Raw genomic sequence first — 451181 nt, 5'->3', positions numbered from 1 at the left:
GCTACATGCCGCTGGCCGAGTTCACCTCCATCGTGCTGGTCGCTCCGCTCGTCATCACGCTGCTCGCGGCCACCACGCTCAAGGAGCATGTCTCGCCGTTGCGCTGGGCGCTGGTGGCGGGGGGCTTCATCGGCACGCTGGTCATGCTGCGGCCGGGAGGCGATGCATTCAGCTGGGCCGTGCTGCTGCCCGTCGGGCTGGTGCTGACCAATGCATGGTTCCAGGTGCTCACCAGCAAGCTGGCGCAAACCGAAAATCCGCTGACCATGCATTTTTATACCGGCTGGGTCGGCGCGCTGATCGCCTCGCTGACCCTGCCCTTCGTGTGGACGGCCCTGCCCTCGTGGCACTGGTGGGCCTTGCTGTGCCTGATGGGTTTCATGGGCACGGTGGGGCATTTCATACTCATCCTGGCCTACCAGCGCGCACCGGCCTCGACGCTCACGCCGTACCTCTATGCGCAGATCGCCTTTGCCATGCTGGGCGGCTGGCTTGTTTTTTCGCACGTGCCCGACCGCTTCTCGCTCATCGGCATGGCGATGATCGCCGTCTGCGGCGCGGCCGGCGCCTGGCTCACCGTGCGCGAGCGCCGCGTGCCCATCGAGCCGGCGGAATCCTGATCAGGAGCTTTTCTTCATGGCCCAGTACTTCGAAGTCCATCCCGACAACCCCCAGCAACGCCTCCTGAAGCAGGCCGCGGCGCTGCTGCAGCGCGGAGAGATCGTGGCCGTGCCCACCGATTCGAGCTACGCGCTGGCCTGCCATCTGGACGACAAGGACGCGGTCGACCAGTTGCGCCGCATCCGCCAGGTCGACGAGAAGCATCACCTCACGCTGATCTGCCGCGACCTGAGCGAGCTGGCCAACTACGCACGCGTCGACAACAAGCAGTACCGGCTGCTGAAGGCCGCCACGCCCGGTCCCTACACCTTCCTGCTCGAAGCCACCAAGGAGGTGCCGCGGCGCGTGAGCCACCCTCAGCGCAAGACCATCGGCCTGCGCGTGCCCGACCACAAGGTGCTGCTCGAACTGCTGATGCTGCACGGCGCGCCACTCCTGGCCACCACGCTGATCGCGCCGGGAGAAACCGAGGCGCTGAACGACGCGCAGACCATTCGCGAGCGCTTCGAGAAGCAGATCGGCGCCGTCATCGACGCGGGCGCCTGCCCTTCGCAGCCCACCACCGTGGTGGACCTCACGCCCATGGGCTCGGGCGACGATCCGGTGGTGGTGCGGCAGGGCCGCGGCGCGCTGGCGGTGCTCGGCCTCTGACAAGCGGCACCGAAGCTTTCACTCTGTCTGACACAATCGCACAGTGGATATTTCCAACCTGATACAGACGGTACTTATTTACGCACTGCCCGTGGTCTTCGCGATCACGGTGCATGAGGCGGCGCACGGCTATGTGGCGCGCCATTTCGGCGACAACACCGCCGAGGCGATGGGCCGCGTCACGCTCAACCCGATGAAGCACATCGACCCCATCGGGACCATCCTGATGCCGCTGATGCTGTACTTTGCCACTTCTGGAGCCTTTCTCTTCGGTTACGCCAAACCGGTGCCGGTGGATTTCGGGCGCCTGCGCCATCCGAAGCGCGACATGATCTGGGTCGCGCTGGCCGGGCCTGCATCGAATTTCGTGCAGGCCATTCTTTGGGCGCTGGTGCTGGTGGGACTCATTGCGGCCGGCGTGGATGAAACCTTTTTCATCAAGATGGCGCAGGGCGGCGTGCTGGTCAACCTCGTGATGTGGGCTTTCAACCTGTTTCCGCTGCCCCCGCTCGACGGCGGCCGCGTGCTCGCGGGCCTGCTTCCCAACGGCGCGGCGCAGAATTTCCTGGCGCGCATCGAGCCTTTCGGCTTCTTCATCGTGATGGGGCTGGTGCTCGCGGGCATCGTCAGCACCTTCTGGCTGCGTCCGCTGATGGACGTCGGCTACACCGTCATCAACCTGCTCATCTCACCGCTCACGGCTTTGCTGCGTTAAGTTCCTCTCCCATGGCTACGTCTTCTTCCGCTCCCCTGCGCGTGCTGACCGGCATCACGCCGTCCGGCACGCCGCACCTCGGCAATTACGTCGGCTCGATCCGCCATTCGGTGCGGCAGAGCGTGGCGCCGGGCGTCGAGAGCTTTTTCTTCCTGGCCGACTACCACGCGCTCATCAAGGTGCAGGAGCCGGCGCTCATCCAGCGCTCCACGCTCGAGATTGCCGCCAGCTGGCTGGCCTGCGGGCTCGATCCGGAACGCGTCACCTTCTATCGCCAGTCGGACATCGTCGAGATTCCCGAGCTGACCTGGTTCCTCACCTGCGTGACCGGCAAGGGCGTGCTCAACCGCGCGCACGCCTACAAGGCGCAGCTGGACAAGAACATCGCCAAGGGCGAAGACCCGGATGCCGACGTGACGGCCGGCCTCTTCATGTACCCGGTGCTGATGGGCGCCGACATCCTGATGTTCAACGCGCACAAGGTGCCGGTGGGGCGCGACCAGGTGCAGCACATCGAAATGGCGCGCGACATGGCGCAGCGCTTCAACCACCAGTACGGCGAGCACTTCACGCTGCCCGAAGCCGAGATCGACGATGCGGTGGCCACCCTGCCCGGCCTCGACGGCCGCAAGATGAGCAAGAGCTACGGCAACACGATTGCAATGTTCGCGCCGCGCGCGCAGCTGCAAAAGCAAATTGCCAGCATCGTGACCGACTCGCGCGCGCCCGGCGAGCCCAAGGACACCGAAGGCTCGGCGCTGTTCCAGATCTACCAGGCCTTTGCCACCGCCGAAGAAACCGAGGCGCTGCGCAAGGCCTATGCCGAAGGCATCGGCTGGGGCGACGCGAAGCAGATGCTGTTCGAGCGCATCGACCTCGAAGTGGCGCCGCTGCGTGCGCGCTACGAAGAACTGATGAGCAACCCGGCGGAAATCGAGCGCATTCTGCTCATCGGCGCCGAGAAGGCCCGCAAGCTGTCGCGCCCTTTCATGGCAGAGCTGCGCCATGCCGTGGGCCTGCGCAACCTCGCGGCGGGCAGCGGCAAGGGCGGCGCCCGCAAGGCCAAGGTTGCCAAACCAAGCTTCAAGCAGTACCGCGAGCGCGACGGGCTGTTCTATTTCAAGCTGCTCGATGCGCACGGCACCGCCCTGCTGCAGAGCCGCGGTTTTGCCTCGCCGCAGGAAGCCGGCCGTGCCATTGCCGCCCTGCAGCAGCAGCGCGGCGCGGCACTGGCCACGCTGGCCGACCAGCTGGAGCCGGCCGGGCCGGAAGAATTGCGCGCCGCGAACGAGGCGCTGGAGGCACTGGCGGAAGCAACGATCCCTACCAACGGAAGTTGATCCGGCAATATCCATCGGCTCACCCGCCGAGGAAGACGAAAGAAGACGGTGCGATCACTAAGGAAGAAAACATGAGCATTTATGTCATCGACGACCACCCCCTGATGCGCGACGCGATCGTGATGGTGTTGCGGCGCCTGCGGCCGGCCGAGAACATCGTCGAGCTCGAGCGTCTCGACAAGCTCGCGAGTTCGGTCCAGCAGCGCGGTGCGCCCACCCTCTTCTGCCTGGACCTGAAGCTGCCCGACACCAACGGCGTTTCGGGCGTGGTCGCAGTCAAGCAGGTCTATCCCAACGTGCCGATCGCCGTGTATTCGGCGGCGCCGGCCGGGGACATGGAAGACGCCTGCATCGAGGCGGGCGCCGACACCTACATCGAGAAGTCGGCCAGCTCGGCCGAGCTGACCGCAGCCCTGCGCGGCCTGCTGATGGCCGGCTCCGAAGAAGGGGAAGAGCCTGCGCTGGCCAGCAACAGCAAGCTCTCCAAGCGCCAGACGCAGCTGATTGCCATGCTCGACAAGGGCATGAGCAACCGCGACATCGCCACCGACCTGGAGATCAGCGAGCACACCGTGAAGGTGCACCTGTGGCGCCTGTTCCGGCGGCTGGGCGTGAAGAGCCGCACGCAGGCGCTGCACTATGCGCGTACCAATGGGTTGATTTCAAGCAACTAGGCTCGCCCCCAGGCTGCGCGCACTTCGTGTCGCTTCGCCAACCCCTACCGGGGGCAACACCAGAGGCCCGGCAAAGCCGGGTCCTCGGTGTTTCTGGAAGGGACAGGTGCGGCCCGTTTAGGCTGCTGAAAACCGCGCTCTGGCGCGGTTTTTTCGTTGGGATTCGGGCGGCTCAGCCGCCGGAGGCGCTGACGCGGGCCTGGGCGACGGCTTCGTCGGCGTCGTGCAGTGCGACGCGGAACACGCTGCCGCTGCCGAGGCGAGAGCGCACGCTGACGGGGTGGCCGAGCACGTGGGAGAGGCGGGCGACGATGGCGAGGCCGAGGCCGAAGCCGTCGGAAGTGCCGGCGTGGTCGGCGACCTTGTAGAACTCCAGGAACACGTCGCGCAGGTGTTCGGGCGCAATGCCGATGCCGGTGTCCCACACCTCGATGCGCAGGCCGTCGCGCGTTTGCCGCGAGGCCAGCAGCACGCCGCCGTCAGCGGTGTACTTGATGGCGTTGGCAAGCAGGTTGCCGATCATGCGGCGCACGCGGATCGGATCGGTCAGGAAGCTGCCTTCGGTCACGTGCACGCGGAAATCGAGGCCGCGGCTTTCGGCCACGGGGCGGTATTGCAGCTCGAGGTCATGCAGCAGCTCGGCCACGTCCACGCGCTCGATGTGCAGCCGCACCTGGCCCGAGTCGATGCGCGCCAGGTCGAACATGGAGTCGAACAGCGCGTTCACGGCATGCGTGGCGCGAACGATCTTGGGCGCGAGTTCCAGCACCAGCTCCGGCTCGTTGCGCAGCCAGTCGGCATACAGCGACAACGCCAGCACCGGCTGGCGCATGTCGTGCGCGGCACTGGCGAGAAAGCGGTTCTTCATGGCCACGGCCGCCACCGCCGCCTGCCGCTGCTGCGTGAGCGACTTGATCAGGATGTGGTTGTGGAACAGCAGCTCCAGGCTGTTGCGCGCCGTCTCGTGAATGTTGCGCCCAGCGCGCAGCAGCAGAAACCAATGCAGGATCGGCAGGATCGGCATCAGGAAGCCGTACTGGAAATGCGGCTCCACGATGTTGATGCTGACGAGCCGGATCAAAACCGCCCCCAGCATCGTGATGAACAGCGTATTGACGTAGCGCTTGAGCAGCGGCGGATGCAGCGCCAGCCCGTTGAGCGGAAAAGTACCGACGCCGGCCACGATGAGCCAGCTCATGAACTGGTTGACCTGGGGCGTGCGCTCGAAGAACAGCAGGATCGACGCGCCCCAGACCACCGCGCTGGTGCTCCAGATGAAACCATAGCGCTCGGTGAATTGCTGCTGCGCGGCTGCGCTCCGGCCGGCATATCGCACTGCATAGACCTTGGCGCCCCAGGCACGGCAAGCGGTGGCAATGAAGCCGGCGGCCAGCCATGTGAGCAGTTCCCAGTGCGGGATGTAGCTCCAGTTGAGGCCGACCATCAACGGCATGAGCGCCGCCGAGACGATGTAGGAGCCGCGCGCGGACCGCATCAGGCTGCGGATCAGCTCGCCGCGTACCCACGATTCGGCTTCATCGGCCGAAGCCGGAACCGGTGTCACGCTCGCGATCGACGCATTGGCCATGTGGCGCTGAGCCCTCTTTTAGTTTTGACTACGGGAACCGCCCGCAAGTTGCGGGGAATGAAGAGGTGGCGATCTTAACGGGCGGATGCGGCCGTCTCGGGCATCGGCACGGCACCTTGACCGGCCCCGCGAACGAAGCGCAAGGCCGGGAAACGAAAGGTTCTGTTTTGCCGGCGCGGGCGGCCGGGCGAAGGAAGCGCGGCTAAAGAGGGGCGGCTAAAGAGGGGCGGCTAAAGACAGGCAAAAAAATAGCCCCTGTGCGGGGCCATTCCTGGAGGAGAGGGAGGGATTCGAACCCTCGGTACTATCGCTAGTACGCCTGATTTCGAGTCAGGTACATTCGACCACTCTGCCACCTCTCCGGTGCTGTCGAGCCTGCGATTCTAGCAGACAAAAACGGGGCTTTTGAAGCCCCCGGGGGCCCACGCAATCAGCCGCGCAGCAGTTCCTTCCCGCCAAGGTAAGGCCGCAGCGCGGCAGGGACGTTGATCGAGCCATCCTCGTTCTGGTGGTTTTCGAGCACTGCGACCAGCGTGCGGCCGACCGCCAGGCCCGAGCCGTTGAGCGTATGGACGAGTTCGTTCTTGCCTTGCGCATTCTTGAACCGGGCCTGCAGGCGGCGCGCCTGGAAAGCTTCGCAATTCGATACCGAGCTGATTTCGCGGTACGTGTCCTGCGCGGGCAGCCACACCTCGAGGTCGTAGGTCTTGGTGGCGCCAAAGCCCATGTCGCCGGTGCACAGCAGCACCACGCGGTACGGCAGCTCCAGCGCCTGCAGCACGGCTTCGGCGTGGCCGGTCATCTGCTCGAGCGCCTCGTAGCTCTTCTCGGGGTGGACGATCTGCACCATCTCGACCTTGTCGAACTGGTGCTGGCGGATCATGCCGCGCGTGTCGCGGCCCGCGCTGCCGGCTTCGGAGCGGAAGCACGGCGTATGGGCGGTGAGCCTGATCGGCAGTTGCGCCTCGGCCACCACCTCGTCGCGCACGAAGTTGGTCAGCGGCACCTCGCTGGTGGGAATCAGGTACAGCGCCGAATGGTCGGGTGCGGGTTCGCCGTCCTGGCCGCCCTTCTTCGCGGCGAACAGGTCGCCTTCGAACTTGGGCAGCTGGCCGGTGCCGCTCAGGGTGGCGGCGTTGACGATGTAGGGCACGTAGCACTCGGCATAGCCGTGCTTCTCGGTCTGGATGTCGAGCATGAACTGCGCGAGCGCGCGGTGCAGGCGGGCAATCGGCCCCTTCATGACGGTAAAGCGCGAGCCCGCGAGCTTGGCGCCCATCTCGAAGTCGAGCCCCAGCGGCGCGCCGAGGTCCACATGGTCCTTTGGCGTGAAGGCCAGCGGCACGGCGTTGGCGCCGGCGCCGCCCTGCGGGCTCCAGCGGCGCATTTCGACATTGCCGGTCTCGTCCTCGCCGACCGGCACGCTGGCGTGCGGCAGGTTGGGCACCGCCAGCAGCAGCGCCTGCAGCTCGGGCTGGATCTCTTCGAGACGCTTGGACTGCGACTCCTGCTCGGCCTTGAGCGCATTGACTTCGGCCATCAGCGCATCGGTCGATTCGCCCTTGGCCTTGAGGGGGCCGATCTGCTTGTTCAGCGTGTTGCGGCGGGCCTGGATTTCCTCGGTGCGGGTTTGCAGCGTCTTGCGCTCGCCCTCGAGCGCGGTGAACGCCGCCACGTCGAGGTAGGGCTGGTTCTTCTTGCGTTTTTCGAGGCCGGCGACGGCGGAGGCCAAGTCTTTGCGGAGCAGAGTGATGTCAAGCATGGGGTGATTTTAGGTGGGCGTAGCATCTCGCTCCCCACCTCAACCGAAGGGAATAGCGATGCAAGCCTATCTGACATTCAACGGCAACGCGGCCGAGGCACTGGCCTTCTACGCGAAGGCGCTGGGCGGCAAGGTCATCTTCAGCATGACCTTCGGCGAAAGCCCCATGGGCGCGGAAACGCCCGCCGCGTACAAGGAAAAGATCATGCACGCCACGCTAGAGGCCCGCGGCCACCAGCTGATGGCCTCCGACATCCCTCCCGGCATGCCCTTCGAGGGCCACAAGGGCTTTTCGCTGTCGGTGCAGGGCAACAACGTGGACGAAGGGAAGAAGCTCTTCGACGCGCTGGCCGAGGGCGGCGAAGTGACGATGCCCTACGGCCCGCAGTTCTGGGCCGTCGGCTTCGGCATGCTGAAGGACAAGTTCGGCGTGCCGTGGATGGTGAACTGCGAAAAGTAAATAGAGCCCCCCGGCTTTTCACTTCGCTGCGTGTAACTCCACCCCCCGAGGGGGAGGCGCGGCTCGCCTTGGGGCGGCCCGGCGGCGGCCGCCTTGCCTCAGGCGACGGTGGCGGGATCGACGTTCGCCCCGCAGACGATCAGGCACACCTTCTCGCCTTCGCGCGGCACGTAGGCGCCGGTCTGCAGCGCCGCCAGCGGCAGCGCGGCGGCCGGCTCCACGGCGAGCTTCAGTTCCTTCCAAAGCCACTGCTGCGCGGCGCGAATGGATTCGTCGGACAGCAGCAGCGCGTCCTGCACGTATTTCTGGGTGATTTCCCAGGAAATGGCGCCGATGCGGCGCGCGCCGAGCGAATCGGCCGCAATGCCGCCCACGTCGACGTCGACCGGCTCGCCGGCGGCGCGGGCGCGGAACAGCGTGGGCGCCTTCTCGGGCTCGAGCGCCACCACGCGGGCGCGCTTTTCGAACCAGCCGGCGAGCCCGCCGATCAGCCCGCCCCCGCCGACGCTCACGAGCACCGAATCGGGCAGGCCGCCCTCGGCTTCGATTTCGACCCCCAGCGTGCCCGCGCCGGCCACGACTTCGGGCTGGTCGTAGGCATGGGTCAGCAAGGCGCCGGTTTCCTGCTGGCGCGCGAGGCAGGCGGCCAGCGCGTCCGGGTACAGCTCGCCGACAACGATCACTTCGGCGCCCAGCGCGCGCAGCCGCGCACGCTTGGCTTCGGGCGAGACGCCGGGGAGGAACACCTGGCAGCGCACGCCCAGCGCCTTGGCGGCCGCTGCGGTGGCAATGCCCGCATTGCCACCGGAGGCAACGACCACGCCGCTATCGGGAATGTCGTTGACCAGCAGGCGGTTCATCATGCCGCGCGCCTTGAAACTGCCGCTTACCTGCATGTGCTCGAGCTTGAGCCATACCTGCACACCCGGCACCGTCAGGCCGAAGGCGGAAGCCGGCAGCCTCCAGAGCGGGGTCTGGCGCAGGAAATCGCCGGAGCGTTCGCGCAGGCGGCGGGAGGCGCTGTCTATTTCAGAGCGCCAGTTGGTGTTTTCGTTGGTCAAGAGATGTGTCCCGGGGGAGGAATGTCGTCGAGCTTGAGGCCCTTGGGGAGCGGAAACTTGATGGTTTCCTCGATGCCGTCCATCTTGCGGACCGACACCGCGCCGAGCGCCCTGACGCGCTCGATCACTTCGTGCACCAGCACTTCGGGGGCGGAGGCACCGGCCGTGAGTCCGATGCGGCTCTTGCCCTCGAACCACTCGGGCTTGAGCTCGTCGGCCGAATCGACCATGTAGCTTTCGGTGCCGAGGCGCTGCGCCAGTTCGCGCAGCCGGTTGCTGTTGGAGCTGGTGGGGCTGCCGACCACGATCACCAGGTCGACCTGCGGGCTCATGATCTTGACTGCATCCTGGCGGTTCTGCGTGGCGTAGCAGATGTCCTGCTGCTTGGGCTCGCGCACCTTCGGAAAACGCGCGCGCACGGCCGCCGCGATTTCGGCCGCGTCGTCCACGCTGAGCGTGGTCTGCGTGACGACAGCAAGCCTGTCGCTCTGCGCGGGTGCCACCTTGGCCACGTCTTCCACGTCTTCCACCAGGTGGATGCCGCTCGAAAGCTGGCCCATGGTGCCCTCGACCTCAGGGTGCCCCTTGTGGCCGATCATGATGAACTCGTAGCCTTCCTTGGCGAGCTTGGCGACCTCGACGTGCACCTTGGTCACCAGCGGGCAGGTGGCGTCGAAAATCTCGAAGCCGCGGTCGCGCGCCTCCTGCTGCACCGCCTTGCTCACGCCATGCGCGCTGAACACCAGCGTCGCACCGGGCGGCACGTCGGCCAGGTCTTCGATGAAGATCGCGCCCTTGGCCTTGAGCTCGTTGACCACGTAGGTGTTGTGCACGATCTCGTGGCGCACATAGATTGGCGCACCGAACTTGGCAAGGGCACGCTCGACGATCTCGATGGCGCGGTCCACGCCCGCGCAAAAGCCGCGCGGTTCGGCGAGGATGACTTCTTCGATGCTCGGGTTCATGCCAGACATCCTGCGGGCGCCGCCGGGCCGCTCATAGCACCCCGATCAACCGGACCTCGAAGGTCACGGGTTGCCCGGCCAGCGGATGGTTGAAGTCGAAGCGCACCGCGGTCTCGTTCGATTCGACCACCGCGCCCGCGTAGCTGCCCGTGCCGTCGGGCGTGGGGAACTGCACCACGTCGCCGACCGCGTATTGCTCGTCGGGGTCGCCCATCTGCGCCAGCAGCTTCCTGGCCACCCACTGCTGCATCTCGGGGTTGCGCTCGCCAAAGGCCTCGCCGGCGGGCAGCTCGAAGGTGGCGTGCGTGCCCTCTTCCAGGCCCATGAGCCGCTGCTCCATGGCGGGCGAAAGCTCGCCGGTGCCCAGTGACAGGGTCGCGGGTTTGTCGGCGAAAGTGTTGATGATGTCGCCCGCCGGACCGGCCAGCCGGTAGTGCAGGGTCAGGAACGAGCCGGAAGTCACAACGTGGGACATGGGTGCAGTGGAGGTAGGCAAAGACAAGGTGGGTGTCCCGATAAACTGGACTGCATTTTAAGGAGCGGGCGCGTTCGCCTGCCCTTTCAGGGTTTCACCAGGCTTTCGATGGCATTCAAGGATCTCCCCGCCCACGCCCGCCCGCGCGAAAAACTCATCGCGCGGGGTGCCGGCGCGCTGGCCGACGCCGAACTGCTGGCGTTGCTGCTGCGCACGGGCGTGGCCGGAAAAAACGTGCTCCAGCTCGCCCAGGAGCTGCTCGACCACTTCGGAGGCCTTTCGGGGCTGCTCCAGACCGGCGCCGAAGATCTCAAGGTGATCAAGGGCATGGGCGGCGACGCCAAGCGCGCCGAACTCATCGCAGTGCTCGAACTGGCGCGCCGCGCGATGGCCGAGCGGCTCAAGGAGCGAGCGGTGTTCGATTCCCCCGAGGCGGTGAAGCAGTACCTGCAGCTGCACATCGGATCGCGCTCCTACGAGGTGTTTGCGGTGCTGTTTCTCGACGCGCAGCACCGGCTGATCGTGCTCGAGGAGCTGTTTCGCGGAACGCTCACCCAGACCAGCGTCTACCCGCGCGAGGTGGTCACGCGCGCGCTGCACCACCGGGCCGCGGCCGTGGTGCTGTCGCATAACCATCCCAGCGGCAGCATCGAACCCTCCCGGGCCGACGAGTCGCTGACGCAAACGCTGGGCGCTGCGCTCGCGCTGATCGACGTGCGCGTGCTCGACCACGTGATCGTCAGCGCCGGCCAGAGCTTTTCAATGGCCGAGAAAGGGCTGCTCTGATGGCTTCCCGCACGCCGCCCCTCAAGAACCTGGCGGACCTCAAGCAGGTGCAGCGCACGCTCGCCGAAACCCGCGAGCGCGAAGCGGCCGCCGCAACCGCCAAGTCCGCGGCGGAACGCAAGCGCGCCGCCGAGAAAGACCTGTTCACGCGCGCCATCGGTGCCACGGAGCCGCTTCGCCGCAAGGCCGCGGTGCCGCTCGCGCCCGAGCCGCCGGCGCCCATCCCGGTGCAGCACCAGCTCGACGAACAGCGCGTGCTGCGCGAGTCGCTCTCCGACGAATTCGACGTGACCACCCTGCTCGACGTCGACGACGCCATGAGCTTTCGCCGTCCAGGCATCGGCACCGACGTGACCGCGCGGCTGCGCAAGGGCGACTGGAGCATCCAGTCGCAAATCGACCTGCACGGCATGCGCAGCGACGAGGCGCGCGAAGCGCTTGGCGGCTTCATCCGCAACGCCTGCAAGCAGGGTCTGCGCTGCGTGCGCGTGGTGCACGGCAAGGGCCTGGGCTCGCCAGGCAGGCAGCCGGTGCTCAAGACCAAGGCGCAGCGCTGGCTGATCCAGAAGAACGAGGTGATCGCCTTCGTGCAGGCCAAGCCCGCCGAGGGCGGCGCGGGCGCCCTGGTGGTCCTGCTGGCGCCAGCGCGCCGCTGACTTGCGGCAGCAGCTAGGACAAGTGGTTCTTCAGGGGGATCGACGCATCCGCCACCGCTGCCGCCTCGGGACTGAGCCCCGCTTCGAGCAGCTTGCGGCTCATCATGTGATCGACAGGCGCGTTGACCGATTCGACGCACACCAGCTGCCCATCGACATAGTGGAATAGCGAGAACGCATCGGGCTTGGGCCCGGCACGCCGCACGCTGGTCAACCCCGGCGTGCCTTCGGCGGGCATCAGGCCGACCATCTGCAGGCGCATGCTGCCCTGGTCGGACCAGAACCACGGCAGGGCATCGTGCGGCCGTGCGGCGCCGGTCAGCGTGGCGACCGCAGTGCGCGCCTGGTCGCTAGCGTTCTGCACCGATTCGAGCCGCAGCGCGCGCCCCGCGCGCCGATCGGGAAAGCGCGTGCAGTCGCCCACCGCGAGCACGTCGGCCGCGCTGGTCTGCATGTGGCCATCGACCACGATGCCGTCGGCGCATTCGATGCCGGCGGCCTGCGCCAGCGCGGTTTCGGGCACGGCGCCAATGCCCAGCAGCAGCAGGTCCACCGGCTGCTTCACGCCGTTGACCTGGAGCGAAAGCAGCCGCGCCCCTTCGACCTCGAACGCGCCGGTACGCGCGCCAAGCACGACGTCGATGCCCGCCGCGCGATGCGTTGCGAGCACATGGGCCGAGAGCTCGGGCGACACGGCACGGCCCAGCAGGCGCGGCGCGCTTTCGATCACCTGCACGCCCTTGCCGAGTGCCTTGGCCGTGGCCGCCACTTCGAGCCCGATGAAGCCGCCGCCCAGCACCGTGACCTGCTGCGCGTCGGCGAGCCGCGAACGCAGGCGATGCGCTTCATCGGCGGCGCGCAGGCTGGCGACGTTTTCGAGCCCCGGCTTCAGGTCGGGCATCTGGCGGGCACGCGTGCCGGTCGCCAGCACGAGCCGCTCCCAGGGCAGGACGGCGCCCGACCGCAGCGTGACGGTGTGCGCCTCGCGGTCGACGGACACGGCCGCATCGCCCAGGTGCAGCGTGATGCCCGCCTCGCGGTACCAGTCGGCCGCCTTGTGCGGCTGCGTGGTTTCCTCGGCGCTCTTGAGAAACGACTTGGACAAGGGCGGGCGATGGTACGGCTCGCAAGCCTCCTCGCAGACCAGGTGCACGTGCGCGCCCAGCCCCGCCTGGGCCAATCCGGCGCACAGCTGGGCCGCGGCGTGGCCGCCGCCGATGATGACGATGGAATTCATTGAAGAGAGTCTCTTTCGGAGTCGTTGTCTGTTCTATTGCTCGCCGCGATTGCGCATCCAGTCGGCAGTCTGGAAGAAGGAGTCGCGCAGGCGTGCGCGCAATCCCTCGGGCACGCCCGTCTCGCCCATGGCCTGGTCCATGCAGGCCAGCCACTGGTCGCGCTCCTTGATGCCGATGCTGTGGCCGCCGATGCTCCGCGGCAGATGGCGCGCGCGCAGCATCGGATGCCCGAAGCGGTCGGTGTAGTGCTGCGGGCCGCCGAGCCAGCCGCACAGGAACCAGAAGAGCCGCTGGCGCGCATTCTCGAGGCTGGTGCCGTGCACCGCGCGCAGCTGCGCATAGGCCGGCTCGAGCTCCATCAGGTCGTAGAAGCGATCGACCAGCGCCTGCACCCTGGGTTCGCCGCCGATCCATTCGAAGGGCGTGTCGGCGGGTGGCTTTTCGTGAATCTGCATGGCGGGAGTATCTCTCCAGCGCCGCCCCTGGCCTGCACGAGGCGTGAATTCCCGCGAATCCGGATCCCAGTACCGGCATCAGGACCATTTGGGCGTCCATATGCATATGTCGATTGAGGATTTAATAATCCACGGTTTTATTGATATGGTGCCGTCCTTGCTTTCCCAGAAGGAGAAGAACATGCGCCTGAACCTCATTGCCGCGGCCCTCGCGGCCTCCGCCCTGCTGACGGGCATCGCCGCCCATGCGGACCAGCTCGCCGACATCAAGAAAAAGGGCGAACTCGTGGTCGGCGTGCTCGGCACCGACGAGCCCGCCACTTTCATCGATCCGAAGACGCGCCAGATCGTCGGCTACGAAGTCGACCTGGTGAACGCCATTGCCAAGAAGATCGGCGTGAAGCCGGTGCTCAAGCAGATTGCAGTGGCCGCGCGCATTCCCGAACTGCAGCAGGGCCATGTGGACCTGGTGGCCGCCGGCCTCACGCACAACAAGGAGCGCGAGGCGCAGATCGATTTCTCGCTGACCACCTTCGTCACCGGCCAGAAGGCCATCGTGAAGAAGGACAGCGGCATCACCGACGTGCCGCAGCTCGCCGGCAAGAAGGTGCTGACCATCCGCGGCGGCACGCAGGAACCCAACATCCGCAAGGCCGTGCCCACCGCCGAGGTCGTGACCTTCGACACCAGCCAGCAGGCCTTCCAGGCGCTGCAGCAGGGCAAGGGCGTCGGCTATGTGGATGACGAGGCCGCGCTGCTGCGCAGCTACGCCAAGCTGGGCCCGCAGAAGGCCCAGTATGTGGTGCTCAAGCAGAACCTGAGCACCGAGGCGCTGGCCATCGGCATCAAGAAGGGCGAGAGCGGGCTGAAGGGCGTGGTGGACGACACGCTGCGCGAACTCGAGAAGTCGGGTGAAGCGCAGAAGATCTTCGTCAAGTGGTACGGCCCGGCCACGGCTTCCGGATTCCAGACGCGCGACTTCAAGCTCGAGAGCGACAAGATCGACTGATCCCGCGTTTCTCCTTCCCCTTCCGGGGGAAGGCAGGGATGGGGGCTCGCGGCCTTTGCACAGGCCGCGGGGCGCATCGATCGCCGCCGTGCCCCACCCCAGCCCTCCCCCAGCGGGGGCCCTCCGCGGCGGTGATACTGTCGCCCCCCATGCCCCTGTTCGACTATTCGCTGCTGCTGACCGGCAAGTACCACGACATGCTGGTCGCGGGCCTGCTGCTGTCGCTGCAGCTGCTGGCGGCTTCGCTGGTGCTGGCGCTGCCCATTGCAATGGTGGTGGCGCTGCTTCGGCTCTCCCCGCTCGCACCGCTGCGCTGGCTGGGCTTCGCGTACGTGGAGACGATCCGCAACATCCCGCTGCTCGCCCACATGCTGTTCTGGTACTTCGGCGCGCCCGAGCTGCTGCCGGAGGGCATCAAGCAGTGGCTCTATGCGGGGCATATCGAGGCCTACAGCGCCATCATCGCGCTCTCGCTCTACACAGCCGCCTTCATGGCGGAGGACATCCGCAGCGGCATCCGCGCGATTCCCACGGTGCAGTTCGAGGCCGGCCGCGCGCTGGGCTTCGGCTTTCTGGGCACCATGCGCCGCGTGGTGCTGCCGCAGGCGTTGCGCGTGACGGTGCCGCCGCTCATCTCGCAAACGCTGAGCCTCTGGAAGAACACCTCGATCGCGACCGTGATCGGCGTGGCCGAACTGATGTACCAGGCCGGGCAGGTCGAGAGCGCAACCTTCCGCAGCTTCGAGTCGTTCGCGTTCGCGAGCGCGGCGTACCTGACGGTGTCGCTTGCGATCACCGGCCTCGCCACCTGGTACCACCACCGCTTTCCGGTGCGAACCATATGAAGGCGTCCGAGCGCCGCCGGGCCGCCCCAAGGCGCGAGCGGCCCCCTCGGGGGGCAGCGAGGACACGCAGTGCCGAGCGTGGGGGCCATTTCCGATGCTAGAGATCATCAGCGACTATTGGGTCTACTTCCTGATCGGGCAGTACCCGAACGGGCCGCTCGGCGGGCTGGTGCTGACGCTGCTGCTCGCCTCCTGCGGGCTGGTGCTCGCGCTGCCGCTGGGCATCGTGCTCGGGCTGGCGCGCGTGAGCCCGTGGCGCTGGCTGCGCTGGCCGGTCACGGGCTTCGTCTTCGTGGTGCGCGGCCTTCCCTTGCTGATGGTGATTTTCTGGGCCTACTTCTTCCTGCCCAGCGTGACGGGCGTGAAAACCGACCAGTTCACCACCATGCTGATCGCGCTCGTGGTGTTCGACGCGGCGTACCTCGCCGAGATCGTGCGCGCCGGCATCCAGGGCCTGCCGCGCGGCCAGATGGAAACCGCCCGCGCGCTGGGCCTGGACTATGGCCGCGCGATGCGCCTCGTGGTGCTGCCGCAGGCGCTGCGCAGCATGCTGCCCTCGCTGGTGAACCAGTTCGTCTCGACCATCAAGGAGACCTCGCTGGGCTACATCATCGGGCTGGCCGAGGTGTCGTTCATCGCGACGCAGATCAACACGCAGGTGTTCACCAAGCCGGCCCAGATCTACCTGATCCTGGGCCTGACCTATTTCATTCTCTGTTTCGGCCTGTCGCGCTTCGCCTACTGGCTCGAACGCCGTCTCGCGCGGCGCGGCATGTCCGTGGCCAACCCCGCCTCGGCCCCCAAGGTGTCCGCATGATCGAACTCCAGAACGTCAACAAGTGGTACGGCAGCTATCAAGCCCTGGTCGACATCAACGAGACCATCCACAAGGGCGAGGTGGTCGTGGTGTGCGGCCCCTCGGGCTCCGGCAAGTCGACGCTGATCCGCACCTTCAACCGGCTGGAGCCGATCCAGTCGGGCCGCATTCTCATCGAAGGCAAGGACATCCACGCGCCGGGCACCGATGTGAATGCGTTCCGCTCGCGCATCGGCTTCGTGTTCCAGCAGTTCAACCTGTTCCCGCATCTCACGGTGCTGCAGAACTGCACGATGGCGCCGATGCAGCTGCGCGGCCTCACACGCAAGGAGGCCGAGGAGCGCGCGATGGCGCTGCTGCAGCGTGTGGGCCTTGCGAACAAGGCCAACGCCTGGCCCAGCGAGCTCTCGGGCGGCCAGCAGCAGCGCGTGGCAATCGCGCGCGCACTTGCCATGCAGCCGCCGCTGATGCTGTTCGACGAGCCCACCAGTGCGCTCGACCCCGAGATGGTGGGCGAGGTGCTGCTGGTGATGCGCGACCTCACGCGCGACGGCATGACCATGGTCTGCGTGACACACGAAATGGGCTTTGCGCGCGAGGTGGCCGACCGGGTGCTGTTCATGGACGAGGGCAAGGTGCTCGAACGCGCCACACCCGACGACTTCTTCAACCGGCCGCAGCACCCCCGCGCGCAGCAGTTTCTTTCGGACATCCGCTCGCCCTTCTCGCGCGGCGCATGACATGCTCTCCACGCCCATGACCGATATGCAGACGCTCCCCGTGATCGACGTCGGCCCGCTCGTGGCCGGAACGCCCGGGCGTGACAGCGTGGCCGCGCAGATCGGCGCCGCCTGCCGCGCGCACGGCTTCTTCTACGTGACGGGCCACGGCGTCGATGCAGCGCTGGTGCACCGGCTCGAAGACCTGAGCCACCAATTCTTCGCACTGCCCGAAGCAACGAAGATGCAATGGCGCATGGCCCTGGGCGGGCGCGCCTGGCGCGGCTTCTTCCCGCTCGGCGGCGAACTCACGTCGGGCCGGCCCGACTGGAAGGAAGGCCTCTACCTCGGCACCGAGCTGCCCGCCTCGCATCCGCTGGTGCAGGCGAAGACACCGGTGCACGGGCCCAACCTCTTCCCCGACGTGCCGGGCTTGCGCGAAGCCATCCTCGACTACATGGCGGCCGTCACGCAGCTGGGCCACCGGCTGATGGAAGGCATTGCGCTGAGCCTCGGCCTGCCGGCAGCGTATTTTGCCGAGCGCTACACGGCCGATCCGCTGATCCTGTTCCGCCTGTTCAACTACCCCTCGCAGCCCGTGCCCGAAGGGCTCGACGTGCAGTGGGGCGTGGGCGAGCACACGGACTACGGCCTGCTCACCATCCTGCACCAGGACGACGTGGGCGGCCTCGCCGTGCACACGCCCGGCGGCTGGATCGATGCGCCGCCGATTCCGGGCTCCTTCGTCTGCAACATCGGCGACATGCTCGACCGCATGACCGGCGGGCTCTACAAGTCGACGCCGCACCGCGTGAGGCGCAACACCTCGGGCCGCGACCGGCTCTCGTTCCCGCTGTTCTTCGACCCGAACTTCGAGGCCCGCGTGCAGCGCATCGAAGGCCTCGCGGGCGCGGAGGCGCTCGACGACAGCGCCGAGCGCTGGGACCGTGCCAATGTGCACGCCTTCAGCGGCCGCTACGGCGACTACCTGCTCGCCAAGGTTTCGAAAGTGTTTCCGCAGTTGCGCGACGAGGTGCTCTGAAGCGCTCTTGATGGCGGGCTGCCGGCGGGGACGTCGAGGAACGCGTCCTCCCAGTCGCCGACGTCCGCATCGGGATCGGAGATGGGCACGAGCTTGTCGCTGCGGCAATAAAAGGTCCAGCCCTCGAACAGCACGTCGTAGTAGGTGCCGGGCAGGTAGCGCTCGCTGGGCGCCTCGTAGGGCGCCGAGACCACCTCCACGATGCGTCCGACGGCGCGCTCGGTCATCGGCGACGCGAGGCAGCTGTCGAGCACGTGGCAGAGGGTCCCGATCTTGATCATGTGCGCATCACCTGGCCGGGAAACCATCGCGGCACATGCGCGACGGCCTCGTGCAGGGAGTCGAGCACATGGAACGCCCGCTCGACGATCGAAGTGGGCGGGTGCTTGAGGTCCGGCACGATCACGACCCTGAGGCCCGCCGCCAGCGCGGCCTTGGCGCCGTTCTCGCTGTCCTCGAAGGCCACGCATTCCGCCGGGTCCACGCCCAGGCGCTGTGCCGCGAGCAGGTAGAGCGCCGGGTCGGGCTTCGCCCGGGCCACCTCGTCGCCGCCTGCGAAGGCGTCGAAATGGTGAAGCACGTCGAGGCTCCCAAGGCAGGCCTGGATCTGGCCGCTGGTCGAAGACGACGCCACGGCACAGCGCGTTCCCCGCTGCCGCAGCGCACCCAGGAACTCGGCCGCGCCGGGCTTGATGGGAAACATCGGAAGGCCGTCCGCGCGCTGCAGTTGCAGCAGTTTGCGGACGTGGGCGATGGCATGGCGATAGGCGTCGGGCCCGCCGAGCAGCGTGCCGAGAATCAGCTCGGACTCTGCGGTCGCGAGGCCCACCACCTGCAGATACTGGCTGTGCGAAAGCTCGATGTCGAGCGTGCGGGCCGCTTCGATCCAGGCAGCCATGATGGGCCGCTCCGAATCGATGAGCAGCCCGTCCATGTCGAAGATGGCGGCGGCGAACATGGGGCGATCCTAAGCCTGTGCGCCGGAAAACAAAAAAGGGGCCGAACGGCCCCTTTGGAGAAACGGCTGCGATCCGCCGCTCAGTCGCGCACCAGCGCCCGGTTCAGCCCCAGCGCCGCCAGCGTGCCAACCGCACCCGACAGCAGATACACGCTCACATAGGCCAGCCCGAAATTCGCCGACAGGCCGAGCGCCACCAGCGGGGCAAAGGCGGCGCCGATGAGCCACGCCAGGTCGGCCGTCAGTGCGGCGCCGGTGTAGCGGTACTTGGGCTCGAAGTTCGAGGTCACCGCGCCGGCCGCCTGGCCGTATGACAAGCCCAGCAGCACGAAGCCCAGCAGGATGAAGATGTCCTGCCCGAGGCGGCCGCCGTCGAGCAGCGTGGGCGCAAAGCCGCTGAACACCGCGATCATCGCGGCCAGGCCGCCGAGCGTGAAACGGCGTCCCACGCGGTCGGCAATCAGGCCGGAGGCCACGATGCCGCCGGCGCAGAACACCGCGCCGATCATCTGCACCACCAGGAACTCGGTGATCGACTGGTCGGAGTACAGCGTGATCCACGACAGCGGGAACACCGTGATCAGGTGGAAGAGCGCATAGCTGGCCAGCGCCGCGAACGCGCCGATCAGCAGGTTGGCGCCCTGCGAGCGGGTCAGCTCGACCACGCTGGTGGGCTGCAGCTCGCGCTCTTCGAGCAGGCGCGAATACTCTTCGGTCGCCACCAGCCGCAGGCGCGCGAACAGCGCCACCACGTTGATCGCAAAGGCCACGTAGAAGGTGTAGCGCCAGCCCCAGTCGAGGAAGTCCTTGAGCGGCAGGTTGGCATACAGGTAGGCGAACAGCGCGCTGGCCACGAAAAAGCCGAGCGGCGCACCCAGCTGGCCCAGCATGGCGTACCAGCCGCGGCGGTTCTGCGGCGCATTGAGCGCCAGCAGCGAAGGCAGGCCGTCCCACGAGCCGCCGAGCGCCAGGCCCTGGGCAAAGCGGAAGACCGACAGCAGCACGATCGACGTGAATCCGATGCTCGCGTAGCCTGGCAGGAAGGCAATGCCCGCAGTGGAGGTTCCCAGCACGAACAGCGCAATGGTCAGCTTGGCCTCTCGCCCGAACCGTCGCTGGATGGCCATTGAAATGACAGTTCCGAACGGGCGCGCAATGAAGGCGAAGGAAAAAACCACGAAGGCGTAGAGGGTTCCCTCGAGGCGCGCCTCGAACGGGAAGAACACCGCGGGGAACACCAGCACCGAGGCAATGCCGTAGACGAAGAAGTCGAAATACTCGGAAGCGCGGCCGATGATCACGCCGACCGCGATCTCGCCCGGGGCGATGTGCGGGTGATCGGCGTCGCTCTGGCTGGCGCCGTTTCCGGACGTGTTCGGCACAGGCTGTGCGCCTTGCGGACTGATGCTGGACGTCGTCGTCATTGCGTTTTGTAATTCGGGTGTCACCGGCAGTGACAAAGGTAGACCATTGAACAGAGGTTCCAAGCGTCTCACCGAATGGGGATTCCCGCCATAGGACAAAACGTCCAATAGGCGGCAGAAGCCTTTGGTCGTAGATTGTGGAGTCTTTGCGCAGCCCACGCACCTCTTTCTCTCTCTTCGGCATGCCCACCCTCCACTCCCTTCGCCGATGGCTCCTGTTGCTCCCCCTCGCCTTGCTGGCGGGCTGCAACACGGTGCTCATGAACCCTTCCGGCGACATCGCCAACCAGCAGGGACGCCTGATCGTCGTCTCCACCGTGCTGATGCTGATCATCATCATTCCGGTGATCGCGCTGACCATCTTCTTCGCCTGGCGCTACCGCCAGTCGAACAAGGAGGCCGACTACAGCCCCGACTGGGACCACTCCACCCAGCTCGAGCTCGCGATCTGGGCCGCGCCGCTTCTGATCATCATCGCGCTGGGCGCCATCACGTGGATCAGCACCCACACGCTCGATCCGTACCGGCCGCTGAGCCGCCTGGACGCCGAGCGCCCGGTTCCCGCCGAAGCCAAGCCGCTGGTGGTCGAAGTGGTGGCACTCGACTGGAAATGGCTCTTCATCTACCCTGAACAAGGCTTTGCCACGGTGAATGAAATGGCCGCACCGGTCGACCGGCCGATCACTTTCAAGATCACGGCCACCTCGGTGATGAACTCTTTCTTCATTCCCGCGCTGGCCGGGCAGATCTACGCCATGCCGGCCATGGAAACCAAGCTGCACGCGGTTATCAACAAGCCGGGCGAGTTCGAGGGCTTCTCGGCCAACTACAGCGGCGCGGGCTTCTCGGGCATGCGCTTCAAGTTCCACGGCCTGACCCACGACGGCTTTGAAGAGTGGGTGAAAAAGGCCAAGGCCGGCAAGGACGGCGAGCTCAGCCGCGAAACCTACGTGAAGCTCGAAGCGCCGAGCGAGCGCGATCCCGTGCGCCACTACGCCAGCGTGGCGCCCGACCTGTATGACGCCATCCTCAACCGTTGCGTCGACCGCAACAAGATGTGCATGAAGCAGATGATGGCCATCGACGCCGAGGGCGGCCTGGGCAAGCCCGGCGCCTTCAATGTGGCCACCAAGGCAACCGCCTGGCAGCCCGACAGCATCAATTCCAGTTCGCCGACGCGCAAGTACGTCACGGCAATGTGCACCACCGAAGAATGACGATGTTCGAGAACCTTGACCTGACGAAGCTCGTCTTCGGCCGCCTCACGTGGGAGGCAATTCCCTACCACGAGCCCATCCTGCTTGCGACCTTTGCGGCCGTGGTGCTGGGCGGACTTGCCATCCTCGGCGCGCTGACCTACTTCAAGCTCTGGGGCACCCTGTGGCGCGACTGGATCACCAGCATCGACCACAAGAAGATCGGCATCATGTACATCATCCTCGGGCTGGTGATGCTGCTGCGCGGCTTTGCCGACGCGATCATGATGCGGGCCCAGCAGGCCATCGCCTTCGGCGACAACGCCGGCTTCCTGCCGCCGCACCACTACGACCAGATCTTCACCGCCCACGGCGTGATCATGATCTTCTTCGTGGCCATGCCGCTGGTCACGGGCCTCATGAACTTCGTGGTGCCGCTGCAGATCGGCGCACGCGACGTGGCCTTCCCGTTCCTGAACAACTTCAGCTTCTGGATGACCACCTTCGGTGCCGGCCTGGTGATGGCGTCGCTTTTCGTGGGCGAGTTCGCCAAGACCGGCTGGCTGGCCTACCCGCCGCTGTCGGGCATTCTCTTCAGCCCCGACGTGGGGGTCGACTACTACATCTGGTCATTGCAGATAGCGGGGGTGGGAACCCTGCTCTCCGGCGTCAACCTGCTGGCCACCATCGTGAAGATGCGCGCGCCCGGCATGACGATGATGAAGATGCCGGTGTTCACCTGGACTGCTCTCTGCACCAACGTGCTGATCGTGGCTGCCTTCCCGGTGCTGACCGCCGTGCTGGCCCTGCTGTCGCTCGACCGCTACGTCGGCACCAACTTCTTCACGAACGACCTCGGCGGCAACGCCATGATGTACGTGAACCTGATCTGGATCTGGGGCCACCCCGAGGTGTACATCCTGATCCTGCCGGCCTTCGGCATCTTCTCGGAGGTGGTCTCCACCTTCTCCGGCAAGCGCCTCTTCGGCTACGCGTCGATGGTGTACGCCACGGTCGTGATCACCATCCTGTCGTACCTGGTGTGGCTGCACCACTTCTTCACCATGGGCTCCGGCGCCAGCGTGAACTCGTTCTTCGGCATCACGACGATGATCATCTCGATCCCGACGGGCGCGAAGATCTTCAACTGGCTCTTCACCATGTACCGCGGCCGCATCCGCTTCGAGCTGCCCATGATGTGGACCATCGGCTTCATGATCACCTTCGTGATCGGCGGCATGACGGGCGTGCTGCTCGCGGTGCCCCCGGCCGACTTCGTGCTGCACAACAGCCTGTTCCTGATCGCCCACTTCCACAACGTGATCATCGGCGGCGTGCTGTTCGGCATGCTGGCCGGCATCACTTACTGGTTCCCAAAGGCCTTCGGCTACAAGCTCGATCCGTTCTGGGGCAAGTGCTCGTTCTGGTTCTGGATCGTGGGCTTCTGGTTCGCCTTCATGCCGCTGTACATCCTGGGCCTGATGGGCGTCACGCGCCGCATGAGCCACTTCCAGGACATGTCGCTGCAGATCTGGTTCCAGGTCGCCGCCTTCGGCGCCGTGCTGATCGCGCTGGGCATCGCATCGTTCCTGATCCAGCTGGTGGTGAGCTACATCCGCCGCGACTCGCTGCGCGACACCACGGGCGACCCGTGGAATGGCCGCACGCTCGAATGGTCGACCTCGTCGCCGCCGCCAGCCTACAACTTCGCGTTCACGCCGCGCATCCACGACAACGACGCTTGGACCGACATGAAGCGCCGCGGCTACGCCCGCCCGATCGAAGGCTTCACGCCCATCCACATGCCCAAGAACACGGCTGCCGGCTTCGTCATCGCGGCGCTGGCGGCGGTCTGCGGCTTCGCGCTGATCTGGCAGATGTGGCTCGTGGCGGGCATCGGCTTCTTCGCCATGCTGGCGGCCGTGATCATCCATACCTTCAACTACAAGCGCGACTACCACATCCCCGCGGATGAAGTCGTCCGCACCGAAGACGCCCGCACGCGACTCCTGGCAGCAGCCCATGTCTGATACCACCGCCCTCCACTCTCCCGCGGGCGTCCACGCCCACAGCGACCAGACGGGCAAGCCGCCCGTGTTCGAGCTGTTCCACGTCGGCAACGACCACCACCCCGAAAACGGCACGCTGCTGGGCTTTTGGCTCTACCTGATGAGCGACTGCCTGGTTTTCGCCTGCCTGTTCGCGACCTATGGCGTGCTGGGCCGCAGCTACGCGGCCGGCCCCTCGGGCGCCGACCTGTTCGACCTCCCGCTGGTGGCCATCAACACATCGCTGCTGCTCTTCTCGTCCATCACCTATGGCTTCGCGGTGCTCGAGATGCAGCGCAAGCGCATGGGCGGCACGCTGGCGTGGCTGTTCGTCACCGGCCTGCTGGGCGCGGGCTTCATCGGCCTGGAGCTGTACGAGTTCGCGCACCTGATCCACGAAGGCGCGGGCCCGCAGCGCAGCGCCTTCCTGTCGTCGTTCTTCGCGCTGGTCGGCACCCACGGCCTGCACGTGACCTTCGGCATCGTCTGGCTCATCGTGCTGATGATCCAGCTGCCCAAGCACGGCTTCACCGCCGCGAACCGCCGCCGCCTGATGTGCCTGTCGATGTTCTGGCACTTCCTGGACGTGGTCTGGATCGGCGTCTTCACTTTTGTCTATCTGATGGGATCGATGCAATGAGCGCCGCCACCAACAACGCCGCCCACGGCCATGGCGCGCACGACGACCATCACGACGACGGCCCCGTCAGCCACAGCACTTTCAAGGGCTACATGACCGGCTTCGTGCTGGCCGTGATCCTGACCGCGATTCCGTTCTGGCTCGTGATGGGCAAGGTGCTCGCCAGCACGCACACCACCTCGCTCGTCATCCTGGGCTTTGCCGCGGTGCAGATCGTGGTCCACATGATCTATTTCCTGCACATGGACGCCAAGTCCGAGAGCGGCTGGAACATGCTCGCGCTGATCTTCACGATCGTGCTCGTGGTGATCACGCTGGCCGGATCGCTCTGGGTCATGTACCACATGAACGCCAACATGATGCCGATGTCGGTGCACGACATGAAGAACATGCCTTGACGCCCCTGCCGCCAGACCACAGCACCCCAAGCCTCGACACGCCGGCCAGCCGCCAGCGCTCCGCGGCGGCCCGGGTGGCACTGGCGGTCTGCGCGGCACTGGCCTTTGCCGGCTTCTTCGCGCTCGGCACCTGGCAGGTCGAGCGCCGGGCCTGGAAGCTCGATCTCATCGCCCGCGTCGAACAGCGCGTGCACGCCCCGCCCGCCGATGCGCCCGGGCGCGATCGCTGGCCGCAAGTGAACGCGGCCGCCGACGAATACCGGCGCGTGCGCCTCGCCGGCACCTTTCTCCACGACAAGGAAACCCTGGTGCAGGCCAGCACCCGGCTGGGCGCCGGCTTCTGGGTGCTGACGCCGCTGCGCGCTGCCGATGGCAGCATCGTGCTGGTCAACCGCGGCTTCGTGCCACCCGAAGCGCAGGGCCGCCCGGCGCGCGCGGCCTCCGAGCCCCAGGGCGAAACCACCGTGACCGGGCTGCTGCGCATCACCGAACCCAAGGGCGGTTTCCTGCGCAAGAACGAGCCGGCCGCGCAGCGCTGGTTCTCGCGCGACGTGCAGGCCATTGCCGCCGCACGCGGCCTCGGCAACGTGGCGCCGTACTTCGTCGATGCGGATGCCGCGCCGTCTTCGTCCAGCACGGCCCCTGCCTGGCCCGCCGGCGGCCTCACGGTCATCGCCTTTCCCAACAGCCACCTTGTCTACGCCCTCACCTGGTATGGCCTCGCGCTGATGGTCCTGGGCGCCGCCGGGTACGCCTGGCGCGAGGGGCGCAGGCGCCGCAGCGGCGAAAATACCGCCAATGCCCAAGCCAGCTCCCGTCCAGATGCCCGCCACGACTGAGCCTCTCGCCGTCGCGGGGGAACTGCACGCGCCCCGCGCGGGCGTGGCGAGCCTGGACAACGCCACCGGCCACAAGAACATGCAGCAGCTGATCCAGCTGCGCTGGTTCGCGGTGGTCGGGCAGGTGGCCACCATCCTGCTGGTGCATTACGGCTTCGGCATCCGGCTGCCGCTCGACCACATGCTGCAGGTGCTGACCTGCCTTGCGCTCTTCAACGGCGTGAGCCTGCTGCGCTCGCGCAGCCTTCGCCGCGTGACCAACGGCGAACTCTTTCTCGCGCTGCTGGTCGACGTGGCCACGCTCACCGCACAGCTCTACCTGAGCGGCGGCGCCACCAATCCGTTCGTCTTTTTATATCTGCTGCAGGTCATCCTGGGCGCGGTGCTGCTCAAGGCCTGGTCGACATGGACCATCGTCGTCGTCACCAGCCTCTGCTTTGCGGGGCTGGCGCTTTTCTCGCGCCCGCTCGCGCTGCCGCTCGACCACGACCGCGGGCTCTGGAGCCCCTACGTGCAGGGCATGCTGATCTGCTTTGCGCTCAATGCGGCGCTGCTGGTGGTGTTCATCACCCGCATCAGCCGCAACCTGCGCGCACGCGATGCACGGCTGGCCGACCTGCGCCAGCGCGCGTCGGAAGAAGAGCACATCGTGCGCATGGGCCTGCTCGCCTCCGGCGCCGCGCACGAACTCGGCACGCCGCTGGCCACGCTGGCGGTGATCCTCGGCGACTGGCGCCGGTTGCCGCATTTCAGCTCCGACCCCGAGCTGCTGACCGAAGTGGCCGAGATGGAGCTGCAGATCCAGCGCTGCAAGAGCATCGTGAGCGGCATCCTGCTGTCCGCCGGCGAGGCGCGCGGCGAGTCGTCGGAAGAGACCACGGTGAGCACCTTCCTCGACGACCTGGTCGAGGAATGGCGCACCACGCGCCCCGTCGAGGAATTCGACTACGAGAACCGCTTCGGCCGGGACCTGCCCATGGTTTCCGACTCGGCCCTCAAGCAGATGATCTGCAACGTGCTCGACAATGCGCTGGAAGCCTCGCCGCACTGGCTGCGCTTCGAAGTGGCGCATGACGCCGACGCGCTGACCCTCACCGTGACCGATGCCGGCCCCGGGTTCCTGCCGTCCATCCTGAAGGAGTTCGGCAAGCCCTACCAGTCGAGCAAGGGACGGCCGGGCGGCGGGCTCGGTCTGTTCCTGGTGGTCAACGTGGCCCGCACCCTGGGCGGCCGCGTCGCGGTGCACAACCGGCCCGGAGGCGGCGCCATCGTGGCCATCACGCTGCCTCTCGCGGCCATCGTGCTGGAAGAAGAGGAAGACGACGACGAAGAAGCAGGCGAAGAGACTCCAGCCATCGACGCCATCGAAAAAGCGAAAGCCCATGACGCAAACCGCTGAAGCCGAGCGCCAGTTGCTGATCGTCGAAGACGACGCGGCCTTCGCGCGCACGCTCGGCAAGTCGTTCGAGCGCCGCGGCTACGCGGTCACGCACGCGAGCAATGCCGAAGAGGTCGAGACCCTGCTGCAGACCCATGCGCCGGGCTACGGCTATGCGGTGGTCGACCTGAAGCTCAACGGCGAGGCCTCGGGCCTGGCCTGCGTGCAGATGCTGCACCGGCACAACCCCAAGATGCTGATCGTGGTGCTCACGGGCTTTGCCAGCATCGCAACGGCTGTCGAGGCAATCAAGCTCGGCGCCTGCCACTACCTGGCCAAACCCTCGAACACCGACGACATCGAGGCCGCCTTCGGCCGCGCCACCGGCACCACCGAGGTGGAACTGACCAACCGATCGACCTCGATCAAGACGCTCGAATGGGAGCGCATCCACGAGACGCTGGCCGAGACCGGCTTCAACATCTCCGAGACCGCGCGGCGTCTCGGCATGCATCGGCGCACATTGGCACGCAAATTGGGCAAACAGCAGGTCAAGTAACATGACTTTCCGGTTTGCACGGAAGTCGTGGAACCAAGCCCGATCCAGGAGGTTCTGTTCCCAATGACGAATCGACACCCGATGCAACTGCAGCAAGCCCTTCCGGTCCACGCGGACAAGCGGCCTCCCCTGACCCGCGACCAGACCGCGCTGGAGGAAATCTTCAATGCGCTGAGCCACGGCCTCGGCCTGCTGCTGGCCATTGCCTCGCTGCCCATCCTGGTCTACAGCGCCGCCCAGAAGGGCCAGGCCGCGAGCATCGTCGGTGCATCGCTTTTCGCGGGCACGGCCATCGTGCTGTACCTGATTTCCACGCTATACCACGCGCTGCCCATGGGCAGGGCCAAGGCGTGGTTCAACCGGCTCGACCACGCAGCCATCTACCTTTTCATTGCGGGCAGCTACATGCCCTTCCTGTTCGGCGTGCTGCGCGGGCCCTGGGGCTGGACCCTGTTCGGGGCCATTTGCGCTGCGGCCGCGCTGGGGGTGGGCGCCAAGCTGTTCAACCGGCTGCGGCATCCGCTGTGGTCGACCGGGCTCTACGTGGCCATGGGCTGGATGGCGTTGATGGCGGCGGTGCCGCTGTACGAGCGCATGTCGCCCGCGGGGCTGGGCTGGCTGGTGGCCGGCGGGCTCTTCTACACGGCCGGTGCGGTGGTCTTCCTGTTCGACAACAAGGTGCGCTTTGCCCATTCGGTATGGCACCTGTTCGTGCTGGCCGGCAGCACCTGCCACTTCTTCGCCGTGCTCTGGCACTCGCACGGCTGATCCTTCTTCCTGGGGCCTGTTGGGGGCCGTGCAATTCGGGGTGCGTGCGCAGGCCACCGGGCACTCCCCTCCGCGAATGTCCCCCGTCGGCGTGATCGCGCCCCGAACAGATAGCCCTCAGTAATGCGGCGGCAGCTCATCGCGCAAGTTGCGCGCCGCCCCCTCCTGCCCCGCGTTCTGGCTCTGCAGCTTCAGCTGCGTGACCTGAAGAATCAGGCTGTCGATCTGCTGCTGTTGACGGTAGATCGTCATGTTCAGCTGCTCCAGCAGGTCTTCGGCATAGCTCGACTTGATCTCGAGCTCGGTCAGCCGTTCTGCAAGTTCGTTCGGTGGATATTCCATGCCGCTATTGGACAGGAAGATTCAGCTACTCACTCCGCCGCCCGCCGCAGCGTATCGACCACCGGCCTGCGCAGCACGTCGCGCAGCCCCCACCAGCCCGCGGCCAGCGCCAGCACCGCGCCCGCGAGCGCACCGGCCACCGGCACGATGGGCGACGCGGTCCAGGTGAAGTCGAACACGTAGCGCGCCAGGCCCCAGCCGATGGCCGAGGCCACGACGCTCGCCAGGAAGCCCGCGAGCAAACCGACGCCCACGAGCTCGGCGCGCTGCACCTGGCGCAGCAGGCTGGCCCGCGCGCCCACCGCGCGCATCACGGCGAACTCGCGTGCGCGCTCTTCGCGCGTGGCGGTGACCGCGGCAAACAGCACCACCAGCCCCGCGGCGAGCGTGAAGCCGAACAGGAACTCGACCGCGCGGATCACCTGGTCGAGCACGCGTTGCACCTGGTTGATGGTGGCGCTCATGTCGACGTTGGTCACGTTGGGGTAGCTGCGCACCAGCGCGTTGTCGAAGCCGCGGGTCTCGGGCGCGCGAAAGGCGCCCATGTAGGTCACCGGGACGTCGGGCAACGCGGCCACCGTGTACATCACGAAGAAGTTGGCATGCAGCGAGCCCCAGTCGACCTTGCGCAGCGAGGTGATGCGCGCATCGTTCTGCATGCCGCCGATGTCGAAGCGCAGCGTGTCGCCGAGCTTCAGGCCGAGGGTCTCCGCCAGGCCTTCTTCCACGCTTACTTCACCCGGTGCATCGGCCTTCCACACGCCCGCCACGACGGTGTTGTGCGGCGGCGCCTGCACGCTGTTGCTGAGATTGAACTCGCGGTCTACCAGCCGCTTGGCGCGGTCTTCCACGTAGTCGTCGGGCGACACCGGCTTGCCGTTCACGGCCACCAGCCGGCCGCGGATCATCGGGTACCAGTCGAACTTGCTCACGCCGGCATCGCGCAGCGACTTCTGGAACGCGGTGCTCTGGTCGGGCATGACGTTGATCACGAAGCGGTTGGGCGCATCGGGCGGCGTGGCCTTACGCCAGCTCGCGACCAGGTCGGTGCGCAGCAGGACCAGCAGCACCAGGGCCAGCAGGCCCACTGCAAGCGCGCTGACCTGCACCACCGCGTAGGCCGGGCGCGCCGAGATCTGGCGCGTGGCCAGCACCAGCCAGCGCGGCGCGGTGGTTTCATTGACGCTGCGGCGCAGCACCTTCACCGCCAGCCAGCTCAGCAGCGCAAACACGGCGACGGCGCCCGCGAAGCCGCCCACGGCAATCAGCCCCAGCTTCAGGTCGCTGCTGGCCGCAATCAGCAAGGCCGCGAAGCCGGCCACGCCGATGCCCAGCACCGCGAGCGACGCGGGCTTGAGCCCGCCGACGTCGCGCCGGATCACGCGCAGCGGAGGCACCCTGGCCAGCTGCAGCACCGGCGGCAGGCCAAAGGCGAACAGCAGCGTAAGCCCCATGCCGAGGCCGAATGCCACGGGCCACAAGGTGGCCGCGGGCAGCGCCGTTTCGACCAGCCCCGCGAGCAGCACCACGAAGACGTAGTGCACGCCGAAGCCGATCGCCACGCCGAGGCTGCTGGCCACGAGGCCGACGACCGCGAACTCGAACGAGTAGGCCAGCGCGATGGTGCGCTGGCTCTGGCCGAGCACGCGCAGCATGGCGCAGTCGTCGAGGTGGCCGGCCGCGAAGCCGCGTGCGGCCAGCGCCACGGCCACGGCCGACAGCAGCGCCGCGAGCAGTGCGATCAGGCTCAGGAATTTCTCGGCGCGGTCCAGCGTCTGGCGCATCTCGGGCCGACCGCCTTCGAAGGAGTCGAGCCGCACGCCGCGCAGCTCGCCCTTCTTGATCGCCGCCTCGGCCCATTCGGTGAAGCGCTTGACGGCTGCATCGTCGCCCGCCACCGCATACCGGTAGCCCACGCGGCTCGCGGGCTGGACGAGGCCGGTGCGCGGCACGTCCGCCTGGTTGAGCAGCACGCGTGGCGAAAAGCTCATGAAGCCTGCACCGCGATCCGGTTCGAGCGTGATCACCCGGCCGATGCGCAAACTGGTGTCGCCAAGAAGAAGCGGATCGCCCACCTTGAGCCCCAGCGAATCGAGCAGCGAGGCATCGACCCACACCTCGCCCGGCGATGGAATGTCGCGCGTGATGGTGCCGGGCGCCTCGGCGGTGCTGGCAGTCTGCAGGCTGCCGCGCAACGGATATCCAGCCGTCACGGCCTTGAGCGCCACCAGCTTGCTGGCGCCGCCCTGGGCATCGTCGGCGCGCGCCATGGTCGGGAAGCCGTAGGTGCCGGTGCCCTGCAGGCCGAACGCGCGGGCTTGCGCAATGAAGGCCGGGGGCGTGGGGTTGTCGCTCACGACCACGGCGTCGCCGCCGAGCAATTGCCGCGCATCGCGCTGCAATCCGCCCTGAAGCCGATCGGCAAAGAAGCCGACCGCCGTGAGCGCGGCCACGGCCAGCAGCACGGCGACGATCAAGAGGCGCAACTCGCCGGCACGCAGATCGCGCCAGAGGGTGCGCCAGCCAAGGCGAAGGGAGGCATTCATGGGCGAGACGATAGCCGACGCACGGGCGCCGGCGCCTTTCAGGGGCTTACCGCAAGGGGTGAACAGCCTTAGGCCGGACTTCGGCGCGCGAGTTCCGGCTGCAGCACCAGCCGATCGACACCCGCGTAGCAGACGAAGTGCCGGTTGGTCGCGCGGCCGATGGCGCACAGGCCGACACGCGTGGCCACCTCGTGGCCCATCTGCGTGATGCCGCTGCGCGAAACCACGATGGGCACGCCCATCTGCGCCGACTTGATCACCATTTCGCTCGTGAGCCGGCCGGTGGTATAGAAAACCCGGTCGCCGGCCAGCGCGCCCTGCGGCTGCATGGCGCACCAACCCGCGATGGTGTCGATGGCGTTGTGGCGGCCCACGTCCTCGACGAAGCAGTGCATCGTGGCCTCGGCACCGCCGGGCTCGAGCGTGAACAGCGCGCAGCCGTGCACCGACCCGGCCGACTTGTAGGTGCTCTCCTGGAGCCGGATGGCGTTGACCAGCGCATAGAGCTGCGCCTGCGTCATGCGCGTGGGCGGCAGCCGGAGACTGTCGATGTCAGCCATCAGGTCGCCGAACACGCTGCCCTGGCCGCAGCCGGTGGTCACCACCTTCTTGGCGGTGCGCTCCTCGATGCGGTCGATGCCGGCGTGCGTCCTGACCGCGGCGGCCCCCACCTCCCAGTCGACCGTGACCGATTCGACGTCGCCGGCCGATTCGATGAGACGCTGGTTCAGCAGGTAGCCGAGCACCAGCAGTTCGGGCTGGGCGCCCAGCGTCATCAGCGTGACGAGTTCGCGCCGGTCCACGTACACCGTGAGATCGCGTTCGGCAGGAATGGAGACCGTGCCGCGGGCACCGTGCTCATCGACGACCTCGACCTCGCGCGTCAGCGCGGCGCGGGCCTGGGTAAGACGTGGCAGCGGCAACGGCAGCGGCGGCGTTGTCACTGCGCCTTCTTCGGCGCCGGATTGACGGTGGCGTCAGGCTGCACTGTGCTGGGCGGCGATGCGGCGGTGGTGGCCGGCGAGTGCGCGCCCGCAGCTTCGATCGGCTTCGCGTCCGGCGGCGGCGCAAAGGCGAAGGGGCCGGGGTCGGTGCAGGGCGGCGTGGCAACTGCCGCCGGCGCCGGCTTGGCGGCCGAAGCCGCACTTGCACGGTACTTGGCCGCCACGCGGTCCTGCGCCTGGCAGAGCTTGTAGGCATCGACCTTGGCGCTCCAGGCAGTCTTGGCGGCGGCTTCGGCGGCCTTGGCCTTGGCCTCGGGAGTGGCAGGCGGAGGGAGCTTGGCCCACGCCACGGGCGCGGCCAGCGCGAGCACCAGCGCGCAGAAATTCAAAGAGAGCGTCGGCTTTTTCATGAGGGCGTTCCTTCGGCGGGTATCGCGGGCCGGGCGGCAGGCGGCACCGCGGAGCCGTCCGGCACCGAGCGCTGCGCCGGGATCTTGCCCGCGACGATGTCGTCGTACCAGAGTTCGTGGTGTTCCTTGGCCCAGGTCTCGTCGACGTAGCCGGTGCGCATGGCCTTGTAGGCGCCCGTCATGCCGAGCGTGCCGATGTAGATGTGGCCCATGATCATCGCGATCATCAGCAGGGTCGCGATGCCGTGGACCATGTGCGCCACCTGCATCTCGCCGCGCGTGTAGACGAAGCCCGGCAGCAGCTTGTCCAGGAAGAGCCCCGAGCCGATGACGAAGAAGCCGAGGAACAGCACGCCGCCCCAGAACACCACCTTCTCGCCCGCGTTGAAGCGGTGCGACGGCACTTCCGTGCCGCCGAAGAGGCCGCCGAAACGCGCGAGCCATTTCAGGTCCATGGCGCGCGGAATGTTGTCGCGAATGAAGGTGAAGACCATGAACACAATCGTCACCACAAACAGCGGTCCGACGAAGTTGTGGACATTCTTGAGCGCGTAGGCAATCCAGCCGAACAGCGTGGCACCCATCCACGGCAGGAGGAAGAACTTGCCGAAGGCCATCACGAGGCCGGAGATCGCGAGCGTGACGAACGCGATGGCGTTCGACCAATGCGTGGCCCGCTCGAAGGGCGTGAAGCGTTCGATCTTGCGGCCGGTTTCCTGGCCGTGCAGGCGAATGGGGCCGCGCGTGAAGTAGAAAATGGCCAGTGCCAGCAGCACGACGAACAGCAGCGCCGCGCCGTAGGGAATGATCCAGTCGTTGCGCACCTGGCGCCAGGCTTCGCCCGCGTTGGTGAAGCGCGAACCCGGGTACTGCACGAAAGGCTGGATCAGGTTGCCGGCCTCGGGCGCTTCGCTCTTCGGCAGGCTGCTGTAGCCGGTCACGCCCTGCCCCACCTGGCGCCACATGGGCGCGTTGTTGCCGGGCTGCACCTTCATGCGCTCGCCGTTGGTCTGGTTCGCGTAGTTGGGGTCGGCGCTGGCTTCGGGCTTGACCTCGAAGATGTTCTGGCCGCGGATGCCGCCCGCGGCCGGCGCCGGTGCGGCGGTGGCGGACGGGGTTGCGGGTGCGGCCGGCGGCTGCGCCTGCCCGAAGGCCGGACCCAGCACGGCACAACAAAGAACCAGAGCGGTCAGCGCTTGCTTCATGGGCTCTCCGTTCAGTTCTCTTTGTTGTATTCGTTCTGCCCGTTCTGCGCGCGGGTCTTGAGCTGCTGCTGCCAGGCGGTCTTGTCGCCGACCTTCCACCCGGGTGCGGTGAACACCGTGCCGGCGTTCTCCTTATTGCTCGTTCCGCTCCAGGGCACGGCGTCGCGCTTCACGCCCTGCGTGTTGGTCTGCGGCTTCTCGCCGCAGGCTACGAGGCAGGTTGCGGCCAGCGCAATGCCCAGGGCGAGGAGGCCCGGCCGCTTCACTTCTGCACTCCGCCGGCCGGCGGGGTGCCAGCCTGCTGCGAGCCGTAGGCGGTGCCCCAGCCCCAGACTTCGGCACCCTTGCCGCGCTGGACCACGCGGGTGCGGAAGATGTCGGCCACCACATCGCCGTCGCCGGCCAGAAGCGCCTTGGTCGAGCACATTTCGGCGCAGGCCGGAAGCTTGCCTTCGGCGAGCCGGTTGCGGCCGTACTTCTCGAACTCGGCTTCGGAGCCATTGGCCTCGGGGCCGCCGGCACAGAAGGTGCACTTGTCCATCTTGCCGCGCACGCCGAAGGTGCCTTGCGACGGGAATTGCGGCGCGCCGAACGGACAGGCGTACGAGCAGTAGCCGCAGCCGATGCACACGTCCTTGTCGTGCAGCACCACGCCCTCTTCGGTACGGTAGAAGCACTGCACCGGGCACACCGCCATGCAGGGCGCGTCGGAGCAATGCATGCAGGCCACCGAGATCGATTTCTCGCCCGGCACCCCGTCGTTCAGCGTGACCACCCGGCGGCGGTTCACGCCCCAGGGCACTTCGTTTTCGTTCTTGCAGGCCGTGACGCAGCCGTTGCATTCGATGCAGCGTTCCGCGTCGCAGACAAATTTCATTCGTGCCATGGTGCCTCCTTATGCCTTTTCCACATTGCAGACCGTGGTCTTGGTCTCTTGCATCATGGTCACGCTGTCGTATCCGTAGGTCGTTGCGGTGTTGATCGCCTCGCCGCGCACCACGGGGGCTGCGCCAGCGGGGTAGTGGCCGAGCATGTCGACGCCCTGCCAATGGCCCGAGAAGTGGAACGGCATGAACACCGTGTCCGGCCCCACGCGCTCGGTCACCAGGGCCTGCACGTTGAGCTTTGCACCCGTGGGCGTGTGCACCCAGGCGCGCTCGCCGTTGCGGATGCCCTTTTCGGCCGCGACCTTGGGATTGATCTCGATGAACATCTCCTGCTGCAGCTCGGCGAGCCAGGGGTTCGAGCGGGTTTCCTCGCCGCCGCCTTCGTATTCGACCAGCCGGCCCGAGGTCATCACGTACGGGAACTTCTCGGCCACCTTGTCGGCGATGTTCTTCTGCTGCACGCTCTTGTAGAGCGTGGGCAGCCGCCAGAACGCCATCTTGTCATCGTGCGTCGGATACTTGGCCATGAGGTCGGGCCGGTTGCCATACAGCGGTTCGCGGTGCTGCGGAATGGCGTCCGGGAAGTTCCAGACCAGCGCGCGCGCCTTGGCGTTGCCGAAGGGATGGCAGCCGTGGTTCTTCATGAACACGCGGATCATGCCGCCCGAGCTGTCGGTCTTCCAGTTCTTGCCTTCGGCCTTCGGCTTCTCGGCCTCGGTGAGCTCGTCCCACCAGCCCAGCTTCTTGAGCAGCACGTGGTCGAGCTCCGGGTAGCCGGTGGTGATGTCGGCACCGGCCGAATGCGAGCCGTCCTCGGCCAGCAGGTTCTTGCCGTCGCGCTCCACGCCGAAGTTCGCGCGGAAGTTGCCGCCGCCTTCCATCACGTGCTTGGACGTGTCGTAGAGGTTGGGCGAGCCCGGGTGCTTGAGTTCGGGCGTTCCGTAGCAGGGCCACGGCAGGCCGAAGTAGTCGCCCGTGAGGTCATAGCCGTTGACCTTGTCCTTCACGCCGGCCTTGACCTTGAGCGTGCGCACGTCGAAGGCCCCCATGTTGCGCATGTGGGCCTGCAGCCGCTCGGGGCTCTGGCCGGTGTAGCCAACGGCCCAGCAGGTCTTGTTGATCTCGCGCAGGATGTCGTCGGGCAGGGGCTCGTCCATGCCCTTGACCTTCTGCATCTTGAAGTTCTTGCTGAGCTCCTTGCCGAAGCCCAGGCGGTCGGCGAACTGCTGCATGATCATGTGGTCGCTGCGGCTTTCCCACAGCGGCTCGATCACTTTCTCACGCCACTGGATCGACCGGTTCGACGCCGTGACGGAGCCGCTGGTCTCGAACTGCGTGCATGCGGGCAGCAGGTAGACGGCGCGGTTCTTGTTGAGGTCGTCAGGGTTGCCGGGCATGGCTGCCATGGCGGCCGTGGCCGAGGGATACGGGTCGACCACGACGAGCAGGTCGAGCTTGTCCATGGCGCGCTTCATCTCGAGGCCGCGCGTCTGCGAGTTGGGCGCATGGCCCCAATAGAACACGCCGCGCAGGTTCGAGTCCTGGTCGATCAGCTCGTTCTTCTCGAGCACGCCGTCGATCCAGCGCGACACGGTGATGCCGGGCTTGGTCATCATCGCGGGCGACGCAAAGCGGCCCTTGATCCATTCGTAGTCGACGCCCCAGGTGGCCGCAAAGTGCCTCCACGAGCCTTCGACGATGCCGTAGTAGCCCGGCAGCGAGTCGGGGTTCGGGCCCACGTCGGTGGCGCCCTGCACGTTGTCGTGGCCGCGGAAGATGTTGGTGCCGCCGCCCGTCTTGCCCACGTTGCCGAGCGCAAGCTGCAGGATGCACGAGGCGCGCACGATGGCATTGCCGATGGTGTGCTGGGTCTGGCCCATGCACCACACCACGGTGCCGGGGCGGTTCTCGTTGAGCCAGGTGGCCACCTTGAGCACCTGCGCCTCTTTCACGCCGCAGGCCTCCTCGACCTTGTCGGGGGTCCACTTGGCCAGGACCTCTTCGCGCACCTTTTCCATGCCGAAGACGCGGTCGTTGATGTACTGCTTGTCTTCCCAGCCGTTCTTGAAGATGTGGTGCAGGATGCCGAACAGGAAGGCGATGTCGGAGCCCGAGCGGATGCGCACGTACTCGTCGGCCTTGGCCGCCGTGCGCGTGAAGCGCGGGTCGACCACGATCATCTTGCAGCCATGCTCCTTGGCATGGAGCATGTGCAGCATGCTGACCGGATGCGCCTCGGCGGCGTTGGAGCCGATGTACATCGCCACCTTGGCGTTGCGCATGTCGTTGTACGAATTGGTCATGGCGCCGTAGCCCCATGTGTTCGCGACGCCGGCAACCGTGGTCGAATGGCAGATGCGCGCCTGATGGTCGCAGTTGTTGCTGCCCCAGAAGCTCACGAACTTGCGCAGCAGATACGACTGCTCGTTGCTGTGCTTGGACGAGCCGATCCAGTAGACCGAATCGGGCCCACTGGCCTGGCGCAGTTCCTTGAGCCTGGCGGTGATCTCGTCCAGCGCGGTGTCCCAGCTGATGCGCTCGTATTTGCCGTTGACCAGCTTCATCGGATAGCGCAGCCGGTATTCGCCGTGGCCGTGCTCGCGCAGCGCGGCGCCCTTGGCGCAATGCGCGCCGAGGTTGATCGGTGAATCGAACACCGGCTCCTGGCGCACCCACACGCCGTTCTCGACCACGGCATCGGAGGCGCAGCCGACCGAGCAGTGGGAACACACGGTGCGCTTGATTTCGACCTTGCCTGCGCCAATGGCGGTGGGCCGCGCATCGCCGGCCGCTTCGGCCTTGCGCATCAGCGTGAGCTGGCTCGCGGCCAGCCCCACGCCCACGCCAAGCCCGGAGCGCCGAAGGAAGGCGCGCCGGTCCATGGTGGGCAGCGCGCCCGAAAGGCCGCGCCGCAGGCTGTGAATGAACGCGGAAGACTCGCGTTCCCCTTGCCGCGAGACACTGTTCGCGGGGGCTGTTTTCTTGGTCAACAACATTGTGGGGTCCGCTTCAGGCCGAAGCGGTCTTGTAGTAGCGCTTGACGTGTTCGCTCAGCGAATAGCCGCCGCCCTTTTCAGGCGCGGACTTCGCCGCGGGCGCAGCAGCTTCGACCGCCACGGGGGTGTCGACCACCTTCGGGAGCACCGAAACCGCGGCAACCGCGGCACCGGCGCTGGCGGCACCTAAAAAGAAACCTCGACGCGAGGCCGGCTTGACGCCGGCCGCTTGGCTGTCCTGCATGTGATCTCCAGGAGTGGCTGGGGCAAACCAGATATGAACTGATTTGCATACATCTGGATACTAGTCGAGACCCTTATTCCCGACAATCAAACTCTTCCATTGATGCGATCAACCGAGCATGTCGAAGCCTTGCACTTCGACCTCGGCGAAGGCGCGGGTGAAACCGGCCAGCGAGGCGTAGAAATGCGACTTCGGATGTTGCGCCACTGCATCGCAGAGCGTGGGCAGCCACGACTGCAGGTGGGTGGCGAAAAAAGCCTGTTGCTGCGCAAGGTTGGCTACCGCTGCGTCGTCACCGGCAATAAGGTAGCGCATTACTTCGAACAAGCAGGCAACATGGTCTTCGGTTTCGGACACGGCCTCGCCGCGCGCGAGCCCGAGCCGGGCGAGGTCGGTGCGCAGTAGCGCCAGCGGCTTGTCGTTGAGAAAGCCGCTCAGGTAGTGCGAGCCGAACAGGTAGATCTCGGGCTTGCCCATGCCACCGAACAGCGCGTCGTACTCGGCATGCACGGCGGCCGCATCGGTGCCGCGCGCCGCGCCGACCAGCCGCCGCCAGGGCTCCTCGAGAAAGGCGCCGGCCGCGGGCGCCTCGGTCGGCGCCACTTCGAAGGCGCCGAGCAGTTCGGCGTCGGGCGCCGCATACCAGAGACGCGCGAGCAGGCCGTAAACCTCGGCCCGCGCGATTTCCTCGTCGAGCGCCGAGGTCATTGGAAAACCTTCGTGCTTCGCACTGCGGTGCGAGCTCGCTTGGGGCGGCCCGGCGCTTCGCTCATGGCAGGAAACTGGCTCATAGCTGTGTGATCTTCATTTCGTTCTGCGCGCTGTACAGGTCGATCACCCGGCAGTCGCTGCACATCTTGAGCCGCTCGAGCGCCTCGCCCTGGAACATGGCGTGGCCCGCGAGCTTGCCGAGCATCGCCTCGATGGCTTTCTGCGTTCCGAACGGCTTGCCGCAGCGGATGCAGGCCCAGGGCTTGGCCTCGTTGAGCAGCACGGGCTGCTTGCGCTCGGGGGCGGCCAGGAGCCGCGGCACGAGCGCAATCGCGTTCTCGGGGCAGGTGGTTTCGCAAAGCCCGCACTGCACGCAGTTCTTTTCGATGAAGCGCAGCTGCGGCGCATTCTGGTTGTCTTGCAGCGCGCTCGCGGGGCAAGCGCTCACGCAGGCCAGGCACAGCGTGCAGGTGTCCTTGTTGACGGTGATCGCGCCGAAGGGAGAACCGGCAGGCAGCGGAATCTCAAGGGGTGCGGCGGCATCGTTCGAATGCGCCGAAAGCGCAGGCGCCTGGGCCATCAGGTGGTCCAGCGTCATCTCGAGCGTGCCGCGCTTTTCGGCACCCACGGCGAAGCGCGCCGCGGCGGCGGGCACGCGCTGACGCGTGGTGCGCAGGCCGGCCAGTGCCGCGTCGAGCGCGGCCGGCGTGCCGGCCTCGATCAGGTGGAAGTGCGTGCCGGTGTAGCCCAGCCCCATGAGCAGCGCCTGCGCAACGGCCATCTGCTTCTTGAGCGCGTCGAGGTACTGGGGCGCCTCTTCGCCCGTGGACAGCACCGCCACCTGTGACGCGCCGAAGGCAATGGCGCTGAGCCAGAGGTCGATGCCGGTGCTCGCCACATGCATCAGCGCCACCGGCAGCACATGCGCGGGCACGCCGCCGAGGCCGTCGCGCTTGCCGCGTTCCAGTTGGGCGGCGCGGCCGAGTCGTTCGACGAGCGCCTGCCCGCCTTCTTCGTTGTGCAGCAGCACCGTGGCGTCCCGGCCGCCGGCACCCAGGTAGGCGGCCAGCAGCGTGCGCAGCTTGCGGCCCTGGTCGGGCGTGCGCGGATAGGTGTAGCCGAGCGCGCCGGTCGGGCACACGGTGGTGCAGGCGCCGCAGCCCACGCAAAGCTGCGGGTTCACGACGATGCGCTGGCGCTCCTTGTCGCTGGAGATGGCGTGCGCCGAGCACACCTCGACGCAGGCGTTGCATCCCACCACTTCGTTGCGGCTGTGGGCGCAGAGCTTCTGCTTGTAATCGAAGAACTTCGGCTTCTCGAACTCGCCCACCAGCTCGCGCAGGCGCAGCAGGGTCGACAGGCCTTCGCCGTTCTCGAGCCCACCCGCCAGGTGGAAATAACCTTGCGGCGGCGCATGCCAGTCGATCAGGGCATTCGCACCCAGGTCGAGCACCAGGTCGAACCCGGCATCGAGCGCCTCGGGCGTCCGGCCGAAGTTGATGGCGCCGGCCACGCCGCAGGCTTTTTCGCAGTCGCGGTGCGAGGTGCACTTCGCCAGGTCGATCTGGTAGTCCAGCCCGATCGCCTGTTCGGGGCAGGCGCTCAAACAGGCGTTGCAGCGCGTGCACAGGTCGAGGTCGATAGGGTTGTCCCGCATCCACCGCAGCGAGAAGGCGCCGAGCCAGCCTGTGAGCGATGCGATGCGCCCCGCCATCACGGGCCAGCGGCGTTCCTGCCCGCCGCCGGCGGCGCCCGGGCCGGTGGAAAAGATCGAGACCTGCAGCGTGTCGGTCACCAGCGCGGCGGCCTTCTCGGCCTGGTCGAGCGGGCCGACAATCAAGAGCCGGCCCTGGCTCGCATAGCTCACCGTCGAGACCGGATCGGGCTCCGGCAGGCGGGCCACCGCCAGCAAGGCGGCGATCTTGGGGCTGGCATTCTTGGCGTCGCGGCTCCAGCCGCCGGTTTCGCGGATGTTCACGAAGCGGATCGGCGAGGTTGCGCCTTCGGTCTGTTCGGCCAGCTCGGTGAACAGCTTGCGCTCCTGCGTGCAGGCAACCACGACTTCGTCCCCCGAGCGGATGGCGCGCTGGAAAGCCGGCGCCTCGCGGCGGCACAGGGTGGAGTGGAGGGGCAGCTGCTCAGCCAGCGCCGCGCCGAGCGTCTTCGGCTCGAGCGGCATCGTCTGGTTGCAGTCGCAGATCAGCGTTGTGGTCATCGGTCTTCTGGCTTGCGGGTTGCGCATCGGCAACCTGCTGGCTGGGGAGGAGGTCTCCCGGGTGCTCGGACTGTGCCACGTCCGGCGGCGTGGCGCCGTGCGGGGTTTCCGCGGGTTCTTCGATTTTTTGCGGCTGCTCTTCTTCCTCGTGCTCGAACAGCTTGAGGAACTTGGCGCTGGCCATCTGGCGCAGCACGCTGTCGGGGATCGGCGTCGATTTGGAATAGTCGTCGACGTAGGTGTCCAGGCCGTCCATCACGTTGAACTGCGGATCGGCAAACAACTTTCTGAAGGCTGTGTTCTTGACCTCGGGCGCGACGTTCCTGGCCACGAAGGGCCGGAAGTCGGACTCGGGCGTGAGCGCCTCGGCATCGGCGAGCGTGGGCGGCGGCATTTCTCCCGGCGCTCCGGTGGCAAGGCTGTCGGCCGCGGGCAGAGGCGTTGTGGTTTCGGCGTGCGCAGCGGACGCGCCTTGCGCCTCGTCCACCTCCTGCACCGCGGGAGGCGGCAAAAGCTCTTCGCGCGCTTCCTTCTTGCGCCGCGACCAGCGGTCGAAGAAGTTCTCAGACATCGCCCGCTCCGCGTCCGCGCTTTTTCTCGGTCGACACGCTGGCCGCGTTGCCGAAGCGGTCGACCAGCGGGCGGAAACTCTCTGGCCGCTTGCGGCGCCTGGGCTCCATCACGTAATGCGCCTGCACGAAGCCGCGCATCCACTCGATCACCTCTTCGGGCGCGGGCACCTGCTCCACCGTTTCCTGCGCGTCGAGCCAGCGGCCGGCTTCGTTGTAGCTGAGGCTCACCACCACCGGCCGCGCCAGCGGCTCGTCGGCAACGGTGGGTTCTTCCTCCATGCGCCACAGCACGAACCAGCAGGGCGCGGGCGTGGTGGCATTCAGGTGGTAGCCCTCCACATCGTCGCGGAACAGCTCGGTCTTGAAGCCGGGGTGCAGCCAGCGCTGGGCACGCTCGCTCGCTTCGAGCAGGCGCGGCTCGGTGCCGAAGCCGGGCTGGTCGGGACCGACGCTTTCGAGAATCCAGCGCCAGGATTGCCAACGGCTTTCGACGCGCTCGCGGCGCATCACGACGGCAACATCGATGGAGGGATTCATGCCGCGATCGTAGCGCCGCCGCAAGGCGCTTTCGCGGCGAGGGTCATCCGCGCGCTTCGCCGGCCAGCTCACGCACCGCGGGCGTCCCGCAGCAGCAGCCCGCGCAGCTTTCGATGCAGCGGCGTGGCCTCGGCGGCCGGCACGCCGCCCACCTCGCGCAACGCGACATCGCGGCTCTGCGCATTGTGCAGGTCGATCTCGCGCACCACCTGGCCGTTGTCGTAGACGAAAGCCACGTCGGCCAGCGCCAGCACGTCGTCGATGTCGTGCGTGATCATCAGCACCGGAATGCCCCATTGGCGGCGGACCTGCGCGAGCTCGTTGCGCAGTTCGCTGCGCAGCATCGGGTTGAGCGCGGCAAAGGGTTCGTCGAGCAGCAGCACCTGCGGCTGGCAGGCCAGCGCGCGGGCGAGCGCCACGCGCTGCTGCTGGCCGCCCGAGAGCTTCTGCGGCCGGCTGTCGGCCAGCGCCGCCAGGCCGAAGCCTTCGAGCAGCGACTGCACCATCTCGGCCTCGCGCGGCGGCAGCTTGCGCTGGTGCCAGGCGGTCAGGCCGAAAGCCACGTTCTCACGCACCGACAGGTGCGGGAACAGCGCGTAGTTCTGGAACAGGTAGCCGATGCGCCGCGCAGGCGCCGGCACGTCGATGCCGCGGGCGGAGTCGTACAGCGTGCGGCCGTCGAGCCGCACATGGCCCGCGGAGGGGTGCAGCAGCCCCGCAATTGCCTGCAACGTGAGCGACTTGCCGGCGCCCGAGGGTCCGTAGAGCGCAGCAAAAGGCACGTCGGTCGCGAAGCGCGCCGCCAGGTCGAAGCGGCGGGTGCCGTCGGTGACCGTGAGCCTCAGGTCGACGTCGATCATCGCTTGCCGAAACCGTAATGCGCCAGGACTTCGCGCGCGGCGTCGCTGGAAAGAAAAGCCACGAAATCGCCGGCCAGCGCTTTCTGCCGGCTGTCGGCGACCACCGCGACCGGGTAGGTCACCGGCATGGAGGTTGCAGGCGCGAAGGCGACCCTGACCTTGTCGCCCATCACGGCCGCATCGGTGCGGTAGACGAAGCCGGCCTCGACCTCGCCGCGGGCCACGTAGTCGAGCACCTGGCGCACGCTGTCGGCCTGCACGAACTTGGGCTCGAGCACGCTCCAGAGCCCCGCCCCTTCCAGCACCTGCCGCGTGTAGCGGCCGACCGGCACCGTGGCGGTCTTGCCGACCGCGATTTTCCGCACGCCCGCGCCGGCGAGGTCCTGCAGCGATTTGACGCCGACCGCGTCCTTCAGCGGCTCGATCAGCACCAGGCCGTTGCTCGCGAAGTTCCGGCGCGTGGCCGCATCGATGAGCTTCTGCTCGGCGGCGCGGCCCATCGTCTCCTGGTCGGCGCTGGCGAACACGTCGACCGGCGCCCCCTGCGCAATCTGCTGCAGCAGCACTCCCGAGGCCGCAAAATTGAAGCGCACCGTGGCGCCCGGCTTCGTGGCCTCGAACTTCGGCCCGAGCGCCTTGAACGCGTCCGTCAGGCTGGCGGCCGCGGACACGGTGATCTGCTGGGCCGCCGCGCCCAGCGGCAGCGCCAAGACAAGCACAAGAGACAGGAGGCGGAGCGGGCGCATGCGGGTTCCTCGGGGTGGGGGGTCGATCGGTCAGCGCAGCGAAAAGAAGCGGTTCGACAGCACCAGCACCGTGACCGACAGCAGAGACGTCACCACCACCAGCAGCAATGCCAGCTGGTCATGGCCGGCCTGCACCGCGTCGTAGATCGCCATCGACAACGTCTGGGTCTGCTGCGGAATGGAACCCGCCACCATCAGCGAGGCGCCGAACTCGCCCATGGCGCGCGCGAAAGCGAGCAGCGTGCCGGCCAGGATGCCGGGCCAGGCCAGCGGCAGCGTCACCCGCACGAAAACCGAGAACGGCGACTGGCGCAGCGTGCTGGCGGCAGCCTCCAGCGAGCGGTCGACGCCCGCGAAGGCGGCGCTGGCCGACTTCAGCACCAGCGGCAGCGCCACCACGGCCGAAGCCACGACGGCGCCATGCCAGCTGAAGATGATGGAATAGTCGAAATGCTCGCGCAGCCAGCTGCCGAGCGGGCTGTGGCGCCCCGCGGCCACCAGGATGGCGTAGCCGATGACGGTGGGCGGCAGCACCAGCGGCAGCATGAACACCGCCTCCAGCACCGTGTCGCCCGGAAAACGCTTGCGCGCGAACACCCAGCCCAGCGCCACGCCGGCAACGAGCGCCAGCAGCGTCGCGACCGCGGCCACCTTGAGCGACAGCACCAGAGGGAACCAGTCGGCCGAGGCAATGAGGGAGTTCGTCGTATTCATGAAGATACAACGCAATTGTTGCACGAACGGACTTTCCCCCTCGAAAAGAGGTCCGTGGCGGCTGCGGGAGGATGGCGCCGATATCCTTTCGGATACAGCGCGGGGGATGGATCAGGGCGCCAGCAGGCGCGTCAATGCACGGACGTCGGCCGCCGTGGCCAGGCGCGCGGCGTTCTCGATGGCACGGTAGTGCTTGACGATTTCCTCACCCACGGGCGTGAGCGCAGTGCCGCCGCCGCGCGAGCCGCCGGCCGCGGTGTTCACGGCCGGGGAACTCAGGGCGTGGTTCATCTCGTCGATCAGCATCCAGGCACGCCGGTACGACATGCCCAGTTGGCGCGCCGCGGCCGAGATCGAGCCGGTTTGCGCCACGGCTTCCAGCACGTCGATCTTGCCTGGACCGAAGGCAATGCTGTCGTCCCTGTAGATGCGCAGGCGGAACTGGACTCTGGTTTTCATGCCGGTGGTGGTGAGCGGTGCGGGGGCGTTGGGCGCAAAGGTTAAACCATGCCCGCGCCCTCGCCCACGCTTCCCCCTGCCGCCCGCGTCAGTCCACCGTCGCCAGCACGCCTGAACCGGTTCCGTAGCCGGCCGCCGCCATCGGCTGGCCGCCGCGCTGGATGCGCACCGCGCAATACTTGAACTCGGGGATCTTGCCGAGCGGATCGAGCGCGGCATTGGTCATCAGGTTGGCCGCCGCCTCGTAGTACGCGAAGGGCACGAACACCGCGCCGTTCGGCGTGCCGTCGTCGCGCCGAACGTGGATGGCCACCTCGCCGCGCCGCGATTGCACGGTGATCACGTCGCCGGCCTCGAGGCCGAGCTTCTGCAGGTCGGCCTGGTTCATCGACGCGGTGGCCATGGGCTCCAGCGCATCGAGCACGGTGGCGCGGCGGGTCATGCTGCCGGTGTGCCAGTGCTCGAGCTGGCGGCCCGTGATGAGCACGAACGGGTACTCGGCATCGGGCCGCTCGTCTGCCGGAATGATGTCGGCGGGCACCAGCTTCACGCGCCCGTCGGCGGTCGGGAAGTCGTCGATGAACACGGTCGGCTGGCCTGGGTCGTCCTCGCTCAGGCAGGGATAGGTCACGCTCGAATCGCGCTGCAGCCGCTCCCAGCTGATGCCGCTGATCACCGCGTGCATGGCCTGGCGCATTTCCTCGTAGACCGCGGCCACACCGGACTCTTCGCCCTCGTAGTTCCACTGCAGGCCCATGCCCCTGGCGATCTGCTGGATGATCCAGAGATCGGGCCGCGCGTCGCCCGGCGGGTTGAGCGCGCGCTTGCCGAGCTGCACCATGCGGTCGGTGTTGCTCACCGTGCCGGTCTTCTCGGGCCAGGCGCTCGCGGGCAGCACCACGTCGGCGAGCCACGCGGTCTCGGTCATGAAGATGTCCTGCACCACCAGGTGCTCCAGGCTCGCGAGCGCATGGCGCGCATGGTTCAGATCGGGGTCGCTCATGGCCGGGTTCTCGCCCATGATGTACATGCCGCGCACCTTGTGCGGATCGGTGTCGGGCGCCAGCGCCTTGTGCATGATCTCGACCACGGTGTAGCCCGGCGTCGCATCGAGCGGCGTGCCCCAGAAGTCTTCGAACCAGGCATGCACCGCCGGGTTGTCGACGCGCTGGTAGTTGGGGAACATCATCGGGATCAGGCCCGCGTCGCTCGCGCCCTGCACGTTGTTCTGGCCGCGCAGCGGGTGCAGGCCCGAGCCGGGCTTGCCGATCTGCCCGGTGACGGTGGCCAGCGCGATGAGGCAGCGCGCGTTGTCGGTGCCGTGCACGTGCTGGCTGATGCCCATGCCCCAAAGGATCATCGCCCCCTTGGCGGTGGCAAAGGCCCGCGCCACTTCGCGCAGCGTTTCCGCCGGCACGCCGCAGATGGGTGCCATCGCCTCGGGGCTGTAGCCCTTGACGTTCTCGCGCAGCGCTTCGTAGTTGCTGGCGCGCGTGCGCACGAACTCCTGGTCGACCAGGCCCTCGTCGATCACGGCGTGGATCAGCGCGTTGAGCATGGCCACGTCGGTGTCGGCCTTGAACTGCAGCGTGCGCCAGGCATGGCGGCTGATGTCGGTGCGGCGCGGGTCGGCCAGCACGATCTTCGCGCCGCGCTGGGCGGCGTTCTTCATCCAGGTGGCGGCCACCGGGTGGTTGGCCGTGGGGTTGGAGCCGATGACGAAGATCAGCCCCGCGTGCTCCACGTCGTTGACCTGGTTGCTCACCGCGCCCGAGCCCACGCCTTCGAGCAGCGCGGCCACGCTGGAGGCGTGGCACAGACGCGTGCAGTGGTCGATGTTGTTGCTGCCGAAGCCCGTGCGCACGAGCTTCTGGAACAGGTAGGCCTCTTCGTTGCTGCCCTTGGCCGAACCGAAGCCCGCGAGCGACTTGGCGCCGTAGGTATCGCGCAAGCCCGAGAGCTTTCCGCTGGTAAGCGCCAGCGCTTCTTCCCAGGTGGCTTCGCGGAAATACTCGCTCCAGTCGCCGGGCCGCGGCGCATCGCCGAAGTCCTTCGGCACGCCGGGCTTTCGGATCAGCGGCGTGGTCAGGCGCTGCGGGTGGTGCGCGTAGTCGAAGCCGAAGCGGCCCTTCACGCACAGGCGGTTGTGGTTGGCCGGTCCGTCGCGGCCATCGACGCTGACGATCTTCTCGTCCTTCACGTTGTAGGTGACGAGGCAACCCACGCCGCAGAACGGGCACACCGAATCGACCTTGCGGTCGACCTGCTGCGATCCGATGTGGCTCTTGGGCATGAGCGCGCCGGTGGGGCAGGCCTGCACGCATTCGCCGCAGGCCACGCAGGTGCTGTCGCCCATCGGGTCGTCCAGGTCGAACACGATCTTGCTGTCGGCCCCGCGCAGGGCGTAGCCGATGACGTCGTTGACCTGCTCTTCGCGGCAGGCGCGCACACAGCGGTTGCACTGGATGCAGGCGTCCAGGTTGACGGCCATCGCTGGGTGCGAGATGTCGGCCTTCGGCTGCTCGCGGCGCAGCGCCTTGAGCTCGGGCCGCACCGCGATGTCGAGCTTCTTCGCCCAGGCGCTGAGTTCGCCGTGCTGCTGGGTGGCGTCGTCGCCGATCCATTTGTAGCCTTCGTCGGGCATGTCGGACAGCAGCATCTCGACCACCATCTTCTGGCTCTTGAGGGCCCGCTCGCTGGTGGCCTTCACTTCCATGCCGGCCGTCACGTTGCGGCAGCAGCTGGGTGCCAGCGTGCGCTCGCCCTTCACCTCGACCACGCACGCGCGGCAGTTGCCGTCGGGGCGGTAGCCGTCCTTGAAGCACAGGTGGGGAATGTCGACGCCGTGGCGCTCGGCTGCCTTGAAGATGGTCTCGCCGTCGAAGGCCTGGATGGGTTGGCCGTCGAGCGTGAACTCGATCGTTTGCGGCATCAGCTCCGCGAGCTTGGACGGGGCGTTCATGCCACCTCCTCCGGAAAGTATTGCTGGATGCAGCGAATCGGGTTGGGGGCCGCCTGGCCGAGCCCGCAGATGGAGGCGTCGCCCATGACCTGGGCCAGGTCTTCGAGTGTGGTGTTGTCCCACACCGGCGCATGCATCAGCGCAGCGGCCTTGGCGGTGCCGACGCGGCATGGCGTGCACTGACCGCAGCTCTCGTGCTCGAAGAAGCGCATCACGTTCAGCGCGGCGTCGCGTGCGCGGTCGTGCTGGCTCAGCACCATCACGGCGGCCGAGCCGATGAAGCAGCCGTAGGGCTGCAGCGTGTCGAAGTCGAGCGGAATGTCGTTCATGCGCGCCGGCAGGATGCCGCCCGACGCGCCGCCGGGCAGGTAGGCATAGAGCGAGTGGCCGTCGAGCATGCCGCCGCAGTATTCGTCGATGAGTTCCTGCACCGTGATGCCGGCGGGCGCGAGCTTGACGCCCGGGTGCTTCACCCGGCCGCTCACGCTGAAGCTGCGCAGGCCCTTGCGGCCATGGCGGCCGAAGCCGCTGAACCAGGCCGCGCCTTTTTCGACGATGTCGCGCACCCAGTAGAGGGTTTCGAAGTTGTGTTCCAGCGTCGGGCGGCCGAACAGGCCCACCTGCGCGATGTACGGCGGTCGCATGCGCGGTTCGCCGCGCTTGCCCTCGATGCTTTCGATCATCGCCGACTCTTCGCCGCAAATGTAGGCGCCCGCACCGCGCCGCAGCTCGATGCGCGGCAGCGCGCAGGGCGGATCGGCCTGGAGCCGGGCCAGCTCGGTTTCGAGCAGCACCCGGCAGTCATGGTATTCGTCGCGCAGGTAGATGTAGCACTGCTCGATGCCGACGATCTGCGCCGCCACCACCAGGCCTTCGAGAAAGCGGTGCGGATCGCGCTCGAGGTACGTGCGGTCCTTGAAGGTGCCGGGCTCGCCTTCGTCGATGTTCACCGCCATGAGCCGAGGCGCGGGCTGGTCGCGCACGATGCGCCACTTGCGCCCGGCCGGAAAGCCCGCGCCGCCCAGGCCGCGCAGGCCCGAGTCTTCCATGGTCTTGATGATGGCCTCGGCGTCTTCCTCGCCGTTGACGAGCGCGGCCGCAAGCGTGTAGCCGCCATGCGCACGGTAGGTGGCATAGTCGGTGAAGGCCGGCATGCGCTCGATGGCGCCTGGCAGCGGCGAGACGCTTTTCTCGGCGAACGCGGCGGCGTCGAAGTACGCGACCGTGGCTTCGTCGGGATCGGACTTCAGCGCCTGCAGCACCTTGCCGGTGGTCGCGAGCGGCACGGCCTGCTGGTCGACGACCGCCACGGGTGCCTGCTCGCAGCGGCCGACGCAGGGCGCGGCAATCACGCGCACGTCGCCGCTGCCAACGCCGAGCAACGCGGGCAGCCGCGCCAGCAGATCCCTGGCACCGGCCAGCTCGCACGCCAGGCCGTCGCACACGCGAACGGTGAGGCCGGGCGCCGCATCGTCGCCGCGCACCACCTCGAAGTGGTGATAGAAGGTCGCGACCTCGTAGACCTCGGCCATGGGAATGTTCATTTCCCGCGCCAGCGCCACCAGGTGGCGGTCGTGCAGGCAACGGAAGGCGTCGTTGAGCTTGTGCAGGTGCTCGATGAGCAGGTCGCGCCGGTGGCCCTCGGCCGGACGCGCGCCGATGAGCGTGCGCACTTCGAGGAGCGCCGCTTCCTCGGGCTGGCGACCCTTGAGCTTGCTCTTGCGGCGGATGCGCTCGCGCATCTCGTCGGCGGTGGCGAGCGGCACGATGGTGTGCGTCGGGGCCGCCGTGGTTGTTGTCTCGCGGGTCGTGGCTGGGTGGTTGTTCACTGCCTAGGCCTTTTTTCGAATGTCTGTCTGGCAATGCCTCGAGCGGATACTCAAAGGCTTACCGAGTGTGTGGGGCCGCCATGGACGCGTCAAATTCGATCGGTGCATCGATCGATTCAATAACTAAATGGTGACCCGGTACAGGGCCGGCCGCCAGCTATTCGCCCAGCGCACCGCTGTGCAGCCGCACCTGCTCGCGCCAGGCCGGCGTCTGCAGGAAAACCAGGGCGGCGTCGAGCGCGCGCGAGGGGCGCACGCCGGTCTGGGTCATGAAGCCCAGCGGGGTCTTGACCTCGGGGCCCACCAGCGGCAGCGCCTCCAGTTCCCGGTAGCTGCGCACGGCGGCGACCATCGAGCCGGGAAGCACGCTGCTGACGGTGCCCGCGAGCACGGCCAATGCAAGGGTAAGTACCGAGTTGGTCTCGATCGCCGGCTCCAGCGCGATGCCGGCGTCGCGCAGCGCCTGGTCGATGATGGAGCGGTTGTGCATGTCGGGCGTGAGCAGGCACAGCGGCAGCTTGCCGGCGTCGGCCCAGGTCATCGGCCGGCCGATGCGCAGCCGGTCGGCCGAGGGCCTTGCCGCGCGGCGCAGCAGGAAGTAGTGCTCCACGCTCTGCGGCCATGCCGTGAGCTTGATGCCCGGCAGGTGCATGCGTTCGGTGTAGCCGAGCGCCAGGTCGACGGAGAGGCTTTCCAGCCCCATTTCCAGGTCTTGCGAGCTCATCGACAGCACGGCCGGCACGATGCCCGGGTGCAGCTCATGCAGCATGGCGGCAAAGCGCGACAGCATCGGAATCGCGGTGGGCACTGCCGCCATGCGCAGCCGCCCGCGCGGATGGCCTTCTTCGCTGCGCAGCTCCTGCTGCAGCACCTCGTTGTCGCGCAGCATGCGCTGCGCCGTGGCCAGCACGCGCTCGCCTTCGTGCGTGAGGCCCACGTACACGCGTGCCCGCTTCACGATGACCACGCCGAACTCGCTTTCGAGCGAGCGCAGCGCATTCGACAGCGCCGGCTGCGTGATGTGGCAGGCCTGCGCCGCGCGCCCGAAATGCTTGTGCTCGCTCAGTGCGACCAGATAGCGCATCGACGCGAGAAGATTCACGGGCGCGCCGCCGATCAGGTGTTCTTGCTGATGGAGATGGTCGGGAACTTCGCCGAGAAGTCCTTGGCCTTTTCGGCGATGCCCACGGCCACTCGGCGGGCCACGGCCTTGTATATGCCGGCCACTTCGCCGTCGGGGTCGGCCACCACGGTGGGCTTGCCGCTGTCGGCCTGCAGCCGGATGTTGATGTCCAGCGGCAGCGCGCCCAGGTATTCCATCTGGTATTGCTCGGCCATCTTCTTGCCGCCTTCGGAGCCGAAGATGTGCTCCACGTGGCCGCAGTTGGAGCAGATGTGCACCGCCATGTTTTCCACGATGCCCAGAATCGGCACGCCGACCTTCTCGAACATCTTGATGCCCTTCTTGGCGTCGAGCAGCGCGATGTCCTGGGGCGTGGTGACGATCACCGCGCCGGTCATGGGCACCCGCTGCGACAGGGTCAGCTGGATGTCGCCGGTGCCGGGCGGCATGTCGACGATCAGGTAGTCGAGGTCTTTCCAGTTGGTCTGGCGCAGCAGCTGCTCCAGCGCCTGGGTGGCCATGGGGCCGCGCCAGATCATGGCCTCGTCCTGGTCGACCAGGAAGCCGATCGACATGACCTGCACGCCGTGGTTCTCCAGCGGCTCCATGGTCTTGCCGTCCTCGCTCTCGGGCCGGCCCTCGATGCCCAGCATCATGGGTTGGCTCGGGCCGTAGATGTCGGCATCGAGCAGCCCGACGGCTGCGCCTTCGGACGCCAGCGCCAGCGCCAGGTTGGCCGCCGTGGTGCTCTTGCCCACGCCGCCCTTGCCGGACGCCACCGCGATGATGTTCTTGACGTTGGGCATCAGCTGCACGCCGCGCTGCACCGCGTGGCTGATGACCTTGGTGACGATGTTGACGGAGACGTTGCTCACGCCCGGCACCGTCTTTGCAGCCGCCACCAGCGCCTTGCGCAGGGCCGCGTGCTGGCTCCTGGCCGGGTAGCCGAGTTCGAGGTCGAACGATACGTCGCCGTCCGATATCTGCAGATTCTTGAGCGACCGCGTCGCCACGAAGTTCTTGCCGGTATTCGGGTCTGCGACGGCCTTGAGCGCGTCCATGAGCCCGTCTGGGGTGAGTGCCATTGATCTAACTCCTGAATGGCGGGTAGTCTAGTGGCTTGCCACCGGGCACCGCGCGCTCCGGCCGCTTCGCCTTCCCGCTGCCGGGGGCAACACCCCGCAAACCATGGGGGAGCGAGCCTTTTCTGAACAGCCACAGCAACAAGAACAATGCCTCCGACACCCCCGGTCACCGGCCTATTGCTCACCGGCGGCGGTGCCCGGGCCGCCTACCAGGTCGGCGTGCTCGAGGCCATCGCCGGCATCCGGCGTGCGGCGGGCTTCGCCGGCGGGGGCAATCCCTTCCCCGTGATCACGGGCACCTCGGCCGGGGCCATCAACGCGGCCGCGCTGGCCTGCGGCGCCGACGACTTCGACGAAGCCGTCGCACGCATCGCGCAGGTCTGGCGCGACTTCCACGCCGGCCAGGTGTACCGCGCCGACTCGCTCTCGGTCATTGGCAGCGGCGCGCGCTGGCGCATGCTGCTCGGGCTCGGGCGCTACGCGGCCAACTGGATGCGCGTCAGGCCGCGTTCGCTGCTCGACAACGCGCCGCTGGCCCAGTTGCTCGGCCGGATGGTGCCGCTGGAACGCCTGCCCCGGCTGATGCAGGAAGGCCACGTGCAGGCGCTGGCCGTCACCGCATCGAGCTACAGCTCGGGCGAGCACGTGACCTTCTTCGAAGCCGCTGTGCCGATGGAGCCCTGGGTGCGTTCGCAGCGGCTCTCGGTGCGCGGCCGCATCAGCCATGCGCACCTGCTGGCCTCGTCGGCCATTCCCTTCGTGTTTCCGGCCACGGCGCTGCCGATGCAGGGACATACCGAATATTTCGGCGACGGCTCGATGCGCCAGTCGGCGCCGATTGCCGCGGCGATCCACCTCGGCGCCAAGCGCATCCTGGTGATCGGCGCCGGCCGCATGCATGAGCCGCGCGACACCGACGCGCCCAACACCTACAGCGGCTATCCCACCATGGCGCAGATCGCGGGCCACGCACTGTCGAGCATCTTTCTCGACGCGCTGGCCGTGGACATCGAGCGGCTGCGGCGCATCAACCACACGCTCGGCCTCATACCCGAAGAAGCGCGCAAGTCGAGCTCGCTGCGTCCGCTCGACCTGCTGGTGATTTCTCCGTCGGAGCGGCTCGACGTGATTGCGGCACGCCATGTCGATGCCCTGCCCGGCGCGGTGCGCCACCTGCTGGGCGGCTCCAAGGCCGCGGCCGACGTGAAGGGCGGCGCGCTCGCAAGCTACCTGCTGTTTGAATCGGCCTACACGCGCGAGCTTATGGCGCTCGGGCGGGCCGACGCGATGCAGCAGAAAAGCGAGGTGCTGCGGTTCTTCGGATGGGAAGCCGCAGCCTGACGGAGATCAGCGCGCGGCGCTGCCCTCTGCGGAAAGCCCTGCCAGCAACAGGTCCAGGCTGGCTTGAAACTCTCGGTCGGCCGTGCTGCCAGTCGCTGCATTCGCGATGTCGATCAGGTGCGCAAAGCGGTCTTCCGGCAAGGCCCGGAATCGTTCGATGGTGAGCTCCGCCGACTCCGACGCCTGCAAGGCCAGCGGACCCGCAAGTTCCGACTGCGCGAGCCCCGTGATCAGGCCCGACACGGCCCGGAAGGCGATGAGCAGCGCCTGCCCCGAGCGTCCGCTGCGGGCCAGGGCGCGCAGCATCGCCTCGGTCGCCTCGAAGACGGCCGGCGAACGGCTTCGGCGCGTAAGGATCAGCGCAATGGCATGGGGATGGGCCCGTACCGCCTGCCACAACGCAGTGGCGATGACCCGGACTTCGTCCTGCCAGGCCGCGTGACTGCCTTCGGGCCAGCGCGCCTCGCCGATCACCGCCTCCACCACCAGCAGGTCGATGTCCTCGCGCTGCGAAACGTAGTTGTAGAGCGTCATCGCGCCGGTGCCGAGCTCGCTGGCCAGCGCGCGCATGGACAGCCCCGACAGCCCTTCCCTGTCGACAAGAGCCAACGCGGCGGCCTGGAGCTGTGAATGCGTGAATTTGGCGGGTCGTCCCATAAGAGTGGATGTTGACGCAGTTCGGAAGACGCGAGTATATTCAATTACGTACGGTGTACGTTTAAAAAAGGAAAGCCCGTGAAATTCGCGCCCGGCAACGCCGCTCCCCTGATTACCGCCAGCACCATCCACGGCATGCCCGTCCATGTTCCGGACCCGCTGCCGCGCTACGTGCATCTTCAGTTCCGGCGTTTCGCGGGCTGCCCGGTGTGCAACTTTCACCTCCTCACCATGGGCAGGCGCCATGCGGAAATTGCCGCGGCCGGCATCCGCCAGCTCGTCTTCTTTCATTCGTCACGCGAAGAAATGCTCAAGTACCAGGCGCAGCTTCCATTCGATTGCATTGCCGACCCCGGCAAGAAGTACTTCAAGGCGTTCGGCGTCGAGACCTCGGTGCGAGCGCTCTTGAATATCCGCGTCTTCTGGAGCGGGCTGCGGTGGATCCTGGCGGCCAGGCGTTTCTACACCCGGGCCGAGAATGGCATCCTGGGTCTGCCGGCGGACTTTCTCGTCGACGCGCAGGGGCGCATCGTGGCGTGCAAGTACGGCGCGCATGCCGACGACCATTGGGAAGTCGACGAATTGCTGCAGCTGGCCGGCGAGGTGCGGTCTGCGCGGCCGGTGCCGCCGACAACAACGGCACTGACGGGCTAGTGCCCGCGACGCCGGATCACTTCGCCTCGGAAATTCCGAGTTCCGAGCACACCCGCCCCACCAGCGCCTTGAGAGAGGCGAGCTCGGCCTCGAGCCGCGCCACGTTGGCCTTGAGCGCCGCGACCTCGCCGAGCGATGCATCGTGAGGTGCATACGCTCCCTCGGCCGAGCCGCCACCCGGCCCGGCGAGCTCTTCCGCCGGCGCGCCGCTCAGCAGATGCGCCCAGCGGCTTTCGCGCGCGCCCGGCAGGCGCGCGAGCTTCACCACCAAGGCGCCGGCCGGACGCTCGGTGAGTTCATCGAGAAAGCCTTCGACCGACGAGATGTCGGCGAAGTTGTGCATGCGGTCGCAGGCAATGCGCAGTTCGCCGGCCGTTTGCGGGCCGCGCAGCATCAGCACGGTGAGCAGGATGACCGACTGCGACGGAATGCGCAGCACGCGGTCGACGTTGTGTTCGTAGCGAAAGGCCCGGCCGCCGCTGGTTTCCGCCACCAGGCTGTAGCCCTTCAGGCTGTCGATGGCGGCCTGCACCTGCGCCTCGCTCAGTTCGAGCACCGGGCTGCGGCTGGTCTTCTGGTTGCAGCCGGACACCAGCGAGTTGAGCGTCAGCGGATAGCTGTCGGGCACGGTGCGCTGCTTCTCGGCCAGCACGCCGAGCACGCGGGTTTCGACGAGCGAAAGAATGGGAAGGGCCTGGGTCATTGCTCAATAAATCCTGAATGAAAACGCGGTGTCCTGAAGCCGGTTCATGGCACCGCCACGCCGAGTATCGGGCCCAGCTCCCTGACGAAATCGCTGCGCCGCAAGGAGGGCGAATGCAATGCCGACACGGTGCCGTCGAGGTAGAGCGCGTCGCGGCAGCGCAGCACGTCGCGAAAGTAGAGCGCGAACTCGTAAAAGTTCACCGGTTGTTCGCTGATCACGAAGATCGCCGTATGGCCCGACACGCCCACGCCGTTGCGGATCTTGCGCGAATCCGAGTCGGGAATGAAAGCGGGATGCACCCTGCCTCGGCGCAGCAGCAGCGGGCCCGACTGCGTCGCCAGCCGAACGCCCTTGGACAGCGCCGGGTACTCCGACGACTCGACCACGCGCGGCCTCCCCGTGCGGGACACCAGGAACACGCCGTTGGGCTTGAGGAAGAAGTTGCCCGCGTCGGTCGACAGGTTGAGCGGCGAAACCTCGCGCCCCTCCTGCACCAGGAGGCCCACCGGGGAAAAGTCGGCGTGGTACATGCCGGCATTCATCGCGAACAGGAGCTGCCGGTTCTGCGCGGCGAGCCAGGCCTCCAGGCGGTCGAAGCGCTTCAACTCGACGCCCGCATCGTCGCGCAGGAACAGCTCGAGCCGTTCCTTGCGAAGGTCGATCTTCACGACGGTGTAGCGCGGCTCGGCATCGGCCGCCGCGGCGGCCAGGCTGGCCGCGCCGGCCACGCACAAGGCCAACAGGAGCAGCAGCTTTCTCATGAAGTCCCGGGAAGCCGCCTCCGCTTCAGCCGTTCTGGATGCGGCTGACCAGTGCTTTCGTGAACGCTGCCGTGCCCGCGGTGCCGCCGAGGTCGCCGGTGCGCACCTTGTCGATGTTGAGCGTGTCGTCGATGGCCTTGCGCAGGCGCGTGGCCAGCTCGGGCAGCCTGACGTGCTCGAGCATCAGTGCGGCGGCCAGCAGCAGTGCGGTGGGGTTGGCAATGCCCTTGCCGGCAATGTCGGGCGCCGAGCCGTGCACGGCCTCGAAGATCGCCGCATCGGCGCCGATGTTGGCCCCCGGCGCCATGCCCAGGCCGCCGACCAGGCCCGCCACCAGGTCGGACAGGATGTCGCCGAACAGGTTGGTCGTCACCAGCATGTCGAACTGCCAGGGATTGAGCACCAGCTTCATCGCGCAGGCGTCGACGATGATCGTGTCGAGCTCGAACTTGCCCTTGTACTTCTCTTCATAGAGCCGGAGGCCGGTCTCGAGGAACAGGCCGGTCAGCACCTTCATGATGTTGGCCTTGTGGACCAGCGTGACCTTCTTGCGCCCGGTGGCAACGGCGGTCTCGAAAGCGTATTCGAGCAGGCGCAGGCACCCCTGGCGCGTGTTGATGCCGGTGGCCATGCCCACGGCATGCGGGTCGCCGTCGATGCGCACATAGTGCTCATGGCCGATGTACAGGCCCTCGAGGTTCTCGCGCACGACCATCAGATCGATCTTGTCGAAGCGGCCGCCCGGAATGATGGTGCGCGCGGGGCGCAGGTTGGCATAGAGCTGGAATTCTTCGCGCAGCCGCACGTTCGACGAGCGGTAGCCGCCGCCCGACGGCGTCTCCAGCGGCCCCTTGAGGGCCAGGCGGGTGCGGCGGATGCTGTCCAGCGTGGCTTGCGGCAGCGGATCGCCCGAAGCCTGGACGCCGCCGAGGCCGGCAATCTGGCGGTCCCACTCGAAGGGCGCCTTCAGCGCATCGAGCGCGGCCAGGGTGGCGTCGACGATTTCGGGGCCGATGCCATCGCCGGGAATCAGGGTTGCGGAAATGGGGGTGGTCATCGGAGACTCGCTTTCTGTATATCTGTCTTGTATATCTCTTCGCCATATGGAAGGGAGCGTGGCGAAACGCGCGGGGTGGAGCATACGTCGCGCCGGAGACACCCCGGCGCCGTTCGGGTCACTGGGGTCCGGCGACGCGTGGCGGAGCTCCGGGATCGGGGGTGTTCGGCAAGGTGCGGTGCCGCCACCTAAAATGCCCGGTTCCCGAATGCGGCCCCAGGCCGCCTTCGTTGCCAGCAAGTTCGCCACTCCCGAAAGCGCCCTTCCCGATGTCCGCCCCGCGCAAGCTCTTCGTTACCACCGCCCTGCCCTACGCCAACGGCAAGTTCCATATCGGCCACATGATGGAATACATCCAGGCCGACATCTGGGTGCGGAACCAGCGAATGAATGGCGCCGAGGTCAACTTCGTGTGCGCCGACGACGCGCACGGCGCGGCCATCACCATCGCGGCCGACAAGGCCGGCGTGACGCCGCAGGCCTTCGTGGCCGAGATCGCGGCGGGCCGCAAGCCCTACCTCGACGGCTACTACATCTCGTTCGACAACTGGCACTCGACGGACGCGCCCGAGAACCACCAGCTCGCGCAGGACATCTACCGCGACCTGCGCGCCAATGGCTTCATCAGCACCAAGAGCGTCGAGCAGTTCTACGACCCCGCCAAGGGCATGTTCCTGGCCGACCGGTTCATCAAGGGCGAATGCCCCAGCTGCCACTCGAAGGACCAGTACGGCGACAACTGCGAGGTGTGCGGCGCCGTGTACGCGCCCACCGAGCTGATCAACCCCTATTCGGCTTTGTCGGGTGCCAAGCCGGAGCTTCGCAGCTCGGAGCACTTCTTCTTCAAGCTCTCGGACCCGCGCTGCGAGGCCTACCTGAAGGAATGGACCACCGCCGCCGGCCACGTGCAGCCCGAGGTGCAGAACAAGATCCGCGAGTGGCTCTACAAGGACGACGAAGGCAAGGGCGGCCTCGGCGACTGGGACATCAGCCGCGACGCGCCCTACTTCGGCATCGAGATTCCCGATGCGCCGGGCAAGTACTTCTACGTGTGGCTGGACGCCCCGGTGGGCTACCTGGCCTCGCTGAAGAACCTGCTCGACAAGCGCTGCATCGAACTCGGCGGCGACGGCATCTCGTACACCGAGTACATGGCCGATCCCGACCTGGAGCAGGTGCACTTCATCGGCAAGGACATCATCACCTTCCACACGCTGTTCTGGCCCGCGATGCTGCATTTCAGCGGCCGCAAGGCGCCCGACGCTGTGTACGTACACGGCCACCTGACCGTCAGCGGCGAGAAGATGAGCAAGAGCCGCGGTACGGGCATCGACCCGCTCAAGTACCTCTCGATCGGCCTGGACCCCGAGTGGCTGCGCTACTACATCGCGGCCAAGCTCAACGGCCGCAACGAGGACATCGACTTCAACCCCGAGGATTTCGTGGCACGCGTCAACAGCGACCTCGTGGGCAAGTACATCAACATCGCGAGCCGCGCAGCGGGCTTCATCGGCAAGCGCTTCGGCGGCCAGCTGGGCGAGGTGTCGGCCGACGGCGACGCGCTGCTGTTCGCGCTGCGCGACGCGGCGCCGCAGCTGCATTCGCTCTACGACGGCCGCGACTACGCCCGCGCGCTGCGCGAGGTGATGGCGCTGGCCGACAAGGTGAACGAATACGTCGACCAGAACAAGCCCTGGGAGCTGGCCAAGAAGGAAGGCCAGCAGGCGCGGCTGCACGACGTGTGCACGGTGTGCATCGAGGCCTTCCGCCTGCTCACGCTGTACCTGAAGCCGGTGCTGCCGGCGCTCGCCGTGAACGTCGAGGCCTTCCTCAAGATCGCGCCGCTCACCTGGGCCGATGCCGCGCAGGCGCTGCCCGTGGGCCATGCCATCGGCGACTACAAGCACCTGATGCAGCGGGCCGACGCCAAGATGGTCGACAAGCTCTTCGAACCCTCCGAACCGGCGCCTGCCGCTGACGCGGACGCGGACGCGGCGGCCGGCGCGCTGCCGGGTGGCGAGGCCATTGCGCCCATCATCACCATCGACGACTTCGCGAAGATCGACCTGCGCATCGCGAAGATCGTGGCCTGCGAGAAGGTCGAGGGCTCGACCAAGCTCCTGCGGCTGACCCTGGACGCCGGCGAGGGCAAGACCCGCAACGTGTTCAGCGGCATCGCATCGGCCTATGAGCCCGAGCAGCTCGTGGGCAAGCTCACGGTGCTGGTCGCCAACCTGGCGCCGCGCAAGATGAAGTTCGGCATCAGCGAAGGCATGGTGCTGGCCGCCAGCCATGGCGACGAAAAAGCCAACCCCGGCATCCATGTGCTGGAACCCTGGCCCGGCGCCACGCCCGGCATGCGGGTTCGCTGACCGAGAGGACCGTCCCATGCTGAAGCGCACCCTCCTGCTGCTGTCGTTCGCCGCCATGCTGAGCGGCTGCGCGGTGGTGACCGTGGCGGGCACCGCCGTGAGCGTGGGGGCCAGCGCGGTCGGCCTCGCAGCGGATGCGGCCATTGGCACCGCGCGCATCACCGGCAAGGCGGTGGGCGCGGCGGCCGATGCGGTGATCCCCGACAGCGACTGAACGGCGGACCGCGCCGGCGCGGGGTACACAATGGGTGCCCCATGCAGTCACCGCTGAACATCACCCGCTTTCGCCCGCGCCTGCTGGACGCGCTGGCGGGCTACGACCGGACACGCTTTTTCAAGGACCTGGGCGCGGGCGCCACGGTCGGCATCGTGGCGCTGCCGCTGGCCATGGCGTTTGCCATCGCCTCGGGGCTCAAGCCCGAGGCCGGCATCTGGACAGCGATCATCGCGGGGTTCCTGATTTCGCTGCTGGGCGGCTCGGCGGTGCAGATCGGCGGTCCCGCCGGCGCGTTCATCGTGATTGTCTACGGCATCGTCGAACGCTACGGCGTGGCGAACCTGCTGATATCGACCGCCTGCGCCGGGGTGCTGCTGTTCGCGGCGGGGCTGTTCGGGCTCGGCCGGCTGGTGCGTTTCGTGCCGCTGTCGATCGTGGTCGGCTTCACCAACGGCATTGCGGTGCTGATCCTGCTGTCGCAGCTCAAGGACCTGCTCGGGCTCACGGTGGCCAAGATGCCGGCGGACGTGTTCTCGCAGCTGCATGCCATGGCGCTGCAGATCGGTACCTTCAACCCCTACGCCTTCGGGCTGGGGCTGGCCTGCGTGCTCGGCCTGGCGGTGTGGCCGATGCTGCTGCGGAGCGAATCGAAGGTCGGCCACGCGGTGCAGCGCCTGGCGGGCCGCATGGCGCGCTCGCGCGCGGTGCAGGTGGGCGCGCGCCTGCCGGGGCCCATCGTGGCGCTGGTCACGCTCACGCTGGTGTCGTGGGGTTTCGAGCTGCCGGTGGAGACCATCGGCACGCGCTTCGGCGGCATTCCCGAGGGCGGCCCGACCTTCGCGCTGCCCGACTTCTCGTGGGAAACGGTCAAGCAGCTGGTCACGCCGACGCTGACCATCGCGCTGCTGGGCGCCATCGAATCGCTGCTGTGCGCCCGTGTGGCCGACCAGCTGAGCGACCAGCCGCGCCACGACCCGAACCAGGAGCTGATGGCACAGGGCATTGCCAACCTGGTCACGCCCTTCTTCGGCGGCATGCCGGCCACCGGCACCATCGCGCGCACCGTGACCAACATCCGCTCGGGCGGCAGTTCGCCGATTGCGGGCATCGTGCATGCGATCACGCTGATGGTGGTGGTGCTGCTGGCCGCGCCGCTGGCGCGCCACGTGCCGCTCGCGGTGCTGGCGGGCATCCTCGTGTTCGTGGGCCTGAACATGGGCGAATGGCGCGAGTTCACGCCGGGGCAGCTGCGGCATTTCAGCCGCCACTACCGGCTGCTGATGCTCGGCACCTTCTTTCTCACGGTCGTGTTCGACCTGACGGTGGCGGTGCAGGTGGGCATCGTGCTCGCTTGCGCCCTCTTCGTCCGGCGCATGAGCGAGCTTTTCAGCGTCGAGCTGGTCACGATGCAACCGCCGGTTCTCACTTATCGGCTCTACGGCGCGCTGTTCTTCGGGGCCGCGGCCAAGCTGGACGAGGCGGTGAACGCGGCCGAGAGCGCGCCGCGCGGCATGACGGTGGTGCTCGACGCCACGCACCTCATCTATCTTGACGCGACCGGCGTCGATGCGCTGCGCCAGCTGCACCGCGCGGTGCTGGCGCGCGGCGGGCTGCTGCGCCTGGAGTCTCTGCAGCCGCAGCCGCTCGAGGTGATCGTGCGCTCGGGATTCGCCGATGAGCTGACGAGCGGCCAGCCGCACGCGGCGGAAGGCTAGTTCGCCTCGGTGCTCCGGTCGGGCGAGGAGCCGCTGCGCACCACGCGCTGGTCGTCGTTGAGCGTGGCGGTGAACACCATGGGCGAATTGGGCGGCTGGACCCAGCGCCACTCCCATTCGGTTTCGCGCCTGAGCGCGTAGGGCGTGACCTTGGCGGGTTTGCCGAGCAGCTTGCGCAGGTCTTCCATCATCATGCCCGGCTGCACCTTGGCGAAGTTCTCGGGCGTCAGCACCTGGCGCAGCGCGCTCATCTTGCCGTCGGCGCCGATGGTGATCATGTAGTTCTTCTGGCCCTGCGGCTGGCGGTTGTACTCGAACACGCGGCCGTTGGGCGCGTCCCAGATGTTCTCGGGCGGGCCGAATCGGGCCCGCACGTCGGCCTCGGTCGAGACGCCCTCTTCGAGTTCGCCGATGCGCTGCGGGTCGCATCCCGAAAGCCCGATCACCACTCCCAATAACGCTGTTGCAAAGCCGATCCGCCACTGTTGTCGTCGCTTCATGCCATCCCCGGTAAAATTCGCGCTTCAAAGGTCCAGTCTATGTCCATCTTCCGCCGCCCCCACTACACCTCCGAGATCACCAGCTTCATCGAGGAGATGAAAGAAAAGAAGCCGACGCTGGAAGCCGAACAGCGCGCCGGCCGCGCCCTGCTGTGGGACAAGCACCTCGACCGCAGCCTGCTCGAGGAATACAGCGAGGCCAACGTACCGCAGCAGCCGTACGTCTACCAGACCCAAGTCAAGTAATGGTGCCCAGCCGGCATCCATCGTTGGTCCTCATCGCCTGCAGCTATTGAAATGATAGCAAGCACCCGATGAAGGGCAACGAGGACAACGACACGCTCGTGGCCAGCATGCCCGAGGTGGTCGACCAGGTCGCGCTCGCCAGGCTCTATGGCGAGCCGTTGTTCGCGATGCCGAAGGACCTGTACATCCCGCCGGAAGCGCTGCAGGTCTTTCTCGAAGCCTTCGAAGGTCCGCTGGACCTGCTGCTCTACCTGATCAGGAAGCAGAACTTCAACATTCTCGACATCCCGATGGCGGGGCTCACGCGCCAGTACCTGAGCTACGTCGACGAGATTCGCCAGACCAATCTCGAACTCGCGGCCGAGTATCTGCTGATGGCCGCGATGCTGATCGAGATCAAGTCGCGCATGCTGCTGCCGCCCAAGAAGGTGGCGGAAGGCGAAGAGGCAGAAGACCCGCGCGCGGAGCTGGTGCGCCGCCTGCTCGAATACGAGCAGACCAAGCTGCAGGCCGCCGCCATCAGCGCCATGCCGACCTACGGGCGCGACTTCTGGAAGGGGCAGGTCTACATCGAGCAATCGCTCAAGCCCCGCTTTCCCGACATGAACGTGATCGAGCTGCGCGACGCGTGGGCCGACATCATGAAGCGCGCCAAGCTCGTGCAGCACCACAAGATCTCGCGCGAGGAACTCAACGTGCGCGAGCACATGAGCATCGTGCTGCGCCACCTGCAGGGTCAGCGCTTCGTCGAGTTCGAGAAACTGTTCGACCCGTCGCGCGGTGCGCCGGTGCTGATCGTCACCTTCATCGCGATGCTCGAGCTCGCCAAGGAAACGCTGATCGACATCACGCAGGCCGAGGCCTTCGCCCCCATCTACGTGCGGCTGGCCTACTCACCGGCCTGAGTCCCCCACCCCCTACTTTCGGGAATTCCGTCGTGCACGACTTCGACGTCCTCATCGTCGGCAGCGGCCTGGCAGGCCTCTCGGCCGCCTTGCACCTGGCGCCCGCGCACCGCGTGGCCGTGCTGACCAAGCGCGCCTTGAACGACGGCTCCAGCGCCTGGGCGCAGGGCGGCATCGCGGCGGTGCTGGCCACGGGCGACAGCTTCGACGCCCACGTGGACGACACGCTGGTGGCCGGTGCGGGCCTTTGCGACCCCGAGGCCACGCGCTTCGTGGTCGAGCATGCGCCCGAAGCCATCGGCTGGCTGCGCGAGCTCGGCGTGCCGTTCTCCGAAGAAGGCGGCGGCCTGCACCTGACGCGCGAGGGCGGCCACAGCCAGCGCCGCATCGTGCACGTGACCGACGCGACCGGCGCGGCCGTGCAGCAGGTGCTGATCGAGCGGGTACGCCGCATGCCGAACATCACGCTGTTCGAGCATCACACGCTGGTCGACCTGATCACGGGGCCCAAGATCGGGCTCGATGACCCGGCCTGCCTGGGCCTCTACGCGCTGGACGACGAGACCGACGAGGTGCTGGCCTTCCGCGCCCCGCACACCATCCTGGCCACCGGCGGCGCGGGCAAGGTGTACCTGTACACGACCAACCCCGACACCGCCACCGGCGACGGCATTGCCGCCGCGTGGCGCGCGGGCTGCCGGGTGTCGAACATGGAGTTCATCCAGTTCCACCCCACGTGCCTTTACCACCCGCACGCAAAGTCCTTCCTGATCAGCGAGGCGGTGCGCGGCGAAGGCGGGCTGCTCAAACTGCCCGACGGCACGCGCTTCATGCCGAAGCACGACGGGCGCGCCGAACTCGCACCGCGCGACGTGGTGGCCCGCGCCATCGACTTCGAGATGAAGAAGCACGGGCTGGACTGCGTGTACCTCGACATCTCGCACCAGAGCCCGGCCTTCCTGAAGGAACACTTCCCCAACATCCTCGCGCGCTGCGCGGAACTGGGCATCGACATCACGCGCGAGCCCATTCCGGTGGTGCCGGCCGCGCACTACACCTGCGGCGGCGTGCTGAGCGACCTCGCCGGGCGCACCGATGTTCCCGGCCTCTATGCCATCGGCGAAACCGCCTGCACCGGCCTGCACGGCGCCAACCGCCTCGCCAGCAACTCGCTGGTCGAGTGCATGGTGTTCGCGCGCGCCGCGGCCGGCGCCATCGCCGCGGCACCGGCGCGCGGCAGCGCCGAGCTGCCCGCCTGGGACGACAGCCGCGTCACGGACGCCGACGAGTCCGTGGTCATCTCCCACAACTGGGACGAACTGCGCCGCTTCATGTGGGACTACGTGGGCATCGTGCGCACCAACAAGCGCCTGGAGCGCGCGAGCCATCGCATCGCGCTGCTGCAGGCAGAGATCCAGGAGTTCTATGCGAACTTCCATGTCACGCGCGACCTGCTCGAACTGCGCAACCTGGTGCAGGTGGCCGAGCTGATCGTGCGCTCCGCGCAGGCCCGCCACGAGAGCCGTGGCCTGCATTTCAGCCGCGACTATCCTTCGCTCGCCGAGCCCACCGCACCCACGGTGCTGGTGCCGCCGGCCGACTGACCGACCCACCCGCTTCGCTTTCTTCACTCAAGGATGCCCGGCCACCGACGCCCGCAGGGAGAAACCCAACCATGTCGAACACCACGCCCATCGCTGAAACACCCCCGGCCTCGCCCTACGGCACGCTGCCGCCGGCCTCCCCGCTTGCCTCGCGCAAGCCCGTGAGCCTGCCGCGCCTGGCCGACATGCATGCGCGCGGCGAAAAGATCGCCATGCTCACGGCCTACGACGCCACCTTCGCGGCCATGGCCGACGCGGCGGGCATCGACTGCCTCCTGGTCGGCGATTCGCTCGGCATGGTCTGCCAGGGCCTGAACAGCACCGTGGGCGTGAGCCTGGACACCATGCGCTATCACACCGACAGCGTTTCGCGCGGCCTGCGCCGCGTGCAAGGCACGGCCTGGCTGATTGCCGACCTGCCCTTCGGCAGCTACCAGGAATCGCGCGAGCAGGCATTGCGCAGCGCCACGGTGCTGATGCAGGCCGGCGCGCACATGGTCAAGCTCGAAGGCGGTGGCTGGACCACCGAGACGGTGCGCTTCCTGGTCGAGCGCGGCATTCCGGTCTGCGCGCACCTGGGCCTGACGCCGCAGACGGTGCATGCACTCGGCGGCTACCGCGTGCAGGGCAAGGGCGACGCCGCCGGCACGCTGCTGAAGCAGCAGGCCCACGCGCTGCAGGACGCGGGCGCCGCGATGCTGGTGCTCGAGATGGTGCCGGCCGCGTTGGCCGCCGAGCTCACGGCCGAACTGAAGCATTGCGCCACCATCGGCATCGGTGCGGGCAAGGCCACCGCCGGCCAGGTGCTGGTGTTGCACGACATGCTGGGCATCAACCTCGGCAAGATGCCGAAGTTCGTGCGCAACTTCATGGCCGACGCGCCGGGCGTGCTGCCCGCCCTCAAAGCCTACGTGCAGGCCGTCAAGGACGGCAGCTTCCCCGACGACCAACTCCACGCCTGGTAAGGAACCGAGACCATGTACATCGCACACACCATCGCCGAGCTGCGCGACCATCTGGCCGCCTTCAAGCGCCCCGCCTTCGTCCCCACCATGGGCAACCTGCACGACGGCCACCTGGCGCTGATCAGGCAGGCCAGGCCGCTGGGCGACGTGACGGTGGCGAGCATCTTCGTCAACCGCCTGCAGTTTCTGCCGCACGAGGATTTCGACACCTACCCGCGCACCTGGGACAGCGACTGCGAGAAGCTGCGCGCGGCCGGCTGCGACGTGCTGTTCGCGCCCGATGAGAAGGCGCTCTACCCCGAGCCGCAAACCTGCAAGGTGCATCCGGACCCGGCACTGGCCGACATCCTCGAAGGCCACTTCCGCCCCGGCTTCTTCGTGGGCGTGTGCACGGTGGTGATGAAGCTCTTCAGTTGCGTGCAGCCGCGCGTGGCCGTGTTCGGCAAGAAGGACTACCAGCAGCTGATGGCGATCCGCCACATGGTGCGGCAGTTCGCGCTGCCCATCGAGATCGTGGGCGGCGAGACCTTCCGCGCCGACGACGGCCTGGCGCTGTCGTCGCGCAACGGCTACCTGAGCGCGGCCGAGCGCGCGGAGGCCGTGCAGCTCTCGAAAGCGCTGAAGGCGATGGCCCAAGCCGTGCAAGCCGGCGAACGCGATTTGGCCTCGATCGAAGCGCGGGCAATGCAGGCGCTGGCACAGCGCGGCTGGCAGCCGGACTATCTTGTGCTGCGGCGCCGTTCCGATCTGCAGGCGCCCACTTCCGATCTGGCCGGCGAGCCGCTGGTGGCGCTCGCCGCGGCACGGCTGGGCGGCACGCGGCTGATCGATAACCTCGAGATCGAGGCACAGGCTTCATGACCTACAGCGTCAAGGAAATCTTCTACACCCTGCAGGGCGAAGGCGGCCAGGCGGGCATGCCGGCCGTGTTCTGCCGCTTCGCCGGCTGCAACCTGTGGAGCGGCCGCGAGGAAGACCGCGCCACCGCCGTCTGCCGTTTCTGCGACACCGACTTTGTCGGCACCGACGGCACGCTCGGCGGCAAGTTCAAGGATGCCGGCCAACTCGCCGACACCATCGCCGCACAGTGGCCGGCGAACGACGCCGAGCACCGCCTGGTGGTGCTGACCGGCGGCGAGCCGCTGCTGCAGGTGGATGCAGCGCTGGTCGACGCCTTGCATGCGCGGCGCTTTCGCATCGCGGTCGAAAGCAACGGCACCGTCGTGGCGCCCGAAGGCATCGACTGGCTCTGCATCAGCCCCAAGGCCGGTGCGCCCTGGGTGCAGCAGCGCGGACAGGAACTGAAGCTGGTGTGGCCGCAGACCGGGTTCGACCTCGACACGATGGCGGGGACCGGCGAGTTCACCCACCGCTTCCTGCAGCCGATGGACGGCCCCGACCGCGCGGCCAACACCGAACTGTGCATTGCCGAGTGCATGCGCCACCCCACCTGGCGGCTCAGCGTCCAGACCCACAAGATCACTGGCATCCGCTGAGCGCGGAGAGACTTTTTCAAATGCGATTCACCATCAGCCAACGCTTTTTCTTCGACGCCGCGCACACACTGAAGCGCGACATCGAGGTCGAAGGCAGCCGCCGCATCCACGGCCACACCTACCACGCGGAAGTCTGGCTTTCGGGCCAGCGCGATCCGGTGACGGGCATGGTGATCGACCTGGGGCTGCTGCGCCGCCGGCTGGACGAGGTGCGCGAACTGCTGGACCACCACCTGCTGGACGACGTGGCGGGACTGCATCCGCCGACGCTGGAGAACCTCTGCCTTTTCATTGCCGATGCGCTGCCGGAATTCCACGCGTCGCTCGCGCGGGTGCGGGTGTGGCGCGAGGCGCTGGGCGACAGCTGCACGCTGGAGTTCTGAGGGTTTGCTCCCTCTCCCCTTGGGGAGAGGGACAAGACCTCAGGCGGCGCCGATGCCTGCGATCAGGCTGCCTGCCGGTTGGCCGTTCTTCAGCCCGGCGGTGAACGCCAGCATCCGGTCGATCGGGACCCGCGCCCGCAACCCGAGCGCCGGATCGACGTGGATCTCGCCCGCACCGGTCTCGAGTGCGTTCGCCAGTTCCACCAGCCCGTTCATCGCCATCCACGGGCAATGCGCGCAGCTCTTGCAGGTGCCGCCATTGCCGGCGGTCGGTGCTTCGATGAAGGTCTTGCCGGGGTTCAGCGTACGCAGCTTGTGCAGCATGCCGGTGTCGGTGGCGACGATGAATTCCTTCGCGTCCAGGCACCGTGCCGCATTCAGGATCGCGGAGGTCGAGCCGACCGCATCCGCCAACGCGATCACGTCGGCCGGCGATTCCGGATGCACCAGCACCTTCGCCGAAGGATGCTCTTTCATGAGCAGGTCGAGCTCCAGCGCCTTGAACTCGTCATGCACGATGCAGGCGCCGTTCCAGCTCACCATGTCGGCGCCGGTCTGCCGCTGGATGTAGTCGCCCAGGTGGCGGTCGGGGCCCCAGAGGATCTTGCGGCCCTGTGCGTGCAGCGCGCTCACCACGTCGAGCGCGCAGCTCGACGTGACGAGCCAGTCGGCGCGCGCCTTCACGGCCGCGCTGGTGTTGGCATAGACGACCACGGTGCGGTCGGGGTGCTGGTCGCAGAAGGCGCTGAATTCGTCGACCGGGCAGCCCAGGTCGAGCGAGCAGTTGGCGTCCAGGTCGGGCATCAGCACGCGCTTCTCGGGCGAGAGGATCTTGGCGGTCTCGCCCATGAAGCGCACGCCCGACACCACCAGCGTGGTGGCGGCATGGTCGCGGCCGAAGCGCGCCATCTCGAGCGAATCGCTCACGATGCCACCGGTTTCCTCAGCCAGGTCCTGCAGGTCAGGGTGGACGTAGAAGTGCGAGACCATCACCGCATTGCGGTCGCGCAAGAGACGGCGGATACGCTCCTTGAGTGCGACGCGCTCGCCGGGCGAGGGCTCGGGCGGCACGCGCGCCCAGGCGTGGCGGGTGTCGCAGACGGCGCCTTGCGCCGCGGGCTGTTCGTAGTCGACGTCGATGACGGAAGCGGTCGCCATGGCGGTTCAGTGCTCGGGTTGGAAGCGCATCGAGTAGTCGATGGCCTTGATGTCCTTGGTCAACGTACCGACCGAGATGCGGTCGACACCGGTTTCGGCCAGGGTGCGCAGGCCCTCGAGCGTCACGCCGCCGGATATTTCGAGCACGGCCTTGCGGTCGGCGCCAACCTCGTCGTTGATGCGAACCGCCTCGCGCAGGGTCGGCAGATCCATGTTGTCGAGCAGCACCATGCGCGCGCCGGCTTCCAGCGCTTCGCGCAGTTGCGCCAGCGTTTCGACCTCGACCTCGACGAAGGCCGCGCGCTGCGCCACCGGCGCCACGGCACGCAGCGCCGCCGCACGCCGCCGGCCGCGGCGATGTGGTTTTCCTTGATGAGCACCGCGTCGTAAAGGCCGATGCGGTGGTTCAGGCCGCCGCCGGTGCGCACCGCGTATTTCTGCGCCAGCCGCAGGCCCGGCAGGGTCTTGCGGGTGTCGACGATGCGGGCGCGCGTGCCGCGAACCGCATCGGCGTACAGGGCGGTCTTGGTGGACACCGCGCTCAGCAGCTGAAGAAAATTGAGCGCGGTACGCTCGGCCGTCAGCAGCGCGCGGGCACTGCCCTCGATTTCGAGCACGACCTGGTCGGCCGCGCAGCGCTCGCCCTCGCCGCACAGCCAGCGGATGCGGGCCTCTGGATCGAGCTGCCGTACGGTGGCTTCGACCCAGGGCGCACCGCAGACCACGGCCGCCTCGCGCGCCAGCACGCGGGCAAGGGCCCGGCGGCCGGGATCGACCAGCGAAGCGGTCAGGTCGCCGTCGGCCACGTCTTCATCGAGGGCACGGGTGGCATCGGCCAGGGCCAGCGCGGCCACGGCCGGCGCCGAAAAATCAAAGCGAAGGCTCATGGCTTTCTTGTCTCTTCAGTCTTGTCAGGGTGAAACGCGCGGGTCCGCGGGCGCGAGCACCGACTCGGGCACCGGATCGCGGCCGGTCAGCGAGGCAACGGCCTCCTTCGGGCTCAGCTTGCCGTCGAGCAGTGCGACCACGCCCTCGGCGATGGGCATTTCCACCCCCAGGCCCCGCGCACGCTGCACCACTGTGCGTGCGCAATAGACGCCTTCGGCCACGTGCCCCAGCGAAGCCACGGCCTCTGCCAGGGTGCGTCCCTGCGCCAGCAGCAGGCCGACCTTGCGGTTGCGCGACAAGTCGCCGGTCGAGGTCAGCACCAGGTCGCCAAGGCCGGAAAGGCCCATGAAAGTCTCGGCGCGCGCACCGAGCGCCAAGCCGAAGCGCGTCATTTCCGCCAGGCCGCGCGTGATGAGCGCGGCGCGCGCATTGAGCCCCAGCGCCAGTCCGTCGCAAAGGCCGGTGGCAATGGCCAGCACGTTCTTGACCGCGCCGCCGACTTCGACACCCACGATGTCGTCGTTGGCGTAGACGCGCAGGGCCGGTCCATGGAAGGCTTCGACCAGCGCCTCGCGCACCGCCGCATGCGGGCTCGCGGCCACCAGCGCGGTGGGCCGGCCTTCGGCGACTTCTTGTGCAAAGCTCGGCCCGCTGAGCACGCCCGCTAGCAATTCAGGAGCAACCTGCGCCCATATCTCGTGGGCCAGCAAACCAAAGGAGGCAGGGGATTGGTCAAGCGCAGGCTCCACGCCCTTGCACAGCCACGCCACCGGCGCGGTCGTGCCGCGCAAGTCCGTGAGCTGCTGGCGCAAGGCGGCCATGGGCGTGGCGACGATGACGAGTTCGGCGCCCGCCCGGGCCTGGCGGAGATCGCCGGCCCGCACCATGAGCGAGGGCGGCAAGGCCAGGCCGGGCAGGTAGCGGACATTTTCGCGCGCGGTCGCGATCGCGGCGGCCTGCGCCGCATCGCGCGCCCAGAGCGTGACCTCGTGGCGGCCCGCCGCGTTGACGGCCAGTGCCGTGCCCCAGGCACCGGCGCCATGAACGCAGATCTTCATCGGCGTTGGCGGCGTTGTGCCAGGTTACTGCGCGAGGGTCGGCGAGGGCTGGCCGGCAGCCTGAGCCTGCTGCTGCTCGTACATCGCCTGGAAGTTGATTTCCGCCAGGTGCACGGGCGGGAAGCCGCCGCGCTGGATCACGTCGGCCACGTTGCCGCGCAGGTAGGGATAGACGATCTGCGGGCAGGCAATGCCGAGGATCGGGCCCATCTGGTCTTCGGGCAGGTTGCGGATCTCGAAGATGCCAGCTTGCTTGGCTTCGACCAGGAACACGGTCCTGTCCTGGATCTTGGTCTGCACGGTGGCCGACACGGTGATTTCGAAGATGCCTTCAGCCACCGGCTGGGCGTCCACGCCAAGCTGGATGTCGACGGTGGGCTGCTCCTGCTCGAGCAGGATGGCGGGCGAATTCGGCTGTTCGAGCGACAGGTCCTTGAGGTAGACGCGCTGGATCTGGAAAACGGGATCTTGGGCTTGCTGGTCGGCCATGGCTGAACTTTCGAGGATCAAAACAATGCCCGCCGGGGAGAGGTTCCCGCAGCGGGCTGCAGATGAATGAGCAGGCGATTATCGCCCGACGCCCGGATCGCTTCCGTGACGTCCGGCTGCTATGTGTATCAGGCGCCCTGCAAGAGCGGAATCAGGCCGCCGCGGCTGTCGAGCGCCATCAGGTCGTCGCAGCCGCCCACGTGGGTGTCGCCGATGAAGATCTGCGGCACTGTGCGCCGCTGGGTGATCTCCATCATGGTGCTGCGGGCTGCGGGGTCACTGTCGATGCGGATTTCTTCGATCTGCTCGACACCCTTGGACTTGAGGATTTGCTTCGCGCGAATGCAGTAGGGGCAGACGGCGGTGGTGTACATCTTGACGGCTTGCATGGGATGTATCTCAGGGAGATTCAGGCTTTTTCAACCGGCAGGTTGGCCTCTTTCCAGGCCTTGAGGCCGCCAGAGACGGCTTGGGCCTGCTCGTAGCCGAGTTTCTTGGCCATGGCCACGGCGCGCTGGGCGCGGGCTCCGGTGGCGCACACCAGCAGCACCGGCACGTTCTTGTTCTTGACCGCGCCGGTCAGCTTTTCTTCGAGCTGGTTCAGGGGCACGTTCTTGGCGCCGATCATGTGGCCGGTGGCGAACTCTTCGGGTTCGCGCACATCGACCAGCACCGCGCGTTCGCGGTTGATGAGATGCACCGCTCCCTGGGCCGTGAGCGTGCCGCCGCCGGCGCCGCGAACCAGCGGCCAGGCCAGCATGCCACCCGAGCTGAGCGCGATCAGGATCAGCATCCAGTTGGCGGTGACGAATTCGATCAATTTCACGGGGGTTCCTTGGATGGCAAACCCAGGATTTTAGAATGCTGGTTTTCCCAAGCGCTGCCAAAGGCTTCCCACATGCACAAACTGGTACTGATCCGCCACGGCGAATCGACCTGGAATCTCGAAAACCGCTTTACCGGATGGACGGATGTCGACCTGACCGAAACCGGCATCGAGCAGGCCAAGCAGGCCGGCCGGCTGCTCAAGGCCGAGGGCTACGATTTCGACGTGGCCTACACCAGCGTGCTCAAGCGCGCCACCCGCACGCTCTGGCACACGCTGGACGAACTCGACCGCACCTGGCTGCCGGTGGTGCATTCCTGGCGCCTGAACGAGCGCCACTACGGCGGCCTCCAGGGGCTGAACAAGGCCGAAACGGCCAAGAGATACGGCGACGAGCAGGTGCTGGTCTGGCGCCGCAGCTACAACACCCCCCCTCCGCCGCTGGAAGCCGACGACCCGCGCAGCGAACGCAGCGACATCCGCTACGCCAAGCTGTCGCCCGAGCAGATTCCGCTGACCGAGTGCCTGAAGGACACGGTGGCGCGCGTGCTGCCGTTCTGGAACGAATCGATGGCACCTGCCATCCGCGCCGGGCGCCGCCTGGTGGTGGCGGCGCACGGCAATTCGATCCGGGCGCTGGTCAAGTACCTGGACGGCATTTCGGACGACGCCATCGTCGGCCTGAACATTCCGAACGGCATTCCGCTGGTCTACGAGCTCGATGACGAGCTCAAGCCGCTGCGGCACTACTACCTGGGCGATGCCGCAGCCGCCGAGAAGGCCGCCGCGGCGGTGGCGTCGCAGGGCAAAGGCTGAAGAAAAGAAAACCCTTGGCGGCGCTCCCCCGTGGAACCCCGGCAGGCAATTTGCTTCCAAGCTGTGTATATTGGCTCGACAGCCGACAAGGACAATCACTCATGATGGGCCAGAAATTGAAGATTACCGGCTGGGTCGCCGCTGGCGCCGTGGCCGGCGTCCTGACCACCGTCTCGCTGCAGACGGTCGCGCGCGGCTCGCTTGCGCCGCTCCCGCTCGAGGAATTGCAGCAGCTCGCTGCCGTTTTCGGGATGGTCAAGAGCGACTATGTCGAGCCGGTCGACGAGAAAAAGCTCATTTCCGACGCCATCTCCGGCATGGTGGCCGGCCTCGACCCGCATTCCCAGTACTTCGACAAGAAGTCCTTCAAGGAATTCAGGGAAGGCACGACCGGCCGCTTCGTCGGCGTGGGCATCGAGATCTCGCAGGAAGATGGCCTCATCAAGGTGGTGTCGCCGATCGAGGGCTCCCCGGCCTTCCGCGCGGGCCTGAAGCCGAACGACCTGATCACCAAGATCGATGACACCGCCGTGCGCGGCCTGTCGCTCAACGAAGCCGTCAAGCGCATGCGCGGCGAGGCCAACACCAAGGTGCTGCTGACCATCTTCCGCAAGGACGAAAGCCGCACCTTCCCGGTCACGATCACTCGGGAAGAAATCCGTACCCAGTCGGTGCGCGGCAAGGTCATGGAGCCGGGCTACGGCTGGATCCGGCTGTCGCAGTTCCAGGAGCGCACGGTCGACGACTTCGTGAAGAAGGTCGAAGACATCTACAAGGAAGAGCCCAACCTCAAGGGACTGGTGCTCGACCTGCGCAACGACCCGGGCGGCCTGCTCGACGCGGCGGTGGCCATCTCGGCCGCCTTCCTGCCCGAAAACGTCACGGTGGTGTCCACCGACGGCCAGCTGGCCGAAAGCAAGTCGGTCTACAAGGCGGCGCCCGAGTTCTACCAGCGCCGCTCCGGCAGCGATCCGCTGCGCAACCTGCCCGCCGCGCTCAAGACCGTGCCGCTGGTGGTGCTGGTGAACGAAGGCTCGGCCTCTGCGAGCGAAATCGTGGCCGGTGCGCTGCAGGACCACAAGCGCGCCACCGTCATGGGCAGCCAGACCTTCGGCAAGGGCTCGGTGCAGACGGTGCGCCCGCTCGGACCGGACACGGGCCTCAAGATCACCACGGCGCGCTACTACACGCCGAGCGGAACCTCGATCCAGGCCAAGGGCATCGTGCCCAACGTGCTGGTCGACGAAAGCGCCGAGGGCAGCCCCTTCGCAGCCCTGCGCATGCGCGAGGCCGACCTCGAGAAGCACCTGGCCAGCGGCCAGGGCCCCGAGACCAAGGACCCGGAACGCGAAAAGGCCCGCGACGAAGCCCGCAAGCGCCTTGAAGAGGAAGCCAAGAAGCCGCCGCAGGACCGCAAGGTGCCCGAGTTCGGCACCGACAAGGACTTTCCGCTGGTGCAGGCGCTCAACCGCCTCAAGGGCCAGCCGGTGCTCGTGAGCAAGACGCAGGTCATCGTCGACAACAAGGAAGAGAAGAAGGAAAACTGAGGCCGCGCGGCGACCAAGGGCGAGCCGAGGCGCGCATGGACGATCACGACCTGCTGCGCTATTCGCGGCACATCCTGCTCGAGGAGTTCGGCATCGACGGCCAGGAGCGCGTCAGTGCCGGGCACGCGCTGGTCATCGGCGCGGGCGGCCTGGGTTCACCCGTGGCGCTGTACCTTGCAGCCGCCGGCGTCGGGCACATCGTGCTGGTGGACGACGACGAGGTCGACCTCACCAACCTGCAGCGCCAGGTCGCCCACACGAACGCACGCGTGGGCCGCCCCAAGGTCGAATCGGCCGCAGAGGCCATGCGCGGCATCAACCCCGACATCGCCATCGAGACGCACGCCCTGCGCGCGGACGAGGCGCTGCTTTCGCGCCTGGTCGCGGCGGCGGACGTGGTGCTCGATTGCTGCGACAACTTTGCCACCCGTCACGCCGTCAACCGCGCCTGCGTGGCGCACGCCAAGCCGCTGGTGGCCGGAGCGGCCATCCGCTTCGACGGCCAGCTGAGCGTGTACGACACGCGCGACCCCGCCTCTCCCTGCTATGCGTGCCTCTTTCCGCCCGACGCGGCCTTCGAGGAGACGCTTTGTGCGGTGCTTGGCGTTTTCGGCCCGGTGGTCGGCACCATCGGCACGCTGCAGGCCAGCGAAGCGCTCAAGCTGCTGGCGGGCATCGGTCCGTCGCTGGCGGGCAAGCTCCTGATGTTCGACGGGCGCCGCACGGCGTTCGACACGTTGCAGGTTGCGCGCGATCCGCATTGCATCGTCTGCGCAAACCGCGCAGCGGACGCCTGACGACAAGGGCGGGCGCCCTCCTCCTGCGGGGGCGGGCTGCATCAGCGCTGCTGCTTCGCGCCTTTCGCCTTGGCCGCACCCGCGGCCGCCGCACCGGCTGTGGGTTTGTTGGCTTGCGCCAGCACACCCTTGCAATCGGCATCCTCGCCCGGCCCCGTTTCGACGGTGGCGGCCAGGGCCAACAGCGGATTGAGCGCGCCCAGCACCAGTGCGGCGATGCCCCGCTCCGCCAATGGCGCAGCCTGCACCCCGCCCGACGGCGCCCCGAAGGTGCCGCCGATGACCAGCGGCGAGCGCAGCGACAGGAAGCTTTTGTCCTTGGGCTCGGGGCGAACCACGAAGTCGAGCTTTTCGGTGGCCAGGTTGGCCTGGCCGCTGCCATAAAAGACCGTGTCTTCGGTGTCCAGCACCATGCTGCGGCTGGTCATGAGGCCCTTGTCGACGTCGAAGGCCATTGCGGCGCAGCGCAGTTCGACGTTCTGGTCGCCTCGCAGCAGGAACTTGATGATCTCGGCGCCGTCCAGCCCCATGAATTCGAGCAAGAGGTTGCTGAACCGCCCTCGCCCGGTCAGCGCCGCGACGTCGCCCGAGGCGCCGCCGAGCCAGCTTGCCACCGAGGTTCCCCGGCCCGAGAGGTTGATCCGGCCGTCGAGCCTGCTGAAGCTGCTTCGCATGGTCTCGATCTTCGGGACCAGTCGGTTGAGCTGCACGTTGCGCAGTTCGAGCGACGCGCGGATGTCCGCGGGGTTCTGGGTGGCGTCGATGCGGATGGCGCCGGCCAGCTTGCCGCCGCCCACGCCCAGGTCGAGCGGCTCGAGCGCGAGCACGCCGTTGTTCAGCTTGATCTGCACGCTGCCACGGTCGAGCGGCATATCGCGCACGTTCTTGATCCGGTCGGCCACGTACTTCACGTCGGCGTTCATGGCGCGCAGGCGGTCGAAGTCGAGGGTGGCGGTGGGCAGCACCTTGGTGTCCCGGCCGCGCTTGACCTGCTTGATGGTGGGAGGCGGCGCCACGCCTTCGACCGCCTTGGCCGACCGCTCGGTGGGCGGCAGGCCGATGAGCGGGCCCAGGTCGTCCATGTCCATCACCCGGGAGCGCAGTTCACCCGCGAGGTGCGGCACGCGGCCCGCCTGGTCGAAGCGCATGTCGCCGGCGATGTCGGACAGGCCGAGCCTGCCCTTTAGTCCGGCCACCTCCCATTGCTTGCCGCGCTTGCGCAGGTCGCCGCTCAGCGCATAAGGGGAGGTCTCCGGCAGCGCAATGCCCAGCAAGGGGAACAAGGCGCCGAGGGTCTGGCCCTTGAGTTCGAACTTCGCGTCGATGCCGTCGAGTTCGGCAAAGTCGGTCACCGTCCCCGAGGCCTTGAGGCGCGTCTGGCCGGCCGCGCCATCGATTTCCAGCGGAAACGGCGACCCGCCGGCTGCCTTGAGCTGCAGCACGTTGCCCGTGCGCCCTTCGGCCGTCAGCGACTGGCCCTTGTAACGGCCTTTGACGCGATAGCTGAGCGGCAGGTCGCCGCGGCTGGAGTCGTAGCTCACGTCCGCGTGCATGTCGACCCCGAGGTGCTTGGCCAGGAAATCAACCGCGCCGCCGTCGACCTCCATCAGGCCGATGACGGGCACCGTGCCAGGATCGGAGGTGTCCTTGCCAAGCGCCCAGGTACGGCGCCCGTCGGCCTCCATCTGAAGGCCCAGCGTTGGCGAGACGAGCGCCAGCCGCGGAATCACGACCTTCTGCCTGATGAGGGGCCAGAGGCGGATGTCGAATTCGGCGCGCTCGGCCTTGACCAGGTAGGGGTCGCGCGCCCACGGCGGATTGGCGAACTCGATGCCGTCGGCCTTGATGGTGGCTCCGCGCAGCCCGAGCCCGACGTCGAGCCGGCGCGTGATCTCGAACTTGCGCCCGGTCTTTTCGCTGACATAGCGGTTCAGGGGTTCGCGCAGCGTGTCCCACGGAAAGAACGCCAGCACCACCGCCAGCAGGGCGAGCAGCAGCAAGAAGGCCCCCAGCACTTCGAGCCAGAGCGGTCCGTTGCGAAGCCGTTTGCGAAGGAGGACATTCGATGCCATCCCGTGTGAATAAACCGGTCGCGGCGCTTCGCGGGTCGGCAGCGGACCGCAAAAACCGTGAGCCATTGCCTACGAATGAAGAGATAAAGCGGCTTCGTCAGAACCCGCCTACAACACGCTTCCCCCGAACCCTGCATGATGCTTGCCGGCGAGGCATCAATCTCAATGCGCAGACACTCGCCAGCAGGAGTTCGCAGACACCTGCCAACGTCAGAGGAAGCGCGGTTCGGCATGGATACCAGATTGCAGACCTATATCGTCGAAGACAACCCCACGATCCGTGAAAACCTCATTGGCACTCTGGAAGAACTTACCTGCACGACGGTCGTCGGCTTTGCCGAAACCGAAGCACATGCGAGGCAGTGGCTGCACGACCATAGCGAAGAGTGGGATTTGGCGGTGGTCGATCTTTTTCTCAAGCAAGGCAGCGGGCTCGGCGTGCTCCAGGCCTGCACCACGCGCCGGGCCAATCAGAAGGTGGTGGTGCTCAGCAACTATGCGACGCCCGACATCCGGCGGCGCTGCGCCGAATTCGGTGTCGATGCGGTGTTCGACAAGTCGAACGAGATCGACGCACTGGTCGACTTCTGCATCCTCGAGGCAGCGGCTCACCGCCCCGCCGCGAACCCGGGCTGAAGAAAATAAAAAAGCGGCCGCAACGGGCCGCTTCTTCTTCGACACGGGGCTTTCGCCCTCAATCGATGAGCTTGTTCTTCAGCGCGTAGTACGTGAGGTCGCTGTTGGAAGACAGGTTCATCTTCTCCATCAGGCGCGTCCGGTAGGTGCTGACGGTCTTGACCGACAGCGACAGCGTCTTGGCAATATCGCCCGCGGTTTCGCCCTTGGCAAGTTTCAGGAACACCTGGAACTCCCGCTCCGACAGTTGTTCGTGCGGCGCAGCATCGTCCTTGCGGTCGAGCTGGCGTGCGAGCAACTCCGCCACGGCTGGCGTGATGTAGCGGCGGCCGAGCGAGATGGTGCGAATCGCATTGACGATCTCGATCGGGTCGCATTCCTTGTTGAGGTACCCGCTCGCGCCCTGCCGGATGAGATTCATCGCGTAGTGCTCTTCGGGGTAGCCACTCAGGATCAGGATGCCCACGTCCGGCGCCTTGGCGCGGATCATGGCAAGCGCGTCGATGCCGCTCTGCCCGGGCATGGAAAGGTCCATCACCAGCACGTCGAGTTCGGTGGTGCGCACCAGTTCGATGGCTTCGCGGCCACTGGCGGCTTCACCGGCCACGCGCAAGTCGACGTGTTCGGAGAAGAACTGCCTCAGGCCAGATCTCACGATGGCGTGGTCGTCCACAATTCCAATTTTGATCATCTGTTACTTTCTTCGTTGTGTCGCATCTGTGGAAGCTGCAACATGCCGGTCCCCTGCTAGTTATCGATTATTCACGAACTTGTGTTGAAAGCACCTTCGAAAGTTTCATGCACTGGTTAGCCCCTCCAAAAATGGCTGTGAGCCTCCTGCTCGCGGCGCTGGCTGCGCTGGCACTCGTTGGCATCAACGAGGCCGGCTACCGCCAGTCGAGCCGTGCCCTGGCGGACATCGGCGAGGCGCAAAAGGTGCGCGCCACGCTCAACCTCATCCTGCAGAACATGCTCGATGCCGAAACCGGCCAGCGCGGCTATCTCCTGACCGGCGAAACCAGTTACCGCCAACCCTACGACGCGGCGGTCAAACAGGTCGACGGGCATCTGGCCACGCTACGCCAACTTTACGCCGAACGGCCGGTCGAGCGTACGCAGTTGGCGGAGCTTTCCAAACACGTGCTGCGCAAGATCGCCGAAATGGACATGAGCGTGCGGCTGCGACAGGACGGCAAGGACGACGCCTGGAAGTTCGTCATCACGACAGATGTCGGGCGCGAGGAAATGGACGCCATCCGCAAAAGCGCCCTCGACCTGGTCGCAACCAGCAACAGGACCCTGAACGAAAGCCAGGTGCAGGTGATGAAGTCGCTGCAGCTCGCGCGCATCGGCACCGCCATCGTGGCGCTCGCGGCCTTTTTTGCGTTTTTCCTGTACCTGCGGCAGACGCATGCGCTGCGCTCCATCGGGGAGCGCCAGCAGGAAACGCTGCAGCGGGAACGCAATGCGCTCGAAGACGAGGTGCGCGAACGCACTGCGTCGCTGGCCGAGCTGGCCACCCACCTGCAGGACGTGCGCGAAACAGAGCGCGGCTATCTCGCGCGCGAACTGCACGACGAACTCGGCTCGCTGCTCACGGCGGCCAAGCTGGACGTCGCCCGGCTCAAGTCGAGACTGCTCGATGCGCCCGACGCCACCCAGCGGCTGCAGCATCTGACCGAACTCCTCAACAGCGGCATCGCGCTCAAGCGCCGCATCATCGAAGACCTGCGGCCCTCATCGCTTTCGAACCTCGGGCTGGTCGCGTCGCTCGAGATTCTCGGGCGCGAATTCGCCGAGCGCTCGGGCATCCAGGTGCAGATGGCGCTCGAACCCGTGACCATGGACGAATCGCGCCAGCTCACGATCTACCGCATGGTGCAGGAGAGCCTCACCAACATCGGCAAGTACTCGGAAGCCAGCGAGGCCACGATTGTCATGAAGAACTACGAGAACCACGTGATCGTGGAAGTCGCCGACAACGGGAAGGGCTTCGATCCCCAGCGCGTCCACCCCGCAACCCATGGCCTCGCGGGCATGCGCCACCGGGTCGAGGCCGCCCGCGGCAGGCTCACGATCTCGTCGACCCCGGGCCGGGGCACCCGCTTGACCGCCATGCTGCCCACGGTCAAGGTGCTCTGACGCGGCACTGCGGGCCGCGCCGCCGGCTCCCTTGCCCGATTCGCCGCACAGGCGGCGTCCGAGGGAACTCGGCCATCTCCTACGCACCCCGCGTCCGGTCGCTGACAGGGCCTGGCGAGGGGGGCACTTAAGGTTGCTTCCGAGCCGTTCATCTCATTCTTTTTTGAACGGGCCTTCTTAAAAACTACGAGCGAAGCCTCGAAGGAGTCCACATGTTGCATTACGCAGTGGTGTTTCTGGTCATCGCCCTGATTGCCGCCGTGTTCGGTTTCGGCGGCATTGCAGCCAGCGCTGTAGGGATCGCAAAGATCCTTTTCGTGATCTTCGCCGTGCTTGCCATCGCTAGTTTTCTGGCCGGCTTGCTCAGGCGCAAGTAGCGTCGTTACGATCGGCAGGCTCCCGCAATTCATCTCCCCGGAAAGGAAATTCTCATGAACACGACGACCAAGACTCCCTCGCAAATTGCCGACGAGGCGCGCCAGACTGCCAGCGACGCGGTCGACACGACCCGCGCCTATGCACAGAACGCAGTGAATGCGGCCGGCGAGAAGGTGCGCGAACTGCGCCGCGATGCGGAACCCGCGGTCGAGCAACTGGCAGCGCGCGTGCAGCAGGCAGTGCAGCGCGGCCTCGATGCGGCCTCGACCACGAGTGCCCGTGCCCAGCGCCGGCTCGAACAGGCTGCCGACGTCACCGGCCGCTATATCTCCGACCAGCCCGTGCGCTCGGTGCTGATTGCCGCCGCAGCCGGTGCCGCAATCACCGCTCTCATCGTGCTGGCCAGCCGCAACCGTCGGGACGACTACTGATCCGCTGCTGCTGATACGCCGTTCCAACGATCCCCCGCACCATGCTGCATCCGATCTTTTCCACGGTGCTCGGGCATCCGGAACTCATTGCCGAACACGCGGCGAACTACGCGGCCCTGGTCAGGCAGGAAGCCTCCGAGGCCGGGCGCGGCATTGTCGCGCGCATCGTGGCTGGCGTACTGGCGGCGGCCAGCGCCATGCTGGCGCTGGGGCTCATCGGCGTTGCGGTGCTGATGGGCGTGCTGCATGGCAGCTTCCACTGGGTGCTGGTGGCCGTTCCCGGCGTGGCGCTGGTGCTTGCCGGCATCTGTGCCTGGCTCGCCGCGCGTCCGTTTCCGGCCTACGGGTTCGACGATCTGCGCGAGCAGGTCCATGCGGACCTGACGGCATTGCACGAAGCAGGGGCCCGCCATGAACGACGCTGAGCGCAGTTTTCTCACGCCGAAGGAGCGGCTTGCCATTTCGCGCCAGGCGCTCGTCCGAGAGTTGAACGGCGACGACGAGCCGGACGACCGTCTCCGCGGCAGGCTCAGCGCGGCGCAGCAAGAGCCGGCGGGAATGCCCGACGTCGACGATGCCGGGGACCCCGGCCACCCGTTCCGCGGGCACCGAAGATGGGTCTCGATGGCACGCAGCATGACCGAGCGCTGGTGGCGCCGCCATCCGGCCCATGCAATGGGCCAGCTTGCCCGGCCGGTGCTCGAGCACTATGCCCGCAAGGAGCCGGCCAAGCTCATGGCAATCGCTGCGGCCACGGGCGCGGCGATCGTGCTTCTCAGGCCATGGCGCGTGCTCTCCTTCACGGCGGTGCTGGCGGCTGTGCTCAAGACATCCGACGTGGCTGACGTCGTCAACACGTTGATGCAGAAAAACACAAGCCCACGAAAGGACCCTCCATGAATGCCCACGTTTCCACTGCCGCGAAGCCGGCAGAACACCAGCGCCTGGTGCTCGACGAAAAAGCCATCGGCGAGGCAGCCAAGAGCCTCGACGAAGGAGCGGTCACGCCGAGCTACGGCCCCTGGCGGGATGACGTGGTGAAGCTGCTGAACGACGCACTCGCCACCGAACTGGTCTGCGTGCTGCGCTACAAGCGCCACTACTTCACCGCCAACGGCGTGTCGTCGCCGAAGATCGCCGAAGAATTCCTGGTGCATGCCAATGCGGAGTCGGGCCATGCCGACCGCATTGCGGAACGCATCGTGCAGCTGGGCGGCGAGCCCGACTTTTCGCCCACCCACCTGCTCGACCGCAGCCACGCGGACTACGACGAATCCACCGAGCTGCAGGCCATGGTGCGCGCCAACCTCGTGGCCGAGCGCATCGCCGTCGAGACCTACCGGCAGATGATCAACCTGATCGGCGACAAGGACCCGACGACCCGGCGCATGCTTGAAGACATTCTTTCCGACGAGGAAGAGCATGCCGACGAGTTGAAGGACTGGCTCGGGCACTGACAGGGCCCCAGGCAGGCCGCCATCGAGACAAAAAGCCCGGACGAACCGGGCTTTTTCTTTTTACTTGGCAAGGAACCGAGAAAACGGTCAGCCCCTCACCTCGAGCTGGTTGTTCACCGAGGTCACGCCCTGCACGCCCTTGGCGATCTCCTCGGCACGCGCCTTGGCAGCGGCATTGGGGGCCGGCCCCTTCAGGCTCACGACGCCGCCCTTGGTGTCGACGTCGATCTTGATGGCGCTCAGGTCCGGATCCTTCGCGAGGCCCGCGGAAACCGATGAGGTGATCGCGGCATCGTCCACGGTCGCGGTCATGGCGGCGCCAGCGCTCTTGGCGGCGTCCTTCAGGTTGGCCATCCCTTCCTTCACCTCGGCGGTGGTGTTGGAGGCGTCGATCTTGGCCTTCGCATCCTTGACGGCCTCTCCGGTCTTGGCAGCAGCGGTGTCGGCGGCCTTTTCGGTCTTCGAGATGGCGCTGTCGAGCTTCTCGCCGGCCGTGCGGTTGTCCGACTTGTCGCATGCGGCGAGTGTCAGTGCGGTGCCAGCCATCAGTACGTAGAGCCATGCGCGCGGGAACGGCATCGCGGTGGTTTGTCGAGTCTTGTTCATTTGAAATCCTCCAAACGCTCATGGGAGCGGGGAAAAAAGGCATGGCCACGGCAGTAGCCTTCCCCACTCTAGCTTCCATGCGGGCCAGCCAGGGGGTGGCCGGCGGCCCGAAATCCTGTAGGACAGAAAAGGTCAAGCCGTGACGATCCAGCCTTCGAGCGGATCGAACCGCTGCGGCAGGCCATAGCCCGGCCCGGGTGTGGAGGCGCGCTGTGCGCTCCAGGCCGCCTGTACCAGGCAAAGCACCGCATCAATGTGGTCGCCGCGGGCGTCGCCCAGCAACTCGCTGCGCTGCGCGCGGTTGAGCTCCAGCCGCAGGCCGAGCCGCGAAGCGCCTGCCTCGAGCGCGGTGAGCAGGTCGCCTCGCGCCGCCAGCCGCTCGGGCGTCTGCCTGGCCAGCTCATCGCTCTTGTAGCTGCGACGCCCGATCAGCTCGCGGGCCAGCAGCCCCGGATAGGCTTCCAGCGCCACGCGGCCCCGGTGGCTGCCGGCGTGCAGGCCCGGCAGGCTCGCGCCCGCGGCCAGCAGAGGCGGCACGCCGGCATGGAGCATGAAGGCGACCGGCGGGTTGACCCATTTCATCGACGTGCTCGAACCGGCGGGCGCGTCGGTCGCCCGGTGTGCGAACTTGCCGCCGACCGGACGGGCCGCGCAGAAGGCGGCAAAGGTGGCACGGATGTCGGCGCGGCGGAGGCTGGCGTAGTGGGCCATGAGCGCACCCCACTCTTGCGGCCAGCGCAGATGCTCGACCAGTTCGCGCGGGAGGCCGAACGGAAAATCGAAGCCGCCGATCCATTCCGGTTCGGTGCGCAGCCACCGGGCCCAGGCATCGAGGGTCGTGAAGCGCTGCAGGCCCGCCAGCGCCAGGGTGCCCGCATCGCCGATGCTGCCCATCGCCACGACGATCGGTTTGCGCGGCGTGGGTGCGCATGAAAAATCGCAGCCGATGAGCAGCATCGCGCCAGCCCCTCACCCCAGCGCAAGCGCCACCACACCGGCGGCGATGAATGCGGCGCCCAGCAGCCGCAGCAGGCGGTCGCCCTCGCGCAGCAGATGGCCGCCGATCAGCGCTGCGAAGAGCATCGAAACCTCGCGTGCCGGCGCGACGTGCGAAATGGGCGCCTGCTGCACGGCATAGAGCACCAGCACGTAGGAGACCGGACTGATCGCAGCCACCAGCAGCGCGTACTTCCATTGCGCGCGCCACATGCGCGCGGTCGTGGCGCGGTCGTGCAGTGCCGCGGGCAGCAACAGGCCCACCCGCACGAAGTTGCCGAAGTAGTCGAGCAGGATCGGCGACATCGCCAGGAATTTGACCGCATAGCTGTCGGCCACCGTGTAGGCCGCGATGAAGGCCCCGGTCAGCACGCCGTAGCGGATGCCTTTCTTCACCCGCTCGCGCTGGACGGGGTCGTGCTTCTTGCGCCACAGGCCCGGACCGCCCGCCACCAGGAACACGCCGAGCACCACGCCCGCAATGCCTGCAACGCCCATCAGGCTGATGCGTTCGCCAAGGAACAGGATCGCAACCAGCGACGACAGCAGCGGGCCCGAGCCGCGCGCCAGCGGATAGACCACCGTGAGGTCGGACTTGCGATAGCCGCGCAGCAGGATGACGTAGTAGAAGACGTGCAGCACGCCGCTCAGCGCGATGAACCCCCACTCCGTGTAACCCCAGCCCGGCACCACGCTCCAGCCCAGTGCGATGCCCACGGGGGCCCACACGACGGCCATGAGCACGCCGCTCTGGAAAGCGAAGCGCGCATCGCCGTTCGCCTTCTTGGCGGCGATGTTCCAGCTGGCGTGGATGATCCCGGCGAGCAGGATCAATGCGAAGGCTGAGAGCGGCACCCGGCTTATGCGAGGCCGGAAGAAAGCGAAGTGCCGGCCGCGGGTGCCACGCTCTTCAGTGGCGGCCGACGATGGCTGCGGTGGCCATCAATTCTTCGAGCAAGGCTAGCGACACCTTGCCCGACACCGCGTACGGGTTGAGCTCGGGCTTTTCCGAGTACTTGAGCAGCGTCGAGGCATTGAGCTTGGAGAGGTTGACCTGCCCCATGGTCCAGCCGCCGAAGCGGCGCTCGGAAATTTCTTCATAGTGCAGCAGCACCACGTCCTTGTGGCGCGCATCGCGCTGGATGTGGCCGTACAGCTCGCTGACGGCCGTGCGCCCGCCTTCGATGGCTTGCAGGAACGTGCCGGCGCCGTAGCAAAGAATGCCGGTGATGCCGCAGGCCGTGTTGTGCGCGCGCGATTGCGCGAGGATGGCTTCGACGGCCTCGGGGCTGTTGTCGACGGCGCGGCTGGCGTAGAGAAGTCGGACGAGCATGATCAGGCCTCCCGCTGGGCCGCCCCAAGGGAGGCCTGCACCCCCTCGGGGGGCAGCGAATACACGAAGTGATGAGCGTGGGGGTTCACATTCAGCTCCTTCTCGGCAGGAGGGAAAGAAATTCGCGACGCAGGCTCGGGTCCTTGAGGAACACGCCGCGCATCACGGAGTTGATCATCTTGCTGTCCATTTCCTTCACGCCGCGCCAGGCCATGCAGAAATGCTCGGCTTCCATCACCAGCGCCAGGCCGTCCGGCTGCGTCTTTTCCTGGATCAGGTCGGCCAGCTGCACCACGGCTTCTTCTTGGATCTGCGGACGGCCCATGACCCATTCGGCAAGGCGGGCGTACTTGGACAGGCCGATGACGTTGGTGTGCTCGTTCGGCATGATGCCGATCCACAGCTTGCCGATGATCGGGCAGAAGTGGTGCGAGCAGGCGCTGCGCACGGTGATCGGGCCGACGATCATCAGCTCGTTCAGATGCTCGGCATTCGGAAACTCCGTGAGCGAAGGCGGCGCCACGTAGCGGCCCTTGAACACTTCGTTGAGGTACATCTTGGCCACCCGGCGCGCGGTGTTGCCGGTGTTGTGGTCGTTCTCGAGATCGATCACCAGGCTTTCGAGCACGCCCTTCATCTTCACCTCGACCTCGTCGAGCAGGGACTCGAGCTCGCCGGGCGCGATGAACTCGGCAATGTTGTCGTTGGCGTTGAAGCGCTTGCGCGCGGCCGTCAGGCGCTCGCGGATCTTCACGGAGACGGGTGTGCCCTCGTCGTCGTTGTTGCCATCAGGGCGCGGTTCCACGTCGGTTTTCCTCAGCATCCGCGCATGGTATCAGCGAACGCATTTTGGCTGCCGGGGCGGGAGAAGCAGCGCGCAGGGTGCGAAGCGCGCCGGCTCGGGCCTCAGGGCAGCGTGAAATCGGCCACCAGCGGAAGGTGGTCGGACATCCGCGCCCAGATCGGGCCCCGCGGCACCGAGCAGGCCACCTGCTCGAGTTGCCGCGCGTAGATGAAATCAAGCTGCGCCACGGGCAGGCGCGAAGGATAGGTGAGCGTCGGCGGGCCGCGCAGGTCGCTGGTGTCGCGCAGGCCCATGGCATTCATGGCGTGGCGCATGCGCGCGCCCCAGTCGTTGAAGTCGCCCGCGACGACCACCGCCTCGCCCGTCGGCACTTCGCGTTCGATGAACTCGCGCAACCGGGCCACCTGCCGCACCCGGCTGCCCTTGATGAGCCCCAGGTGCACCACGATGGCATGCACCGGACGGTCCTCCACCTCGATGACGACGTGCAGCAGCCCGCGCTGCTCGAAGCGGTGGTCCGAAATGTCCTGGTGGCCGCTGCGGATCACCGGCCAGCGGGTGAGCAGCGCATTGCCGTGCTCCCCGTGGCGCGTGACGGCATTGGTTTCGTAGACGGCGGTATAGCCCTCGGGCGCCAGAAAATCGGCCTGGGGCATCTCGGGCCAGCGCGCAAAACGCGCCTGCGCCTGCCGGTTCATCTTGCGCACCTCTTGCAGGCAGACGATGTCGGCGTCGAGCTGCTCGATGGCATGCCCCAGGTTATGGATCTCGAGGCGCCGGGCAGGCCCGATGCCCTGCACACCCTTGTGGATGTTGTAGGTCGCGACCCGAAGCGTGTGTGCCGGCAGGTTCATCGCGCAAATTCTGGCAGCAACAGAATGGCTTCGGCATTCGACGGGGAAAAGCACGCGTCGGCGGCCTCGCGGTACGGCAGCCATTTCCAGGCCGTGTGCTCGCGGGGGGCGAGCGTGGGCACCACGCGCTCGGGCACGCAGAGCCCGAACAGGTGCTCGGTGTTGTGCGTGATGCCCGGTTCGTAGCGCGCACGCCAGCCCGGGTAGATTTCGTAGACGTTGCGCAGCTGCCAGTCGACCAGTTGCGCTGCCAGCGGGCTGCCCTCCCCGCACTGGATGCCGGTTTCTTCCGCCACCTCGCGCGCCGCGGTGAGCGCGAGCGGCTCGTCGGCTACGTCCTTGCTGCCGGTGACCGACTGCCAGAACTCGTGGGCGTCGGCGCGCCGGATCAGCAGCACCTCGAGCGCGGGCGTGTGAATGACGACCAGCACCGACTCCGGAATTTTCCAGGGCCGGGCGATGGTCGTCATGGGCGCATCAGGCGGGCTGCTGGACGTTGCGCAGCCGGATGTGCAGTTCGCGCAGCTGCTTTTCGTCCACCGGGCTCGGCGCCTGCGTGAGCAGGTCTTGCGCGCGCTGGGTCTTGGGGAAGGCGATCACGTCGCGGATCGACTCGGCGCCAGTCATGAGCATGACGAGGCGGTCCAGGCCGATGGCGATGCCGCCGTGCGGCGGCGCGCCGTATTGCAGCGCGTCCAGCAGGAAGCCGAACTTGAGCTGCGCGTCCTCGGCATTGATCTTGAGCGCGCGGAACACCTTGCTCTGCACTTCCTCGCGATGGATACGCACCGAGCCGCCGCCCATCTCGATGCCGTTGAGCACCATGTCGTAGGCCTTGGCAATGCACTTCTCGGGCGCGGTGTCCATGAGGTCTTCATGGCCGTCCTTCGGTGCGGTGAACGGGTGGTGCACGGCCGACCAGCGCTGGCCTTCCTCGTCGAACTCGAACATCGGGAAGTCGACCACCCACAGCGGCGCCCAGCGGTCGTCGAACAGGCCGCTCTTCTTGCCGAAGGCGCTGTGGCCGATCTTCACGCGCAGCGCGCCGATGGCGTCGTTGACGACCTTTTCCTTGTCGGCCCCAAAGAACAGGATGTCGCCGTTGCGGGCACCCGTGCGGGCAATGATTTCGGCCAGCGCCGCATCGTCGAGGTTCTTGACGATGGGGCTCTGCAGGCCTTCGCGACCGGCCTGCGCGTCATTGACCTTGATGTAGGCCAGGCCCTTGGCACCATAGATCTTGACGAACTCCTGATAGGCGTCGATCTCGCCGCGCGAGAGGCCGCCTTCGGCACCGCCGCCCGGCACGCGCAGCGCGACGACACGGCCGCCCTTCATGGTGGCGGCATTCGAGAACACCTTGAATTCGACGCGCTTCATGAGTTCGGTGAGCTCAGTGAATTCAAGCTTCACGCGCAGGTCGGGCTTGTCCGAGCCGTACTTGAACATCGCATCGCCGTAGCTCATGGTCGGGAACACCGGCAGGTCGATGCCCGCGGCGTTGCGGAACACGGTGCGGATCATGCCCTCGAACATCTCGCGGATTTCTTCTTCGGCCAGGAAGGAGGTCTCGATGTCGATCTGCGTGAACTCCGGCTGGCGGTCGGCGCGCAGGTCTTCGTCGCGGAAGCACTTCACGATCTGGTAGTAGCGGTCATAGCCGGCCACCATCAAGAGCTGCTTGAAGAGCTGGGGCGACTGCGGCAGCGCGAAGAAGCTGCCGTCGTGCACGCGGCTGGGCACGAGGTAGTCGCGCGCGCCTTCGGGCGTGGACTTGCCGAGCATCGGGGTCTCGATGTCGATGAAGCCGTTGGCATCGAGGAACTTGCGCGTTTCCATCGTCACCTTGTAGCGCAGCATCATGTTGCGCTGCATCACCGGGCGGCGCAGGTCGAGCACGCGGTGCGTGAGGCGGGTGGTTTCCGACAGGTTGTCGTCATCCAGCAGGAACGGCGGCGTGACCGACGGGTTCAGCACCTTGAGTTCGTGGCACAGCACTTCGATCTTGCCGCTCTTGAGCTGATCGTTGGTGGTGCCTTCGGGGCGGGCGCGCACCAGGCCGGTGATCTGCACGCAGAACTCGTTGCGCAGGTTTTCGGCCACGGCGAAGGTGGCGGCGCGGTCGGGGTCGCACACCACCTGCACGTAGCCTTCGCGGTCGCGCACGTCGACGAAGATCACGCCGCCATGGTCGCGGCGGCGGTTGACCCAGCCGCACAGGGTGACGGTTTGGCCCATCAGGGCTTCGGTCACAAGACCGCAATAGTGAGTACGCATGGCCATATCTTGAATTCCGGCGCCGCGAAGGCGCGTTTTTTTACTTGATCGCGAGGGACGAGGGGCCGCCGGGAACGACCACCCCCATCGAGACGATGTACTTGAGCGCTTCGTCCACGCTCATCTTCAGTTCGATGCAGTCGCTGCGCTTGAGCATCACGAAATAACCGCCCGTGGGATTGGGCGTGGTCGGAACGTAGACGCTGAGATAGTCGCCGCCGCCCAGGTGCTCGACCACGTCGCCACCGGGCGTGCCGGTCACGAAGGCGATGGTCCAGACCCCCTCGCGCGGCCACTGCACCAGCACGGCGGTCCGGAAGGCATTGCCGTTCTCGGAAAACAGCGTGTCGGACACCTGCTTGACGCTGGAGTAGATCGAGCGCACGACCGGAATGCGCCGCACCACGGCGTCGCCCCAGCCGAGCAGGCGCTTGCCTACGAAATTGCTCGCAATGGCGCCCACGCCCAGCAGGATGGCCAGCGTGAGCAGCACGCCGAGCCCGCGCACGTTGTTGTCGTACAGCCATTTCTGCCAGACCGACGGCAGCACCCAGAGCGTCTGGTCCAGCGTGTCGATGATCCACTTCAGCACCGCCAGGGTGATGAACAGCGGCACGATCACCAGCAAGCCGGAAAACAGCCATTTGCGCAGGGCGAGCATGGTGTGTGTTCTCAGGCGCCCTTGGCGGCTGCTGCAGGGGCTGGCGCCGGAGCAGGACTGGGCGCGGGGGCAGGGCTCGAAGCTTCCGCGGTCTTGGCGGCCGCGGCCGGCGCAGCGGCGGCGTCGCCATTGGTCGCCGCCGGGGCCGTTGCGGGCTCGGCCTTCTTGCCGCCGCCATCGCGGAAATCAGTTACATACCAGCCGGAACCCTTGAGCTGGAAACCGGCGGCGGTGACTTGCTTCTCGAACGCACTCGCGCCGCACGTCGGGCACACCGTGAGCGGCGCATCGGACATTTTCTGCAGGGCGTCCTTGGCAAAGCCGCAGGCGCTGCACTTGTAGGCGTAAATGGGCATTGGAATTGAGTGGAAAAAGCGGCGCGGATTCGGCGTAAAAGCCTGGCAAAGGCCGCTCGCAAAGCCCTCGATTATAAGGGCCGCCCCGCCAACCGGCGCGTCTTCAGGCCGGTTCCGTGGCCAGCAGCCGGTGCGGCGTGCGTGTATTGGCCACCCACTGCGGCGCCAGCGATCCGGCCACCATGCCGGTGAACGAGGCGAGCACCCCGGCCAGCTGGGCCGGAAATGCCGTGCCCCAGGGCAGCGCCAGGAACAGCAGCCAGACACCGATGCCGAACAGGATCGAGGCGACAGCGCCCTGGGTGGTGGCGCGGCGCCAGTACAGCCCGCACACCAGCGGCACGAAGGCGCCGACCAGCGGCACCTGGTAGGCGCCGGACACCAGCTCGTAGATGGGCGTGCCCTGCATGCGGATGGCATAGGCCAGCACAGCCGCGCTGAAGACCAGCACGGTGATGCGCATGGTCATGAGGTTCTGGCGGTCGGTTCCCGAGGGCCGGAACTGGCGCCAGATGTTCTCGGTGAACGTGACGCTCGGCGCCAGCAGGGTGGCCGAAGCGGTCGACTTGATGGCCGACAGCAGCGCGCCGAAGAACAGCACCTGCATCACGAAGGGCATCTTCTCGAGCACCAGCGTGGGCAGCACCTTCTGCGGATCTTCCTTCAGCAGCGCGGCGGTCTGCTCCGGCATGATCAGGAGCGCGCTCGCCACCAGGAACATGGGGACGAACGCGAAAAGAATGTATGCCACGCCGCCGATCACCGGTCCCCGCGTGGCGGCCTTGGTGCTGTTGGCGGACATGACGCGCTGGAACACGTCCTGCTGCGGAATGGAGCCCAGCATCATCGTGATGGCCGCGGCAAAGAAGAACACCATGTCGTGCCAATTGGGCTCGGGCCAGAACTTGAAGAGGTCCTTGCTGACCGCGAAGGCCACCACCTTGTCGGCACCGCCGGCCATGTTGCCGGCGAACATGGCGATTCCGGCAAGCCCCGCGACGAGGATGATCATCTGGATGAAATCGGTCACCGCCACCGACCACATGCCGCCGAACAGGGTATAGGCCAGGATCGAGACCACCCCGATCACCATGCCCACCGGAATGCTGATGGCGCCGGCCGAGAGCACGTTGAACACCAGCCCCAGCGCCGTGACCTGCGCCGACACCCAGCCCAGGTAGCTCAGCATGATGATGAGCGAGCAGGCCACCTCGACACCGCGGCCATAGCGCTCGCGGTAGTAGTCGCTGATGGTCAGGAGCGTCATGCGGTAGAGCTTGCCCGCGAAGAACAGCCCGACCAGGATCAGGCAGGTGCCGGCACCGAAGGGGTCTTCGACCACCCCGTTCAGCCCGCCCTCGATGAACTTGGCCGGAATGCCGAGCACCGTTTCGGACCCGAACCAGGTCGCGAAGGTGGTCGTCACGATCATGTAGAGCGGTAGATGCCGCCCCGCAATGGCGAAGTCGGTGGTGTTCTTCACCCGCTTGGCGGCGTAAAGGCCGATCGCGATGGTGACCAGCAGATAAACGACAACCAGCGTCAACAACACGGGGACTCTCCTCTAGAACAACTTCACGCGCACCAGCACCTGCATGGCGAGCAACCCCAATACAAATCCCATGCCACCGTAGAGGATGGCCTGCAGCAGCCGGTTGGTGCGCTTCTGCGCGGCCAGCAGTTCCAGCAGCTCGCGGCGGTGGTCGGCGGGCCGATTTTCAAGGAAATCGTGCAGCAGCCGCGGCAATTGGGGCAGCAATTTTGCATAGCGCGGCGCCTCGGCCTTGAGCTGCTCGAACAGCTTCCTGGGCCCGATCTGGTCGACCATCCATTTTTCCAGGAAGGGCTTGGCGGTATGCCAGAGGTCGAGCTCGGGATCGAGCTGGCGGCCCAATCCCTCGATGTTGAGCAGGGTTTTCTGCAGCAGCACCAGCTGCGGCTGGATCTCGACGTGGAAGCGGCGCGAGGTCTGGAACAGGCGCATCAGCACCATGCCGAGCGAAATTTCCCGCAGCGGCCGGTCGAAGTAGGGCTCGCAGACGGTGCGGATCGCCGCCTCCAGCTCGTCGATGCGGGTGCCTTCGGGCACCCAGCCGCTTTCGAGGTGAAGCTCGGCCACGCGCTTGTAGTCGCGCCGGAAAAAGGCCACGAAGTTCTGCGCGAGGTACTCCTTGTCCGACTCGGTCAGCGTGCCGATGATCCCGAAGTCGAGCGAAATGTAGCGCCCGAAGGTCTCGGGCACGAGGCTCACCTGGATGTTGCCCGGGTGCATGTCGGCGTGAAAGAAGCCGTCGCGAAACACCTGCGTGAAGAAGATGGTGACGCCGTCGCGCGCCAGCTTGGGAATGTCGACGCCGGCCGCACGCAGGCGGTCGAGCTGGGCAATGGGCACGCCGTTCATGCGCTCCATCACGATCACCTCGGGGTGGCAGAAGTCCCAGAACATCTCCGGGATCAGTACCAGGTCGAGTTCGACCATGTTGCGACGCAGCTGGGCCGCATTGGCCGCCTCGCGCACCAGGTCGAGCTCGTCGTGCAAGTACTTGTCGAACTCCCCCACCACCTCGCGCGGCTTCAGGCGCTTGCCGTCGGGCGAGAGCTTCTCGACCCAGCCGGCCATCATGGCCATGAGCGCCAGGTCTTTCTCGATCACGCCGCGCATGTTGGGCCGCAGCACCTTGACCGCGACCTCGCGCACCTCGCCCTCGTTGGTGCGGATGGTCGCGAAGTGGACTTGCGCGATCGACGCGCTGGCAATCGGCGTCTCGTCGAACTGCACGAACACGTCGCCCACGGGACGGCGGAAGGCCCGCTCGATGGTCGCGATGGCCACGGACGAGGGGAACGGCGGCACGCGGTCTTGCAGGAAGGCGAGTTCGTCGGCGATGTCGGGCGGCAGCAGGTCGCGCCGGGTCGACAGCACCTGGCCGAACTTGACGAAGATCGGGCCCAGCCGTTCGAGCGCCTCGCGCAGCCGCTGGCCGCGGGGCGCATCGAGATTGCGCCCGATGGAAACGACGCGCGCCACCACGCGCAGCCAGGGTTTCTGGAAGCTCGTGAGCACGAGCTCGTCCAGGCCGTAGCGCAGCGCGACCCAGACGATGAAAATTCCGCGGTAGAAGCGCCTCATTCGGGCGTGCTCGCCGAGCCGGCCGACGAACCGCCGGCCTGCCGGGGCTTGCGATCGCCGACGAACTGGCGCAGTGCGCCCACGACCCGGCGCGCGCCATTGGAAATGGTGTGCGCCGGCACGTCACCGACCAGGCGGGCGAGGTCGTCCTCGACATCCCAGCGCACGTGGTCGACCAGCCAGTTGACCTCGGCCGCGAGCTGCACGTCGCCGATGATCTGCACCGAAGGCTTGCCGCCGCGCAGCGTGGCACGGGCCAGCTCGAAGGGGGATTCGTCGGTGACGGTGAGCGTGAGCTCGGGCACCGATCCGGCGGGCGCCAGGTCGAGAAGGCCGGCGGGCGTGGCTACCAGCTCCATCGTCACGAAGCGCCACTGGAAGCGCACCACCCGCCCCTGCTGCCGGAGCAGCCGCTGCTGGGCCTCGGGCTCCTGCTGCAGCACATGGTTCAGAAACAGCACCGCGCGATGCTGGATCTCGTGCACCGCCCAGGCGGGCGGCTGCAGACGTTCGCCGATGCGATTGAACAGATCGTCGAGAAAAGAAAATGGGGACGATGGTGTGGCCATGTCCCCATTATCGGTTCTGCGGACGGCCTCCCGGCCGCTGGAATGCGCTTACTGCAGCGCTTGCACGCCCGCCACCAGCCAGCCGCTGGTGCCGCTGGTGGGCTTGGTCATGTTCCAGACTTCGCGGAACGGGCCCGGGCCGGCGGAAGCATCTTCGCGGATCATGCCGGAGAACTCCACGCTCGCCATGTAGACATCGGCCAGTTGCTCGATGCCCAGCAGCTTGGCGTCGAGCATCACGACTTCGGTCTTGTTCGAGGCGCCGCCGGTGTGGCTGGCGCGATCGGCCAACTGGGTGCGGATCTCGTCGACCATGCCGTCGGTCATCATCGAGCGCAGGGTCGTGACGTCGGCGCGGTCCCATGCGTCCTGCAGGGTCACGAAGTTGCGCTTGGCGGCGCTGAGGAAGCCGTCCACGTCGAAGCCGACCGGAATGCCCCACGACTGCGAACCCGACAGTGCCGAACCGATCATGCTGCCGCCGGCCGCAGCACCTGCCGCGGAAAGGCTGCTGCCATGCCGCTCATCGGCATGTGCGGGCGTGGCGTCGAAGGCGCTCGTGTTGCGCTCCCATGGCCGCGCCGACGCGTCGTTGCCGACGTTGGCGGGGCTGTACTGCGCCGGGGAACCGGCATTCGCCGGATTGCCCGCGCCTTCGAAGGCAAAGCCGCCTGGGCGGTTCGCGCCCGACGAGGCTGCCGAACGCGCCTTGAACATGCGCCAGACGAACAGCGCGGCCATCACGAGCAGCCCGATCAGAAGGATGTTGGCAAAGCCGGCGCCGAGGCCCAGCGAATTCGCGAGCCAGGCCAGACCCAGGCCGGCGGCGAGGCCACCGAGCATGGCGCCCCATGGACGCTTCGGAGCCGCGGCGGCGGGCGCCGGCGTGGCCGGCTTCGGCGCTGCGTTGGTTGCGCTTTGCTGCGTGGGCGCGGTGGGCGATGCGGATTCGCGCTGCGTCACGTTGGACGACTGGCGACCGACCGACTTGCCGCCGCCGATGCGGGCCGCATCGGCTTGCACGCTGACCAGGGCCAGCACGCAGGCCAGGAACAAAGAACTCAAACTTTTCATGTCGTCTCCTCTTTTGAGCGAAGAATTCGCGTCATCAACACTTGATTCCAACATGAAGGGCGACCACGCCACCCGTCATGTTGTGATAGTCCACATGCCCGAAACCGCCCTCTTTCATGAGGGTCTTGAGTTCGTCCTGCGCGGGGTGCATCCGGATGGATTCGGCCAGGTAGCGATAACTCGCGTCATCGCCCGCCACCAGCTTGCCCAAGCGCGGCAGGACGTTGAACGAGTACCAGTCGTAGGCCTTGGCGAGCGGCTTGGCGACCTTCGAGAACTCGAGCACCAGGAGCTTGCCGCGCGGCTTGAGCACGCGGTTCATCTCCTTCAGGGCCATGTCCTTGTGCGTCATGTTGCGCAGGCCGAATGCCACGGTCACGACGTCGAAATAGTCGCTCGGGAACGGCAGTTTTTCTGCGTCGCACACCAGGGTGGGCAGCGCCACTCCGGCATCGAGCAAGCGGTCGCGGCCGGTACGCAGCATGGCTTCGTTGATGTCGGTGTGCACCACCTGGCCGCTGGCGCCGACCTTCTTGGAGAAGGCCAGCGCGAGGTCGCCAGTGCCGCCCGCGATGTCGAGCACGCGCCAGCCTTCGCCCACGTTGGCCACCATCACGGTGTAGGCCTTCCATGCGCGGTGCAGCCCCATCGACATCAGGTCGTTCATGAGGTCGTAACGTGTGGCGACGGAATCGAAGACGCCGCGGACACGTTGCGCTTTCTCGCTTTCGTCGACTTTTTCGAAGCCGAAGTGGGTGGTGCTCATGAGCCTGATATTAGGGCGGAAGCTCACACCTCAAGAACGCGACCCTCCGAAGCCGGCGGGCTTTTGTTGCTTTTTCTTCAAATAGCGGGGCGCCGCAGGGCGCGCCGCGTCTGCGTGCGAGGCTATCTTTTCGGTAGCGGAAGCCGTTGTGCTCAATGGCTGCTGCAGGCGGAACCGCCCTTGTCGATCATTGGTGCGTCGCGGTCGACACCGGCCGCAGCGAGCCGGCGTTCGTATTCGGCCCAGAGTTCGGCCTCTTTGGCGCCGAGCTCGTACAGCAGGTTCCACGAGAAGATGCCGGTGTCGTGCCCGTCGCTGAAGACCGGTTGCACAGCGTAGTTGCCCACCGGCTTCAGATCGACCAGTTCGACGTCGCGCTTGCCGGTCTGCAGGATTTCCTGCCCCGGACCATGGCCCTGCACTTCTGCGGACGGCGAGTAGATGCGCATGAGCTCGAACGGAATGCGGAAGGTGGCACCGTCGGAAAACCCGACCTCGAGCACGCGCGACTGGCCATGCACGGTAATCGATTGCGGCGTCGGTGCGCCGGCTTGCAAACCTGCCATCAGAAGCTCCTTGTGCCCAGTCGCGCCATCATCGCACGCTCCAATTCGGGCAGGCGCACGGCCACGGCGGCCAGTTGGGCAGCATTCGCCTCGCGCTGCACCGGAGCCCAGACCGAGCCGGGAAAATGGGTGTCGTCGGCAAAGCGCGCAATCACGTGCCAATGCAGGTGCGGCACCATGTTGCCGAGCGCCGCGAGGTTGATCTTGGCCGGCGACAGATGCTCGCGCAGGCACTGCTCGACCACCGTCACGGCCTCCATGCAGAGCACGCGGTCGGCCGCGTCGAGATCGGAGAACTCCGCCGCATGCTCGCGCCAGATCACGCGGTAGAAGGCCGGAAAGCCCGCCTCTTCGGCATGGATGACGCGAAGCTTCGCGCCTTCGAACACGATGCGGCCCCCGGGGCCCTCGCAAAACGGACAGTTTTGCTGCACCTTCATACCAGCACCCTTTCGATCCCGCCTTGGTTGGCAGCGGCCACGTATTCCGGCATCCAGTCCTTGCCGAGGATCTTGTTGGCCATCTCGACCACGATGTAGTCGGCTTCGAGCAGGCCGTTGTTCAGGTCATTGCCATAGCGCGAGAGGCCCTGCAGGCAGCTCGGGCAGCTGGTCAGGATCTTGACGTTGTCCTTTTCGCCGACCTGGCCGTTCTCGCGCAAAGCGGCCTCGCCCTTCTTCAACTCCTCTTCCTTGCGGAAGCGGATCTGCGTCGAGATGTCGGGTCGCGACACGCCCAGCGTGCCGGATTCGCCGCAGCAGCGGTCGTTCTTGAGCACGTTGTCGCCCACCAGCGCCTTCACTGTCTTCATCGGGTCCTGCAGCTTCATCGGGCTGTGGCAGGGGTCGTGGTACAGGTAGCCGCCGCCGCCCGCATCCGCGAGCGTGATGCCCTTCTCGAGCAGATACTCGTGGATGTCGATGATGCGGCAGCCCGGAAAGATCTTGTCGAACTGGTAGCCCTGCAACTGGTCGTAGCAGGTGCCGCAGCTCACCACCACGGTCTTGATATCGAGGTAGTTGAGCGTGTTGGCCACGCGGTGGAAGAGCACGCGGTTGTCGGTGATCATCTTCTCGGCCTTGTCGAACTGTCCGCTGCCGCGCTGCGGATACCCGCAGCACAGGTATCCGGGCGGCAGCACCGTCTGCACGCCGGCATGCCAGAGCATGGCCTGCGTGGCGAGGCCCACCTGGGAGAACAGCCGCTCCGAGCCGCAGCCCGGAAAATAGAACACCGCTTCGGTTTCCGACGTGGTGGCCTTCGGGTCGCGGATGATCGGCACGTAGTCGGCATCCTCGATGTCGAGCAGCGCGCGCGCCGTCTGCTTCGGCAGGTTGCCCGGCATCTTCTTGTTGATGAAGTGGATCACCTGCTCCTTCACCGGCGCCGGCCCCAGCGTGGCCGGCGGGGCTGCCGTCTGCCTCTTCGCCAGGCCGCGCAGCAGGTCGTTGGCCAGGCGCTGCGCCTTGAAGCCGATGCCCACCATGCCGGCACGCACCGCCTTGATGGTCTGCGGGTTGGTCGCGTTGAGGAAGAACATCGCGGCCGCGTTGCCCGGGCGGAAGCTCTTCTGCCCCATCTTGCGCAGCAGGTTGCGCATGTTCATCGACACGTCGCCGAAGTCGATCTTCACCGGGCACGGCGTGAGGCACTTGTGGCACACGGTGCAGTGGTCGGCCACGTCCTCGAACTCTTCCCAATGCTTGATGCTGATGCCGCGCCGGGTCTGCTCTTCATACAGGAAGGCCTCGACCAGCAGCGAGGTTGCCAGGATCTTGTTGCGCGGGCTGTACAGCAGGTTGGCGCGCGGCACGTGGGTGGCACACACCGGTTTGCACTTGCCGCACCGCAAGCAGTCCTTCACACTGTCTGCAATGGCGCCGATGTCGCTCTGCTGCATGATCAGCGACTCGTGCCCCATGAGGCCGAAGCTCGGCGTGTAGGCGTTGGTCAGGTCGGCATGCAGCACGACGTTTTCGCCGGCGGGCGGGCGCACCAGCTTGCCCTTGTTGAAGCGGCCTTCGGGGTCGACGCGCTGCTTGTAGTCCATGAAGGGCTTCAGCTCCTCGTCGCTCAGGAATTCAAGCTTGGTGATGCCGATGCCGTGCTCGCCCGAGATCACGCCGTCGAGGCTGCGCGCCAGCGCCATGATGCGCACCACCGCGGCATGCGCGGTCTGCAGCATGTCGTAGTTGTCGCTGTTGACGGGAATGTTGGTGTGCACGTTGCCGTCGCCGGCATGCATGTGCAGCGCCACCCACACACGACCCTTGAGCACCTGCTTGTGGATGGCCACGCATTCGGCAACGATGGGCGCGAATTCGGCGCCGCTGAAGATCTCCTGCAGCGGCTGGCGCAGCTGGGTCTTCCAGCTGGCGCGCAGGGTGTGGTCCTGCAGCTGCGGAAACAGCGGGTCGACGTCGCGCAGCCATTCGGCCCAGAGCGCGCGCACGCTCTGCACCAGCGCCACGGCCTGCGCCACGCGGTCTTCGAGCAGCTCGGCCGCCGGAATCTCGTGCGCGTCGTCGGTCTTGCCGAGCGGCAGGTTGCCGCGCAGCAGGAAGGCCTCGAGCTCGTCGGTGAGCGCGAGCTTGTTCTGCAGCGAGAGCTCGATGTTGATGCGCTCGATGCCGTCGCTGTACTCGGCCATGCGCGGCAGCGGAATCACAACGTCCTCGTTGATCTTGAAGGCGTTGGTGTGCTTGCTGATGGCCGCCGTGCGCTTGCGGTCGAGCCAGAATTTCTTGCGCGCCTCGGGGCTGATGGCGATGAAGCCTTCGCCGCTGCGCGAATTGGCGATGCGCACCACTTCCGACGTGACGCGCGCCACGGCATCGGCATCGTCGCCCGCGATGTCGCCGAACAGCACCATCTTCGGCAGGCCGCCGTGCTTCTTCGACTTGGTGGCGTAGCCCACGGCCTTCAGGTAGCGGTCGTCCAGGTGCTCCAGGCCGGCCAGCAGCACGCCGGAGCGCTTCTGCTCGGCGAACATGAAGTCCTTGATCTCGACGATGCTGGGCACCGCATCCTTGGCGTTGCCGAAGAACTCGAGGCAGACGGTGCGCGTGTGCGCCGGCATGCGGTGAACGACCCAGCGGCAGCTGGTGATGAGGCCGTCGCAGCCCTCTTTCTGGATGCCCGGCAGGCCGGAGAGGAACTTGTCGGTCACGTCCTTGCCGAGGCCTTCCTTGCGGAAGGTGCGGCCGGGGATCTCCAGGCGCTCGGCGCGCAGCTTGGTCTTGCCGTCGGCGGCGTAATACTGCAGATCGAACACAGCGCTTTCGGCGTCGTGGATCTTGCCGAGGTTGTGGCCGATGCGCGTGACTTCGAGCCATTCGGCCTGCGGCGTCACCATGCGCCACGAAGCCAGATTGTCGAGCGCCGTGCCCCAGAGCACGGCCTTCTTGCCGCCTGCGTTCATCGCCACGTTGCCGCCGACGCACGAGGCCTCGGCGGAGGTCGGGTCGACCGCGAACACATAGCCGGCCCGCTCGGCCGCATCGGCCACGCGCTGCGTGACCACGCCCGCCTCGGTCCAGACAGTGGCCACGGGCGCATCGAGGCCGGGGAGCGAAACCAGTTCGACCTCGGTCATGGCCTCCAGCTTCTCGGTGTTGATGACCACGCTCTTCCACGTGAGCGGGATCGCGCCGCCGGTGTAGCCGGTGCCGCCGCCGCGCGGAATGATGGTGAGCCCCAGCTCGATGCAGCCTTTGACCAGCAGGGCCATCTCGGCCTCGGTGTCGGGGCACAGCACCACGAAGGGATATTCCACGCGCCAGTCGGTGGCGTCGGTCACGTGCGACACGCGCGAGAGGCCGTCGAACTTGATGTTGTCCTTGGCCGTGAGGCGGCCCAGCACCCGCGTGGCCTTGCGGCGCAGGGTGGCCACGTCGCGAAAGGCGGTGTCGAAGGCCGCGACGGCCTGGCCGACGAGGCCCGTGAGTTCGCCCACCAGCTGGTCGCGCGGCAGGTCGCTGTCGGGGGTGCGGCGTTTCTGGACTTCGGCCAGGCGGTGCCTGAGCGCATCGACCAGTTGCCCGCGGCGGCGCGGGTTGTCCAGCAGGTCGTCGACGAGGTAGGGGTTGCGCTGGACCACCCAGATGTCGCCGAGCACCTCGTAGAGCATGCGCGCCGACCGGCCGGTGCGGCGCTCGGCGCGCAGGGTCTGGAGCAGTTCCCAGCCGCGCTCGCCCAACAGGCGGATCACGATTTCGCGATCGGAAAAGCTGGTGTAGTTGTAGGGGATCTCGCGCAGTCGTACAGGCTCTGCGGCCTGCGACAACAGCGTGGTCAACGCGGTCGGAGCATTCATCGGGGGTGGCACCTCGGCCGGACGCTGCGCGCCCATAGCCGGGCTGGGGATTTTAGGGCAGGGCTCGGGGTCTTGCCTCGGGCTGCCGCTGTACCCCTGTTGGGAGGCGTCGGACACGCGGTGTGGCGCGGGGGTTGAGGCCGTCTGCCCTCACCCCAACCCTCTCCCGGAGGGAGAGGGGGCAAGATCGGAACGAGGCCCTAGAACAATACGCGGCTGCGGATCGTCCCGTTCACCTTGGCCAGCTTCTCCAGGGCCAGGTCGGAGTACGCCGCATCGATGTCCGTCACCACGTAGCCGATCTTCTCGTTGGTCTGCAGGAACTGCGAGGAGATATTGATGTTGTTGTCCGAGAAGATCTTGTTGATCTCCGACAACACGCCGGGTATGTTGCGGTGGATGTGCAGCAGCCGGTGCTTTCCCGGGTGGGCCGGCAGCGCCACCTCGGGAAAGTTGACCGACGAGGTCGAGGTTCCGTTGTCGCTGTACTTCACCAGCTTTTCCGCCACCTCCAGGCCGATGTTGGCCTGCGCCTCCATCGTCGAGCCACCGATGTGGGGCGTCAGAATGACGTTGTCGAGCCCGCGCAGCGGCGACTGGAATTCGTCCTTGTTGGTGCGCGGCTCGACCGGAAAGACGTCGATCGCAGCGCCCAGCAGCTTCTTCTGCTTCAGCGCCTCGGCCAGCGGCTCGATCTCGACGACCGAGCCGCGCGAGGCGTTGATCAGGATCGAGCCCGGCTTCATGGCGGCGATTTCCGCCGCGCCGATCATCCATTGCGTGGCCTGCGTCTCGGGCACGTGCAGGGTCACGATGTCGCTCTGGGCCAGCAGCTGGTGCAGTTCGCGCACCTGGCGCGCATTGCCCAGCGGCAGCTTGGTCACCACGTCGTAGAAGGCCACGTTCATGCCCAGCGCCTCGGCCAGCACCGACAACTGGGCGCCGATGGAGCCGTAGCCCACGATGCCCAGCGTCTTGCCGCGGATTTCGAACGCGTTCTCGGCCGACTTGAGCCAGCCGCCGCGGTGCGCCACCGCGCTCTTTTCAGGCACGCCGCGCAGCAGCAGGATGGCTTCGGCCAACACCAGCTCGGCCACCGAACGGGTGTTGGAGTACGGCGCGTTGAACACCGCCACGCCATGCTCGCGCGCAGCCTCCAGGTCGACCTGGTTGGTCCCGATGCAGAAGCACCCCGCCGCCACCAGCTTCTGGGCGGCCGCGAAGACCTCGGCCGTCAATTGCGTGCGCGAACGGATGCCCAGGAAGTGGACGTCGGCGATCTTGGCCTTGAGCTCCGCATCGGGCAGCGCACCCGGCAGCGACTCGATGTTGGTGTAGCCCGCGGCGCGCAGCACCTCCACGGCCGAAGGATGGATGCCCTCGAGCAAAAGGAACTTGATCCGGCTTTTTTCGAGGGAGGTTTTGCTGCTCATGACGTACTCGCGGAAGCCCCGGCCGCGGCAACAGGCTAGGCCGAAAAAGGCGAATGCGATGCTAGCATGCTGCGACGCAACATGAAGGCTCGCGCCCTGCCGGAAGCCTTGCGCCAAAGGGGTTTTCCCGATTGGAAGATGACAGAGGTCCGTGCGCCAATGTGACGCGGCTGTGTCATCCACATGGCCTAGCATCCGCGCTTTCATTTCCCATCAGGAGTCTTCATGCGATTCAAGACGCTCGCGCTGGCATCGGCGTTGGCCGCCACGCTATTCAATGTGGCACAGGCCCAGACCGAGATCCAGTGGTGGCATTCCATGACCGCCGTCAACAACGAGTGGGTCAACGACCTGGCCAAGCAGTTCAACGAGAGCCAGAAGGAATACAAGGTCGTGCCGACCTACAAGGGCACGTATGACGAATCGATGACAGCCTCCATTGCGGCCTTCCGCTCCGGCAACGCACCGCACATCCTGCAGGTCTTCGAGGTCGGCACCGCCACCATGATGGCCAGCAAGGGCGCCATCGTGCCCGTCGGCCAGGTCATGAAGGACGCGGGCGAGAAGTTCGATCCGGCGGCCTACATTCCCGCCGTGGCCGGCTACTACACCGCGCCGAACGGCCAGATGCTGAGCTTCCCCCTGAACAGCTCGACGACGGTGTTCTATATCAACAAGGACGCCTTCAAGGCCGCAGGCATCGACACCACCAAGCTGCCCGCGACCTGGCCCGAGGTGACAGCCGCCGCGGCCAAGCTGAAGGCGAGCGGCCACAAGTGCCCGTTCACCACGGCCTGGCAAGGCTGGACGCAGCTGGAGAGCTTCTCGGCCTGGCACAACGTCGAATTCGCGACCAAGAGCAACGGCCTCGCCGGGCTCGATGCGCGCATGAAGATCAATTCGCCGCTGCACGTGCGCCACATCGAGAACCTGGCCAACATGGCCAAGCAGGGCCTGTTCATCTACAAGGGCCGCGGCAATGTTCCAGAAGCCTCCTTCGTGTCGGGCGAGTGCGCGATGATCAACACCTCCTCCGGCTTCTATGGCAACGTCGCCAAGAATGCCAAGTTCGCCTACGCGGTCGCTCCCCTGCCCTACTACCCGGACGTGCCCGGCGTACCGCAGAACACCGTGATCGGCGGCGCCAGCCTGTGGGTCATGTCGGGCAAGAAGCCGGCCGAGTACAAGGGCGTGGCCAAGTTCTTCAGCTTCATCTCGACGCCTGAAGTGCAGTCCGCCAGCCACAAGCGCACGGGCTACCTGCCCGTGACCATGGCGTCCTACAAGCTCACCGAAGACTCGGGCTTCTACAAGCAGAACCCCGGTACCGACGTGGCCGTCACGCAGATGGTGCGCAAGGTCACCGACAAGAGCCGCGGCATCCGCCTGGGCAACTACGTGCAGATCCGCGCCATCGAGGACGAAGAGCTCGAACAGGTCTGGAGCGGCAAGAAGACCGCCAAGGAAGCCCTCGACTCCATCGTGACCCGCGGCAACGAGCAGCTGGAACGCTTCCAGAAGGCGAACAAAAGCTAACGATTGACGACCGGGCCCGCGCGTCCGGCTAATATCGCCCGCCCCCCGTTCGCTCGTGTGCAAGAGCGGGCCGGGCGGGATTTTTTATGCAGAGGGTTCATGGAAAAACGCGTTTTCTTTCGCTCGGGCTGGCTGCCCTGGCTGCTGCTGACGCCGCAAATGGCGGTGATCCTCGTGTTTTTCTTCTGGCCGGCGGCGCAGGCGCTGCTGCAGTCGCTGCAGCAGCAGGACGCTTTCGGCACATCGGTCGAATTCGTCGGGTTCGACAACTTCCGGCAGATATTCAGCGACCCGAGCTATGTGGAGTCGTTCAAGACCACCGCGCTGTTCTCGGTGCTGGTGGCGAGCATCGGCATCACGCTGTCGCTGGGACTCGCGGTGTTTGCCGACCGCATCACGCGTGGCGGCACCTTCTACAAGACCATGCTGATCCTGCCCTACGCCGTCGCGCCCGCGGTGGCGGCCGTGCTCTGGGTCTTCATGTTCTCGCCATCGCTGGGCGTGGTGGCCTATGCGCTCGGCAAGATCGGCATTGACTGGAACCACCTGCTCGACTCCGGCCACGCCATGACGCTGATCGTGATGGCCTCGGTGTGGAAGCAGATCTCCTACAACTTCCTGTTCTTCCTGGCCGGCCTGCAGTCGATCCCCAAGTCGCTCATCGAGGCTGCGGCCATCGACGGCGCGCGCCCGTGGCGCCGCTTCTGGACCGTGCAGTTTCCGCTGCTCTCGCCCACCACCTTCTTCCTGCTGGTGATCAACGTGGTCTACGCCTTCTTCGACACCTTCGCGATCGTCGATGCGGCCACCCAGGGCGGCCCGGGCAAGGACACGGCGATCCTGGTCTACAAGGTCTACTACGACGGCTTCAAGGCCATGGACCTCGGCGGCTCGGCGGCGCAGTCGGTGGTGCTGATGGCGATCGTGGTGGCGCTCACCGTCATCCAGTTCCGCTACGTGGAAAAGAAGGTTCAATACTGATGAAGCAGAAAAAAAGCAAGAACTTCGCGGGGGCGCTCCATGGTTGAGAAACGCGGCACCCACGGCATCCTGGCCCATGTGGTGATGATCCTCGGCGTCTTCATCGTCGCCTTTCCGCTCTACCTGGCGTTCGTGGCATCCACCCACACGGCACAGGAGATCGTGCAGGCGCCGATGCCGCTTCTGCCCGGCACCAACATGCTGGACAGCTACAAGGGCGCGCTCTTCGGGCGCGAAACCAGCGCCGGCTCCAACGCACCGGTGGCCCACATGATGTGGGTGAGCCTGGTGACGGCACTGGTGATCTCCATCGGCAAGATTTCCATCTCGCTGCTGTCGGCCTTTGCCATCGTCTACTTCCGGTTCCCGTTCAAGAAGATCTGCTTCTGGGCCATCTTCGTGACGCTGATGCTGCCGGTGGAGGTGCGCATCCTGCCCACGTACAAGGTGCTGTCCGACCTGAACATGCTGAACACCTACGCGGGCCTCACGGTGCCGCTGATTGCATCGGCCACGGCCACCTTCCTGTTCCGCCAGTTCTTCCTGACAGTGCCCGACGAGCTCACCGAAGCCTCGCGCATGGACGGCGCAAGTCCCATGCGCTTCTTCTTCGACGTGCTGCTGCCGCTGTCGAAGACCTCGATTGCGGCGCTGTTCGTCATCCAGTTCATCTACGGCTGGAACCAGTACCTCTGGCCGCTGCTCGCAACCACCGGCGAAGACATGTACCCCGTGGTGGTCGGCATCAAGCGAATGATTGCGGGCGGCGACAGCCAGAACGAATGGAACGTCGTGATGGCCACTGCCATCCTCGCCATGCTGCCGCCTGCGCTGGTGGTGGTCTTGATGCAAAAGTGGTTCGTCAAGGGCCTTGTGGATACCGAGAAATAACAAATGGCAGCTCTCTCCCTACGCAACGTCATCAAGCGCTACGGCCACGGGCCGAAAGCCAACCAGGTCATCCACGGCGTGAGCGCCGAGATCGCCGACCATGAATTCATCGTGATCGTCGGGCCTTCGGGCTGCGGCAAGTCCACCCTGCTGCGCATGGTGGCCGGCCTCGAGGAAATCTCGGCCGGCGAAATCTCCATTGGCGGGCGCGTGGTGAACCAGCTCGAGCCCTCCGAGCGCGACATCGCCATGGTGTTCCAGAATTACGCGCTCTATCCGCACATGAGCGTGTTCAAGAACATGGCCTACGGCCTGAAGATCGCCAAGGTGCCGGAGCCCGAGATCAAGACGCGGGTCGACAAGGCGGCCAAGATCCTCGAGCTGGGCCACCTGCTCGAGCGCAAGCCGCGCGAGCTCTCGGGCGGCCAGCGTCAGCGCGTGGCCATGGGCCGCGCCATTGTGCGCCAGCCGCAGGTGTTTTTGTTCGACGAGCCGCTGTCCAACCTGGACGCCAAGCTGCGCGCGCAGACCCGCATCGAGATCCAGAAGCTGCACCGCGAGCTCGGCATCACCTCGCTGTTCGTCACGCACGACCAGGTCGAGGCCATGACCCTGGCCCAGCGCATCATCGTGATGAACGGCGGCGTGATGGACCAGTTCGCAACGCCCGAAGAGGTCTACAACCGGCCTGCCACCACCTTCGTCGCCAGCTTCATCGGCTCGCCGCCGATGAACCTGCTGCAGCACGCGCCCGGCGTGCGGCCCGGCCAGATCCTCGGCATCCGTCCCGAGCACCTGACGCTGGACGAAAGCGGCTGGTCCGTGCAGGTCGAGTCGGTCGAGTTGCTGGGCGCCGAGCGTCTGGTGTACGGCCGCATCGGCGACGAGCAGATCATCATGCGCACCGACGAAAGCGACCACCCCCCGGTCGCGGGCGACACCGTCAAGATCGCCGCGCGCGAAGACAAGCTGCACTGGTTCGACGCCGGCTCCGGCAAGAGGGCAGACTGAACGATGCCGGCGTTGCAGCCCTGGCCCTATCCGCGCTGGATCGCGCACCGCGGCGCCGGCAAGCTGGCGCCCGAGAACACGCTGGCCGCTTTCCGGCTCGGCGCCTCGCACGGCTACCGCATGTTCGAGTGCGATGCCAAGCTCAGCGCCGACGGCGTGCCTTTTCTCATGCACGATGCCACGCTCGACCGCACCACCAACGGCCATGGCACGGGCGGCGCGCAACCCTGGAGCGCGCTCTCGCAGCTCGATGCGGGCGGCTGGCATTCGCGCGCCTTCGCGGGCGAGCCGCTCGCCACGCTCGAAAACCTCGCGCGCTTCTGCCTGGCCAATGGCCACCTGCTCAATATCGAGATCAAGCCCACCCCGGGCACCGAGCGCGAAACCGGCGAAGCGGTGGCACGGCTCACGGCCCGGCTGTGGCAGGGCGCGGCCCTTCCGCCGCTGCTGACATCGTTCCAGGTCGAATCGCTAGCGGGAGCAAAGACGGTTCAGCCCGAGCTGCCGCGCGGGCTCCTCCTCGACACGCTGCGGGACGGCTGGCTTGCCGCGGCCACCGGCCTCGACTGCGCGGCGGTTGTCTGCAACCACGCACTCTGGGACGCCGCCACGGTGGCACAGGTGCACGATGCGGGGCTGCGCGCGTTGAGCTACACCGTCAACGACGAATGGGCCGCACAGCGGCTGATCGAGCTCGGCACCGACGGCATCATCACCGACCGCGTCGACCTGCTCAGTCCAGCCGGTTGACCGCTGCCGGCCACAGCGGCTCGTCACACGCTGTCACGAGCCGCGCCGCGGGCCGGAAATGGCGCCTTCTATGATGGCAGCCATGAGTTTGATCCCACGCCTGATGGCCCTTTGCCTGGCCGCCTTGCTGTCGTGTGGCACTGCGATGGCGCAGCCCGACAGCAACATCGGCAGCAGCAGCACCGCCACGGCCCCTGTGCCCGAACCCACGGTGGCCGAACTGCGCGAGCAGCTCACCAAGATCACCGCCTCCGCCGATTCCAACGAGGACATGCGCAAGCTCCTCGCGCGGATCAGCGACATCGGCACGCAGGCCGACAAGTTCGTCGCCGCGCGCGCCAGCGAACTGGCCGACCTGAATGCGCGCCTGGGCGAACTCGGAAATCCGCCGGCCGCCGGCGCCACCGAAGACCCCGACATCACGCGCCAGCGCGCCCGGCTCACGAAAGAACGCAACGCGCTGGATGCCGACATCCGGCTGGCGCGCCTGCTCTCCATCGACGTGCGGCAGCGCGCCGCCGAACTGGTGACCCAGCGCCGCGAGCTCTTCGAGGCGCAGATCACCGAGCGCGCCGCTTCGCCGTTGACCGGCGAGTTCTGGCGCGACCTCGAGGCAGCGTGGCCGAACGACCTGGCGCGCCTGAAGGCGATGGTGGCCAGCCTGCGCGACGGGCTCGCGCAGGCCATGCAGGAGGAGACGCGGATTGCCCTGGTTGGCGCGCTGATCCTGGCGCTGCTGCTCGCGGTGCTCGGCAACTGGGTGGCAGAGCATCTGCTGACGCGCGTCGCCGCGCGGTTGCTGCCGGCGGGCCGGCTTCGGCGCTCGCTGCTGGTGATTGCCATCGTGGCGAGCCATGCGCTGCTGGTCGCCGCGGCCGCCCACGGGTTCGTGCGCGTGCTGGAGGAATACGCCACCTGGGAGCCGCAGGCGCGCAAGGCGATGCGTTCGATGGCCCAGGCGCTGGTGTTCATGGCCTTCGTCATCGGCCTGGGCCGGGGCCTCCTGGCCACCCGCCGGCCCTCGTGGCGGCTGCCGCCGATTCCCGACGCCATGGCCAGTCGCCTCGCGCCGCTGCCGTGGCTGGTGGCGATGGTGGCTGCGCTGGCATGGGCGCCGGTCGAGATCAATGCACTGGTGGAAGCCAGCTTTGCGGCCGTGGTTGCCACGCACGTGCTCACCGCGCTGGTGCTCACCGCGCTGGTCGGCGCGGTGCTGCGCCGGCTCCGTCCGCTGCGCGCCGATACGCCCGACGTCGACCCGCCGGAGCGGCCGATGTGGGTGGGCCTGCTGGTGGCCTGCATCGGCATCCTGATGCTGGCGATCTGGGTGCTGGTGGCCCTGGGCTACGTGGCGCTCGCGAGCTTCCTGGCCTCTCAGCTCACCTGGAGCGGCATCGTCGCGGCCGCCTTCTACGTGCTGTTCAAGTTTGCCGACGACGTCTTCATGGCCGGCGTGTCGTCGCGCAGCACCTTCGGCCAGCGCCTTCAGAAGAGCTTCGGGCTCGCGCCGCAGACGCTCGACCAGGCGGCCACCGTGCTCTCGGGCCTGAGCCGCGTGGGGCTTTTCTTCTACATGCTGATCGCGCTCGCCGCGCCCCTGGGCACCGGGCCCAGCGAAGTGTTCCAGCGCAGCGGCAAGTTCGGCACCGGCGTGAAGGTGGGCGAGTTCCAGCTGGTGCCGGGCGCCATCCTGAGTGCCGCCGCCGTGGCCGTGATCGGTTTCATCGTGCTCAGGGTCTTCAAGCGCTGGCTCGCGCGCAGCTACCTGCCCAGCACGCAGTTCGAGCCCGGCATGCAAAGCTCGATCACCACGCTGCTCGGCTACGTGGGCGGCATCCTGGTGGTCGCGTTCTCGCTGTCGGCGCTGGGCATCGGCATCGAGCGCATCGCCTGGGTGGCCAGCGCGCTGTCAGTGGGCATCGGCTTCGGCCTGCAGGCCATCGTGCAGAACTTCATCTCGGGCCTCATCCTCTTGGCCGAGCAGCCGGTGAAGGTGGGCGACTGGGTGGTGCTGGGCACCACCGAGGGCGACGTGCGGCGCATCAACGTGCGCGCCACGGAAATCCAGCTCGGGGATCGCTCGACGCTGATCGTGCCCAACTCCGAGTTCATTACCAAGACCGTGCGCAACATGACGCTGGCCAACGCGGAAGGCCGGGTGCTCATCCGCCTGCCCATGCCGATGACCACCGACGCGCAGCGCGTGCGCGAGCTCATCCTGCAAGCATGCCGAGCGCACGAGGGCGTGCTCGAAACCCCCGCGCCTTCGCTCACGCTCGAGGGCATCGAAAACGGCCTGCTCATCTTCCAGGCCATTGCCTATGTGCCGAGCCCGCGCCTCGCGGGCGGGGTGCGCAGCGACCTGCTGTTCACCATTCTCGAGCGCATGCGCGTGGAGCAGATCGCGCTGGTGCCTTATGCAGCCGTGCCGCCGCCCGCGGCTGCCGGCGAACCCGGGCCGGTGGCCGCCTAGGTGCCGCGCCGATCACCTCGATTCTTTCGTTGACCGAAGCAACATCTTGAAACGCCCTTCGGATCGCGCCTTTCTGACTGTCTACCCTCGCCAGCCGCGCGACACCAGCCATTGGCTGGTACCGCACGCAAGCACGAGCGCCGCATAGGCGCCCATCGTGCCATCGCGTCCCGAAAAGATCAGCCCACCCAGGAGCGCCAACGCTCCCGCGCCGGAATTGACCGCGGCTTGAACCCACCAGGCGGGCGCGCCGGCCTTTCGCCCGAAACCCCCGCCCGCCAGTGCACACACAAATCCGACCGCCAAGGCGGGTGCCAGGAAGTTAAGCAGATGGTTGAGGAGATCCAGCAGGGACATGGAGTGGGCAGAAGAGAGGGGATATGGGCGGCCGCCGGACAAGCACAAGGGCGCCCGCGGCGCCCTGCTTCATGTCATGCTTGCTTTCGCGGTTGCGCACGTCCAAACCCCTCGGCAGCCGCATAGCTCCTGCTGATTTTATAATCAGCGGATATGTCAGTCTGGGCCCTCGGGTTGAACCACACGACCGCGCCGCTCGACCTGCGCGGCCGCTTCGCGTTCGCGCTCGACCAACTGGCTCCCACGCTGCACAGCCTGCGCAGTTCATTTGCCGCCGGCCGCCACCCCCAGGTCGAAGCCGCGATCATCTCGACCTGCAACCGCACCGAAATCTACTGCGCCGCCGAGCATGCGGCGCTCGACCACACGGTGGGCTGGCTGGCCGAGAGCGGCGGCGTGGCGCCCGCCCTGCTGCGCTCGCATGCCTACACGCTGCAAGACGACGAGGCTGCGCGCCACGTCTTCCGCGTGGCCAGCGGGCTCGATTCGATGGTGCTCGGCGAGGCCCAGATCCTCGGCCAGATGAAAGACGCCGTGCGCGCGGCCGAAACCGCCGGCGCGCTCGGCAGCACGCTCAACCAGTTATTCCAGCGCTCGTTCGCGGTCGCGAAAGAGGTCCGCACCGCAACCGAGATCGGTGCGCACTCCATCAGCATGGCGGCCGCAGCCGTCCGGCTCGCCGGCCAGCTCTTCGAAGATCTGCACCAGACGCGCGTGCTGTTCGTCGGCGCGGGCGAAATGATCGACCTGGCCGCCACGCACTTCGCGGCCAAGGACCCCAAATCAATCGCCATTGCCAACCGCACCCTCGAGCGCGGCGAAAAGCTGGCTTCGCGCTTCGGCGGCGAGGCGATGCGGCTGGCCGACCTGCCGAGCCGGCTGGCCGAGTTCGACATCGTGGTGAGCTGCACCGCCAGCACGCTGCCGATCATCGGCCTGGGCGCCGTCGAACGCGCACTCAAGGCGCGCAGGCACCGCCCGATGTTCATGGTCGACCTGGCCGTGCCGCGCGACATCGAGCCCGAAGTGAAGGCGCTCGAGGACATCTATCTGTACACCGTCGACGACCTGGCGCAAGTGGTGCAGCAGGGCCAGGCCAACCGCCAGGCCGCGGTCGCGCAGGCCGAGGTCATCATCGACGCCGGCGTGCAGAGCTTCATGCACTGGCTGGGCCAGCGCGGCACGGTGCCGCTGATCCAGCAGCTCAACGCCCAGACGGACGAATGGCGCGCGTCGGAGATCGCCCGTGCCCGCAAGCTGCTGGCCAAAGGCGAGTCGGTCGATGCGGTGCTCGAAGCCATGTCGCGCGGGCTCACCCAAAAGATGTTGCACGGCGCGCTGGCCGAACTGCATGCGGGCGACGCCACTTCGCGCGAGCAGACGGCGCACGCCATTTCGCGGCTCTTTCTGCGTAAAGAGCGTTAGCGACGCTTGCCGCCGCCGGCCCGGCCTGGTTGCCGCGGCCTCCCCGCGCCTTGCCGCCGCGAGCCGCGCCCCCTCTTCTTTTCGGCCCCTATCGACGTGAAACCTTTTCTGCGCCACCAACTCGAGCGCTACGCGCAGCGCCTCGGTGAACTCGACTTCCTGCTTTCGCGCGAAGACATCATGAGCGACATGGCGCAGTACCGCACCATCTCGCGCGAGCATGCCGAGGTCACGCAGATCGCGGGCCGCTACGAGCGCTACCGGCAGCGCGAGGCCGACATCGCCGGCGCGAAGGAGATGCTCGACGATCCCGACATGGCCGAGATGGCGCGGGAAGAAATCGCGGGAGCCGAAGCCGAGCTGGTGCAGCTCGAGGAAGAGCTGCAGCGCCTCTTGCTGCCCAAGGACCCGGACGACGCACGCAATGCCTTTCTCGAAATCCGCGCCGGCACGGGCGGCGACGAATCGGCCCTGTTCGCGGGCGACCTGCTGCGCATGTACACGCGCTACTGTGAGCGCGCCGGCTGGCGCTGCGAAGTGGTGAGCGAGAGCGAGAGCGAACTGGGCGGCTACAAGGAAGTGGTGATCCGCATCGTCGGCACCGACGTGTTCGGACACTTGCGCTTCGAGTCGGGCGGCCACCGCGTTCAGCGCGTGCCGGCCACCGAAACCCAGGGCCGCATCCACACCAGCGCCTGCACGGTGGCCGTGCTGGCCGAGCCCGACGAAACCGTGGCGGTGCAGATCAACCCGGCCGACCTTCGCATCGACACCTACCGCGCCAGCGGCGCGGGCGGCCAGCACATCAACAAGACCGATTCGGCCGTGCGCATCACGCACATTCCAACCGGCATCGTGGCCGAGTGCCAGGACGACCGCAGCCAACACCGCAACAAGGCCAAGGCGCTGCAGGTGCTCTCGGCACGCATCCAGGAAAAGGAGCGCAGCGAGCGCGCCGCCAAGGACGCCGCGATGCGCAAGGGGCTGATCGGCAGCGGCGACCGTTCGGACCGCATCCGCACCTACAACTTTCCGCAGGGCCGGCTCACCGACCACCGCATCAACCTCACGCTCTACAAGCTGCTGGCCATCATGGAAGGCGACCTGGGCGACGTGCTGGACGCGCTGCGCGCCGCGCGCGAGGCCGAGCAGCTGGCCGAGCTGGAGTCGAGCCTGCCGGCATGACGATGACGACGGCCCCCACACCCGCCACCGTGGCGCAGGCGCTGGCCGCGGCCGTGGCGCTGGGCATCGAACGGCTCGACGCGCAGTTGCTGCTGCTGCATGCGCTGGGCCGCGCCCCGCATGACCGCGCGTGGCTGCTGGCGCACGACACCGATGCCATTTCCGATGCCGCGTGGTCCGCGCTTGCAGCGCAGCTGTCGCGCCGCCTGGCGGGCGAACCGGTCGCCTACCTGCTCGGTGAAAAGGAGTTTCACGGCCTGGACCTGCGCGTGGACGCGCGGGTGCTGGTGCCGCGTCCGGACACCGAAACGCTGGTCGACTGGGCCCTGCAGTGCCTCGAAGGCCGCACGGCGCCGCGGGTGCTCGACCTGGGCACCGGCAGTGGCGCCATCGCGCTGGCGCTGCAGCATGCGCGGCCCGATGCGCAGGTGGATGCGGTCGACGCCAGTGCCGGTGCCTTGGCCGTTGCACAGGCCAATGCCCAGCGCCTGGCCCTGCCGGTGCGCTTCAGCCAGGCGCACTGGCTCGACGGCGCGGCCAGCGGCTACGCGGTCATTGCCAGCAATCCGCCGTACATCGCCGCCAACGACCCGCACCTGCCCGCGCTGCGGCACGAGCCCACGGCAGCGCTGGTTGCGGGGCCCGACGGGCTCGACGACATCCGCCAGATCGTGCGGGACGCTCCTGGGCACCTCGCGGAAGGAGGCTGGCTGCTGCTCGAACACGGCCACGACCAGGCCGCGGCCGTGCGCCAGCTGCTCCAGACGCGCGGTTTCGCCGAAGTCCAAAGCCGCGAAGACCTTGCCGGCATCCAGCGCTGCTCCGGCGGAGTCTGGCGCGCGGTGAAATAATCCCCTCAGCCCACTTTTCAGGAGTCCCCATGTCCGACGCCCAGCAACGCATCGACGATCTCGTCAAATCCAACGACCTCGTGCTCTTCATGAAAGGGAATGCGAGTTTTCCCATGTGCGGGTTTTCCGGCCGCGCGATCCAGATCCTCAAGGCGGTCGGCGTCGACACGAAGGCGCTCAAGACCGTCAACGTGCTCGAAGACGATGGCATTCGCCAGGGCATCAAGGAATACAGCAACTGGCCCACGATTCCCCAGCTCTACGTGAAGGGTGAATTCATCGGCGGCTCGGACATCATGATGGAGATGTACGAATCGGGCGAGCTGCAGCAGGTTCTGGGCGGCAGCAACCCCGCCTGATTTTTCCGTTCCCGCCATGAACCACGACCACGACGGCCACTCGCACGGCGGCGAGTCCGGGCCGGCCTGGAAGCACGACGGCGTGCGCGTGATCCCGGCCAACCAGCTCGACGCCAACACCGCGCAGACGCCCGGCATGAACCGGGCGGCCGCGATCAACTTCGCCCGCGTCGGCGCGCAGAAGCTCTGGGCTGGCACCGTCACCATCCATGCCGATGCCAAGACCGGCGCCCACCACCATGGGCACCTCGAATCCGTGATCTACGTGGTGCGCGGCCGGGCCCGCATGCGGTGGGGCGAGAAGCTCGAGTTCACGGCCGAAGCCGGTCCGGGCGATTTCATCTACGTGCCGCCTTACGTGCCGCACCAGGAAATCAACGCCAGCGCGACCGAGTCGCTCGAATGCGTGGTGTGCCGCAGCGACGGCGAGGCCGTGGCCGTGAACCTCGACATCGAACCGGTGGAAAAACCCGAATCGGTGCTGTGGATCGACCCCACGCACCCGCACGGCGGAGTCTGATCGCTTTTCCCGGGCCGAGTCATGGCACCATGGCATTCTTCGCCATGCCACCATGACTCTCACCCAAAGCCTGCTCATCATCGTCCTGCTGATCGCGATGAGCGCGTTCTTCTCCCTTGCCGAAATCACGCTGGCCGCCTCGCGCCGCCTGCGCCTGCGCCAGATGGCCGACGAGGGCGATGCCCGGGCCGAGCGCGTGCTGCGCGTGCAGGAGCAGCCGGGCCACTACTTCACCGTGGTCCAGATCGGCCTCAACGCGGTGGCGATTCTCGGCGGCGTGGTGGGCGAAGGCTCGCTCAGCCCTTACTTCGCCCGCTTCTTCGAAGGCTGGATGAGCGTGGAGGCCTCTGCGAACGTGGCTTTCCTGTGCTCGTTCATCATCGTCATCGCGGTGTTCCTGGTGTTTGCCGACCTGTTCCCGAAGCGCCTCGGCATGAGCGACCCGGAGCGCATCGCGGTTCGCATGGTCGGCCCGATGCTGGTGCTGATCACGACCTTCAAGCCGCTGGTGTGGTTTTTCACGCGCTCGACCGACATGCTCTTCAAGCTGTTCGGCATGCCGCTGGTGCGAGACGACAAGATCACCTCGGCCGACATCCTGGCCATGACCGAAGCCGGCGCGCGCGCCGGCGTGCTGGCCGTGCGCGAGCAGCAGGTGATCGCCAACGTGTTCGAGCTCGATACGCGGCTGGTCAGCAGCGTGATGACCGTGCGCGACAACATCGCCTGGTTCCTGCACGACGACCCGGAGTCGGTGCTGCGGGCGCGCATCGTGGCCGAGCCTTTTTCAGCCTACCCGGTGTGCGACGGCGACATCGACCACGTGCTCGGCTATGTCGACGCAAAGGAGATGTTCCAGCGCGTGCTGAGCGGCCAGCCGCTGGCTTTCGACCAGGGCCTGACGCTGCACAAGGCGCTGGTCGTCCCCGACCGGCTCTCGCTCACCGAGGTGCTCGAGCAGTTCCAGCAGGCGCACGAAGACTTCGCGATCATCGTCAACGAGTACAGCCTGGTGGTGGGCGTGATTACGCTCAATGACGTGATGAGCACGGTGATGGGCGACCTGGTGTCGCTGCCCGACGAGGAACAGATCGTGAAGCGCGACGAGAACTCGTGGCTGATCGACGGAGTCACGCCGATCCAGGACGTGCAGCGCGCGCTGCACATCGACGAGTTGCCGCACCCGGACGACTACGAAACGCTGGCCGGCTTCTTGATGGTGATGCTGCGCCGGGTGCCCAAGCGCACCGACAGCGTGAGCTGGGGCGGCTACACCTTCGAGGTGATGGACGTCGACAGCTACCGGATCGATCAGGTCATGGTCACACGCACCTAGTTCGCCCCCAGTCTGCGCGCACTACTCAGGCTGCCGAGCGGTCGCGCTCGCGTTCTCGCGCCTTGTCGTCGTAGGCCCAGAGGCGCTGGTTCGCGAACACGGCGTTCGGGTACGGGGCCTTGCCGCGGCTGCCGTTGTAGCGGCCGAGGGTCATGTACAGGTCGCCGTTCTCGCGGTCGAGGTAGTGGCGCAGGATGACGCAGCCGAAGCGCAGGTTGGTCTGCATGTGGAACAGCTTGGCGGGGTCGCTGTCGCCGATCACGCGGGTCCAGAACGGCATGACCTGCATGTAGCCGCGCGCGCCGGCGCTGGACACGGCGAACTTGCGGAAATTGCTCTCGACCTGGACCAGCCCGAGCACCAGGCTCACGTCGAGCCCCGAGCGCTTGCTTTCGTACCAGACGGTCTGCAGGAATTCCTTGCGCGTCGGCCAGTCGGCGATTTTTTTCTTGAGGCGCTCGCTCATCTCGCCGAGCCAGCGCAGGTAGGCCAGGCGGGCCTCGGTGTTCGAGAACTCGGGCACTGGCGGCGCCTTGTTGTGCACGGCCGAACTCAGTGCGGTGCGCACAGAATCGATCAGCGGCTCTTCAATCTGCGCGCCGGCGCGGGCGGCCTGCGGCAGCGACAGCACGGTCAGGGCGCCCGCCGTCACGGCGCCGCCCAGGCACCGGCGTCGCGAGAGGCTGCCCTCCAGGCTCATTTGGCGAGCTTGCCGATGATGAATTCGGCGATGCCGGCCACCGGCACCTTAGTGGCGGCGGTGTCGCGGCGATGCTGGTATTCGAGCTGGCCTTCCTTCAGGCCACGGTCGGAAATGACCACGCGGTGCGGCACGCCGATCAATTCCCAATCGGCGAACATCGCGCCGGGTCGCTCGCCGCGGTCGTCGAGCAGCACGTCGACGCCGGCCGCGAGCAGCTGCTCGTAGAGTGCCTCGGCGGCCACCTTGACCTCCGGACTGCGGTCCATGCCGATGGGGCAGACAACCGCGGTGAAGGGTGCCAGCGCGTCGGGCCAGATGATGCCGCGCTCGTCGTGGTTCTGTTCGATGGCGGCCGCGGGCAGGCGCGTGATGCCGATGCCGTAGCAGCCCATCTCGAGGAATTGCGGCTTGCCCGCCTCGTCGAGAAAAGTGGCGTTCATGTCCTTGCTGTATTTGGTGCCGAGCACGAACACATGGCCCACCTCGATGCCGCGCTCGATCGCGAGCACGCCCTTGCCATCGGGCGAGGGGTCGCCGGCCACGACGTTGCGCAGATCGGCCACCAGGTCGGGCTCGGGCAGGTCGCGGCCCCAGTTGACGCCGGTCATGTGGAAGTCGATCTCGTTGGCGCCGGTGATCCAGTCGGCCAGGACGGCGGCCTCGCGGTCGGCCACGAGCCTGACCGGCTTCTTGAGGTTGAGCGGGCCGAGGTAGCCTGGCTTGCAGCCGAAGTGGTCTTCGATCTCGGCCAGCGTCGCGAAGCGGAAGCCCTTGTCCAGGCCGGGCACCTTGCTGACCTTGATCTCGTTCATGTCATGGTCGCCGCGCAGGAGCAGCAGCCAGACCTGCGAACCTTTCGGATTGCCGGCCGCATCGAGGATGTCGGTCGCGAGCACCAGCGACTTGACGGTGGTCGAGAGCGGCACGCCGAGCAGTTCGGCCACATCGGCGCAGGTGCTCTTGCCGGGGGTCGGCGTCTTCTCGAGCGCCTTGGCTGCCGCAGGGCGCGGGCCGGCCGGGGCCAGCGCTTCGGCCTTTTCCATGTTGGCCGCGTAGTCGCTGCCCGGGCAATAGACGATGGCGTCTTCGCCGGTGGCGGCGATCACCTGGAACTCTTCGCTCAGGTCGCCGCCGATGGCGCCGCTGTCGGCCGCCACCGCGCGGTAGCGCAAGCCGAAGCGATCGAAGATACGGCGGTAGGCATCGGCCATGACCTGGTAGCTGGCCTTGGCGGCGGCCAGGTCACGGTCGAAGCTGTAGGCGTCCTTCATGATGAACTCGCGGCCGCGCATCAGGCCGAAGCGCGGCCGGCGCTCGTCGCGGAACTTGGTCTGGATCTGGTAGAAATTCTTCGGCAGCTGCTTGTAGCTGCGGATTTCCTGGCGCGCGATGTCGGTCACCACCTCTTCGCTGGTGGGCTGGATCACGAAGTCGCGGTCATGGCGGTCCTTGATGCGCAGCAACTCGGGGCCCATCTTGTCGAAGCGGCCGGTCTCCTGCCAGAACTCGGCCGGCTGCACCACGGGCATCGTGAGTTCGACGGCGCCGGCGCGGTTCATCTCTTCGCGCACGATCGCCTCGACCTTGCGGATCACGCGCAGCCCCATGGGCATGTAGGTGTAGATGCCCGTGCCGAGCTTCTTGATCATGCCGGCCCGCATCATGAGCCGATGGCTCGCGACCTCGGCGTCAGCGGGCGCTTCCTTGAGGGTGGAGACAAAAAATCGGGAAGCTTTCATCGGGATCGCGGGTGATGGAATCGGTATGGGATGTGGGGGACAACTCTCCGGGGAGACCCTGAGAGCCTGGCATCGGTCGCTTGCCGAGTGCAACCCGGCATGCATAATCGACTCAGTTCAAAAATTGGGGTTTGATTATGCTCGACCGGGACGGCTTCAGGCCCAACGTCGGCATCATCCTGCTCAACCAGAGAAACCAGGTTTTCTGGGGCAAACGCATACGCACGCATTCCTGGCAGTTTCCGCAAGGCGGCATAGACCGCGGCGAAAGTCCGGAGCAAGCCATGTTCCGGGAACTGCACGAGGAAGTGGGGCTCCATCCGGAGCACGTGCGCATCGTGGCCCGTACCCGCGACTGGTTGCGCTACGAGGTGCCGGATCGGTTCATCCGCCGTGACGCACGGGGCCACTACAAGGGCCAGAAACAAATCTGGTATTTGCTGCAACTCATCGGCCACGACTGGGATCTGAACCTGCGTGCCACCGACCATCCCGAATTCGACGCATGGCGCTGGCACGACTACTGGGTGCCGCTCGACGTGGTCGTCGAGTTCAAGCGCGGCGTCTACGAGATGGCGCTGACCGAGCTTGCTCGCTACCTGCCACGGCAGGATTTCCGCAACCGCTTCCTTCGCAGCAACGTGCGCGCCCGTGAATTCGAGCGCCACATGCCAGACGGCGGCGCGCCCGCGGGCCTGGACCTGCCGCCCGGCGGCAGTTTCGACCCGCATCCCGACATCCATTCCGCGAGCGATGAACCTTCTCCTCCCCCGAACAAAACGCCCTTCCTTCCGTCGCAACGCTGAGCGCATTGTGCTTCTTGCCTGCTTCGGCATCCTTGCCGGCTGCGCATCGGGCAATCACGACACCGACAACCCTGACTGGGCGCAGTCGGGCATGCCCCCGCCGCCCAAGCGGTCCGAGGCGGACGCCGAATGGGAAGAAACCGTCGCACCGCCGCCCCCGGCTTTCAGCGAGAGCCGGCTGCTGCCGATCGAGATGCCTCCGTACATGAGCCTGAAGTTCGGCATCGACCCGAACACGATCGCCATCACCCGCGACGGCATCGTGCGCTACGTGGTGGTGGCACAGAACCGCAATGGCGGCGGCGTCAACGCGTTCTACGAGGGCGTGCGCTGCTCGACCGGGGAAATGAAGAGCTACGCCCGCTACAACAACGGCGCCTGGCAGGAAACGAAGACGCCGGAGTGGAAGCGCATCAACGACCTGAATTCGCGCTACGCCAAGGCGCTGTCGACGCAGGCGCTGTGCCGCGGCAATGCGCCGCGCAACTCGGTCGGGGACATGGTCCAGAACCTGCGCAATCCGGTTCGCGAAGTGCAGTGAACCCGTAACGGGGCCTCGCGCCCCGTTTTTTTCCGTCAACTGGGCATCAGCACCATGTTGTCGCGGTGGACCATCTCCGGCTCCGCCACGTAACCCAGCAATCGCTCGAACTCGCTCGAGGGCTTGCGGCACAGCAGCCGCGCTTCGACGCTCGAGTAATTGGCCAGGCCGCGGGCCAGTTCGACACCGTCGACATCGCGCACCGCGATCACGTCGCCGCGCGAGAACTCGCCCGACACGCTGGTCATGCCGATCGGCAGCAGGCTCTTGCCTTCCGCGCGCACCTTGGCTGCGGCCCCGGCATCGACCGTGACAGCGCCGCGCAACTGCAGGTGGTCGGCCATCCAGCGCTTGCGCGCCTGGTGCTTGGCCGTCTGCGCCACCAGCAAGGTGCCGATGGGTTCGCCACGCGTCAGGCGCAGCAGGGCATCGGGCTCGCGCCCCCAGGCGATGACCGTGGAAGCACCCGACCCGGCAGCGCGCTTGGCCGCGAGGATCTTGGTGATCATGCCGCCGCGGCCGAGGCTGGAGCCCGCGCCGCCCGCCATGGCTTCGAGGGCGGGGTCGCCGGCCGCCGCCTCATGGACGAACTTTGCGTCCGGGTCCTTGCGCGGGTCGGCCGTGTAGAGGCCCTTCTGGTCCGTGAGGATGATCAGCGCATCGGCTTCGACCAGGTTGGCCACGAGCGCGCCCAGCGTGTCGTTGTCGCCGAACTTGATCTCGTCGTTGACGACGGTGTCGTTCTCGTTGATGACCGGCACCACGCGCAGCCCGAGCAGCGTGACGAGCGTCGAACGTGCATTGAGATAGCGCTCGCGGTCGGCCAGGTCGGCATGGGTCAGCAGCACCTGGGCGCTGCCGATCTCGTTCTCGCGCAGCTTGGTCTCGTACATCTGGGCCAGGCCCATCTGCCCGACGGCCGCGGCCGCCTGGAGCTCGTGGACCTCATGCGGCCGGGTGCGCCAGCCGAGGCGCTTCATGCCTTCGGCGATGGCGCCGCTCGACACCATCACGACTTCGCGTCCGTCGCGCACCAGTACCGCGAGCTGCCGGCACCACTCGCCGATGGCGCCCTCGTCGAGGCCCCGCCCCTCGTTGGTCACGAGGCTGGAACCGACCTTGACGACGATTCGGCGGGCATCCCGCAAGGCAGTGGATCCGGAGTTCGAGGTCATTGGAGGCTTTGGCGGTCGTGTCGTGAATACTGCGTGTCGGCTGTCTATCTATGGAGCTGCATCGGCTGCCGATGCTCGGCGGCGCTCAGGCCGGATCGGGCGGCAGTTCGGCAAAGCGCGGATCGACCTCGAGCGGCACCTGCTCCGCCACCTGCTGCGCCTTGATGTGCTGGTAGACCGCCTGCACAAGGTGCTCGCAGCCCTCCCGCGTGAGCGCGGAGATCTCGAACACAGGACCCTTGAAGCGCATGCGCTTGACGAAGTCTTTCACGCGCGCTGCGCGTTCGTCGCCAGGCACCATGTCGAGCTTGTTGAGCACGAGCCAGCGCGGCTTCTCGTAGAGCGCGGTGTCGTACTTTTTCAGCTCGCCGACGATGGCCTTCGCCTGCGCCACCGGGTCGACGGCGTCGTCGAAGGGCGCCAGGTCGATCACGTGCAGCAGCAGGCGGGTGCGCTGGAGGTGGCGCAGGAACAGGTGGCCGAGGCCCGCGCCTTCCGACGCGCCCTCGATCAGGCCCGGAAGATCCGCCACCACGAAGCTCTGCTCAGGGCCTACGCGCACCACGCCGAGGTTCGGATGCAGCGTGGTGAAGGGATAGTCGGCGATGCGCGGGCGCGCATTCGAAATGGCGCTGATCAGGGTCGACTTGCCCGCATTCGGCATGCCGAGCAGCCCGACGTCGGCGAGCACCTTGAGTTCGAGCTTGAGGCTCTTCTTCTCGCCGGGCCAGCCCGGCGTCTTCTGCCGCGGGGCACGGTTGATGGCGCTCTTGAAACGCATGTTGCCGAAGCCGCCGTCGCCGCCCTTGGCGATGGTGACGACCTCGCCTTCCTTGAGCAGCTCATACAGCACCTCGCCCGTCTCGGCATCGGAAATGATGGTTCCGACCGGCATCTTCAACACGATGTCGTCGCCCGCGGCGCCGAACATGTCGGAGCCCATGCCGTGCTCGCCGCGCCTGGCCTCGTGGCGGCGCGAGTAGCGGAAGTCGACCAGGGTGTTGAGGTTGGAATCGGCCACCGCATAGACGTGGCCGCCGCGGCCGCCGTCGCCGCCGTTGGGGCCGCCGAATTCCTTGTATTTTTCATGACGGAACGACACGCAGCCGTTGCCGCCATCGCCCGCGGCGATGTCGATGAAGGCTTCGTCGACGAACTTCATGGGGTATCCAGTGTACAAATGAAGAAGCCCCGGCAAAGCGGGGCTTCGAGCTGATCGAAGTGACCTGGGCTTATGCCGCGGGGGTCACGTTGACCGTGTGCTTGTTCAGTGCGCCCTTGACGCCGAACGACACATGGCCGTCAACCAGTGCAAACAGCGTGTGGTCCTTGCCCACGCCGACATTCACGCCGGGGTGGAACTGGGTGCCGCGCTGGCGCACGATGATCGAGCCTGCGCTGATCAGTTCGCCGCCGAACGCCTTCACGCCGAGCATTTTGGGCTTGGAATCGCGCCCGTTTCGCGTTGAGCCGCCGCCTTTTTTCTGTGCCATGGAATCTGCTCCTTAGCCGGCGATCGCGCCGATTTGCAGTTCGGTGAACTGCTGGCGATGGCCTTGACGTTTCTGATAGTGCTTGCGACGGCGCATCTTGAAGATGCGAACCTTGTCGTGCTTGCCGTGCGACAGTACCGTGACTGTCACCGTTGCGCCGGACACCAGGGGCGTACCGACCTTGATTTCGCTGCCGTTGCCGACTGCGAGAACCTGATCGATCACGATTTCCTGGCCTACATCCGCAGCAATCTGTTCTACTTTAATTTTTTCGCCGGAAGCAACGCGATACTGCTTGCCGCCGGTTTTTATGACCGCGTACATGTGAACCTCTTGGGAATATGAGCTCTACGGCGAATTCCGCAGAGCCCAAGATTCTAGCACGGTTTGCGCGCGCTAACATGGTTTAGGCGCGACGCACGCCGGGACAGCACGCGCTCCTCCCTATAATCTGCGCCTTCCGGCCTTGTGCCGCTGCCACCTTCGTATTCAGACGCGCCGCGCGCAAACGCTTTGCCAGTTCACGCCGCCGATACCTCCCCCACCGCCACCGTGCTGGATTTGATCGCCGGCGACATGGTCGAAGTCGACCGTGTGATCTCGCGGCGCCTCGATACGGGCGTGCCCCTGGTCAGCCAGGTTTCCAAGTACATCATCTCCGCCGGCGGCAAACGCCTGCGGCCGGCGCTGCTGCTCCTAATGTCGGGCGCCCTCGGATACACGGGCGAGCAGCGCTTCAACCTGGCGGCGGTGGTGGAGTTCATCCACACGGCCACCCTGCTGCATGACGACGTCGTCGACGAGTCGACGCTGCGCCGCGGACGTCCGACGGCCAACGAATCGTTCGGCAACCCCGCCAGCGTGTTGGTCGGCGACTTCCTGTATTCACGTGCCTTCCAGATGATGTTGGATGCAAACAACATGCGCATCATGCAAATTCTGGCCGAGGCGACCAACGTGATCGCAGAAGGCGAGGTGCTCCAGCTGATGAACATGCACGACGCTTCACTGGACGAAGCGGCGTACCTGCGCGTGATCCGCTCCAAGACCGCCAAGCTTTTCGAAGCCAGCACACGGCTCGCGGCCGTGCTGGCGGGCGCCACGCCCGAGGTCGAGGAAGCCTGCGCCACCTATGGCCAGGCGCTGGGCACCGCGTTCCAGGTGATCGACGACGTGCTCGACTACGCCGGAGACGCCCACGAAACCGGAAAGAACGTGGGCGACGACCTGCGCGAAGGCAAGACCACGCTGCCGCTGATCTTCGCCATGCGGCGCGGCAGCCCCGCCCAGGGCGCGCTGGTGCGCGCGGCCATCGAGGCCGGCGACACGGCCCAGCTTGGCAAGATCATCGAAATCGTCCACAGCACGGGCGCGCTGGAGGCCTCGCGCGCCGCTGCGGCCGATGAGGCAAAACGCGCGATTCATGCGTTGCGCGACTTTCCGTCCAATTTGCACGCCGACGGTTTGCTACAATTGGCGGCTCAGTTGCTTGAGCGACGTGCCTGAACACCTCACAAGAGTTGGCAAGGACGACTTCTCTTTTTCTGCAACCAATCGGGGTGTAGCTTAGCCTGGTAGAGCGCTACGTTCGGGACGTAGAGGCCGGAGGTTCGAATCCTCTCACCCCGACCAGTCTTTTCGGCTGGCACCAATAATGCCCATGCCTGTTGCTGCGTAGCGATTTACATGGCGAGGGCGTTCAGCGATGATCGTGAAGCATTTTTTCACATCTCTTGCAATTTCGCTGAATGGCTGCCGCCGAACTTCCTGTTAAAGAAAACACGCAAATCGCCCTCCCGGGCCTTGCGCGCGCCTTGGTTTCAGCCGGCAAGCTTCCTGCGAAGACTGCGGAAGACATCTACCAGAAGTCGCTGAGCAGTCGCACCAGCTTCATTGCCGAGCTGACCGGCAGCGGCGCCGTATCGGCCGCAGACCTGGCCCACACGCTTTCTTCCGCTTTCGGCGCCCCGCTGCTCGACCTGGACGCCATCGACCACCAGCGCCTGCCCAAGGACCTGGTGGACCCGAAGCTGTGCCTCGCCTACCGCATCGTGGTGCTCAGCAAGCGCAACAACCGTCTCATTGTTGCAACAGCGGACCCCTCGGACCAGCAGGCCGTGGAAAAGATCAAGTTTGCGTCCCAGATGGGCGTGGACTGGGTCATCGCCGAATACGACAAGCTGTCGCGCATGATCGAGGCCGCCGCTGTCAGCGCGTCGGAAACCCTCAACAACATCGTCGGCGGGGGGGACTTCGAGTTCGACGATGTCATGGCCGATACGTCGGGCGACGCCAACGAACAGGCGGCCGTCGCCGAAGTCGAGGATGCCCCGGTCGTCCGGTTCCTGCACAAAATGCTGCTCGACGGCGTCAGCATGCGGGCCTCGGACATTCACTTCGAGCCCTACGAGCACAACTACCGCGTGCGCTTTCGCATCGACGGCGAACTGCGCGAAATCGCGAGCCCGCCCACGCTGATCAAGGACAAGCTGGCTTCGCGGATCAAGGTCATTTCGCGGCTCGACATCTCTGAAAAACGCGTGCCGCAGGACGGCCGCATGAAGCTCAAGATCGGCCCGGATCGCGTGATCGACTTTCGCGTGAGCACGCTGCCCACGCTGTTCGGCGAAAAGATCGTGATCCGTATTCTCGACCCGAGCAGTGCACGCCTGGGCATCGATGCGCTCGGCTACGACGCCGATGAAAAGGAGCGGTTGCTGAATGCGATCGGGCGTCCCTACGGCATGGTGCTGGTGACGGGCCCCACGGGTTCCGGCAAGACGGTGTCGCTTTACACCTGCCTGAACCTGCTGAACCAGCCGGGCGTCAATATCGCCACGGCCGAAGACCCGTCCGAAATCAACCTCCCCGGCGTGAACCAGGTCAACGTGAACGAGCGTGCCGGACTCACGTTCGCCGCCGCGCTGCGCGCTTTCCTCCGGCAGGATCCCGACATCATCATGGTCGGCGAAATCCGGGACCTCGAAACCGCCGACATCTCGATCAAGGCCGCGCAGACGGGCCACCTGGTGCTTTCGACGCTGCACACCAATGACGCGCCGACCACGCTCACGCGCATGCGGAACATGGGCATTGCGCCGTTCAACATCGCCTCGAGTGTCATCCTGATCACGGCGCAGCGGCTGGCCCGCCGCCTGTGCCATTTGTGCCGCGCGCCGGCCGACGTGCCGCGCCAGGCTCTGCTCGACGCGGGCTTCAAGGACGCTGAACTCGATGGTTCCTGGAAGCCCTATCGTCCGGTCGGCTGCTCCGTGTGCAATGGTGGCTACAAGGGCCGGGTCGGCATCTACCAGGTGATGCCGATCTCCGAAGCGATCCAGGCCATCATCCTGCGCGACGGCAGCGCGCTGGACATTGCGCGCCAGTCCGAAGCCGAGGGCGTTCGCTCGTTGCGGCAGTCCGGCCTCAGAAAAGTCATGCAAGGGCTCACCTCACTCGAAGAAGTGCTGGCGGTCACCAACGAATAACGAACGAACACACTGCAAATCGGAGATCGAATGGCAACAGTGGCATCCACCCGCACCTCAAGCACGCTCAAGGAATTCGTCTACGAGTGGGAAGGCAAGGACCGCAACGGCAAGCTGGTGCGCGGCGAGCTTCGGGCCGCCGGCGAGAACCAGGTTCAGGCCGCCCTGCGGCGCCAGGGGGTTCTCGCATCCAAGATCAAGAAGCGCCGCATGCGCTCGGGCAAGGCGATCAAGCCCAAGGACATTGCGATCTTCACGCGCCAGCTGGCAACGATGATGAAGGCCGGCGTGCCGCTTTTGCAGTCGTTCGACATCGTCGGCCGGGGCAATGCCAACGCAAGCGTTGCCAAGCTGCTCAACGACATCCGCAGCGACGTGGAGACCGGGACCTCGCTTTCAGCCGCCTTCCGCAAGTTTCCGAAGTATTTCGACAACCTCTACTGCAACCTGGTGGAAGCCGGCGAAGCGGCCGGTATCCTGGAAGACCTGCTGGACCGCCTGGCCACCTACATGGAAAAGACCGAGGCGATCAAGTCCAAGATCAAGTCGGCGCTGATGTACCCGACGTCGGTGGTCGTGGTCGCGTTCGTGGTGGTCGCCATCATCATGATCTTCGTGATTCCGGCGTTCAAGCAGGTGTTCACCTCTTTCGGCGCCGATCTGCCCGCCCCGACGCTGTTCGTGATGGCCATGAGCGAATTCTTCGTCTCCTACTGGTGGCTGATCTTCGGCGTGATCGGCGGAGGCACTTACTTTTTCCTGCAGGCCTGGAAACGCAACGAACGCGTGCAGCGGGTCATGGACCGCGCGCTGCTGCGCGTGCCGATCTTCGGCACGCTGATCGAAAAGTCGTGCGTGGCCCGATGGACCCGCACCCTTGCCACCATGTTCGCCGCCGGCGTTCCGCTGGTCGAAGCGCTCGACTCGGTGGGCGGTGCGTCGGGCAACACGGTGTACGGCGACGCCACGGCCAAGATCCAGCAAGAGGTTTCGACCGGCACCAGCCTCACCACGGCCATGACCAACGTCAACCTGTTCCCGTCGATGGTGATCCAGATGACGGCCATCGGCGAAGAATCCGGCTCCATCGACCACATGCTCGGCAAGGCGGCGGACTTCTACGAATCCGAAGTGGACGACATGGTCGCGGGCCTCTCGAGCCTGATGGAACCCATCATCATCGTGTTCCTCGGCACGATCATCGGCGGCATCGTGGTGTCGATGTACCTGCCCATCTTCAAGCTGGGCCAAGTCGTCTGATGCTGGTTTCGCAGGAGTTCGACGCCGCTTTCGCCGGCGTCCTGGGGTTGTTGGTCGGCAGTTTCCTCAACGTGGTGATCTACCGCACGCCGGTGATGATGTACCGCGGCTGGCTCGCCGATGCCGTGGCCAACCTGATGTCGTCCAAGGATGTTCCATCGCTGTGGTCGCTGGTGTTCGGGCCGAAGACCGCGCCCCCGCCCGGCCTTGAAGCCGCGGCGGACAAGGCAGCGCTGGCGATCGAGGGCCTGCCGCCCTTCGACCTGGCCCGTCCGGCCTCGCGATGCGGAGCCTGCGGGCACAAGATCCGCTGGTACGAGAACATTCCGGTGCTGAGCTACCTGGTGCTGCGGGGCCGTTGCGCCGCCTGCAAGACCTCCATCAGTCCGCGCTATCCGCTGGTCGAACTGATCACCGGGGTGCTGTTCGCTCTTTGCGCTTACCGCTTCGGCCTCACGCCCACCGGCGCGCTCTGGGCCGCCTTCGCGGCGCTACTGATCTGCCAGTTCCTGATCGATTTCGACACCCAGTTCCTGCCCGATGCGCTCAACTATCCGCTGCTCTGGCTGGGGCTCATCGGCGCGGCCATGGGCTGGACCGGCATCGCGCTGAGTTCGTCGCTCTGGGGCGCGGTGTTCGGCTACCTGAGCCTCTGGCTTGTGTACCATGGCTATCGCCTGGTCACGGGCAAGGAAGGCATGGGATATGGCGACTTCAAGCTGCTGGCGGCACTGGGTGCATGGTTCGGGGCCGACTACCTCATTGCCATCATCCTCGTCTCATCGCTGGTGGGCGCCGTGATCGGCCTGACGCTGCGTTTCGTCGGCAAGCTGGCGCACAAGGACATTCCCATGGCCTTCGGCCCCTTCCTTGCCGGTGCGGGCCTTGTCTGCCTCGTGGCGGGCCCCGAACTCGTGCGGCAATGGATTCCATTCGCCTTCCCGCTCGGCGCATTTGCCCGTTGAAGAGCCAGTGATGCGGCGCATCGGTCTGACCGGGGGCATCGGAAGCGGCAAAAGCACGGTCGCCGCGTTGCTGGTTGCAGAAGGTGCAGTCCTGGTCGACACCGACGCCATCGCGCGCCGCATCGCGCAGCCCGGAGGCCTTGCGATGCCCGCCATCGAGGCTGCCTTCGGCCGGGCGGCCATTGCACCGGACGGCGGCCTGGATCGCGCCGGAATGCGGCAGCTCGTGTTCGCCGACAACAGCGCGAAGAAGCGCCTCGAATCGATCCTGCATCCGCTGATCGGTGCCGAGACCGAGCGCCTGGCGTCCGCCGCGGGCCCGGACGCCGTGGTGGTTTTCGACGTACCGCTGCTGGTCGAATCCGGCCGCTGGCGGGCCCTCGTGGACAGGGTGCTCGTGGTCGATGCCAGCGAGGAAACGCAATTGCGACGCGTCATGGCGCGCTCCGGCTGGACGCACGAGGCCGTGCGCGCCGTGATTGCCCAGCAGGCTGCGCGCAAGCTGCGCCGGGCTGCCGCGGATGCGGTCATTTTCAACGAGACGCTCTCGCTGGAGGAACTCGGTGGACAGGTGCGGAGTCTCTGGAAGCGGTGGGCCCCGCCCGGCACGCGATAATCCGAGACTTGCCGCCGCAGCGGCCGCATAACGATCAAGACAAAAAAGGCGCTCGCCGGAGTGCCCTCCCTCCCGCGATGCTTTTCAATTCGTATCCCTTTATTTTTGTCTTTTTTCCGCTGGTCCTGATCGGCTTCTTCCTGATCGGCAAGCGCAACGCCCGGTCCGCGGCGGGCTTTCTCGCCCTGGCCTCGCTGTTCTTCTACGGCTGGTGGAGCGTCAAGGCGCTTCCACTCCTGGTGGCGTCCATCTGCATCAACTACTGGTTCGGGCTGCACCTCTCGCCCGCGCCCGGCCGGGATGACCGCAAACGGAAGTCGCTGCTGGTGCTGGCACTGGTGGTCAACCTGGGTGTGCTTGCGGTCTTCAAGTACGCCAACTTCTTCGTGTCGAACGTGAACGACGGACTGGCCGCGGCCGGCCTGTCGCAGATTCCGATGCTGCACATCGTGCTGCCGATCGGCATCTCGTTCTACACCTTCACCCAGATCGCCTTCCTGGTCGACTGCTGGCAGGGCAAGGTGCATGAGCGCAGCTTCATCCACTACGTGCTGTTCGTCACCTACTTTCCGCACCTGATCGCTGGCCCGGTGCTGCATCACGCGCAGATGATGCCGCAGTTCGCGAACCCGGCCACCTACCGGCTGGACCCCAACAAGGTCGCGCTCGGCGTGGCGATCTTCACCTTCGGCCTCGCGAAGAAGCTGCTGATCGCGGACCCGATGGGCCAATACGCCGACATGATGTTCAACGGCGTGCACAAGGGCATCGAGCCCACGCTCTACACCTCGTGGTTCGGCGCGCTGGCCTATACGCTGCAGATCTATTTCGACTTCTCGGGCTATTCGGACATGGCCGTCGGCCTCTCGCTATGCCTGGGCGTGCAGCTGCCGCTCAATTTCCGCTCGCCCTACAAGTCGACCAACATTATCGAATTCTGGCGGCGCTGGCACATCTCGCTGTCGAACTTCCTGCGCGACTATCTCTACGTGCCGCTGGGCGGCAACCGCAAGGGTCCGGCGCGACGCTACCTGAACCTGTTCCTCACGATGCTGCTTGGCGGGCTCTGGCACGGCGCCGCATGGACCTTTGTGATCTGGGGCGCGCTGCACGGCGTGTTCCTGATGATCAACCACCTGTGGAATGCCAAGGTGCGGCGCAACGCCACGCCGGGCCGCGTGGCCCACGTGCTGGGCTGGCTGCTGACCTTCCTTTGCGTGGTGCTGGCCTGGATCGTCTTCCGCGCCGACGGCGTGCATACGGCCATGGCCATCTACAAGGGCATGCTCGGGCTGCATGGTGCGCCGGCCTCGGCCTTCAGCGAACTCGGCCCGGTGCCGTTCCGCAAACCCGAGTTCTTCCAGACCATGCTGGTCGGCATCATCATCTGCCTTGCGTTGCCTCCGACGATCTCGCTCGAGCGCTGGATTCCCCATCCGAAGGCGGTTGCGGGCCAGCCCGTCATGGCCTGGGTCTCCTCGGCCGTGCTCGCGATCGGCACTTTCGCGCTCTTCGCCTGGTGCGTCTCGAAGCTGGGCAACTACAGCCCGTTCCTCTATTTCCAATTCTGATTCGACATGACGACGCCCGCCAAAGTCTGGCTGCGATTCTTCCTCATCGGCTACATCGCCCTGATGGCGCTGTGGATCGTTTCGCTCACCAGCCCCGTGCCTTACGGCGACCTCACGCGGATTGGCCGCCTGTCTGAACGCGAGTTCGGCTGGACCGCCCCGCCACCCCAGGTCGACCCTGCCTTGCTGAAAGGCACGCCCGTCGACCAGGCCGACATCCTGGTCATCGGCGACAGCTTCTCCATGACCTTCCGCTGGCAGTCCGTGCTTGCCAAGGCCGGCTACCGCGTCTCGACCACCTACTGGGGCCAGTATGAAAATGCGCTCTGCGGCGACTTCGACCAGTGGATCGCGCGCACAGGCTTCAAGGGCAAGCTGATCATCATCGAGAGCGTGGAACGCCTGCTGGGCGACCGCACCAGGGACAGCATGAAGTGCCAGAAGATGATCCGGCCCTTCGACGCCATGGACCATCCCCTGATCACGCCGGACGAAACCGTGCCGAGCCCCGCACCCAACTGGAACGTGCAGTTCATGACGGGGATCACGACCTACTACAACACCTGGAAAGCGAAAAAGTCTGAAACAGACATTCACTTCGACTGGAACACCTGGGTTCGGCCGGTGCCCGATGGTTGCAAGCTCTTTTCCCATCGCTCCTGCGACAAGATGCCCTTTTTCGCCGAAGATGACGACAATGGCCCGTTGACTCCCGCGCACCTGGAGTGGATGAAGAATTTCACAAAGGTGCACAGCAAGCTTCCTATCATGTGGATGGTGATTCCCAACAAGACCACCGTGTACCTGAAGCCCGATTACTCCAAGGATTTCGAAGCCGGGTTCCGCGCGTCCGGGCTGGGACCCGATCTCTACGCATTCACGCGCGAGAAGCACACGCAGATTCGCGACTTCTATTTCTCGAACGACACCCACATGTCCATGCACGGCCAGCTCGCGCTGGGAGAACGCATGCTCACCGCCGTGCGCGAAGTGCTGCCCACGCCACCATCGAAATCGCCCTGAAGCTATGATGGCGCGACAGGAAACCGACAAAAACGCGTGATCCTCTACGAGTACCCTTTCAACGAGCGCATCCGCACCTACCTGCGGCTGGAGCACCTCTTCCGCCGGCTCGGGGAACTGGTGCCCTCGGAATCCGCCCTCTCGCATCACTACGCATTGGTCACGATCTTCGAGATCATGGACGTTGCCGCACGCGCCGACCTCAAGGCCGACGTGATGCGCGATCTCGACAAGCACAAGAACGTCTTCAACAGCTATCGCGGCAATCCGGCCATTGCCGAAGCCGTGCTCGACCAGGTGGTGGGGCAGCTCGAGCGCAACTTCGCAACGCTCAACGGCGTTGCCGGCAAGGCCGGACAGGCCCTGACCGAAAACGAGTGGCTCATGAGCATTCGAAGCCGCGCGGGCATTCCGGGCGGCACCTGCGAATTCGATCTGCCCGCCTATTACGCCTGGCAGCACCGCAGCGCCGCAAGCCGCCGCGCCGATCTCGAACGCTGGTCCGCCACGCTGTCCCCCCTGGCCGAATCCATCTACCTGCTGCTCAAGCTGCTGCGCGATGCCGATGTACCGTACAAGGTCATTGCCACGGGCGGCCAGTTCCAGCAAAACCTGCCGCAAGGCCGCAGCTTCCAGTTGCTGCGGCTGCGCATCGATCCCGCGCTGGGGCTCATTCCCGAGATCAGCGGCAACCGGCTCATGGTTTCAGTGCGGCTCATGCGGCACGAAGCCGACGACCGGCTGCACCCCAGCACGGACGACACGGCATTCGAACTCACCCTTTGCGCATGAGCCCCCGCCCGGCCGCTCCGAAGGGGGCTCGCACCGCCGTGCGGAGCACGGAGGTTACCCAATGAGCGATGTGAAACGGATCGGCGAGCGGATCGTCCGCTGCCCCTCGTGTGGCGGCGACAGTGTCTATGCCGAGCGCAACCCCTACCGCCCGTTCTGCAGTGCGCGATGCAAGGGCATCGATTTCGGGGCCTGGGCCAGCGAGGAGTTCCGGATGCCGGCAGAAGCCCCGGCCGACGACGAGCCCTTCGGCGACCCGAAGAAGGTTCAGTGAACGTCTCCTGAGCTACGGCGCGAGAAAGACGCGGTCCAGGTAGTCCGCGTGCTCGCGGACGTACGCTGGACGCAAGTGCTCCCGGTCCTTGTAGACCGGCGAATCGTCGGGTGTCGCCCGGAGGCACTGCCCATCCGCACAGAGCCTTGCCACCACGTCGATGGGCTCCGCACCGCTGGAGAGCGCGAGCGCGCGCAGTTGCTCATTGAGCCTCGCCTGTTCCGGCGGCAGGGGCGCGGCAGGCGTGCTGGTCAGCGCCACCATCTTGCCCATGCGGCTGCCTTCGATGAGGCGCCGCGGCTCGAACTCGGGGCCGCTGGCGTTGTCCAGCAACAGGTAGACCTTCTTCTTGTGCTGCACCAGCTGCGCCAGCAGCTTTTCGAGCGACGCCAGCGAGCGCCCGAGGCCGGCGCCGCCATTGTTCACGAGGTAGGCCGAAGCACCGTCCTGAAAGTAGAACGGCAGCGGAAAGTTGCCCGTGAAATAGCAGTTCCAGCAGGCCCCGACCACCACGGTGTCGATCTGCGGATCGAGGGCCAGCGCGAGCATTTCGCGGCGCGCCTGCTCGCAGCCCGGATTGCCCTCTGCAACCATGCCGGGCACCGGCGGGCAGGCGCCATAGGTAGAGAAGTAGGTCGTCGCCATGCGCCCGGGCGCGCTGCGTGCAAGCTCCATGGCACGGGGCGCGTATTGCAGGATGTGGCTGTCGCCGATCAGCAGGACCTTGCGGGACCCGTCGCCCACGCGCTTGACCGGATAGGCGCCGATCTTCTGCTGCTCGAAGCCGGCGTAGTAGTTGTCGTCCACGGTGGCGTCGGTCACCTTGCGCAGCAGCTCGCTGCCGTTGCGAGGCGGCATGCCGCCCAGCGCCAGCAGCCCGGTGACCGCGATCGCCATGCTGCCGCCCACGAGCGCGCGCAGCATGCCGACGTGCACCCGCGCCCTGGTGAAGCGCTCGACGAAGCGATAGGTAAGCCAGGCCAGCGCCACGCTCGCCAGCACCATTGCCGCACGCACGCCGGGCGATGGCTCGCCTTCGTTCACGATGCGCGCGTAGATCAGCAAGGGCCAATGCCACAGATAGAGCGGATAGCTGATGAGGCCGATCCACACCATCGGACGGCTGGCGAGCACGTGCCTGTTCAGCACCCCCGCAGGCCCGGCCGCGATACAGCTCGCCGCGCCCAGCGTGGGCAGCAGCGCCCACCAACCCGGAAACGCCTTGTCGCTGCGGGTCATCACGAGCCCCAGCACGATCAGCCCCACGCCCACGCAGGACTGCACGTGGCTGCGCCAGGCTGGCACCGGTTCCTTGGCGGGCCGCAACCGCATGCAGGCCAGGATGCCGCCCACCATCAGTTCCCAGAAGCGCGAAACGGGCGAGTAGAAGGCCGCCGTGCGAAAGGGATGGATCGTCAGCACGTTGACCAGAAACGAAACCACCGCCAGCACCCAGAGCAACCGGAGAATCGGCCAGCGCCGGCGCCAGGCCAGCGCCAGCAGCATGGGCCAGAAAATGTAGAACTGCTCCTCGATGCCCAGTGACCACAGGTGCAGCAGCGGCTTGGTCTCCGCGGCCGTATCGAAATAGCCGGCTTCGCCCCAGAAGATGAAATTGGCAATGAAGGCCGCGCCGCCCGTCGCCTGCTTGCCGAGTTCGGCGAATTCCCTGGGCAGCAGCGCATACCAGCCGAAGGCGAGCGTGGCCAGCAGCACCAGCGTCAGCGCCGGAAAGATCCGCCGGATGCGTCGTGCATAGAAATCGGGGTAGCTGAAATCGCCCGCCGCATGGCTCTGCATGATGATCGTCGTGATCAGGAAGCCCGAGATCACGAAGAAGATATCGACGCCGATGAAGCCTCCCGGCAATGCGTCGGGAAACGCATGGAAGGCCAGCACCGACGCCACCGCCACGGCACGCAGGCCATCGATGTCGGCGCGGTACTTGGGATGCAGCATGTCTTGTCTCAGGCCCGCGGCGCCTGCAGGCCGCGCTCGCCCGACCTCGCGGCCCAGTCCATCAGGCCAGGGTCGAAACCGCCAGCGCCGCCGACGCGGGCAGCCCGCGCTCCTGGGTCAGCCATTCGAGCACCGGCAAGGCACCCGGCAGCACCGGGGCCACGTCGAGCGGCAGTTGCTGCCAGCGCATGGCCTGGCCTTCGCGCATTTCGAACTCGCCGCTCCAGGCCGTGACCTTGCACCAGTGCAGCCGCACCAGCGCATGCGGGTAGTCGTGCTCGGTCACTTTCCAGACCTCGGCACCCGCGATGGTGATGCCCAGTTCTTCGTGCAGCTCGCGGCGCAGTGCCTGCTCCACCGTTTCGCCGGCCTCGATCTTGCCGCCCGGAAACTCCCAGAAGCCTGCGTACGCCTTGCCCTCGGGCCGGGTCGACAGCAGCAGCGCATCGTCGGCCGGGCGGATCAGCACGCCGACAGCCACCTCGGTGTGCTTGCGGCCTTGGGATTGCGGCTGTGCGCTCATGCGGCGGCCCGCCCCGCGTAGTCGCGCGCAAACTGGTAGGCCACGCGGCCGCTGCGCGAACCGCGCTCGAGCGCCCACACCAGCGCCGCGGGACGCGCCGCCTCGATCGCGGCGGGGTCCACGCCGAACGACGACAGCCACTGCGCGACGATTGCCAGGTATTCGTTCTGGCTGAAGGGATAGAAGCTGACCCACAGGCCGAAGCGTTCCGACAGCGAGATCTTCTCCTCGATCACTTCGCCGGGATGCACTTCGCCGTCCTCGGTGTGGGTGTAGCTGAGGTTGTCCTTCATGTATTCCGGCAGCAGGTGGCGCCGGTTGCTGGTCGCGTAGATCAGCACGTTGGGCGTGGCCGCCGCAATCGAGCCGTCCAGGATCGACTTCAGCGCCTTGTAGCCCGGCTCGCCTTCATCGAAGCTCAGGTCGTCGCTGAACACGATGAATTTTTCGGGCCGCTGCGACACCACCTCGACGATGTCGGGCAGGTCAGTCAGCTCGGCCTTGTCGACTTCGATCAGTCGCAGCCCCTGCGGCGCATAGGCCTGCAGGCAGGCGCGGATGAGCGACGACTTGCCGGTGCCGCGCGCACCCGTCAGCAGCACGTTGTTGGCCGGCTTGCCTTCGACGAACTGGCGCGTGTTGCGCTCGATCTTTTCCTTCTGGACGTCGATTTCCTTGAGCGAATCGAGCGCCATCGCGGCCACGTGTTTCACCGGTTCGAGCACGCCATGGCCCGAGCTGCGGCGGCGATAGCGCCACGCGATCGACGCGTTCCAGTCGGCGGGGGCCGCCAGCGGCTGCGGCAGGATCGACTCGATGCGGCCGATCAGCTGCTCGGCGCGCTCTAGCAGCTTCTGGAATTGCTCATTCATGACCTGTAGTCGGCATTGATGGTCACGTAGTCGTGGCTCAGGTCGCAGGTCCACACCGTTTCGCTCGCGTTCCCGCGGCCCAGGCCGATGCGCACGGTGATCTCGCTCTGCTTCATCACGCGCTGGCCGTCTTCTTCACGGTAGGACGGGTTGCGCCCGCCCTTGACGGCCACGTGCACGTCGTCGAGGAACAGGTCGATGCCGGTCTGGTCGAGGTCGGCAATGCCCGCGTAGCCCACCGCCGCCAGGATGCGGCCGAGGTTCGGGTCGCTGGCAAAGAATGCGGTCTTGACGAGCGGCGAATGCGCCACGGCATAGGCCACCTGCTTGCACTCGGCGGCATCGCGGCCGCCTTCGACCTGGATGGTGATGAACTTGGTCGCGCCTTCGCCGTCGCGCACGATGGCTTGCGCCAGCAGGCGGGCCACGTTCTGCATGGCGGCCACGAGCGCCTGGCCGTCGGCCGACTCCAGCGAGGTGATGGTGGCGTGCGCGGCCTTCTGCGTGGCAATGACCACGAAGGAGTCGTTGGTCGACGTGTCGCCGTCGATCGTCACCCGGTTGAACGAGCCATCGGCCAGCTGTTTTGCCAGCGGCTGGATCAGCGCCGGATCGATCTTGGCATCGGTCGCCATGAAGCCCAGCATGGTCGCCATGTTCGGGCGGATCATGCCGGCGCCCTTGCTGATGCCGGTGATGGTGACGGTGGCGCCGCCGACCTGGACCTGCTGGCTGAAAGCCTTGGGAATCGTGTCGGTGGTCATGATGCCTTCGGCGGCACGTGCCCAATGCTTCTCCGAAGCGTCGGCCAGCGCGGCGGGCAGGCCGGCTTCGATGCGGTCCACGGGCAGCGGCTCCATGATCACGCCGGTCGAGAACGGCAGGATCTGCTCCGGCGCGATATCCAGATGGCGCGCGAGCGCGATGCAGGTGGAACGCGTGCGCATCAGGCCGTCTTCGCCCGTGCCCGCGTTGGCATTGCCGGTGTTGATCACCATCGCGCGAATGCCGTAGTTGGCTGCCAGGTGATCGCGGCAGACCTGCACCGGCGCGGCGCAGAAACGGTTCTGGGTGAACACGCCGCCGACCGCCGAGCCTTCATCGATGAGCACGACGGTCAGGTCCTTGCGGTTGGCCTTGCGCACGCCCGCTTCGGCCACGCCGATACGGACGCCGGGCACCGCGAACAAGGCGGCAGGATCAGGGGCGGACAGGTTCACGGGCATGGCGGTTTCTCTTCGGAAGTTTCTGGGTCAGCTGAGCTTGCCGTGGCAGTGCTTGAATTTCTTGCCACTGCCGCACGGGCATGGGTCGTTGCGGCCGACACGTGCGAACGCCGCGGCTTCGGCACCCAGGCTGCCGAGCCCCAGGCCCGCGGCCGCGATGCGGCGCTGGTTTTCCTCGTCCAGGCGCACCTCGACCTCGCCGGTTTCGGTCGGCGCGCTGTAGGTGATGTTCGAGACGTTCTCGCCGCGGCTCTCGAGGGCTTCCGCGGCCTCTTCGAGCTGCTCGCCCGACTGCACGCGCACCGTCATGAGCTGGCGCGTGACTTCGTTCTTGACCGAGTCGAGCAGCTGGCCGAAGAGTTCGAAGGCTTCGCGCTTGTATTCCTGCTTGGGCTGCTTCTGCGCATAGCCGCGCAAATGAATGCCCTGGCGCAGGTAGTCGAGCGAGGCCAGGTGCTCGCGCCAGTGCGTGTCGATACTCTGAAGCAGCACCATGCGCTCGAACTGTGTGAAGTTTTCCTGGCCGATCAGCGCCACCTTGGCCCCGAAGCTGTCGTTGGCGGCATTGACCACCTTCTCGACGATGTCCTCGTCGGCCACGGCCTCGGCCGCCTCGACTTCCTTCTTGAGGGGCATGTCGATGCCCCACTCGTTGAACAGGGTCTTCTCGAGCGTGTCGAGGTCCCACTGTTCCTCGACCGATTCGGCCGGCACGTATTGCCGCACGAGATCGGTGAAATAGCCTTCGCGCAGCGCCGCGATCTGCGCCGTGAGGTCGGCCGCGTCGAGGATGTCGTTGCGCTGCTGGTAGATCACCTTGCGCTGGTCGTTCGACACGTCGTCGTATTCGAGCAGCTGCTTGCGGATGTCGAAGTTGCGCGCCTCGACCTTGCGCTGCGCGCTCTCGATGCTGCGCGTGACGATGCCGGCCTCGATGGCTTCGCCGTCGGGCATCTTGAGGCGGTCCATGATCGCCTTCACGCGGTCGCCCGCGAAGATGCGCATCAGCGGATCGTCCAGGCTCAGGTAGAAGCGCGAGGAGCCCGGGTCGCCCTGGCGGCCGGAACGGCCGCGCAGCTGGTTGTCGATGCGGCGCGATTCGTGGCGTTCGGTCGCGATGATGCGCAGGCCGCCGAGCGACTTCACGAACTCGTGATCCTTGGTCCATTCGGCACGGATGTGCGCGATGTCCGTCTGCTTGGTGGCTTCATCGCGGCCTTCGTCGTTCTCGATCGCCTCGATCATCTTCTCGATGTTGCCGCCCAGCACGATGTCGGTACCGCGGCCGGCCATGTTGGTCGCGATGGTGATCATCTTCGCGCGGCCGGCCTGCGCCACGATGTCGGCTTCGCGCGCATGCTGCTTGGCGTTGAGCACCTGGTGCGGCAGGTCCGCCTTGGTGAGCAGGCCGTCGATGATCTCGGAGTTCTCGATCGACGAGGTGCCCACCAGCACCGGTTGCCCGCGCTCGTAGCACTCGCGGATGTCCTGGATCGCCGCTTCGTACTTTTCGCGCGTGGTCTTGTAGACGCGGTCGAGCTGATCGTCCCGCTTGCTGATGCGGTTCGGCGGAATGATGACCGTCTCGAGGCCGTAGATTTCCTGGAACTCGTAAGCCTCGGTGTCAGCCGTTCCGGTCATGCCGGCCAGCTTGTTGTACAGGCGGAAATAGTTCTGGAAGGTGATGGAGGCGAGCGTCTGGTTCTCCGCCTGGATCTGCACGCCTTCCTTGGCTTCCACGGCCTGGTGCAGGCCGTCGCTCCAGCGCCGGCCCGTCATCAGGCGGCCGGTGAATTCGTCGACGATGACGACCTCGCCCTGCTGCACCACGTAATGCTGGTCGCGGTGGTACAGATGTCGTGCACGCAGCGCCGCGTTCAGGTGGTGCATCAGCGTGATGTTGGCCGGGTCGTAGAGCGAAGCGCCTTCGGGCAACAGCTTGAATTCGCTCAGCAGCTGCTCGGCCTTCTCGTGGCCGTCTTCGGTCAGGAACACCTGGTGCGTCTTCTCGTCGACCGTGAAGTCGCCCGGCACCGTGACGCCCTCGCCCGTGCGCGGATCGGCCTCGCCCTCTTGCTTGGTCAGCAGGGGCACCACCTTGTTGATGGCCAGGTACAGGTCGGTATGGTCTTCGGCCTGGCCGCTGATGATCAGCGGCGTGCGAGCCTCGTCGATCAGGATGGAGTCCACCTCGTCGACGATGGCGTAGTTCAGGCCGCGCTGAACCCGGTCGCCGGGCTCGTACACCATGTTGTCGCGCAGGTAGTCGAAGCCGTATTCGTTGTTGGTGCCGTAGGTGATGTCGCTGCCGTAGGCCTGCTGCTTTTCCTCGCGCGGCATCTGCGGCAGGTTGATGCCCACCGACAGTCCCAGGAAGTTGTACAGGCGGCCCATCCACTGGGCGTCGCGATTGGCGAGGTAGTCGTTCACCGTGACCACGTGCACGCCCTGGCCCGACAGTGCGTTCAGGTACACCGGCAGCGTGGCGGTCAGCGTCTTGCCTTCGCCGGTCCGCATTTCGGCGATCTTTCCGTTGTGGAGCGCCATGCCGCCGAGCAGCTGCACGTCGAAATGGCGCATCTTCATGACGCGCTTGGAGCCTTCGCGCACGGTGGCGAATGCTTCCGGCAGCAGGGCGTCGAGGGTTTCACCCTTGGCGATGCGGTCCTTGAACTCCTGCGTCTTGGCGCGCAGCCCGTCGTCGCTGAGCTTCTCGAACTCGGGTTCGAGCGCATTGATGCGCTCCACCGTCTTGCGATACTGCTTGAGGAGCCGGTCGTTGCGACTGCCGAAAATCTGGGTCAGGAAGTTGGTTGCCATTGGCGTGGAGATGGACGGGCACCTGACACACAGGCACTGCGACCGGATTCCCTAAGATATGGTGAAAGCAGTTGGGCGCGCCTTCTTCGAATGCAAGCCTCGAAAGCAAGCGGCTCCAGACCGGATCTGCCGGCGCAAGCGTCGGCAAACCGGGCATTTTAGCTGTCTTGTTCCATCCTCCGGATTACCCATGAATCGCCGCTCCGTCCCCCCTTTCACGCTGCAGCAGGCCGCCGAAGGCTCGCCCACCCTGGCGAGCCTGATTGCGCGGGCCCGCGACGCCAGCGAGCGGCTGCGGGCGGTCGAAGGATTGATTCCGCCGGCCATGCGCCCCGCCGTCCAGGCCGGCCCGGCCGAAGGGGACGTGTGGTGCCTGCTGGTCAACGGCAGCGCCGCGGCCGCCAAGCTGCGGCAGCTGTCGCCAATGCTGGTCACCCGGCTGCGGAACAAGGGCTGGGACGTGAACACGATCCGGATCAAGGTGCAATCCGGGCGCTGAACGAAAAACGGCCGGCCACGCAGACGGCCCGCCCCATCGAGACCTCGCTTATTGCGGCTGAAGCCCGATGTCATGCGCCACCTTCTGCCAGCGCTCGGCTTCCGCGCGCATGAAGGCGCGCAGCTCACCCGTGGTGGAACCCTTCAGCTGCACACCCAGCACCGACATGCGCTCCTTCACCGACGGATGGTCCAGCGCCGCGATCGCCTCGCGCCGCAGACGCTCGATCACCTCCAGCGGCGTCGTGGCGGGTGCCACCATGGCCCACCACTGGTCGATCTCGAGACCCTTGAGCCCGCTCTCCGCCAGGCCAGGCACATCCTTGAGCCCCGGAATGTTCACTCGCTGCGCGCTCGTCACCAGCAGCGGGCGGATCCTGTTGGCGCCCAGGAGGCTGGAACCGCTGGCCAGCGTCGCGAAGTGCCCGGCCACCGTGCCCGCCGCCACGTCGGTGAGCGCCGGCGCCGAGCCGCGATAGGGAACCATGTTGAACTTGATCTTCGTGCGGCTCGCCAGCAGTTCGGCCGCCAGATGGCTCACCGTGCCGGCGCCGCTGTGCGCGATGGCCGGCGGCATCGGCCGGGCGGCGGCCGTCTTGATGAAGGTCTTGAAATCCCGGCTGTCGTCCTCCATGCCCGCAAAGAAGACGAGGGGCGACGTGCCGATCATCGTCACCGGCGTGAAGTCGCGCAGCAGGTCGTAGGGCAACCGGGTCGTCACCGCGGGCGCAATCGCGTGCGGCAACTCGACGATGGCAAGCGTGTAGCCGTCGGGCGCGGCCTTGGCCGCAGCCTCGGTGCCGATCTGGCCGGCGGCGCCGGGGCGGTTGTCGACGATCACCGAACTGCCGATCGTCTGGCTCATGCGCTGCGCCATGGCGCGCGCAATGGCGTCGGTGCTCCCGCCAGCCGCCCACGGCACGATCAGCTTGATGGGTTTGTCGGGAAAAGCCGCCCAGGCGCGCTGCGCCGCGGCGGTGAACAGGGTAGCCGATCCGGCAGCCAGGAAGGCGCGGCGTTGCATTGCTTGCATGGTTTCGATTCCTTCTGGGTGGCTCGGACGTTCAGACGGCCTGGTCGGGCCAACTCGGGTCGCGCGAGGCGTTGGCGGTGAGCATCAGCACCACGTGGGCGTCGCCGGCAATGGCATTGCTTTCGCGCAGCTGGCGCAGGGCGTCCAGCCCGGCCGCCGCGCACAGTTCGGCGCTCACGCCGGCCGCCGTGAGCTTTCGCCGGGCCGCGCGGGCCTGGTCGTCGCTCACCACCACCGCACCCCCGCCCGAGGCGACGGCGGCCTGCCACTGCAGGAAAGTCACGGTGGACCCGGCGGTGGAAAACTGCGCCGTGTGGCCGGGATACATGCCGTTGAGCGCGCCGCCGGCAAGCACGCGCGAGAGGCGCGCAAAAGGCTCCACCAGCCAGAGCCGCGGCAAGCGCGAAATACGCCCCGCGGCCAGCAGGTCGCGAAAGCCCGCGTAGATACCCCAGGCCAGATCGCCGCGCGCCGTGGGGATCACGACATGATCGGGCAGCCCGCCCTCGGTCAGGCACTCCAGGGCAATGGACTTGTACCCCTCGATCGCCAGCGGCGCGCTTCCCAACGCCGGCAGGCGGTAATTGGTCAGCGCGAAATAGCCCGGCTGCTGTGAGCGCTCACGCACGAAAGCCCAGCGGCCGGCGTTGTCCGCAAAGATGTGGCGCCGGGCACCCAGGGCGTCGAGCTGCCGCGCATAGGCGGCGGGCAAGCCTTCGTAGGTTGCCACTTCGCAGACGAGGCCCGCAGCCCATGCATAGTGCGCCGCCGAGATCGCGGCATTGCCCGAAGAAGCCAGCACCAACGTGTGGGCGCCGAAGTCCAGCGCCTGAGCCACGCCCACCGCGGTCATGCGGTCCTTGTGGGAGCCCGTGGGGTTGCGCGATTCGTCCTTGATCGCAAGGCGTGCCACGCCGAACTGCCGCGCCAGCTCCGGCATGTCCGCGAGCGGCGTGCGGCCCTCGCCCAGCGTGAAGCCCGGCGTGTAGGGCATGGGCACGGGATTGGCGCTGTCGGGCAGGTAGCTGGCGCGCAATCCGGCGTGAATGCCGATGTTCCTGCAGGCGGGGCAGCCATCGTTCGCCAACGAGAGCGGATAGGGGGTATCGCATCGCAGGCACCGAAAGCCTCGCAGGCGGGGGTTTCTCACCGGGGGCAGCGTGCGGGCGCTGCCCGGCGGGACTGCCGACGGATCGGGATGCGCGGCGCACTTGAAGTCCAGAACGGGCGGAGGGGTGTTCACAGGCGGTCTTGGCGGGGAAGTTGTGCCCAAATCTTAGGCATCTGGAAATAAAATCCTCTAGCTCGAAATACTCAAGCGATAAAAAAACTTATCGATGCGCTTCACCGAAATAGAGACGTTCCGGGCCCTGATGCGCGCCGGCTCCACCCGCAAGGCCGCGGCGCTGCTGCATGTGACGCAACCCGCCATCAGCCAGTCGCTCAAGCGGCTCGAGGCGCAGGCCGGCATGCTCCTGTTCCAGCGCACCGGTGGGCGGCTGGTGCCCACGCCCGAGGCGCGCGCGCTGTGGACCGAGGTGGAGCGCGTTTTCATCGGCATGGAGGCCATCGAGCACCGCATGCGCAGCCTGCGCGACTTCGGCACCAACCAGCTCGAACTCAGTTGCTATCCGGCCTTCGGCCTCGGCTTCATGCCGCGCGCGCTGGAACGCCTGAAGGCGCACCGGGGCGACCGTCCCTGGCCGCAGGTGTCGCTGCAGGTGCTCAGTTCCAAGGACGTGCGCGACCGCGTGGCAAAGGGCGTCTCCGACTTCGGCCTGATGGCCGACGAACTGCCGCTCGAGGGCATCGAGCACTCGACCTTCGCGCGGTTTCCCGGCGTGGTCGTGATGCCGCAAGGCCATGCGCTGGCGCGCTTCAAGCGCATCGAGCCGGAACAACTCGCCGAGGCGCCTTTCCTGGCCCTGAACCCCGAGGACCCTTCGCACCGCGGGCTCGAAACCGCACTTGCCGAACGCGGCGCGACGCTTCGGGTGATGGTGCAAACGCCTTACGCGGCCAGTGTGTGCGAGATGGCCGTGCGCGGCCTGGGCGTGGGACTGGTCAATCCCATCACCGCTCTCGACTACGCGGAACGCGGCCTCGTGGTGCGCCGGCTGTCGGTCGACGTATTCTTTTCCTGCGTGCTGGCCCTGCCCGCGGGCAAGGTGCTTTCCACCACCGCCCGCGACTTTCTTTCGCTCATGCGCCAGCAACTGGCGGAAGACGAGAAGCGCATTCAGCGCTACCTGCGCTGACTCCGCACGGGACCTACTTCCAGGCGAACTCGTGGTTCAGCCCCACGACGAAGCCACGCACGCCCTGCGGTCCCGTCCTGGAAGCGCTGACATCCACGCTGATCAGCGGCGTGAGGCTGAAGCGCCCCCCGATGCGCGAGGTCCAGACACCTGCCGCGCGGCTGCGCTCCGCGATGAGCGAAACCTTGTCGTCGAGCGCCCATTCCGCGGCCAGCCCGCCGCGCGGCGTGCGAGCCCCTGTGCCGGTGGCCCAGTCGGCGCCGAGGTTGACGTGGATCTGCAGGCTGCCGGTCGGCCGCCATGTGACCGGCAGCACGAACTGCCCGCCCGCACGGCCGCCGCGCGTCAGGTCGAACGCGGCACCGAGCGAAAGTGCCGCGCTCAGCGGCGCATCGGCCGCCGGGCCGAAGAAATTCCATTTGAGCTGCGGCCCTGCGACGACCGAGCGCACGCCCTCTGCCGAAAACCGATCCAAGTTCAGTCCCAGCTCGACGGACCCCACACGGCAGGACGGCCCGATGTGCAGCCCGGTGGTCGGCTCGGGGCCGGTGCGGCCCGACCAGGCTTCGTACTGGCATTGGCCCGGATCGAGCGTGCCTGCATCGTCGACATCGAAATGCCCCGCGGCTCGCGCACCCGTGCTCGCAAGGCTGCAGACACCTGCCAGCAGCCAGGCGGCTCGCGGCGGTCGAATCATTTTTGTGCGTTTGTTGTCTTTCATCGCCTGCATCCCCCGATGACCGGGAGATTCTAGGGATGAAGACACGCCTTCAGATCTCGAACTGCGGCTGCAACTCGCGGATTCGCTTGATGGCCACCCCGGCAGCGGCTGTGCGGGTCTCGACGCCGAGCTTCACGTACACCCGCTCCAGGTGCTTCTTGGCCGTGGCGGGACTGCTGCCGAGAATTTCGCCGATGTCCTTGTTGGTCTTGCCCTTCACCACCCAATAGAGCACCTCGGCCTCGCGCGCCGTGAGCTTCAGGCTCAGGCTCATGGCCTCGATCACCGCGGTGTCGGAAACCTCGCGCATGACGATCATCCATTCATCGCCGTCGTCATCCTGGCCGGTCTGCCGATGCAGGCGCAGGCTGAGCCCGGCGGCGCCCTGCACGATGGAAAGCGCCGGCGGCTCGATGCCCTGCTGCCTGGCATCGGGCGCGTGGCGCCGCAGCCACTCGAGCACCACGGGCGGTGTTTCGGGCGCGCGGGTGTCGCAGTAGCGCTGCAGCAGCTCGCGCGCGAGCGCCGTCTGCCAGATCAGCTTGCCCTCGGGCAGGCGTACGGTGATGCTGGCGTAGCCGAAGGCGTCGAGCGCATTGCGCGCCTGGCCGGCCTGCCGCGCATCCTGCCGGGCGCGGCGGGCGCCCTGAAGGTGCACGTTCATGCGGGCCAGCACCTCCTTGGGCTTGATCGGCTTGGTGACGTAGTCGACACCGCCGGCCTCGAGCGCGGCCACCAGGTGCTCGGTTTCGGTGAGCCCGGTCATGAACACGATGGGAATGTGCGCCGTCGCGGCATCGGCCTTGAGCCGGCGCGCCACCTCGAAGCCGTCGATGCCCGGCATCATGGCGTCGAGCAGCACGATGTCGGGGCGCGCCTGCGCGGCACGCTGCAGCGCCTGCTCGCCGTTGGTGGCAATGAGCACGGTGTAGCCCGACTCGTCGAGCGCGTCGTGCAGCACCGCGAGGTTGTCGGGCACGTCGTCGACGATCAGCACCAGGTCGCTGTTGGCGCCTTGTTCGCGCAGCGTTCTTGCGAGCGGAGTGGTTTCCATGGGACTTGTTCTTCAGGCCGCGCTGACTGCGGCGGCAAGCGCACGGCCCATGGCCTCGAACTGGAACTGGCGCGCGAGCACGCGCTGCGCCTCGGTCCAGGCGAGGCATTCGGGTTGTTCGGTGTCGATTTCGTCGAGCTGGTTCATGATGCCGCGAAAATAGCCCAGGCTCACCGCTTCGTCGAGGGCGCGCAGCCTCGACAGCGAAGGCGCCTGCATGGCGCGTGGCGCGGTGGCGGGGGCCGGCTTGGCGGCGGTGTCGGTCCATTGCAGGCCGAGGCGACGTTCGAGCCAGTCGAGCAGTTCCGTATGGCGCACCGGCTTGACGAAGAAATCTTCGGGCGCAATGCCCACGTCATTCTCGAGGCCCTTGTCGAAAGCATTGGCCGACACGATGGCCACGCAGGCATCGGCGAGGCCGAGCTTGCGCGCGCGGCGAATCGTCTCCCAGCCATCGATGCCCGGCATGGCAAGGTCGACGAACATCGCATCGGGCCGGTAGCCGGCCGCGATGAGGTCGAGCGCGTCGTGGCCGCTGGCGGCGGTGCGCAGCTCGAAGCCGAGCGGCGCCAGCACATGGCCGAGCAGGTCGCGGTCGGCCTCCTCGTTGTCGACCACCAGCAGCCGACGGCGAGGGCCTTCGTAGCCGCGCCGCGCGCGCTGCACCGGAGCCGGCCGGCCCGAGGCGCCCGCGGTCTCGTGCACCCGCGGCAGGAAGAGCCGTACGCAGAACAGCGAGCCTTGCCCAGGCGTGCTGCGCACCTTCATCTCGCCGCCCATGAGGTCGGTCAGCATCTTGGCGATGGTGAGGCCCAGCCCCGCGCCGGGCGTGGACGCCGCGGCCGCATCGCCGCGCGCAAAGGGCTCGAAGATGCGTTCGATGTCTTCGGCCGTCATGCCGGGCCCGGTGTCCTCGATCTCGACCGAGGCGAACTCCCGTGCATACGAAAGCCGCAGCGTCACCTCGCCCGCGGCCGTGAACTTGATGGCGTTGCCCAGCAGGTTGATGAGGATCTGGCACACCCGCTTCTCGTCGGCGCGCACCACCTCGGGCAATGCACCCGCCGCCTCGAAGCGAAACCGCAGCCCCTTTTCGGCCGCCTGCAGCTCGAACATGTCGGCCAGCTCGCGCAAGGTGTCGGCAAAGCGCATCGGCCTCGCATGCAACGTGAGCTTGCCGGCCTCGATGTGGGCAATGGCCAGCGTGCCCTCGATGAGCGACAGCAGGTGCTCGCCGCCGCGCTTGATCACCGCCACGGCTTGCTGGCGGTGGGGCGGCACGGACTGGTCTTCGCCCATCAGCTGCGCGTAGCCCAGGATGCTGTTGAGCGGCGTGCGCAGCTCGTGGCTGATGGCGCTGATGTACCGGCTCTTGGCCTGGTTGGCCTGGTCGGCGGCGCGCCGCGCCTGCTCGGCTGCGAGCTTGGCGTGCTCGGCAACTTCGCGCGCCTCATCCGCGGTCTGCTTGGCAGACTGCAGCGCGCGGTCGGTGGCGCGGTGCAACTCGATTTCGCGCATCAGCAGATGGGTCTGGCGGTTTGATTCTTCCTGCGCGACCCTGCGGCTCTGGTGCGCCAGCACCAGCCACCAGGCCACCACGCCCGCGATCACCAGCAGCGCCATGTACGCCTTGAGAAAGCCCGAGCGCAACGCCGACTGCTGCACGCCCGCCAAGGCTTCGGCCAGTTCCGATTGCGACGCCATCTGCAGCACGCCCTCGCCCAATGCGCGCAGCTCCTGCTGGTAGAGCACACCGAACACCACCGCCAGTACCGGCACGATGATCAGCATCAGCAACAGGAAATGGCCCAGCCCGGTGTCGAGATAGCGCCAGCTGAAGCGCGGCAGCAGCCAGCGCAGCGCCGACGACCATTGCGCCGAGAGGCTCGCATGGGGCTTGCACAGGTCGCCGCAGCGCGCATCGAGCGTGCAGCACAGCGAGCAGATCGCGCCCTGGTAGGCCGGGCAATGGGCCATGTCGGGACCTTCGTACTCGCGCTCGCAGATCACGCAGTGCTGCACCTTGAGGCGCTGGTAGCTGCCCTCCGCTGCGTCCTCATGCACGTCGTGCTCGACCCGCGCCCAGCGAACCGCGCGCGGGCCCGCTGCGGGCGCAAAGGCGACCGCGCCATGGGCCACCGAACCTCGCGCCAGGTAGTACTTGCCGCCCGTGGCCCATGCCAGCAGCGGCGACACCACCAGTGCCGTACCGAGCGCGATGAGAGCCGAGAACGCCTGCGCCAGCGGGCCGAAGACGCCGAGATGGGCGGTGATGGACAGCAGCGAGGCCAGCGCCATCGCCCCGACCCCCACCGGGTTGATGTCCCACAGATGCGCCCGCTTGAACTCGATGCCGGGCGGCGACAGGCCCAGCGGCTTGTTGATGACCAGGTCGGCCACCACCGCCATCATCCAGGCGATGGCGATGTTGGCGAAGAGGCCGAGCACGTCGCCCAGCGCCTCGAACACGTTCATCTCCATCAGCATGAAGGCGATGAGCGCGTTGAACACCACCCACACCACGCGTCCCGGATGGCTGTGCGCCACGCGCGAGAAAAAGTTGCTCCAGGCCAGCGAGCCCGCATAGGCGTTGGTCACGTTGATCTTGAGCTGCGAAATCACCACGAACAGCGCGGTCGCAGCCACGGCCCAGCCATAGTTCGGGAATACGTACTCATAGGCCGCAAGGTACATCTGGTTCGGGTCGACCGCGCGCTCGACCGGCACCATGTGCGTGATCGCCAGGTACGCCAAGAGCGCGCCGCCCAGCATCTTGACCACGCCCAGCAGCACCCACCCCGGCCCGCCGGCCAGCACCCCGGCCCACCAGCGCCGGGCGCTCACGGCGGTGCGCGCGGGCATGAAGCGCAGGTAGTCGGCCTGTTCCCCCATCTGGGTGATCAACGCGATGCCGACCGTCAGCGCAGCGCCAAACAGGTGCAGATCGAAACCCTTGGTGCTCGCCTTCGACCCGTTGTAGTGCACGATGCCCGCAAACGCACCAGGATCGCGCACCAGCACAAAGACGAAAGGCACCACCAGCATCACCAGCCAGAGCGGCTGCGTCCACAGTTGAAGCCGGCTGATGGCCGAAACCCCGTGGGTGACCAGCGGAATCACCACCAGCGCGCACACCAGGTAGCCCCAGACCGGCGGCACGCCGAGTGCGAGCTCGAGCGCGTAGGCCATCACCGCCGCCTCGAGCGCGAAGAAGATGAAGGTGAACGACGCGTAGATGAGCGAGGTGAGCGTGGAGCCGATGTAGCCGAAGCCCGCGCCGCGCGTGAGCAGGTCCATGTCGACACCGTAGCGCGCGGCATACACGCTGATCGGCACGCCCGCCAGGAAGATGATGAGCCCCGTGGTCACGATGGCCCAGAACGCATTGGCGAAGCCGTATTGCACCAGCAGAGTGGCGCCCACCGCCTCCAGCACCAGGAACGACGCCGCCCCGAAAGCCGTGTTGGCCACGCGCCATTCGGACCACTTGCGAAAGCGCTGCGGGGTGTAGCGCAGCGCGTAGTCCTCGAGCGTTTCGCTCGCCACCCAGCTGTTGTAGTCGCGCCGCACCTTGACGATGCGCTGGGGCGCGTCGTCGGGGCTGGTGGAAGTCTCGGCGGGGTTCACACCGTTTCGGTGCATCTTTCGTGCCATCCATACGTCGTTTGGCGAACACCGGCATGACTGTTGCAAAGCCGAAGCCTGCCCAATAATGGCCGACCTCCACGCCATCCGATGCCGCTCCCATGGAACTGACCCCGCGCGAAAAAGACAAGCTGCTGATCTTCACCGCAGCATTGCTGGCTGAACGCCGCAAGGCGCGGGGGCTGAAGCTCAACTACCCCGAAGCCGTCGCCCTGATCTCCGCCGCCGTGATGGAAGGCGCCCGCGACGGCAAGAGCGTTGCGGCGCTCATGAGCGAAGGCCGCACCGTGCTCACCCGCGCCGACGTGATGGATGGCATCGCCGAGATGATCCGGACATCCAGGTGGAAGCCACCTTCCCCGACGGCACCAAGCTGGTCACCGTCCACCAGCCCATCGTCTGACTCCCACTCCAGAACAAGAAAGACCTGCCATGCGCCACAACGCTTCCAAGACCCTTGCCCTCGTCGCCCTGCTGCTGCCGTTCGCGGCCAGCGCCCACACCGGTGTCGACGGTGGCGTGCACCACGGCCTCGTCACCGGTTTCATGCACCCGCTCACAGGCGCCGACCATCTGGCGGCCATGGTCGCGGTCGGCCTCTGGAGTGCGCTGGCCGCGCGCCGCGCCTGGCCCGATCTGCTGTGGGCGCCGCTGGCCTTCGCGGGCATGCTGCTCGTGGGCGCGCTGATGGGGCTGGCGGGTGTGCAGTTGCCGGCCGTCGAACCGATGATCGCCGCCTCGCTGCTCGTGCTGGGCCTGCTGGTCGCCGCGCGCATCCACCTGCCGGCCGCGGTGGCCGCGGCGGTGGCCGGCGCGTTCGCCATCTTCCACGGCGTGGCGCACGGCCACGAACTCGCGGGCGAGCAGGGCGCGGCTTTGGCGCTGGCCGGCATGGTCGGCGCCACCGTGCTGCTGCACCTTGCGGGCATCGCGTTCGGGTGGGCGCTGCGCCATGCGAATGCCTGGCTGCCGCGCGTGGCGGGCGCCGCCGTGGTGGCGCTGGGCGCCACGCTGCTCTCGCAGGCCGTCTGAAGAAAGGCGCCGTCCCCATGACCCCCGGCGAACTTTTCACCGACGAGGGCGAGCACACGCTCAACCCTGGCCGCCGCACGCTCACGCTGGTGGTGCAGAACACCGCCGACCGGCCGATCCAGGTCGGATCGCACTATCACTTTGCCGAAACCAATGGCGCGCTCGGCTTCGACCGCGAAGCCGCGCGCGGCATGCGGCTCAACATCGCTTCGGGCGCCGCCGTGCGCTTCGAGCCGGGCCAGCAGCGCACCGTCGAACTGGTCGACTTCTCGGGCGATCGCATCGTCTATGGCTTTCGCGGCCTCGTTCAAGGAAAACTCTAAGCCATGGCAACGATTGGAAGGCGTGCCTACGCCGAAATCTTCGGCCCCACCGTGGGCGACCGGGTCCGCCTCGCGGACACCGACCTGCTGATCGAGGTCGAGGCCGATTACACGCTGCGCGCAGGCGGCTACGGCGAAGAGGTGAAATTCGGCGGCGGCAAGACCATCCGCGACGGCATGGCGCAGTCGCAGCGCACCAGGGCGCAAGGCGCCGTCGACACTGTGCTGACCAACGCGCTGATCCTCGACCACTGGGGCATCGTGAAGGCCGACATCGGCCTGAAGGATGGCCGCATCGCCGCCATCGGCAAGGCCGGCAACCCCGACGTGCAGCCTGGTGTGGACATCGTCATCGGCCCAGGCACCGAGATCATCAGCTGCGAGGGCAACATCGTCACGGCCGGCGGCATCGACAGCCACATCCACTTCATCTGCCCGCAGCAGATCGAGGAAGCGCTCGCGTCCGGCGTGACCACCATGCTCGGCGGCGGCACCGGTCCGGCCACCGGCACCTTCGCGACCACCGCCACGCCCGGCCCGTGGCACATCGAGCGCATGCTGCAGGCTGCCGATGCCTTCCCCATGAACCTGGGCTTCCTGGGCAAGGGCAACGCCAGCCTGCCCGATGCCCTGCACGAGCAGATCGAGGCCGGTGTCATGGGCCTGAAGCTGCACGAAGACTGGGGCACCACGCCCTCGGCCATCAGCAACTGCCTGGACGTGGCCGACGCCACCGACACGCAGGTGGCGATCCACAGCGACACGCTCAACGAATCGGGCTTTGTCGAGAACACCATCGCGGCCGTGGGCGGCCGCTCGATCTGCGCGTTTCACACCGAAGGCGCGGGCGGCGGCCATGCACCCGACATCCTGCGCGTGGTGGGCGAGGAGAACTTCCTCCCCTCTTCCACCAACCCTACCATGCCCTACACCGTGAACACGCTCGACGAACACGTCGACATGCTCATGGTCTGCCACCACCTGGACGCCGGCATTGCCGAGGACCTGGCCTTTGCCGAGTCGCGCATCCGCAAGGAAACCATCGCCGCCGAAGACGTGCTGCATGACCTGGGCGCCATCAGCATGTTCAGCTCCGACAGCCAGGCCATGGGCCGCGTGGGCGAAGTGGTGCTGCGCTGCTGGCAGACCGCGCACAAGATGAAGCTGCAGCGCGGCTGGCTGCCACCAGCGCCCGGTACGGGTGCGAACTCGCTGGACGGCAACGAGCGCAACGACAATTTCCGTGCGAAGCGCTACGTGGCCAAGTACACGATCAACCCCGCCATTGCGCACGGCATCGCACACGAGGTGGGCTCGCTCGAGGTCGGCAAGTGGGCCGACATCGTGATCTGGAAACCCGCCTTCTTCGGCGTGAAGCCTTTCACCCTCATCAAGGGTGGCACCATCGCCATGGCTGCCATGGGCGACCCCAACGCGTCGATCCCCACGCCGCAGCCGGTGCACTACCGCCCGATGTTCGGCAGCTACGGCGGCTCGCTGGCCAAGAGTTCACTCACCTTCGTCTCGCAGGCCGGCCTGGCCGCGGGCATCAAGGAACGCTATGGCCTGGCGAAGCACCTCAGCGCGGTGAAGAACATCCGCAACGTGCGCAAGAAGGACCTGATCCACAACGGCTACACGCCGAAGATGGAAATCGACGCGCAGACCTATGCGGTGCGCGCCGACGGGCATCTGCTGACCTGCGACCCGGCAGTGCAGTTGCCGCTGACGCAGCGGTATTTCCTGTTCTGACGCGGAGCCTGTAGGGCCTTGAAGGGGGAGCAGGCGCCCCCTTGACAGGCTGCGTATCCTCGAAGGTATTCATCCGTCGTTTCACGCCCCTGGGCGTCCCATCCGCACCATGCTCACCGCCAACAAACTCATGCCTCAAGGCCGCGGCCTTGCGGCCGTGCTGCTCAAGCGCGCCGCCACCATCGAACTCGACTGGGACGTGCGCCAGAAAAGCCGTTTCGACGCCACCGATTCGCAGGGCCGGCAGATCGGCGTGTTCCTGCCGCGCGGCACCGCCGTGCGCGGCGGCGACGTGCTGGTGGCCGAAGACGGCTCGCTGGTCCGTGTCATTGCAGCGCCGCAGCCGGTGCTGCGCATCACGCATTGCACGGCCCACGGCACACCGTTCGACCTGACGCGCGCGGCCTATCACCTGGGCAACCGGCATGTTCCGATCGAGCTCAAGCCCGACCACCTGAAGATCGAGCCCGATCACGTGCTGGCCGACATGCTGCGCTCGATGCACCTGATCGTCGTCGCGGTCGAGGAAGCCTTCGAGCCCGAAGGCGGCGCTTATGGGTCGCACGAGCATTCGCACGGGGCCAGCCACAGCCATGACCACGCGCACGAGCATGGACATTCGCATGGCAAGGGCCCCAAGCCCCTCGTGCTTGCACCGGAACTGCTCGACGACCACGCCGGTGCGCACGACCACTCGCACTGAATCCGCCCCGACGATGTCCGACGAAGAGACCGCCGACACACTCGGCGCGCAAAGCCTTTTGCAGCTCATCTGGCTCGCCTCCCCGGCCCTGCCTGTGGGCGGTTTTTCCTATTCGGAGGGTGTGGAGGCGGCAGTGGAATGGGCCGGTGTCGATTCGGAAGCCAAGGCCATCGAATGGCTCTCCGACCAGTTGCACCTGAGCTTCGCGCGCGGCGACCTCGCGCTTGTGGCGCAAGCCATGCCGGCCTGGCGCGCGGGCGACGGGGAGCGCATCCGCGCGCTCAACCGCTGGGTCCTGGCCACGCGCGAATCGGCCGAGTTCTTCCTGCAGACCGAGCAGATGGGCCGCTCCTTCGTCGAGTGGCTCAAGCTGCACCACGCAGACACGGCCGAGGTCTTCGCGGACCTGCCCGCAAGCTACCCCGTGGCCTTCGCCTTCGCGCTGAGCCGCACCGCCGCCACCACACACGACGGCTGCCTGGCCTTCGCCTTCGGCTGGGCCGAGAACATGGTGGCGGCGGCGGTCAAGGCCGTGCCGCTGGGCCAGAGCGCGGGCCAGCGCATCCTGGCGCGGCTGGCGCGCGAAATTCCCGCTGCCACGAACCACGCCATCTCGCTGGGCGAGGATGAACGCCAGGCCTTTGCACCCCTGCTGGCGGTGTTGTCGGCCCGTCATGAAACACAATACTCGCGCCTCTTCAGAAGCTGACCGAACCGGACAACGCCCATGACCTCCGCCCTGCACCACATTCCCCATCGCACCAAGAAACTGCCGCCGTTGCGCGTGGGCATCGGCGGACCGGTCGGCTCGGGCAAGACCACGCTGCTCGAAATGCTTTGCAAGGCGATGCGCGACAAGTACGACCTGATCGCCATCACCAACGACATCTACACCAAGGAAGACCAGCGCCTGCTCACCGTGGCCGGCGCCCTGCCCGCCGAGCGCATCATGGGCGTGGAGACCGGCGGCTGCCCGCACACCGCCATCCGTGAAGACGCGTCGATCAACCTCGAGGCCATCGACCGCATGCTCGAGGACTTTCCCGATGCCGACGTGGTGTTCGTCGAATCGGGCGGCGACAACCTCGCGGCCACCTTCAGCCCCGAGTTGTCGGACCTGACGATCTACGTGATCGACGTGGCGGCAGGCGAGAAGATTCCGCGAAAGGGCGGGCCCGGCATCACCAAGAGCGACCTGTTCGTCATCAACAAGACCGACCTCGCCCCCTATGTCGGCGCGAACCTCGACGTGATGGAGCAGGACACGCAGCGCATGCGCCGGCAGCGCCCCTACGTGATGACCAACCTCAAGACCCACACCGGCGTGGCCGAGGTGGTGGCGTTCATCGAGAAGCGCGGAATGCTCACTGCGGCCTGAGCCGCCGGCTCATAGCTCGCTGCCGTCGCGGACTTGCCGCGCCTTGTAGACGAGCCGCAGGCTCGCGCGGCGCACATCGCGCACGTGCTGCAGGTAGACATCGGCGGCTTCGCTCGTCCATGCCGCATAGGCGGTGCCGGGATCATTCGATGCCAGCTCGCTGCCGAAGGCCCCGCGTCCCCATCGAACCAGTTCGGCAAATGCGGCTGCACCGCCGTCGGGCAAGGCCTGCGCGGACGCAACAAACTCGACGCGCCGCAACTGCGATCCGGCAAAGAAGAAAGTGGGCTCGAACGCCAGCCCCGCCACGGAAACCGGCGCCGCCTGCCAGCTCCCGAGCAGACCGCCCGCGAGCCGCTGTGGCCGCTGCACGCGATGCACCGCGGGCATGGCAGCCTGCAGTTCATCGGACGTCATGCCAAGCCGCACCCCGGGCGGCAAGGCCTGCGCATGCAGCGCCTGCGCGGCGAAGACTGCAGCGCACGCGCCAAGCGCGCAAACGACACGGCCGAAAGAAAACGGGAGAACAACGGATCGCAGCTTCGACATGGGAACGAGAAAACACTGGCGGCCAGGACAGCCGCGAGTATGGCGCGAGCAAAGGCCCGGGGTCCTGCGCCGCATCGCATGTCCCTGCACAGGCCCGCATGAGGGCCCTGCGGTGCCCGGTCCGATCAGCGCGTCGACGGTGTGGCCTGCCCAAGCAGCGGCAGCCGCAGCGTGAGCCCCAGCGCGCCGCCCGCATGCGGCGCCGCGTAGATGCGCCCGCCGTGGCGCCCGGCAATGCGCTCGCACACCCGCGCGCTCGCGGCATGCGCGGCCGCCTGCGTTGCCTCGAGGAACCTCGCGAGCGGCGGGCTCGCGTCGGCCGCATCGAGGTCTCGCCAATGGACCACGGCCTGGCCGCTCTCCACACGCGCCGAAACCTGCAGCGTGGCTCCCGGCGACATCACGTTCGCCGCATACCTGGCTACCTTGGAGAGCAGTTCCTCCAGCTCGGCCTCGATGCCGAACACAGGCACCACCTCGTGTGGAACCCGGATGTCGAAACGGATGGGTCGATCGGAACTGCCCTCCCGACTTGCAGTGCCTTCTTCGAAATCGCGCAGCGAGGCAATGAGCGGCCGAAGGTCCTGCACGCTGCTCTCGCTCATCTTCTGGCGCGCTTCGCGCTTCGCTTCCTCGGCCATTTCACGCGCCAGCCTGCCAGCCTTCACGTTGGAGATGAACAGCGACACGATAAAGGCCAGCACCGCTGCGAGCCCCAGTCCGACGGCCAGGGCGATGCCCAGGCCCAGGTTGGTGGAATACATGGAACCGTCCGCCTTCAATGACCCGGGCCAGCCCGGAACTCCAACTCGCCGCCGGCGCCGCGCTCACAGGTGCCCGACAACGCATCCGCACGGCGGCCGGGCAGCACGGGACGACCGCCTTCGGGCTGGCCCTCGCAAACATTCCATGCCGCCATCGGCGCGGCATGGCCGCCGGCCGGCAACGGCACGGCGCCGTGAAAGCCTGGGTATGGGCCCCTGCCTGGCGGCGGGCCGAAAGGTGGAGGCGGTGGAAGCATGATGCAGCCCGAAAGGACGGCCGCGGCGAGCACGCCCGCCATGTGATGGAATCTGATCATTTGAAACTCACGAACAAGTTCACGAGCGCGTGCGGCGGGGCTGCGCACTGCGCTGCCCCGCCGCACACTGCCTTTGGCGTCAGAACGCGTGGCGGATGCCGAAGTCGTAGCCGGTGGACGAACGCGGCAGGCCCGTGTAGCTGACACCGGCGCTGCCGTAGCCCGTGGTGCTCGCGGCACGCAGGCTGCCGGTGTAGGCCGCGTCGTTGCGGTTGTTCACGCGCGCAATCGTGGCGTACAGGGCCGTGCGCTTCGAGAGGTTGTGCACGTAGCCGAGCGCCAGCTTCTGTGCGCGCGGATCTTCGCCGGTGATGCCGACGGCGCCTTCGTTGTAGCGAACCATAGAGTACGACGCGCGGATGAGGCCAGCGCCCACCGGCATGCTCGCGCCGATCAGGTAGCCGTTGTAGCTGTCGTGGCTGTCGCCGACGGCCAGCTCGAACTTGTTCTTCACGTTCGAGAGTTCTCCGAACAGCTTGACGGGACCGAAGTCGTACGACGCGCCGAGGTTGACGGTCTGCACCTTGCGGGTCAGGGAGGTGGTGTCCACGGCGACGTTCTCACCCATCGACAGCGCGACATCGAACGGCCCGTTCGCATAGCCCAGACGGCCGCCGACGTAACGGCCTGCGCTGCTGCTGGATGCGGCGGTGAGGTCCGTGGCGCTGGTCTTGGTGTTCTCGTTCAGGCTGTATTGCACCTGCCCGTAGAAGCCGCCGAGGTTCGGTGGCAGGAAGTAGCCGACCATGTTGCTGGCGCGCACATAGTTCGCGTTGTTCAGGCCGGTGCTTCCGCTCACGGTGTTGATCACGCTGGAGCCCGAGCCGTTGGTGCCGAACGGATCGAAGACGGTGTCGTTCCAGAACGTGGCGGTGTAGTCGCGGCCCAGCCGCACCTCACCGAAGCCGCCCGAGAGGCTCACGGTGGAACGGCGGTTGAAGGTCGAAACGCCGGTGGCGCCGTCGTCGTTGGTGATCGGCGCTTCGAGCCAGAAGCTCGCTGCAAGCCCGCCGCCGAGGTCTTCGGTGCCACGGAAGCCGATGCGGCTGGAGTTGTACCCCGAGTTGGCGAGGCTCCACTTGCTTTGCTTGGAGCTAAGGCCCGTGGTCGCGTCGCGCGAGGTGGCCGACTGGTAGGTCACGCCGGCATCGACGACGCCGAACAACGTGACGGACGATTGGGCAGAGGCCAGGCCGGTGACGGCCAGCGCGGCGAGTGCCGTGAGGGATTTCTTCATTCAGGTTTCTCCGGTTTTCAGCAGCTCTTCATCGAGCGGCTGGACGGATGGTCCTGTTCAAATTTGGAGGAATCTGGTCGATGCCGCGTGCTTTGCACCGAATGTTGTTTGTGCGCACCCCCAAGCCCTTCAAGCGCACAAGGCTTCTTACCAGAAATCTCCCAAAAGGCAGGCAATGCTCGGCCACCGAAGGAGCCCGACATGACCATTGCATTGCAGAACACCATCGCAGCCTCGCTGGGTGTGCAGCAGCTCACCAGCGCATTCAGCCCGGCCTTTTCCCACCTGCGCATACTTCGCAACCTGATCATTCCCATGCCCGAGGGGAGTCCGGTTCGCACCGCCCAGATCGACGCGGTGCTGGTGTGCGAAACCGGCGTCTACCTGTTCGAGATCAAGGCCTGGCGCAACGCCTTCGTGTACCGCAAGAAATCGGACCAGGCGCCGCCGCGCTGGTTCCTGCGCCTGCAGGGCTGCACGAGGGCGCGCGAAGTAAAGGACCCCGCATGGCAGGGCGGCCGCAAGACCACGCAACTGCGAAGCCTGCTGGCCGACGACCTGCGCCTGCAGTACTTCGTGCTGCTGCCCTGCGAGGGCGTCGAGCTCGAAGGCGTGATGCCGGCCGCGGTGATCACGCAGCAAGACCTGCCCTACATCGCGCGCCTGGTGCGCAACAACGGGCGCACTGCGCGCACCTATCCGCTCCTCGATGCACAGGCCATCGACCGCACCGCGCAGAGGCTGCTCGACATCCAGGGCAGCCTCTCGGTCGAAGACCACGTGCAGAACTGCCGCGAGAGAAGCGAGCAGGTCTCGGTGCGCTGGAATATCGCGAGCTCAAGCAACGCCATGAGTGGCATCGGACTGCAATAGCACGCGCCGCAGGCACGCCCCTGCATGTCGGAGGGAGTCCCAGATTTCTCCGACTTTGGCAGGAACCATGCGGCGATATGAATCCATCCAAGTCCGCAGCCGCCCTTGCTGCAATGCTCACCGCGCTTGCATGCGGCCCGGCCTGGGCCGCCGATCCGTTCACCGTCAGGGACATCCGGCTCGAAGGCCTGCAGCGCGTCGAGCCGGGAACGATCTTCTCGACCCTCGGCATCAAGGCCGGAGACACCTACAGCGACGAGCGCGGCAGCGCGGCCATCCGATCGCTGTTCGAGCTCGGCCTCTTCAAGGACGTGCACATCGACGTCAATGGCAACCTGCTGGTGGTGGTCGTCGAGGAGCGGCCCACCATCGCCGACGTCGATTTCGTCGGCACCAAGGAATTCGACAAAGCCGTGCTGCAGAAGGCGCTGCGCGAAGTGGGCCTGGCCGATGGCCGACCGTACGACAAGGCGCTGGCCGATCGTGCGGAGCAGGAGCTCAAGCGCCAGTACATCAGCCACAGCCTCTACAACGCGCAGGTCATCACCACGGTGACGCCGCTCGAGCGCAACCGCGTGAACCTGACCTTCACCGTGACCGAGGGCGAGTCGGCGCGCATCACGGACGTGCGCGTGGTCGGCGCCAAGGCCTTCAGCGAAAGCACCCTGCTCGACCTGTTCGACCAGGACAAGGGCGGCTGGCTGAGCTGGTACACCAAGTCGAACCAGTATTCGCGCAGCAAGCTCAATGGCGACCTGGAAACGCTGCGCTCCTTCTACATCACGCGCGGCTATCTCGAGTTCCGCGTCGACTCCGCGCAGGTTGCCATATCGCCCGACCGCGAGACGATCACACTCACGGTCAACATCACCGAAGGCGAGAAGTTCGCGGTGGCCGGCATCAAGCTCGACGGTAACTACCTGGGCCGGGAAGACGAGTTCAAGTCGCTCGTGACGATTCGCCCGGGCCAGCCCTACAACGGCGAAGACGTGAGCGCCACCACCAAGGCCTTCACCGATTACTTCGGCACCTTCGGCTACGCGTTCGCGCGCGTGAGGGCGGAACCGGAGATCGACCGCACCAACCGCCGCGTCGTGATGGTGCTGCGGGCCGAACCCTCGCGGCGCGCCTACGTGCGGCGGCTGAACATCGGCGGCAATGCGAGGACGCGCGACGAGGTCATCCGCCGCGAGTTCCGCCAGTACGAAGGTGCCTGGTACGACGGCAACAAGATCAAGCTGTCGCGCGACCGCGTGGACCGCCTGGGCTTCTTCACCGATGTGAATGTCGAAACCACCGAGGTGCCGGGCTCGCCCGACCTGGTCGACCTCACCGTCACCGTCGCCGAAAAGCCGACCGGCTCGCTGCAACTGGGCGCGGGCTATTCGTCGACCGACAAGGTGTCGCTGAGCTTCGGCATCACGCAGGAGAACGTGTTTGGCTCGGGCAACTACCTGGGGCTGCAGGTCAACACGAGCTCGTACAACCGCACCATTTCCCTCACCGCCACCGACCCGTACTTCACGCCGGGCGGCATCTCGCGCACGTTCAACGTGTTCCACAACACCACCCGCCCCTACTACGAGGCGGACGGCAACTACAAGCTCGCGAGCGACGGCGGTTCGGTGCGCTTCGGGCTGCCGCTGGGAGAGCTGGACACGGTCTACCTCGGCATCGGCGTGGAGCGCTACAGCTTCACGCCGGGCACCAACGGCGCCTACACGCTGGTCGACGGCTCTTACGTCTACACCGGCACGCCGCAGGCCTATCTGGACTACTTCCAGTGCACGGGCACCGCACCGAGCGTGGTGTGCGCATCGAAGAACGTGGTGGGCATTCCCGCGACCATCGGCTGGGGTCGCGACGACCGCGACAGCGCGCTGGTGCCCACCAGCGGCCGCCTGCAAACCGCCAACCTCGAGGTGGGCGTGGGCAGCGAGCTGCGCTACCTGAAGACCAGCTACCAGTACCAGCAGTACTTCCCGCTTTCCAAGCAGTACACGCTGGCCATCAACGGCCAGCTTGGCTACGCAAGGGCGCTCGGCGGCACCACGTACCCCATCTTCAAGAACTTCTATGCGGGCGGGCTGGGCTCCATCCGCGGCTTCGAGCAGAACTCGCTGGGGCCGACGGACGCGGTGACGGGCGGCGCGCTCGGCGGCACGCGCAAGGCGATCTTCAACATGGAATTCAGCACGCCCTTTCCGGGCGCGGGCAACGACAAGACGCTGCGGCTCTACACCTTCCTGGACGCAGGCAACGTGTTCGCGGAACGCACCGCGAGCATGACCGACGCGCAGTGGAAGGCCCAGAACCGCCTGCGCGCTTCGGCTGGCCTGGGCATCAGCTGGATCTCCCCGCTCGGTCCGCTGCGCCTGGCCTATGCGGTACCCATCGTCTACCAGAAGCTGGACGAAGCCAACGGCATTGCCGCGGACCGGACCCAGCGCTTCCAGTTCCAGATCGGCACCTCGTTTTGAAGCGGAGCACCCATCCATGAGCCGCATCCTGCTGGTCGAAAAAGGCCGCGACATGGCCGCCTTGCTGCTCGAAGGCCTGCAGCGCGCCGGCCATCACGTCGAGCATATCGACGACGGCGTTGCCGCGCTCGACCGCATCCTCACGTCACCGCCCGCGCTCACGCTGCTCGACACGGCGCTGCCGCGCATCGACGGCCTGCGGGTGCTCGAAGAAGTGCGCTCGCGCAGCGACCATCCGATCATCGTGCTGACGGCGCGCACCCGCGAAGCGGACCTGCTGCGCGGGCTGGACCTCGGTGCCGACGACTATGTGTGCAAGCCTTTTTCACCCCGGGAGGTGGTGGCACGCGTGAACACGGTCCTGCGCCGGCATGCGCAGCGGCGGCGACTGGCCACGCCGTCGCCTTCGGTGGCGTTCGGGGATGCGCCGGGCCGCGTTCAGATCGAGGGCCGGCCAGCTGTGCTCACAGGCCGCGAGCTGCGCCTGTTGCAGACGCTCTCTCGTGAGCCGGGCCGGGTGTTCGCGCGCTCGGCGCTGCTCGAAGCTGCCTTCCCCGACGCACTCGACGTCAACGAACGCGCGGTCGACGGGCACATCAAGAACCTCCGCAAGAAGCTCGCCGCCGCCTCCCCCTCGCACGACTGGATCCGCTCGATCTACGGCGTCGGCTTCGTCTTCGAGGAACGGCCGGCCTGAGGCCCTTTGCACTCCGAGTGCGGGAGGCGGGTCTCTCGGCCTCCGGTGGCCATGATCGGTGCAAGGGTGGAAAGAGCAGAGTTCCCTGCGTCGGCCCTGCCGTCCGCCGCACACCCGCCACGCGCGGCGATCACGATGCCGATCGCCAGCCCGCATGAAACCAGCAAGCCCACGAGGCGCTGCACCATGGGTCTGTTGTCCTGCGGCACCTCGGTGCGGGCGAGCCAGACGGCGCTCACGCGCGCTGGGGCACGATGGCCCGTGTACGCGCCGCATCCCAGCCGGTATAGACGGTGGCAAATGCCACGGTTCCCTCACGGTCGGCCTGCTGGCTGCCGCGGAGGAAGGTGTTGCCCTCGAAGGAGAGCGCGCGGTCTTCGCCCTGCCCGCCGAACCCCGAGTAGCGGCCCTGCGTCGCCTGCGCGGTCAGCGGCAGTACCCGTTGAGCGGCATCGATCGGGGGCGCCACGGCGGATAGACCGGCCGCGCCAACGGCCGCCAGCAGACCCCGGCGTCCGATGGCCTGCGGCTTTCTCGCCTGCGTCATGGCTGCTCCTTCTTTGCCGCGGTGCCGGCCACGGCCGAGCGGGTGGCACGCGCTTCAGCCCAGACCACCACCAGCGCCCACACGTGGGTCACCAGCCAGAAAAGGCCGGTCAGCGCGAACAGCAGCGTGTCCATGCCCGGGTCGGACCAGACCTCCGACCAGGACCACGCGAAGGCCGGCGGCGCGCAATGGGCCGGTCCGGCCCATGCGAGCGCGGAGGCCGCAAGGGCCTGGAAAGTCTTGTTCGGGCGTCGATGCATGCGCGGATTCATGGCATGCATCGTGCGATTCGATTCGGGAGAAATGTGGGAGGAGCGTTCTCCCATATTTCTCCGCAATTCGAAATCAAGATCGGCGGTTTCCCCATGACGCCCCTTAGCCCCGAACGCATGCCGCAGAATGCGGCCATGCATCTCCCGAGCCCATGCCGCGTCTGACGCTTTCCAGGAAGATCTTCCTGGCGCTGGCCGCTCTGCTGATCGTTCTGCTGCTCAGCTTCGCAGGCCTTTCCATCGTTGCACTGCAGCGAGGCCTGGGCTCCTATGTGGCCGAGATCGAGATCCGCCGCATGGACTGGCTCTCCCAGCTGCTGTTGAAGCACTACGCCGCCAACGGCGACTGGAAGAAGCTGCGCGACAACGACGATGCCTGGCACCGCCTGCAGATGGGCCGGCTGGCGGCCGTGCTCGATGGTGCCAGCAGCCCCGACGAACGAAAGCTTCCCCCCTGGTACGAAAACCGCGGGCCGGGCGGCAATGGCCCCGACGGCGGCCCCGAGAACGGCGCCCGCCCACCCCCTCCTGCGCAATCGCCCCAGCTCGACCTGCTGCCCAAGCGGTTCGTGCCGCTGCCGCCGCCATGGTCTTTTCCCGATCCGCGCGAAGCCGCCGACTCGATCTACCAGCGCCTGGCCGTGGTCGACGCGCAAGGCGCGCGCGTGGTCGGCGCGCAGGTCGACCAGGAAAATGCCGCGCGCCTGCCGCTTCGGCACGGCAGGTCGGTCGTCGGCTACCTGATGCTCGCGCCGGTGCAGGGCCTGGAGAGCGAGGCCGACCGCGCCTTTCTCGCGCGCCAGTCGGGCGTGATCGGCCTCACCGGGCTGTGCGGGCTGGTGTTTGCCCTGATGCTGTCATGGCTGCTGGCACGCCGCTGGTTCAGGCCCATCGACGACCTCACGCAGGCGGCGCAGGACGTTGCGCGCGGGCGGCTGTCCACGCGCGTGGCCGTGCAGGGTTCGGACGAACTCGCGCTGCTCGGCAAAACCTTCAACGACATGGCACAGCGCCTCGACACGGTCGAGGCGTCGCGCCGCGCCTGGCTGGCCGACGCGGCGCACGAGCTGCGCACGCCGCTGGCGGCCATGCGCGCCGAAATCGAGGCCCTGCAAGACGGCGTGCGCACCTTCGACGAGCGCACCGCGCTGCGGCTCCATCGGCAGGTGATCCGGCTCGGCCAATTGGTGGACGACCTGCGCAGCAGCATGCGCGAGCCGCAAAGCGACTTGCTCACGACGGCCGTGTTTCCACTCTCGCTGCTGAAGGAAGCGCTCGACCACACGCGCGACCGCTTCGCCGCACGCAGCATTGCCGTGGACCGCAGCGCGATCGACCTGGTCTCGGCGTGGGCGCAGCCGATGATCGACGGCGACGCGCACCGGCTGCACCAGGTGTTCATGAACCTGCTGGAGAACACGCTCGCCTACACCGACGGCGGCGGCCAGCTGCGCATCGGCGTCACGGTCGATGGTGCCTGGTCGGGCAACCGGCTCACGCTGCATTTCGACGACAGCGCGCCGGGCGTTCCCGAGCCGGAAATGCCGCGCCTGTTCGACCGATTGTTCCGTGGGGAATCGTCGCGCAGCCGCGAGCTCGGCGGCTCCGGGCTCGGACTTTCGATCTGCCGCGCGACCATCGAGGCCCACGGCGGCACCATCGATGCCCAGGCGTCCGACCTGGGAGGACTGCGTGTGATTCTCACGCTTCCGCTTTCAAGGAGCGCTTCGCCATGACCCGCATCGTCATCGTCGAGGACGAACTCGACATCGCCTCGGTGGTGCAGGACTACCTGCGCCACGCCGGCTACGAAACCGTGCATTTCGCCGACGGCCAGAGCGCGCTCGAGCACATCATCGCTTCGCCACCCGACCTCACGCTGCTGGACATCATGCTGCCCCGGCTCGACGGCATCGAGGTGCTGCGCCGCGCGCGCGAACACACCAGCCATCCGATCATCATGCTCACCGCGCGCATCGAGGAGGTCGACCGCCTGCTCGGGCTGGAGCTTGGCGCCGACGACTATGTGTGCAAGCCTTTCTCCCCGCGCGAGCTGGTGGCGCGCGTGCGCGCCGTGCTGCGGCGCACCGTGCCGCCGGATGATCGCGACCAGTCCCGGCAGGGCACGCCGGGCCTCGTGCTGGACGACGTGCACTGGCGCGCTTCGCTCGAAGGAACGCCGCTCAACCTCACCCGGCGCGAGTTCGGATTGCTCCAGGTGCTGTCGCGGCACCCGGGCCGCATCTTCTCGCGCGCGCGCCTGCTCGAGCTGGCCTACGACGACACCATGGACGTGACCGAACGCGCCATCGACAGCCACGTCAAGAACCTGCGGCGCAAGCTCGGCGCCGTCACGCCGTCGCACGACTGGATCCGCTCGGTCTACGGCGTGGGGTTTGCCTGGGAGGCGCCGGTGCAGGGCTGAGCGATCTCGCTGCGATTAGAGGCCGCAGCCAAGCTACTTTGCTTGAAGGGGAGACGCTCCGTGCCTAGACTGAGTGCGAAGGCACCCGCAGTGCCGGGGGCCGAGGAGTTGGCCATGTACAAGCGCATTCTCGTCGCCACCGATGGCTCTTCGCTCTCCGAGCAGGCGGTTGCAACCGCCATCGACCTTGCCGTGCTGACCCGGGCCGAACTGGTGAGCGTCAACGTCGTGCATGTCCAGCCCTACGGCTATTTCGAAGGTTCGATGATGCTGAACCAGCGCGAAATCGAAGCGTCGCAAGAGCAGGCCAACCAGACCGGCCAGCGCTTGGTCGATGCGGTCCAGAGCGCCGCAACCGCCAAGGGGGTCCGCGGCGCCCAGGCCATCGTCGTGAAGTCGAACCAGGTGGCCGAGGCCATCATCGCGACGGCGAAGAACCAACAGTGCGACCTGATCGTGATGGCTTCCCACGGCCGGCGCAGTTTTGCGCGGCTGCTGATGGGCAGCGAGACGCTGCATGTGCTGACGCACTCGCACATTCCGGTGCTCGTGCTGCGGTAGCCGCACGGCGTTGGCGGAAGGAACCCGCCCCTTCGACTCCATCTGCGGCCTGCGCAGACCCGTGGAAGGTACAGTCCACGGCATTGCTGCATCACGCAAAGGCCGTCTCAAGGGAGTCTGAATGAAATCGATGTTCCCCCGCCTCGCGGGTTGGACCCTGCTGATCCTGTCGGTCCTGGTGACCATCTGCCTCGCGGTTGCCTTGAGCTTCGACTGGAACCGCGCCAGGCCCTGGATCAGCCAACGCGTCAGCGAAGCGACCGGCCGCCCCTTCGCGATCCAGGGCGACCTGGTCCTGCAGTGGGACAGCCCCGAGGCTGAAACCGGCTGGCGGCGCTGGGTACCCTGGCCCCGGTTGAAGGCACAAGACATCACCCTGGGCAATGCCGAATGGGGCAAGACCGGGGCGCACCTGGCCGAGATCAGGCAGCTGACCTTCTCCCTCAACCCTTTGCCTCTGCTGAACCGCACGATCCGGATTCCGACGCTGGAGCTCGACGGCCCCTTGCTTTCGCTCGAACGTACCGCCGATGGCAAGAACAACTGGACACTGGCCTCCGGCGACACGGCCCCATCGCTCTGGAAGCTCGAGCTGCAGCGGCTGGTGCTGAGCCATGGCACGGTGAAGCTCGTGGATGCCATGGCAAAAGTCGATCTGAAGGTCGACATCGACAGCCTGCCGAAAGAAAGCGCCGAGGGCTACGGCATCGGCTGGAAGCTCAGTGGCACCTTCCGGCAAACACCGGTGCGCGGAACCGGCCAGGCCGGCGCAGTGCTTTCGCTGCAGCAGGACAACAAGCCCTATCCGCTGCAAGCCGGCGTGCAGATCGGCGCGACCCGCATCGACGTCGCCGGCACGCTGACCAAGCCCGACGCGCTGGCGGCACTGGACCTGCGGCTCAAGCTCTCGGGCGCCAGCATGGCGCACCTGTACCCCATCACCGGCATCACCCTGCCCAACACGCCTCCTTTCAGTACCGAAGGCCATCTGGTCGGCAAGCTCGACAAGGCCGGCGGCCGCTGGCTCTACGAACACTTCAAGGGCAGCGTGGGTGCGAGCGACATTGCGGGCACGCTGGAATACATCTCGCGGCAGCCGCGGCCGCTGCTGCGCGGGCAGGTGCAATCCAACCAGCTGCGCCTGCAAGACCTGGCGCCGCTGATCGGTGCGGACTCCAACGCCAGCAAAGCCAGGCGGGGCGCCGCGGCCGTCCAGCCGGCGGACAAGGTACTGCCGGTGGAAAAGTTCGACACGGCAAGCTGGGGCAGCATCGACGCGGACGTGAAGTTCGCGGGCCGCAAGATCCTGCATGCGAAGGACTTGCCCATCGAGAGCCTGGTGGCCGATCTGCATCTGGAGGACAGCGTGCTCTCGCTCACGCCGCTCAGCTTTGGCGTCGCGGGCGGCACGCTGGCCGCGACGGCCAGGCTCGACGGCCGGCAGAACCCGATCCGGGCGAACCTGCAACTCTCGGCGCGGCGCCTGAAGATCAAGGAGCTCTTTCCAAGCCTCGACACGATGCGCGCCAGCCTGGGCGAAGTGGGCGGCGACGCGGCGTTGTCCGCCTCCGGCAACTCCATTGCGGCCCTGCTGGGCACTTCCAACGGCGAGGTGAAGGCGCTGGTGAGCAAGGGCACCATGAGCAAGTTTCTGCTCGAAGCCATGGGGTTGAACATCGGCAACGTGGTGGCAACCCAGCTCTTCGGCGACAGGCAGGTCCAGCTCAACTGCCTGGCCAGCGATTTCAAGGTGACGCAAGGCGTGATGCAGGCCCGCTCCTTCGTTCTGGACACTGATGAATCGGTCATTGACGTGACCGGGCTCATCAACCTCTCGAACGAACAACTGGCGCTGGAGATCCAGCCGCGAAACAAGGCACTGCGCGTTCTTTCGCTGCGCTCGCCGCTGTACGTCAAGGGCACCCTCAAGAACCCGGATGTCGGCGTCGACAAGGGCGCGGTCGCGCTCAAGCTGGGTGCCGCGGTGGCGCTGGGCGCCGTGGCTCCGGCTGCAGCGCTGCTGCCGTTGTTGAACGTGGGTACCCAGGAGTTCGCGGGATGTGCGCCGCTGGAGGCCGCCGCAAGCAAGAAGCCGCAGGCACCTGCCGTGCGGCCGGCGAAGCAGCGTCAGCAGTGACTGTCGCTCAGGGCGTGGATCCCCGCTTGGCCGCGACAGCCGCCCGGCATGCCTCGGTGGCGCGATGCGATGCGAGCTCGAAGCAGCGCAGCTGCGCCGCGCGTGCAATCGCCTCGAGCGAGCGGCGTTCCTCTGCCGCCTGGACCTGAAGTTCGACAAGCCATTTCATGGCCATTGCGAGCGCGATCAAAAGGCCGACCAGGGCGGCCATCAATGTCCCCCGCCAGTTCCGGATTCGAAAGGCGGGGGGTTCGGGTTTGTCCATCGATCACGTGGGATCAGGGGAGGCTTATGGCGCAGGCCTGCCCGAGTTCAGCAATTGCCTTTCTTGGCTTGTCCGGGCGGGCAGAAGTTTCCACCTTTTTGCCCGCCCCCTCCCTCGTAGACGGGAACCACACAGCCGCTCATGAGCAAAGAGATGGCGAAGGCAAACATCAGGGTGGCAGCGGTTTTTTTCATGGGGGCTCCTTGTTGAAATTGTGAATCGACGTCGCGAGCAGCCTGATGGCCGTGCGCAAGGGCGCCAAGATAGAAGGCGCCATAACATTTATCCAGGAACTGTTTCACGCTCGGGTTTGGTTTTCGCCAGCAGGGATATCTAAGATGCAACTCTGCCCAGTACTTCACGCACCTGCGAAGATGCGATCGCATTCGACGAACGATCAGCGACATCCGTCACGGTGCCGATCGAAAATCAAGCGGCGCATTCCGTCAAACTCGCGTGCTGTCACCGATAGATTCCACAACCGTTCTACTGAAAAGGAACTCCTGTTTTGAACAAGACCGAACTCATTGCCGCCATCGCGGAAGACACGAACCTCAGCAAGGCCGACGCCGGCCGCGCTTTCGATTCGGCGCTCGAACACCTGTCGCGTGCCCTGGTGCGTGGCGAGTCCGTCCAACTGATCGGCTTTGGCACCTTCACCGTGGCAAGCCGTGCCGAACGCACCGGCCGCAACCCGTCGACCGGCCAGCCGATCACCATCAAGGCAAGCAAGAGTCCCAAGTTCTCGGCGGGCAAGGCGCTGAAGGACGCCGTCAACGCGGGCTGATCCTTTCCTCCCTGCATTGACCAGCGGCGCGCACTCGCTCAACCCTGCGCGCTGCTCCACCCGCCTCCGAGCGCCTTGTACAGGTTGACCAGGTTCACGGCCTGCTTGAGCTGCAGTTCGATCAACTGCTGCTGCCCGGCATAGAGTTCGCGCTGCGCATCCTGGCTCGAGAAGTAGTCTTCCAGGCCGCCGCGAAAGCGCGTCTGTGAAATGCTGGCCACTTTTTCAAGCGACTGCACGCGGATCTGCTGGGCCTCCAGTTGAGGTCGCAGGTGATCTTCGGCAATCAACGCGTTGGCGGCCTCGCGGAAAGCTACCTGCGCCGCGTATTCATACGACGACATGGCGGCTGCAAGCCGCTCTTCGTTGGCGGTGATATTGGCCGAGCGGCGCCCCCAGTCGAACAGGGGCAGCGACACACCAAGCACGCCGGCCCAGCTCCTGTTGCCGCTGCTCAGCAACGAAGAGAAATCCCCGCTGATGCCGCCCGCCAAGGCCGTGAGCGAGATGGTCGGCAGCATGGCGGCCTTGGCCGCACCCACGCCCGAATTGGCGGCCTCGACCCGCGAATAGGCGGCCAGCAGGTCGGGGCGGCGCTGCAGCAGGCTGGAAGGCAAGCCCGCCGTCACCGGCGCCGTCGAACGCTCTGGCCAGGGCCGGGCGCTGCCCGTGTCCGGTGACACCGGCTGGCCGACCAGCACGTTCAACCACTGAAGATCCTGCGCCACGCGCATGCGGTATTCCTCTTGCCGCACCCGCGCGTTCTGCAACAGCGACTGCGCGCGATAAACATCCAGCTGCGCGGCGCCGCCGGCCGCCTTGGCGCGGCCGATCATGTCGGCGTTGGAGGAGAGCCCGCCTTCGTTGGCATTCGCCAGGGCGAGCAAGGCGCGGTCGGCGCGCAGCGTGAGGTATGCATTCGACACCTCGCCCACCAGGTTCATGCGCGCGGCCGCGTAGTCCTTGTCGCCTGCTTCGGCCAAGGCGCCGCCTTGCTGCGCCGTGCTCTGCTGGCGGCCGAAGAAGTCGAGTTCGTACGAAGTCACGCCGGCCTGCACATCGAAGCTGTTGGACACGCCCCCGTTGGTCGGTATATTGCCAATCGGGCTCAGCGACCCCTGCGGCGTGGTCTGCGCGCGCTGGGCGTGGCCCGACAGCCCGATCTGCGGGAACAGCGAGGCGCGGGTTCCGGCATACACGGCCCGGGCCTCGCGCGCCTTCGCAGCGTAGACGCGCAGGTCGCGGTTCTGCGTCAGCGCGGTGGCAATCAGCCCGCGCAGTTCATCGTCCTGCACGAAACTGCGCCAGTCCACCGGCTCGGCGCTTGGCGCCGTCGTGCCAGCCGGCCATTGCGCGGGGGCGGCCAGGTCGGGCTGCTTGAGTGGCGGCGTGAGATTGCATCCGCTCACCACCAGCACCACGCATGTCGCGATCACCAGCAGGAAGAGCCGCAGAAAGAGGCGCATGAAGCCCGCTCCGGGCGCTCCGAATCCCGCGCTCTCGAGCAATGCCGAAGCGGCTCGCCACGGCCGCACCTGGACCGCGACGTGGCTCGGCGGCAGGGTGAACACGTGGCTCACCAGTTGTTCACGCTGGGCCTCGGAGGTGGCGTCGAAGCGCAGCTCGGCACCCGCGGAGCTCTTGCGCGCAAGGCGCGCCTGCAGCCAGCCCACGGAATCGACGTACACCTCGAGCGGCTGTCCCACGCGCATGCGTTTCAGCGGCGCCTCGGCTTCCAGCAAGGCGCCGTCCGCCGCGATGTTGACGAAGCGTGCCTCGCCCTCTCCAGCCGCGGTGCGGACCCGGGTAAGCGCGCGCCAGGGGAAGCGCTCTTCCTGTTCCGGCCGTGGCAGGTCGACGCAGGCCATGAGCGCGGCCAGGCACAGCAGCAGTGCGATGCCGGTCCACACCAGGTTGAGTTCGTCGCCGGGCGTGAGCGCCTCGCCGCTCAAGGCGACCGATGCGCCGCCGAGCTGCAGCGCCACCAGGAGCCCGCCGAACATGGCGACCAGCTTCCAGTGCACGACCGTCTTCGAGCGGTCGAGCCCCTTGTTCGTCACCTTGAAAGGCCGGCCGAAGGGCCGCAGCATCGCACTCGCGAGCGTGCTGGTGACGGCCATGGCCGCCACCAGCTGGCTCACCTCGCTGAAGACGGGCAGGCAGCGCCGCTCGCTGATCCAGTAGCTGTAGGCCCAGAACATCACGAGCGGAGGCAACCCGTAGGCGGCAAAGGCCTGCGGCGTGGCATGGAAGACCGAGACGCCCGCATACCAGTACAGCGCCGGCGCCAGCATGACCAGCGCCATGAAAGGCTTGCCGAGCCAGTGCAGCAGGCCGTGCAGGAAGTGCATCCGCGCCGAGAAGCTGTAGCCCTTGCCGCGCAGCGGCCCCTCGGGCAGAAGCGCGAGCTGCACCGTGCCCAGGCACCAGCGGCTGCGCTGGTTGATGTAGTCGATGATGCTCTCGGCCGACAGGCCGTTCGACAGCCGCTCGCCCAGCCAGCGCGTGATGTGGCCATGCCGAAGCAGCAGGAAGGTGGTGTGGATGTCCTCGCACACGCTGCCCACCGGAAATCCGCCCGCGGCGGTGATCAGGTCGCGCCGCACGATGAACGAGGTGCCCACGCAGAAGGCCGAGTCCACCGCATCCTTGGCCGGCTGCAGCACGTCGAAGAACACGCGCTGTTCGTCGACCCAGCTGTCGGTGGCGCGCAGGTTGTGCTGGATGGGGTCGGCGTTGTAGTAGAACTGCGGCGTCTGCACCAGCCCCACCTTGCGGTCTGCGAACAGGCCCAGCATGCGATAGATGATCTGCCGCTGGGGCGCAAAGTCGGCATCGAGCACCAGGATGTACGGCGCGTTGGTCACGCCCGCCGAAATGCGCAGCCCGTTGTTGAGATTGCCGGCCTTGGCGTGGCTGTTGTCGGGCCGCCGCGCATAGTGCACGCCCTTGCGCTCGCAATAGTCGCGCAGCCAGTCGCGCCGGGTGTCGTCGAGCACCCAGATCTTCACCTGCGGATAGTCGATGGCCTGTGCGGCGAGGATGGTCTTTTCCAGCACGGCCAGCTCTTCGTTGTAGGTGCAGATGAAGACGTCCACCGCCGGCACCTTCGCGCCGCGGCTGCGCAGCTCGGCTTCGCCGCGGTCGGCCAGCTGATGGTTGTCGCGCCGCCGCACCAGCATGTGGATGGACATGAGCGTGTAGACGATGGCCGTCAGCTCGAAGGCGAGGAACACCCAGGCAAACAATGTTTCGAAGCCCAGGTCCGAAGGCGGCATGGTGGCGGCCACGCGCCACACCACATACCGCATCAACAGCAACGCCGTGAGCGCGCCGAACAGCATGCGATGGGAGGCGCGCTGGACCCGCCCCCACGTCATCAGGAGAAGTGCGAGCCCCGCCACAAGGGCGTTGAGCTGGAACTCCGGTGTGGCGATCAGGTGGGACATGGTGAAGTAGCTCCTGCGGCAGTGGTCTTGCCGGTAAAGGGGTTGAGGCCCGTCGCGGCCAGCGCGATCCAGGCGGTGGCGCCCAAATGGGGCCAGCGGTAGTAGAAGAAGTCGGCACCGGCCGAGTCCGGGCCAATGGCCAGGCCGGTGGAAATGCGCGAGCTGGGCGTTGCGTAGTACAGGCCGTTGCCGGCGCGCTGCGATGCGAGCAGTTGCCACAAGGCTTCGGGCGCCGCGCCCTTGCGTGCCACCAACGTTGCGGCGGCCTGGGCAGTGCCCTCGGTCCAGATGCCGTCGGGATTGCGCGAGAAGCCGTAGCCTTCGCCGGAGCGATGGTTCTTCTCCACCCATTCGAGCCCGCGCGTCCAGGCGCAAGAGCCTTCGGGCGCGGCGAGCACAGGCCACAGCTGAGCGTCCAGGCCGGAGCCCTCGGTGGAGATGGTGGCGCCGTCTTCCTTGGTGCCGATGTAGAAGCGCTGCTCAGACGCGTTCCACATGCGGCCCACGAAGTCGAGCGCCGTGCGCGCCTGCCGGCGCTCCGCGTCGGCCTGTCCGCCCGCTGCACGCGCCGCCCATGCGGCCGCCATGGCGATATCGATGTTGTGCTCGGTCGATTTCCAGGTCTGCGCGCGCTGCGCGTTGTCCCAGCCATACCAGCCGCCGTTGTAGCCGTCGGGCGCGTTCCTGGCCCGCGTGCGCTGCTCGATCCAGCCGAGCAGCTTGCGTGCATTTGCCAGGTAGGCGGGCGATGGCTCGGCCTCATTCAGGTTCAGCAGCAGCAAGGCCGCCCAGGCCACGTTGCCCGTGGCCGTGCTCACCTGGTAGGCGTCGGCGATCCACTGGTTCTTGGCCGTGTCCCACCGCCCCGGCAGCGCGGCTTTGTCCTCGGTCATCGGACCCGCGCGGTAGGCGTTGCGCACGCGCCCGTCGGCTGCGTTCGGATCGCGCTCCATCGCACGCACCACCGCGTCGCCGATGCGCTTGGCCGAGGCAGTGTCGCCGCATGCCAGCAGCGCGATGCCGGCCAGCGCGTTGTCATAGGTGAAGGCCACGCCCGCCAGCGCAGGTTCCAGCGGCGTGCCCTGCTTCGCGTCAGCCAATCGGTAGCTGGTGAGAAACAGTGGCCCGGAAGCGGCGCCCTTCTGGTCCTCCGCCACGGCCCGCCGAAGCCCCTCGCAGCTCTGCCGCGCGAGCGCCTGCTGCGCCGCTCCGGCGGGCTGCCGCGGCTGCTGCTGGGCCAACGCCGCTGACATCGGCAGCGCCAAGGCCACCGATGCCACGGCGCAATGCGCCAGAGTCCGCGAGAACGGGAAGAGCTGCATGGTTTGCTTTCGAAGCGAGCGTTACGTCTGTCGGTGCCCGTGCTCAGGACTTGAGGCTGGCCGTCACCACCTTGCCGGGCGCACACAGGTTGCTGCTCGCCGCGGTTGCGGCCGACGACACATCCTTGGCCTCGATGCGCGCCACCGCGTAGATGGAGCCCTGCTCGGCGAAGGGGAACGGCACGCTGTAGGTGCTCTGCAATTCTTCCGACGCCACGGGCAGCAACTGCTCCACGCGCGCCGGCACCGCGGCGCCGTTTTCGGTCAAGGTCACGTCGAGCGTCGAGCCGATGCTCAGGCGCTTGGCCACCCGCGCCGGAAACACTGCCACCACGCCGAGTCGGCTGCAGTCGGTCACGCGCACCAGCGAGGCACCCGCCGTGACGTACGCGCCTTCGGGCGCGAGCACCGAGTGAACCAGCCCTGCTTGCGCCGCCTTGATTTCAAAGGAAGACAATTTTTCGACCCGGCGCCGTTCCTCGTCTTCGAGCTGGATGACCTGCTTGAGCTGCTGCAGGATGGCGGCGCCGTCCTGCTGGGCGCGGCCGACGCTGTTGCGCAGTACCTCGCGCCGGCTTGCGAGCGTCTGGAAAAGGCTGTTGCCCCCCGTGCCCACGAACGCGCCCTGCCCCGCGCTGGCCACGGTCTGCGCCTGACCGGCAAAGGCCTGCTCCGCCACCGACGCATTGGCACGCGCCGTGTTCAGCTGCGCCATCGACGCGTTCATCACCTGCTCGCTGATCGCGCCCTGCTCCAGCAAGGCCTGGTTGGTCTTGACCTTGTTCTCCTGCTCTTCGACCATGCTGTGCGCCACGTCGCGCTGGCGTCGCGCAATCTGCCAGGCCTCCCAGGCCTGGGCCACGGAAGCCTCGCGGTGAACCGTGGCCTCCTGCCCGACCGACCTCATCTCCTGGTTGTCGGCCTTGAACTGGTTGCCCAATTGCGCCAACTGGCTTTGCAGCGCGAGGTGCTGCGAGCGCAGCGTGGTGAGAATTTCCTGGCTGACGGTCGGGTTGCGCACCGTGGCCACGACAGTGCCGACCTCCACGGTGTCTCGCGCATGCACCACCATCTGCGACACCACGCCGTTGATCGGCGACGTGATCAGGCCGACCGGCGCCTGCAGCACCGCCCGGGTGGCCTGCGAAGACAACAGTGGCTGGACCAGCGTTGCCACCATCAGCCACAGCACGAAGGCCAAGAGCGCATAGGCCGCCAGCTTGGGAACAAAGGCACCCGCCTGCCGGCCTCGATGAGGCGCGCGCGGAACCCGCCGGGTCCTCGCGCTGCCAGTGCGGCGATCGCCGCGGGGAAAAACAAATGAAGGCAGTTTCGACACACGCATACCCCACCTCTTGATGCGAAGGCGTGCACCGGGGATCGGCGCAACATCCATGAATGAAAGGGAAATCGCCTGTAGCCCGGCGGAGCTGCCGGCGCCTCGAGGGCCGCCGCGTCCGCAATGCTGCAGTGCAATACGAAGGTACGTCCAAAGGCAAATTCACACTGCTTCGGTAAGCAACAAGATGTGCGGACTTCACATCCTGACCGACCATTCGGTCGAGCGAAGGTCCTACGCCGGCGTCGGATTTGTCGCAGTTGACAACGAAAGGCCTCGTCTGGCAGGCAAAGGCCGCTGGTTTCAAGGCTGCCCAGCCAGCCCTCCAGGTAGCGTCTTCAAAAAGCGCCGGTGTGCAGAAAACCAACCATCGGGATGCAGCAGCCGCGATCTGGGTCGGCCGAACATATCCAGTAACCAACCCGTGCGACTCTGACGGATCTAGGCAACGCCGAGGCCGAGGAAAAGCTGCCAGCGGGCCGTTCCGCGGCCTCCGCGCAGGCGCGTGCTTCCCGCCGGCGTCGAGGAGCTTCACGAGGTGCCGTTTACAAGCGCCGTACGCACGACACAGCGCAATACAAGCGACTGCCAAGTTGGCTTCATAGTGCTTTCCCCCCGTCGCCGGCGCCTTGCCAACGCGCTTGCGAGGGGCACCCCAAAACGCACTTCGGTCACCTTGCCGGGGAGCCAACGGAGTACAGGTCGTGCCATCGCCGAAAAAGAACGCCGCCTTTCCCGAGTCGAGCTCAGGCCACAGCCTCCTGGCGTGGCTTGGAGCGCAGGAAGAAGCAGCCTCGTTCGCGTGCGCGGACCGGAACCAGCGCACAGAGATGTAGCGCTTTTTAGTTAATGTCATGTAACGCCATCAGGCATTACCGACAGGCCAACCGGGCGTATGTACACGCACGGCTGAACGCCCGCCGACTACGCAACGTCAAAAGGGCATGTCATGTTCACCCGTTACGCCATCCCCACGCTGCTGTGCGTTGCAGCCGTTCCCGCGATTTCCGAGGAGCCAGCGCCAGCCCATGATCGCGTGTTTCTAAGCAGGGCCGAGATCGAGAGCACCTTGATCGGCAAGCCCATCGTTTCAAACAATCTTTCGACCGGCATGGTCTCGCGCTGGCAGTTCTACTCGGACGGCCGCGTCGACTTTGCCAATCGAAGCGGCCCTGGCCGTGCGTCGGGCAAGTGGTTTATCAACCCCGACGGCTCGATGTGCGTGACGATGGTTTCTCGAACCGGGTGCCGCTACTGGTTCCGGAACGAAAAGGACGGCGCCATCGCGAATGCCAACACCAGGGAGCCGAATGCGCCTACGGTGGCTGAGATACGGTTTGAGTAGCGGGGCGAGATTGGGCGGCCGGCGCTTCGAAGTGCTGTTGCGCGAAGTGGCAGATTTGGCGGAGAGTGTGAGAGCGACATTTCTCGCACGACAACCACTTAGCCGGCGAGATACCACGCCAATGCCATGATTTCGCATCGACTGCGAGCGCGGGGTGACCGATTCCCCGGGGCGATCGCGGATGGCCGCGCTGAGCCGGCAGTGGCAACTTAAACGAGCGTTCAACTCAGCGAGGAACTCCGCATCCTGTTCCGGACGAGTTGCAGCGTCCTGCCCATTCGCCGAGGTTCGTTGAGCATCCTGTTGATTTCCGCGATGCCCTCCTCGGTGATGCGTATCACCGTGGCTGTTCGGGCGACGTTGTACTTGCCGGCCGAGTCCGATGCGGACGCAATCTCCGCTTCGATGAGACCGGTCGCTTTAAGGACGCTCACATGCTGGACGTCTTCGGGTCTGGTCACCACCTTGGGCAGGGTGACATGCTGCAGGCTCAGCAAATAGAACAGGGGCATAGCCGTTACCTCGTTCGATGCGCTTTCTGATCGAGATTGGCGCTTGCTCGCATCGCTCCTTCGATGGAGAGCGTGACGATATGCCGCTGCCCTGACTGGCGCCTGTCGGACGCCAGCCAGCGACCCTGTAGCTCAAAGGACCTACCCAGACCGCAGAAGCAAGGAAGCCCCTCTTGCGGAGGTCTTGTGCACTAAAGTAGCATTTAATTCCACTTGATTCATTTGGAAACTAGCCATGCCACTCATGAAACCCAATGCCGACTCCTCCGTCGAAGATGCCTGGATTAATGAGTTTGGCCGGGCTTGCCACGAGTTCTGCGCGGGGAGCGCTGATTACGAGCTCATCTATGCGCTGGCAGAAGATCTGCTGCCGATCGGTATGACCATCGATCCACGCAAAGTGGCTGAGCTGGCCAGCGTCGCGCTGGCCTTCACCATGCCAGGAGTGGGCGGGATAGACAGGGCCTTGTAGCGCGCGAAGGCCGCGCCCGCACTTCGCCCAGGCCTCAGCCGTTTTCGGCTTCGGGTTCGGGCTTCCCAAACTCGGCGACCAAGGCCGGCGCCGGCCTGGCGTCAAATAGCTCCTCCACCGCGGCCAGCTTCACCAACTTCTTCGCCTCCTCGATGGTGCCGGCCAGCCAGAGGTCGAACTCGTGCACATCAAGCGGGATCACCGAGCGCTTGTCTTGTTCGGGGAGCGGCATGCGCGACATCAGCGGGTGCTGGTCGGCGTTCATGGTCAAGGGATCTATCCAGAGCTGCCGACCTCTCCGCCGAACATGCCTGGATCAACGAACTTGGCTTTGCAGTGCTCTTTCCGCTGGCTGCTGACCGGGCACCGCGGGAGACGGCCCAGATTGCACTTGCCACGCTCACCGTTCCAACTTTCGAGCAATGGCGAAAGCTGGGACTCCTTCACCTTTCGTATTCAGTACTGGGGCCGTCTTCTGATTTGTTGCATTTGTAGCAGCATTTTTTCTCGACCAATGCGGCTCTAGGCTACCCCGCCACGCTTTTCGGACTTCCAGAGTTGGACGAAGATCACACCACCGAGTCCCAACAGGACCGGTAGTGTTTTCTCAACTGCAACGCACGACAGCGCGGTGCGAGCCGAACCACCCAAGCCCGCCGAGAAGACCCCTCAAAGCCTGCAGTGCCCAAAGCCTGGAGGCTTTGTTGTTTGAGAAAACAGCCAGGATGTCGGGTCGCGGGCGAACGCACGCCCATTTGAATCTCAATGGCTTTCCGGCTTGCCTTGCCAGTTATCGCTGATCGCTATTACCAAATGTGTGCAACTTTGCTTGACGCCACCCTCCGATGCACCCATGACAGAGGGCGAGTTCTTCACCAATGCAGTGGATAAGACGGTGGATAAGCATGTGCGCATCGCCGGAGAGCGTTGTCCTGCCTGCGCCGCGACGTTATGCCTGTAAAAACGGCACCGCAGCGCGCGGGGACCCGGAGGATGGGGTAACCATGTCGGGCCGCCGCCATCGGGTCAGCGAGCCGAGTGCTGTCGAGCGACGCCATTTCCAACGGCTCAAAAGTGTCTAGGGACGCCAAGGCGATTCAGTTCCAGCGGCGCGCGCGGAGGATCGTACGGTCCGCACCGAGCCTCACAGGTCTTCTTCAGGGTGAAGAAAAAAGTCCCGTCGCATGAACTGCGCGGGACTTTTGGAAACTTGCTCAGATTGATTCTGGCGGAGAGTGTGAGATTCGAACTCACGGACGATTTCTCGTCGGCAGTTTTCAAGACTGCTGGTTTAAACCACTCACCCAACTCTCCGGAACCGTCGATTTTATGCTGACGCTCGGCCCTCAAGCCTCGGGCAGGAAAAGCGTCTGCAGGTCGCTCAGAAAATCCAGCCCGCGTTCGGTGGGCCACACGCGGTGCAGGTCGCGCGCGATGAGGCCCTTGCGCTCGGCTTCTTCCATCCCTTTTTGGATGCTGGTCATGGCCAGCCCTGTGCGCTCGCTGAACTGGGGCAGCGTGAAGCCTTCTTTCAGGCGCAGCGCGTTGAGCATGAACTCAAACGGCAGGTCGGCCAGCGCGACTTCTTCGCTTTGCGTCACGGCGGCGCCTGCGCGGGCGTTGTCCATGTACAGGCGCGGTTCGCGAAAGCGCACCTGCCGCACGATGCGATGGGCAAAGCTCAGCTTGCTGTGGGCGCCGGCGCCAATGCCAAGGTAGTCGCCAAACTGCCAGTAGTTGAGGTTGTGCGCGCAGGTGTGGCCGCTGCGCGCATAGGCCGAAACTTCGTAGCGCGACATGCCGCTGGCGGCGGTGCGCTCGGTGATGCGGTCGAGCATGGCGTAGGCCACGTCGTCTTCGGGCAAGGCCGGCGGAAACTTGGCGAACCAGGTGTTGGGTTCGATGGTGAGGTGGTACACCGAGATGTGCGGCGGCGCGAGCGCCAGCGCCTGGGTCAGGTCGGCATCCAGGCCCTCGAGCGTCTGGCCCGGCAGGGCGTACATCAGATCGAGGTTGAAGGTGTCGAAAGCGCTCGCGGCTTCTTCGACGGCGGCAATGGCCTGTGCGCGGTCGTGCACGCGGCCCAATGCCTTCAGGTGCTCGTCATTGAAGCTCTGCACCCCCACCGACAGGCGTGTGACGCCCGCACTGCGGTAGGCGCGAAAGCGGTTGCGCTCGAAGGTGCCGGGGTTGGCTTCGAGCGTGATCTCGCACTCGGGCGCCAGTTTGAGACGCGCCCGCACGTCGCCCAGCAGACGGTCGATGGCCTGGGGCGAAAAGAGGCTTGGCGTTCCGCCGCCAATGAAGATGGTGTGGACGGTGCGGCCCCAGATGAGCGGCAGCGCGGCGTCGAGGTCTGCAATCAGCGCGTCGAGGTAGGCGGCTTCGGGAATGCCCTGGGCCTCGGCCTCGCTGGTGGCTCGCCACTCGTGCGAGTTGAAGTCGCAATAAGGGCACTTGCGCAGGCACCAGGGCAGGTGGATGTAGAGCGACAACGGCGGCAGCGCCGCAAGCTGCAGCGGGCCGGGCCGCATCCAGTGCAGCACGTCGTTGGCCTGCGGCGCGCCGGTGGGCTGCGCGGGCTGAATGGGAACGACAGTGGCCATCGGTCAGAACCAGCGTTCGCGCATCAGGGCCAGCATGGCTTTTGCCGCCTGGCCCCGGTGGCTGTTGGCATTTTTCACCTCGGGCGGCAGCTGCGCAAAGGTCTTGCCGAAGCTGGGCAGGTACATGACGGGATCGAAGCCAAAGCCGTTGTCGCCAATGGGCGCCTTGGTGATTTCGCCGACCACGCGGCCGACGGCGATGAGGGGCTCGGGGTCGTCGTGCCCGCGCAGCGCGACCAGCGTGCTGACGAGTGCGGCGCGCCGGTTGACCACGCCGTCGAGCTGCTCGAGCAGGGCCTTGACGTTGTTGGCGTCGCCCTTGGCATAGCCGAACTGTGTGGCATAGAACGCTGTATCGACGCCCGGCAAGCCGCCAAAGGCGTCGACGCAAAGCCCGGCGTCGTCCGCAATGGCGGGCAGGCCGGTCGCGGCGCTGGCATGGCGCGCCTTGGCCAGCGCGTTTTCGACGAAGGTGCGAAACGGCTCCTCGGCCTCGCCCACGCCCAATGCCGATTGGGGCACGAGCGTCACCGACAACTCCGCAAACAGTTGCTGGAGTTCGGCAAGCTTGCCGGCGTTGTTGGAAGCCAGAACCAGTTTCATCGCAGTTACTTCGAAAGCAAAGACTGCTGCTGCAGCACGATCAGTTCGCCGATGCCCTTCTCGGCCAGACCGAGCAGGATGTTCATCTCGTCGCGCGAGAACGCCGCGCCTTCGGCAGTGCCCTGCACTTCGACGAAATGGCCGGCGCCGGTCATGACGACGTTCATGTCGGTATCGCAGGCCGAGTCTTCGGTGTATTCCAGGTCGAGCAGCGGGGTGCCGCCGACGATGCCCACCGAGATGGCGGCCACGTGGCCCTTGATGGGAGAAGCGGCCAGCGTGCCGGCGGCGAGCAGCTTGTTGACGGCGTCTTGCGCGGCGACGAATGCGCCGGTAATGGCCGCGGTGCGGGTGCCGCCGTCGGCCTGCAGCACGTCGCAGTCGAGGTGGATGGTGCGTTCGCCGAGCGCGGCCAGGTCGAACACGGCGCGCATCGAGCGCCCGATGAGGCGCTGGATTTCCTGGGTACGGCCGCTTTGCTTGCCGCGTGCGGCCTCGCGGTCGCTGCGCGTGTGGGTGGCACGCGGCAACATGCCGTATTCAGCCGTGACCCAGCCTTCACCGCTGCCGCGCTTGTGCGGCGGCACGCGCTCTTCGACCGAGGCGGTGCACAGCACGCGCGTCTGGCCGAATTCGATGAGCACCGAACCTTCGGCGTGGATGGTGAAACCGCGGGTGATGCGCACCGGGCGCAGCTGGTCGGCGGCACGGCCGGCGCTTCGTGTGAAAGCAGTCATTTTTGTGAGGGGTACGTGGGAATGAAACGGAACTCATCGGCCAGCCGCGCCGCAGCGCCGGCGTTGCCGGCTGCGCGGGTGAAGACCGCCTTGAAAAGGGTGGGCAGCCACGCAATGCGCGGCACGCCCGGATATCAAATCTTCTTTGCCGCAGAGCGGCGAATGGCCTCGTTGATTTCGGCAATCGAGCGCTCGATGGCGTCTTCGTCCATGTCCTCGATCTCGCCGTCGGAGGGCATGCCGGCCTGGATGGTGGACGCAAAAACGCCGTCGTCGATGGTCTCGGTGGAAACGCCGCGCTCTTCGCGCGTCGAATCGGGCATTTCCCATTCGAGCGCGATGAGCGTCACGTTGTCGCTGTGGGCGCCGCCCTTGCGAAGCGCCATTTCGGCAAGATCGGGCGCGGCATCGGACACCGGCTTGTCGGAAGACAGCGTGTGCACGATGACGGCATCGTCGAGCACGCCCCAGACGCCGTCCGAGCACAGCATGATGCGGTCGCCGCGCTGCAGCTGCAGCGGCGCCGAAATATCGAACAGCGGCGTGGTCGGCGAACCCAGGCAGGTGAGCAGCAGGTTGCGGTTGACCGGCATGTCCGAGCCCTGCGGGCGCGGGCGTTCGGCGTGCGAATGGTCGCGCGTGCGGGTCAGCAGGCGACCGTCGCGCACCACGTAAAGGCGCGAGTCGCCGCAATGCATCCAGGTGGCCGTGGTGCCCTGCAGCAGGGCCGCGACGACGGTGGTGCGCGGCGTGTCCAGCATGGCCTTGTGGCTGGCGTACCGCATGATCTGCTGGTGCGCGGCCATGGCCGATTCGGCCAGGAAGGCCTTGGCGTCCTTGACGGTGGGTCGCGCTTCGCGCTGATAGAGCGCCGCGATGGTCTGCAATGCCAGCTGGGCCGCCACCTCGCCCTCGGGGTGGCCGCCCATGCCGTCGGCCAGCACGAAAAGGCCCGACTCCCGCGTGTAGCAGTAGCCCATGCGGTCTTCGTTCTTGAGACGGCCACCCTTGCGGCTGACCTGGAATACCGAGAATTTCATGCCGGACGCGTCGTAGGTGCCGCCGCCCTGGGCAGGGCTTTCTTGTCGAAGGAGCGGATGTTGTCGAATGAAAGCCGCACCTTTTCGCCAACGGTGAGCTTGGTGTAGCGCCGCTCGCCTTCGCGGCTCAGTTCTTTTTGCAGCGCAAAGACCGATTGCGGACGCGAGAGCGGATCGAGCGACATGCACCACTCGACCACTTCGATGAGGTTGTCCGAATACACGCCGCGCAGGCGCGACAGCGACAGGCTGAGCCGGTCTTTCTCGATGCGGCGCGGAGCGTCGTTGGGCGGGTAGCCCTGCATGCAGGCGTAAATGCAGGCGCCGATGGCGTAGATGTCGGTCCAGGGGCCCATCGACGAATCGCGCCGGTACATCTCGGGGGCGGCAAAGCCGGGGGTGTACATCGGCCGGATGAAGATGCCCTCTTTGCTGAGCACCTCGCGGGCGGCGCCGAAATCGATCAATACCGCGCGGTCTTCGTCGGTGACGAAGATGTTGGCGGGTTTGATGTCCAGGTGCAGCATCTTGTACTGGTGAACGATGCGCAGGCCCCGCAGGATTTCATCGAAAAGCGACCGGATGGTCGATTCCCGGAAAACCTTGGGCCTTTTCAGGTCGCGCGCGGTCACCACGAAGTCCTGCAGGGTCGCACCCTCCAGGTAGTTCATGACCATGTAGACGGTTTCGTTCTCGCGGAAAAAGTTGAGAACGCTCACCACCGAGGCATGCGAGATCTGCGCGAGCGAGCGGCCCTCCTCGAAAAAGCTCTTCAGACCGAGCCTGTAGAGGGAGAGCTTTTCGGGCGGAACCTCGGGCGTGAGCTCGCCCGGCCCGCGCGTGGCGAGCGAAGACGGCAGGTATTCCTTGATGGCAACCTGCTGTCCGCCGGGGTCTATGGCGAGATAGACAACGCCAAAACCGCCTGCGGAAAGCCGGCGAACGATGCGGTAACCGCCAATGACCGTATCGGGCAGCAGGGGCGAAGGCTTGACCTTTGACATAATCCGGGAGTTTCGCCCGAAGGCGATGGTGCGGCAAGCGAACGCCATGCCGACGCCTCGGTGCATGCAAGCAAAACCACAGTGAGGCGCAATGCCAGTTTACAGCATGACCGGCTATGCCAGTGGCCAGAACGGCCCCGTTGGCAGCCACTCCGAAGCCGAAGCACGGCCTACCGCCGCGGGACGACTCGGGGTCGAGATACGCTCGGTCAACAGCCGCTTCCTCGATCTCACCTTCAAATTGCCGGAGGAACTGCGCCAGCATGAAACCGCGCTGCGCGAGCTGCTCACCGGCAAGCTCAAGCGCGGCAAGGTCGAAGTGCGGGCCGCCATCGAGAACACCGCGCAGGCAGGTGTCGTCGAACCCTCCGTCAAGCTGCTGCAGCGGCTGAACGGCGTGCAGGACGGCATCAAGGCCTGGCTGCCCAGCGCCCGCGAATTGAGCGTGGCCGACGTGCTGCGCCTTGCGGGCGGCGACAGCGCTGCCCGTGGCGACTGGGGCAGCGACCTGCTCGAGGTGACCGGCAAGGCGCTGGACGCCCTGATGTCCGCCCGCCAGCGCGAAGGCGCACGGCTTGCCAAGATGCTGGAAGCCCATCTGGCCCAATTGCGCACGCTGGTCGAACAGGCCGGCCCGCTGATTCCCCAACTGGTCGAGCAGCAGCGCGCACGTTTCCTGGAGCGCTGGCAAGAGGCCATGGGCCTGACCGGCGGCACCCTGCCCGAGGCCGCCCAGGACCGGGCGCTGAACGAGGCCACCGCCTTTGCCATCCGCATCGACGTGGCGGAAGAGCTCACACGCCTGAATTCGCACCTCGACGAAATCGAGCGGTTGCTCAAGAAGGGCGGCGAAATCGGCAAGCGGCTGGACTTCCTGATCCAGGAACTGCACCGCGAGGCCAATACACTGGGCTCCAAATCGGCCGCGCTGGAGCTCACCCGCATTGGCGTGGACATGAAGGTCCTGATCGAGCAGATGCGCGAACAGGTACAGAACATCGAATGAGCGAGCGAATGGACTATCCAGGCAATATTTTTGTCGTCGCGGCACCGAGTGGTGCCGGCAAGTCGAGCCTGGTCAAGGCGCTCATGGAACTGGATACGGCCGTCCAGCCCTCGGTTTCCCACACCACGCGGCCACCGCGCGGGCAGGAAAAGCACGGCCGGGAGTACTTTTTCACCTCGCCGTCGGAATTCGACGCCATGATCGCCGCCGACGGCTTCGTGGAGTGGGCCCACGTGCACGGCCACCGGTACGGCACCTCCAAGAAAGCCATCGAGGAGCGAATCGCCCAGGGGGCCGACGTCATCCTGGAGATCGACTTCCAGGGCGCCATCCAGATTCGCAAGACCTTTGCCAACGCGGTCATGATCTTCATCCTGCCGCCCAGCTGGGAAGAATTGCGCTCGCGGCTGGAACGGCGCGGCGAAGACAGCGCCGCGGTCATCGAACTGCGGCTCAAGAATGCCGCGGAAGAAATGGCCCGGGCGGGGGAATTCGACTTCGTTATAATCAACGAGTTATTTGAGCGCGCGCTTTTCGATCTCAAGGCGATCGTCCACGCTCAGCGGCTTCGGTATTCTGCACAGCGCCGCGCACGTGCCGACACATTCGCCGCCCTGAACATCCCCTGATTTCCTGCTCACCGACCGAAAGATTCTCATCATGGCCCGCATCACCGTCGAAGATTGTCTGCTTCAGATCCCCAACCGCTTCCAGCTGGTTCTGGCCGCCACTTACCGTGCGCGCATGCTGAGCCAAGGCCACGCGCCCAAGATCGAGAGCAAGAACAAGCCGGCGGTGACCGCCCTGCGCGAGATCGCCGAAGGCAAGATCGGCATCGAAATGCTCAAGAAGGTACCGGGCTGATCTGACGCCCCCCTGCAACGAAAAGGCACCGCAAAGCGGTGCTTTTTTTACGTCTGGACGCGTCAATACAGCGGTCACGCTAAAGTGGTAGCCATGAGCGCGGTTGCCAAACATCAGTCCCATGCCCCTTCGGGCACGCCGAAGCCTAGCCCGGCGGCGCTGAATGCGGCCGCCGCGAGCTTTGCCGCCTTGACGGCACGCCTCGATTATCTGAGTTCCGAAGACACGGAGTTGGTACGCCGCGCCTACCGCTTTGCCGACGAGGCCCACCTGGGCCAGCTGCGCAACAGCGGCGAACCGTACATCACCCATCCCATTGCCGTGGCGGCGCAATGCGCCGAATGGAAGCTCGACGCCCAGGCGCTGATGGCCGCCCTGCTGCACGATGCCATCGAGGATTGCGGGGTCACCAAGCCGGAACTGATCGAGCGCTTTGGAGCCCCGGTGGCCGAGCTGGTCGACGGGCTCACCAAGCTGGACAAGCTGCAGTTCAATACCCGCGAAGAGAATCAGGCCGAATCGTTCCGCAAGATGCTGCTGGCCATGGCGCGCGACGTGCGCGTCATTCTGGTCAAGCTGGCCGATCGCACGCACAACATGCGCACGCTCGACGATGCGCCGCGTGAAAAATGGGCCCGCATTTCGCGCGAAACGCTCGAAATCTACGCGCCCATCGCGCATCGGCTGGGGCTGAACCAGACCTATCGCGAACTGCAGGAGCTGTCGTTCCGGCACTTGAAGCCCTGGCGCTACGCCACCCTGTCGAAGGCCGTGGCCAAGGCACGGGGGCGCCGCCGCGACCTGATCCACAAGGTGCAGCGCGAGGTCGAGACCGCTTTTGCCAACGCCAACATGACGCTGCGCATTGCGGGACGCGAAAAAACGCTCTATTCGATCTACCGCAAGATGGAAGAAAAACACCTGAGCTTTGCCCAGGTGACCGACATCTACGGCTTTCGCCTGATCGTGCCGAACGTGATCGCCTGCTACACCGGCCTGGGCATCCTGCACCAGATGTACAAGCCGCTGCCGGGCAAGTTCAAGGACCACATCGCCATTGCCAAGCTCAACGGCTACCAGTCGCTGCACACCACGCTGGTGGGCCCAGCCGGCGTGAACGTGGAGTTTCAGCTGCGCACCGAGGCCATGCACGTGGTGGCCGAATCGGGCGTCGCGGCACACTGGCTCTACAAGGCCGCGGAGCCGAATGCGGCCGGCAACGACAGGCTCGGCACCAAGTGGCTGCAGTCGCTGCTCGACATCCAGGACGAAACCCGCGATGCCGCCGAGTTCTGGGACCACGTCAAGGTCGACCTCTTTCCGGATGCGGTGTATGTTTTCACGCCAAAGAGCCAGATTCTGGCCTTGCCGCGCGGCGCCACGGTGGTCGACTTCGCCTACGCCATCCACAGCAACATCGGCGACCACACCTCGGCCGCCCGCATCAACGGCGACCAGGTGCCGCTGCGCACCGAGCTCAAGAACGGCGACGTGGTCGAGGTCATTACAGCCCCCGTGTCGACGCCCAACCCAGCCTGGCTCGGCTTCGTGCGAACCGGGCGGGCGCGCTCCAAGATCCGCCATTACCTGAAGACACTGGCCCATGCCGAATCTGAAGGCCTGGGCGAAAAGCTGCTGGCCCAGGCACTGCGCGCCGAAGGCCTCAGCAAGCTGCCGGCCGACGACGACGAACACGAGGCGCTGTGGGAAAAGCTGCTGCGCTTCACCGGCAACCGCACCCGCGCCGAACTGCTGACCGACATCGGCCTGGGCAAGCGGATTGCCAGCATCGTGGCAAAGCGCCTGGTGGCCATGCTGTCCGAGTTGGGCGAGCGGCCGGATGCGCTGCTGCTGAGCCGCGAACGCTTCATTTCGCACGAAACCATCTCGCAGGGCGCCGTCACGCTGGACGGCAGCGAGAACTCGTCGGTCCGCTTTGCGCTGTGCTGCCGGCCCATCCCCGGCGACGAGATCGTCGGCTACCTCGGGCATGGCGAAGGCCTGGTGGTGCACACCGAAAGTTGCGGTGTCGGCCAGCGCCTGCGTCACAAGGACAGCGAACGCTTCTTCGCGGTCGAATGGGCGGACGAACCGACCCGCGCCTTCGAGACCGGCGTGGTCATCACTGTGCGCAACGACAAGGGTGTGCTAGCCCGCGTGGCCGCGACCCTGGCGGACGCCGAAGCCGACATCACGCATGTCGAAATGGCCGACGAAACGCCGCAGGATTCGACCGACCTGCGCTTCGTGATTGCCGTGCGCGACCGCACCCACCTCGACGCCGTATTGCGCGCTGCGCGGCGTACCGCTTCGGTGCTGACCGCCGCGCGCACGGTACCCGCGGCCTGAAAAAACCGTAGGGTTGAATGGCTATGCCGGATCAGGAGCCGGATAGCTGACCTGCAGCAACTCGACCTCGTGCGCGCCGCCCGGCGTGACGAGCTTCACCACGTCGCCCTCGCGTGACTTGAGCAACGCCCGCGCGATCGGGGAAATCCAGCTGACCTGCGACTTGGCGCTGTCGGCTTCATCGATGCCCAGGATCGTCACGCTGCGCTCGTCGCCAGTCTCGTCGACATAGCGAACCGTGGCACCAAAGAAAACCTGATCGCTGCCGTGGTGCACCGAGGGATCGGTGACCTCCGCGATCTCGAGCCGCTTGGTGAGAAAGCGAATGCGCCTATCGATTTCCCTGAGGCGTTTCTTGCCGTAGAGATAGTCGCCGTTCTCCGAGCGATCGCCGTTCTTGGCAGCCCAATGCACGGCCTCCACCACTTTGGGGCGCTCTTCGTCCATCAACTGGAGCAATTCGTCGCGCAGCCGGGCATAGCCGGCAGGCGTCATGTAGTTCTTGCTGCCGCTGGGCAATGCGGGGGCGGTGCTGTCGCCGCCATCGTCGTCGCCGTCAGCGTCGGTTTCCTTGGTGAATGCTTTGCTCACGATAGAAGCTCCCAAGCTGCTTTTCTCAACCCAGGTCCGAGCGCTTGCAGTCGAAGACCACGCTTTGCTCGACCGCCCTCAGCGCAGGCACCTTGTTCGCGAAAGCAACGCCGGCGCTGACAAGGCGCCACTCGCTCGCCTTGAACAGCTTGAAAAGGTGCGTGACCTCGGTTCCGACCGTGGGAATGGAGTTGAAAACATAAACCGGTTCCCCAGACTGGCTCTCGTCCATGCCCACCAGATCGGCCCTCATCTTGCCCATGGTTTCCGTGTCTTTTGTTCGGGAACGCACGACGTCGAGGTTGACAGTGCGAGAGTGCTCGTCGATTGAAATTCGGCGCACCCAGTTGAAAGGCAACGCCGGTCCGCTGCTTGCGCCCGGGACGCAGGTGATGGTTCCTGCCGATGCCGCGCCTGCTGCCGAAGACAGCATGAGGAATTGGAGTGCAAGCCGCTTTGCCGAAATGCTCATGGTGCGTTGCGCGTTGTATGACTGGGCTGAACTTTAGCCCCAGGCGCATGAGCGTGCCTTCTCTTCGCGCCTTGACCACGGCGGCACCGGCTGCGATTACCCAAAAGAAAATGGCCTGGAAGATCTAAATCTTCCAGGCCATTCAAGAGAGTGGTGCGGCTGGCAGGAATTGAACCCACGACCCCTTGGTTCGTAGCCAAGTACTCTATCCAACTGAGCTACAGCCGCACAGCTATCGATTATAGCATCCATTTTTGCCCCCGGCGAACCAAGTCAGAAAATGAATGCCAAGTGGTAGGCCGTGATGGGCTTGAACCATCGACCAACGGATTATGAGTCCGCTGCTCTAACCAACTGAGCTAACGGCCCACGAGAGGCCATGATTCTATTCGCGGCGCTGCCTACTTGCGGTGGCTCAGCGCATTGCTGACCAGCCGGGAGGTGATGTCGACGATCTGGATCATGCGCTCGTAGGGCATTCGCGTCGGCCCGATGACGCCGAGGGTGCCCACCACCTGCCCGTCGACTTCGTAGTTGGCGCTGACGATGGAAAGCTCCTCGAACGGCACCACCTGGCTCTCGCCGCCGATGAAAATGCGAACACCTTCTGCCTTGCTCGACACGTCGAGCAGCCGCATCAGTTGTGCCTTTTGCTCGAACAGCTCGAAAGCACGGCGCAACTGTCCCATGTCGCTCGAAAAATCAGTCACGGAGAGCAGGTTGCGCTCGCCGGAAATCACGACGTCGTCTTCTTGCGCCTCGGTGAGCACCTCGGAGCTGACATTCACTGCCGCCTGCATGAGCGCTGCAATCTCGCCGCGCAATTTTTCGACTTCGGATTGGAGCCGGTCGCGCACCTGCTCGATGGTCAGGCCCGCATAGTGGGCATTGATGTAGTTCGATGCCTCCACCAACTGCGACTGCGAATAGTCGGCCTCCGGAAAGATCACCCGGTTCTGCACGTCGCCGTCGGGCGAGACGATGATCACCAGCAGCCGCCGGTCCGAAAGCTTCAGGAATTCGATCTGCTTGAACACCGAGGCGCGCCGCGGCGCCATGACAACGCCGACGAACTGCGACAGGTTGGACAGCAGGTTGGCCGCGTTGGCGATCACCTTCTGCGGCTGGTCGGGAGCAAGGCTCGGTGCGCTCATCTGCTCGCGCTGCGCCGTGAGCATGGTGTCGACGAAAAGCCGATAGCCGCGAGCGGTGGGAATGCGTCCGGCCGAGGTGTGCGGGCTGGCAATCAGCCCCAGCGACTCCAGGTCCGACATCACGTTGCGGATGGTCGCGGGGGACAGGTCCAACCCGGGCGCGCGCGACAAAGTCCGCGACCCGACCGGCTGGCCTTCGGCGATGTAACGCTCGACGAGCGTCTTGAGGAGCAACTTGGCACGGTCGTCCAGCATTGCAAGATTTTAGTGTTGTAATTTGTAGATGACTTCCCGCTTTCGTCACGTTGCGCTGATCGGCAAATACCAGGCTTCAGGCGCCCGGGCGCAGGCAGACGCGCGCGACGGCGTCATGGAAGATATCGGAGCATTCCTGGAATCTCAGGGGTGCGAGGTGTTCGTAGAAAAGTCTGCGGCCGACGAAGCCGATGCGGACGCGAACGTCGGCGGCCGCTACCAATCGCTGAGCGTCGATGAAATCGGCCAGCGCTGCGACCTCGGCCTTGTGGTGGGAGGCGACGGAACCATGCTGGGCATCGGCCGGCAGCTGGCGTGCTACGGCATTCCGCTGATCGGAATCAACCGCGGGCGGCTCGGCTTCATCACCGATATTCCGCTCGACAACTACCAGGCCACGCTGATCCCGATGCTGGCCGGCGAGTACGAGGAAGACCACCGCAGCCTCATGCATGCGCAGGTCATGCGCGACGGCGCGTCGGTTTTCGACGCGCTGGCAATGAACGACGTGGTGGTGAACCGCGGCGCCACGTCGGGCATGGTCGAGCTGCGCGTGTCTGTCGGCCGGCATTTCGTGGCCAACCAGCGCGCCGACGGCCTGATCATCGCAACGCCCACGGGCTCTACAGCCTATGCGCTGTCGGCCGGCGGGCCGCTGCTGCACCCTGCGGTGCCGGGATGGGTGCTGGTGCCCATCGCACCGCACACGCTCTCGAACCGCCCGGTGCTGCTGCCCGATGCCGACGAGATCGTGATCGAACTGGTGGCCGGGCGCGACGCCAGCGCCAATTTCGACATGCAATCGCTGGCGTCCCTCGCCATCGGCGATCGCGTGGTGGTGCGCCGCTCCGACTTCCGGGTGCGCTTTCTGCATCCGCGCGGGTGGAGCTATTTCGACACGCTGCGCAAGAAACTTCATTGGAACGAAGGGGGCTCCTGAGATGGCGCTGCGACGCATCGCACTGCGCGACTTCGTGATCGTGCGATCACTCGAACTCGATCTGTCCACCGGCTTTACGGTGTTGACCGGGGAAACCGGCGCGGGCAAGTCGATATTGATCGACGCGCTTCAGCTGGCGCTCGGCAACCGCGCCGACGCGAGCTCGGTGCGCGAAGGCGCCGAGCGGCTGGATGTCAGCGCCGAGTTCGATGCCGATCCGGCCTTTGCAGCCTGGCTCGACGAAGGCGGATTCGAAACCGGCGACGCCCTGCTGCTGCGCCGTACGGTCGATCTGCAAGGCCGAAGCCGCGGCTGGATCAACGGCAGCCCGGCCACGGCGACGCAGCTGCGCGAGCTTGGCGACCGCCTGCTCGACATCCACGGCCAGCATGCGTGGCAGAGCCTGACGCGCCCCGAGGCCGTGCGCGGCCTGCTCGACGCCTATGCCGGCGTGCGCACCGATGCGCTGGACACGGCCTGGCAAGCCTGGCGGCAAGCACTCTCCGCGCTCGACCACGCGCGCTCGGCGCAAGATTCGCTGCAACGCGAGCGCGAGCGGCTGCAATGGCAGATTGCCGAGGTGATGAAGCTGGCCCCCGCCGAGGGCGAGTGGGAAGAGCTCTCGACCCACCATGCCCGCGTCTCCAACGCACAGGCGCTGATCGATGCGGCGCAAGGTGCCAGCCAGGCGCTGAAAGACGACGACAGCGGCGCCCTCGCAGCGCTGTCTCGCGCCGTCACTCTGCTGCAGAACTGCGAGCACATCGAGCCTGAATTCCGCGCCCTTGGCGAGGTGCTGGCTTCCAGCGTGGCACAGGCCTCCGACGCCGCGCATTCGCTGCACGGGTACCTTCGCGACGCCGAAGCCGATCCACAGCGCCTCGCCGAGCTGGACGAGCGCATGGGGCTCTGGATGTCGCTGGCGCGCCGCTACAAACGCACGCCCGGCGACCTGCCGGCGCTGCTGGCCGGCTGGCAGGCCGAGCTGAAGGCACTCGATGCGCAAAGCGACCTCGAAGGGCTGGAGCGTGCCGAGCAAAGCGCCGAGCAGGGCTACATGAAGGAAGCCAAGGCGCTCGCCAAATCGCGCAAGCAAGCGGCACCGCGCCTGGCCGAGGCGGTCACGCGGGCCATGCAGGGGCTTGGCATGCAAGGCGGCCGTTTCGAAGTCGCGCTGCAGCCGCTGGCGCAGCCGGGCCGCGCCGGCCTCGAAGACGTTGCCTTTCTCGTGAGCGGCCATCCCGGCAGCACGCCCCGCCCCATCGGCAAGGTGGCTTCGGGCGGCGAGCTCTCCCGCATCGCCCTGGCCATCGCGGTGACCACGAGCCAGCTTGGCGCCGCGCAGACGCTGATCTTCGACGAGGTCGATGCCGGCGTCGGCGGGGCCGTGGCCGAGACCGTGGGGCGTCTCATGAAACAGCTTGGCCGCGACCGCCAGGTCCTGGCCGTGACCCATTTGCCGCAAGTGGCCGCCTGCGCCGATCACCACCTGGTGGTGGCCAAGCGCCAGACGACCGCGGCCGGCCAGGACGGCCCGCGCACCGAAAGCGGTGTTTCGCGGCTCGACGACGACAATCGCGCCCGCGAAATCGCCCGCATGCTCGGCGGCGAGAAGCTTTCGCAGACTTCGCTGGCGCATGCCCGCGAAATGCTGGGCCACAAGACTTCGGCGGCGATGTGATGGACCTCGACCTGGTGCTCATCACGGGCATGTCCGGCTCAGGCAAGTCGGTGGCGCTACATGCGCTGGAAGACGCCGGCTACTACTGCGTCGACAACCTGCCGCCCGAGTTGCTGACCCCTTTCATCGCGCTGCAGCACGAACAGCAGGCCACGCGCGTCGCCATTGCGATGGACGTGCGCAGCGGCGTGTCGCTGCCGATCGTCCCGCAGCAACTCGATGCCTTGCGAAATGACGGCGTCTCGCTGCGATCGCTTTTTCTGGACGCGACCACCGACGCGTTGCTGCGGCGTTATTCGGAGACCCGCCGGCGCCATCCGCTTTCGCGCCTCGAGGGACGCACCGACGCTCCCGAGCAGGAGCGCGCGCTGGTTCAGGCCATTGAACTCGAGCGCGAGCTGCTGGCCGATTTGCGCGACGGCGCCGACGTGATCGACACCAGCCTCATCCGGCCGGCCCAGCTGCAGAGCTACATCAAGGCCCTGATCTCGGCGCCGCCGAGCGCATTGACGCTGGTGTTCGAGTCGTTCGCCTTCAAGCGCGGCGTGCCGCTGGACGCCGACTTCGTATTCGACGTGCGCATGCTGCCCAATCCGCACTACGTGCCCGCATTGCGCCCGCTCACGGGCCGCGATGCGCCGGTGGTCGAATGGCTGCGCGAGCACGAGGACGTGGCGCGCATGTACGACGACATCGAGCAATTTCTTTCGCGTTGGCTCGATGCGCTGGCGCGAGACCATCGCAGCTACGTGACCGTGGCCATCGGCTGCACGGGCGGCCAGCACCGCTCGGTATTCCTGGTCGAACAATTGGCGCGCGCATTCGGAACCCGCTGGGGCGCCCTCAAGCGGCACCGGGAACTCGACGCGACTTAAGCTCGCCCCCAGGTTACGCGCACTTCGTGTCGCTTCTCCCTCCCCTACCGGGGGCAACACCAGAGGCCCGGCAAATCCGGCTCCTCGGTGTTCCACGAAGGAGCCAGTACGCTAACTTGCGCTGCTCTCCAAAAGCAACTTGCGCACGGGCGCCGGCAGCCCCAGGCGGCCCCACTCTTCGGCATCCACCCAGCGCGCGGCATCGCCCTGCAGTTGGCCGCCGCTGCGAAGCAGCACCGGATGAAGGTGCAGGTCCTTGTGGGTCAGCACGTGCACGAAGGGCTGCAGGTCTTGCGCGTGGCGCTGCTCGGACGAGGGCAGCGCGGCAAGCAGCTCTTCGCGGCTTTCAAACACCGGCAGGCAATAGAGCCCGGCCCAGATGCCCTTCTCGGGCCGCTTCTCCAGCCAGATACGGCCTTCTGCATCTCGCGCCAGCAACGCCCAGAGCGACTGGGCGCTGCGCTTCAGCTTGCGGGTCTTGACCGGGTAGCGCTCGGGCTGCCCCTCTCTCAGCCCCATGCAGGTCGTGTTCACCGGGCAGATCGTGCAGCTCGGCTTGCGCGGGAGGCAGACCGTCGCGCCCAGGTCCATCACCCCTTGTGTATAGCTCGCGATGGCCTCTTTCTGCTCGGCCGGCGGAAGGAGCTGCGTGGCCTGGTCCCACAGTGCGCGCTCCTGCGCAGACGAAGACATGTCGCCGCCAAAGCCGAGCACGCGCGTCAGCACGCGTTTCACGTTGCCGTCGAGAATCGCGACCCGCTCTCCGAAACAGAAAGCCGCGATCGCTGCCGCGGTGGAGCGGCCGATGCCGGGCAAAGTCGTGAGTTCGGCGGCCGTGCGCGGAAACTCGCCGCCGAAGCGGGCCACCACCTCCTGTGCACAGCGGTGCATGTTGCGCGCGCGGCTGTAGTAGCCCAAGCCGCTCCAGAGGCCGAACACCTCGTCCTCGGTGCCCGCAGCCAGGGCTGACACGGCCGGAAAGCGTTCGAGAAAGCGCGCGAAATATCCGAGCACGGTCGAGACCTGGGTCTGCTGGAGCATGATCTCCGACAGCCAGACGCGGTAGGGATCCCGCGTGTTCTGCCACGGCAGCTCGCTGCGGCCGTGGCTGCGCTGCCAGTCGACGATGCGCTGGGCGAAAGCAGCGGGTCCCTGCAGTTCCGTGGCCGCAGTGGACACCGGACGATCAGGCCGCACGCAGTTCGCCGATGGCGGCGGCCGCGGCGACCGGCCTTCCCTGTTGAGTGATCATCGAAGTGAATTCCTGCAGCCGGACATGCAACTCGGCCAGGCTGCTCTCCTGCGCGGATAGCTCAAGCAGGCGCTCGTCGAGGTTGCCGGCCGCACTCTGGATGCGCTCGATCGCCTCGATGCGTTTGGTGAAGTTGCGGCGGCGCTCCTTCAGCTGCGCGTCGATCTGCGCACTGGCGCCCTTGCTCCAGCGCTCGACCTCGGTCATTGCGGCTTCGTTGACCAGCCTCAGCCGGCTTGCGAGTGCACGCACGAGCTTGTCGCAAAAATCGGCCTGGGCCAGCTTCAGCAGATTGCCGACGCCCAGGTAGTGAATGTGGCTGCGTTCGATCTGGCTCAGCTCCTGTTCGAAGCTGGTCAGGTCCGGCTCGGCGGGTGCCTGCAAGGTGAAGCCCTGCTCCGCGTTGAGCTGGCGGAAGGTGGCGTGCAGCATCGACTGGATCTCGGCCGTGGTCGCCTGCACTTCGCGCAGGTTGTTGCGCAGCGAGTCGAAGGTTTCGCCGTACACCTTTCGCACGTTGAGCTTGATGCCCGGGCGCTTGAGCGCGCCCGAAAGCCGCACCATGTCGGCCTTGAGCGCGGTGCGGCCGAGCACGGCGTACACCTCGCGCAGCAGCTTGCCCTGCACCGAGCGCAGGGCCAGGATGCGCGTGTTGCTGCCCTCGAACTCTGTCTGCTCCTGGTCGATGCGACCACGCATGTGGCGGATGACCGAAATATTCTTGCCGCGCAGGCCCTGCAGTTCCAGCGCCTGCTCCGACAGATCGCGCTGGCGCACCTTCAGGATGCGCTCGGCCTCGACCCGCAGCGCCACCATGCCTGCGTCCACGGCAAGCCGCAGCATGGTTTCGCGTTTGCCGAGCACGCCTTCGGCGAGCAGCGTTTCGAGTGCCGGCAGGCGGCTGGCGTCGAGCAGTCGCGCGTCGTGCTGGATTTTTGCCTGCAGGCCCTTTTGCGCCGACACCGGCAGCACCTGCATGAGCGGAACCTCGAGAAACTTGGCTGCCACTTCGCGCTGCCGCTCGATCTGCATCTCGATCTGCGCGGGCGTACTGAGCGCGTCCCACATGGTGTCGATCTTGTTGAGCACCACGAAGCGCGTGTCGCTGCCTTCGCTTTCGGTGACCAGGTGCTCGCGCCAGATGGACAGGTCGGAGCGCGTCACCCCGGTTTCTGCGCCCAGGATGAAGACGACGGCATGGGCCTGCGGGATCAGGCTCACCGTGAGTTCGGGTTCGGCGCCGATCGCGTTCAGGCCCGGGGTGTCGAGGATCACCAACCCCTGCTCCAGCAAGGGATGCGGCATGTTCAGGATGGCATGGCGCCAGCGCGGAATCTCGACCCGGCCTTCTGCGTCCTGCACCGGGTTGTCGTCCGGCGTCTCTTCGTTCCAGAAGCCAAGGGCGTGCGCCTCGTCCTTGCTGACCCAGCGCACCTCGGCCACCTTGCCCATGGCCTGGGCCAGCTGCTCGGCGTTCTCCACGTCGATCGCGATTTCGGTCCAGCGCGTGGGCTTTTCGCGCCAGTGCGTGAGCGAATGAGGCTCCAGGCGCGTTTCGATCGGCAGCAGCCGCAGCTTGGGGGCCTGGGCGGCGTCATAGCCCAGTTCGGTCGGGCACATCGTCGTGCGCCCCGCGCTGGCCGGCATGATGCGCCGCCCGTAGCCGGCGAAGAAGATCGCGTTGATCAGCTCCGACTTGCCGCGCGAGAACTCGGCGACGAAGGCGACCATGACCTTGCTGTTGCGGATCTGCAGCTCCAGGCCGCGCAGGCGCTCGGCCACGGCCTGGTCGAGCAGCTCGTTTTCGGTCAGCCAGCGGGTCAGCCACTGCAGGCGATGCGCAAAATTGCTTCGCCAGGCACCGTGCTGATCGAGTTGTTGATTGAAAGAGCGGCTCAAAGGGAATATGTAAGAAACAACTTACAAATATAGCATCGCAAGCTGTGGAGCAACCGTTTGCAGGATATTCGAACGCGGGCGTTGGAACACTATTTTTGACAATTTGGGCAATAGTAAGTGGAACGCTGCCCCTGGCGCACTTGCCGGATCGGCGTTGCGCAGACCCGACAAGGTTCGCCGGCGCGGCCGTAGACCGTCGCTTCGAGCTGGAAGTAGCCGTTCTGCCCATCGACATTGGAGAAGTCGCGCAGCGTGCTGCCGCCCTTCTCCACCGCCCTGGCCAGGATTTCGCGCACCGCCGCATGAAGCCTGGCCGCCCGCGGCCGGCTGATGCGCGCGGCCGAAAGCGTCGGGCGGATGCCCGCCTGGAACAGCGCCTCGGAGGCGTAGATGTTGCCGACGCCCACCACCACGTCGCCCGCGAGCAGCACCTGCTTCACTGCGGTCCGGCGCTTGCGAAGGCCGGCATGAAACGCGTCCAGGTCGAACGCGTCGCCCAGCGGCTCCATGCCAAGGCCGCCGAGCAGCTTGACGGCCCAGGGCGCCGACTCGTCCTCCACGTAGACCACGGCACCGAAGCGGCGCGGATCGTTGAGCCGCAACGTGCCGCGATCGGTGACCAGATCGAAGTGATCGTGAACACCGGGCGCGGGAAGCGCCGCATCGAAGCGCAGGCTGCCCGACATGCCCAGGTGCAGCAGCAGCAGCCCGCGGTCCAGGTCGATCAGCAGGTACTTGCCGCGCCGGCGCACTTGCAGCACCCGGCGCCCGGCCAGCGCCTCGGGCGCGACCATCAGCGCCCACCGCAGGGGCTTGCCGATGCGGACCGCATCGATGCGCGCACCGGCGATGCGTTCGGCAAAACCGCGCCGCGTCACTTCGACTTCGGGAAGCTCAGGCATGAAATTGAAATCTCCGGGCTGCGACGAAGCCCCACGAGATGCTCGCTCAAAAGCTTGGATTATTATGGTTCGATGATTCCATCGCTCCGCCGACACCGCCTTGCGGCGGTCGCGTCCCTCGTCTTGCTGGCTTGCGCCGTTCAAGCGCAAACGCCCGACCCCGCCGCGCCCAGGAGTCCGGCGCCCATCGTCGAGCGGCCGACGCCATCCCGGCCGGGAACGAGGCCCGCTCCGGCACCGGCCGCCGCAAAGTCAACCGACGCGAAGTCCGCCAGCGAACCCGCCGCACAACCCTCGGCCCTGACTGCGGAACTGTTCTACGAAATCCTGATGGGCGAGATGACCACGCGCTCCGGAGATCCCGGATCGGGCTATGCGCTGGTGCTCGACGCGGCCCGGCGGCTGCGAGACGGCAAGCTGTTCCAGCGCGCGGTCGAAATCGCCCTGCAATCGCGCTCCGGCGACGCGGCGCTTGCGGCCGCCCGTGCATGGCAGGAAACGCTGCCCAATTCGCGCGATGCACGCCGCATCGAGCTTCAGATCCTGATTGCGCTGAACCGCATCAGTGAAACCGTCGCGCCGCTGCGCGCCGAGATCGCGGCCACGCCGCAGATCGAGCGGCCGATGCTGATGGCAGTGATCGCCCGCAATTACTCGCGCGCCTCCGACAAGAAGCTGGCCGCGTCGGTGGTCGAGCAGGCACTGGCCGATGAGCTCAAGAGCCCCACCACCGGTGGCCTTGCCTGGGCGACCGTCGGCCGCCTGCGCCTGAATGCCGGCGACACCTCCGGCGCAGTGGACGCCGCGTTCAAGGGCCAGCAGCTCGACCCCGCATCCGACGCCCCGGCCGTACTGGCGCTCGAAATGATCGACCCCGGCCAGCCGCTCGCAGAACCGATCGTCACGCGCTATCTGGCCAACAACCCCAAGGCACCGCCCGACCTGCGCATCGCCTACGCACGCGTGCTGGTCGAAAACCGCCGCTACACCGATTCCGCTGCGCAATTGCAGGTGCTCACCACTGCCCGGCCCGAATTGGCCGAGCCCTGGCTGCTGCTCGGCAGCCTCCAGGCCCAGGCCCGGCAGGACGCGGCGGCCGAAACGTCGCTCAAGCGCTATGTCGATCTGGCGGCCAATCAGAAAGATGCGGAAGATCGCCAGCGTGGCACCACGCAGGCGTACCTCGTTCTGTCGCAGCTGGCGGAACGCCGCAAGGACTTCACGGCCGCAGAGCGCTGGCTTGCGCGCGTCGACAGCACCGACGAACTGGTTGTTGCGCAGACGCGCCGCGCGGGCCTGCTGGCGCGCCAGGGCAAGCTGCCCCAGGCACGCGAAATCGTGCGCGGCCTGCCCGAGCGCACGGCCGAGGACAAGAAGCAGAAATTCCTGGCCGAAGTGCAGTTGCTGCGCGACGCCAAGCAATACCAGGCCGCCTACGACATGCTGGCCCAGGCGTCCGCCGCTGCCCCCAACGACAGCGACCTGGTCTACGACCAGGCCATGGTGGCCGAAAAGCTGAACCGCCTGGACGAAATGGAGCGGCTGCTGCGCCGGCTGATCGAGCTCAAGCCCGAGAACCAGAACGCCTACAACGCGCTCGGCTACTCCTTCGCAGATCGCAAGATCCGGCTCGACGAGGCGCGCACGCTGATCCAGAAAGCCGTGCAGCTGGCACCTGAAGACCCCTTCATTGCCGACAGCCTGGGCTGGGTGGAATTCCGGCTGGGCAACACGACCGAAGCCATCCGCATTCTCGAGGCCGCCTACAAGACCCGGCCCGACCCGGAAATCGGTGCGCATTTTGGCGAAGTGCTCTGGTCCACCGGCCAGAAGGACCGCGCGGTCACGATCTGGAAGGAAGCCCTCCTGAGCGACGCCGAGAACGAGACCCTGCAGGAGACGCTCAAGCGCTTGCGGGTCAAGCCGTGACGGCCATGCTTTCCCCCGGGCTTGAGGGTGGCCGCCGGAGCGCGCTGGCGGCGGGCGCTGCGGCGCTTCTGCTCGCGGCCGGCTGCGCGCAACTCCCGAGTGGCACGCGGCCCCAGGGCACGGACGCATGGAGCGGCCGCATGTCGCTGCGCATCGACAGCCAGCCTGTGCAAACCTTTTCCGCCCTGTTCGAGCTGCGTGGCTCGCCCGAGTCGGGCGAACTCTCGCTCACGAGCCCGATCGGCAGCACGCTGGCCCAGCTGCACTGGTCGCCAGGCGAAGCCCTGCTCAAGAATGGCAGCGACGTCCGGCGCTTCGATTCGGTCGATGCGCTGATCGAAGCCGCCACCGGTGCCGCCATACCCGTCGGTGCGCTCTTCGGCTGGCTCGCGGGCCGCGACGAGCGCGTTCCCGGATGGCGTCCGGACCTGGGGCAGATCGCCAACGGCCGCTTGCAGGCCACCCGCGAAGCCCCGAGCCCCACGGCGGACCTGCGCATCGTGTTCGAACGGTCATGAAGGCGATCTACGACCTTCCCGCACCGGCCAAGCTCAACCTCTTCCTGCACATCACCGGCCGGCGCGAAGACGGCTACCACCTGCTGCAGTCGGTCTTCATGCTGATCGACTGGTGCGACACGCTCCATGTCGAGCTGCGCCGCGATGGCCAGCTCAGCCGCGAAGACCTGACGACCGAACTGCCGCCCGACGACCTCGTCCTGCGCGCCGCGCGCGCGCTCCAGGCGCATGCGGCGCCCGGCCAGGGCGCCCACATCGGCATTGCCAAGCAGGTGCCGGCGCAGGCCGGCATGGGCGGGGGTTCTTCGGACGCCGCGACCTGTCTGCTGGCCCTGAACCGGCTGTGGAAGCTGAACCTGCCGCTGTCACGCCTGGCCGAAATTGGCGTGAAGCTGGGCGCCGACGTGCCGTTTTTCCTCGGCGGGCGCAACGCCTGGGTCGAAGGAATCGGCGAAAAAATCACCCCCGTGAACGTCCCTTCCGCACGGTTCGTGGTGGTCAAGCCACCCGAGGGACTCGACACCCGGCTAATTTTTTCTGCGCCGGACCTTCAACGCGCCACTCCTGTTGCTATAATCTCGGGCTTTGCTGCAGATAGCGAACAGCTTGAAGCCCAAGACCCCGAAAGCAGCGCTTTCAAGGTTTTCGGCTTCGGCCACAACGACCTGCAGCCGGTTGCCCAGCGGCTTTGCCCCGCGGTCTCCGAAGCCATCGACTGGCTCGGCGCCCAAGGACTGAAAGCCCGGATGACCGGCTCCGGAAGTTCGGTATTCGCGAAAATGCCGCAAGAGCCGCAAGAAGCGGAACTGGCCGAAGCCCCCACGGGCTGGCAGGTTCGTCAATGCAACAATTTGGCCGTTCATCCACTTTGGGGATGGGCGACCTGAAGATGATCGGACTGTTGAGGTCCGATGCGACATATATCGGTTTGTGGTGAAAACCATCGACCCGTGTAGGGGAGTCGCCAAGCTGGTTAAGGCACTGGATTTTGATTCCAGCATGCAAAGGTTCGAATCCTTTCTCCCCTGCCAAATCTTTTCAGGCTGCGGTCTCACCCGCCGCAGCGCTCTTCAGGCTGCGGTTTAACCGCCGCAGCGCTTCAAACTGCGGCCCACCGGCCGCAGTGCTTCTTTTGCAGCCCACCCGCTGCAATAATTGGCGGCCCCTGGGTCGCCACGAATCAAACTCTTTGGCGGCTTCCTAAAAGCCAATTCGCACTGCCGGGACGCGCTCATGCAGGCTAATCACCCTGATTTCATGGTTTTCACCGGCAACGCCAATCCTGGCCTGGCCGCAGAAATCGCGCAAAACCTCGGTACCTCGCTGGGTGCCGCGCGCGTTGGACGCTTCTCCGACGGTGAAGTCACCGTCGAGATCAACCAGAACGTCCGGGCGCGCGATGTGTTCGTGGTGCAGTCGACCTGCGCACCGACCAACGAGAACCTGATGGAACTGCTGATCATGGTCGACGCGCTCAAGCGCGCCTCGGCCGAGCGGATCAGCGCGGTGATTCCCTACTACGGCTACGCCCGCCAGGACCGCCGCCCGCGTTCGAGCCGCGTGCCGATCTCGGCCAAGGTGGTGGCCAACCTGCTGGAAACCGTGGGCGTCGAGCGCGTGCTCACCATGGACCTTCACGCCGACCAGATCCAGGGCTTCTTCGACATTCCGGTCGACAACATCTATGCCTCGCCAGTGCTGCTGGGCGACCTGCGCCAGAAGAACTACGAAGACCTGATCGTGGTCTCGCCCGACGTCGGCGGCGTGGTGCGCGCGCGTGCGCTGGCCAAGCAGCTGAACTGCGACCTCGCCATCATCGACAAGCGCCGCCCGAAGGCCAACGTGAGCGAGGTCATGAACGTGATCGGCGAAATCGACGGCCGCAACTGCGTGATCATGGACGACATGATCGACACCGCCGGCACGCTGGTCAAAGCGGCCGAGGTGCTCAAGGAACGCGGTGCAAAAAGCGTCTACGCCTATTGCACGCATCCGATCTTCTCGGGCCCGGCCATCGAGCGCATCACCCACTCCGCGCTCGACGAAGTGGTCGTGACCAACACCATTCCCCTTTCCGACGGCGCCCTGGCGTGCGGAAAGGTCCGCCAACTCTCCGTGGCACCGCTGATCGCCGAAACGATCCAGCGCATTGCCAAGGGCGAGTCGGTCATGAGTTTGTTCTCGGACCAGGACAACCTGTTCTGACCCGAGCAAAAAGCGGGCTCCACCTTCCTTTTTCCGGAACGGGGCCCTTGTTGAACCGGAGTCGCACTGGTCGCGGTGGACTCTCACAGGAGTTGTTATGAAATTCGTCGCTTTTGAGCGCGCCAAGCAGGGCACGGGTGCGAGCCGCCGTCTCCGCATCTCGGGCAAGACGCCCGGTATCGTCTACGGTGGTGAAGGCCAGCCCCAGCTGATCGAGCTCGATCACAACGCGCTGTGGCACGCCCTCAAGAAGGAAGCCTTCCACTCGTCGATCCTCGAAATGGAACTCGGCGGCGCCACCAGCAAAGTGCTGCTGCGCGACGTGCAATACCACCCGTTCCGCCAGCTGGTGCAACACATCGACTTCCAGCGCGTCGATGCCAAGACCCGCCTGCACATGAAGGTGCCGCTCCACTTCAACGGTGAAGAAGAGTCCGACGCCGTCAAGCTCGACCACAACCTCGTGAACCACGTGATGACCGAGCTCGAGATCAGCTGCCTGCCGACCGACCTGCCCGAGTTCATCGAGATCGATCTCTCCGGCCTGAAGAAGAACGCCACGCTGCACGTCAACGACATCAAGCTGCCCAAGGGCGTGAAGTTCGTGAGCCACGGCAAGCTGAACCCGGTCGTCGTGTCGGCCGTGCCGCCGCTGGTCGCCGAAGAGCCGGCACCCGCCGCTGAAGGCGCCGCAGCAGCTGAAGGCGCCGCACCGGCTGCCAACGGCAAGCCTGCCGCCAAGACGGCAAAGCCCGCCGCGAAGAAGTAATTCCCTTCGCGTCCCTGCAGAAGGCCCGCCTCGTGCGGGCCTTTTGCTTTGGGGCCGGCGAGATAATTCCCCTCATGATCAAGCTGTTTGTCGGCCTCGGTAACCCGGGGCCTGAATACGAAGCCACCCGGCACAACGCCGGCTTCTGGTGGATCGACGCCCTGGCGCGCGACTGGAAGCTCAATCTCGCGCCCGAGCGCAGCTATCACGGCCTTGCGGCGCGCGCGAGCATCAACGGGCAGAGCGTCTGGCTGCTGGAGCCGCAGACCTTCATGAACCTGTCGGGCAAATCGGTGGGCGCGCTGGCGCGCTTCTTCAAGATTGCGCCCGAAGAAATCCTCGTGGCGCATGACGAGCTCGACGTGGTGCCCGGCCAGGCCAAGCTCAAGTTCGGCGGCAGCCACGCCGGCCACAACGGCCTGCGCGATATCCATGCGCAGCTGGGCACCGGCGACTACTGGCGCCTGCGCCTGGGCATCGGACACCCTGGCGTGAAGTCCGAGGTCATCAACTGGGTGCTCAAGAAGCCGCTGAAGGAGCAGCGCGAAGCCATCGAAGACGCCATCGTGCGCACCCTGCACGCTGCACCCGCCCTGGTGGCCGGCGAGATGGAAAAAGCCACCCTGATCATTCACACGAGCAAACCGCCCCGGCCCAAACCGCCGCGGCGAGAGCCCGGCGATGGAGGCACGCCCGCCGCCCCATAGCCAGCCGGCACCCAGAGCGCGGGAGAGCGAGAGAAGAAAGGGAGAGAAAAAGAAATGAAAAGAAAAACCACGGCCGGAAAAATCGGCATTGCTATCTTTTTGATAGCCTCCAGTACTTACTGGATACCTGCCGCGGCACAAGGAAGGTCTGAGGCCTACCGCTGCGGCAACACCTACACCGACCGCCCCTGCGAAGGCGGAAGGCCGGTGAAAGTCGACGACACGCGCACCGAGGCCGACCGCCACGCCTCGGAGGCCGGAACGCGCAGGGCCGAAGCGCGTGCCGATCAGCTGGAGCGCATTCGCCTGTCCCAGGAAAAAGAAGCCTACGAGCGCAGCCGAAGGTCAGCCCACGAGGCCCGGCAGGCCGCCATCGCCGAACGCCGGCTCGCGTCCTCCGAGCAGCTGGCGCGGGCACGGGCCCAGAAACTCGTCTCGGAGCCGCACAAGTCGAGTACGCGCTTCAGCGGCTCGTCCGACGGAAAACACGCATCCGCGCCGGGCGATGGCGGCAAGAAGAAAAAGCGAAGGTCCTCGTCCGACTCAAGCGCCGGCTGAGGGCGTCCCGGTCCGCGGCTGCGGCTGCGGCTGCGATGCAGCGGCCGCCGCGGCCTTGGCCGCGGCGAGCCGCTCGAACTTCTGCCACAGCGTCTCGCGGCTTTCGACGTGTTCAGGATGGATCGGGATGCACGCGACCGGACACACCTGCACGCATTGCGGCTCGTCGAAGTGGCCGACGCATTCGGTGCACTTGCGAGGGTCGATCTCGTAGAACTCCGCGCCCATGTAGATTGCATCGTTCGGGCACTCGGGCTCGCAGACATCGCAGTTGATGCATTCGTCGGTGATCATGAGGGCCATACCCGATTATCGCGAACAAGGCACGCTTGTTGCAGGAGTCGGGTTATGCTGCGCCCCGCCCCATGAGCCTGTTTATTCTCAAGCGCCTCGCCACGCTGATCGGTACGCTGATCGGCGCCTCGGTCATAGTTTTCCTCGTCCTGGAGATCCTGCCTGGCAATGCCGCGCAGATGCTCATGGGCCCGGACGCCGCACCCGAGGCCGTGGCCGCCCTCGCCACCAAGCTCGGCCTCGACCAGCCCGCATGGACACGCTACTGGCACTGGATTGCCGGCCTCCTGACCGGCAACCTGGGCGACAGCTACGCCTACAGTTCGCCGGTGCTCGACCTGATCCTCGAACGCCTTGCGCTCACCGTGCCCCTTGCCCTGCTCGCGATGGCCTTGACCACGGTGCTCGCGCTGCTGGTGGGCGTGACCGCCGCTGCGCGCCACAACAAGCTCGGCGACGTCGGCCTGATGGGCCTCACGCAGGTGGGCATCGCCATTCCCAATTTCTGGTTCGCGATCCTGCTGATCCTGGTGTTCTCGGTTCAGCTGCAGTGGTTTTCCGCCGGCGGCTTCGAGGGCTGGGGTGAAGGCATCTTCGCAGGCATCAAGTCGCTGCTGCTGCCGGCCCTGTCGCTCGCGGTGGTGCAGGCCGCGATCCTCGCGCGCATCACGCGTTCGGCCGTGCTCGAGGTGATGCGCGAAGACTTCGTGCGCACCGCGCGCGCCAAGGGCGTTTCGCAGCGCGCCGTGCTCTGGACCCACGTGCTGCGCAACGCGATGATCCCGGTGGTCACGGTGATGGGCATGCAGTTTTCCGAGCTGCTGGCCGGCACCATCGTGGTCGAAAACGTGTTCTACCTGCCGGGCCTGGGCCGGCTGATCTTCCAGGCCATCAGCAACCGCGACCTGATCGTGGTGCGCAACTGCGTGATGCTGCTCGCGGCCATGGTGGTCATCGTGAATTTCGTGGTCGACGTGCTTTACGCGGTGATCGACCCGCGCATCAAGGCCAGCGATATATGAGCGCAGCGCCAAGGGTGCATCTATGAGCGCCATACCCATTCCGAGCGCAGCGGCGCTCAAGGTGCCGGGCTTCTGGCGCCGTGCCCTCCAGCACCGCAGCTTCGTGCTCGGCGGCGCGCTGACCCTGCTCCTGCTGCTTGCCGCCCTCGTCTCGCTGGTGTGGACGCCCTGGTCGCCCTACGAGATGGACATGGCCAGCAAGCTGAAGCCGCCGTCGGGCTCTCATTGGCTGGGCACCGACACCTACGGGCGCGACGTGGCTTCGCTGCTTCTCGTGGGCGCGCGGGCTTCCATCCTGGTGGGCGTGATCGCGGTGGGCATCGGCCTCGTCGTGGGCACGGCGCTGGGCCTGCTCGCGGCGGCGCGGCGCGGCTGGGTCGAGGAAGCGATCATGCGGCTCACCGATTTCTCGCTCGCCTTCCCGGCCATCCTGTCGGCCATCATGATGACGGCCGTGTTCGGCGCCGGCATCGTCAACGCGATCATCGCCATCGGCATCTACAACATCCCGACGTTTGCGCGCATCACGCGGGCGTCGGCCAACGCCATCTGGTCGCGCGAGTACGTGGCCGCCGCGCGCGCCTGCGGCAAGGGTTCGTTCGCCATCACGATGCAGCATGTGCTGCCCAACATCTCGGCCGTGCTGATCGTGCAGATCACCATCCGCTTCGCCATCGCGATCCTCGCCGAGGCCGCCCTCTCCTACCTCGGCCTGGGCACCCAGCCGCCGCAGCCCTCGTGGGGCCGCATGCTCAGCGAGGCGCAGACCATGATGTTCCAGTCGCCGCTGCTCGCCGTGTTCCCGGGCATGGCCATCGCCATGGCGGTGCTGGGCCTCAACCTGCTTGGCGACGGGCTGCGCGACCTGCTCGATCCGCGCCTTGCGCGCGCCCGCTAAGCGATATGCCTCTTCTCGAAGTCAAGGACCTGCACGTCGAACTGCAAACGCAGCGCGGCCCCGCCGAGGCCGTGCGCGGCATCGGCTTCACGCTCGAGCGCGGCGAAACGCTGGGCATCGTCGGCGAATCGGGTTGCGGCAAGTCGATCACCGTGATGTCGCTCATGGGCCTGCTGCCGCCCAGCGCCAAGGTGACGGGCAGCATCCGATTCGACGGCAGCGAACTCGTCGGCCGCGATGAAAAAGCCATGTGTCAGATCCGGGGCAACCGCATCGGCATGATCTTCCAGGAGCCGATGACGGCGCTGAATCCGGTGCACACCATTGCGCGCCAGGTCGGCGAGCCGCTGCGGTTGCACCGCGGGCTCTCAGGCGCCGATGCACGCAAGGAAGTGCTGGCGCTGCTCGAGCGCGTGGGTATTCCCGACGCGGCTTCGCGGCTCGACGCCTATCCGCACCAGTTTTCGGGCGGCCAGCGCCAACGCATCGGCATCGCCATGGCCCTGGCCTGCGGCCCCGACCTGCTGATTGCCGACGAGCCCACCACCGCGCTCGACGTCACCATCCAGAAGCAGATCCTCGAGCTCATCCAGGGCCTCGTGGCCGAGCGCGGCATGGCGCTGATCCTGATCTCGCACGACCTCGGCGTGATTGCCCAGACCGTATCGAAGATGCTGGTGATGTACGGCGGCAGCGTGGTCGAGAGCGGCCCCACCGAAACCGTGTTCGCCGAGCGCGCGCACCCCTATACGCAGGGCCTGTTCGCGGCGCGGCCGGCACTGGGTGCGCCGCGCGGAATCCGCCTGGCCACCATCCGGGGCAGCGTGCCCGAACTGGTCGACCTGCCGCCGGGCTGCCCTTTCGCGGGCCGCTGCAAGTACACGGTCGATGCCTGCCACGCGACCCGGCCTCCGCCCACGATCCTGCGGCACGAGCACGCGGTGCGCTGCATCCGGCTCGAGGAAATTGCCGCGGAAGGCGCCCTCGCATCATGAATCAACCCACCGGCACGCAGCCCCTGCTCGAGGTGACGGACCTTGTGCGCCACTACGCGCTGCCGCGCGAAAAGCTCTTCGGCCCGCCGCCGACTGTGAAGGCGCTCAATGGCGTGAGCTTCGAGGTGCAGGCCGGCAAGAGCGTGGGCATCGTCGGCGAATCGGGCTCGGGCAAATCGACCATCGCGCGCCTGGTGATGGCGCTCGACACGCCCACCTCGGGCAGCGTGCGCATGCTGGGCCGCGACCTGCACCAGCTGCCCCGGAGCGAGCTGCGCGTGGCGCGGCGCGATTTCCAGATGGTGTTCCAGGACCCTTACGGCTCGCTCGATCCGCGCCAGACCGTGGCGCGCATCGTGGCCGAGCCGCTCGAGGCGCTGGCCGAAACCAGCCGCGCCGTGCAGCGCGAGCGCGCCTCGGAGGCCTTGGCGGCCGTGGGCCTGCGCACCACCGACATGGACAAGTACCCGCACGAGTTCTCGGGCGGGCAGCGCCAACGGATTGCAATTGCGCGCGCGCTCATCACGCGCCCCAAGCTCATCGTGGCCGACGAACCCGTGAGCGCGCTCGACGTATCGGTGCAGGCCCAGGTGCTCAACCTCATGCAGGACCTGCAGCAGCAGTTCGGCATCAGCTACCTGCTCATCAGCCATGACCTCGCGGTGGTGAACCACCTGTGCGACGAGGTCTGCGTGGTGTGGAAGGGCAAGGTCGTCGAGCAGGGCCCGCCCGCCGAGCTGTTCCGCCATGCGCGGCATCCGTACACGCGCACGCTGCTCGACGCGGTGCCGCGCACGCCCACCGGCGGCACGCTGCTGGCGGCCTGAGCCTCCCTCCGGGCAGGCCCATGGCCTGACATCGAAGCTTCGCGAGGCGGCTCTAGGATGAGTGGGTCATAAGCATCTGGTTGCGCGGCCGGCCCTGTCTCGCGGAAGATGCCTGCCCCCTGTTCCGAGGACATCGCTTCATGCTCAAACGACGCACCCTGCTCGCCACCGGCGCCGCAGCCCTGGCCCCCTTCGCGCTGCCGACGGCCGCAATCGCGCAGAGGAGAAAAGACGCGCTGGTGCTGGCGCTCACGCTGGAGCCCACGGGGCTCGACCCCACGGCCAAGGCCGGCGCCGAGATCGCGGAAGTGGTGCTCTACAACGTCTTCGAAACGCTCACCAAGATCGACTCCGACGGCAACGTGGCGCCGCTCCTGGCCGAGAGCTGGGAAATCTCGCCCGACCTCAAGACCTACACCTTCAAGCTCAGGCGCGGCATCCGGTTCCAGAACGGCGAGCCCTTCAATGCCAACACCGTGAAGTTCTCGTTCGACCGCGCCGCCGCGGCCAACAGCACCAACAAGGACAAGCGCACCTTCACCAACATCGCCGCGCAAGTGATCGACGAGCACACGGTCGTGCTGATCAACAAGGAGATCGAACCCGAGCTGCTCTTCCTGCTGGGCCAGGCCTCCGCCATCGTGGTCGAGCCCAAGAGCGCCGACACCAACGCCACCAAGCCGGTCGGCACGGGTCCCTACAAGCTCGACAACTGGGCCAAGGGCTCGGCCATCGTGCTCGCCAAGTGGGAGGGATACCGCAACGCCGACGCGGTGCGGATCCGCAAGGCGAGCTTCCGCTTCATCTCCGAGCCGGCCGCGCAGACGACGGCGCTGCTCTCGGGTGACGTCGACCTGTTTCCGCACGCCTCGGTCTCGCGCAGCCTGCCGCAGTTCCAGAACGATAAGCGCTTCCAGGTGGTGTTCAACGCCTCGCGCGGCAAGACCATCCTTGCCATCAACAACAGGCGCAAGCCGCTCGACGACGTGCGCGTGCGCCGCGCCATTGCCGCCGCCATCGACCGCAAGGCCGTGATCGAGGCCGCCGTGGACGGCCGCGGCGTTGCCATCGGCAGCCACTACGTGCCGGGCGCGCCGGGCTACGTCGACACCACGGGCATCAACCCGTACAACGTCGAGAAGGCGAAGCAACTGCTGGCCGAGGCCGGCGTGAAAACACCGCTCGAACTCGACTTCGTGCTGCCGCCCCCGCCCTACGCGCGGCAAGGCGGCGAGCTCATCGCCGCGCAGCTGGCCAAGGTGGGCATCGTCGCCAAGATCCAGAACGTCGAGTGGGCCCAGTGGATCAGCGGCACCTACGGCAACAGGAACTACGATCTCTCGCTGATCCTGCACGTCGAACCCTTCGACCTCGTGAACTACACCAAGCCCGAGTACTACTGGGGCTACCAGTCGGCCAAGTTCAACGAACTGTTCGACAAGGCGCGCAACAGCGCACGCACTGCCGATCGCCTGCGCTACCTCGGCGATGCGCAGCGCCTCCTGGCCGAGGACGCGGCCAACGTCTTCTTGTTCCAGCCGCAGTTCATCACGGTGGCGGCGCGCAACCTGCGCGGACTCTGGAAAGACACGCCGATCTTCGTCAACGACATTGCCGCCCTCTCCTGGAGCTGAGCCGGCATCCGGGAACGTCCCGAGGAAAAAGCACCTCCGCGGCCCAGCGGCAAGTCGCCCGCTGCGAGAGAATGACTTTGCTGCGCGCGTGGCATCTTTCGTGCTGCGTGTCCTTCCTTCGTGCCGCGGCGCCTCCATTCGGGGCGCGGCCCACACTGGAAGCAGTCATTCGCACACTCACCGTTTTTCCGGAGATCACAACGTATGTTGAACCGTCGCACCCTCCTTACCACCGCTGGCGCCACTGTCGCGCTGGCCTCTCCCATTGCCGGCATGGCGCAGGGACGGAAGGACGCCATCGTGATCGGCATGGCGCTCGAGCCGCCGGGGCTCGATCCGACCGCTGGCGCCGCGGCCGCGATCGCGGAGGTCGTGCACTACAACATCCTCGAAACGCTCACCAAGATCAACGCCGACGGCAACGTGACGCCCCTGCTGGCCGAAAGCTGGGAAGTCTCGCCTGACCTGAAGACCTACACCTTCAAGCTCAAGCGCGGCGTCAAGTTCCAGAACGGCGAGCCCTTCAACGCCAACACCGTGAAGTTCGCCTTCGACCGCGCCGGCAGCGAGAAGAGCACCAACAAGGACAAGCGCACTTTCGCGAACCTGAGCACGCAGGTGGTCGACGACTACACCGTGGTGATCATCAACAAGGAAATCGACCCCGACCTGCCCTTTGTGCTGGGCCAGGCCACCGCCGTCATCGTCGAGCCCAAGAGCGCCGACACCAACGCCACCAAGCCGACCGGCACCGGCCCCTACAAGCTCGACAGCTGGGCCAAGGGCTCGTCGCTCACGCTGAGCAAGTGGGAGGGCTTTCGCAGCCCCGGCACCGCGAAGATCAACAAGGTCACGTTCCGCTTCATTGCCGACGCCGCCGCACAGGCCGCGTCCCTTTTGGCCGGCGACGTCGACGTGTTCACGCGCATCGGCACGCGCGTGGTGCCGCAGTTCAAGAACAACCCGCAGTTCCAGACCATCCTGGCCGGCTCGCGCGCCAAGACCATCCTCTCGATCAACAACAAGAAGAAGCCGCTGGACGACGTGCGCGTGCGCCGCGCCATCCTCGCGGCCATCGACCGCAAGGCCGTGATCGAGGGCGCGGCCGACGGCTTCGGCGTGCCGATCGGCAGCCACTACGTGCCGGGCGCCGCGGGCTATGTCGACACCACGGGCATCAACCCCTTCGACATCGAGAAAGCCAAGAAGCTGCTGGCCGAAGCCGGCGTCAAGACGCCGCTCGAACTCACCATGACCCTGCCCCCGCCGCCCTATGCGCGCCAGGGCGGCGAGGTGATCGTGGCACAGCTGGCCAAGATCGGCATCACGGTGAAGGTGCAGAACGTCGAGTGGGCGCAGTGGCTCAGCGGCACCTACGGCAACAAGGAGTACGACCTGTCGATCGTTTCGCACGTCGAGCCCTTCGACCTCGGCAACTACGCCAAACCCGACTACTACTGGGGCTACCAGTCGAAGGCCTTCAACACGCTGTTCGACAAGATCAAGGCCACCGGCAACGCCACCGAGCGCAACAAGCTGCTCGGCGAGGCGCAGAAGATGCTGGCCACCGATGCGGCCAACGGCTTCCTCTACCAGCCGCAGTTCCCCACCATCGCGAAGAAGAACGTGAAGGGCCTCTGGAAGGAAAACCCGATCTTCGTGAACGACCTCTCGGCCCTGTCGTGGGGATGAGCGTCGACGTGTCCTCCTCCTCTTCTTCGCTGAACGACCTCTCCGCCCAGGAACTCTCGGCCGCCTACCGCGACAAGCGCCTGTCGCCGGTCGAGGTCACGCAGGCCGTCATCGCGCAGATCGAGCGCTGGGAGCCGCGGCTGCAGGCCACCTGGCTCTTCAGGCCCGAAGCCGCGCTCGAACAGGCGCGCGCCTCGGAAGCGCGCTGGCAGCGCGGCGAAGCGCTCGGCCCGCTCGACGGCGTGCCGGCCACCATCAAGGAAAACATCGCCACCCGCGGCGATCCGATGCCGGCCGGCACGGCCGCTGTCGACCTGAAGCCGGCGGCCGCCGATGCACCGCCGGCCGCACGCCTGAAGGAAGCTGGCGCGGTGATCGTGAGCAAGACCACCATGCCGGACTACGGCATGCTGTCTTCGGGGCTCTCGAGTTTTCACAAGCTGGCACGCAACCCGTGGGACCTCCGCAAGACCCCGGGCGGCTCTAGCGCCGGTGCCGGCGCCGCGGCGGCCGCAGGCTATGGGCCGCTGCACGTCGGCACGGACATCGGCGGCTCGCTGCGGCTGCCCGCGAGCTGGTGCGGCATCTTCACGCTGAAGCCGAGCCTGGGCCGCATTCCGATCGATCCGCCCTACATGGGCCGCGCCGCAGGGCCGATGACCCGCAGTGTCGGCGATGCCGCTCTGATGATGCAGGTGCTCTCCAAGCCCGACGCGCGCGACAGCATGAGCCTGCCGCCGCAAGACATCGATTGGTCGGGCTTCGACGTGTCGCCCGACCATCTGCGGGGGCTGCGCATCGGTCTGCTGCTGGACGCGGGCTGCGGCCTGGCGGTCGAGCCGGAGATCCAGGCGGCGGTCGAGCATGCGGCGCGCCTGTTCGAGAAAGCCGGCGCGATCGTCGAAACCATGCAGCCGTTCATGTCGCAAGCCATGCTCGAAGGCATGGACCACCTGTGGCGCATGCGCTCGCTGGTGGACATGAAGGCGCTGCGCGCCGACCAGCGTGCCAAGGTGCTGCCCTACATCCGCGAATGGGCCGAGAGCGCGGCCGAGTTCAGCGGCGAGCACGTGTTCCGCGGCTTCAGCCAGTTCCACGCGACCCGCGTGGCGGCGGTGCAGGCGTGTGCGCGCTTCGACTACGTGATCTCGCCTGTGTCGCCGAACATGCCCGCAGCCGCGGAAGCGCCTTCGCCGACGAACGACCCGCTGCGGCCGCTGGAGCACATCGGGTTCACGGTGCCGTTCAACATGTCGGAGCAGCCCGCTTCCTCGGTGAACTGCGGGTACTCAGCCGCGGGATTGCCCATCGGGCTGCAGATCGCAGGAAAGCGTTTCGACGACCTCGGCGTGCTGCGCGTATCGCGTGCGTTCGAGCAGATTCGGGAGCCGCAGCGGCCCTGGCCTGTGGCGCCTGAACGCTAGGACGTGCTTTGTTCAGGGCGCGATCTCGCCGACGGCGTGATCGTGGGTCAGGCGGTCATTGATCGGCCAGCGTCGCAGCCGCGTCCATCGTGCGCAGGGCATCGGGTGCTCCCCGCAGCGAAATAAAGGAGGAGCCGAAGGCGGGGGACATTCGCGGAGGGGAGTACCCGGTGTCCTTCGCACGCACCCTGAAGACGAGCACCGGCGGCCAAGCAGGAGACTCAAGTCGCAGCGTAGCGCCCCGGCTTGTGATTGATCCACAGAAAAAGCCCCATCACCACCGCGGCCAGCACCGACCAGCCCACGCGCTGTGGCGGAATCACGAACAGCGCCAGCAATACCACCGTGCAGTCGATGCCGATCTGCACCTTGCCGGCAGGCCAGCCGCGCTTTTCCTGCAGATACAGCGTCAGCACCGTCGCGCCGCCCAGGCTCGCGCGGTGGCGGGCGAGAAACAGGCAGCCGGTGCCCAGCAGCAGGCCGCCGAGCACGGCTGCGAAGGCCGGGTGCAGCGATTCGATCGAGATGTAGCGCGGTGCCCAATCGGTCATCACCGAGAGCAGCGCAATGGCCGAGAAGGTCTTGACCGTGAAGGCCCGGCCCATGTGGCGCCATGCGAACCAGTAGAACGGCAGGTTCACCAGGAAGAACAGCTTTCCGAAGCTCACGCCGGTGGCGTAGTGCAAGAGAAATGCGATGCCAGCCGTACCGCCCGTGAGCAAGCCTGCCTGGCCGAACAACATCATGGCGATGGCGACGAACAGCGTGCCCGAAAAAATGGCCTGTGCGTCGTCGAAGCGGGAATGGCGCAGCAGATGATCCGGCGGTGTGGTGGGTTGAGGCGCATCCATGGCGGACTTGACGCAAATCCCGCGCCACCCGGCGACGTCAGACCAGATGGGTCGCCAGCATCTCCCGGGCTCGCGTCACGAATTCCGTCTCGCCTCTGCGGCCGGGCAAAAACTGAAACGCGAGCCGGGGCAGGGCCGGCAGCCCATGCGGCGGCGCCAGCCGCGCCACGCCGTCGCACGTCGCAGACTCGTTCAGGCAGGCGACCCCCAGCCCCGCGGCCAATGCAGACTGCAAGCCTGCCACCCCCGAAGCCACGTGCGCCAACACATACGGCACCCGGCGCCGCCGCAACAGCGCCACGGTGAACTGATGCAGCGAGCAGGTGTCCGGCAACGCCAGCAGGCGAACCGGCTCGCCCCGCGCCAGCCGCATGCCTGCCGCGCCCAGCCACACCAGCGATTCCCGCCGGATCACCGACGAAGCCTTCGCGCCCTGCTCCGAGGCTGAAGAAGAAGCCCCGGCGATATTCATCGCCAGCCCCACGTCGAAATCTCCGCGTGCATAGGCGGCCCGTAGCGCGTCGCTCTTCAGGATGCTCACGTTCAGCCGCACCTGCGGATAGCTTTCGCCGAGGCGCCCCAGCAGCCGCGTGAGATCGCCGGGCCGAAAGTAATCGGTCACCGCAAGCCGAAGCTCGCCCTGCAGCGTCTCGCCATGCAGATCGCGAAACGCTTCGTCGCTGAGCGCGAGGATGCGGCGCGCATAGGCCAGGAGCCGCGTGCCCGCCTCGGTCGGCGCCACGCCGGCCTTGCTGCGTGTGAGCAGGGACTGCCCTGCCCGTTCCTCGAGCTTGCGTATCTGCTCGCTGACCGACGACTGCGAAAGAAACACCCGCGGCGCGGCCGCCGTGAGGCTGCCGGCATCGATCACCGCGGCCAGGGTTCGAAGCTGTTCCAGGTCGAAAGTCTGCATGGCCTATCCATCCGTTTATCCGATACTAAACATCATATATTCCCGCTTTTCCGATGGATATGGCGTCTCCAAAATAGCCCCATCGTTCACTCATTCATGGAGTTCCAGATGCCGCACATCGTTGTCCACCTTTCGGGCCAACCCGATGCCCAGCTCACCCGCAAGACGGTCGACACCGTCGCCGAGCTGACCCAGAGCGTGCTCGGCAAGCAGTTGCCGGTGATCGCCATCACGGTTCAGTACATCGCTGCCGACACGTGGTTCATCGGCGGGCAGTCGCTGGCCTCGCTCGGCAAGTCGGCGTTCCACCTCGACATCAGCGTCACCGACGAAACCAACACCAAGGCGGAAAAGGCGCGCTACCTGCGCGAGGTGCATGCCGCCATGGCGCGACTGCGACCCGATTTGCACGAGGTGTCGTACATCCACGTGATCGATGCCCGCGGCGCGGCCTACGGATATGGCGGCAAGACGCAGGAATACCGCCACCAGCAAGCGGGCGTTTGAAGCCCGCGGCGAGGCGTGGCACCATGGCGCCATGCCCCTCGCAACCCTGCGCGCCGACAGCTTCGGCAACCCGCTCACGCTCGACGATGCCGCCAGCCTGCCGCTCGTCGACGACTTCGTCATGGGCTTTCTGTCGAGCGAGGCGCGCGCGGTCGACCTGCTTGCCCTGGCCGACCGCGACGCGAGCCCCGTGGTGCAGGCCTATTGCGCAACGCTGCACCTCTTCGCGGAATCGCGCGATGCCGCGGCCAACGCACGGCCCTTCCTTGAAAAGGCCCGCGCCGCATTGCAGCGCGCCACGCCGCGCGAACAGCGCTACGTTGCGGCCATCGAAGCCTGGGCCCAGGGCGACATCGCCAAGGCCATCGCGCTGCACGCGGAGCAGGCGCGGGAGCATCCGCGCGACCTCGTGTCGGTGAAGCTGGGGCAGTACCACTGCTTCAATACGGGCGACTGCCCCGGCATGCTCCGGCTCGCGCTCGCTGCGTTGCCGGCGGCGTCCGACGTGCCCTATGTGCACGGCATGGCCGCCTTCGGCTACGAGCAATGCCACCTGATGCGCGACGCCGAGGCCAGCGCCCGCCGCGCCATCGGCATGTGCCGCAAGGAACCATGGGCACACCATGCGCTGGCGCATGTGATGCTTACCGAAGGCCGGCTCTCCGAAGGCTTGGCGTTCATGAAGGGCGTGAGCGACACTTGGACCGGGCTCAATTCGTTCATGGTTACGCACAACTGGTGGCACGTGGCGCTGTTCCTCATCGAGCTCGGCCGCGATGCCGAAGCGCTCGCGGTATACGACCGCGAGGTATGGGGCGTGGTGAAGGACTACTCGCAGGACCAGATCGGCGCCGTCTCGCTGCTCGCGCGCTTCGAACTCGCAGGCATCGACGTCGGCGCGCGATGGGACGACGTCAGCGGCTACCTTGTGCAGCGCACGGCCGACCATGTGCTGCCTTTTCTCGACCTGCAGTACCTGTATGGGCTGGCCCGCGCCGGCCGGCCCGAGGCCGATGCGCTGCTGCACAACATCGAGGCCTATGCGCCACGCGCGCCGCTCTCTGCGCGCGCTGCCTGGGAGCACGTGTGCGTGCCGGCCGCGCACGGCCTCGTTGCGCATGCGCGCGGCGATTTCGCTTCCGCCATCGAAGGGCTGGGCATGGCCTTGCCGCGACTGCTCGAGATTGGCGGCAGCCATGCGCAGCGCGACCTGTTCGAGCAGGTGTACCTGGACGCCCTCGTGCACACCGGCAGCCAGGCCACGCTCACCGGCGCGCAAGGCATCCTGCAGCAGCAGGTCAACGGCCAGCCCGAGTCGCTGCGCCTGCGCCGCCAGGCCGGCGCCGTCTATGAGCGGCTCGGGCTCGAACAATTGGCAACGCGCCTCTGAGGGACCGGGTGGAGTGGAGGCCATGCCTTCCGGTCATGGGGCGTATCGCAAAAGGAATTAACGGTGCGCGGGAGCGACTCCTAAACTGCCCGCTTCACATCGCTCCGGATCGCTCGCCCATGCAGAAATCAGTTGTCGTGCTCGCCGCGCTCGCGGCCCTGGCGGGTCTTTCATCCGCCGCCGATGCCCCCGTCGAACTTGACCTGCTGCTGCGCGGCGGCACCGTCTACACGGGCGATTCCGACGAGCCCATCGTGGGCGACGTCGGCATCCTGGGCGACCGCATCGTCTTCGCGGGCCCGAAGGCGCCGGCGCAATTCAAGGCGCGGCGGACCATCGACGCCACGGGCATGGTCGTGGCGCCGGGCTTCGTCGACGCGCACACCCACGCCGATGCCGACCTGCATTCCACCGATCCGCAGAAGCGCCTGAACATTCCCTTTCTTACCCAGGGCGTCACAACTGCCGTGATCGGCAACGACGGCTTCGGCGGCTTCGACATCGCGGCGCAGACGAAGCGGTTGCGTTCGGCGCCGGTGGGCACCAACGTGGCCATGTACGTGGGCTTCGGCCCGGTGCGCATCAGCCAGCTCGGCGAAGCCAATCGGGCGCCCACGCCCGAGCAGCTCGACGCGATGCGCCAGCACGTGAGCCGCGCCATGTGCGACGGTGCGCTGGGGCTTTCCACAGGCCTTTTCTATCCGCCGCAGAATTTCTCGAAGACCGAGGAGGTCATCGAGCTCGCGAAGGTCGCGGCCCGCCACGGCGGGCTCTACGACAGCCACATCCGCGACGAGTCGATGTACAACATCGGGCTGAAGGGCTCCATCGAGGAAGTGATCCGCATCGGCCACGAAGCCCGCCTGCCGGTGCATGTGGCGCACATCAAGGCGCTGGGCGTGGACGTGCAGGGCCAGAGCGGCGACATCATCCGCCGCATCGAGAAGGAGCGTGCCGCCGGGCTCGACATCACGGCCGACCATTACCCGTGGACGGCATCGAGCACGCGCTTCTCGGCCGCGCTGGTGCCGCCATGGGCCGTCGACGGCGGCCGAGAGGCGATGCTCAAGCGCTTCGACGACACGGCGGTGCAGGAGCGCCTGCGAACCGGCATGCGCGAGAACCTGCGCCTGCGCGGCGGCCCCGAGACGATCCTGTTTTCGGCCGGCAGCACCAAGTATGTCGGCAAGACCCTGGCCGACGTGGCCAAGGCCGCGAATGCCGATCCCGTGGATGCCGCCATCGCCGTGCTGCGCGACGGCGACCTGATGATCGCCTCGTTCAACCAGAGCGACGACGACGTGCGCGCGTTCATGAAGCGACCATGGGTCATGACCTCGTCCGATTCCTCGCTGGGCCATCCACGCGCCTATGGCACCTTCGCGCGCAAGTACGACCAGTACGTGGTGAAGGAACACGCCATCTCGCTCGGGCAATTCATCCGCAGCAGTTCATCGCTGACGGCCGACACGCTGGGGCTGAAGCAGCGCGGACACCTGCGGCCGGGCTATTACGCCGACGTGGTCGTGTTCGACCCCGCGCGCTATGCCGCCAAGGCCACCTACACGCAGCCGACGCTGCTGTCCGAGGGCGTGGTCACGGTGCTGGTGAACGGACGGCTCGCGGTGGACGGCGGCAAGCCCACCGGCGTTGGCGCAGGGCAAGCGCTGCTGCGCACGCCGAAGGCCGGCAGCTGCACCTGAGCGGCTTCGCTTTCGCGGGTCAGCTCTTCACGAGATGCCGCCGCTGGTCGTAGGTCGGCTGCGGCGGCAGGTCGGCAAGATGCCGCGTGTCGGCCCAGTCGACGATCTCGATCGCATCGGGCATCGCGGGATCGGCGATGCGGATGCGGTTGAAGCCCGCATTCGGAATGTCGCTCTGGCGCGGCCCGCTGAGGCTGAGCCCACGGGCGGTGCGCCACACCATGTCGAGCACGCCGCCATGGGTGACCACGATCAAGTGCTGTCCGCGATGCGTGGCGGCCAGGGTTCCGAGCGCGGCGACGATGCGCGCATGGAACTCGCGCGCCGACTCGCCCTCGGGCATGGCGTGATCCTCGCGAAACTCCAGCCATTGCTCCCAGGCGCGGGGATGCAGCGCCTGGATCTCGTCGGCCCGCATGCCTTCGACAATGCCGAAATGCTGCTCGCGCAGACCCGCCGACGTGACCACCGGCAGTGACAGTTGCAGCGCTGCGGGCGCGGCCGTTTGCTGCGCCCGCATGAGGTCGCTGCTGATGATGTGCTGCGCCGTTTCGCTCGCCAGCCGCAGGCCGAGGCGGCGTGCCTGCTCGTGCCCGATGTCGTTGAGCGGCACGTCGGCATGCCCCTGGAAGCGCAGTTCGCGGTTCCAGGCGGTTTCGCCGTGGCGGATCAGGATGAGTTCGGTCGTGGAATCGGGTTTGGGCGTGGGCATGGAACGCCCATTCTCCTCCGCATGCGTGACGCTCACGACCTCGGCAGCAGCATCTGTTGCATGGCCGCCACCTGCAGCGGGGGCGGTAGCGAAAGCATGCCGGTTCGGGGCAAAAAACCCCTCGCCGAGAAGCCTGTGCCGCTGCGCCGGCTCGCCCGATCGCGCAGAATGGGCCCATGCCGAACCTTGTCCTGCTGCCCGGCCTCGCCTGCGACGAGCGCCTGTGGGAAGCGCAGCTTCCCGTCCTCCCGCCTGCGTTCGAAGCCCGTGTGAGTGATGCCCACACACGGCACGACACCATCGAAGCCATGGCCGCGGCCGTGCTGCGCGAGCACCCCGGTCCGCTCGTGCTCTGCGGCGCGTCGATGGGCGGCATGGTCGCGATGGAAGCCGCGCGCCAAGCGCCCGAGCGCATCGCCGGGCTCGCGCTGCTGGGCACCAACGCGCGGCCCGAGGCGCCCGACATGTACGAACTGCGCGAAGGCGCGATCGAATTGTTTGAGCAAGGCGATCTGCGCGAGGTGATCGAACCGAATGTCGTCTTCGCTTTTCATCCCGCGCACGCCGCCGACGAGGCGCTGGTGCAGCGCTACCTTGACATCGTGCTGGACGCCGGCGCACAACAGCTGATCCGGCAGAACCGCGCAGTGATGCGGCGCCCCGATGCGCGCGCCCACCTGCCCTCGCTGCGCGCGCCGGTGCTGCTGGTCTGCGGCGATACCGACCGGCTGGCCCCACCCGACTGCACGCGCGAGATCGCGGCGCTGGTGCCGCATGCGGAAGTGGTGTGGGTGGCGCAATGCGGCCACATGCTGACCATGGAGAAGCCCGCGTTCGTCAACGCGGCGCTGCTCGATTGGCTGGCTCAGTGGAGCTGACCGCCGGTTTCGGCAATATCTTTTTCAACGGCCAGCGCGGTGGCGACCGCGACGCGCAGCGCCTCGACCATGGTGGCCAGCGACATGCTCGGCAACCCCGGAAAACGCGCCGCCTGCTCGGGCAGGTGGGGAATGTGGATGAAGCCCCCGCGCTGCCCCCGCACCGGGTGCGTGGCCATGCGGTGCATCAGGCCGTAGAAGATGTGGTTGCAGACAAAGGTGCCCGCGGTGTTCGACACGGACGCCGGCACACCGGCCGCGCGCAGGTCATGCACGATGGCCTTGATCGGCAGCGTCGAGAAATACGCCGCCGGCGCGCCGGGCACCACGGGAGCGTCGATGGGCTGCCGGCCCGCGTTGTCGGCAATGCGGCCGTCGTCGATGTTGATGGCCACCCGCTCGGGCGTGATCTCGGCGCGGCCGCCGGCCTGGCCGATGCACAGCACCAGTTCGGGCCGCAGCTCCTCCATCGCGCTCGCAAGCGCCTCGATGGCCTGGCCGAAAACGCAGGGCATCTGGCGCGCATGCACAGTAGCGCGACCGCACTTCCAGCCGTCGAGCGCGCGCACGGCCTCCCATGAAGGATTGAGGGCTTCGCCGTCGAACGGATCGAATCCGGTCAGCAGGACCTTGGTTCGCTGCGCCACGGTGGAATGGCGCGCTCAGGCCACCGCGCGAACCGCGATGCCCTCTTGCTGAAGCCGGTCGCGAATGCGGCGCGCAAAAGCCAGCGCGTGCGCTCCGTCGCCATGCAGGCACACGGTCTGCGCATTGACCGGCACGGTGCTGCCGTCGATGGCCGTGACCTTGCGGTCGCGCACCAGCGAGAGCGTCTGGGCGAGCGACTGTTCTTCGTCTTCGATGAGCGCGCCAGGCTGGCTGCGCGGCACCAGGCTCCCGTCGGGCATGTAGCCGCGGTCGGCAAACACCTCTTCGACAGGCGTGAGGCCGGCGCGGCGCGCGGCGTCGATCATGCCGCTGCCCGCGAGGCCGAAGAACTTGAGCGAGGGATCGAAACGGCGTACCGCTTCGCACAGCGCGTCGGCGAGTTCGGGCTCCTTCACCGCCTGGTTGTAGAGCTGGCCGTGCGCCTTCACGTGCGAAAGCTTGCCGCCTTCGGCCTTGACGATCGCAGCCAGCGCGCCGACTTGGTAGAGCACGTTGGCCACGATCTCGTCGGGCGGCAGGTGCATGGTGCTGCGGCCGAAGTTTTCACGGTCGGGAAAGCTCGGATGGGCGCCGATGGCCACGCCGTGTTCGATGGCCCAGCGCACGCATTGCCGCATGGTCTTGGCGTCGCCGGCATGCCAGCCGCACGCGATGTTGGCCGAGCTCACGAGGCCGAGCAGCGCTTCATCGCTGCCGGCGCCTTCGCCGAGATCGGCATTCAGGTCGATTTGCATAAAGCTTTTTCCTTCTTCGAGGCGGGCCTGCGCCTCTACGCGCACAGTCTATGCCGGTCCGGTCCAGCCCGCAGCCGCGAGCCCTTGCGCCACTTGCGCGAGATAGCGCTGCTGCTGGGCCCATGCCTGGAGGGCTGCGGCCATGTCGATCTGCACCAGCCGCAACCGGCCGTCGAGCGGCGCCTGGGCGAGCTTCCACAGGTCGGCGCGAATCACCACGCCGATGCGCGGATAGCCGCCGGTGGTCTGCGCGTCGCCCATGAGGATGATCGGCTGCCCCGAAGGGGGTACCTGGATGGTGCCGGGAATGACACCCGACGAGAGCATGTCGGCACTGCGCCTGCGCTTGAGTTCGGCCCCCGCGAGGCGGCTTCCCATGCGGTTGCTCTGCGCGGTGATGCGCCAGCGCTCGCTCCAGAGCAGCGCCTGCGAGGCCACGGTGAACTGGTCGAACTCGGGACCGGGCAAGACGCGCAAGGCGATGGCCGAATCGCTTTCCTCGGGGCCCCAGTCGGGGCCGCGCACGCCGAAGGGACGCCGGCCCAGTCGGGCCGCATCGAGCGCCGTGGCACCCAGCGCAAGCCGGTCGCCCTTGCGCAGCGCGCGCCCCTGGTGGCCGCCGAAGCCCGCCTTCAGATCGGTGCTGCGCGAGCCGAGCACCGGCGGCACGTCGATGCCGCCCGCCACCGCGAGCCAGCTGCGCAACCCGGCTTTCTTCACGCCGGCTGCATTGGCGCCCGCGAGCTTCAGCGTCTGGCCTGCTGCCACCGGCACGCTCCAACAGGGCCAGAGCGGCGCGCCATCCAGCTGGGCGCCGAAACCCGCTCCCACCAGCGCGATGCGGGTGGCGATTTCGAAGCGGATCTCGCAACCGCCCATGGTGAGCTCGAGGCCGGCCGCCCCGTCGGCGTTGCCGACCAGCCGGTTCGCCAATGCGAGCGCCAGCACGTCGAGCGCGCCGCCGGGGCAGATGCCCAACTGGCGATGCCCGTGCCGCCCCAGGTCTTGCACCGAGGCCAGCATGCCGGGCTTCTGGACCAGCATCATGTGGGCTGGACGCTTTCGACGACGAAGCGCACGCGGTCGCCCGGGCGCAGCAGGGTGGGCGGCTCGGCCGCCGGATCGAAGAGTTCGAGCGGGGTGCGGCCGATCAACTGCCAGCCGCCCGGCGACACCAGTGGATAGATGCCGGTCTGCTCGCCGCCGATGCCGACCGAGCGCGCGGGCACCGCGGTGCGCGGCTCCGACCGGCGCGGCGTGGCCAGCTCGGGCGGCAGTCCGCCCATGAAAGCAAAGCCGGGCAGAAACCCGAGCAGGTAGACCACGTAGTCGGCCGCGCTATGGCGCCGCACCACTTCTGCCTGGGTAAGGCCGGTGTGAGCCGCGACGTCGGCAAGATCGGGACCATGCTCGCCACCGTACGCCACCGGAATCTCCACCATCCGGCCTTCGATGGCGGTGGCCGACAGCCGCGGCCAGGCCTCGGTCACGCGCGCCATCAGCGCGTCGATGTCGATTGCGGTCGGATCGAAAGTCAGCGTGAGATTGTTCATGCCGGGCAACACCTCGCCCACGCCGGCCCACTGCTGCACCTGCGCGCCCAGCGCCCAGATCTGCTGCTGCTGCGCAAGCGTGGCGGGCGGCGGCAGCTCGCACAGCAACGCCGCGTCGCCCAGCGGATGCAGGCGAGGCAACGGAAATCGGCTACTCACGGCCGAGGCTGCGCACCTTCGCCGCCAGATGTGTCTCCACATCGGGCGAAACGAACTTGTGAACCTCGCCGCCGAGCATGGCGATTTCGCGCACGAAGGTGCTCGAGATGAACTGGTACTTGTCGCTGGGTGTCAGGAACACGGTCTCCACGTCGGGCATCAGCGAGCGGTTCATGCCCGCGAGCTGAAACTCGTAGTCGAAATCGGTCACGGCCCGCAGGCCGCGCACCATCGCCTTGCCACCGCGCACCACCACGAAATCGCGCAGCAAGCCCGAAAAGCTCTCGACCGTGACCTGGTCGCTGTATGGCTTCACGGCCTCGCGCGCCATTTCCATGCGCTCCTGCAGGGTGAACAGCGCCTTCTTGTGGTGGCCCGCCGCAACCGCGACGATGACCTTCGAGAAAAGCTGGGTTGCACGCCGCACCACGTCCTCGTGGCCGAGGGTGATGGGATCGAAAGTGCCGGGATAAACCGCGATCACGTTGCTGGCCATGGTTGCTTCTTCCTCATGCAGCCGGTGCGGCTTGTCCGGCGGATTATGCAGTCCCGTTTGCAGCCTGCCGCAGCAGGTGCGCATGTACCGCCCCCGCCTTTAAGTAACGAAAACCAACAAGGCCGGCGGCGGCAAGCTCTTCGTCGTTCCAGCGGCGCGGTGCTTCCAGGTAGACGGCGCCCCCGGCCTTCACGGCCCGTGCCGCGGCCCGCAGAGCAGGTTCGTAGAGGGCGACATTGTCGAAAGGCGGGTCGAGAAACACGGCATCCAGGCTGCCGGCCGCCGTGCGTTCAAGCGCGGTGAGCCCGTTACCCCGCTCGATGCGAACGGCTTCGGCCGAGAGCTTGATCTTGGCGGCCTGGAGCTGTGCCACCAGCGCGGCATCCTGCTCGCACAGCAGCACGCTCGCGGCGCCGCGCGACGCCGCCTCCAGCCCGAGCGCCCCCGTCCCGGCGAAGGCATCGACGCATTGCCAGCCCGGCAGTTCGCCGCCACCTGCGCCCGCCATGCTCGCGAGCCAGTTGAACAGCGTTTCCCGCACGCGATCGGGCGTCGGGCGCAGACCTGGCTTGTCGGCCACCGGAAGGCGGCTGCGCTTCCATTGGCCTCCGATGATGCGCACCTCGCGCGGCAGCGTTTTCGAACGCGCTGGCGACGGCGATGGCGTCGAGGTGGAGCGCTGGGTGGCAACGGCTTTCTTCTGGGGCATGGGGCGAGCTTAACGCCGCCGCACGGGCCCCTATGCGCCCAGGAAAGCGCGCCGTGCCAGCAGCGCGGCCAGCACCAGCATCGTGCCGCCGATCAGCGCATCGAGCATCTGCCAGGCACGCGGACGCGCGAACACCGGCGCCAGCCATCGCGCCCCGAAGCCCAGCGCCGAGAACCACAGCGCGCTTGCCAATGCCGAGCCCGCGACGAACCAGGCCTTGAGCGAGCCGCCGTACTGGGCGCCGGTGCCGCCCACGAGCAGCACGGTGTCCAGGTAGACATGCGGGTTCAGCAAGGTGAAGCCCGCCGCCTGAGCCAGCACGGCCGCGCGCGAGAGCGATGCGCCATGGGCTGTTGCCCGCAATGCGCCGGGCTGGTGCGAACGCCATAGCGCGCGCAGGCCGTAAGCGCCCAGGAACAGCGCGCCAAGCCCTGCGAGTGCGCTGGCGAATGCCGGCTTCCCCTTCAGCGCCTGCGCCATTCCGGCCACGCCTGCCGCGATCAGGACCGCATCGCTGGCGGCGCAGAACAGCACCACCGCGCTCACATGCTCGCGCCGCAAGCCCTGGCGCAGCACGTAGGCGTTCTGCGCGCCGATGGCGACGATGAGCACCAGGCTCATGAAGAGTCCATTGGCGAATGCGGTGGTGACTTGTTCGTAGGCCATGGCGCCAGCTTGCCGCCGCGGCGCGATTAATTCAAACTAAACCTCCTAAGCCATCTTCAGTTTTTCTAATTCCAACGAACCATGCTCGACTACGCCGCCCTGAACGCATTGGCCGCCGTGGTGCGCGAAGGCAGCTTCGAGCGCGCGGCCCGCGCGCTGAACGTCACGCCATCGGCCGTCTCGCAACGCGTGAAGCTGCTCGAAGAGCGCACCGGCGGCGCGCTGCTGGTGCGCGGCCAGCCCTGCGTGGCCACCGAAGCCGGGCAGCAGCTCTGCCGCCACATCGAGCGGGTAGGCATGCTGGAGCACGAGTTGCGCGACGCCCTGCCCGCGCTCGGCATGGGCGGCAGGAGCGGCAACGCGGGCGAGCGCGTCACGGTGCGGGTGGCAGTGAACGCCGACAGCCTCGCCACCTGGTTCATGGCGGCCGCCGCGGCCTTTGCACGGCAGGAAGAATCCGCCCTGCTCGACCTGACCGTGGACGACCAGGACCACACCGCCGAGCGCCTGCGAAGCGGCGCGGTGCTGGCCGCCGTCACCGCGCTGGCGCAGCCGGTGGCCGGCTGCAACAGCGAAGCACTGGGGACCATGCCCTATGTGGCGGCCGCAAGCCCGGAATTCGTTGGCCGCTACTTCGACAAGGGCGTGGGTGCGCGAACCCTGGCCCACGCGCCCAGCCTGGTGTTCGACCGCAAGGACCGGCTGCAGGCACGCTGGGTGCGGCGCATCTGCCATCGCAGCATCGAGACGCCGCGGCACTGGCTGCCCTCGGCACACGGCTTCGTCGAAGCGGCGCGCGCGGGCATGGGCTGGGGCATGCTGCCCGTCAGCCTGGCGGCCGACGCGCTGCGCACGGGCGCGCTAGTGGAACTGGTGCCTGGCTCGGGGCTGCAGGTGCCGCTCTACTGGCAGCAGGCGCGCGCGGCGCCGCGGCTGCTCGAACGGCTCAAGGCGGCGGTGCGCGCAGCCGCCGCAAGCGGGGCGCACGCGCTGCGCTGAACACGCCGCTTGCTGTTTATTGCTTGCCGCCCACCACCACCGTCACCATGCGCTCGGGCTGCAGCTTGCGCGCAAAGGCGGCGCGGACTTCGGCCGCCGTGACCGCGTTCATGCGCGCGGTCCAGGTGTCGAGATAGTCCAGCGGCAGGTCGTGCCACGCGATATTGGCCACGTTGCCGATGAGCTTGCGGTTGCTGTCCAGCAAGAGCGGAAAGCCGCCGATCAGGTTGTCTTTCGCGGCCTTGAGTTCGGCGGCGGTCGGACCTTCGGCCACGAACTTCGCGACCACGTCGCGGGAGACCTTCACGGCTTCCTCGGCCTGGTCGGGGCGGGTCTGGAAGCCGACGCGGAACGCACCGGCGTCCAGGCCCGGCGCAAAGCCGCTGTACACGCTGTAGGCCAGGCCGCGCTTCTCGCGCACTTCATTGGTCAACCGCGAGACGAAACCGCCGCCGCCCAGCACGTAGTTGCCGAGCGTGAGCGCGAAGTGGTCCGGGTCCTTGCGCGGGTAGCCCGGCTGGCCGATGAAGACATGGGCCTGGGCCGAGGCGAACGGAATGCGCTCGTCCTTCGGGGCCGTGAGTGCGGTGACCGGTGCGATGGCGGGCAGCGGCGTGCAGGCCTGCGGCCCGGGCAGCCGTGAGAGCAGCGCGGTGGCCATGGCTTCCGCCTCGGCACGGGTCACGGCGCCCACGATGCTGAGCTTGGCGCGGCACGGCACGATGAGCTGCTGGTAGCGCTGCCGCATGGCCGCGGTGTCGATCCGCGCGAGCGTGGCTTCGGTGACTTCCTGTCCGTAGGGATGGGCGCCGTAGACGCCCTGCGCGAAGGCGCGGCCCGCGATGGTCGCCGGCTTGGTGTTGGCTTCCTTGATCGAGGCATTGATGCGCTCGCGCTCGCGCTGCCAGATGTCGTCGGGAAAGGCCGGCTCGCCGATCTCGCGCGAAGCCAGCGCCACGACCTTGGCCCGCAGCGCGGGGTCGGACAGCGTGCGCAGCGAGTAGCTCGCGCGATCGGTTCCGGCACTGGCGTTGAACTCGGCGCCCAGATCGGCCCAGGCTTCGCCCAGCGCGTTCTCGTCGAGTGCCGGCTCGCCGTTCTTGCCGGCGCGCACGCCCTTCTCGACCATGGTCGCGGTCGCGCTGGCAAGGCCCGCTTGCGCCGCCGGATCGCGCCGGCTGCCGGCGTCGAAATCGATCTGCACGTCGACGATGGGCAACGCCTGGGTCGACACCAGGTAGATCTTGGCGCCGCTGGCAAGCGTCCAATGCTCGATGGGGAGCGCGGCTTGCGCGGCGTTGGAACCCGCGACGGCGGCGACGGCAGCGAACAGCGCGGAACGCAGGATTTTTTTCATTGGGGTCATTGGAATCCGGCGCCCTTCAGCGCAGTTCGCCCTGGGGCGCTGCAAAACCTCGGCCGCGGGGCTTGGACTCGAGCGGCAGGGGACGCAGGGTGGCCACGGTGAGCTGGTCGTCTCCAAAATACCTGGCGGCCACGGCCTGCACCTGGGCCGGCGTCACGGCCTGCAGCTTCGCGATGATCCGCGCGCTGGTGTCCAGCGGCAGCCCCTGCACCCAATTGCTGCCGAGTTCGCGGGCCTGCGCCATCACCGAATCGCGCTTGTAGGTTTCGCTCGCCACCCATTGCGTCTTGACGCGCGCGAGCTCGGCTTCGCCCACGCCTTCCTTGGCAACGCGCGCCACCTGGGCCCGCAACGCGGCCTCGACCGCTTCAGCGCTCTTGCCGTTCGCCGGCACGCCCACGAGCGTGAACAGCTGCGGCCCACGGCCGGCCAGGCCCGAATAGGCGCTGACGGAATCGGCCACGCGGTCAGGCCCCTGGGTCAGCGCGCGGTCGAGCCGCGCGCCGGTGTAGCCGTCGAGCACGGCCGAGAGCACTTCGAGCGCCCACACGTCGCTGTCGGCGGCGTCGATGCTCTCCAGCTGCGGAATGCGGAACGCGAGCGACACGTAGGCCTGCTCGGCGGGCGCCTTGAACTCGATGCGGCGGATACCGCGCTGCGCGGGCTCGGTGCGCGGCTTGCGCGCGGGCACGGCGCGCGCGGGAATGCCGCCGTAGTACTTCTCGGCCAGCGCGCGCACCCTGGCCACGTCGACATCGCCGACCACCACCACGGCGGCATTGGCGGGCACGTACCAGCGACGGAAGAAGGCGCGGGCGTCGTCCGGCGTCATGGCGTCCAGATCGCTCATCCAGCCGACCACGGGGCGGTGGTAGGGCGAGGCCGTGAAGACGGCCGCATTCTGCTGTTCGCCAAGCAATGCGCGCGGCTGGTCTTCGGTGCGCAGGCGGCGTTCTTCCTTGACCACCTCGATCTCGCGCTTGAACTCGTCGTCGGACCACTGGTTGTTGGCGAAGCGGTCCGATTCGAGCTTCATGACCTGCTCGAGGCTGGCGACCGGAATCTGCTGGTAGTAGCCGGTGTAGTCGCGCGTGGTGAAGGCATTTTCCTGGCCGCCCAGGGCCGCCACGCGGCGCGAGAACTCGCCGGGCTTGATGTCCTTGGTGCCCTTGAACATCATGTGCTCGAGCACGTGCGCCACGCCCGAGGTGCCATCGACCTCGTCGACCGAGCCCACGCGAACCCACAACATCTGCACCGCCGTGGGGGCGCGCCTGTCGGGCAGCACCAGCAGCGTCATGCCGTTGGCGAGGGTGAACTGCTGGGGAGCGGGTGCCGTGGCGGCGGGGGATGAAGCGGCGGGAGCCGGTGTGGGCTGGGCCTGCGCAGGCATGGTCCACGGCGCCGAAAGCGCCATCGCCAGCACCGCACCGAACGCAGCACGGCGTGGCGAGGGGTGTTTCATAGAATGGGTCGGATTGTAAAAAGCTCCCGATGTTCAGTTTCTTCAAGAAAAAACCGCCTGCCGAATCACCGGCCGCGCCGGCACCCTCCCCGGTCGCCGAGCCTGCACCGGCCCCCGAGCCCGCGCCTGCGCGCTCGGTGTTCTCGCCATCGAGCTGGTTCGGCTCGAAACCTGCGGTAGAGGAAGCGGCGCCTCCGCCCGCAGTGCCGGCCCCACCGCCCCCAGTGGCGCCTCCGCCGCCCCCCGTAGCCGCTCCCGCTGCGCCCACTCTCGCCCCCGTGCCGGCGCCAACGCCGACACCTGCCCCCCCCGGGCCGGACGCGCCCCTCCCCGCCCTCGTCACCGATACGGCCATGGCGGCCGAGCGCAAGGGCTGGTTCGACAAGCTCAAGACGGGCCTGCGAAAGACCGGCACCGGCATCCAGGCGGTGTTCGTCAACGCCCAGATCGACGACGCACTGTACGAGGAGCTCGAATCGGCCCTGCTGATGGCCGACACCGGCGTCAAGGCCACCGAGTTTCTGCTCGACGACCTGCGCGGCCGCGTCAAGCGACAGATGGCGACCGACGCGGCGCAAGTGAAGCGGCTGCTGGCCGACGCCATCACCGACCTGCTCAAGCCCCTCGAGAAGCCGCTGGTGATCGGCCAGTTCACGCCGACAGTGATCATGGTGGCCGGGGTGAACGGCGCGGGCAAGACCACCTCCATCGGCAAGCTCACCAAGCACCTGGCCAACGAGGGCGCCTCGGTGCTGCTGGCGGCGGCCGACACCTTCCGGGCGGCGGCGCGCGAACAGCTGCTGGTCTGGGCCGACCGCAACACGGTCGAGATCGTGAGCCAGGAGGGCGGCGACCCCTCCGCCGTGAGCTTCGACGCGGTGACGGCCGGCAAGGCGCGCGGCAAGGACGTGGTGCTGGTCGACACCGCGGGCCGCCTGCCCACGCAGCTGCACCTGATGGACGAGCTCAAGAAGATCAAGCGCGTCGTCACCAAGGCCGACGCCACGGCCCCGCACGAGGTGCTGCTGGTGATCGACGGCAACACCGGGCAGAACGCCCTGGCGCAAGTCAGGGCCTTCGACGAGACGCTGGGCCTCACCGGCCTGGTGGTGACCAAGCTCGACGGCACGGCCAAGGGCGGCGTGCTCTGCGCCATTGCGCGCGAGCGGCCGATTCCGGTCTATTTCATCGGCGTGGGCGAAAGGCTCGAAGACCTCGAGACCTTCAACGCACGCGAGTTCGCGCAGGCTTTGCTGGGCTGAGGCGCCGGCGGCAGAGCCCGCTGCCGCTCAAAAACCGAAGAGCGAGCGGGTATCGCAGAGAAAACCGGTGCAGTTGGCAGGCCGGACGTAGAACGTCCGGATCTGGCCGCCCGGCAGCATGTAGTCGCCCACCAGGGCATGGCCCTTGGCGCCCTCGGCATTCGCCTGCACGATGTAGTCCGCGCTGTTGCCCGCGGGCTGCAGGTTCTGGTAGCTGAACGTGGCCGATTGCGACAGGTCTTTCTCGTAGAGCAACCTCGTGCCGTCCGAGAAGACGTAGCCGGTCTTGAACCGGAAGCCCCGGGCGCCCTGGGCCTCGAACTGGGCCAGCAAATCGGCGTCGCTGCCGGGCTGGCCCAGCGCTTCATAGCCGTAGGTCGCACTGCCCTGGGTGTCCTTCTGATAGACCAGCACCGTGGTCCCGCCGACCAGGTAGGCGCCGCCGACACTGTAGTAGCCGTTGCCGCCCTGGGCGTTGGTCTGCGACAGGTAGCCGGTGCTGTCGGCAGGTGCCACCAGCACGGCATAGGTGAAGGTCGATGCGGAGCCGTTGTCCTTGCGATAGAGCGTGCGGCTCTGGCCGCCGACCACGTACGGCCCGCCCCACTTGAAGCCCCTGGCACCCTGGGCGTTGAGCTGCGCCTCGAGGTCAGCCACGGAACTGGCCACGGGCAGCAGCTCGAAGGAATAGGTGGTCTCGGCGTCCTTCACATAGGCTTCGACGACCTCCACGCTGGTGGGGCCGGTGGTGAAGGCAAGGCCGCTGAAGAAGCGGAACGCCCTGGCGCCCTGCGCATTGAGCCGGTCGAGAAACGCCGGGGCGTCTGCGGCGGGCGGCAAGGCCTCGTACATGAAGGTACGCGTAGCCGGGGCCGGGGCCGGGGCCGGGGCCGGGGCCGGGGCTGGCGCTGGGGCCGGAGCGGGCGATGGTGCAGGGGCGGGCGCGGGAGCGGGTGCTGGCGCAGGCGCCGGTACCACCGGCAAGCCAGCGAAGCCACCGCCGCCGCCGCCACCTCCTCCACCGCAGGCGGCCAAAGTCGCGGCGAGCGCCGATATCCAAAGTTTTGCTTGCATGAAATCTCTCCCTGAGACGTTGAGTGTGTGAGACCGCGCAACGGTAAAGGCCGGCCGATAGGCACACCAGTGCCAAAAGTCATGAGGCGCCGGCAGGCGCGAGTTCGCTCAGGGTTCGAAACAGCTTGCCGGCGTCGACCGGCTTGAACAGCACGGCGACGCCGGACGCGCGGACGCGCTGCAGGCGTTCAGGCGCGGTTTCGCCGGTGACCAGCAACAACGGCATGCGGGTGCCGAAGCGCTGGCGAAGGCGCAGACCGGCGTCGAGCCCGTCGTTGCCCTCGGCCAGGCGGTAGTCGCACATCAGCAGATCGAAGGGCTGCGCCTGGCCCTCCGCCCGCGCAAGGGCTTTCTCTGCCTCCGCTTCGTCGGCCACGGCCTGCACTTCGATGGACCAGGAGCGCAGCAGTTCGCTCATGGCTTCGCGGATTTCCGCCTCGTCGTCAACCAGCAGCACGCGCCCGGGCAGTGTCTGTGCCCCTGCGGCGGGCTGCCGATGCGCCTCGGCGCCTTGCAGGACAGCGCCCGCCAGCGGCGTGGCGGCGGGCAGCACCACGCGGAAATGGGTGCCCCGTCCCGGCCGCGAATGCACCTGCAACGGATGGTCCAGCAGGCGCGACAGACGCTGCACGATCGACAGGCCGATACCCAGGCCCTGCGACCGGTCCCGGCCGGGGTTGCCGACCTGGTAGAACTCTTCGAAGATGCGGCCGATCTGCTCGGGCGCGATGCCGACACCGGTGTCGCGCACCTCGATCCACACCGCATCGCCGCGCGCACGAGCCCTCACGGTCACGCCGCCGCTCACCGTGTACTTGAGCGCGTTGTCGATCAGGTTGGAAAGCAGGCGGTGCAGCAGTTGCGGATCGCTGCGCACCCACAATCCGCTCGCGCGCACGCGCAGTTGCAGCTGCTTTTGCTCGGCCTGCGGCGAGAACATGTGGTTGAGCGGCAAGAACAAGGCGTCGAGCTGCACCGCCCCAAGCTCGGGCGTGACCACGCCCGCGTCGAGCCGCGAGACGTCGAGCATGGTGTCGAGCGACGTGCCCAGCGCGTTCACCGCGCGCATCAGGCGCTCCGCGTTGACTCCTTCCGGACGTCCGCGCAGTTCGTTTTCGAGCGCGGCGCCGAACAGCGCGATGGCGTGCAGCGGCTGCCGCAGGTCATGGCTGGCGCTGGCAAGGAAACGGGTTTTTTCTTCGCTGGCACGCTCGGTGGCGGCGATCTGCTCCGCCAGCCGCACGGCCAAGGCTTCCTTTTCGAAGCGCAGGATCAGCGAATCTGCCAGCAGCCGGTGCTCCTGCACGCCGACGCGCAGCATGAGAACGAGATAGATCGTCGCAAAGGCCGCGAGAAAGAGATGGATGGCGTCGCCCTGCCACGCCAGGGCGACGATCAGTCCGCCCATCATCGGCAGCGTGTGGCCGAACAGCGCCGTCTTCAGGGGCCGCAGCGATTGCACGGCCCGGGCGCAGTTGCCCATCATCACCACCATCAGCGCGGCAGTCACCGGCAGGTTGCCGGCAGGCACGAAGATCCATGGCGCGAGCGCATCGGCAAACCCGAGCAGGGTCACGATGCGGGTGATCTTGCGGGCCCACCAGGCACTTTCCGCCGCAGGCACCGACGGGCTCCAGCGCGGCGTGAAATACATGCCCAGATACAGCGCCAAGTGCAGCACGACGAATGGCAGCACCATGGGGTCGCCCAGTTGCAGGTACATGAACCCGCCGAGCACCAGGACAAAAACGACACGGGCCAGGAACGTCGCGTTGTAGTTGAAGTACACCGAAGCAACGTGCTCGCGGAGCACCCGCTGGCTCAGCGGCGTGTCGGCCATGTGCGGCGGGCTCAGCGCAGGCTGCTGATCAACTGCGCGCGCGAGCGCACACCGAACAGCAGCAGGATGGTCGAGACATGGTTCTTCACCGTACCCTCGCTCAGGCCCGCGAGCTGAGCAATTTCCTTGTTGGCCTTGCCCTCGAGCACCCACTGCAGCACCCGCATCTGGCGCGGCGTGAGTTCCTGCCAAGCGCTGGCGTGGGCAAATTCAGCGTAGCCACCGAGTGCTTTCGGCGGCGTGGCGGGAGGGGCCTTTTCAGACGCGTCCTGGTCGAGCAGTCCGCAGGCCCGGATAAATCCCACCACCTCCTTCAGGTCGGCCGACTTGGGAAGAAAAGCGCTCGCGCCCAGCGCCACCGCCCCTTGTGCCAGCGATGTGTTGCCGGTGCCTGAAAGCACCACGATCCGGGCGGACGGGTAACGCAGGCGAAATTCCGCCAGTCCGCCCAAGCCGTGCGTATCGGGCAGCGCCAGATCCAGCAGCACCAAACCTATGGACGCCCGATGCTTTTCATAGAGCGCCAGCGCATCGGCCACACTGCCCGCCTCGAAGACCTCGATGCTCGCGCCCGAAGAAGCGGTCTGCGCCTGCACCAACGCGCGCACGCCAAGCCGCAGCAGATCGTGGTCGTCCACCACCAGGATCGCGGTCGGCGGGCTGGGCAGGCTGGTTTCCAGGATCGAAGGCGGCGGGTTGGATGAAGATTCGAGCGAGGCCACGCGATCGATCTTAGCGATGCCCCGCGCGCGCAACAGTGCCCTAAGTCATGCCGCGACCCTGAGGTCCGGAAGCATTTGCTACTATTTTTATAGCACTTGCCAGCGACTCCCGGAGGGGGCACCATGCGGTTACTCGCCGCAACGAACGGTGCCCTGGAGACAAACATGCTGCACACCGCCGATGCCCCGGTAGCAACGGGCGACCGCAAGGTCGACCGGCTGCTGGCCCACTATGGCGAAAGCCACCGCCATCCGACCAACGAGCTGATCCACTTCGTGGCGATCCCGGCCATCATGCTGAGCATCGTCGGCCTGCTGTTTGCGCTGCATCCCTGGGTGGCTTACGGTTTCGTGGCGGCCAGCCTGGTGTACTACGCCACCCTGCGCTCCCCCGTATTCCTGGCCACCATGCTCGCCGGGACGGCACTGGTGTTGGCAGTGGTTCATGCCATGGGAGATCTTGTACTGCCGGTTTCCGCCGCCATCTTTGTAGTGGCATGGATCTTCCAGTTCGTCGGCCACAAGATCGAGGGCAGGAAACCTTCTTTCTTTGAAGACATCCAATATCTCTGGGTGGGGCCCCTGTTTGTACTTTCGAGGCTGTTTTCGCGCCTGGGTATACGCTGGTAGGGCTCGGGTCGGACGATGCCGCCGGCCGGACTGCCCGTCCGGCTGACAGCTTTGCCTATCGGTGCGATAGAAACTTAGGGGGAACCCTTGGTTTAGCACTCCCTCTAATCGAGTGCTAATATGCCCAATACAAAGGAGTTTCCCCTGATGACCATGCTGTCTGGAGCCTCTGCCAACCAGCTCGCCGTCGCCAATCCCTGGTCGATGGTGCCGCCGCTGGGCAACCTGGATGCTTATATTTCGGCCGCCAACCGCCTCCCGATGCTCACGCTCGAGGAAGAGCAGGGCTTCGCACGCCGTTTGCGCGACCACAACGATCTCGAAGCGGCCGGTGCGCTGATCCTCTCGCACCTGCGCCTCGTGGTTTCCATTTCCCGCCAGTACCTGGGCTACGGGCTGCCGCACGGCGACCTGATCCAGGAGGGCAATGTCGGCCTCATGAAGGCCGTGAAGCGTTTCGACCCCGATCAGGGCGTGCGGCTCGTGAGCTACGCCATGCACTGGATCAAGGCCGAGATCCACGAGTACATCCTGAAGAACTGGCGCATGGTCAAGGTCGCGACGACCAAGGCCCAGCGCAAGCTGTTCTTCAACCTGCGCTCGATGAAGCAGGGCTTCAAGGCCGATTCGGCCGCGGCCGACAACGGCACGCACCGCGAGACGCTGAGCCCCGAAGAGGTGTCGCAAATGGCGACCCGGCTCAACGTCAAGCCCGAAGAAGTGCTGGAGATGGAAACCCGCCTGTCGGGCGGCGATGTGCTGCTCGATCCGGGCCCGTCGGACGACGGCGATGAAGCCTTCGGTCCGATCGCCTATCTGGCCGACGCCACGCAGGAACCGACCGCCCTGCTCGAGTCGCAGCAGCGCGACCGGCTTTCGAGCGACGGCATCGCCACCGCGCTCGAAGCGCTGGACGACCGCAGCCGCCGCATCGTGGAAGAGCGCTGGCTCAAGGTCAACGACGACGGCTCGGGCGGCATGACGCTGCACGACCTGGCCGCGGTGTACGGCGTGAGCGCCGAGCGCATTCGCCAGATCGAGGTCGCGGCCATGAAGAAGATGAAGAAGGCGCTGGCCGATTACGCCTGAGCCCCGCCGCTCTTCACCCCCAGAAAAGCCCGGCCGTGCCGGGCTTTTTCATGCCTGCTTCGAAAGCGTTCGAAGGGCCCGTTTGGCGATGTACCGCGTGGCTGGGGTGTCGGATTCATCGAGCCAGCGCGTGCAGAGCCGGTCGACCCACTCCGGCTGGGTCTTGCTCGCGTCATTGAGCCAGTTCGCCACCGAGTTCTGCACGTAGCGGTTGCCGTCGGCCCGCAAGGCCTCGATCAGCGGCAAGGCGCGCCAGGGTTCGGCCTTGAGCGCATCGATCTGCGTGCACCACACGCCGCGCGGACGCGTGAGTTCGCTGGCAAAGCGGCGGATGTTCGGGTCGGCATCGGCCGTCCACGGCTGCAGCAGCGCCAGCGCCTCGTCGAGCGAAGCGACGACCGCATCGCGCACCGCCATCCAGGCGATTTCGCGCACGCCGAAGTGCGGATCGGCGGCAAAGCGCCGCACCGCCCCCAGCTGCGCCGCCAGCGGCAGGCCCGAGAGCGTGACCCACTGCGCGGCCCAGCAGCGCGCGACGTCGCTCGCGTGCGTGGCCAGCCGATGGGCAACGGCATCGCGCTCGGCATGCTGCGCCGCCAGGTCGTAAAGTGCCCGCGCAACGTGGCCGTGCCGCTGCATCGGCTTGAACGCACCCAGCATGGCAAGCGTGTCGGCAAGACGCTCGCTGGCCGGATCGAGGCCGATGTGGCCCGCCACGCTGCGCGCGAGCTGCGGCAGTTCGAGCGCCAGGAATTCGTTGAGGTTGACGGTCTCGAGCAAGCCGTCGTTGAGCGCGCGCAGCACCTCGGGCGGAATGAGCGCGATGCGGAAGGCGCCTTTGCGCGCCTTCAGGTGATCGACGGAAGCCAGGGCGACGGCGGTGTCCATGGGCGAGCGGGGCTGCGACCACCCCCAGTCAGGACTTGAGCAGCGCCTTCACGTCCGACACCATGGGCGGCACCCCGGCGCCATAGCGGGCGTAGAGCCGCAGCCGGCCCTGGGCGTCGTACACGAAGCTCGCGGCCGAATGGTCCATCGAGTAGCTGGTGGGGGTCTTGCCCTCGACCTTCTTGAAATAGACCTTGAAGTCCTTGGCGGTCGCGGCCAGCTGGTCGGCCGTGGGAATCAGCGCGACGAAGCTCGGATCGAACGCGCCCATGTAGGCCTTGAGCACTTCGGGCGTGTCGCGCGCCGGATCGACCGTCACGAACAGCACCTGCAGCTTGTCGCCGTCGCTGCCGAGCTGCTGCTTGACCTGCGCCATTTCGGTCATGGTGGTCGGGCACACGTCGGGGCATTGGGCGTAGCCGAAGAACAGCACCACCACCTTTCCCTTGAAGTCGGCGAGGGTGCGGACCTTGCCGTCGGCGTCCTTCAGCGAGAAGTCCTTGGCGTAGTCGGCGCCCGTGATGTCGACCGCATTGAAGCTGGGCCTGGGCTCGCTGCAGGCCGCAAGCCCGAGGCCCACGGTTGCGGCCATGCCCGCCCATCCTGCACCGCCGGCAATCAATTTGAGGACATTTCGCTTGTTCATGGACGCGGGCATTCGATCAATCAGCGGAGGTAGTGGTCGACGAGCAATGCCGCGAACAGCACGCTCAGGTGAATCAGCGAAAACCGGAAGGTCTTGCGCGCCAGCATGTCGGAGTAGTTGCGCCAGAGCGCAAAGGCGTAGCCCGTGAAACCGATGCTCACGCCCACCGCCACCGCCAGGTAGAGCCAGCCGCTCATGCCGTAGATGAAAGGCATCAGGCAAGCCGCGAACAGGATGAAGGTATAGAGCAGCACCTGCAGTCGCGTGAACTCGTTGCCGTGCGTGACGGGCAGCATCGGCAGGCCGGCCTTGCGGTAGTCCTCGACGCGGTAGAGCGCCAACGCCCAGAAGTGCGGCGGCGTCCACAGGAAGATGATGAGGAACAGGATCAGTGCTTCCGGCCCCACGTCACCCGTCATCGCAGCCCAGCCCAGCACCGGCGGCATGGCGCCCGAGGCGCCGCCGATCACGATGTTCTGCGGCGTCAGCGGCTTGAGAATGACGGTGTAGATCACCGCATAGCCGACGAAGGTGGCAAAAGTGAGCCACATGGTGAGCGGATTGACCTTGAACCACAGCAGCGCCGAGCCGGCCACGCACAGCAGGGCCGAAAACACCAGCGCCTGCAGGTCGCTGAGCTGCCCGCGTGCCGTGGGGCGCCAGGCGGTGCGCTTCATCTTGGCGTCGATGCCCTTCTCGACCAGGCAGTTGAACGCCGCCGCCGCCCCCGCCACCAGCCAGATGCCGATGCAGGCCAGCACGGCGCGCTGCACGTCGGTCCACGTGGGCAGGCCCGGCACGGCCAGCACCATGCCGATGAGGGCGCAGAAAACGATCAGCTGCACCACGCGCGGCTTGGTCAGCGCGTAGAACTGGCGCAGCACGTTGGCGGTGCTTGTCTGCTGCACGGAAATCGGCGTGCTCACGCGGCGGCCTCCCTCTGGTTGTTATGTGGGGCGCCGGGCGCCTTGTCTCTGTCGTGGGCGACTGCGGCGGCGGCCCCGCGGCGGCTCTCGCACAGCGCCCAGGTCAGCACCACGGCCAGCGCCGCGGCGCCGCCGGTGTGCAGCACCGCGGCCACGAGCGGCCAGCCGAGCAGCACGTTGCCCAGGCCGGTGGCGAGCTGCAGCAACGCCAGCCCCGCGAGCCAGCGGGCCTGCGGCCGCAGCGGTGCGGTGCGGCGCAGCTGCCAGGCGAGCACGCCCAGCGCGGCGAACACGGCGTAGGCCATCAGCCGATGCGCGTAGTGAATGGCGGTGAGCGCCGAAAAATCGAGCGGTGCACCGTTGCCGGTCAGGCCCAGATGGCGCCAGATTTCGAAGCCCTGCGCAAAATTCATCGGCGGCCACCAGCTGCCCTGGCAGGTCGGGAACTGGGTGCAGGCCAGCACGGCATAGTTGGTGCTGACCCAGCCGCCGAGCGCGATCTGCAGCAGGAGCAAGGCCGAGGTCGCGAGCAGGCCATTGCGCAGCGCCGGCGACACGGCCGTGGGCAGGCGGTCCGCGGCGGCCTGCCGGTAGCGCACCGCCTGGATGCACAACAGCACCAGCAGCACCACGGCCCCCAAGAGGTGCAGCGTGACGATGGCGGGAAACAGCTTCCAGGTCACCGTCAGCGCACCGAATGCGCCTTGCAGGCAAACCCAGACCAGCGTGAACGCCGGCCACCAAGCGCTGAGCGTCGCGTGCTCGCCCTTCGCCGGCACGGGCAGGCGGCGCTGGCGCCACCGCACGATCCAGGTGGCACCCGCGAGCGCGAGGATGAGCACGCCGACGCCGGTGGCCAGGTAGCGGTGGACCATTTCGACCCAGGCCTTGCTGTGCGTGACCGGGCCGGTCGGCTGGGCCGACTGCGCCATGGCGATCTCGTGGCTGGCGCCGACCGGGCTCGCGTTGCCGTAGCAGCCCGGCCAGTCGGGGCAGCCCAGGCCCGAATCGGTGAGCCGGGTGAAGGCACCGAACAGCGTGAGGTCGAAGGTGAGGAAAAGCGTCAGCACCGTGAGCGCGTGCAGCCGGCGCGCCGGCCCGGCACCCGCGTTGCGGCGCCACACCCACGCCAGCGGGCCGAGCGCGATCAGCACGCCAGCCGCCATCAGCCAGGCGATGGGGGTCAGGTCGTAGAGCGAGCCGGTGTCCATCATGCAATCTCAGCGGCCGGGCTCGTCCCAGGAGGCGGAGGCGCGCAGCAGGCGGTCGAGGTCGCGCTTGGCGCGGCTCGCGCCCTTGGCGTCCATGCGGGCCGGAAAACGCATCATCCAGTTGCCCATGGGATCGACCACAAACAGGTGCTCGGCCAGTCCGTGGCCGGGAACAGGCGCGAGCCACTTGGCGAGCTGCTCGGCGGGCACGCGCAGCACGGTGGCACCACGCAGGCCGTTGTCCAGCCGCGGCGGAATGGGCGCCGCGTCGCTCACGAGCCAGACGCGGTCGAGCCGGTCTTTCTCCCGACCCAGGCTTTCGCGCAACTGGCGCTGCAGGTACAGCTGCTGCTCGCAGAGGGCGTCGCAGGCCGCATCGGCCACCGCAACCAGCAGCCACTGTCCCTTGAGCGTGGAAAAGTCGACCGGCGCGCCATTGCGATCGGTCGCGGCAAGCACGGGTAGCGTGCGTTGCGGATCGATGAGTTCGCCGTAGGCGCTGCGCCCCTCGGGCCGGATCACGTAGTAGGTGAAGTACGAGGCGATGACGGGCGCGGCGCACATCAGCATCACTGCAATCATCTTCCAGCGCCCGACGGCCGTGCGGCGGCCCTCGGCACCGTCGAGCGCCTGGTTGGGCGACGGCATCGAATGCACCGTCAGGCCCAGCGGTTCGTCAGAGGCTGCTTGCATCGCGTGCGCGGCGCCTCGAGCGGCGGAAGGGGGCAATGAATTGAAACCAGACATAGAGGATTACCACGAGGACCGAGAGCCCGAACCACTGGAATGCATAGCCGTAGTGCTTCTCCAGACCCAGAGCGGGGGCCGGCCAGTCGCGCTGCAACCCCTCGGAAGCCGGGCCGATCTGCTGCAGCGACACATCGGTTCGCAGCGGCAGCTTGGTTTCGGCGCGGAACGCTTCCAGGTCGAGATTCTGCCGGATGGGCGAAGACCCCGCGGATTCCGGTGCCGAGGCGGCCGGCGCCGGCTTGCCGAGTTCGAACAAATGGCCGGGCGGCGGTTCGATCAGGCCGGTGACTTCGACGATGCCCGGCGGGGTGTCGACCACGCCCAGCTGCGTGCGGTCATTGAAATTGCGCTGCACCCAGCCGCGCTGCACCATCACGGTCTGGTCGCTGCCTTCCAGGGCAAAAGGCGTCAGCACGTAAAAGCCCGGCACGCCATGCATCTGCCGGTTGTCCAGGTAAACAGTCTGCGGGCTCAGCCAGAGGCCGCGCAGCCGCACCGGCCGATGCAGTTCGCCGGCCGGCGCCTCGAGCGCCAGGAAGTCGGCCTGCGCGAGTGGCGGCTTCTGCTTCTGCGATTCGATCTCGGCCTGCAGCGCCTCCTTCTGCGCCGCACGCGAGAGCTGCCAGCGGCCCAGCGACACCGTGGCGGACACGGTCATCATGGCGGCCAGCGTGACCAGCAGGAAACGGCCTCGCTTCGGCCTCGCCCTGGCGGGGTGAAGAGGCTCTGGCGTCACTGGAGCGGATGAGGCGTGCGGCCGATAATCGGAATCATGAAATATTTCGTCGCCCTGGCTTTCGTGGGCATCTTCGCGAGCCTTGCCTTCGCGCTCTTCTACATGCTGAAAGACGGGCGCAACGGACGCGCCAAAAGCGGCGGCATGGCGCGCGCGCTCACCTTTCGGATCGGCATCTCCGTGTTTTTGTTCCTCTGCATGCTGCTGGCCTGGAAATTCGGCTACATCCAGCCCACCGGGCTCCCGGTCGGCAAGTAGATGGTGCTCGTTCCACGAGAACCATGAAAAAGGCGCCTTCCGGCGCCTTTTTGTCTGCATGCCGCGGGGTTCGCTCAAAGCCAGTAAACCAGTGTGTAAAGGCCGAGCCACACCACGTCCACGAAGTGCCAGTACCAGGCCGCGCCTTCGAAGCCGAAATGGCGCTCCGGCGTGAAGTGGCCCTTTTGCAGGCGCAGCGTGATGAACAGCAGCATCAGCATGCCGATGAACACGTGCATGCCGTGGAAACCGGTCAGCATGAAGAAGGTCGAGCCGTAGGCGCCGGAGCTGAGCTTGAGGTTCAGGTCGGTGTACAGGTGGTGGTATTCGTAGCCCTGCACGCCCAGGAACAGCAGGCCGAGCAGCACGGTGAGCCACATGAAGCGGATGGTCTGGGCACGATGGCCGGCACGCAGCGCGTGGTGGGCAATGGTGAGCGTGACGCCCGAGCTCAGCAGGAGCGCGGTGTTGATCGTGGGCAGCCAGAACGGGCCGACGGTCTGGAACGGCTCGACGATGTCGGCCGGCGAACCGGTGGCGCCGGCGGCAAGGCTGGGCCAGACGGCCTTGAAGTCGGGCCAGAGCATCGCGTTGTCGAGGCTGCCGAGCGCCGGCAGCGAATGGGTGCGGGTCCACCACAGCGCGGTGAAGAAGGCGCCGAAGAACATCACTTCGGAGAAGATGAACCAGCTCATGCTCCAGCGGAACGAGAGATCGACCTTGTGGCCGTACCGGCCGCTTTCGCTCTCGCCGATGGCGGTGCGGAACCACACGAACAGCGTGGCAAGCCACCCGATCATGCCGAGCAGCAAGGACCATGCGCCCCACTGGTGGCCGTTGATCCATTGGCCCGCGCCCAGAATCACGAAGAACAGGCCGGTCGCGGCCATGACCGGATAGGCCGATGGCCCCGGCACGAAGTAGTAGGGCGTGGTGCCGTGGGTGGTTGAACTCATATCAGCTCCTGGCTTTCTTTCTTCTCTCGATTCGATGGGTTCTGGATGTCGCGGGCCACGTGGATCGCGCTCAGTGCGCAACCACGTAGCGCACCAGCAGCACCAGGCCGACGATGAAAACGATGACCGCGGCAAAAGCCACCGCGATGATGTGCAGCGGATTCAGCTTGGCCAGGTCGTCCTGGTAGGCGCTTTTCTTGCGCACCCCGAAGAACGACCAGCAGACGGCCTTCACCGTGTCCCACAGCGTGGCCTTGGGCGGCGTGTTCGGGGCGGTCACGAACGGGGCTCATGGGCAGCATTCGAAACGGCGGCCACCGGGGCCGCGGGCGTCTTGCCGCCAACCTCGAAGAAGGTGTACGACAGGGTGATCGTCTTCACGTCCTTGGAGATCTTGGGGTCGATCACGAAGGCGACGGGCCACTGCTTCTTCTCGCCCGGGTCGAGCGTGTACTGGTTGAAGCAGAAGCACTCGAGCTTGTTGAAGTACGGCGCGGCCTGCTGCGGCGCATAGCTTGGAATGGCCTGCGCCGCCATGCGGCGGTTCTGCACGTTCTGGAACTCGTACATCACGGTGTTGAGCTGCCCGGGGTGCACCTGGATCGTCCGCTCGGCGGGCTTGAAGTCCCAGAGTCCGCCGCGCACGTTGGAGTCGAACTCGACCGTGATGGTGCGCGTGGTGTCGACCTGCGTGTTGTCGGGCACGCGCACGTTCTTGCCGCCGCTCGCGCCGCCCGGCACCTCGAGTTCGCTGAGCGCGAGGATGTTGATGCCGGTCATCTCGCAGATGGCGCGATAGAGCGGCACCAGGGCATAGCCGAACGCGAACATGCCACAGGCCACCACGGCCAGCTTGCCGACCATGCGGACATTGGCGCGCTTGATGCGTTGACCGAGGCTCATGCGGGCGGCTCCGTTCGCGGCTGCTTCAGCGTCCGCTGAACCAGATCATGCGGACCAGGAATCCGAGGAAGAACAGCACGGCGATGGAGGCCAGCGTGAGCCCCATGCGTCGGTTGTTCCTTCTTTGTTCGGGCGTGGTCATCGTGGTCATGCGGGTCGGAGGCGGGAAGCGCTCAGCCGATCACCTTGGTGGCGGTCGCGTCGAGCTTGGGCGGGTTCTCGAAGGTGTGGAAAGGCGCCGGCGACGGCACTTCCCACTCGAGGCCTTCAGCGGCTTCCCAGGGCTTTTGCGGTGCCTTCTCGCCCTTGCCGAGCATGTTCGGCAACACGATGAAGAAGAAGAAATAGACCTGGGCGAGACCGAATGCGAACGCGCCGATCGACGCCACGGCGTTGAAGTCGGCAAACTGCATCGGGTAGTCGGCATAGCGGCGCGGCATGCCGGCCAAGCCCAGGAAGTGCATCGGGAAGAAGGTGACGTTGAAAGAGATCAGCGACCACCAGAAGTGAAGCTTGCCGCGCGCTTCGTTGTACATCACGCCCGTCCACTTGGGCGCCCAGTAGTAATAGCCCGCGAACATGGCATAGAGCGAGCCGGCCACCAGCACGTAGTGGAAGTGGGCCACGACGTAGTAGGTGTCCTGAAGCTGGATGTCGATCGGGGCAATGGCCAGGATGAGGCCGGTGAAGCCGCCCATCGTGAACACGAAGATGAAGCCGACCGCGAACAGCATCGGGGTCTCGAAGGTCATCGAGCCCTGCCACATGGTGGCAATCCAGTTGAAGATCTTCACGGCCGTGGGCACCGCGATCAGCATGGTCGCGTACATGAAGAACAGCTGGCCCGTGACCGGCATGCCGGTCGTGAACATGTGGTGCGCCCAGACGATGAACGACAGGATCGCGATCGACGAGGTGGCGTACACCATCGAGGCATAGCCGAAGAGCCGCTTGCGCGAGAACGCCGGCACGATCTGGCTGATGATGCCGAAGGCCGGCAAGATCATGATGTAGACCTCGGGGTGGCCGAAGAACCAGAAGATGTGCTGGTACATCACCGGGTCGCCGCCGCCGGCGGGGTTGAAGAAGCTGGTGCCGAAGTGGCGGTCGGTCAGCGTCATGGTGATGGCGCCTGCGAGCACGGGCATCACGGCAATCAGCAGGTAGGCGGTGATGAGCCAGGTCCAGCAGAACATCGGCATCTTCATCAGCGTCATGCCGGGGGCGCGCATGTTCAGGATGGTGACGATGATGTTGATCGAGCCCATGATCGACGACGCGCCCATGATGTGCATCGCGAAGATGCCGGCGTCCATCGAGGGGCCCATCTGCAGCGTGAGCGGCGCGTAGAGCGTCCAGCCCGCAGCCGGTGCGCCGCCGGGCATGAAGAACGAACCCACGAGCATCAGCGCCGCGGGGATCAGCAGCCAGAAGCTGAAGTTGTTCATGCGCGCGAACGCCATGTCGGATGCGCCGATCTGCAGCGGGATCATCCAGTTCGCGAAGCCCACGAACGCCGGCATGATGGCGCCGAACACCATGATCAGGCCGTGCATGGTGGTGAACTGGTTGAACAGCTCGGGGTTCACCAGTTGCAGGCCGGGCTGGAACAGCTCGGCGCGGATCATCAGCGCGAGCACGCCGCCCACCATCAGCATCGTGAAGCTGAACAGCAGGTAGAGCGTGCCGATGTCCTTGTGGTTGGTGGCGAACACCCAGCGGCGCCAGCCGGTGGGCGCTGCGTGGTGCTCGTCGTGTGCGTGGCCGTCGTGGGCGTGACCGTGGGGGTCGAGGACTGCACTCATTTCGTTGTTCCTTGCAATTTCTTCGTCGCGGGGCGCTTGGGCTCGATCTTCACGATCACTTGCCGCGCAAGGCCAGAACTTCGGCCGGCTGCACCAGCTGACCCGTCTTGTTCGACCAGCTGTTCTTTGTATAGGTGGCGACTGCCGCGAGGTCGGTGTCGCTCAGCTGCTTCCAGGAGGGCATCGCGCCATTGTTCTGGCCGTTGAGCAGCACCTGCAGCTGCACCTTGTGGTCGGCGTCGACCACCTTGGGGCTGGCATCCAGCGGCTTGATCGGGCCTGCGCCCTTGCCGTTGGCCTGGTGGCAGGCCGCGCAGTTGGCTGCATAGACCTTCTCGCCACGCGTCATCATGTCGGGCAGGGCCCAGACCTTGCCCGGATCGTCGAGCTTGGCTGCGGCTTCCTTGCGCTTGCCATCGACCCAGGCCGTGTAGTCGGCGGCCGAGACCACCTTCACGTGGATGGGCATGTAGGCGTGCTCCTTGCCGCAGAGCTCCTGGCACTGGCCGTAGTAGTCGCCCACGGTTTCAGCGCGGAACCAGGTGTCGCGCACGAAGCCGGGAACCGCGTCCTGCTTGATGCCGAGCTGCGGCACGGCAAACGCGTGGATCACGTCGTTGGCGGTGGTGATGATGCGGACCTTCTTCTGGACCGGCACCACCAGCGGGTTGTCGACCTTGAAGAGGTAGTCGTCGGGCATCGTGCCCTTGGCGCCGGCGTCGGACATGGCGCGCTGCGAGCTGTCGAGCGTGGAGATGAAGGCCAGGCCCTCGCCTTCGCCGTTCAGGTAGTCGTAGCCCCACTTCCACTGGTAGCCGGTGGTCTTGATGGTGAGGTCGGCGTTGGTGGTGTCCTTCTGGGCCACCAGCACCTTGGTGGCGGGCAGCGCCATCACGATCACGATGAGGAAGGGCACGATGGTCCAGATGACCTCGACCACCACCGATTCATGGAAGTTGGCCGCCTTGTGGCCGACCGACTTGCGGTGCTTCCAGATCGAATAGAACATGACCGCGAACACGGCAACGAAGATGACCGTGCACAGGATCATCATCACCGTGTGCAGGAAGTGCTGTTCCTGCGCAATCTTGGTGACACCAAGCGGAAGGTTCAGCTGGCGCACCGAGGGCCCGCCGGGCAGATCGTTGACTGCGTGCGCCGCGCCGCTGAAAGCCGCGCCGGCCGCCAGCAACAGATTCGCCGGCCTGTACTTATTGCGCCAAATGCTCTTCATCGTGTTCACGTTTCTCAATTTTTTCAACAAACCCAACCGTGCAGCGCCGCGTGAGCCCTCAGGCGCCACGCAACGCCATGCGAATCTCGCGCGCCAGTGCGGCTCGCAACTCCGGGCGTACATAGCGCCCCACCCTGACCGATCGACCCTGACCCGAGACCTCGATCAGCGAACGATCGCCGGCCTGCGGTTCGACCCGCACCTGGTGCGGTAAAAATTCCGTGCGCTCGTAGTCTCCACCGTTCTCGAGCTCTACCACCAGCCGGCCGCCCTGCAGCGCGATCTTCTCTCCATCGGTCGCGTGCCGTGCGTACAGCATGAACGCGAAACCCACCGCGGCCAGTTCGAGCCAGGCGAAGGGCAGCACCAGCGGCGCACCGTGCAGCCAGAAGACCGTACCGATACCGAGCGATACCACGCACAGCGAGGCGTAGAGCCAGCCCAGCTGGCTCGGCGTCACCGAGCAGTTCCGCTTCAGGAACCATTGGATGCTCTGGCCTGAAACGGTGGCAAAACGAAACACGGAATTCGACACGGGCGAGTTCAGCAAATCGGTGCGTCGACGACCAACCAACCCCTTGTCCCCACAGGATCGGACGGACCTCGTTCGCGGAACAGCACCCGCGAGTTTCACGCAACGGCGGATTGTAGCGGGTAGACACAGGCGGCCGCCCACCGGATGCGCAGCTTGCGTAGCCCGGCGTTCATTCGATAACCTCCGCGCTGCGCGCTACGATCTTCGCGTTGGGAGCGGCCCGGCGGCTCAAGCGCCGGGCCGGCCGCGCTGGAGCATCGAGCGCATCTCGCGCAGCGACACCGCGCTCTCGGCCGAAAGCGCCACGCGCGGCGCCGGCTTGAAGGCGTGCCCGTAGATGACTTCGAAGGTCAGCGCGATGCGCCCGCCGCCCGCTTCGGCCGGCGCCAGCTCGGGCAGCGCATGCTTCAGCGCCTGGTGCCACGCCCTGCCGCGAAGCGCCGGGAAGCGCGCCGGATGCAGGTTGCGGCCCAGCGTGCGCAGTTCGGCCAGTGCCGCCTCGGGCGTTGCCCAGGTAAGCACGATGCGTTCCATGTCCATCACGGGTTCGGCGAAGCCGGCATGCACCAGCATGTCACCCCAGTCGTGCATGTCGGTGTACTCGTGGCCCGCGGCCGGCCAGCCCAGGCGGGCGTGCAGCGCCCGCAGCTCGCGGACCGTGTCGGGGCCGAGGCACGAGAACATCAGGAAGCCGTCCGTTGCCACCAGCCGATGCCAGCGGGTAATGAGCGCCTCGGGGTCGGCGGCCATGTGCAGCGACATGTTGGCCCAGAGCAGGTCCACGCCGTCTTCCGGCGGCGCATCGAAGCGCGCCTTGCCGCCCTGCCAGCGGCGCGCGCTCCACCAGGGCGCCGCCAGCGCCTCGCCGGCCGCGGCGGCGAGCGCCGGTTCGGGTTCGATCACGAAGCAGCCGGCCTCGCGGTAGCGCCGGGCCACGAGTTCGTGCGCCTCGAGGCCGCCGCGCAGGGGCGCCCAGTCGGCCCAGGTGCGGGGCTGCGCCTTGATCCATTGGAGCCGGTCTTCCATGCGGCGGCCGATTTCCTCGTGCAGCCAGGGCGAGCCGGCGGCAGGCGCGAGCCGGCTCCAGCGTGCAGCCGCCGTGGGGTCGATGGTCGGCGGTCTTCTTGCGGGGTCGGTGGCCATGGGGCCGTGAGTATATTGAGCCTATGTTCAGCCGTTGGGCCGGTCGGCCTTTGACCTCTCTGCTTGCACGGCTGCCCAGCCAGTGCGAAGTGTGCCGCGCCTGGCCATCGCGGCGGGTTTGCGACGCCTGCGTGGCCCGCTTCGCGCCGCCGGCAGCACGCTGCGAAAGCTGCGCCCTGCCGGTCCCGGACGGCGTTGTCCGGTGCGGCGAATGCGTGGGCGAGCCGCCACCGCTCGACGCCTGCCTTGCGGCATGCAGCTATGCGTGGCCATGGCCCGACTGCATCGCCCAGTTCAAATTCCGCGGCGAGGCCGGCTGGGCCGGCCCGCTGGCCACGCTGATGCGCAGCGTGCCCTGGGTGGAACCGGCCCTGGAGCAGTGCGACGCCGTGCTGCCGATGCCGATGGCGCCCGCCCGGCTGCGCGAGCGCGGCTTCAACCAGGCGCTCGAACTGGCGCGCCGGCTGGCGTCCGCCAAGACCGACGCCACGCTGCTGCTGCGCACCCGCGACACGCCGGCGCAGATCGGCCTCGCGCGCGCCGAGCGCCTTCGCAACCTGCAGGGCGCCTTTGCGGTGGAGCCCTTGCGCGCGGGCCAGCTGCCGGGCCGCCGCGTCGTGCTGGTCGACGACGTGATGACCACGGGCGCCTCGCTGTTCTCGGCGGCCGCGGTGCTGCGGCTGGCCGGCGCGGCCCATGTCACCGCCGTCGTGTTCGCGCGCACCGATCCGCCGCGTTGAGCGGTGCGCGCCGCCGCGACAATCGGCGCATGTTCCATATCGTTCTGGTCCACCCCGAAATCCCGCCGAACACGGGCAACGTGATCCGTCTCGCGGCCAACACCGGCTGCGCGCTGCACCTGGTCGAGCCTCTGGGTTTCTCGATGGACGACCGCCTGCTGCGCCGCGCCGGGCTCGACTATCACGAATACGCCGAGGTCAAGCGCCATGCGAACTGGCAGGCCCTGCTCGACACCGAAAAGCCGGCTGCCGAGCGCATGTTCGCGCTCACCACGCGCGGCACGCGGGCCGTGCACGACGTGCGCTTTCAGCCCGGCGACTGGCTGGTGTTCGGCTCGGAAACCAGCGGGCTGCCGCCTGCGGTGCGCGAGGGCTTTGCCGAGCCGCAGCGCCTGCGGTTGCCGATGCGCGAGGGGCAGCGCAGCCTGAATCTTTCGAACGCGGTGGCTGTGACCGTCTTCGAAGCCTGGCGGCAAAACGGATTCGGCTGAGCGGCTGCGCTCCGGCGCCGCGGCTGGCGGCGAATTTCAGCGGTAGCGGCGCACTACCGATTCGGCCACGCAAGCGGGCTTGGCCGCGCCTTCGAGCTCGATCGTGACTTCCCAGGTCATCTGCAGGCCGTCGTCGGCGATCGGTTCCGCCGTGAGGAGCTTCATGCGCGCGCGCAGCCGCTTGCCCACCGGCACGGGCGACATGAAGCGCACCCGGTTGAGCCCGTAGTTCACGCCCATGCGCGACTCGACCACGTCGAAAGCGGTCTCGTAGAAGCGCGGCAGCAGCGACAGCGTCAGGAAGCCGTGGGCGATCGGCCCGCCGAAAGGGCCGGCCTTGGCGCGCTCGACGTCGACGTGAATCCACTGGTGGTCGCCCGTGGCCTCGGCAAACTGGTTCACCTGCTCCTGCGTGACGGTGATCCAGTCGCTCACGGCAACTTCCTGGCCGACGCAGGCGGCAAGATCCTGAAGAGTCTGGAAGGTCTTTTTGGTCATGCGGGGCATTCTGGTGCCAAGCGCGTCGCCGCGGCTGTCGGGCTTGCGACAAGCAGGCTCAGGGAAAACCGGGAGATCAGGCTTCCAGCCATTCGCAGATCGGCTGCCACTGCGCCAGGTCGCGCTGGACACGGCCCGGCGCGATGTCGAACAGCGTGAGCCCGCGCGCCGCGAGCTGCACGTAGTTCTGCGTGTCGCGCAGTTCGCCCAGCACCGGCACGCCCAGGCTGGCGATGAACTCGTTCAGCCGGTCTGCCGCCAGGGTGCGGGCGTTCACGCGCATGCCCACGAGGCTGATTCTGGTTTTTTCGGCGCGGCGATGTTCCATCAGCCGGTCGAGGAAGTCGCGCGTGGCGTAGATGTCGAAGATGCTCGGCTGCAGCGGCACGATCACCCGGTCGGCCAACGCCAGCACCTCCTTGAAGCGCCGTCCGTGCAGGCCGGCCGGCGTGTCGAGCACGGCATGCGTGGTGCCGCGCGGCGGCCGCACCACAGCGCCGTCGCCGGTGGCTTCCCAGGTGGCGATGGGCCGCGCCTGCGGCGGGCGCAGGCCGAGCCAGAGGCGCGAGGACTGCTGGCGGTCCACGTCGCCCAGCATCACGGCATGGCCACGGCTCGCAAAATAGCCCGCGATGTTCGTCGCGAGCGTCGATTTGCCCACGCCACCCTTGGGATTGGCGACCAGAACCACCGGCATGAAGTTCTCCTCCAGAACTGGAACAGCCGGATGGTAGTGCCTGACTGGCCGGGCGAGAGCCGATCTTGCGCTATGTTCGCGGCATGACGACAACGACATCCGCCGCCGGCGCAGACGGCATCTATGTGCTCGCGGCCCATCCGCATTGGCGCGATTCCCGCGTCAACCGGCAGCTGCTGGCGGCCGCGCGCGCGGTGCCGGGCGTCCAGGTGAACGACCTGTACGGCAGCTACCCCGACTTCTCGATCGACGTCGAGGCCGAGCAAGCCAGGCTCGCAAGGGCCAGCCTCGTGGTGCTGCTGCACCCCATCCAGTGGTATTCGGCGCCGCCGCTGCAAAAACTCTGGTTCGACGACGTGCTCAGCTACGGCTGGGCCTATGGCCGCGGAGGCACCGCGCTCCAGGGCAAGGACTGCTGGCTGGTCGCCACCACCGGCGGCCCCGATGCCAGCTACCACCCGCAAAGCTACAACCGCTACTTCTTCGACGCCTTCCTGCCGCCCTACGAGCAGACCGCCGCGCTCTGCGGCATGCGCTTTCTCCCGCCGCTGGTGTTCCACGGCGCGCGCCGCGCGAGCGAGGCCGAGGTGGCAGCGCACGTCGAGGTTTTTGCCCAGCGGCTCGGCAGCTATCCCGAGTGGCCGGAACTCGAGGAGCTCGACGCCTGCGTGGCCTGCCCCGTTCCCGAAACCGATCGCCCGGCAGAGCTCGACGACGCGGACAAGGCGGCGTCCGCCACCTTCTACTCCGCGACGGCCCGGGGCCTCGCCTCCATGTCCGCCGCCAACGAAGAAAACGACAACAACGAAAAAGGCACGGCCTGAGCATGGAGCACGCACCCGCCTGGCTGACAAGCAGCCTGATCTACCTGAGCGCCGCCGTCCTGGTGGTGCCGCTGTCCAAGGCCCTGGGCCTCGGCTCCATCATCGGCTACCTCGTCGCCGGCATCGCCATCGGCCCGTGGGGCCTCGGCCTCGTTTCCAGCGTGGAAGACGTGCTGCACTTTGCCGAGTTCGGCGTGGTGCTGATGCTGTTCCTCGTGGGCCTCGAATTGGAGCCCAAGCGCCTGTGGAACCTGCGCCGGCCCATCTTCGGCTGGGGCGCGGCGCAGGTGCTGAGCTGCGCCGCGGTGCTGTTTGCCGTGGGCTGGGCCGCGGGTGCCGAATGGCGCGTGGCGCTGGTGGCGGCGCTCGGCCTCGCGCTCTCATCCACGGCCATCGCGCTGCAGGTGTTCGGCGAACGCAACCTGCTCAGGACGCCGAGCGGCCAGGCGGGCTTTTCAATCCTGCTGTTCCAGGACGTAGCGGCCATTCCCATCCTTGCGCTGCTGCCGCTGCTGGCGGGCGCCACGGCGGCCGAGCAGTCGCTCAGCGGGCTCGACCGGACGCTGGAAGGGCTGAAGATCGTCGGTGTGATCGCCGGCATCATCCTCGGCGGCCGGCTCGCCTTGCGCCCGCTGCTGCGCTGGATCGCGCGCAGCGACACGCCCGAAATCTTCACCGCCGCGGCGCTGCTGCTGGTGGTGGCCATCGCCGCGCTGATGCAGTTCGTGGGCCTGTCGATGGCGCTGGGCGCTTTTCTCGCCGGCGTGCTGCTGGCGGAAAGCGAATACCGGCGCGAGCTCGAAACCGACATCGAGCCCTTCAAGGGCCTGCTGCTCGGCCTGTTCTTCATTGCAGTGGGCATGTCGATCAACTTCGGCGTGCTGATCGCGAGCCCCTGGCTCATGGCGATGCTGGTGGTCGGCTTCATGGCCATCAAGCTGGTGGTGATCTACGCCCTGGCCAAGGCCATGGGCCTCGCCTACCAGGAGCGCCCGGTGTTCACGCTGCTGCTGGCCCAGGGCGGCGAGTTCGCGTTCGTGGTGTTCCAGGCCGCGGGGCCCGATGTGCTGCCGCCCGAGATCACCTCGCTCTTGATCGGCGCGGTGGCGCTGTCGATGCTGCTGTCGCCGCTCCTCCTTGTGCTGCTCGACAAGTTCGTGCTGCCGCGCTACAGCCGAAACAACGGCCCGCAGCTGGAAGAGATTTCCGAGCAGCAGGACGCCAAGGTGCTGATCTGCGGCTTCGGCCGCTACGGCCAGATCGTCGGCCGCATGCTGATGTCGCAAGGCCTGCGCGTGACGGTGCTCGACCACGACGCCGACACGGTCGAAGGCCTGCGGCAGTTCGGCTTTCGGGTGTTCTATGGCGATGCGACGCGTCTCGACCTGCTGCGCACCGCGGGCGCCGGCACGGCCAAGGCCATCGTGGTGGCGGTGGACGACATCGAGCAGTCGCTCGAGATCGTCGATCTCGTGAAGGAGCACTTTCCGCAGGCGCGCATCATCGCGCGGGCCCGCAACGTGACCCACCTCTTCCAGCTGCGCGACCGCGGTGTAACGGAGGTCGAGCGCGAGGTGTTCGAATCGTCGCTGCGCAGCGCCCGCTCGACACTCGAGGCGCTGGGCTGGCCCGCGCATGAAGCCCGCGAATCGACCATGCGCTTCCGCCGCCGGAACATCAGGCTCAGCGACGAGATCTACCCGCACTACAAGGACCGCGCCAAGCTCATTGCCGCCAACAAAGCGGGCCGCCAGCAGTTCGAGGAACAGATGGCGCGCGAACGCGAAGAACGGCAACGTCGCTCGGGCCGCGACTGGGACCGGCTCGACGAAAAAGAAGAGGCGGACGCGTAGCCCGCCCCCTGGTCAGCCTTCCAGCTTCAGAAGGCGCACCGCGTTGCCCTTCAGGATCCCCGGCATCACCTCGGGCTTGAACCCGGCCGCCTCGAAGTCCTTCATCCAGCGGTCGGGCGTGATCAGCGGGTAGTCGCTGCCGAACAGGATGCGATCCTTCAGCAGTGTGTTGGCGTATTGCACCAGCTGCTTCGGAAAATACTTGGGGCTCCAGCCGGACAGGTCGATCCACACGTTGGGCTTGTGCGTGGCCACGCTCAGCGCCTCGTCCTGCCAGGGGAAGCTGGGGTGCGCCATCACGATCTGCATGTCGGGAAAATCGATGGCCACGTCGTCCAGGTGCATCGGGTTGCTGTATTCCAGCCTGAGGCCGCCGCCGCAGCGCATGCCCGAGCCGATGCCGCTGTGGCCGGTATGGAAGATGGCCGGCAGCTTGTGCTCGGCAATCACCTCGTAGATCGGCCAGGCCATCTTGTCGTAGGGGTGAAAGGCCTGCACCGTCGGGTGGAACTTGAAGCCCTTCACGCCGTGCTCCTCGATGAGCCGGCGCGCCTCGCGGGCGCCCATCTTTCCCTTGTGCGGATCGATGCTTGCGAAGGCGATCATCATGTCGCTGTTCTTCTGCGCGGCCTCCGCGATTTCCTCGTTCGGAATGCGGCGGCGGCCCATGTTCGATTCGGCGTCGACCATGAACATCACGAGGCCGATCTTGCGTTCGCGGTAGTAGGCCACGCTCTCGGCAATGGTCGGCCGGCCGCTCGAGCCGAAGTACTTGTCGGCGGCGCGGTCGTATTCCTCGCCGTAGTTGTCGAACGGGTTCCAGCAGCTCACTTCGGCGTGGGTGTGGATGTCGATCGCGATCAGGTTCTGGTGGTCCATGTCGTTGTCTCCAGTACGGGTAAATCCCTAGGAATTGGGGCGCTCAAGTGCCTTGAATTGATTATTTATCATAACCATAATCCAACTCACACACGAATGCAATCATGACCAATCCCGATCTCCAACTCGACATCCGCGACGAAGTTGCCATCGTCCGCCTGACGCGCGGCGCCAAGCGCAACGCGCTTTCGGACAGCCTGGTCCTCGCGCTGCGCAACACCTTCGAGACCCTGCCTTCAACGGTGCGCGCCGCGGTGCTCGACGGCGAAGGCCCGCATTTCTGCGCCGGCCTCGACCTGAGCGAGCTGAAAGAACGCGACGCCGGCCAGGGCATGCAGCACTCGCGCCTGTGGCACGGCGCGCTCGACCTGATCCAGCACGGCCCGGTGCCGGTGATCGCGGCGCTGCACGGCGCGGTGGTCGGCGGCGGCCTCGAGCTGGCGAGCGCCTGCCACATCCGCGTGGCCGACCGCAGCACCTTCTACGCGCTGCCCGAAGGCTCGCGCGGCATCTTCGTGGGCGGCGGCGGCTCGGTGCGCATTCCCAAGCTGATCGGCGTGGCCCGCATGACCGACATGATGATGACCGGCCGCGTCTACAACGCCGAAGACGGCGAGCGCGCCAACTTCGCGCAGTACCTGGTCGACGAAGGCACGGCCTTCGACAAGGCCTTCGAGCTTGCGAAGCGCGTGGCCACCAACGCGCCGCTGACCAACTACGCACTGATGCACGCGCTGCCGCGCATCGCCGAGCAGTCGGCCGACCACGGCTTCTTCACCGAGGCGCTGATGTCCGGCATCGTGCAGAACGCCCCCGAGGCCAAGGCGCGCGTGCGTGACTTCCTCGAAGGCCGCGGCGCGAAGGTGAGCAAGGGATGACCACGATCCGATACCGTCCGCTGGCGTTCGGCGTCACGCGCGCCGTGCTGCGCGACGGCGCGCCGGGCACGCAGTACCTGCGGGCCGAAACACGGCTCGCGCCCTACCGCGACCGCATGACCGACCGCCTGGCGCACTGGGCCGAGGCCGCGCCAGACCGCACCTTCATCGCCCGCCGCGAACGGCTGGCCGACGGCAGCACCGGCGACTGGCAGCGCGTGAGCTACGCCGAGGCGCTGCAAAAGGCGCGCAGCATCGGCCAGGCCCTGCTCGATCGCGGCCTGGATGCGGAGCGCCCGGTTGCGATCCTGAGCGAGAACGGTATCGAACACGCCCTGATGGCATTGGGCTGCCTCTATGCCGGCGTGCCGTATTGCCCCGTGTCGCCGCCCTACTCGGTGGTGAGCCAGGATTTCGAGAAGCTGCGCCACGTGCTGGACACGCTCACGCCCGGCCTGGTGTTCGCCGCCGACGCCGCGCGCTACGGCCGCGCCATCGCCGCGGCGGTGCCCGCCGAAACCGAAGTCGTGATCGCCGAAGGCACGATCGAAGGCCGCGCCGCCACGCCGTTCGATGCGCTGGCCGCCACGCCCGCAACGCCCGCCATCGACGCCGCGATGCGCGCCACCGGCCCCGACACCATCACCAAGTTTCTCTTCACCTCGGGCTCGACCAAGATGCCCAAGGCGGTGATCAATACGCACCGGATGTGGTGCGCCAACCAGCAGCAGCTGCGCCAGTCGATTCCCGCCCTGGGCGAGGAGCCGCCGGTGCTGGTCGACTGGCTGCCCTGGAACCACACCTTCGGTGGCAACCACAACGTGGGCATCGTGCTGGACAACGGCGGCACGCTCTACATCGACGACGGCAAGCCCACGCCCGGCGGCATGGCCGAGACCCTGCGCAACCTGCGCGAGATCGCCCCCACCATCTACTTCAACGTGCCGACCGGTTTCGAGGCCATTGCGCATGCCATGGAGACCGACGCGGTGCTGCGCCGCAACCTGCTGTCGCGCGTGAAGATGTTCTTCTACTCGGGCGCCGCGCTGTCGCAGCCCGTGTGGGACAGCCTGCACAAGACGCAGGAGGCCGAGGTCGGCGAGCGCATCGTCATGGGTACCGGACTGGGAATGACCGAGTCCGGCCCCTTCGCTCTCTATGTCACCGGGCCCGAGGTGAAGTCGGGCGACGTGGGCCTGCCCGCGGCCGGCATCGAGCTCAAGCTGATCGAGGTCGACGGCAAGACCGAGGTGCGCTACCGCGGCCCCAACATCACGCCCGGCTACTGGCGCGCGCCCGAGGCCACGGCCGAAGCCTTCGACGAAGAGGGCTTCTTCTCCACCGGCGACGCGGTGAAGTGGATCGACGACCAGAACATCCACCGCGGCCTGCGCTTCGACGGCCGCATTGCCGAAGACTTCAAGCTCGCCACCGGCACCTTCGTGAGCGTGGGACCGCTGCGCGCCAAGATCATCGCGGCCGGCGCGCCCTATGTGCAGGACGCCGTGCTGACCGGCATCAACCTGAAGGAAGTCGGCGCGCTGGTCTTCCCGACGCAGAAGGTGCGGCAGCTGGCCGGCCTGCCCGAAGGTGCAACGATGCAGCAGGTGCTCGAAAGCGCCCCGGTGCAGGCGCACTTCCAGCAGGTGGCCAACGAACTGGCGGCCATGGGCACCGGCAGCGCCAACCGCATCGCGCGGCTGTACCTGATGGCCGAGCCGCCTTCCATCGACAAGGGCGAAGTGACCGACAAGGGCTCCATCAACCAGCGCGCCGTGCTCAAGTACCGCGCCGAGATTGTCGAGGCGCTGCATGCCGACACCCTGCCCTTCACCTTGAAGCCCCGCTGAACCCATCCAGGAGACAAACACCATGAAGATCGAAGGACAAGCCGCACTCGTCACCGGCGGCGCGTCGGGCCTGGGCGAAGCCACTGCGCGCGAACTCGCGCGCCTGGGCGCCAAGGTGGCGGTGCTCGACCGCAACGCCGCGCTCGCCGAGAAGGTGGCCGCCGAGATCGGCGGCGTCGCCTGCGTCTGCGACATCACCGACACCGAGAGCGTCAATGCCGCGCTCGACAAGGCCGCCGCAGCCCACGGGCCCGCGCGCATCCTGATGAACGTGGCCGGCATCGGCAGTGCGAAGCGCATCGTCGGCAAGGACGGCAACCCGGCGCCGCTCGAAGACTTCGTGCGGGTGGTCAACATCAACCTGATCGGCGGCTACAACATGGCGCGCCTGTTCGCGGCGCGCTGCGCGAAGCTCGATGCGCTCGACAACGGCGAGAAGGGCGTGATGCTCTTCACCGCCTCGGTCGCGGCCTTCGACGGCCAGGTGGGCCAGCAGGCCTACAGCGCCTCCAAGGGCGGCCTGGTCGGCATGACGCTGCCGATGGCGCGCGACCTGGCGCAGCACGCCATTCGCGTGTGCACCGTGGCGCCGGGCCTCTTTGCCACGCCGCTCTTGATGGAACTGCCCGAAGCCGTGCAGCAATCGCTGGCCGCTTCGATTCCGTTCCCGCCGCGCCTGGGCAAGCCCTCGGAATTTGCCGAGCTGGCCTGCCACATCGTGACCAACGGGCACTTGAACGGCGAGGTGATCCGTCTCGACGGCGCCCTGCGCATGGCGCCGCGCTGATTCCAGCCCCAACAACCAGGAGACAAGACCATGACCAACAGACGTGAATTCGTGAAGGCACTCGGCGGCGCAGCCGCACTCGGCGCCCTGTATCCGCTCGGCGCGCTCGCCCAGGCCGTGCAGCAGGCAAAGATCTACTACGGTTTTCCGGCCGGCAGCGCGGGCGACAGCGTGGCGCGCCGGGTGGCCGAAAAGCTCGGCGACACGCCTTATTCGAAGATCAACGCGGTGGTCGAGAACAAGCCCGGCGCGGGCGGGCGCATTGCGCTCGACACGCTCAAGACCTCGCCGGCCGACGGCTCGGTGCTGTGTCTCGCGCAGGCCTCGGCGCTGTCGACCTACCCGCACATCTACAGCAAGCTCAGCTACGGCATCGCCGATTTCGCGCCCATTTCCATCGGCGCCGTGATGACGCACGGCCTCGCGGTCGGGCCCATGGTGCCGGCCAGCGTGAAGACGCTGAAGGACTACATCGCCTGGGCCAAGGCCAACCCCGGCCAGGCCAGCTACGGCTCGCCGGGCGCGGGCTCCACGCCGCACTTCCTGGGTGCGCTGCTGGGCCTGAACAGCGGCACCGACCTGCGCCACGTTCCCTACCGCGGCTCGCTGCCGGCCATCAACGACGTGGTGGGCGGGCAGATTGCCTCGAGCATGACGCCGGTGGGCGACTACCTGCCCTTCGCCAAGGCCGGCAAGCTGCGTGTGCTCGCCACCTCGGGTGCACAGCGCGCGGCCTACCTGCCCGACGTGCCCACCTTCACCGAGCAGGGCTTCCCGGAAATCGTGGCCGACGAATGGTTCGGCTTCTTCGCTCCGGCGAAGACGCCCGCCAATGTCATCGCTGCGGCGAGCACGGCGATCCAGGCCGCGCTCAAGGACAAGACGGTGGCCGACGGCCTGCTGTCGGTCGGCCTGATCGCCCACGGCTCCTCGCCCGAGGACATGAAGAAATCGCTCCAGGCCGAGTACGAGCGCTGGGGTCCGCTGGTCAAGAAGATCGGCTTCACCGCCGAGTCCTGAGACACCGATGGATTACCGCCCCCGACCCGAAGACCACCGATTCATCCTGAACGCGGTGCTCGACGCACCGCCGAAACTGAGCGCGCTCGCGCCCTTCGCGGAGGTCGACGAGGCGCTGCAGGGCCAGGTGCTCGAGGAGGCGGCGCGCTTCGTGGCCGAGGCGGTGGCGCCATCGAACCGCGACGGGGACGAGATCGGCTGCCGTTTCAGCCAGGGCGAGGTCGCCACGCCGCCGGGCTTTCGCGAGGCCTACCAGGCTTTTGTCGATGGCGGTTGGCCCGGCTTGTCGGCCGCGCCGCAAGACGGTGGCCAGGGCCTGCCGACCGTGCTCGAAGCCATCCTCTACGAGTGGCTGAGCGCGGCCAACCACGGGTTCACCATGGCGCCGGGCCTGCTGCACGGCGCCTATGCCTGCCTCAAGCATCACGGCAGCGACGAACTGCGCGCACGCTACCTTTCGAAGATCGCGTCAGGCGAGTGGCTCGCCACCATGTGCCTCACCGAGGCCCACGCGGGCAGCGACCTGGGCCAGGTGCGCACGCGCGCCGTGCCGCAGGCCGACGGCAGCGTGCGCGTGAGCGGCGGCAAGATCTTCATCTCGGGCGGCGAGCACGACCTCACGCCGAACATCGTGCACCTGGTGCTGTGCCGCTTGCCCGGTGCGCCCGCGGGACCCAAGGGCCTGTCGCTGGTACTGGTGCCGAAGCAGCTGGAAGGCGGCACGCGCAACGCGGTGCACTGCGAGCGCATCGAGGAAAAAATGGGCCTGCACGGCAGCCCGACCTGCGTCATGCGTTTCGACGAGGCCACCGGCTGGCTCGTCGGCGAGCCGGGCCGCGGCCTGGCCGCGATGTTCGTGATGATGAATGCGGCACGCCTGCACGTGGCGCTGCAAGGCATCGGCCTGCTCGATGCCGCCTGGCAGAAGGCCGATGCCTACGCCATGGAACGCCGCCAGATGCGGGCGCCCGGCGCCGCGCCGGCCAGCCGCGGCGGCGAGGCGGCGGACCTCATCGCCGAACACCCCGCGATCCGCCGCATTCTCGATACCCAGCGCGCCTGGGTCGAGGGCGCGCGCACGCTCGCCTACCGCAGCGCGCTGATGCTCGACGTGGCCGCGCACGACGCCGATCCCAAGGCGCGCGAGCGCGCGCATCGCTGGTGCTCGCTGGTCACGCCGGTGCTCAAGGCGGCCTGCACGCACCAGGCTTTCCACGGCGCGAGCGAATGCCTCCAGGTGTTCGGCGGCCACGGCTACGTGCGCGAATGGGGCATCGAGCAAATCGTACGAGACGCGCGCGTCACCATGATCTACGAGGGCACCAACGAGATCCAGGCCATCGATCTGCTGGTGCGCAAGGTGCTGCCCGACGGCGGCGCCGGCATGTCGGCCGTGCTGCTCGAACTGCGCGACACGCTCGACGCTTCGCGCGAGGCCGACGCCGACGTGCAGCGCCGGCTCGCGCAGCTGCGCTACCTGGGCACCACGATCGCGATGGCCGCGCATGCCAACCCGGTGCTGCCATACGAGGTGGCCGACGACTACCTGCGCGTGGTGATGCTCACGATGATGGCCTGGGCCTGGGCGCGCATCGACGCGGCCGAGGCGTCGGAGGCCGGGCGCGCCGCCAGGGCAGGCCCGGCGGTGGCCTTCCGGCGCTGGGTGCTGCCCGAATTCGATATGCGGCTGGGCATCGTCAAGCGCGCCTGCGAGGGTGTTGCCATGTCGCACGACGCCGCAAAATCACCGGTGGCCGGCAGTTAACCGATGCACCCGCGCGGCCCGGCGCGGTTACGCTTGGGACCATGTCTCGCCCATCCAAGAACAGTTCCGCAAAAGCGGTGCCGCCAGCGGCTGCCAACGGCAAGTCCGACCGGCTCGATGCCCGTGTGCTGGAAGCCCTGGTCGGCTACAACGCGCGCCGCGCCTGGCTGATCGTCACGGGCGTGTTTGCCGAACGCATGGCGCCGTATGGTCTCAAGCAGATCGATTTTTCGGTGCTCTCGCTGCTGGCGCACAACCCGGGCGCCACTTCGCGCCAGCTCTGCAACACGCTCGACATCCTGCCGCCCAACCTGGTGAGCCTGGTGGCCACGCTCGACAGCCGCGGACTCATCGAGCGCCGGCCGCATCCGCATGACGGCCGCGCGGTGGGGCTGCATCTCACCGAGGCGGGCGAAAAATTGATCCGCGAGGCCGAGCAGACGGTGACGCAGCTCGAGGCCGACGCCAGCGCCCGGCTCACGGCGCGCGAGCGGGAAACCCTGATCCGGCTGCTGCAGAAGATCTATCTCTAGCCTCGGCGCTCCTGGCTAGAGGCCGCGCTCCACCATGTCGATCAGCCGCTGTCCCAGCGCATGGGTGGCTTCCGCGTCCATGTCTTTCAGCGGCCCTTCGATGATCAGCAGCGCCAGGCCGTGCACGGCCGACCAGGCCAGGTATTCGGCGTTCGGGCGGCGCGACGCATCGAGCGCGCCCGCATCCACGAGCCGGTCGATCGCGCTGCTCAGCAGCTGGAACGGGTCCATGCCGCTCGCGCCCGCGCGCCCCGGTCCCACCTCGCCCTGGGCGTCTTCCGACGACACGAGAAAAGCCGTTTTGAACAACCCAGGCTCGGCCTGCGCAAAGCGCAGGTAGGCGGTGCCGATGGCCCGCACCCGTGCCCGCGCGAACTCGGCGGGCGGCTGATCGCAGGGCAGCACCGCAAGTTCCTTTTCCATGGCGGTGGCCGCCGCCGACAGCGCGGCGGCGCGCACCGCCAGCAGCAGCTCGCGCCGGCTCGCGAAATGCCGGTACGCCGCGTTGGGCACGACGCCCGCACGCCGTGTCACTTCGCGCAGCGCCACCGCGTCGGGGCCGCCGTCGCGCGCCAGTTCGATGCCCGCATCGAGCAGCGCGCGGCGCAGGTCGCCGTGGCGGTACGTGCTGCGGGCGGCAGGCGCGCTGGGCTCGGGCGGAACGATGCGGGGGCTCATCGGGAATCTCCATGTGGACACCGTCCATTATGTCTGCTATTCTTTGTGGACGGTGTACACAAACTTAGTTATTCCGTATGCGCGCAGGTCCCTGTGCATCCTTTCATCCTCAGTCCAAAGGAAACGCCATGAAGGTCCAGTCCTATCTTTCGTTCGAAGGCCGCTGCGACGAAGCGCTCGCGTTCTACAAGAAGGCGCTCGGTGCCGAGGTCGTGCAGCTCATGCGCTACAGCGAGGCGCCGGAAATGCCGCCCTCGTCTGACGCCGACGCCAGCTGCGGCGGCGCCGCACCGGGGGCCGACAAGGTGATGCACGCGGTGGTTCGCATCGGCGAAACCGAGTTGATGGCGTCCGACGGCCGCTGCTCGGGCCAGCCGGAGTTCAAGGGCATCATGCTGGCCCTCACCGCTTCCACCGATGCCCAGGCGCGCCAGTGGTTCGATGCGCTGGCCGAGGGTGGCCAGGTGATGCAGCCGCTGATGCCGACCTTCTTCACGTCCAGTTTCGGCATGCTCGCCGACCGCTTCGGCGTGGGATGGCTGCTGGTGGTGGCGCCGGCCAATTGAAACCGGGCCTTTGCGAGTCTCGAAGACACCACTCACAAGCACTCAAGGAAATCCCATGTCTCCCATTCACGCCTATCTCGCTTTCGACGGCAATGCGGCCGAGGCCATGCGCTTCTATGAGAAGACGCTCGGTGGCACCATGCAGATGATGATGACCATGGGCGAAGCCCCGGGCGCCGAGCAGTTTCCGCCTGGCGCCGAAAAACGCATCATGCATGCGGCACTGGCTTACGGCGACGGCATGCTGATGGCCTCGGACACCATGCCCGGCCAACCCTACGAAGGCATGAAGGGCTTCGGCGTGGCGCTGACGATCGAGACCGTCGCGGAAGCGAAGCGCGTGTTCGACGCTTTCGCCGACGGCGGCAAGGTCACGATGCCTTTCGACAAGACCTTCTGGGTCGAGGGCTTCGGCATGGTGACCGACCGCTTCGGCACGCCCTGGCTCATCAACGGGGGCAAGCCGCTGGTCTGACCCCGCCCGTCTCATTCGCAACCTGCAGGAATCGCTCTTCATGACCGACACACTCGACAACAACCGGAAGCGCTGGCTTGCATTGATGGTGCTGTGCCTCGGCGTGCTGATGATCGTGCTCGACACCACGATCGTGAACGTGGCGCTGCCCTCGATCCGCACCGACCTGGGCTTCACCGAGACCTCGCTGGTCTGGGTGGTGAATGCCTACATGCTGACCTTCGGCGGCTTCCTGCTGCTGGGCGGCCGGCTGGGCGACCTGTACGGCCACCGCAGGCTTTTCTTGATCGGCCTCGTGCTGTTCACGCTGGCCTCGCTGGCCTGCGGCGTTGCCAACTCGCAGGCCTTGCTGGTCGCGGCGCGCGCGGTGCAGGGACTGGGCGGCGCGGTGGTCTCGGCGGTGGCGCTCTCGCTGATCATGAACCTCTTCACCGAACCCGCCGACCGTGCCAAGGCCATGGGCGTCTACGGCTTCGTCTGCGCGGGCGGCGGCAGCATCGGCGTGCTGCTGGGCGGGTTGCTCACGAGCACGCTGAGCTGGCACTGGATCTTTCTGGTGAATCTGCCGATCGGCGTGGCGGTGTATGCGCTGTGCATTGCGCTGCTGCCCTCGGCGCGCGGCCACGCCCATGGCGAGAAGCTCGACGTGGCCGGCGCCGTGGCCGTCACGCTGTCCCTGATGCTCGCGGTGTATGCCATCGTCAACGGCAACGAAGTGGGCTGGCAGTCCACGCAGACGCTCGGGTTGCTGTGTGCCGCGGTGGTCCTGATGGCGGTCTTCATCGCCATCGAAGCCAAGGTGCAGCATCCGTTGATGCCGCTGGGCCTGTTCCGCCTGCGCAGCGTTTCGGTCTCCAACGTGGTGGGCGTGCTGTGGGCGGCGGCCATGTTCGCGTGGTTCTTCATTTCCGCGCTCTACATGCAACTGGTGCTGGGCTATACGCCCATGCAGATCGGCCTGGCGTTCCTGCCGGCCAACCTGATCATGGCGGTGTTCTCGCTGGGCGTGTCGGCCAGGCTGGTGATGCGCTTCGGCATCCGCAAGCCGCTGTCCGTCGGGCTCTGGCTCGCGGCCATCGGACTCGCGCTGTTTGCGCGGGCACCGGTGAACGGCAGCTTTGCGGTTGACGTGCTGCCCGGCATGCTGCTGCTCGGCTTGGGTGCCGGCATGGCGCTGAACCCACTGCTGCTCGCGGCCATGAGCGAAGTGAGCCCCACCGAATCGGGCCTGGCCTCGGGCGTGGTCAACACGGCTTTCATGATGGGTGGCGCGCTGGGCCTGGCGGTGCTGGCCAGCGCCGCCGCCGCGCGCACCGCGTCGATGGAGGCGGCCGGCGCGCAGCTGGCGCTCGCGCTCACCGGCGGCTACAACCTCGCATTTCTCATCGGTGCCGTGTTCGCGGCCGTCGCGGGACTGCTCGGGGCCGTGCTGCTGCGCACCGCATCGCCGGGGTCCACCCAGAACAACGAAGAAAACAAAGGGGCCGCGGCATCCGCAGGCACGGCAAACCGTGCGGCGGCATCCTGAAGGTTTGCCTGGCCGGCAGCCGCTTTTCTTATTCTTCCTTCCGTTTCTTTCAAGGAGACTTTCAATGGCTCGTTATGTCGATGGCTTCCTCGTTCCCGTTCCCTCGAACAACGTCGAGGCTTACCGCAAGCTGGCACGCAAGGCCGGCAAGATCTGGATGGAATACGGCGCGCTCGAATACGTGGAGTGCATTGCCGACGACGTGAAGCCCGGCAAGCTCACCTCGTTTCCGCAGAGCGTGAAGCAGAAGGCCGATGAAACCGTGGCGTTCTCGTGGATCGTCTACAAGTCGCGCAAGCACCGCGACGCGGTCAACGCCAAGGTCATGGCCGATCCGCGCATTGCCGCGATGGACCCGAAGACCATGCCCTTCGATGCGAAGCGGATGATCTTCGGCGGGTTCAAGTCGATCGTCGAGTTCTGAGCTCGACGGCCTCAGGCCAGAAAGCCGTCATACACGAGCTTAAGTCCGGTCAAGAGCATGCCCAGGTACACGAAGCGATAGAACCATGTCGCATCGATGCGCCGGGCAATGCGGATGCCGAGCCACACGCCAAGTGGCGCCAGCGGCATCAGCACCAGCGAGGTGGCCATGGTGCGAAAGTCGATCAGGCCAAGCCAGGCGTAGGGAATCCATTTGCTCAGGTTCACCACGAAGAAGAAATACGCCATCGTCGCGGTGAACACCACCGGCTTGAGCCGCAGCGGAATCACGTAGGCGTTGACCGGCGGACCGCCGGCGTGGGCGATGAAGCTCGTGAAGCCCGACACCGCCGTGAGCGCCGCGCCCACCGCGCGCGAAGGCAGCGGGTCGTCGGGCTTGGGCGGAAACACCAGCCGCTGGGCCAGAAACAGCAACGTGAACACGCCGACGATGCCCGCCACGGTGTGGGCCGAGAGGGTGCGGAACAGCAGCGTTCCGATCACCGTGCCGAGCAGCCCGAACGGAATCAGGAACTTGAGCAGCGCGCGGTCGAAGTCGTTCCGGAAAGCCGCCAGGCCGAGCAGGTCCATCAACAGCAGCAGCGGCATCAGGATGGCCGCCGCCTGCGGCACCGTGACCGCCAGCGCCATCAGCGGCACCGCGAGCGAACCGAAGCCGGCGCCGAAACCGCTCTTGCTGATGCCGAGCAGCAGCACGGCGGGAATGGCGACCGCGTAGAAATGCGGATCGGTGATGAGGGGAAAGACCATGGAGAAAGAGGCGGCGCAGGCAGAAAAAAGCCCACCGTGTCCATGGCGGGCCGTCCGAGCGTAGCAGGATGGCGCGGGTCCTGCTGTCGGTCCCGCCCGGGAGGCCGCGTTCTCGAAAACTGTGCGTAAACGCACATACCGGCCGTTGGCGGCTCCGCACACTGGAACCGCAACCGTCGCACTCCCGCGGCGCCCCCTCCACTTTCCAAGGATCCGCCATGAACAACCAGGCCGTAGCCGCCCACTCCGTGCGTGCACCGATCGCACCTGCACAGGCTTCCTCCGTCTCCCCCGCCACGCTGGACGACTCCGGCAAGCTGCTGCTGCGTGTGGCCATCGGCGTGCTCGTGCTGCTGCACGGTATCTTCAAGATCTCGGCCGGCGTCGGCTTTGTGAGCGCCATGCTGGTCAAGGCCGGCCTGCCGGGCGGGCTTGCCTACCTGGTGTACGTGGGCGAGATCGTGGCGCCGCTGCTCATGATCGCCGGCTTCTGGACCCGCGCCGCTGCCGGCGTGGTGGTCATCAACATGCTCGCGGCCTTCGGCCTGGTACACATGGCCGACCTGTTCTCCCTGACCAAGCAGGGCGGCTGGGCGCTCGAACTGCAGGGCCTGTACCTGTTCGGCGCGCTCGCCGTGGTGCTGCTGGGCGCGGGCCGCTTCAGTCTCGGCGGTCTTCGCGGCCGCTGGAACTGATCCGGCTCAGCCGGCGTCGCCTCTGACCTGCGAGACCATGCGCTCGAGGCGGGCGGCGTCGGCCACCAGCAGGGCCTTGCCGTCCTTGCGCAGCACGCCGCTGCGCACCAGCACGTTCAGTTCGCGGGTCACCTGCTCGCGGTTGGTGCTGATCTGGCTGGCAAGGGCCGCGTGCCTGGGCGCCGGCTCCAGCCGCGCCCGGTTGTTCTCCACGCCGGACGCGCGCGCCAGCCGCAGCAGCTCGGCATGGAGCCGATTCTGGACGCCGAGCGTGCTCAGGTCGATCACCCGTTCGGAAAGCTGCCGCACCAGTGACGCCAGCCGCTGCATCACGCGCTCGGCCACCACCGGCTCCTCGCGCAGCAGGGCCATGAAGGCGGCCCGGTCCAGGCTGGCGAGCACGCTGGGTTCCAGCGTGACCACGTCGGCCGAACGCGGCCCGCCGTCGATGGCGGCGATGTCGCCGAAGTGTTCGCCGGCCCCGGAATCCCTGAAGGTGACCTGCCGCCCATTGGCGGAATAGGTGGTCACCCGCACCCGGCCCGACACCAGCAGGAACACGTCGCCCTGCTGCTCGGCACGCAGCAGCAGCGGCTTGCCGGCCTCCACGCTGTGCCACAGGCACTGCTGCGCCAGCAGGTCCAGGCGCTCGTCGGAGAGGCCTTCGAGCAGTGCGATGCGGCGCAGCGCGAGGCTGGATCGAGGGATGGTGGGAGATGGGGCCATGCGGGTCGGTAAGGGCGCGCGCATTATGCTCGGGTGCCGCTTCGAACCCCTTCATGGACCGACGTTCACCCCACGCCCCTTTTTCGCTGGGACCGCCCACGCGGCGCAATCTTCGCTGGGTCAGCGGGCTGGTGCTGATGGCCTATGTCACGGCGCACCTGCTGAACCATTCGCTGGGCATCGTTTCGTTTGCCACGGCCGAAACCGTGCTGCGCGGCGTGCAGCAGTTCTGGCACAGCCTGCCGGGCACGCTGCTGCTGTACGGCGCTGCGGCCGTGCACCTGGCGCTGGCAGTCAACGCGCTGTGGGAGCGCCGCACGCTGCGCATGCCGCCGCTCGAGGGCCTGCGCGTGCTGCTGGGTTTTGCGCTGCCGCTGCTGCTGGCCACGCACCTGACCGCCATGCGCGGCGCCTATCTCGCCTATGGCATCGAGGGCTCCTATGTTCGCGTCGTCTGGGGGCTGTGGAGCCTGCCGGGTGCCAGCGCGCAGTTCGCCTTGATGCTCGCGGCCTGGAGCCACGGCTGCCTGGGGGTGCACTTCGCACTGCGGGCGCGGCCCGGCTATCGCCGCTTCTCTTATCTGCTGCTGGCCATCGCGGTGGTGCTGCCGCTCACGGCGGCGATGGGCTTTGTCTCGATGGGGCGCGAGTTCCAGTGGACCGGCGTGCCGCCGGCCGTGTTGCCGACGCCCGAACAAGGCACGGCACTCAAGGCGGCCGAGGGCTACATCAAGTGGTTCTACGCTCTGGCGCTGCTCGCCCTGCTGGCGGCCCGCTGGGGGCGCAACGGGTTCGCACGCTGGTCTCGCCAGCCGTCCATCGCCTTGCGCTACCCCGACCGCACGGTGCAAGTGCCGCGCGGCTGGAGCGTGCTGGAAGCGAGCCGCTCGCATGGCATTGCGCACCTGTCGGTCTGCGGCGGGCGGGCGCGATGTTCGACCTGCCGCGTGCGCGTGCTCGGCCCCGCGGAGCACACGGGCGCGCCGGGCCGCGACGAGCAGCGAACGCTCGAGCGGGTGCGTGCACCGGGCGATGTGCGGCTGGCGTGCCAGCTGCGCCCGCGAGGCGACATCGAGGTCACGCCGCTGTTCGCGCCGCCGCCCCACGGAGGACGGCCCGCGCCGGTCAGCAGCTTCGGGCGCGAACGCGACGTGGCCATTCTGTTCGTGGACCTGCGGCGCTGGTCGGGGTTGTCGGAGCGGCAATGGCCGTTCGACCTGGCCTATGTGCTCGACCGCTACTTCGCCACCGTGGGCGCCGCCGTGCGGGAAAGCGGCGGCGTGCCGAACCAGTTCATCGGCGACAGCGTGATGGCGATCTTCGGGCTCGAGACCGACCTGCCCACTGCATGCCGACAGGCGCTGCAGGCCACCGAACTCATCGGCCAGCGCATGGATGCGTGGAGCGAAAGCTTCGAAGCCCAGTTCGGGCAACGGCTGGACTTCGGCATGGGCCTGCATGCCGGTCGCGCAGCGGTGGGCGAAGTGGGCTATCTGGACACCACCACCTTCACCGCCATCGGCGAAGTGGTCAATACCGCGAGCCGGCTCCAGGACCACGCCAAGGCGGCCGCTTCGCGACGGGTGGTTTCATTGTTCGCGGCGCAGCAGGCCGGCCTCGCGCACACGATGGAACAGGTCGACATGCTGACCGTGCGTGGCCGTTCGGCGCCCCTGGCGGTGATCTGTTCGCAGCCTGGATCGCCGCCGCGCCCTCTTTCGTGAGCAAGACGGGGGCTGCGTTCAGCCCGCGGATCGGGCCGTGACGGTGGCCGCGCCCGGCGCCGTCGAGATGTCGTAGCGCACGGGCAGGAAGCGCTCGATCACTGCGCAGTTGGTGCGCGTGTGCTCCGTTACTTCGCTGCAAGTGAAGGTGCCGGCGCTGCCGCCCTGCCACGCGGCCAGGCCCAGCAGCAGCGCCAGCTGGTCGGCCAGGTGGGGTCCCACCGCCCCCAGGCTCTTCTGGAACTGGCGCAGCTCCTTCACGAGCCCATGCGCCACCTGCTCGGCGCTCAGCGTCTTTTCGCCGAAGGCCGTGAAGACCTCGGTCACGTGCTCGTAGGCCAGCGTGGCGAGCAGCGCATTGCCCGGCCCCTCGTTCTGCCGCGCCGTTCCCGTGCGCAGTTGCCCGCCCGACCACCCCATGGCCTGGCCCAGCGTTTCGAGCTCGCGCGTTGCCACGTGCCGCGCCAGTCCCGGCGCCAGGCACTCCGCATGGCCCGAAAGCAGCGCGCCGCGCGCGACGAGGTCGAAGGGCCGCAGCGCATCCGCCGCGGGCACGATGGTCGCTTCCACTTCACCACCACCGGCGGGGTAGAAACCGCAGCGGCGCAGCGTCAGTTGCAGGTCCGCGCCCAGGCGGCGCACCAGCGGTGCGAAGGCACGCTCCAGGAAATGGAAAGGCGGCGCCATCGGGTTGTGCGTACCCCCGCGCAGGTGCACGTGGCTCGGCGCACCGGCCAGCAGCAGCGGCGGCAGCACCGTTTGCAGAACCAGCATGCAGCTGCCCGCGCTGGCAATCGTGAAGCGGTATTCGCCCGCGCGCACCGGCCCGGGCACGAAGCGCAGCGATTGCGAGCCGAGCTCGGCACCTTCGACCTGCGCTCCGCTGATCTCGGCCGCGGCATTGACGCATGCGAGATGCTGGCGCATCAGGCCGGGCTTGGCGCGGCCCGCGCGAATGTTGTCGATGGCGATCGGCTGGCCCGTTGCCACCGACAGGGCCAGGCCGGTCCGCAGGATCTGGCCGCCGCCTTCGCCCTGGGAGCCGTCGAGTTCGATCATGCGCGGCCTCCTTCCTGCGCGGCGGCGCCGAAGCGCAGCACGGTCTCGCAAAAGAACGCATCGAGCCCTGCTTCGTCGGCCTGCGGCAATGGCGTGACCGGTTCGGCCGCGTTGGCTGCCAGCTCGGACTCGATGAATGCGTGGATTCCGGCCCAGCGCGGGCTGGTCGCGGCTTCGCCGGCCCGCATCTTCACCTCGAGCAGCGCGTTGATTTCGCCGACGAGCGCGCCGTCGCGCACGGGATCGAGCGTCTTCTGCGCCAGGTCGGCGAAGCGCATCGGCGGCACGCCGGGCTGCGTGCGGATCCAGCGCGCGGCCAGCAGCGGGCGCAGCACGTAGAGGTACTTCTTGTAGCGCACCTCGTCGGCCTGAAGATGCTCGCGGAAGTTCTTCTTCGCCATCGAGGCGTAGTGATGCCAGCCGCGCGCGTTGGAGAACACCGCTTCCGAGAGCGCGCGAAAACGCGGCATCGCCACCGCGTCGTCGCGGTACACGATGGGCGAGCGCAGCCATTCGAGCAGCGTGGGGTTCGACTCGCGCATCAGGCCCAGCGCCTTGCGCAGGTCCCAGCCGTTGATGTCGAGCTCGCCGCTGATCGGCACCTCGATCACGTCGCGCCGCGCCGTCACCGTGAGGTACCACGGCAGTCGGTTGACGTAGATGAAGCGCACGTCGTAGTCGCTGTCGGGCGAGGCAAAGCCCCAGCCGCGGCTGCCGGATTCGCAGGCGAACAGCACCGTCACCTCATGGCGGGATTCGATGTCGCGCAGGGCGTCGATGATCTGCGCGCGCATGGCCGGATCGATCGGGTGGGCCGAGCGCAAAAATTCTTGATTGCTCATAAAGATCTTCTTCTTGCCGCCTGATTCTTCATTCAGGCGCGGGTGACGGTCACGTTGCCGGCACCGTCGAGTTCAAAAACATCCAGGTCGTTGGCGAGGAATGCGTTGCCGCGGTAGTGGGCCTGGGTCTCCCCCATCAGCGCCGCCATGCCCTCTGCGTTCTGGTGGCGTGGGCTCAGGTGCGTGAGAACCAGGTTGGGCACTTGGGCCGATTGCGCAAACTCGGCCAGCAGGCGCGCCGAACTGTGCATGGGCCCAGGCCCGACCTTGTCGAGCACGTCTTGCGTGTAGGTGGCCTCGTGCACCAACAGCTGCGCCCCTTGGCAGGCGGCGTGCAGCAGCGCGGGCTCGGCGTTGTCACCGCCCAGCACGGCGCTGGCCGTGTCGATCTGCGTCTCCGCGAAATCGGCGCTGCGCAGCACCCCCGCGTTGAAAGGCACGTCCTCCCCGTTCTGCAGCGCGCGCCATGCCGGCCCCGCCGGCAAGCCGGCCGCACGCAGGGCGTCGGCCTTCAGCCGCACGCGCCGGGTTTCCACCTGCACGCGGTAGGCGTGGCTGGGCACGCGGTGCCGCAACACGTATCGCTCGATGCGAAGGCCCGGCGCTTCGTACACCAGTGCCTGGGTTTCGATATCCACATGCTCGACCTCGTAAGGCAGATGCAGGTCCGTCAATTGGCGCGTGGCCTCGAACCACTCCCACACCGGCAGCGGCGCGATCAGCTTCAGAGGCTTGGTGCGCTTGCCCATGCCGGCGCTCGCGAGCAGGCCCGGCAGGCCATAGCAATGATCGCCGTGCACATGAGTGATGCAGACAGCCGCCATGTCGTGCAGCGACAGCGGCGTTTGCAGCAGCTGGTGCTGCGTGCCTTCGCCGCAGTCGACCAGGAACCAGTCGGGCCCCAGCACCGTCTGCACGGCGAGGCCGGAGACGTTGCGCTGGCGCGTGGGGGTACCTGAAGAGGTTCCCAGGAAAGTCAGTCTCATCATCATTTCTGCGCCTCCGCCAGGCGGCGCAACGCCTTGGCTGCGGCATCCGCCGCCTCTCGCTCCCAGACCCGATGGTTCTGCCCGCCCCGGCGGGCCGCCACGAAGGACTCGAGTCGCGCGATCTGTTCCAGGCCGCCCCACCTCCCCATCACCTCGATGGCCACCACGCGCAAGCTGCGCCACTTGCTTTGCAAGGCTGCCTCTATCAGGGTCAGTGCCGCAGCGTCCGGCTTTTCGGCAGCCAGTGCGCGCAGCCGCGCCACTTCGTCACGCAGCAGATTGGCGCCTTCGTGGACCGAGGCTGCTTCGCGCAGCGCGCGCCGGGCCAGCCGGCAGGCGCGGCACCGCACGGCGTTGCTGTAGATGGAACCTTGCGCAACCTCGTACCACCACTTCTGCTGCTTGGCCGTCCACACTTCTTCCGCACCGCAATCGCGGCACGTGAAAGGGCGGTCGAGATAGAAATCGGGCACCTCGCAGAACATCGTGTTGCAGGAAGCGAGCCTGGACTTGTCTGCGAGTTCGAGGCCCGGCAGCGGTCCATCGACGGACAGCTTGCGCACGTCGTGTACGCGTAGCCGCGCCTCCAGCGCCGCGGCACGTTCGATGCGGCGCGCCTTGATTTCAGCGCGACGTTGCTTGTTGCTTTTTTTCATAGTCAGTGCCCAAAGCTCGCGCGACTCCGAAAGGCCGCCGAGCAAGCGGCTCAATCGGTCACGCTGAAATGAAGAAGATATTTCTCACCACGTGCATTGCCCAAACAGAGGTTCCATAGCTCCTACCCCTTCACGCACACCACCTGCTTGAGCGTGTAGACCACCTCCACCAGGTCCTTCTGCGCCTCCATCACCGCGTCGATGTCCTTGTAGGCCATCGGAATCTCGTCGATCACGTCGGCGTCCTTGCGGCATTCCACGCCTTCGGTGGCGGCGATCTGGTCGGCAATGGTGAAGAGCTTCTTCGCCTTGGTGCGGCTCATGACTCGGCCCGCGCCGTGGCTGCAGCTCATGAAGCTCTCAGGGTTGCCCTTTCCGCGCACGATGTAGCTCTTGGCACCCATGCTGCCGGGAATGATCCCGAGCTCGCCGGCCTTGGCGCTCACCGCGCCCTTGCGCGTAACGAGCACGTCTTCGCCGAAATGCGTTTCGCGGCTCACGTAGTTGTGGTGGCAGTTCACCGCTTCCACATGCGCCTCGAAAGGCTTGCCGATGACCTTGCGCGCCGCCGCGACCACGCGCTGCATCATCACTTCGCGGTTGGCGTGCGCGAACTTCTGGGCCCAGCCCACCGCACGCACGTAGTCGCCGAAGTACTTGGCGCCTTCCTCGAAGTACGCCAGGTCCTGGTCGGGCAGGTTGCGCTGGTGCAGCTCGGCGTCCTTCTTCGCGAGTTCGATGAAGTGCGTACCGATGGCATTGCCCACGCCACGCGAACCCGAGTGCAGCATGAACCACACCGCGCCCGCCTCGTCGAGGCATACCTCGATGAAGTGGTTGCCGGTACCCAGCGTTCCCAGGTGCTTGTGGTTGTTGGTGTTCTTGATGCGCGGGTAGTCCTCGCAGATCGCGTCGAATTCGTCCACCAGCTGCGCCCAGGCCGCATCGGTCTCATCGGGCGGCGTTTCCCACGCGCCCTTGTCGCGGCCCATGCGCTTGGGGTTCGAACCGTGCGGCACGGCTTTTTCGATGGCCGAGCGCAGCGGGCCGAGGTTATCGGGCAGGTCGCGTGCGTTGAGCGTGGTCTTGCACGCCATCATTCCGCAACCGATGTCCACACCCACCGCGGCCGGGATGATGGCCTTGAAGGTCGGGATCACCGAGCCCACGGTCGCACCGATGCCGTAGTGCACGTCGGGCATGGCCGCGATGTGCTTGAACACGATGGGCAGGCGGGCTGCGTTCTCGAGCTGCTTTTGCGCTTCGTCTTCCACGGGCACGCCGTTCGTCCACATCTTCACGGGGACGCCGTTGGCGACTTGATGCAGTTTGTAGTTCTGTTCCATTTTCTTTTCTCTCTGTTTATCTATTCTTGCAACTGGCTGGTGGACACGGCGGGATTCGAACCCGCATCAATACGGCGACCATGGTGTTTGACTCCATTGGCCCAGTCGACGGTTGGAAACGCGCGCCAGTGGCAGACCCGTCATCGGAGCCAGCACCTGCATCCTCAACCGTACACGTCAACCGACTTGCCCGCCGCATCCGGTGCTACCCGGACTGCCGGCAATAACAACATTTTTGGCAGTGGCGCTCCCTTCTGTGCCTGCGCGCCCGAATACAAAAAAGCAGCGACAAGAATCGGCGAAACAGTCGTGCTCTGCCACTGAGCTACGGCCTTGCGACCGGCGGGATTCGAACCCGCGACCACGAGCGTTGTAGGCTGTAGTTCCGCCAGCATTCGCTGCAAAAAACAGTGCGACGAGGATGGCAAGACGTAGACCGCGCCGGAGAACCGGCGCCGGGATTCGAACCCTGGTCGCACCAGATGTAGTCCTGCCTGCATTCGCACAAAAACCTCATCCCCGTTCGGCGACCAACAATCGATGCGAGATGGAACATTTTTTCGATGTACTCGCATCTGCATTCGCCGAACGACGACGTTCAATTTATTCGGATCGGACACCGCGGGCCAAAGCCCGCGGCACCCTCTCTCTTTCTACTCAGATCGAAGTCTCTTCGATCACACCCACCCAGTGCTCGGCGCCCAGGCCGCCCGCGGCATACACCGCCAGCAGCTTGAACACTTCGTCGCTGAAGCCACCGATGTTCAGCACATCGTCACGCTCCTGCGCCTGGGTGGTCGCATAGGGCTGGATGTCGATGCACACCAGCCGCGCCTTCGGATTGCGCTGCTTGAACGCCTCCCACTCCTGCATGGTCGCGGTTCCGCGGCCACGGGCACGGTCGGCCCACGATTCGTTGTCCGACACCAGCACCACCAGATCGGCCTGCGCCTTCTCGCGGTTCAGCAGCGCCAGCGGCGCGCTGCACGAGGTTCCGCCACCGCCCACCGCCGCCAGCTTGGCCGCGTTGGTCATCACCGAATCACGCGGATTCAGCTTCAGCGACACCACCTTCGTCTCGAAGGGCAGCACGCGCGCATCCGCATTGCGACGCAGCACGGCGGCAGCCACCAGCGCGGCCACGTCGATGCATCGCACCGCCGAGGTCGCCGAACCGCGGTGGCCCGTCACCGGCGAGCTCATGGAGCCCGAGACGTCGGGGCACACCACCACGCGGCCTTCGAATGCCGGCACATTGGCCAGCGCGAGTTCCATCGCGTCCTGCAGCGCTTCCTTCATCACGTGCGGCACCTCGGCGCCGGTGGCAGTGAAGGCCGCCATCAGCTGGTACGGCAGCACGCGCGCCTTGGCCACCGCCTGCGGGTCACGCAGCTTGGCCGCCACCGCTTCCGCGAGGCCCGGCAGCTCGAACACGCCATGGCGGGCGAAGGTGTTCAGGTTCTGGCGCACCATCTGCCACGATCCGCGCTGCGCGATCTGCGCCCAGGCCTGTGCGTCCAGTTCCAGCGCGGTCAGCATCTGGAACGGCACGTCGGGCAAAGCGCAAGCCCCCACGCTCGGCACTTCGTGTCCTCGCTGCCCCCCAAGGGGGCGCTCGCTTGCCTGGGACGGCCCGGCGCTGCGCTCAGCCGCCCGGTCGCGCTTGAAGCGTTCGAAAGCCTGCGTCAGCGGAGGCAGCGCCTCCAGCGCATATGGACGATCGATCAGCCATGCGAACCATGCGGCGCGCCAGGCTTCGGCGGGCTTCGGGTGAACCATCTTCACCACGTCGGCCAACGACGGCGTGTTGCCCACGGCGGCATTCAGCAGCTGCGCTTCCGAAGCCTCGAGCAGCCATTGCTGAACCAGCTTCTTCGGCCGCGTACCGAGCGACTTGCGGCCCACGGCACCCGAACGCAGCATCTGCACGAAGTTGCGCAGCATCTTGCCGTTGTCCACCACGCGGGGGAACACCTTGGCGAGCAGCGCCACGTCGCGCACCGCCAGCGAGGCGGCCAGCAGTGCGGGCATGTCCTTCATGTGGCCGGCGCGGCGGGCGTACACAGCCGTCTTGGCCACGAACACCGGATCGACTTCGCGGGCCAGGGCCAGCACGGCATCGAGCTGGTTCTGCGCTTGTGCGTAGAAGGTGCTGTTCAGGCAACCGGTGGCGGCGAGCTGCGCCAGCTGGTGCTTGGGCGACAGCGAATAGGCCACGCCGCCCGCTTCGTCGAGCGCGTCGGCCGCAGGCAGTTGTGCGCCGCGGCGGGTCTTGAAAAGCTGAAGGTTTGCCATGGTGACTTCTCCTCGGGGTTCTCTTTTTTTCGATTTCGTATCTGGGTATGCACTCCATATCGCAACGGGTGTGCCAAATACCGGCCACCAAGCGAAGCGAGCATTCAACTCCTTGATTTCAAAAGAGATTTTTTGATTGAGGGCGCACGGCGTCGGGCTCGTGGTGCAGATTTCATCCATAGTTCTTATAATTTTGGATAGTCTTTTATCCAAACCAATGAAGAAACCCATCGTCGTCATCGGCTTCCTCGGCACCCAGCTCGATGCCGGACAAGGCACGGGCCGCTGGGAGAAGTGGCGCCCCACCGTTTCGCTGGCCCAGCACGACGACATGGTCGTCTCGCGCATGGAGCTGCTCTACACGCTGAAGCACAAGGCGCTCGCCGAGGTGGTCAGGGCCGACATCGCGACCGTGTCGCCCGAGACCCAGGTCAATCTCGTTGCCGTCGATCTGGAGGACCCCTGGGACTTCGGCGAGGTCTATACGCGCCTCTACGACTGGGCGCGCGCCTATCCTTTCGACACCGAGCGCGAGCAGTACTGGGCGCACATCACCACCGGCACGCACGTGGCGCAGATCTGCATGTTCCTGCTGGCCGAATCGCGCGTGGTTCCGGGCGTGCTTGCGCAGACCTCGCCGCCCAAGCGGCAGCGCGCGGGCAACCCGGGCGAGGTCGCGCTGATCGATCTCGACCTGTCGCGCTATGACGCCATCGCACGGCGCTTCGATGCCGAGCAGCGCGATGCGGTGGCCTTCCTGAAGAGCGGCATCGCGACGCGCAACGCGCGCTTCAATGCGCTCATCGACGAGATCGAGCGCGTGGCCGTGCGTTCGCGTGCGCCGATATTGCTGGTAGGTCCGACCGGCGCGGGCAAGTCGTTCCTGGCGCGGCGCATGTTCGAGCTGAAGCAGGCGCGCCATCAGATGACCGGGCCGTTCGTGGAAGTGAACTGCGCCACGCTGCGCGGCGACGGTGCCGCATCCACGCTGTTCGGCCACAAGAAGGGCGCGTTCACCGGCGCCGCAGGCGAGCGCGCGGGCTTGCTGCGCACGGCGCACCAGGGCGCGCTCTTTCTCGACGAAATCGGCGAACTCGGCCTCGACGAACAGGCCATGCTGCTCAAGGCCATCGAGGAAAAGCGCTTCTTCCCGGTCGGCGCCGACAAGGAAGTGGAAAGCGACTTCCAGCTCATTGCCGGCACCAACCGCGATCTGCGCAGCGACGTGGCGGTCGGGCGATTCCGCGAAGACCTGTTCGCGCGCATCAACCTCTGGACTTACGACCTGCCCGGCCTCGCGCAGCGGCCCGAAGACATCGAACCCAACATCGACCATCTCCTGGCCATCCACGCGAGCGAAAGCCATCGCGTGGTGCGCTTCAACGCCGAGGCGCGCGCGGCCTACCTGCGATTTGCGCAAAGCGGCGAGGCGCCGTGGTGCGGCAACTTTCGCGACCTGTCGGCCAGCGTGACCCGGCTCGCCACGCTGGCGGACGGCGGGCGCATTCCGGTGGCGCTGGTCGAGGCCGAGATTGCGCGGCTGCGCTGGCTGTGGAACCGCGAGGGCCCGGCGAAGCGCGGCGCAGAGGCCGCCGATGTCGATCTCGATGCCATGCTCGGCGACGAACGCGCGGCGGCGCTCGATTTGTTCGACCGGCTGCAGCTCGAGGCGGTGGTGCGCGTGTGCCGCGAATCGCGCAGCCTGTCGGATGCGGGGCGCCAGCTCTTTCAGGCCTCTCGCGCGCAGCGTAGCGTGGTGAACGATGCCGACCGGTTGCGCAAGTACCTGGCGAAACACGGGCTCGAATGGAGCCGCATTGCCGCGGGCTGACTGCGCTATCCTCCGCGCTGATGGCAACATCTGCATAACACCCGATGAACTGGAAGCCGGCGCTGTTCGCCCTGCCCCTGTTCCTCACCGGCTGCGTCCAGTCGATGTTCTATTACCCCGACCGCGTGCGCTATGAGACGCCCGGCGCGCTGGGGCTACGCTACGAGTCGGCGCACTTCCAGAGCACCGACGGCACGCGCCTCAGCGGCTGGTTCATTCCCGCGGCGAACCGGCAGAACCCGAAGGACGCCAAGGGCACAGTGGTGCATTTCCATGGCAACGCGCAGAACATGTCGTCGCACTGGCGCTTCGTGGCGTGGCTGCCGGCGCAGGACTTCAACGTGTTCGTTTTCGACTACCGCGGCTACGGCGAGTCCGAAGGCAAACCGGAGCCCAAGGGCGTGTTCGAGGACTCCGGCGCCGCGCTGAACTACGTGCGCTCGCGCGCCGATGTCGACGCCGAGCGCCTCTTCGTCTTCGGGCAGAGCCTGGGCGGCGCCAATGCGATTGCGGTGGTGGGCTCGGGCAACCGGGCCGGCGTGAAGGCGGCGGCCATCGAGTCAACCTTCTATTCGTATTCGTCGATTGCCAATGAGAAGCTCCCGGGCGCCGGCCTGCTGGTGAGCGACGAATACGCGGCGTCCAAATACATCGGCGCCATTTCGCCCATTCCTCTGCTGCTGATCCACGGCACGGCGGATCCGGTGATTCCTCACTCGCATTCACGGCGCCTGCTGGACGCCGCGCGCGAGCCCAAGCGCCTGCTCGAAGTGGCCGGCGCCGGTCACCTGGAGCCGATGACCGAGCGCTTCGGCGCCACGTACCAGCGCGCGCTGGTCGAATTTTTCGACGCCTCGCTGCGTCCACGGCAACCATGAAGCACTTCGACGAAACCGCCACGCGCGAGCCGCTGGCCTTTGCGCGGCTCGTGCCCGCGCTGCGCACCGCCTTCGCGGCCGAGGCGCATGTGCCGCCGCGCCATGTGCACAGCATCGAGACGGCGGGCGCGGACAAGGGTACCGTGCTCATCATGCCGGCGTGGAGCGATGCGGGGTTTCTGGGTATCAAGACGATCAACGTCTTTCCGGGCAACAGCGCGCGCGGCCTGCCGGGCCTGCATGCCACCTATGTGCTGTACGACGCGCGCACCGGCGTGCCGCTGGCGATGATGGACGGCAACGAACTCACCGCCCGCCGCACGGCCGCCGCATCGGCGCTCGGGGCCTCGTTCCTGGCACGTTCCGATGCGCGCCGCCTGCTGGTGCTGGGCACCGGCCGCATTGCACGGCTGCTGCCCGCCGCGCATGCCAGCGTGCGCCCCATCGACGAGGTGCACGTGTGGAACCACCGGCCCGAAAGCGCCGAGGCCTTGGCCGCGCAATGGCGCGCCGAAGGGTTCGACGCCCGGGCCGCCGCGAACCTCGAAGCGGCGGTGCGCCAGGCCGACATCGTGAGCTGCGCCACGCTGGCGACCGCGCCGCTGGTGCGCGGCGAATGGCTCGCGCCGGGCTCGCACCTGGACCTGATCGGCAGCTTCACACCCGCCATGCGCGAGGCCGATGCACGCTGCTTCGAGGGTGCGCGCACCTTCATCGACACCCCGGAGGCGCTGCAGAAGGCCGGCGAGCTGCTCGATGCCATCGCGGCCGGCACGCTGCGCGCCGATGCGGTGCAGGGCACGCTGGCCGCACTCTGCCGGGGCGAACGGGCCGGCCGCGCGGGCAACGAGGAGCGCACGGTGTTCAAGGCGGTGGGCAGCGCACTCGAAGACCTGACGGCCGCCACGCTGGTCTGGCAGCATGCCGCATCGCCCGCTGCCTAAGGCTTAAGGACTAGAAAGCGGTCGCTGGCCGGCCGGGGAGATAGCCTTTTGCTGACACGCGCATACGTCATGCGGCTGATGGCACGGCTTTTGCGCTGAAGCTAACCTGAAGCTCATACCAAGAGCCAGAGGCAGTCGCATGCTCACCATTTTCCAGAAAGCCACCATCCTCAGCAAAGCTGGTTTCGAGGTGCCCGCGTGTCCGGCCGAAGACGCGTCGACGCCTGCGGCCAGCGCGGTTTCCCAAAAGATGCAGGAGTGGGGCAAAGCCATCGAAACGATGTATGTGGCCTACGTCGCGGCCCGTGCGGCCAAGAGCCTGCGGGATGCCGAAGAGTCCCGCCAGACCGACATGCTGCGCCGGCTTTCGCTGAGCGCCTGGGCTGCCTGACCCCAAAGCCTCGCCCCTTCGGGCTCAGCCGAAGGTGAACGCATAGGCCTGTGCGCCGGCATCCAGGAACTCGATCTCGAACAGGCGCTCCTTCGCGCCAGCCGCCTGGCGTACCAACTGATACAGCTTCTGCGCGTCGATCACCCCGTAGCCCTGCGCATCGGTGTCCGACCCGTGGTCCGCGAGCGGCGGTTTTCCATCGACCAGCACCCTGAAGCGCACCGGCTTGCCATTGGCCGCCGGCCCGAGCACCAGATGCAAGTCGCGCGCCTGGAAGCGATAGGCGATGCGCCCACCGGCATTGTTCAGTACGGCACGCTCGGTCTCCACCGTCCAGCCGCCGGCCAGCGCCCACTGGTTGGTGCGCAATGAAGAAAAAGCCGGCTGGTACACCTTCGCCCGGTCCCGCGCGATGCCGCCGGGCGATGCGAAGCCGTGCGCACGCTCGTGGCCCAGATAGGTCTCGCCGGACAGCGCAGGCTCGGTGCCCGGCGCGGCCTGGGTCCCCTGCCCCAACGGCGCCACCAAGCCCGCCGCGACGCGGGTCTTCTGCCCCGCCTCGGCTAGCAGCTGCTGGATGACCAGCTCGGCCTTGTCGTACCGGTTCTCGCCGAACTGGTGATGGCGGATGCGCCCCTCGGCATCGATGAAGTAGAACGCGGGCCAGGCCCGGTTGTCGAAGGCGCGCCAGATGGCGAAGTCGTTGTCCATGGCCACCGGAAAGCCGATGCCCAGGTCCTTGGTTGCCTTGTGCACGTTGGCCGAGCGCTTCTCGAACGCGAACTCCGGCGTGTGCACGCCGATGACCACCAGGCCGGCATCCCTGTATTTTTCGGCCCATGCGCGAACGTAAGGCAGCGCGCGCAGGCAGTTGATGCACGAATAAGTCCAGAAGTCGACCAGCACCACCTTGCCGCGCAACGCTTCGGGCGTCAGGGGCGCGCTGTTGATCCATTCGGTGGCGCCGGCGAGCGAAGGAAAGTTGCCTTCGACCTTGAGCGCACGCGCAGGCACGGGAGCGGGGCGGTCTTCCTTTTCTGAAACCCGCACGAGGCCCGTGTCCTCGCGCAGCGCGACCGGTTCAGCCAGCGATTCGCGCGAAGGCTGCGGCGTGTCCTTCTTGATTTTTTCCACCAGCGCCTGCTCCAGCGCCGACGTGGTGCCCACCGACAGGCGTGCGAGCAGCCCGGTATCCAGTCCCAGCGCGATGGCGCCCACGCCCACCAGCACGGCGGCACCCGCCGCGCGCCGCACCCATTCGCCGGTGTGCAGCGAGCGCTTCATGAGGGAGAGCAGCCGCCCGCCGAAGAGCAGCGCTGCAGCGAGCGACGTGCACGCACCGGCGGCATAGGCGAGCAGCAGCAGCGAAGTCCCCACGCTCGCGCCATTGAGCGCCGCGCCGGTCAGGATCAGGCCGAGGATCGGGCCCGCGCACGGCGCCCAGAGCAGGCCCGTGCCCACGCCCAGCAACAGCGGCGAGAAGATGGAAGCGGTTGCCGCGCCCGCATCGCCGCGCGGCTGCGACATGCGCAGGCCCAGCGCCACCAGGGGCCGGCTCATGCGATCGGCAACGGCGGGCAACAGCAGCGTCACGCCGAACAGCGCGAGCATTGCAAGGGCGGCGTAGCGCCCGTACTCGTTGAGCGTCACGATCCAGCCGCCGCCCACCGCGGCGAGCGTGGCCACCGCGGCAAAGGCCAGCGCCATGCCCAGCAGCATGGGCAGGCCGTGCGAGCGGAACGGGCGGTCGGCGCGCGCAAACACGAAAGGCAGCACCGGCAGGATGCAGGGGCTCAGGATGGTGAGAACCCCGCCCAGGTAGGCAATGAGGAGGATGAGCATGATGTCGGGTCGTCCGTGACAGGTGGATTCAGCGAGCGGGCGCGGTGGCTATCGTGAGCCGCGCCTCCAGCCCGCCTTCGGCGCGGTTGTGCAGCGTGAGTTCGGCGCCCATGGCCATGGCCAGCTGGTGCGCAATGGCAAGGCCCAGCCCAGTGCCGCCGGTGCTGCGGTTGCGCGAGCTCTCGACGCGATAGAAGGGCTTGAGCACCGCCTCGAGCTCGTCGGGCGGGATGCCCGGTCCGTTGTCGAGCACGCTCAGCATCAGTTGGCCGCCTTCGGCATGGACGCGCAGGCGCACGTCGCTGCCGAACTTCAACGCGTTGTCGATCAGGTTCATCAAGATCCTGCGCAGCGCGTTGGGGCGGCTCACGATGGGCGCACCGGCCTTGCCTTCGAGCCGCACCGGCTGGCCCACGTCTTCGTAGTCGGCCACCATGCTTTCGAGCAGCGCGTCGGCATCGATGCGCAGGGGTGGCTCGGTGGCGCCGTGGAGCGTGCGCGCGTAGGTCACGCCTTCGCGCACCAGCGAGTGCATGGCGTCGAGGTCCTGGCGGAACTTCTCACGGTCGTGTTCGTTGTCCATCAGGTCGGTACGCAGCCGCATGCGCGTGATGGGCGTCTGCAGGTCGTGCGAAATGGCCGCGAGAATCTCGACCCGCTCGGCCATGTAGCCTGCAATGCGTTGCTGCATGGCGTTGAAGGCGCGCGCCGCATGCGCCACTTCGGTCGGGCCTTCTTCCGCGAGCGCCTGGGCCTTCAGGTCGGGCCCCAGGTCGTCGGCCGCGGCAGACAGCTGCGCAAGCGGCCGCGTGACCAGCCGAACCGCATACCAGGCGCACACGGCCAGCACCAGCAGCTGGACGACCAGGACCCACATCACCCAGCCCGACACCGGCATGCCCACGCGCATGGCATGAACCACCACGGAAGACCCATCGCTCAGGCGCACCTGGATCTGCAGGCCTTCGGGCGGCCAGGCGACCTCGCCGACCTTGACGATTTCGAACGGGCGCATCGCATCGACAATGGCCGCCGCAAACTGCCGCGAAGCCGGCGAGCCGGGCTCGCTGCCCTCTGCGCTGCCGCCCAGCACGAAGCGGTAGTTGCGCCGCTCCAGCCGGTCGAGCCAGCCGGCGCGCTCCGGCGCGGGCAGGCGGTCGAGGATGGCGACCGAGCTTGCGATGTCGCGCTCGATGCCGATCATCATCAGCTCGCGAAGCGCCAGGTTCCGCTCGTAGCGGATGGCGGCAAAGGTGAGCAGCTGCGCCACGGCCAGGCCCACCACGATGATCAGCGTCACGCGGTAGAACAGAGAACCGGGCAGCAGCCGGCGCCATCCCCGCGCGGCCATGCCCCCACCCGCGGCTCTTGCCGCACCGGACGGGTTCGCAGAAGGATTCGCGGGAATGGACATGGGCACCTCTTGTCTATGAAAACCGCTGGCTCACACCAAGTGGATGGCAACGTCGATGTTGCCCCGGGTGGCCTTGGAGTATGGGCAGGTCTGGTGCGCCGCCTCGGTCAGTGCCTGCGCCACTTCGCGGTCGAGGCCCGGCAGGCTCACGTTCAGGCGCGCCTGCAAGAAATACTCGGTGCCTGCCATGCCGAGGTCGACTTCGGCATCGACGGCCAGGTCGGGCGGCAGCGTGACCCTCATCTTGCCGGCCGCCTTGCCCATCGCGCCGATGAAACAGGCCGACCAGCCGGCTGCAAACAGTTGCTCGGGGTTGGTGCCGGCGCCCGCACTGCCGGGCGACGAGAGCTTGATGTCGAGCCGGCCGTCGGAGCTGCGCGCTTCGCCGTCGCGGCCTCCCGAAGAGGTGTGGGTCTTGCCGGTGTAGAGAACTTTTTCGATACGGGACATGGGGATTCCTTGGGAGTGGTTGGGTTGAAAACCGACGGATTGTTGAGCCGCCTCTCCCCCGCCGGCACACATTGCGTATGCCTGTGTATCCGCGCGAGAAATCCACACACTACGTTTCACTGTCCGCGTCCCTTCGCGCCCGAGGCGCTACATTGCGGCTGCGGGCGCCTCTCGCGCCATACCTTCTTGCCTACCGCCATGACGCCAAAGACTTCGGACCACATCCTCATCGTCGACGACGACCGGGAAATTCGCGAGTTGCTCACCACCTACCTGGTGAAGAACGGCTTGCGCGTGGTGGCAGTGCCCACGGGTCGGCACATGCGCGCCGCGCTCGAGGAGTCGGGCCCGTTCGACCTGATCATTCTCGACCTGATGCTGCCCGGCGAAGACGGGCTCACGCTCTGCCGGGACCTGCGCACCGGCAAGTACAAGGCAACGCCCATCCTCATGCTGACCGCGCGCAGCGAAGAAGCCGACCGCATCCTGGGCCTCGAGATGGGCGCCGACGACTACCTGGCCAAGCCGTTTTCCGCTCGCGAGCTGCTCGCGCGCATTCGCGCCGTGATGCGCCGCACGCGCATGCTGCCGCCGAACATGGGCGCCATCGAGTCCGCGCAGAAACTGGGATTCGGCGAATGGCAGGTCGACACGGTGGCGCGCCACCTGATCGACGACAGCGGCGTGATGGTGGCGCTGAGCGGCGCCGAGTACCGGCTGCTGCGCGTGTTCCTCGACCACCCGCAAAAGGTGCTGAGCCGCGACCAGTTGCTGAGCCTCACCCAGGGCCGCGAAGCCGAGCTCTTCGAGCGTTCCATCGACCTGCTCGTGAGCCGGCTGCGCCAGCGCCTGCGCGACGATGCGCGCGAGCCGCGCTACATCAAGACCGTGCGCAGCGAAGGCTACGTCCTCGCTTCGGCTGTCGAGCCGAGAGACTGACCGACGCGACGCACTGGCAACTGGTGGGGTTGCGCACCTCGTGCGCCACGCCGCCCGCCAGGAACAGCAGCGCGAACCAGAGCTTCCTCATTTCGGGTTCCCGCTCGGCGCCGTGGCAGCGGCGTTGGCAGGGGGGTAGGGCTGCGCGAGCAGCGCCTGGATCTTCTTCTCGGTGGCGGCGTAGCTGCCCTCGCCAAAGTGCGAGTAGGCGATGCGTCCCGCTTTGTCGATCAGGTACACCGCGGGCCAGTATTGGTTGTTGAAGGCCTTCCAGGTGCCGTAGCTGTTGTCCTGCGCCACCGCGTGCCTGATCTGCAGGCGCTGGATGGCGTCCTTCACGTTCCTGGTGGATTTCTCGAACGCGAACTCCGGCGTGTGCACGCCCACCACGGTCAGGCCCTTGTCCTTGTACTTCTCGTGCCACTCCTTCACGTGCGGCAGATGATTGAGACAGTTGATGCAGGTGTAGGTCCAGAAGTCGACCAGCACCACTTGGCCGCGCAACGCTTCGAGCTGGAGCGGCGGCGAGTTGAGCCAGGTGTCGATGCTCTGGAACTCCGGCGCAGCGCGCGCCACGCCAGCGGGCGCATCACCGCCGAACGGCGTCGCGGCAAACGTCAGGGCGCCTACCGACGCGGCAATGGCCGCGCCGATGGCAATGCGGGAGAGCTTCATGGTGATTTCCTCGGACGATGCGCGATGGGCGCTGGTGGATGACGGGCGGATTGTTTTCCGCCCATCGAGCCCCCGGCGCACATTGCGTATGCCTCTGTGTCGAGGCTGGAAATCAACACACTACGTTGCACAAGGCGGGTGTGCGCGCCCCGTCTCGATCGAGCCAATCAGCCGGGCAGCAGGCCGCGCCCGGCGCGCTTCTCAGACCCGTTCCAGGATCACCGCAATGCCCTGGCCCACGCCGATGCACATGGTGCACAGCGCGTAGCGGCCGCCGCTCTTGTGCAGCTGGTTCACCGCGGTGGTTGCAAGGCGCGCACCGCTGGCGCCCAGCGGATGGCCGAGCGCAATGGCGCCGCCGTTGATGTTGACGCGCGCGTCGTCGTCCTGGAGGCCCAGCAGGCGCAGCACGGCCAGGCCTTGCGCCGCGAAGGCTTCGTTGAGCTCGATGACGTCGATCTGGTCGATGGTGAGGCCGGTGAGCGCCAGCACCTTCTGAGTGGCGGGCGCGGGGCCGATGCCCATCACGCGCGGCGCCACGCCGGCAGTGGCCATGCCGACCACGCGGGCGCGCGGCGTGAGGCCGTGCCTGGCGGCGCTGGCTTCGTCGGCCAAGAGCAGCGCGCAGGCGCCGTCGTTCACGCCGCTGGCATTGCCCGCCGTCACGGTGCCATCGGGGCGCACCACGCCCTTGAGCCTGGCGAGCGACTCCATGCTGGTTTCGCGCGGATGCTCGTCCTTGTTGACGATGATGGCGTCGCCCTTCTTCTGCGGCACGCTCACGGGCACGATCTCGGCGTCGAAGAAGCCGGACTTCTGCGAGGCCACGGCGCGCAGCTGCGAGTTGAGCGCCATCAGGTCTTGCGCCTCGCGCTCGATCTTGTAGTCGGTGGCAACGTTCTCGGCCGTCTCGGGCATGGAGTCGACGCCGTACTGGGCCTTCATGAGCTTGTTGACGAAGCGCCAGCCGATGGTGGTGTCGTACACCGCGTTGTTGCGGCTGAAGGCGCTCTCGGCCTTGGGCATCACGAAGGGCGCGCGGCTCATGCTTTCGACGCCGCCAGCGATCATGAGGCCGGCTTCACCGGCGCGGATGGCGCGGGCGGCCGTGCCCACTGCATCGAGGCCGGAGCCGCACAGGCGGTTGATGGTGGCGCCGCCCAGTTCGAGCGGCAGGCCCGCCAGCAGCGTCGACATGCGCGCCACGTTGCGGTTGTCTTCGCCGGCCTGGTTGGCGCAGCCGTAGAGCACGTCGCCCACGGCCTGCCAGTCGACATTCTTGTTGCGTTCCATGAGCGCCTTGAGCGGCACTGCGCCGAGGTCGTCGGCGCGCACGCTGCTGAGCGAGCCGCCGTAGCGGCCGAAGGGGGTGCGAACGGCGTCGCAGATGAAGGCTTGGGTGGTCATGGTGAGTTGTCTCCGTGTGCTTGAAATGGATCAGGCGGCGATCGGCAGGCCGACGAGCTTCTCGAGTTCCTCGAGGCGGAGGCCCTCGACCAGGTCGACGAGCTTCAGGCCTTCGGGCGTGCATTCGAGCGTGGCGAGGTCGGAGTACACGCGCTTGACGCAGCCGATGCCGGTGAGCGGATAGGTACATTCCTTCACCAGCTTGCTCACGCCCTGCTTGGTGAGCAAGTCCATCATCACCCAGGTCTGCTTGGCGCCGATGGCAAGGTCCATGGCGCCGCCGACGGCAGGAATGGCGTCTTTCTCGCCGGTGTGCCAGTTGGCGAGGTCACCGGTGGCCGACACCTGGAACGCGCCGAGCACGCAGATGTCGAGGTGCCCGCCGCGCATCATCGCGAAGCTGTCGGAGTGGTGAAAGAAAGAGCCGCCCGGCAACAGCGTAACGGGTTGCTTGCCGGCGTTGATGAGGTCGTAGTCTTCTTGGCCGGCCTCTGGTGCGGGGCCCATGCCGAGGATGCCGTTCTCGCTCTGCAGGATGACTTCGCGCCCCTTCGGCAGATGGTTGGCCACCAGCGTGGGCTGGCCGATGCCGAGGTTGACGACGGCGCCGTCGAAGATGTCCTGCGCCACGCGGGCGGCGAGCTGGTCCTTGGTGCGACGTGTGTAGTTGGTGCTGCTCATGGTCATGCTGCCTTCTTGAAACCGCCGGCTTGCGTCGCCACGCGTTCGATGCGCACCACCTGGTGCACGAAGATGCCCGGAGTCACGATGGCCTCGGGGTCGAGGGTGCCGAGTTCGGCAATGTCGTGCACGGTGGCAACGGTCCTCTTCGACGCCGTGGCCATCACTGGGCCGAAGTTGCGTGCGGCCTTGCGGTAGACCAGGTTGCCCCAGCGGTCGCCGCGCTCGGCCTTGATGAGCGCCACGTCGCCGTGGATGGGGTACTCCAGCACGTACTGCTGGCCGTCGATCTCGCGCGTTTCGCGGTTGCCCGCGAGCTGGGTGCCGTAGCCCGTGGGGCAGAAGAAGGCGCCGATGCCCGCGCCCGCGGCGCGAATGCGCTCGGCCAGGTTGCCCTGGGGCACGAGTTCGAGTTCGATCTTGCCGCTGCGGTAGAGCCCGTCGAACACCTGGCTGTCGGCCTGGCGAGGAAAACTGCAGATGATCTTGCGCACGCGCCCGGCCTTGAGCAGCGCGGCAAGGCCGGTTTCGCCGTTGCCGGCGTTGTTGTTGACCACGGTGAGGTCCCTGGCGCCCTGCTCGACGAGACCGTCGATGAGTTCGCCGGGAATGCCGGCGGTGCCAAAGCCGCCGATGAGAACCGTGGCGCCGTCTTGGATACCCACAAGGGCATCGGCGACCGAGCGCGCGATCTTGTTGATCATGAAGCCTGTCTCCGGGAGTTGAAAAGAAATCGAACCCTGCGAACAAACCGCCAAACAATCGTTCGATTCTGCGAATCGCAAAATTGTTCGTCTAAAGAACATTTGTTCGTATAATGAATTCTAAAGACGAATGCTCGATATGGCAACCCACACGACACGACCCGACACGCCAGCCCCCGGCGACAGCTATGTGCAGTCGTTCGCACGCGGTCTCCAGGTGATCCGCTCTTTCAGCGCGAGCGCGCCTCGGCAGACGCTGAGCGAGGTGGCGGCCGCCAGCGGGCTCACGCGGGCCGGCGCGCGGCGCATCCTGCTCACGCTGCAGACGCTGGGCTATGTGGTGACCGACGGCAAGCTCTTCACGCTCACGCCGCGCATCCTCGACCTGGGCTTTGCCTATCTCTCGTCGATGCCGATATGGAACCGCGCCGAGCCGGTGATGGAAGCGCTGGTGCAGCAGGTGCAGGAGTCTTGTTCGGCCGCCGTGCTGGACGCGACCGACATCGTCTATGTGATGCGCGTGCCCACGCAGAAGATCATGCGCATCAGCCTGGGCGTGGGCTCGCGGCTGCCGGCGTACTGCACGTCGCTCGGCCGCCTGCTGCTGGCCGACCTGGACGACGACGAGGTGCGCGCGCGGCTCGAAGCCTCGGAACGCACGGCGCTCACGAAGCACACGGTGACCGACGTCGACGCACTGATGGCCAAGGTGGCGCAGGCGCGCAAACAGCAGTGGTGCCTGGTGAACCAGGAGCTGGAAGAAGGACTGATTTCAGTGGCCGCACCCATCGTGAACCGCCAGGGCCGCATGGTGGCCGCGCTCAACATCACCGGGCAGGCCAATCGCACCAATGCCAAGGTGATGCAGGAGACGATGCTGCCGGCGCTGATGGAGGCCGCGAAAAGAATCTCGCGGTTGCTGTAACTGGGAGCGACCCAGTCCAGCGCACCCGCGGAACCGGCTTTGCCGGGCCGCTGGATGCGCCCCCCAGTGGGGGGAGGCGCCGAAGGCGCTTCGGGGCCCGTCTAAGTGTCGGAGTGGATGCCCTTCATGATGATCACGCCGCCCAGCCGCGCCGTGTCGGAGCGCATGCGCTTGGCCAGCGCGTCGGGCGTGCCCGGCTGCGCCTGCCAGCCGGTCTTCAGCAGCGCCTCGCTCACTTCGGGCAAGCCCATCGCCTCGACCAGCGCGGCATTGAGCTTGGCAATGGCGGCCGGCTTCATGGCCGTAGGGGCGGCCAGCGCGGTCCAGATCTCCAGATCGGCGCCGCGCACGTCGGCGTCGCGGATCGTGGGCAGGTCGTTGGCCAGCGGACTGCGCTCGGGCGATGTCACGCCGATGGCCTTGATCTTGCCGGACTTCACATGCGGCATGGCCAGGCCGGGCGGCAGCAGCGCCAACTGGATCTCGCCCGCCAGCAGGCCGGCGATCACCTGCGGATTGCCCGTGTAGGGCTTGTGCTGGGCCGTGATGGCGGCGCGGCTCTTGATGAGCTCCATGCCCAGGTGGCCCACGGTTCCCACGCCGGGCGTGCCGTACTTGCCGTTGCTGCTGAGGTTGCGCGTCCACAGCAGCAGGTCGGCCGCGGTCTTGCCCGTGGCATTGCCCGAAACCACCAGCACGAGCGGCGCGGTGCCGATCAGGCCGACCGGTGCAAAGTCTTTTTCCGGATCGAAGCTGAGCTTGGGATTGAGCAGCTTCGCAATGGTGAGGTTGCCGTTGATCAGTGCGCCGATGGTGTGGTCGTCGTTGGCCTTGGCCACCTGGTCCGCCACCAGATTGCCGCTGGCACCGGGCTTGTTCTCGACCGTGACCGGCTGGCGCAGGATCTTCGACAGCGGCTCCGCGATGGCACGGGCTGCAAGGTCGGGCGAGGCCCCGGCGGGAAAGCCCACCAGGATGCGAACGGGCTTGGTCGGCCATGCGGCGTCGCCGCCGGCAGCACCGGCGCCGGTGCGCTGTGCCCATGAGCCCGGTGCAAAAAGCGATGCGGCAACTGCCGCTGCGCCGCCTTCGAGCAGGCGGCGTTTGGTGATCTTCAAGATGACTCCAGAGAGAGAGAAGAGGAGGGACGTTGTTGTCGTTGTACTTACATCACGTTACATGATCAGGATGAATTGCGCAAGTCGATGCGTATTCATGGATGTGGTCATGCGGCCGTCGGCGGCGCAATGCGTCGGCATGCGACTGGCCTGCGTCAACGTTGTGTCCGAAGGTTAACTGCCCACTTACAATCCCTGCCGCATCACCCCTCCCCCCACTACGAGGTCTCGTCCGCAATGCCCAAGAGCCCCCTGCCGCGCGCCCGTTTCAGCTTTTCCCCCACCGTGCGTGCCCTGCTCCTGGCCACCGCCTGCGGCATCGCACTGCCCGCGTTTGCCGCAGCGGAGCACGATGAGGTCGATCGGCTCATGCAGGCCGGCAAGCTCGACGAGGCCATGTCGCGCGCCGACGCCTTCCTGAAGGACAAGCCGAAGGATCCGCAGATGCGCTTCCTGAAGGGCGTGATCCAGCTGGATACCGGCAAGCGCGCCGAAGCCATCGCCGCATTCACGCAGTTGACGCAGGACGCGCCCGAACTACCCGAGCCGTACAACAACCTCGCGGTGATCTACGCGAGCCAGAACCAGTTCGACAAGGCGCGCAGCGCGCTCGAAAGCGCGATTCGCACCAACCCGAGCTATGCCACGGCGCAAGAGAACCTCGGCGACGTGTATGCGCGGCTGGCCAGCCAGGCCTATAGCAAGGCGCTGCAACTCGACCAGAACAACACGGCGGTGCAACCCAAGCTGGCGGTGATCCGCACCTTGTTCACCCCGGCACCGGTGGGCGGTAAATCTGCGGCGGTCGCGCTGGCGGCCGCGCCTGCCGCAAAGACTGCCGCGCCCGCTGCTGCGCCTACGCCTGCACCTGCCGCGAAGACAACTGCCGCCCCAACACCCGCGCCCGTCCCCGTGCCTGCACCTGCACCAACGCCAGCGCCCGTCAAGGCAGCAGCTGCACCCGCGCCGGCGGCAGCGCCGACGCCCGTGCCACCGGCACCGCCCGTGGTGGTGGCGAAGGCGCCCGAGGCTTCGATGCCATCCGCATCCACAGCTGCAGCCGCGCCGGCCGCGGCAGCGGCAGCAACGCCCGGTTCGACGGCCGAGGTGGAATCGGCCGTGCGCGGATGGGCCGCTGCCTGGGCGTCGCAGGACATGGAGCGCTACCTTGGCGCCTACGGCCCCGAGTTCAATCCCGGCGGCGGACAAAGCCGCAAGAGCTGGGAAGAAGAACGCCGCGCGCGGATCGTCGGCAAGTCGAGCATCAGCGTGAACCTCGAGAACCTGGCCATCAACGTCAACGGACAAACCGCGACCGCCAAGTTCCGCCAGATCTATCGCGCCGACAACCTCAACATCTCGAGCCGCAAGACACTGGAGCTGCAGCGCTCCGGCAACCAATGGCAAATTCGCAAGGAAAGCGTCGGGGGGTAGTGGCGGACATCGTCCGGCGCGGCCGGCTTCCGAAGAACCCTCCGTTCCGGCACGGCGGGAACATGCTTGCGGCGCTCGTGGCGGCGTCGGTCCTCTTGCTGGCGGCGCCCGGCTCGGCCACCGCCTCCACCAAGCCAGGCGGCACCTCCACCACCAAGCCGAAGGCCGACGGCAGCCGACCGGCGCACCAGGCCGCCAAAGAAGCGAAACCGCGGGCGAAGAAGGCTGCCGCCGCAGGCACCGCAAACGCAGCCAGAGGATCCACGCCGCGCAAGGCGGCTGCATCTTCGGCCGCCCTTCAGGAAGCCAACGGCGCCGAGGCCCGCCTGATTGCCGTGTATGAACTGTTCGGCCGCGGCCAGGCGCGGCCCGCGCTCGCCAAGGCCCGCGACCTGGTGCGCGACTACCCCAACTTTCAGCTGGCCCAGCTGGTCTACGCCGACCTGCTTGCAACCCAGGTACCACCGGCCCATGCCTTCTCCGATGCCTCGGGCATCGCACGCCTGCGCAGCGATCCGGCCATGGCCGAACTGCGCGAAGAATCGCAGCGGCGCCTGCAGGCCCTGCGCGACAGGCCGCCGGCCGGCACCGTGCCTTCGCAGTTCCTGGCGCTGTCCACGCGCAGCCGTTATGCCATTGCGGTCGATGCCTCGCGCTCGCGGCTCTATCTGCTCGAGAACTCCGACAAGGGGCTGCAGCTGGTGGCCGATTACTACGTGTCGGTCGGCAAGTCGGGCATTGGCAAGGTCGCGGAAGGCGATGCGCGTACACCGCTGGGGGTCTACTACATCACCAGCAGCCTCGATCCGAAGTCGCTGCGCGACTTCTACGGCGCCGGTGCGCTTCCCATCAATTACCCCAACCCGTATGACGTGCGGCGCGGCAAGACCGGTGGAGGCATCTGGCTGCACGGCACCCCGCCCCAGCAGTTTGCGCGCGCACCGCTGGCGAGCGACGGTTGCGTCGTCATGGCCAACCCCGACCTGAAGCAGCTCCTGCGCAAGGTGCAGATCGGCGCCACGCCGGTGGTCACCGCCCGCAGCCTGCAATGGATCTCGCAGCCGCAGGCCCAAAAAGAAGCCCAGTCATTCACCAGTGCCATCGCGGCCTGGAAAGATGCACGGGCCAACGGCAATGAAGCGCAATTGAAGAAATTCTATTTGCCGGAATTCCAGCGCAACAACAACAAAAAATCCCTCGAAGGATTTTCAGTGCTCCACGACGAAGTGGAATACGCCCAAGGCAAGCGTGTCCAGTTCAAGGACATGTCATATCTGCACTGGCGCGACGGCGACGAAACCATGGTCGCCACCTTCGGAGAAGTCTTCGAAGGCGAAAAGAGCGGGCGCACCCGGCGCCAGTACTGGCTGCGCCAAGGCAGCGAGTGGAAGCTCTTTCACGAAGAAATCCTGGGCTGAACCTGACTTTCGGCCCTGCTGGCAGGGGGGTCATGCCCGGAATCCGTGATTTTTTTCTCAGATGCAGGCCCAAACTTGGCCGTTACATTTTGCCTCATGGCATCCGTGCTACGTAACACGTAACGCGCTTGTTCCCGTAACGTCGGCCCTGTGCGCGTTCCGTCCGCACAGTAACGACGTCCCCTGTTCATGGGATGGGTACCTCTGTTGCCAGAGGGAAGAATGGTCGCCGGACTGTTAACTCCTCCTCTGAAATTTGAACGCGTCTTGGGACGACGCGGGGTTGGCCGCGTTCCTGCTTAGGGCCTGCGGCCAGCACAGGAACCTTCCTACCCCATGGGTACCTCTTGTTGATACACAGAGTTACGCCGTATAACATCCACCTGTCGTCACTGTTGTTAACAATTCCTTAAAGGGGAAATCAATGCTTCGCTCTATTACTCGTTTTCTGCGCGATGAAGAAGGTGCTACCGCAATTGAATATGGAATTATTGCGGGATTGATTTCGGTTGTGATGATTACGGCAATTACTGGTAACGACGGAATAGGCGCAAACCTGTCGACTATCTGGACCAACATCAAGACCGCTATCGCTGCTGCTTAAATGGCGCTGCAAGCAATGACATCAGCCTATTTGATGTGGTTGCTTTTCATTGCCGTTTATGACGTCAGGCAACGCCGCGTCCCCAATTGGCTTGTGCTCGCAGGCGCCTTCTTGGCTGTTGCGGCACTGACATTGGGGATGGCGCCTGTTACGCACGACTGGGCTGCCGCCCTGCTCGGTGCAGGCGTGGCTTTTGGCTTTCTGCTGCTTTTCTACGCTCTTGGAGTCATGGGAGCCGGCGACGTGAAATTTGCTGGAGCGCTCGGACTCTGGGTCGGCTTTTCGGCGCTGCTCCCCGTCTGGCTCATCGGCAGCCTCCTCGCCAGCCTTCATGCCGCGCTTTGGCTGATTCTTCGGCGCTGGCCAGTTTTCCCCCGGTTTTCGCTCTTGCTTTTCGGGCCCTGGTCGGCGGCAGATGGCAACCCTTCACCTCCTCGGGTTCGCTTTATTCCCTATGCGGCCTATCTCGCGCTGGCCGCCGCGGTGTGGATGGTTTGGGGTCGACAGAGCGGCTAGTCGCTCCGCCACCACGAGCTGTTCTTCGATAGCTCTCGAATTGCTCCTCCTTGACACGCCGCCCATGATCAATCTCACCAAAATCATCGCCGCCATCCTCGTGCTCCTGGCCCTCGCGCTCGGCGGCTATGCGTGGATGCTCAGCCGCCAGCCCCCGCCGCCCGTCGCAGTCGCCCCCTCTGCCGCCGCTCCCGGCAAGGCTGTCCAGGCGCAGACCTTCCCCGTGGTCGTGGCGGCCAAGCCGCTTCCTGCGGGCCAGGCGATCCCGGCCGATGCACTTCGCATCGAACGCCTGACGATCAATCCCGTGGGCGCCTTCCAGGACACCGCGCTGCTCGCGGGGCGCGTGCCGGTGATCGATCTGGGCGAAGGCTCGCCGCTTCTCCAAGGCCAGCTCGTTTCCGGTCTGGCCCTGCGCGTCGCAGAAGGCGAACGTGCAGTTGCCATCAAGGCCGACGAGATCATGGGTGTGGGCAACAAGGTTCAACCCGGCGACTTCGTCGACGTGTTCCTGATGCTCAAGTCCGACGGCAAGGACATCGACCGCAGCCAGGCGCGCCTCTTCCTGTCGCGCAAGCGCGTGCTGGCCTACGGCAGCGCCTCCGTCGATGGCCTGCCTTCCAAGATGGACAAGAACGGTGGCGCACAGCAGGCCCAGCGCGCCGAGGCGGCCCGGACTGCCGTGCTCGCAGTGCCGGTGGACGATGTCAACCGGCTCACGCTTGCCGAGAACAGCGGCCGCTTGATCCTGGCGCTGCGCAATCCCACCGACATGTCGGAACCCGATCCGAAACTCTTTGCCGAGTTGCCCACCGCCCTGCAGCCGTCTCCGCCAAAAGCCGGCGAACCGCGCCGCCCGCAACTGGAAGGCCTGGACCGCGCGCAGGCCGGCATCACCACGGCGGATTTCGTGACCGGCGGCAAGCCGGGCAGCGCCTCACGCGTGCCGGCTATTGCTGCTGCGCGGATTCCGACGGCTCGCACCGAAGACTCCCGCGGTGGACTCAAGGTCGAAGTCATTCGTGGCGACCGCAGCGAAACCATCAACTACTGATCAGCAACAAGCGGCATGCCCATGCATGCCACGCAGGAAACGAACTCCATGACGATCGCCCCTCTCGCGAAAACAGCCGGTCCGGCCCGTCCACTGCGTCCAGCACTCGCTGTGCTGTGCCTGCTGGCCTCGGGCGTCTGGCCTGGGGTCTCCGCAGCCGCAGATCCGGCAGAGGCGACGTCTCTTCGCCCCGCACTTCAACTGCGGATCGACGCTGGCACTCAAAAGGAACTGCTGATCGGCAAGGGTATCGAGCGCATGGCCATCGCCGACGAGACGGTGGCCGGTGTCGCGCTCACCCGCCAATCGCCCAACTCGCCGGCCGCGCGCCTCATCGTGACCGGCAAGGCTGCGGGGCGGACCACGCTCATGGTCTGGGAAAAGGGCCAGTCGACCGCCACGGTCTATGCGCTCGAAGTGCGGCGCCGCGCCTCCACGCTCTCTGGCTCGCTCAACAGCATGGCTGCGCACCAGGAAGCGCGCGACGCGGCGATGGCCGCCGGCGGAGAAAAGTCGGCACTGATCGACCGCTCCGTCATCAACGTACGAAGCAACACCGTGCAGGTCGAAGTCAAGATCGTCGAGTTCAACCGCAGCGTGCTCAAGCAGGCCGGCCTCAACATCTTCAGCACGCGCGCCAACTCCAACGGCTTCAGCTTCGGCGTGTTCACGCCGTCGTCGCTGCGCTCCGCAACGTTCGGAAGCGATGGCTCGATCAGCGGTGAATACAACAACCCGCTCGCCCAAGCCTTCAGCCTCCTGTTCAACTTCGGCAAGGCCGGGCTCGGCCTGAACGTCGGTTTCCTCGAGGGCAACGGCATGGCCCGCGTGCTTGCGGAACCGACGCTGGTGGCGCTGTCGGGCCAGAGCGCAAGCTTCCTGGCCGGCGGTGAATTGCCCGTGCCGGCACCGCAGGGCCTGGGCACCACGAGCATCGAATACAAGCCGTTCGGCATCGGCCTCACGCTCACGCCCACCGTGCTCTCGAACGACCGCATCGTGCTCAAGGTGGCGCCCGAGGCCAGCGACCTGGACTACACCAACTCGCTCAGCATTGGCGGTGTCGCGGTGCCCGCGATCAGCACGCGCCGGGCCGACACCACGGTCGAACTCGGCGACGGCGAGAGCTTCATCATCGGCGGCCTGGTGAGCCGCACCACGACTTCGAACGCCGACAAGGTTCCATTGCTCGGCGATATCCCGGTGCTCGGAACCTTCTTCAAGCAGAACAAGTACCAGATGAGCGAAAAGGAACTGGTGATCCTTGTCACGCCGCATCTGGTGAAGCCCATTGCGCGCGGCACGGATCTTGGTCCGTACCTGCCGGGTGGTGCCGAGCAACGCGATGGCCCGGTGTGGCGTGCGCATCTGCTGGGGCCGGCCTCGGGTACGACCGTGCCGGGCTTCTCGCGTTGACGGAAACAACCTTCACAAAGCCAGTGGCCGACGCCATGAACGCTCCACGCGACAGCCTTCCCGAAACCGGTGCGGAGACCTATCTCTTCGCATCGCCGAACAGCAGCCACATCACCTGGCTGACCGACGCACTCGGCCGGCTGGGCGCGGTGGTGATCCTTCCATCCGAGGCCAAGTCGATCGACGAGCGCATCGCCATGCTTGGTCCCGCGGCGGTCTTTCTCGATTTCTCGGGAGACCACGCCACTGCGGCAAGCGAACTTCACCAGCGCCTTAAACGCGAGTGGCCAACGCTGCCGGTGCTGGCGACAGGCGTTTCGGCCGAGCCGGCTTCCATGCTCGCCGCGCTGCGTGCAGGGGTGGACGATTTTGTCGACATGAGCGCACCGCCGACCGATGCGATCAATACGCTGCGCAAGCTGCTCGATCGTCAAAGCAGCATGCAAAGCCGCGCCCGCGGATGCACGCTTGCGCTGCTCGGCGCCCGCCCCGGCATCGGCGTGACAACCCTCGCGGCCAGCCTTTCTCTGATGCTCAACGACCAGCTGTCTCAGTCGGCCACGCTCCCTCATGGTCGCAACACGCGCCGCGGAGTTGCGTTGCTCGATCTCGGGCTGCCCGCCCGCGACGGTCTTCTGTATCTCGACACCCAAAGCGGCTTCAGCTTTGTCGATGGCGTGCGCAACCTGCGACGCCTCGACCAGACGTTGCTGCACACCGCGGTGGCCCACCACACGAGCGGCGTCGCTGTGCTTCCACTGCCGACGAGTCTCGCGCAGGTACGCGAGATCTCGCATGCGGATTCGGTGGCGCTGATCAAGCGGCTCGGCGACTTCTTCGATTTCCAGATCGCCGACCTCGGCGGCTTTTCGACCCTTGACTTTGTCGCCCAGACCGTGAAGGCAGCCCAGCGCAGCTGGGTGGTGTGCGACCAGAGCATCGGTGCGATCGTCTCCACGGCGAACATGCTCAAGGAACTGCGCGCGCGCGGCGTCGAGACTGATCGGCTGTCGCTCGTGGTCAACAAGTTCGACAGCCAGGTCGGGCTGCCGGCCAAGGACATTGCCGAGCGGCTCGAACTGCCGCTGCACCATGTTGTGCCGGCACGCAGCACGCAACTGCTGGCGGCCGCGAGCCGCGGCGAAATGCTGGTGCGCACCGCACGCAACGACGCGTATTCGCAGGCCGTAGCCGGCCTCGCACGCGGACTGAACCAGGAATACATGTCCGAAGCAGGCCAGGCGCCGGCCAAGGAATCCAGCTGGGTCGCGCGAATGTCGCAAATTGCCGGCTTCTGGAAAAGCTCTAGTCAAGGTTGAACCGCCCCATGTCCAACGATCTCGAATTCGCCGACGACGACCAGGCGTTCATCAATTCCCAGCAGTTCCAGGACATCAAGAGCTGGACGCACGACCACCTGCTGAGCCGCATCGAAGAGCTCGGCGCGGAGTTCGGCCGCTGGTCGCGCGCGTCGATCCAGCAGTTCGTCGAACTGGAGGTCGACAGCTTCGTCCGGCTGCGCCGCGTTCCGATCAATGACCGCGAGATGCAGCTCATCTCGGATGCACTGACCAAGGAGCTTGCGGGCTTTGGCCCGCTGGAAGACCTGCTCAACGATCCCGCCGTCGAAGACATCCTGATCAACGGCTACCAGAACGTGTACGTGTCGCGCCACGGCATGCTGGAGCGCGAGACCGTGCGCTTTGCCGATGCAGAGCATGTGATGCGCATCGTGCGCCGCATCCTCGCGCCGCTCGGGCGCCGGCTCGACGAATCCAACCCGATGGTCGACGCGCGCCTGCCGGATGGCGGCCGCATCAACGTGATCATCGAGCCGCTGGCAATCGACGGGCTCTCGGTTTCGATCCGAAAGTTCCGCAAGGAGCCGCTCACGCCGGCCGATCTGGTGAAGCTCGGCACCTTTGACGCGGGCATGGCGCAGTTGCTGGAGATTGCCGTGCGCGCGCGCTGCAACATCCTCGTCAGTGGCGGCACCAGTTCGGGAAAAACCTCGCTGCTCAATGCGCTAGCAACCTTCATTCCCGCGCGCGAGCGCGTCATCACCATCGAAGACACGGCGGAGCTGTCGCTCGGCACCAGCCACGTCGTTCGGCTCGAAAGCCGCCCCGGCGGCTTTGACGGCACGGGCGTGGTGTCGATCCGCGACCTGCTGCGCAACAGCTTGCGCATGCGGCCGGACCGCATCATCGTGGGCGAAGTGCGCGGCGCCGAAGTCATCGAGATGATGCAGGCCATGAACACGGGCCACGAAGGTTCGATGGGCACCATCCACGCGAGCTCGCCGCGCGAATGTCTCTACCGGCTCGAGATGCTCGCGGGCTTCGCCGGCTATCAGGGCAGCGAGGTCAGCCTGCGCCGGCAGATCGCCAATGCCATCGATTTCATCGTGCAGATCGGGCGTCTTTCAGGTGGCCAGCGTCGAATCATCTCGCTGAGTGAAGTCACCGGCGTCAACGACAACGTGGTCGCGATGCAGGAGCTTTACCGCTACGAACCGATTGTGTCGCCCGATGGCGAGGAACGCGATCGATGGATTTCGCTCGGCATTGCGCCGCATTCGCCCAAGATCACGCGCTTCCGCCAGTCGCTGTCGCGGACCCAGCAGGGAGACAACCGTGGCTAAAGTCCTGCTGACAGTGGCTTGCATCGCGCTGCTGCTTGCGGCCGCGGGGCTGCTGCTGTGGCAGTGGGCAAAGGGGCGCCAGGCACGCCAGGCGGCGGAGCGGCACCTGAACCAGCAGATTCTGGCCAGCACCGCCGCTGCGGCGCCGCTGCCAATGCCTTCGAGGGATCCGGCCAACGACAGTCTCATGATGGGCGTGACCACGGACCCATGGCTCAACGCCGACGCAACCACCCCGGCCACCGCCCCCCCCGGGCTTCTTGAAAAGGCCCTGCCCGAATGGCTGATAGGCGTGATCGATGCGCGCACCGCCGCGCTGGGCCTGGCCGCCATCGTGGCGCTGGCCGCGATCGCCGGACTGTTTGGGGGCTGGATCGCGGCGTTGAGTGCGCTCACCCTGTTGGTGCTCCTCGCCGTATTCGCGGTCTGGCTGCGTCTGCAGAAGTTCCGCCGAAAGATGATCAGCCAGCTGCCCGCATATATCGATGCGATGGTGCGGCTGATCACCATCGGCAACTCCACGCAGGCGGCGTTTCAGCTTGCGATCGCCACCACGGAGGCTCCGCTGCGAGCCCAGCTGGAACGTTCGGCATCTCTGGTGCGCGCGGGCATGGATCTGGACCGCGCCTTGCACCAGACAGCCAGCAATGTCCGCATCGAGGAGATGTTCCTGCTGGCCTCCATTCTCGGCCTGGGTGTGCGTTACGGCGGACGCTCCGACCTGCTGCTGGAGCGTGTAGGCAACTTCATGCGCGACCGCGAGCAGGCAGAGCATGAGCTGCTCGCCATGTCTTCTGAAACCCGGCTGTCTGCGTGGATCCTTGGATTGCTGCCTGTGAGCGTGGGCGCCTTCTTCATCCTGACCAATCCCGGCTACTTCCTGGGGATGTGGAACGACGGGACCGGTCGAATGATGGTCCTCTCTGCAGGGGGCTTTCAGTTGTTTGGCGCGGCGCTCCTCTACCGATTGGCAAAACTGACATGACCATGACCTCCGATCAACTGGCGATCGTTAGTCTGACGTTGTTGGCCCTGGGTTTGATGGCTGGCGCTGGCGCGCTGATTGCGGCCGAGTTGCGACGCACACGCAGCGGCAAAGTCATCGACCGTGCCATCCAGCAGGTCGTGACGGCTCCGCAAGCATCGAGAGCCTCCGCCGATTCGACCGCAGAGACCGGCGCCTCGGCGAAGCCGGACATCGAACTGCCGTTCCACTGGCTCGATTCAAGAATCGGTCGGGCATTCGTGGCAGACGAAGACCGGAATCTCATCGACCAGTGCGGCCTTTCCTCGAAGCGCGCTCAGCTGATCTTTCTGGTGACCCGTGTTCTTCTGGCATTCTTTCTTCCCTTTCTCGCCTATGTGCTGTGGAGCGCAGGCCATCAGCAGCGCACTGTCACCATCGTGCTGGCGGTCGCACTCGTCACGGGCTTCATGGCGCCGAAATGGGTGCTCGGACGCTTTGCCGCCTCACGGCGCGAGCGAGCGAACCAGGAGCTTCCGCTGTTCATCGATTTGCTGCGCCTTCTGCAAGGCGTTGGCCTCAGCCTGGACCAGAGCCTGCAGATCATGGCCAGCGACTTCTCGCATGTGCTGCGCGTGCTCGGCTACGAGTTGACCTTGGCCAACAACCTGTACAGCCGCGGCCGCAGCCGCGAGCATTCGCTGCAACGCCTTGCGACCTTGCACAAGAACGAAAACCTGCGCGGACTCGTGTCCTTGCTCGTGCAGGTCGACAAGCACGGCGGCGCCGTACAGGAACCGCTTCGCATCTTCAGCGATCGGCTGCGCGAACACCGGCGTTCCGAAATGAAGGAAAAAATCGGAAAGATCACGGTGAAGATGACTGCCGTCATGGTGACCACCCTGCTGCCCGCACTGGTCATCGTCACGGCGGGCCCCGCCTTTCTTGCGATCTTCCGCGCACTGGGAACCGCCGCCAAATGAAACCATCCGCCCTTTGCATGGGCTTGCAGCCCGCCCGCCGTGTACTGGCTTTCGCCACCGCCGCCGCTGTGTCCCTCTCTGCCGCAGGCTGCGCCGGCCTCAAGGATCAATACGCCGCCAGCGCCGATGCGCAACAGCGCAAGGCTGCCGAGGCGGCTGCGGATACGAAAGCAGGGGCGTCCGTGGACACCCAGGCCACATATCTCAGGCTTGTCGAGCAGATGCAGAAAGAAGACCTGTGGTTTGCATCGCTCGCGCACATCGACGCGCTCGAACAGCGTTGGAGCGTATCGCCCGAGTCCTCGCGCGCGCGTGCTGAAGCGCTGCGCCAGACAGGGCAGGCTGCCGCCGCCGAGACCGCGTACAAACGCCTGATGGGCACGCCGCTGGAAAGCGCGGGCTATCGTGGACTGGGCCTGCTCGCAGGCGCGCGCGGCAACTACGCCGAGGCGGTGCAGTTGCTTTCACAGGCGCAGCGCCGCACGCCGACCGATGCGCTGTTGCTGAGCGATCTCGGCTATGCCCAGCTGCGCGCCGGCCAGATCGACCAGGCGCGGCTTCCATTGATGCAGGCGCTCCAGTTGCGTCCGGACAGCACGCAGGCACAAGCCAATCTTGCGCTCTATCTGGAAGTAACCAATCAGCGGGATCAAGCCACAGCGCTGATGGACGCGAACCGCATGTCCGAAACAACGCGCATGGCCGTGCGCGAAGCGGCGCAGCAGCTGCGTGCACCAGGCGGACTGGCCGCCCCCATCGTTGCCGCGGCACCGGCCTCGACCCGCGGTGAGCCGATTGTTGCGCCCCTTGCTCTCAAGCCGTCCCGGTGGACAGGCGCGGGCAGCACGAGGACTGCGATCCAGACGAATCCGCCGGCGTCGAATGCCGAAGCGCCCTTCTCCCCGAACTCGATCCCACGAGGTACACCATGAACCCCGAATCCACCGAACGGATCGCCTCGCTGCCCGTTCGTGCGGCCTTGACCGCCGCACTTCTCTTCATGGCAACGAACGCCTTCGCGCAAGCGAATACGGGCAGATCAGATGATGCGGGTGCAAAGGCCGTCGCGATGCCAACCGTTGCCCAGCCCATACAGAATCAGGCCGCGCCGGCCGAGGCCGAAGAACTCGACCCACCGCCACTGCTGCTCGGTGATGCGACGCAAAACCTGCTTGCCTGGCAACGCAGCGGAGAAATTGGATCGCCCACGCCCCGGCCTATTGCCGGAAGCGTTGCCAGTCGCAGCTACGAGCGCTACATCAAGAGCTTCGAACATCCGATTCCCGAGCACCTTGGCTCGACGGTGACCAAGTCCAATGGTGGCGGTGGTTCTTCGTCCGGGTCTCGTTAAGCAACGAGCCCGATCCGCGTCGCAAAGAGAAACACGATGGAAATACGCGACCACGCAAAAAACGGGCGTGCCCAGCGCGGGGTGTATGCGATCGAGTTTGCGTTTGTGTTCCTGATCGTCTTTGCGCTGCTTTATGCCGTCATCTGCTACGGCTTCTTGTTAACGATGCGCATGAGCCTGCAGAACGCCGCGGAAGACGGTGCCCGCGCCGGGCTGCGCTATCAGAGCGGGCTGAATACAAGAAAAGAAATAGCCCGCGGTGTGGCGGTCGATCGCTCTGGCTGGTTGCCTGCGTCTCTGAAAGCGAATCTGGACGTCGTGGCAGACATCTGCATCGCTGGAGCAGATGACTGCCAGCAAGAGGAACCTGATTGCAGGTTGGCTTGGAGCAACCGTTGCCAGATGGTCGTCACGGTCACGGTCGACGGCATAGAAGCGCTGTTCCCCGCTTTTCCCAGCTTTGCCGTGCCCGACCGGGTTGCGGGCAAGGCCAGCATGTTGCTCGATGGAAGGTCGTTGTGAAGTCCGCTCGCCTGAAACTCGAACGGGCCATATCTCGCCAACAGAGAGGCGTCGCAGCAATCGAGTTCGCCCTCGTCTTCAGCGTCCTGTTCCTGGGCATCTATGGCCTCGTTACGTTCTGCGGCGTTCTCTATGTCCAGCAAGTTGTCTCCCGGGCAGCGGAGGATGGCGCGAGAGCCGCTCAATTTTTTCGCAGCGACACGCCTGCCGCGGACCTGCAGGCCAATGTTCGAACGGCGATCTACCGGTCGCTGGCACTCTCGATGATTACCCCTGCCGCTGCGGGCACTGCTCCCTCGTCGAAAGAGACATGGCTCCGCATAAAGATGGCCGACGCCCCTCCTGAAGTGAACTTTTCATCTGGCGAGGTTGCAGTGAAAGTGACCTACCCGTACCGGGCCAATCCGCTTTTACCGCCCATTCCTCTCACCGGAAGCTGGATGCCCGACCGCCTGCTTGGCAAGGCCACGGCGACCAGATCCTCTTCGTAGCGGCGCAAGATGCATCCATTCAATCGAAGAACTCCAGGTCGGCAAAGCGGGTCGGTAGTCATCAATTCGGTCATCGCTTTGAGTCTTCTGGTGATCGTTCTCGTGGGCACCGAGCTGGGCTACCTGTTCTTTCTGAAACGCGAACTTCAGAAGACGGCGGACCTCGCTGCACTGGCGGGTGCACAGGTGCTCGAAGGAGATAGCTGCATGACTGCAACGGCGGCAGCAATTGCCAATGCTGCACGGAACTTTCCGACTGGACTGGCCCCGGTCGCAGCAGACAGCGTGGTGTGCGGCCATTGGGATCCCGCATCCAGGCCGACGGCTCCGCACTTCGGGCCGCCGGAGAGCGGCCAAAAATTCAATGCCGTGCGAGTCACCATCAACAGAACTCCGGCGCTGCTGCTTGCAGGTATTCCCGGCAACCAGCCAAGACCTGTTGCCGTCGACGCTTTGGCGGCTCAACGGCACCCGTTAGCGGCCTTGAATATTCGCAGCACGCTCGTCAGCGTGGACACCCAATCTCCTTTGCTCAACGCGGTGTTCGGCGGGCTTTTGGGGGGCAGCCTCAACCTCGACGCTGTGGGTTGGAACGGCTTGATCACCACCGAACTCAAGTTGCTGACTTTTCTCGACGAACTGGCGCTTGAGCTGGGTATCGGGGCCGGGAAGTATGACCAGGTTCTGGCCGCCGATGTTGCGGTGGGCACGTTGGTACAGGCCATGATCAATGCACTCCAACGGAACGGGGGTACGGCCCAAGCGGCGATCGACGCTCTCAACCTGGTGAAGATCGCTGCCAATGCCGCCCCCGCCCAGCCTCTGCTGAAGCTCGGAAACCTGCTGGGCGCGCAGGCCGGCACCGATGCGGCGGGGTTGGACACCAACATTCAGGTTTTCCAATTGCTGCAGGGCGTGGTCCAAGCAGCCAATGGAAAAAACGGGGTGGTCGCAGATGTAAACCTTGCGGGGGTTAGCGCCAGCATCAAGGTGATCGAGCCGCCGCAAATGTCTGCCGTGGGCAATCCGGCACTCGCCAAGCTCAATCCCACCGGACCAAACCAGATCTACGTGCGAACGGCCCAGGTCCGGACATTCTTTTCGATCGATCTGCCAGCCTTAAATGGAGTGAGTGATGTAGCCAACGCCGTTCTTGCAGCGGCTACGCCCGTCACCGATCTGCTGAACAATCTTCTCAGTCTCAATCTCGTGACTGGGCTCACGAACCTCCTCAACTGCGTTCTGGGATGTACGCGAGATGTGACCGACATCAAGATCCTGCCGGCACCGCTGAGGCTCGACATCAGCCTGGATGCAGGGGGTGGTTCATCTCACGTGACGGATTTCAATTGCGCAGCAGATGCAAAGTCACTCACCGCGCAAACGGTTACCTCGATCGCAAACTTGCGTATCGGCAACTTGGGTGCGACAGTTGCGCTTGCAAAGGCCAACGCCTTTGCATCGAGTACAGCGCCAGTGGTCAGCTCGTTACCGATCATCGACATCGGCTCTCAGTCGTGCGTACTGGGACCGCTCGGTATTGGCAAGCTCAGCTGCGATACCGCGCATCGCAAGGCCTTCTACGGCGGCGGCCTCGGACTGAAAGCTGAGCTTCCCATCGGCGCAACGACCCAGTCGCAGTTCTTTCAGAATCCGCCCGACCTGGACGGGCAACCTGCATACCTTGCCATTTCGACGCAGAACGTTGTGAACAGCTTGAGCAACACTCTCTCGGGTTTGAGCAATCTGATGACCACCATTCCGCCAACGGCGCCTAATGGTGGCCTTCCGGGGGTTCTCACAGCGTTGACCAACACACTGAGCGGGGTCGTCACTGCTCTTCAAGGCGTAGTCTCGGATTTACTGGGTCCGTTGCTTGATCCATTGTTGACCGCTTTGCTGGGCGACGTGCTTGGCGCCAGCCTCGCCCAAACGGAAGTCGGTGCCCGCCTGAGCTGCTCCAAGGGTGCCGAACTCGTTTATTGACACGCATAATTTTCGACATGAGTTCCCCCCCCAACTTCGACGAACTCGACCTCTTTGTCTGGGAAGGCAAGGCCGACATCCTCGATCGTATCGCGCGGTGCATGGCGAGCTTCGACGTCGAGGTGATCCGGGCCGACGGCATGCCGCCTCCTCAGCAGGAGCGCGGCACTGCGCTTCGGCCTTCGGTCGCGATCATCAGCGTCACGGTCATCGACGGCGGGGGGCTGGCGCATGCCACCGAACTGCTGCAGGGCATGCCGGTGATCTGGGTGGCCGCGGCTTCGCGGGACCGCGACTCGCGCACTTACCCGCCCGAGTACCTGCACGTTCTGCCCTACGACTTCACCTGCGCCGAGTTGCGCACGATGGTGGCCAAGCTGGTGCGGCAGCTGCGCGCGCGCGACGTGGCGCCGCAGGCGCCCGACGTGCTGGTGGCGCATTCGGAGGCGATGAAATCGCTGCTCGCCGAAGTGGGCGCCTTTGCCGACTGCAACCACAGCGTGCTGGTGCGCGGCGAAACGGGGGTGGGCAAGGAACGCATCGCGCAGCAACTCCATCTCGGGCACCAGCACTACAGCAAGGGCGCGTTCGTGGCGGTGAACTGCGGCGCGATTCCCGACGGCCTGTTCGAGTCGCTCTTCTTCGGCCACACGAAGGGCTCGTTCACCGGTGCCGTGCATGCGCACCGCGGCTACTTCGAGCAGGCGACGGGCGGCACGCTGTTTCTCGACGAGATCGGCGACCTGCCGAAGTACCAGCAGGTCAAGCTGCTGCGCGTGCTCGAGGACAACGCGGTCACGCGGCTGGGTGCCACGGCGCCGATTCGCGTCGACTTTCGGCTGGTGGCCGCCACCAACCGCAACCTGCGGGAGATGGTGGCGAGCGGCGAGTTCCGTGCCGACCTGTTCTACCGGCTCGCGGTGATCGAGCTGCATGTGCCCAGCCTCGAAGTGCGCGGCGAGATCGACAAGATCGCGATCTTCAAGGCGCTGCTGGCCAATGTGCTGGGCGACGAGCTCGAAGCGTTGGGCGAAACGCCGCACTGGCTCAGCGACGCGGTCGCGGAGACCTACTTTCCGGGCAACGTGCGGCAGCTGCGCAACCTGGCCGAGCGCGTGGGGGTGATTGCGCGGCAATTGCACGCGTGGGACCAGAACCTGATCCAGCGCGCCATTGCGCTCACACGCGGCACGCCGACGCCCACTGCAAGCTCTAGCGACAGAAATGGGTACAACGGCGGCGGCAACGGCATCGCGCTCGATGGCAATGGCGACCGCAAGGGTTGGAACAGCAGCGAGCGCAACCGCATCATCGCGGCGCTGGAGATCAACGACTGGAAGCGCCAGGACACCGCGCAGCATCTGGGCATCAGCCGCAAGGTGCTGTGGGAAAAGATGCGCAAGTATCAGATCCTGGACGGCGAACCCGGCATCCCCGAGGATGCCTGAGCCCACCCCGGCTTACTAACGGATCGCCAGGCGATCGGCTCGGCGCAGCGGCGGGTTCGATGCGGTCGCGGCGGCGCCGCGGTCGGTCACGGGCTCGCTGGCACAGCTCGCATTGCTCGAGATGCACAGCGCGGTGAGCAGGCCGTCTTCGCTCAGCGCGGGGCGGCCCGGCGGTCCGAAGATGCGGTCGATCCAGGCATTGCTCGCATCGGGATCGATCCGCAGCTCACCCGTGGTGCGTGCAAGGCGCAACTCGCTGATGCGAAGGTCGAACACGGCATCGACATAGTCGAACAGCAGGTTGTAGTAGTCGAGCTGCGCGTCGAGCACGGCGGGCAAGGTCTCGCGGCCGAACTCCATCAGGCGGCGCCGGCCTCGAAAAGCCTGGCCCGAGGTGCTGACGGCTTCCATCAGCTGCCGTTCGCGTTCGCGTCCGGACACCGTGCGCGACCATGAGGCCGACGTGAGTTCCAGCAGGTTGAGCTTCACGCCCTCGAGCTTGGCTTCCTGGTTGGCGACTTCGGCCAGTGCCGACTTCAGCCGCAGTTGCCGGTCGAAGCCGTTGCCGAAGTTCCAGTTGAGCTCGAAGGCCGCACGCGTCGGGTCCTGCGGCGACACGCCGCGCGGATCCTTGCTCTTGACGACCACCGCGTCCACCGTCGGGTAGATGCTCGCTTCCTGCTGGTCGACCAGGGCCTGGGCCCGCGCCACGCGGCCCTTGGCTTCGGCGATCTCGGTGCTGCGTTCTTCCGCGCGCCGCAGGGCTTCGTCCTGCGAGGCGATGCGCCAGAACGCAGGTGCCGCGAGCACGGGCAGCGAATCGGTGTTGGGCGTGAACTTGAAATACGTGTTGAACTTGGCCAGCGCCTCGTCGCGCTGGGCCTGGAAGTCGGACTCGCGTGCGGCCACGCTCGCGCGGCGCGCGGCCGCCATGTTCAGGTCGTTCTCGCCGGCGGCGCCGAGCGCAACGCGGCGTGCTTCGGCTTTCGAAAGCTCGGCCACCACCTCGGTGGATTTGCGCGCGATCTGCTTCTTCAGGTCGAAGCGCTGCACCTGCAGATAAGCGGTCAGCGCATCGAGCACCACCTTCTGCGACGTAGTCACCACGGCCTCGTCGTCGGCCTGGTTTCCCGCTTCGGCAGCGCGCACCGCGGCGCTCATGGCGCCGCCGTCGATCAGGCTTACGCGCGCCTCGGCGGTCAGCACGGTGTAGTTCTCGCTCCTGGCATTGGCCGCGCCGCTGTTGTAGGTGCCGGACGCGGTGCCCATCTTGAAGCGCGGGTAGCGGGCCTTCTTCGCGGCATCCACGCCAAAGCTGCTGGTGTTGGCGGCGGCCTGCGCGGATTGCACTTCGGGGTAGTCCTGCGAGAGCAGGATGAGTGCCTGCTTCACGCGCTGGGCATAGCTCGCGGCGCCGATCGAGGGCGCGGAAAGGCGGCGTGCGGCCATCAGCTGCGCCGGCACTTCCTGCTGTTCCTGCGCGATTGCGCCCGGCGGAATCGCGAAGCTGGCGCACAGTGCCGTGCACAGGACACCGCGGCCCATTCGGCGCCGGCCCGTCAAGATGCTCGCCCTCATGGTTCGCGGAAGGCTTCGCGCCGCAGCTTGAGCACCGGACGAAGGATGTACCAGATGAACGGATCGGTCCCCACCTTCAGGTCGACCTCGGATTCCATGCCGGCGGTGATGCGGTTCTCCGGCTGCCCCACATAGGCCTGCCCGGTGCTGATCAGGATGCGGTAGTAGGGTGCCGCGTTGGCAATGGCCGGGTCGCGGTCGGCATCGGCGGCCACCAGCGTGACCTTGCCTTCGACGGCGCCGTAGCGAAGGTAATCGTAGGCCGTGACCTTCACGCGAGCCGCCTGGCCCACCTCGACAAAGCCGCGGTCGTTCGGGTTCAGGCGCGCCTCGATCATGACCTCGTCCTTGTCGGGCACCACTTCCATGATGGCTTCGCCGGGCTTGATGACCCAGCCCGGGCTGCCGCTGCGCAGCCCCTTGACGATGCCGTCGGCAGGGGCCTTCACGATCGTGCGGGAGCGCTGCGTGCGTGCGCGCGCCAGGTCTTCGCTCAGGCTCGCGAACTGGCGCTCCACGGTCGCGAGTTCGTCCGATGCGCGGCGCCGGAATCGACCTTCGGCCTCGGCCATCTTGGCCTGCGCCTCGGTGATGGCCGCGCTGGCCGAGATGGCGCCCTGGCGCGCCACCGCCAGCTCGCTTCGCACGCCCTCGACCTGCCTGCGCTTCTCCAGCACCTCGACCTGTCCGACCAGCTTTTCGCTCAGCAGCTGCTCCGAGATTTCAAGTTCCTTCTGCATCAGCGCCAGGCGGTCGTTGAGGCCTTTCACCTTGGCCTGCTGCTCGAGTTGCTTGCTGCGTGCCTGTTCCAGGCCCGACACCGCGCCTGCCATCACGCCGCGCTGCTCGAGCGCGCGCGCTTCGTACGCGCCGGCTTCGCCTTCCAGCACACTCGCGTCGATGTCGGCGGCAAAGCTCTCGCGCCTGAGGGCCTGGCCGCGGCTCTCGGCCATGAGCCGGACGCGGGTGGCCAGCGTGGCGGCATGCCGCGCGGTGAGTTCTTCGAGGTTGAGGCCGCTGCCGCCAAGGTCGATCTCGACCAGCGACTGGCCCTGCTTCACGCGGTCGCCTTCCTTCACCAGCACGTTGCTGACAATGCCGCCTTCCAGATGCTGGATCGACTTGACGCGGTCCGATGGAATCACGCGGCCGGGCGCCACCACCACGGTCTCCATGGGAAAGCCCAGGCCGACCACGGCCAGCACCGCGACCACGCCGCCGATCACCCACTGGCGGCGCCTGCCCTCGGGCGATGCATGCGCCGCGCGCCTCTGGTCTTCGTCCTGAAGTATCTGCGGCAGGTCTGATTTCAATTCGCGGTCCCCGTTGCTCTTGTCTTCAATCGATGGGCTCAAGCCATGGAACGGTTCGCGGCGTTGCCCTGCGGCAGCGCCTCGGCATCGTCGCCGCTGACGGCGGAATCGCCCAAGGCCACCAAGGCCTTCTTGACCCCGAACAGCTTCGGCACCATGACGGCCGCCGTTCCCTGTTCGACATTGCCCTGCCCCGTCACGTGATAGACCACGGTGGCTGCCGAGACGATGCGCAGCGAGTGCGTGACCACCACCACGGTGCGCACCTTGGCCACCGCAAGCAGCGTGGCGAGGAGCGTGCGTTCGCTCTGGAAGTCGAGGTCGTTGCTTGGCTCGTCGAGCACCAGCACCGAAGGCTTGCGCAGGAAGCTCATGGCCAGCGCGAGCTTGCGCCGCTCACCCACCGAGAAACCGGTGCCGCCCTCGCCGACCACGGTGCGGTAGCCGTCGGGCAGCCGCGAGATGAAGTCGTGCGCGCCCGAAAGCCTGCAGGCCGCCACCACCTGCTCGTCGCTCTGGCCGGGAGCGGTGCGGCGCATGGTGTCGATCAGCGGCCCGCCAAACCAGTAGACCTCCTGCGAGAGATAGCTGATCCAGCGCGAGAGCTCTTCGCGCCCGAACTGCGAAAGATCGTATTCGCCGATGCTGATGACGCCGCGCGTGGGCGTGTACAGGCCCGAGAGCAGCTTGACCAGCGTCGACTTGCCGGCGCCGTTGCGCCCGACGATCACATGAAGGCCGCCCGGCCCGATGTCGAGATCGACGTTCTCAAGCACCGGTTTCTGCGCACCTTCCGTGAAGCTGAAGCTCACGTCCTTCAGCGTGACACGGCCGAGCGGTTGCGGCAGCGTCATGCCCGAGGGCGGCTTTTCGACCGGCTCGCAGAGCACCTTTTCGAGCCGCTTTGCCGCTTCCTTCGCGGCGGCCAGAGAACGCCAGCTCGACACCAGCCCGGCCACAGGCTGCAGTGCCTTGAGCGCCAGCATGTTCGAGGCGACCAGCCCGCCGACCGTCATCCATTGCTCCATGACCGACACAGCGCCCACGCTCACCACGATGACCGAGAACACCGTCAGCAGCACTGTGGTGCCGTCGCGCGCGCTTTCGATCTGGCCGTTCTTGCTGAAGCTTTCGCCCAGCCAGGCGTTATAGGTCTGGCGCCACATCTCGATGGTCGGTCCGTCGTTTGCCTGCGTCTTGAGCGTTTCGCGCGCGTTGCAGATTTCCGAGGTCATGCGGTCGAGCCCGCGGCCGCGCTGCACTTCCTCGACGCGGCCGGTGCGCACCTCGTCGGCCCACCACCAGGCCAGGAACGCCATGATGGCAAGGAACAGCGCCACCACCGGCAGCACGGGCAAGGCCACGATGCCGATCACCACCAGCGCGAAGATCGCCATCGGCAGGTCGAAGATCGATTGCGCCAGGCCGCCGGTGACGGTGCCGCGCACCGAGGCCACGTCGCGGAAGTACTGGTGCCAGATCGAGGCCGGACGCGCCTCGAGCGCACGAAGCGGGCGGTTCAGCATCGAATGGAGCAGCGCCCCCGAAACGCCGTGGTCGATGATGGCGCCCGCGTTGCGCAGCAGGCGCGAGCGCCGCGTGCGCAGCCAGAACTCGATGCAGAGAAAAAACAGGATGCCGCTCACCAGCGCGGCCAGCGTCGAGACGCCGCTGCGCGACAGCACGCGGTCGTAGACCTGCAGCAGAAAAATCGAAGGCAGCAGGCCGAACAGGCTGATGGGCAGCGAACGCCATGCCGCGCTCTTCACCAACGGATAGGCAGCCCGGAACGCGGTGTGCAGCGCACCCGCGTACGGACTGGCACCGGGCTCCTCGGGCATTTCGGCCACCAGCTGGCTGGGCAAGAGAAACTTGATCATGGGAAGAGGCCGATCCGTTCGGCAATGACGCCTGCGTCATTATCAACTGTTACCCAACTGTTACTAGGCAAAATATCACGTTACGCGCCGCTGCATCGGGGCGCCCGCCGCAGCTTCGCGGCAGATGCCTCGCTACTGCCCGCGGCTTGTTCGGCGATGGCTTCGGCATGCGCACAACCGGCCGGTGCTTTCGCTTGCGGCCGGGCCTCGTCCAGCGGCCATCCCTTGGCCAATACCAGGGCGACGTTGGCGCACAGCAGCATGCAAAGCAGCCATGCGCAAAGCAGTTGCAGCCAGCCCAGCCACCAGCGGCCCGGCGGCGCTGCCTTTGGCTCGAAGAACAGGGGCAGGGGCGCGTTCAATTTCATGGCAATGCTTTCAATACACGGGCCAGCCGGGACAGGCCGACGCCAGCGGAACTCTTGGCCAGCACCCAGTCGCCCGGCTGCAGCAGGCCCCCGAGCGCGGTCGACAGGTCGGACACATCGACGAACCAGTGCGACCTGACCTTGGTGCGGATGCGCGCGTGCAGCGCACGCATGAGCGGGCCGCACAGCAGCACGCGGTCAGGCTGCGATGCGAGCAGTTCCGGCTCGAGCTCGAGGTGATGCCGCTGCGCGGCCGGACCGAGCTCCTGCATGTCACCAAGAATCGCCACGCGCCGCGCCGGCTCGCAGGGCGCCTGCGACAACAGCTCGAGCGCGGCACGCATCGAGCTCGGGTTGGCGTCGTAGGTCTCGTCGATCAGCTTGAAGCTGCCGCCGCCGATGTGGATGGTGTGCAGCGCGCCACGCCCGCCCGGCGGCTCGAAGCGCGCGAAGGGCTCGACTGCGGCAGACAGCTTCAGGCGCATCGCCTGCAACGCGGCCAGAGCGGCCACCGCGCTGGCGCCCATGTGTCGCCCCGGCGCATTGAGGCGAAGCTGGAATGGCTCGCCGAGCACAAGGGCCTGGACCTCGCCGTGATCGAACGCGAGCAGCCGCATGTCGGCGCCCTTGTGCTCGCCATAGGTCACGATCTGGAGCTGTTGCGCCATCGCGGCCTCGGCAAAGGTCGCGAACTCGGGAAGGTCGCGGTTCAAGACGGCAGTGTCGCCAGGTGCCATGCCTTCGAAGATGTGGCTGTCCAGGCGCGCGGCGGCCTCCGAGGGTCCGCGGTGTTTCTGCGAAGCGGATGAAAGCCCCGTCACCACCGTCACCATCGGCCGCACCAGTTGCGTCGACGCGAGGATGTGCGGCGAGCCCATCTCCAACACCCAATAGGCCGCGTGCCGCGGCATGCAGGTCAGGTTCCAGGCGAGGCCCGAGGGGAGGCTGACGTTGCCCTCGGGCCGGCCGACTTCGCCCCACACCGCCAGGGTCTCGGCCAGCATCGCGGCCACGGTGCTGCTGCCGGCGCCACTGCCCAGCACGCCGCAGACACGCCCGCCGAACTCGGTGCGCGCATGCGCGCCCAATGCCAGCACGGCCTGCTGCACGTTGGCAACCTGGAGCACGGGCACCCGCTTGTCCAGATGCGGTGCGGCGTCGGCGCACAGCACGGCGGCCGCAGGCTGCAACACGCCCTTGAGCGCCACGGCGGCCAGCGGCGCCCTGGCGGGCCGTGCCTGGTGCTCGAACACCACCCGCCCCTTGCGCAGGAAGGAGCGTTGCGCCACGCCGCCGGCGCGCCAGCCATCGTCCGGCCTGACCACCCATTCGCCGCTGGTCACGCGCGCCATTTCGCTCGCGGTCCAGGGAGCGCCGTCGTCTTTCACGCTGCCGGCACCGGGCAAGGCTCGCCGCTCCAGCAGGTAGCGGTGATAGGCCACGAAGCCGGACACATACTGCGCCACGTCGTCGATGCGCACGCGGAACGCGTGATGCCGGATGAAGAACGCGCCGGCGATGGTGGACGGCCGCCGGAAGTACATCGCCATCTCGGGCCAGAAGAAGCCGTTCTGCAGATAGTGGGCGCGGTACTCGAGCGCGCGGTAGAACTTCTCCGTGTCGAGCTCGTCGAGCAGGTGCCGCATTGCGGGCATGCCCTCGAGCCGCTGGAGCATCTGCTGCGCCGCCAGCATGAGCTCGAGCAGCGTGGGAAAGGTGGTCTTGCGGTCGAGCACGAAGTCCAGGTACCCGGCCACGTTCTGCAGGCCGAAGCGAAAGTACTTTTCCTGCGGGCTCCAGCGCGTGAGTTCGTTGACGCAGCAGCTCAGCCAGTGGTCGTGCGCCTGCCAGTGCTGGCTCGCAATGAAATGGTCGAAGGCCTTCTCGACCACCACCAGCCATCTGGCATCGCGCGTGAGGTCGTACAGGCGCATGAGGCCGACGGTCGCCTGGCCGTCATGGAAGACAGCGTGCGAGGCCTGCTTCAGCTGCAGGTCGGCGGCATGAAGCACGTGGTTGAAACGGCCCGTGGCGGCGTCCTGCAGCCATGCGATGCCCAGCGCCAATTTCTCCAGCAACGGCAACCAGTCGCGCGTGTCCATCGTCTCGCAATACTTCACCAGCGCGAGCACGCAGGCGGCATTGCCGCCCAGCCTGATTTCTTCACCAGTGTCGATGAGGAAGGCGAGCTGGGTGCCGTCCGCGAGCCTGTAGTGGCGTATGAGCGAATTCGCGAGATAGTCGAGCGCGTGGTCGATGGCAGCACGCAGCTTGTCGTCCCGCGTGAGCTCCCACGCCTCGATCATGGCGTGGAGCGCACCCGCGTGGCGCGACACGTCATACGTGGAAATGCGGCGGTCGAAGCACGGAAAGTAGCCGTACGCAAACAACCCGTCGCCCTGCACCTGGCGCGCAAGATAAGCCGAGCCGCTGCGCACGAGTTCGAGCACCGACTGCGAATTGAGCGCCGGCGCCTGGCGCCGACCGGCATCGAGCCCCGTGCCGACGAGCTTGTGCACGACGCCGTCCGATTGGCAGAAGACACCTGCGGTCGCAAGCAGGTAGACCGGCTGGTCCGCCGGCAAGTCGAGCAGCGGCGCACGTGCGAAGCGCGCCTGGCCGTAGACCTCGAAGTTGCGCGCATTGACCACCGCATGCGCAATGGTCGAGTCGCCGCACAGCATCGCGTTGGCGTTGAGTTCCTGCTCGGTGAACGCGATCTCGAAGCTCTTGTCGAAAGCCAGGCCAAGGCGAAAGTAGTTGCGCTTGACGGCGGCGAGCTGCGCCTTGAACTGCGCCCAATCCATCGGGCTTGCGCCCTCGACCCAATCGATGCGCAGCCATGGCGAGACCAGGCCGTATTCGCGCACCCGGCGCTCCACGGCCTCGGCGCCTTCGCGCCACGCGGCCTCGAACCCGGCCGCACGCGCGTGCACCACGTGCGCGCGCTGCGAACCGTCGCTCACCGAGAAGAAAAGCGTGAAGGCCGGATAAGGCGCCGGCAGCGCCGCACATACCGAGACCAGACGCTCGTGGCAGGCCTGGAGCTGGTCGGAGAAGGACATCATTCGGCCCCGATCGAATACGGAAGCCCGGCCGCGGCCGTCATCTGCTCTCGCTTTGACGTGGCGGACCGGAAGCTCCCCTCGAAGGCATCGCGGTTCTCCGGATCAGCGGTAGCTGAATTCGGCTCTGCGATTGAGCTGATAGCCCTCCTCGGTGGTTGCGGGGGACGCGGGTTTTTCCATGCCCCAGCTGACGGCCTCGATGCGCTCGCCCGGCACGCCAAGCTGCGTGAGCGCACGCTGCACGGACTCGGCTCGGCGCTGGGCCAGCGCGAGGTTGTATTCGCGGCCGCCGCGCGAATCGGTGTGGCCTTCGATCATCACCTTGCTCGCGGGACGGTTCCGGAGAAAGTTCGCGTGCGCTTCCACCACGCTGCGGTACTGCGGCTTGACGTCGTACTTGTCGAAGTCGAAATACACGATCCTCGCCACGCCGACCGGGCCGTTCTCGACCGGCGGCGCGGGCGGAGGCGGCTCCACCTTCGCGACCGGAGTGCCCTTGTTCGAGTAGTAGTAGGTAGCGTCTTCGCGCCCGCTCTTGATCGCCGTTCCGCAGGCGGCAAGGCTTGCCGCGAGCGCGACGACGGTCAATATCCGATAGCTGCTGCTGTTGTTCATACCCAAATCCTTTCGAGGGACAGGCCGACACCGGCCTGTCCCTGGTGCTGTCGTTCTTCTTCTCCTCTACTGCCTCTTTGTTGCTTAGCCCAGCAGGCCGTGCAGGATGTTCGTCACGGGCGTGAGAACGTTGCCGGTCCCTGCGGCTTGATCGACCAGGCTGGTGATCGGGGTCACCACGTCGGTCACGATCGGCGCCGCTTCCGCCACGGTGTCGAGCACGCCGTGGACCGTTTCAATCGCCGGAGTGAGCGTCGGGGTCGCGCCAGCCAGGATGTCGGTCACCGGCTCGGCCACCTCGGACACGGCGGAGACCACGGGTTCCAAAACTTCTCCGACAGTGCCTGCGGTGTCCAGCACCGGATCCAGGATGTTGGCAACCGCGTTGCTGCCCCCAGGGCGCCGCCGAGCAAGCCGTCGCTGCCGAGCAGGCTGCCGACCAGCCCGTCGTCACCGAGAAGATCGCCGCCGAGCAGGCCACCCGCCACGCCGTCCTCGCCGAGCACGCCGCCCAGCAGGTCACCGCCAAGCAAGTCGCCGCCCAGGAGATCGCCGCCGAGCAGGTTGCCAACGAGGCCGTCTTCGCCGAGCACGCCGCCCAGCAGGTCACCGCCAAGCAAGTCACCGCCCAGGAGATCGCCGCCGAGCAGGTTGCCGACAAGGCCGTCTTCGCCGAGCACGCCGCCCAGCAGGTCACCGCCAAGCAAGTCGCCGCCCAGGAGATCGCCGCCGAGCAGGTTGCCGACAAGGCCGTCTTCGCCGAGCACGCCGCCCAGCAGGTCACCGCCAAGCAAGTCGCCGCCCAAGAGATCGCCGCCGAGCAGGCTACCGACAACGCCGTCTTCACCGACCAGGCCGCCAAGCAAGCCGTCGCCACCGAGCACACCGCCCAGCACGCCGCTGTCACCCAGCAGGTTGTCGACCAGGCCGTCGTCGCCGAGAACGCCGCCGAGGAGGCCATCGCTGGCAAGGAGACTGCCGAGCGCGCCGTCGCTGCCCAGCAAACCGTCTTCGCCGAGCAGGCCGCCGGCGAGGCCTTCGTCGCCGAGCACACCGCCCAGCAGACCATCGCCGCCCAGCACACCACCGGTCAGACCACCTAGCAGGCCGTCTTCGCCGCCGAGCAGGCCACCCAGCGGGCCGTCTTCGATCAGGCCACCCACCACGCCATTCGCGCCGAGCAGGTTGTCCACCACGCCGTCCTGGCCGAGCAAGCTGCCCGTGAGGCCTTCGCTGCCCAGCAAACCGGCCGCCGTGCCTTCTCCGCCAAGCAGGCCACCGACCAGGCCGTCGCCGCTGAGCAGGCCGCCCACCGGACTGTCGCTGCTGAGCAAGCCGCCCAGCAGGCCGTCTTCGCCCAATGGTCCGCCGAGCAGGCCGCCCAGGGCACCGCCATCGCCCAGCAGGCCGCCGACGAGGCCTTCGTCGCTCAGCACGTTGCCAAGCAGTCCGCCGATGGCGCTGTCTTCACCGATGAGGTTGCCAACGGCGCCGTCGTCGGCGAGGAGCCCGCCGACCAGGCCGTCTTCGCTCATCAGGGTGCTGACGAGGCTGTCTTCGCCGAGCACGCCTTCGACCAGGTCGCCGACCAGGCCGCCATCGCCGACGAGGCCATCAACGACGCCATCCACACCGAGCGCCGTGGTCACGCCGCTCAGGATGCCGTTGTCGCCCACGAGGTTGTCGATGCCGTTCTGAAGCGCATCCGTGAGGTGGTCGACTTGGCCGACCAGCGCTCCGGTGGCGCCTTCGCCGAGCAGGGCGTCGACGATCGGGCTTGCGGCGCCCCCGACACTGCCGACCACGGTTTCGCTGAAATCGTCCACCGGATCGAACTGGTTCGGATCGTCCCGCGTGAAATGTTCGCCGAGCACCGGAGACACCAGGTCATCGACCAGGTCGGTCGTGCTGTCGATGACGCCTGGCACCGGGGTGAGCGAACCACCGAGGCCCAGGTTGTCGTCGGTCGAGCCCACCACACCACCCGCGAGGGCATCGCCCGGATCGAGCAGGTGATCGCCGTCTGCGTCTGCGTCTGCGTCGGCGTCTGCGTCGGCGTCGGCGTCTGCGTCTGCGTCTGCGTCTGCGTCGGCGTCGGCGTCGGCGTCAGCGTCAGCGTCGGCGTCGGCGTCGGCGTCGGCGTCAGCGTCGGCGTCGGCGTCGGCGTCGGCATCGGCATCGGCATCGGCATCAGCGTCGGCGTCGGCGTCGGCGTCGGCATCGGCATCGGCATCGGCATCGGCATCGGCATCGGCATCGGCATCGGCATCGGCATCGGCGTCGGCGTCGGCGTCGGCATCAGCGTCGGCGTCGGCATCGGCATCAGCGTCGGCGTCGGCGTCGGCGTCGGCGTCGGCGTCGGCGTCAGCGTCGGCATCGGCGTCAGCATCCGCATCGGCATCTCCGTCATCGCCGCTGCCAAGAAGGAACGGAATCGTTCCACCGTCGCCCCCACCGCCGCCGCCCAGGGCAGCGCCAAGCCCGGCGGCACCCAATGCGCCGAGCGCGAATTCGCCCAGCCCGAGACCGCTGCCGGCCGCGACCTTCTTGGTCACTGCCAGTGCGGCCGCCTCGGCATCGCTGTCCGGCGGCGTCACTTGCAGGTCGCCCGAGGCGACGTCGACGTTCACCTGTTCAAGGCCGCCGGGCAGCTTGGTCGAACCGATGGTCGCATCGGTGCCGCCGGTGAATACGCCGGCCAGCGGCGCCTTGTTGCTGGCCGAGCCGGGAAAGAGAACGTTGGCCTGCCCGCCTTCAGGGACGATCACGCGATCGCCCGCGATCAATGTCTGGTTGCCGTCCACCGGAATGCGGACACCGTCCCGCATCACCGCGACGCCCGGCGTAGCATTGGACAATGTGCCCACGCCGGCAGGTGCCGTCGTGGCGGCAGGCGCCGGCGAGCCGGTCACGATGGGTGCGCCCAGCGGTGTGCTGGTGGCTTGAGCGATGACCACAGGAGCGACGCCACTGGCGGCAAGTCCTTCGGTCGATGGGGTCGGTGCTTGTGGTGCGTTCATGACAGCCTCTGTGACAAAAGATGCGTGTACAGGGGCAACTAGCGTGCCGATTCGTTACCGCGCTTCGATATCGGCCCATCCAATGACGCAAGCTATTGATTCATATAGATATTTATTTAAAACGGGGCGTGCGCGCCGGCGTTGAAAAAAGCCTCCGGAGCGGCCTTTTGGCACTTCGTTACGTAACGATGTAACGTCTCGCTACCGGAACATCGACCTCCATTTCTCTTCTTCAAACAGATATGTTCAACCCCTCCCAGGAAGACGTGCGCCGCTTCTTTTGCGATGTGTACGCCAAGCACCGCCAGGGCTTGCCGATGGAAGCGCTCGAGACGATTGCCGCGGGATGGATCGATGCGCACCCCGAATACCACGGCGACCTGGCCGATGCCGATGCGGCGGTGGCACGCGTGTACGACGGCTCGAACGGCCGGGAGAATCCGTTTCTCCACCTGTCGATGCATCTGTCGATCAGCGAGCAATGCTCGATCGACCAGCCGCGCGGCATCCGCCAGGCCGTGGAGCTGCTGGCGGCCCGCCGCGGTTCGCTGCTCGACGCGCATCACGAGGCCATGGAATGCCTGGGCCAGATGATGTGGGAGAGCCAGCGCGCCGGCCGGCCGCCCGACGGCGACGGCTACGTGGCGTGCGTGCAGCGACGAGCAACAAAAGACTAGGCGCATCCGCAGGGCTGGATCGCTACTCCTGCGGCTTTCTCCTGGGCTGCGAAGGCGGCGCGCCCTGCTGCCTGGCACCTTCGCGGAGCAGCGCGGCCATGGCCGCACGCAAGGCCGAGGGCTCTGCATCGCTGCGCAGCAGCAGGCCCACGGGTTCGTCGGTGCCGGCGGTTTCGATGCGCAGCCGGACCAGGCGTTCGTCCGCCAGTTCGCCGCGGGCGGCGCCAAGCGGCGTGATCCAGACCGCGTCGGACACCGCGAGCAGGCCGCGCGCCACCGCCACGTCGAGCGTCTGCAGCGCGTTGGCCGGAAGCACCAGGCCGCGCGCCGACAAGAAACTTTCCGTGTTGTGGCGCGGGATCGTGCCCTCGCCATACACCACCAGCGGATAGTCGAGCACCGCCTGCACCGACACCGTCCGGGTGGACCGGGCCACCAGCGGATGGCCCGCGCGCACGGCAAACACCAGCGGCTCGGTGTAGAGCAGCTCGAAGCTGAGCCCGCCCATGAGCCGCGGATCGCTGATGCGGCCCACCACCATGTCGAGCTCCCCGGCGCGCAGCTCGTCGAGCAGCACCGGGTTGGCCGCGCTCTTCACCACCACCTGCACCGACGGCCAATGCTCGCGAAAGCGCGCGAGCGCCATGGGCAGCAGGGCCGGCCCCACGCTCGGCAGGGTGCCGATGCGCAGCCGCTCGACCCGCTCGCCCGAGGCCGGCGCCACCGCCTGCGCGCTGGCATCGAGCGCCTCGAGCACGCGCAGGGCATGGGCCAGCAGCTGCTCGCCGGCCGGTGCCAGCCCCTGTACGCCGCGCCGCCCGGCCTTGCTGCGTTCGACCAGGCGGGCGCCGACGATGGCCTCGAGCTCCGAGAGGGTCTTGGAGACCGCCGGCTGGCTCAGCGAAAGCCGCTCCGCGGCGCGCGCCAGATGGCGCTCCTGCGCCACCGCGACCAGGCAGCGCAGGTGCCGCAACTGCACGCTGCGCACGAAGTCCTGGCGAATGTCGGCAGAGGTTTTCAATTACCTTTGGTTATTCAAAACAGATCAATCTTCAATTTACATCATCGAACGGGACTTCTAAAGTCTGGCTTCCATATATTCCGATTCGTCCCACGACAGGAGAGACAACGCATGTTGACCCCAACCAAGGCATCCCCCGCCATCCTCACCCCGCGCGACTGGCAAGCCCACCCCTCTTACATCTATCCCGGCTACAAGTCGACTGTGAAGCGCGGGCCGCAGAAGCCCCTGGTTCCGCTGAAGGCCTCGCTGGGCGAATTGCAGCAGCCGGTCTACGGGCACGACAGCATCGGCGCGCTCGACCACGACCTGACCCGCAACGCGCGCAGGAACGGCGAGCCGCTGGGCGAGCGCATGATCCTCACCGGGCAGGTGCTGGACGAGCGCCGCCGCCCGGTGGCCAACACGCTGGTCGAGATCTGGCAGGCCAACGCCGCGGGCCGCTACGTGCACAAGGTCGACCAGCACGATGCGCCGCTCGACCCCAACTTCCTGGGCGCGGGCCGCTGCCTGACCGACAGCGAGGGCCGCTACCGCTTCCTCACCATCAAGCCCGGCGCCTATCCCTGGGGCAACCACCCCAACGCCTGGCGTCCGCAGCACATCCATATGTCGCTGTTCGGCCAGAGCTTTGCGAGCCGCCTGGTCACGCAGATGTACTTTCCCGGCGATCCGCTGATGCAGTACGACCCCATGATCACCGGCACGCCGGAGCGCTACCGCAACCGGCTGATTGCCGACTTCAGCCTCGACGTCACCGAGGAAGGCTACGCGCTGGGCTATCAGTTCGACGTCGTGCTGCGCGGCGCCGACGAAACGCCGTTCGAAAACCGTTGAGCCAGAAGGAGACACACACCATGTTGATGAGCGCACAGGAAGCCGACTTCGGCCAGACCCCCTCCCAGACCGTGGGCCCCTACTTCGCCTATGGCCTCACCGCCACCCAGTACGGCTACGACTTCGACCAGCCTTTCGACGCCGTCGTGGCGCTGGACAACGCCACCGGCGAGCGCATCCGGCTCGAGGGCCGCGTGATCGACGGCGACGGCAACCCCATCAACGATGCGCTGGTCGAGATCAGCCAGCCCGATGGCCAAGGCCGCTATCCGCAGACGCCGGCCGAGGCCCGCGAGATCGGCTTCCGCGCCTTCGGCCGCGCCGGCACGGGCATCGATCCGCAGAACCGCTTCGTGTTCCACACCGTGAAGCCGGGCGCCGAGTCGCCGGGCGAAGCCCCGCATGTCAACGTGATCGTGCTGATGCGCGGCCTCTTGCTGCATGCCTTCACGCGCGTGTATTTCAGCGACGAGGCCGAAGCCAACGCCAAGGACGCCGTGCTGACCAGCGTGCCGGCCGAGCGCCGCCACACGCTGCTTGCGGAGCGCGTGGAGCAAGGCGGCGCGGTGAGCTACCGCTTCGACATCCGCATGCAGGGGGCCGACGAAACGGTGTTCTTCGACGTCTGACCGGCATCGCCCGGACGCAAAAAAGCCCGCTTCGCGCGGGCTTTTTCATGGGAGCGGGAAGTGGCGCTGCTCGGGCTGCGCCTGCCGCTGCTTGTTATTGTGCGCCGTGGTGGATGCGCGATTCCGGCACCGTCTTGAGTTCGCCGGGCAGCGAGCTGATGTAGCTGGCGAGCGTCTTCAGTTCGGCGTTGGTGAACTTCTTGGGCTCGACCTGCTGCGCCATCACCGCATTCGAACGGCCCAGGTGCGCGTTGTTCTTGACGCGGTACGACTTGAGCGCCACGAAGAGGTAGTCGGCATGCTGGCCGGCCAGCTTGGGCACCGTGCCGTCGTTCGGCGTGTTGAAGTTGGCGCCGTGGCACTTGGTACAGCTGTTGTCCTTGTCGCGCGACACCAGGGCCTGGACGTTCTCAGGCATGGGCTTGGCCAGCGTGGCCGGCGGTGCGTCGCCTTCCTTCAGGCCCAGCTGGCTGTAATAGGCGGCCACATCGGCGATGTCCTGGTCTTTCAGGGTGTCGGCAATGGCGCGCATGGTGGGGTGCTTGCGGTCGCCAGCCTTGTAGGCGTTGAGCGCAGAGGTGATGTAGCTGGCGCTCTGGCCGGCAATCATGGGCACCTTGTGGATCTCCGGAAAACTGGCCTGGTAGCCAATGATGCCGTGGCAGCCCACGCACATCGCAACCTTCTTGGCGCCGTCCTGGGCATTGCCCGTGACTTGCTGGGCTTGCGCCGAGACCGTCACGCAAGCGACAGCGAAGGCAAACATCGTGGTCAACAACTTGTTCATTTTGCGCGCACAATCTCGTGGAGATACAGTTTTTCGAATCAACATTCGATTATATGCAAGGGTCCCCCGGGAACCCCTGCCGGCCGACCAAAGGCCGCGCAAAGCGAATCGAGTGTGTTCTTTTCTCCACCCGGCCTCCTCCACCTGCTTGCGTTCCACTCATGAAATTCAAGGGCTCAGACAACTACGTCGCCACTCAGGACCTGATGCTGGCGGTCAATGCCGCCATCACGCTCAAACGCCCGCTGCTCGTCAAGGGCGAACCCGGCACCGGCAAGACCATGCTGGCGGAGGAAGTGGCGGACTCGCTCGGCCTGCCGCTCCTGCAGTGGCACATCAAGTCGACCACCAAGGCGCAGCAGGGCCTGTATGAATACGACGCCGTGAGCCGCCTGCGCGACTCGCAGCTCAAGGACGTGGACGGCGGCGAACGCGTCAGGGACATCCAGAACTACATCGTCAAGGGCGTGCTCTGGCAGGCCTTCACGGCCGACCAGCCGGTGGCGCTGCTCATCGACGAGATCGACAAGGCCGACATCGAATTTCCGAACGACCTGCTGCGCGAAATCGACCGCATGGAGTTCTATTGCTACGAGACGCGCGAGCTCATCCGCGCCAAGCACCGGCCGGTGGTGTTCATCACCTCCAACAACGAGAAGGAGCTGCCCGACGCCTTCCTGCGCCGCTGCTTCTTCCACTACATCAAGTTCCCCGACGCCGAGACGATGAAGCACATCGTGGCGGTGCACTTTCCCGGCCTGAAGCAAGCGCTGCTCACGTCCGCGATGAAGACCTTCTACGACGTGCGCAACCTGCCCGGCCTGAAGAAGAAGCCTTCCACCTCCGAACTGCTCGACTGGCTCAAGCTGCTGGTGGCCGAAGACATTCCGATCGAGGCCCTGCAGAGCAAGGACGACAAGGTTGCCGTGCCGCCACTGGTGGGCGCGCTGCTCAAGAACGAGCAGGACGTGACCCTGTTCGAGAAGCTCGTCTTCATGCAGCGCAACAACCGATGAGCCAGCCCCCGCCCGGCCGCTCCGAAGGGGGCTCGCACCGCAGCGCGAAGCACGGAGGTTGCCTTTGACCCGCCAGGCGCCGCATCCGGTCGGCCAGCTGCTCAAGCTGGGCGTGGCGCAGGCCGTGCTGTTCGTGGCCGGTGCGCTGCTCGGCCGCTGGATCGGGCTCCAGCTGGGGCTGGATGCCTTCGGGCCCAACGGCTACGGCAACCGCGAGATCTTCGGCATCCTGCTGATCGGCGTGGGCGGTGGCGGCGGCGTGCAGCTGGCCCGGGCGTGGTACGACCGCAAGTACGGCAAGCCAAGAGGCTGAAAAAACAATCCTGAGGGGTGTTGAAGATGGCGTTCGTCGAACCTGTCACGCTGAAGGCCCGCGACCTGGCGCTGGTGCCGCTTTCGCTCGATCATGAAGCGGGCCTGCGCGCCGCCGCGGCCGACGGCGAACTCTGGAAGCTGCGCGTCACCTCGGTGCCGGAGCCGCACGAAACCCGCGCCTACATCGAAACCGCCCTGCAGGGCCGCGAAGCCGGCCACCGCTTTGCATTTGCGGTGACCGAGGCCGAAAGCGGCACCGTGCTCGGCAGCACCAGCTTTCACGACATCCTGCCGGCGGTCGGGCGCGTGGAGATCGGCTACACCTGGTATGCCAGGCGCTGCCAGCGCACGCACGTCAACACCACCTGCAAGCTGCTCATGCTGACGCACGCCTTCGATACCCTCGGCTGCAACGTGGTGGGCTGGCGCACCGACAATTTCAACTTCGCTTCGCAGCAAGCCATCGAGCGGCTCGGCGCAAAAAAAGACGGCGTCATTCGCGGCCATGCCATGCGCCGTGACGGCACCATCCGCGACACCGTCATGTACAGCCTGCGCTCGGGCGAGTGGCCCGAGGTAAAGGCCCAGTTGCTCTATCTGCTCGACAAGCCGCGAAGCTGAAGAGAAGCTCAAGGAAAGCCCGACCATGCTGATCGATTTCTTCTACACGCTGCGCTCGGCCAAGCTGCCGGTCTCTGTCAAGGAATACCTCACGCTGCTGGAGGCGCTGCAGGCCGACGTGGTGGGGCCCAACTCCGACGGCGCCTTTGGCCTGGACGACTTCTACTATCTCTCGCGCACCGCGCTGGTCAAGGACGAGAAGCACTACGACAAGTTCGACCGCGCCTTTGCCGCCTACTTCAAGGGCGTGGAGATGCTGGCCGACTTCACCAAGGAAGTGCCGCTCGACTGGCTGCGCAAGACCCTGGAGCGCGAGTTCACGGCCGAAGAAAAAGCCAAGATCGAGAAGATGGGCTGGGACGAGCTCATGGAAACGCTCAAGAAGCGCTTCGAAGAGCAGAAGGAACGCCACGAGGGCGGCAGCAAGTGGATCGGCACCGGCGGCACCTCGCCTTTCGGCCACGGCGGCTACAACCCGCAGGGCGTGCGCATCGGCGGAGCGGGCAAGAACAAGAGCGCCGTGAAGGTGTGGGACCAGCGCGCCTACAAGGACTACGACGACAGCCAGGAGCTCGGCACGCGCAACATCAAGGTGGCGCTGCGCCGGCTGCGCAAGTTCGCGCGCGAAGGCCATGAAGAAGAGCTGGACCTGGACGACACCATCCACTCGACCGCGGCCAATGCCGGCTACCTCGACATCAAGATGCGGCCCGAGCGCCACAACAACGTCAAGGTGCTGCTGCTGATGGACGTGGGCGGCACCATGGACGAGCACATCCAGCGCGTGGAGGAGCTGTTCTCGGCCGTGAAGACCGAGTTCAAGCACCTGGAGTTCTACTACTTCCACAACTGCGTGTACGACTTCATGTGGAAGAACAACAAGCGCCGCTTCTCCGAGAAGTTCGCGACCTGGGACATCCTGCGCAAGTACAACAAGGACTACAAGCTCATCTTCGTCGGCGACGCGACCATGAGCCCCTACGAGATCCTGCAGCCCGGCGGCAGCGTCGAGTACAACAACGAGGAAGCCGGCGCCGAGTGGGTCCAGCGCCTCACGCATGCCTTTCCCAAGTTCGCCTGGATCAACCCCGAGCCGCAGGGCGTGTGGCAATACCGCCAGAGCATTGCCGTGATGCAGCAGCTCATGTCGAACCGCATGTACCCGCTCACGCTGCGGGGCCTCGAAGACGCGATGCGAATGCTTTCGAAGTAAGGCGGCGTGCGGCATCCGCCTGTGTGTCCGGATGCTTCCGGAGCCGGCGCGCCTTGCTGTCAAAATCCGCCCATGTTCAGGGTGGTCCCAGTCCTTGCGCCGGCGTGGTTGCCGGCTTTGCTTTTTTTCGGCGTCCTGCTTCTGCAAGGATGCAGCCTGCTGCCGAAAAAAGAAGCCGCCACGGACGCTGCCGCTCCGGCCCTGGTGCGCAGCGGCGACACCGCCGCCGATGAAACCGGCAAGGACGGCGACAAGGACGCACGGCGCGCTGCATTCACCGTCGACGTGCGCGGGCCCGACAACGTGCGCGAATACCTCGCGCTGCACCTGGAGATCCAGCGCTACCGCGAGCTCGACGACCTGGGCGCCACCGAGATCTCGCGGCTCATGGTGGCGGCGGAAACCAACGCCCGCGAACTGCTCGGCACGCTGGGCTACTTCACGCCCACGCTGACGCTCGAGCTCAACGAAACGCCGGCCGGCACCAAGGCCCCGCGCGAGATCGTCATCACGGTGGAGCCCGGCGAGCTCACCCGCGTGAGCAACGTGCAGCTCGGCTACGGCGGCGCGATTGCAGACGACCCCACCGCCGAGGCCCAGCGCGACTCGATCCGCACCGCCTGGGCGCTGCGGCCGGGCCAGCCTTTCACCCAGCAGGCCTGGGACGACGCCAAGACCACCGCCTTGCGCAGCCTCACGGCCAAGCGCTTTCCCACCGGCAGCATCGAGGTGAGCCGCGCCGAGGTCGATGCCGACCGGCAGGAGGCCCGCCTCAGCGTCACCTACCAGTCGGGCCCGGCCTACCGCTTCGGCCCGCTGGTGCTGCGCGGCACCGAGCGCTACGACGCGGACGGCGCGCGCCGCATTGCGCAGCTTCCCACCGGCACGGACTACGACCAGCAGAAACTGCTCGATGCCCAGCAGCGCCTGGCCAGCAGCGGCTACTACGACTCGGTGTTTCTCACGCTCGACACCGAGAGCGGCACGCCGCTGGCAGCGCCCGTGATCGCGCAGCTGCGCGAAGCCCCGATGCAGAAGGTGGTGCTGGGCGCCGGCTTCACCACCGACAGCGGTCCGCGCCTGTCCGTCGACCACATCCACAACCGGCTGCCGCTGCTCGGCTGGCGTGCCGTGTCGCGCCTGTCGGTCGACAGCGACGTCAAGTCGCTCTCGACCGAATGGAATGCGATTCCCGACGATCGCGGATGGCGCTGGTTCGCCGGTGCCGGGCTCAAGAGCGAGACCTCGGGCAGCTACGTGGTCGACAGCGGCCGCGTGCGCAGCGGGCGCAGCAAGTCGAGCGGCCACATCGACCGCAGCTACTTCCTGCAATACGACTACGCGCAGAACCGCGGCACCAACGCCCCGCCCTCGGCCTCCGCCGTGACCGCCAACTGGGGCTGGACCAGCCGCTACTTCGACGACAACGCGCGGCCCACGCGAGGCTTCGGCCTGGCGCTCGAACTGGCGGCGGGCTACACCCTGACGGGCGAACAACTGCCGTTCACGCGCACCTATGCACGCTGGCTCGGCGTGCTGCCGCTGGGCTTCGCGGAGGGCCGGGACGCCGCCACGCTGGCGCGCCGCAGCCGGCTCCAGCTGCGGGCCGAAGCCGGCGCCGTGTCCGCCAGGGACAGCGCGCAGATCCCCTCCACGCTGATGTTCCTGACCGGCGGCGACACCACGGTGCGCGGCTACAGCTACCGCCAGATCGGCACCGTGCGCGACGACGGCCAGGTCGTGGCGGGCCGCTACCTCGGCGTCGTGAGCGTCGAATGGCAGCGGCCCTTCGTCTACAACGACAAGCTCACGGAGTGGGAGAGCACCGTCTTCGTCGATGCCGGTGCCGTGGCCGACAAGCCCGGCGAACTCAAGCCGAAGGTCGGCGTGGGCGTGGGCGCGCGCTGGCGCAGTCCGGTCGGGCCGGTGCAGGCCGATCTCGCCTACGGCGTGGACACGCGCAAGTTCCGCCTTCACTTCCGCCTCGGCTTCACCTTCTGACGCGCGCCCCATCGATGCAGACAGATGCCGAACTCCAGCCCGACAACGCCGCTCCGCGGGCACGGCGCTCGCGCACGCGCCGCGCGCTGCGTGCGCTGGGCTGGACCGTCTCCGGCTTGCTGGCCCTGGTGCTCGTCGTGGGCGCGGGCGCATGGTGGTGGCTCGGCTCCAACCAGTCGCTGGCCTTCGCGCTCGCCAAGGCCGCGCGCTACCTGCCCCCCGACCAGTCGCTCGAGAGCCGCGAGGTCACGGGCTCGCTGCGCACCGGCGGGCGCATCGGCTGGCTGCGCTGGCAAAGCGAGAAACTGGCCGTCGAGGTGCACGACGCCGACATCGGCTGGCAGCTTGCGCCGCTGTTCCAGCGCAAGCTGCAACTTGGCGAGGTGCATGCGGCGCAACTGCTCATCGAGCGCCGCGGCCCGCCGAGCGACACGCCCACCGAGCCGCTCGAACAACTCGCGCTGCCGATCGAGGTCGACCTGCCGTTTCGCATCGACGAAGTGCGTTGGGCCGGTCCGCCGGCGCTGCAGGCCAATCAACTTGCCGGCAGCTACCGCTACACCGCCGCACACCATCAGCTGGAGGTCAAGGGCGTCGACTTTGCCGAAGGCCACTACAGCGCGCGCGTGAACTTGCAGGGCCCCGCGCCGATGGCGCTCGACGCCACGCTGAACGGCCGCGTGAAGGCGCCGCTGGCCGAAGGCCGCAGCATCGACGTGCTGGCCGAAGCCGCGATCAAGGGCAAGCTCGCAGGCACCGATGCGCGGCTGCAGACAGCCGCCGAGCTGAAGCCTGCCGAGCCCGACGCCGAGGCGCCCATGGAAGCCAAGCTGCAAGCCAATGTCGCGCCCTGGCTGCCGCAGCCCGTCATCGATGCGAAGGCCGATCTTCGCAACGTCGATGCGGCCACGCTCTGGCCCGGTGCTCCGAAGACGCGCCTGACCGGCACGGTCGAACTGCAGCCCGATGCGGCCACCGGCCCTGCCGCCTGGCAGGCCTCGGCCAGCATCCGCAATGCGGTGCCGGGGCCTTGGGACAAGGGCGCGCTGCCGCTCGAACAGGTCGAGGCGCGCGTGGGCTTCGACGGCACCAACTGGACGATTCCCGAAGCCATGCTGCGCGCAGGCGGCGGCCGCATCGAAGCCCAGGGCCGGTGGAGCCCCGCGCCCGCGCCGTGGCAGGTGCGTGCCACCGTGCGCGGCGTGCGCGCGGGCCTGCTGCACAGCGAGCTTTCGGGCGCGCCGATCAGCGGCACGGCGACGGCGCAGCAGCGCGAAGACACCATCGGCTTCGAACTGGCGCTGCGCGCCGAGGGCGGTGCCGGCAGCAGGGCCATGCCCGGCTTCGGCCTCGACCGCGTGCTGGCCCAGGGCCAGTGGAAAAACCAGGTGCTGGACCTGCGCACCCTGCGCCTGGAGGCCGAAGGCGCCAGCATCGAGGGCAAGCTGCAGGTGCGCGTGGCCGAGCAGGCCGCGAGCGGCAAGCTCGACCTGGCGCTGCCGGGCGGCAGCGCGCAACTCGAAGGCCGCATCGCACCAGCGCAAGGAGGCGGCGACGTCAAGGCGCGCATTGACGATGCCGACGCCGTGCAGCGCTGGATCGAGGGCCTGCCCGAGCTGTCGAAGGTGTTCGCGGGCAAAACTGCCAAGGGTTCGGCGCGGCTCGACGCCAGTTGGCAGGGCGGCTGGCAGACCATCCAGCGCCGGCTCGAGAACCCCGCAGCGCCGGCCCAGCGCGGCATCGCGGAGCCCAGCCTGAAAGCATTGCTCGGCGTACCGCGGCTCGAGCTGCGCATGCCGCCCGCCAACGGAAACGGCAATGCAGCGGCCACCACCACGGTGCAGCTGAAAGACCTGCGCGCGGACCTCGCCGGCAGCCTGGCCCAGGCCACGCTCGCGCTGCAAGGCGAAGCCACCACCGGCACGCAAAAGCTCACGGTCGATGCACGCGCGAGCGGCGGCCTTGCGGGCGCCAACCATTGGCGCGCTGCGCTCGCCAGCCTGCGCCTGCAGGCCCAGGACAGCGCGCGGGCCGGCGCGGCAGCCGCGCCCTGGACACTGGAACTGGGCCGCGAAGTCACCGCCACCATCAAGACCAGCGGAAGCGGCAACACCGGCCGCCTCGATCTCGAAGCCTCCGCGGCCACCGCCACGCTGCGCGGACCGGCGCCCGGTACCGTTCGCATCGAATGGCAGCCGCTGCGCTTCGCCCGCAGCGGCGTGGCGCCCAACCAGGCCTTTCGCGTGCAGTCGAAAGGCAAGCTGCAGGGCCTTCCGATGGCCTGGGCCGAGGCTTTCGGCGCCAGCGCCACCTTCAATGAACTGGGCGTGAGCGGCGACCTGATGTTCGACGGCGACTGGGACATCGACGCCGGCGACACGCTGCGCGCCCATGCGCGGCTCGCGCGCCAGAGCGGCGACATCCGCGTGCAGGCCGGCGAGGCCGCGCTGGTCACGCGCATCACGAGCCGCGGCACCGGCACGGCCAGCGAGCGCACGATGAACTCCGCCACCGCGGGCGGGGCGATCGCGCCCAGCACGCCCGCCGGCTTGCGCCAGGCCGAACTGCGGCTCGATGCGCAAGGCGAGGCGGTGCGCGCCACGCTGGCCTGGGACAGCGAACGCGCGGGCAAGATCGACGCCGAGCTCAACACGCGCATGCAGCAGCGCGCACAGGGCTGGCAATGGGCGGCCGATGCACCGCTGGCCGGCAACATCAAGGCCACGCTGCCGAACCTCGGCGTGTGGTCGATGCTTGCGCCGCCCGGCTGGCGCATCGCAGGCACGCTGGACGCCGATGCCGCGCTCTCGGGCAACCGCACCACGCCGCGCTGGAACGGCACGCTGGGCGCCGACAAGCTCGCACTGCGCGCGCCCGTCGAGGGGCTGGACCTGCGCGATGGCCGCCTGCGCGCCACGCTCACCGGAACGCGCGTCGACATCACCGAATTCACGCTCAAGGGCGGCGCCGGCACCACGGCGCGCATCGCGGGCCAGAGCGGCAACCGCAGCACCGCCGCCAGCCAGGCCGGCACCGACGGCGGTTCGCTCACGGCGCGCGGCGACATCGGCTGGAGCGCGGACGGTGCGTCGGGCACCGGCATCCGCATGGCGCTGCAGGCCGACCTGCGCGCGCTGCGCGTGCTGGTGCGCACCGACCGCCAGGTCACGCTCTCGGGCAACCTGCAGGCCCGGCTCGACGGCGGCCAGTTCAGCGTGCGCGGCAAGCTGAAGACCGACCGCGCGGTGATCATCCTGCCCGACGAAACCGCGCCGAGCCTGGGCACCGACGTGGTCGTGCGCTCGGCCGCCAAGGACCGCGAGGCGGCCGAACAGGCCCTGCGCGAGACGGCGGGCAACGAAGCGCGTGCCGCCCGGCCGGAAACCGCGAAGCCGCCCGACATCGCGGTGAACTTCAACCTGGGCGACGACTTCGCTGTGCAGGGGCGCGGCATCACCACGCGGCTCGAGGGCGACCTCCAGATCCGGAGCACCAAGCTCAATGGGCCGCCGCGCATCACCGGCGAAGTGAAGACCGTGAAGGGCCAGTACCGCGCCTATGGCCAGCAGCTCGACGTGGAAACCGGCGTGGCCCGCTTCAACGGGCCGTTCGATAATCCCGCGCTCGACATCCTCGCGATCCGGCCCAACATCTCGCAGCGCGCCGGCGTGCAGATCACGGGCACCGCGCAGTCGCCGCGCGTCAAGCTTTACTCCGAGCCCGCGCTGTCCGATGCGGAAACGCTTTCGTGGGTGGTGCTGGGCCGCGCCTCCGCCACCAGCGGCGGCGAATCAGCGCTGCTGCAGCAGGCAGCGCTCGCGCTGATCGGCCATGTCAGCAAGGGCGGGAGCGGCGGCAGCCTGGCGAGCCGCTTCGGGCTCGACGAGCTCGGCTTCAAGGGCCCCGGCAATGGGGGCGACCTGCGCGAGTCGGCCGTGACGCTCGGCAAGCGGCTGTCGAAGGATTTCTATCTCACCTACGAACGCAGCGTGGGCGGCACCTTCGGCACGATCTTCATCTTCTACGACCTGACGCAGCGGCTCACGCTGCGCGGGCAGGCCGGACAGACCAGCGGGCTCGACCTGATCTACACGCTGAAGTACGACTGAGGTCCGGGTCTGCCGCCTTGACCGCGGAAATTCAGGGGATAAGAATCGTCAACGCCCTTCTAACAAGGAACGACGATGCACGATGATGGAGACAAGGGCGAGTGTTCCCCACTGGACCGTCAGAAGTACGACCCTCCGGGGTACTCGCGAACCACGTTCTTGCGCAACGCACTGCAGTGCGTCATTGCAGTCATCGCAGCCGGCGCGGCGGCGGCGTCCATTCCCTACTGGGGAGGCGATGACTTTCCGCTGATGAGCCTGATCATCTACGTCGCGGGCATGGTGTTCATCGCCATGCCGCTGTGCCTGTACTACGAGTCGCTGCTCCAGTCGCACCAGGAGCGGGTCGAGCGCGCAAGGCACATGTTGGCCACCTGACAGCCAATACCCGACAACCTAGCCGGCCGGCTTGGCCTTGACGACCTGCCTCAAGCCCTCGAGCGCAGGGTCCACGATGGCCGTGTCCGCGCCCACCGCATACACCGCGTAGGCCGGATAGAGAAACTCCGGCGTGTTGGGCACGCGGCGCAGCCGGCCCGACTCGAGATGGCTGCGCACCACGTCATGCCGAAAGTAGCCGGTGCCGCCCGCCGCCAGCAGGTACTCGCGGCCGAGCGGCCCGAGCCCCGCACTCACCGCGGCATTCGAGAGCTCCGGATAGGCAAGGCCATGCTGCGCCGCGAACTCGGGGCCCCAATCGACATACACATAGTCCGCCGGCCGCGGCACGCGCGGGCGCTGCGCGGTGGTGACCATGACGAGCTTCTCCTCGATGAGCAATTCCACGCGCAGGCCGGGCCGCTGCTGCGGCGCATAGGCGATGGCGATGTCGAGCACGCCCGCGGCCACCTTGTCGAGCAGGTCGTGCGGAAAGCCCACCTCGGTACGAAGGGCCAGCTGCGGCGCGGCGGTGCGCATCCAGAGCAGCCATTGCAGCAGCAGCGGGTCCCACAGGCTGATCTCGCATCCGATGGCGAGCACGGCGCGGCTACCGCTCGGCACCGCGACCTGGTGGCGGGCGCGCTCCCACACCTGCACCAGCGTGGTGGCGTGCGGCAAGAACTGCTCGCCGGCAGCGGTCAGCACCGCGCCCGCCTTGTTGCGCACGAAGAGCGGCCGGCCCAGCAGTTCTTCGAGCGTTCGCACGCGCGCGCTCACCGAGGTCTGCGTCACATGCAGACGCTCTGCGGCACGCTGGAAGCTGCGCGTGTCCACGATCTCGAGAAAGGTTCGGGCGAGGTTGATGTCCATGCCGTATCTGTTTTTGAATGCAATATTTTTGCACTCAACTGGCAATTAATATCGTTTTACTTGCAGCGAACGCAGACCGAAGATGAAGGCATTCAAAAGCAACCAGGAGTTGATCAATGCCCACCCTTCGCCAGCCATTCAATGCCAGCGCGTCCGAAAGCCTTGTGGATGCGTTCAAGGCACTTGTCGACGAAGCCCTGATGCTCGCTGAGGCGCTGCTGAGCCCGAACAAGATCATCGGCGAGGTGGAGCAGATGCGCGCGCTGCAAGCCGCGGCGGACAACATCGAGGCCACCGATCCGGCACGCGCCGAGGCGCTGCGCTCGCGCGCCTCGCGCATCGGCCTGCGCTGAATGGCGGCGAGCGGCGCCGCTGCTGCGAACTATGAAGAAAGCCGGCTCTCTTCGATGTGCTTGCGCCGCATCGGGCGCAGGACGAACCACGCCATGAGCGCCGCAGCCGCATTGACGGCGCTGGCGGCAATGAACACGGCCTGCCAGCTGCCGGTGGCGGCGGCGAGCATGCTCGACAGCGGCACCAGCAGCGAGGCCGTGCCCTTGGCGGTGTAGAGCATGCCGGCGTTCGATGCCGCGTACTTGGAGCCGAAAGTGTCGGCGCAGGTCGAGGGAAAGAGGCTGTAGATCTCGCCCCAGGCAAAGAACACGATGCCCGTGAGCACGACGAAGAGGATCGGGTTGTGGCCGTAGTGGTAGAGCATCAGGATGCCCACCGATTCGAGCGCGAAGGCGATGAACATCGTCTGCTCGCGCCCGATCTTGTCGGACACCCAGCCGAAGAAGGGCCGCGTGAGCCCGTTGAGCACGCGGTCGATCGCGAGCGCAAAGGTGAGCGCCGGCAGCACCAGGCCCATGATGTTGACCGGCACGTCCATGATCTTGAAGTCCTGCGCAATCGGCGCGAGCTGGGCCGTGGCCATCAAGCCGCCCGCGGCCACCATCACGAACATCGCGTACATCACCCAGAAGACGGGCGAGCGCAGCACCTCGGAAGGTGCGTAGTCGCGCTGCGACTGCTGCACATTGCGGCTGTTCGAGCTCTTGGCATGGTCGGGCGCGCGGGTCAGCGCCCAGGCCAGCAGGAAGACGATCAGGCCCTGCCCGATGCCGAAGTAGAGAAACGCCGCCTCGTAGCCGCTGGTCCTGATCATCGCGGAGATAGGGATGATCGTCAGCGCCGAGCCGGCGCCGAAGCCCGCCGCCGTCATGCCCGCCGCCAGGCCGCGCCGGTCGGGGAACCACTTCAGCGCATTGCCCACGCAGGTGCCGTACACCGCGCCCGCACCGATGCCGCCGATGGCCGCGGCAATGTAGAGCAGCGGCAGCGTGGAAGCCACCGAATTGATCACCCAGCCCAGGCCGCACAGGATGCCGCCCACGATCACCACCGGCCGTGGACCGAAGCGGTCGACCAGGTAACCCTCGATGGGCACGAGCCACGTTTCGGTGAGCACGAAGATCGTGAAGGCCACCTGGATCGCGGCGCGGCTCCAGCCATGCTTCTCCGCAATCGGATTGACGAAAAGCGTCCAGCCGTATTGCAGGTTGGCGATCATTGCCATGCACACGATGCCGATCAGCAGCTGGCCCCATCGGTAGGCCTCCGATCGGGTCGCCGTGGCGCCGTGGGTTCCTGCGGGGGAATACATCGCCGGGTTGGAACCGGCGATCGTGGTCGTAGGCCGAGTCATGGGTGTTCCTTTGTCTTCATGTTGTGTTTAGGTCCGACGAAGTCGGTAGCTGGTCCGGTCTGTCGAATGACCGGTATCCGCGCGAGAACGACTGTCGGACGGAGCGCCTCAAAAGCTCTTGACCACAGTCAAGTTCCGGACAACCTCAGCCCCTCGATGACGCGCGATTTGTCCAGCGAGGAATGCATGCGCGAACTGGTCTTCTGGCACCGCCCGGAGCGCGCATGGCGAGTTGCCGTCATTAGGGGTAAACCCTATAATTGAGCGCAGTCATTCGAACTTTCCGGAAGCGCTCCATGAACAACGCCGCAGTGAATTCCCGCGCCCTCGAGAACACCGCTTCGCCGAGCACCCACGAGACCCTGCGCGAGCTCATCGCCGCCATGCCCATCGTGATCTTCGCGAAGGCCGCGCGCGCCGCGCTGCAGCATTCCACCACCGCCCGCGCACGCTGATCGCGCGGGGTTCGCCCTGCCGGGGACGGTGCGCAAGGCACCTCTCCCTGCCGTGTTTTTTCAAGCCGGGGGGTCGAAGGGCACGATCTGCGAAATGAGCGCCGGCCCGTCGGCGAGCAGAAAGTCCTTGAAGGCCTGCGCCACCGGCGGCAGCCGCTTGTTGCGGCGGTGCACCACGTACCAGTTGAGCATCAGCGGAAAGCCCTCTACGTCGAGCACGCGCAGGCTGCCGGCGCGGGTCTCCTGGCTGATGGTGTGCGCCGACACGAAGCTCACGCCCATGCCCGCGATCACCGCCTGCTTGATGGTTTCGGTGCTGCGGATCTCCATGGCGATGTTGATGCCGCGGAGGTCGCCGCCAAAGCCCTCCTCCATCGAATGCCAGGTGTCCGAGGCCTTCTCGCGCACCACGAAAGGCTCGCGCATCAGCCGCTTCAACGGGATTCTCGGCACGCCCACCAGCGGATGGTTGGGCGCCGCGACGATCACGTAGGGATGCGGCGCAAAGGGCTGGTTGATGGTGTCCAGGTCGGTCGGCGGGCGCACCATGATCGCCAGGTCAGTGAGGTTCTCCGCGATGTGCGTCATGAGACCTTCGCGGTTGTGCACCGTGAAGTTCAGAGTCACGCCGCGGTGCCGGCTTGCAAACTCCACCAGGAGGCGCGGAAAGAAATAATCGCCGGCGCTGATCACGCCCACGTTGAGCTTGCCGCCCGAGACACCGTTGAACTGCAGCATCGCGTTCTCGGCCGCCTCGAACTGCTGGATGATGGCGCGGCTGATCTGCAGCAGCTCGGTGCCCGCGGGGGTCAGGTAGATCTTCTTGCCGAACTGCTCGAACAGCGCATTGCCCGCATGCTCTTCGAGCTTGCGCACCTGCGTGGACACGGCCGGTTGCGTCAGGTGCAGCTCTTCCGCCGCGCGCGAGAAGCTCAGCAAGCGCGCCACCGATTCGAACACTTTCAACTGGCGCAGGGTCGCGTGCTTCATTCGGAAAAAGGGGGTCGCTGCTTCGATCGAGCGGGCATGGTAGCGCGCACCAGGCCTCGCGCGTGCGCCGCCTAGGGTATTCGCGCGACGTGCAGCAGGTTCGTCGTTCCCGAAAGCCCGAACGGAAGGCCGGCCACCACCACTACGTCGTTGCCCGCAATCGCGAAACCTTCGGTGCAAGCGACGCGGCAGGCGCACTCGATCATCTCGGCCACGTCGTGCACGTCGTCGACCAGCACCGCATGCACGCCCCACACCATCGCCATGCGGCGCGCCGTGGCCACGTCGGGCGTGAGGCTCAGGATGGAAACGGCCGGCCGCTCACGGGCGGCGCGCAGGCTGGTGAAGCCCGACGAGGTGTAGGTGACGGTGGCGGCGGGCGCCAGCAGCGCGGCCACCTGGCGCATCGACGCGCAGACCGCATCGGCGGTGGTCGACAAGGACGCTTCGTGCGTGGCGTCGATGCCGATCCGGTACGACGCATCGGCTTCCACGCGCGAGATGATGCGGTCCATCATGGCCACCGCTTCGAGCGGATACTTTCCCGAGGCCGATTCGGCGGACAGCATGACCGCATCCACGCCGTCGTAGATGGCAGTCGCAACGTCGGACACTTCGGCGCGCGTGGGCACCGGCGCGGCAATCATCGATTCGAGCATCTGCGTGGCCACCACCACCGGCTTGCCGCGCTTGCGGCAGGCGCGCACGATGAGGCGCTGCAGTTCGGGCACGCGCTCGGGCGGCAGTTCCACGCCGAGGTCGCCGCGCGCCACCATGACGCCGTCGCACAGATCGACGATCGCATCGAGGTGGTCGATGGCCGCGGGCTTCTCGAGCTTGGCCATGATCCATGCGCGCGTACCGATGATGGCGCGCGCCTCTTCGATGTCTTCGGGGCGCTGCACGAAAGAGAGCGCCACCCAGTCCACGCCCATGGCCAGGCCGCAGGCCAGGTCGTCGAGGTCCTTGGGTGTCAGCGGCGAGATCGGCAGCAGCACGCTCGGCACGTTGACGCCCTTGCGGTCGGAGATCGGGCCGCCGACCAGCACCGTGGTTTCGGCGAAGTCGGCGCCGTGGCTGTCCACGCGCAGCCGCAGCTTGCCGTCGTCGAGCAGCAGCTCGGTGCCGACCTCCAGCGCCGCGAAAATCTCCGGATGCAGCAGTGGCGCGCGGCGTGCATTGCCGCTCGTCTTGTCCATGTCGAGGCGCAAGCGCGACCCCGCATCGAGCTGCGCGCGGCCGCCTTCGAAGGTGCCCAGCCGCAGCTTCGGGCCCTGAAGGTCGAGCAGCACGCCGATGGGCCGGCCGAACTCTTTCTCGAGCCGCCGGATCGTGTCGAGACGGCGTGCATGGTCGTGCTGCGTGCCATGGCTGAAGTTGAGCCGGAACACATCCACACCGCGCTCGAACAAGGCACGAATGGCCGGCTCGTCGGTGGTCGCGGGGCCCAGCGTGGCCACGATCTTCGCGCTGCGTGTACGTCGCATCATCCGTTCCATTTCATCGATCGATCACAGCGCGCGCACGGCGCAGAATGCGCAGCCTGGACAAGGCTAGCTCGCCATCTCATGAAGGCAGACCCGGCCGCGCTGTTCTTCCATCGTACGCGCCAGCAGCTTGACGAGCGAATACACGGTATCGATGTGCGGCGTCGGCGTTTCGGTGAGCCGGGCCAGCTCGACCACGGCGCCCACCAGCGCGTCGATCTCGGGCGCGCGCCCGGCCTCCACGTCCTGCAGCATCGAGGTCTTGTGCTTGCCGACCTTCTCGGCACCGGCAATGCGCTTGTCGAGCGTCACGCGAAACTCGATGCCCAGCTTGTTCGCCACCGCCTGCGCCTCGCGCATCATCGCCGCGGCCAGGTCGCGCGAGGGCGGGTATTGGCAGATGTCGACGAGCGTCGAGTGCGAGAGGCTGCTGATCGGGTTGAAAGTCAGGTTGCCCCAGAGCTTGAGCCAGATCTCGGCACGGATGTTGTCGAGCACCGGCGCCTTGAAGCCGGCCGCGCCCAGGCAAGCCGAGACGCGGCTCACGCGCTCGCTCGACGAGCCGTCGAGCTCGCCGACCGGGAAACGGTCGCCCTCGATGTGCTTCACCACGCCGGGCGCTATCAGCTCCGATGCGGGGTACACCACGCAGCCGATGACCCGCTCGGCCGGGATCTTCGCGGCCACCAGCCCGGTGGGATCGACGCTGCGCACCGGCGTGCCAGCCAGCGCGCCGCCATGGTTGTGGAAGTACCAGAACGGGATGCCGTTCTGCATCGTGACCACCACGGTCTCGGGCCCGAACAGCTTGGGAACGTCGTTCGCCACGGCTTCGACCTGGTGCGCCTTCATCGCGAGGATGACGATGTCCTGCGGCCCCGCCTGGTCGTAGCGGTCGGTGGCCTTGACGCTCCGCGCGACCTGCTCCGAGCCGTCGGCCCCGATGAGCTTGAAGCCGTTGGTGGCAATGGCGTCGAGATTCTTTCCACGCACGATGAACGTCACGTCGTCGCCGGCCAGTGCGAGCTTTGCGCCCACCAGTCCGCCGATGGCGCCCGCTCCGATGACTGCTATCTTCATGTCGATCCCCAAGGTTGTAGATTCTTTTCGCGCGGGCAGGGCTCAGCCGAAGCGGTTACCGAGCCTGCCGATGCCGCCGATCTCGACTTCGACAAGGCTGCCGGGCTTCATCGAACCGACGCCGATGGAAGTACCGCACAGGATCACGTCGCCGGGGCTCAGCGTCATGTCGAGGGAAATCAGGCTCACGAGTTGCTGGACCGAAAAGCGCATGTCGCTGATCGGGTAGTCCTGCCGCACCTCACCGTTGAGCAGCGTGGTCACGGTCAGCGTCGAGGGGTCGAGGCCGGTGGCCACCACCGGGCCCATCGGGCAGAAGGTGTCGAAGCCCTTGGCCCGCACCCACTGGGTGAACGAGGCGTCGCGGTTCAGTATGTCGGCCACGGTCACGTCGTTGGCGCAGGTGTAGCCGAACACATGGCCGAGCGCCTCCGCCTCGGGCACGGCCGTGCAGGTCTTGCCGATGACGATGCCGAGCTCGCCCTCGAACACCACCTTGCCGTCGCACAGGGGCTTGCGAATGTCGGCGCCGGGCGCGAGGTAGGAGTTCGGCGTCTTCAGCAGGTACAGAGGCTCGGCGGGCACGGGCAGCTTCAGCTTATCGCCGAGCGCATGGAAGTTGTTCCACAGCGCAATGACCTTGGTGGGCTCAGTGGGCGTGAGCAGCCGCACGCCGGCCAGCACGAACACGCGGCCGGTCGGCTCGGGGCGGTCGAACATGTTGCCGCGGTGCTCGTGCACGGCATCGCCTTCGAGCGTGCCGAAACCCGTTTCGCCGCCGTGTTCGAAACGGACCCACTGTTGTTGTTTCTGCTGCTGCATGTCGCGCCTTCCTTGGTTCTGTTGGAGTGTGTTTTCTTGGCTCAGTCGAAGGGCAGGTAATCGGGGATGACGAGCGACGCGAGCAGCTTTCCCATCTCGGCCGGGTTGTCGGTCACGTGGATACCGCACTCCCTCATCACCGCCAGCTTTTCCCTCGCCGTCCCCTTGCCGCCGGAGACGATGGCGCCCGCGTGGCCCATGCGCTTGCCGGGCGGCGCGCTGGCACCGGCAATGAATCCGACCACGGGTTTTTGCATGTGGTCCCGGATCCAGCGCGCGCAGATCTCTTCATCGTTGCCGCCGATTTCGCCGACCATGATCACGGCGTCGGTGCGCGGGTCGTCGTTGAACATCTTCAGCACGTCGACGTGCCGCAGCCCCCCGACCGGATCGCCGCCGATGCCCACCACGGTCGATTGCCCGATGCCATAGCTCGCGAGCTGGCTCGCGGCCTCGTAGGTGAGCGTGCCCGAGCGCGAAACCACACCGATGCGGCCCTTCTGGTGGATGTGGCCCGGCATGATCCCGATCTTGATTTCGTCGGGCGTGATGAGGCCGGGGCAATTGGGGCCGAGCAGCAAAGTCTTGCTGCCTTCCATGCGATGGCGGGTGCGGATCATGTCGCGCACCGGAATGCCTTCGGTGATGCACACGACGAGATCGAGTCCGGCGTCCACCGCTTCGTCGATGGCCGCGGCCGCGAAAGGGGGCGGCACGTAGATGACCGAGACGGTGGCGCCTGTTTCTGCCTTGGCTTCCTTGACGCTGCCGAACACGGGAATGCCGTCGAACGATTTGCCTGCCTTCTTCGGGTTCACGCCGGCGACGAAGCACTTCTGGCCGTTGCCGTAGTCGCGGCACATCGCCGTATGGAACTGACCGGTCTTGCCGGTGATGCCCTGGGTGATGACGCGGGTGTGCTTGTTGATCAGGATCGACATCTCAGGCCCCCCGCCGCGCAGCGGCCACGACCAGCTCGGCAGCGTCCGCCATGTCGTCCGCACTGATGATCCGAAGGCCCGACTGTCCGAGGATGGTCTTGCCCAGGCTCTCGTTGGTGCCCTTCATGCGCACCACCAGCGGCACCGACAGCTCGACTTCGCGCGCCGCGGCGACGATGCCGCGCGCGATCACGTCGCACTTCATGATGCCGCCGAAGATGTTGACCAGGATGGCACGCAGATTCGGGTTGCGCAGCATCAGCTTGAAGGCTTCGGTCACCTTCTCGGCCGTGGCGCCGCCGCCCACGTCGAGAAAGTTGGCCGGCGATCCGCCATAGAGCTTGATCGCGTCCATCGTCGCCATCGCCAGGCCCGCGCCGTTCACCAGGCAGCCGATGTCGCCGTCGAGCGGAATGTACGAAAGATCGAACTTCGAGGCCTCGACCTCGGCCGGGTCTTCTTCGTCGAGGTCACGCATCGCTGCAATCTCGGGCTGGCGGAACAGCGCGTTGGGATCGAAGTTGAACTTCGCATCCAGCGCAATGACGCGGCCGTCGCGCGTCAGCGCCAGCGGATTGATCTCGGCCAGTGACGCGTCGCATGCGTGGAAGGCCTGGTAGAGGTTCTGCAACAGCGTGCGCACCTGCAGCAGCGACTTGCCCGAGAAGCCGATGTCGCGCGCAATGCCGTCCGCCTCGGCCGCCTTCACGCCCGTGGCCGGGTCGATGAACAGCTTGCGGATCTTTTCCGGCGTGCGCGCCGCGACGTCCTCGATGTCCATGCCGCCTTCGCTCGAAGCCATCAAGGCCACGCGCCGCGAATCGCGGTCGACCGTCATGGCGAGGTAGAACTCTTTTTCGATCTCGACGCTCTCCTCGACCAGCAGACGCTTCACCAGGCGGCCTTCGGGCCCCGTCTGGTGCGTTCGAAGCTGCATGCCCAGCAACTCGTCGGCATGGCGCCGCACTTCGGCCGCCGACCAGGCGAGCCGGACACCGCCGCCCTTGCCGCGGCCGCCGGCATGGATCTGCGCCTTCACCACCCATGCCCTGCCGCCGAGCCGCGTGGCGGCATCGGCTGCTTCATCGGGCGAAAAGCACGCATATCCACGCGGCGTGGGCACGCCGTATTTGCGCAATACGTCCTTGCCCTGGTATTCGTGGATATTCATGGCAATTCAGGCTCCGAGTTCTGCGCCGCGGCTTTCGGCCCAGTTGAAATAGCGCCTTTTCATGGCACCCGTATCCAGCTCGCGCTTTTGATGCGCCTCCTTTTTTTGCTCGATCACCTCGGCCAGGAATTTGGCGTCGTAGGCGCGCAGGAGATGCGGCTGGTGGGTATTCAGGTAATGGCAGATCCGCGCGATGCCGTCCTGGCTCTGGCGCAACAGCTGGCAATAGATTTCGCGGTCCCAGTGCCAGCGGAACCCCAGCTCGTAGAACGCGGCGTTGTAGGCGTTGCGCTCGGTTTCGCTGCTCCAGTATTGAATTGGCAATTCATCGATCATGAAATTTCTCCTAGAAATTGAACGCCGAGCGACAAATGATTCGGGGATCGGCATGATCAAAATGTAGGTTCTGTGATCGATAAATAATAGTTAAACTATTTTATTGAATACATTCACGACAACTTATACATAAGCGGCAACGAATTTCCATCGCAGGCGCATCGGCCGCCTGCGCTTTTAATTGCGCCTTTAAAAAGCCGCGCCGCGGCTCAGATCACGCCCTCGGCGCGCAGCGCTTCCACGTCGCCCGCGGTGTAGCCCAGTTGCATCAACACTTCTTCGGTGTGCTCGCCCAGCAGCGGCGAGCGCGTGACCTCGGTGGGGCTGTCGGACATCTTGATGGGGTTGCCCACCGTCAGGTATTTGCCCCGCGTCGGGTGGTCCACCTCGACGATGGTGCCGGTCTCGCGCAGCGACGGATCGGCGGCGATTTCCTTCATCGAAAGAATCGGCCCGCAGGGAATGTCGTACTGGTTGAGGATGTCCATTGCCTCGAACTTGGTCTTGGTCATGGTCCATTGCTCGATGCGCGCGAAGATCGGTTTCAGGTGCAGCAGGCGCGCCGCGGGCGTGGCGTAGGCCTCGTCGTTGATCCAGCCTTCTTCGCCGATGACCTTGCACACCGCCGGCCACACGGCCCCTTGCGTGATGAAGTAGATGTAGGCGTTGGGATCGGTCTCCCAGCCCTTGCACTTCAGGATCGAGCCCGGCTGGCCGCCGCCCGAGGCGTTGCCGGCGCGCGGCACCGCGTCGCCGAACTTGCCGTCCGGGTACTGCGGGTATTCGTGCATGGTGCCGGTGCGCTCCAGACGCTGCTGGTCGCGCATCTTCACGCGGCAGAGGTTCAGCACCGCGTCCTGCATGGGCGCGAGCACCTGCTGGCCGCGGCCCGTGCTGTTGCGCTGGTAGAGCGCCGCCACGATGCCCAGCGCCAGGTGCAGGCCGGTGCCGCTGTCGCCGATCTGGGCGCCCGTGACAACCGGCGGGCCGTCGTCGAAGCCGGTGGTCGAGGCCGCGCCGCCCGCGCACTGGGCCACGTTCTCGTACACCTTGCAATGCTCGTACTTGCCGGGGCCGAAGCCCTTGACGGAGGCCACGATCATGCGCGGGTTGAGTTCCTGGATGTGGGCCCAGGTAATGCCCATGCGGTCGAGCGCGCCGGGCGCGAAGTTCTCGACCAGCACGTCGCAGGTCTTGATCAGCGTATCGAGCACCTTCTTGCCCTTGGGCTTCTTGGTGTCGAGCGTGATCGAGCGCTTGTTGTGGTTCAGCATCGTGAAGTAGAGGCTGTCCACACCGGGAATGTCGCGCAGCTGGCCGCGCGTTGCGTCGCCTTCGCCGGCGCGCTCAACCTTGATCACGTCCGCGCCGAACCACGCCAGCAATTGCGTGCACGTGGGACCGGATTGGACATGGGTGAAGTCGAGAATGCGAACGCCCTCAAGTGCCTTGCTCATCAGCTGTCTCCTTTGATCGTGGCCTCTGCTTCTTGCAGACGAGCTCGCAATTTACGCTCCTCCGCAAAGCGGGCTGTTTCGTCTCGCACGAAGGCAACGATGCCCGTGACTTCACGATTTTCCGAGAACAGCATCGACACCGTGAAGGCGATCGACAGCGTGTGCCCGTCCTTGTGCAGCGCCGGCACGCGCAGCAGATCGGCACCGTACTTGGTGATGCCGGTTTCCATCGTCCTGTGATAGCCGTCCCAGTGCCGCTGGCGCTGCCGCTGGGGAATGATCATGTCGAGCGACTGGCCCAGGGCCTCCGCTTCGGTGAAGCCGAAGATGCGCTCGGCCGCGCGGTTCCAGAGCGTGATCGCTCCTTCCGCATTGCACACCATGATCGCGTCGCCGGCGCCTTCGACGAGCTGCTTGAAATCAACGTTCGCTTGCATGTTTACCTCTGGCGCTTCATGTCATGTCCCAGCCCGCCCGCCTGTCGTCAGGCGGGCGAGCTGGGGTGGGTCCGCTAGACGGCCTTCGATTCTTTCAGGTTGTCGATCTGTGCCTGGGTATAGCCCAGTTCGGCCAGCACCTCTTCGGTGTGCTCGCCCAAGAGCGGCGAGGCGGTGACCTCGGGCTTGAGGTCCGAGAACTTGATCGGGCTGCCGATGGTCCAGTAGCTGCCGCGCTCCTTGTGCGGCACTTCGACGATCGAGCCGCTCTTGCGCAGCGACTCGTCGTGCAGCAGTTCCTTCATCGACAGCACCGGGGCGCAAGGAATGTCGTGCTTGCGGAAGATGTCCACCGCCTCGAACTTGGTCTTGTCCTTGATGAAGTCCTCGATGGTGGCGAAGATCTGGTCGATGTGCGGCTGGCGGGCCTTGGGGGTCATGTAATCCGGATCGGTCTTCCACTCGGGTTTGCCGAGTGCATCGCAGATCGGGTCCCAGGCGTGGCCCTGCACGGTGAAGTAGATGTAGGCGTTGGGGTCGGTCTGCCAGCCCTTGCACTTCAGGATCCAGCCCGGCTGGCCGCCGCCGCCGGCGTTGCCGCCGCGCGGCACGACCTTGTCCTTGAAGGCGTCCATCTCGTGCGGGTACTGCGGGTATTCCTCCAGGTAGCCCACGCTGTCCAGGCGCTGCTGGTCGCGCATCTTCACGCGGCACAGGTTGAGCACGGCATCCTGCATCGAGCAGGCCACCTTCTGGCCCTTGCCGGTCTGCTGGCGGCCGATGATGGCCGTCAGGATGCCGATGGCCAGGTGCATGCCGGTGTTGGAGTCGCCCAGCGCGGCCGCCGAGATCGTCGGGACGGAGTTTTCGCCTTTCCACCAGCCGGTGGTGGAGGCGGCGCCGCCAGCGCACTGCGCCACGTTCTCGTACACCTTCAGGTCCTCGTAGTGGTGGCCGTCGCTGAAGCCCTTGACCGAGGCGACGATCATCTTGGGGTTCAGCTCCTGGATGCGTTCCCAGGTGAAGCCCATGCGGTCCAGCGCACCGGGGCCGAAGTTTTCGACCAGCACGTCGGATTCGCGGATCATCTTCTCCAGCACGGCCTTGCCTTCGGGCTTCTTGGTGTCCAGCGTGATCGAACGCTTGTTGCTGTTGAGCATGGTGAAGTACAGCGCGTCGACGTTCGGGATGTCGCGCAGCTGGCTGCGGGTGACGTCGCCGGCGCCCGGGCGCTCGACCTTGATCACGTCGGCGCCGAACCAGGCCAGCATCTGGGTACAGGCCGGGCCGGCTTGCACGTGCGTGAAGTCGATGATCTTGATGCCGTTGAGGGGTTTGTTGCTCATATGGATAACTCCTGGGTTGCCTTGGATTACTGCTGCTGCTTTTTCTTTGCCGTGCTCGGATTGAGGCTGGTGATCCGGCCGCTTTCCGTTCCGGCCGTCTCGTCGATGACGGCATTGATCAGGGTCGGACGGCGCGAGGCGACGGCTTCGGCCAGCGCCTTCTGCAATTCATCCGCGGTGGTGGCGTTGACGCCCACGCCGCCGAACGCTTCCATCAGCTTGTCGTAGCGCGCGTTCTTCACGAACACGGTGGGCGCCACGTCGGGCGTGCCGCTCGGGTTGACGTCGGTGCCGCGGTAGACACCGTTGTTGTTGAACACGACGATGCAGATCGGCAGGTTGTAGCGGCAGATGGTCTCCACTTCCATGCCGCTGAAGCCGAAGGCGCTGTCGCCCTCGATGGCGATCACCGGCTTGTCGGTGACCACCGCGGCCGCCACCGCAAAGCCCATGCCGATGCCCATGATTCCCCAGGTGCCCACGTCGAGGCGCTTGCGCGGCTCGTACATGTCGACGATGCTGCGCGCGAAGTCGAGCGTGTTGGCGCCCTCGTTCACCACGATGGCATCGGGCCGCGCCTTCACCTGGTCGCGGATCACGCTCAGCGCGCTGTGGAAGTTCATCGGCGAGGGCCGCGCGGCCAGCGTCACGGCCATCTTCGACAGGTTCTTGTCCTTGCGCTCGGCAATGGCTCCGGTCCATTCGGCCGGCGGCTTGGCCCACTTGGCATCGACGCCCGCGAGCAGTGCCGCCACACAGGAGCCGATGTCGCCGATCACCGGCGCGGCTATCGCCACGTTGCTGTCGATCTCGGTCGGCGCAATGTCGATCTGGATGAACTGCTTGGCGCCCTTCTCCTGGCCCCAGGTCTTGCCCTTGCCGTGCGACAGCAGCCAGTTGAGGCGCGCGCCGACCAGCATCACCACGTCAGCTTCCTGCAGCACATAGGAGCGCGCGGCCGCGGCCGACTGCGCATGCGTGTCGGGCAAGAGGCCCTTGGCCATCGACATCGGCAGGTAGGGAATGCCGGTCTTCTCGATCAGTGCGCGGATGTCGGCATCGGCCTGGGCATAGGCCGCGCCCTTGCCGAGCAGAATCAGCGGCTTCTTCGCACCCTTGAGCAGGTCGAGTGCGCGCTTCACGGCGTCGGGCGCCGGAATCTGGCGCGGTGCCGGGTCGATCACCTTGATGAGCGACCGGCGGCCTGCTTCGGCATCCATGGTCTGCGCAAACAGCTTGGCCGGCAGGTCGAGGTACACGCCGCCGGGGCGGCCCGACAGCGCCGATCGGATTGCGCGCGCAATGCCCACGCCGATGTCTTCGGCATGCAGCACGCGGAAGGCGGCCTTGCACAGCGGCTTGGCGATGGCGAGCTGGTCCATCTCTTCGTAGTCGCCCTGCTGCAGGTCGACGATCTCGCGCTCACTCGAGCCGCTGATGAGAATCATCGGGAAGCAATTGGTGGTGGCGTTCGCCAGCGCGGTGAGCCCGTTCAGGAAGCCGGGCGCCGACACCGTCAGGCAGATGCCGGGCTTCTGCGTGAGAAAGCCGGCCGCGGCGGCGGCGTTGCCCGCATGCTGCTCGTGGCGGAACGAGATGACCCGCAAGCCTTCGGCCTGTGCCATGCGCGTGAGGTCGGTGATCGGGATGCCCGGCAGGCCGAAGATGGTGTCGATGTCGTTCAGCTTCAGCGCATCGATGACCAGGTGGAAGCCGTCGATCGTCGCTTCGTGCGCCGGCGATGCCTCCTCCGTGGGGTGTTTAAGGGCGACCACGACCGCGTCGCCTTCTCCGGCCCGGTTCTTGGGCTTGAGGGCGTCGTCCAGGGTCGTGGATGCCTCTTTGTCCGTTCTTACTGAAGACATGTCTCTCCTTCTTGCTTGGGTGAATGGCCGAGGCCCGAGCCGGGACTATGATTCGGGGGCATGCTTTCGGGCGTTGACCTCGGTCAACTTTCCGGAAAACGGCACCGGCCAGATGAACCAGATGTTGTTGTTGCGAATTCGAGCAAGACGGGACCCATGACGTTGTTGGAAAACCACCCGGAGAAAAACATCATTCGCGCGCAGCTCCGGCAGAACATCCTTCTCAAGGACCTGAGCGAGAGTGATCGCACCGAGCTGGAAACCCATCTCGTCATCGTGGACGGCAACAAGGGCGACTTTCTGTTGCACCAGGGCGTGCGCGAGATGGAGCAGTACTTCATCCTCGACGGCATCCTCAAGCGGGTGGTGAGCAACCCCGAGGGCAAGGAAATGATCCTGCGCTTTGCCGACGCGCACGACATGGAAACCAGCTACGCAGCGCTGCGGCTGGGCACGCCCACGCCCTACGGCATCGTGTGCGTCACCAAGGCTCGCGTGGCCAGCCTGCCGCTGAAGGAATGGATCGCGTTCCTGGACCGCCACCCCGAGACCAAGGAGCTGTTCGAGTACTGCGTGATGCGCGGCATGAGCGAAATCATGGCGCACACCATCACCCTTCACCTGCTCGACGCGCCCGGCCGCGTGCACCGGTTCATGCGCAAGCACCCCGAGCTCGAGGACCGCATTCCGAGCAAGGAGCTGGCCTCTTACCTCAATCTCTCAGCAGAAACCCTGAGCCGCCTGCGCAAGCGCGGAAAAATCTAGGCAGGCGCACAGGCGCGCGCGGTGCTCAGGTCTGCTTCGCCGACGCGAAGCGGCGCGGAACGGTCATCAGGCGCAGTGCGTTGTCGACGCCGCTCACGCCGTCGACCCTCGAGGCCACTTCCTGCGTGAGCGCGCGCTCCCCTGCATCGAGCACGATGCCGCTCAGCGTGACCTTGCCCTGGTCGGCCTCGACGGTCACGCGGATGTCGCTGGTCGCCTCGTTGTCCTTCAGCGCCGACTTCACCCGCGACGCGAGCGCCATGTTGGCCAGCAGCGCGCGCGAGGCCGGTGTCTCGGCGAACTCCGGGCGCTCCACCAGCGCGCGGATCTGCGCCACGCAGCTGTCCACCGAAAGGCGGTCCGTGTTGAGTACCAGGTCGTAGAGCACCGGGTCGCCCCATGTCACCCCGAACTGCGCATGCATGCGCGCCGCGTGCGCGTCGTCGCTGCGCCGGATCTCGGCTTCGGCGAACTCGGCATCGTCGGTCTCGAGGTGCGCCATCAGCCATTCGACCCGCTTCTTCATCGAGCGCGTGATGCGCACGCACACCACGTGCGGCACGGGCCGCAGCAGGCAGGTCGCGCCCCAGCCGCGCAGCACCACGTTGCCGCGGTCCGCCAGCGCGAAGAGTTCCTCGGCCGTGAAGAGCGCAAGGCTGCGCCGGTCGGCGGTGAGCCGTTCGACGAAACCGGCCTTGCCGTCACGCAGGCGGCCGATGAAGCTGGTCGGCACCTGCATGCGGTCGGCCACGCGCTCGATCGTCTCGTGGCGCATGATCTCGAGCCCGAGCGTTTCGGCGAGCCGAAGCGACACATCCTTGGCGAGGGAACCCATCTCCTGGGTGAGTGCAATCACTGGCATGTTGTTGTTCTCCGCTCAGTCCACGGGCCGTTCGACGGCAAACTCGTCGTGCTTCTTGGGCTTGACGAGCGCCAGCGCCTTGGAGATCAGCGGCCAGAACAGCAGCAAGAGCGCCAGCGTGGTGATGCCGCCGACCAGCGGGTTCGAGAACATGATCATCACGTCGCCTTGCGAGACCAGCATGGCCTGGCGGAACGAGTCTTCCGCCTTGTCGCCTAGCACCAGCGCCAGCACCAGCGGCGCCAGCGGGAAGTCGAGCTTCTTGAACAGATACCCAACCACGCCGAAACCGAGCATGAACCAGATGTCGAGCATTGCGTTGTGCACGGTGTAGGCACCGATGGCGCAGATCACGATGATCACCGGCGCAATGATCGAGAACGGAATGCGCAGGATCGAAGCGAACAGCGGCACTGTGCTCAGCACCACGATGAGGCCGACGATGTTGCCCAGGTACATGCTGGCGATCAGCCCCCAGACGAAATCCTTCTGCTCGACGAACAGCAGCGGTCCGGGCTGCAAGCCCCAGATCAGGAGGCCGCCCAGCAGCACGGCGGCGGTGGGCGAACCCGGAATGCCGAGTGCCAGCATTGGCAGCAGCGCGCTGGTGCCGGCGGCGTGGGCCGCGGTCTCGGGCGCCACGACACCTTCCATCTGGCCGGTGCCGAACTTGGAACCGCGCTTCGACATCTTCTTGGCCAGGCCGTAGGCCATGAACGAAGCCGGCGTGGCCCCGCCCGGCGTGATGCCCATCCAGATGCCGATGAGCGAGCTGCGCAGCGAGGTCACCCAGTACTGCGGCAGCTGCTTCCAGGTCTGCAGCACCACCTTCGGATCGATCTTCGCGGTCTTGCCCGAGAACTTGAGGCCTTCTTCCATCGACAGCAGGATTTCGCCGATGCCGAACAGGCCGATGACCGCGATCAGGAAGTCGAAGCCGCGCATCAGCTCGGACTGGCCGAACGTGAGCCGCAGCTGGCCCGTGACCGTGTCCATGCCCACGCTGGCCAGCGCAAAGCCGAGCGCCATCGAGGCCAGGATCTTGAACGGCGACCCCTTGCCCATGCCCACGAAGCTGCAAAAGGTGAGCAGGTACACCGCGAAGAATTCGGGTGACCCGAACTTGAGCGCGAACTTGGCCACCAGCGGCGCGAGGAAGGTGATCATGATCACCGCCAGCAACGCACCGACGAAGGACGACGTGAACGCGGTGGTCAGCGCGGCGCCGGCGTTGCCTTGCTGCGCCATCGGGTAGCCATCGAAGGTGGTGGCCACCGACCATGGCTCGCCGGGAATGTTGAACAGGATGGAGGTGATGGCTCCACCGAACAGCGCGCCCCAGTAGATGCACGACAGCATGATGATCGCCGAGGTGGGCGACATCGTGAACGTGAGTGGCAGCAGAATCGCCACCCCGTTGGCGCCACCCAGCCCGGGGAGCACGCCGATCAGCACCCCCAGGATGATGCCGACGAACATCAGGCCGATGTTCATGGGTGTGAGGATCACCGAGAAGCCCTGCATCAGGGCACTGATTTCATCCATTTCGCATTTGCTCCGTGAGATTCAGTAGCCGAGAAAGCGGAGGGGATCGAGTGCGCCTTTGAACAGCGGCACCTTGAACCACACCTCGAACATGAAGAAGAACACCGTGTTGACCGCCAGCGCCGCGATGACGCTCTTCACCCACGAGTACTTTCCCAGGAAGACCATGAACAACGCGATGTAGATCGCCGAAGCCACATACAGGCCGAGCGCCGAAATGGCCAGCACATAGACCGTGGCCGGCACCAGCACCGACAGCACGCGCTTGAGCTGCACCGTGTCGACGAAGACCTCGGTCTTCTTGTTCTTGCCGAGCAGCGCCTGGTACAGGATGCCGGCCCCCGAGATGGTGATGATCACGCCGATGTAGAACGGAAAGTACCCCGCGCCGGGACCATCGCTGGTCCAGCCCGACCCCAGCCTCTGGCTCTCGTAGATCACCACCAGGCCTATCACCACCAGGACCAGCGCAACCACCGCCTCGACCAGGTTGGTCGCTACGCCCCTGCGCGGCGCACCGTCGGAAATCTCGTCGTGCTCCATGGAGTCCTCATCGTTCGTATGTATGTGCCGTGAAAAAAACGAGAGTGCAGCGCCCCGCCCGCCGCCCGGCCGGCGGCAGTCTCTTCAGGCAGGAAGCGCTGCAGGGCGCCCGATTGCCGCTACTTGCTGCTGGCCAGGAAGCCGGCTTCGCTCATCAACGTGCGGTGCGTGGCTTCCGCTTCGGTGAGCCACTTGGTGAACGCGTCGCCCGTCATGAAAGTCGGGTTGAAGGCACCCTTCTCCATGTATTCCTTCCAGTCCGGCGTGGCGGCGATCTTGGTCAGCAGGTCGACATAGAACGCGCGCTGCTCGGGCGTCACGCCGGGCGGCATGAAGATGCCGCGCAGCATGGTGTATTTGGTCGGAACACCAGCTTCCTTGCAGGTGGGGATGTCGTTCCACGACTGCGTCTCGGTCACCTTGGCCTTGAACGGCATGCGCTCGTCGTCGAACACGCACAGCGCGCGCAGCTTGCCCGCGCGCCACTGGGCCACCGCCTCGATCGGGTTGTTGACGGTGGACTGCACGTGGCCGCCCACCAGCTGCACCGCCACCTCGCCGCCGCCCTTGAACGGCACGTAGATGAACTTGGTGCCGGTGGCCTTCTCGAGCGCCACGGTGATGATCTGGTCTTCCTGCTTGGAGCCGGTGCCGGCCATCTTGAACTTGTTCGGGCCCGCCGCCTTGGCCGCCGCGATGTATTCGGAGGCATTCTTGTACGGCTGCTCGGCGTTGGTCCACAGCACGAACTGGTCGAGCGCCAACATCGCGACCGGGGTCATGTCCTTCCAGTTGAAGGGCACGCCGGTGGCCATGGGCGTGGTGAACAGGTTGGACAGCGAGATGACGATCTTGTGCGGATCGCCCTTGGCTTCCTTCACCGCCAGGAAGCCCTCGGCGCCCGCGCCGCCCGACTTGTTGACAACGATCAGCGGCTCCTTCATGAGCTTGTACTTGATGACGATGCCCTGCAGCAGCCGGCCCATCTGGTCGGCGCCTCCGCCGGTGCCCGCGGGGATCACGAACTCCACCGGCTTGGTGGGTTCCCATGCGAAGGCTGGCGTGGCCACCGCGAGTGCCAACATGGCCGCGGTGAAGACTTTTGCCCGACAAGCGCGGGTGCGCGAAAAGAAGTTCTTCATCATGTTGTCTCCTGTGTAAGGTGCGCTCTTTTTTTGGTGAATCTGAGCCGAGATGCGAACAGGGCAGATGGTGCGCGCTGGTAGAACTTCGCTTGCTTGACCATGGTCAACTTTTCCGAGATTTTGTCTTGGGGTTAGCCCGCGCCGCGTGATACGAGAGCAAGCGGGTCAAGGCGTCCGATGGGGCCTCCGCACGTGAGCGGCGCCATGCAAAGCGGCACGCATTGCGCGGCCTTTTACGCCATGCCGAGTGGAATCCGGGTAAACCCTAAAATGGAGGGCAACTCAACCCATCCACGAAATCCAGGAGTTCCTTTATGCCTACCCTTGACCGAACGTCCGGCGCGAGCGCATTCGGTGGCTTGGCTGGCGCGCTCAAGGCGTTTGCCGAAGAGGCCAGCGTGCTCGTTCAGGCCCTGTTGAGCCCCAGCAAGGTCATCGAAGAAGTCGAGCAGATGCGCGCCCTGCAGGTGCGGGCCGACCGTATCGAGGCGTCGGACCCGTTGCGCGCCGACGTGCTGCGCTGGCACGCCTCGCGCATCGGCCTGCGCTGAGAAGCAGCCGGCCACGCCGGCCACGCCGGCGACTCAGGCAACCGCCGCGCCGGAGCCGCCCCGAACTGGTAAAGTCCGGGCCGCCCTCCGTCTTCGTAGTTCAATGGATAGAACGGGGTCCTCCTAAGACTCAGATACAGGTTCGATTCCTGTCGAAGGCACCAAGGACCCGAATCACGGCGTCTCACCCCACATCAAAAACCCGCACGCTCCAAAGCGTAGCGGGTTTTTCTTTGCCTCGCGACGACGCCCGGCGTAGCATCCCATCGCACGGAAATACCGTTACTTTTGCCGGTATCCCGGAAATCCCCATGACGAGATACCGTCAAGGAGTTGAGATGGCACTGACAGACACGTTTGTTCGGCAGGTGAAGCCCACCGGGAAGGCCATCGGCGACAAATATGCCGACGGCGCCGGGATGTACCTGTTGGTCAAGACTGCCGGGAAATACTGGCGAATGGATTACACCTTCGCCGGCAAGCGGAAAACGCTGGCGCTGGGAACCTACCCGGAGGTCTCGCTGGCCAAAGCCCGGGATCGCCGCGCCGCCGCCCGCGAGCTGCTGGCAGACGGGACTGACCCGAGCGCGGCCAAGCGCGAAGAAAAGAGAGCCCGGGCCGACGCGGCGGCGAATACGTTCGAGGCGGTTGCGCGCGAGTGGCTGGGAAAGACTGCGGCCAAACGAGCGAGTGGAACGCAGCTCAAGGTCAAGACATGGCTCGAGAAGGACGTGTTCCCCTTCATCGGCAAGATGCCCATGTCCACCATCGGCCCGCGCGACATTCTGGAGCGAGTTGTCCGCAAGCTGGAAGCACGCGGCGCCATCGATACCGCCCATCGCGTCAAGCAGCTTTGCGGGCAGGTGTTTCGCTTCGCAGTGGTGTCGGGACTGGCAGAGCGGGACGTAACCGCCGATCTGAGCGAAGCTCTGGCCTCGAAAGCGACCAAGCACTTCGCCGCCATTACCGAGCCCAGGCGAGTCGCAGACCTGATGCGCTCGATCCATGCCTATAGCGGCCACCCCACTACCGTTGCCGCGCTGAAGCTTTCCCCTCTGCTGTTTGTCCGCCCTGGCGAGTTGCGCACCGCGGAATGGGCCGAGATCGACCTGGACGCGGCCGAGTGGCGCATCGCCGGCCCGAAGATGAAAATGAAGGTCGATCACGTCGTGCCGCTCGCAACCCAAGCGGTGGAGATCCTGCGCAACCTCCACCCGATCACAGGGCATGGACGGTTTGTGTTTCCCAGCATACGGACGGGTGAACGCCCCATGAGCGAGAACACGATCAATGCCGCTCTGCGCGGGATGGGCTACAGCGCCGAGGTCCATACGGCCCACGGCTTCAGGGCAACCGCGCGGACGATCATGGACGAAGTGCTTGGCGAGCGCGTGGACTTCATCGAGCACCAGCTCTCCCACATGGTCAGGGATACCAACGGTCGTGCGTACAACCGCACCGCACATCTCCCCGCGCGCCGGGAAATGATGCAGCGCTGGGCGGACTACCTGGACAAGCTGCGCATCGGTGCCGACGTGATTCCCTTGACGCTGCGGCAGATGACATAGCACCAAGTCCGCGCGCTCCTGCCAAGCCAGCTGGATGAGTGCCACGACATCGCGCAGGTGCGCCGCAGTCTGGGGCAACCCGCGCTTTTCGAGCAGGGCGACCAACGCGATCGCGTCGTACTGCGGCCGGGCCCAGCGCTCGCGCATTCGCTTCCAAGCCGCGAGGGCGGTGAGCTTCTCCAGCATCAACTGGTTGAGGACGAATTCGTCAGGGGTCTGTACCTCGATGCCGAACGGGTCCAGCACTTCCCTGGGAAAGTCCTTTTCGTTCCACGTCACGATCGCATCCGCGTGCCCAGTGATCGCAGTCGCCAGCACATGGCGGTCATCAGGGTCCGGTAGCTTCGAGCCTTCGATCAGGTGTTCGTAGCCCGAGACGAGGCAGTCCGGAATGGCGTCCTCCATGGCTTGCGCAGCAGCGGCAATCTGGACTCCCATGCTGGGCCTGTCCCGCAACAAGCTGCGCTTCCACTCATCGCGGATGTGGATGGACCACTTCGCGCTATTGAGGTCCCGCGGATGCGGTCGGTGACCTGGCGCGCGCCGTCAGCACGATGACGATGGGCGGTTCGCGCAGCGCATGCACCTGAGGCAGCAGCGAGAGGCTGGTCGATGTCGCTTCCAGCCTCGCCGATGCCCGCAGCGCCCTGCTGCGATTAGGGCCGCTTCAGGCTCTGTTCAGGCCACGAAAGTAGTCTGGGGGGATTTTCCGGCTTGTTTGTTGCTCTGCCCATGACGCGTGTCCCGAATCTTCCGAATCCCTCGAATCTTCGCATGGGGGGGCTGACCCTCCTTGCGTTGGCCCTGCCGCTGGCGTGGGACACCACGGGGGGCGATCTCGCCCTGGCACACCTGGCGGGCACCCCCATGGGCTTTCCGTGGCGCGAGAACGCCTTTCTGGTTCACGTGATGCACGAGGGGGCGAGGAACCTGAGCTGGCTGCTGGTGATTGCGCTGTTCGCCGGCATCCGCTGGCCGCTGGGCATCCTGCGGCGGCTGCCGGTTCGCGCCCGGGCACAGCTGGCCTTCACCGTGCTGCTCTCGGTGCTTGCGGTCAGCCTGCTCAAGCACGCGAGCCACACGAGCTGCCCGTGGGACCTGAAGGAATTCGGCGGCGTGGCAAGCCACGTGTCGCATTGGGCGTGGAAGGTCTACGACGGCGGCGCGGGCGGGTGTTTTCCGGCCGGCCACGCTTCCGCTGCATTCGCCTATGCGGGCGGCTATTTCGTGCTGCGCCGGGTGTCGCCGCGCGCTGCAATCCTCTGGCTCGGCGCGTCGCTGGCCGCAGGGCTGATGCTGGGCTTGTCGCAGCAGTTGCGGGGCGCGCACTACATGAGCCATACGCTCTGGACCGCCTGGATCTGCTGGGCGCTGGGCTTTGTCATCGACCTCGTCGCCGCACCCCGGGCCCCTCGACTGCCAGCGGCCCAGCCCGCCGTCCTGCATGCAGGATCTTGATGTCGCCCTGTTCGCGCTGATCAACGCCAGCGCTGCGGCGCCGGCGTGGAGCATCTATTTCGCGCGCTTTGCCTCCGATGTGCTGCCGGCCTTGCTGGCCGCCGCGATCCTCGGCGCAGCGGTGCTCGACCGCCGCCTGCGCTATGCCTGCTTCACCGCGCTGGTCAGCGTGCTGGCGGTCTGGCTCTTCGTGAACGTGTTCCGCTCGGTCATGCCGTTCCAGCGGCCTGCCTTCTACGGCCTCGGCATTCAGTGGGCGCCGCAGGGCGCACGGCCGGGTTTTCCGAGCCTGCATGCCGCGTGCACCTTCGCGGCGGCGTTTTCCCTCTGGTGCCTGCCTTGGCGCGTGCCCATGTTCGCCGCGCTGGCGGTGGCCGCGGTGGTCGGATGGAGCCGCGTGTACCTCGGGCTGCACTTTCCGCTCGACGTGGTCGTCGGGGTGATGTTTGCCGCCCTGGTGTCGATCGTGGTGGAGCGCGGCATCAGCCGCCCGCTGAACCTGGCGCTCCGGGCCTACATGCGGCCCCGGCTGAGGGCAAAAAGGGCGCGAACCTGAACGCCGGCTGAACGCGTAATTCAGGCTTCCTTCAGTTGCGCTTCCTACATTGGTACATGTCTTTTTCAAAAATCGAACCCACGCCGGGGCGGGACGTGGGAGTGCTGGCGGCCAGTGCCTCCTACCCGGCGCCCGCACGCGCGCTCTGGGCGCGCATCGACCTGTGGCTGACGCAGCCGCGCTCGGCGCAGAACATCTTGGTCTGGCTCGGCATCTATCTTGCCCTGGCTGCCAACTGGCCGCTGTGGAACGAGCTGGCGCGCATCGGCGGCGCGCCCAGCACCTACCTGTTCACGAGCGCGGCCATGGCGGTGTTCGTGGTGTGCGCCACCGTGGCGCTGCTGTCCTTCACCGCGTGGTCGCGCTGGATGAAGCCGCTGTGGTTCGCGGTGGTGCTGTTGGCTGCATTCGTCCAGCACTACATGCTCGAGTACCGCGTGGTGATGGACCCGACCATGGTCGCCAACGTGCTGCAGACCGACCCGAACGAGGCGCGCGACCTGATGAGCTGGCGCATGGCGTATCACGTGCTGCTGGTGGTCCTGCTGCCGGCCCTGGCGCTCTGGCGCGTGCGCATCGTGCCGATGCGCTTCGTCTCCAAGCTCTGGCGCAATGCGGCGCTGCTCCTGCTGGCCCTGGCCGTTGCTCTGGTGGCCGCCGTGTCGATGAACCGGCAACTGGCGCCGCTGATGCGCAACAACGTTCACCTGCGCTACATGATGAACCCGGTGGCCAGCCTCTATTCGGCCGGCGCGGTGGTCTTCAGGCCGATGTTCAAGCGCAGCCGCAAGCTGATTCCGATCTCCGCCGGAACGACGCTGGGCGCGAGCTATGCGGGCCAGGCCCGTCCGCCGATGTTCGTGCTGGTGGTGGGCGAGACGGCCCGGGCCGACCATTTCGGTCTCAACGGCTATGCGCGCGACACCACGCCCGAGCTGGCGGCGCGCGGCGTGCTGAGCTACCGCGACGTGCATTCGTGCGGCACCAACACGCTGGCCTCCGTGCCATGCATGTTCTCGCCGCTGGGCAAGCAGGGCTACGAATCGCGCGACGACGACTACGAGAACCTGGTCGACGTGCTCCAGGCCGCGGGGCTGGCGGTGCTGTGGCTCGACAACCAGGCCGGCTGCAAGGACGTCTGCGCGCGCATTCCGAACGCCTCCGCGTTCGAAAGCCTTTCGCCGGCTCTGAAGAGTGCGCTGTGCGATGGCGATGAATGCCTGGACGACGTGATGCTCAAGGGGCTCGACGCGCGCATTGCGGCGCTGCCGGCCGATCGCCGCGCCAAGGGCGTGGTGCTGGTCATGCACCAGATGGGCAGCCACGGGCCGGCCTACTACAAGCGTTCTGCGCCGGACGTGAAGCGCTTCCTGCCCGAGTGCAAGACCAACGCGCTGGCCGAGTGCAGCCATGCGGAGCTGCAGAACGTCTATGACAACTCGATTGCGCAGACCGACCGTTTCCTCGCCCAGACCATCGACTGGCTCAAGGCACAGTCGAACCAGTACGACCCGGCCTTGCTCTACGTGAGCGACCATGGCGAATCGCTCGGCGAGTACGGCCTGTTCCTGCACGGCGTGCCCTACAGCTTTGCGCCGGAAGCCCAGAAGCACGTGCCCATGGTCACCTGGTTCAGCGACGGCATGAGCCAGCGGCGCAAGCTCTCGCGCCCGTGCATGGAAGCGGGGCTCGACACCCCGCTCACGCACGACAACCTCTATCACACGGTGCTGGGGCTGATGGACGTGGGCAACTCCACCTACAAGCCCGCCCTGGACGCGCTCGCGTCCTGCCGCAACAAGGCCTGAAGCCGCGGCCCGCTATTTCTTCTCGCGGGGCAGCCGCCCCATCAGGAAGAATTCGGGGTTCGGCTGCATGCCGCTGAAGCTCGCAAGCCGGTTGCTCAGGCCGAAGAAGGCGGTGGTCGCCGCGATGTCCCAGATGTCTTCGTCGTCGCGAGGAGGCCATCCTGCAAGTTCAGTTCACCGGTCCGGGAGGCATCGCCTACATCAATCCTGCGGACGATCCTCGGAAGCGGTAAGAAGGACGGGGCGGCGGTGGTCCTACCGCCCGCTTCTCGTAACGAGGCGCGCTTGTCTGGCTGGATATTTGCCGCGCGGATGTCCCGCGAAGTGTTGAAAGCCTGAGCTTAGGTGGCGGCTCCTTTCAACCGCATGTGACCATGCAGGGCCCATCCAGCGCCGGACGTTTCTGCTTCCACTACGGCAACACGCGACGGCGTCGAGATCAGCGCTCGCGGCGCGAAGAGCAAGCCGATCCAGACCCGGCAGACCTGGTGGTGCGTGACCGAGCACGAGGTAGGCTTCGCGGCGCTCGAGCGGATGAACGCTCGCAGCTCATCAGGCTTCGACGTAAACGATGACGAAGAAGAAGGTTTGCTGCTGGCCTGGCCCCGATGACCGCCGCCCGTGCCTCACTCGCCAAACCAGAACACAAGCCAGGACGATAGTGCAGTCAACGTAGACACCAGAATGAAGGCATTCTTCCGATGCGGCGAACCGCGGCGATATAGCTGGCGCAGACTGGCTAGCATTCAAACTCCTCAAGTCATCAAGTCCTCAAGCGACTGCGACTGAGTTTGGCGGGCCGGTTCGCTATTCGTCAATCCAACAATAGTTCGAGGGCATGCGCTTGCTGCGATACAAAAGTAAGCGCGCGCCGTCTCTACGAAGGTCCTTCGATCAGCGCACTGCGGTTGGCTGTCGCATCGGTGGCAGCCAACAGGAGCTCGCTGACCAAGGCCGCCGTCAAGATGGGCTCACGTCCCGTCGCTCCGAACCGAGCGCCCGCCTAGAGTCCGAGTGGTCTCTAACCCCCTGACTGAGGATGGCGATGGTCTCGAAGCCTCGATGGAGGTGCGCCGGAAAGCCAGGGACCTTTTTGCCGAAACACATCCGCCAATCGCGCGTGGCACCGGCAGGCCCGATCTCGGGAACTCGACGTGATGCGCGCAGACGAGAATCGGATCGATGGACTCCCAGGGAGTCACGAATGGGATTACGTTGACGATGGAATTAGTCACCCGCCCAAGAGCGAGCGTGCCGGCGCAGCAGGCCGAACCAGCGCGTCGAGCACGTCTTTCGCGAAACCGTGCGCAGAACCGGTCGCATCGATCTCGGGGAGCGCCCCTTCCGCACCTGCCTGGGGCGCTGTTCGCGATGCCTACGACTCTTGACCCTTGAACGCCAGCGGCCCTTTCGTGCGCGGCGCCTTAGGTGCTCAGCCGTGGCGCTTGAAGTACTGAACCTCGCGCTCGTGCTGCTGCGCCTGCTCTCGCGAGCTGAATGTGCCCAGGTTGCGGCGCTTGCCGGTCTTCGGGTCGGTCTTGCGCGAATAAAGACGGTATCCCCCCGAGGCAAGTTTTCGGATCATCGGAGACTCCTTTCCTTGTTGGCAGCAGGGATCCACTCTCGGCTGCAATTACGAAAGAGCATGTCGGACGATTTCACTTCGCGCTGACAGAACCAGAACTCCGAACGAGTTCAGGTCATCTTCCGGGGCGGCAGGAAGTGGCACTGCTCATGGCGGGCGCCGGCTTTGCTGTCGGCGGGTCGGCCGTTGATCGGTTTGCAGTTGCTTTCGATGTCATCGCATTCAGCATGTGCCTCATGGCGCTTCTCAAGCTGCTGCAGGACATGGAGCGTTTCTCGACTATGTTCCGCAACTACGACCTGTTGGCACGCAGTTTCGTGATCTACGCCCATGTTTACCCATTCGCCGAGCTGCTGGCTGGGCGTATTGGTGGTTGTGGGCCGGCTCCATGAGGTGTGGGTACCGGTGGCTCTCTTCGTCGGGAGCGCAGGTGCCGGTTGTCAAAGCCGTGCATATCGATCGCCGTCAGCTCAAGTGCGCATGTGTCGGCGGCAGCAGTGTGCTGGGGTTCGTTTCACTGACTCAGGGCCTGCGGCTACCTGTCCGCCGCGATGCTCACGCTGCCGTCGCGCTCCAGCATGGCGCGCTTCAGCCGTGCCAGGTCGTCATGGCCCGCATGCTTGCGCATCTCCTTGCGCAGGTCTTCCAGCGAGACGAGAGCGGCATGCATGGCTCGTTCGTCCGCGACCCCATCGCGCACAATTTCTACGGGCTTGCCGGCCAGCCACGCTTCCAGGGCCGGTGCCCGCACGCAAACGAAAGCCAGCAGGCGATGCAGGAGCGCGATCGCCGCGCCGGCGGCGAGCGTCGGCCAAAAGGGCGAGGCTCCCGCCACGGCCCGGCTCAGCACGGCCCCCAGCAGCACTGTCACGCAAATGTCGAACGCCGTGTGTTGCCCGAAGGAGCGCCGCCCGGACGCGCGCATGAGCACCAGGGCCGCGATGAAGACGGCGATCGCCCGGCACACCATTTGCAGCGGGGAGAGTTCGGTGCCGCTGCCGAACGGGGACTGGGCGAGCTCCGCGACGGTCTGCATATCTTGCTATCCGGCAATGACGATGGGCGAGTCGCCCGCAAGAAGGCACTGGGGCACTTGGCTGAATTGCCAGTCACCGTTTCCACGCCGTGCGAAGCGCCAGATCACGTCGAAGCGATCGTCTGGCCAGTCCTGCGGTGTCCGATCGTCGCGTCCCATGATGAGGTTGGCGAGTTTGATGATCGACTTGTGTTCCCACGCCACCGGGGCCACCCCCTCGACGCCCTGCAGTTCGCGCCAGAGCGCCTCTTGCCCATTCTGTTCATACGCCGTCGACAAGACCACGCCCAGACGCGCAGCCAGGGACTGAAGCGTCTGGGCCGGCCTCTTGCTCGGTGCTTCGGACGTCGGACGAGGTGCATACAGGTGCTGAGGCGTCGCGATACCCTGCAGATGAGGCCACGCGAAGAATCCCACCAACGCACCTGCTCGCTCCCAACCGCGCAGGTTCAGGCTGTGCTGGTCTACGTTGCCATTGCGGTCGACGCCGACCATCGGCACTTCGCCCTTTTCGCCATGGCGGATGATCATTATGAGCTTGGACATGCGATCGATGGTTGCGCCGTCTCCGCGGTGGCGCTGCCCGGCTGCTTCTCTTCTCCATGAAGAAAATATCCGTACGTGTAGGGACCCGCCGCGCCGCTTTGGGGCATCCATTGCCGCGTCGTTTCGAGACGGTGCGGCGCGCGTCGATTGCGCGCCGTCAAAAGCCCTGGTTCCAAGTTCTGATCGGGAAATAAGAGAGCGGTGAACTTTCGACCGAAAGACTTGGACTAGTCCGAACGCAGAATGGCCCGGCGACTCTTGCGCGTCTTGGCGCCATTCGAAGTACGGCACAGGACGTCGTTCACAAACGCGCTCCGCCACCCACTTGTCCCAGAACGCCCGCTGCACTTCGTCGTCTAACCCTACCAAGCTGTCTTGGGTGTCCAGGCCGCAGCCACTGAAGTCGGACAATGTCGGACCCCAGTGATTGGGTACACGTCCAGAGTGCCTTCACGCAGAAGTACGGGCGCCCCGCGTTCGATCAAGGGGCCAGCCGGGAACGGTCGCTCCGGACGCGAAGCTGTCGGTGGGAAGTTCCGGGGCGTGCTGCTGCTCGGCTCCGGGAAGGCGCGGCAAGGTGCGAACGAAGCTCCAGCGGATCTCTGACGCTTCGCCTTCGCGTTTGCTGGTGGGTCTCTGACGGGCGTATTCGCACCGCATTGCGGCCGCTGGCCCTCAATCTCCCTTGATACCTTGCACGCGGATCAACTCCGCCCAGCGTGTGTATTCGCTGCGGATCAGGCGACCGAGCACTTCGGGCGAGCCGCCCGCCGGGGTAATGCCCATAGCGACCATCCTGTCGCGCACCGCCGGTTGATTCAGCGCGTTGTTGAACGCGGTATTAAGCCGCCGGATCGCCGGCTCAGGCGTGCCCGCCGGGGCCGCGAAGGCGTACCACGGCTCGATGACGAAGCCGGCAAAACCCAGTTCTTCCATCGTCGGGACGTCCGGCAGATTGGCCGAGCGCGTCTTGCCCGTCACCGCCAGCGCACGCACCTTGCCCTGCTTGATGAAGGGCAGTATGGAAGGCTCGTTGTCGAAGAACACCGGTACCTGGCCGCCGATGAGGTCGGTGATGGCAGGCCCCGATCCCTTGTACGGCACATGTGTCAGCTCGATGCCCGCCATCTTCTTGAGCAACTCGGCGGCGAGGTGGTTGGACGCGCCTACGCCCGAAGACGCGTAGGCCATGGGCCGGCGCCTGGCCTGGTCGACCAGGTCCTTCACGCTGCGGATGCCCGCCTCGTTGTTGACGGTGAGCACATTGATCGATGCGCCCAGCAGGATCACGGGCGCCATGTCCTTGAACAGATCGTAGCCGATGTTCTTGTACAGGCTCGCATTGATGGCGCAGCTGCCAATGCTGCACTGGACCAGCGTGTAGCCGTCGGCCGGCGCCTTCAGCGCCGACGCCGTTCCCACGCTGCCGGCGGCTCCGGCACGGTTGTCGACGATGATGGGCTGCCCCAGCTCCGCCGACGCCGCATTGGCAAGCAGGCGCCCGACCGCGTCCGCGCTGCCGCCGGGCGGAACCGGGATGACCAGCTTCACCGGGTGGGCTGGATAAGTCTGTGCGGCAACAGGCCAGCCCGCAGCAGCGATGAGGCCGAACAGGAGGGCGGCGAAGAAGCGGCGTTCCATGCTATTGCCAGCCGTCGACCAGCTGCTTGAGCTGCGCCAGGTCCGCTTCTGGCAGCGGCCAGGTGCTGGGCGGCCGCGCCGCGCCGCAGTCTCGCCCCGCGTATTGCAGCGCCGCTTTCACCACGCTCACGTTCGAGCCGTTGCGCTCATGCGTGCGCAATTCCTCGAACGTCGCGATGCCGCCGATCAATTCCATCGCCAGCTGGTGATCTCCCTTCGCGAGCGCGGCGTGAATGCGCACGGACAGGTCGGGCCGCACGTTGATCAGCCCCGAGGTGAAGCCGCGGGCACCGACCGCATACATCGGGGGGGCCCAGGGCTCGGCCAGTCCGCACACCCAGGCCAGGCCGCGATCGGCCACCTGCGCCATGGCCTGCACCAGGCGCAAGGGCGTGGGCGACGCCCATTTCACGCCGATGACTTGCGGGATTCGGCACAGGGCTTCGATCACCGGCAGACCGATCGCGTCGTCACGCAGATAGAGCACGACAGGCAGGCCGTCCGCTGCATCGGCAACCCGGCGCACATACGTGACCACACCGCTGGGCGCGACGAAAGGGTCCGTCAGCTGATGCACCATCAGGGCAGCGGCACCTGCCTTGCGTGAGGCGCGCGCCAGGGCGCAGGCGTCGTGGACGCTGCGCCCCACGCCACCCAGCAAGGGCACGCGGCCACGGACATGTTCCGCCGCGGCATGCACCATGCGCTCGGCCTCCGCCATGGTCAGGCCGAAGAACTCGCTGGTGTTGCCGTTGGCCACCAGCACATGGACGCCGGCCTCGATGGCGCGGTCGACGACGGGGCCCAGGCGATCGGGCGCGATGTGGTCCGCATCGTCGAAGGGCGTCACCAGGATGCCTGAGATGCCGTCCAGAGCGGTCCTGAGGGGCGTTGTGGGTTCAGTCATGTCGTCGGTCTCGTGTAGTTGCGCGGGTGTTGTCATTGGCCTGCCTCGACAGAGAAGAGACGGACAGGCGCAGGCTGCATGTCATCGCCTCGCCGGGCGCGAGCACCCGCCAGCCAGTGTCAGCGCGCGCCGCAGCCAGGTTGGCGGCGTCCGCGACATGCGAGACCGGTTCCACGCAGAAGTACGCTCCCGGACCCGGCCGATGCAGCACCAGGTGCTGCAGCGCGGAACTGGCCAGCAGTTCGATGGCGGGACCATCGGTCGCCGCCATCCGCGCTTGTCCGTTCACCCGCCGTAGTAGCGGGTGCATTCGACATCGGGCAAGGCGTTCGCCGACGCGTAGTCGTCCGCCGCACCAGTCAGCACCGGCGTGCTCGCGAGGAATTCGACGTCCGCCGGCCAGACGATGCGCGCATCGAACTGCAGGCTGTGCGCGAAGCGGGCCGGGAAATAGGGATGGAAGCCGCAACCGCCTGGCATCGGCTCCCGGTCGTCGTTGGTGACCCGCAGGCTCAGCGTGATGCCTGCGGAGTCGAGCTCCACGCCCTGCTCGGCCCGAAAAGCCCATGGCCAGCCGTGATCCCCCGGCACATGGACATAGGTCATGGTGGCGCGGTCCGCTGCGTGTCGCTCGAGGTGCCATGGACGCTGCTGGCTGACGCCGTGTAGCGCGTGCCGTTCCCCCGGATGAAGCGGCAACTGCACCCTGCCCTGCGTGCCGGCGATGCGGCCATCGCGGATGCGGTTCGAAAACGGAACCAGGGGATAGCAGCCGGCCTTGGGCCACCGGGTGGATTCGAACCCGCTGGCGCGGACGGGGTCGTCGAGCGGCACCAGCCAGTCGATTCGTTCGCCCGCGGTTGCGCGGGAGCTGAGGCTGGTGACGCGTCCGCCGGCAGCCGGCGCCAGCGTCGCCGTCAGCGCTCCGCTGCACAGCGTGGTGTCGGGCGTCACGTTCAGATGCATCGCCATCCGCTCACGACTTCGAACTGCGGATGGTGACGTCAGGCCGCTGCAGCAGCGCCGGCGACAGCGCCAGGCCCAGGCCCGCGCCGGGCGGAACCGTCGCATGGCCGGCGCGGACATCGGGCAATTGCGTCACGAGTTCGCGATACCAGCCCCCCAGGTAAGCGCGCACCACTTCCTGCAGCACCACGTTGGTCGTGCTCATCGCCAGGTGGAGCGACGCCGCGAGCACGACCGGGCCGGTGCAGTCATGCGGCGCGACCGGTTTGTGAAAGGCCTTCGCCAGGGTCGCGATCTTTGTGGCTTCGGAGAGACCCCCGACCCAGCCCAGGTCCAGCATCACATAGTCCACCGCATTGTTCTTGAGCAGCTGGATGAATGGCTGAACGGTGGCCAGCGTCTCGCTGCCGCAGACCGGAATGCGGGTGCGCGAACGGAATTCGGCGATCGTGTCGAGGTTGGACATCTGGATCGGGTCCTCAACCCAATAGGGCTTGAACTCCTCGAGCGCCTGCGCGATCCGCACGGCCATCGGCAGGTTCCACATCGAATGGAGCTCCACCATGATGTCCATCTCGTAGCCGACAGCGCGCCGGATTTCGCGGAATGGCTCGAGCGCAGTGTCAAGGTCGCGGGCCGAAATCGACTGCCCGCCGCTGGCCTGTGCGAAGGGATCGAAGGGCCAGATCTTCATCGCCTTGTAGCCCTCGGACAGCAGGCTTTCGGCCAACGCCGCTGGGCGCTTGACGAATGCAACCTGGTCCTCGTAAGGCCCTTCGGGCGCGACGTCGGCGCTGGCCTGCGTCACCGAACGACGCTGTGGGGCCTTGTTGTAAGTGTAGCCCGCGCAGGTGTTGTAGACCGGGACGCGTTCGCGCACGCCGCCGCCGAGCAACTGGTAGAGCGGCTGTTGCGTGACTTGGCCGAACAGATCCCACAGCGCGATGTCGACCGCGGAAGCGGCGCGCGTTTCGGCGCCGCTGCTGGCAAAGCCGACATAGCCGTACAGCAGGTGCTGGCTGTGGGCTTCGATGGCGAGCGGATCCTTTCCCAGCAGGTAGGGCGCGATCAGTTCATGGATCTGCCCCTGCACGGCCTGGGCGCCACGAAAGGTTTCCCCCAGGCCCACCAGGCCGGTGTCGGTGTGGATCTGCACCCACAAGATGTTGGGATAGGCGGCCGCGTGGACCGTATCGACTTGCGTGATCTTCATGGGGGGGCGGCATCAGGCCGTTTTTGGATGTTCCTTGACGCGGCTGACCAGCTGCGTCGGGTTGACGAACTGCAGCGCGATCAGCAGCCAGGCCAGCGTGACCGCCATGTAGACCATCGCCATTGCATCGACCGACTGCGGCGCACGAACGCCCGCCGCGAAGACCGCGTAGTACAGGGCCACCACCAGCGTCTGCGAATCCGGGCCGGCCGTCAGGAAGGTCAGCTCGAACATGCCGATGGTGCGCACCAGCACCAGCAGCGAGGCCGCCAGAATGCCCGGCGCCAGCAGCGGCAACAGCACATGCCAGAACAGCTTGAAGGTGTTGGCGCCGAACACGCGGGCGGCGGATTCGAGGTTGGCATCGATCTGCTCGATGAACGGCGTCATCACCAGGATCATGAACGGCACGGCCGGAATCATGTTCGCCAGGATCACGCCGAAGATGGTGCCCGCGATGTGCGCCTGGTACATCACGGTCGCCAGCGGAATGCCATAGGTGATCGGAGGGATCATCAGCGGCAACAGGAACAGCCCCATCAGCAGGTTCTTGCCGCGGAAGTTGCGCCGCGCCAGCGCGTACGCCGCCGGCACGCCGATCAGGATCGACAGGAACACGACGGCGGCGACCACCTCGATCGTGACCCACAGCACGCTGTCGAGTTGGAACTCCTGCCAGGCGGTCTGGTACCAGTTGAACGTGTAGCCATCGGGCAGCCAGGTGCCGAGCCAGCGGCGGGCCACCGAGCTGGTGCCGACCGCGGCCACCATGAGTGCGACATTGACGATGAAGAAGCCCATCACCAGTGCAACCAGTGACTTCCAGAGTTTCATCAGCAGACGATGCGTATCCATGGTCAACCTTTGCCGCCGGAGACGGGGCCCCGATAGAACATCCCGCGCGCGCCCAGAACCGCGGCAACGACGAACAGCTGCACCACGCCCATCAGCATCGCGACGGCCGAAGCCATGGAATAGTCGTAGCGCTCGAAGGCGGCCTCATACGCCGCGATCGAGATCACTCGGGTGGCACCGGCCGGCGACCCGAGCAGGACCGCCGACGGAAACACCGAGAAGGCCTGCACGAACGACAGCGCGAAGGCCATCGCCAGTCCCGGGACCAGCAGCGGCAGATAGATATGCCTGAACTGGTTCCACGGCGTTGCGCCCAGGGTCGAGGCAGCGCGTGGCAGGTTGGGGTCGATGCCGGTGATGTACGACAGCGTGAGCAGGAACGCGAACGGGAAACCCGAGATGACGAGCGAAATCAGGACGCCCCAGTAGTTGTGCGTCAGACGGATCGGGCCTTCGTAGATGTGCAGCCACTGGAGCGACTGCGACAGCCAGCCCTTGGGGCCGAAGTAGCCGAGCATGCCCTCGGCGATCAGGACGGTGCCCAGCGTCAACGGAATGACCAGCAACGTGGTGATCAATTTCTGGAAGCGGCTGCTGCGGCGCATCTGATAGGCGATCGGCAGCGCCGCGCCGACGTTGATCACGGTGGCGGGAATGGCCAGCTTGAGCGTGGTCCATACCGTGTCGCGCAGGTTGCCGGTGGTGAAGAACTGCGTGTAGTTCGCCAACCAGTTGCCTTCCATCGGATGGAACGACAGCTGCAAGCCGTAGAGGAACGGATAGACGAACAGCACCACCATGAAGAGTGTCGCCGGCACCAGCAGCAGCAGGGACCGGTCGAACGAAGACGGGCTGGCGCTGGTCATGGCACCATGCCCGAGGCTGCATCGACGGGATAGGCCAGCGCCTTGTCCGGCGCAATGGCCAGCGTGACCAGATCGCCGACTCGCAGGCGCATCGTCGTGCGCACGATCAGCTTGAGCCCGCCGGCCACCTCGACGTCGACGATGTTGTCGTGGCCGCAGTATTCGACATTGAGCACCCGGGCGGCGAAGCTGTTGTCCACCGGTGAAGAGACGACGTCGAATTCCTCGGGTCGGATCGCGAGCATCGCCTTGCCGCTGGCGAGTGGCTGCATCGCCCGCGCGTTGAGCGCCAGGCCGCTGCCGGCGAGCTGCACCGACGCGCCGCCCTCCGAGCGCACGTTCAGCTCCACCAGGTTGCGATAGCCCATGAAGCGGGCCACGTCCAGGTTGGCCGGCTCCGCGTAGATGCGCTGTGGTTCGGCAATCTGCTGTGCCACGCCGTCCTTCATGACGACGACGCGATCGGCCAGCGACAGCGCCTCATCCTGGTCGTGGGTGACGTAGATCGTCGATCGTCCCAGTTCGCGGTGAATGCGCCGGATCTCGGCGCGCATCTCCAGCCGCAACTTGGCGTCGAGATTCGACAAGGGCTCGTCCATCAACACCAGGGGCGGCTCGATGACGATCGCTCGGGCGATCGCGACCCGCTGCTGCTGTCCGCCGGACAACTGGCCGGGCAGCTTGTGCGCCTGCGAGTTCAGCTGCACCAGGTCCAGCGCCCGCTTCACGCGCTGCGCCGACTCGGCGGGTGGCACGCCGCGCATCGCCAGCCCGAACGCGACATTGCGCGCCACGCTCATGTGCGGAAAGAGCGCATAGTTCTGGAACACCATGCCAAAGCCCCGTTTTTCAGGCGGCAGCACATCAATGCGCGTGTCGTCGAGCCAGATGCCTCCATCCGTCAAGGGCAGCAGCCCGGCCAGGCAATTGAGGGCCGTCGACTTGCCGCAGCCCGAGGGTCCAAGCAGCGCGATGAACTCGCCGCGCTTGACCGTCATGGTCAAGGCATTGAGCGCGGTGAAGCTCTGCACGCCCTTGCCCGCGGCAAAGCGGCGCGTGACGCCATCGAGGCGCAACTCGGAAAAGTCTGAAGTCATGGAGACACAATCCTGGAAAAGAAGCAGCCTGCAAGCGCCCACATGGGCGCTTGCAGCATCGGTCGGGCGCGCAGTGCGTGCCGCGAATCACTTGGTCTTGCGGGTGCCGATGTCCTGGTCCCAGCGGCGGAATGCATCGACCATGGCCTTGGTCTCGAGCGGCATGGCATGAGGGAACTGGGCCAGCCACTTGTCGTAGTCAGACCGTCCGAACTCCTTGATCACGTCCTGGCTGTCCTTGGGTGCCAGCGACAGCGGCACGTCCTTGACCGCCGGGCCCGGATAGAAGTAGCCCTTGTCATAGGTCATCGCCTGCTGCTGCGGCTTGAGCAGGAAAGCCATCAGGTCGAGAACCACCGCTTGCTTCTCCGGCGGGACGCCCTTGGGAATCACGATGTAGTGCGCATCGTTGACCCACGTCATGCCCTTGAAGGGCAGCACCTGAAAGTTCTTCGGCACGATGCCCAGCGCCCTGGGGTTGATGTCCCAACCCGTCACCGTCAGCGTCATGTCGCGCGAGCCTTCGCCCAGTTCCTTCATCACGGCTGCGGTTCCCGTCGGGTAGTACTCGATGCAGGCGTCAAGGTCCTTCAAGTAGGCCCAGGTCTTGTCCCAACCGTTGATCGGGTCGGCAGGGTTCTTGTCTCCCAGCAGATAGGGCAGCCCCATCAAGAAGGTGCGCCCCGGACCGGAATTGGCGGGCCGTGCATAGATCAGCTTGTTGGGATTGGCCTTGCACCAGGCCAGCAGTTCCTGGGGCGTCGTCGGCGGCGTCTTGACCTTGTCGGGGTTGAACTCGACCAGCGGGCCGGCAGGCATGAAGACGATGGCCAGGCCGTGGTCCTTCGCCAGCGCTTGCATCTTGTAGGCGTTGGGAAGGTAGTTCTCCTGCAGCTTGGGGAACTTGGCCGCGTAGTCGGGGAACAACTTGACCCACAGGTTCATCTCGAGACCGGCGGCGAGCGCATCGGTGCCAACAATGATCATGTCGATGTCACTGCGGCCCGCGTTCTGCATCGCCTTGATCTTGGCCGGGATCTCGGGGGCGGGCGCCTTGGTGAAAGTGAACTTGGAGACCAGCTTGGGGTTCTGCGCCTGGTAGGCCTCAAACGCCCCCTGCGTCAGCGCCAGGTTGCCGGCGGCGTCGATCACGTTGATCACCACCGGCGACTTTGGCAGTTCCTGCGCCTGGACCAGGCCCATGCCGGCACAGCTCGCCGCCCCGAGAACGGCCGCAATGATGGCGTGGCGATGCCGCGAGAGGGAAACTTGGCGCATTCGGAATCTCCTAATGGATGGCCTTGGCAGGCGAGATCTTGTAAGACAACTTCCGAGTTGTCATTCGGGTTTTCGCTGAGCGTGCGGACACGCGCCCACCTCGGGAAGAGCAAGGGTGCTGCGGGAGAGCCACTCGCTGCTCTCGTCAAGTTTGGAAGATTTGTTATAGTTGTCTGACAAAGATTCCCGGGTATCGGTTCGATGGCGGAACACTTGCTAGACGTCAATGGCGGCACCCTGCCCGACCAGATCTACGCCCGGATGGTCGAAGCCATCCTGCGCGGGGACTACGTCGACTCGAAAAAGCTGCCGACGGAAAGCGAACTGGCCTCGCAATTCGGGGTCTCGCGGCCGACCGTCCGGGAGGCACTGTCGAGGCTGCGATCGGACGGGATCATCGAGTCCCGCCGCGGCTCCGGCAGCCAGGTTGTGCGCGCCCCCGGTACACCGGCATCGAGCATGCCCCCCATCAGGAACTATTCGGACATCGAGCGGTATTACGCCTACCGCACAGTTGTTGAATCGGGGGCGGCGGCCGCTGCAGCGGAGTTTCGCACTGCCGACGACCTGACGACCATCAGAGCCTGCCTGGAAGCGCAGACCCTGGCCATGGAGGGTGGAAGCAAAGGCGTCGAAGACGACGTCCGCTTCCACAGGGCGATCGCGAGGGCCTCGCACAACCAGTTCTTCGTGGCCGCCGTCGAAACGAGTGTCGCGCCCATCAGGCAATTCATGGAACTAGCGCGCAGCGTGCGATCGAAGATGACCGTCGAGCGTGTCCGGCTGGTCCAGATGGAGCACCAGCAGATCCTCGACTCCATCGAGAAGCGATCCCCGGCCGACGCCGCCGAGGCAACACGGCTCCATATCCTCAACGCCAAGCGACGGATCTTCGACGCAGCGAAATTGCGGTAGAGCGCGACGGCCTGGCCGCCCTCAAGGTTTGCTCCATCCCTACCCGCGCGGCAGCTATGCAGCGATTGCTGCCGGTGATGTCGGCCCCCTGAGTTCACGGTCTTGGCCATGCAGCGGTCATTCATGCGCCAGTGTCATCTCGGACCCAGTGGCCGGTTTCAACGGCCTGCTGACCTTGCCAGCCAGCCGGTACGTTCACGACGCCTGAACGTCTGCTGACCTCGGCCAATTCGGCGTGAACTTGCTTGCGGCTTAATGAACCCGCAGCACCTCAAACTGCCGTCGGGTTAGAGCCACCTGTATTGACACCTCATCACCCTCGCATTTGCCCAGCATGGCCCTGCCCAAAGGTGCTTCGCTGCTGATGACCTGAACGAGCTGAGCGCCGCTGACCAACTTCATGCTGCCCCCATTCGGACCGAGGAAAAGCTGTTGCTGCTTGTCGTCGGAATCGGCTAGGCAGACCAGTGCGCCGAGCTGTATACCTTTGCTGGCGTCGTAGGGACGCGGGCGGAATTGGCGCCAATTGGCCATCGCCTGGCGGATCGCTTCGGCGCGCCGAGCTTGGCCGGTGGTCAGGTAGGCGGCTTCGAGTCCCAATGTGTCGTATTTGTTTTCGGCGATGTTCTCTTCGTGAGTCGCCGTTTCATGGGCCGCCCGCACTGCCTGCTCGGCTTGCAGCAGGTCTTCAGCGAGCCGTTCCAGCACCTGCTGTTGCAGCAAGAATTTATCCATGACGAAAGGTCGGCATCTCGAGCAAGCGGGGGGTAGGTTTTGAATATGAAGGGCTCCAGAACCCCTCGACGCTTATGTTGGCTGCAGGTTAACTTCAGCTATGGGCGGCTATACGGTTTTCTCCAAACCGGTCATCCAAGGGCTCAGACGTCCTCTCCGTCTTCGCTTGGAGGTATCTCGGCGAGCAGATGGTCGACGTCGGCACTCTCGACACCCGTGTGGTGCCCGAGGTACTGCGGGCTTGGCTCAAGCCGCTTCTTCATGGCCGCCATTGTGGCCGGCTTCGGTTCAAGGTTTTCCCTTGAAGGCCTACATCTTGATCTGCTTGAACGCAGCGCCCGTCCTATGTTTGAACGGGACCGAAAAGATGCCATCTTTGACTAGCCTGGCGGCCTGAGGATCTGGGGCCACCACGTCACGAGCTGCGCGGTCTTCGACCAGTAAGGCTGGCCGCTCCATTCAGGCGCGAGCACGAAAACAAGGTGGCCGTCGCGCCGGAGGGCTTCGCTCTCCGCCCGATGCTGCTTTTTGAACCCATCGGTCGAGACGATGCACCAGCGGCCCGTCTTCGACAACTCACCGATCCAGTGAGTGTCCGTCGCGCTTCGCGGAACAACCTCGTCGACGTCTTCGGCTTCGGCTTCGGCTTCGGCTTCGGCTTCGGAAAGCACCTTCACGCCGCGTGCCAGCAGCGGCGACATATTCGCGTCGAAGAAGAATTTCAGGCCCGTAGCCGTTCCTCGAAGCGCACTGCCGCTGCGACGTGCTTAGGGCTGATCTCGTACTGACGTGCGACAGCTTTCGAGTTCTTGCCCTCTGCGAGGAAGGCCTCGTATAGCGTATCGGTCGGCACTCCAACCTCGGCGACGATTGGCGTGCCGAACTGGCGCGAAGGATCCAGGGCGATCCCCTTGCCGTCGGACGGGCGCCACATGCGTGCGATGTTCCCGTCGTAATCGATTCCCGTATAGAGCGACGGCTTGATCACATTCGTGAAAGCGATCTGATGCGCGCGCACGTCAACCAGGGTCTCGTCGCCGGTCGCGTGGCTGACCGCCGACTCGTAAATTTTTCGACCGTCAGTAAGGAACCGACGCGAGGTTAACGGGTAGGTCCGTGTGGAGCGTCTCCTGGGCAGCCTCGATCGTCGCCTTGATTACGTGAGGCTGACGCCGGCCTCGGTGAACGCACGGACGAGTCGAAGCTCCATCAGATCGCGAAAGCCGATCGCCGGCTCCTAAAGGTCGGCACCGTCGAGTTGCGTCTTCCAGAGAGGCTCCGAATGCCGGTGGCCGTCTCCGTGCTTGCGGCGGTACCCGCACATCCAACGGCGAACGGCGCGCGTCTCCGCGCGGATTAGACGAGCTGCCTGTCCGAGGGAGTAGACGCCGGTATCCAGCAGGGTGGGTTGAGCCATCGCGCACAGTCTATCCGGTACCCGGTGGCCTGCATGAACGCGACGACTTTGTAGGCCTGTCCAACTTCTGCGAAGGCGGTCGGCGATCACTGGCGCGGACTTTTTCCTACTGCAAGGACGGCTTTTTTCCTTCTGCCGCCGAGGTGACGCTGGCTACTGTGACCGCATACCCACCACCGAGGAAGTCACATGAAAAGCATCATCCTTTGGGTATGCGGCGTGCCCATTGGCGTCATTATCTTGTTGAAGGTATTCGGGGTCTTTTGAGGGCGTGAGGGCGATTGCCCTTCTGCAAACGCGTTCCAGTTCGCCAGCCCCGTGACACGGCGCGTGCTGTTCGGCGCGGCTCACCGGCCGTCACAGGTCAGATCCCGCAAGGCCTACCACGCGCTCGCGACGGCGTGGCTCAATGTGCAACAGTCGGCTTGCCAGGACAGCGCGGGAACGAGAGACCAGCCGCTGACTTGCGATTCGCGCTCGCCTTCGCGGTCCACCACTCCCACTGCTCGTGAACGGCTTGTTGTCGTCCTGAAACGAAAAAGACCTGCTCGACGAGGCCGAGGTGGAGCATGCGAGCGCGAAGGACCTGATCGTCCAGATTCAGGAGGCCACCGAGATCGACGAGATGTTTGACGCCAAGGTGAAGGTCCTGGGCGAATACATCGACCACCATGTCAAGGAAGAACGCACGGAGATGTTCCCCAAGGCGCGCGCCGCGCGCGGACTCGACCTGGTCGCAATGCGCGAGCAGCTTAGGAAACGCAAGGAAGAATTGATGGCCGACATGACCGTGGTCGCCCGACAGTATCTCCGGACCCTGGGCCGAACCGCCTTGGGAGCGGGTTCATTGGTGCAGGGGCCGAAGTGACTGGCTGCAGATGTCCGTCGCAGTGAGCGGATGCGGGAGCCGGGGTTCGCCAGGTCGGTGAAGCTGGCTCGCCGGGCCAAGGTCGGCTTGCAGCAGCAAGGGCTCGGAGTCCAGGCAGCAGTCAGACGCCTACGTAGATGAGCGTTCAGCAGCTAGTCCTCTATCGAAAATCCCGGCTCACGGTGGCAGCAGCCAACCGACCCAGCAAAGGCGTCAGATCTTCCAGGCGCGTCGCGATCAGGTTCTTCACTGTCCCCTCGCGCTGCCACCTGCCGTGCACGACCATGAGTCGAGCGCCCAGCAGTTCCTGGCGCTGCACGTCCCTGAGGCTCTTCCACACGATCACCTGGACCACGCCCGTCTCGTCTTCCAACGTCACGAAGATCGTGCCCTTCGCCGTCTCCGGCTGCTGGCGCAACGTCACGATACCGCAGTGGCTCACATGTTCCCCATTCTCGATCTCGTCGAGGTTCCGCGCAGTCATCAGGCCGCGAAGCGCCAGGCGCTCGCGCAGCAAGGCGAGCGGATGCCGGCGCAAGGTCAGCCCTGTCGAGGCGTAGTCGAACACGATCTCCTCGCCCTCGGGCGCGGCATCGAGTGCCAGCAATGCCTCGTCGACTGGCGCGTCCCGCAATAGCGCAGGCGCCGCGCGCAGCCCGGCCGCTTCCCAGACCTGCTGGCGCCGGTGCCCCGACAGGCTCATCAGCGCATCGGCCGCGGCCAGCAGCTTCATCTCATGCAGTTCCAGCTGCGCGCGCAGCGCCAGGTCCTCCGTGCTGTCGAACACCTGCTGCACGCGGGCCTCGACGATGCGGCTGGCCGAGGCCGACTGGAGCCCGCCGATCATGCGCAGCCCGAGCCGCACGGCCGGCTCGTGCGCCAGGTCTTCCAGGGTGCAGTCCACGTCGCTGTACATCACATCGACGGGCCGCACCTCGACGCCATGACGCCGCGCATCCTGCACGAGTTGCGACGGCGAATAGAACCCGAGCGGCTGCGAGTTCAGCATGGCCGCCAAGAACTCCGCCGGGTGATGGCACTTGATCCAGCAGCTCGCATAGACCAGCAGGGCGAACGAGGCGGCATGACTCTCCGGAAAGCCGTATTCGCTGAACCCCTTGATCTGCTCGAAGATGGCTTTCGCAAAACTCTCCTCGTAGCCGCGCGCGGTCATGCCGTCCACGATCTTCGAATAGTAGTGCTCCAGGCCGCCCTTACGCTTCCACGCCGCCATGGACCGCCGCAGGCCGTCGGCCTCGCCTGGGGTGAAACCGGCCGCCAGGATGGAGATCTGCATGACCTGCTCCTGGAATACCGGCACGCCCAGGGACCGGCCCAGCGCTTCCTTCAATGCCTCGCTCGGGTAGACCACCGGCTCCCGGCCTTGGCGCCGGTTCAGGTACGGATGCACCATGCCGCCCTGGATCGGCCCCGGCCGCACGATGGCGACCTCGATGACCAGGTCGTAGAAGCAGCGTGGCTTCAGGCGCGGCAGCATGCTCATCTGCGCGCGGCTCTCGATCTGGAACACGCCGATGGTGTCGGCCTTGCAGATCATGTCGTAGGTGGTGCCGTCCTCCGCCGGGATGTCCTGCATGCCGAACACGCAGCCCTTACGCAGCCCGATGAAATCCAGCGCCTTGCGGATCGCGGTCAGCATGCCGAGCGCAAGGCAGTCCACCTTCAGCAGTCCGAGCGCGTCGAGGTCGTCCTTGTCCCACTCGATTACGGTGCGATCGGACATCGAGGCGTTCTCGATCGGCACCATTCGGCACAGCGGCCCCTTGGTGAGCACAAAGCCGCCCGTGTGCTGGCTCAGGTGCCGCGGAAACCCGATCAGCTGCTCGGTCAGGTGCAGCAATTGCTGCACCTGCAGTGAATCCGCAGACAGGCCGACCTCCTGCAGCCGCTCCGGCCGCACCGCGCCCCCGTCCCACCACTGGTGCCCCTTGGCGAGGGCGTCCACCGTCTCCAGCGACATCCCCAGCGCCTTGCCCACGTCGCGGATCGCGCTCTTTGGCCGGTAGCTGATCACGACGCCGGTGATGGCGGCGCGGTCGCGCCCGTACTTCGCATAGAGGTACTGCAGCACTTCCTCGCGCCGCTCGTGTTCGAAGTCGATGTCGATGTCCGGCGGCTCGTTGCGCTCCTTCGAGATGAAGCGCTCGAACAGCACGCTCATCCGGGCCGGGTCGACCTCGGTGACGCCCGTGCAATAGCAGACCACGCTGTTCGCGGCGCTGCCGCGCCCCTGGCAGAGGATGTGGCGCGAGCGCGCGAACATCACGATGTCGGCCACGGTGAGGAAGTAGTGCTCGTACTTCAGCTCGGCGATCAGCGCGAGCTCGTGCTCGATCTGCGCCTGGACCTTGGCGGGAATGCCATCGGGCCAGCGGCGGCCGGCCCCCTCGTAGGTGATGCGGCGCAGATACCCGGCCGGCGTCTCGCCCTCGGGGACGACCTCGTCGGGGTACTGGTAGCGCAGCTCGTCGAGATTGAAGCTGCAGCGCGCCGCCACCTTGAGCGTTTCCGCCAGCAGCTCGGGCGCATAGGTCTGCGCGAGCCGTAGCCGGGTGCGCAGATGCCGCTCCGCGTTGGGCTGCAGTTCAAGGCCGCAGTCGGTCAAGGGCTTGCCCAGGCGCGTCGCGGTCATCACGTCCTGCAGTGGCTTGCGCGAACGGACATGGAAATGCACGTCGCCTGCGGCCACCAGCGGAATCTCCGTGGCCGCGCTGATCTCGCTCAGGCGATGCAGCCACATCTCGTCGTCGAGCAGGCGCAGCTTCTCCACGGCGAACCAGCAGCGCCCGAGGAACTCGCGCAGCAACCAGGTTCCGAGCCAGCCCAGCTGCGCCGGCGTGGCCATGCGCCTGGGCGAGGCCAGCACCACGCAACCGGCGAGTTCGGCGCCGTGGATCTGCGCGAGCGTCAGTTTGTAGCTTCCCTTCTCCGAGCTGCGGCGCAGCTTGGTGATGAACGCCGAGAGATTGCCGTAGCCCTCCAGATGGCAGGCCAGCACGGTGAGCGTGAAAGGTGCGGCCTCGGGGCCGACCTGTTCATCGGGCTCGACGAGGAACTGGCTGCCGATCAACAGCTTCAGGCCATGGTCCTCCGCCGCCACGTGCGCGCGCACGACCCCCGCCAGGCTGCACTCGTCGGTGAGGGCCAGCGCGGTGTAGCCCAGCTGCTTCGCGCGCTCGACAAGCTCGTCCGGCTGGCTCGCGCCGCGCAGGAAGCTGAAATTGCTCACGCACCGCAGCTCGACGTAGTCGGGCAGGTCCATGGGAGGTCTCTCAGGCGAAGGTGCCGTGCAGGAACCACGCCGTCTCGTCCTGAGCCAGGCGCATCTGGAAGATCCACAGCACGCCGGCATGCTCGCTCACGGCCACCCAGTAGTCGCGGGCGCTCTGGCGCGTGGTCTCCTGTCCGCCGCCGCCTTCCAGCGTCGTGCGGTCCCACCATCCGCCCTCGACGCGATGGGGACCCGCAAGCAGCTGCAGCACGCCCTGGTAGATCGGCCGGTTGTGCTGGGTCGCGAGGCGCAACGGCTTGGGCAGGATGAAGGTTGGCTGCGGCACATCGACCGTGCGGCACCGCCCCCTTGGCGCCGGTTCGGGCGCCGGACGCCAGCGGCACATCCACTCCAGGCGGTGGTCCTCTAGGATGACCGGGCGCAGCACGCGGTCGGGACCGAGCCGTGCCGCGATGCGCTCGAGCACCAGCGCCAGGCTCTCGCCCGATTGGCGTGCCTCAGGCAGCATCGAGAGGCTCTTCTCCTCCAGCGGCTGCACCTCGGTCGCCAGCAGTTCCAGGTCGCCCACGGGCGCCAGCAGCTCGACCTTGCCCAGGTGCTCGGCCAGCAGCCGCATCAGGTGCTCCGAGTCGCGCGTGGCCTGCGCGGTGCGGACGGTGAGTTCGCCGCCGTCGCCGGCGCTCCTGGCGCGCATTGCGTCGTGGCACCAGCGCAAGGTGAACGCGGTCACGCCGGACCGCCTGGCCATGAGCCAGCCGGCCATCTGCAACATCAGGCGACGGGCACCGAACAGCATGGCCGGCGCGTGCTCGACCCGCGCCATCAGCTCGAGCTTGGCATGGAAGGTCTTCGGCAGCTGCGACCAGGGGTAGGTCTCCGGGCGCAACCCGTAGGCCTGGTCGAGGGTCGCGAGCAGCTGCGCGTCGAAGCGGCGGCTCAGGCCGCCGCGCGGCAAGGCGCGCACCTGGCCCAAGGTCCGGCAACCCAGGCGGGCGAGCGTTGCCTGGTGGGCGGCGACCTGCGTCAAGGTGTCGATCGACAGGGCGTCGAGGAGTTGGACAAGCGGCTTGGCGAAGCCGTTCGACTGACCGGCCCGGGCCACCGCGAGCGCGGCCAGGCTCGTCGGCGCCCAGCTCAGCTGCCGCACGCCGAGATCGGGGCATTCCTCGCGCACGCGCTCGACCAGGCGGCGCTTGCCGCCGAACAGGCGCAGGCTCTGTTCGAGTTCCATGACGACCGCCGGGCACTGCAGAAGCGCTTCGAGGACCGCGACGCGCGGCGTGAACTGCAGACACCACGTCGCGAGGCCATCGAGCGCCTCAGTGCGCGGCTGCGGGTCGTCCGGCAGGCTGTCGGGAAGAAGAGCTGCCCACAGCATGGGAAACCTCCCGGGATTGGCGCGCCGTGATCAGGCCGCTCGGGTGGCGCAGACGCGGCGTCAGGATGGCCTCCAGGCCACCGGGCACCGAGGGGAGTGTCAGTTCCCCCTCGTGCGGCGGCCCCTTCCGCTTGAGCAGGTGGATGCGCAGTTCCCAGTCGATGCCGAAGCGCGCCTGCAGCCGCAGCGGCGCGGCCGAGGCCTCGTGCTCGGCGGCGGCTGGCCGGCACAGGATGACGGGTCCGTCGCAGCCCTGGGCGCAGACCTGTAGGCGCCGGATCTGTTCCTGGCGGGCCTGCGGCAGCCAGCTGACGAGCATGCCGGCGGCATTGGCCTTGATGAGCTGCTCGGTCGCCCACAGGCGCTCGACCGGCTTGTCAGCGGCGATCCAGACCAGGTGGCGCTCGTCGAGGCCGAGGTGATGCAGCCCCGGCAGATGCGGGGCCTTCGGCGGGCCGATCACCACGATCTGCCGGCCCAGCGCGACGAGCGTGCGCATGGCGGGCGCGAGCAGCCGCCATTCGAGCACCGAGGGCTGGACCTGCAGCACTTCGGTCAGCGACTGGCACGGCCAGCCGCCGCCCGGCAGTTCGACGTCGAGGCGTTCGAACCCTGTGTTCACGACGGAAGTGACTGGCGTGCCGAGTGCATCCCCGCGCCAGATCGCCGATTCGATGGCGTGCGGCAGCACGACCGGCGGGCGCCGCCCGTGCGTTGCACGCGGTGAAGTCTGGGGGGCCGGGGGCGCTTCATCGCCATCGGCCCATGACAGGGGGACGGCCATGAGGACTCCGATAGCTGTATGGACATACAGTATCCTTCCAGTCGTGGAGGTGAGCAAGAAGGTTTACAAATTTCCGTCAGCGGTGTCGCCTGATGAAAATTTGCACCGGCGGCGGCCTGGATGAAACCCCGGCCCGCCAGGGCTGCGACCGTCGCCACAATGTGACGCATGTGCTACTCAGCCCAGATCCGTGCGGACTACAAGCGGTTCTTCCGCCTGTTCGGCGGCGTCCTCTCCCTTCGGGCGTTCGCCAAGCTGTATTACGAGCGCCAGTGCAACCCCAGGATCAAGATCTCGAAGGCCGTGGACGCGGCGTTCATGAACCCGGAGTCGGACGAAGAGCAGGAGATCAAGGGCCTCATCGACGCCTTCAATGCCGAGCAGGCCACGAAGCTCGAACAGGACCTCTTCACGCAGCGCAAGCGTCTGGCCGACGCCGAGCGGAAGCTCCAGGTCAAGACGACGAAGAAGGCGACGGAGGAAGTACGGATCGCCACGGCGAAGGTCGAATGGGGACTCGGCAAGCTCGCGGATCTCAAGCGGGTCGAGCTCGAGCCGCGCGACGCGCGGATCTTTCCGGGCGTCTACGCCCCCGTGATGATCTGGGAGGACGGCCAGCGGGTGGTCAAGCCCATGCGCTATCAGTGCCGCCCCGCCGGAAAGCCCGCGAAATACGACTCTCTCTATCCGGGCACCTACAACGCCCGGCGCGACAACCTGGAGGGGTTCTGGAAGGACGTCTTCGGTTTGTCACACGGGGTCATGGTCGTCAATGCGTTCTACGAGCACGTGAACCGGGATGGCGAGGATGTGGTGCTCGAGTTCAGGCCGCGGCCGCAGCAGGACATGCTGGTCGCGTGCCTGTGGTCGGAATGGTCAGCGCCCGGCGAGCCGGACCTGCTCTCGTTCGCGGCGATCACCGATGAACCGCCGGAGGAGATCGCGGCCGCCGGTCACGACCGCTGCATCATCCCCATCAAACCGGAGAACGTCGACACTTGGCTAAGGCCCGATCGCGCGAACCTTGAGGCCTCGTACGCGGTCCTCGATGACCGGGAGCGGCCGTATTACGAGCACAGGCTGGCGGCATAAGGACATGCGCAGCCACCGTTTGCCGATGGCTGCTTCAGACTGACTGACTGCAGTCCTAAGGTCGCGACGCCTGAACGTCGCGACCGGGCCCATCACAGACGATCGCTCGTCCAGATTTGGCGCCGCATAGCTGTCGATGGAACTCGGCGCGTCAAGGAGTCAACGTCTAGTCGATTTCAATCGACGGTTTGATGCCCTCGCAAGACGCGCGCTGCGGCTAGGAATGCGCTGGCGTGGGCACGAGTGCAACGCTTCTCGGTGTCGTCAAACATCCACGTGCTGTCTGCCCCATGATGCAACCGGGCTTGCGGCATTTGGCGGACGCGGGCCATCGACGTCGCCCTTGACTTCACCATCGGAGCCCGTATGAACGACAAACACCTCACCCAAAATGCGATGACCCTGGCAGCTGAAGATCGGCTTCGGCTGGAGTCGCTTCGCAAGCAGCGACGCGCCCACCGGCAAGCCAAATCGGCCAAGCCGCCGACGGCTCCCGAGCATTTCCTTCCAGGCGAACCGTCTCGCAGTCAACGCCTGGCCGACGCGGTGGCCGCGACCGTAGGGTCGTGGCGCTTCATCATCTTCCAGAGCACGGCCATCGTGCTGTGGATCGTCGGCAACGCGATGACCGGGAACGGCGCTTGGGACCCGTATCCGTTCATCCTTCTAAACCTGCTCCTGTCGTTCCAGGCGGCCTACACCGCGCCGGCAATCATGATGAGCCAGAACCGGCAGTCCGAGCAGGACCGGCGCCACGCCGAAACCGACTACGAGATCAATGTCAAGGCGGAGTTGGAGATCGAACTACTGCACGAGAAGATCGACCTCCTGAAGGAACGCGAACTGCTGGCGCTGACCGACGCGGTGCACGCCCTGACCCGGCGGATCGAAGGGCTGTCGGCACGCCCGACCTGAGTCGCGCTACGGCCGCGGCTTCCACGCCACGTTGAGTCGTACGACGGGCAGGTCTGGCGAGCCACCGCGTCGTGCAACAGGCGGTCGGGTTCCTTCTTCACCAGCCATAGCGGAAGTCACAGGCGCGACGCCGGGGCGAACCCCGGGGGCTGCACTGGGCTGAATAGGAGCATCACATGGCAGCCGCATCGGCCGAACCTGAATCCGGTCTCGCTCCGAGCGCGTGTCGCCACTGCCCTTTGTGGCACCTGCTTCGTGGCGCCCGACACGGGGCTTCAATGAAGTCCGAGTTCCACCTCAACGGGTGCGGCCCGAAGATGCGAACCCCGGACCAGTCGGTCGTGAGCACCCGCTTGTGGCCTTTTCCGCTGCCGGCCGCATTCTGCCTGCCCTTCCCTGCCGCCCCTGCTCCGACGTGCAGGCGCATCAGGTTCTGCGAACCCTCGTCATGCCTGAGTCGGCGTCCAGCGCTTGCTTCCGAGGAAGATGCCATGGTTTTGCCCCGGCCGGTTGAAGTCGTACGTCTTCGACCCGGTCCAATCGAATCGCGAGGCGACCTGCGCGACAGGTGCGGGCTTCAAGCGTTCATGGACCTGAACGACGCAAAGCAGCTTGGCGTGCTGAAAACGGCTGACAAGGCGATCCACGATCATTTCCACAGGTGGCTCAGTGCGGCTCAGGTCGAGACCCGTTTCTGGATCCAGTGCGCGACCCCACGGCGGCGCGATGAACGCAACCACCAACTGGTCTTGGGCAGCGGCGATATGCTCAAGACCGTGTTCGAAGTCGATGTCAAGAACGCGTATCGGCAGGCCCAGCAGTGCCATATTGCTGGACGTGAGTTTGAAGACCGAGTCGTCGTTCTCGAAGGCGACGCCGACCACCCCGGGCAGATGCCGCAGCAGCCAGTACAGCGTGTTGCCTGAGCCGGCGATAGGGTCGATCACAAGATGCGAACCGGCCTGGGCGCCAGCCGCGGCGAACCCGACATCAGTAGCGATCGCGGTGGCCAGGCGGTCGCGCGTGCACTCGACGGCAGTGCGTCCGAGAACACGAATACCCCTGGCGAACCAATCGGCCGGTGCCAAGCCGTAGAGTGAAACGTAATCGGCATCGTCGTAGCTGTCCAGGCCGTACTGCTGAACTTCGTGAAGATCGAGGACCTCGTTTCGCTTCGTGCCGAGCAAGAGCAGCTCACGGTCGTACTTCATGGGAACCTCCATGGGGGATGGTGGCTGGGGCATTCTGCGCTCGCAGCGCTCTGGCTGGGCTCGAACAAGCCCTCGCGTCCTCCATGGCTTGCGCAGCAGCGGCAATCCGGACTCCCATGCCGGGCCGGTCCCGCAACAAGCTGCTCGTCCACTCATCGCGGATGTGGACGGACCATTTCGCGCTGTAGAGGTCCGCGTCGGCCAGGCTGAGCAGCACGTCGCGCAGCAACGCCGGATACAGGACGTTGGCGTCGAGCACCGCTGTGTACCGAGCGCTTCCTGCCACTCACAGCTCCTCGCCCATCTCCTGGGAGAGGTCGTTCAATCGTTTGAGGGCGCCGGCCGACCGCTGCTTCTGCTCGTCCTTGTAGCGCATGAGTTCTTCGAACTCGATGCGGCGGTGCCGGTTGATCAGCCGGCACTTCAGCCGGCCAGCCTCGATCTCCTTGATCACGAAGGGGCGCGACACATTCAGAAGTGCCGCAGCCTGCTGCGTCGTGAGTTCCAGCTTCTGCGGGACGAGCATCATCGGCTCGCGCTTGGCCATCTGGCGCAACACGTCGGCAAGGAAGTGCAAGGCACGCGGAGGCAGGAGCAGCACTGGGGCTTCACCCGTGCTGTCCCCCTCCACTTCGATGGTCACCTTGACGGCTTTTGCATTGGAGTGGTCCAGAGCCGCAACCAGGCACGCCGTCGCCGCACCGGCCATTTCCGCTTCCATTTCGCTGGCTGGGTCGAGTATCCGGGTCATGCTGGGTCCTTTCATAGCTGGCGCTACGCCGGCGCCTCAAACGAAATATACGCACTAAACGCAATATTCGCAACTGACGGGTGCCGGAAAGGAGATGGCACGCTTGTCAGCGGGCGCCTTCATTCAACGGCCGGATCCTGCGGCCACCAGTCTGGTGGCCATGCCCCCCAAGAGGGGCGTTTGAGCGCGCTGCTGCCGCATTCGCCGCACTTGAGCGTCTGGAGATCGATGGTCATGTCGCGCTTTCGATGTTGTTCTTCTTGTGCTCTGGGGCCGCCAGCCACGCGGCAAGCCCGTCGCGGCGCATGCACTCCGCCAGCGCGAGAGCCGCTTTGCGCCAGCTTCGACTGACCGCGCCGACGTCCGCTCAAGCCGGCTTGTCGCACATCAGTAGTTCGCCATCGGACGGGCCCGACCCCGGGGCAAACTGTGGGATCACAGCCCAATTCGGCGGTCGATGGCATGAGTTTCTTGTAGCAACGCAGCATGCCGGATCAATCCGGCAAAAAGCCAACGCGAAACGCACGGAGAAGGACAGGCCGGCTCGGGCGGTGCTTCAAAGGCCAAGGTGGTCAAGCCATGCCCGAACCTGGCGAAATGCATCGGACCTTGAGTGAAAAAATGCAAGTTGTTCACCAGAATAGCCTTGTTCAGCGAACGATGAACGCCCCGCTTTGGATGAACAACGGCGGCATTCCGGGCGCCAAGGCTCTACATGCACAACGCCGCGTCTGGAGATCGATGGTCATGTCGCGCTTTCGATGTTGTTCTTCTTGTGCTCTGGGGCCGCCAGCCACGCGGCAAGCCCGTCGCGGCGCATGCACTCCGCCAGCGCGAGCTGCAGTTGCGCGCCTTCGTGCAGGTCTTGTTCGGTGGTTTCGTAGTGCATCTGGTAGAGCGCCTGGCCCTCTGTTTCGCCCATGCCATGCAGCGCGGCAATACGGCCGGCCAGGTCGGACGTCTCTTGCGGCTTGAGGCGCGTGAAGGCCTGCCGCAGATCGGGCAGATGCGCCACGAAAGCCTCGGCGTCCCAGCCCTGCACCAGGCCGTCGAGGCCTTCGAGCAGCGCGGGCAGGCGCAGCAGCAGTTCAGGCGCCGCGGCCATCACCCCGTTGAGAAAACGTACCGCCTCGCGCGGCTCTGCGCCCGCGCCGAAGCGTTGCCGCACCACGGTGTCGAGTGCGTTCTCGTCCCAGTGTCCATCGAGGTACAGCAGGGCCGAAGCAGCGCCGGCCACCGCGGGCGCGGCCGACGCACCGGTCGCGAATCGTTCGAGTTGCGTACGCAGCAGGTCGAGGTCGATGGCACCGTCACCGGCTTCTCCCAGTTCGCCTTGCAGCGAGGCCAGCAGGCGCCCAAGCTCGCGCAGTGAAAGCAGTTGCTTCACCGCGCCCGCCTCACCTTCTTCTGGGCAGCCGCCCACATCGGGCAGCAGGAACAGCGCCGCGGGCCACACACGCTCCAGCAGGCTGCGCAGCTGTGGATGCTGCTGCACGCCCAGCGGCTCCCGCGCACGCCAGAGCGTGACGAGCCGATGCCCGCACTCGACCACCGAGCCGAGCGAGGCATCTTCGTCGAGGTGAGTGGAAAGCATCGAGAGCAGCTGGGGCAGGCGCGACTGCAGCCCGACCATGCAGGCGCGCAGCAACAGCGCCACGGCCGCGCTCGCGCTGCGTCCGCGGCCCTCGTCGGACAGCGCGATCTCTTCCTTGCGCAGCTTGACCATGCAGACGGCCTCCACGCTTGCGCCATCGGCCGCCAGTTCAATCAGCCGCGCCTCCACCAGCGGCGACCAGGCGGCGCGCCACTCTTCGAACAGCAAATGCAAACGGCTATTGCCAAGAAAATCCGGCCCCGCGAGCCAGGTGCCGAGCCCCGTGTCGAGGTATGTCATGGCATGGAAGAAGCGGCTGCGCTCGCGGTGCGAAGGCTTGCGATAAAGATCCAGCCGCGCTATGCGCGCGGTGCTGTCGTCCAGCCGCACGCCGGCCTGGCGGGCGAGCCTGCGCGCGTCCTCGATCAGCGGCGGCGAGCCTGCCGAGGGCGGCACGTCGCCGATGCGCGTGCCGCTCAAAAAGTTGCGCAGGTCGGCGGTAAAGCCGCGCGTGCCTTCGTCGATGGCGCCTTTGATGAAGCAGGAGCGGATTGCATCGAGCAGGTCTTGCCGGCCCGGACCGGCATTGCCGCGCAGCGCCGCGAGCCGCATGGCCTGCGCGGCGGCGGCCTGCACCAGTGCTGTAGACACCGCATCGGCATCGTCCTGCGCGCGGGTCTGGCGCGCAAAGCGGGTCAGGCTGTCGAGCGCCACTGCGGTGAAGGGGTCGGCCTCGCCGGCCTCGAGGCGTTCCCACACCTGCTGGTAATAGCCGGGCGACGGCATGCCCGAGGCATAGCCGTTGAGCGCGTCGAGCCGCTCGAAGCTGTAGCGGATCAGCCATGCGTTGTCGGGTGCGTCCTTGCCGGCGGGCGCCTTCGAGGGCTTGGCCTTTTGCCACTGGTTGACCAGCTCGAGCGTGTGAAAGCCGCCGGTGACGACCACGATCGGCCCCTCGACCTCGTTGCGCCAGCGACGGATGTGCGCCGCCATGTGGCGCTCCCGCGGCAAGCTCAGCTCGGCCTCGAGCACCTCGGGCTCGTAGTCGAGCCGCGCCATCGCGCACCAGCTGAACACGTCGGAAAAGAAGGCGCGCCAGTGGCCGAGAGCGGCCGACGTGCGCAGTTCGAACAGGCGGTCCCACAGCTCCTGGTGGTCGACGCAGCCGAGCTGGGCGGCCATGGCGTTGAGGTAGCGGCTGTGCGCGAAATGGCGCTCTTCCATCAGGCTGCGCGCTGCGTCGCGGGCATCGCCTTCGTCGCCCTCACCCTCGTCGCCTTCGTCGCGATGCCAGGCCTTGTCGCTCCAGGGAAGATCGATCAGCCCCAGGCGCGCGCCGAGCGCCGCGCCTTCGCGCACCGCAATCCACTCCGGGCTGTAGTCGCAAAACGGAAAGAACGACGTGCGCGATTCCGTGCGCGTCTTCTCTTCCGAGTCGGGGTCATCGACCGGAACCTGCCGGGTGCTTTGGCACAGCCATGCAACGGGGGCGGTGGTTTGCGGGTGCTGCAGCAGCGGCAGCAGTGCGTTCAGGTCGTCCGGTCCTTCAATCAGCACAGCCGCCGGCCTGACCTCGCGCAGCAGCGCCCTCAATGCGAATGCACAGGCCGGGCTGTGGTGCCTCACGGGCACGAAGAACACGCCCTCGCCGTCCTCGCCGAACAGCCGGCCACGCGCGGCCTCCAGCCCCGCAGGCAGAACGCTGCCGGCTTCCGCAACTACTGCCACAGCGCACGTGCCGCGTCGTGAAAGGTCTTCCATTGCGCGTCGCGCTTGCCGCGTTCGCGCACGACGGTGTCGAAGTAGTGGCGCACGCGCTTCACATCGTCGGTGCTGTCCTTCAGAACAACGCCTTGCAGCTGGCCCGCGACCTCGCGCACGGTGAGCCGGCCGCCGTTGAAATGGCGCGCCTGCAGGGCCGCCGCATAAGCCACGTTCACGGCCTCGGCCGTGGACATCACGGCATCGAGGCCCTTGATGGCGGTGCCGTCCTGCGTCTGGCCCGCGCGCAACTCCTGGAAGGTGGTAACCAGCAGCGCCACCACGTCGCGCGGCACATCGACCGGCGACTCGCCGCCGCCTTCGAGTTCGCGCTTCAGCTGGGCCATCACCAGTTCGACTTCGAACGAATGGTCCCGGATGGGCTTTACCGTTTCGAAGTTGAACCGACGCTTCAATGCGGACGACATCTCGTGCACGCCGCGGTCGCGCAGGTTGGCCGTGGCAATGATGTTGAAGCCGCGCTGTGCATAGAGCCGGGCATCGTCGCCCAGCTCTGGAATCATGAGTTGCTTGTCGCTCATCAACGAAATCAGCACGTCCTGGATCTCGGGCGGGCAGCGCGTGATTTCCTCGAAGCGCACCAGCTTGCCCGCACGCATGGCCTGGTAGAGCGCAGAAGGCACCAGCGCCCGCTGGCTCGGCCCCTCGGCCAGCAGCAGTGCGTAGTTCCAGCTGTACTTGATGTGGTCTTCGGTGGTGCCGGCGGTGCCCTGCACCGTAAGGCCCGAATCACCGCTGACGGCGGCTGCAAGCAGCTCCGAGAGCAGCGACTTCGCGGTGCCCGGCTCGCCCACCAGCATGAGGCCCTGGTGGCCCATGAGCGTCACGATGGCGCGGTCGACCAGCGGATCGTCGCCGTAGAACTTGCGGCTCACCTGCAGCTTCTCGTCGCCGAGGATGAAGCGCCGCACCGCGCGCGGCGAGAGCTTCCATCCGGTGGGCCGCGCATCGGTGTCGGCCGCATGCAGCCGCGCGAGCTCGTCCGCATAGCGCGCCTCGGGGGCAAGGCGCACGGCCTGGGTCGCGGGGGAAGAAGACGGTGATGTGCCGGTGCTCATGATGATGTTGCTGCTGGTTTTTCTGTGGGTCGGCGCGGCGGGCTTACCACGGCATCTTCTTTTCCCAGCCCGCGTCGAACCCGGCGCAGGCCTGGGCAATGGCCAGGTAGTCGGCATAGGCCTCTGCCAGGAGCACTGGCGGCACGCTCGACAGCGGCAGCGCCCGGTCGCTGTAGCCGCGGGTCTTCATGTCCTCGAAGCCCAGCGTCTTGAGCGCCGCGGGCACGTTCTCTTCCGGCAGGGTGTTGCCCGAGAACTCGATGGCCACGCGCACGCCGGCCGACGAAAACTCCTTGGTGTACTGGTAGAAGAAGCCGCCGTCCTCGGCTTGCGCGCGCTGGTAGCCGAGCTTGGCAAAGCTGCCGCGCAGCGTGAAGGTGTCGCTGATCCAGCCCAACCGGTCGTTGATTTCGCTCACCGGCTGGCCCTTGTCGTCGATGAACGCGACCGCCGGCGGCTTGCGCGTCATCTGCGCGAAGAGCGGCACCAGTTTGTAGTCCTTGAAGTGCCTGTTCCACGCGGCCGCCGTGCCTTCGTCGACCAGCGAAGCGTGGCCCAGGCGCAGCTGGCTGTCGGCCGCAAGCTCGACCTCGTCGTCCTGCGTGTCGATCAGGCTGCCGTCCTCGGTGGGCCGGAAGCTGCCGCGCACCTGGCCCTCGGCGTCCAGCTCCAGCCACACGAGCCGCTGTATCAGCCGCCCGGCAATCGGGTGCCGGTGCAGGTATTCGCGCCACTCGGCCTGCGGCCAGATACGGCCGGTGCACATGGCTTCGAACAGGCGCGCGGTCTGCAGGTCGATGACCTGCTTGAGCTCTTTCTTGCTGGTCGAAAACTGGGCCTTCGCATCCTTGATGAGCACGGGGTCGTCGTTCTGGCGCGGCTCGGGCAGGGCTTTGACGATCTTGCCTTCTGGGTTGCGCAGTTCGGGCTTCATCGCGGCGTCGAGCACCACGGTGAAGATGCGGTCGCCGTACGCGAGCTCGAGCTTGCCGGTGTCGTCCAGGCCCGCGGTGGGAATGGTGCGGTCGGCCAGCTGGTCCTGCGTCCAGCCGTTGCGGTCGGCAATCTGCTGCACCAGCGCGCGCGCCTTCTCCTGGACAGAGGCAGTGCGATAGCGGCGCGATATGCCCAGCAGCAGCTGGATCACCACCGGGTCGTTGCCCGGTGCCACGCCTTCGAGCATGGCTTCGATCTGCGAGCGGCGCTGGTAATGGTCGCGCATGTACTGCTGCAGCAGCGTGACGACCTCGTGCCCCGGCGCATGGGCGGTCAGGGCAAGAGTGCCTTTCTCGCCAATCGCGCTGCCGAGGTATTCGCTCATCTTCTCGCGCTTGCACTCCTCGAAGACCTGCTCCTGCGTCTTCTGGAAGTCGGCTTCGTAGTACTGCTTGTGCTCGGCCTTCGCGTTCTGGTAGCGCTGCTGGTTGCCCTGGTAGCGCTGCGGCGCATGGGCGTTGGCATGCGCAATGCCTTCGTCGAGCGTGGGGTGGCGGGTGTCGTGTGCAATGAACTGGCGCAGCACCAGGCTGCCGACGGCCTGGCGGCTGGCTGCATCGAGCAGGCCGAGGTAGCGCGTGAGCAGCGCGTTGCCGCCCGGCTCCTTGAGCTTGCAGGCGAGCACCACCCACCAGCGCACGATCTCGGGTTCTACCGGGCTGCCGTCCAGCCATTTGCAGGCGGGCAGCGCGTCGAGAGAGAACCACGCAAGGCCCGCCGGGGGCTTGGCCTTCAGGCCTTTCCTGGCCTCGGCCAGAAGAATCGCCGGTGCAAGGCGGGCGGAGATGTCGTCGCCCAGTGCCTCGAGCGCCGTGAGGTAGGCCGCGCGCACGGTCTCGCGGGTTTCCTTCTCGAGCGCCTTGGTAATGGCAGGCACGGCATCGGCGTACTTGAGCTCGGCCAGCCAGTTGGCGGCCTCGATGCGCACCTCGCTCTTGGTGGAGCCGAGCGACTCGACCACGCGCCGGCCGATGTCGGGCAGCATCGACAGTGCCTTCTGCGCGGCTGCGCGGTGCGTCTTGCCTTCGCCGAGCGCCAATTCCATGACCCGCGGCAGCCAACGTGCCTGCACGGTCGGAAAGACCGCCAGCGTGCGCAGCGTGGCGTTCAGGTCGAGCTGGGTCTGGCGGCCTTCGCGCTTTGGCGGCGCGACAAGGCCCAGACCTTCGTCGATGTACTCGGGGTGCTCCGCGAAGAAGGGCCACACGCGGTCGGCCGGCAGAACGTCGACCGCCGAGGCCTGGTTCCAATATTGGTAGAGCGCGGTGTGCGCCACATCGTCGATCGGCATGCCTGAGCGCTTGAGCAACTCGGCCAGCGCGCGCAGGTCGACCGAGCCCACGGGCTGGCGGCCGAGCCACTTGTGAAAGCCGTCGTCGAACCAGAAGCTGGTCCAGTGGCGCGACACGGCCAGCCAACGGATCAGGTGCGGCATGCCGAACCCCGGCATCGACTGCAGGCGATTGCCGAAACCCACGACCTGCTGCAGCTGGCCGTTCTTCGCGCGGTTCTGGTCGTTCTTGCTGCCCTGTCCATTGAGCATGCGCACGGCCACGCGCATGTCCTCGTCGGTGAGCTTCTTGTGGGCGGCGTAGTTGTCCTGGCGCCACTTGTACCTGTAGGTCTGCTTGGAGGCCTTGTTCTCCTCGATCTCGGCCTCGGCCGCGACGCGGTTCTTCTCGAGCAGCTCGATGCGGTTGGCAATGAGCAACTGCACCGCCTCTTCACCAAGCGGAATGTCCTCGAAGGGTTGCCAGGCCGGCGGCTCGGGCAATTCGAGCTCGCCCGCGTCGCCCGCGGCGTCGAGCCGCGACATGGCCGAGCGGATGGCCTGCTGCACGGCCTTGCTGGTCTCGGTGCCGGCCGCCACGTCGAGCAACGCGCGCGCGGCGTCACCCGGCAGGCGCGCAAGCAGTTCGGCGGCCTGCGTGCGCTGGGTGGTGTCGCCGTCTTTCAGCAGTTGCCCCAGGAGTTCGAGCCGCTGCGCCTCGGCAATGCCCTCGAGGTGCGGCGTCGCCTCGGCGCGCACCGTCTTGCTGCCGTCGATGGCCAGGCGCAGGAACAGCGGCGCAAAGTCGTTCAAAAGCGCCTTGTCCTTGCCGATGCGCCTGGCCAGCAGAACGCGGCCCGCAGCCGACAGCTTTGCGGGCAACGCCTCGGTGGCACCGCGCTGGCTGCGCATGTAGTCGGCGACGGCAGGGGCCTCGACCAGGCCGTCGAGCCGGTCGTGGTACCAGCTGTCCAGTCCCTTGCGCTCAAAGACCTCTTGCAAGGCGATATGCGGATCGAGTCCTTCGTGCGCGAGCAAGGCTGCAATGAGATGCACGGTCCACGCGGGCCGGTGCTTGGCGAGATCGCGCTCGGCAGCGTTGCTGGAGCTGCTCTTGTTGAAGCTCGCGAACACCGCGTCGTTGATGAGGTACTGAAGCCAGTCGGGCACCGGCGCGCCGGGATGCTCGAGCGACTGTCCGCCGTCGGCTGCAGCAAGCAGCTTGCCCAGTCGCACCAGCACGTCGAGCGCAGGAGCACTGGCATCCACGCTGGCGTAGAAGCGGCCGCGCTGCTCGAGGCTCTGGTTGCCGATCTTCTCCAGCGCCTTGTTCTGGTAGTTGCTGAAACCCCAACGCAGGCGGCCGGGGGCTCCGAGCAGTTGCCCTGGCTCGAAGGACTTGGCAGCCTGCAGGTCGAGCAGCACGGTTTCCTGCGTGCCGTCGACCAGGAACGCGGCGCCCTTTTGGGGCAGCTCCTTGCCTGCTTTTTCGAGCGGCTCGAAGGCCTGCTTCAACAGCTGCGCCTGCTCGCGCGTCAAGCCGTTGGCGGCTGCGGTGCCGGCGCTGCCCGTGACGGCGCCCAAGATCTTGTCCAGAAATCCCATGCGTTCTCCTTGTTCTCCTGGGCGCTGATTTTGGCAGTTGGACGTGACGCTTCGGCCAGTTCGCGGCCTGCAGAAACAACCGAAGCCAAAGGTTCTAAGCCGGCTGCGCTTTCCTTTGCTCCGGCAAGCCGTCGAGCTCGCCAAGCAACTGGCACAGAAAGCCCAGCTTCAACAACGGCACCGCGGCCGGCGCAGCGAGGTGCGTGCGCAGCGCACTCGACAACACCTCCAGGCCGACAGATCCCGCGCGGTCGAGTGCATCGTGCAGGCGCTGCTGCTGCGCCGCGGTCAATGCCATGCGCCCGGTGGCGGCCTGCGTCTCGGTCACTTCTGTCACTGGAGCGAGCAGGCGCGCCGCCAGCGTGGGCGCACCCACGGGCGCCGCCTGCCGCTGCTGCTGCCGTGCCTCGAGCATGCGCAGGATGCGGTTGGCGAGCGAAGTGGTGCGCGCGGCCTCGTCGGCAAAGTCGAGCGACACCGCCTGCAGCGCCTTCTTCGCGTTGCTGCTCAGCACGGCCACGGGCATCAGTTCGGTGCTCGCGGCAGAGCGCTCGATGCGCACCAGCACCGCATGCACTGGGGCACGGCGCGCGGTGAGGCGGTCGAGGTTGTCGACGCGCTGCCGGTGCTCCGGGCCGACGGGGATGCCAAGCCGCAGCCATTGGCCCGCATCGTCCTGCACCAGCCAGTCGAGGCGCTGCTGTGTTTCGTCGAGCACGGGCGGACGCGTGTCCGAAGGCCGCAGCAGCACTGCATCGAAAGGCTCGGCCGCAAGGCCGGTGGCGGCGCGCAGGCGCTCGCCAAGTTCGGACCAATTGCCGCAGCCGATCGACTTCAGGCGCGGGTCGTCGGCCGCCCACGCAGGCAGGGGCTGGGCACGCGTGGCGCCGCCGAGCGCCAGCCGGCCGTCTTCGGCGAGGCGAGGTTGCTCGAGGCGCAGGACCGCTTCGCACACGCTCTGCGCGGCGCCCGCGCCGGACCACAGCGCGTTTGCGGACCATGCGCCGCTGCGCGTGAAGGCGGTGTCGCTTCCGTCGGGCCGTGCGAGCGAGGCCTGCAGCACGCGCGCACCCGCCAAATCCCAGAACGCCACGGTGAGCCCGCGCGCGCCGCCGCGCGTCTGCCACCAGTGCGCACCGAGCGGCAGCAGGTCGAGTGCGGCCGATTCGTCGAAGTCGCGCTTGAGCCGGCCGCGCAGTGCCACGGCGAGTTCACCCTCGGCCCGCGCGAGCGCAGCGCACAGCGCATGGATGCGCGCCATGAGCGCGAAGGCGTCGCGCTCCTCGGCGCGGTGGTCGCGCCGCACCAGCAGGTCGACCGTGCCGCCAAGGTTGCGCAGCAAGGCGGCCAGGCGCGGCAAGCCCTCGCCGCGCGCGGACATGTTGAGTGCCAGGAGGCGCGCCGACGTCAACTCGCTCACGTGCGAGAGGCCGCCTGTCAGCAGCTCTTCCAGCATCGACTCCACCTGCAGCAGGAACGCACGCTCCCGCTCGCCCAGGCGCGCGGTGTCTTCGACCGGCGCGGGCCGCGCGCTCTCGGGCCATGCGAAGGGCTGCCCGTGCGCGGTGCGCAGCGCGGCGATGGCGATCAGGTGCACCGCCTTGCGTTCCGCGGCAGGCACCTCGGACACCATGCCCGCATAGCCCGCGCCCGCCACCCAGCGGCAGGAGGCGCCGAGCTCGGGCAAGTCCATGACGAGCGCGCCGCCCTGCACCCGCCATTCGACGCCGCTGCTGGCGGCGGCTGCGGCGCGGCGCACGGCAGCCGCGCCCGCGGCCTTGAAAAGCGCCGCGGCATCGAGCGCGAGGATTTCCACGAGCGGGTCGGTACTGGGCGGTGCCTGTCTGTCTTGCTGCTCGTCTGAAGGCGCGCCGGCTGGGCTGCCTGGCGCGGCCGGCTCCAATGCACGCAGCCACAGCGCCGCGCCAAGTATGTGCTTGCAGATGCCCGGTGCCGGGCAGTCGCAGCGCGCCTGCTGCGGGCCGCGTGCATCGAGCTGCACGCGCTGGCCGTCGGCCGTCACCACCCCGGCTTCGGTGCCCTGCTCTGCCCATGCGATCTTGCCCGCCTCCACGTCCTTTGCGGCGCGCCGAAGCAAGCCAGGGTTGGCGAGCGTGGCCAGTGTGTCGTCGTCGTAGGCGCGATAGCCGTCGTACCAGGCCATCAGTTCATCACTTCCGCGAGCCACTGCGCGAAATGCGTGGGCGTGAGGGCCGCAACGTGCATGCCCTTGTCGGCCAGGCGCTGCGCCATTTGCCGGTCGTACACGGGGTTGGCCGATTCGTCCAGCGCGGCCAGCCCGAGCAGCTTGACGCGCGACTGTGCCATGCGCTGCACCGCGGCCAGGAGCGGCCCGGGCGCGGCGCCTTCCATGAAATCGCTGATGAGTGCAAACACCGTGCGTTGCGGGTTGCCTACCAGCGACTCGCAATACGCCACCGCACGGCCGATGTCTGTGCCGCCGCCGAGCTGCACCGTGAGCAGCACCTCGACCGGATCGTGCGCCAGGTGCGTGAAGTCGACCACGCTGGTGTCGAACACCACCAGCTTCACTCGCACCGCGGGCAGAGAGCTCATGATGCCTGCGATGACGGCGCTGTAGATCACCGAATCCATCATCGAGCCGCTCTGGTCGACGCAAAGCACCACGTCCCAGGGCAGGTTGCGCTTCACGCGCGCATTGAAGCGCGGATGCTCGATGACGAGTTGCCTGCGCTCCACGTCGTAGTGCTTCAGGTTGGCCGCGATGGTGGCGCGCGCATCGAAGTTCTGCGCGCTCTTGATGTGCGAGCGCCGCATGCGGTTGCGCCGGCCGACGAGCGCGTTGACAAAGTCGTTCCTGAGCTTGCGCGTGATCTCGTCGACGGTTTTCTGGATCACCTCGCGCACCGCGTCGCGCATCTGGCCCGACAGCCGCCCGCGCATGCCCAGCAGCGCCTTGGCGAGGCCGGGCGTGGCGTCGAGCGAGCGCAGCACCGCCGGGTCGGAGAGCAGGTCGGTCAGCTGGTAGCGATCGATCGCCTGCGTCTGCATGCGCTCGAACACCTCTTGTGGAAAGAGACTCCGCGAGCGGTTGAGCCAGTCGACCGCTCGCAACTGGCTCGGGTCGAGCGAACCCGGCCCGCCATTGGGCCTGGCCAGGCCGCGGCCTTCGTATTCACGGCCGTAGAGATATTCGAGGGCCTGGTCGAGCCTCCAGTCGCCCGCCGAGAACTGCGTTTGCGACAGGGGTTGCGCCGCATAGCGGCCGAGGATCAGGCGCCAGCGGCGCAGGGTTTCTTCGGACGACATGCGCAATGCGTTCGCAAGGACGGGTGGAAGGAACAGTCGGGGGAGAGGAGCGCCGGCAGCTTATCAGACGGCAGCGCGTGTCATGCTCACGCCTTCCTCGTCTCTTCTTCATGACCAGGTTTCATCCGTCCGTTGCACTGATCGCCCATCTGTCCGGGCAAGTGGCGGGCTACGCATTCACCTCGCCCGACGGCCGATACCAGGCCGCGGAAGTCGGCGGCGACACAGTGATCTTCGATTTGCGGGAGCGGCGGCAGCAACGGGCATGTACGACCGCGTTGCTGCCATTGAAACAATGCAGGCAACGCAAGCGACAAAGGCGCCGAGCGTGCCGCCGTCACCAACAGCGTTGGGGCCCACAGGAAATCGCCACCCTGAAAGCTGCCATCGAAGCTTGTGTGCAGGTCGGCCGAGCCGTCCCACCCCCACAATGTTCAGATGGCTCGATGACCAAAGGCTCCATTTCCGGTCGCGTGCAAAACAACGTCCGCTATCAAGGCGAGATGCCGGCTCTTTACGCGTTCAACAAATGCATGGTGGGCAAGGGCATCTCCCTTGGGTAGCCGTGGACTGTCGAGCGAGCGTTAGTTGCGGCTCGCCGTGCGGCTGCTTTGGAGCGCCCGGAATGTCTCGTTCGGGCCCGATTGCGACGGTCAGGCGTCGTGGCTTAAGAACCGCAAGCAGTCTGGAGCGGGCATACCTGAGGGGCGGCTACGCAGCGGGTGCGGTCTTGCGCTTGCACTAATTCGGCGCCCGTTAGCTGCCATTCAACGTGCAAGTTGCAGGCCCGCCCATTTTTTACAGTCGTCCAGGAAATCCGAAGTGGTTCACCATGGCAAAAGCGCACCGCGCGAGTTGAAGCCGGCGCCCCTGCCTCCCGCCTCGTGTCCCCGGCACGCTATAGACTAGCTTACAAAATCAAACGCAATGGGGAGGTCGTTTGCCAATCAATCTAACTCCGTTCGGAACGACGGACTCGCTGTGGACCGGCAATACCTGGGAAGTGCCTGACGAGGATGTCCTTGCAAAGTGGATTGCGTGGGTGGCCATTGGTCAAGCATTTCACGTTGCTGAGATTCTTCACGCGGTCAACCCCGCAGGGAATCCACTAACAAACGACGCGGCGAAGTTAGACGCTGTGGAACTCCTTACCCAGAAGGGCGCAGACCCCTGGCACCGAGATGGGTGGATGTTCCAGGTTATGTCGTGGCTTGCGGCCCATGTGCACAGGCCAGGCGCTCTCATTGCGCTTCCGCACCTGATTCACGCCGAGAAGGGCCTCGACGGCCTCGAAATATTGCTTGATGGGTCGCAAAACGTCGTGGCGACGATTATTTTCGAGGACAAGGCGACCGAGAATCCGAGAGACACAGTTCGAGACGATGTTTGGCCCGAGTTCGTCAAGTTTGAGTCGGGACATGGAGTAAACAGAATCACGCAACAAGCCTCTGGAATTTTGGCAGTGGCCCATCACCCGAACCCGGCTGCAGCCGTCAACAAGATTTCTTGGAATACGACCAGGCGCTATCGCATCAGTATTACCGCAAGCAAGAGCACACCAGCTTCTCGAAAGAGTCTCTTTAAGGACTACGACACGAAGGTTCAGGGGAACAGCGACCGTCGAAGGGCAGAAGTTTTCGTGGTCAACGATGTTAGAGCGTGGATGGCGAATTTAGCCGCCAAAGCAATAGCTCAAGTTGCCACGTTCTAATTTCGGGAGTGCTTTTTGATGTTTGACCCTTCTACCGAAGAACTGATTCGGCACGCTCCTGTTCTTGATGGACTGGATAACAACCAGCTCTCGAAAGAGTTCACCAGGATATATACAACCATCGTGGCTGCGCGCATGCGGCTGCGTGACCTAGCCACGCAAGCCGACCAAGGGGATGAATCAAGAGCAGAGACGCTTTCAAACGTCGCCAAAGAGATGAAGTTCCTCAGGGAGCTTGCAAGCACTCAAGAAGCTCTCATCTCGGTGAGCCCATCTCGCGAAGATCGTCGCTCGGCGGCTTTCGTCGCGGGTACCGCGCACTACGTTCTCCTGCAAGCAGAACGTATCCTTGGGGAAAAGGTGGCCTCCCGCCTTGAGCTGGATTGCGTTTCGCCTGAGGTGTCAGCGACTGTGCTCTTCATGATTGCTGGAGCGAGTGCTGATGCCGCCGAGATGGCCGGAGAGATTGAAGAAGACCTCTCTCAGTCTAATCCCCATCGGGCTTCGCTCTTGGCCGCAATCCGCCGATTTGCCAAAGGCGAACTCGCCAACATTCAGCCGCAGTCTGAGTTCGCAAGTACAGCTAGTGATGGTCACCAGAGCATCGAGCGGGCGATTGATGCGCTGTACCACCTGATTAACAACGCGCTCGCCGCGCTAGCAGCCGAGATGCTTGGCGACGCGGATTCGAGTAGCAAGGAGGAGTTCGCGAGAGTAGAGGCTCTTTGCAGTCGAACAGTCGGTAGCCCGTATGAAGGTCAAACGATAGTTCGGGTTCTTGCTGGGCCGCGGCATCTAGCTGTGTTGCTCAAGATTCTCGCCGGGGACTTTCCGCAGGCTAGTGTTGCCAATCTCAGCCCGCCCAACGGCAGCGACTCAGCTAGGTGGAGGCAGGGAGTTCGCCATATTTCGCGCCGTCGCCCGTACCTTTGGCCGAACCACATCGACGCCATTCGAAGCGGCTACCTAGACGTTGGAACATCCGCTGCAATCAGCTTCCCAACCGGAGCAGGGAAGTCAACGCTATCTGAACTGAAACTACTTGCCACACTCAGCAGGCAGCTGGATGTTGTGTTTCTGGCTCCTACGCTATCACTCGTAGACCAAACGGCGCGAGTCCTAGACACAGCGTTTCCGGACGCGGATGTTGAACGCGAGTACGCGAGCGACGACCCATTCGGATTCGACGCTGTCCGTCTTCCTCCAATCACTGTCATGACGCCGGAGCGATGTCTCGCTCTGATGGGCTTCGAACCGAGACTATTCGAGAACGTTGGCCTCATCGTCTTTGACGAGTGCCACCTACTGCATGCCATCGACACAGAGCGGGGGAAACGTGCCGTCGATTCCATGCTCTGCGTGCTCAATGCCGTGGAGCTAGCTCCGAAGGCCGACATGCTGATGCTGTCGGCCATGATGAGCAACGCAACTCAAATTGCTGGATGGCTCCAGAGCATCATGAATCGACAGTGTCTTGCACTCTCCATGAGTTGGAAGCCGACTCGACAGGTGCGCGGCTGCCTGGTGTATCCGCGCTCCGAGGTCGACGCACTGACCACCCTCGCGAGGTCATTGAAGGCCTCTGCGACGACCATCGCGCCCCCTGAAAAAGCAAAGCGAAAAATGCTGGCTCGGCCACAAGGCTTCTTCGGTCTGAAGCAGACTTGGGACACGACGAACCGCGTCGACTACGCACTGCTTCCCTTGCTTGACCGGCCGGTTCAATTGGCGCTCAGCAAGTATTGGAAACTGACGCCCAACGCGAACAACGTTGCGTCGGCCATTGGATCTGCCGCCGTCGACCACAGTTCCTCTCGGGTGCTTAAGACCCTCATCTTCTGTCAGACGACAGTTAACGCGAACAGCACTGCCGAGTACACCAGGGAGCGACTGGGCAAGAACGCAATCCAGTTGAGCACTGAGGAGAATCAACTTCTTGACCTTGCCTTGCAGGAAGTTGGCTGCGCAGAAAGCTTATACATTGATGTTTCCTCCAAAAAGGAAGTGACTTCATCGGCGCTACCGCACCACGCCCGGCTTCTACCTGCGGAGCGGCATCTGCACGAATCGCTGTATCGTCGCAAAGACGGCATCCATGTGTTGGCCGCGACGTCGACGCTTGCGCAGGGAATGAATCTTCCTAGCCAGATTGTTCTGATTGCAGGCGACAGCCGTTTCGACGCGGCAAACAACCAACTCGAACGTCTGCAGGCCCACGAGCTACTGAACGCCGCAGGTAGAGCAGGACGAGCCGGCGAGAGCTCGTATGGGTTCGTTCTTGTCATCCCAAGCCAAGTGGTCTTCTTCGACGATTCGGTCGGCCTCATCCATGACCATTGGACGAGCCTTAAGGAAATTTTTTCTCAATCGGACCAATGCCTCGCGATCGAGGACCCGCTCGCGCCTATTCTCGACTCAATCCACTCGCATGAGGAGAATCACGTTGCAGCCGACTATCTGCTTCGACGCCTTCCTGTCGGCGAATCGGATGAAGAGACTGAGACTAAGTCTCGCGCAATATTGGCTCGAACCTTCAACGCATACCTGAAAGGTCTGTCCGGTGACCAGAATTGGCTGGAGTCTCGCGTAGATGCGGCAATCGCGGCCAAAAAGAAGCTTGCAGACCCGGATGAAGATTCTGATTGGTCGAATGCGCTCGCAGCGAAGTTCGGCATTCAGGCTTCCACGCTTCGCTCGTTGGAAAAATATCTTCAGTCACCGCCGAGTGACACTTCAGTAAATGGTTGGATTCGATGGCTCTTCGATTGGCTGAAGTCGGAACCGAGGGCCTTTATTGAGATGACTCGTCAGGAAGGGCTTGAAACCTTGTTCGGCAGAAAATTTGCTGCGCTGACGACGCCGGAGGAGCGAGGGGCATTTGCCATTCCAAGACTTCTACCGCTCCTCGAAGCATGGGTTGCCGGGAAGCCGTTCACGGCCATGGAGAAGGTTTTTAACGCTTCCCTGACGAAGCTAAATAAGTGTGAGAACAGCCGGGACTTCGTCATGCGGGTCCTCCCGGACATCGCATACATCGCATCACTTCCAGAATTGGTCCGCCGCGCGAGCGAGGCCATCGTTGAGTCATGGCTGACCCTTGAACGCCTAAGTGGATGTGTTCGAGACGGACTGGACACGCTCGAGAAGCTAGCGCTCTACCAAGTCATCGGGCGGTCTGGCGCTCGCATCGCATCACATGAGACCTGGGGTGTATGCGAGTTCTGGACGGCAGCGGCGCAGCCGAATGAGGACTGGAAGACATTGCGAAACCGCGTCAAGGAAGGCTGGACATCTTGGAGCGCGCCATAAGCCCTGAGTATCGGGAAGGGCTAAGTCTCCAGTTGCGGCAACGCGCAGCAAGTAGGGCCTGTGGCTACCGGTGGTTCAAGTCGAGGTTTCTGCTGGCGGCCTGGCAAGACGCCCCACGACATCGCCCTTGGACTCGCTGCCCAGGACTGAAAGTCCGCGAAGCTGTCATTGGTGAACTTCAGCAATCAGTCTGGAGCGGGCATACCTGAGGGGCGGCTACGCAACGATTGCTGGCATTCGAAGGGCGTGTGCGAATAGGTACTATCGGCAGCGAATTCAAGCCAAGGCCGCAACCGCTGTCATTTCGACTAGCAGGCTGGCGGTGGCGAGGGCTGCCTCCACGGTCGTGCGCGTCGGTGCTGTGGCATGGTTCCCTTCAAGCCATGCTTCCCATTCCGCGTTCATTCCGGCGAAATCCGCAATCTCTCGCAGGTATATGGTGACGGTGAGTAGGCGGCTGGCATTGGTGCCGACCTCTGCCAACAGTGCGTCGATGCGGGACAGCACTTCCGCGGTTTGTTCCTTGATGCCGGCCTCGGCGACAGCGCTGCCTTTCGCGGTCTGACCGCTGAGGTAAGCAAGCCCGCCGTGGGTCACGATCTTGCTAATGCGGGCGTTAGAGTGATGGCGTTGGATGTCCGACATGTTTATATCTTTGCGGATGTTTTAGAGTGGCTGCAGTGGGTTCGGCATGCGCCAGCGCGGCAAGAGAGGCCAGGCGGACGGGTTTGAGCGGCGCTCGGACCCGATATGCGCCCACCTCCTGAGGTGCGCGGTCCAGTGCCTTGGCCAGAACCTGTGTCACGGTGATGCTGCACATGCGGCCCTGGCAGGGCCCCATGCCGCAGCGACTGAAGAACTTGGTCTGGTTGGGGCCTTCGCAGCCCAGTCGGGCCATTTCACGGATGCGACCGGCCGTCACTTCTTCGCACCGGCAGACCAACGTTTCATCCGGGCAATCGATCAGCCACTCGGGTGGACGGTAGAGCGCATCGAGAAACGGCCGGATGGCGCTTTGTTTGGCCAACTGCCGGCGCCACGGATGGGCTCGGCGCTCTGCTTGTGCGGCGTCGAGCTTCCCAAGCGCAACGCCCGCACCCAAGGCCGCGATGGCGCCGCGTGCCTCGGCCGCAAGCGCGCCACCGATGCTGGTGCCGTCGCCGGCAAGACGAAGCCCGGCAAGCGATGTCTCTCCCCAAACGTCGACGACCGGGTGCCAGGTCAGTTGGGCATCGCTCCAGACGTGTTCCACACGAAGCAGTCGGCTAATCTGCGTGTTGGGCACCACGCCGTGGTGCAGCAAAACGACGTCGGCTTGCAGGTTTTGACTCCGGCCTTGGCTGACAAAGCTGACCGTCTCGACACGCTGCTGGTTGGACGAAGATTCGAATCGAACCGATTCGGCATGTTTGAAATGCGGCACGCCCGCGTGCCGAAGTCGCCACAGCATGCGCAGGCCCTTGGTTAGCATGCCTGGTGCACGCAGTGCGGACACGACATGCGGCATGGCCCGTGTGCGGTTTGAAGCGGGCGAGGTATCGACGATGCCAGCAACCCGTGCGCCCGCTTTCAAGAGCTGGCAGGCTACCAGCAGCAGCAGCGGCCCGTTGCCGACCAACACGATCGCGCCAGATGGCACCTGCTGTGCGGTCTTCAGGGCAATCTGTGCCGCGCCGGCGTTCATCACGCCGGGCAGGGTCCAGCCCGGGATGGGAGAGGGGCGCTCCATCGCGCCGTTGGCCACCAGCAGTTGCGGGGCACGGAGGGTGAAAGACCGGCCTGCCTTCTGTGCGGTCACTGTCAGGTCGTGGCCGATGTCCCAGGCCGACGTGTCGTGGCGCACCTCGACGCCCGAGGCCGCAAACCGGTCGACCAGATCACTGCCGTGGCGATAGTCGGGGCCCAGCAGTGCCGCGACGGTGGGCAGCGCCACCGACACGTTGCGGTAGATTTGTCCACCGGCGCGCAGTTGCTCGTCGAGCACGATGGTGCGCAGCCCGGCTTCCATGGCGGTGATGGCGGCGGACATGCCCGCCGGGCCGGCACCGATGATGATCAGGTCGTGGGTAAACCCGTCGCCGTCCCCGGCGACTGCCAAGGTTTCGCGAGCGTTCAGGCTGTTCATGCCGTCTCCTCGTTCTTGATGTGGCGTGCACCCGTCGGCAGGCGCACCTGCATACCGTTTTTCACTTCGACCAGGCACGATTGCAGGTTCTGCGAGCCGTCCACTTCGACCAGGCAATCGAAGCAGACACCCATCAGGCACAGCGGCGCTCGGGGTGCGCCGGAAACCGATGTCCTGCGAAAATGCACTACGCCGGCGCCGAGCAGGGCCGTGGCCAGGGTCTGGCCTTCGCGGACCTGGATCTCACGCCCTTCGACGTGGATGACGATGCTCTTGCGCTGCTCGGCAGCGGGTAGGTCAATGGGTTTGAACATCGAAGCGCTCCGCTTTGAATCCCTGGATTTCCGCCGGCTCGGCGCCGCCACGCATCCAGTCCACCAAAGGGCCTGCGTGGACGGGGGCCAGTGTGATACCGCTGTGGCAAGTCACCACGAACGCGCCGGGACATTGGGTCGACTGTTGGTAGATGGGGTAGCCGTCCGGGCTCATGACACGCAGGGCACCCCAGGACCGGACCACGTTCGCGTCTGCCAGCATTGGGAAGGTGCGGATCGCCCGAGCCGCAATGCGGGCCAGCTCGCCGTGGGTGGTGCCGTCGTCCATGCCGACCTCTTCCTTCGAGTCGCCGATCTGCACCACGCCCTCGCCGGTCTGGCGCACGTAATGCGTCGGATGGAAAAGAAAAGGCTGCATGCGCTCGGTCACCAGGATTTGGCCGCGCACAGGCCGCACCGGCGCGTTCAGACCCACGTGGGCCGCCAGCTCCTTGTTGCCTAGGCCGGCGGCCAGCACCACGCGTCCTGCCGCATAGGTCTTGCCGCCAGCCTGCACCGTGAATTGGCCTGCCTTGTATTCGATCTGCTCCACGTGCACCCCGCTTACCAAACGGCCGCCGCGGGCACGGAAGCCCTGAACCAGGGCGCGCAGCGTGCGCAGCGGGCTGACGTGGCCGTCCAATGGACAGTACACGGCACCGATCACGTCCGGGCCGATGGCTGGGGTCAGTTTGTGGAGCTGGTCATGGTCCAGCACCTGGTACGGGTAGTTGATGCCGAGTTCGCGCCCCAGGGCGTCGAGCTTCTGCGCATGTGCGACCAGCGTTTTTTCATCGAAGCTCATCGCCAGGCCGCCCGGCTGCTGCAACTCGACGTCCACGCCGGTGAGCGCCAATAGGTCATCGGCCAGAGCCTGCCAGGTCTTGGCGGACCGCATCGTCCAGCGCGCATAACCGGGTCGGCCTAGGCCCTTGTTCTGCACCCACACCAGGCCAAAGTTGCCGCGCGAAGCACGAAAGGAGTCATCGCTTCCGTCCAATACGCAGACCGAGTCGCCGGCCCGGGCCATGCCGAAACCTATCGACATCCCGACCACTCCGCCGCCCAAGACAAGGGTGTCGAATTCACTGTCACTGCTCATGCATTACTCCGGCTTGATGCCACGATCCTTGATGACCTTTGCGAATTTCTCGGCCTCAGCGTGCACGAACTTGCCTACTTCGGCGGGAGTCTTGCCGGAGTCCGGCTCGATGCCGAGCGCAATGAGCTTGTCTCGGAACTCCGGTGTGGCGAGGATCTGGCGGATCGTGGTGTTGAGCTTGTTCACGATTTCGGGTGGCGTGCCCGCTGCCGCCTGGATCGTTTCCCAGGCCACCAGCTCATAGCCCGGCAGGCCGGACTCGGCGATGGTGGGGATGTGGGGCACCGCCGACACCCGCTTGCTGCTGCTCACCGCAAGCGCCTTGAGCTTGCCTTCCTTCACCAGAACGTTGGATGCCGCCACGGTGGGCATCATCATCGTCACCTGGTTGCCCATCACGTCGACCAGCGCTGGGCCGGTGCCCTTGTACGGCACATGAATCATCTCCGCGCCGGTCATCGACAGCAGCAGTTCCGATGCAATGTGGCCCGCGCTGCCGGCGCCGTAGCTCGCATAGGGCAGCTTGCCGGGCTGAGCTTTGGCGAGTGCGATCAGTTCGGGCAACGACTTCGCACGCACCTCGTTCGGCGTGACCAGCATCAGTGGAATGATGCCGAGCAAGGCGACCGGCGCGAAGTCGGTGTCGATGTTGTAGGTGAGCTTCTGCAGCGCCGGGTTGATGGCGAAAGAAGACGAGACCGACAGCAGGGTGTAACCGTCTGCCGGCTGGCTGCGCAGGTACTGGGTGGCGATGACGGTATTGGCGCCCGCCTTGTTCTCCACCACCACGGGCTGACCCAGTCTGGCGCTGAGGGCGGAGCCCAGCAGGCGTGCGGTCGCGTCAGACGACCCGCCCGGCGGAAAGCCGACGATGAGCCGGATCGGGCGGTTGGGGTAGCTCTGTGCCGCCGTCTGCGCCTGGACGGCCGGTGCGGCGGCCAACATCCCGAACATAGCGGCGGCGACTGTGCGTCGGGTGAGGTGCACGGCGAAAGAACTTTTCGACAGATGTCCTGTGCTCATGTCATCGATTCCTGATAAGGGTTGAGGGCGGCCGTTAGGCGCGACTTCCTGTAGGGATGGCAGATTGTTGGGCCGCGCCTTGCTCATGACAATTCAAATTCGGCCGGCTCTTTATGTTTGAATGTTATGTATGAAGCCAAGCCTGAATCTCAGACAAGTGGAGTCGTTCTATTCCGTCATGCGCACCGGTACGGTGGTGGGCGCCGCGCGGCTGATGAGCGTGAGCCAGCCGGCGGTCAGCCGGTCGATCGGCTTGCTGGAGCTTCGTATCGGCTACAAGCTTTTCGAACGGCGTGGCCGGCGGCTGGTGGCAACCCCGGAAGGCGATGCGCTCTACAGCGAGATCGAACCCATTTACGGAAGCCTGGACCGGATTGCCCAGGTGGCGCTGGATATCGGCGAACAGCGCGCAGGTGCGTTGCGCATCGCCTGCCTGCCCTCGCTGTCCCAGTCGTTGTTGCCACGTGCGCTGGCTCGGTTTCTGGCGACGCGGCCGAACGTGTCGGTGTATGTGCAGAGCCTGCCGTCGCGACAGGTGGCCGACCAGGTGGCCACCCGGCAGTTCGACCTGGGCCTGATCGAGTTGCCCTTGTCGCGCCCCGCCATTTCGGTGGAGCCGTTGGAGCCTTCGATGTCGGTCGCAGTGATGCCGGCCGCGCATCGCCTGGCGGGCAAGCGGCAGGTGTCGATGAAGGACCTGGATGGCGAGCGCATGGTGCTGCTGTCGCAGCACAGCTTTCTGCGCCACCAGATCGACGATCTTTTCTCGCGTTCCGGCGTTAGCCCGAAGGTGGTGCTGGAGACGCCGCATTCGGTGATTGCCTGCGGCATGGTGGCCGCTGGCCTGGGCATCACGCTAGTGTCGCGGTGGGCTGCGTTGTCGTTTGTTGGACCGAACGTCGTGGTGCGCCCCATCAAGGAGGAAATGACATCCCGGTCCGCACTGATCTTTCCTTTTCCAGGCAGCAGGCTGGCTCTGGCCGAGGCCTTCGCCAAGGACCTGAAGGAGGAGATCCGCAAGACCGGATGAGCGGCGGGAGGCTGACTATCCACCGGCGGTGGAAGTGGCCTGCAACTGCCTGGCGAGCAAGGACTGGAATTCATCGACCAACACCATGGGAACCGCCCCCTCCGCTCGCAGGAATGCGTACTGCGACTGCAGTGGCTCCTGGAGGGGCCGCTGAACGATGCGGGTGTCACCGTGCGGCGAAGGCGTCCAGGCGGACACCAGCCCGATGCCGGCACCTTCCGCCACCAATGCGCACACCAGTGGCGAGGTTGGCGTTTCGGCCACCACCTGGGGTGCGATGCCCTGGCGATTGAAGGCATCGTCGATCTGGTAGCGCAGGTAGCTCTGCGGCGAAGGTAGCACCAGTCGTTCGCCGTACAGGTCGCCCAAGGCCAATGCGTCGCGGCCTGCAAGGCGGTGGCTTGCCGGTAAGACAACCACGATGGGCGCGGGCGGCAAGGACTGCACGGTCACGCCCGACTTGGACATGGGCAGCTCCACCACGCCTAGGTCGAACTGCCGCGTGGCTACGAGGTCGGCGATCTGGGTTGACGGCAGGGTCTGCACGAAGATGCGGACCTGCGGGCGCGTTGCTAGGAACCGGGCAACGACCGCGGGCACCAGCCACTGGGCCAAGGCGGGCAGGATGGCCAGACGCAATGCGCCGGCCCGGTGGTGCCGGATGTCGTAGGCCACCTGTGTGATCCGGTCGATGCCAACGTAGAGCTGTTCGACCTCGCGGTACAGCGCCTCGGCCTCCGAGGTCGGTGCCAGCCGCCGGCCCTTGCGCTGGAACAGGTCATAGCCCAGGCGAAGTTCCAGCAGAGCAATCGTACGGCTGACGCCTGGCTGGGTCACGTTGAGCAGCTTGGCCGCCCCTACCACGCTGCCGGAAATCATGACCGCCCGGAACGCCTCGATGTGGCGCATGTTCATCTCGATTTTCATCCATGCCTCCAGAGCATAAGCAGGGCTCGATTTGTCACTGTACCGACGTGGAGCACAAACCTAGCATATGCACTCCATTCAGTATTCCAGAAATGCGAGCGAGCAAGGCATATGCCAAAAGGTAATGAATCAAGAATTGTGGCGCCGGCGGCGTTGCAATTGGGTTGCCATGCGGCGGGTCTGGACGCCCGGCATTTCGGACCTGAGACGAGAGATGCGGTTTTCCGCAGCGTGCTGGATGCCATCACCAGCGCAGCGGCCGCGCTCCGTCAACCGGGTGTCGTGGCGGCGCGGCGGGTGGCGCCGCTGCTGTACGGCCCGGGCAGCGTGCCAATCTGGTTCAGCGGCGGAACTGCGTCGGCTGGCGCGGCAATGCTCGCCAACAGCACCGCGGCAGCCGCGCTCGATCTGGACGATGGCTACCGGACGGCGCGGGGTCATCCCGGCGCGGCAGTGATACCGGCCGCGCTGGCACTGATGTCTGCCGTGCCGGATGCCTCGGTCGATGACTTCATCGCCACAGTGGTGGCAGGTTACGAGGTGGGCGTGCGCCTGGCGGCAGCGCGCTCCACTTACGCACCCTCAGGTGCATGGTCCGGTTTCGCCGTCGTCGCTGCCGCCGGTCGGATGCTGAGCGTCGACGCCAAAGCCATTGCGCAGGCGCTGGCCATCGCAGCGCAGACGGCACCCGCACTGCCCGTCTTGGCGGGCATTGCTGGATCGGACGTGAAGGAAGGCATACCGGCTGGCGTTGTCGCCGGATGGTCCGCATTGCAGTTGGCCATGGCGGGGTTCACCGGGCCGGTTGACGTGCTGGAAGACAAGCGCCTGTTCGATTCGCAAGCAGTGCTACGCGACCTGAACGGGATACCGCTGATCGGCGGCACCTACTTCAAGCCGTTCGGCTGCTGCCGGCACATCCATGCTCCACTGGAGGCCGTGCTTCACCTGCAGGCCCGTCACGGCTTGGCGGCTGAGGACATCGTCAGCATAGTGGTGTTCACCTACCGGGCCACTTTCAATTTGAGCAACAAGCCGGACCCGGCGACGCTGGTGGAGGCGCAGTACAGCGTGCCGTACTGCCTGGCCTTGTGCCTGCTGCGCGGCGCCGATGCACTTGTGCCCTTGAATGCCGGGCAGCTCAATGATGCGAAGGTGCGCGAGTTGGCCGGGCGGATCTTGGTCACCCACGATGCAGCCATCGAACCGCTGTTTCCCAAACGCTCGCCTGCGCGTGTAGTCGTCAATCTGGTGGGAGGGCAGCGCCTCGAATCCCCATTGACGGACCCGCGCGGCGATCCCGAGCGGCCGCTGTCCTCGGCGGATCTCGAGCGCAAGCTCCGCATCGCCACACGCGACACCCTGTCGCCCACCGTACAGCAGACGGTGTTGGACGGCGTGGCAGCACTGCGCGCTGGGGAGTGGCGGCCGCTGTTGGCCGCTTTGCGATGAAGAAGCCGCACCCGAAAAATAATTCAACCCGTTGAAGGTCCCAACCATGAGCCTGATGAAATTCGAATGCACTCTGCGCCGCCGCGCCATCGTTCTCACCGCCTTGTCGGCGTGCGCGATGCTGGCGGCACCGGCCTTTGCGGACACTTTCCCCGCCAAGCCGATCCGGCTTGTTGTGCCGGCGCCGCCCGGCGGCGGAACCGACGGAATGGCGCGCCTCCTTGCCAATGCGCTGACCGAATCGGTGGGTTGGACATTCGTGCCGGACAACCTTCCCGGCGCCGGCGGAAACATCGGCTTCGACACCACTTTCAAGGCGCCGAAAGACGGCTACACGCTGGCCATGGGCGAGTCCAGCAACATGGTGGTCAACCAGTATCTCTACAGCCGCATTCCGTTCAATATCGAAAAGGACATGCAACCGGTGGCGCTGGTGGCCCGGGTGCCGCTGGTGCTCATCGTCTCGGCGAACCGTCCCCATGCCAGCATGGCCGCCCTGATGGCGGCGGGTAAGAAGGGTCCGCTGTCCTTTGCGTCCTCCGGCAACGGCACGCTGGCACACCTGGTCGGTGAACTGTGGAAGCGCAAGGCCGGGCTGGACATGCAGCACATCCCCTATCGAGGTGCGGCGCCGGCAATGACCGACCTCATCGGTGGACAGGTCGACATGTTCTTTGCCTCCATCCCGGTCGCGCTTCCGATGATCCAGGGCGGCAAGGTGCGCGCCCTGGCGGTAACGGCCGGCGAGCGGGTGCCGGTGCTGAAGGATGTGCCGACGATGAGCGAAGCTGGGTTCAAAGACATGGAGGCCAGCGTCGTCTTCGGCCTGGTCGGGCCGGCCGGCATTCCTGGCCCGCTGGTGAGCCGCATCAATGCAGAGGCGAACAAGGCGCTGCAGCGGCCGGCGGTGGTTCAGCAACTCAACGCCATGGGCGTGGAGCGCACGCCGGGCAGTTTCGGTGGCGATGCCGAGGCGTTCGCCAGAGTGCTGCGCGAAGAGCGTGCGAAGTGGGCGCCTGTCATCAAGGTCTCTGGCGCCACCGTCGATTGAACCGCCATGAAAGATATCCACACCATGACCAAACGCCTCAACCTTTCCACCCGTTGCAGCAAGGCGCTTGCCGTGCTGGCCCTGGCTGCCGCACCTGCCTGGGCCACTGCAGCAACGCCACCCGAGCGGATCGTGGACATGGGCCTTGCCGAACTGCGCATCGCGCTGGACCAGGGCAGGATCACCTCGGCGGAGTTGGTCGGGGCATACCTCGAACGCATCGCTACTGTCGACCAGCCTGCCGGTGGAGTGCATGCGGTGCTGGCTGTTAACGGCAAGGCCATGGAGCAGGCGAGGGCCTGGGACGCGCGCCGTACCCAGCAGGGCGCAGGCCAGCCTGGAGCTCCATTGGCGGGCATACCGTTCTTGGCAAAGGACAACTTCGACGCCGTAGGTCTGCCCAACACCGGCGGTTCCCTAGCACTCGCGCATTCGATGCCCGCAAGCAATGCCTTTGTCATGCAGAAGCTTCTCGACCAGGGCGCCATCCTGCTGGGCAAGACCAACCTCTCCGAGTTGGCGGCGTCCTACGGTTGGTACGGCTACAGCGCGGTAGGGGGACAGACGCTCAATCCCTTTAACGCTCTGCGTACTGCAGATGGTTCCAGCAGCGGTTCGGCCGCCGCGGTGGCTGCGAAGCTAGCGCCCTTTGCTCTGGGGACGGATACGACTGGCTCCATCCGCTCGCCTGCCAGCGTGACTGGCACGGTCGGCATGCGTTCCACCATGGGCCTGGTGAGCCGATCCGGCGTGATTCCGATGTCGCTCACTGCGGACGCAGTCGGGGCTATCACTAGAAGTGTCGAAGATCAAGCCATCGTGCTCGACGCCATTCAGGGCGAGGACAAGAACGATGCATCTACCAAAGGCATAACGAGGCCGCAATCGCCCCTCGCAAGTGGACTCTCCGGAAGCACGCTTGCGGGAAAAGTCATCGCTGTTGTCGACAACTTCGACGGAGCGAACCCCGAGGTCGACGTCATCAAACGAAACGCTGTCGCCGCAATGCAGAAGGCCGGTGCGCGCGTTATCAACATCCGTTTGCCCAAGGCGTTCGAAACGCTGCAACCCTCTGTTCTGGGGCCCATCGGCGTTGCCGAATTCAAACCGCAGTTCGAATCCTATCTGGCGGGGCTACCTGCTGGCCAACCGAAAGACCTGCGCGAATTTATGAGCCGTCTCGACACGCTCACTGACAAGGGTACAAGGGCGATCAACCCGGGGCGCTACAAGGGGCTGATTGAAAACCTGGAGACTCGCGCAACAGACTCGCCGGAGTACATTCAACTGCTGAGTGTGGTGATCCCTTCACTCAAGCGCGAGCTGACCGGTCTGATGGAGGCGGGCCGGTATGACGCCCTGTTCTATCCGACCATCGGGTGTACCGCCCCTGTGGTGCCAGGTAAAACCGATCCGGAGTTCGTCTGCAAATCCTACGCATATGCCGCTGCGAAGATCGCTTCGACAACGGGTTTTCCGGAGGTGACCGTAAATGGAGGGAAGGCGGCGGGCAACATTCCCGTGGGCGTCTCGTTCTTGGCAAAGGCGGGAAACGACGCCAAAGTGCTGGAGTTAGCGGCAGCGTTTGAACGATTACACCGCGCAAGGGCAGCACACAAAATGGACTGAGTCCGCTGACTTGATCTGTCCGGGTTGGAGGGCTGCGTTTGGCCGATTCCGGAGCTTAGCAAGAGAGCCCTTCAAGCGCCCGAGTTCCCGAATGCAATGGCTCGCACTTCTGCTGAAGACGAGCTTGCATATGCTCGGACCGGGGCCAAAGAGAAGTTGTTTGCACCGAGCGAGCCACCGAGTGCGGGGGAGACAAATGGAGCGAATACCTCGCCGGCCCGGCGCTCAAGTCCGGCCGCACTCAGGCTCCCCAGCAGCTCATCAAAGAACAGTGCACTAAAAAACTCAGCGTCGCCGGTGACTTGCCTGCTGAATTCGTCTTCGTTGTCACTGATTCGGTATAGGTGACCGGACCAGCTGTCCAAGAACCAGATGCGAGCGCCGTGGTCGGAGAAAAGCATATGGCCGAGAACGGTGACGTGCATTAGGGTGAAGTCGCTCGGTACGTGCCACCGCCAAGGCTCATCAAGTGAGCGTTGCTCGTACTCGTCTGGACGGAGCAAAACGCCATCGAGGGTCATGGGGCATCCTTAAGCCTGTCATATTTTTCGTTCACCAGTTTATGAGCGCGCGCTTCAGTTGATGCGCCGCTGACCCGCAATCAAAGCGTTGTGCGCGCGCCGCAAGCGTCCGGTTTCTGGCAATCTCGGCGGTATGACCGACGGACCGGTCTTGGCCGTGATGAGTCGACCAGGCGGACGGGCTGGCATGTAAGGCTCAAGTTGCGGCCGCGCAACCTTCAGGCTTGAACACCCGCGTGGTCGAACCAGGGTACTTCTGAAGCTTGGCCGCCGACCGAGTAGGGCGCGGGAGCAATTCACCGCCGCAGTTTGGGCACGTCCCGGCGAGGCTCCGATTCGAGCAATCGCTGCAAAACGTGCACTCGAAGGAACAGATGCGGGCATCGGCCGAATCCGGCGGCAAATCTCGATCGCAGCACTCACACCCTGGGCGCATTTGAAGCATGGCGGAACCTCAGAAAGCTTGGTCAGTGGAGCTTAAACGAAGGTGAACTGGGCGACACCGGCGACCGTCCGATCCTGGCCGGCGGGCGCCGTCGAGACGAAAGCGATCACGGGTCTATATTCAAGCGGCAATCGAGGTGCCAGCCTATTCGTCAGCAAGCGGTAGGTGGAAGAGGTGAAACTCCTTCCAGCGGCCCGTTGAATTCTCAAGTAGTACGACGGAGTTGCACTCCGCTTTGATGGCACCGGATGTTCCGAGCCGCAGTTGCAACTCAGCCGCGGCTTCGTCGGCTTCACGTGCATTGCCATGCGCAACGGTAAGGTGCGGAACTACTCCTTGGTGCTCGCCTCCGTACGGCGGGAAATCCGGGAAAGCTTCTACAAGAGCCATGGTCATGGCGACGAACGGCGCAAAGGGTTCAGGAGCGAGATAGGTCGTCGCCGGGAAGCGAGCAACTTTCGTCAGCGCAAACGAGAACGCAGTAACTCGCGAAAGTGCGCGCTGCGCCTGCTCGAGAACTGCGGGCGTGACGTGCAGCGGGTCCATGAAAGGAACCAGCAAGGTGATGTGCGCCGGGACACCCAGCGTTGTGGTCGCATCGAAACGCTGGCGCAGGTCGCCAACAAGCGACTCAGCTGAGGGCACCTGGACAGCAAATGCGGATATCGGCATGAGCAAGATGATATTCATCAGCGGCCGAGACGGAATGTCCCGGTCTTGGCCGACTGTAGCCTGCGGCGGTCGTTAGATCCTTGTGCCCCAAAGCAGGCTGTGACGCGTTCGACGCTCTTGAGCGTGCTCTCGATCACCTCCAAGCAACGCTCGGCCAACTTGTTCGGCTCATCTGCAGAGTTTCCGTACACGAAGGCTTCGTAGGGACGCAGTACAGGTTTTGTATCAAACGGCACAAGCCAAGGCCGCTATTTACCCAGGCGAAGATTCGACGGCCCGATCGCCGGCTGGCAGTTCAGTGCGGGATCAGATCCAAGCATTGCCGACGGCGCCACGCGGCGCTGCGCACGGCCTGGCTGTCGTCGAACACGACCTTGTACTGGCACACGAGGTAGTTGGCCGACTGGGGCATCTGGAACTTGAAGTGGTAGTCCCACTCGGTGCCGAGCGCGCCGCGCTGCTGCTTCAGCGCCTGCCCGAGCACGGCGAGCACCTGGGCCTGGTTGATGCCGGGCTTGATCTCGCGAAAGCGCTCGGGCCGCGACACGATGCCGTCGCGCAGAAAGGGCTCCTTGAAGTCAGGGCGGCGCGCCTCGACGTCGCGATAGTCCAGCTTGTCGGGGTTGCTCACGGGGTCTACAGGGTTATCGCGCGCCGCCACATGGGTGGCTGCGCCGAGCAGCGCGGCGACGAGCGCGAAGGCGGCGACGGTGGGTGATGCGTACGGGGTCTTTTTCATGGCTAGCGTCCTCTTGGGTCAGATGGGATTCTTGGGAGAGATGAGCGCGCGAATCAGCGCTCGCGCATGGCTTCGCGCGCCTTGTTCAGCGGCTTGGTCAGGTAGTCCCACACGGTCTTGCGACCGGTGCGGATGTCGGCGGTGGTCACCATGCCGGGCACGATGGGCATGCGACGGCCGGCCTTGTCGGTCAGTGCGTCGGAGTCGGTGCGCACGAGTACGGGGTAGTACACGATCTCGGGCTTGACCTCGTCGCGCTGCGTGTCGGGTGCGATGGTCACCACACGCCCTTTGAGGCCGCCGTACACGGCGTAGTCATAAGCGGTGACCTTGATCTGCGCCTCCTGCCCGGGCCGCATGAAGGCGATGTCGCGAGGCGAGATGCGCGCCTCGACCAGCAACTGGTCGTCCAGCGGCACCAGGGTCAGGAGCGAGCCGTTAGGCGGCACGACACCGCCGATGGTGGTGACCTGCAAGCTCTTGACGATGCCGCGCACGGGCGAGTTCAGGGTGAGCCGCTCGAGCGAGTCTGCACGCCCGCGCACCACGGACGACAAAGACTTCACCTCGGCATCGGCCTTGGCGAGTTCCTCGCGGCTGCGCACCATGTAGTTCGATCGCGCCTCGGAGATCTTCAGCTCCAGGTCGGCGGCCTGGCGTTGCAGGCGGATGAGCTCGACGTTGCTGGCCGCACCGCTCACCTGCAGCGAGCGGGTGATGTCGAGCTCTTTGCGCACGAGCGCAAGCGCCTGGCCCAGGCCTGAAACGGTGTCGCGCATGCTGCCCTGCCGCGAGCGGAAGAGCGCGCTTTCGGAGTCGACCAGCTGCGCGTACACCTTCAGCTCGGCGGGGAACTGAAGGGTGCTTCGCCCTTCCACCTCAGCGCGCAGGCGCACGCTACTGGCCAGCGCGGCGCGGTAGCGCGCGGCGGTTTCTTCCACGCTCGATTCGCCGCGCGTCGGGTCGAGCTGCGCGAGCACCTCGCCCTTCTCGACGATCTGGCCTTCGTGCACGCGCAGCTCGGCCAGGATGCCGCCTTCGAGCGACTGGATGCGCTGCTCGCGCGAGCTGGGAATCACCTTGCCCATGCCGCTGGACACTTCGTCGATCTCGAAGCACCAGGCCCACACGAAGAACGCGAGCAGAAAGAGCGCGACGAACCACACGACGCGCGCGGAGCCGCTGGCGCGCGCCTCGTCGAAGTCGCCGGCGCCGCCGGGGCCCCACACGGTGGCGGTGGATACCTGCGCAGGCACCGGTGCCTTGGTCAATGTCACGGCGTTCATGCCTGTGCCTCCTTGCCACGGTCCGCGAGGGCCGTTGTCTCGCGCGATGCCGCCGCGCCTTGGCGCAGCCGCGCCATCACCTGGTCGCGCGGCCCGTCGAGCACGACGGCGCCGCCGTCCACCACGAGGATGCGGTCCACCGCATCGAGCACGGCCGGGCGATGCGTGGCCAGCACCAGCGTGCGGCCTGCGGACAGAGCGCGCAGTTGTTCGATCACTTCGCGCTCGGCCACTTCGTCGAGCGAGGCGGTGGGCTCGTCGAGCAGCAGCACGCTGGGGCGGCGGAGCATGAGCCGCGCGAGCAGCAGGCTCTGGCGCTGCCCGCCCGAGAGGCCGCGCCCGCCTTCCAGCAGCGGATGGTCCAGCCCGGTGGGCAGACGGCGCACGAAGGCCCAGGCGCCGGTGGCTTGCAGGGCGGTGATCAGTTCGGCATCGGTGGCATGGGGCGTGCCCATCTGCAGGTTCTCGCGCAGGGTGCCGTGAAACAGGCGCGCGTCTTGCGCGAGCAGGCCGACGTCGCGGCGCACGTCGGCGGGGTCGATGTGGGCCATCGACACGCCGTCGAGCACCACGCTGCCCGCGCGCGGTTCGATGAGGCCCGACAGCGCCTGCAGCAGCGTCGACTTGCCCGCGCCGTTGCGCCCGAGCACGGCAATACGTTCACCGGCGCCGATGTGCAGGGCCTTCACGTGCAATGCGGTGGTCTGGCCGTCGTGGCTGAAGACGGCGTCGCGCAGCGTGTAGTCGCCCTGCACGGCGGGCCGGTGCACGCGTGTCTCATGGGGCGCGTGGTCGACCGGGAGCTTCATGAGCTGATCGAGCGACTCGCCGGCCACCTTGGCCTGCTGCCAGCGGTTGAGCAGCTGCGTCACGCCGGCCAGCGGCGCGAGCATGCGGGTCGACAGGATCGATGCGGCCACGAGCACGCCGGTGCTCATGTGGCCGTCCATCACGAGCGGCGCGCCGAAGAACACGACGAAGGCAAAGGCGCCGCCCTGCACGGTCTGCGTCCAGTTGCTCAGGGTGTTGAGCAGCGCGCGCAGTTGCAGGCCGGAGTCGGCGTTGACGGCGTTGTAGTGGTTCCACTGGTTCTGGAAGCGCGGCTCGGCCTGCAGCACCTTGATGTCGTCGATGCCCTGCACCGCTTCGACCAGCATGGCGTTGCGAAGCGACGATTCGCGCATGCCCGCCTGGGCCAGCGCACGCAGGCGCGGCTGCGCCAGCAGGCTGGGCACGAGCAGCAGCACGCACGCGGCCAGCGGCACGAGCACGAGCCAGCCGGCAATGAACCAGAAGAGCACGCAGAACACGAAGAAGAACGGCAGGTCGGCCACGGCCGCCACGGTGGTCGACGTGAGCATTTCCCGCACGGGCTCCAGCTCGCGCAGCTGCGAGATGAAGGTGCCGGTGGCGCGCGGGCGCGCCGAGCCGCGCACGCGCAGCGCGTGGCCGAACACGCGGTCAGAAATGCGCAGGTCGGCGCGCTTGCCCACCACGTCGGTGATGCGCATGCGCGCGCCGCGCATGACCCAGCTGAACGCGATCGACAGCAGCACGCCGCCGAACAGCACATGCAGCGTGGGCAGCGACTGCGCGGGCACGACGCGGTCGTACACCTGCATCGAGAACAGCGTGCCGGCCAGCGCCATCAGGTTGTAGGCGAGCGATGCGACGAGGATGTGGGCGTAGGGCCGCCAGTCGGCCAACACGATCTCGCGCAGCCAGTGCGGCTCGACGGGGCGGATGTAGGCATCGACGCGCGAGTCGGGTGCGGACTGGGCGGGCCGCAGCACGGCCATGGCTTCGAGCGCGGGCTGCAGCTCGTCCATCGTGCAGACGGTTTCTGCGCCCTGGTCGCCACCGAGCATCACGCGCAGGCCCTGCGCCGAGATAGCGGTGACCACGGCCACCTGTCCGTCGCGCAGCTGAAGCACCACGGGCAGCCGCCAGGGGCTCAGGGTGTCCAGGCGCGGCGCGACCTGGCGCACGGTGAGCCCGGCCTGGCGGGCCATCTGGCGCACGCGTTCGCCGATGTCTTCGTGGTCGCTCCACGCGGCGGCACCGCGGATGCGCTCGCGCGAGGTGTCCAGGTGGTAGTGGGCGGCCACGGCCAGCACGGCGTCGACCCAGCCGGCGAGCAGCTCGGGGCCGCGCGCGGCAGAAAGCTCGGGCATCGTCGTGGCGGTCATGGCTGGCCCCCGGCCACGAGGTCGCCCGCATCGACCAGACCGAAGGCTTCGCGCAGGCGGCCCGACTGGTACAGGCACTCGACCGCGAGGCGCTGCACTTCGTGCACGCTCTCGGCCTGCTCGAAGCGCGCGCCGTGGAACTCCTGCTCCGCATTGAGCAGGTCGAGCAGCGAGCGCGTGCCCAGCTGCAGGTACTGCTCGCGGTACAGGTCGCGCGTGCGCTGCGTGCTGTGCACGCGCGCGGCGAGCACGGGCAGGCGCTGCGCGTGGCCCTGCGATTGCACGCGCGCGTCTTCGAGCCGCTGCCGCACGCTCAGCAGTGCATAGCCCAGCGCGGCCTCGGCCGCTTCGACGGCGTGCACGGCGGCGCGCTGGCGGGCCTGGCTGCGCCCGCCTTCGTACAGCGGCGCACTGAAGTTCACGGTGAGCGTGCTTTCGGTGCCGGACTGGCCCGCGAGCCGCGCGCCGGATTCGAGTCCCCGGTTGACGCCGGCGTTGAGCGACAGCGTGGGCAGCAACTGGGCATCGGCACCGCGCAGCGCGGCCTGTGCCATGTCGCGCTCGGCCTGCGCCATCTGCACGGTCGGTGCGGGCAAGGCTGTCTGCGGGTGCGCGGCGCAGGCGCTCGCGAGCGGCGCCGACGCTTCGCCGGCAATGTCGACCGGCATGCGGCCCTGGGTCAGATGCATGAGGTTGAGGCGCCAGCGCTCGGCCTGCGACGCGGTGTTGAGTTGCTGGGCGCGCGCGGCCTCCAGGCGCGACTGCGCCTGTGCCACGTCGGACTGGCTGGTGGCGCCCTTGGCCTGGCGCTCGCCCACCAGGCCGGCCAGCGACTGCACGCCCTTCACCTGGGCCTGCGCGATCTCGCCGAGCGCCTGCTGGCGATGCACCTCGATCCACGCCTGGGCGGTGTCGCGCACCACGTCGTCGACCGCCAACAGCAGCTTGGCGCGCGCAGCCGAGGCCGAGGCCTCGGCCTCGTTCACGGCGCTCGACACCTTGCCGAAGTCGTACAGCAGCTGGGTCACCGACAGCGAGGCCTGGTGCACCTGGCGGCGACCGTCGGTCTGCGGCTGGCGGTTGCCCGTGCGTGCGCTCAGGCCCGCGCTGACCTGCGGGTAGTAGCCCGAGCGCGCGGCTGCAATGCCCTCGCCCGCCTGCAGCGCTTGCCCGACGGCGTTGCGCACGGTCGGGTGCGATGTGGCGGCCAGGCGCACGGCCTCGGTCATGCCCAGCGGGGTGGTGGTGCTGGCTTGCGCAAGCGCCGCCGTGCCGGCGAGCAGAAGGAGGACGCCCGCGGCGGCGGACGGAAGGAGACGAGAAAAATGCATGTGTAAGAACGGGCGACAGCGTGCGACCAAGGTGCCGACGCCGCAAAGCGGCGCCGGCACTCCGGTCGGTCAGTGGTGAAGCGCGAGGCCCATGTGAAGCTCGTCGTCGAGCGAAGGGACCACGGGCGGTGCGTAGGCCGCGAGCGAATCGGCCGACGATGCCAGGGCCTGCACCGTGGGCGATGCCTGCGCAACTCCGAAGGCCGGCGGGAACGCGGCCTGCAGCAGCGCATGCAGCGACTCGGCAGAACCGGATCCCTGCAGCATGTCGGACAGCTGCACGCCCCCCCACGGGCTGTCGCCGAAGGGGAAATGCGGCGCATCTTGCGGTTGCTGCTGCTCGAGCGACACCGTCACTTCGTCGACGCCGGCCAGCCCCAGCGAGTCGGCCGAGGCGAAGAGCGCTGCCGCCCCCGCTGCACCAGCGCTGGGCGTGTAGTTGACGTGCAGCGTCTGCGTGGCCGAGTTGCTCGCATCACCATCGCGGTCGACCACCTGGTAGCTGAGGGTCTCCTCGTAATTCTGCGAGGCGGCGGTCCTCGGTGCCACCTGGTAGCTGAATTCGCCCGAGTCGAAGTCCACGACCAGCTTGCCGCCCTGCGCCGTGGCGATGGTGACCTGGTGTGTCGACGCGTTGTAGCTGTAGTCGCTGCCGGCAGCAGGGCCAGTCTTCGTCATCAGGCCCGTGCTGCTGTCGAAGGCATAGGTGGTGCCATCGATGCTCAGCGTGGACACGTGGCCACCGTCGGCACCGAAGCCCGACGAGCCACCGAGGCCGCCGGTCAGCAGGTTGCTGACCGTGGGTGGCACGCTGATCGTGCCCTGCAGCACGTCGTTCAGCTGGCTCGTGTCGGTGATGATCTGGCCGTTGGTGTTCGCGCCGGTGTTGCCGTTGTAGGCGATGGGGTCGATGAAAGCCTGTGCCTCCGCGTTCAGGCTCGAGCCCAGGCCCAGCGCGAACGAGTTGATCTGGTGGGTGCTGAGGAAGTTCGTCCAGATCGCTTCTTCCCCGGCCTGGATGCCCCTGTCGGCCGTACTGCTGTTGCTGCTGTTCGCCAACTGCCCCGTGTTGCCGTCGCCCAGGGTCGGCTCGCCGTCCGTGAGGAAGTAGGACACGTTCTGGGCCCCGTCCAGCTTGCCGGTGGCCGAGAAGCCGTTCATCGCGGCAGCCAGGGCAGCGTCGTAGTTGGTGCTGCCACTGGCCTGCAGGTTCTGCACCAGCGCCTTGGCTTCGGCCGCCGTCATCCAGGCCTGCTGCGACGCCCCGGTCGTGCTGAAGGTGACGAGCTGCACCCGCACGTCGCCGTACAGGTCGTAGCCGTCGATCAGATTCTGGACAGCCTCTTTCGCACGGCTGAGGCGTGTCGGGGTTTCCTGCCCCATGCTCCCGGAAAGGTCCAGGATCACCATGAGGTTGGTATCGATCGGCGCCACGTCGACGGCCTGCTCGCCGTTCACGAGCACCGGCACGTCGTCCTTGACGGGCACATCGAATCCAACCGGCGCGCCGCTGGCCTGGCCATCGCTCACCACGGCCTCGAAGTGCAGGTTCGACACGCCCTCGCCGTTGCCTGGCAGGTGGTCGATCGGCGCCTTCAGCGTGACTGTGTAGCCCGCCTCGAAAAGGCCCGTGCCCGTCGCGGTGACATTGCCCACCGACACGGTCATCACCTCGGTGGTGACGCCGCCGACGGTGACGCTGCCCGTGAGCGTGTGTGTGCCCGCGTCCCAGGTCCACGACACCGGCTGGCCACCGGAGGTGACGCCGTTGGGGCCGCTGAGCGACACCGCGAGATCACCGGCCGCGCTGTCGGGGTCCGCGATGGAGATCTTGCCGGTCGATTGCAGCGGCGGCTCTCCTGCAGCAGGAATGCCACCGGGCAGGCTGCCTTCGGAGACTGCCTCGGGCGCCGTCACCGTGGCCGATGGTGCGTCGTTCACCGGGTTGACGGTCACGTTCACCGTGCTGGTGGTCGTGCCGCCATGGCCGTCGCTCACCGTGACGGTGAAGCTGTCCGTGCCGTTGAAGTTGGCGCCCGGAATGTAGGTGTAGGTGCCGTCGGCGTTGACCGTCACCGTGCCGTGCGATGGGTCGGTGCCCTTGGCGTAAGTGAGCGTGTCGCCATCGACGTCGCTGCCGACCACGCTGCCGCTGACGGGCGTGTCTTCGTCCGTGGTCTTGTTGTCGTCGGGCGCCGTCGGTGCTTCGTTGACGTTCTGCTCATTGAGCGTGACGGGGATGTTCGTCGTGACCGTGCCATCGTTCGCGCCGACCACCAGCGCGTGCGCGTTGGCGCCTGCTTCGTAGTCGTTGACGAACGCCGCAGCGCCTGCAGCCGTGAGGCTGATCGCGCCCGTGACCGGGTCGATGGCGAAGTAGCCGTTGTCGTTGCCCGAGAGGATGCTGTAGGTGACGGTCGCGCTGTCGACGTCGGTGGCGCGGACGGTGCCGAGCACGGTGCCTGCGGGCCGGTTTTCGTCGTAGCCGAAGACGTAGCCGTCTGTCGTGTTCACCGGGGTGCCACCGCCGTCGACGAACACGGGGGCGTCGTTGACGGGGTTGATGGTCACGTTCACGGTGCTCGTCGTCGTGCCACCGTGGCCGTCGCTCACCGTGACGGTGAAGCTGTCCGTGCCGTTGAAGTTGGCGCCGGGAACATAGGTGTAGGTGCCATCGGCGTTGACCGTCACCGTGCCGTGCGATGGGTCGGTACCCTTGGTGTAGGTGAGCGTGTCGCCATCGACGTCGGTGCCGATGACTTGGCCGCTCACGGGCGTGTCTTCGTTCGTGGTCTTGGTGTAATTCGGCACCGTCGGCGCATCGTTCACTGGGTCGATCGTGACATTCACGGTGCTCGTCGTCGTGCCACCGTGGCCGTCGCTCACCGTGACGGTGAAGCTGTCCGTGCCGTTGAAGTTGGCGCCGGGAACATAGGTGTAGGTGCCATCGGCGTTGACCGTCACCGTGCCGTGCGATGGGTCGGTACCCTTGGTGTAGGTGAGCGTGTCGCCATCGACGTCGGTGCCGATGACTTGGCCGCTCACGGGCGTGTCTTCGTTCGTGGTCTTGGTGTAATTCGGCACCGTCGGCGCATCGTTCACTGGGTCGATCGTGACATTCACGGTGCTCGTCGTCGTGCCGCCGTGGCCGTCGCTCACCGTGACGGTGAAGCTGTCCGTGCCGTTGAAGTTGGCGCCGGGCGTGTAGGTGTACGTGCCGTCGGCGTTGACCGTGACCGTGCCGTGGGCTGGGTCGCTGCCCTTCACGTAGGTCAGCGTGTCGCCGTCGACGTCGCTGCCAGTCACTTGGCCGCTGACTGGCGTGTCTTCGTTCGTCGTCTTGGTGTAGTCGGGCACCTTCGGTGCGTCGTTGATGTTCTGCTCATTGAGCGTGACGGGGATGTTCGTCGTGACCGTGCCATCGTTCGCGCCGACCACCAGCGCGTGCGCGTTGGCGCCTGCTTCGTAGTCGTTGACGAACGCCGCAGCGCCTGCAGCCGTGAGGCTGATCGCGCCCGTGACCGGGTCGATGGCGAAGTAGCCGTTGTCGTTGCCCGAGAGGATGCTGTAGATGACGGTCGCGCTGTCGACGTCGGTGGCGCGGACGGTGCCGAGCACGGTGCCTGCGGGCCGGTTTTCGTCGTAGCCGAAGACGTAGCCGTCTGTCGTGTTCACCGGGGTGCCACCGCCGTCGACGAACACGGGGGCGTCGTTGACGGGGTCGATCGTCACGTTCACGGTGCTGGTGGTCGTGCCACCGTGGCCGTCGCTCACCGTGACGGTGAAGCTGTCCGTGCCGTTGAAGTTGGCGCCGGGCGTGTACGTGTAGGTGCCATCGGCGTTGACCGTCACCGTGCCGTGGGCTGGGTCACTGCCCTTCACGTAGGTCAGCGTGTCGCCATCGACGTCGGTGCCGATGACCTGGCCGCTGACGGGCGTGTCTTCCTGCGTGGTCTTGGTGTAGTCCGGGACCGTGGGCAGATCGTTCACCGGGTTGACGGTCACGTTCACCGTGCTGGTGGTCGTGCCGCCATGGCCGTCGCTCACCGTGACGGTGAAGCTGTCCGTGCCGTTGAAGTTGGCGCCCGGAATGTAGGTGTAGGTGCCGTCGGCGTTGACCGTCACCGTGCCGTGCGATGGGTCGGTGCCCTTGGCGTAAGTGAGCGTGTCGCCATCGACGTCGCTGCCGACCACGCTGCCGCTGACGGGCGTGTCTTCGTCCGTGGTCTTGTTGTCGTCGGGCGCCGTCGGTGCTTCGTTGACGTTCTGCTCATTGAGCGTGACGGGGATGTTCGTCGTGACCGTGCCATCGTTCGCGCCGACCACCAGCGCGTGCGCGTTGGCGCCTGCTTCGTAGTCGTTGACGAACGCCGCAGCGCCTGCAGCCGTGAGGCTGATCGCGCCCGTGACCGGGTCGATGGCGAAGTAGCCGTTGTCGTTGCCCGAGAGGATGCTGTAGGTGACGGTCGCGCTGTCGACGTCGGTGGCGCGGACGGTGCCGAGCACGGTGCCTGCGGGCCGGTTTTCGTCGTAGCCGAAGACGTAGCCGTCTGTCGTGTTCACCGGGGTGCCACCGCCGTCGACGAACACGGGGGCGTCGTTGACGGGGTTGATGGTCACGTTCACGGTGCTCGTCGTCGTGCCACCGTGGCCGTCGCTCACCGTGACGGTGAAACTGTCCGTACCGTTGAAGTCCGGATTGGGCGTGTAGGTGTACGTGCCGTCCGGGTTGACCGTCACCGTGCCATGCGACGGATCGTTGCCCTTCGTGTAGGTCAGCGTGTCGCCGCCATCCATGTCGCTGCCGGTCACACGGCCGCTCACGGGCGTGTCTTCGTTCGTGGTCTCGGCGTAGTCGGGCGCCGTGGGCGCGTCGTTGACGGGCGAGACGGTCACGGGCACCTTCACGGTGGTGGTGCCGCCCCTGCCGTCGCTGACGGTCACTTCGAAGCTGTCGGCACCTTCATAGCCGGGATTGGGCGTGTAGAGGAACTGGCCGGTGGACGGGTCGACGGTGACGGTGCCGTGCTCGGGGCCCTTGGCGACGGTGTAGTTCAGCGTGTCGCGGTCCGGGTCGGTGGCCTGCACTTGCCCGGAAACGGGCTTGTCCTGCTCGGTGACGACGGGCTCGGCCCTGCCTTCGGGGCCGCGGTTCTGCGGCGGGAGCAGCGGCGGGATGAAGGCCGGGCCGCCACCGCCGCCGCCACCACCACCGCTCGCGGCGGCACCGACGCCCAGCACGCCGAGCGCACCCAGCAGCCAGCCAGGCACACCCTCAGGCAGTAGCGCGCCGCCGGCGTCGTTCCATTCGATTTCGGTGAAGTGGAAGTCTTTCCAGGGCGCGGTGTACTGGCCCCACCACTGCACGCCCGCGCCGTCTTCGAGCACGAGGTCGTTGCGGCCGCCGTCAGGGTACTCGGCGAAGAAGCCGCGCACGGCGACTTCCTGGCCGTCGCGCAACACGAGCACGAGGTCGTCGCCGCGACGCTCAAACTTGAGCACGCTCTCGGGCGCGATCTTCAGCGAGACGATCGATGGGCGATCCAGAACCAGAGGGGTGTCTGCCGCCGCTTTGCGGGATGCGCCACCAGACTTGTAAACAGCTTCCATGATTTGTCCTTGCTTCTTGACTCCAGACCCCGGGGGCGCTTCGTCCTAGACGAACAACCTGGGTCGCACATTGGGAAATCTCGAGTGCCGGGGCCCTCGAGGACTCGCCAGCAAGACCCGACCGGGGTCATGCGGCTTGCGCTTGCACGAGGCGGGATTCTTGGTGCGGGGGGCGAGCCGGGCTTTTGCCGAAGAGGTCGCCGCTTTTGCCGTGTCGGAAAACCAATTTACAAAGGTAAACAAACGTCGAATACTTCACACAATTGCGAGATAGAGTTGCTAATTCGCCGGTGAGCAAAACCGGAGCAGGCGGGCAATGGTGAGAATGATTACCAGTTAATTTCTTGGTTTCATAGCCCTCACCCAGAGAGCGCGGTCCCACTGCCGTGCCCGTTCTTTCCATGTCATATTGGTCACCTCCGGAGCCCCGGAGAGTTCATCTTCTGGTGGTCGACGAAGGCGTCGACGAACTCAAGCCCTTGCTGGAAACGCTACGGGGCGCCGGCTACCGCATCACCCTCGCTTTCGACGCGATGGAGGGCTATCGGCGCGCGACGACGCTGCAGATGGACCTGGTGCTGCTCGACGTGGGTCTGGGCAGCACCGACGGGTTCGCCGCCTGCCGCCTGCTGAAGGCCGACCCGGCCACGGCGGACATTCCGGTGATCTTCCTGACCTCGTCGGCCAGCTTGGAAGAGCGCTTGACGGGCCTGCGGGCCGGCGCGGTTGACTACATCGTGAAGCCCTTCGATCCGGCCGAAGTGACGGCCCGGGTCGAAATTCATCTGGCACTGGCCGAATCCCGCAGGTCGCGCATTGCCCCTGCCACGAAATCTGCGTCCCCACCCGACCGCCCTGCGACGAACGGTAACGGCGCGCCAGGCTCGGACATGGACCGCCTGCTCATGCAGGCGGCGGAGCGACTGATCCTCGCCGACCTGAGCCATGTATTGCCACTGCGCGAACTGGCTGCGCGCGTGGGCACGCACGAGAAGCGCTTGTCGCGCGTGTTCAAGGAACTCGCGAACCGCACGGTCTTCGAGTTCGTACGCGAGGCACGGCTGCACGAGGCGCACCGCCTGCTGCTCGAATCGGCCATGCGCATTGAGGAGATCGCCCCGGCGGTGGGGTTCTCGAGCGCCGCAAATTTTGCGACGGCATTTCGCGAGTACTTCAACTGCACGCCGTCCGCCTGCCGCCAGGCCGGCGTGGGCCGCCGCGCCCCCGACGCGTGACGCACCCGCTGCGCACACACTCCGACGGACAGGCGGCTTGCTGCTGGGCTTGACTCTGGGCCTGGGGGTCTGCGCTGCCAGCGCAGCGGAAGCGGTCAAGGCCAGCGCGCTCAGCTGGGGCGACGTTGTCGTCGAACAGACCGTCGAAGTACTGGAGGACCCCACGGCCCGCCCATCGGCCAGCGAGGCGCTCGCCTTGCCGACCGCTGGCGCGAACGGGTTCGCGCCCGCCAGGCCAGCTGGTGCGGGGGTTCTCGACAGCGGCGGTCTGGCTGCGCCTGTTGTTGGCCAACGACGCACAGGAGGTGCGCACCGCGCGGCTCGGGCTCCACGTGACGTGGCTGCAGCATGTCGACTTTCATTCGCTGCGCACGCGCGACGGGCGACCCGCGTGGGACGCACACGCAGGCCGGCGTGTCCGACCCGATGGATGTCAGGCACCGCTGCGATCGCATCCCGCAGCTGCAGATCGACCTGCAGCCGGGGAGTCTGTACAGGTGCTATTGCGTGTGATGAGCACGGGCCAGATCAAGCCGATGATGGAGTTGCACACTGACGGGGCGTGGCGTCACATCGAACGCAACCATGCGCTGCTGAGCGGAACGCCGCTTTTCAGGCGCCGCACGCGCAGTCGCGACTCAGCCGCCGATACGCCGCAGGCGTGCTGCCGAAGCGTTCCTTGAACGCCGTCGTGAAGTTCGCGGCACCCGAGAACCCGATCGCATGCGCCACGTCCTCGATGCTGAGCGGCGTCTGGGCGAGCAGATGCTGCGCGCGCGACAGCCGCTCCTCGCGCGCGAACTCGAGCACGGTGCGCCCCGTGTGGGCGCGGAACGCCCGCGTCAGCCGCTTCTCGTGCGTGCCCACGCGTGCAGCGAGCGCCGGCAGCGGTGGAATGTTCGCAAGGTCGCTCTCGATGAGCCGCTGCGCAGCCCTGGCGATCACGCGGTCCAGGTCGTGGGGTGCTTCGTCTTCGGACTCCAGCGGCGTGCGGGACGCCTCGGCGACACCGCCGGGCGGTTGCGCGCCGCGGCGTGCGAGCGCGAGATGGACCGAGATGCGGACCAGCACCTCTTCGGGTTCGAAGGGCTTGAGGATGTAGTCGACGCCGCCCTCTCGCAGACCGGTCAGCCGCTCCTCGAGCGTCGCACCGGCGGTGAGAAAAATCACCGGGATGTGCGCGGTGGTGGGGTCCGCCTTCAGCAGCCGGCACACCTCGAAGCCGCTGGTGGCCCCCAAATGCGCGTCGAGCAGGATCAAGTCCGGCTGCAGTTCCCCGGCGCGGCGGTAGCCTCCGAGCGCGTCGAAGTCAAGGCTGATGCGATGGCCGGCGCCACGCAGCGCGGTAAGCAGCACCTGGAGTTCCTCGACGCTGTCGTCGATGACCATGATGTGCGAACACTCGGAAGGTTGGAACCAGTAGGACATGAAGATGCGGCGCGTTGCGCGTACCGCATGCTGCAAGCCCTGATCGTTTGTTTCATGCGCCCTTCCTGACCTTTTCTGACGGTTCCTGACCATGTGCCTGGCCCCTGCGAGCTCGGCAACCCCGGCAGCGTCAGATCGCGAGCACGTACCCTGTGCCGCGCACCGAATGCAGCGGCAGGCGCATGCCGAGCTTCGCGGCCTTGCGCCGCAGCCGGCTGGCGATCGCATCGATGCGGTGCTCGTCGAAGTCGAACACGTCGCCACCGAGCGCGCGGATCAGGTCGTCGCGGCCCGCCGCTGTGCCGCGCTGCCCGAAAAGACAGCCGAGGAAGGCGCGCTCGCTCGTGGTGAGGGCCATCTGCCGGCCTTCGGGGTCGCCCAGGATCCAGTCGCCCTCGAGCAGGCGCCAGGCGGCGGGTGCGGGCGGCAAGGTCGCTGCGTTCCCCTGCGGTGCGACCGTGAGTCGCCGACCGACGGCGTTCAGCGTTTCGGCCAATTCCAGCATGTTCACCGGCTTCACCAGGTAGGCGTCTGCACCTTCGCGCAGCCCCAGCAGCCGGTCCTCGAGCTCGCCCCGCGCGGTAACCAGCACCAGCCCGAGCCGTCGCTGCACTGCGCGCAGATGTGAAACGACCGCGAGGCCGCTCTCGCCCGGCAAGCCGATGTCCACCACCGCGATGTCGCAGGGCTGGACCGCGAACGCCTTGTAGAACGACGGGGCGTCGCCGAAGCCCTGCGCGTCGAACCCGAGCTCTCCGAGTGCGAAGACGGTTTCTGCACGGATGTCTTCGTCGTCCTCGATCACATGGACGAGAAGACCGGTACGCGGGCTCGGGGATGGCATGACGCGGAAAGTATAAAGTCGCGTCCCAATGCGCCTCGACGTCGAAACCACCCGGGCGGGTCCGGGCCGCCTGCTTGTTCTTCTGTTCCTGCTGCTGTGGTGCTTTGCAATGCCGGCCAGGGCGGTGGTACTTTCGGCTTCCGATGGCCTCGGCCGCGGCATCCCACTCTCCGGGGGCCTCGAGATCCAGCGCGACCCCTCGGGCGGGTGGCGTATCGCCGACGTCGCGCGCGGCGCGCAGCAGAGCGGCTTCGCGCCGCTCGAAGGGCCGGTGGAGGAAGGCTTCAGCCGCGACGCTGTGTGGCTGCGCTTCTCGCTCGCGCGCACGGTCGACGCGCCCGCGCGATGGCTGCTGCGCGTGCGACCGCCGCGCATCCACGAAGCCACCTTGTATGCGCCGGACGGGCGCGGCGGATTCGTCGAGACGCCGCTCGGCGACGCCCGCCCGTTCGCGGCGCGCGAGATCTCCGACCACAACTTCGTGTTCCCGCTCGACATTTCGACCGAGCCAGCCGTCTATTTCCTGAGGGTGCGCAACGACGGGCCGTCGCTGCGGGCCGAACTGGACCTGTGGCAGCCTGTCGGCTTCGAGCGCGACCGCACGGCCGACTACACCATCATGGGCGTGCTGCTCGGCGCCGCCCTGCTCGCCGTCTGCATGAACCTGATCTTCGGGGCTTGGCTGCGGGACGGCCTCTACGCCCATTACGCGCTGTACGTGCTCTGCATCGCGGCGCTGTCGGTCAACCGCCAGGGGTTCGCAGCGCAGTGGTTCCTCGACGCTCGCCCCGAACGCGTTGCTCAAACGCTGCTTGCCGTCAATTGCTTCTTCAACATGGTGGGTACCGCGTTCATGTCGCGCATCTTCCAGTTTCGGCGCCATTGGCCGCCCGCGGCACATTTCTTCGACGCTGTCGTGGTGTTCAACTTCGTTGCGTTCGTGCTGGTCCTGGCCGGCCATCACGCCGCCATGGCGATCTGGGCGAGCGCGGGCAGCACCGCGTCCACGCTGTTCGGCACGGTCTTCGTCTGCTACCTGCTCTTCGTGCGGCGCCAGTTCCAATACCTGCTTCCGGCCTCGGCCTTCGCGGTGGGAACGGTGCTGGGGCTCTACGGGCTGTTGAAGCTCTGGCTCGGCGACGGGATGCCCGGCATGCCGCCTGACCGCATCTATTGGCTCGGCACCATGTGCCACCTCGTCCTGCTGAATGTGGCCGTGGCCGACCGGACGCGGCGCGCCGAGCGCGATTACCGCGCCGAGCGCGAGCGCGTGCTCGCAGTGCGGCTGGAAGCTGAACAGGCGCTCGAAGGCACCGTCGTGCGACGCACCGCCGAACTGCAGCAGACCAATGCCGCGTTGCATGAGGAGATCGCGGCCCGCGCCCGTCTGGAGGCCCGGCTGCGTGAGTCGCTCGAGGTCGAGCGCCGGGCGATCGTGCAGCAGCGCGAGTTCGTCTCGATGGTGTCGCACGAGTTCCGCACGCCCTTGACAGTGATCGACGGCGCGGCGCAATCGCTCGACATCTCGAAGCTCGGCGGGGAGCCGGTGGTGAAGCAGCGCACCGAGCGGATCCGGCGCGCCGTGCAGCGCCTGACCATGCTGATCGAGAACATCCTGCTGGCCGACCGCCTCCAGCTCGAGAACCGGATGCTTCGCCTCGAAGTCTTTGACATGGCGGCGCTCGCGCGTGGCCTGTGCGAGAGCTTCCACTTTCCCGGCGCTTCGCGCCTGTCCATCGACGTGCGCGAACCCTTGCCCAAGGTGCGCGGCGATCGAGCGCTGCTCGAGATCGCGCTGCAGAACCTGATGCAGAACGCATTGAAGTACTCGCCGCCGGAGCGACCGGTGCATGTCGTGCTGCGGCAGACGGGCGACATCGTGCAGGTCGACGTGATCGACCGCGGACCGGGAGTCGCAATGGCCGACAAGGCCCGCATCTTCGAGAAATATTTCCGTGCCGAAACGGCGAGCGCAGTGGCCGGCACCGGACTGGGGCTTCACCTGTCGCGCGAGATCGCGATGCGCCATGGCGGCGACGTGATACTGCACGAAACAGGCACCAGCGGGTCGACATTCCGCCTCGCGCTTCCGGCTGCGCCGCCCGAACAAGTCACATGACCCGTCGCACGGCATGCGGGAACGGGAACAGGCCTACGCACCGACTGCGGCCTTGGGAAGGGCAAAGCGCCTCACACAGGCGTTCCCGCATCAATGCCTTCCGGCTGTCCGTGCAGCAGGTTCGCGCAGGTACTGGGGTCGGAGATCGGCGGAATCCAACAGGTCAGTAGTCCAGCCGGACTGTCAGTCCCAGGGTGCGCGGCGTCCCGACCGATGCCACGTAGGCACCGTTCGCGGTGGCGGCCACGGTCGGGAAATACTTCTTGTCGAGCGCGTTGCGCAACCAGAGCGAAATGCTCCAGATTTCATTGCCCCGTGCGACCTTCCAACCGGTGGCGAGGTTCAGCAGGCCATAGGCTGGGATGCGCGAGTGGACCGACCCGTCGAGCGTGCCGTCCTGTGCGGACCGCCACGCGTACGCCGCTGAAACGAAGTGCTGGGTGGCGGGGCTCACGGACCTGCGGTATTCGGCGCCCACGTTGAATGTCCAGCGCGGCGTCCCGGCAACCTGCCGTCCGGTCAGGCTGCAGCGCCCCTGCGGCACGAACGCGCGTTCTGACGGACAAGGCGCGTCCTCATAGCGTCGATAGCGTGCATCGTTGAAGGCGGCGTTGGCCCACACGGTCAGCCCGCGCGCCGGTCGCGCAGTGGCATCCAGCTCCAGTCCCCGGCTACGGAGATCGCCCGCGTTCGTGAGGATCTCGACGTAGTTGCCCGCGCCTGCGCCGGCGGGCACGAACATCGACGTCTGGTAGCCGCGCACGCCTGCCAAGAAGGCGTTCAGGTTGAGTGTCAGGCGATCATTCCACAGGCTGCTCTTGACGCCGACGTCCAGGCTGTCGACACGTTCGGGCCCGATGATCAGCGACGAGGCGCCGAGCGGGCCGGGAGCGGCACCCGGCCCCGCCAGATTGATCCCGCCCGACCGCTCGCCGTGCGAAAAGCTCGCGTAGCCGATCGCGTCGTCATCCAGCCGGTAGCTCGCACCCAGGAGCGCCGACGGGCTGGTCTTTCGGATGGCCAGCGGGCCTGTGTCGTAGGCACCAAGCACGATCGGACGATTGCGCAGGAACGCGGTGGCAGCGGCACCACCGGTCGAGTCGCCGCGATGGGTGCGCCCGTCCTTGCGCTCCTGCGTGATGCGCAGGCCGGCCGTGAGGTCGAGCCAGGACGTGGCGTGCCACGTGGCCTGGGAGAAGAGCGCGAAGCTCTCCGTGTCGAGCGCGCCGAAGCTCACGGTGCTCGCGTTGGCGAGCACCGGCAAGGACGTTCCCTGCAGAACGATGTCCGCCCGCGGACCGAACACGGTGAATATCTCGTTGCGCATGCGCTGGCGCATGTAGAACGCGCCCACCACATAGTCGACCACGCCGCCGGTGGGCCCCGCGTAGCGCAGCTCCTGCGAGAACTGCTGCTGGCGCACGCGGGAGCCGCCGTCGATCAGCACGGGGATATTGAGGTTGTCGTTGGCCGTCGGCACGAACCTCCATGAGCGGCCGGCGGTGATGGACGTGACGGTGGCGCCGGACCCGAGCTTCCAGATCGCTTCGGCCGACACGCCACCCTGGTCGAGATCGACGCGCTCCACGCCGTCGGTATTGACCGCATAGCGCCGCGGGTCGGTGACGATGCCGGTGGCGCCGCCGGCCCGTGCGCGGGCCGCCGCCGGTCCGCTTCCCAGCGAGTAGATGACGCGGGTGCCGTAGGTGGAGCGCTCGCGGTGCGCATCGGCGATCAGGCGCAGGCTGAAGGCGTCGCCACGGCGCAGCAGCCATTGGCCGCGAATGCCGGATCGATTGCCTCCGTTGACGCTGCCGCCATCGTAGATGTTCTCGATGCTGCCGCGTTCATGGGTGCCGTACACCAGCAGCCGGCCCGCCGTCTCTTCCGACAAGGCGCCCGAGAAGATGGCTTGCCCCTGCGCAAGGCCGCGCTGCCCGATCGAGAGTTGCAGGCTGCGCTCGGTCTCGCGGCTCGGCGCACGCGTGTGCAACGCCAGCACGCCGGCGGTCGTGTTCTTGCCGAAAAGCGTGCCTTGTGGCCCGCGCAGCAGGTCCACGCGCTCGATGTCGAGCAGGTCGAATGTCGCCATGCCCGCGCGGCCCAGGTAGACGTTGTCGAGGTAGATGCCCGTGCTGCCCTCGAGGCCGTCGTTCGATGGATTCCTGCCGACGCCGCGCACCGCGATGGCCGATTGCCGCGGATCGCCGAAGGTGATGCTGGTACTCGGCAACCATTGCTGCAGGTCTTCGAGCCGCCAGCTTTGCTGCGTCTCGAGGGCCTCGCCATCGATCGAGGTCAGCGGGATCGGAACTTGCTGGGCGGCTTCCGAACGGCCCCTGGCATCCACGGTGATGGCGGGGAGCGTTTCGCCATCGTCCAAAGGCGTCGGCTGTGCATGGGCCGCCACGGCGAGCCCGAAGGCGAGAGCGCTGACAGCCAGGGAACGGGCGAGGAGATCGCATGGGCAGAAGGACATGCGCGTACTCTAGTAGACGCTCGCGCGCGTCACCTACGCACACGCCGGAATCGGCGGCGCCACGCACGTGGGCATGGGACAGTTCGCACAGGCTGCCGGCGTGAAGTTCAACGCCATCGCTTACAAAGGGGGTCCTGCGGCGCCGCAGGACGTGCTGGGCGAACAGGTCGACCTGCTGGTCGACAGCAGCTCGTGGGCTCCGCATGTGGAAGGCGGCAAGCTGCGCCTGCTCGTCACCTGGGGCGAGGCGCGCACACCGCGCTTCGAGGACACGCGACTACATGGTCGTTAGTTTTCTCAGGCGAGATGGTCTTTACCTCGACGAGCTTTCCGGCAATCGTGCGTCAGAGCCGGGTGAGTGGGTCGCGTGACGGCGAAGCCCGAACTTGATCTCCGCGTAGATTTCTCCAAGCTCACCCCATACCTATAGGGATCGACCTGTGTTCTCGAGGTGGCGCGCAGCGCAGTCAACGAGGTCTCGGAAGATCTCTGTTTGCTCAAGGCTCCGTCTACCAGCAGGCCCTGGTGAGCGCCGGCAAGCTCCCCGAATACTACTGGGGTGGGGCGGACTTCAATGCGAACGTGCAATTGGTGCAGCAGCGCGTGGACGCCTACGACATCGTTGCCGCTTGCGCGGCCAATCCGACCCAGTGCGACCAGCAGCATTTGCAAGGGTCTGCACGGTTGTTGTTTACCGGAGTGAGCGTCGCGGCGATGACGGTGCTTGCCGCGGAGGTCGGGATCGTTGGGATTGGGGTCGCGGGCGAAGGGCTCGTCGGCTATTGCGGAACCAATCCGCAGAGGTGCCTGAATCTGGTCAACGCAGTTGCGGAGGTCACCACAGGCGCTGCCAATCCGACCAGCCCGACGCTTGGCGGTACTCGGCCGGGTGCGACGACGCAGGCGCGTGGTTTTGGGCAGTACGGCGTGACGCGCTATGTCGACGCGAACGGCAATGCCATTGAAGTTGGCAATGTGATTCCCGGCGGGCTGGGCAATACGGGACTGGCCATGGGTTCGGCAGAGGCTGTCGCCAGGGCGCCGTTGAATCTGAGCCAGGTGATTGACGAGGCCTCATTCGTGACTCGCGTCAGCATGTCGAATCTCGCGCGCAATGACGGAAAATTGGGCGAAGCGCTGGCGTTGGACCTGATGCAGAGTTCGACGGGTCTCTCCTTCCGATCCATCCAGAACAACTCCGGGCATGGTGTCGATTTGCTCGGCATCGATGATGCCAACATGGTCATCTGGGCACCGGAGGTCAAGTCGTCAATCAATGGAGCGTTTCCGGATCCGAGTACCCTCAATTTGATGCAGCGGACTCAAGACTGGATCAGAGAAGCGGCCGGGGGCAAGATTACAAACCAAACAATTAGTGCGCAAGACCAAGCATACGCATTCCGCGTTCAACAACTTCTTGCGGCAGGCTATCAATTAAAGCCAATGGTCGTCAACGTTAGTATCCCAAGGCAAAACACCAGTGGCTTAGCTAGCGCAACCGTCATCCCGATGAAATGAAAATTCAAGAAATTGCCATGAGCTACGAACCAAAACGCATTGGAGTTCACAAGGGTTGGGAACGATTCTGGCGATCTGCCTGCAAGGGAAGCGACGGTGAGTTGACATCCGTGCATGACGCCAACCGAGAAGCCAAGCTCAATGAATTCGTCGAGACTGGAGCAATCGCTGTTCCTGAGGAGTTCAGGCACCAGAAGCTCCCCAGCGTCAATCCGCCCTTTGCTCGATGGGAGGGGGCCGATGTCAGCCTCTTGCTAATTGGGTATGCCAATGAGGAGGAGTTCTCGTTTGAGCGCAAGATGAACGAGGGAAGTCCAGATCTGAGTCTTGCAGGCGATGTATTTGCGGCGTACTACCTCTCTCAGATTGGCCGTTTGCACACAGAGCTTTGGTATCCCACGCGATTCGGCCGCAAGTTCAACAACCTTTCGGTACGCGATATACCTTTTACGGCGCTGGGTATGGTGCTGGATGCGCAGCCGAGGGCAGAGAGGCTGGCGCTAGCGCATCTTGCCGCATATCGGGGGGGGACATTTAGGGATACTCTGTACCATCCCCTGTTTATCTATGTCTTCCGCGTCCTTGCCAGCTACTTCGATCAACCAGATATCGAAGTGACCGGAGACGCAAAGAAGGACGAGGTGACTCAAGCCCTCTTTGCGCTTTGGCGTACTCCAGATGCAAATCAGTTGGTCGACGTATGCCTGGACACGCTGGATCAGCATACGCATCGCTGTCGCGTTGGTGATGCACGTCACTTCTACGAATTTGAAGATTGCCATTGGATCCGTCTGCCCATCGAAATCTGGCTGACGTTTTGCCTTCGCGAAAAGCTGGGCCTGCAGAACCCCGTGCTGGATCATCCGTTGATGCCGAAGATGGACTACCGCGAACTCCGGCAGGTTGGCTGGAGACCAAGTGCCTTCGTTCAGCGCGTCTATGACCGCATGCTGCAAGAAGGCATGGACGAAGATGAGGTGCTGAGCGGCATCATGGCCAACGGGTAGTCCTTCGTAATCGATCTGATTCAAAGGGCTTCAGACTGATTGCGAAGGCAGTTGGCGGAACGCTCGGACTACTCATCCAATTTTTCATGCGCATCAAACTCTTAGCCCCTCTTCTTGCATTCGGCCTGCTCGTGGTGACCTGCTCGGTTTAGTCGAGACAGTTCCCCTTCCTGGACATGCTTTGCACCACGGCATGTCGATCGAGTTGCTCCCGATACTTTGGCATTCGATATTGCCAGCCTTGATCCGAGTGAAGGACTGGTTTCTGGCCCGGTGCCAGACGCGCAAACGCAGTGTTCAGCATGCTTCGGGACATTGCCGGCGTCGGCGATGGGCCCTTCTCGAAGGCGATGATCTCACCGTTGTACAAGTCCATGATCGGAGACAAGTACAGCTTCTTTCCATCCACTTTGAATTCGGTCATGTCGGTGACCCACTTTTGGTTCGCCCGGGCAGCGTTGAAGTCACGTTGCAATAGGTTCGGCGCCAGCACCGATCCTGCACCGGAGAAGGCACGAAACTTCTTGATCCGAACCTTCGATCGAAGTTGCTGTTCGACCATCAAGCGTTGCACCGTCTTGTGGTTCACCGTACGCCCTTCGAGCCGCAAGGCCTGAGTCACGCGACGATACCCGTATCTTCCTTTGTGTCGCTCGAAGATCTCGCGGATCGCTACGCGAAGCTCACGATGCTTGTCTTCACCGGCGAGGGCCCTTTGCTGATAGTAGAAGGTGCTCCGGGCCAAGCCGGCGACCCTGAGCAATCCGGCAAGGGGAAACTGCGGCCTCAGTTCGAGCACTATCCGCGTCCGTTCTGCGGCGCTAATGACGACTTGCTTCGAACCAAGGCCTTCGCTTTTTTTAGATAGGCGACCTCCATGCGAAGCTGTCGAAGCTCTTCCAGCAATTCCTGTCTGGTGCGGGCGGCGTCTTCGTGCGGTTCACTCGAATCTCGCTCGACATTCGCTTCCCTTCTTCTGCGTCGCCCCGGCGGCATAGAAATCAGTCCCTCAAGTCCGTCCTTTGCATAGGCGCGCTCCCATGTGCCGATCATGTCAGAACGTCGGATGTCATAGATCGCCGCAGCCTGGCGAATTTAAGCATTTCATCGCCAAAGCCATTATTCTTCTTTTTTAATGGATCAAATATCATAAATTTCCTTAACACGGCCTGCCATTGCAGAAATTAACTTTCACTGAATTTTTATCCCCGCCATCGCCACCCGTGTTTGTCACGAAGTTCTTGTTATCAATATTTTGCAATGCGATTACCCTAATGTTTGGAGGCAATTTTGCATTTTCGACGGCCTCCACAGCCTGCCGAAGAGCATTATTTAGACGTGACTGCCTTGAGTAAACGTTGGAGACAAAATGCCCTCTTTTTTCTTGCTCTTGTCTTGGATCTTGCGGCGGTTCAAACGACCGCGAATGAGGACCCCGTCACTGCGCATTTCTCCTAAGAAAATCATCCGCTTTCAATGATTAAGGCGCGCTCCAAGCGTCATTGCACCTATTGAATGCTTCCAATAGGGCTAGGCCAATTTCCTCGCTCGAACTGGTTGAAGGTAGGACTACATCTTCGGCGGCAGAAATTCCACTCCAAGACTCAAGGTCGTCGTGAAGAGACGGCGAAAAAGAAATGCTCTCTCCCACTTCGGAGATTGTGCATTTGTGCATGTGCTTATAAAGCCCCTTTGATGATCTGTAGCCGTACTTCTTAATTAAATAGCCATCCCACTCATTTCCTTTTTTTAGAATCTCTCCGGAGCGGAAAATTTCTTGAAAACTCTCGCTCGTCAAAACAGTGCTCTCACTCAGCGCCTGAACAACCGCCACACCAATATCTTTGGCGGATTCATCCAGCGCCAATAATTTCGCAGGTATTCTTGGGTCATTGAACAAGAGTCCAAACCCCGTCATCGACCATAAGTACATGAAGTCGCGATTTCTGAAGGCTGCGACATTTTTCCCTTGCCTCTGTTCAATGGAGTTCATTGCTTTATCTGGGTTACTACGATTTTAATGTTTTGACTTTGAGCTTGGAAAATGGCTGCATTAATTCCGCTCCAACGAGGTGCTGCACCGAGTCTTCATGGCGGACGAGTACCGCCAAGAACTCGCGGCGATCGAAAAATCATCTTCAGTAGTGCTTGGCCCGAAAGACGCCGATTCAGCTTCAGAGGATGGAATCTGGGCGCGCTTCCAGCGGTGGAAGGCACGTAGTGCCGACTTGAAGGCAGGCTACGATGACCTGCCCCCTCCCGGCCGTACCAGCGTAGTGGCAGTGAAGTCCGTCAACTTGGAGAATGACGGACATGAGAAAGAGCAGATACACCGAGGAGCAGATCATCGGTTTCATCAAGCAAGCCGAGTCTGGCTTGCCGATCAAAGATCTGTGCCGCAAGGGCGGCTTCAGTGATGCGACCTTCTACAAATGGCGCGCCAAATACGGCGGGATGGACGTGCCCGATGCCAGGCGCCTGCGTGAGCTCGAGGCCGAGAACAACAAACTCAAGAAGCTGCTGGCCGAAGCGCACCTGGACATCCACGCGCTGAACACGGCCTTCGGGGTAAAGCGATAGCCCCGCAAGCCAAGCGCGCGGCCGTCGCCATCATGATCGGGCAATGCGATCTGAGCGAACGACGCGCCTGCAGGCTTGTGGGGCTCTCCCGCGACAGCTACCGCAACCCACCCGAGGTCGATGCCATGACGCAAGAGCTCAGCAACAAGATCGTCGAGATCGCGCATGCACGTCGGCGCTTCGGCTATCGGCGCATCCACGACATGCTGCGCCCGCACTTCCCGGGCGTGAACCACAAGCGCGTCTACCGCCTGTACAGCGCCGCCAACCTGGCGGTGCGCAAGCGCAAGAAGGTCAAACGCCCCGCCAACGAACGCGTGCCGCTGCAACTGGCCACGACGGTCAATGAGGTGTGGAGCATGGACTTCGTCAGCGACAGCCTGAGCACGGGACGGCGCATCAAGTGCTTGACCGTGGCCGATGACTTCAGCCACGAATGCGTGAGCATCTCGGTGGACTGGGGAATCTCGGGGCAATACGTTACGCGACTGCTGGATCAAGCGGCCGTGTTCAGAGGCTACCCGCTGGCTGTGCGCACCGACAACGGCCCGGAGTTCACCAGTCGCGCCTTCATGGGCTGGGCGCAGACCCATGGCATCCGTCACATCCTGATCGAGCCGGGACGGCCCATGCAGAACGGCTACATCGAGAGCTTCAACGGCAAGTTCAGGGACGAGTGCCTGAACGAACAGTGGTTCGAGACGCTGCAGCAGGCCCGATCGGCCATCACGCTCTGGCGCCAGGACTACAACGAGGTCAGGCCGCACAGCAGTTGCCAGCGAATGCCTCCGTCGAAGTTCGCCGAGCTGCATCGCCAGCGCGCTGGCGATGCAGCTCGATCCACCTCAACAACCACCGAGATTAATTAATCTTGCAACCCCGGACTTCCTCGTTATGAATGGCACGGCAGAAGGGGGCAGGTCAACGACGCCACCCTTCAAGCCGCGTCCGGTTGGTCGCGGACCATCGTCAAGCTCATTGCACTTTTCGTTGTCCATCCATGTTGTTCCCTGTCGCCTTCCTATGGTTGGCTTGGAGGTTTGCGAGCCCTGCAGTGCGCAGGACAGTCCCAGTCACTCGAGACGCGAGCAATGCCCAGGCGTCCAGCAAAGGAGCTGGATGCTGTGTCCACGGCGGCATGCGTGGGCATATGAGGACTTCAGACTTGAGCACGGAGGAACCGATGCCACCAGCGGTGGCGCAGCTGATTCGCTGATTCCCCAGCACCGAGCCCCAACCGCCTTCGGGGACGAAGCACTTGCGACCGATTCCAAAAATCGGCGCAGACCAGTGCATTGATGCCGCTCACGCCGTGGGCAAGGTGCGAGACTCGTGGTGCAGATTGCTCCTTGGGCGTAGGCCCCGGCGGCGTCGTGATGGTAGATGTTGTCGCCGGCACGCTCGATCTCATGCGGGCTGTCGATCTGCCATTACCTTTGATCCGCCGGAGGAAACTCGGCACATCGATGACAGCAGGTCCTGCTCGCTGGCCCTGACCAGAGATCGGCGCCATGCCACGCGCTATTCCGAGAAGTTCGGCCAATTTCCAGTCCTATAGACCTTCATCTTCCAGGCGCTGAGCAATCGCATCATGTACTGCGACTTTTTCTGGATCTACGGGGTAGCCGTATCTGCCATCGCGATGGAAAGTTGCCAAGAATCTGTGAGCGGACGACAGGCCGCCCTCTGCAGCTGAGGCTATCCACTTGGCACCAGAGAGCTGAACGCCGGGATCATCGCTCAAGATAAGCTGGCCCCCAACGAGGCACTGACTGAGCGGATCGCCGGCCTGCGCAGGCGCCAAAAGAAGATCGATAGCACCCGCCTCGTCTTTGGGGACGAATTCGGAATGCCCGCTCAACATCAGCATGCCCAGCGAAATCATCGAAGGAAGGTGCCCGGCCTCAACCAGCTCGGCAAGCATCGCTACTCCACGTCGAGGCTGCCGCTCCACTTGCCTGCCGCTTATCAGATACGCTGCCAGCGCATGTTTCGCGTCTTGGAAGCCACTGTTGGCAGCGATGTCACACCACTTGAAGGCCAATATCTCTTCCCGGTGCCCCGTGAGTCCGGTTGAGAAAAGTACGGACAAAACGCATTGGGCAACAACGTCGCCTTCTTCCGCGAGGCGCAAACACCAAGCATGTGCGCCAGCGGATTGCTCGGGCAGCGAAAAGCCTTGCCCGCGCAAATACGAGATGGCGTGCTTTCGCGACATTGCATCTTTCACGGACGTGACCTTGCAACTAGGAAGGACCAACTGGCAGAGGAGCTACCGGGTGGGCAGGACATCGCGCATTGTGAGCCTCATCGAACGCGGCCAGCTGCGCAGCAAGTGCACGCCAACAGATAAACGAAGGGGCCGCTAGTCAGCGGCCCTCGTCTTTAGCAGCATCCCGCCACAGGGAGAGCGGCAAGGTTTTCTTTTGAAGAAATTGCGTTTCGACCCAATTCAGCGAACCTCTTCCATGTCCGACGGACGAAGATCAGGAAACTGCTTGTAGATGGGCTCCAGAACTTCAAGGTCCAAGTCCGCGATCGCAGTGCCGACGATTTTCTGCACCGTCTTGCGCACTGCCGTGTCCCCGCTGTTGTTCACGATGAATAGCGTCTCGTTGATCGCCTCGAAGATTCTCGAAACTGCCGTATGAATTTTCTCGGCCGTAGTGTGATCCATGGGGAAGTCCTCAGTAGTTGCAGCCCGCAGCATTCATGCAACGACGGATACAGGCTCGGAACGGACCTGTATTGTCTTGCCTGCCGGGCATGTCGAGTTCGTATTGACAGAAGGTGATGCAATAGTTCTTACGCCGACTGCACCTGTCTTTCTCTCCCTGTTCTTCGTTGCATTGCGCTTCCGATTTCAGCCAATCAGGAAAAGACTTGGGGACGCGAATCGGGGGAAGAAGCGGTTGCGTCGGTGACGGCTGCGACGCAAACGGATCTCCTCCAGCTGTTGGAACAGACTGGCAAGCCAGAACGAGACCGACCCATGTGCACTTCGTATCCAATCCCCTCGGATCCATCAAGCTCAAGTGATTGCCATTAATGCCTGGTGCACGGTCGCGAGAAGCCGTGCCAATTCGCGATAAATATCACGATATAGGGCTCGCTCTGAAGGCGACTTGGCCAATTTTGACATTCGGTTTCTGCTCGCCGCCTGAGAATCCGTGGGTCAGGAACTCCGTTGACCTTCTTGGGAGATGGGCGGTCAAGAACGGCTCCGTCGTAAGTGCTCGTCCGTTGAGTACGCATGCCGCGGCACGACAAGTGGTTGAGACGCTGATAGCTGGACCGCAGGCGTTCGATGACGATTGAACTGGAGAAGTGAGAATGTTTCTCGGTGTTCGCGGGGGCCTCGCCTTGGTCACACTGTGTCTCATTGCATACCAAGCATGGAGATTCTCTGCTTGGGTCAGCAACAGGCCTGCGCCACGTGTTCCCATCCCCGTGGCGCTCGTGCTCTCGTGTTTTGGGTTCGCGGCTGGCTTCGCCTTTCGACCTGTTTGAGCCGACTCACACCGTCGAGCAACAGCTAGATCCCGTTCGCTCGTCGCACTCCGACCCATCTGTGTTGCATCTTCTGCGCACGGACCAGGGTCGCATCATGGAATACGTATCACCGTGGTCCAACAGCAGCCGCATTCATCCCTTAAGTTGGTGGGCCTCGGCTGAGATCAATCAGTCCGTGAGACGTTCGAATATCCCTCCGGATCATCGATCCAGCGCTGAAGTGCCCCACGCGGCCATCCACAGGCGCGTCCGCCCAAATGCACAGGAGGAGGAAACTTGCCTCCAGCAATCCTGCGATACAAGGTGGCGCGGCTCAGTGCGGTAATGCGTATCACGTCGGCCATGCGAAAAAACGCGGGGCCTGTCGCACTCGACAGGTCAACATGGCGGTGATTGGCATGGGGTTCGAATTGCATGACAACTCCTTGAAGTTGGGTCGAGCCTTCAAGTAGCGCGGCTTGCGTACCGACGGTGAAATTCTGACTTGAAGACTCCGGACAAAAGCAAAACCGGCACCGAAACTCAGAGCAGCGCTGCCATCCGGACTCGCCCCGGCAATCGCAGCCCAACCCAGCGCCCCCTAGAGACTCGTCTTCCGCATGGATTTGCGCCAAGCGTGCGACGACTCACAGCTTCTGACAACTGGCAGTTTTGACAGGGGGCAACGCCCTGGCCCGGGCACATTCACTACCACGCTCAGGCGACAACACCGTCACGGTATCAATGCCGCAACCCTGCAGAAGATCGCTGAAACGACATACGTCCCTGTTTTGATCTGTATCAGCCCGCCCGGCCAATCGCAGCGATACGCAGACGAGAAGCAGCATCCAAGCTCACCATCCTGCACGCGCAATTGCTTCGAGAACGTCCAGCGGCGCTCGATGACAAGACGTTCTCAACTAGGGAGGTGCTCAACAAGCTCGGGCAACGCATTGTGCGCACGCGTTCCACATGATTCCCGTTTGACATGCAGTGAGGTTGACCGCCCTGCGCGCGACGGCACACACCATTCGGTCGCCACCCGCTATCGCTCGAGGACTGAACCTCATCGGACACGTGGCCCAGACGAGATGGCATCCGCGCGCTCCGGCGCTCGACTTCTCTCTGTCTCCCTCCATCGATCCGCCAATCGATGCGCATCAGTCTGCACAGCCGGCATGCGAGTGACGAAGCGTTCCACCCGGTCGGCCAACTCGGCCTGGCCCTGACTTCGAAGTGCATCCGCTGTTGCGCGCCAATCTGTGACCACCTCCGCCCGGGTATTGCGCGTCTTCTCTTGGCCGTCATCCAAGGCGCCTCGTCCCGACCTCAGAGCCTGGAGGACGCTCTCCAGCTTGGCGCGCATGAAGGTCGAGGTCTTCGGCGGCCGATGCCTGGTCCGGTCGCTGGGCGGCAGTTGGCCGAATGCCCGAAGCGCGCGGAGCCGATGATGGATCGCATCCCTGTACGGCTTGCGGATCTGCCCTCGCACTTGGCGCGGTGTGGCATTGGCCGCCACCCCCTGCTCACGCATCAACGCGGCGAACTGCTCGCGCCACTGGCGCAGCGTGTCTTTGCGGATGTAGAGGCGCTTGCCAGGCTCGAACTCGTGCTCGCACTTGACCACCAGATGCACATGCGGGTGCGGCTGATCGGTGTGCAGCACCATGGCGTAGCGATATTGCAGCGCGAAGTTCTCGCGCGCAAAGACGCGGGCGGCAGCCAGTACCTTTTCCGGTGGCGTGCCGGCGGGCATGGACAGGACGATGTTGTGGACCAGCTTCGCACGCGTGTCTTTCTGCCCCAGGGCGGGTCTCGGCTTGTACTGGCTTCTGCAAAGCTCCAGCTGCCAGTCGGCCGTGATCTCCTTGGCTGCACCCCGGCCCTGCTGCGCCAGTCCCTCGTCGGTTTCGATCGGCAGCTTGCCGTGGCGGCCGATGTAGCGCAGATGGGCCTCGACGCCGCCGACATCCCGTCCGCCGCCGGAGACCTTCACCATCACCTCGGGCGTGCGCCCCACCGTGCGCTGGATCTGCGCGATCTGGTCGGCGCCGAAGCGCAGCCTGCCGCTCGGTCCTCGCCGACCGTAGCTCACGATGTCCAGCGCCATGTCGCGCGGCGCATCGGCCGCGCCGCGGCCGCTTCGGCCCGCGCGCATCCTCTGTTCAGGCACGGGCACTCCCGCCGTCGGTTTCCCAGCTGATGAGGTTGCGCCGCACGACGGCGGCGGTGGCTTCGCGTGCCGCCTCGACTTCCCGCCGGACCAGCGCGATCGTTTCGCTGAGGTCCGGTGCTCCCGGCTCGGGCTGAGTGTTCGGCACGCCGAACGTTCGAAGCTGTCGTCCCAGCGCGGCCAGGTGGGCGCCGGTCACTTTGATCTGGTCCAGTTCGTCCGGCGGCAGCGCGGCCGCGTCACGCACATGGTTGTGGATCAGCAGGGACAGGTAGGTGCCTGTCTTCATCCCGCGGGAATGGGCTCGATGGGTCGCGAGCGCTCGATCGCCCTTGCGAAGTCGCAGCGTGATGCGATCCGCGAAGCCAAGGCCGCTTTCCGTTTCGCGCAGGGAGCGCCGTCCACCCGAGCCCGGCGAGATGTCGCCGTTGGTCTTGAGGACCTCGTCGATCATCTTCGCGAGCAGAGTCGACGCACTGAGATGATGCCGCGCCGCTAGCGCGGCGAAGTGCGCCTTCGTATCGGGCGGCACCCGAGTAGCTATCACGCGGCTCGATCGAGAGGTCTTGGTCATTGCAACGCCGTTGCCGTAAACAATGTCTGACGTCAGTCTATCCTGCCCTCATAGCCGCACAAGGACTTTGCCCTCGAAGTTTTGACGTCGTGCTGCGACTGCCGCGTCCAGGCCACGAAACCGAATATCCATCCCGCTCGGAGAGCGACCCCACTCGGCCGCTAAATTTCCTCACGACTCCATCAAGCAGAAGACCTCCGATGTCGATAGCCGCTTGACGGTTCCTCGGTGTTCGGTACGCCGAACACCGAGGAAGAGAGCGAGAGAGGAAGGAATACGGCACGTAGCGAATGCGCGAGCGATCAATTAGATAGGCATCCGCGTCGCTCCGCAGACTTCATAGCCGCACAACGACTTTGCACTGGAAGTTTCGACGTCGTCCAGCGACCGCGCTGTCCAAGCTGCCAAAACCGAACATCCATCCCGCTCGCACAGCGAGACCACACAGCCGCTGCATAAATTTCCTCACGGCTCCATCAAAGCGGAAGACCTCCGCTGTCGATACCCGTTCGAAGCTCTCTCGGTGTTCGGCACGCCGAACACTGGGAAAAAGAGAGGCGGCGAGAGAGGTGAATACGGCACCTAGCGAAGTCGCAAGTGATCAATCGATGGACATGCTCGTCGCTCTGCGGCATCGCAATGCCGCCAAGAACGGCCTACTCTCGCAGCGTGAAAACCACCGACAAGTAGGACACCGGCTGCACTTGGATCGTCTCGATCCCGTGCAGCGCGCTCGACTCGCCGAGTGGGGTACCGACAGCGCAGGCGGCGATGCCGCAGCTCGAGCCTCCGAGGATGGCACCGGCCACAAGGGCCAATGGTTATCGCCGCAGCGGCAGTGGTGCCCTTGGACTCCACCTTCATGGCATCTTTGAGCGCATCTGTGCAGCTTTCAGGCTGGCAGCAGACCCACAACTGACGTCTAAAAGCACAGTGGCCCTCGAGGAAAGGCATCGGAATACCAGGGGCACCCTCTGAGAATCGCCACTTCACAGAGGAAAAGCTCTATAGCAAAGTCTGAGTGTCACAACAACTACGGACACACGATATGCCCAGGACTGCCATTAGCTTCAACATCCCGCCCAAACTCTGGGAGGCGTTCAAGACACAGACGGACGGCCTCTTCCTATCCCGGGCGCCGTTCCTCGACTACATGGTCGCCAACGAGCTGCCCCACCTGCGCACTGAGTTGGACGGGCTCAAGCTCTCGCTGCGGGCGAAGCGCCACATCGCGGGCGCCGTAAAGAGTAAGCAGTCAATAAACCACGCCCTTGCGCGTGGTGTCAGAGCCGATGCGCGCAGGACGGCCTACGCGCCGCCGAGTTCAAGGTTCCAGGGCAGCAGCGCCTCGTAGTCGTCGACCGTTTGCGCCAGCGGCAGCTTCTTGAACAGCGCGACGAGTGCCTGGCCAAGGACTCCGCACGGTACAGCTTGCCAATCAGCCGTACGAACCGGGCCGCGATCTGATCGGACGAGCGGGCTGCCTTCGGGATGGACTCGTCAGCCTTGATGAACGGCCTGCGCGCGTGCACCCAGCATCCAAGGTGCGTGAGACCGCCGGCCTTCGCGATGCCGTTGTAGACCTCGTAGCCGTCGGTGATGAGCGTCGTTCCGGGACGGATGCCGGCATACAGCTTCTCGGCGTGCACGGCGCCGCGCCCCGGTGCATAGGCGAACAGCCGTACCGGTGGACCAGTGCCATTCATCTGCGCCCACATGAAGCTCTTCGTCTGTGCCTTGCGCCCAGGCTCCTTGAGCACCTGGACCGTGGTCTCGTCGCCGTAGATCAGGTCCGAGTCCAGCAAGTGGTCGCGCAGCAGGTTGATGACCGGCTGTACAGCCTGGCCGATGCGCACGATGCCGGAAGCCAGCGTATTGCTCGCGATGTCGCCACCGAAGCGGCGCAGCAATACGGCCGTTCGGTACAGCGGCATGCCGAACTGGTACTTGCCGGTGATGACCCAGGCCTGGGCCTGCTCGGTGAGCAGCCCGCGCGCGATGATGCGCGCCGGCGTCGGTGCAACCTTCAGGCTCTGATCGCAGCAGGGACAGGCGTACTTGATGCGGTGGTGCTGCAGCACGCGCACCTGTTCGGGGATGACATCCATCTGCTCGCTAACCTCGGCGCCGATCTCCACCAGCGCGTGCCCGTCATGCGCGCACACACGCTCGGCCTCGGGCAGTTCGTGGCGCACGATCTCGCGCGGCAGCGCAGGGTCCAGCGGCTTGCGTCCGCGTTTCTTACGTTGATGGCCCGCGACCGGTGTCGACTCCTCTTCGTCGATGTCTTCGACCTCGGCCTGCGGCGTCTGATCTGTGGGCGCGAGCGCCTCGGCCTCGTTGAGGAACAGGTCCTTCTGATCGGTGCCGCGGGCTTCGCTCTTGGCGGCGAAGAGCTGGCGCTGCAAGGACCTCAACCGCTCGAGCGCCAAGTCCCGCTCGGTGGTCGCTACTCGAAGCGCGCCGGCCAGCGCATCGCGCTCGGCGATGAGCGCGACGAGTTCTTCAGCGGTGATGGTGGCGGGCGACGACACGCCCGCTTGGATCGGCATGCCCCATCATTGTTCCTTCAGGCCACGCTGGAATAGCGCAGACGAGAGTGGCGTTGCACCACCGCGATATCGATGCCCTCCAGCAACCAGTGCAGCTGTTCGGCCGTCAGCGTGGGAACCGCATCGGCCGAGGGCCAGATGAACCTGTCCTTCTCCAGGCGCTTGAGCAACAGCCAGAAGCCGTTGCGCTCCCAACCCAGGATCTTCACCCGGTCGCGCCGGCGGTTGCTGAACACGTACGCGCACGAGGCGAACGGGTCCAGGCCCAGCGCCTGCTCCACCAGCACGGCCAAGCCGTTGATGCTCAACCGGAAGTCCACCGGCTCGCGGTGCAGGTAGACCTTCAGCCCTTCGTCGAAGCGGAACATGGCAATCGGCTCAACATCTGCACCAGCGTCGGCAATTCCTGCAAGCTCGTCTCGCCGAGATCGAGCTGCACACCGTTGGGCAGCCGCACCTGCAAACCGACCATCGGGGTCGATGCCGCCAAGGAGCTCTCATTCGGGATCACCGCCACGGCCGTAGCAGGTGTGTGGGCTACCGCGGGCGCAGCCACCGCACGCTCGCGCTGCGGCGGATCCTGTTCACCCTCTACGCGCACGGCAACGAATGCCGCATCGTGCGTTCGCGCGATGTCACCAGTCGGCACCTGGGCACTTCGCCGCTGGTAAGCCGTGATCCACGTCCTCAGAAGGTTCGTGTTGACACCGTGCTCCATCGCCATGCGTGCCACCGACACTCCCGGCTTGAGGCAGGCAACGATCAATTCCTTCTTGGCAGCTTCGTCGTAGACGCCGCGACCGTCACTCTTGCGTCCCACAACCAGCCGGCTTCTCAACTCCGCGTACTGCTCTGTCATCTCTACATGTCCATGTTGCTCTACATGGGCACGTAGCCTCACAGCTCATCGTTCACTCAACAAGGGCGTGGTTAATTGACCGCGTACCGTAAAGAAGCAGGGGCCGACGTCTGTGAACATCGAAGTACGGCCTGAGACCGCTGAGGCCCTTCGCGAGGCGATGCGAGCGCACAACCTCGTGCGAGACGCATTCATGGCGCGGCTGCTTATCTTTCTGCGGAGTACAGACGCATTTTTGAAGTACCTGGAGGTTCCGAACCTTGCCATTGGCCAAGGAACTAACGTGTACCTCGAAGAGATGCCAGCCAGCCCGATGAAGGCCATGGAGGCCGTCCGAGACGACCCCCTCGCCTATGTGCGATTTCATGTGGAAGCCGTCCACGAGGTAGGCATCTACACGGTGCCGTTGCCTCGCCAACTGGACTGGGCCGCCTGCTATCTCACGGACGAGAACATCCCAGGCACTACTGCCTATCGGCGGCAGCAGAAGCTGGGTAACGAACTGCTGGCCATGTTGGATGAGACGCCTGCAAAAAGTCCGCGCACGAACGGGAGGAGCAGGAAGTGAACCACACGCCCATCCACACCTCGAACGCACACCGGGCTGACCGCATATGGCTTTTGCTCGGAGGGCGCATTGAGCCCGTGCGAGGTACCGGCGAGAAGCGCTACATCCATGAGCAGTTCGTCCACCCCTTGCGCGCAAACGGAAGGCGCAACGACGTGCCGGCGAAGCTACTCAGCCGGCTAAACCAGCTGTTGAAGACACAGGCGGCAAATGACCCGATTTGGTGAGGAGCGACGCCAGTGAAGTCTGCGAACTTGCAGTGCCCAAAGGCATTGGGGCGCATTGCTTCCGAGTTCGACTACCGCGGTGACGCTCAATCAAGCGCGGCGGCCGCCTGCAACCGTTGGGGCGACCAAATCCGCTCCACTAGTCCCAGCAGCAGTTCCGCCCGCTTCGCGTGCTCGCCCTTGGTGAAGTTTGCGTAAGGCTCGAAAGGCTGCGCAATGCTTTCCCGGTACGCCTTGAACTGCGGTTGATGCGCATACACAGCGTCGCTCAGGCTGGCGGCATAAAAGTTCTGCTGCCCATACACGTTTCGCTTGTAGTCGTAAGGCTGGTCCTGCAGGCTGCGATTCACGTCCTGGGGCAACAGCAGAAGTGCAGCCGCGTTGTCTCGCAGGATCTCGAACTCTTTCTCGTCCGCGAACACTGCGCTGTGCATTCCGTAGTCGTTCGCCCAGATGTGCTCGATATCGAAGGGGTTGCTTCCCCTCCTATCCACTAGTATGGCGAAATTGTCCTTGCGCCCAGCACCAGCCTCGGTTGCTGCGGTCACGCGCGCCAACAGGTGAAAGACGAAGCGCTTGCTATGCTGGTTGAGGCCGAAGTCGCGAAGCCCCTTACGGTTCTTGGCTTCGTAGGCCGAGAAACTTACGTCATCGTCCGCCAGCTTGTCTTGCAGAATGGTCACCAGTTCCGCCAGCGGCTTGCGGCGGATGTCGCGGCAGAGCACAGCCATTGTGTAGTAGATGGAGGAATAACCGGTACGCACGTAGTTCACTACGCGGCGCATTAGCCAGATGTCGAGATAGGTCGCGGTCACGCCCAACTTGCGACGCACGGTCTCCGCATCGTCCGTCTCCATCAACGGCGCGAGCAGCACCGTGGACTGCAGTGTCAAGTCGTTATGCGCGTTGTAGTAGATCGCCTCCAACCCAGGCGTGTACTGCCGGCACGCGTCCTGGACTTGCAGCCAGACCTTGGCGAAGAAGGCGAATCGCTCGGTGATGAAGCGGCGATTCGCCTCCGCCTTCCCCAGCCCCAAGTACTTGTGGTTGTCGCGCGTCCAACGGTGGAACACATTGCCGATAAGCTCCCAGTCTTTGTCGGTTGCGCCGGGCTTGCGCTCGCGGATCGACTCGGCGTGTTGTGCGCGCAGCCAGGCCTTCATGAACTCGGCATCACGCTCGGCGTCGGGTTCCTGGTTCCACGAGATCAGTGCCAGCACCTGGCTCTTCCACGCTTGGTTTACCTTGGCGCGCTCCGCTGGATCAGTGATGGGCGCTAGGAGATAGGCCTTGAGCATGTCAGCAGGGCTGAGGGGCTTACCGCGGTCATTCATCGACTCGAAGATGACGTTGGCGTAGTCGTCGTTACTGGTGGCGATCTCGATCAGTCCGACCTTCGTGAGCAGCCAATAGATGAAATGGGGCAGTCCCTCGCCGAGGTCCTCGACGAGCTCGCTCGCCTCGATGTCCTGATAGCGAGCGTACATAGTTTGGACGGACTCGTCTTTGTCGACGGTCGAGAACGATTGGCCCTTGTACAGCGCCTCGATCAGGCCCAGGCGTTCCGGGATGTCCAGGTTGAACCGGGTCTCGCCCATATCGTCGCTGTAGATCAGCGGCGCCATGGTTTTCGTCACGTTGAGCTTTTTCGCCTCGGCCGCGCGGTATAGATAGATCAGGAACAGCGTGAGCGAGGTGACACGCTGCTGGCCGTCCACCAGGTAGCTCCTCCCGCCCCGCTGGCTGACGATGATGGAGCCCAGGAAATACTCCCCGTAGTTGGCGACTTCCTTGGTCTCGTGCTCAGGCCGATGGTCGGCGGAGAACTTCCCCAGCAAGTCGTTCAGCAGATCCTGGAGGTTCTTTCTTTCCCATTTGTACTCCCGCTGGTACTCGTCGATAGCAAAGGAACGGCTTTGCAGTAGGTCCTTGATCGTACGGTAGTGCGGCGAGATAACACTCATGGATGTCCTCCTTTTGACGTCTGGCTGCGGACTCCCGCTAGCGAAGCTTAAGCGATCCACAGCAAGGCTTGCGAAGGGCTTCATGCCGACGCAAACCGATGCGGCGCGCGAGGAGGCGTGGCACGAGTGCCCAAAGCACGTATCCCTGGAGCGGCTCGCAGACCTTCCGTTGGTCCTGACCAACACTGAATCGCCCCGGCTTTCATGGAGGCCGGTTGGTTTAAGTCAGGCCGCCGCCGTGGCGGCCTGACTGGCGAGTTGCCGGTAATAGTTTGCCTCAGCTTCTGCGGGTGGGATGTACCCGATAGGTTCGAGCAGGCGATGGTGATTGAACCAAGACACCCATTCGAGCGTCGCGAACTCCACCGCCTCCTTGGTCTTCGATGACGCCATCGTCAACGACGAGCAGGTGAACTCTCAGGTCGCTATGACAAATGGGACTTCTCCGCAGACTGACGACCTTTAGCTCCCCTGGTGGGGCTCTCTTGGCCACTTCAACGGCGACGACCTGAGCACGCAGTTCGACGGCTTGATGACGGTCGACCAGGACGAGGAACGTGTTTTCTGGGGCGACGAAATCGAGGTGCGTGCGGACTTGACAGTCGAACGCTTCGGCAGGTACCTGTTCGGTCGTCGCTTAGTCCGTGTGGAGTGGGCCAAACTTCGTTGGCTTGGAGAGCCAAGCGAGTCACCCCGTGTAAGCAGAGCCTACTCGACGACGTATCCGCGGGCTCGGAGATCATCCGCGCACGATGATCTCGATATCGGCTGGAGCAACCCCGAATGTGAGGGCCAGCCCTTGCTTAGCTTGAATCATTGTTAGGGGCCGGCTTTTTGTCGACTCCGACTCCGACTTGGTTTCCGGTTCCTGTTCCGGCATCGGCTGAAACTGTAAGGAGTCAATATCGATTCCTAGACTCTTCAGGTCCGTGTAGAGAACCGGATTACGAAACCCCGGCCAAGCATCAGGCATATCGACCTCTGCATATTCGCTGAAGGTCAAGATCCAGCGACCCTCTGATCCTTCTTCCGACGAGCGAACAACGTCTTTCAAGCGCCCGACCAGGAAAGCCGTGTGATGAGGGGCCGAGACGTGCCCCCAATCGTCTTTGAATCCACGGTTCTGTACGCATACAACGTACTCGCGCTTCCGCGCACGCTTTGCATCGAGGACCCAGGCCTGCGAACCGCCTTCAGCGAGGATTCTCTCGATGCCGCGGGCAGTGAGCACACAAACTACCTGATGCGTTCCCATAGTTTCCATTAAAGTCTCCGTAGATTATTGTTTATTGAATGAAAACTATAGCATAACTATTTATACTTCGATGTCGCATTCGCCACTGCCCTCGGCGTCAAAAATACCCACAGGAGCGCCGGCGCCCCATGCAGGTGGGTAAGCGCGGCCTCAAGGCCCTCTTGACGTCGACTGGTTGAACAGATCGACGATGTTCAGACGCACGTCATTAATAAGGGCCTGCCCACCGCCGGCTTGCTTACCCAGGTGCTGGTGGCCAAGTACTGGATCATCTGCCGCTGTACCGCCAGGAAGCCATCTTCGAGCGCGCCGGCCACGCGATCGCGCGCTCGACGCTGGCGCAGTGGTCGGCGAATGCGGCGTGCAGCTGCAGCCGCTGGTCGATGCACTGAGTGCGGTGCTGCTGCGCCAGGGTGTCCTGCACGCCGATGAGACGCCGGTGGCCATGCTCAAACCTGGGCACGGCAAGACGCACCGCGCGTACCTCTGGAGCTACTGCACGACGCAGTTCAACCCGATCAAGGCCGTCATCTTCGACTTCGCCGACAGCCGCGGGGGTCATCATGCAAGAGCCTTCCTCGGCCTGCCAGGCGAGCAAGGCTGGCGCGGCAAGCTCGTGTGCGACGACTTCAGCGGCTACAAGGCCTGCTTCGAGATGGGCGTGACTGAAGCCGGCCGCATGGCGCACGCTCGACGCAAGTTCCATGAGCTGTGGGTCAACCACGGCAGCCAGGTCGGTGGGCAGGCGTTGAAGTTCTTCGGCCACCTGTACGACGTCGAGCGAGAGGTGGCCGGCAGCGATGCCGATGACCGGCGAGCAGCACGACAACAGCGATCACGGCCGCTGGTCGACGCGTTGCACCAGTGGTTGAGCCTACAGCGGCAGAAGGTGCCCGACGGGTCGGCCACCGCGCGAGCGATCGACTACACCCTGAACCGCTGGGTGGTCCTGACGCGCTACATCGACGATGGAGACCTCCCGATCGACAAAAACTGGGTGGAGAACCGCATCCGGCCGATCGCGCTGGGGCGCAACAACTGGTTGTTCGCTGGTTCGCTGCGCGCGGGCAGGCGAGCGGCCGCGATCGTGAGCCTGATCCATTCCGCGCGGCTGAATAGTCATAACCCGTATGCCTACATGCGCGACGTGCTCGAACGGCTGCCCACGCAATCGGCAAGCCGAATCGGAGACTTGCTACCGCATCAATGGAGATGCGTTTGAGACTCAACGACAGTTGCGTCTGAAGCAGCCGGCGACCCATTCTTCGATTTGTTCGCGCGTGGCCGCCGGGCCGGGCTTGAGCCCGTTCTGCATGTGCGTGCGCAGCCGCGCCATCTCGGGGCTCGCGTCGCGTGTCTCGACGAGCCGTCCATGCTCAAACAGAAGTTCGTGCACATGCTCATACTTCCATGCCGGGTGGAAGCCCATGTGCACGCATAGCCCGCGGATGAAGTCCCTTCCGACCAAGAGACCACCCGTGTAGGCGAGCGGCAGGCCGACGTCACAGAAGTGCCACTCGCCGAAGAACGACTTCTCATCCGGGACCGCTCTAACGCCATTGAGATCGGGCGGCTGCTGACGCCGCATGATTGGCACGTCATCCGTTGGTGATTCACCCACAACTCACGCAGGTACAGCCGGGCATCCTTCACCTCGTAGCCGCACACGTATCCCCGCCAGCAGGCGCTGCTCGCCATCACCGGTCGGTAACCGGCTTCGATCGGCGAAAACGGCTCGGCGTCACTAAATGCGGCGAGCGCGTGCTGCTCGCCAAGGTAATGCGCTGAATCTTGTACTTGCGCGGTCATCGCCCGAGATGCTACCCGCTGTGCGGGCGCGGGCTATGGCCTTCACGCTCTACAGACTCGCGTCAAGACGACATCCCCGGACGCTTACAGTACGGCCTCGAAAATCTATGTGATTTCACCGGACGCTTACGCACCTCTGTCAGCTCAAGAGGGTACTGAGGCCTCGCTTACCGTCGATAAACGTTCGAGGCTTTCTCAGTGTTCGGCACGCCGAACACCGAGGAAAAGGGAAAAGGACAGAGAGGTGAATACGGCGCGTAGGGAATTCGCGAGCGACCAATCGAACGGGCATCCGCGTCGCCCCGCCGCACGGCAGCGCCGCAAAGAACAGCCTACTCTCGCAGCGTGAACACCACCGACAGGTAAGAGACCGGCTGAGTCTGAATGGCCTCGATCCCATGCAGCGCGGTCGCATCGAAAAGCAGCGAATCCCCCGCCCTCACCTCCACAGTCCTGTCGCCATAGCGGTAGCTGACCTCCCCGGACAGGAAGTACAGGAACTTGAGGCCCGGATGCTGGAAGGTCACATAGGGATCCGCACCAGGCAGCAGCGTGACCAAGTAAGGCTCAACGAACAAGTTTCCCGACAGCAGGTGACCCAACAGTTCATAGCGGTAGTCCGCCACCGCACCGATGCGATCGACCAAGACACCATGTCCTGCGCGCACATGGCAGAAGTCAGTGCGCCGCGCCTGGTCGCTGAAGAAGCGCGACATCGGCACGTGCAGCCCCTGCGCGAGGCGCTCGAGCGTTTCCACCGAAGGCGAGACCAACCCCCGCTCGATGCGCGAGAGCATCGAGGAAGAGATTCCCGAGGTCCTCGCCAGTACACCGGCAGACACATCGGCCGCCATGCGAAGCGCCCTCACCTGCGCGCCGATGCGCAACGCGGATAGGCTGCGTACGACAGGCGCAGGCTGCCGCAGCGGGACACTCGTCACCGAGACCGGCAGCCGAAGGGGTCGAGCCGTTGGCAAAGGCGAAGCGATCTGTCGACGCGTCATTTGAATCTCGCTCCGCTCCAGATAGTTGTACTAGCCAAGAATGAAATCTGATTGAAGCAAAACACACTATGCGTTTTGTGTTCGGCTAGTTTGCCAGAATCCGCCTTATATCCAAACGGATAGTTTGTGTACTCTTAGTGTTGGAGATTGAAAACTTGGGCGCATGCCCCGAGTAGTTGCAAACAAGCCCCAGCCACTGGACTCCGCGTCCAGCAAAGAGCTGCAGCGTCTGCAACAAGCATTTGGCGAACATCTGCGCGCCCTACGGCACGACCGCCTCATCACGATCGAGCAACTTGCGGAGTTGGCCGGCTTGCACCCCAACTACGTTGGTTCTGTTGAACGCGGCGAGCGCAACTTGTCGCTCTTCAACATTTGGAGGCTGGCCGGCGGCCTGGACGTCTCGGTCTCGCGACTTGTGGAGACGCTGCCGGCGCGGGTGATCAAGCGTGT

The 451181-nt window shown here is 66.1% G+C and carries 421 protein-coding genes, 7 tRNA genes and 12 pseudogenes (2 of these 440 only partly in view); 196 read left to right on the top strand and 244 right to left on the bottom strand.

All coding sequences use genetic code 11. The features are described 5' to 3' along the window. The 5 genes from ACAM55_RS05160 to ACAM55_RS05140 form a co-directional block, all read left to right on the top strand. Window positions 1-620 carry the 3' portion of a DMT family transporter gene (locus tag ACAM55_RS05160; protein ID WP_369654974.1) on the top strand. It extends 358 nt beyond the left edge of the window, so 620 of the gene's 978 nt are visible here — the last part of the coding sequence; its start codon lies off the left edge, out of view; the stop codon is at window positions 618-620. 16 nt (window positions 621-636) lie between these two features. Beyond that, entirely contained in the window at window positions 637-1272 is a 636-nt protein-coding gene (locus ACAM55_RS05155) for an L-threonylcarbamoyladenylate synthase (RefSeq protein WP_307641132.1), read from the top strand. 43 nt (window positions 1273-1315) lie between these two features. Further along, window positions 1316-1987 (top strand): site-2 protease family protein, encoded by a 672-nt coding sequence (locus ACAM55_RS05150; protein ID WP_369654973.1) that lies wholly within the window; start codon window positions 1316-1318, stop codon window positions 1985-1987. An 11-nt stretch (window positions 1988-1998) separates the two neighbouring features. Next, on the top strand, window positions 1999-3327 hold the full coding sequence (locus tag ACAM55_RS05145) for a tryptophan--tRNA ligase (RefSeq protein ID WP_369654972.1): 1329 nt from the start codon (window positions 1999-2001) through the stop codon (window positions 3325-3327). A gap of 71 nt (window positions 3328-3398) precedes the next feature. Continuing rightward, window positions 3399-4001, top strand: coding sequence for a LuxR C-terminal-related transcriptional regulator (locus ACAM55_RS05140; protein WP_369654971.1), 603 nt, complete (start codon window positions 3399-3401; stop codon window positions 3999-4001). 172 nt (window positions 4002-4173) lie between these two features. Here ACAM55_RS05140 and ACAM55_RS05135 read toward each other — a convergent pair whose 3' ends face one another. The 3 genes from ACAM55_RS05135 to serS all read right to left on the bottom strand — a co-directional run bounded on the left by ACAM55_RS05135 (window position 4174) and on the right by serS (window position 7351). Further along, entirely contained in the window at window positions 4174-5589 is a 1416-nt protein-coding gene (locus tag ACAM55_RS05135) for a sensor histidine kinase (RefSeq protein WP_369654970.1), read from the bottom strand. Between the two features lie 272 nt (window positions 5590-5861). Beyond that, a tRNA-Ser gene (locus ACAM55_RS05130) sits at window positions 5862-5951 on the bottom strand. Between the two features lie 68 nt (window positions 5952-6019). After that, window positions 6020-7351 (bottom strand): serine--tRNA ligase, encoded by a 1332-nt coding sequence (serS, locus tag ACAM55_RS05125; protein ID WP_369654969.1) that lies wholly within the window; start codon window positions 7349-7351, stop codon window positions 6020-6022. Window positions 7352-7409: 58 nt separating this feature from the next. Between serS and ACAM55_RS05120 the strand changes: the two genes are divergently transcribed. Beyond that, window positions 7410-7811 (top strand): VOC family protein, encoded by a 402-nt coding sequence (locus ACAM55_RS05120; protein WP_369654968.1) that lies wholly within the window; start codon window positions 7410-7412, stop codon window positions 7809-7811. Between the two features lie 98 nt (window positions 7812-7909). On the opposite strand, the gene ACAM55_RS05115 is transcribed toward ACAM55_RS05120, so the two are convergent. Genes ACAM55_RS05115 through ACAM55_RS05105 form a run of 3 tightly spaced genes read right to left on the bottom strand, consistent with a single transcriptional unit; the run spans window position 7910 to window position 10312 of the window. Beyond that, complete coding sequence (locus ACAM55_RS05115) at window positions 7910-8872, bottom strand: threonine/serine dehydratase (protein WP_369654967.1); 963 nt, start codon at window positions 8870-8872, stop codon at window positions 7910-7912. Next, on the bottom strand, window positions 8869-9837 hold the full coding sequence (ispH, locus tag ACAM55_RS05110; RefSeq protein ID WP_369654966.1) for a 4-hydroxy-3-methylbut-2-enyl diphosphate reductase: 969 nt from the start codon (window positions 9835-9837) through the stop codon (window positions 8869-8871). The genes ACAM55_RS05115 and ispH overlap by 4 nt, the downstream gene beginning before the upstream one ends. Before the next feature lie 31 nt (window positions 9838-9868). After that, the gene (locus tag ACAM55_RS05105; RefSeq protein WP_157615257.1) at window positions 9869-10312 is read right to left on the bottom strand and encodes a peptidylprolyl isomerase; all 444 of its coding nucleotides are present in this window, start codon (window positions 10310-10312) and stop codon (window positions 9869-9871) included. Between the two features lie 108 nt (window positions 10313-10420). On the opposite strand from ACAM55_RS05105, the gene radC reads away from it, so the two are divergent. Together radC and ACAM55_RS05095 are read left to right on the top strand one after the other, a co-directional pair. After that, entirely contained in the window at window positions 10421-11098 is a 678-nt protein-coding gene (radC, locus tag ACAM55_RS05100; protein WP_369654965.1) for a DNA repair protein RadC, read from the top strand. Next, window positions 11098-11754 carry a Smr/MutS family protein gene (locus ACAM55_RS05095; RefSeq protein ID WP_369654964.1) on the top strand — a complete coding sequence of 219 codons (657 nt, stop codon included), beginning with the start codon at window positions 11098-11100 and terminating at the stop codon, window positions 11752-11754. Before radC ends, ACAM55_RS05095 begins: the two co-directional genes overlap by 1 nt. A 13-nt stretch (window positions 11755-11767) precedes the next feature. Here ACAM55_RS05095 and ACAM55_RS05090 read toward each other — a convergent pair whose 3' ends face one another. Then, window positions 11768-12991 (bottom strand): NAD(P)/FAD-dependent oxidoreductase, encoded by a 1224-nt coding sequence (locus tag ACAM55_RS05090; RefSeq protein WP_369654963.1) that lies wholly within the window; start codon window positions 12989-12991, stop codon window positions 11768-11770. Between the two features lie 33 nt (window positions 12992-13024). Next, window positions 13025-13447 carry a group II truncated hemoglobin gene (locus ACAM55_RS05085; RefSeq protein ID WP_369654962.1) on the bottom strand — a complete coding sequence of 141 codons (423 nt, stop codon included), beginning with the start codon at window positions 13445-13447 and terminating at the stop codon, window positions 13025-13027. Between the two features lie 181 nt (window positions 13448-13628). Between ACAM55_RS05085 and ACAM55_RS05080 the strand changes: the two genes are divergently transcribed. From ACAM55_RS05080 to ACAM55_RS05060, 5 genes are all read left to right on the top strand, one after another. After that, on the top strand, window positions 13629-14456 hold the full coding sequence (locus ACAM55_RS05080; RefSeq protein WP_369654961.1) for an ABC transporter substrate-binding protein: 828 nt from the start codon (window positions 13629-13631) through the stop codon (window positions 14454-14456). Between the two features lie 149 nt (window positions 14457-14605). Next, the gene (locus ACAM55_RS05075; RefSeq protein WP_369654960.1) at window positions 14606-15301 is read left to right on the top strand and encodes an amino acid ABC transporter permease; all 696 of its coding nucleotides are present in this window, start codon (window positions 14606-14608) and stop codon (window positions 15299-15301) included. A 94-nt stretch (window positions 15302-15395) separates the two neighbouring features. Then, window positions 15396-16118 carry an amino acid ABC transporter permease gene (locus ACAM55_RS05070; protein WP_369654959.1) on the top strand — a complete coding sequence of 241 codons (723 nt, stop codon included), beginning with the start codon at window positions 15396-15398 and terminating at the stop codon, window positions 16116-16118. Beyond that, window positions 16115-16858: an amino acid ABC transporter ATP-binding protein gene (locus tag ACAM55_RS05065; protein ID WP_369654958.1), complete on the top strand. Its 744-nt coding sequence runs from the start codon at window positions 16115-16117 to the stop codon at window positions 16856-16858. The genes ACAM55_RS05070 and ACAM55_RS05065 overlap by 4 nt, the downstream gene beginning before the upstream one ends. Window positions 16859-16874: 16 nt before the next feature. Continuing rightward, window positions 16875-17879, top strand: a complete 1005-nt coding sequence (locus ACAM55_RS05060; protein ID WP_369654957.1) for an isopenicillin N synthase family dioxygenase — start codon at window positions 16875-16877, stop codon at window positions 17877-17879. On the opposite strand, the gene ACAM55_RS05055 is transcribed toward ACAM55_RS05060, so the two are convergent. The 3 genes from ACAM55_RS05055 to ACAM55_RS05045 all read right to left on the bottom strand — a co-directional run bounded on the left by ACAM55_RS05055 (window position 17822) and on the right by ACAM55_RS05045 (window position 20261). After that, window positions 17822-18160 carry a hypothetical protein gene (locus tag ACAM55_RS05055; RefSeq protein ID WP_369654956.1) on the bottom strand — a complete coding sequence of 113 codons (339 nt, stop codon included), beginning with the start codon at window positions 18158-18160 and terminating at the stop codon, window positions 17822-17824. The genes ACAM55_RS05060 and ACAM55_RS05055 overlap by 58 nt on opposite strands. Further along, a complete protein-coding gene (locus ACAM55_RS05050; RefSeq protein ID WP_369654955.1) occupies window positions 18157-18837 on the bottom strand; it encodes an HAD family hydrolase in 681 nt (226 codons plus the stop codon). The genes ACAM55_RS05055 and ACAM55_RS05050 overlap by 4 nt, the downstream gene beginning before the upstream one ends. 80 nt (window positions 18838-18917) lie before the next feature. Continuing rightward, window positions 18918-20261, bottom strand: a complete 1344-nt coding sequence (locus ACAM55_RS05045; protein WP_369654954.1) for an MFS transporter — start codon at window positions 20259-20261, stop codon at window positions 18918-18920. A 182-nt stretch (window positions 20262-20443) separates the two neighbouring features. Here ACAM55_RS05045 and cyoA point away from each other — a divergent pair, with 182 nt between their 5' ends. The 8 genes from cyoA (at window position 20444) to ACAM55_RS05005 (ending at window position 28087) form a co-directional block, all read left to right on the top strand. Next, a complete protein-coding gene (gene cyoA / locus ACAM55_RS05040) occupies window positions 20444-21478 on the top strand; it encodes a ubiquinol oxidase subunit II (protein WP_369654953.1) in 1035 nt (344 codons plus the stop codon). Window positions 21479-21480: 2 nt separating this feature from the next. Next, window positions 21481-23487 carry a cytochrome o ubiquinol oxidase subunit I gene (cyoB, locus tag ACAM55_RS05035; RefSeq protein WP_369654952.1) on the top strand — a complete coding sequence of 669 codons (2007 nt, stop codon included), beginning with the start codon at window positions 21481-21483 and terminating at the stop codon, window positions 23485-23487. Next, window positions 23480-24145: a cytochrome o ubiquinol oxidase subunit III gene (gene cyoC, locus ACAM55_RS05030; protein WP_369654951.1), complete on the top strand. Its 666-nt coding sequence runs from the start codon at window positions 23480-23482 to the stop codon at window positions 24143-24145. Before cyoB ends, cyoC begins: the two co-directional genes overlap by 8 nt. Continuing rightward, a complete protein-coding gene (gene cyoD / locus ACAM55_RS05025; RefSeq protein WP_369654950.1) occupies window positions 24142-24543 on the top strand; it encodes a cytochrome o ubiquinol oxidase subunit IV in 402 nt (133 codons plus the stop codon). The genes cyoC and cyoD overlap by 4 nt, the downstream gene beginning before the upstream one ends. Next, window positions 24540-25382, top strand: coding sequence for an SURF1 family protein (locus tag ACAM55_RS05020; RefSeq protein ID WP_369654949.1), 843 nt, complete (start codon window positions 24540-24542; stop codon window positions 25380-25382). The genes cyoD and ACAM55_RS05020 overlap by 4 nt, the downstream gene beginning before the upstream one ends. Further along, entirely contained in the window at window positions 25366-26781 is a 1416-nt protein-coding gene (locus ACAM55_RS05015; RefSeq protein ID WP_369654948.1) for an ATP-binding protein, read from the top strand. The genes ACAM55_RS05020 and ACAM55_RS05015 overlap by 17 nt, the downstream gene beginning before the upstream one ends. Next, window positions 26765-27319, top strand: a complete 555-nt coding sequence (locus ACAM55_RS05010; RefSeq protein ID WP_369654947.1) for a response regulator transcription factor — start codon at window positions 26765-26767, stop codon at window positions 27317-27319. Before ACAM55_RS05015 ends, ACAM55_RS05010 begins: the two co-directional genes overlap by 17 nt. Window positions 27320-27400: 81 nt before the next feature. Then, a complete protein-coding gene (locus tag ACAM55_RS05005; protein WP_369656339.1) occupies window positions 27401-28087 on the top strand; it encodes a hemolysin III family protein in 687 nt (228 codons plus the stop codon). Between the two features lie 117 nt (window positions 28088-28204). On the opposite strand, the gene ACAM55_RS05000 is transcribed toward ACAM55_RS05005, so the two are convergent. The 21 genes from ACAM55_RS05000 to apbC form a co-directional block, all read right to left on the bottom strand. Further along, the gene (locus ACAM55_RS05000; RefSeq protein WP_369654946.1) at window positions 28205-28429 is read right to left on the bottom strand and encodes a SlyX family protein; all 225 of its coding nucleotides are present in this window, start codon (window positions 28427-28429) and stop codon (window positions 28205-28207) included. A gap of 29 nt (window positions 28430-28458) precedes the next feature. Beyond that, window positions 28459-30975 carry an ABC transporter permease gene (locus tag ACAM55_RS04995; protein WP_369654945.1) on the bottom strand — a complete coding sequence of 839 codons (2517 nt, stop codon included), beginning with the start codon at window positions 30973-30975 and terminating at the stop codon, window positions 28459-28461. 68 nt (window positions 30976-31043) lie between these two features. Continuing rightward, window positions 31044-31919, bottom strand: coding sequence for a formate dehydrogenase accessory sulfurtransferase FdhD (locus ACAM55_RS04990; protein ID WP_369654944.1), 876 nt, complete (start codon window positions 31917-31919; stop codon window positions 31044-31046). After that, window positions 31916-32329, bottom strand: a complete 414-nt coding sequence (locus ACAM55_RS04985) for a hypothetical protein (RefSeq protein ID WP_369654943.1) — start codon at window positions 32327-32329, stop codon at window positions 31916-31918. Before ACAM55_RS04985 ends, ACAM55_RS04990 begins: the two co-directional genes overlap by 4 nt. After that, window positions 32326-33534 carry a formate dehydrogenase subunit gamma gene (locus ACAM55_RS04980; protein WP_369654942.1) on the bottom strand — a complete coding sequence of 403 codons (1209 nt, stop codon included), beginning with the start codon at window positions 33532-33534 and terminating at the stop codon, window positions 32326-32328. The genes ACAM55_RS04985 and ACAM55_RS04980 overlap by 4 nt, the downstream gene beginning before the upstream one ends. Window positions 33535-33545: 11 nt before the next feature. Further along, on the bottom strand, window positions 33546-33800 hold the full coding sequence (locus tag ACAM55_RS04975; protein WP_369654941.1) for a hypothetical protein: 255 nt from the start codon (window positions 33798-33800) through the stop codon (window positions 33546-33548). Continuing rightward, entirely contained in the window at window positions 33797-34420 is a 624-nt protein-coding gene (fdh3B, locus tag ACAM55_RS04970) for a formate dehydrogenase FDH3 subunit beta (RefSeq protein ID WP_093015025.1), read from the bottom strand. The genes ACAM55_RS04975 and fdh3B overlap by 4 nt, the downstream gene beginning before the upstream one ends. A 9-nt stretch (window positions 34421-34429) precedes the next feature. Continuing rightward, window positions 34430-37417, bottom strand: a complete 2988-nt coding sequence (locus tag ACAM55_RS04965) for a formate dehydrogenase subunit alpha (RefSeq protein WP_369654940.1) — start codon at window positions 37415-37417, stop codon at window positions 34430-34432. Window positions 37418-37430: 13 nt separating this feature from the next. Beyond that, the gene (locus tag ACAM55_RS04960) at window positions 37431-37661 is read right to left on the bottom strand and encodes a formate dehydrogenase (RefSeq protein WP_369654939.1); all 231 of its coding nucleotides are present in this window, start codon (window positions 37659-37661) and stop codon (window positions 37431-37433) included. A gap of 108 nt (window positions 37662-37769) precedes the next feature. Next, on the bottom strand, window positions 37770-38369 hold the full coding sequence (locus ACAM55_RS04955; protein ID WP_369654938.1) for a molecular chaperone: 600 nt from the start codon (window positions 38367-38369) through the stop codon (window positions 37770-37772). A gap of 79 nt (window positions 38370-38448) precedes the next feature. Beyond that, window positions 38449-40587: a 4Fe-4S dicluster domain-containing protein gene (locus tag ACAM55_RS04950; protein WP_369654937.1), complete on the bottom strand. Its 2139-nt coding sequence runs from the start codon at window positions 40585-40587 to the stop codon at window positions 38449-38451. Continuing rightward, complete coding sequence (locus tag ACAM55_RS04945; RefSeq protein WP_369654936.1) at window positions 40511-41158, bottom strand: DUF3306 domain-containing protein; 648 nt, start codon at window positions 41156-41158, stop codon at window positions 40511-40513. Before ACAM55_RS04945 ends, ACAM55_RS04950 begins: the two co-directional genes overlap by 77 nt. Beyond that, window positions 41151-41696: a DUF3305 domain-containing protein gene (locus ACAM55_RS04940; protein ID WP_369654935.1), complete on the bottom strand. Its 546-nt coding sequence runs from the start codon at window positions 41694-41696 to the stop codon at window positions 41151-41153. The genes ACAM55_RS04945 and ACAM55_RS04940 overlap by 8 nt, the downstream gene beginning before the upstream one ends. Window positions 41697-41764: 68 nt before the next feature. Next, a complete protein-coding gene (locus ACAM55_RS04935) occupies window positions 41765-42556 on the bottom strand; it encodes an ABC transporter ATP-binding protein (RefSeq protein ID WP_369654934.1) in 792 nt (263 codons plus the stop codon). Continuing rightward, window positions 42553-43302, bottom strand: coding sequence for a molybdate ABC transporter substrate-binding protein (gene modA, locus ACAM55_RS04930; RefSeq protein WP_369654933.1), 750 nt, complete (start codon window positions 43300-43302; stop codon window positions 42553-42555). The genes ACAM55_RS04935 and modA overlap by 4 nt, the downstream gene beginning before the upstream one ends. Before the next feature lie 30 nt (window positions 43303-43332). Continuing rightward, window positions 43333-44016, bottom strand: coding sequence for a molybdate ABC transporter permease subunit (modB, locus tag ACAM55_RS04925; RefSeq protein WP_369654932.1), 684 nt, complete (start codon window positions 44014-44016; stop codon window positions 43333-43335). A gap of 111 nt (window positions 44017-44127) precedes the next feature. Then, a complete protein-coding gene (locus tag ACAM55_RS04920) occupies window positions 44128-44475 on the bottom strand; it encodes a winged helix-turn-helix domain-containing protein (RefSeq protein ID WP_093016265.1) in 348 nt (115 codons plus the stop codon). Window positions 44476-44563: 88 nt separating this feature from the next. Next, window positions 44564-47437: a formate dehydrogenase subunit alpha gene (gene fdhF / locus ACAM55_RS04915; RefSeq protein WP_369654931.1), complete on the bottom strand. Its 2874-nt coding sequence runs from the start codon at window positions 47435-47437 to the stop codon at window positions 44564-44566. Then, window positions 47434-49179, bottom strand: a complete 1746-nt coding sequence (locus ACAM55_RS04910; RefSeq protein ID WP_369656338.1) for an NAD(P)H-dependent oxidoreductase subunit E — start codon at window positions 49177-49179, stop codon at window positions 47434-47436. Before ACAM55_RS04910 ends, fdhF begins: the two co-directional genes overlap by 4 nt. 244 nt (window positions 49180-49423) lie before the next feature. Further along, window positions 49424-50368, bottom strand: coding sequence for a LysR substrate-binding domain-containing protein (locus ACAM55_RS04905; protein ID WP_369654930.1), 945 nt, complete (start codon window positions 50366-50368; stop codon window positions 49424-49426). A 14-nt stretch (window positions 50369-50382) separates the two neighbouring features. Then, window positions 50383-51474, bottom strand: coding sequence for an iron-sulfur cluster carrier protein ApbC (gene apbC, locus ACAM55_RS04900; RefSeq protein ID WP_369654929.1), 1092 nt, complete (start codon window positions 51472-51474; stop codon window positions 50383-50385). A 147-nt stretch (window positions 51475-51621) separates the two neighbouring features. Here apbC and ACAM55_RS04895 point away from each other — a divergent pair, with 147 nt between their 5' ends. Continuing rightward, on the top strand, window positions 51622-52815 hold the full coding sequence (locus ACAM55_RS04895) for a patatin-like phospholipase family protein (RefSeq protein WP_369654928.1): 1194 nt from the start codon (window positions 51622-51624) through the stop codon (window positions 52813-52815). Between the two features lie 6 nt (window positions 52816-52821). On the opposite strand, the gene ACAM55_RS04890 is transcribed toward ACAM55_RS04895, so the two are convergent. Continuing rightward, window positions 52822-53472, bottom strand: coding sequence for a TetR/AcrR family transcriptional regulator (locus tag ACAM55_RS04890; protein ID WP_369654927.1), 651 nt, complete (start codon window positions 53470-53472; stop codon window positions 52822-52824). A gap of 78 nt (window positions 53473-53550) precedes the next feature. On the opposite strand from ACAM55_RS04890, the gene ACAM55_RS04885 reads away from it, so the two are divergent. Further along, entirely contained in the window at window positions 53551-54126 is a 576-nt protein-coding gene (locus ACAM55_RS04885) for a redoxin domain-containing protein (RefSeq protein WP_369654926.1), read from the top strand. Window positions 54127-54142: 16 nt separating this feature from the next. On the opposite strand, the gene ACAM55_RS04880 is transcribed toward ACAM55_RS04885, so the two are convergent. From ACAM55_RS04880 to ACAM55_RS04870, 3 genes are read right to left on the bottom strand one after another with little or no spacing between them, the layout of a single operon-like run. Continuing rightward, the gene (locus tag ACAM55_RS04880) at window positions 54143-54829 is read right to left on the bottom strand and encodes a YceH family protein (RefSeq protein WP_369654925.1); all 687 of its coding nucleotides are present in this window, start codon (window positions 54827-54829) and stop codon (window positions 54143-54145) included. Window positions 54830-54873: 44 nt separating this feature from the next. After that, window positions 54874-55593 carry a phosphodiester glycosidase family protein gene (locus ACAM55_RS04875; protein ID WP_369654924.1) on the bottom strand — a complete coding sequence of 240 codons (720 nt, stop codon included), beginning with the start codon at window positions 55591-55593 and terminating at the stop codon, window positions 54874-54876. 25 nt (window positions 55594-55618) lie between these two features. Further along, window positions 55619-56650, bottom strand: coding sequence for an isocitrate/isopropylmalate dehydrogenase family protein (locus ACAM55_RS04870; RefSeq protein ID WP_369654923.1), 1032 nt, complete (start codon window positions 56648-56650; stop codon window positions 55619-55621). Between the two features lie 269 nt (window positions 56651-56919). On the opposite strand from ACAM55_RS04870, the gene metG reads away from it, so the two are divergent. Genes metG through ACAM55_RS04855 form a run of 3 tightly spaced genes read left to right on the top strand, consistent with a single transcriptional unit; the run spans window position 56920 to window position 60954 of the window. Continuing rightward, window positions 56920-59022: a methionine--tRNA ligase gene (metG, locus tag ACAM55_RS04865; RefSeq protein ID WP_369654922.1), complete on the top strand. Its 2103-nt coding sequence runs from the start codon at window positions 56920-56922 to the stop codon at window positions 59020-59022. Window positions 59023-59038: 16 nt separating this feature from the next. After that, on the top strand, window positions 59039-59236 hold the full coding sequence (locus ACAM55_RS04860) for a hypothetical protein (RefSeq protein ID WP_369654921.1): 198 nt from the start codon (window positions 59039-59041) through the stop codon (window positions 59234-59236). Window positions 59237-59277: 41 nt separating this feature from the next. Continuing rightward, window positions 59278-60954, top strand: coding sequence for a SulP family inorganic anion transporter (locus ACAM55_RS04855; protein ID WP_369654920.1), 1677 nt, complete (start codon window positions 59278-59280; stop codon window positions 60952-60954). Here ACAM55_RS04855 and ACAM55_RS04850 read toward each other — a convergent pair. Next, window positions 60951-61454, bottom strand: a complete 504-nt coding sequence (locus ACAM55_RS04850; protein ID WP_369654919.1) for an outer membrane protein assembly factor BamE — start codon at window positions 61452-61454, stop codon at window positions 60951-60953. The genes ACAM55_RS04855 and ACAM55_RS04850 overlap by 4 nt on opposite strands. A gap of 39 nt (window positions 61455-61493) precedes the next feature. Between ACAM55_RS04850 and ACAM55_RS04845 the strand changes: the two genes are divergently transcribed. The 7 genes from ACAM55_RS04845 to ACAM55_RS04815 all read left to right on the top strand — a co-directional run bounded on the left by ACAM55_RS04845 (window position 61494) and on the right by ACAM55_RS04815 (window position 67053). Continuing rightward, on the top strand, window positions 61494-61700 hold the full coding sequence (locus tag ACAM55_RS04845) for a DUF3460 family protein (RefSeq protein WP_093014922.1): 207 nt from the start codon (window positions 61494-61496) through the stop codon (window positions 61698-61700). A gap of 68 nt (window positions 61701-61768) precedes the next feature. Next, window positions 61769-62605: a ScpA family protein gene (locus tag ACAM55_RS04840; protein ID WP_369654918.1), complete on the top strand. Its 837-nt coding sequence runs from the start codon at window positions 61769-61771 to the stop codon at window positions 62603-62605. A 32-nt stretch (window positions 62606-62637) separates the two neighbouring features. Then, window positions 62638-64209: an L-aspartate oxidase gene (gene nadB, locus ACAM55_RS04835; protein WP_369654917.1), complete on the top strand. Its 1572-nt coding sequence runs from the start codon at window positions 62638-62640 to the stop codon at window positions 64207-64209. Window positions 64210-64280: 71 nt separating this feature from the next. Continuing rightward, window positions 64281-65174 carry a 3-methyl-2-oxobutanoate hydroxymethyltransferase gene (gene panB, locus ACAM55_RS04830; RefSeq protein ID WP_369654916.1) on the top strand — a complete coding sequence of 298 codons (894 nt, stop codon included), beginning with the start codon at window positions 64281-64283 and terminating at the stop codon, window positions 65172-65174. 12 nt (window positions 65175-65186) lie between these two features. Then, window positions 65187-66035, top strand: coding sequence for a pantoate--beta-alanine ligase (gene panC, locus ACAM55_RS04825; RefSeq protein WP_369654915.1), 849 nt, complete (start codon window positions 65187-65189; stop codon window positions 66033-66035). Then, a complete protein-coding gene (queE, locus tag ACAM55_RS04820; RefSeq protein ID WP_369654914.1) occupies window positions 66032-66670 on the top strand; it encodes a 7-carboxy-7-deazaguanine synthase in 639 nt (212 codons plus the stop codon). The genes panC and queE overlap by 4 nt, the downstream gene beginning before the upstream one ends. 20 nt (window positions 66671-66690) lie before the next feature. Further along, entirely contained in the window at window positions 66691-67053 is a 363-nt protein-coding gene (locus ACAM55_RS04815) for a 6-carboxytetrahydropterin synthase (protein WP_093014906.1), read from the top strand. A 39-nt stretch (window positions 67054-67092) separates the two neighbouring features. On the opposite strand, the gene nadA is transcribed toward ACAM55_RS04815, so the two are convergent. The 6 genes and pseudogenes from nadA to ACAM55_RS04785 form a co-directional block, all read right to left on the bottom strand. Then, window positions 67093-68211 carry a quinolinate synthase NadA gene (nadA, locus tag ACAM55_RS04810; RefSeq protein WP_369654913.1) on the bottom strand — a complete coding sequence of 373 codons (1119 nt, stop codon included), beginning with the start codon at window positions 68209-68211 and terminating at the stop codon, window positions 67093-67095. 6 nt (window positions 68212-68217) lie between these two features. Next, window positions 68218-69098: pseudogene (gene nadC, locus ACAM55_RS04805) on the bottom strand (carboxylating nicotinate-nucleotide diphosphorylase). A 24-nt stretch (window positions 69099-69122) separates the two neighbouring features. Next, on the bottom strand, window positions 69123-70157 hold the full coding sequence (locus ACAM55_RS04800) for an NAD(P)H-dependent glycerol-3-phosphate dehydrogenase (RefSeq protein WP_369654912.1): 1035 nt from the start codon (window positions 70155-70157) through the stop codon (window positions 69123-69125). 24 nt (window positions 70158-70181) lie between these two features. After that, window positions 70182-70646, bottom strand: coding sequence for a protein-export chaperone SecB (gene secB / locus ACAM55_RS04795; protein ID WP_369654911.1), 465 nt, complete (start codon window positions 70644-70646; stop codon window positions 70182-70184). Between the two features lie 128 nt (window positions 70647-70774). Then, window positions 70775-71035 carry a glutaredoxin 3 gene (gene grxC, locus ACAM55_RS04790; protein ID WP_369654910.1) on the bottom strand — a complete coding sequence of 87 codons (261 nt, stop codon included), beginning with the start codon at window positions 71033-71035 and terminating at the stop codon, window positions 70775-70777. Window positions 71036-71055: 20 nt separating this feature from the next. Next, window positions 71056-71463: a rhodanese-like domain-containing protein gene (locus ACAM55_RS04785; RefSeq protein WP_369656337.1), complete on the bottom strand. Its 408-nt coding sequence runs from the start codon at window positions 71461-71463 to the stop codon at window positions 71056-71058. Window positions 71464-71544: 81 nt separating this feature from the next. Here ACAM55_RS04785 and gpmA point away from each other — a divergent pair, with 81 nt between their 5' ends. The 3 genes from gpmA (at window position 71545) to ACAM55_RS04770 (ending at window position 74632) form a co-directional block, all read left to right on the top strand. Then, window positions 71545-72288 carry a 2,3-diphosphoglycerate-dependent phosphoglycerate mutase gene (gpmA, locus tag ACAM55_RS04780; RefSeq protein WP_369654909.1) on the top strand — a complete coding sequence of 248 codons (744 nt, stop codon included), beginning with the start codon at window positions 71545-71547 and terminating at the stop codon, window positions 72286-72288. Between the two features lie 104 nt (window positions 72289-72392). Then, a complete protein-coding gene (locus ACAM55_RS04775) occupies window positions 72393-73835 on the top strand; it encodes a S41 family peptidase (protein WP_028258792.1) in 1443 nt (480 codons plus the stop codon). A gap of 35 nt (window positions 73836-73870) precedes the next feature. Continuing rightward, a complete protein-coding gene (locus ACAM55_RS04770) occupies window positions 73871-74632 on the top strand; it encodes a ThiF family adenylyltransferase (protein WP_369654908.1) in 762 nt (253 codons plus the stop codon). A gap of 41 nt (window positions 74633-74673) precedes the next feature. Here ACAM55_RS04770 and ACAM55_RS04765 read toward each other — a convergent pair whose 3' ends face one another. Next, window positions 74674-76704, bottom strand: a complete 2031-nt coding sequence (locus tag ACAM55_RS04765; protein ID WP_369654907.1) for an AsmA family protein — start codon at window positions 76702-76704, stop codon at window positions 74674-74676. Window positions 76705-76935: 231 nt separating this feature from the next. On the opposite strand from ACAM55_RS04765, the gene ACAM55_RS04760 reads away from it, so the two are divergent. After that, window positions 76936-77340 (top strand): response regulator, encoded by a 405-nt coding sequence (locus tag ACAM55_RS04760; protein ID WP_369656336.1) that lies wholly within the window; start codon window positions 76936-76938, stop codon window positions 77338-77340. A 58-nt stretch (window positions 77341-77398) separates the two neighbouring features. Here ACAM55_RS04760 and ACAM55_RS04755 read toward each other — a convergent pair whose 3' ends face one another. Further along, a complete protein-coding gene (locus ACAM55_RS04755) occupies window positions 77399-78031 on the bottom strand; it encodes a response regulator transcription factor (RefSeq protein WP_007837167.1) in 633 nt (210 codons plus the stop codon). Window positions 78032-78162: 131 nt separating this feature from the next. Between ACAM55_RS04755 and ACAM55_RS04750 the strand changes: the two genes are divergently transcribed. From ACAM55_RS04750 to ACAM55_RS04725, 6 genes are all read left to right on the top strand, one after another. Beyond that, window positions 78163-79482: a CHASE3 domain-containing protein gene (locus ACAM55_RS04750; RefSeq protein ID WP_369654906.1), complete on the top strand. Its 1320-nt coding sequence runs from the start codon at window positions 78163-78165 to the stop codon at window positions 79480-79482. A 212-nt stretch (window positions 79483-79694) separates the two neighbouring features. Beyond that, a complete protein-coding gene (locus ACAM55_RS04745; protein WP_354397872.1) occupies window positions 79695-79859 on the top strand; it encodes a DUF1328 domain-containing protein in 165 nt (54 codons plus the stop codon). Between the two features lie 54 nt (window positions 79860-79913). Then, window positions 79914-80291, top strand: coding sequence for a hypothetical protein (locus ACAM55_RS04740; protein ID WP_369654905.1), 378 nt, complete (start codon window positions 79914-79916; stop codon window positions 80289-80291). A 41-nt stretch (window positions 80292-80332) separates the two neighbouring features. Continuing rightward, the gene (locus ACAM55_RS04735; RefSeq protein ID WP_369654904.1) at window positions 80333-80716 is read left to right on the top strand and encodes a hypothetical protein; all 384 of its coding nucleotides are present in this window, start codon (window positions 80333-80335) and stop codon (window positions 80714-80716) included. Continuing rightward, window positions 80703-81191, top strand: a complete 489-nt coding sequence (locus ACAM55_RS04730; RefSeq protein WP_369654903.1) for a hypothetical protein — start codon at window positions 80703-80705, stop codon at window positions 81189-81191. Before ACAM55_RS04735 ends, ACAM55_RS04730 begins: the two co-directional genes overlap by 14 nt. After that, window positions 81188-81748: a bacterioferritin gene (locus ACAM55_RS04725; protein WP_369654902.1), complete on the top strand. Its 561-nt coding sequence runs from the start codon at window positions 81188-81190 to the stop codon at window positions 81746-81748. Before ACAM55_RS04730 ends, ACAM55_RS04725 begins: the two co-directional genes overlap by 4 nt. Window positions 81749-81835: 87 nt before the next feature. On the opposite strand, the gene ACAM55_RS04720 is transcribed toward ACAM55_RS04725, so the two are convergent. The 19 genes from ACAM55_RS04720 to serA all read right to left on the bottom strand — a co-directional run bounded on the left by ACAM55_RS04720 (window position 81836) and on the right by serA (window position 101489). Next, window positions 81836-82354 (bottom strand): BON domain-containing protein, encoded by a 519-nt coding sequence (locus tag ACAM55_RS04720; RefSeq protein WP_369654901.1) that lies wholly within the window; start codon window positions 82352-82354, stop codon window positions 81836-81838. Between the two features lie 132 nt (window positions 82355-82486). Then, window positions 82487-83311 carry a DUF429 domain-containing protein gene (locus tag ACAM55_RS04715; RefSeq protein WP_369654900.1) on the bottom strand — a complete coding sequence of 275 codons (825 nt, stop codon included), beginning with the start codon at window positions 83309-83311 and terminating at the stop codon, window positions 82487-82489. A gap of 12 nt (window positions 83312-83323) precedes the next feature. Next, window positions 83324-84205, bottom strand: coding sequence for an EamA family transporter (locus tag ACAM55_RS04710; RefSeq protein WP_369654899.1), 882 nt, complete (start codon window positions 84203-84205; stop codon window positions 83324-83326). A gap of 55 nt (window positions 84206-84260) precedes the next feature. Beyond that, window positions 84261-84683 (bottom strand): BLUF domain-containing protein, encoded by a 423-nt coding sequence (locus ACAM55_RS04705; RefSeq protein WP_369654898.1) that lies wholly within the window; start codon window positions 84681-84683, stop codon window positions 84261-84263. Between the two features lie 91 nt (window positions 84684-84774). Beyond that, window positions 84775-85506 carry a GTP cyclohydrolase I gene (folE, locus tag ACAM55_RS04700; protein WP_093023800.1) on the bottom strand — a complete coding sequence of 244 codons (732 nt, stop codon included), beginning with the start codon at window positions 85504-85506 and terminating at the stop codon, window positions 84775-84777. 83 nt (window positions 85507-85589) lie between these two features. After that, entirely contained in the window at window positions 85590-86342 is a 753-nt protein-coding gene (locus tag ACAM55_RS04695) for an endonuclease/exonuclease/phosphatase family protein (RefSeq protein ID WP_369654897.1), read from the bottom strand. Continuing rightward, complete coding sequence (gene nudB, locus ACAM55_RS04690; protein WP_369654896.1) at window positions 86339-86812, bottom strand: dihydroneopterin triphosphate diphosphatase; 474 nt, start codon at window positions 86810-86812, stop codon at window positions 86339-86341. The genes ACAM55_RS04695 and nudB overlap by 4 nt, the downstream gene beginning before the upstream one ends. Window positions 86813-86819: 7 nt before the next feature. Beyond that, window positions 86820-88625, bottom strand: a complete 1806-nt coding sequence (gene aspS / locus ACAM55_RS04685; protein WP_369654895.1) for an aspartate--tRNA ligase — start codon at window positions 88623-88625, stop codon at window positions 86820-86822. Between the two features lie 34 nt (window positions 88626-88659). Then, window positions 88660-89280 (bottom strand): DUF502 domain-containing protein, encoded by a 621-nt coding sequence (locus ACAM55_RS04680; RefSeq protein WP_369654894.1) that lies wholly within the window; start codon window positions 89278-89280, stop codon window positions 88660-88662. 11 nt (window positions 89281-89291) lie between these two features. After that, a complete protein-coding gene (locus ACAM55_RS04675) occupies window positions 89292-89636 on the bottom strand; it encodes an FmdB family zinc ribbon protein (RefSeq protein WP_369654893.1) in 345 nt (114 codons plus the stop codon). A gap of 103 nt (window positions 89637-89739) precedes the next feature. Next, window positions 89740-91188, bottom strand: coding sequence for a sodium:solute symporter family protein (locus tag ACAM55_RS04670; RefSeq protein ID WP_369654892.1), 1449 nt, complete (start codon window positions 91186-91188; stop codon window positions 89740-89742). A gap of 12 nt (window positions 91189-91200) precedes the next feature. Then, on the bottom strand, window positions 91201-92766 hold the full coding sequence (ubiB, locus tag ACAM55_RS04665) for a ubiquinone biosynthesis regulatory protein kinase UbiB (protein ID WP_369654891.1): 1566 nt from the start codon (window positions 92764-92766) through the stop codon (window positions 91201-91203). Beyond that, window positions 92763-93335: an SCP2 domain-containing protein gene (locus ACAM55_RS04660; RefSeq protein ID WP_369654890.1), complete on the bottom strand. Its 573-nt coding sequence runs from the start codon at window positions 93333-93335 to the stop codon at window positions 92763-92765. Before ACAM55_RS04660 ends, ubiB begins: the two co-directional genes overlap by 4 nt. A gap of 48 nt (window positions 93336-93383) precedes the next feature. After that, window positions 93384-94409 carry a Tim44 domain-containing protein gene (locus ACAM55_RS04655; protein ID WP_369654889.1) on the bottom strand — a complete coding sequence of 342 codons (1026 nt, stop codon included), beginning with the start codon at window positions 94407-94409 and terminating at the stop codon, window positions 93384-93386. Window positions 94410-94443: 34 nt separating this feature from the next. Then, a complete protein-coding gene (gene ubiE, locus ACAM55_RS04650) occupies window positions 94444-95175 on the bottom strand; it encodes a bifunctional demethylmenaquinone methyltransferase/2-methoxy-6-polyprenyl-1,4-benzoquinol methylase UbiE (RefSeq protein ID WP_369654888.1) in 732 nt (243 codons plus the stop codon). Window positions 95176-95327: 152 nt separating this feature from the next. Next, the gene (locus ACAM55_RS04645; protein WP_369654887.1) at window positions 95328-95741 is read right to left on the bottom strand and encodes a gamma-butyrobetaine hydroxylase-like domain-containing protein; all 414 of its coding nucleotides are present in this window, start codon (window positions 95739-95741) and stop codon (window positions 95328-95330) included. Continuing rightward, window positions 95741-96181 carry an HIT family protein gene (locus tag ACAM55_RS04640; protein ID WP_369654886.1) on the bottom strand — a complete coding sequence of 147 codons (441 nt, stop codon included), beginning with the start codon at window positions 96179-96181 and terminating at the stop codon, window positions 95741-95743. Before ACAM55_RS04640 ends, ACAM55_RS04645 begins: the two co-directional genes overlap by 1 nt. Continuing rightward, the gene (locus ACAM55_RS04635) at window positions 96178-100056 is read right to left on the bottom strand and encodes a DUF3683 domain-containing protein (protein ID WP_369654885.1); all 3879 of its coding nucleotides are present in this window, start codon (window positions 100054-100056) and stop codon (window positions 96178-96180) included. Before ACAM55_RS04635 ends, ACAM55_RS04640 begins: the two co-directional genes overlap by 4 nt. Window positions 100057-100256: 200 nt before the next feature. Continuing rightward, entirely contained in the window at window positions 100257-101489 is a 1233-nt protein-coding gene (gene serA / locus ACAM55_RS04630) for a phosphoglycerate dehydrogenase (protein WP_369654884.1), read from the bottom strand. 225 nt (window positions 101490-101714) lie between these two features. Between serA and ugpB the strand changes: the two genes are divergently transcribed. The 6 genes from ugpB (at window position 101715) to ACAM55_RS04600 (ending at window position 109131) form a co-directional block, all read left to right on the top strand. Beyond that, window positions 101715-103025, top strand: coding sequence for a sn-glycerol-3-phosphate ABC transporter substrate-binding protein UgpB (gene ugpB, locus ACAM55_RS04625; RefSeq protein ID WP_369654883.1), 1311 nt, complete (start codon window positions 101715-101717; stop codon window positions 103023-103025). A gap of 99 nt (window positions 103026-103124) precedes the next feature. After that, window positions 103125-104006, top strand: a complete 882-nt coding sequence (ugpA, locus tag ACAM55_RS04620; RefSeq protein ID WP_369654882.1) for a sn-glycerol-3-phosphate ABC transporter permease UgpA — start codon at window positions 103125-103127, stop codon at window positions 104004-104006. A 39-nt stretch (window positions 104007-104045) separates the two neighbouring features. Beyond that, a complete protein-coding gene (ugpE, locus tag ACAM55_RS04615; protein ID WP_369654881.1) occupies window positions 104046-104897 on the top strand; it encodes a sn-glycerol-3-phosphate ABC transporter permease UgpE in 852 nt (283 codons plus the stop codon). Between the two features lie 3 nt (window positions 104898-104900). Continuing rightward, window positions 104901-105908, top strand: coding sequence for a sn-glycerol-3-phosphate import ATP-binding protein UgpC (locus ACAM55_RS04610; RefSeq protein ID WP_369654880.1), 1008 nt, complete (start codon window positions 104901-104903; stop codon window positions 105906-105908). A gap of 3 nt (window positions 105909-105911) precedes the next feature. Beyond that, a complete protein-coding gene (ugpQ, locus tag ACAM55_RS04605; protein WP_369654879.1) occupies window positions 105912-106658 on the top strand; it encodes a glycerophosphodiester phosphodiesterase in 747 nt (248 codons plus the stop codon). Window positions 106659-106740: 82 nt separating this feature from the next. After that, window positions 106741-109131, top strand: a complete 2391-nt coding sequence (locus tag ACAM55_RS04600) for a DUF3772 domain-containing protein (RefSeq protein ID WP_369654878.1) — start codon at window positions 106741-106743, stop codon at window positions 109129-109131. An 81-nt stretch (window positions 109132-109212) separates the two neighbouring features. Here the strand turns inward: ACAM55_RS04600 and ACAM55_RS04595 are convergent, their stop codons facing one another. Continuing rightward, entirely contained in the window at window positions 109213-109488 is a 276-nt protein-coding gene (locus ACAM55_RS04595; RefSeq protein WP_369654877.1) for a hypothetical protein, read from the bottom strand. Window positions 109489-109641: 153 nt separating this feature from the next. On the opposite strand from ACAM55_RS04595, the gene hemA reads away from it, so the two are divergent. From hemA to ACAM55_RS04565, 6 genes are all read left to right on the top strand, one after another. Further along, window positions 109642-110913 carry a glutamyl-tRNA reductase gene (gene hemA, locus ACAM55_RS04590; protein WP_369654876.1) on the top strand — a complete coding sequence of 424 codons (1272 nt, stop codon included), beginning with the start codon at window positions 109642-109644 and terminating at the stop codon, window positions 110911-110913. Window positions 110914-111009: 96 nt separating this feature from the next. Then, window positions 111010-112098, top strand: coding sequence for a peptide chain release factor 1 (gene prfA, locus ACAM55_RS04585; RefSeq protein WP_369654875.1), 1089 nt, complete (start codon window positions 111010-111012; stop codon window positions 112096-112098). Continuing rightward, on the top strand, window positions 112095-112949 hold the full coding sequence (gene prmC, locus ACAM55_RS04580; protein WP_369654874.1) for a peptide chain release factor N(5)-glutamine methyltransferase: 855 nt from the start codon (window positions 112095-112097) through the stop codon (window positions 112947-112949). Before prfA ends, prmC begins: the two co-directional genes overlap by 4 nt. 29 nt (window positions 112950-112978) lie before the next feature. Further along, window positions 112979-113308, top strand: a complete 330-nt coding sequence (gene grxD, locus ACAM55_RS04575; RefSeq protein WP_028259141.1) for a Grx4 family monothiol glutaredoxin — start codon at window positions 112979-112981, stop codon at window positions 113306-113308. A 16-nt stretch (window positions 113309-113324) separates the two neighbouring features. Next, window positions 113325-113828: a cupin domain-containing protein gene (locus ACAM55_RS04570; protein WP_369654873.1), complete on the top strand. Its 504-nt coding sequence runs from the start codon at window positions 113325-113327 to the stop codon at window positions 113826-113828. A gap of 52 nt (window positions 113829-113880) precedes the next feature. Then, on the top strand, window positions 113881-115164 hold the full coding sequence (locus ACAM55_RS04565; RefSeq protein WP_369654872.1) for a hemolysin family protein: 1284 nt from the start codon (window positions 113881-113883) through the stop codon (window positions 115162-115164). A gap of 25 nt (window positions 115165-115189) precedes the next feature. Here ACAM55_RS04565 and ACAM55_RS04560 read toward each other — a convergent pair whose 3' ends face one another. After that, complete coding sequence (locus ACAM55_RS04560; protein ID WP_369654871.1) at window positions 115190-115864, bottom strand: lytic transglycosylase domain-containing protein; 675 nt, start codon at window positions 115862-115864, stop codon at window positions 115190-115192. Next, complete coding sequence (locus tag ACAM55_RS04555) at window positions 115861-117606, bottom strand: proline--tRNA ligase (protein WP_369654870.1); 1746 nt, start codon at window positions 117604-117606, stop codon at window positions 115861-115863. The genes ACAM55_RS04560 and ACAM55_RS04555 overlap by 4 nt, the downstream gene beginning before the upstream one ends. 137 nt (window positions 117607-117743) lie before the next feature. Between ACAM55_RS04555 and ACAM55_RS04550 the strand changes: the two genes are divergently transcribed. Together ACAM55_RS04550 and ACAM55_RS04545 are read left to right on the top strand one after the other, a co-directional pair. Further along, window positions 117744-118412, top strand: a complete 669-nt coding sequence (locus tag ACAM55_RS04550) for an RNA pyrophosphohydrolase (RefSeq protein ID WP_369656335.1) — start codon at window positions 117744-117746, stop codon at window positions 118410-118412. A 7-nt stretch (window positions 118413-118419) separates the two neighbouring features. Beyond that, a complete protein-coding gene (locus tag ACAM55_RS04545) occupies window positions 118420-118953 on the top strand; it encodes a CNP1-like family protein (protein WP_369654869.1) in 534 nt (177 codons plus the stop codon). Window positions 118954-118988: 35 nt separating this feature from the next. Here ACAM55_RS04545 and proB read toward each other — a convergent pair whose 3' ends face one another. The 4 genes from proB to rplU form a co-directional block, all read right to left on the bottom strand. Continuing rightward, a complete protein-coding gene (proB, locus tag ACAM55_RS04540) occupies window positions 118989-120128 on the bottom strand; it encodes a glutamate 5-kinase (RefSeq protein ID WP_369654868.1) in 1140 nt (379 codons plus the stop codon). Window positions 120129-120213: 85 nt separating this feature from the next. Then, entirely contained in the window at window positions 120214-121290 is a 1077-nt protein-coding gene (gene cgtA, locus ACAM55_RS04535; protein WP_369654867.1) for an Obg family GTPase CgtA, read from the bottom strand. A gap of 70 nt (window positions 121291-121360) precedes the next feature. After that, window positions 121361-121621 carry a 50S ribosomal protein L27 gene (gene rpmA, locus ACAM55_RS04530; RefSeq protein WP_369654866.1) on the bottom strand — a complete coding sequence of 87 codons (261 nt, stop codon included), beginning with the start codon at window positions 121619-121621 and terminating at the stop codon, window positions 121361-121363. A gap of 12 nt (window positions 121622-121633) precedes the next feature. Continuing rightward, window positions 121634-121945: a 50S ribosomal protein L21 gene (rplU, locus tag ACAM55_RS04525; RefSeq protein WP_028259151.1), complete on the bottom strand. Its 312-nt coding sequence runs from the start codon at window positions 121943-121945 to the stop codon at window positions 121634-121636. A 189-nt stretch (window positions 121946-122134) separates the two neighbouring features. Between rplU and ACAM55_RS04520 the strand changes: the two genes are divergently transcribed. The 10 genes from ACAM55_RS04520 to ACAM55_RS04475 all read left to right on the top strand — a co-directional run bounded on the left by ACAM55_RS04520 (window position 122135) and on the right by ACAM55_RS04475 (window position 131610). Then, the gene (locus ACAM55_RS04520; protein WP_369654865.1) at window positions 122135-123127 is read left to right on the top strand and encodes a polyprenyl synthetase family protein; all 993 of its coding nucleotides are present in this window, start codon (window positions 122135-122137) and stop codon (window positions 123125-123127) included. 49 nt (window positions 123128-123176) lie between these two features. Continuing rightward, window positions 123177-123253 (top strand) — tRNA-Pro (locus tag ACAM55_RS04515). 116 nt (window positions 123254-123369) lie between these two features. Next, entirely contained in the window at window positions 123370-125109 is a 1740-nt protein-coding gene (gene pilB, locus ACAM55_RS04510) for a type IV-A pilus assembly ATPase PilB (protein WP_369654864.1), read from the top strand. A 30-nt stretch (window positions 125110-125139) separates the two neighbouring features. Then, window positions 125140-126369: a type II secretion system F family protein gene (locus ACAM55_RS04505; RefSeq protein ID WP_369654863.1), complete on the top strand. Its 1230-nt coding sequence runs from the start codon at window positions 125140-125142 to the stop codon at window positions 126367-126369. Beyond that, entirely contained in the window at window positions 126369-127334 is a 966-nt protein-coding gene (locus ACAM55_RS04500) for an A24 family peptidase (protein ID WP_369654862.1), read from the top strand. The genes ACAM55_RS04505 and ACAM55_RS04500 overlap by 1 nt, the downstream gene beginning before the upstream one ends. Window positions 127335-127344: 10 nt before the next feature. Then, entirely contained in the window at window positions 127345-127950 is a 606-nt protein-coding gene (gene coaE / locus ACAM55_RS04495; protein WP_369656334.1) for a dephospho-CoA kinase, read from the top strand. A gap of 77 nt (window positions 127951-128027) precedes the next feature. Then, window positions 128028-129521 (top strand): MBOAT family protein, encoded by a 1494-nt coding sequence (locus ACAM55_RS04490; protein ID WP_369654861.1) that lies wholly within the window; start codon window positions 128028-128030, stop codon window positions 129519-129521. A 6-nt stretch (window positions 129522-129527) separates the two neighbouring features. Then, window positions 129528-130544, top strand: coding sequence for a hypothetical protein (locus tag ACAM55_RS04485; protein ID WP_369654860.1), 1017 nt, complete (start codon window positions 129528-129530; stop codon window positions 130542-130544). A 36-nt stretch (window positions 130545-130580) separates the two neighbouring features. Beyond that, on the top strand, window positions 130581-131336 hold the full coding sequence (gene zapD, locus ACAM55_RS04480) for a cell division protein ZapD (RefSeq protein ID WP_369654859.1): 756 nt from the start codon (window positions 130581-130583) through the stop codon (window positions 131334-131336). A gap of 61 nt (window positions 131337-131397) precedes the next feature. Further along, the gene (locus ACAM55_RS04475; RefSeq protein ID WP_369654858.1) at window positions 131398-131610 is read left to right on the top strand and encodes a DNA gyrase inhibitor YacG; all 213 of its coding nucleotides are present in this window, start codon (window positions 131398-131400) and stop codon (window positions 131608-131610) included. Between the two features lie 12 nt (window positions 131611-131622). Here the strand turns inward: ACAM55_RS04475 and ACAM55_RS04470 are convergent, their stop codons facing one another. From ACAM55_RS04470 to secA, 5 genes are all read right to left on the bottom strand, one after another. After that, entirely contained in the window at window positions 131623-133569 is a 1947-nt protein-coding gene (locus ACAM55_RS04470) for an acyltransferase family protein (RefSeq protein WP_369654857.1), read from the bottom strand. A gap of 61 nt (window positions 133570-133630) precedes the next feature. Next, window positions 133631-134092, bottom strand: coding sequence for a (deoxy)nucleoside triphosphate pyrophosphohydrolase (locus tag ACAM55_RS04465; protein WP_369654856.1), 462 nt, complete (start codon window positions 134090-134092; stop codon window positions 133631-133633). Next, window positions 134089-134964: an ATP-binding protein gene (locus tag ACAM55_RS04460; RefSeq protein WP_369654855.1), complete on the bottom strand. Its 876-nt coding sequence runs from the start codon at window positions 134962-134964 to the stop codon at window positions 134089-134091. Before ACAM55_RS04460 ends, ACAM55_RS04465 begins: the two co-directional genes overlap by 4 nt. After that, entirely contained in the window at window positions 134961-136190 is a 1230-nt protein-coding gene (gene argJ, locus ACAM55_RS04455) for a bifunctional glutamate N-acetyltransferase/amino-acid acetyltransferase ArgJ (RefSeq protein WP_369654854.1), read from the bottom strand. Before argJ ends, ACAM55_RS04460 begins: the two co-directional genes overlap by 4 nt. A 27-nt stretch (window positions 136191-136217) precedes the next feature. After that, window positions 136218-139010, bottom strand: coding sequence for a preprotein translocase subunit SecA (secA, locus tag ACAM55_RS04450; protein ID WP_369654853.1), 2793 nt, complete (start codon window positions 139008-139010; stop codon window positions 136218-136220). Window positions 139011-139200: 190 nt separating this feature from the next. Between secA and ACAM55_RS04445 the strand changes: the two genes are divergently transcribed. Next, the gene (locus ACAM55_RS04445) at window positions 139201-139509 is read left to right on the top strand and encodes a hypothetical protein (protein WP_369654852.1); all 309 of its coding nucleotides are present in this window, start codon (window positions 139201-139203) and stop codon (window positions 139507-139509) included. Window positions 139510-139557: 48 nt separating this feature from the next. Here ACAM55_RS04445 and ACAM55_RS04440 read toward each other — a convergent pair whose 3' ends face one another. Both ACAM55_RS04440 and ACAM55_RS04435 read right to left on the bottom strand, forming a co-directional pair. Further along, a complete protein-coding gene (locus ACAM55_RS04440) occupies window positions 139558-140541 on the bottom strand; it encodes a Bug family tripartite tricarboxylate transporter substrate binding protein (RefSeq protein ID WP_369654851.1) in 984 nt (327 codons plus the stop codon). Between the two features lie 31 nt (window positions 140542-140572). Continuing rightward, entirely contained in the window at window positions 140573-141784 is a 1212-nt protein-coding gene (locus ACAM55_RS04435; RefSeq protein WP_369654850.1) for a pyridoxal-phosphate dependent enzyme, read from the bottom strand. Window positions 141785-141878: 94 nt separating this feature from the next. On the opposite strand from ACAM55_RS04435, the gene ACAM55_RS04430 reads away from it, so the two are divergent. After that, window positions 141879-142799: a LysR substrate-binding domain-containing protein gene (locus ACAM55_RS04430; RefSeq protein ID WP_369654849.1), complete on the top strand. Its 921-nt coding sequence runs from the start codon at window positions 141879-141881 to the stop codon at window positions 142797-142799. A 13-nt stretch (window positions 142800-142812) separates the two neighbouring features. Here ACAM55_RS04430 and ACAM55_RS04425 read toward each other — a convergent pair whose 3' ends face one another. The 3 genes from ACAM55_RS04425 to ACAM55_RS04415 all read right to left on the bottom strand — a co-directional run bounded on the left by ACAM55_RS04425 (window position 142813) and on the right by ACAM55_RS04415 (window position 148216). Beyond that, a complete protein-coding gene (locus tag ACAM55_RS04425; protein WP_369654848.1) occupies window positions 142813-143496 on the bottom strand; it encodes a hypothetical protein in 684 nt (227 codons plus the stop codon). Window positions 143497-143569: 73 nt separating this feature from the next. Next, the gene (locus ACAM55_RS04420; protein WP_369654847.1) at window positions 143570-144574 is read right to left on the bottom strand and encodes a response regulator transcription factor; all 1005 of its coding nucleotides are present in this window, start codon (window positions 144572-144574) and stop codon (window positions 143570-143572) included. A 12-nt stretch (window positions 144575-144586) separates the two neighbouring features. Further along, entirely contained in the window at window positions 144587-148216 is a 3630-nt protein-coding gene (locus ACAM55_RS04415) for an ATP-binding protein (RefSeq protein ID WP_369654846.1), read from the bottom strand. Window positions 148217-148320: 104 nt separating this feature from the next. Between ACAM55_RS04415 and ACAM55_RS04410 the strand changes: the two are divergent. The 7 genes and pseudogenes from ACAM55_RS04410 (at window position 148321) to ureG (ending at window position 153407) form a co-directional block, all read left to right on the top strand. Beyond that, a pseudogene (locus tag ACAM55_RS04410) lies at window positions 148321-148622 on the top strand (urease subunit gamma). Between the two features lie 29 nt (window positions 148623-148651). Next, a complete protein-coding gene (locus tag ACAM55_RS04405) occupies window positions 148652-149251 on the top strand; it encodes a HupE/UreJ family protein (RefSeq protein WP_369654845.1) in 600 nt (199 codons plus the stop codon). A gap of 17 nt (window positions 149252-149268) precedes the next feature. Then, window positions 149269-149574: an urease subunit beta gene (locus tag ACAM55_RS04400; RefSeq protein ID WP_369654844.1), complete on the top strand. Its 306-nt coding sequence runs from the start codon at window positions 149269-149271 to the stop codon at window positions 149572-149574. A gap of 3 nt (window positions 149575-149577) precedes the next feature. Beyond that, a complete protein-coding gene (gene ureC / locus ACAM55_RS04395) occupies window positions 149578-151326 on the top strand; it encodes an urease subunit alpha (protein WP_369654843.1) in 1749 nt (582 codons plus the stop codon). 109 nt (window positions 151327-151435) lie between these two features. Beyond that, on the top strand, window positions 151436-152029 hold the full coding sequence (gene ureE, locus ACAM55_RS04390; protein ID WP_369654842.1) for an urease accessory protein UreE: 594 nt from the start codon (window positions 151436-151438) through the stop codon (window positions 152027-152029). 13 nt (window positions 152030-152042) lie between these two features. After that, window positions 152043-152738: an urease accessory protein UreF gene (locus ACAM55_RS04385; protein WP_369654841.1), complete on the top strand. Its 696-nt coding sequence runs from the start codon at window positions 152043-152045 to the stop codon at window positions 152736-152738. A gap of 18 nt (window positions 152739-152756) precedes the next feature. Continuing rightward, window positions 152757-153407 carry an urease accessory protein UreG gene (ureG, locus tag ACAM55_RS04380; RefSeq protein WP_369654840.1) on the top strand — a complete coding sequence of 217 codons (651 nt, stop codon included), beginning with the start codon at window positions 152757-152759 and terminating at the stop codon, window positions 153405-153407. A 9-nt stretch (window positions 153408-153416) separates the two neighbouring features. Here the strand turns inward: ureG and ACAM55_RS04375 are convergent, their stop codons facing one another. From ACAM55_RS04375 to ACAM55_RS04365, 3 genes are all read right to left on the bottom strand, one after another. Next, entirely contained in the window at window positions 153417-153956 is a 540-nt protein-coding gene (locus ACAM55_RS04375) for a hypothetical protein (RefSeq protein ID WP_369654839.1), read from the bottom strand. A 125-nt stretch (window positions 153957-154081) separates the two neighbouring features. Next, window positions 154082-154720 (bottom strand): ATP-binding protein, encoded by a 639-nt coding sequence (locus tag ACAM55_RS04370; RefSeq protein WP_369654838.1) that lies wholly within the window; start codon window positions 154718-154720, stop codon window positions 154082-154084. A 396-nt stretch (window positions 154721-155116) separates the two neighbouring features. Then, complete coding sequence (locus ACAM55_RS04365) at window positions 155117-156274, bottom strand: porin (RefSeq protein ID WP_369654837.1); 1158 nt, start codon at window positions 156272-156274, stop codon at window positions 155117-155119. Between the two features lie 201 nt (window positions 156275-156475). Between ACAM55_RS04365 and ACAM55_RS04360 the strand changes: the two genes are divergently transcribed. From ACAM55_RS04360 to ACAM55_RS04350, 3 genes are all read left to right on the top strand, one after another. Then, complete coding sequence (locus ACAM55_RS04360) at window positions 156476-157147, top strand: nuclease-related domain-containing protein (protein WP_369654836.1); 672 nt, start codon at window positions 156476-156478, stop codon at window positions 157145-157147. A 77-nt stretch (window positions 157148-157224) separates the two neighbouring features. Next, on the top strand, window positions 157225-159627 hold the full coding sequence (gene bamA, locus ACAM55_RS04355; RefSeq protein WP_369654835.1) for an outer membrane protein assembly factor BamA: 2403 nt from the start codon (window positions 157225-157227) through the stop codon (window positions 159625-159627). Window positions 159628-159643: 16 nt separating this feature from the next. Then, entirely contained in the window at window positions 159644-160324 is a 681-nt protein-coding gene (locus ACAM55_RS04350; protein WP_369654834.1) for a response regulator, read from the top strand. Between the two features lie 235 nt (window positions 160325-160559). Here the strand turns inward: ACAM55_RS04350 and ACAM55_RS04345 are convergent, their stop codons facing one another. Beyond that, on the bottom strand, window positions 160560-160871 hold the full coding sequence (locus tag ACAM55_RS04345; protein ID WP_369654833.1) for a hypothetical protein: 312 nt from the start codon (window positions 160869-160871) through the stop codon (window positions 160560-160562). Further along, window positions 160868-161131: a hypothetical protein gene (locus ACAM55_RS04340; protein ID WP_369654832.1), complete on the bottom strand. Its 264-nt coding sequence runs from the start codon at window positions 161129-161131 to the stop codon at window positions 160868-160870. Before ACAM55_RS04340 ends, ACAM55_RS04345 begins: the two co-directional genes overlap by 4 nt. 164 nt (window positions 161132-161295) lie before the next feature. On the opposite strand from ACAM55_RS04340, the gene ACAM55_RS04335 reads away from it, so the two are divergent. From ACAM55_RS04335 to ACAM55_RS04320, 4 genes are all read left to right on the top strand, one after another. Beyond that, window positions 161296-162879: an ATP-binding protein gene (locus ACAM55_RS04335; RefSeq protein ID WP_369654831.1), complete on the top strand. Its 1584-nt coding sequence runs from the start codon at window positions 161296-161298 to the stop codon at window positions 162877-162879. Continuing rightward, window positions 162876-163568, top strand: coding sequence for a response regulator (locus ACAM55_RS04330; RefSeq protein ID WP_369654830.1), 693 nt, complete (start codon window positions 162876-162878; stop codon window positions 163566-163568). The genes ACAM55_RS04335 and ACAM55_RS04330 overlap by 4 nt, the downstream gene beginning before the upstream one ends. A gap of 114 nt (window positions 163569-163682) precedes the next feature. Then, window positions 163683-164129 (top strand): universal stress protein, encoded by a 447-nt coding sequence (locus tag ACAM55_RS04325; RefSeq protein ID WP_369654829.1) that lies wholly within the window; start codon window positions 163683-163685, stop codon window positions 164127-164129. Window positions 164130-164250: 121 nt separating this feature from the next. Further along, on the top strand, window positions 164251-166266 hold the full coding sequence (locus ACAM55_RS04320; RefSeq protein ID WP_369654828.1) for an AsmA family protein: 2016 nt from the start codon (window positions 164251-164253) through the stop codon (window positions 166264-166266). Between the two features lie 7 nt (window positions 166267-166273). Here the strand turns inward: ACAM55_RS04320 and ACAM55_RS04315 are convergent, their stop codons facing one another. Together ACAM55_RS04315 and ACAM55_RS04310 are read right to left on the bottom strand one after the other, a co-directional pair. Beyond that, complete coding sequence (locus ACAM55_RS04315) at window positions 166274-166477, bottom strand: hypothetical protein (RefSeq protein WP_369654827.1); 204 nt, start codon at window positions 166475-166477, stop codon at window positions 166274-166276. A 101-nt stretch (window positions 166478-166578) separates the two neighbouring features. After that, window positions 166579-166833: a hypothetical protein gene (locus ACAM55_RS04310; RefSeq protein WP_369656489.1), complete on the bottom strand. Its 255-nt coding sequence runs from the start codon at window positions 166831-166833 to the stop codon at window positions 166579-166581. A gap of 206 nt (window positions 166834-167039) precedes the next feature. On the opposite strand from ACAM55_RS04310, the gene ACAM55_RS04305 reads away from it, so the two are divergent. Further along, the gene (locus ACAM55_RS04305) at window positions 167040-167318 is read left to right on the top strand and encodes an HU family DNA-binding protein (protein ID WP_369654826.1); all 279 of its coding nucleotides are present in this window, start codon (window positions 167040-167042) and stop codon (window positions 167316-167318) included. A 38-nt stretch (window positions 167319-167356) separates the two neighbouring features. Here ACAM55_RS04305 and ACAM55_RS04300 read toward each other — a convergent pair whose 3' ends face one another. Genes ACAM55_RS04300 through ACAM55_RS04290 form a run of 3 tightly spaced genes read right to left on the bottom strand, consistent with a single transcriptional unit; the run spans window position 167357 to window position 173434 of the window. Continuing rightward, complete coding sequence (locus ACAM55_RS04300; protein WP_369654825.1) at window positions 167357-170767, bottom strand: efflux transporter outer membrane subunit; 3411 nt, start codon at window positions 170765-170767, stop codon at window positions 167357-167359. Beyond that, window positions 170755-172089, bottom strand: coding sequence for a hypothetical protein (locus ACAM55_RS04295; protein ID WP_369654824.1), 1335 nt, complete (start codon window positions 172087-172089; stop codon window positions 170755-170757). Before ACAM55_RS04295 ends, ACAM55_RS04300 begins: the two co-directional genes overlap by 13 nt. Before the next feature lie 43 nt (window positions 172090-172132). Continuing rightward, window positions 172133-173434: an HlyD family efflux transporter periplasmic adaptor subunit gene (locus ACAM55_RS04290; protein WP_369654823.1), complete on the bottom strand. Its 1302-nt coding sequence runs from the start codon at window positions 173432-173434 to the stop codon at window positions 172133-172135. Between the two features lie 943 nt (window positions 173435-174377). Here ACAM55_RS04290 and ACAM55_RS04285 point away from each other — a divergent pair. Continuing rightward, the gene (locus tag ACAM55_RS04285; RefSeq protein ID WP_369654822.1) at window positions 174378-174773 is read left to right on the top strand and encodes a hypothetical protein; all 396 of its coding nucleotides are present in this window, start codon (window positions 174378-174380) and stop codon (window positions 174771-174773) included. Between the two features lie 221 nt (window positions 174774-174994). On the opposite strand, the gene ACAM55_RS04280 is transcribed toward ACAM55_RS04285, so the two are convergent. Beyond that, window positions 174995-175285 (bottom strand): hypothetical protein, encoded by a 291-nt coding sequence (locus ACAM55_RS04280; RefSeq protein ID WP_369654821.1) that lies wholly within the window; start codon window positions 175283-175285, stop codon window positions 174995-174997. A gap of 244 nt (window positions 175286-175529) precedes the next feature. On the opposite strand from ACAM55_RS04280, the gene ACAM55_RS04275 reads away from it, so the two are divergent. Continuing rightward, window positions 175530-175757 (top strand): hypothetical protein, encoded by a 228-nt coding sequence (locus tag ACAM55_RS04275; RefSeq protein WP_369654820.1) that lies wholly within the window; start codon window positions 175530-175532, stop codon window positions 175755-175757. A 34-nt stretch (window positions 175758-175791) separates the two neighbouring features. Here ACAM55_RS04275 and ACAM55_RS04270 read toward each other — a convergent pair whose 3' ends face one another. From ACAM55_RS04270 to ACAM55_RS04240, 7 genes are all read right to left on the bottom strand, one after another. Further along, on the bottom strand, window positions 175792-176022 hold the full coding sequence (locus tag ACAM55_RS04270; RefSeq protein WP_369654819.1) for a hypothetical protein: 231 nt from the start codon (window positions 176020-176022) through the stop codon (window positions 175792-175794). Between the two features lie 961 nt (window positions 176023-176983). Then, window positions 176984-177071 (bottom strand) — tRNA-Ser (locus tag ACAM55_RS04265). A gap of 32 nt (window positions 177072-177103) precedes the next feature. Next, the gene (gene hemW / locus ACAM55_RS04260; protein ID WP_369654818.1) at window positions 177104-178363 is read right to left on the bottom strand and encodes a radical SAM family heme chaperone HemW; all 1260 of its coding nucleotides are present in this window, start codon (window positions 178361-178363) and stop codon (window positions 177104-177106) included. Between the two features lie 3 nt (window positions 178364-178366). Beyond that, window positions 178367-178966, bottom strand: a complete 600-nt coding sequence (locus ACAM55_RS04255) for a non-canonical purine NTP pyrophosphatase (RefSeq protein WP_369654817.1) — start codon at window positions 178964-178966, stop codon at window positions 178367-178369. Between the two features lie 5 nt (window positions 178967-178971). Continuing rightward, window positions 178972-179703 (bottom strand): ribonuclease PH, encoded by a 732-nt coding sequence (gene rph, locus ACAM55_RS04250; protein ID WP_369654816.1) that lies wholly within the window; start codon window positions 179701-179703, stop codon window positions 178972-178974. A gap of 134 nt (window positions 179704-179837) precedes the next feature. Beyond that, on the bottom strand, window positions 179838-180743 hold the full coding sequence (locus ACAM55_RS04245; RefSeq protein WP_369654815.1) for a PP2C family serine/threonine-protein phosphatase: 906 nt from the start codon (window positions 180741-180743) through the stop codon (window positions 179838-179840). Beyond that, a complete protein-coding gene (locus tag ACAM55_RS04240; RefSeq protein ID WP_369656333.1) occupies window positions 180740-181747 on the bottom strand; it encodes a serine/threonine protein kinase in 1008 nt (335 codons plus the stop codon). Before ACAM55_RS04240 ends, ACAM55_RS04245 begins: the two co-directional genes overlap by 4 nt. 91 nt (window positions 181748-181838) lie before the next feature. Here ACAM55_RS04240 and ACAM55_RS04235 point away from each other — a divergent pair, with 91 nt between their 5' ends. From ACAM55_RS04235 to ACAM55_RS04220, 4 genes are all read left to right on the top strand, one after another. Beyond that, window positions 181839-182753, top strand: a complete 915-nt coding sequence (locus ACAM55_RS04235; protein ID WP_369654814.1) for a YicC/YloC family endoribonuclease — start codon at window positions 181839-181841, stop codon at window positions 182751-182753. A gap of 8 nt (window positions 182754-182761) precedes the next feature. Further along, on the top strand, window positions 182762-183382 hold the full coding sequence (gmk, locus tag ACAM55_RS04230) for a guanylate kinase (RefSeq protein ID WP_015867099.1): 621 nt from the start codon (window positions 182762-182764) through the stop codon (window positions 183380-183382). Between the two features lie 31 nt (window positions 183383-183413). Further along, a complete protein-coding gene (rpoZ, locus tag ACAM55_RS04225; protein WP_021009011.1) occupies window positions 183414-183617 on the top strand; it encodes a DNA-directed RNA polymerase subunit omega in 204 nt (67 codons plus the stop codon). A gap of 93 nt (window positions 183618-183710) precedes the next feature. After that, window positions 183711-185966, top strand: a complete 2256-nt coding sequence (locus ACAM55_RS04220) for a bifunctional (p)ppGpp synthetase/guanosine-3',5'-bis(diphosphate) 3'-pyrophosphohydrolase (RefSeq protein WP_369654813.1) — start codon at window positions 183711-183713, stop codon at window positions 185964-185966. Between the two features lie 21 nt (window positions 185967-185987). Here the strand turns inward: ACAM55_RS04220 and greB are convergent, their stop codons facing one another. From greB to hrcA, 5 genes are all read right to left on the bottom strand, one after another. Further along, entirely contained in the window at window positions 185988-186557 is a 570-nt protein-coding gene (gene greB / locus ACAM55_RS04215) for a transcription elongation factor GreB (RefSeq protein ID WP_369654812.1), read from the bottom strand. A 25-nt stretch (window positions 186558-186582) separates the two neighbouring features. Then, window positions 186583-187029 (bottom strand): hypothetical protein, encoded by a 447-nt coding sequence (locus ACAM55_RS04210; RefSeq protein ID WP_369654811.1) that lies wholly within the window; start codon window positions 187027-187029, stop codon window positions 186583-186585. A gap of 151 nt (window positions 187030-187180) precedes the next feature. Further along, a tRNA-Arg gene (locus ACAM55_RS04205) sits at window positions 187181-187257 on the bottom strand. 64 nt (window positions 187258-187321) lie between these two features. Next, window positions 187322-187398 (bottom strand) — tRNA-Ile (locus ACAM55_RS04200). 32 nt (window positions 187399-187430) lie between these two features. Next, window positions 187431-188438 (bottom strand): heat-inducible transcriptional repressor HrcA, encoded by a 1008-nt coding sequence (gene hrcA, locus ACAM55_RS04195; protein WP_055802742.1) that lies wholly within the window; start codon window positions 188436-188438, stop codon window positions 187431-187433. A 28-nt stretch (window positions 188439-188466) separates the two neighbouring features. Here hrcA and ACAM55_RS04190 point away from each other — a divergent pair, with 28 nt between their 5' ends. From ACAM55_RS04190 to rapZ, 3 genes are read left to right on the top strand one after another with little or no spacing between them, the layout of a single operon-like run. Beyond that, window positions 188467-189378 carry an NAD kinase gene (locus ACAM55_RS04190; protein WP_369654810.1) on the top strand — a complete coding sequence of 304 codons (912 nt, stop codon included), beginning with the start codon at window positions 188467-188469 and terminating at the stop codon, window positions 189376-189378. 1 nt (window position 189379) lies between these two features. Next, on the top strand, window positions 189380-191059 hold the full coding sequence (recN, locus tag ACAM55_RS04185) for a DNA repair protein RecN (protein ID WP_369654809.1): 1680 nt from the start codon (window positions 189380-189382) through the stop codon (window positions 191057-191059). Next, the gene (gene rapZ / locus ACAM55_RS04180; protein WP_369654808.1) at window positions 191059-191934 is read left to right on the top strand and encodes an RNase adapter RapZ; all 876 of its coding nucleotides are present in this window, start codon (window positions 191059-191061) and stop codon (window positions 191932-191934) included. The genes recN and rapZ overlap by 1 nt, the downstream gene beginning before the upstream one ends. Before the next feature lie 111 nt (window positions 191935-192045). On the opposite strand, the gene mutY is transcribed toward rapZ, so the two are convergent. The 3 genes from mutY to mutM all read right to left on the bottom strand — a co-directional run bounded on the left by mutY (window position 192046) and on the right by mutM (window position 195987). Then, a complete protein-coding gene (gene mutY / locus ACAM55_RS04175) occupies window positions 192046-193113 on the bottom strand; it encodes an A/G-specific adenine glycosylase (RefSeq protein ID WP_369654807.1) in 1068 nt (355 codons plus the stop codon). Between the two features lie 7 nt (window positions 193114-193120). Next, entirely contained in the window at window positions 193121-195085 is a 1965-nt protein-coding gene (locus tag ACAM55_RS04170; RefSeq protein ID WP_369654806.1) for a dynamin family protein, read from the bottom strand. Between the two features lie 89 nt (window positions 195086-195174). After that, complete coding sequence (mutM, locus tag ACAM55_RS04165; RefSeq protein WP_369654805.1) at window positions 195175-195987, bottom strand: bifunctional DNA-formamidopyrimidine glycosylase/DNA-(apurinic or apyrimidinic site) lyase; 813 nt, start codon at window positions 195985-195987, stop codon at window positions 195175-195177. Window positions 195988-196059: 72 nt separating this feature from the next. On the opposite strand from mutM, the gene ACAM55_RS04160 reads away from it, so the two are divergent. The 8 genes from ACAM55_RS04160 to ACAM55_RS04125 all read left to right on the top strand — a co-directional run bounded on the left by ACAM55_RS04160 (window position 196060) and on the right by ACAM55_RS04125 (window position 202673). Next, on the top strand, window positions 196060-197916 hold the full coding sequence (locus ACAM55_RS04160) for a tetratricopeptide repeat protein (RefSeq protein ID WP_369654804.1): 1857 nt from the start codon (window positions 196060-196062) through the stop codon (window positions 197914-197916). Between the two features lie 5 nt (window positions 197917-197921). Further along, window positions 197922-198434 carry a lipoprotein insertase outer membrane protein LolB gene (locus tag ACAM55_RS04155; RefSeq protein ID WP_369654803.1) on the top strand — a complete coding sequence of 171 codons (513 nt, stop codon included), beginning with the start codon at window positions 197922-197924 and terminating at the stop codon, window positions 198432-198434. Beyond that, window positions 198431-199321, top strand: coding sequence for a 4-(cytidine 5'-diphospho)-2-C-methyl-D-erythritol kinase (ispE, locus tag ACAM55_RS04150; protein ID WP_369654802.1), 891 nt, complete (start codon window positions 198431-198433; stop codon window positions 199319-199321). Before ACAM55_RS04155 ends, ispE begins: the two co-directional genes overlap by 4 nt. A 67-nt stretch (window positions 199322-199388) precedes the next feature. After that, window positions 199389-199465, top strand: a tRNA-Gln gene (locus ACAM55_RS04145). A 202-nt stretch (window positions 199466-199667) separates the two neighbouring features. Continuing rightward, the gene (locus ACAM55_RS04140) at window positions 199668-200639 is read left to right on the top strand and encodes a ribose-phosphate pyrophosphokinase (RefSeq protein ID WP_015867115.1); all 972 of its coding nucleotides are present in this window, start codon (window positions 199668-199670) and stop codon (window positions 200637-200639) included. A gap of 97 nt (window positions 200640-200736) precedes the next feature. Further along, window positions 200737-201408 (top strand): 50S ribosomal protein L25/general stress protein Ctc, encoded by a 672-nt coding sequence (locus tag ACAM55_RS04135; protein WP_369654801.1) that lies wholly within the window; start codon window positions 200737-200739, stop codon window positions 201406-201408. 74 nt (window positions 201409-201482) lie between these two features. Then, window positions 201483-202115, top strand: a complete 633-nt coding sequence (gene pth / locus ACAM55_RS04130; protein ID WP_369654800.1) for an aminoacyl-tRNA hydrolase — start codon at window positions 201483-201485, stop codon at window positions 202113-202115. 54 nt (window positions 202116-202169) lie between these two features. Further along, window positions 202170-202673 carry a hypothetical protein gene (locus ACAM55_RS04125; protein ID WP_369654799.1) on the top strand — a complete coding sequence of 168 codons (504 nt, stop codon included), beginning with the start codon at window positions 202170-202172 and terminating at the stop codon, window positions 202671-202673. Here ACAM55_RS04125 and ACAM55_RS04120 read toward each other — a convergent pair. After that, complete coding sequence (locus ACAM55_RS04120; protein WP_369654798.1) at window positions 202659-202976, bottom strand: YfhL family 4Fe-4S dicluster ferredoxin; 318 nt, start codon at window positions 202974-202976, stop codon at window positions 202659-202661. The two genes, ACAM55_RS04125 and ACAM55_RS04120, sit on opposite strands and share 15 nt — an antisense overlap. 62 nt (window positions 202977-203038) lie before the next feature. Between ACAM55_RS04120 and ACAM55_RS04115 the strand changes: the two genes are divergently transcribed. The 7 genes from ACAM55_RS04115 to ACAM55_RS04085 all read left to right on the top strand — a co-directional run bounded on the left by ACAM55_RS04115 (window position 203039) and on the right by ACAM55_RS04085 (window position 211459). Beyond that, window positions 203039-203989, top strand: coding sequence for an ABC transporter permease (locus ACAM55_RS04115; protein WP_369654797.1), 951 nt, complete (start codon window positions 203039-203041; stop codon window positions 203987-203989). Window positions 203990-204011: 22 nt separating this feature from the next. Then, window positions 204012-204887 (top strand): ABC transporter permease, encoded by an 876-nt coding sequence (locus tag ACAM55_RS04110; protein WP_369654796.1) that lies wholly within the window; start codon window positions 204012-204014, stop codon window positions 204885-204887. Window positions 204888-204892: 5 nt separating this feature from the next. Next, entirely contained in the window at window positions 204893-205882 is a 990-nt protein-coding gene (locus ACAM55_RS04105) for an ABC transporter ATP-binding protein (protein ID WP_369654795.1), read from the top strand. Then, window positions 205879-206709: an ATP-binding cassette domain-containing protein gene (locus ACAM55_RS04100; RefSeq protein WP_369654794.1), complete on the top strand. Its 831-nt coding sequence runs from the start codon at window positions 205879-205881 to the stop codon at window positions 206707-206709. Before ACAM55_RS04105 ends, ACAM55_RS04100 begins: the two co-directional genes overlap by 4 nt. A gap of 140 nt (window positions 206710-206849) precedes the next feature. Then, window positions 206850-208343, top strand: coding sequence for an ABC transporter substrate-binding protein (locus ACAM55_RS04095; RefSeq protein ID WP_369654793.1), 1494 nt, complete (start codon window positions 206850-206852; stop codon window positions 208341-208343). A gap of 204 nt (window positions 208344-208547) precedes the next feature. Continuing rightward, a complete protein-coding gene (locus ACAM55_RS04090) occupies window positions 208548-210035 on the top strand; it encodes an ABC transporter substrate-binding protein (protein WP_369654792.1) in 1488 nt (495 codons plus the stop codon). After that, window positions 210032-211459: an amidase gene (locus ACAM55_RS04085; RefSeq protein ID WP_369654791.1), complete on the top strand. Its 1428-nt coding sequence runs from the start codon at window positions 210032-210034 to the stop codon at window positions 211457-211459. Before ACAM55_RS04090 ends, ACAM55_RS04085 begins: the two co-directional genes overlap by 4 nt. A gap of 221 nt (window positions 211460-211680) precedes the next feature. Here ACAM55_RS04085 and ACAM55_RS04080 read toward each other — a convergent pair whose 3' ends face one another. Both ACAM55_RS04080 and ACAM55_RS04075 read right to left on the bottom strand, forming a co-directional pair. After that, window positions 211681-212310 (bottom strand): YitT family protein, encoded by a 630-nt coding sequence (locus tag ACAM55_RS04080; protein WP_369654790.1) that lies wholly within the window; start codon window positions 212308-212310, stop codon window positions 211681-211683. 37 nt (window positions 212311-212347) lie between these two features. Further along, on the bottom strand, window positions 212348-213223 hold the full coding sequence (locus ACAM55_RS04075) for a LysR family transcriptional regulator (RefSeq protein WP_369654789.1): 876 nt from the start codon (window positions 213221-213223) through the stop codon (window positions 212348-212350). A 108-nt stretch (window positions 213224-213331) separates the two neighbouring features. On the opposite strand from ACAM55_RS04075, the gene ACAM55_RS04070 reads away from it, so the two are divergent. From ACAM55_RS04070 to ACAM55_RS04060, 3 genes are all read left to right on the top strand, one after another. Beyond that, window positions 213332-213730 (top strand): 4-oxalocrotonate tautomerase family protein, encoded by a 399-nt coding sequence (locus ACAM55_RS04070; RefSeq protein ID WP_369654788.1) that lies wholly within the window; start codon window positions 213332-213334, stop codon window positions 213728-213730. A gap of 31 nt (window positions 213731-213761) precedes the next feature. Next, window positions 213762-215120, top strand: a complete 1359-nt coding sequence (locus tag ACAM55_RS04065) for a tetratricopeptide repeat protein (RefSeq protein ID WP_369654787.1) — start codon at window positions 213762-213764, stop codon at window positions 215118-215120. 119 nt (window positions 215121-215239) lie between these two features. Next, a complete protein-coding gene (locus ACAM55_RS04060; protein ID WP_369654786.1) occupies window positions 215240-216823 on the top strand; it encodes an amidohydrolase family protein in 1584 nt (527 codons plus the stop codon). Between the two features lie 19 nt (window positions 216824-216842). Here the strand turns inward: ACAM55_RS04060 and ACAM55_RS04055 are convergent, their stop codons facing one another. After that, entirely contained in the window at window positions 216843-217535 is a 693-nt protein-coding gene (locus ACAM55_RS04055; protein WP_369654785.1) for a histidine phosphatase family protein, read from the bottom strand. Between the two features lie 176 nt (window positions 217536-217711). Between ACAM55_RS04055 and ACAM55_RS04050 the strand changes: the two genes are divergently transcribed. Beyond that, the gene (locus ACAM55_RS04050; protein WP_369654784.1) at window positions 217712-218413 is read left to right on the top strand and encodes an alpha/beta fold hydrolase; all 702 of its coding nucleotides are present in this window, start codon (window positions 217712-217714) and stop codon (window positions 218411-218413) included. Here ACAM55_RS04050 and pcp read toward each other — a convergent pair. Genes pcp through ACAM55_RS04015 form a run of 7 tightly spaced genes read right to left on the bottom strand, consistent with a single transcriptional unit; the run spans window position 218401 to window position 223399 of the window. Next, window positions 218401-219060, bottom strand: coding sequence for a pyroglutamyl-peptidase I (gene pcp / locus ACAM55_RS04045; RefSeq protein ID WP_369654783.1), 660 nt, complete (start codon window positions 219058-219060; stop codon window positions 218401-218403). The genes ACAM55_RS04050 and pcp overlap by 13 nt on opposite strands. Before the next feature lie 15 nt (window positions 219061-219075). Then, on the bottom strand, window positions 219076-219816 hold the full coding sequence (pxpA, locus tag ACAM55_RS04040; protein WP_369654782.1) for a 5-oxoprolinase subunit PxpA: 741 nt from the start codon (window positions 219814-219816) through the stop codon (window positions 219076-219078). 48 nt (window positions 219817-219864) lie between these two features. After that, complete coding sequence (locus ACAM55_RS04035) at window positions 219865-220863, bottom strand: biotin-dependent carboxyltransferase family protein (protein WP_369654781.1); 999 nt, start codon at window positions 220861-220863, stop codon at window positions 219865-219867. Further along, window positions 220860-221510, bottom strand: coding sequence for a 5-oxoprolinase subunit PxpB (gene pxpB / locus ACAM55_RS04030; protein ID WP_369656332.1), 651 nt, complete (start codon window positions 221508-221510; stop codon window positions 220860-220862). Before pxpB ends, ACAM55_RS04035 begins: the two co-directional genes overlap by 4 nt. A 10-nt stretch (window positions 221511-221520) precedes the next feature. Next, complete coding sequence (gene coaD, locus ACAM55_RS04025; protein WP_369654780.1) at window positions 221521-222024, bottom strand: pantetheine-phosphate adenylyltransferase; 504 nt, start codon at window positions 222022-222024, stop codon at window positions 221521-221523. A 43-nt stretch (window positions 222025-222067) separates the two neighbouring features. Then, the gene (locus ACAM55_RS04020; RefSeq protein ID WP_369654779.1) at window positions 222068-222733 is read right to left on the bottom strand and encodes an RsmD family RNA methyltransferase; all 666 of its coding nucleotides are present in this window, start codon (window positions 222731-222733) and stop codon (window positions 222068-222070) included. 30 nt (window positions 222734-222763) lie between these two features. Next, on the bottom strand, window positions 222764-223399 hold the full coding sequence (locus ACAM55_RS04015; RefSeq protein WP_369654778.1) for a LysE/ArgO family amino acid transporter: 636 nt from the start codon (window positions 223397-223399) through the stop codon (window positions 222764-222766). 81 nt (window positions 223400-223480) lie between these two features. Here ACAM55_RS04015 and ACAM55_RS04010 point away from each other — a divergent pair, with 81 nt between their 5' ends. After that, window positions 223481-224398, top strand: coding sequence for a LysR family transcriptional regulator ArgP (locus ACAM55_RS04010; RefSeq protein WP_369654777.1), 918 nt, complete (start codon window positions 223481-223483; stop codon window positions 224396-224398). Between the two features lie 16 nt (window positions 224399-224414). On the opposite strand, the gene ACAM55_RS04005 is transcribed toward ACAM55_RS04010, so the two are convergent. After that, window positions 224415-225764, bottom strand: coding sequence for a M16 family metallopeptidase (locus ACAM55_RS04005; protein WP_369654776.1), 1350 nt, complete (start codon window positions 225762-225764; stop codon window positions 224415-224417). A 16-nt stretch (window positions 225765-225780) separates the two neighbouring features. Further along, a complete protein-coding gene (locus ACAM55_RS04000) occupies window positions 225781-227181 on the bottom strand; it encodes a M16 family metallopeptidase (protein ID WP_369656331.1) in 1401 nt (466 codons plus the stop codon). Window positions 227182-227258: 77 nt separating this feature from the next. On the opposite strand from ACAM55_RS04000, the gene ftsY reads away from it, so the two are divergent. After that, window positions 227259-228491 carry a signal recognition particle-docking protein FtsY gene (gene ftsY / locus ACAM55_RS03995; protein ID WP_369654775.1) on the top strand — a complete coding sequence of 411 codons (1233 nt, stop codon included), beginning with the start codon at window positions 227259-227261 and terminating at the stop codon, window positions 228489-228491. Window positions 228492-228518: 27 nt separating this feature from the next. Here the strand turns inward: ftsY and ACAM55_RS03990 are convergent, their stop codons facing one another. The 3 genes from ACAM55_RS03990 to ACAM55_RS03980 all read right to left on the bottom strand — a co-directional run bounded on the left by ACAM55_RS03990 (window position 228519) and on the right by ACAM55_RS03980 (window position 232127). Continuing rightward, a complete protein-coding gene (locus ACAM55_RS03990) occupies window positions 228519-229343 on the bottom strand; it encodes a hypothetical protein (protein ID WP_369654774.1) in 825 nt (274 codons plus the stop codon). Window positions 229344-229644: 301 nt separating this feature from the next. Beyond that, window positions 229645-231405, bottom strand: a complete 1761-nt coding sequence (locus tag ACAM55_RS03985; protein ID WP_369654773.1) for a hybrid sensor histidine kinase/response regulator — start codon at window positions 231403-231405, stop codon at window positions 229645-229647. An 11-nt stretch (window positions 231406-231416) separates the two neighbouring features. Next, window positions 231417-232127, bottom strand: a complete 711-nt coding sequence (locus ACAM55_RS03980) for a LuxR C-terminal-related transcriptional regulator (RefSeq protein WP_369654772.1) — start codon at window positions 232125-232127, stop codon at window positions 231417-231419. 165 nt (window positions 232128-232292) lie between these two features. On the opposite strand from ACAM55_RS03980, the gene ACAM55_RS03975 reads away from it, so the two are divergent. Together ACAM55_RS03975 and rpoH are read left to right on the top strand one after the other, a co-directional pair. Continuing rightward, a complete protein-coding gene (locus ACAM55_RS03975) occupies window positions 232293-232757 on the top strand; it encodes a DUF962 domain-containing protein (protein WP_369654771.1) in 465 nt (154 codons plus the stop codon). Window positions 232758-232904: 147 nt separating this feature from the next. Next, on the top strand, window positions 232905-233846 hold the full coding sequence (gene rpoH / locus ACAM55_RS03970) for an RNA polymerase sigma factor RpoH (RefSeq protein ID WP_055802668.1): 942 nt from the start codon (window positions 232905-232907) through the stop codon (window positions 233844-233846). Window positions 233847-233894: 48 nt separating this feature from the next. Here the strand turns inward: rpoH and ACAM55_RS03965 are convergent, their stop codons facing one another. From ACAM55_RS03965 to ACAM55_RS03940, 6 genes are read right to left on the bottom strand one after another with little or no spacing between them, the layout of a single operon-like run. Then, window positions 233895-234734 carry a DNA alkylation repair protein gene (locus ACAM55_RS03965; RefSeq protein ID WP_369654770.1) on the bottom strand — a complete coding sequence of 280 codons (840 nt, stop codon included), beginning with the start codon at window positions 234732-234734 and terminating at the stop codon, window positions 233895-233897. A gap of 28 nt (window positions 234735-234762) precedes the next feature. Beyond that, window positions 234763-235392, bottom strand: coding sequence for an SCO family protein (locus ACAM55_RS03960; protein WP_369654769.1), 630 nt, complete (start codon window positions 235390-235392; stop codon window positions 234763-234765). A gap of 8 nt (window positions 235393-235400) precedes the next feature. Beyond that, window positions 235401-236306, bottom strand: coding sequence for a heme o synthase (gene cyoE, locus ACAM55_RS03955; RefSeq protein WP_369654768.1), 906 nt, complete (start codon window positions 236304-236306; stop codon window positions 235401-235403). Then, window positions 236303-237520, bottom strand: a complete 1218-nt coding sequence (locus ACAM55_RS03950; RefSeq protein WP_369654767.1) for a heme A synthase — start codon at window positions 237518-237520, stop codon at window positions 236303-236305. Before ACAM55_RS03950 ends, cyoE begins: the two co-directional genes overlap by 4 nt. Before the next feature lie 6 nt (window positions 237521-237526). Continuing rightward, complete coding sequence (locus ACAM55_RS03945; protein ID WP_369654766.1) at window positions 237527-238210, bottom strand: hypothetical protein; 684 nt, start codon at window positions 238208-238210, stop codon at window positions 237527-237529. Next, window positions 238194-239003, bottom strand: a complete 810-nt coding sequence (locus tag ACAM55_RS03940) for an SURF1 family protein (RefSeq protein WP_369654765.1) — start codon at window positions 239001-239003, stop codon at window positions 238194-238196. The genes ACAM55_RS03945 and ACAM55_RS03940 overlap by 17 nt, the downstream gene beginning before the upstream one ends. Before the next feature lie 36 nt (window positions 239004-239039). Between ACAM55_RS03940 and ACAM55_RS03935 the strand changes: the two genes are divergently transcribed. Beyond that, window positions 239040-239261 carry a twin transmembrane helix small protein gene (locus ACAM55_RS03935; RefSeq protein WP_175543248.1) on the top strand — a complete coding sequence of 74 codons (222 nt, stop codon included), beginning with the start codon at window positions 239040-239042 and terminating at the stop codon, window positions 239259-239261. 74 nt (window positions 239262-239335) lie between these two features. Here the strand turns inward: ACAM55_RS03935 and ACAM55_RS03930 are convergent, their stop codons facing one another. The 8 genes from ACAM55_RS03930 to ACAM55_RS03895 all read right to left on the bottom strand — a co-directional run bounded on the left by ACAM55_RS03930 (window position 239336) and on the right by ACAM55_RS03895 (window position 245837). Further along, window positions 239336-240217 carry a cytochrome c oxidase subunit 3 gene (locus ACAM55_RS03930; RefSeq protein ID WP_369654764.1) on the bottom strand — a complete coding sequence of 294 codons (882 nt, stop codon included), beginning with the start codon at window positions 240215-240217 and terminating at the stop codon, window positions 239336-239338. Between the two features lie 70 nt (window positions 240218-240287). Beyond that, window positions 240288-240497 carry a DUF2970 domain-containing protein gene (locus tag ACAM55_RS03925; RefSeq protein WP_369654763.1) on the bottom strand — a complete coding sequence of 70 codons (210 nt, stop codon included), beginning with the start codon at window positions 240495-240497 and terminating at the stop codon, window positions 240288-240290. Continuing rightward, window positions 240494-241120 (bottom strand): cytochrome c oxidase assembly protein, encoded by a 627-nt coding sequence (locus tag ACAM55_RS03920; protein WP_093016629.1) that lies wholly within the window; start codon window positions 241118-241120, stop codon window positions 240494-240496. Before ACAM55_RS03920 ends, ACAM55_RS03925 begins: the two co-directional genes overlap by 4 nt. A gap of 25 nt (window positions 241121-241145) precedes the next feature. Then, window positions 241146-241262, bottom strand: coding sequence for a cytochrome oxidase small assembly protein (locus tag ACAM55_RS03915; RefSeq protein ID WP_354401267.1), 117 nt, complete (start codon window positions 241260-241262; stop codon window positions 241146-241148). A gap of 31 nt (window positions 241263-241293) precedes the next feature. Next, on the bottom strand, window positions 241294-242925 hold the full coding sequence (gene ctaD, locus ACAM55_RS03910) for a cytochrome c oxidase subunit I (RefSeq protein ID WP_093016631.1): 1632 nt from the start codon (window positions 242923-242925) through the stop codon (window positions 241294-241296). A 55-nt stretch (window positions 242926-242980) separates the two neighbouring features. Next, window positions 242981-244159 (bottom strand): cytochrome c oxidase subunit II, encoded by a 1179-nt coding sequence (gene coxB / locus ACAM55_RS03905; RefSeq protein WP_369654762.1) that lies wholly within the window; start codon window positions 244157-244159, stop codon window positions 242981-242983. 58 nt (window positions 244160-244217) lie between these two features. Next, entirely contained in the window at window positions 244218-244694 is a 477-nt protein-coding gene (locus tag ACAM55_RS03900; protein ID WP_369654761.1) for a DUF2244 domain-containing protein, read from the bottom strand. A gap of 228 nt (window positions 244695-244922) precedes the next feature. Further along, window positions 244923-245837, bottom strand: coding sequence for a biotin synthase (locus tag ACAM55_RS03895; protein ID WP_369654760.1), 915 nt, complete (start codon window positions 245835-245837; stop codon window positions 244923-244925). A 23-nt stretch (window positions 245838-245860) separates the two neighbouring features. Between ACAM55_RS03895 and ACAM55_RS03890 the strand changes: the two genes are divergently transcribed. Next, window positions 245861-246577 (top strand): ComF family protein, encoded by a 717-nt coding sequence (locus tag ACAM55_RS03890; protein WP_369654759.1) that lies wholly within the window; start codon window positions 245861-245863, stop codon window positions 246575-246577. Between the two features lie 29 nt (window positions 246578-246606). After that, complete coding sequence (gene trmL, locus ACAM55_RS03885; protein WP_369654758.1) at window positions 246607-247068, top strand: tRNA (uridine(34)/cytosine(34)/5-carboxymethylaminomethyluridine(34)-2'-O)-methyltransferase TrmL; 462 nt, start codon at window positions 246607-246609, stop codon at window positions 247066-247068. 36 nt (window positions 247069-247104) lie between these two features. Here trmL and ACAM55_RS03880 read toward each other — a convergent pair whose 3' ends face one another. Continuing rightward, window positions 247105-247575 (bottom strand): MaoC family dehydratase, encoded by a 471-nt coding sequence (locus tag ACAM55_RS03880; RefSeq protein WP_369654757.1) that lies wholly within the window; start codon window positions 247573-247575, stop codon window positions 247105-247107. A gap of 67 nt (window positions 247576-247642) precedes the next feature. Further along, on the bottom strand, window positions 247643-248263 hold the full coding sequence (locus ACAM55_RS03875) for a ParA family protein (RefSeq protein WP_369654756.1): 621 nt from the start codon (window positions 248261-248263) through the stop codon (window positions 247643-247645). 83 nt (window positions 248264-248346) lie between these two features. On the opposite strand from ACAM55_RS03875, the gene ACAM55_RS03870 reads away from it, so the two are divergent. Together ACAM55_RS03870 and kefC are read left to right on the top strand one after the other, a co-directional pair. Next, window positions 248347-249087, top strand: a complete 741-nt coding sequence (locus ACAM55_RS03870) for an NAD(P)H-dependent oxidoreductase (RefSeq protein ID WP_369654755.1) — start codon at window positions 248347-248349, stop codon at window positions 249085-249087. Between the two features lie 2 nt (window positions 249088-249089). Further along, on the top strand, window positions 249090-250940 hold the full coding sequence (gene kefC / locus ACAM55_RS03865; protein ID WP_369654754.1) for a glutathione-regulated potassium-efflux system protein KefC: 1851 nt from the start codon (window positions 249090-249092) through the stop codon (window positions 250938-250940). 12 nt (window positions 250941-250952) lie between these two features. On the opposite strand, the gene ACAM55_RS03860 is transcribed toward kefC, so the two are convergent. Next, window positions 250953-251819 (bottom strand): amidohydrolase family protein, encoded by an 867-nt coding sequence (locus ACAM55_RS03860; protein WP_307595872.1) that lies wholly within the window; start codon window positions 251817-251819, stop codon window positions 250953-250955. Window positions 251820-251923: 104 nt separating this feature from the next. On the opposite strand from ACAM55_RS03860, the gene ACAM55_RS03855 reads away from it, so the two are divergent. Genes ACAM55_RS03855 through ACAM55_RS03830 form a run of 6 tightly spaced genes read left to right on the top strand, consistent with a single transcriptional unit; the run spans window position 251924 to window position 258652 of the window. Next, window positions 251924-252697 (top strand): crotonase/enoyl-CoA hydratase family protein, encoded by a 774-nt coding sequence (locus tag ACAM55_RS03855; RefSeq protein ID WP_369654753.1) that lies wholly within the window; start codon window positions 251924-251926, stop codon window positions 252695-252697. Next, window positions 252694-254547, top strand: a complete 1854-nt coding sequence (locus ACAM55_RS03850; RefSeq protein WP_369654752.1) for a feruloyl-CoA synthase — start codon at window positions 252694-252696, stop codon at window positions 254545-254547. The genes ACAM55_RS03855 and ACAM55_RS03850 overlap by 4 nt, the downstream gene beginning before the upstream one ends. A gap of 22 nt (window positions 254548-254569) precedes the next feature. Beyond that, window positions 254570-255334 carry an SDR family NAD(P)-dependent oxidoreductase gene (locus tag ACAM55_RS03845; RefSeq protein ID WP_354374582.1) on the top strand — a complete coding sequence of 255 codons (765 nt, stop codon included), beginning with the start codon at window positions 254570-254572 and terminating at the stop codon, window positions 255332-255334. 30 nt (window positions 255335-255364) lie between these two features. Beyond that, complete coding sequence (locus tag ACAM55_RS03840; protein WP_369654751.1) at window positions 255365-256354, top strand: Bug family tripartite tricarboxylate transporter substrate binding protein; 990 nt, start codon at window positions 255365-255367, stop codon at window positions 256352-256354. 7 nt (window positions 256355-256361) lie between these two features. Further along, window positions 256362-258119, top strand: coding sequence for an acyl-CoA dehydrogenase family protein (locus ACAM55_RS03835; protein WP_369654750.1), 1758 nt, complete (start codon window positions 256362-256364; stop codon window positions 258117-258119). Between the two features lie 41 nt (window positions 258120-258160). Beyond that, complete coding sequence (locus ACAM55_RS03830; RefSeq protein ID WP_369654749.1) at window positions 258161-258652, top strand: MarR family winged helix-turn-helix transcriptional regulator; 492 nt, start codon at window positions 258161-258163, stop codon at window positions 258650-258652. A 15-nt stretch (window positions 258653-258667) separates the two neighbouring features. Here ACAM55_RS03830 and ACAM55_RS03825 read toward each other — a convergent pair whose 3' ends face one another. Next, on the bottom strand, window positions 258668-259330 hold the full coding sequence (locus tag ACAM55_RS03825; RefSeq protein WP_369654748.1) for a TetR/AcrR family transcriptional regulator: 663 nt from the start codon (window positions 259328-259330) through the stop codon (window positions 258668-258670). 128 nt (window positions 259331-259458) lie between these two features. Here ACAM55_RS03825 and ACAM55_RS03820 point away from each other — a divergent pair, with 128 nt between their 5' ends. The 4 genes from ACAM55_RS03820 to ACAM55_RS03805 all read left to right on the top strand — a co-directional run bounded on the left by ACAM55_RS03820 (window position 259459) and on the right by ACAM55_RS03805 (window position 262323). Continuing rightward, window positions 259459-259896 carry a VOC family protein gene (locus ACAM55_RS03820; protein ID WP_369654747.1) on the top strand — a complete coding sequence of 146 codons (438 nt, stop codon included), beginning with the start codon at window positions 259459-259461 and terminating at the stop codon, window positions 259894-259896. 55 nt (window positions 259897-259951) lie between these two features. Beyond that, the gene (locus tag ACAM55_RS03815) at window positions 259952-260371 is read left to right on the top strand and encodes a VOC family protein (RefSeq protein ID WP_369654746.1); all 420 of its coding nucleotides are present in this window, start codon (window positions 259952-259954) and stop codon (window positions 260369-260371) included. A 40-nt stretch (window positions 260372-260411) separates the two neighbouring features. After that, the gene (locus tag ACAM55_RS03810) at window positions 260412-261899 is read left to right on the top strand and encodes a DHA2 family efflux MFS transporter permease subunit (protein WP_369654745.1); all 1488 of its coding nucleotides are present in this window, start codon (window positions 260412-260414) and stop codon (window positions 261897-261899) included. A gap of 64 nt (window positions 261900-261963) precedes the next feature. Continuing rightward, window positions 261964-262323, top strand: a complete 360-nt coding sequence (locus ACAM55_RS03805) for a DUF1428 domain-containing protein (protein ID WP_369654744.1) — start codon at window positions 261964-261966, stop codon at window positions 262321-262323. Between the two features lie 11 nt (window positions 262324-262334). Here the strand turns inward: ACAM55_RS03805 and ACAM55_RS03800 are convergent, their stop codons facing one another. Next, the gene (locus ACAM55_RS03800; RefSeq protein ID WP_369654743.1) at window positions 262335-263093 is read right to left on the bottom strand and encodes a sulfite exporter TauE/SafE family protein; all 759 of its coding nucleotides are present in this window, start codon (window positions 263091-263093) and stop codon (window positions 262335-262337) included. Window positions 263094-263311: 218 nt separating this feature from the next. Between ACAM55_RS03800 and ACAM55_RS03795 the strand changes: the two genes are divergently transcribed. After that, window positions 263312-263788 carry a DoxX family protein gene (locus ACAM55_RS03795; RefSeq protein ID WP_369654742.1) on the top strand — a complete coding sequence of 159 codons (477 nt, stop codon included), beginning with the start codon at window positions 263312-263314 and terminating at the stop codon, window positions 263786-263788. A gap of 6 nt (window positions 263789-263794) precedes the next feature. Here ACAM55_RS03795 and ACAM55_RS03790 read toward each other — a convergent pair whose 3' ends face one another. Beyond that, window positions 263795-264538: a Crp/Fnr family transcriptional regulator gene (locus tag ACAM55_RS03790; protein WP_369654741.1), complete on the bottom strand. Its 744-nt coding sequence runs from the start codon at window positions 264536-264538 to the stop codon at window positions 263795-263797. 29 nt (window positions 264539-264567) lie between these two features. Here ACAM55_RS03790 and ACAM55_RS03785 point away from each other — a divergent pair, with 29 nt between their 5' ends. Beyond that, complete coding sequence (locus tag ACAM55_RS03785; protein WP_369654740.1) at window positions 264568-266238, top strand: adenylate/guanylate cyclase domain-containing protein; 1671 nt, start codon at window positions 264568-264570, stop codon at window positions 266236-266238. Between the two features lie 18 nt (window positions 266239-266256). On the opposite strand, the gene rtcA is transcribed toward ACAM55_RS03785, so the two are convergent. From rtcA to ACAM55_RS03755, 6 genes are all read right to left on the bottom strand, one after another. Beyond that, on the bottom strand, window positions 266257-267297 hold the full coding sequence (rtcA, locus tag ACAM55_RS03780) for an RNA 3'-terminal phosphate cyclase (protein WP_369654739.1): 1041 nt from the start codon (window positions 267295-267297) through the stop codon (window positions 266257-266259). Further along, on the bottom strand, window positions 267294-268139 hold the full coding sequence (locus ACAM55_RS03775; protein WP_369654738.1) for a nucleotidyltransferase domain-containing protein: 846 nt from the start codon (window positions 268137-268139) through the stop codon (window positions 267294-267296). Before ACAM55_RS03775 ends, rtcA begins: the two co-directional genes overlap by 4 nt. Before the next feature lie 32 nt (window positions 268140-268171). Beyond that, entirely contained in the window at window positions 268172-269131 is a 960-nt protein-coding gene (locus ACAM55_RS03770; RefSeq protein ID WP_369654737.1) for a ribonuclease Z, read from the bottom strand. Further along, on the bottom strand, window positions 269128-269829 hold the full coding sequence (locus tag ACAM55_RS03765; protein WP_369654736.1) for a zinc-ribbon domain containing protein: 702 nt from the start codon (window positions 269827-269829) through the stop codon (window positions 269128-269130). The genes ACAM55_RS03770 and ACAM55_RS03765 overlap by 4 nt, the downstream gene beginning before the upstream one ends. Window positions 269830-269906: 77 nt before the next feature. Beyond that, the gene (locus tag ACAM55_RS03760; RefSeq protein WP_369654735.1) at window positions 269907-271130 is read right to left on the bottom strand and encodes an RtcB family protein; all 1224 of its coding nucleotides are present in this window, start codon (window positions 271128-271130) and stop codon (window positions 269907-269909) included. 657 nt (window positions 271131-271787) lie between these two features. Continuing rightward, window positions 271788-273425: an RNA-binding protein gene (locus tag ACAM55_RS03755; RefSeq protein WP_369654734.1), complete on the bottom strand. Its 1638-nt coding sequence runs from the start codon at window positions 273423-273425 to the stop codon at window positions 271788-271790. Between the two features lie 217 nt (window positions 273426-273642). Here ACAM55_RS03755 and rtcR point away from each other — a divergent pair, with 217 nt between their 5' ends. From rtcR to ACAM55_RS03735, 4 genes are all read left to right on the top strand, one after another. Beyond that, window positions 273643-275256 (top strand): RNA repair transcriptional activator RtcR, encoded by a 1614-nt coding sequence (gene rtcR / locus ACAM55_RS03750; RefSeq protein ID WP_369654733.1) that lies wholly within the window; start codon window positions 273643-273645, stop codon window positions 275254-275256. A gap of 44 nt (window positions 275257-275300) precedes the next feature. Then, window positions 275301-276134 carry an alpha/beta hydrolase gene (locus ACAM55_RS03745; protein ID WP_369654732.1) on the top strand — a complete coding sequence of 278 codons (834 nt, stop codon included), beginning with the start codon at window positions 275301-275303 and terminating at the stop codon, window positions 276132-276134. Continuing rightward, complete coding sequence (locus ACAM55_RS03740) at window positions 276131-277078, top strand: ornithine cyclodeaminase family protein (protein WP_369654731.1); 948 nt, start codon at window positions 276131-276133, stop codon at window positions 277076-277078. The genes ACAM55_RS03745 and ACAM55_RS03740 overlap by 4 nt, the downstream gene beginning before the upstream one ends. Window positions 277079-277217: 139 nt before the next feature. Further along, entirely contained in the window at window positions 277218-277469 is a 252-nt protein-coding gene (locus ACAM55_RS03735) for a hypothetical protein (protein ID WP_369654730.1), read from the top strand. A gap of 24 nt (window positions 277470-277493) precedes the next feature. On the opposite strand, the gene ACAM55_RS03730 is transcribed toward ACAM55_RS03735, so the two are convergent. The 3 genes from ACAM55_RS03730 to ACAM55_RS03720 are packed head-to-tail and all read right to left on the bottom strand — an operon-like array spanning window position 277494 to window position 281175. Beyond that, the gene (locus tag ACAM55_RS03730) at window positions 277494-279311 is read right to left on the bottom strand and encodes a cytochrome c biogenesis protein DipZ (RefSeq protein WP_369654729.1); all 1818 of its coding nucleotides are present in this window, start codon (window positions 279309-279311) and stop codon (window positions 277494-277496) included. Between the two features lie 28 nt (window positions 279312-279339). Further along, on the bottom strand, window positions 279340-280725 hold the full coding sequence (locus tag ACAM55_RS03725) for a sensor histidine kinase (protein ID WP_369654728.1): 1386 nt from the start codon (window positions 280723-280725) through the stop codon (window positions 279340-279342). 30 nt (window positions 280726-280755) lie between these two features. Continuing rightward, entirely contained in the window at window positions 280756-281175 is a 420-nt protein-coding gene (locus ACAM55_RS03720; RefSeq protein ID WP_369654727.1) for an organic hydroperoxide resistance protein, read from the bottom strand. Between the two features lie 198 nt (window positions 281176-281373). Between ACAM55_RS03720 and ACAM55_RS03715 the strand changes: the two genes are divergently transcribed. Next, entirely contained in the window at window positions 281374-282114 is a 741-nt protein-coding gene (locus ACAM55_RS03715) for a response regulator (protein WP_369654726.1), read from the top strand. 87 nt (window positions 282115-282201) lie between these two features. On the opposite strand, the gene ACAM55_RS03710 is transcribed toward ACAM55_RS03715, so the two are convergent. From ACAM55_RS03710 to ACAM55_RS03695, 4 genes are all read right to left on the bottom strand, one after another. Further along, entirely contained in the window at window positions 282202-282789 is a 588-nt protein-coding gene (locus ACAM55_RS03710; protein WP_369654725.1) for a thioredoxin family protein, read from the bottom strand. 201 nt (window positions 282790-282990) lie between these two features. After that, a complete protein-coding gene (gene pcaF, locus ACAM55_RS03705) occupies window positions 282991-284196 on the bottom strand; it encodes a 3-oxoadipyl-CoA thiolase (protein ID WP_369654724.1) in 1206 nt (401 codons plus the stop codon). Window positions 284197-284226: 30 nt separating this feature from the next. Then, window positions 284227-284883 carry a 3-oxoacid CoA-transferase subunit B gene (locus ACAM55_RS03700; protein ID WP_369654723.1) on the bottom strand — a complete coding sequence of 219 codons (657 nt, stop codon included), beginning with the start codon at window positions 284881-284883 and terminating at the stop codon, window positions 284227-284229. Beyond that, a complete protein-coding gene (locus ACAM55_RS03695) occupies window positions 284880-285581 on the bottom strand; it encodes a 3-oxoacid CoA-transferase subunit A (RefSeq protein WP_369654722.1) in 702 nt (233 codons plus the stop codon). Before ACAM55_RS03695 ends, ACAM55_RS03700 begins: the two co-directional genes overlap by 4 nt. 139 nt (window positions 285582-285720) lie before the next feature. Here ACAM55_RS03695 and ACAM55_RS03690 point away from each other — a divergent pair, with 139 nt between their 5' ends. Next, on the top strand, window positions 285721-286506 hold the full coding sequence (locus ACAM55_RS03690) for an IclR family transcriptional regulator C-terminal domain-containing protein (protein WP_369656330.1): 786 nt from the start codon (window positions 285721-285723) through the stop codon (window positions 286504-286506). Window positions 286507-286607: 101 nt separating this feature from the next. Here ACAM55_RS03690 and ACAM55_RS03685 read toward each other — a convergent pair whose 3' ends face one another. Next, on the bottom strand, window positions 286608-287624 hold the full coding sequence (locus ACAM55_RS03685) for a Bug family tripartite tricarboxylate transporter substrate binding protein (RefSeq protein ID WP_369654721.1): 1017 nt from the start codon (window positions 287622-287624) through the stop codon (window positions 286608-286610). A 237-nt stretch (window positions 287625-287861) separates the two neighbouring features. Here ACAM55_RS03685 and ACAM55_RS03680 point away from each other — a divergent pair, with 237 nt between their 5' ends. The 16 genes from ACAM55_RS03680 to ACAM55_RS03605 all read left to right on the top strand — a co-directional run bounded on the left by ACAM55_RS03680 (window position 287862) and on the right by ACAM55_RS03605 (window position 304455). Beyond that, window positions 287862-289058: a tetratricopeptide repeat protein gene (locus ACAM55_RS03680; protein WP_369654720.1), complete on the top strand. Its 1197-nt coding sequence runs from the start codon at window positions 287862-287864 to the stop codon at window positions 289056-289058. A 62-nt stretch (window positions 289059-289120) separates the two neighbouring features. Continuing rightward, the gene (locus ACAM55_RS03675; protein ID WP_369654719.1) at window positions 289121-290476 is read left to right on the top strand and encodes a murein L,D-transpeptidase family protein; all 1356 of its coding nucleotides are present in this window, start codon (window positions 289121-289123) and stop codon (window positions 290474-290476) included. A 424-nt stretch (window positions 290477-290900) separates the two neighbouring features. Further along, a complete protein-coding gene (locus ACAM55_RS03670) occupies window positions 290901-291080 on the top strand; it encodes a Flp family type IVb pilin (protein WP_369654718.1) in 180 nt (59 codons plus the stop codon). Beyond that, entirely contained in the window at window positions 291081-291596 is a 516-nt protein-coding gene (locus tag ACAM55_RS03665; protein ID WP_369654717.1) for a prepilin peptidase, read from the top strand. A gap of 64 nt (window positions 291597-291660) precedes the next feature. Then, entirely contained in the window at window positions 291661-292650 is a 990-nt protein-coding gene (gene cpaB, locus ACAM55_RS03660) for a Flp pilus assembly protein CpaB (RefSeq protein ID WP_369654716.1), read from the top strand. A 48-nt stretch (window positions 292651-292698) separates the two neighbouring features. Continuing rightward, a complete protein-coding gene (locus ACAM55_RS03655) occupies window positions 292699-294066 on the top strand; it encodes a type II and III secretion system protein family protein (protein ID WP_369654715.1) in 1368 nt (455 codons plus the stop codon). Between the two features lie 35 nt (window positions 294067-294101). After that, window positions 294102-295385, top strand: coding sequence for a CpaE family protein (locus tag ACAM55_RS03650; protein ID WP_369654714.1), 1284 nt, complete (start codon window positions 294102-294104; stop codon window positions 295383-295385). Between the two features lie 8 nt (window positions 295386-295393). Beyond that, entirely contained in the window at window positions 295394-296710 is a 1317-nt protein-coding gene (locus ACAM55_RS03645; protein WP_369654713.1) for a CpaF family protein, read from the top strand. After that, the gene (locus ACAM55_RS03640; protein WP_369654712.1) at window positions 296703-297695 is read left to right on the top strand and encodes a type II secretion system F family protein; all 993 of its coding nucleotides are present in this window, start codon (window positions 296703-296705) and stop codon (window positions 297693-297695) included. The genes ACAM55_RS03645 and ACAM55_RS03640 overlap by 8 nt, the downstream gene beginning before the upstream one ends. Next, window positions 297692-298657 carry a type II secretion system F family protein gene (locus ACAM55_RS03635; protein WP_369656329.1) on the top strand — a complete coding sequence of 322 codons (966 nt, stop codon included), beginning with the start codon at window positions 297692-297694 and terminating at the stop codon, window positions 298655-298657. Before ACAM55_RS03640 ends, ACAM55_RS03635 begins: the two co-directional genes overlap by 4 nt. After that, entirely contained in the window at window positions 298654-299589 is a 936-nt protein-coding gene (locus ACAM55_RS03630; RefSeq protein WP_369654711.1) for a tetratricopeptide repeat protein, read from the top strand. Before ACAM55_RS03635 ends, ACAM55_RS03630 begins: the two co-directional genes overlap by 4 nt. Then, a complete protein-coding gene (locus tag ACAM55_RS03625) occupies window positions 299586-300008 on the top strand; it encodes a DUF3613 domain-containing protein (RefSeq protein ID WP_369654710.1) in 423 nt (140 codons plus the stop codon). The genes ACAM55_RS03630 and ACAM55_RS03625 overlap by 4 nt, the downstream gene beginning before the upstream one ends. Before the next feature lie 36 nt (window positions 300009-300044). Next, the gene (locus ACAM55_RS03620) at window positions 300045-300530 is read left to right on the top strand and encodes a TadE/TadG family type IV pilus assembly protein (protein WP_369654709.1); all 486 of its coding nucleotides are present in this window, start codon (window positions 300045-300047) and stop codon (window positions 300528-300530) included. Then, window positions 300527-301021: a TadE/TadG family type IV pilus assembly protein gene (locus ACAM55_RS03615; protein WP_369654708.1), complete on the top strand. Its 495-nt coding sequence runs from the start codon at window positions 300527-300529 to the stop codon at window positions 301019-301021. Before ACAM55_RS03620 ends, ACAM55_RS03615 begins: the two co-directional genes overlap by 4 nt. Before the next feature lie 9 nt (window positions 301022-301030). Then, window positions 301031-303007 (top strand): TadG family pilus assembly protein, encoded by a 1977-nt coding sequence (locus ACAM55_RS03610; protein WP_369654707.1) that lies wholly within the window; start codon window positions 301031-301033, stop codon window positions 303005-303007. 17 nt (window positions 303008-303024) lie between these two features. Further along, window positions 303025-304455 (top strand): sigma 54-interacting transcriptional regulator, encoded by a 1431-nt coding sequence (locus tag ACAM55_RS03605; protein ID WP_369654706.1) that lies wholly within the window; start codon window positions 303025-303027, stop codon window positions 304453-304455. Window positions 304456-304470: 15 nt separating this feature from the next. Here ACAM55_RS03605 and ACAM55_RS03600 read toward each other — a convergent pair whose 3' ends face one another. From ACAM55_RS03600 to ACAM55_RS03570, 7 genes and pseudogenes are all read right to left on the bottom strand, one after another. Next, window positions 304471-306033 carry a TolC family protein gene (locus ACAM55_RS03600; protein ID WP_369654705.1) on the bottom strand — a complete coding sequence of 521 codons (1563 nt, stop codon included), beginning with the start codon at window positions 306031-306033 and terminating at the stop codon, window positions 304471-304473. Then, the gene (locus ACAM55_RS03595) at window positions 306030-307346 is read right to left on the bottom strand and encodes an HlyD family type I secretion periplasmic adaptor subunit (protein ID WP_369654704.1); all 1317 of its coding nucleotides are present in this window, start codon (window positions 307344-307346) and stop codon (window positions 306030-306032) included. Before ACAM55_RS03595 ends, ACAM55_RS03600 begins: the two co-directional genes overlap by 4 nt. A gap of 38 nt (window positions 307347-307384) precedes the next feature. Next, window positions 307385-309226 carry a peptidase domain-containing ABC transporter gene (locus ACAM55_RS03590; protein ID WP_369654703.1) on the bottom strand — a complete coding sequence of 614 codons (1842 nt, stop codon included), beginning with the start codon at window positions 309224-309226 and terminating at the stop codon, window positions 307385-307387. A gap of 80 nt (window positions 309227-309306) precedes the next feature. Continuing rightward, window positions 309307-309594, bottom strand: a complete 288-nt coding sequence (locus tag ACAM55_RS03585) for a hypothetical protein (protein ID WP_369654702.1) — start codon at window positions 309592-309594, stop codon at window positions 309307-309309. Continuing rightward, entirely contained in the window at window positions 309591-312662 is a 3072-nt protein-coding gene (locus ACAM55_RS03580; RefSeq protein WP_369654701.1) for a Mur ligase family protein, read from the bottom strand. Before ACAM55_RS03580 ends, ACAM55_RS03585 begins: the two co-directional genes overlap by 4 nt. Before the next feature lie 102 nt (window positions 312663-312764). Next, a complete protein-coding gene (locus ACAM55_RS03575; RefSeq protein ID WP_369654700.1) occupies window positions 312765-313277 on the bottom strand; it encodes an OmpA family protein in 513 nt (170 codons plus the stop codon). Between the two features lie 84 nt (window positions 313278-313361). After that, window positions 313362-316297, bottom strand: a pseudogene (locus ACAM55_RS03570) (hypothetical protein). A gap of 242 nt (window positions 316298-316539) precedes the next feature. Between ACAM55_RS03570 and ACAM55_RS03565 the strand changes: the two are divergent. Continuing rightward, window positions 316540-316974, top strand: a complete 435-nt coding sequence (locus ACAM55_RS03565) for a DUF1841 family protein (protein ID WP_369654699.1) — start codon at window positions 316540-316542, stop codon at window positions 316972-316974. A gap of 22 nt (window positions 316975-316996) precedes the next feature. On the opposite strand, the gene ACAM55_RS03560 is transcribed toward ACAM55_RS03565, so the two are convergent. Then, on the bottom strand, window positions 316997-317995 hold the full coding sequence (locus tag ACAM55_RS03560) for a LysR substrate-binding domain-containing protein (RefSeq protein ID WP_369654698.1): 999 nt from the start codon (window positions 317993-317995) through the stop codon (window positions 316997-316999). A gap of 111 nt (window positions 317996-318106) precedes the next feature. On the opposite strand from ACAM55_RS03560, the gene pcaH reads away from it, so the two are divergent. Continuing rightward, entirely contained in the window at window positions 318107-318832 is a 726-nt protein-coding gene (gene pcaH, locus ACAM55_RS03555) for a protocatechuate 3,4-dioxygenase subunit beta (RefSeq protein WP_369654697.1), read from the top strand. Between the two features lie 20 nt (window positions 318833-318852). After that, window positions 318853-319461 carry a protocatechuate 3,4-dioxygenase subunit alpha gene (gene pcaG / locus ACAM55_RS03550; protein WP_369654696.1) on the top strand — a complete coding sequence of 203 codons (609 nt, stop codon included), beginning with the start codon at window positions 318853-318855 and terminating at the stop codon, window positions 319459-319461. Window positions 319462-319555: 94 nt separating this feature from the next. On the opposite strand, the gene ACAM55_RS03545 is transcribed toward pcaG, so the two are convergent. Further along, entirely contained in the window at window positions 319556-320248 is a 693-nt protein-coding gene (locus tag ACAM55_RS03545; protein ID WP_369654695.1) for a cytochrome c, read from the bottom strand. Between the two features lie 161 nt (window positions 320249-320409). Here ACAM55_RS03545 and ACAM55_RS03540 point away from each other — a divergent pair, with 161 nt between their 5' ends. From ACAM55_RS03540 to ACAM55_RS03510, 7 genes are all read left to right on the top strand, one after another. Then, window positions 320410-321264, top strand: coding sequence for an AAA family ATPase (locus ACAM55_RS03540; RefSeq protein ID WP_369654694.1), 855 nt, complete (start codon window positions 320410-320412; stop codon window positions 321262-321264). 64 nt (window positions 321265-321328) lie between these two features. Further along, window positions 321329-321577 carry a hypothetical protein gene (locus ACAM55_RS03535; protein ID WP_093016776.1) on the top strand — a complete coding sequence of 83 codons (249 nt, stop codon included), beginning with the start codon at window positions 321329-321331 and terminating at the stop codon, window positions 321575-321577. 26 nt (window positions 321578-321603) lie between these two features. After that, window positions 321604-322200 (top strand): GNAT family N-acetyltransferase, encoded by a 597-nt coding sequence (locus ACAM55_RS03530; protein ID WP_369654693.1) that lies wholly within the window; start codon window positions 321604-321606, stop codon window positions 322198-322200. A gap of 25 nt (window positions 322201-322225) precedes the next feature. Further along, window positions 322226-323413: a VWA domain-containing protein gene (locus ACAM55_RS03525; protein ID WP_093016778.1), complete on the top strand. Its 1188-nt coding sequence runs from the start codon at window positions 322226-322228 to the stop codon at window positions 323411-323413. Window positions 323414-323485: 72 nt separating this feature from the next. Beyond that, window positions 323486-325414 carry an autotransporter assembly complex family protein gene (locus ACAM55_RS03520; RefSeq protein ID WP_369654692.1) on the top strand — a complete coding sequence of 643 codons (1929 nt, stop codon included), beginning with the start codon at window positions 323486-323488 and terminating at the stop codon, window positions 325412-325414. 14 nt (window positions 325415-325428) lie between these two features. Then, complete coding sequence (locus tag ACAM55_RS03515) at window positions 325429-329523, top strand: translocation/assembly module TamB domain-containing protein (RefSeq protein WP_369654691.1); 4095 nt, start codon at window positions 325429-325431, stop codon at window positions 329521-329523. Window positions 329524-329598: 75 nt separating this feature from the next. Beyond that, the gene (locus ACAM55_RS03510) at window positions 329599-329901 is read left to right on the top strand and encodes a hypothetical protein (RefSeq protein ID WP_369654690.1); all 303 of its coding nucleotides are present in this window, start codon (window positions 329599-329601) and stop codon (window positions 329899-329901) included. 18 nt (window positions 329902-329919) lie between these two features. Here the strand turns inward: ACAM55_RS03510 and ACAM55_RS03505 are convergent, their stop codons facing one another. Further along, window positions 329920-330774 (bottom strand): LysR family transcriptional regulator, encoded by an 855-nt coding sequence (locus ACAM55_RS03505; protein ID WP_369654689.1) that lies wholly within the window; start codon window positions 330772-330774, stop codon window positions 329920-329922. Window positions 330775-330890: 116 nt separating this feature from the next. On the opposite strand from ACAM55_RS03505, the gene ACAM55_RS03500 reads away from it, so the two are divergent. Next, a complete protein-coding gene (locus ACAM55_RS03500; protein ID WP_369654688.1) occupies window positions 330891-331127 on the top strand; it encodes a hypothetical protein in 237 nt (78 codons plus the stop codon). 29 nt (window positions 331128-331156) lie between these two features. Here ACAM55_RS03500 and oxlT read toward each other — a convergent pair whose 3' ends face one another. Continuing rightward, window positions 331157-332482 carry an oxalate/formate MFS antiporter gene (gene oxlT / locus ACAM55_RS03495; RefSeq protein WP_369654687.1) on the bottom strand — a complete coding sequence of 442 codons (1326 nt, stop codon included), beginning with the start codon at window positions 332480-332482 and terminating at the stop codon, window positions 331157-331159. Between the two features lie 296 nt (window positions 332483-332778). Between oxlT and ACAM55_RS03490 the strand changes: the two genes are divergently transcribed. After that, window positions 332779-332937: a hypothetical protein gene (locus ACAM55_RS03490; protein ID WP_369654686.1), complete on the top strand. Its 159-nt coding sequence runs from the start codon at window positions 332779-332781 to the stop codon at window positions 332935-332937. 60 nt (window positions 332938-332997) lie between these two features. Here the strand turns inward: ACAM55_RS03490 and ACAM55_RS03485 are convergent, their stop codons facing one another. From ACAM55_RS03485 to oxc, 11 genes are all read right to left on the bottom strand, one after another. Continuing rightward, complete coding sequence (locus ACAM55_RS03485; RefSeq protein ID WP_369654685.1) at window positions 332998-333927, bottom strand: LysR family transcriptional regulator; 930 nt, start codon at window positions 333925-333927, stop codon at window positions 332998-333000. 71 nt (window positions 333928-333998) lie between these two features. Further along, on the bottom strand, window positions 333999-335414 hold the full coding sequence (gene pyk / locus ACAM55_RS03480) for a pyruvate kinase (protein ID WP_369654684.1): 1416 nt from the start codon (window positions 335412-335414) through the stop codon (window positions 333999-334001). Between the two features lie 66 nt (window positions 335415-335480). Beyond that, the gene (locus ACAM55_RS03475) at window positions 335481-336494 is read right to left on the bottom strand and encodes a 2-dehydropantoate 2-reductase (RefSeq protein ID WP_369654683.1); all 1014 of its coding nucleotides are present in this window, start codon (window positions 336492-336494) and stop codon (window positions 335481-335483) included. Window positions 336495-336536: 42 nt separating this feature from the next. After that, window positions 336537-337316: a fumarylacetoacetate hydrolase family protein gene (locus tag ACAM55_RS03470; RefSeq protein ID WP_369654682.1), complete on the bottom strand. Its 780-nt coding sequence runs from the start codon at window positions 337314-337316 to the stop codon at window positions 336537-336539. Window positions 337317-337357: 41 nt separating this feature from the next. Beyond that, the gene (gene sucD / locus ACAM55_RS03465) at window positions 337358-338257 is read right to left on the bottom strand and encodes a succinate--CoA ligase subunit alpha (protein WP_369654681.1); all 900 of its coding nucleotides are present in this window, start codon (window positions 338255-338257) and stop codon (window positions 337358-337360) included. 1 nt (window position 338258) lies between these two features. Further along, window positions 338259-339428 (bottom strand): ADP-forming succinate--CoA ligase subunit beta, encoded by a 1170-nt coding sequence (gene sucC, locus ACAM55_RS03460; RefSeq protein WP_369654680.1) that lies wholly within the window; start codon window positions 339426-339428, stop codon window positions 338259-338261. Between the two features lie 6 nt (window positions 339429-339434). Beyond that, on the bottom strand, window positions 339435-339764 hold the full coding sequence (locus ACAM55_RS03455) for a hypothetical protein (RefSeq protein WP_369654679.1): 330 nt from the start codon (window positions 339762-339764) through the stop codon (window positions 339435-339437). Window positions 339765-339973: 209 nt separating this feature from the next. Continuing rightward, on the bottom strand, window positions 339974-341221 hold the full coding sequence (frc, locus tag ACAM55_RS03450) for a formyl-CoA transferase (RefSeq protein ID WP_369654678.1): 1248 nt from the start codon (window positions 341219-341221) through the stop codon (window positions 339974-339976). Continuing rightward, window positions 341221-341658 (bottom strand): PAS domain-containing protein, encoded by a 438-nt coding sequence (locus ACAM55_RS03445; RefSeq protein WP_369654677.1) that lies wholly within the window; start codon window positions 341656-341658, stop codon window positions 341221-341223. Before ACAM55_RS03445 ends, frc (ACAM55_RS03450) begins: the two co-directional genes overlap by 1 nt. A gap of 74 nt (window positions 341659-341732) precedes the next feature. Beyond that, complete coding sequence (gene frc / locus ACAM55_RS03440; protein ID WP_369654676.1) at window positions 341733-343004, bottom strand: formyl-CoA transferase; 1272 nt, start codon at window positions 343002-343004, stop codon at window positions 341733-341735. Between the two features lie 26 nt (window positions 343005-343030). Next, window positions 343031-344869 carry an oxalyl-CoA decarboxylase gene (gene oxc / locus ACAM55_RS03435; protein ID WP_369654675.1) on the bottom strand — a complete coding sequence of 613 codons (1839 nt, stop codon included), beginning with the start codon at window positions 344867-344869 and terminating at the stop codon, window positions 343031-343033. 156 nt (window positions 344870-345025) lie between these two features. Between oxc and ACAM55_RS03430 the strand changes: the two genes are divergently transcribed. Then, the gene (locus tag ACAM55_RS03430) at window positions 345026-345634 is read left to right on the top strand and encodes a Crp/Fnr family transcriptional regulator (RefSeq protein ID WP_369654674.1); all 609 of its coding nucleotides are present in this window, start codon (window positions 345026-345028) and stop codon (window positions 345632-345634) included. Window positions 345635-345659: 25 nt separating this feature from the next. On the opposite strand, the gene ACAM55_RS03425 is transcribed toward ACAM55_RS03430, so the two are convergent. The 4 genes from ACAM55_RS03425 to ACAM55_RS03410 all read right to left on the bottom strand — a co-directional run bounded on the left by ACAM55_RS03425 (window position 345660) and on the right by ACAM55_RS03410 (window position 349729). Next, window positions 345660-346496 (bottom strand): cytidylate kinase family protein, encoded by an 837-nt coding sequence (locus ACAM55_RS03425; protein ID WP_369654673.1) that lies wholly within the window; start codon window positions 346494-346496, stop codon window positions 345660-345662. 15 nt (window positions 346497-346511) lie between these two features. Next, the gene (locus ACAM55_RS03420) at window positions 346512-348041 is read right to left on the bottom strand and encodes a tripartite tricarboxylate transporter permease (RefSeq protein ID WP_369654672.1); all 1530 of its coding nucleotides are present in this window, start codon (window positions 348039-348041) and stop codon (window positions 346512-346514) included. A gap of 21 nt (window positions 348042-348062) precedes the next feature. Continuing rightward, window positions 348063-348584 (bottom strand): tripartite tricarboxylate transporter TctB family protein, encoded by a 522-nt coding sequence (locus ACAM55_RS03415; RefSeq protein ID WP_369654671.1) that lies wholly within the window; start codon window positions 348582-348584, stop codon window positions 348063-348065. 119 nt (window positions 348585-348703) lie between these two features. Next, window positions 348704-349729 (bottom strand): Bug family tripartite tricarboxylate transporter substrate binding protein, encoded by a 1026-nt coding sequence (locus ACAM55_RS03410; protein ID WP_369654670.1) that lies wholly within the window; start codon window positions 349727-349729, stop codon window positions 348704-348706. Window positions 349730-350043: 314 nt separating this feature from the next. On the opposite strand from ACAM55_RS03410, the gene ACAM55_RS03405 reads away from it, so the two are divergent. From ACAM55_RS03405 to ACAM55_RS03395, 3 genes are all read left to right on the top strand, one after another. After that, on the top strand, window positions 350044-350280 hold the full coding sequence (locus ACAM55_RS03405; RefSeq protein ID WP_369654669.1) for a hypothetical protein: 237 nt from the start codon (window positions 350044-350046) through the stop codon (window positions 350278-350280). Window positions 350281-350369: 89 nt separating this feature from the next. Beyond that, window positions 350370-350444, top strand: a tRNA-Arg gene (locus ACAM55_RS03400). A gap of 174 nt (window positions 350445-350618) precedes the next feature. Further along, window positions 350619-351848 (top strand): tyrosine-type recombinase/integrase, encoded by a 1230-nt coding sequence (locus ACAM55_RS03395; protein ID WP_369654668.1) that lies wholly within the window; start codon window positions 350619-350621, stop codon window positions 351846-351848. A gap of 324 nt (window positions 351849-352172) precedes the next feature. Here ACAM55_RS03395 and ACAM55_RS03390 read toward each other — a convergent pair. Next, a pseudogene (locus ACAM55_RS03390) lies at window positions 352173-352286 on the bottom strand (PIN domain-containing protein); the annotation flags it as partial. A gap of 336 nt (window positions 352287-352622) precedes the next feature. Here ACAM55_RS03390 and ACAM55_RS03385 point away from each other — a divergent pair. The 3 genes from ACAM55_RS03385 to ACAM55_RS03375 are packed head-to-tail and all read left to right on the top strand — an operon-like array spanning window position 352623 to window position 355670. After that, on the top strand, window positions 352623-353306 hold the full coding sequence (locus ACAM55_RS03385) for a phosphatase PAP2 family protein (protein WP_369654667.1): 684 nt from the start codon (window positions 352623-352625) through the stop codon (window positions 353304-353306). Further along, window positions 353293-353862, top strand: a complete 570-nt coding sequence (locus ACAM55_RS03380; protein ID WP_369654666.1) for a phosphatase PAP2 family protein — start codon at window positions 353293-353295, stop codon at window positions 353860-353862. The genes ACAM55_RS03385 and ACAM55_RS03380 overlap by 14 nt, the downstream gene beginning before the upstream one ends. 56 nt (window positions 353863-353918) lie before the next feature. After that, a complete protein-coding gene (locus tag ACAM55_RS03375) occupies window positions 353919-355670 on the top strand; it encodes a phosphoethanolamine transferase (protein ID WP_369654665.1) in 1752 nt (583 codons plus the stop codon). A 12-nt stretch (window positions 355671-355682) separates the two neighbouring features. Here ACAM55_RS03375 and ACAM55_RS03370 read toward each other — a convergent pair. Together ACAM55_RS03370 and ACAM55_RS03365 are read right to left on the bottom strand one after the other, a co-directional pair. Beyond that, window positions 355683-355817, bottom strand: a pseudogene (locus ACAM55_RS03370) (alkylhydroperoxidase); the annotation flags it as partial. A gap of 1285 nt (window positions 355818-357102) precedes the next feature. Then, on the bottom strand, window positions 357103-357255 hold the full coding sequence (locus ACAM55_RS03365; protein ID WP_369654664.1) for a hypothetical protein: 153 nt from the start codon (window positions 357253-357255) through the stop codon (window positions 357103-357105). A gap of 137 nt (window positions 357256-357392) precedes the next feature. On the opposite strand from ACAM55_RS03365, the gene ACAM55_RS03360 reads away from it, so the two are divergent. Beyond that, complete coding sequence (locus ACAM55_RS03360; protein WP_369654663.1) at window positions 357393-357647, top strand: hypothetical protein; 255 nt, start codon at window positions 357393-357395, stop codon at window positions 357645-357647. 143 nt (window positions 357648-357790) lie between these two features. Here ACAM55_RS03360 and ACAM55_RS03355 read toward each other — a convergent pair whose 3' ends face one another. From ACAM55_RS03355 to ACAM55_RS03305, 11 genes are all read right to left on the bottom strand, one after another. After that, window positions 357791-358291: a DUF421 domain-containing protein gene (locus tag ACAM55_RS03355; protein ID WP_369654662.1), complete on the bottom strand. Its 501-nt coding sequence runs from the start codon at window positions 358289-358291 to the stop codon at window positions 357791-357793. Window positions 358292-358297: 6 nt separating this feature from the next. Beyond that, complete coding sequence (locus ACAM55_RS03350) at window positions 358298-358837, bottom strand: histidine phosphatase family protein (RefSeq protein ID WP_369654661.1); 540 nt, start codon at window positions 358835-358837, stop codon at window positions 358298-358300. Window positions 358838-359512: 675 nt separating this feature from the next. Then, the gene (locus tag ACAM55_RS03345; protein WP_369654660.1) at window positions 359513-360478 is read right to left on the bottom strand and encodes a Bug family tripartite tricarboxylate transporter substrate binding protein; all 966 of its coding nucleotides are present in this window, start codon (window positions 360476-360478) and stop codon (window positions 359513-359515) included. Window position 360479: 1 nt separating this feature from the next. After that, window positions 360480-361385: a dihydrodipicolinate synthase family protein gene (locus ACAM55_RS03340; RefSeq protein ID WP_369654659.1), complete on the bottom strand. Its 906-nt coding sequence runs from the start codon at window positions 361383-361385 to the stop codon at window positions 360480-360482. Further along, window positions 361378-361656 (bottom strand): hypothetical protein, encoded by a 279-nt coding sequence (locus tag ACAM55_RS03335; RefSeq protein WP_369654658.1) that lies wholly within the window; start codon window positions 361654-361656, stop codon window positions 361378-361380. Before ACAM55_RS03335 ends, ACAM55_RS03340 begins: the two co-directional genes overlap by 8 nt. A 14-nt stretch (window positions 361657-361670) precedes the next feature. Next, on the bottom strand, window positions 361671-362357 hold the full coding sequence (locus ACAM55_RS03330) for an aldose 1-epimerase (protein ID WP_369654657.1): 687 nt from the start codon (window positions 362355-362357) through the stop codon (window positions 361671-361673). Window positions 362358-362361: 4 nt separating this feature from the next. Further along, complete coding sequence (locus ACAM55_RS03325; RefSeq protein WP_369654656.1) at window positions 362362-363564, bottom strand: mandelate racemase/muconate lactonizing enzyme family protein; 1203 nt, start codon at window positions 363562-363564, stop codon at window positions 362362-362364. A 12-nt stretch (window positions 363565-363576) separates the two neighbouring features. Further along, a complete protein-coding gene (locus ACAM55_RS03320; RefSeq protein ID WP_015865589.1) occupies window positions 363577-364419 on the bottom strand; it encodes an ABC transporter permease in 843 nt (280 codons plus the stop codon). A gap of 2 nt (window positions 364420-364421) precedes the next feature. Next, window positions 364422-365285 carry an ABC transporter permease gene (locus ACAM55_RS03315; RefSeq protein WP_369654655.1) on the bottom strand — a complete coding sequence of 288 codons (864 nt, stop codon included), beginning with the start codon at window positions 365283-365285 and terminating at the stop codon, window positions 364422-364424. After that, window positions 365282-366382 carry an ABC transporter ATP-binding protein gene (locus ACAM55_RS03310; RefSeq protein ID WP_369654654.1) on the bottom strand — a complete coding sequence of 367 codons (1101 nt, stop codon included), beginning with the start codon at window positions 366380-366382 and terminating at the stop codon, window positions 365282-365284. The genes ACAM55_RS03315 and ACAM55_RS03310 overlap by 4 nt, the downstream gene beginning before the upstream one ends. Before the next feature lie 87 nt (window positions 366383-366469). Then, the gene (locus tag ACAM55_RS03305; RefSeq protein WP_369656328.1) at window positions 366470-367585 is read right to left on the bottom strand and encodes an extracellular solute-binding protein; all 1116 of its coding nucleotides are present in this window, start codon (window positions 367583-367585) and stop codon (window positions 366470-366472) included. 288 nt (window positions 367586-367873) lie between these two features. On the opposite strand from ACAM55_RS03305, the gene ACAM55_RS03300 reads away from it, so the two are divergent. Further along, complete coding sequence (locus tag ACAM55_RS03300; RefSeq protein ID WP_369654653.1) at window positions 367874-368575, top strand: FadR/GntR family transcriptional regulator; 702 nt, start codon at window positions 367874-367876, stop codon at window positions 368573-368575. A gap of 252 nt (window positions 368576-368827) precedes the next feature. Here ACAM55_RS03300 and ACAM55_RS03295 read toward each other — a convergent pair whose 3' ends face one another. The 3 genes from ACAM55_RS03295 to ACAM55_RS03285 form a co-directional block, all read right to left on the bottom strand. Further along, window positions 368828-369310 (bottom strand): GreA/GreB family elongation factor, encoded by a 483-nt coding sequence (locus ACAM55_RS03295; protein ID WP_369654652.1) that lies wholly within the window; start codon window positions 369308-369310, stop codon window positions 368828-368830. 380 nt (window positions 369311-369690) lie between these two features. Beyond that, window positions 369691-370011, bottom strand: a complete 321-nt coding sequence (locus tag ACAM55_RS03290; RefSeq protein WP_369654651.1) for a hypothetical protein — start codon at window positions 370009-370011, stop codon at window positions 369691-369693. Between the two features lie 20 nt (window positions 370012-370031). Beyond that, window positions 370032-370328, bottom strand: a complete 297-nt coding sequence (locus ACAM55_RS03285; protein ID WP_369654650.1) for a DUF433 domain-containing protein — start codon at window positions 370326-370328, stop codon at window positions 370032-370034. Between the two features lie 934 nt (window positions 370329-371262). Between ACAM55_RS03285 and ACAM55_RS03280 the strand changes: the two are divergent. Beyond that, a pseudogene (locus ACAM55_RS03280) lies at window positions 371263-371595 on the top strand (hypothetical protein); the annotation flags it as partial. A gap of 160 nt (window positions 371596-371755) precedes the next feature. Here the strand turns inward: ACAM55_RS03280 and ACAM55_RS03275 are convergent. Genes ACAM55_RS03275 through imuA form a run of 3 tightly spaced genes read right to left on the bottom strand, consistent with a single transcriptional unit; the run spans window position 371756 to window position 377010 of the window. Beyond that, entirely contained in the window at window positions 371756-374878 is a 3123-nt protein-coding gene (locus tag ACAM55_RS03275; RefSeq protein WP_369654649.1) for an error-prone DNA polymerase, read from the bottom strand. Between the two features lie 10 nt (window positions 374879-374888). Beyond that, a complete protein-coding gene (locus tag ACAM55_RS03270) occupies window positions 374889-376226 on the bottom strand; it encodes a DNA polymerase Y family protein (protein WP_369654648.1) in 1338 nt (445 codons plus the stop codon). After that, a complete protein-coding gene (gene imuA, locus ACAM55_RS03265) occupies window positions 376168-377010 on the bottom strand; it encodes a translesion DNA synthesis-associated protein ImuA (RefSeq protein WP_369654647.1) in 843 nt (280 codons plus the stop codon). The genes ACAM55_RS03270 and imuA overlap by 59 nt, the downstream gene beginning before the upstream one ends. Window positions 377011-377178: 168 nt before the next feature. On the opposite strand from imuA, the gene ACAM55_RS03260 reads away from it, so the two are divergent. Together ACAM55_RS03260 and ACAM55_RS03255 are read left to right on the top strand one after the other, a co-directional pair. Then, window positions 377179-378102 (top strand): SOS response-associated peptidase family protein, encoded by a 924-nt coding sequence (locus ACAM55_RS03260; RefSeq protein ID WP_369654646.1) that lies wholly within the window; start codon window positions 377179-377181, stop codon window positions 378100-378102. A 366-nt stretch (window positions 378103-378468) separates the two neighbouring features. Further along, window positions 378469-379017: a DUF1003 domain-containing protein gene (locus tag ACAM55_RS03255; RefSeq protein ID WP_369654645.1), complete on the top strand. Its 549-nt coding sequence runs from the start codon at window positions 378469-378471 to the stop codon at window positions 379015-379017. Between the two features lie 446 nt (window positions 379018-379463). On the opposite strand, the gene ACAM55_RS03250 is transcribed toward ACAM55_RS03255, so the two are convergent. The 8 genes from ACAM55_RS03250 to ACAM55_RS03215 form a co-directional block, all read right to left on the bottom strand. Beyond that, entirely contained in the window at window positions 379464-380228 is a 765-nt protein-coding gene (locus ACAM55_RS03250) for a hypothetical protein (protein WP_369654644.1), read from the bottom strand. Further along, entirely contained in the window at window positions 380212-380487 is a 276-nt protein-coding gene (locus ACAM55_RS03245) for a hypothetical protein (RefSeq protein WP_369654643.1), read from the bottom strand. Before ACAM55_RS03245 ends, ACAM55_RS03250 begins: the two co-directional genes overlap by 17 nt. Window positions 380488-380514: 27 nt before the next feature. Continuing rightward, on the bottom strand, window positions 380515-380949 hold the full coding sequence (locus tag ACAM55_RS03240; protein WP_369654642.1) for a helix-turn-helix domain-containing protein: 435 nt from the start codon (window positions 380947-380949) through the stop codon (window positions 380515-380517). Between the two features lie 775 nt (window positions 380950-381724). Then, on the bottom strand, window positions 381725-384301 hold the full coding sequence (locus ACAM55_RS03235) for a DUF5682 family protein (protein ID WP_369654641.1): 2577 nt from the start codon (window positions 384299-384301) through the stop codon (window positions 381725-381727). After that, entirely contained in the window at window positions 384292-385413 is a 1122-nt protein-coding gene (locus tag ACAM55_RS03230; RefSeq protein WP_369654640.1) for an AAA family ATPase, read from the bottom strand. Before ACAM55_RS03230 ends, ACAM55_RS03235 begins: the two co-directional genes overlap by 10 nt. Before the next feature lie 43 nt (window positions 385414-385456). After that, window positions 385457-389284: a DUF4132 domain-containing protein gene (locus ACAM55_RS03225; RefSeq protein WP_369654639.1), complete on the bottom strand. Its 3828-nt coding sequence runs from the start codon at window positions 389282-389284 to the stop codon at window positions 385457-385459. A gap of 94 nt (window positions 389285-389378) precedes the next feature. Next, window positions 389379-391448 carry an SWIM zinc finger family protein gene (locus ACAM55_RS03220; protein ID WP_369654638.1) on the bottom strand — a complete coding sequence of 690 codons (2070 nt, stop codon included), beginning with the start codon at window positions 391446-391448 and terminating at the stop codon, window positions 389379-389381. Next, window positions 391448-392575: a VWA domain-containing protein gene (locus ACAM55_RS03215; protein ID WP_369654637.1), complete on the bottom strand. Its 1128-nt coding sequence runs from the start codon at window positions 392573-392575 to the stop codon at window positions 391448-391450. The genes ACAM55_RS03220 and ACAM55_RS03215 overlap by 1 nt, the downstream gene beginning before the upstream one ends. 110 nt (window positions 392576-392685) lie before the next feature. On the opposite strand from ACAM55_RS03215, the gene ACAM55_RS03210 reads away from it, so the two are divergent. The 3 genes from ACAM55_RS03210 (at window position 392686) to ACAM55_RS03200 (ending at window position 397595) form a co-directional block, all read left to right on the top strand. Beyond that, window positions 392686-393138 carry a hypothetical protein gene (locus ACAM55_RS03210; RefSeq protein ID WP_369654636.1) on the top strand — a complete coding sequence of 151 codons (453 nt, stop codon included), beginning with the start codon at window positions 392686-392688 and terminating at the stop codon, window positions 393136-393138. A gap of 377 nt (window positions 393139-393515) precedes the next feature. Continuing rightward, a complete protein-coding gene (locus ACAM55_RS03205) occupies window positions 393516-394286 on the top strand; it encodes a hypothetical protein (protein ID WP_369654635.1) in 771 nt (256 codons plus the stop codon). An 18-nt stretch (window positions 394287-394304) separates the two neighbouring features. Then, complete coding sequence (locus ACAM55_RS03200) at window positions 394305-397595, top strand: DEAD/DEAH box helicase (protein ID WP_369654634.1); 3291 nt, start codon at window positions 394305-394307, stop codon at window positions 397593-397595. A 276-nt stretch (window positions 397596-397871) separates the two neighbouring features. On the opposite strand, the gene ACAM55_RS03195 is transcribed toward ACAM55_RS03200, so the two are convergent. From ACAM55_RS03195 to ACAM55_RS03175, 5 genes are read right to left on the bottom strand one after another with little or no spacing between them, the layout of a single operon-like run. After that, entirely contained in the window at window positions 397872-398240 is a 369-nt protein-coding gene (locus tag ACAM55_RS03195) for a RidA family protein (RefSeq protein WP_369654633.1), read from the bottom strand. Next, window positions 398212-399720, bottom strand: coding sequence for an FAD-dependent oxidoreductase (locus tag ACAM55_RS03190; protein WP_369654632.1), 1509 nt, complete (start codon window positions 399718-399720; stop codon window positions 398212-398214). The genes ACAM55_RS03195 and ACAM55_RS03190 overlap by 29 nt, the downstream gene beginning before the upstream one ends. Then, the gene (locus tag ACAM55_RS03185) at window positions 399717-400034 is read right to left on the bottom strand and encodes a (2Fe-2S)-binding protein (RefSeq protein WP_369654631.1); all 318 of its coding nucleotides are present in this window, start codon (window positions 400032-400034) and stop codon (window positions 399717-399719) included. The genes ACAM55_RS03190 and ACAM55_RS03185 overlap by 4 nt, the downstream gene beginning before the upstream one ends. Beyond that, window positions 400018-401136 (bottom strand): NAD(P)/FAD-dependent oxidoreductase, encoded by a 1119-nt coding sequence (locus ACAM55_RS03180; RefSeq protein WP_369654630.1) that lies wholly within the window; start codon window positions 401134-401136, stop codon window positions 400018-400020. Before ACAM55_RS03180 ends, ACAM55_RS03185 begins: the two co-directional genes overlap by 17 nt. Before the next feature lie 3 nt (window positions 401137-401139). Next, window positions 401140-402159: a tripartite tricarboxylate transporter substrate binding protein gene (locus ACAM55_RS03175; protein WP_369654629.1), complete on the bottom strand. Its 1020-nt coding sequence runs from the start codon at window positions 402157-402159 to the stop codon at window positions 401140-401142. A 130-nt stretch (window positions 402160-402289) separates the two neighbouring features. Between ACAM55_RS03175 and ACAM55_RS03170 the strand changes: the two genes are divergently transcribed. Further along, window positions 402290-403189, top strand: a complete 900-nt coding sequence (locus tag ACAM55_RS03170) for a LysR substrate-binding domain-containing protein (protein WP_369654628.1) — start codon at window positions 402290-402292, stop codon at window positions 403187-403189. Between the two features lie 15 nt (window positions 403190-403204). Here the strand turns inward: ACAM55_RS03170 and ACAM55_RS03165 are convergent, their stop codons facing one another. After that, window positions 403205-404116, bottom strand: a complete 912-nt coding sequence (locus tag ACAM55_RS03165) for a LysR substrate-binding domain-containing protein (protein WP_369654627.1) — start codon at window positions 404114-404116, stop codon at window positions 403205-403207. A 111-nt stretch (window positions 404117-404227) separates the two neighbouring features. Between ACAM55_RS03165 and ACAM55_RS03160 the strand changes: the two genes are divergently transcribed. Genes ACAM55_RS03160 through ACAM55_RS03150 form a run of 3 tightly spaced genes read left to right on the top strand, consistent with a single transcriptional unit; the run spans window position 404228 to window position 408248 of the window. Beyond that, window positions 404228-405568 (top strand): MmgE/PrpD family protein, encoded by a 1341-nt coding sequence (locus ACAM55_RS03160; RefSeq protein WP_369654626.1) that lies wholly within the window; start codon window positions 404228-404230, stop codon window positions 405566-405568. Between the two features lie 46 nt (window positions 405569-405614). Then, a complete protein-coding gene (locus ACAM55_RS03155) occupies window positions 405615-406619 on the top strand; it encodes a Bug family tripartite tricarboxylate transporter substrate binding protein (protein ID WP_369654625.1) in 1005 nt (334 codons plus the stop codon). Between the two features lie 24 nt (window positions 406620-406643). Continuing rightward, the gene (locus ACAM55_RS03150; protein WP_369654624.1) at window positions 406644-408248 is read left to right on the top strand and encodes an amidase family protein; all 1605 of its coding nucleotides are present in this window, start codon (window positions 406644-406646) and stop codon (window positions 408246-408248) included. A gap of 71 nt (window positions 408249-408319) precedes the next feature. Here the strand turns inward: ACAM55_RS03150 and ACAM55_RS03145 are convergent, their stop codons facing one another. The 8 genes from ACAM55_RS03145 to ACAM55_RS03110 form a co-directional block, all read right to left on the bottom strand. Next, the gene (locus tag ACAM55_RS03145; RefSeq protein ID WP_369654623.1) at window positions 408320-408769 is read right to left on the bottom strand and encodes a hypothetical protein; all 450 of its coding nucleotides are present in this window, start codon (window positions 408767-408769) and stop codon (window positions 408320-408322) included. Window positions 408770-408965: 196 nt separating this feature from the next. Then, window positions 408966-409214 (bottom strand): DUF1272 domain-containing protein, encoded by a 249-nt coding sequence (locus ACAM55_RS03140; protein ID WP_369654622.1) that lies wholly within the window; start codon window positions 409212-409214, stop codon window positions 408966-408968. A gap of 144 nt (window positions 409215-409358) precedes the next feature. Then, complete coding sequence (locus ACAM55_RS03135; protein WP_369654621.1) at window positions 409359-409904, bottom strand: 2'-5' RNA ligase family protein; 546 nt, start codon at window positions 409902-409904, stop codon at window positions 409359-409361. Window positions 409905-410181: 277 nt separating this feature from the next. Next, complete coding sequence (gene bamE, locus ACAM55_RS03130) at window positions 410182-410625, bottom strand: outer membrane protein assembly factor BamE (RefSeq protein WP_369654620.1); 444 nt, start codon at window positions 410623-410625, stop codon at window positions 410182-410184. A 53-nt stretch (window positions 410626-410678) separates the two neighbouring features. Beyond that, window positions 410679-411911 (bottom strand): HlyD family efflux transporter periplasmic adaptor subunit, encoded by a 1233-nt coding sequence (locus tag ACAM55_RS03125; protein WP_369654619.1) that lies wholly within the window; start codon window positions 411909-411911, stop codon window positions 410679-410681. Further along, entirely contained in the window at window positions 411908-414100 is a 2193-nt protein-coding gene (locus ACAM55_RS03120) for a type I secretion system permease/ATPase (RefSeq protein WP_369654618.1), read from the bottom strand. Before ACAM55_RS03120 ends, ACAM55_RS03125 begins: the two co-directional genes overlap by 4 nt. Beyond that, complete coding sequence (locus ACAM55_RS03115; protein WP_369654617.1) at window positions 414097-415431, bottom strand: TolC family outer membrane protein; 1335 nt, start codon at window positions 415429-415431, stop codon at window positions 414097-414099. The genes ACAM55_RS03120 and ACAM55_RS03115 overlap by 4 nt, the downstream gene beginning before the upstream one ends. 69 nt (window positions 415432-415500) lie before the next feature. Further along, entirely contained in the window at window positions 415501-421041 is a 5541-nt protein-coding gene (locus ACAM55_RS03110) for an Ig-like domain-containing protein (protein WP_369654616.1), read from the bottom strand. Window positions 421042-421442: 401 nt separating this feature from the next. Here ACAM55_RS03110 and ACAM55_RS03105 point away from each other — a divergent pair, with 401 nt between their 5' ends. Together ACAM55_RS03105 and ACAM55_RS03100 are read left to right on the top strand one after the other, a co-directional pair. Then, complete coding sequence (locus ACAM55_RS03105) at window positions 421443-422276, top strand: helix-turn-helix domain-containing protein (RefSeq protein WP_369654615.1); 834 nt, start codon at window positions 421443-421445, stop codon at window positions 422274-422276. Window positions 422277-422518: 242 nt separating this feature from the next. Continuing rightward, the gene (locus ACAM55_RS03100; RefSeq protein ID WP_369654614.1) at window positions 422519-422959 is read left to right on the top strand and encodes a 7TM-DISM domain-containing protein; all 441 of its coding nucleotides are present in this window, start codon (window positions 422519-422521) and stop codon (window positions 422957-422959) included. Here ACAM55_RS03100 and ACAM55_RS03095 read toward each other — a convergent pair. Beyond that, the gene (locus tag ACAM55_RS03095; protein ID WP_369654613.1) at window positions 422889-423704 is read right to left on the bottom strand and encodes a helix-turn-helix domain-containing protein; all 816 of its coding nucleotides are present in this window, start codon (window positions 423702-423704) and stop codon (window positions 422889-422891) included. The two genes, ACAM55_RS03100 and ACAM55_RS03095, sit on opposite strands and share 71 nt — an antisense overlap. Window positions 423705-423834: 130 nt before the next feature. Continuing rightward, entirely contained in the window at window positions 423835-424548 is a 714-nt protein-coding gene (locus ACAM55_RS03090) for a response regulator transcription factor (RefSeq protein ID WP_369654612.1), read from the bottom strand. Between the two features lie 28 nt (window positions 424549-424576). On the opposite strand from ACAM55_RS03090, the gene ACAM55_RS03085 reads away from it, so the two are divergent. After that, window positions 424577-426667 (top strand): 7TM-DISM domain-containing protein, encoded by a 2091-nt coding sequence (locus ACAM55_RS03085; protein WP_369654611.1) that lies wholly within the window; start codon window positions 424577-424579, stop codon window positions 426665-426667. 163 nt (window positions 426668-426830) lie between these two features. Here the strand turns inward: ACAM55_RS03085 and ACAM55_RS03080 are convergent, their stop codons facing one another. Further along, on the bottom strand, window positions 426831-429146 hold the full coding sequence (locus ACAM55_RS03080; RefSeq protein ID WP_369654610.1) for a TonB-dependent receptor: 2316 nt from the start codon (window positions 429144-429146) through the stop codon (window positions 426831-426833). A 25-nt stretch (window positions 429147-429171) separates the two neighbouring features. On the opposite strand from ACAM55_RS03080, the pseudogene ACAM55_RS03075 reads away from it, so the two are divergent. The 3 genes and pseudogenes from ACAM55_RS03075 to ACAM55_RS03065 form a co-directional block, all read left to right on the top strand. Next, window positions 429172-429420: pseudogene (locus ACAM55_RS03075) on the top strand (tripartite tricarboxylate transporter substrate-binding protein); the annotation flags it as partial. A 251-nt stretch (window positions 429421-429671) separates the two neighbouring features. Next, entirely contained in the window at window positions 429672-430664 is a 993-nt protein-coding gene (locus tag ACAM55_RS03070) for a hypothetical protein (protein WP_369654609.1), read from the top strand. Beyond that, complete coding sequence (locus ACAM55_RS03065; RefSeq protein WP_369654608.1) at window positions 430661-431671, top strand: hypothetical protein; 1011 nt, start codon at window positions 430661-430663, stop codon at window positions 431669-431671. Before ACAM55_RS03070 ends, ACAM55_RS03065 begins: the two co-directional genes overlap by 4 nt. Before the next feature lie 151 nt (window positions 431672-431822). Here ACAM55_RS03065 and ACAM55_RS03060 read toward each other — a convergent pair. Beyond that, a pseudogene (locus tag ACAM55_RS03060) lies at window positions 431823-432592 on the bottom strand (IS3 family transposase); the annotation flags it as partial. 559 nt (window positions 432593-433151) lie between these two features. After that, the gene (locus ACAM55_RS03055; protein WP_369654607.1) at window positions 433152-433664 is read right to left on the bottom strand and encodes a contact-dependent growth inhibition system immunity protein; all 513 of its coding nucleotides are present in this window, start codon (window positions 433662-433664) and stop codon (window positions 433152-433154) included. A gap of 320 nt (window positions 433665-433984) precedes the next feature. Here ACAM55_RS03055 and ACAM55_RS03050 point away from each other — a divergent pair. Then, window positions 433985-435120, top strand: a protein-coding gene (locus ACAM55_RS03050; RefSeq protein WP_369652222.1) for an IS3 family transposase whose coding sequence is annotated in 2 segments (ribosomal slippage) — window positions 433985-434246 and window positions 434246-435120 — 1137 coding nt in all. Because the reading frame shifts where the segments join, the coding sequence is not laid out codon by codon here. 683 nt (window positions 435121-435803) lie between these two features. Here ACAM55_RS03050 and ACAM55_RS03045 read toward each other — a convergent pair. The 9 genes and pseudogenes from ACAM55_RS03045 to ACAM55_RS03005 all read right to left on the bottom strand — a co-directional run bounded on the left by ACAM55_RS03045 (window position 435804) and on the right by ACAM55_RS03005 (window position 443901). After that, window positions 435804-436481 (bottom strand): tetratricopeptide repeat protein, encoded by a 678-nt coding sequence (locus ACAM55_RS03045; RefSeq protein ID WP_369654606.1) that lies wholly within the window; start codon window positions 436479-436481, stop codon window positions 435804-435806. A 222-nt stretch (window positions 436482-436703) separates the two neighbouring features. Next, window positions 436704-436928, bottom strand: coding sequence for a hypothetical protein (locus ACAM55_RS03040; protein WP_369654605.1), 225 nt, complete (start codon window positions 436926-436928; stop codon window positions 436704-436706). Window positions 436929-437928: 1000 nt separating this feature from the next. Beyond that, entirely contained in the window at window positions 437929-438180 is a 252-nt protein-coding gene (locus ACAM55_RS03035; RefSeq protein ID WP_369654604.1) for a helix-turn-helix transcriptional regulator, read from the bottom strand. Between the two features lie 629 nt (window positions 438181-438809). Continuing rightward, the gene (locus ACAM55_RS03030; RefSeq protein ID WP_369656327.1) at window positions 438810-439901 is read right to left on the bottom strand and encodes a relaxase/mobilization nuclease domain-containing protein; all 1092 of its coding nucleotides are present in this window, start codon (window positions 439899-439901) and stop codon (window positions 438810-438812) included. 7 nt (window positions 439902-439908) lie between these two features. Continuing rightward, window positions 439909-440490: a hypothetical protein gene (locus ACAM55_RS03025; RefSeq protein ID WP_369654603.1), complete on the bottom strand. Its 582-nt coding sequence runs from the start codon at window positions 440488-440490 to the stop codon at window positions 439909-439911. A gap of 656 nt (window positions 440491-441146) precedes the next feature. Next, window positions 441147-441242: pseudogene (locus tag ACAM55_RS03020) on the bottom strand (XRE family transcriptional regulator); the annotation flags it as partial. Window positions 441243-441884: 642 nt separating this feature from the next. Then, window positions 441885-443042: pseudogene (locus ACAM55_RS03015) on the bottom strand (IS66 family transposase); the annotation flags it as partial. Window positions 443043-443059: 17 nt separating this feature from the next. Continuing rightward, window positions 443060-443410, bottom strand: a complete 351-nt coding sequence (tnpB, locus tag ACAM55_RS03010) for an IS66 family insertion sequence element accessory protein TnpB (RefSeq protein WP_369652062.1) — start codon at window positions 443408-443410, stop codon at window positions 443060-443062. Further along, on the bottom strand, window positions 443386-443901 hold the full coding sequence (locus tag ACAM55_RS03005; protein WP_369652061.1) for a transposase: 516 nt from the start codon (window positions 443899-443901) through the stop codon (window positions 443386-443388). The genes tnpB and ACAM55_RS03005 overlap by 25 nt, the downstream gene beginning before the upstream one ends. 112 nt (window positions 443902-444013) lie before the next feature. On the opposite strand from ACAM55_RS03005, the gene ACAM55_RS03000 reads away from it, so the two are divergent. Continuing rightward, on the top strand, window positions 444014-444469 hold the full coding sequence (locus ACAM55_RS03000) for a hypothetical protein (protein ID WP_369654602.1): 456 nt from the start codon (window positions 444014-444016) through the stop codon (window positions 444467-444469). Window positions 444470-444782: 313 nt separating this feature from the next. Here the strand turns inward: ACAM55_RS03000 and ACAM55_RS02995 are convergent, their stop codons facing one another. The 3 genes and pseudogenes from ACAM55_RS02995 to ACAM55_RS02985 form a co-directional block, all read right to left on the bottom strand. Further along, complete coding sequence (locus ACAM55_RS02995) at window positions 444783-446660, bottom strand: DUF262 domain-containing protein (protein ID WP_369654601.1); 1878 nt, start codon at window positions 446658-446660, stop codon at window positions 444783-444785. 225 nt (window positions 446661-446885) lie between these two features. Continuing rightward, window positions 446886-447041: pseudogene (locus tag ACAM55_RS02990) on the bottom strand (IS3 family transposase); the annotation flags it as partial. 358 nt (window positions 447042-447399) lie between these two features. Continuing rightward, entirely contained in the window at window positions 447400-447924 is a 525-nt protein-coding gene (locus tag ACAM55_RS02985) for a hypothetical protein (protein WP_369654600.1), read from the bottom strand. Between the two features lie 195 nt (window positions 447925-448119). Here ACAM55_RS02985 and ACAM55_RS02980 point away from each other — a divergent pair. Then, a pseudogene (locus ACAM55_RS02980) lies at window positions 448120-449137 on the top strand (IS66 family transposase); the annotation flags it as partial. 3 nt (window positions 449138-449140) lie between these two features. Here ACAM55_RS02980 and ACAM55_RS02975 read toward each other — a convergent pair. Both ACAM55_RS02975 and ACAM55_RS02970 read right to left on the bottom strand, forming a co-directional pair. Continuing rightward, a complete protein-coding gene (locus ACAM55_RS02975) occupies window positions 449141-449503 on the bottom strand; it encodes a hypothetical protein (RefSeq protein WP_369654599.1) in 363 nt (120 codons plus the stop codon). 553 nt (window positions 449504-450056) lie between these two features. After that, complete coding sequence (locus tag ACAM55_RS02970) at window positions 450057-450578, bottom strand: helix-turn-helix domain-containing protein (protein ID WP_369656326.1); 522 nt, start codon at window positions 450576-450578, stop codon at window positions 450057-450059. A gap of 313 nt (window positions 450579-450891) precedes the next feature. Here ACAM55_RS02970 and ACAM55_RS02965 point away from each other — a divergent pair, with 313 nt between their 5' ends. Then, window positions 450892-451181: the 5' portion of a helix-turn-helix domain-containing protein gene (locus ACAM55_RS02965; protein WP_369654598.1), read on the top strand. 16 nt of this gene lie beyond the right edge of the window; the window shows 290 of its 306 coding nt (coding positions 1-290); its start codon is at window positions 450892-450894; its stop codon lies beyond the right edge, outside the window.

It is taken from the genome of Variovorax sp. V213, assembly GCF_041154455.1.
Lineage (GTDB): Bacteria > Pseudomonadota > Gammaproteobacteria > Burkholderiales > Burkholderiaceae_C > Variovorax.
This window is presented reverse-complemented; position numbering and strand designations above follow the sequence as displayed.

Coding starts and splice junctions, on each gene's coding strand:
- ACAM55_RS04745 (WP_354397872.1), top strand. CDS start 79,695: ATGTTGCATTACGCAGTGGTGTTTCTGGTCATCGCCCTGATTGCCGCC.
- cgtA (WP_369654867.1), bottom strand. CDS start 121,290: ATGAAGTTCGTCGACGAAGCCTTCATCGACATCGCCGCGGGCGATGGC.
- ACAM55_RS05070 (WP_369654959.1), top strand. CDS start 15,396: ATGCTAGAGATCATCAGCGACTATTGGGTCTACTTCCTGATCGGGCAG.
- ACAM55_RS05145 (WP_369654972.1), top strand. CDS start 1,999: ATGGCTACGTCTTCTTCCGCTCCCCTGCGCGTGCTGACCGGCATCACG.
- rapZ (WP_369654808.1), top strand. CDS start 191,059: ATGGACCTCGACCTGGTGCTCATCACGGGCATGTCCGGCTCAGGCAAG.
- ACAM55_RS04765 (WP_369654907.1), bottom strand. CDS start 76,704: ATGGCATCGAATGTCCTCCTTCGCAAACGGCTTCGCAACGGACCGCTC.
- gpmA (WP_369654909.1), top strand. CDS start 71,545: ATGCACAAACTGGTACTGATCCGCCACGGCGAATCGACCTGGAATCTC.
- ACAM55_RS03860 (WP_307595872.1), bottom strand. CDS start 251,819: ATGGACCACCAGAACCTGATCGCGATCGACATCCACACCCACGCCGAA.
- ACAM55_RS03330 (WP_369654657.1), bottom strand. CDS start 362,357: ATGGCGATGCATCTGAACGTGACGCCCGACACCACGCTGTGCAGCGGA.
- ACAM55_RS04325 (WP_369654829.1), top strand. CDS start 163,683: ATGTACAAGCGCATTCTCGTCGCCACCGATGGCTCTTCGCTCTCCGAG.
- trmL (WP_369654758.1), top strand. CDS start 246,607: ATGTTCCATATCGTTCTGGTCCACCCCGAAATCCCGCCGAACACGGGC.
- ACAM55_RS03065 (WP_369654608.1), top strand. CDS start 430,661: ATGAAAATTCAAGAAATTGCCATGAGCTACGAACCAAAACGCATTGGA.
- ACAM55_RS03210 (WP_369654636.1), top strand. CDS start 392,686: ATGACCAGGTTTCATCCGTCCGTTGCACTGATCGCCCATCTGTCCGGG.
- ACAM55_RS04860 (WP_369654921.1), top strand. CDS start 59,039: ATGCTGAAGCGCACCCTCCTGCTGCTGTCGTTCGCCGCCATGCTGAGC.
- ACAM55_RS03445 (WP_369654677.1), bottom strand. CDS start 341,658: ATGCAAGCGAACGTTGATTTCAAGCAGCTCGTCGAAGGCGCCGGCGAC.
- ureG (WP_369654840.1), top strand. CDS start 152,757: ATGACCTCCGCCCTGCACCACATTCCCCATCGCACCAAGAAACTGCCG.
- frc (WP_369654678.1), bottom strand. CDS start 341,221: ATGAGCAAGGCACTTGAGGGCGTTCGCATTCTCGACTTCACCCATGTC.
- imuA (WP_369654647.1), bottom strand. CDS start 377,010: ATGGCCGTCCCCCTGTCATGGGCCGATGGCGATGAAGCGCCCCCGGCC.
- ACAM55_RS04875 (WP_369654924.1), bottom strand. CDS start 55,593: ATGAGAAAGCTGCTGCTCCTGTTGGCCTTGTGCGTGGCCGGCGCGGCC.
- ACAM55_RS04890 (WP_369654927.1), bottom strand. CDS start 53,472: ATGGGACGACCCGCCAAATTCACGCATTCACAGCTCCAGGCCGCCGCG.
- ACAM55_RS03530 (WP_369654693.1), top strand. CDS start 321,604: ATGGCGTTCGTCGAACCTGTCACGCTGAAGGCCCGCGACCTGGCGCTG.
- ACAM55_RS03630 (WP_369654711.1), top strand. CDS start 298,654: ATGAAACCATCCGCCCTTTGCATGGGCTTGCAGCCCGCCCGCCGTGTA.
- ACAM55_RS03610 (WP_369654707.1), top strand. CDS start 301,031: ATGCATCCATTCAATCGAAGAACTCCAGGTCGGCAAAGCGGGTCGGTA.
- ACAM55_RS03975 (WP_369654771.1), top strand. CDS start 232,293: ATGCTGCACACCGCCGATGCCCCGGTAGCAACGGGCGACCGCAAGGTC.
- ACAM55_RS03835 (WP_369654750.1), top strand. CDS start 256,362: ATGGATTACCGCCCCCGACCCGAAGACCACCGATTCATCCTGAACGCG.
- ACAM55_RS04800 (WP_369654912.1), bottom strand. CDS start 70,157: ATGAAGATCTGCGTTCATGGCGCCGGTGCCTGGGGCACGGCACTGGCC.
- ACAM55_RS04855 (WP_369654920.1), top strand. CDS start 59,278: ATGCAGTCACCGCTGAACATCACCCGCTTTCGCCCGCGCCTGCTGGAC.
- ACAM55_RS04330 (WP_369654830.1), top strand. CDS start 162,876: ATGACCCGCATCGTCATCGTCGAGGACGAACTCGACATCGCCTCGGTG.
- ACAM55_RS04840 (WP_369654918.1), top strand. CDS start 61,769: ATGAAGGGCAACGAGGACAACGACACGCTCGTGGCCAGCATGCCCGAG.
- ACAM55_RS04940 (WP_369654935.1), bottom strand. CDS start 41,696: ATGAATCCCTCCATCGATGTTGCCGTCGTGATGCGCCGCGAGCGCGTC.
- ACAM55_RS04290 (WP_369654823.1), bottom strand. CDS start 173,434: ATGCGTGTGTCGAAACTGCCTTCATTTGTTTTTCCCCGCGGCGATCGC.
- ACAM55_RS04300 (WP_369654825.1), bottom strand. CDS start 170,767: ATGTCCCACCTGATCGCCACACCGGAGTTCCAGCTCAACGCCCTTGTG.
- proB (WP_369654868.1), bottom strand. CDS start 120,128: ATGACCTCGAACTCCGGATCCACTGCCTTGCGGGATGCCCGCCGAATC.
- ACAM55_RS04935 (WP_369654934.1), bottom strand. CDS start 42,556: ATGATCGACGTCGACCTGAGGCTCACGGTCACCGACGGCACCCGCCGC.
- ACAM55_RS04640 (WP_369654886.1), bottom strand. CDS start 96,181: ATGAAGGTGCAGCAAAACTGTCCGTTTTGCGAGGGCCCCGGGGGCCGC.
- ACAM55_RS04400 (WP_369654844.1), top strand. CDS start 149,269: ATGACCCCCGGCGAACTTTTCACCGACGAGGGCGAGCACACGCTCAAC.
- ACAM55_RS03310 (WP_369654654.1), bottom strand. CDS start 366,382: ATGACTTCAGACTTTTCCGAGTTGCGCCTCGATGGCGTCACGCGCCGC.
- pcaF (WP_369654724.1), bottom strand. CDS start 284,196: ATGACCACCCAAGCCTTCATCTGCGACGCCGTTCGCACCCCCTTCGGC.
- ACAM55_RS03730 (WP_369654729.1), bottom strand. CDS start 279,311: ATGCTCATCCTCCTCATTGCCTACCTGGGCGGGGTTCTCACCATCCTG.
- pilB (WP_369654864.1), top strand. CDS start 123,370: ATGGCTGCCGCCGAACTTCCTGTTAAAGAAAACACGCAAATCGCCCTC.
- ACAM55_RS04595 (WP_369654877.1), bottom strand. CDS start 109,488: ATGTCCCTGCTGGATCTCCTCAACCATCTGCTTAACTTCCTGGCACCC.
- ACAM55_RS03125 (WP_369654619.1), bottom strand. CDS start 411,911: ATGAACGCCGTGACATTGACCAAGGCACCGGTGCCTGCGCAGGTATCC.
- ACAM55_RS04220 (WP_369654813.1), top strand. CDS start 183,711: ATGAGCGCGGTTGCCAAACATCAGTCCCATGCCCCTTCGGGCACGCCG.
- hrcA (WP_055802742.1), bottom strand. CDS start 188,438: ATGCTGGACGACCGTGCCAAGTTGCTCCTCAAGACGCTCGTCGAGCGT.
- ACAM55_RS03740 (WP_369654731.1), top strand. CDS start 276,131: ATGAAGCACTTCGACGAAACCGCCACGCGCGAGCCGCTGGCCTTTGCG.
- ACAM55_RS03030 (WP_369656327.1), bottom strand. CDS start 439,901: ATGCGCGCGGGCCGAAGCGGCCGCGGCGCGGCCGATGCGCCGCGCGAC.
- ACAM55_RS03135 (WP_369654621.1), bottom strand. CDS start 409,904: ATGAATATCATCTTGCTCATGCCGATATCCGCATTTGCTGTCCAGGTG.
- coaE (WP_369656334.1), top strand. CDS start 127,345: ATGCGGCGCATCGGTCTGACCGGGGGCATCGGAAGCGGCAAAAGCACG.
- ACAM55_RS03365 (WP_369654664.1), bottom strand. CDS start 357,255: ATGATCCGAAAACTTGCCTCGGGGGGATACCGTCTTTATTCGCGCAAG.
- ACAM55_RS03250 (WP_369654644.1), bottom strand. CDS start 380,228: ATGAAGTACGACCGTGAGCTGCTCTTGCTCGGCACGAAGCGAAACGAG.
- radC (WP_369654965.1), top strand. CDS start 10,421: ATGGCATTCAAGGATCTCCCCGCCCACGCCCGCCCGCGCGAAAAACTC.
- cpaB (WP_369654716.1), top strand. CDS start 291,661: ATGATCAATCTCACCAAAATCATCGCCGCCATCCTCGTGCTCCTGGCC.
- ACAM55_RS03945 (WP_369654766.1), bottom strand. CDS start 238,210: ATGCAAGCAGCCTCTGACGAACCGCTGGGCCTGACGGTGCATTCGATG.
- ACAM55_RS05140 (WP_369654971.1), top strand. CDS start 3,399: ATGAGCATTTATGTCATCGACGACCACCCCCTGATGCGCGACGCGATC.
- fdhF (WP_369654931.1), bottom strand. CDS start 47,437: ATGAACGCCCCGTCCAAGCTCGCGGAGCTGATGCCGCAAACGATCGAG.
- ACAM55_RS05095 (WP_369654964.1), top strand. CDS start 11,098: ATGGCTTCCCGCACGCCGCCCCTCAAGAACCTGGCGGACCTCAAGCAG.
- ACAM55_RS03255 (WP_369654645.1), top strand. CDS start 378,469: ATGAACGACAAACACCTCACCCAAAATGCGATGACCCTGGCAGCTGAA.
- ACAM55_RS04705 (WP_369654898.1), bottom strand. CDS start 84,683: ATGCTCGTCCGACTTCTCTACGCCAGCCGCGCCGTCGACAACAGCCCC.
- ACAM55_RS04945 (WP_369654936.1), bottom strand. CDS start 41,158: ATGTCTGAGAACTTCTTCGACCGCTGGTCGCGGCGCAAGAAGGAAGCG.
- ACAM55_RS04375 (WP_369654839.1), bottom strand. CDS start 153,956: ATGTCGAAGCTGCGATCCGTTGTTCTCCCGTTTTCTTTCGGCCGTGTC.
- ACAM55_RS03880 (WP_369654757.1), bottom strand. CDS start 247,575: ATGCCCCGCATGACCAAAAAGACCTTCCAGACTCTTCAGGATCTTGCC.
- grxC (WP_369654910.1), bottom strand. CDS start 71,035: ATGCAAGCCGTCAAGATGTACACCACCGCCGTCTGCCCCTACTGCATT.
- ACAM55_RS03520 (WP_369654692.1), top strand. CDS start 323,486: ATGTTCAGGGTGGTCCCAGTCCTTGCGCCGGCGTGGTTGCCGGCTTTG.
- ftsY (WP_369654775.1), top strand. CDS start 227,259: ATGTTCAGTTTCTTCAAGAAAAAACCGCCTGCCGAATCACCGGCCGCG.
- cyoD (WP_369654950.1), top strand. CDS start 24,142: ATGAGCGCCGCCACCAACAACGCCGCCCACGGCCATGGCGCGCACGAC.
- ACAM55_RS03895 (WP_369654760.1), bottom strand. CDS start 245,837: ATGGCCACCGACCCCGCAAGAAGACCGCCGACCATCGACCCCACGGCG.
- ACAM55_RS04085 (WP_369654791.1), top strand. CDS start 210,032: ATGAGCGTCGACGTGTCCTCCTCCTCTTCTTCGCTGAACGACCTCTCC.
- ACAM55_RS03090 (WP_369654612.1), bottom strand. CDS start 424,548: ATGCCATCCCCGAGCCCGCGTACCGGTCTTCTCGTCCATGTGATCGAG.
- ACAM55_RS03990 (WP_369654774.1), bottom strand. CDS start 229,343: ATGTACGAGGCCTTGCCGCCCGCCGCAGACGCCCCGGCGTTTCTCGAC.
- ACAM55_RS03675 (WP_369654719.1), top strand. CDS start 289,121: ATGCTTGCGGCGCTCGTGGCGGCGTCGGTCCTCTTGCTGGCGGCGCCC.
- ACAM55_RS04155 (WP_369654803.1), top strand. CDS start 197,922: ATGCTTTCCCCCGGGCTTGAGGGTGGCCGCCGGAGCGCGCTGGCGGCG.
- ACAM55_RS04055 (WP_369654785.1), bottom strand. CDS start 217,535: ATGCCCACGCCCAAACCCGATTCCACGACCGAACTCATCCTGATCCGC.
- ubiE (WP_369654888.1), bottom strand. CDS start 95,175: ATGAGCACCACCCACTTCGGCTTCGAAAAAGTCGACGAAAGCGAGAAA.
- ACAM55_RS04370 (WP_369654838.1), bottom strand. CDS start 154,720: ATGTATTCCACCAACCTGGGCCTGGGCATCGCCCTGGCCGTCGGACTG.
- ACAM55_RS03085 (WP_369654611.1), top strand. CDS start 424,577: ATGCGCCTCGACGTCGAAACCACCCGGGCGGGTCCGGGCCGCCTGCTT.
- ACAM55_RS04285 (WP_369654822.1), top strand. CDS start 174,378: ATGTTCACCCGTTACGCCATCCCCACGCTGCTGTGCGTTGCAGCCGTT.
- ACAM55_RS03095 (WP_369654613.1), bottom strand. CDS start 423,704: ATGTCCTACTGGTTCCAACCTTCCGAGTGTTCGCACATCATGGTCATC.
- ACAM55_RS03275 (WP_369654649.1), bottom strand. CDS start 374,878: ATGGACCTGCCCGACTACGTCGAGCTGCGGTGCGTGAGCAATTTCAGC.
- ACAM55_RS03625 (WP_369654710.1), top strand. CDS start 299,586: ATGAACCCCGAATCCACCGAACGGATCGCCTCGCTGCCCGTTCGTGCG.
- ACAM55_RS03475 (WP_369654683.1), bottom strand. CDS start 336,494: ATGAAGATAGCAGTCATCGGAGCGGGCGCCATCGGCGGACTGGTGGGC.
- modB (WP_369654932.1), bottom strand. CDS start 44,016: ATGAATACGACGAACTCCCTCATTGCCTCGGCCGACTGGTTCCCTCTG.
- bamE (WP_369654620.1), bottom strand. CDS start 410,625: ATGAAAAAGACCCCGTACGCATCACCCACCGTCGCCGCCTTCGCGCTC.
- ACAM55_RS03295 (WP_369654652.1), bottom strand. CDS start 369,310: ATGGATAAATTCTTGCTGCAACAGCAGGTGCTGGAACGGCTCGCTGAA.
- ACAM55_RS05045 (WP_369654954.1), bottom strand. CDS start 20,261: ATGACGACGACGTCCAGCATCAGTCCGCAAGGCGCACAGCCTGTGCCG.
- ACAM55_RS04760 (WP_369656336.1), top strand. CDS start 76,936: ATGGATACCAGATTGCAGACCTATATCGTCGAAGACAACCCCACGATC.
- ACAM55_RS04680 (WP_369654894.1), bottom strand. CDS start 89,280: ATGCTCGCCCTGCGCAAATGGCTGTTTTCCGGCTTGCTGGTGATCGTG.
- ACAM55_RS04920 (WP_093016265.1), bottom strand. CDS start 44,475: ATGAAAACCAGAGTCCAGTTCCGCCTGCGCATCTACAGGGACGACAGC.
- cyoA (WP_369654953.1), top strand. CDS start 20,444: ATGCCCACCCTCCACTCCCTTCGCCGATGGCTCCTGTTGCTCCCCCTC.
- ACAM55_RS03315 (WP_369654655.1), bottom strand. CDS start 365,285: ATGACCAGCGCCAGCCCGTCTTCGTTCGACCGGTCCCTGCTGCTGCTG.
- ACAM55_RS03305 (WP_369656328.1), bottom strand. CDS start 367,585: ATGGGCCTGGTCCAGGCGCAGGAACTGCCAAAGTCGCCGGTGGTGATC.
- ACAM55_RS05050 (WP_369654955.1), bottom strand. CDS start 18,837: ATGTTCGCCGCCGCCATCTTCGACATGGACGGGCTGCTCATCGATTCG.
- ACAM55_RS03680 (WP_369654720.1), top strand. CDS start 287,862: ATGCCCAAGAGCCCCCTGCCGCGCGCCCGTTTCAGCTTTTCCCCCACC.
- ACAM55_RS03815 (WP_369654746.1), top strand. CDS start 259,952: ATGTCTCCCATTCACGCCTATCTCGCTTTCGACGGCAATGCGGCCGAG.
- ACAM55_RS03385 (WP_369654667.1), top strand. CDS start 352,623: ATGGGGGGGCTGACCCTCCTTGCGTTGGCCCTGCCGCTGGCGTGGGAC.
- ACAM55_RS04725 (WP_369654902.1), top strand. CDS start 81,188: ATGAATGCCCACGTTTCCACTGCCGCGAAGCCGGCAGAACACCAGCGC.
- ACAM55_RS04845 (WP_093014922.1), top strand. CDS start 61,494: ATGTCCATCTTCCGCCGCCCCCACTACACCTCCGAGATCACCAGCTTC.
- ACAM55_RS04315 (WP_369654827.1), bottom strand. CDS start 166,477: ATGGCCGCCCTGGTCGGCCTTTTGATCGCGCTCGCAATGGCCATGAAA.
- ACAM55_RS03420 (WP_369654672.1), bottom strand. CDS start 348,041: ATGGATGAAATCAGTGCCCTGATGCAGGGCTTCTCGGTGATCCTCACA.
- ACAM55_RS05090 (WP_369654963.1), bottom strand. CDS start 12,991: ATGAATTCCATCGTCATCATCGGCGGCGGCCACGCCGCGGCCCAGCTG.
- serS (WP_369654969.1), bottom strand. CDS start 7,351: ATGCTTGACATCACTCTGCTCCGCAAAGACTTGGCCTCCGCCGTCGCC.
- pxpA (WP_369654782.1), bottom strand. CDS start 219,816: ATGCAAATCGACCTGAATGCCGATCTCGGCGAAGGCGCCGGCAGCGAT.
- coaD (WP_369654780.1), bottom strand. CDS start 222,024: ATGGCCAGCAACGTGATCGCGGTTTATCCCGGCACTTTCGATCCCATC.
- ACAM55_RS03930 (WP_369654764.1), bottom strand. CDS start 240,217: ATGAGTTCAACCACCCACGGCACCACGCCCTACTACTTCGTGCCGGGG.
- ACAM55_RS03700 (WP_369654723.1), bottom strand. CDS start 284,883: ATGACCATGAGCAGCACCAACTACACACGTCGCACCAAGGACCAGCTC.
- ACAM55_RS04740 (WP_369654905.1), top strand. CDS start 79,914: ATGAACACGACGACCAAGACTCCCTCGCAAATTGCCGACGAGGCGCGC.
- ACAM55_RS04035 (WP_369654781.1), bottom strand. CDS start 220,863: ATGATGCTGGTCCAGAAGCCCGGCATGCTGGCCTCGGTGCAAGACCTG.
- ACAM55_RS03965 (WP_369654770.1), bottom strand. CDS start 234,734: ATGGACACCGCCGTCGCCCTGGCTTCCGTCGATCACCTGAAGGCGCGC.
- ACAM55_RS03375 (WP_369654665.1), top strand. CDS start 353,919: ATGTCTTTTTCAAAAATCGAACCCACGCCGGGGCGGGACGTGGGAGTG.
- ACAM55_RS03165 (WP_369654627.1), bottom strand. CDS start 404,116: ATGAAAATCGAGATGAACATGCGCCACATCGAGGCGTTCCGGGCGGTC.
- ACAM55_RS03950 (WP_369654767.1), bottom strand. CDS start 237,520: ATGATGGACACCGGCTCGCTCTACGACCTGACCCCCATCGCCTGGCTG.
- ACAM55_RS03140 (WP_369654622.1), bottom strand. CDS start 409,214: ATGCTTCAAATGCGCCCAGGGTGTGAGTGCTGCGATCGAGATTTGCCG.
- ACAM55_RS03340 (WP_369654659.1), bottom strand. CDS start 361,385: ATGACTGAACCCACAACGCCCCTCAGGACCGCTCTGGACGGCATCTCA.
- ACAM55_RS03915 (WP_354401267.1), bottom strand. CDS start 241,262: ATGACCACGCCCGAACAAAGAAGGAACAACCGACGCATGGGGCTCACG.
- serA (WP_369654884.1), bottom strand. CDS start 101,489: ATGAGCAGCAAAACCTCCCTCGAAAAAAGCCGGATCAAGTTCCTTTTG.
- ACAM55_RS04675 (WP_369654893.1), bottom strand. CDS start 89,636: ATGCCCATTTACGCCTACAAGTGCAGCGCCTGCGGCTTTGCCAAGGAC.
- ACAM55_RS04160 (WP_369654804.1), top strand. CDS start 196,060: ATGATTCCATCGCTCCGCCGACACCGCCTTGCGGCGGTCGCGTCCCTC.
- ACAM55_RS02995 (WP_369654601.1), bottom strand. CDS start 446,660: ATGAGTGTTATCTCGCCGCACTACCGTACGATCAAGGACCTACTGCAA.
- ACAM55_RS05010 (WP_369654947.1), top strand. CDS start 26,765: ATGACGCAAACCGCTGAAGCCGAGCGCCAGTTGCTGATCGTCGAAGAC.
- ACAM55_RS04440 (WP_369654851.1), bottom strand. CDS start 140,541: ATGCAAGCAATGCAACGCCGCGCCTTCCTGGCTGCCGGATCGGCTACC.
- ACAM55_RS04365 (WP_369654837.1), bottom strand. CDS start 156,274: ATGAAGAAATCCCTCACGGCACTCGCCGCGCTGGCCGTCACCGGCCTG.
- ACAM55_RS04980 (WP_369654942.1), bottom strand. CDS start 33,534: ATGAAGCAAGCGCTGACCGCTCTGGTTCTTTGTTGTGCCGTGCTGGGT.
- ACAM55_RS04385 (WP_369654841.1), top strand. CDS start 152,043: ATGTCCGACGAAGAGACCGCCGACACACTCGGCGCGCAAAGCCTTTTG.
- ACAM55_RS03810 (WP_369654745.1), top strand. CDS start 260,412: ATGACCGACACACTCGACAACAACCGGAAGCGCTGGCTTGCATTGATG.
- hemW (WP_369654818.1), bottom strand. CDS start 178,363: ATGGCCACTGTCGTTCCCATTCAGCCCGCGCAGCCCACCGGCGCGCCG.
- oxc (WP_369654675.1), bottom strand. CDS start 344,869: ATGTCTTCAGTAAGAACGGACAAAGAGGCATCCACGACCCTGGACGAC.
- ACAM55_RS05075 (WP_369654960.1), top strand. CDS start 14,606: ATGCCCCTGTTCGACTATTCGCTGCTGCTGACCGGCAAGTACCACGAC.
- ACAM55_RS03230 (WP_369654640.1), bottom strand. CDS start 385,413: ATGAGCACCGGCACATCACCGTCTTCTTCCCCCGCGACCCAGGCCGTG.
- ACAM55_RS05000 (WP_369654946.1), bottom strand. CDS start 28,429: ATGGAATATCCACCGAACGAACTTGCAGAACGGCTGACCGAGCTCGAG.
- ACAM55_RS03510 (WP_369654690.1), top strand. CDS start 329,599: ATGCACGATGATGGAGACAAGGGCGAGTGTTCCCCACTGGACCGTCAG.
- rplU (WP_028259151.1), bottom strand. CDS start 121,945: ATGTACGCGGTCATAAAAACCGGCGGCAAGCAGTATCGCGTTGCTTCC.
- ACAM55_RS05155 (WP_307641132.1), top strand. CDS start 637: ATGGCCCAGTACTTCGAAGTCCATCCCGACAACCCCCAGCAACGCCTC.
- ACAM55_RS04775 (WP_028258792.1), top strand. CDS start 72,393: ATGGGCCAGAAATTGAAGATTACCGGCTGGGTCGCCGCTGGCGCCGTG.
- coxB (WP_369654762.1), bottom strand. CDS start 244,159: ATGAAGAGCATTTGGCGCAATAAGTACAGGCCGGCGAATCTGTTGCTG.
- ACAM55_RS03690 (WP_369656330.1), top strand. CDS start 285,721: ATGGCAACCCACACGACACGACCCGACACGCCAGCCCCCGGCGACAGC.
- queE (WP_369654914.1), top strand. CDS start 66,032: ATGACCTACAGCGTCAAGGAAATCTTCTACACCCTGCAGGGCGAAGGC.
- ACAM55_RS03635 (WP_369656329.1), top strand. CDS start 297,692: ATGACCATGACCTCCGATCAACTGGCGATCGTTAGTCTGACGTTGTTG.
- ureC (WP_369654843.1), top strand. CDS start 149,578: ATGGCAACGATTGGAAGGCGTGCCTACGCCGAAATCTTCGGCCCCACC.
- ACAM55_RS04720 (WP_369654901.1), bottom strand. CDS start 82,354: ATGAACAAGACTCGACAAACCACCGCGATGCCGTTCCCGCGCGCATGG.
- ACAM55_RS03735 (WP_369654730.1), top strand. CDS start 277,218: ATGCTCACCATTTTCCAGAAAGCCACCATCCTCAGCAAAGCTGGTTTC.
- ACAM55_RS04460 (WP_369654855.1), bottom strand. CDS start 134,964: ATGAATGAGCAATTCCAGAAGCTGCTAGAGCGCGCCGAGCAGCTGATC.
- folE (WP_093023800.1), bottom strand. CDS start 85,506: ATGCTGAGGAAAACCGACGTGGAACCGCGCCCTGATGGCAACAACGAC.
- ACAM55_RS04350 (WP_369654834.1), top strand. CDS start 159,644: ATGAGCCGCATCCTGCTGGTCGAAAAAGGCCGCGACATGGCCGCCTTG.
- ACAM55_RS04120 (WP_369654798.1), bottom strand. CDS start 202,976: ATGGCCCTCATGATCACCGACGAATGCATCAACTGCGATGTCTGCGAG.
- ureE (WP_369654842.1), top strand. CDS start 151,436: ATGCTCACCGCCAACAAACTCATGCCTCAAGGCCGCGGCCTTGCGGCC.
- ACAM55_RS03845 (WP_354374582.1), top strand. CDS start 254,570: ATGAAGATCGAAGGACAAGCCGCACTCGTCACCGGCGGCGCGTCGGGC.
- rtcA (WP_369654739.1), bottom strand. CDS start 267,297: ATGATCGAACTCGACGGCTCCCAGGGCGAAGGCGGCGGCCAGATCCTG.
- ACAM55_RS03350 (WP_369654661.1), bottom strand. CDS start 358,837: ATGTCCAAGCTCATAATGATCATCCGCCATGGCGAAAAGGGCGAAGTG.
- ispE (WP_369654802.1), top strand. CDS start 198,431: ATGAAGGCGATCTACGACCTTCCCGCACCGGCCAAGCTCAACCTCTTC.
- ACAM55_RS04270 (WP_369654819.1), bottom strand. CDS start 176,022: ATGAACGCCGACCAGCACCCGCTGATGTCGCGCATGCCGCTCCCCGAA.
- ACAM55_RS04010 (WP_369654777.1), top strand. CDS start 223,481: ATGCTCGACTACGCCGCCCTGAACGCATTGGCCGCCGTGGTGCGCGAA.
- ACAM55_RS03650 (WP_369654714.1), top strand. CDS start 294,102: ATGAACGCTCCACGCGACAGCCTTCCCGAAACCGGTGCGGAGACCTAT.
- ACAM55_RS04610 (WP_369654880.1), top strand. CDS start 104,901: ATGGCAGCTCTCTCCCTACGCAACGTCATCAAGCGCTACGGCCACGGG.
- ACAM55_RS04815 (WP_093014906.1), top strand. CDS start 66,691: ATGCGATTCACCATCAGCCAACGCTTTTTCTTCGACGCCGCGCACACA.
- ACAM55_RS04505 (WP_369654863.1), top strand. CDS start 125,140: ATGGCAACAGTGGCATCCACCCGCACCTCAAGCACGCTCAAGGAATTC.
- ACAM55_RS04105 (WP_369654795.1), top strand. CDS start 204,893: ATGCCTCTTCTCGAAGTCAAGGACCTGCACGTCGAACTGCAAACGCAG.
- ACAM55_RS03935 (WP_175543248.1), top strand. CDS start 239,040: ATGAAATATTTCGTCGCCCTGGCTTTCGTGGGCATCTTCGCGAGCCTT.
- grxD (WP_028259141.1), top strand. CDS start 112,979: ATGTCCGACGCCCAGCAACGCATCGACGATCTCGTCAAATCCAACGAC.
- ACAM55_RS04015 (WP_369654778.1), bottom strand. CDS start 223,399: ATGGCCTACGAACAAGTCACCACCGCATTCGCCAATGGACTCTTCATG.
- ACAM55_RS04895 (WP_369654928.1), top strand. CDS start 51,622: ATGCCTCCGACACCCCCGGTCACCGGCCTATTGCTCACCGGCGGCGGT.
- ACAM55_RS04965 (WP_369654940.1), bottom strand. CDS start 37,417: ATGTTGTTGACCAAGAAAACAGCCCCCGCGAACAGTGTCTCGCGGCAA.
- ACAM55_RS03345 (WP_369654660.1), bottom strand. CDS start 360,478: ATGGAACGCCGCTTCTTCGCCGCCCTCCTGTTCGGCCTCATCGCTGCT.
- oxlT (WP_369654687.1), bottom strand. CDS start 332,482: ATGACTCGGCCTACGACCACGATCGCCGGTTCCAACCCGGCGATGTAT.
- ACAM55_RS04560 (WP_369654871.1), bottom strand. CDS start 115,864: ATGAGCCTGGAGGGCAGCCTCTCGCGACGCCGGTGCCTGGGCGGCGCC.
- ugpQ (WP_369654879.1), top strand. CDS start 105,912: ATGCCGGCGTTGCAGCCCTGGCCCTATCCGCGCTGGATCGCGCACCGC.
- ACAM55_RS04000 (WP_369656331.1), bottom strand. CDS start 227,181: ATGGCGCTTTCGGCGCCGTGGACCATGCCTGCGCAGGCCCAGCCCACA.
- ACAM55_RS04060 (WP_369654786.1), top strand. CDS start 215,240: ATGCAGAAATCAGTTGTCGTGCTCGCCGCGCTCGCGGCCCTGGCGGGT.
- ACAM55_RS04465 (WP_369654856.1), bottom strand. CDS start 134,092: ATGAGCGCACAGCCGCAATCCCAAGGCCGCAAGCACACCGAGGTGGCT.
- ACAM55_RS04550 (WP_369656335.1), top strand. CDS start 117,744: ATGCTCGACCGGGACGGCTTCAGGCCCAACGTCGGCATCATCCTGCTC.
- panB (WP_369654916.1), top strand. CDS start 64,281: ATGTCGAACACCACGCCCATCGCTGAAACACCCCCGGCCTCGCCCTAC.
- ACAM55_RS04955 (WP_369654938.1), bottom strand. CDS start 38,369: ATGACCTCGGCGCTCGACGAGGAAATCGCGCGGGCCGAGGTTTACGGC.
- bamA (WP_369654835.1), top strand. CDS start 157,225: ATGAATCCATCCAAGTCCGCAGCCGCCCTTGCTGCAATGCTCACCGCG.
- ACAM55_RS03725 (WP_369654728.1), bottom strand. CDS start 280,725: ATGTCCATTCCCGCGAATCCTTCTGCGAACCCGTCCGGTGCGGCAAGA.
- ACAM55_RS03600 (WP_369654705.1), bottom strand. CDS start 306,033: ATGAGGGCGAGCATCTTGACGGGCCGGCGCCGAATGGGCCGCGGTGTC.
- ubiB (WP_369654891.1), bottom strand. CDS start 92,766: ATGAGGCGCTTCTACCGCGGAATTTTCATCGTCTGGGTCGCGCTGCGC.
- ACAM55_RS03190 (WP_369654632.1), bottom strand. CDS start 399,720: ATGAACAGCCTGAACGCTCGCGAAACCTTGGCAGTCGCCGGGGACGGC.
- ACAM55_RS03800 (WP_369654743.1), bottom strand. CDS start 263,093: ATGGTCTTTCCCCTCATCACCGATCCGCATTTCTACGCGGTCGCCATT.
- ACAM55_RS04735 (WP_369654904.1), top strand. CDS start 80,333: ATGCTGCATCCGATCTTTTCCACGGTGCTCGGGCATCCGGAACTCATT.
- ACAM55_RS03760 (WP_369654735.1), bottom strand. CDS start 271,130: ATGGAACAGAACTACAAACTGCATCAAGTCGCCAACGGCGTCCCCGTG.
- ACAM55_RS04715 (WP_369654900.1), bottom strand. CDS start 83,311: ATGCTGCTCATCGGCTGCGATTTTTCATGCGCACCCACGCCGCGCAAA.
- fdh3B (WP_093015025.1), bottom strand. CDS start 34,420: ATGGCACGAATGAAATTTGTCTGCGACGCGGAACGCTGCATCGAATGC.
- ACAM55_RS04095 (WP_369654793.1), top strand. CDS start 206,850: ATGCTCAAACGACGCACCCTGCTCGCCACCGGCGCCGCAGCCCTGGCC.
- ACAM55_RS04210 (WP_369654811.1), bottom strand. CDS start 187,029: ATGAGCATTTCGGCAAAGCGGCTTGCACTCCAATTCCTCATGCTGTCT.
- ACAM55_RS03890 (WP_369654759.1), top strand. CDS start 245,861: ATGTTCAGCCGTTGGGCCGGTCGGCCTTTGACCTCTCTGCTTGCACGG.
- ACAM55_RS04110 (WP_369654796.1), top strand. CDS start 204,012: ATGAGCGCCATACCCATTCCGAGCGCAGCGGCGCTCAAGGTGCCGGGC.
- ACAM55_RS04245 (WP_369654815.1), bottom strand. CDS start 180,743: ATGAAATTCTCGGTATTCCAGGTCAGCCGCAAGGGTGGCCGTCTCAAG.
- ACAM55_RS03110 (WP_369654616.1), bottom strand. CDS start 421,041: ATGGAAGCTGTTTACAAGTCTGGTGGCGCATCCCGCAAAGCGGCGGCA.
- ACAM55_RS03005 (WP_369652061.1), bottom strand. CDS start 443,901: ATGACAGAGCAGTACGCGGAGTTGAGAAGCCGGCTGGTTGTGGGACGC.
- ACAM55_RS05120 (WP_369654968.1), top strand. CDS start 7,410: ATGCAAGCCTATCTGACATTCAACGGCAACGCGGCCGAGGCACTGGCC.
- ACAM55_RS03180 (WP_369654630.1), bottom strand. CDS start 401,136: ATGAGCAGTGACAGTGAATTCGACACCCTTGTCTTGGGCGGCGGAGTG.
- ACAM55_RS03580 (WP_369654701.1), bottom strand. CDS start 312,662: ATGATGTCCTTCTCCGACCAGCTCCAGGCCTGCCACGAGCGTCTGGTC.
- kefC (WP_369654754.1), top strand. CDS start 249,090: ATGGAGCACGCACCCGCCTGGCTGACAAGCAGCCTGATCTACCTGAGC.
- ACAM55_RS03505 (WP_369654689.1), bottom strand. CDS start 330,774: ATGGACATCAACCTCGCCCGAACCTTTCTCGAGATCGTGGACACGCGC.
- ACAM55_RS04100 (WP_369654794.1), top strand. CDS start 205,879: ATGAATCAACCCACCGGCACGCAGCCCCTGCTCGAGGTGACGGACCTT.
- ACAM55_RS03755 (WP_369654734.1), bottom strand. CDS start 273,425: ATGGCAAACCTTCAGCTTTTCAAGACCCGCCGCGGCGCACAACTGCCT.
- ACAM55_RS03355 (WP_369654662.1), bottom strand. CDS start 358,291: ATGCAGACCGTCGCGGAGCTCGCCCAGTCCCCGTTCGGCAGCGGCACC.
- ACAM55_RS03145 (WP_369654623.1), bottom strand. CDS start 408,769: ATGACCCTCGATGGCGTTTTGCTCCGTCCAGACGAGTACGAGCAACGC.
- ACAM55_RS04135 (WP_369654801.1), top strand. CDS start 200,737: ATGAAATTCGTCGCTTTTGAGCGCGCCAAGCAGGGCACGGGTGCGAGC.
- ACAM55_RS04635 (WP_369654885.1), bottom strand. CDS start 100,056: ATGAATGCTCCGACCGCGTTGACCACGCTGTTGTCGCAGGCCGCAGAG.
- ACAM55_RS03170 (WP_369654628.1), top strand. CDS start 402,290: ATGAAGCCAAGCCTGAATCTCAGACAAGTGGAGTCGTTCTATTCCGTC.
- ACAM55_RS05060 (WP_369654957.1), top strand. CDS start 16,875: ATGACCGATATGCAGACGCTCCCCGTGATCGACGTCGGCCCGCTCGTG.
- ACAM55_RS04115 (WP_369654797.1), top strand. CDS start 203,039: ATGAGCCTGTTTATTCTCAAGCGCCTCGCCACGCTGATCGGTACGCTG.
- ACAM55_RS05135 (WP_369654970.1), bottom strand. CDS start 5,589: ATGGCCAATGCGTCGATCGCGAGCGTGACACCGGTTCCGGCTTCGGCC.
- ACAM55_RS04660 (WP_369654890.1), bottom strand. CDS start 93,335: ATGGCCACACCATCGTCCCCATTTTCTTTTCTCGACGATCTGTTCAAT.
- ACAM55_RS03715 (WP_369654726.1), top strand. CDS start 281,374: ATGACGCCAAAGACTTCGGACCACATCCTCATCGTCGACGACGACCGG.
- ACAM55_RS03605 (WP_369654706.1), top strand. CDS start 303,025: ATGAGTTCCCCCCCCAACTTCGACGAACTCGACCTCTTTGTCTGGGAA.
- ACAM55_RS03620 (WP_369654709.1), top strand. CDS start 300,045: ATGGAAATACGCGACCACGCAAAAAACGGGCGTGCCCAGCGCGGGGTG.
- ACAM55_RS04770 (WP_369654908.1), top strand. CDS start 73,871: ATGGACGATCACGACCTGCTGCGCTATTCGCGGCACATCCTGCTCGAG.
- ACAM55_RS03080 (WP_369654610.1), bottom strand. CDS start 429,146: ATGTCCTTCTGCCCATGCGATCTCCTCGCCCGTTCCCTGGCTGTCAGC.
- ACAM55_RS04910 (WP_369656338.1), bottom strand. CDS start 49,179: ATGCGCGAGCGCATCCGCCGCAAGAGCAAGCTCAAGGGTCGCCAGCCC.
- rpoH (WP_055802668.1), top strand. CDS start 232,905: ATGACCATGCTGTCTGGAGCCTCTGCCAACCAGCTCGCCGTCGCCAAT.
- ACAM55_RS04075 (WP_369654789.1), bottom strand. CDS start 213,223: ATGCAGACTTTCGACCTGGAACAGCTTCGAACCCTGGCCGCGGTGATC.
- ACAM55_RS03040 (WP_369654605.1), bottom strand. CDS start 436,928: ATGGATCACACTACGGCCGAGAAAATTCATACGGCAGTTTCGAGAATC.
- ACAM55_RS03655 (WP_369654715.1), top strand. CDS start 292,699: ATGACGATCGCCCCTCTCGCGAAAACAGCCGGTCCGGCCCGTCCACTG.
- cyoC (WP_369654951.1), top strand. CDS start 23,480: ATGTCTGATACCACCGCCCTCCACTCTCCCGCGGGCGTCCACGCCCAC.
- recN (WP_369654809.1), top strand. CDS start 189,380: ATGGCGCTGCGACGCATCGCACTGCGCGACTTCGTGATCGTGCGATCA.
- ACAM55_RS04600 (WP_369654878.1), top strand. CDS start 106,741: ATGAGTTTGATCCCACGCCTGATGGCCCTTTGCCTGGCCGCCTTGCTG.
- ACAM55_RS04050 (WP_369654784.1), top strand. CDS start 217,712: ATGCCGAACCTTGTCCTGCTGCCCGGCCTCGCCTGCGACGAGCGCCTG.
- ACAM55_RS04405 (WP_369654845.1), top strand. CDS start 148,652: ATGCGCCACAACGCTTCCAAGACCCTTGCCCTCGTCGCCCTGCTGCTG.
- mutM (WP_369654805.1), bottom strand. CDS start 195,987: ATGCCTGAGCTTCCCGAAGTCGAAGTGACGCGGCGCGGTTTTGCCGAA.
- ACAM55_RS03775 (WP_369654738.1), bottom strand. CDS start 268,139: ATGAGCAATCAAGAATTTTTGCGCTCGGCCCACCCGATCGATCCGGCC.
- ACAM55_RS03790 (WP_369654741.1), bottom strand. CDS start 264,538: ATGCGCGCGCCCTTACCGACCCGCATGGCCCCATCTCCCACCATCCCT.
- ACAM55_RS03960 (WP_369654769.1), bottom strand. CDS start 235,392: ATGCCCGCGTCCATGAACAAGCGAAATGTCCTCAAATTGATTGCCGGC.
- ACAM55_RS04280 (WP_369654821.1), bottom strand. CDS start 175,285: ATGCCCCTGTTCTATTTGCTGAGCCTGCAGCATGTCACCCTGCCCAAG.
- ACAM55_RS04415 (WP_369654846.1), bottom strand. CDS start 148,216: ATGCACCGAAACGGTGTGAACCCCGCCGAGACTTCCACCAGCCCCGAC.
- argJ (WP_369654854.1), bottom strand. CDS start 136,190: ATGCCCGTGAACCTGTCCGCCCCTGATCCTGCCGCCTTGTTCGCGGTG.
- ACAM55_RS04240 (WP_369656333.1), bottom strand. CDS start 181,747: ATGTCAAAGGTCAAGCCTTCGCCCCTGCTGCCCGATACGGTCATTGGC.
- ACAM55_RS03155 (WP_369654625.1), top strand. CDS start 405,615: ATGAGCCTGATGAAATTCGAATGCACTCTGCGCCGCCGCGCCATCGTT.
- ACAM55_RS04985 (WP_369654943.1), bottom strand. CDS start 32,329: ATGAAAAAGCCGACGCTCTCTTTGAATTTCTGCGCGCTGGTGCTCGCG.
- ACAM55_RS04190 (WP_369654810.1), top strand. CDS start 188,467: ATGACTTCCCGCTTTCGTCACGTTGCGCTGATCGGCAAATACCAGGCT.
- ACAM55_RS02970 (WP_369656326.1), bottom strand. CDS start 450,578: ATGGCGGCCGATGTGTCTGCCGGTGTACTGGCGAGGACCTCGGGAATC.
- ACAM55_RS03120 (WP_369654618.1), bottom strand. CDS start 414,100: ATGACCGCCACGACGATGCCCGAGCTTTCTGCCGCGCGCGGCCCCGAG.
- ACAM55_RS04255 (WP_369654817.1), bottom strand. CDS start 178,966: ATGAAACTGGTTCTGGCTTCCAACAACGCCGGCAAGCTTGCCGAACTC.
- ACAM55_RS03320 (WP_015865589.1), bottom strand. CDS start 364,419: ATGGATACGCATCGTCTGCTGATGAAACTCTGGAAGTCACTGGTTGCA.
- ACAM55_RS03695 (WP_369654722.1), bottom strand. CDS start 285,581: ATGATCAACAAGATCGCGCGCTCGGTCGCCGATGCCCTTGTGGGTATC.
- ACAM55_RS03745 (WP_369654732.1), top strand. CDS start 275,301: ATGAACTGGAAGCCGGCGCTGTTCGCCCTGCCCCTGTTCCTCACCGGC.
- apbC (WP_369654929.1), bottom strand. CDS start 51,474: ATGGCACTCACCCCAGACGGGCTCATGGACGCGCTCAAGGCCGTCGCA.
- ACAM55_RS04870 (WP_369654923.1), bottom strand. CDS start 56,650: ATGACCACCCCCATTTCCGCAACCCTGATTCCCGGCGATGGCATCGGC.
- ACAM55_RS03200 (WP_369654634.1), top strand. CDS start 394,305: ATGTTTGACCCTTCTACCGAAGAACTGATTCGGCACGCTCCTGTTCTT.
- ACAM55_RS03515 (WP_369654691.1), top strand. CDS start 325,429: ATGCAGACAGATGCCGAACTCCAGCCCGACAACGCCGCTCCGCGGGCA.
- ugpB (WP_369654883.1), top strand. CDS start 101,715: ATGCGATTCAAGACGCTCGCGCTGGCATCGGCGTTGGCCGCCACGCTA.
- rph (WP_369654816.1), bottom strand. CDS start 179,703: ATGACTGCTTTCACACGAAGCGCCGGCCGTGCCGCCGACCAGCTGCGC.
- ACAM55_RS03720 (WP_369654727.1), bottom strand. CDS start 281,175: ATGTCCCGTATCGAAAAAGTTCTCTACACCGGCAAGACCCACACCTCT.
- ACAM55_RS04730 (WP_369654903.1), top strand. CDS start 80,703: ATGAACGACGCTGAGCGCAGTTTTCTCACGCCGAAGGAGCGGCTTGCC.
- ACAM55_RS04335 (WP_369654831.1), top strand. CDS start 161,296: ATGCCGCGTCTGACGCTTTCCAGGAAGATCTTCCTGGCGCTGGCCGCT.
- ACAM55_RS04485 (WP_369654860.1), top strand. CDS start 129,528: ATGACGACGCCCGCCAAAGTCTGGCTGCGATTCTTCCTCATCGGCTAC.
- ACAM55_RS05105 (WP_157615257.1), bottom strand. CDS start 10,312: ATGTCCCACGTTGTGACTTCCGGCTCGTTCCTGACCCTGCACTACCGG.
- gmk (WP_015867099.1), top strand. CDS start 182,762: ATGGACTATCCAGGCAATATTTTTGTCGTCGCGGCACCGAGTGGTGCC.
- ACAM55_RS04070 (WP_369654788.1), top strand. CDS start 213,332: ATGCCGCACATCGTTGTCCACCTTTCGGGCCAACCCGATGCCCAGCTC.
- panC (WP_369654915.1), top strand. CDS start 65,187: ATGTACATCGCACACACCATCGCCGAGCTGCGCGACCATCTGGCCGCC.
- ACAM55_RS03260 (WP_369654646.1), top strand. CDS start 377,179: ATGTGCTACTCAGCCCAGATCCGTGCGGACTACAAGCGGTTCTTCCGC.
- sucD (WP_369654681.1), bottom strand. CDS start 338,257: ATGTCGATCCTGATCAACAAGCACACCCGCGTCATCACCCAGGGCATC.
- ACAM55_RS04995 (WP_369654945.1), bottom strand. CDS start 30,975: ATGAATGCCTCCCTTCGCCTTGGCTGGCGCACCCTCTGGCGCGATCTG.
- ACAM55_RS05085 (WP_369654962.1), bottom strand. CDS start 13,447: ATGCAGATTCACGAAAAGCCACCCGCCGACACGCCCTTCGAATGGATC.
- ACAM55_RS03870 (WP_369654755.1), top strand. CDS start 248,347: ATGACGACAACGACATCCGCCGCCGGCGCAGACGGCATCTATGTGCTC.
- ACAM55_RS03150 (WP_369654624.1), top strand. CDS start 406,644: ATGACCAAACGCCTCAACCTTTCCACCCGTTGCAGCAAGGCGCTTGCC.
- ACAM55_RS03585 (WP_369654702.1), bottom strand. CDS start 309,594: ATGAAATTGAACGCGCCCCTGCCCCTGTTCTTCGAGCCAAAGGCAGCG.
- ACAM55_RS03185 (WP_369654631.1), bottom strand. CDS start 400,034: ATGTTCAAACCCATTGACCTACCCGCTGCCGAGCAGCGCAAGAGCATC.
- pyk (WP_369654684.1), bottom strand. CDS start 335,414: ATGCGACGTACACGCAGCGCGAAGATCGTGGCCACGCTGGGCCCCGCG.
- ACAM55_RS04360 (WP_369654836.1), top strand. CDS start 156,476: ATGACCATTGCATTGCAGAACACCATCGCAGCCTCGCTGGGTGTGCAG.
- ACAM55_RS03490 (WP_369654686.1), top strand. CDS start 332,779: ATGAACAACGCCGCAGTGAATTCCCGCGCCCTCGAGAACACCGCTTCG.
- metG (WP_369654922.1), top strand. CDS start 56,920: ATGTCCGCCCCGCGCAAGCTCTTCGTTACCACCGCCCTGCCCTACGCC.
- ACAM55_RS04090 (WP_369654792.1), top strand. CDS start 208,548: ATGTTGAACCGTCGCACCCTCCTTACCACCGCTGGCGCCACTGTCGCG.
- ACAM55_RS03525 (WP_093016778.1), top strand. CDS start 322,226: ATGCTGATCGATTTCTTCTACACGCTGCGCTCGGCCAAGCTGCCGGTC.
- nudB (WP_369654896.1), bottom strand. CDS start 86,812: ATGACGACCATCGCCCGGCCCTGGAAAATTCCGGAGTCGGTGCTGGTC.
- ACAM55_RS05055 (WP_369654956.1), bottom strand. CDS start 18,160: ATGATCAAGATCGGGACCCTCTGCCACGTGCTCGACAGCTGCCTCGCG.
- ACAM55_RS03565 (WP_369654699.1), top strand. CDS start 316,540: ATGTTCAACCCCTCCCAGGAAGACGTGCGCCGCTTCTTTTGCGATGTG.
- prmC (WP_369654874.1), top strand. CDS start 112,095: ATGACGATGACGACGGCCCCCACACCCGCCACCGTGGCGCAGGCGCTG.
- ACAM55_RS04500 (WP_369654862.1), top strand. CDS start 126,369: ATGCTGGTTTCGCAGGAGTTCGACGCCGCTTTCGCCGGCGTCCTGGGG.
- ACAM55_RS03920 (WP_093016629.1), bottom strand. CDS start 241,120: ATGAGCCTCGGTCAACGCATCAAGCGCGCCAATGTCCGCATGGTCGGC.
- ACAM55_RS03160 (WP_369654626.1), top strand. CDS start 404,228: ATGCCAAAAGGTAATGAATCAAGAATTGTGGCGCCGGCGGCGTTGCAA.
- ACAM55_RS03270 (WP_369654648.1), bottom strand. CDS start 376,226: ATGCTGTGGGCAGCTCTTCTTCCCGACAGCCTGCCGGACGACCCGCAG.
- ACAM55_RS04275 (WP_369654820.1), top strand. CDS start 175,530: ATGAAACCCAATGCCGACTCCTCCGTCGAAGATGCCTGGATTAATGAG.
- ACAM55_RS03415 (WP_369654671.1), bottom strand. CDS start 348,584: ATGGAGCACGACGAGATTTCCGACGGTGCGCCGCGCAGGGGCGTAGCG.
- ACAM55_RS04065 (WP_369654787.1), top strand. CDS start 213,762: ATGCCCCTCGCAACCCTGCGCGCCGACAGCTTCGGCAACCCGCTCACG.
- tnpB (WP_369652062.1), bottom strand. CDS start 443,410: ATGTTCCGCTTCGACGAAGGGCTGAAGGTCTACCTGCACCGCGAGCCG.
- ACAM55_RS03175 (WP_369654629.1), bottom strand. CDS start 402,159: ATGAGCACAGGACATCTGTCGAAAAGTTCTTTCGCCGTGCACCTCACC.
- ugpA (WP_369654882.1), top strand. CDS start 103,125: ATGGAAAAACGCGTTTTCTTTCGCTCGGGCTGGCTGCCCTGGCTGCTG.
- ACAM55_RS04755 (WP_007837167.1), bottom strand. CDS start 78,031: ATGATCAAAATTGGAATTGTGGACGACCACGCCATCGTGAGATCTGGC.
- ACAM55_RS04555 (WP_369654870.1), bottom strand. CDS start 117,606: ATGAAAGCTTCCCGATTTTTTGTCTCCACCCTCAAGGAAGCGCCCGCT.
- ACAM55_RS04235 (WP_369654814.1), top strand. CDS start 181,839: ATGCCAGTTTACAGCATGACCGGCTATGCCAGTGGCCAGAACGGCCCC.
- ACAM55_RS03395 (WP_369654668.1), top strand. CDS start 350,619: ATGGCACTGACAGACACGTTTGTTCGGCAGGTGAAGCCCACCGGGAAG.
- ACAM55_RS05065 (WP_369654958.1), top strand. CDS start 16,115: ATGATCGAACTCCAGAACGTCAACAAGTGGTACGGCAGCTATCAAGCC.
- ACAM55_RS04420 (WP_369654847.1), bottom strand. CDS start 144,574: ATGGAAACCACTCCGCTCGCAAGAACGCTGCGCGAACAAGGCGCCAAC.
- ACAM55_RS03470 (WP_369654682.1), bottom strand. CDS start 337,316: ATGCAGCAGCAGAAACAACAACAGTGGGTCCGTTTCGAACACGGCGGC.
- sucC (WP_369654680.1), bottom strand. CDS start 339,428: ATGAATATCCACGAATACCAGGGCAAGGACGTATTGCGCAAATACGGC.
- ACAM55_RS03035 (WP_369654604.1), bottom strand. CDS start 438,180: ATGCAATTCGAACCCCATGCCAATCACCGCCATGTTGACCTGTCGAGT.
- ACAM55_RS04565 (WP_369654872.1), top strand. CDS start 113,881: ATGACTCTCACCCAAAGCCTGCTCATCATCGTCCTGCTGATCGCGATG.
- ACAM55_RS05015 (WP_369654948.1), top strand. CDS start 25,366: ATGCCCGCCACGACTGAGCCTCTCGCCGTCGCGGGGGAACTGCACGCG.
- ACAM55_RS04695 (WP_369654897.1), bottom strand. CDS start 86,342: ATGAACCTGCCGGCACACACGCTTCGGGTCGCGACCTACAACATCCAC.
- ACAM55_RS04950 (WP_369654937.1), bottom strand. CDS start 40,587: ATGACCACAACGCTGATCTGCGACTGCAACCAGACGATGCCGCTCGAG.
- ACAM55_RS03850 (WP_369654752.1), top strand. CDS start 252,694: ATGACCACGATCCGATACCGTCCGCTGGCGTTCGGCGTCACGCGCGCC.
- ACAM55_RS03540 (WP_369654694.1), top strand. CDS start 320,410: ATGAAATTCAAGGGCTCAGACAACTACGTCGCCACTCAGGACCTGATG.
- ACAM55_RS03410 (WP_369654670.1), bottom strand. CDS start 349,729: ATGATGAAGAACTTCTTTTCGCGCACCCGCGCTTGTCGGGCAAAAGTC.
- ACAM55_RS03840 (WP_369654751.1), top strand. CDS start 255,365: ATGACCAACAGACGTGAATTCGTGAAGGCACTCGGCGGCGCAGCCGCA.
- ACAM55_RS03670 (WP_369654718.1), top strand. CDS start 290,901: ATGCTTCGCTCTATTACTCGTTTTCTGCGCGATGAAGAAGGTGCTACC.
- ACAM55_RS03195 (WP_369654633.1), bottom strand. CDS start 398,240: ATGTCGGACATCCAACGCCATCACTCTAACGCCCGCATTAGCAAGATC.
- ACAM55_RS04080 (WP_369654790.1), bottom strand. CDS start 212,310: ATGGATGCGCCTCAACCCACCACACCGCCGGATCATCTGCTGCGCCAT.
- ACAM55_RS03770 (WP_369654737.1), bottom strand. CDS start 269,131: ATGATGATGAGACTGACTTTCCTGGGAACCTCTTCAGGTACCCCCACG.
- aspS (WP_369654895.1), bottom strand. CDS start 88,625: ATGGCCATGCGTACTCACTATTGCGGTCTTGTGACCGAAGCCCTGATG.
- ACAM55_RS05080 (WP_369654961.1), top strand. CDS start 13,629: ATGCGCCTGAACCTCATTGCCGCGGCCCTCGCGGCCTCCGCCCTGCTG.
- ACAM55_RS04445 (WP_369654852.1), top strand. CDS start 139,201: ATGAATCGCCGCTCCGTCCCCCCTTTCACGCTGCAGCAGGCCGCCGAA.
- ACAM55_RS04490 (WP_369654861.1), top strand. CDS start 128,028: ATGCTTTTCAATTCGTATCCCTTTATTTTTGTCTTTTTTCCGCTGGTC.
- ctaD (WP_093016631.1), bottom strand. CDS start 242,925: ATGAGTGCAGTCCTCGACCCCCACGGTCACGCCCACGACGGCCACGCA.
- ACAM55_RS03025 (WP_369654603.1), bottom strand. CDS start 440,490: ATGACCAAGACCTCTCGATCGAGCCGCGTGATAGCTACTCGGGTGCCG.
- ugpE (WP_369654881.1), top strand. CDS start 104,046: ATGGTTGAGAAACGCGGCACCCACGGCATCCTGGCCCATGTGGTGATG.
- ACAM55_RS04295 (WP_369654824.1), bottom strand. CDS start 172,089: ATGCAGCTCTTCCCGTTCTCGCGGACTCTGGCGCATTGCGCCGTGGCA.
- pth (WP_369654800.1), top strand. CDS start 201,483: ATGATCAAGCTGTTTGTCGGCCTCGGTAACCCGGGGCCTGAATACGAA.
- ACAM55_RS04750 (WP_369654906.1), top strand. CDS start 78,163: ATGGCTGTGAGCCTCCTGCTCGCGGCGCTGGCTGCGCTGGCACTCGTT.
- ACAM55_RS03225 (WP_369654639.1), bottom strand. CDS start 389,284: ATGGGATTTCTGGACAAGATCTTGGGCGCCGTCACGGGCAGCGCCGGC.
- ACAM55_RS03855 (WP_369654753.1), top strand. CDS start 251,924: ATGACCAATCCCGATCTCCAACTCGACATCCGCGACGAAGTTGCCATC.
- ACAM55_RS03785 (WP_369654740.1), top strand. CDS start 264,568: ATGGACCGACGTTCACCCCACGCCCCTTTTTCGCTGGGACCGCCCACG.
- ACAM55_RS02985 (WP_369654600.1), bottom strand. CDS start 447,924: ATGGAAACTATGGGAACGCATCAGGTAGTTTGTGTGCTCACTGCCCGC.
- ACAM55_RS04645 (WP_369654887.1), bottom strand. CDS start 95,741: ATGGCAGGTTTGCAAGCCGGCGCACCGACGCCGCAATCGATTACCGTG.
- ACAM55_RS03710 (WP_369654725.1), bottom strand. CDS start 282,789: ATGAAGCTCTCCCGCATTGCCATCGGCGCGGCCATTGCCGCGTCGGTA.
- ACAM55_RS03575 (WP_369654700.1), bottom strand. CDS start 313,277: ATGAACAACAGCAGCAGCTATCGGATATTGACCGTCGTCGCGCTCGCG.
- ACAM55_RS03455 (WP_369654679.1), bottom strand. CDS start 339,764: ATGATCGATGAATTGCCAATTCAATACTGGAGCAGCGAAACCGAGCGC.
- ACAM55_RS03240 (WP_369654642.1), bottom strand. CDS start 380,949: ATGGAAGCGGAAATGGCCGGTGCGGCGACGGCGTGCCTGGTTGCGGCT.
- ACAM55_RS04430 (WP_369654849.1), top strand. CDS start 141,879: ATGCGCTTCACCGAAATAGAGACGTTCCGGGCCCTGATGCGCGCCGGC.
- frc (WP_369654676.1), bottom strand. CDS start 343,004: ATGAGCAACAAACCCCTCAACGGCATCAAGATCATCGACTTCACGCAC.
- ACAM55_RS04880 (WP_369654925.1), bottom strand. CDS start 54,829: ATGACCCAGGCCCTTCCCATTCTTTCGCTCGTCGAAACCCGCGTGCTC.
- ACAM55_RS04125 (WP_369654799.1), top strand. CDS start 202,170: ATGAAAAGAAAAACCACGGCCGGAAAAATCGGCATTGCTATCTTTTTG.
- ACAM55_RS03325 (WP_369654656.1), bottom strand. CDS start 363,564: ATGAAGATCACGCAAGTCGATACGGTCCACGCGGCCGCCTATCCCAAC.
- ACAM55_RS03055 (WP_369654607.1), bottom strand. CDS start 433,664: ATGAACTCCATTGAACAGAGGCAAGGGAAAAATGTCGCAGCCTTCAGA.
- ACAM55_RS04020 (WP_369654779.1), bottom strand. CDS start 222,733: ATGCCCCAGAAGAAAGCCGTTGCCACCCAGCGCTCCACCTCGACGCCA.
- ACAM55_RS04345 (WP_369654833.1), bottom strand. CDS start 160,871: ATGACGCAGGCGAGAAAGCCGCAGGCCATCGGACGCCGGGGTCTGCTG.
- ACAM55_RS03215 (WP_369654637.1), bottom strand. CDS start 392,575: ATGTCGTCCGAAGAAACCCTGCGCCGCTGGCGCCTGATCCTCGGCCGC.
- ACAM55_RS04850 (WP_369654919.1), bottom strand. CDS start 61,454: ATGAAGCGACGACAACAGTGGCGGATCGGCTTTGCAACAGCGTTATTG.
- ACAM55_RS04960 (WP_369654939.1), bottom strand. CDS start 37,661: ATGCAGGACAGCCAAGCGGCCGGCGTCAAGCCGGCCTCGCGTCGAGGT.
- ACAM55_RS03805 (WP_369654744.1), top strand. CDS start 261,964: ATGGCTCGTTATGTCGATGGCTTCCTCGTTCCCGTTCCCTCGAACAAC.
- ACAM55_RS03430 (WP_369654674.1), top strand. CDS start 345,026: ATGACGTTGTTGGAAAACCACCCGGAGAAAAACATCATTCGCGCGCAG.
- rtcR (WP_369654733.1), top strand. CDS start 273,643: ATGAAGAAACCCATCGTCGTCATCGGCTTCCTCGGCACCCAGCTCGAT.
- ACAM55_RS03545 (WP_369654695.1), bottom strand. CDS start 320,248: ATGAACAAGTTGTTGACCACGATGTTTGCCTTCGCTGTCGCTTGCGTG.
- ACAM55_RS04320 (WP_369654828.1), top strand. CDS start 164,251: ATGAAATCGATGTTCCCCCGCCTCGCGGGTTGGACCCTGCTGATCCTG.
- ACAM55_RS02975 (WP_369654599.1), bottom strand. CDS start 449,503: ATGCGGCGTCAGCAGCCGCCCGATCTCAATGGCGTTAGAGCGGTCCCG.
- ACAM55_RS04340 (WP_369654832.1), bottom strand. CDS start 161,131: ATGCATCGACGCCCGAACAAGACTTTCCAGGCCCTTGCGGCCTCCGCG.
- ACAM55_RS05005 (WP_369656339.1), top strand. CDS start 27,401: ATGCAACTGCAGCAAGCCCTTCCGGTCCACGCGGACAAGCGGCCTCCC.
- ACAM55_RS03830 (WP_369654749.1), top strand. CDS start 258,161: ATGTCTCGCCCATCCAAGAACAGTTCCGCAAAAGCGGTGCCGCCAGCG.
- ACAM55_RS03795 (WP_369654742.1), top strand. CDS start 263,312: ATGAACAACCAGGCCGTAGCCGCCCACTCCGTGCGTGCACCGATCGCA.
- ACAM55_RS03335 (WP_369654658.1), bottom strand. CDS start 361,656: ATGGCGGCGACCGATGGTCCCGCCATCGAACTGCTGGCCAGTTCCGCG.
- ACAM55_RS03105 (WP_369654615.1), top strand. CDS start 421,443: ATGTCATATTGGTCACCTCCGGAGCCCCGGAGAGTTCATCTTCTGGTG.
- ACAM55_RS03825 (WP_369654748.1), bottom strand. CDS start 259,330: ATGAGCCCCCGCATCGTTCCGCCCGAGCCCAGCGCGCCTGCCGCCCGC.
- ACAM55_RS03380 (WP_369654666.1), top strand. CDS start 353,293: ATGCAGGATCTTGATGTCGCCCTGTTCGCGCTGATCAACGCCAGCGCT.
- ACAM55_RS03665 (WP_369654717.1), top strand. CDS start 291,081: ATGGCGCTGCAAGCAATGACATCAGCCTATTTGATGTGGTTGCTTTTC.
- ACAM55_RS03115 (WP_369654617.1), bottom strand. CDS start 415,431: ATGCATTTTTCTCGTCTCCTTCCGTCCGCCGCCGCGGGCGTCCTCCTT.
- ACAM55_RS03645 (WP_369654713.1), top strand. CDS start 295,394: ATGTCCAACGATCTCGAATTCGCCGACGACGACCAGGCGTTCATCAAT.
- pcaG (WP_369654696.1), top strand. CDS start 318,853: ATGTTGATGAGCGCACAGGAAGCCGACTTCGGCCAGACCCCCTCCCAG.
- ACAM55_RS03500 (WP_369654688.1), top strand. CDS start 330,891: ATGCCCACCCTTCGCCAGCCATTCAATGCCAGCGCGTCCGAAAGCCTT.
- secB (WP_369654911.1), bottom strand. CDS start 70,646: ATGGCCGACCAGCAAGCCCAAGATCCCGTTTTCCAGATCCAGCGCGTC.
- ACAM55_RS03290 (WP_369654651.1), bottom strand. CDS start 370,011: ATGTCGCCGCTGCTGGCACGCGGCGTGAAGGTGCTTTCCGAAGCCGAA.
- ACAM55_RS03425 (WP_369654673.1), bottom strand. CDS start 346,496: ATGCCAGTGATTGCACTCACCCAGGAGATGGGTTCCCTCGCCAAGGAT.
- hemA (WP_369654876.1), top strand. CDS start 109,642: ATGTCAGTCTGGGCCCTCGGGTTGAACCACACGACCGCGCCGCTCGAC.
- ACAM55_RS03820 (WP_369654747.1), top strand. CDS start 259,459: ATGAAGGTCCAGTCCTATCTTTCGTTCGAAGGCCGCTGCGACGAAGCG.
- ACAM55_RS03220 (WP_369654638.1), bottom strand. CDS start 391,448: ATGGCCTGGTACGACGGCTATCGCGCCTACGACGACGACACACTGGCC.
- rpoZ (WP_021009011.1), top strand. CDS start 183,414: ATGGCCCGCATCACCGTCGAAGATTGTCTGCTTCAGATCCCCAACCGC.
- rpmA (WP_369654866.1), bottom strand. CDS start 121,621: ATGGCACAGAAAAAAGGCGGCGGCTCAACGCGAAACGGGCGCGATTCC.
- ACAM55_RS03590 (WP_369654703.1), bottom strand. CDS start 309,226: ATGATCAAGTTTCTCTTGCCCAGCCAGCTGGTGGCCGAAATGCCCGAG.
- ACAM55_RS04655 (WP_369654889.1), bottom strand. CDS start 94,409: ATGAAAAGTTTGAGTTCTTTGTTCCTGGCCTGCGTGCTGGCCCTGGTC.
- ACAM55_RS03405 (WP_369654669.1), top strand. CDS start 350,044: ATGCCTACCCTTGACCGAACGTCCGGCGCGAGCGCATTCGGTGGCTTG.
- secA (WP_369654853.1), bottom strand. CDS start 139,010: ATGGCAACCAACTTCCTGACCCAGATTTTCGGCAGTCGCAACGACCGG.
- ACAM55_RS04005 (WP_369654776.1), bottom strand. CDS start 225,764: ATGACCCCAATGAAAAAAATCCTGCGTTCCGCGCTGTTCGCTGCCGTC.
- ACAM55_RS03485 (WP_369654685.1), bottom strand. CDS start 333,927: ATGAAGCACGCGACCCTGCGCCAGTTGAAAGTGTTCGAATCGGTGGCG.
- ACAM55_RS04570 (WP_369654873.1), top strand. CDS start 113,325: ATGAACCACGACCACGACGGCCACTCGCACGGCGGCGAGTCCGGGCCG.
- modA (WP_369654933.1), bottom strand. CDS start 43,302: ATGCGCCCGCTCCGCCTCCTGTCTCTTGTGCTTGTCTTGGCGCTGCCG.
- nadA (WP_369654913.1), bottom strand. CDS start 68,211: ATGGCGACCGCTTCCGTCATCGACGTCGACTACGAACAGCCCGCGGCG.
- ACAM55_RS04425 (WP_369654848.1), bottom strand. CDS start 143,496: ATGATTCGACCGCCGCGAGCCGCCTGGCTGCTGGCAGGTGTCTGCAGC.
- ACAM55_RS03985 (WP_369654773.1), bottom strand. CDS start 231,405: ATGGCCGACACGCCGCTGAGCCAGCGGGTGCTCCGCGAGCACGTTGCT.
- pcaH (WP_369654697.1), top strand. CDS start 318,107: ATGTTGACCCCAACCAAGGCATCCCCCGCCATCCTCACCCCGCGCGAC.
- cyoB (WP_369654952.1), top strand. CDS start 21,481: ATGTTCGAGAACCTTGACCTGACGAAGCTCGTCTTCGGCCGCCTCACG.
- ACAM55_RS03875 (WP_369654756.1), bottom strand. CDS start 248,263: ATGCCGGTGGTTCTGGTCGCCAATCCCAAGGGTGGCGTGGGCAAATCG.
- ACAM55_RS04470 (WP_369654857.1), bottom strand. CDS start 133,569: ATGCTGCATCCCAAGTACCGCGCCGACATCGATGGCCTGCGTGCCGTG.
- ACAM55_RS04140 (WP_015867115.1), top strand. CDS start 199,668: ATGCAGGCTAATCACCCTGATTTCATGGTTTTCACCGGCAACGCCAAT.
- ACAM55_RS04475 (WP_369654858.1), top strand. CDS start 131,398: ATGAGCGATGTGAAACGGATCGGCGAGCGGATCGTCCGCTGCCCCTCG.
- ispH (WP_369654966.1), bottom strand. CDS start 9,837: ATGAACCCGAGCATCGAAGAAGTCATCCTCGCCGAACCGCGCGGCTTT.